This window comes from Streptomyces lacaronensis (genome assembly GCF_047337785.1).
Lineage (GTDB): Bacteria > Actinomycetota > Actinomycetes > Streptomycetales > Streptomycetaceae > Streptomyces > Streptomyces lycopersici.
On record NZ_JBLHDK010000003.1, the window covers coordinates 8,651,513 to 9,108,575 of the forward strand.

Annotated in this window: 402 protein-coding genes, 2 tRNA genes, 3 rRNA genes, 13 pseudogenes and 1 riboswitch (1 of these 421 only partly in view); of the genes and pseudogenes, 245 read left to right on the plus strand and 175 right to left on the minus strand. The window is 71.0% G+C overall.

Going from position 1 to position 457,063, the window contains the following annotated elements; all coding sequences use genetic code 11:
- From ACMTAK_RS37255 to ACMTAK_RS37270, 4 genes are all read right to left on the minus strand, one after another.
- Positions 1–632: the 5' portion of an aldo/keto reductase gene (locus tag ACMTAK_RS37255; RefSeq protein WP_413810231.1), read on the minus strand. The gene continues 349 nt to the left of window position 1, outside the view; the window shows 632 of its 981 coding nt (coding positions 1–632); it begins with the start codon at positions 630–632; its stop codon lies off the left edge, out of view.
- A gap of 70 nt (positions 633–702) precedes the next feature.
- Positions 703–1,389 carry a response regulator transcription factor gene (locus ACMTAK_RS37260; RefSeq protein WP_413810232.1) on the minus strand — a complete coding sequence of 229 codons (687 nt, stop codon included), beginning with the start codon at positions 1,387–1,389 and terminating at the stop codon, positions 703–705.
- Positions 1,386–2,651 (minus strand): sensor histidine kinase, encoded by a 1,266-nt coding sequence (locus ACMTAK_RS37265; protein WP_413810233.1) that lies wholly within the window; start codon positions 2,649–2,651, stop codon positions 1,386–1,388. Before ACMTAK_RS37265 ends, ACMTAK_RS37260 begins: the two co-directional genes overlap by 4 nt.
- Positions 2,652–2,813: 162 nt before the next feature.
- On the minus strand, positions 2,814–3,584 hold the full coding sequence (locus ACMTAK_RS37270; protein WP_413810234.1) for an IclR family transcriptional regulator: 771 nt from the start codon (positions 3,582–3,584) through the stop codon (positions 2,814–2,816).
- 87 nt (positions 3,585–3,671) lie between these two features.
- Between ACMTAK_RS37270 and ACMTAK_RS37275 the strand changes: the two genes are divergently transcribed.
- Entirely contained in the window at positions 3,672–5,255 is a 1,584-nt protein-coding gene (locus ACMTAK_RS37275) for an aldehyde dehydrogenase (NADP(+)) (protein WP_413810235.1), read from the plus strand.
- Positions 5,256–5,456: 201 nt separating this feature from the next.
- Positions 5,457–6,503: an aminotransferase class V-fold PLP-dependent enzyme gene (locus ACMTAK_RS37280; protein ID WP_413810236.1), complete on the plus strand. Its 1,047-nt coding sequence runs from the start codon at positions 5,457–5,459 to the stop codon at positions 6,501–6,503.
- Between the two features lie 102 nt (positions 6,504–6,605).
- On the opposite strand, the gene thpD is transcribed toward ACMTAK_RS37280, so the two are convergent.
- The 6 genes and pseudogenes from thpD to ACMTAK_RS37310 form a co-directional block, all read right to left on the minus strand.
- Complete coding sequence (gene thpD / locus ACMTAK_RS37285; RefSeq protein ID WP_086884875.1) at positions 6,606–7,493, minus strand: ectoine hydroxylase; 888 nt, start codon at positions 7,491–7,493, stop codon at positions 6,606–6,608.
- A 4-nt stretch (positions 7,494–7,497) separates the two neighbouring features.
- Positions 7,498–7,902 (minus strand): ectoine synthase, encoded by a 405-nt coding sequence (locus ACMTAK_RS37290; RefSeq protein ID WP_020872270.1) that lies wholly within the window; start codon positions 7,900–7,902, stop codon positions 7,498–7,500.
- A gap of 40 nt (positions 7,903–7,942) precedes the next feature.
- Entirely contained in the window at positions 7,943–9,205 is a 1,263-nt protein-coding gene (gene ectB / locus ACMTAK_RS37295) for a diaminobutyrate--2-oxoglutarate transaminase (RefSeq protein WP_413810237.1), read from the minus strand.
- Between the two features lie 86 nt (positions 9,206–9,291).
- Positions 9,292–9,852 (minus strand): diaminobutyrate acetyltransferase, encoded by a 561-nt coding sequence (gene ectA / locus ACMTAK_RS37300; RefSeq protein ID WP_413810238.1) that lies wholly within the window; start codon positions 9,850–9,852, stop codon positions 9,292–9,294.
- Positions 9,853–10,172: 320 nt separating this feature from the next.
- A complete protein-coding gene (locus tag ACMTAK_RS37305; protein WP_413810239.1) occupies positions 10,173–11,018 on the minus strand; it encodes a hypothetical protein in 846 nt (281 codons plus the stop codon).
- Positions 11,019–11,199: 181 nt separating this feature from the next.
- Positions 11,200–11,803 (minus strand): annotated as a pseudogene (locus ACMTAK_RS37310) (SigE family RNA polymerase sigma factor); the annotation flags it as partial.
- A gap of 244 nt (positions 11,804–12,047) precedes the next feature.
- On the opposite strand from ACMTAK_RS37310, the gene ACMTAK_RS37315 reads away from it, so the two are divergent.
- Positions 12,048–13,157 (plus strand): amidohydrolase family protein, encoded by a 1,110-nt coding sequence (locus ACMTAK_RS37315; RefSeq protein ID WP_413810240.1) that lies wholly within the window; start codon positions 12,048–12,050, stop codon positions 13,155–13,157.
- Positions 13,158–13,438: 281 nt separating this feature from the next.
- Entirely contained in the window at positions 13,439–14,338 is a 900-nt protein-coding gene (locus ACMTAK_RS37320) for an SCO1860 family LAETG-anchored protein (RefSeq protein ID WP_413810241.1), read from the plus strand.
- A gap of 195 nt (positions 14,339–14,533) precedes the next feature.
- Here ACMTAK_RS37320 and cobC read toward each other — a convergent pair whose 3' ends face one another.
- The 10 genes from cobC to ACMTAK_RS37370 form a co-directional block, all read right to left on the minus strand.
- Positions 14,534–15,652 (minus strand): Rv2231c family pyridoxal phosphate-dependent protein CobC, encoded by a 1,119-nt coding sequence (gene cobC, locus ACMTAK_RS37325; protein ID WP_413813112.1) that lies wholly within the window; start codon positions 15,650–15,652, stop codon positions 14,534–14,536.
- A gap of 31 nt (positions 15,653–15,683) precedes the next feature.
- On the minus strand, positions 15,684–16,520 hold the full coding sequence (locus ACMTAK_RS37330) for a sirohydrochlorin chelatase (protein WP_413810242.1): 837 nt from the start codon (positions 16,518–16,520) through the stop codon (positions 15,684–15,686).
- A 70-nt stretch (positions 16,521–16,590) separates the two neighbouring features.
- Positions 16,591–17,091 (minus strand): cobalamin biosynthesis protein, encoded by a 501-nt coding sequence (locus ACMTAK_RS37335; protein WP_413810243.1) that lies wholly within the window; start codon positions 17,089–17,091, stop codon positions 16,591–16,593.
- Between the two features lie 19 nt (positions 17,092–17,110).
- Positions 17,111–18,562, minus strand: a complete 1,452-nt coding sequence (locus tag ACMTAK_RS37340) for a cobyrinate a,c-diamide synthase (RefSeq protein ID WP_413810244.1) — start codon at positions 18,560–18,562, stop codon at positions 17,111–17,113.
- Complete coding sequence (gene cobO, locus ACMTAK_RS37345) at positions 18,556–19,152, minus strand: cob(I)yrinic acid a,c-diamide adenosyltransferase (protein ID WP_037949564.1); 597 nt, start codon at positions 19,150–19,152, stop codon at positions 18,556–18,558. The genes ACMTAK_RS37340 and cobO overlap by 7 nt, the downstream gene beginning before the upstream one ends.
- Entirely contained in the window at positions 19,152–21,320 is a 2,169-nt protein-coding gene (locus ACMTAK_RS37350) for a putative cobaltochelatase (protein WP_413810245.1), read from the minus strand. Before ACMTAK_RS37350 ends, cobO begins: the two co-directional genes overlap by 1 nt.
- A 58-nt stretch (positions 21,321–21,378) precedes the next feature.
- Positions 21,379–22,983: a cobyric acid synthase gene (locus tag ACMTAK_RS37355; protein ID WP_413810246.1), complete on the minus strand. Its 1,605-nt coding sequence runs from the start codon at positions 22,981–22,983 to the stop codon at positions 21,379–21,381.
- Positions 22,980–23,963 carry a cobalamin biosynthesis protein gene (locus ACMTAK_RS37360; protein WP_413810247.1) on the minus strand — a complete coding sequence of 328 codons (984 nt, stop codon included), beginning with the start codon at positions 23,961–23,963 and terminating at the stop codon, positions 22,980–22,982. Before ACMTAK_RS37360 ends, ACMTAK_RS37355 begins: the two co-directional genes overlap by 4 nt.
- 146 nt (positions 23,964–24,109) lie before the next feature.
- A riboswitch (cobalamin riboswitch) is annotated at positions 24,110–24,327 on the minus strand.
- A gap of 159 nt (positions 24,328–24,486) precedes the next feature.
- Entirely contained in the window at positions 24,487–24,735 is a 249-nt protein-coding gene (locus ACMTAK_RS37365; protein WP_413810248.1) for a hypothetical protein, read from the minus strand.
- Positions 24,736–24,748: 13 nt separating this feature from the next.
- The gene (locus tag ACMTAK_RS37370; RefSeq protein WP_413810249.1) at positions 24,749–26,005 is read right to left on the minus strand and encodes an inorganic phosphate transporter; all 1,257 of its coding nucleotides are present in this window, start codon (positions 26,003–26,005) and stop codon (positions 24,749–24,751) included.
- 351 nt (positions 26,006–26,356) lie between these two features.
- On the opposite strand from ACMTAK_RS37370, the gene ACMTAK_RS37375 reads away from it, so the two are divergent.
- The 6 genes from ACMTAK_RS37375 to ACMTAK_RS37400 all read left to right on the plus strand — a co-directional run bounded on the left by ACMTAK_RS37375 (position 26,357) and on the right by ACMTAK_RS37400 (position 33,285).
- A complete protein-coding gene (locus ACMTAK_RS37375) occupies positions 26,357–27,043 on the plus strand; it encodes a class II aldolase/adducin family protein (protein ID WP_413100517.1) in 687 nt (228 codons plus the stop codon).
- 144 nt (positions 27,044–27,187) lie between these two features.
- On the plus strand, positions 27,188–28,315 hold the full coding sequence (locus ACMTAK_RS37380; RefSeq protein WP_413810250.1) for an alpha/beta hydrolase: 1,128 nt from the start codon (positions 27,188–27,190) through the stop codon (positions 28,313–28,315).
- Between the two features lie 197 nt (positions 28,316–28,512).
- Complete coding sequence (locus ACMTAK_RS37385; RefSeq protein ID WP_413810251.1) at positions 28,513–29,991, plus strand: hypothetical protein; 1,479 nt, start codon at positions 28,513–28,515, stop codon at positions 29,989–29,991.
- A gap of 148 nt (positions 29,992–30,139) precedes the next feature.
- On the plus strand, positions 30,140–31,738 hold the full coding sequence (locus ACMTAK_RS37390) for an ABC-F family ATP-binding cassette domain-containing protein (RefSeq protein WP_413810252.1): 1,599 nt from the start codon (positions 30,140–30,142) through the stop codon (positions 31,736–31,738).
- Between the two features lie 423 nt (positions 31,739–32,161).
- On the plus strand, positions 32,162–32,383 hold the full coding sequence (locus tag ACMTAK_RS37395) for a helix-turn-helix domain-containing protein (protein ID WP_020872291.1): 222 nt from the start codon (positions 32,162–32,164) through the stop codon (positions 32,381–32,383).
- Positions 32,384–32,505: 122 nt separating this feature from the next.
- A complete protein-coding gene (locus ACMTAK_RS37400) occupies positions 32,506–33,285 on the plus strand; it encodes an enoyl-CoA hydratase/isomerase family protein (RefSeq protein ID WP_413810253.1) in 780 nt (259 codons plus the stop codon).
- A 105-nt stretch (positions 33,286–33,390) separates the two neighbouring features.
- Here the strand turns inward: ACMTAK_RS37400 and ACMTAK_RS37405 are convergent, their stop codons facing one another.
- Positions 33,391–35,292: a SpoIIE family protein phosphatase gene (locus ACMTAK_RS37405; RefSeq protein ID WP_413810254.1), complete on the minus strand. Its 1,902-nt coding sequence runs from the start codon at positions 35,290–35,292 to the stop codon at positions 33,391–33,393.
- Between the two features lie 93 nt (positions 35,293–35,385).
- Here ACMTAK_RS37405 and ACMTAK_RS37410 point away from each other — a divergent pair, with 93 nt between their 5' ends.
- Both ACMTAK_RS37410 and ACMTAK_RS37415 read left to right on the plus strand, forming a co-directional pair.
- Positions 35,386–39,789 carry a HAMP domain-containing protein gene (locus tag ACMTAK_RS37410; RefSeq protein WP_413810255.1) on the plus strand — a complete coding sequence of 1,468 codons (4,404 nt, stop codon included), beginning with the start codon at positions 35,386–35,388 and terminating at the stop codon, positions 39,787–39,789.
- Positions 39,789–40,280 (plus strand): response regulator, encoded by a 492-nt coding sequence (locus tag ACMTAK_RS37415; RefSeq protein ID WP_413810256.1) that lies wholly within the window; start codon positions 39,789–39,791, stop codon positions 40,278–40,280. The genes ACMTAK_RS37410 and ACMTAK_RS37415 overlap by 1 nt, the downstream gene beginning before the upstream one ends.
- 32 nt (positions 40,281–40,312) lie before the next feature.
- On the opposite strand, the gene ACMTAK_RS37420 is transcribed toward ACMTAK_RS37415, so the two are convergent.
- Positions 40,313–41,017 (minus strand): hypothetical protein, encoded by a 705-nt coding sequence (locus ACMTAK_RS37420; RefSeq protein ID WP_413810257.1) that lies wholly within the window; start codon positions 41,015–41,017, stop codon positions 40,313–40,315.
- A gap of 172 nt (positions 41,018–41,189) precedes the next feature.
- Between ACMTAK_RS37420 and ACMTAK_RS37425 the strand changes: the two genes are divergently transcribed.
- From ACMTAK_RS37425 to amaP, 5 genes are read left to right on the plus strand one after another with little or no spacing between them, the layout of a single operon-like run.
- Positions 41,190–41,714, plus strand: coding sequence for an Asp23/Gls24 family envelope stress response protein (locus ACMTAK_RS37425; protein WP_413810258.1), 525 nt, complete (start codon positions 41,190–41,192; stop codon positions 41,712–41,714).
- A 41-nt stretch (positions 41,715–41,755) separates the two neighbouring features.
- On the plus strand, positions 41,756–41,947 hold the full coding sequence (locus ACMTAK_RS37430; protein WP_020872298.1) for a hypothetical protein: 192 nt from the start codon (positions 41,756–41,758) through the stop codon (positions 41,945–41,947).
- Positions 41,948–41,977: 30 nt separating this feature from the next.
- Positions 41,978–42,424, plus strand: a complete 447-nt coding sequence (locus tag ACMTAK_RS37435; RefSeq protein ID WP_413813113.1) for an Asp23/Gls24 family envelope stress response protein — start codon at positions 41,978–41,980, stop codon at positions 42,422–42,424.
- Positions 42,421–43,113, plus strand: coding sequence for a DUF6286 domain-containing protein (locus ACMTAK_RS37440; protein ID WP_413810259.1), 693 nt, complete (start codon positions 42,421–42,423; stop codon positions 43,111–43,113). Before ACMTAK_RS37435 ends, ACMTAK_RS37440 begins: the two co-directional genes overlap by 4 nt.
- Before the next feature lie 7 nt (positions 43,114–43,120).
- Positions 43,121–43,675 (plus strand): alkaline shock response membrane anchor protein AmaP, encoded by a 555-nt coding sequence (gene amaP, locus ACMTAK_RS37445; RefSeq protein WP_413810260.1) that lies wholly within the window; start codon positions 43,121–43,123, stop codon positions 43,673–43,675.
- A 626-nt stretch (positions 43,676–44,301) separates the two neighbouring features.
- Here the strand turns inward: amaP and ACMTAK_RS37450 are convergent.
- The 7 genes and pseudogenes from ACMTAK_RS37450 to ACMTAK_RS37480 all read right to left on the minus strand — a co-directional run bounded on the left by ACMTAK_RS37450 (position 44,302) and on the right by ACMTAK_RS37480 (position 48,977).
- Positions 44,302–45,057 (minus strand): SDR family oxidoreductase, encoded by a 756-nt coding sequence (locus ACMTAK_RS37450; protein WP_413810261.1) that lies wholly within the window; start codon positions 45,055–45,057, stop codon positions 44,302–44,304.
- A 44-nt stretch (positions 45,058–45,101) separates the two neighbouring features.
- Positions 45,102–45,386: pseudogene (locus tag ACMTAK_RS37455) on the minus strand (glycoside hydrolase family 15 protein); the annotation flags it as partial.
- Entirely contained in the window at positions 45,350–45,745 is a 396-nt protein-coding gene (locus ACMTAK_RS37460) for a trehalase-like domain-containing protein (protein ID WP_413810262.1), read from the minus strand. The pseudogene ACMTAK_RS37455 and the gene ACMTAK_RS37460, both read right to left, overlap by 37 nt.
- Positions 45,746–45,764: 19 nt before the next feature.
- A complete protein-coding gene (locus ACMTAK_RS37465; protein WP_413810263.1) occupies positions 45,765–46,574 on the minus strand; it encodes an SURF1 family cytochrome oxidase biogenesis protein in 810 nt (269 codons plus the stop codon).
- 77 nt (positions 46,575–46,651) lie between these two features.
- Complete coding sequence (locus ACMTAK_RS37470) at positions 46,652–46,885, minus strand: hypothetical protein (RefSeq protein WP_201853613.1); 234 nt, start codon at positions 46,883–46,885, stop codon at positions 46,652–46,654.
- 63 nt (positions 46,886–46,948) lie between these two features.
- Positions 46,949–47,935, minus strand: coding sequence for a DEDDh family exonuclease (locus tag ACMTAK_RS37475; protein WP_413810264.1), 987 nt, complete (start codon positions 47,933–47,935; stop codon positions 46,949–46,951).
- A gap of 214 nt (positions 47,936–48,149) precedes the next feature.
- Positions 48,150–48,977, minus strand: a complete 828-nt coding sequence (locus ACMTAK_RS37480; protein ID WP_413810265.1) for a hypothetical protein — start codon at positions 48,975–48,977, stop codon at positions 48,150–48,152.
- Positions 48,978–49,112: 135 nt separating this feature from the next.
- Between ACMTAK_RS37480 and ACMTAK_RS37485 the strand changes: the two genes are divergently transcribed.
- Together ACMTAK_RS37485 and ACMTAK_RS37490 are read left to right on the plus strand one after the other, a co-directional pair.
- On the plus strand, positions 49,113–50,021 hold the full coding sequence (locus tag ACMTAK_RS37485; RefSeq protein ID WP_413810266.1) for a sterol desaturase family protein: 909 nt from the start codon (positions 49,113–49,115) through the stop codon (positions 50,019–50,021).
- On the plus strand, positions 50,018–50,686 hold the full coding sequence (locus ACMTAK_RS37490) for a lysoplasmalogenase (RefSeq protein ID WP_413810267.1): 669 nt from the start codon (positions 50,018–50,020) through the stop codon (positions 50,684–50,686). Before ACMTAK_RS37485 ends, ACMTAK_RS37490 begins: the two co-directional genes overlap by 4 nt.
- Before the next feature lie 40 nt (positions 50,687–50,726).
- On the opposite strand, the gene ACMTAK_RS37495 is transcribed toward ACMTAK_RS37490, so the two are convergent.
- Together ACMTAK_RS37495 and ACMTAK_RS37500 are read right to left on the minus strand one after the other, a co-directional pair.
- The gene (locus ACMTAK_RS37495; protein ID WP_413810268.1) at positions 50,727–51,272 is read right to left on the minus strand and encodes a hypothetical protein; all 546 of its coding nucleotides are present in this window, start codon (positions 51,270–51,272) and stop codon (positions 50,727–50,729) included.
- A 65-nt stretch (positions 51,273–51,337) separates the two neighbouring features.
- Positions 51,338–52,870, minus strand: coding sequence for a S8 family peptidase (locus ACMTAK_RS37500; RefSeq protein ID WP_413810269.1), 1,533 nt, complete (start codon positions 52,868–52,870; stop codon positions 51,338–51,340).
- A gap of 647 nt (positions 52,871–53,517) precedes the next feature.
- On the opposite strand from ACMTAK_RS37500, the gene ACMTAK_RS37505 reads away from it, so the two are divergent.
- From ACMTAK_RS37505 to moaA, 3 genes are all read left to right on the plus strand, one after another.
- On the plus strand, positions 53,518–53,874 hold the full coding sequence (locus ACMTAK_RS37505; RefSeq protein ID WP_051572843.1) for a DUF485 domain-containing protein: 357 nt from the start codon (positions 53,518–53,520) through the stop codon (positions 53,872–53,874).
- The gene (locus ACMTAK_RS37510) at positions 53,871–55,490 is read left to right on the plus strand and encodes a solute symporter family protein (protein WP_413810270.1); all 1,620 of its coding nucleotides are present in this window, start codon (positions 53,871–53,873) and stop codon (positions 55,488–55,490) included. Before ACMTAK_RS37505 ends, ACMTAK_RS37510 begins: the two co-directional genes overlap by 4 nt.
- Positions 55,491–55,592: 102 nt before the next feature.
- On the plus strand, positions 55,593–56,582 hold the full coding sequence (moaA, locus tag ACMTAK_RS37515) for a GTP 3',8-cyclase MoaA (RefSeq protein ID WP_413810271.1): 990 nt from the start codon (positions 55,593–55,595) through the stop codon (positions 56,580–56,582).
- Here moaA and ACMTAK_RS37520 read toward each other — a convergent pair whose 3' ends face one another.
- Both ACMTAK_RS37520 and ACMTAK_RS37525 read right to left on the minus strand, forming a co-directional pair.
- Complete coding sequence (locus tag ACMTAK_RS37520; protein WP_201853620.1) at positions 56,583–56,822, minus strand: hypothetical protein; 240 nt, start codon at positions 56,820–56,822, stop codon at positions 56,583–56,585.
- A gap of 193 nt (positions 56,823–57,015) precedes the next feature.
- Complete coding sequence (locus ACMTAK_RS37525; protein WP_413813114.1) at positions 57,016–57,405, minus strand: DUF3099 domain-containing protein; 390 nt, start codon at positions 57,403–57,405, stop codon at positions 57,016–57,018.
- 215 nt (positions 57,406–57,620) lie between these two features.
- On the opposite strand from ACMTAK_RS37525, the gene ACMTAK_RS37530 reads away from it, so the two are divergent.
- The gene (locus ACMTAK_RS37530; protein WP_413810272.1) at positions 57,621–57,905 is read left to right on the plus strand and encodes a GlsB/YeaQ/YmgE family stress response membrane protein; all 285 of its coding nucleotides are present in this window, start codon (positions 57,621–57,623) and stop codon (positions 57,903–57,905) included.
- 174 nt (positions 57,906–58,079) lie between these two features.
- On the opposite strand, the gene tyrS is transcribed toward ACMTAK_RS37530, so the two are convergent.
- The 8 genes and pseudogenes from tyrS to ACMTAK_RS37570 all read right to left on the minus strand — a co-directional run.
- Positions 58,080–59,495: a tyrosine--tRNA ligase gene (tyrS, locus tag ACMTAK_RS37535; RefSeq protein ID WP_413810273.1), complete on the minus strand. Its 1,416-nt coding sequence runs from the start codon at positions 59,493–59,495 to the stop codon at positions 58,080–58,082.
- 84 nt (positions 59,496–59,579) lie between these two features.
- Positions 59,580–60,974 carry a metallopeptidase TldD-related protein gene (locus ACMTAK_RS37540; RefSeq protein ID WP_413810274.1) on the minus strand — a complete coding sequence of 465 codons (1,395 nt, stop codon included), beginning with the start codon at positions 60,972–60,974 and terminating at the stop codon, positions 59,580–59,582.
- A complete protein-coding gene (locus tag ACMTAK_RS37545) occupies positions 60,971–62,515 on the minus strand; it encodes a TldD/PmbA family protein (RefSeq protein ID WP_413810275.1) in 1,545 nt (514 codons plus the stop codon). Before ACMTAK_RS37545 ends, ACMTAK_RS37540 begins: the two co-directional genes overlap by 4 nt.
- A 140-nt stretch (positions 62,516–62,655) precedes the next feature.
- Positions 62,656–62,934, minus strand: coding sequence for a hypothetical protein (locus tag ACMTAK_RS37550; RefSeq protein WP_413810276.1), 279 nt, complete (start codon positions 62,932–62,934; stop codon positions 62,656–62,658).
- An 8-nt stretch (positions 62,935–62,942) separates the two neighbouring features.
- Complete coding sequence (locus ACMTAK_RS37555; protein ID WP_413810277.1) at positions 62,943–67,325, minus strand: putative T7SS-secreted protein; 4,383 nt, start codon at positions 67,323–67,325, stop codon at positions 62,943–62,945.
- Positions 67,325–67,846: a hypothetical protein gene (locus tag ACMTAK_RS37560; protein ID WP_413810278.1), complete on the minus strand. Its 522-nt coding sequence runs from the start codon at positions 67,844–67,846 to the stop codon at positions 67,325–67,327. The genes ACMTAK_RS37555 and ACMTAK_RS37560 overlap by 1 nt, the downstream gene beginning before the upstream one ends.
- On the minus strand, positions 67,833–68,282 hold the full coding sequence (locus ACMTAK_RS37565) for an SseB family protein (RefSeq protein ID WP_413810279.1): 450 nt from the start codon (positions 68,280–68,282) through the stop codon (positions 67,833–67,835). Before ACMTAK_RS37565 ends, ACMTAK_RS37560 begins: the two co-directional genes overlap by 14 nt.
- Before the next feature lie 198 nt (positions 68,283–68,480).
- Positions 68,481–69,326: pseudogene (locus ACMTAK_RS37570) on the minus strand (ThuA domain-containing protein); the annotation flags it as partial.
- A 365-nt stretch (positions 69,327–69,691) separates the two neighbouring features.
- On the opposite strand from ACMTAK_RS37570, the gene ACMTAK_RS37575 reads away from it, so the two are divergent.
- The 4 genes from ACMTAK_RS37575 (at position 69,692) to ACMTAK_RS37590 (ending at position 72,803) form a co-directional block, all read left to right on the plus strand.
- Positions 69,692–70,561 (plus strand): 4Fe-4S domain-containing protein, encoded by an 870-nt coding sequence (locus ACMTAK_RS37575; protein WP_413810280.1) that lies wholly within the window; start codon positions 69,692–69,694, stop codon positions 70,559–70,561.
- Between the two features lie 218 nt (positions 70,562–70,779).
- Positions 70,780–71,484: a 3-oxoacyl-[acyl-carrier-protein] reductase gene (gene fabG, locus ACMTAK_RS37580; RefSeq protein ID WP_262702612.1), complete on the plus strand. Its 705-nt coding sequence runs from the start codon at positions 70,780–70,782 to the stop codon at positions 71,482–71,484.
- A 5-nt stretch (positions 71,485–71,489) separates the two neighbouring features.
- Positions 71,490–72,260, plus strand: a complete 771-nt coding sequence (fabI, locus tag ACMTAK_RS37585) for an enoyl-ACP reductase FabI (protein ID WP_413810281.1) — start codon at positions 71,490–71,492, stop codon at positions 72,258–72,260.
- Between the two features lie 219 nt (positions 72,261–72,479).
- Complete coding sequence (locus ACMTAK_RS37590; protein WP_413810282.1) at positions 72,480–72,803, plus strand: hypothetical protein; 324 nt, start codon at positions 72,480–72,482, stop codon at positions 72,801–72,803.
- Between the two features lie 13 nt (positions 72,804–72,816).
- Here ACMTAK_RS37590 and ACMTAK_RS37595 read toward each other — a convergent pair whose 3' ends face one another.
- Positions 72,817–73,491 (minus strand): FadR/GntR family transcriptional regulator, encoded by a 675-nt coding sequence (locus tag ACMTAK_RS37595; RefSeq protein WP_413810283.1) that lies wholly within the window; start codon positions 73,489–73,491, stop codon positions 72,817–72,819.
- Between the two features lie 184 nt (positions 73,492–73,675).
- Here ACMTAK_RS37595 and ACMTAK_RS37600 point away from each other — a divergent pair, with 184 nt between their 5' ends.
- The 4 genes from ACMTAK_RS37600 to ACMTAK_RS37615 all read left to right on the plus strand — a co-directional run bounded on the left by ACMTAK_RS37600 (position 73,676) and on the right by ACMTAK_RS37615 (position 76,220).
- Complete coding sequence (locus ACMTAK_RS37600; RefSeq protein ID WP_413810284.1) at positions 73,676–74,983, plus strand: CynX/NimT family MFS transporter; 1,308 nt, start codon at positions 73,676–73,678, stop codon at positions 74,981–74,983.
- Positions 74,984–75,099: 116 nt separating this feature from the next.
- Positions 75,100–75,216 (plus strand): SGM_5486 family transporter-associated protein, encoded by a 117-nt coding sequence (locus ACMTAK_RS37605; protein ID WP_276207294.1) that lies wholly within the window; start codon positions 75,100–75,102, stop codon positions 75,214–75,216.
- Between the two features lie 151 nt (positions 75,217–75,367).
- Entirely contained in the window at positions 75,368–75,586 is a 219-nt protein-coding gene (locus ACMTAK_RS37610) for a hypothetical protein (RefSeq protein ID WP_413810285.1), read from the plus strand.
- A gap of 115 nt (positions 75,587–75,701) precedes the next feature.
- Entirely contained in the window at positions 75,702–76,220 is a 519-nt protein-coding gene (locus tag ACMTAK_RS37615; protein WP_413810286.1) for a SixA phosphatase family protein, read from the plus strand.
- A 132-nt stretch (positions 76,221–76,352) separates the two neighbouring features.
- On the opposite strand, the gene serB is transcribed toward ACMTAK_RS37615, so the two are convergent.
- The gene (gene serB, locus ACMTAK_RS37620) at positions 76,353–77,585 is read right to left on the minus strand and encodes a phosphoserine phosphatase SerB (RefSeq protein WP_413810287.1); all 1,233 of its coding nucleotides are present in this window, start codon (positions 77,583–77,585) and stop codon (positions 76,353–76,355) included.
- Between the two features lie 124 nt (positions 77,586–77,709).
- On the minus strand, positions 77,710–79,191 hold the full coding sequence (locus ACMTAK_RS37625; protein ID WP_413810288.1) for a streptophobe family protein: 1,482 nt from the start codon (positions 79,189–79,191) through the stop codon (positions 77,710–77,712).
- A gap of 234 nt (positions 79,192–79,425) precedes the next feature.
- On the opposite strand from ACMTAK_RS37625, the gene ACMTAK_RS37630 reads away from it, so the two are divergent.
- Positions 79,426–82,131 (plus strand): FHA domain-containing protein, encoded by a 2,706-nt coding sequence (locus ACMTAK_RS37630; RefSeq protein WP_461773829.1) that lies wholly within the window; start codon positions 79,426–79,428, stop codon positions 82,129–82,131.
- A 159-nt stretch (positions 82,132–82,290) separates the two neighbouring features.
- Here ACMTAK_RS37630 and ACMTAK_RS37635 read toward each other — a convergent pair whose 3' ends face one another.
- Complete coding sequence (locus ACMTAK_RS37635; RefSeq protein ID WP_413810290.1) at positions 82,291–83,073, minus strand: transglycosylase SLT domain-containing protein; 783 nt, start codon at positions 83,071–83,073, stop codon at positions 82,291–82,293.
- Positions 83,074–83,519: 446 nt separating this feature from the next.
- Between ACMTAK_RS37635 and ACMTAK_RS37640 the strand changes: the two genes are divergently transcribed.
- The 3 genes from ACMTAK_RS37640 to ACMTAK_RS37650 all read left to right on the plus strand — a co-directional run bounded on the left by ACMTAK_RS37640 (position 83,520) and on the right by ACMTAK_RS37650 (position 85,692).
- A complete protein-coding gene (locus tag ACMTAK_RS37640; RefSeq protein ID WP_413810291.1) occupies positions 83,520–84,677 on the plus strand; it encodes a GAF domain-containing sensor histidine kinase in 1,158 nt (385 codons plus the stop codon).
- Positions 84,670–85,314 carry a response regulator gene (locus tag ACMTAK_RS37645; protein WP_413810292.1) on the plus strand — a complete coding sequence of 215 codons (645 nt, stop codon included), beginning with the start codon at positions 84,670–84,672 and terminating at the stop codon, positions 85,312–85,314. Before ACMTAK_RS37640 ends, ACMTAK_RS37645 begins: the two co-directional genes overlap by 8 nt.
- Before the next feature lie 138 nt (positions 85,315–85,452).
- Positions 85,453–85,692, plus strand: coding sequence for a chaplin (locus tag ACMTAK_RS37650; RefSeq protein ID WP_413810293.1), 240 nt, complete (start codon positions 85,453–85,455; stop codon positions 85,690–85,692).
- Positions 85,693–85,913: 221 nt separating this feature from the next.
- Here the strand turns inward: ACMTAK_RS37650 and ACMTAK_RS37655 are convergent, their stop codons facing one another.
- Positions 85,914–86,717 carry a hypothetical protein gene (locus tag ACMTAK_RS37655; RefSeq protein WP_413810294.1) on the minus strand — a complete coding sequence of 268 codons (804 nt, stop codon included), beginning with the start codon at positions 86,715–86,717 and terminating at the stop codon, positions 85,914–85,916.
- A gap of 110 nt (positions 86,718–86,827) precedes the next feature.
- Here ACMTAK_RS37655 and ACMTAK_RS37660 point away from each other — a divergent pair, with 110 nt between their 5' ends.
- From ACMTAK_RS37660 to ACMTAK_RS37670, 3 genes are all read left to right on the plus strand, one after another.
- Positions 86,828–87,619: an ABC transporter ATP-binding protein gene (locus tag ACMTAK_RS37660; RefSeq protein WP_413810295.1), complete on the plus strand. Its 792-nt coding sequence runs from the start codon at positions 86,828–86,830 to the stop codon at positions 87,617–87,619.
- 82 nt (positions 87,620–87,701) lie between these two features.
- Complete coding sequence (locus tag ACMTAK_RS37665) at positions 87,702–88,127, plus strand: NfeD family protein (RefSeq protein WP_413810296.1); 426 nt, start codon at positions 87,702–87,704, stop codon at positions 88,125–88,127.
- A gap of 151 nt (positions 88,128–88,278) precedes the next feature.
- Positions 88,279–89,238, plus strand: a complete 960-nt coding sequence (locus ACMTAK_RS37670) for an SPFH domain-containing protein (protein WP_413810297.1) — start codon at positions 88,279–88,281, stop codon at positions 89,236–89,238.
- A gap of 49 nt (positions 89,239–89,287) precedes the next feature.
- Here ACMTAK_RS37670 and ACMTAK_RS37675 read toward each other — a convergent pair whose 3' ends face one another.
- Positions 89,288–89,791 (minus strand): HNH endonuclease, encoded by a 504-nt coding sequence (locus ACMTAK_RS37675; RefSeq protein WP_413810298.1) that lies wholly within the window; start codon positions 89,789–89,791, stop codon positions 89,288–89,290.
- A gap of 106 nt (positions 89,792–89,897) precedes the next feature.
- Positions 89,898–90,437 carry a YbhB/YbcL family Raf kinase inhibitor-like protein gene (locus ACMTAK_RS37680; RefSeq protein ID WP_413810299.1) on the minus strand — a complete coding sequence of 180 codons (540 nt, stop codon included), beginning with the start codon at positions 90,435–90,437 and terminating at the stop codon, positions 89,898–89,900.
- A gap of 87 nt (positions 90,438–90,524) precedes the next feature.
- Between ACMTAK_RS37680 and ACMTAK_RS37685 the strand changes: the two genes are divergently transcribed.
- On the plus strand, positions 90,525–90,851 hold the full coding sequence (locus tag ACMTAK_RS37685) for a barstar family protein (protein WP_413810300.1): 327 nt from the start codon (positions 90,525–90,527) through the stop codon (positions 90,849–90,851).
- Between the two features lie 98 nt (positions 90,852–90,949).
- Here the strand turns inward: ACMTAK_RS37685 and ACMTAK_RS37690 are convergent, their stop codons facing one another.
- The gene (locus ACMTAK_RS37690; protein WP_413810301.1) at positions 90,950–91,732 is read right to left on the minus strand and encodes a sporulation protein; all 783 of its coding nucleotides are present in this window, start codon (positions 91,730–91,732) and stop codon (positions 90,950–90,952) included.
- Positions 91,733–91,901: 169 nt separating this feature from the next.
- Here ACMTAK_RS37690 and ACMTAK_RS37695 point away from each other — a divergent pair, with 169 nt between their 5' ends.
- From ACMTAK_RS37695 to ACMTAK_RS37720, 6 genes and pseudogenes are all read left to right on the plus strand, one after another.
- A complete protein-coding gene (locus ACMTAK_RS37695) occupies positions 91,902–92,564 on the plus strand; it encodes a DNA-3-methyladenine glycosylase (protein WP_413810302.1) in 663 nt (220 codons plus the stop codon).
- 527 nt (positions 92,565–93,091) lie between these two features.
- A 16S ribosomal RNA gene (locus tag ACMTAK_RS37700) occupies positions 93,092–94,618 on the plus strand.
- Positions 94,619–94,873: 255 nt separating this feature from the next.
- Positions 94,874–97,993: ribosomal RNA gene (locus tag ACMTAK_RS37705) — 23S ribosomal RNA — on the plus strand.
- Between the two features lie 110 nt (positions 97,994–98,103).
- Positions 98,104–98,220 (plus strand): 5S ribosomal RNA (gene rrf / locus ACMTAK_RS37710).
- The 16S, 23S and 5S rRNA genes sit together here, the layout of an rRNA operon.
- Positions 98,221–98,402: 182 nt before the next feature.
- Positions 98,403–99,422, plus strand: a pseudogene (locus ACMTAK_RS37715) (hypothetical protein); the annotation flags it as partial.
- A gap of 105 nt (positions 99,423–99,527) precedes the next feature.
- Positions 99,528–100,397: a tetratricopeptide repeat protein gene (locus ACMTAK_RS37720; RefSeq protein WP_413810304.1), complete on the plus strand. Its 870-nt coding sequence runs from the start codon at positions 99,528–99,530 to the stop codon at positions 100,395–100,397.
- Positions 100,398–100,466: 69 nt separating this feature from the next.
- Here the strand turns inward: ACMTAK_RS37720 and ACMTAK_RS37725 are convergent, their stop codons facing one another.
- Positions 100,467–101,828: a DUF1015 domain-containing protein gene (locus ACMTAK_RS37725; protein WP_413810305.1), complete on the minus strand. Its 1,362-nt coding sequence runs from the start codon at positions 101,826–101,828 to the stop codon at positions 100,467–100,469.
- A 76-nt stretch (positions 101,829–101,904) separates the two neighbouring features.
- Here ACMTAK_RS37725 and ACMTAK_RS37730 point away from each other — a divergent pair, with 76 nt between their 5' ends.
- The 4 genes from ACMTAK_RS37730 (at position 101,905) to ACMTAK_RS37745 (ending at position 106,124) form a co-directional block, all read left to right on the plus strand.
- Complete coding sequence (locus ACMTAK_RS37730) at positions 101,905–102,942, plus strand: HAD hydrolase-like protein (protein WP_413810306.1); 1,038 nt, start codon at positions 101,905–101,907, stop codon at positions 102,940–102,942.
- A 107-nt stretch (positions 102,943–103,049) separates the two neighbouring features.
- Positions 103,050–104,099 carry a FecCD family ABC transporter permease gene (locus ACMTAK_RS37735; RefSeq protein WP_413810307.1) on the plus strand — a complete coding sequence of 350 codons (1,050 nt, stop codon included), beginning with the start codon at positions 103,050–103,052 and terminating at the stop codon, positions 104,097–104,099.
- The gene (locus ACMTAK_RS37740) at positions 104,096–105,160 is read left to right on the plus strand and encodes a FecCD family ABC transporter permease (RefSeq protein ID WP_413810308.1); all 1,065 of its coding nucleotides are present in this window, start codon (positions 104,096–104,098) and stop codon (positions 105,158–105,160) included. The genes ACMTAK_RS37735 and ACMTAK_RS37740 overlap by 4 nt, the downstream gene beginning before the upstream one ends.
- 70 nt (positions 105,161–105,230) lie before the next feature.
- Entirely contained in the window at positions 105,231–106,124 is an 894-nt protein-coding gene (locus tag ACMTAK_RS37745; protein WP_413813115.1) for an ABC transporter ATP-binding protein, read from the plus strand.
- A gap of 117 nt (positions 106,125–106,241) precedes the next feature.
- Here the strand turns inward: ACMTAK_RS37745 and ACMTAK_RS37750 are convergent, their stop codons facing one another.
- Entirely contained in the window at positions 106,242–106,589 is a 348-nt protein-coding gene (locus tag ACMTAK_RS37750) for a sterol-binding protein (RefSeq protein WP_413810309.1), read from the minus strand.
- Positions 106,590–106,792: 203 nt separating this feature from the next.
- On the opposite strand from ACMTAK_RS37750, the gene ACMTAK_RS37755 reads away from it, so the two are divergent.
- The 6 genes from ACMTAK_RS37755 to ACMTAK_RS37780 all read left to right on the plus strand — a co-directional run bounded on the left by ACMTAK_RS37755 (position 106,793) and on the right by ACMTAK_RS37780 (position 114,363).
- The gene (locus ACMTAK_RS37755) at positions 106,793–107,086 is read left to right on the plus strand and encodes a hypothetical protein (RefSeq protein WP_413813116.1); all 294 of its coding nucleotides are present in this window, start codon (positions 106,793–106,795) and stop codon (positions 107,084–107,086) included.
- Between the two features lie 30 nt (positions 107,087–107,116).
- Complete coding sequence (locus ACMTAK_RS37760) at positions 107,117–107,995, plus strand: TlyA family RNA methyltransferase (RefSeq protein WP_413813117.1); 879 nt, start codon at positions 107,117–107,119, stop codon at positions 107,993–107,995.
- A gap of 107 nt (positions 107,996–108,102) precedes the next feature.
- A complete protein-coding gene (locus tag ACMTAK_RS37765) occupies positions 108,103–109,017 on the plus strand; it encodes an NAD kinase (RefSeq protein WP_138913505.1) in 915 nt (304 codons plus the stop codon).
- A 900-nt stretch (positions 109,018–109,917) separates the two neighbouring features.
- Positions 109,918–111,663: a DNA repair protein RecN gene (recN, locus tag ACMTAK_RS37770; protein ID WP_413810310.1), complete on the plus strand. Its 1,746-nt coding sequence runs from the start codon at positions 109,918–109,920 to the stop codon at positions 111,661–111,663.
- Positions 111,664–111,919: 256 nt separating this feature from the next.
- Positions 111,920–113,080 (plus strand): glycosyltransferase family 4 protein, encoded by a 1,161-nt coding sequence (locus tag ACMTAK_RS37775; RefSeq protein WP_413810311.1) that lies wholly within the window; start codon positions 111,920–111,922, stop codon positions 113,078–113,080.
- A gap of 110 nt (positions 113,081–113,190) precedes the next feature.
- The gene (locus ACMTAK_RS37780; protein ID WP_413810312.1) at positions 113,191–114,363 is read left to right on the plus strand and encodes a glycoside hydrolase family 64 protein; all 1,173 of its coding nucleotides are present in this window, start codon (positions 113,191–113,193) and stop codon (positions 114,361–114,363) included.
- A gap of 1,145 nt (positions 114,364–115,508) precedes the next feature.
- Here ACMTAK_RS37780 and ACMTAK_RS37785 read toward each other — a convergent pair.
- Together ACMTAK_RS37785 and ACMTAK_RS37790 are read right to left on the minus strand one after the other, a co-directional pair.
- The gene (locus ACMTAK_RS37785) at positions 115,509–117,161 is read right to left on the minus strand and encodes a PucR family transcriptional regulator (RefSeq protein WP_413810313.1); all 1,653 of its coding nucleotides are present in this window, start codon (positions 117,159–117,161) and stop codon (positions 115,509–115,511) included.
- A gap of 179 nt (positions 117,162–117,340) precedes the next feature.
- Complete coding sequence (locus tag ACMTAK_RS37790; protein ID WP_413810314.1) at positions 117,341–119,149, minus strand: glycoside hydrolase family 15 protein; 1,809 nt, start codon at positions 119,147–119,149, stop codon at positions 117,341–117,343.
- A 420-nt stretch (positions 119,150–119,569) separates the two neighbouring features.
- Between ACMTAK_RS37790 and ACMTAK_RS37795 the strand changes: the two genes are divergently transcribed.
- The 14 genes from ACMTAK_RS37795 to der all read left to right on the plus strand — a co-directional run bounded on the left by ACMTAK_RS37795 (position 119,570) and on the right by der (position 135,831).
- Entirely contained in the window at positions 119,570–121,225 is a 1,656-nt protein-coding gene (locus ACMTAK_RS37795) for a CTP synthase (RefSeq protein WP_413810315.1), read from the plus strand.
- 80 nt (positions 121,226–121,305) lie between these two features.
- Positions 121,306–121,932, plus strand: a complete 627-nt coding sequence (locus ACMTAK_RS37800) for an NUDIX domain-containing protein (protein ID WP_413810316.1) — start codon at positions 121,306–121,308, stop codon at positions 121,930–121,932.
- 164 nt (positions 121,933–122,096) lie between these two features.
- Positions 122,097–124,358 (plus strand): tetratricopeptide repeat protein, encoded by a 2,262-nt coding sequence (locus ACMTAK_RS37805; RefSeq protein WP_413810317.1) that lies wholly within the window; start codon positions 122,097–122,099, stop codon positions 124,356–124,358.
- A 226-nt stretch (positions 124,359–124,584) separates the two neighbouring features.
- The gene (gene ald, locus ACMTAK_RS37810; RefSeq protein WP_413813118.1) at positions 124,585–125,700 is read left to right on the plus strand and encodes an alanine dehydrogenase; all 1,116 of its coding nucleotides are present in this window, start codon (positions 124,585–124,587) and stop codon (positions 125,698–125,700) included.
- A 560-nt stretch (positions 125,701–126,260) separates the two neighbouring features.
- Positions 126,261–127,277 carry a ParA family protein gene (locus ACMTAK_RS37815; protein WP_020872375.1) on the plus strand — a complete coding sequence of 339 codons (1,017 nt, stop codon included), beginning with the start codon at positions 126,261–126,263 and terminating at the stop codon, positions 127,275–127,277.
- Positions 127,262–127,843, plus strand: a complete 582-nt coding sequence (locus ACMTAK_RS37820; protein ID WP_413810318.1) for a hypothetical protein — start codon at positions 127,262–127,264, stop codon at positions 127,841–127,843. Before ACMTAK_RS37815 ends, ACMTAK_RS37820 begins: the two co-directional genes overlap by 16 nt.
- A gap of 68 nt (positions 127,844–127,911) precedes the next feature.
- Positions 127,912–129,330 (plus strand): segregation and condensation protein A, encoded by a 1,419-nt coding sequence (locus ACMTAK_RS37825; protein ID WP_413810319.1) that lies wholly within the window; start codon positions 127,912–127,914, stop codon positions 129,328–129,330.
- A complete protein-coding gene (gene scpB / locus ACMTAK_RS37830) occupies positions 129,327–129,983 on the plus strand; it encodes an SMC-Scp complex subunit ScpB (protein WP_413810320.1) in 657 nt (218 codons plus the stop codon). The genes ACMTAK_RS37825 and scpB overlap by 4 nt, the downstream gene beginning before the upstream one ends.
- A 40-nt stretch (positions 129,984–130,023) precedes the next feature.
- Positions 130,024–131,172 carry a pseudouridine synthase gene (locus ACMTAK_RS37835; RefSeq protein WP_413810321.1) on the plus strand — a complete coding sequence of 383 codons (1,149 nt, stop codon included), beginning with the start codon at positions 130,024–130,026 and terminating at the stop codon, positions 131,170–131,172.
- Between the two features lie 177 nt (positions 131,173–131,349).
- Complete coding sequence (gene aroH / locus ACMTAK_RS37840) at positions 131,350–131,712, plus strand: chorismate mutase (protein WP_413810322.1); 363 nt, start codon at positions 131,350–131,352, stop codon at positions 131,710–131,712.
- Positions 131,709–132,794, plus strand: a complete 1,086-nt coding sequence (locus tag ACMTAK_RS37845; protein ID WP_413810323.1) for a prephenate dehydrogenase — start codon at positions 131,709–131,711, stop codon at positions 132,792–132,794. Before aroH ends, ACMTAK_RS37845 begins: the two co-directional genes overlap by 4 nt.
- A 142-nt stretch (positions 132,795–132,936) precedes the next feature.
- Positions 132,937–133,641, plus strand: a complete 705-nt coding sequence (gene cmk / locus ACMTAK_RS37850; RefSeq protein ID WP_413810324.1) for a (d)CMP kinase — start codon at positions 132,937–132,939, stop codon at positions 133,639–133,641.
- Positions 133,638–134,312, plus strand: a complete 675-nt coding sequence (locus tag ACMTAK_RS37855) for a lysophospholipid acyltransferase family protein (RefSeq protein WP_413810325.1) — start codon at positions 133,638–133,640, stop codon at positions 134,310–134,312. The genes cmk and ACMTAK_RS37855 overlap by 4 nt, the downstream gene beginning before the upstream one ends.
- A 55-nt stretch (positions 134,313–134,367) precedes the next feature.
- Positions 134,368–135,831 (plus strand): ribosome biogenesis GTPase Der, encoded by a 1,464-nt coding sequence (der, locus tag ACMTAK_RS37860; protein WP_413810326.1) that lies wholly within the window; start codon positions 134,368–134,370, stop codon positions 135,829–135,831.
- 97 nt (positions 135,832–135,928) lie between these two features.
- On the opposite strand, the gene ACMTAK_RS37865 is transcribed toward der, so the two are convergent.
- Both ACMTAK_RS37865 and ACMTAK_RS37870 read right to left on the minus strand, forming a co-directional pair.
- Positions 135,929–136,225, minus strand: a complete 297-nt coding sequence (locus tag ACMTAK_RS37865; RefSeq protein WP_413810327.1) for a hypothetical protein — start codon at positions 136,223–136,225, stop codon at positions 135,929–135,931.
- Positions 136,226–136,404: 179 nt separating this feature from the next.
- Positions 136,405–137,334, minus strand: a complete 930-nt coding sequence (locus ACMTAK_RS37870) for a hypothetical protein (RefSeq protein WP_413813119.1) — start codon at positions 137,332–137,334, stop codon at positions 136,405–136,407.
- A 278-nt stretch (positions 137,335–137,612) separates the two neighbouring features.
- Between ACMTAK_RS37870 and ACMTAK_RS37875 the strand changes: the two genes are divergently transcribed.
- The 3 genes and pseudogenes from ACMTAK_RS37875 to ACMTAK_RS37885 all read left to right on the plus strand — a co-directional run.
- Positions 137,613–138,851 carry a glycosyltransferase family 4 protein gene (locus ACMTAK_RS37875; RefSeq protein ID WP_413810328.1) on the plus strand — a complete coding sequence of 413 codons (1,239 nt, stop codon included), beginning with the start codon at positions 137,613–137,615 and terminating at the stop codon, positions 138,849–138,851.
- Between the two features lie 41 nt (positions 138,852–138,892).
- Positions 138,893–139,753: a hypothetical protein gene (locus ACMTAK_RS37880; RefSeq protein ID WP_413813120.1), complete on the plus strand. Its 861-nt coding sequence runs from the start codon at positions 138,893–138,895 to the stop codon at positions 139,751–139,753.
- Between the two features lie 76 nt (positions 139,754–139,829).
- A pseudogene (locus ACMTAK_RS37885) lies at positions 139,830–140,786 on the plus strand (helix-turn-helix transcriptional regulator); the annotation flags it as partial.
- Here ACMTAK_RS37885 and ctaD read toward each other — a convergent pair.
- The 9 genes from ctaD to gvpO all read right to left on the minus strand — a co-directional run bounded on the left by ctaD (position 140,758) and on the right by gvpO (position 146,057).
- Positions 140,758–142,467, minus strand: coding sequence for an aa3-type cytochrome oxidase subunit I (gene ctaD / locus ACMTAK_RS37890; RefSeq protein WP_413810329.1), 1,710 nt, complete (start codon positions 142,465–142,467; stop codon positions 140,758–140,760). The pseudogene ACMTAK_RS37885 and the gene ctaD overlap by 29 nt on opposite strands.
- A gap of 78 nt (positions 142,468–142,545) precedes the next feature.
- The gene (locus ACMTAK_RS37895; RefSeq protein WP_413810330.1) at positions 142,546–142,824 is read right to left on the minus strand and encodes a gas vesicle protein K; all 279 of its coding nucleotides are present in this window, start codon (positions 142,822–142,824) and stop codon (positions 142,546–142,548) included.
- On the minus strand, positions 142,821–143,021 hold the full coding sequence (locus ACMTAK_RS37900; protein ID WP_413810331.1) for a gas vesicle protein: 201 nt from the start codon (positions 143,019–143,021) through the stop codon (positions 142,821–142,823). Before ACMTAK_RS37900 ends, ACMTAK_RS37895 begins: the two co-directional genes overlap by 4 nt.
- Entirely contained in the window at positions 143,018–143,911 is an 894-nt protein-coding gene (locus ACMTAK_RS37905; RefSeq protein ID WP_413810332.1) for a GvpL/GvpF family gas vesicle protein, read from the minus strand. The genes ACMTAK_RS37900 and ACMTAK_RS37905 overlap by 4 nt, the downstream gene beginning before the upstream one ends.
- Positions 143,908–144,255: a gas vesicle protein gene (locus ACMTAK_RS37910; protein WP_413813121.1), complete on the minus strand. Its 348-nt coding sequence runs from the start codon at positions 144,253–144,255 to the stop codon at positions 143,908–143,910. Before ACMTAK_RS37910 ends, ACMTAK_RS37905 begins: the two co-directional genes overlap by 4 nt.
- Before the next feature lie 80 nt (positions 144,256–144,335).
- Positions 144,336–144,524: a gas vesicle protein GvpG gene (locus ACMTAK_RS37915; protein ID WP_413810333.1), complete on the minus strand. Its 189-nt coding sequence runs from the start codon at positions 144,522–144,524 to the stop codon at positions 144,336–144,338.
- A gap of 17 nt (positions 144,525–144,541) precedes the next feature.
- Positions 144,542–145,261 (minus strand): GvpL/GvpF family gas vesicle protein, encoded by a 720-nt coding sequence (locus tag ACMTAK_RS37920; RefSeq protein WP_262705127.1) that lies wholly within the window; start codon positions 145,259–145,261, stop codon positions 144,542–144,544.
- Positions 145,258–145,707: a gas vesicle structural protein GvpA gene (locus ACMTAK_RS37925; protein WP_413810334.1), complete on the minus strand. Its 450-nt coding sequence runs from the start codon at positions 145,705–145,707 to the stop codon at positions 145,258–145,260. The genes ACMTAK_RS37920 and ACMTAK_RS37925 overlap by 4 nt, the downstream gene beginning before the upstream one ends.
- Positions 145,708–145,754: 47 nt before the next feature.
- Positions 145,755–146,057, minus strand: coding sequence for a gas vesicle protein GvpO (gvpO, locus tag ACMTAK_RS37930; protein ID WP_413810335.1), 303 nt, complete (start codon positions 146,055–146,057; stop codon positions 145,755–145,757).
- A 394-nt stretch (positions 146,058–146,451) separates the two neighbouring features.
- Here gvpO and ACMTAK_RS37935 point away from each other — a divergent pair, with 394 nt between their 5' ends.
- Positions 146,452–146,667 (plus strand): I78 family peptidase inhibitor, encoded by a 216-nt coding sequence (locus ACMTAK_RS37935; RefSeq protein WP_413810336.1) that lies wholly within the window; start codon positions 146,452–146,454, stop codon positions 146,665–146,667.
- A 239-nt stretch (positions 146,668–146,906) separates the two neighbouring features.
- Here the strand turns inward: ACMTAK_RS37935 and ACMTAK_RS37940 are convergent, their stop codons facing one another.
- A complete protein-coding gene (locus tag ACMTAK_RS37940; RefSeq protein WP_121824032.1) occupies positions 146,907–147,941 on the minus strand; it encodes a phosphatase PAP2 family protein in 1,035 nt (344 codons plus the stop codon).
- A gap of 352 nt (positions 147,942–148,293) precedes the next feature.
- Positions 148,294–149,529, minus strand: coding sequence for a hypothetical protein (locus ACMTAK_RS37945; RefSeq protein WP_413810337.1), 1,236 nt, complete (start codon positions 149,527–149,529; stop codon positions 148,294–148,296).
- 478 nt (positions 149,530–150,007) lie between these two features.
- Between ACMTAK_RS37945 and ACMTAK_RS37950 the strand changes: the two genes are divergently transcribed.
- Both ACMTAK_RS37950 and ACMTAK_RS37955 read left to right on the plus strand, forming a co-directional pair.
- A complete protein-coding gene (locus ACMTAK_RS37950) occupies positions 150,008–151,750 on the plus strand; it encodes an MFS transporter (RefSeq protein WP_413810338.1) in 1,743 nt (580 codons plus the stop codon).
- A gap of 408 nt (positions 151,751–152,158) precedes the next feature.
- Positions 152,159–153,346: an acyl-CoA dehydrogenase family protein gene (locus ACMTAK_RS37955; RefSeq protein WP_413810339.1), complete on the plus strand. Its 1,188-nt coding sequence runs from the start codon at positions 152,159–152,161 to the stop codon at positions 153,344–153,346.
- A gap of 12 nt (positions 153,347–153,358) precedes the next feature.
- Here the strand turns inward: ACMTAK_RS37955 and ACMTAK_RS37960 are convergent, their stop codons facing one another.
- Complete coding sequence (locus ACMTAK_RS37960) at positions 153,359–153,790, minus strand: cell division protein SepF (protein WP_413810340.1); 432 nt, start codon at positions 153,788–153,790, stop codon at positions 153,359–153,361.
- A 234-nt stretch (positions 153,791–154,024) separates the two neighbouring features.
- Here ACMTAK_RS37960 and ACMTAK_RS37965 point away from each other — a divergent pair, with 234 nt between their 5' ends.
- The 10 genes from ACMTAK_RS37965 to ACMTAK_RS38010 all read left to right on the plus strand — a co-directional run bounded on the left by ACMTAK_RS37965 (position 154,025) and on the right by ACMTAK_RS38010 (position 167,738).
- Positions 154,025–155,260: a DUF5685 family protein gene (locus tag ACMTAK_RS37965; protein WP_413813122.1), complete on the plus strand. Its 1,236-nt coding sequence runs from the start codon at positions 154,025–154,027 to the stop codon at positions 155,258–155,260.
- 1,331 nt (positions 155,261–156,591) lie between these two features.
- Positions 156,592–158,529 carry an FAD/NAD(P)-binding protein gene (locus ACMTAK_RS37970; RefSeq protein WP_413810341.1) on the plus strand — a complete coding sequence of 646 codons (1,938 nt, stop codon included), beginning with the start codon at positions 156,592–156,594 and terminating at the stop codon, positions 158,527–158,529.
- A 227-nt stretch (positions 158,530–158,756) separates the two neighbouring features.
- Positions 158,757–159,647 (plus strand): amino acid ABC transporter permease, encoded by an 891-nt coding sequence (locus ACMTAK_RS37975; protein WP_413810342.1) that lies wholly within the window; start codon positions 158,757–158,759, stop codon positions 159,645–159,647.
- A 5-nt stretch (positions 159,648–159,652) separates the two neighbouring features.
- Positions 159,653–160,405, plus strand: a complete 753-nt coding sequence (locus tag ACMTAK_RS37980; protein WP_413813123.1) for an amino acid ABC transporter ATP-binding protein — start codon at positions 159,653–159,655, stop codon at positions 160,403–160,405.
- A 71-nt stretch (positions 160,406–160,476) separates the two neighbouring features.
- Positions 160,477–161,439 carry an ABC transporter substrate-binding protein gene (locus ACMTAK_RS37985; protein ID WP_413810343.1) on the plus strand — a complete coding sequence of 321 codons (963 nt, stop codon included), beginning with the start codon at positions 160,477–160,479 and terminating at the stop codon, positions 161,437–161,439.
- 37 nt (positions 161,440–161,476) lie between these two features.
- On the plus strand, positions 161,477–162,583 hold the full coding sequence (locus ACMTAK_RS37990; RefSeq protein WP_413810344.1) for an LLM class flavin-dependent oxidoreductase: 1,107 nt from the start codon (positions 161,477–161,479) through the stop codon (positions 162,581–162,583).
- Positions 162,580–163,929: an NtaA/DmoA family FMN-dependent monooxygenase gene (locus ACMTAK_RS37995; RefSeq protein ID WP_413810345.1), complete on the plus strand. Its 1,350-nt coding sequence runs from the start codon at positions 162,580–162,582 to the stop codon at positions 163,927–163,929. Before ACMTAK_RS37990 ends, ACMTAK_RS37995 begins: the two co-directional genes overlap by 4 nt.
- 314 nt (positions 163,930–164,243) lie before the next feature.
- Complete coding sequence (locus ACMTAK_RS38000) at positions 164,244–165,149, plus strand: S1 family peptidase (RefSeq protein WP_413810346.1); 906 nt, start codon at positions 164,244–164,246, stop codon at positions 165,147–165,149.
- 218 nt (positions 165,150–165,367) lie between these two features.
- Complete coding sequence (locus ACMTAK_RS38005; RefSeq protein WP_413810347.1) at positions 165,368–166,309, plus strand: slipin family protein; 942 nt, start codon at positions 165,368–165,370, stop codon at positions 166,307–166,309.
- Positions 166,310–166,661: 352 nt separating this feature from the next.
- Entirely contained in the window at positions 166,662–167,738 is a 1,077-nt protein-coding gene (locus ACMTAK_RS38010) for a S1 family peptidase (protein WP_413810348.1), read from the plus strand.
- A 115-nt stretch (positions 167,739–167,853) separates the two neighbouring features.
- Here ACMTAK_RS38010 and ACMTAK_RS38015 read toward each other — a convergent pair whose 3' ends face one another.
- Both ACMTAK_RS38015 and ACMTAK_RS38020 read right to left on the minus strand, forming a co-directional pair.
- Entirely contained in the window at positions 167,854–168,297 is a 444-nt protein-coding gene (locus ACMTAK_RS38015; RefSeq protein ID WP_413810349.1) for a subtilase-type protease inhibitor, read from the minus strand.
- 551 nt (positions 168,298–168,848) lie between these two features.
- Positions 168,849–169,310, minus strand: coding sequence for a PPOX class F420-dependent oxidoreductase (locus ACMTAK_RS38020; RefSeq protein ID WP_413810350.1), 462 nt, complete (start codon positions 169,308–169,310; stop codon positions 168,849–168,851).
- A 237-nt stretch (positions 169,311–169,547) separates the two neighbouring features.
- Between ACMTAK_RS38020 and ACMTAK_RS38025 the strand changes: the two genes are divergently transcribed.
- The 3 genes from ACMTAK_RS38025 (at position 169,548) to ACMTAK_RS38035 (ending at position 175,349) form a co-directional block, all read left to right on the plus strand.
- Complete coding sequence (locus ACMTAK_RS38025) at positions 169,548–173,105, plus strand: DNA polymerase III subunit alpha (protein ID WP_413810351.1); 3,558 nt, start codon at positions 169,548–169,550, stop codon at positions 173,103–173,105.
- Positions 173,106–173,143: 38 nt separating this feature from the next.
- Complete coding sequence (locus ACMTAK_RS38030) at positions 173,144–174,205, plus strand: DNA polymerase Y family protein (RefSeq protein WP_413813124.1); 1,062 nt, start codon at positions 173,144–173,146, stop codon at positions 174,203–174,205.
- Between the two features lie 250 nt (positions 174,206–174,455).
- Positions 174,456–175,349: an esterase/lipase family protein gene (locus tag ACMTAK_RS38035; protein WP_413813125.1), complete on the plus strand. Its 894-nt coding sequence runs from the start codon at positions 174,456–174,458 to the stop codon at positions 175,347–175,349.
- A 96-nt stretch (positions 175,350–175,445) separates the two neighbouring features.
- On the opposite strand, the gene ACMTAK_RS38040 is transcribed toward ACMTAK_RS38035, so the two are convergent.
- Positions 175,446–175,862, minus strand: coding sequence for an organic hydroperoxide resistance protein (locus tag ACMTAK_RS38040; RefSeq protein WP_078559105.1), 417 nt, complete (start codon positions 175,860–175,862; stop codon positions 175,446–175,448).
- Between the two features lie 121 nt (positions 175,863–175,983).
- Here ACMTAK_RS38040 and ACMTAK_RS38045 point away from each other — a divergent pair, with 121 nt between their 5' ends.
- Positions 175,984–176,511: a MarR family winged helix-turn-helix transcriptional regulator gene (locus tag ACMTAK_RS38045; RefSeq protein ID WP_413810352.1), complete on the plus strand. Its 528-nt coding sequence runs from the start codon at positions 175,984–175,986 to the stop codon at positions 176,509–176,511.
- A gap of 184 nt (positions 176,512–176,695) precedes the next feature.
- Here ACMTAK_RS38045 and ACMTAK_RS38050 read toward each other — a convergent pair whose 3' ends face one another.
- Positions 176,696–177,757 (minus strand): lytic polysaccharide monooxygenase auxiliary activity family 9 protein, encoded by a 1,062-nt coding sequence (locus ACMTAK_RS38050; protein WP_413810353.1) that lies wholly within the window; start codon positions 177,755–177,757, stop codon positions 176,696–176,698.
- A gap of 197 nt (positions 177,758–177,954) precedes the next feature.
- On the opposite strand from ACMTAK_RS38050, the gene ACMTAK_RS38055 reads away from it, so the two are divergent.
- From ACMTAK_RS38055 to ACMTAK_RS38075, 5 genes are all read left to right on the plus strand, one after another.
- On the plus strand, positions 177,955–179,769 hold the full coding sequence (locus ACMTAK_RS38055) for a carboxyl transferase domain-containing protein (RefSeq protein ID WP_413810354.1): 1,815 nt from the start codon (positions 177,955–177,957) through the stop codon (positions 179,767–179,769).
- Between the two features lie 98 nt (positions 179,770–179,867).
- Positions 179,868–181,205, plus strand: a complete 1,338-nt coding sequence (locus ACMTAK_RS38060) for an ATP-grasp domain-containing protein (protein ID WP_413810355.1) — start codon at positions 179,868–179,870, stop codon at positions 181,203–181,205.
- On the plus strand, positions 181,202–183,223 hold the full coding sequence (locus ACMTAK_RS38065) for an IucA/IucC family protein (protein ID WP_413810356.1): 2,022 nt from the start codon (positions 181,202–181,204) through the stop codon (positions 183,221–183,223). Before ACMTAK_RS38060 ends, ACMTAK_RS38065 begins: the two co-directional genes overlap by 4 nt.
- 91 nt (positions 183,224–183,314) lie before the next feature.
- On the plus strand, positions 183,315–185,087 hold the full coding sequence (locus tag ACMTAK_RS38070; protein WP_413810357.1) for an IucA/IucC family protein: 1,773 nt from the start codon (positions 183,315–183,317) through the stop codon (positions 185,085–185,087).
- Positions 185,084–186,316, plus strand: a complete 1,233-nt coding sequence (locus ACMTAK_RS38075; RefSeq protein WP_413810358.1) for a type III PLP-dependent enzyme — start codon at positions 185,084–185,086, stop codon at positions 186,314–186,316. The genes ACMTAK_RS38070 and ACMTAK_RS38075 overlap by 4 nt, the downstream gene beginning before the upstream one ends.
- 7 nt (positions 186,317–186,323) lie before the next feature.
- Here ACMTAK_RS38075 and ACMTAK_RS38080 read toward each other — a convergent pair whose 3' ends face one another.
- Together ACMTAK_RS38080 and ACMTAK_RS38085 are read right to left on the minus strand one after the other, a co-directional pair.
- Positions 186,324–186,926: a VOC family protein gene (locus ACMTAK_RS38080; protein WP_413810359.1), complete on the minus strand. Its 603-nt coding sequence runs from the start codon at positions 186,924–186,926 to the stop codon at positions 186,324–186,326.
- Positions 186,927–186,936: 10 nt separating this feature from the next.
- Positions 186,937–187,095 carry a hypothetical protein gene (locus tag ACMTAK_RS38085; protein WP_413810360.1) on the minus strand — a complete coding sequence of 53 codons (159 nt, stop codon included), beginning with the start codon at positions 187,093–187,095 and terminating at the stop codon, positions 186,937–186,939.
- A 56-nt stretch (positions 187,096–187,151) separates the two neighbouring features.
- On the opposite strand from ACMTAK_RS38085, the gene ACMTAK_RS38090 reads away from it, so the two are divergent.
- Both ACMTAK_RS38090 and ACMTAK_RS38095 read left to right on the plus strand, forming a co-directional pair.
- Complete coding sequence (locus ACMTAK_RS38090) at positions 187,152–187,733, plus strand: Uma2 family endonuclease (protein WP_413810361.1); 582 nt, start codon at positions 187,152–187,154, stop codon at positions 187,731–187,733.
- 48 nt (positions 187,734–187,781) lie between these two features.
- Positions 187,782–188,546, plus strand: coding sequence for a sulfite exporter TauE/SafE family protein (locus ACMTAK_RS38095; protein ID WP_210948690.1), 765 nt, complete (start codon positions 187,782–187,784; stop codon positions 188,544–188,546).
- Here ACMTAK_RS38095 and ACMTAK_RS38100 read toward each other — a convergent pair.
- Together ACMTAK_RS38100 and ACMTAK_RS38105 are read right to left on the minus strand one after the other, a co-directional pair.
- On the minus strand, positions 188,528–188,740 hold the full coding sequence (locus ACMTAK_RS38100) for a DUF397 domain-containing protein (RefSeq protein WP_413810362.1): 213 nt from the start codon (positions 188,738–188,740) through the stop codon (positions 188,528–188,530). The two genes, ACMTAK_RS38095 and ACMTAK_RS38100, sit on opposite strands and share 19 nt — an antisense overlap.
- Complete coding sequence (locus tag ACMTAK_RS38105; RefSeq protein WP_413810363.1) at positions 188,719–189,699, minus strand: helix-turn-helix domain-containing protein; 981 nt, start codon at positions 189,697–189,699, stop codon at positions 188,719–188,721. The genes ACMTAK_RS38100 and ACMTAK_RS38105 overlap by 22 nt, the downstream gene beginning before the upstream one ends.
- Before the next feature lie 21 nt (positions 189,700–189,720).
- On the opposite strand from ACMTAK_RS38105, the gene ACMTAK_RS38110 reads away from it, so the two are divergent.
- Positions 189,721–189,879 carry a hypothetical protein gene (locus ACMTAK_RS38110; protein ID WP_413810364.1) on the plus strand — a complete coding sequence of 53 codons (159 nt, stop codon included), beginning with the start codon at positions 189,721–189,723 and terminating at the stop codon, positions 189,877–189,879.
- 56 nt (positions 189,880–189,935) lie between these two features.
- On the plus strand, positions 189,936–190,088 hold the full coding sequence (locus tag ACMTAK_RS38115; protein WP_413810365.1) for a hypothetical protein: 153 nt from the start codon (positions 189,936–189,938) through the stop codon (positions 190,086–190,088).
- A 171-nt stretch (positions 190,089–190,259) separates the two neighbouring features.
- Here the strand turns inward: ACMTAK_RS38115 and ACMTAK_RS38120 are convergent, their stop codons facing one another.
- Positions 190,260–190,856 (minus strand): DUF308 domain-containing protein, encoded by a 597-nt coding sequence (locus ACMTAK_RS38120; protein ID WP_413810366.1) that lies wholly within the window; start codon positions 190,854–190,856, stop codon positions 190,260–190,262.
- Positions 190,857–191,065: 209 nt separating this feature from the next.
- On the opposite strand from ACMTAK_RS38120, the gene ACMTAK_RS38125 reads away from it, so the two are divergent.
- Positions 191,066–192,250: a sensor histidine kinase gene (locus tag ACMTAK_RS38125; RefSeq protein ID WP_413810367.1), complete on the plus strand. Its 1,185-nt coding sequence runs from the start codon at positions 191,066–191,068 to the stop codon at positions 192,248–192,250.
- Positions 192,247–192,906 (plus strand): response regulator transcription factor, encoded by a 660-nt coding sequence (locus tag ACMTAK_RS38130; RefSeq protein ID WP_413810368.1) that lies wholly within the window; start codon positions 192,247–192,249, stop codon positions 192,904–192,906. Before ACMTAK_RS38125 ends, ACMTAK_RS38130 begins: the two co-directional genes overlap by 4 nt.
- On the opposite strand, the gene ACMTAK_RS38135 is transcribed toward ACMTAK_RS38130, so the two are convergent.
- The 3 genes from ACMTAK_RS38135 to ACMTAK_RS38145 are packed head-to-tail and all read right to left on the minus strand — an operon-like array spanning position 192,897 to position 197,094.
- Positions 192,897–193,988: a LacI family DNA-binding transcriptional regulator gene (locus ACMTAK_RS38135; RefSeq protein ID WP_413810369.1), complete on the minus strand. Its 1,092-nt coding sequence runs from the start codon at positions 193,986–193,988 to the stop codon at positions 192,897–192,899. The two genes, ACMTAK_RS38130 and ACMTAK_RS38135, sit on opposite strands and share 10 nt — an antisense overlap.
- Positions 193,989–194,008: 20 nt before the next feature.
- Positions 194,009–195,775, minus strand: coding sequence for a glycoside hydrolase family 35 protein (locus ACMTAK_RS38140; RefSeq protein ID WP_413810370.1), 1,767 nt, complete (start codon positions 195,773–195,775; stop codon positions 194,009–194,011).
- 5 nt (positions 195,776–195,780) lie between these two features.
- Positions 195,781–197,094, minus strand: a complete 1,314-nt coding sequence (locus ACMTAK_RS38145; RefSeq protein WP_413810371.1) for an MFS transporter — start codon at positions 197,092–197,094, stop codon at positions 195,781–195,783.
- Positions 197,095–197,342: 248 nt separating this feature from the next.
- Between ACMTAK_RS38145 and ACMTAK_RS38150 the strand changes: the two genes are divergently transcribed.
- Positions 197,343–198,089, plus strand: a complete 747-nt coding sequence (locus ACMTAK_RS38150; protein ID WP_413810372.1) for an SAM-dependent methyltransferase — start codon at positions 197,343–197,345, stop codon at positions 198,087–198,089.
- Between the two features lie 21 nt (positions 198,090–198,110).
- Here ACMTAK_RS38150 and ACMTAK_RS38155 read toward each other — a convergent pair whose 3' ends face one another.
- A complete protein-coding gene (locus ACMTAK_RS38155) occupies positions 198,111–198,497 on the minus strand; it encodes a helix-turn-helix domain-containing protein (protein WP_413810373.1) in 387 nt (128 codons plus the stop codon).
- A 43-nt stretch (positions 198,498–198,540) separates the two neighbouring features.
- Here ACMTAK_RS38155 and ACMTAK_RS38160 point away from each other — a divergent pair, with 43 nt between their 5' ends.
- Positions 198,541–199,644, plus strand: coding sequence for a methyltransferase domain-containing protein (locus tag ACMTAK_RS38160; RefSeq protein ID WP_413810374.1), 1,104 nt, complete (start codon positions 198,541–198,543; stop codon positions 199,642–199,644).
- A gap of 61 nt (positions 199,645–199,705) precedes the next feature.
- On the plus strand, positions 199,706–200,296 hold the full coding sequence (locus tag ACMTAK_RS38165; RefSeq protein ID WP_413810375.1) for a TetR/AcrR family transcriptional regulator: 591 nt from the start codon (positions 199,706–199,708) through the stop codon (positions 200,294–200,296).
- A gap of 31 nt (positions 200,297–200,327) precedes the next feature.
- On the opposite strand, the gene ACMTAK_RS38170 is transcribed toward ACMTAK_RS38165, so the two are convergent.
- Positions 200,328–201,257 carry a GNAT family N-acetyltransferase gene (locus ACMTAK_RS38170; protein ID WP_413810376.1) on the minus strand — a complete coding sequence of 310 codons (930 nt, stop codon included), beginning with the start codon at positions 201,255–201,257 and terminating at the stop codon, positions 200,328–200,330.
- Between the two features lie 172 nt (positions 201,258–201,429).
- On the opposite strand from ACMTAK_RS38170, the gene ACMTAK_RS38175 reads away from it, so the two are divergent.
- The gene (locus tag ACMTAK_RS38175; protein WP_413810377.1) at positions 201,430–201,810 is read left to right on the plus strand and encodes a GntR family transcriptional regulator; all 381 of its coding nucleotides are present in this window, start codon (positions 201,430–201,432) and stop codon (positions 201,808–201,810) included.
- A 93-nt stretch (positions 201,811–201,903) separates the two neighbouring features.
- Entirely contained in the window at positions 201,904–202,692 is a 789-nt protein-coding gene (ddaH, locus tag ACMTAK_RS38180) for a dimethylargininase (RefSeq protein ID WP_413813126.1), read from the plus strand.
- A gap of 45 nt (positions 202,693–202,737) precedes the next feature.
- On the opposite strand, the gene ACMTAK_RS38185 is transcribed toward ddaH, so the two are convergent.
- The gene (locus ACMTAK_RS38185) at positions 202,738–203,850 is read right to left on the minus strand and encodes a DUF5925 domain-containing protein (RefSeq protein ID WP_413813127.1); all 1,113 of its coding nucleotides are present in this window, start codon (positions 203,848–203,850) and stop codon (positions 202,738–202,740) included.
- Between the two features lie 256 nt (positions 203,851–204,106).
- Here ACMTAK_RS38185 and ACMTAK_RS38190 point away from each other — a divergent pair, with 256 nt between their 5' ends.
- The gene (locus tag ACMTAK_RS38190) at positions 204,107–204,382 is read left to right on the plus strand and encodes a hypothetical protein (protein ID WP_413810378.1); all 276 of its coding nucleotides are present in this window, start codon (positions 204,107–204,109) and stop codon (positions 204,380–204,382) included.
- Here ACMTAK_RS38190 and ACMTAK_RS38195 read toward each other — a convergent pair.
- On the minus strand, positions 204,373–204,768 hold the full coding sequence (locus ACMTAK_RS38195; RefSeq protein ID WP_413810379.1) for a hypothetical protein: 396 nt from the start codon (positions 204,766–204,768) through the stop codon (positions 204,373–204,375). The two genes, ACMTAK_RS38190 and ACMTAK_RS38195, sit on opposite strands and share 10 nt — an antisense overlap.
- 427 nt (positions 204,769–205,195) lie before the next feature.
- On the opposite strand from ACMTAK_RS38195, the gene ACMTAK_RS38200 reads away from it, so the two are divergent.
- From ACMTAK_RS38200 to ACMTAK_RS38210, 3 genes are all read left to right on the plus strand, one after another.
- Positions 205,196–206,002 carry an SGNH/GDSL hydrolase family protein gene (locus ACMTAK_RS38200; RefSeq protein WP_413810380.1) on the plus strand — a complete coding sequence of 269 codons (807 nt, stop codon included), beginning with the start codon at positions 205,196–205,198 and terminating at the stop codon, positions 206,000–206,002.
- Between the two features lie 313 nt (positions 206,003–206,315).
- Entirely contained in the window at positions 206,316–206,534 is a 219-nt protein-coding gene (locus tag ACMTAK_RS38205) for a hypothetical protein (RefSeq protein WP_413810381.1), read from the plus strand.
- A gap of 51 nt (positions 206,535–206,585) precedes the next feature.
- Entirely contained in the window at positions 206,586–207,827 is a 1,242-nt protein-coding gene (locus ACMTAK_RS38210) for a PP2C family protein-serine/threonine phosphatase (protein ID WP_413813128.1), read from the plus strand.
- Between the two features lie 33 nt (positions 207,828–207,860).
- On the opposite strand, the gene ACMTAK_RS38215 is transcribed toward ACMTAK_RS38210, so the two are convergent.
- The 3 genes from ACMTAK_RS38215 to ACMTAK_RS38225 all read right to left on the minus strand — a co-directional run bounded on the left by ACMTAK_RS38215 (position 207,861) and on the right by ACMTAK_RS38225 (position 212,752).
- Positions 207,861–209,336: a nickel transporter gene (locus tag ACMTAK_RS38215; protein ID WP_413810382.1), complete on the minus strand. Its 1,476-nt coding sequence runs from the start codon at positions 209,334–209,336 to the stop codon at positions 207,861–207,863.
- Between the two features lie 401 nt (positions 209,337–209,737).
- Positions 209,738–211,099 (minus strand): tetratricopeptide repeat protein, encoded by a 1,362-nt coding sequence (locus ACMTAK_RS38220; protein ID WP_413810383.1) that lies wholly within the window; start codon positions 211,097–211,099, stop codon positions 209,738–209,740.
- 138 nt (positions 211,100–211,237) lie between these two features.
- Positions 211,238–212,752, minus strand: a complete 1,515-nt coding sequence (locus ACMTAK_RS38225) for a DUF4331 domain-containing protein (RefSeq protein WP_413810384.1) — start codon at positions 212,750–212,752, stop codon at positions 211,238–211,240.
- A 246-nt stretch (positions 212,753–212,998) separates the two neighbouring features.
- On the opposite strand from ACMTAK_RS38225, the gene ACMTAK_RS38230 reads away from it, so the two are divergent.
- Positions 212,999–213,262, plus strand: coding sequence for a hypothetical protein (locus tag ACMTAK_RS38230; protein WP_413810385.1), 264 nt, complete (start codon positions 212,999–213,001; stop codon positions 213,260–213,262).
- 217 nt (positions 213,263–213,479) lie between these two features.
- Here the strand turns inward: ACMTAK_RS38230 and ACMTAK_RS38235 are convergent, their stop codons facing one another.
- The 3 genes from ACMTAK_RS38235 to hmgA all read right to left on the minus strand — a co-directional run bounded on the left by ACMTAK_RS38235 (position 213,480) and on the right by hmgA (position 217,146).
- The gene (locus ACMTAK_RS38235; RefSeq protein ID WP_413813129.1) at positions 213,480–214,682 is read right to left on the minus strand and encodes a type ISP restriction/modification enzyme; all 1,203 of its coding nucleotides are present in this window, start codon (positions 214,680–214,682) and stop codon (positions 213,480–213,482) included.
- Between the two features lie 295 nt (positions 214,683–214,977).
- Positions 214,978–215,727 carry a GntR family transcriptional regulator gene (locus ACMTAK_RS38240; RefSeq protein ID WP_044577651.1) on the minus strand — a complete coding sequence of 250 codons (750 nt, stop codon included), beginning with the start codon at positions 215,725–215,727 and terminating at the stop codon, positions 214,978–214,980.
- A gap of 33 nt (positions 215,728–215,760) precedes the next feature.
- Positions 215,761–217,146 (minus strand): homogentisate 1,2-dioxygenase, encoded by a 1,386-nt coding sequence (gene hmgA / locus ACMTAK_RS38245; protein ID WP_413810386.1) that lies wholly within the window; start codon positions 217,144–217,146, stop codon positions 215,761–215,763.
- A gap of 86 nt (positions 217,147–217,232) precedes the next feature.
- On the opposite strand from hmgA, the gene ACMTAK_RS38250 reads away from it, so the two are divergent.
- From ACMTAK_RS38250 to ACMTAK_RS38265, 4 genes are all read left to right on the plus strand, one after another.
- A complete protein-coding gene (locus tag ACMTAK_RS38250; RefSeq protein ID WP_413810387.1) occupies positions 217,233–217,904 on the plus strand; it encodes a TetR family transcriptional regulator in 672 nt (223 codons plus the stop codon).
- 196 nt (positions 217,905–218,100) lie between these two features.
- The gene (locus ACMTAK_RS38255; protein ID WP_413810388.1) at positions 218,101–220,329 is read left to right on the plus strand and encodes a molybdopterin oxidoreductase family protein; all 2,229 of its coding nucleotides are present in this window, start codon (positions 218,101–218,103) and stop codon (positions 220,327–220,329) included.
- Positions 220,330–220,450: 121 nt separating this feature from the next.
- Complete coding sequence (locus ACMTAK_RS38260) at positions 220,451–221,920, plus strand: CitMHS family transporter (RefSeq protein WP_413810389.1); 1,470 nt, start codon at positions 220,451–220,453, stop codon at positions 221,918–221,920.
- 3 nt (positions 221,921–221,923) lie between these two features.
- A complete protein-coding gene (locus ACMTAK_RS38265; protein WP_413810390.1) occupies positions 221,924–223,222 on the plus strand; it encodes an MFS transporter in 1,299 nt (432 codons plus the stop codon).
- Between the two features lie 18 nt (positions 223,223–223,240).
- Here ACMTAK_RS38265 and ACMTAK_RS38270 read toward each other — a convergent pair whose 3' ends face one another.
- On the minus strand, positions 223,241–223,759 hold the full coding sequence (locus ACMTAK_RS38270; RefSeq protein ID WP_413810391.1) for a DUF402 domain-containing protein: 519 nt from the start codon (positions 223,757–223,759) through the stop codon (positions 223,241–223,243).
- A 51-nt stretch (positions 223,760–223,810) separates the two neighbouring features.
- On the opposite strand from ACMTAK_RS38270, the gene sigJ reads away from it, so the two are divergent.
- Together sigJ and ACMTAK_RS38280 are read left to right on the plus strand one after the other, a co-directional pair.
- Entirely contained in the window at positions 223,811–224,764 is a 954-nt protein-coding gene (gene sigJ / locus ACMTAK_RS38275; RefSeq protein ID WP_413810392.1) for an RNA polymerase sigma factor SigJ, read from the plus strand.
- On the plus strand, positions 224,761–225,543 hold the full coding sequence (locus ACMTAK_RS38280; RefSeq protein ID WP_413810393.1) for an aminotransferase class IV: 783 nt from the start codon (positions 224,761–224,763) through the stop codon (positions 225,541–225,543). The genes sigJ and ACMTAK_RS38280 overlap by 4 nt, the downstream gene beginning before the upstream one ends.
- 305 nt (positions 225,544–225,848) lie before the next feature.
- On the opposite strand, the gene ACMTAK_RS38285 is transcribed toward ACMTAK_RS38280, so the two are convergent.
- From ACMTAK_RS38285 to ACMTAK_RS38325, 9 genes are all read right to left on the minus strand, one after another.
- Positions 225,849–228,101 carry an MMPL family transporter gene (locus ACMTAK_RS38285; RefSeq protein WP_413810394.1) on the minus strand — a complete coding sequence of 751 codons (2,253 nt, stop codon included), beginning with the start codon at positions 228,099–228,101 and terminating at the stop codon, positions 225,849–225,851.
- A 97-nt stretch (positions 228,102–228,198) separates the two neighbouring features.
- The gene (locus ACMTAK_RS38290) at positions 228,199–228,954 is read right to left on the minus strand and encodes a transmembrane-type terpene cyclase (RefSeq protein WP_413810395.1); all 756 of its coding nucleotides are present in this window, start codon (positions 228,952–228,954) and stop codon (positions 228,199–228,201) included.
- Positions 228,955–229,028: 74 nt separating this feature from the next.
- Complete coding sequence (locus ACMTAK_RS38295; protein ID WP_413810396.1) at positions 229,029–230,648, minus strand: AMP-binding protein; 1,620 nt, start codon at positions 230,646–230,648, stop codon at positions 229,029–229,031.
- A 50-nt stretch (positions 230,649–230,698) separates the two neighbouring features.
- Entirely contained in the window at positions 230,699–231,667 is a 969-nt protein-coding gene (locus ACMTAK_RS38300) for a UbiA family prenyltransferase (RefSeq protein WP_413810397.1), read from the minus strand.
- A complete protein-coding gene (locus tag ACMTAK_RS38305; protein ID WP_413810398.1) occupies positions 231,664–232,872 on the minus strand; it encodes a 4-hydroxybenzoate 3-monooxygenase in 1,209 nt (402 codons plus the stop codon). The genes ACMTAK_RS38300 and ACMTAK_RS38305 overlap by 4 nt, the downstream gene beginning before the upstream one ends.
- Positions 232,873–232,882: 10 nt before the next feature.
- A complete protein-coding gene (gene ispG, locus ACMTAK_RS38310; protein ID WP_413810399.1) occupies positions 232,883–234,034 on the minus strand; it encodes a flavodoxin-dependent (E)-4-hydroxy-3-methylbut-2-enyl-diphosphate synthase in 1,152 nt (383 codons plus the stop codon).
- Positions 234,031–234,657: a transketolase C-terminal domain-containing protein gene (locus ACMTAK_RS38315; protein WP_413810400.1), complete on the minus strand. Its 627-nt coding sequence runs from the start codon at positions 234,655–234,657 to the stop codon at positions 234,031–234,033. Before ACMTAK_RS38315 ends, ispG begins: the two co-directional genes overlap by 4 nt.
- Positions 234,658–234,722: 65 nt before the next feature.
- Positions 234,723–235,781 (minus strand): polyprenyl synthetase family protein, encoded by a 1,059-nt coding sequence (locus ACMTAK_RS38320; RefSeq protein WP_413810401.1) that lies wholly within the window; start codon positions 235,779–235,781, stop codon positions 234,723–234,725.
- Between the two features lie 11 nt (positions 235,782–235,792).
- Complete coding sequence (locus ACMTAK_RS38325; protein ID WP_413810402.1) at positions 235,793–236,344, minus strand: hypothetical protein; 552 nt, start codon at positions 236,342–236,344, stop codon at positions 235,793–235,795.
- Between the two features lie 749 nt (positions 236,345–237,093).
- Here ACMTAK_RS38325 and ACMTAK_RS38330 point away from each other — a divergent pair.
- From ACMTAK_RS38330 to ACMTAK_RS38340, 3 genes are all read left to right on the plus strand, one after another.
- Positions 237,094–238,038 (plus strand): 3-deoxy-7-phosphoheptulonate synthase, encoded by a 945-nt coding sequence (locus ACMTAK_RS38330; protein WP_413810403.1) that lies wholly within the window; start codon positions 237,094–237,096, stop codon positions 238,036–238,038.
- Between the two features lie 102 nt (positions 238,039–238,140).
- On the plus strand, positions 238,141–240,273 hold the full coding sequence (pabB, locus tag ACMTAK_RS38335; RefSeq protein ID WP_413810404.1) for an aminodeoxychorismate synthase component I: 2,133 nt from the start codon (positions 238,141–238,143) through the stop codon (positions 240,271–240,273).
- A 121-nt stretch (positions 240,274–240,394) separates the two neighbouring features.
- A complete protein-coding gene (locus tag ACMTAK_RS38340; RefSeq protein WP_413810405.1) occupies positions 240,395–241,030 on the plus strand; it encodes a TetR/AcrR family transcriptional regulator in 636 nt (211 codons plus the stop codon).
- Here ACMTAK_RS38340 and ACMTAK_RS38345 read toward each other — a convergent pair.
- Together ACMTAK_RS38345 and ACMTAK_RS38350 are read right to left on the minus strand one after the other, a co-directional pair.
- Entirely contained in the window at positions 241,021–241,482 is a 462-nt protein-coding gene (locus ACMTAK_RS38345) for a MaoC family dehydratase (RefSeq protein WP_413810406.1), read from the minus strand. The two genes, ACMTAK_RS38340 and ACMTAK_RS38345, sit on opposite strands and share 10 nt — an antisense overlap.
- Positions 241,483–241,753: 271 nt before the next feature.
- Positions 241,754–242,365, minus strand: a complete 612-nt coding sequence (locus ACMTAK_RS38350; protein WP_413810407.1) for a hypothetical protein — start codon at positions 242,363–242,365, stop codon at positions 241,754–241,756.
- Between the two features lie 200 nt (positions 242,366–242,565).
- Between ACMTAK_RS38350 and ACMTAK_RS38355 the strand changes: the two genes are divergently transcribed.
- The gene (locus ACMTAK_RS38355) at positions 242,566–245,400 is read left to right on the plus strand and encodes a penicillin acylase family protein (RefSeq protein WP_413810408.1); all 2,835 of its coding nucleotides are present in this window, start codon (positions 242,566–242,568) and stop codon (positions 245,398–245,400) included.
- Positions 245,401–245,474: 74 nt separating this feature from the next.
- Here ACMTAK_RS38355 and ACMTAK_RS38360 read toward each other — a convergent pair whose 3' ends face one another.
- Positions 245,475–246,788 (minus strand): serine-threonine protein kinase, encoded by a 1,314-nt coding sequence (locus ACMTAK_RS38360; protein WP_413810409.1) that lies wholly within the window; start codon positions 246,786–246,788, stop codon positions 245,475–245,477.
- 299 nt (positions 246,789–247,087) lie between these two features.
- Between ACMTAK_RS38360 and ACMTAK_RS38365 the strand changes: the two genes are divergently transcribed.
- From ACMTAK_RS38365 to ACMTAK_RS38380, 4 genes are all read left to right on the plus strand, one after another.
- Entirely contained in the window at positions 247,088–248,128 is a 1,041-nt protein-coding gene (locus ACMTAK_RS38365) for a LysR family transcriptional regulator (protein WP_413810410.1), read from the plus strand.
- Between the two features lie 162 nt (positions 248,129–248,290).
- Entirely contained in the window at positions 248,291–249,073 is a 783-nt protein-coding gene (locus tag ACMTAK_RS38370; RefSeq protein WP_413810411.1) for an SDR family oxidoreductase, read from the plus strand.
- Positions 249,074–249,152: 79 nt separating this feature from the next.
- A complete protein-coding gene (locus tag ACMTAK_RS38375) occupies positions 249,153–250,796 on the plus strand; it encodes an AMP-binding protein (protein WP_413810412.1) in 1,644 nt (547 codons plus the stop codon).
- Positions 250,797–250,826: 30 nt separating this feature from the next.
- Positions 250,827–251,420, plus strand: a complete 594-nt coding sequence (locus ACMTAK_RS38380) for a TetR/AcrR family transcriptional regulator (RefSeq protein ID WP_413810413.1) — start codon at positions 250,827–250,829, stop codon at positions 251,418–251,420.
- 112 nt (positions 251,421–251,532) lie between these two features.
- Here the strand turns inward: ACMTAK_RS38380 and ACMTAK_RS38385 are convergent, their stop codons facing one another.
- The 3 genes from ACMTAK_RS38385 to ACMTAK_RS38395 all read right to left on the minus strand — a co-directional run bounded on the left by ACMTAK_RS38385 (position 251,533) and on the right by ACMTAK_RS38395 (position 254,419).
- Positions 251,533–252,747: an acyl-CoA dehydrogenase family protein gene (locus ACMTAK_RS38385; protein WP_413810414.1), complete on the minus strand. Its 1,215-nt coding sequence runs from the start codon at positions 252,745–252,747 to the stop codon at positions 251,533–251,535.
- Positions 252,748–252,754: 7 nt separating this feature from the next.
- Positions 252,755–253,777 (minus strand): phosphotransferase family protein, encoded by a 1,023-nt coding sequence (locus tag ACMTAK_RS38390; protein ID WP_413810415.1) that lies wholly within the window; start codon positions 253,775–253,777, stop codon positions 252,755–252,757.
- Between the two features lie 240 nt (positions 253,778–254,017).
- Entirely contained in the window at positions 254,018–254,419 is a 402-nt protein-coding gene (locus tag ACMTAK_RS38395; protein ID WP_413810416.1) for a winged helix-turn-helix transcriptional regulator, read from the minus strand.
- A 119-nt stretch (positions 254,420–254,538) separates the two neighbouring features.
- Between ACMTAK_RS38395 and ACMTAK_RS38400 the strand changes: the two genes are divergently transcribed.
- Both ACMTAK_RS38400 and ACMTAK_RS38405 read left to right on the plus strand, forming a co-directional pair.
- On the plus strand, positions 254,539–255,192 hold the full coding sequence (locus ACMTAK_RS38400; RefSeq protein WP_413810417.1) for an NADPH-dependent F420 reductase: 654 nt from the start codon (positions 254,539–254,541) through the stop codon (positions 255,190–255,192).
- A gap of 180 nt (positions 255,193–255,372) precedes the next feature.
- Complete coding sequence (locus tag ACMTAK_RS38405; RefSeq protein WP_413810418.1) at positions 255,373–256,299, plus strand: NADP-dependent oxidoreductase; 927 nt, start codon at positions 255,373–255,375, stop codon at positions 256,297–256,299.
- A gap of 316 nt (positions 256,300–256,615) precedes the next feature.
- Here the strand turns inward: ACMTAK_RS38405 and ACMTAK_RS38410 are convergent, their stop codons facing one another.
- From ACMTAK_RS38410 to ACMTAK_RS38425, 4 genes are all read right to left on the minus strand, one after another.
- Positions 256,616–256,954 (minus strand): DUF202 domain-containing protein, encoded by a 339-nt coding sequence (locus ACMTAK_RS38410; RefSeq protein WP_413810419.1) that lies wholly within the window; start codon positions 256,952–256,954, stop codon positions 256,616–256,618.
- Positions 256,955–256,972: 18 nt separating this feature from the next.
- On the minus strand, positions 256,973–257,344 hold the full coding sequence (locus ACMTAK_RS38415; protein WP_262703727.1) for a YidH family protein: 372 nt from the start codon (positions 257,342–257,344) through the stop codon (positions 256,973–256,975).
- 77 nt (positions 257,345–257,421) lie between these two features.
- Entirely contained in the window at positions 257,422–257,958 is a 537-nt protein-coding gene (locus tag ACMTAK_RS38420) for an NUDIX domain-containing protein (RefSeq protein WP_413810420.1), read from the minus strand.
- Positions 257,959–257,987: 29 nt separating this feature from the next.
- On the minus strand, positions 257,988–258,698 hold the full coding sequence (locus tag ACMTAK_RS38425; RefSeq protein WP_413810421.1) for a hypothetical protein: 711 nt from the start codon (positions 258,696–258,698) through the stop codon (positions 257,988–257,990).
- Positions 258,699–259,010: 312 nt separating this feature from the next.
- Here ACMTAK_RS38425 and ACMTAK_RS38430 point away from each other — a divergent pair, with 312 nt between their 5' ends.
- The 4 genes from ACMTAK_RS38430 (at position 259,011) to ACMTAK_RS38445 (ending at position 263,251) form a co-directional block, all read left to right on the plus strand.
- Complete coding sequence (locus tag ACMTAK_RS38430) at positions 259,011–260,666, plus strand: FAD-binding dehydrogenase (protein ID WP_413810422.1); 1,656 nt, start codon at positions 259,011–259,013, stop codon at positions 260,664–260,666.
- Between the two features lie 129 nt (positions 260,667–260,795).
- Positions 260,796–261,530, plus strand: coding sequence for a molybdopterin-dependent oxidoreductase (locus ACMTAK_RS38435; RefSeq protein ID WP_256652562.1), 735 nt, complete (start codon positions 260,796–260,798; stop codon positions 261,528–261,530).
- On the plus strand, positions 261,514–262,197 hold the full coding sequence (locus ACMTAK_RS38440) for a cytochrome b/b6 domain-containing protein (RefSeq protein WP_413810423.1): 684 nt from the start codon (positions 261,514–261,516) through the stop codon (positions 262,195–262,197). The genes ACMTAK_RS38435 and ACMTAK_RS38440 overlap by 17 nt, the downstream gene beginning before the upstream one ends.
- Positions 262,198–262,228: 31 nt before the next feature.
- Entirely contained in the window at positions 262,229–263,251 is a 1,023-nt protein-coding gene (locus tag ACMTAK_RS38445) for a glycoside hydrolase family 6 protein (protein WP_413810424.1), read from the plus strand.
- Between the two features lie 24 nt (positions 263,252–263,275).
- On the opposite strand, the gene ACMTAK_RS38450 is transcribed toward ACMTAK_RS38445, so the two are convergent.
- On the minus strand, positions 263,276–265,246 hold the full coding sequence (locus tag ACMTAK_RS38450; protein WP_413810425.1) for a glycosyltransferase family 2 protein: 1,971 nt from the start codon (positions 265,244–265,246) through the stop codon (positions 263,276–263,278).
- A gap of 278 nt (positions 265,247–265,524) precedes the next feature.
- On the opposite strand from ACMTAK_RS38450, the gene ACMTAK_RS38455 reads away from it, so the two are divergent.
- On the plus strand, positions 265,525–266,715 hold the full coding sequence (locus tag ACMTAK_RS38455; RefSeq protein WP_413810426.1) for a glycosyltransferase: 1,191 nt from the start codon (positions 265,525–265,527) through the stop codon (positions 266,713–266,715).
- A 101-nt stretch (positions 266,716–266,816) separates the two neighbouring features.
- Here ACMTAK_RS38455 and ACMTAK_RS38460 read toward each other — a convergent pair whose 3' ends face one another.
- Positions 266,817–267,782 (minus strand): AraC family transcriptional regulator, encoded by a 966-nt coding sequence (locus ACMTAK_RS38460; RefSeq protein ID WP_413810427.1) that lies wholly within the window; start codon positions 267,780–267,782, stop codon positions 266,817–266,819.
- Positions 267,783–267,944: 162 nt separating this feature from the next.
- Between ACMTAK_RS38460 and ACMTAK_RS38465 the strand changes: the two genes are divergently transcribed.
- Positions 267,945–268,751: a Rossmann-fold NAD(P)-binding domain-containing protein gene (locus ACMTAK_RS38465; RefSeq protein WP_413810428.1), complete on the plus strand. Its 807-nt coding sequence runs from the start codon at positions 267,945–267,947 to the stop codon at positions 268,749–268,751.
- Between the two features lie 33 nt (positions 268,752–268,784).
- Here ACMTAK_RS38465 and ACMTAK_RS38470 read toward each other — a convergent pair whose 3' ends face one another.
- From ACMTAK_RS38470 to ribA, 6 genes are all read right to left on the minus strand, one after another.
- On the minus strand, positions 268,785–271,337 hold the full coding sequence (locus ACMTAK_RS38470; RefSeq protein WP_413810429.1) for a SpoIIE family protein phosphatase: 2,553 nt from the start codon (positions 271,335–271,337) through the stop codon (positions 268,785–268,787).
- 719 nt (positions 271,338–272,056) lie between these two features.
- Entirely contained in the window at positions 272,057–272,998 is a 942-nt protein-coding gene (locus ACMTAK_RS38475) for an NAD(P)H-binding protein (RefSeq protein ID WP_413810430.1), read from the minus strand.
- Positions 272,999–273,000: 2 nt separating this feature from the next.
- Positions 273,001–275,133: a xanthine dehydrogenase family protein molybdopterin-binding subunit gene (locus ACMTAK_RS38480; protein WP_413810431.1), complete on the minus strand. Its 2,133-nt coding sequence runs from the start codon at positions 275,131–275,133 to the stop codon at positions 273,001–273,003.
- Complete coding sequence (locus ACMTAK_RS38485) at positions 275,130–276,119, minus strand: FAD binding domain-containing protein (RefSeq protein ID WP_413810432.1); 990 nt, start codon at positions 276,117–276,119, stop codon at positions 275,130–275,132. The genes ACMTAK_RS38480 and ACMTAK_RS38485 overlap by 4 nt, the downstream gene beginning before the upstream one ends.
- Entirely contained in the window at positions 276,116–276,622 is a 507-nt protein-coding gene (locus tag ACMTAK_RS38490) for a (2Fe-2S)-binding protein (RefSeq protein WP_413810433.1), read from the minus strand. Before ACMTAK_RS38490 ends, ACMTAK_RS38485 begins: the two co-directional genes overlap by 4 nt.
- Before the next feature lie 180 nt (positions 276,623–276,802).
- A complete protein-coding gene (gene ribA / locus ACMTAK_RS38495; RefSeq protein ID WP_413810434.1) occupies positions 276,803–277,459 on the minus strand; it encodes a GTP cyclohydrolase II in 657 nt (218 codons plus the stop codon).
- Between the two features lie 97 nt (positions 277,460–277,556).
- On the opposite strand from ribA, the gene ACMTAK_RS38500 reads away from it, so the two are divergent.
- Together ACMTAK_RS38500 and ACMTAK_RS38505 are read left to right on the plus strand one after the other, a co-directional pair.
- On the plus strand, positions 277,557–278,306 hold the full coding sequence (locus tag ACMTAK_RS38500) for a creatininase family protein (RefSeq protein WP_413810435.1): 750 nt from the start codon (positions 277,557–277,559) through the stop codon (positions 278,304–278,306).
- 161 nt (positions 278,307–278,467) lie between these two features.
- Positions 278,468–278,941: pseudogene (locus ACMTAK_RS38505) on the plus strand (RibD family protein); the annotation flags it as partial.
- Positions 278,942–279,217: 276 nt separating this feature from the next.
- Here the strand turns inward: ACMTAK_RS38505 and ACMTAK_RS38510 are convergent.
- From ACMTAK_RS38510 to ACMTAK_RS38530, 5 genes and pseudogenes are all read right to left on the minus strand, one after another.
- A pseudogene (locus ACMTAK_RS38510) lies at positions 279,218–280,057 on the minus strand (lysylphosphatidylglycerol synthase transmembrane domain-containing protein); the annotation flags it as partial.
- The gene (locus tag ACMTAK_RS38515) at positions 280,054–280,890 is read right to left on the minus strand and encodes a class I SAM-dependent methyltransferase (RefSeq protein ID WP_413810436.1); all 837 of its coding nucleotides are present in this window, start codon (positions 280,888–280,890) and stop codon (positions 280,054–280,056) included. The gene ACMTAK_RS38515 and the pseudogene ACMTAK_RS38510, both read right to left, overlap by 4 nt.
- Entirely contained in the window at positions 280,887–281,993 is a 1,107-nt protein-coding gene (locus tag ACMTAK_RS38520; RefSeq protein WP_413810437.1) for a glycosyltransferase family 4 protein, read from the minus strand. Before ACMTAK_RS38520 ends, ACMTAK_RS38515 begins: the two co-directional genes overlap by 4 nt.
- Positions 281,990–282,388 carry a 6-pyruvoyl trahydropterin synthase family protein gene (locus tag ACMTAK_RS38525; protein WP_413810438.1) on the minus strand — a complete coding sequence of 133 codons (399 nt, stop codon included), beginning with the start codon at positions 282,386–282,388 and terminating at the stop codon, positions 281,990–281,992. The genes ACMTAK_RS38520 and ACMTAK_RS38525 overlap by 4 nt, the downstream gene beginning before the upstream one ends.
- 78 nt (positions 282,389–282,466) lie before the next feature.
- The gene (locus ACMTAK_RS38530) at positions 282,467–283,465 is read right to left on the minus strand and encodes a zinc-dependent alcohol dehydrogenase (RefSeq protein ID WP_413810439.1); all 999 of its coding nucleotides are present in this window, start codon (positions 283,463–283,465) and stop codon (positions 282,467–282,469) included.
- A gap of 118 nt (positions 283,466–283,583) precedes the next feature.
- On the opposite strand from ACMTAK_RS38530, the gene ACMTAK_RS38535 reads away from it, so the two are divergent.
- The gene (locus ACMTAK_RS38535; RefSeq protein ID WP_413810440.1) at positions 283,584–284,309 is read left to right on the plus strand and encodes a CDP-alcohol phosphatidyltransferase family protein; all 726 of its coding nucleotides are present in this window, start codon (positions 283,584–283,586) and stop codon (positions 284,307–284,309) included.
- A 30-nt stretch (positions 284,310–284,339) separates the two neighbouring features.
- Here ACMTAK_RS38535 and ACMTAK_RS38540 read toward each other — a convergent pair whose 3' ends face one another.
- Positions 284,340–285,047 (minus strand): SDR family oxidoreductase, encoded by a 708-nt coding sequence (locus ACMTAK_RS38540; protein WP_413810441.1) that lies wholly within the window; start codon positions 285,045–285,047, stop codon positions 284,340–284,342.
- Positions 285,048–285,149: 102 nt separating this feature from the next.
- On the opposite strand from ACMTAK_RS38540, the gene ACMTAK_RS38545 reads away from it, so the two are divergent.
- From ACMTAK_RS38545 to ACMTAK_RS38560, 4 genes are all read left to right on the plus strand, one after another.
- Positions 285,150–285,989 (plus strand): helix-turn-helix transcriptional regulator, encoded by an 840-nt coding sequence (locus ACMTAK_RS38545; protein ID WP_413810442.1) that lies wholly within the window; start codon positions 285,150–285,152, stop codon positions 285,987–285,989.
- A 934-nt stretch (positions 285,990–286,923) separates the two neighbouring features.
- On the plus strand, positions 286,924–287,082 hold the full coding sequence (locus tag ACMTAK_RS38550) for a hypothetical protein (RefSeq protein ID WP_413810443.1): 159 nt from the start codon (positions 286,924–286,926) through the stop codon (positions 287,080–287,082).
- A complete protein-coding gene (locus tag ACMTAK_RS38555) occupies positions 287,079–287,627 on the plus strand; it encodes a sigma-70 family RNA polymerase sigma factor (protein ID WP_078956986.1) in 549 nt (182 codons plus the stop codon). The genes ACMTAK_RS38550 and ACMTAK_RS38555 overlap by 4 nt, the downstream gene beginning before the upstream one ends.
- A complete protein-coding gene (locus ACMTAK_RS38560) occupies positions 287,624–288,439 on the plus strand; it encodes a hypothetical protein (RefSeq protein ID WP_413810444.1) in 816 nt (271 codons plus the stop codon). The genes ACMTAK_RS38555 and ACMTAK_RS38560 overlap by 4 nt, the downstream gene beginning before the upstream one ends.
- A gap of 130 nt (positions 288,440–288,569) precedes the next feature.
- On the opposite strand, the gene ACMTAK_RS38565 is transcribed toward ACMTAK_RS38560, so the two are convergent.
- The 8 genes from ACMTAK_RS38565 to ACMTAK_RS38600 all read right to left on the minus strand — a co-directional run bounded on the left by ACMTAK_RS38565 (position 288,570) and on the right by ACMTAK_RS38600 (position 297,056).
- The gene (locus tag ACMTAK_RS38565) at positions 288,570–289,238 is read right to left on the minus strand and encodes a potassium-transporting ATPase subunit C (RefSeq protein WP_413810445.1); all 669 of its coding nucleotides are present in this window, start codon (positions 289,236–289,238) and stop codon (positions 288,570–288,572) included.
- Between the two features lie 5 nt (positions 289,239–289,243).
- The gene (kdpB, locus tag ACMTAK_RS38570; protein WP_413810446.1) at positions 289,244–291,385 is read right to left on the minus strand and encodes a potassium-transporting ATPase subunit KdpB; all 2,142 of its coding nucleotides are present in this window, start codon (positions 291,383–291,385) and stop codon (positions 289,244–289,246) included.
- Positions 291,385–293,046: a potassium-transporting ATPase subunit KdpA gene (kdpA, locus tag ACMTAK_RS38575; protein WP_413813130.1), complete on the minus strand. Its 1,662-nt coding sequence runs from the start codon at positions 293,044–293,046 to the stop codon at positions 291,385–291,387. Before kdpA ends, kdpB begins: the two co-directional genes overlap by 1 nt.
- 32 nt (positions 293,047–293,078) lie before the next feature.
- Positions 293,079–293,168 (minus strand): K(+)-transporting ATPase subunit F, encoded by a 90-nt coding sequence (gene kdpF / locus ACMTAK_RS38580; protein WP_018566520.1) that lies wholly within the window; start codon positions 293,166–293,168, stop codon positions 293,079–293,081.
- On the minus strand, positions 293,165–293,362 hold the full coding sequence (locus tag ACMTAK_RS38585; RefSeq protein WP_413810447.1) for a hypothetical protein: 198 nt from the start codon (positions 293,360–293,362) through the stop codon (positions 293,165–293,167). The genes kdpF and ACMTAK_RS38585 overlap by 4 nt, the downstream gene beginning before the upstream one ends.
- Positions 293,363–293,657: 295 nt before the next feature.
- Positions 293,658–294,374 carry a TetR/AcrR family transcriptional regulator gene (locus ACMTAK_RS38590; RefSeq protein ID WP_413810448.1) on the minus strand — a complete coding sequence of 239 codons (717 nt, stop codon included), beginning with the start codon at positions 294,372–294,374 and terminating at the stop codon, positions 293,658–293,660.
- Positions 294,375–294,545: 171 nt separating this feature from the next.
- Positions 294,546–295,487 (minus strand): cupin domain-containing protein, encoded by a 942-nt coding sequence (locus ACMTAK_RS38595; protein ID WP_413810449.1) that lies wholly within the window; start codon positions 295,485–295,487, stop codon positions 294,546–294,548.
- Positions 295,488–295,556: 69 nt separating this feature from the next.
- A complete protein-coding gene (locus ACMTAK_RS38600) occupies positions 295,557–297,056 on the minus strand; it encodes a glycosyltransferase family 39 protein (RefSeq protein ID WP_413810450.1) in 1,500 nt (499 codons plus the stop codon).
- A gap of 128 nt (positions 297,057–297,184) precedes the next feature.
- On the opposite strand from ACMTAK_RS38600, the gene ACMTAK_RS38605 reads away from it, so the two are divergent.
- The 16 genes from ACMTAK_RS38605 (at position 297,185) to ACMTAK_RS38680 (ending at position 315,678) form a co-directional block, all read left to right on the plus strand.
- Positions 297,185–297,865: a response regulator transcription factor gene (locus ACMTAK_RS38605; RefSeq protein WP_413810451.1), complete on the plus strand. Its 681-nt coding sequence runs from the start codon at positions 297,185–297,187 to the stop codon at positions 297,863–297,865.
- Entirely contained in the window at positions 297,852–299,321 is a 1,470-nt protein-coding gene (locus tag ACMTAK_RS38610; protein ID WP_413810452.1) for a sensor histidine kinase, read from the plus strand. The genes ACMTAK_RS38605 and ACMTAK_RS38610 overlap by 14 nt, the downstream gene beginning before the upstream one ends.
- A 257-nt stretch (positions 299,322–299,578) precedes the next feature.
- Positions 299,579–300,679, plus strand: a complete 1,101-nt coding sequence (locus ACMTAK_RS38615; protein WP_413810453.1) for a serine hydrolase domain-containing protein — start codon at positions 299,579–299,581, stop codon at positions 300,677–300,679.
- A 240-nt stretch (positions 300,680–300,919) separates the two neighbouring features.
- Entirely contained in the window at positions 300,920–301,420 is a 501-nt protein-coding gene (locus tag ACMTAK_RS38620) for a hypothetical protein (RefSeq protein ID WP_413810454.1), read from the plus strand.
- A 96-nt stretch (positions 301,421–301,516) separates the two neighbouring features.
- Positions 301,517–303,136: a multicopper oxidase family protein gene (locus ACMTAK_RS38625; RefSeq protein ID WP_413810455.1), complete on the plus strand. Its 1,620-nt coding sequence runs from the start codon at positions 301,517–301,519 to the stop codon at positions 303,134–303,136.
- A gap of 290 nt (positions 303,137–303,426) precedes the next feature.
- Positions 303,427–303,777: an NADH-quinone oxidoreductase subunit A gene (locus tag ACMTAK_RS38630; RefSeq protein ID WP_413810456.1), complete on the plus strand. Its 351-nt coding sequence runs from the start codon at positions 303,427–303,429 to the stop codon at positions 303,775–303,777.
- A gap of 500 nt (positions 303,778–304,277) precedes the next feature.
- Positions 304,278–304,961, plus strand: coding sequence for a hypothetical protein (locus ACMTAK_RS38635; protein WP_413810457.1), 684 nt, complete (start codon positions 304,278–304,280; stop codon positions 304,959–304,961).
- Entirely contained in the window at positions 304,954–305,898 is a 945-nt protein-coding gene (locus ACMTAK_RS38640) for an NADH-quinone oxidoreductase subunit H (protein ID WP_413810458.1), read from the plus strand. Before ACMTAK_RS38635 ends, ACMTAK_RS38640 begins: the two co-directional genes overlap by 8 nt.
- Positions 305,899–305,974: 76 nt before the next feature.
- Positions 305,975–306,481: an NADH-quinone oxidoreductase subunit J gene (locus ACMTAK_RS38645; RefSeq protein ID WP_413813131.1), complete on the plus strand. Its 507-nt coding sequence runs from the start codon at positions 305,975–305,977 to the stop codon at positions 306,479–306,481.
- On the plus strand, positions 306,478–306,783 hold the full coding sequence (nuoK, locus tag ACMTAK_RS38650; RefSeq protein WP_413810459.1) for an NADH-quinone oxidoreductase subunit NuoK: 306 nt from the start codon (positions 306,478–306,480) through the stop codon (positions 306,781–306,783). Before ACMTAK_RS38645 ends, nuoK begins: the two co-directional genes overlap by 4 nt.
- On the plus strand, positions 306,780–308,651 hold the full coding sequence (locus ACMTAK_RS38655) for an NADH-quinone oxidoreductase subunit 5 family protein (RefSeq protein ID WP_413810460.1): 1,872 nt from the start codon (positions 306,780–306,782) through the stop codon (positions 308,649–308,651). Before nuoK ends, ACMTAK_RS38655 begins: the two co-directional genes overlap by 4 nt.
- A gap of 5 nt (positions 308,652–308,656) precedes the next feature.
- Positions 308,657–310,162, plus strand: coding sequence for a complex I subunit 4 family protein (locus tag ACMTAK_RS38660; RefSeq protein WP_413810461.1), 1,506 nt, complete (start codon positions 308,657–308,659; stop codon positions 310,160–310,162).
- Positions 310,159–311,568: an NADH-quinone oxidoreductase subunit N gene (locus tag ACMTAK_RS38665; RefSeq protein ID WP_413810462.1), complete on the plus strand. Its 1,410-nt coding sequence runs from the start codon at positions 310,159–310,161 to the stop codon at positions 311,566–311,568. The genes ACMTAK_RS38660 and ACMTAK_RS38665 overlap by 4 nt, the downstream gene beginning before the upstream one ends.
- 346 nt (positions 311,569–311,914) lie before the next feature.
- Positions 311,915–312,694 carry a DUF5134 domain-containing protein gene (locus tag ACMTAK_RS38670; protein ID WP_413810463.1) on the plus strand — a complete coding sequence of 260 codons (780 nt, stop codon included), beginning with the start codon at positions 311,915–311,917 and terminating at the stop codon, positions 312,692–312,694.
- A 318-nt stretch (positions 312,695–313,012) separates the two neighbouring features.
- On the plus strand, positions 313,013–313,309 hold the full coding sequence (locus tag ACMTAK_RS38675; protein WP_413810464.1) for a heavy-metal-associated domain-containing protein: 297 nt from the start codon (positions 313,013–313,015) through the stop codon (positions 313,307–313,309).
- 104 nt (positions 313,310–313,413) lie between these two features.
- The gene (locus ACMTAK_RS38680) at positions 313,414–315,678 is read left to right on the plus strand and encodes a heavy metal translocating P-type ATPase (RefSeq protein ID WP_413810465.1); all 2,265 of its coding nucleotides are present in this window, start codon (positions 313,414–313,416) and stop codon (positions 315,676–315,678) included.
- Between the two features lie 267 nt (positions 315,679–315,945).
- Here ACMTAK_RS38680 and ACMTAK_RS38685 read toward each other — a convergent pair whose 3' ends face one another.
- The 5 genes and pseudogenes from ACMTAK_RS38685 to ACMTAK_RS38705 form a co-directional block, all read right to left on the minus strand.
- Complete coding sequence (locus ACMTAK_RS38685; protein ID WP_413810466.1) at positions 315,946–316,185, minus strand: hypothetical protein; 240 nt, start codon at positions 316,183–316,185, stop codon at positions 315,946–315,948.
- Between the two features lie 93 nt (positions 316,186–316,278).
- Positions 316,279–316,552, minus strand: a pseudogene (locus ACMTAK_RS38690) (prolipoprotein diacylglyceryl transferase family protein); the annotation flags it as partial.
- 272 nt (positions 316,553–316,824) lie between these two features.
- Positions 316,825–317,733 (minus strand): M56 family metallopeptidase, encoded by a 909-nt coding sequence (locus tag ACMTAK_RS38695; protein ID WP_413810467.1) that lies wholly within the window; start codon positions 317,731–317,733, stop codon positions 316,825–316,827.
- Positions 317,730–318,098 (minus strand): BlaI/MecI/CopY family transcriptional regulator, encoded by a 369-nt coding sequence (locus tag ACMTAK_RS38700; RefSeq protein WP_413810468.1) that lies wholly within the window; start codon positions 318,096–318,098, stop codon positions 317,730–317,732. Before ACMTAK_RS38700 ends, ACMTAK_RS38695 begins: the two co-directional genes overlap by 4 nt.
- The gene (locus tag ACMTAK_RS38705; RefSeq protein ID WP_413810469.1) at positions 318,082–318,639 is read right to left on the minus strand and encodes a hypothetical protein; all 558 of its coding nucleotides are present in this window, start codon (positions 318,637–318,639) and stop codon (positions 318,082–318,084) included. Before ACMTAK_RS38705 ends, ACMTAK_RS38700 begins: the two co-directional genes overlap by 17 nt.
- Before the next feature lie 225 nt (positions 318,640–318,864).
- Here ACMTAK_RS38705 and ACMTAK_RS38710 point away from each other — a divergent pair, with 225 nt between their 5' ends.
- The 8 genes from ACMTAK_RS38710 (at position 318,865) to lnt (ending at position 327,876) form a co-directional block, all read left to right on the plus strand.
- Complete coding sequence (locus ACMTAK_RS38710) at positions 318,865–319,224, plus strand: hypothetical protein (RefSeq protein WP_413813132.1); 360 nt, start codon at positions 318,865–318,867, stop codon at positions 319,222–319,224.
- An 84-nt stretch (positions 319,225–319,308) separates the two neighbouring features.
- Entirely contained in the window at positions 319,309–320,019 is a 711-nt protein-coding gene (locus tag ACMTAK_RS38715) for a DUF305 domain-containing protein (RefSeq protein ID WP_413810470.1), read from the plus strand.
- A 144-nt stretch (positions 320,020–320,163) separates the two neighbouring features.
- On the plus strand, positions 320,164–321,030 hold the full coding sequence (locus ACMTAK_RS38720) for a F510_1955 family glycosylhydrolase (RefSeq protein WP_413810471.1): 867 nt from the start codon (positions 320,164–320,166) through the stop codon (positions 321,028–321,030).
- 847 nt (positions 321,031–321,877) lie between these two features.
- A complete protein-coding gene (locus tag ACMTAK_RS38725; protein ID WP_413810472.1) occupies positions 321,878–322,561 on the plus strand; it encodes a M23 family metallopeptidase in 684 nt (227 codons plus the stop codon).
- A 279-nt stretch (positions 322,562–322,840) separates the two neighbouring features.
- Positions 322,841–323,500: a hypothetical protein gene (locus tag ACMTAK_RS38730; protein WP_413810473.1), complete on the plus strand. Its 660-nt coding sequence runs from the start codon at positions 322,841–322,843 to the stop codon at positions 323,498–323,500.
- A 74-nt stretch (positions 323,501–323,574) separates the two neighbouring features.
- On the plus strand, positions 323,575–324,135 hold the full coding sequence (locus ACMTAK_RS38735) for a copper resistance CopC family protein (RefSeq protein ID WP_413810474.1): 561 nt from the start codon (positions 323,575–323,577) through the stop codon (positions 324,133–324,135).
- Positions 324,125–326,227, plus strand: a complete 2,103-nt coding sequence (locus tag ACMTAK_RS38740) for a cytochrome c oxidase assembly protein (RefSeq protein ID WP_413810475.1) — start codon at positions 324,125–324,127, stop codon at positions 326,225–326,227. Before ACMTAK_RS38735 ends, ACMTAK_RS38740 begins: the two co-directional genes overlap by 11 nt.
- Positions 326,224–327,876, plus strand: coding sequence for an apolipoprotein N-acyltransferase (gene lnt, locus ACMTAK_RS38745; RefSeq protein WP_413810476.1), 1,653 nt, complete (start codon positions 326,224–326,226; stop codon positions 327,874–327,876). Before ACMTAK_RS38740 ends, lnt begins: the two co-directional genes overlap by 4 nt.
- Before the next feature lie 51 nt (positions 327,877–327,927).
- On the opposite strand, the pseudogene ACMTAK_RS38750 reads toward lnt, so the two are convergent.
- From ACMTAK_RS38750 to ACMTAK_RS38775, 6 genes and pseudogenes are all read right to left on the minus strand, one after another.
- Positions 327,928–328,173 (minus strand): annotated as a pseudogene (locus ACMTAK_RS38750) (MFS transporter); the annotation flags it as partial.
- A gap of 21 nt (positions 328,174–328,194) precedes the next feature.
- Complete coding sequence (locus tag ACMTAK_RS38755) at positions 328,195–329,226, minus strand: cation diffusion facilitator family transporter (RefSeq protein WP_413810477.1); 1,032 nt, start codon at positions 329,224–329,226, stop codon at positions 328,195–328,197.
- Positions 329,227–329,336: 110 nt separating this feature from the next.
- Positions 329,337–329,960 carry a methyltransferase family protein gene (locus ACMTAK_RS38760; protein WP_413810478.1) on the minus strand — a complete coding sequence of 208 codons (624 nt, stop codon included), beginning with the start codon at positions 329,958–329,960 and terminating at the stop codon, positions 329,337–329,339.
- On the minus strand, positions 329,957–330,691 hold the full coding sequence (locus ACMTAK_RS38765; protein ID WP_413810479.1) for a cation transporter: 735 nt from the start codon (positions 330,689–330,691) through the stop codon (positions 329,957–329,959). The genes ACMTAK_RS38760 and ACMTAK_RS38765 overlap by 4 nt, the downstream gene beginning before the upstream one ends.
- Positions 330,691–331,026, minus strand: coding sequence for an ArsR/SmtB family transcription factor (locus ACMTAK_RS38770; protein WP_413810480.1), 336 nt, complete (start codon positions 331,024–331,026; stop codon positions 330,691–330,693). Before ACMTAK_RS38770 ends, ACMTAK_RS38765 begins: the two co-directional genes overlap by 1 nt.
- 321 nt (positions 331,027–331,347) lie before the next feature.
- Positions 331,348–331,432, minus strand: a tRNA-Leu gene (locus ACMTAK_RS38775).
- Between the two features lie 244 nt (positions 331,433–331,676).
- On the opposite strand from ACMTAK_RS38775, the gene ACMTAK_RS38780 reads away from it, so the two are divergent.
- Positions 331,677–333,014, plus strand: a complete 1,338-nt coding sequence (locus ACMTAK_RS38780) for a M20/M25/M40 family metallo-hydrolase (RefSeq protein ID WP_413810481.1) — start codon at positions 331,677–331,679, stop codon at positions 333,012–333,014.
- Positions 333,015–333,378: 364 nt separating this feature from the next.
- Positions 333,379–334,305, plus strand: coding sequence for a chaplin family protein (locus tag ACMTAK_RS38785; protein WP_413810482.1), 927 nt, complete (start codon positions 333,379–333,381; stop codon positions 334,303–334,305).
- Positions 334,306–334,485: 180 nt separating this feature from the next.
- On the opposite strand, the gene ACMTAK_RS38790 is transcribed toward ACMTAK_RS38785, so the two are convergent.
- A complete protein-coding gene (locus tag ACMTAK_RS38790; RefSeq protein WP_014059547.1) occupies positions 334,486–334,674 on the minus strand; it encodes a DUF5703 family protein in 189 nt (62 codons plus the stop codon).
- A 47-nt stretch (positions 334,675–334,721) separates the two neighbouring features.
- Here ACMTAK_RS38790 and ACMTAK_RS38795 point away from each other — a divergent pair, with 47 nt between their 5' ends.
- Complete coding sequence (locus tag ACMTAK_RS38795; protein WP_413810483.1) at positions 334,722–335,414, plus strand: hypothetical protein; 693 nt, start codon at positions 334,722–334,724, stop codon at positions 335,412–335,414.
- Positions 335,415–335,646: 232 nt separating this feature from the next.
- Here ACMTAK_RS38795 and ACMTAK_RS38800 read toward each other — a convergent pair whose 3' ends face one another.
- Together ACMTAK_RS38800 and ACMTAK_RS38805 are read right to left on the minus strand one after the other, a co-directional pair.
- Positions 335,647–338,301: a helix-hairpin-helix domain-containing protein gene (locus ACMTAK_RS38800; protein ID WP_413810484.1), complete on the minus strand. Its 2,655-nt coding sequence runs from the start codon at positions 338,299–338,301 to the stop codon at positions 335,647–335,649.
- Positions 338,298–339,278: an aldo/keto reductase gene (locus ACMTAK_RS38805; protein ID WP_413810485.1), complete on the minus strand. Its 981-nt coding sequence runs from the start codon at positions 339,276–339,278 to the stop codon at positions 338,298–338,300. Before ACMTAK_RS38805 ends, ACMTAK_RS38800 begins: the two co-directional genes overlap by 4 nt.
- A 127-nt stretch (positions 339,279–339,405) precedes the next feature.
- Here ACMTAK_RS38805 and ACMTAK_RS38810 point away from each other — a divergent pair, with 127 nt between their 5' ends.
- On the plus strand, positions 339,406–340,455 hold the full coding sequence (locus tag ACMTAK_RS38810; protein ID WP_413810486.1) for an LLM class F420-dependent oxidoreductase: 1,050 nt from the start codon (positions 339,406–339,408) through the stop codon (positions 340,453–340,455).
- 311 nt (positions 340,456–340,766) lie between these two features.
- Positions 340,767–341,573 carry a ferritin-like domain-containing protein gene (locus ACMTAK_RS38815; RefSeq protein WP_413810487.1) on the plus strand — a complete coding sequence of 269 codons (807 nt, stop codon included), beginning with the start codon at positions 340,767–340,769 and terminating at the stop codon, positions 341,571–341,573.
- 20 nt (positions 341,574–341,593) lie between these two features.
- Here the strand turns inward: ACMTAK_RS38815 and corA are convergent, their stop codons facing one another.
- A complete protein-coding gene (corA, locus tag ACMTAK_RS38820; protein WP_413810488.1) occupies positions 341,594–342,586 on the minus strand; it encodes a magnesium/cobalt transporter CorA in 993 nt (330 codons plus the stop codon).
- A 97-nt stretch (positions 342,587–342,683) separates the two neighbouring features.
- On the opposite strand from corA, the gene ACMTAK_RS38825 reads away from it, so the two are divergent.
- The 4 genes from ACMTAK_RS38825 (at position 342,684) to mshC (ending at position 346,354) form a co-directional block, all read left to right on the plus strand.
- On the plus strand, positions 342,684–343,379 hold the full coding sequence (locus ACMTAK_RS38825; RefSeq protein ID WP_413810489.1) for a histidine phosphatase family protein: 696 nt from the start codon (positions 342,684–342,686) through the stop codon (positions 343,377–343,379).
- A 123-nt stretch (positions 343,380–343,502) separates the two neighbouring features.
- Positions 343,503–344,093, plus strand: coding sequence for a DUF3090 domain-containing protein (locus tag ACMTAK_RS38830; RefSeq protein WP_413810490.1), 591 nt, complete (start codon positions 343,503–343,505; stop codon positions 344,091–344,093).
- Entirely contained in the window at positions 344,057–344,971 is a 915-nt protein-coding gene (locus ACMTAK_RS38835; RefSeq protein ID WP_413810491.1) for an SCO1664 family protein, read from the plus strand. Before ACMTAK_RS38830 ends, ACMTAK_RS38835 begins: the two co-directional genes overlap by 37 nt.
- A 153-nt stretch (positions 344,972–345,124) precedes the next feature.
- Entirely contained in the window at positions 345,125–346,354 is a 1,230-nt protein-coding gene (mshC, locus tag ACMTAK_RS38840; RefSeq protein ID WP_413810492.1) for a cysteine--1-D-myo-inosityl 2-amino-2-deoxy-alpha-D-glucopyranoside ligase, read from the plus strand.
- 173 nt (positions 346,355–346,527) lie between these two features.
- Here the strand turns inward: mshC and ACMTAK_RS38845 are convergent, their stop codons facing one another.
- Positions 346,528–347,682, minus strand: a complete 1,155-nt coding sequence (locus ACMTAK_RS38845) for a PAC2 family protein (protein ID WP_413810493.1) — start codon at positions 347,680–347,682, stop codon at positions 346,528–346,530.
- Between the two features lie 337 nt (positions 347,683–348,019).
- Between ACMTAK_RS38845 and ACMTAK_RS38850 the strand changes: the two genes are divergently transcribed.
- The 7 genes from ACMTAK_RS38850 to ACMTAK_RS38880 all read left to right on the plus strand — a co-directional run bounded on the left by ACMTAK_RS38850 (position 348,020) and on the right by ACMTAK_RS38880 (position 355,752).
- Complete coding sequence (locus ACMTAK_RS38850; RefSeq protein WP_413813133.1) at positions 348,020–349,324, plus strand: enolase C-terminal domain-like protein; 1,305 nt, start codon at positions 348,020–348,022, stop codon at positions 349,322–349,324.
- The gene (locus ACMTAK_RS38855) at positions 349,321–350,097 is read left to right on the plus strand and encodes an SDR family NAD(P)-dependent oxidoreductase (RefSeq protein WP_413810494.1); all 777 of its coding nucleotides are present in this window, start codon (positions 349,321–349,323) and stop codon (positions 350,095–350,097) included. The genes ACMTAK_RS38850 and ACMTAK_RS38855 overlap by 4 nt, the downstream gene beginning before the upstream one ends.
- Positions 350,098–350,196: 99 nt before the next feature.
- Positions 350,197–351,231, plus strand: a complete 1,035-nt coding sequence (locus ACMTAK_RS38860; protein ID WP_413810495.1) for a sugar ABC transporter substrate-binding protein — start codon at positions 350,197–350,199, stop codon at positions 351,229–351,231.
- A 2-nt stretch (positions 351,232–351,233) separates the two neighbouring features.
- Positions 351,234–352,820: a sugar ABC transporter ATP-binding protein gene (locus tag ACMTAK_RS38865; RefSeq protein WP_413810496.1), complete on the plus strand. Its 1,587-nt coding sequence runs from the start codon at positions 351,234–351,236 to the stop codon at positions 352,818–352,820.
- A complete protein-coding gene (locus ACMTAK_RS38870) occupies positions 352,817–353,851 on the plus strand; it encodes an ABC transporter permease (protein WP_037956487.1) in 1,035 nt (344 codons plus the stop codon). The genes ACMTAK_RS38865 and ACMTAK_RS38870 overlap by 4 nt, the downstream gene beginning before the upstream one ends.
- A 16-nt stretch (positions 353,852–353,867) precedes the next feature.
- Positions 353,868–354,875, plus strand: a complete 1,008-nt coding sequence (locus ACMTAK_RS38875; RefSeq protein ID WP_413810497.1) for an aldo/keto reductase — start codon at positions 353,868–353,870, stop codon at positions 354,873–354,875.
- Positions 354,876–354,900: 25 nt separating this feature from the next.
- The gene (locus ACMTAK_RS38880; RefSeq protein WP_413813134.1) at positions 354,901–355,752 is read left to right on the plus strand and encodes an amidohydrolase family protein; all 852 of its coding nucleotides are present in this window, start codon (positions 354,901–354,903) and stop codon (positions 355,750–355,752) included.
- Between the two features lie 272 nt (positions 355,753–356,024).
- On the opposite strand, the gene ACMTAK_RS38885 is transcribed toward ACMTAK_RS38880, so the two are convergent.
- The 6 genes from ACMTAK_RS38885 to ACMTAK_RS38910 all read right to left on the minus strand — a co-directional run bounded on the left by ACMTAK_RS38885 (position 356,025) and on the right by ACMTAK_RS38910 (position 362,695).
- Positions 356,025–356,696 carry a FadR/GntR family transcriptional regulator gene (locus ACMTAK_RS38885; RefSeq protein ID WP_413810498.1) on the minus strand — a complete coding sequence of 224 codons (672 nt, stop codon included), beginning with the start codon at positions 356,694–356,696 and terminating at the stop codon, positions 356,025–356,027.
- 148 nt (positions 356,697–356,844) lie between these two features.
- The gene (locus tag ACMTAK_RS38890; RefSeq protein ID WP_413810499.1) at positions 356,845–357,315 is read right to left on the minus strand and encodes a hypothetical protein; all 471 of its coding nucleotides are present in this window, start codon (positions 357,313–357,315) and stop codon (positions 356,845–356,847) included.
- A 344-nt stretch (positions 357,316–357,659) separates the two neighbouring features.
- Positions 357,660–359,273: a glycerol-3-phosphate dehydrogenase/oxidase gene (locus ACMTAK_RS38895; protein ID WP_413810500.1), complete on the minus strand. Its 1,614-nt coding sequence runs from the start codon at positions 359,271–359,273 to the stop codon at positions 357,660–357,662.
- 3 nt (positions 359,274–359,276) lie between these two features.
- Entirely contained in the window at positions 359,277–360,824 is a 1,548-nt protein-coding gene (gene glpK / locus ACMTAK_RS38900; RefSeq protein ID WP_413810501.1) for a glycerol kinase GlpK, read from the minus strand.
- Positions 360,825–360,857: 33 nt separating this feature from the next.
- Positions 360,858–361,655: an MIP/aquaporin family protein gene (locus ACMTAK_RS38905; RefSeq protein WP_413810502.1), complete on the minus strand. Its 798-nt coding sequence runs from the start codon at positions 361,653–361,655 to the stop codon at positions 360,858–360,860.
- A 275-nt stretch (positions 361,656–361,930) separates the two neighbouring features.
- Complete coding sequence (locus ACMTAK_RS38910) at positions 361,931–362,695, minus strand: IclR family transcriptional regulator (protein WP_413810503.1); 765 nt, start codon at positions 362,693–362,695, stop codon at positions 361,931–361,933.
- A 236-nt stretch (positions 362,696–362,931) separates the two neighbouring features.
- On the opposite strand from ACMTAK_RS38910, the gene metH reads away from it, so the two are divergent.
- The 4 genes from metH to ACMTAK_RS38930 all read left to right on the plus strand — a co-directional run bounded on the left by metH (position 362,932) and on the right by ACMTAK_RS38930 (position 370,881).
- Entirely contained in the window at positions 362,932–366,435 is a 3,504-nt protein-coding gene (gene metH / locus ACMTAK_RS38915) for a methionine synthase (protein WP_413810504.1), read from the plus strand.
- 159 nt (positions 366,436–366,594) lie between these two features.
- Positions 366,595–367,296: an HAD family hydrolase gene (locus tag ACMTAK_RS38920; RefSeq protein WP_413810505.1), complete on the plus strand. Its 702-nt coding sequence runs from the start codon at positions 366,595–366,597 to the stop codon at positions 367,294–367,296.
- A gap of 338 nt (positions 367,297–367,634) precedes the next feature.
- Positions 367,635–369,233: an ABC transporter substrate-binding protein gene (locus ACMTAK_RS38925; protein WP_413810506.1), complete on the plus strand. Its 1,599-nt coding sequence runs from the start codon at positions 367,635–367,637 to the stop codon at positions 369,231–369,233.
- A gap of 52 nt (positions 369,234–369,285) precedes the next feature.
- Positions 369,286–370,881, plus strand: a complete 1,596-nt coding sequence (locus tag ACMTAK_RS38930) for an ABC transporter substrate-binding protein (RefSeq protein WP_413810507.1) — start codon at positions 369,286–369,288, stop codon at positions 370,879–370,881.
- A gap of 50 nt (positions 370,882–370,931) precedes the next feature.
- Here ACMTAK_RS38930 and ACMTAK_RS38935 read toward each other — a convergent pair whose 3' ends face one another.
- Complete coding sequence (locus tag ACMTAK_RS38935; protein ID WP_262704383.1) at positions 370,932–371,603, minus strand: response regulator; 672 nt, start codon at positions 371,601–371,603, stop codon at positions 370,932–370,934.
- Positions 371,604–371,764: 161 nt separating this feature from the next.
- Positions 371,765–372,676, minus strand: a complete 912-nt coding sequence (locus ACMTAK_RS38940; RefSeq protein ID WP_413810508.1) for a RecB family exonuclease — start codon at positions 372,674–372,676, stop codon at positions 371,765–371,767.
- Between the two features lie 129 nt (positions 372,677–372,805).
- Between ACMTAK_RS38940 and ACMTAK_RS38945 the strand changes: the two genes are divergently transcribed.
- The 3 genes from ACMTAK_RS38945 to ACMTAK_RS38955 all read left to right on the plus strand — a co-directional run bounded on the left by ACMTAK_RS38945 (position 372,806) and on the right by ACMTAK_RS38955 (position 375,851).
- On the plus strand, positions 372,806–374,056 hold the full coding sequence (locus ACMTAK_RS38945) for a site-2 protease family protein (RefSeq protein WP_413813135.1): 1,251 nt from the start codon (positions 372,806–372,808) through the stop codon (positions 374,054–374,056).
- A gap of 49 nt (positions 374,057–374,105) precedes the next feature.
- Positions 374,106–375,089, plus strand: coding sequence for a tRNA (adenine-N1)-methyltransferase (locus ACMTAK_RS38950; protein WP_413810509.1), 984 nt, complete (start codon positions 374,106–374,108; stop codon positions 375,087–375,089).
- A 174-nt stretch (positions 375,090–375,263) separates the two neighbouring features.
- Positions 375,264–375,851 (plus strand): hypothetical protein, encoded by a 588-nt coding sequence (locus ACMTAK_RS38955; protein ID WP_413810510.1) that lies wholly within the window; start codon positions 375,264–375,266, stop codon positions 375,849–375,851.
- Positions 375,852–375,869: 18 nt separating this feature from the next.
- Here the strand turns inward: ACMTAK_RS38955 and ACMTAK_RS38960 are convergent, their stop codons facing one another.
- Complete coding sequence (locus ACMTAK_RS38960) at positions 375,870–376,160, minus strand: ferredoxin (RefSeq protein WP_413810511.1); 291 nt, start codon at positions 376,158–376,160, stop codon at positions 375,870–375,872.
- Between the two features lie 257 nt (positions 376,161–376,417).
- On the opposite strand from ACMTAK_RS38960, the gene arc reads away from it, so the two are divergent.
- The 5 genes from arc to prcA all read left to right on the plus strand — a co-directional run bounded on the left by arc (position 376,418) and on the right by prcA (position 382,086).
- Positions 376,418–378,184, plus strand: a complete 1,767-nt coding sequence (arc, locus tag ACMTAK_RS38965; RefSeq protein ID WP_044582154.1) for a proteasome ATPase — start codon at positions 376,418–376,420, stop codon at positions 378,182–378,184.
- Between the two features lie 259 nt (positions 378,185–378,443).
- Positions 378,444–379,955 carry a depupylase/deamidase Dop gene (gene dop / locus ACMTAK_RS38970; RefSeq protein ID WP_413810512.1) on the plus strand — a complete coding sequence of 504 codons (1,512 nt, stop codon included), beginning with the start codon at positions 378,444–378,446 and terminating at the stop codon, positions 379,953–379,955.
- A gap of 135 nt (positions 379,956–380,090) precedes the next feature.
- Positions 380,091–380,309: a ubiquitin-like protein Pup gene (locus tag ACMTAK_RS38975; protein WP_020872584.1), complete on the plus strand. Its 219-nt coding sequence runs from the start codon at positions 380,091–380,093 to the stop codon at positions 380,307–380,309.
- A gap of 109 nt (positions 380,310–380,418) precedes the next feature.
- Positions 380,419–381,264, plus strand: a complete 846-nt coding sequence (prcB, locus tag ACMTAK_RS38980; RefSeq protein WP_413810513.1) for a proteasome subunit beta — start codon at positions 380,419–380,421, stop codon at positions 381,262–381,264.
- Positions 381,265–381,318: 54 nt separating this feature from the next.
- Positions 381,319–382,086, plus strand: a complete 768-nt coding sequence (gene prcA / locus ACMTAK_RS38985; RefSeq protein WP_413810514.1) for a proteasome subunit alpha — start codon at positions 381,319–381,321, stop codon at positions 382,084–382,086.
- Between the two features lie 85 nt (positions 382,087–382,171).
- On the opposite strand, the gene ACMTAK_RS38990 is transcribed toward prcA, so the two are convergent.
- On the minus strand, positions 382,172–383,152 hold the full coding sequence (locus ACMTAK_RS38990) for a LacI family DNA-binding transcriptional regulator (protein ID WP_413810515.1): 981 nt from the start codon (positions 383,150–383,152) through the stop codon (positions 382,172–382,174).
- 421 nt (positions 383,153–383,573) lie between these two features.
- Between ACMTAK_RS38990 and ACMTAK_RS38995 the strand changes: the two genes are divergently transcribed.
- The 11 genes from ACMTAK_RS38995 to ACMTAK_RS39045 all read left to right on the plus strand — a co-directional run bounded on the left by ACMTAK_RS38995 (position 383,574) and on the right by ACMTAK_RS39045 (position 394,749).
- Positions 383,574–384,857, plus strand: coding sequence for an MFS transporter (locus tag ACMTAK_RS38995; RefSeq protein WP_413810516.1), 1,284 nt, complete (start codon positions 383,574–383,576; stop codon positions 384,855–384,857).
- A gap of 9 nt (positions 384,858–384,866) precedes the next feature.
- Positions 384,867–386,228 carry a Pup--protein ligase gene (pafA, locus tag ACMTAK_RS39000; protein ID WP_044577878.1) on the plus strand — a complete coding sequence of 454 codons (1,362 nt, stop codon included), beginning with the start codon at positions 384,867–384,869 and terminating at the stop codon, positions 386,226–386,228.
- A 113-nt stretch (positions 386,229–386,341) separates the two neighbouring features.
- Entirely contained in the window at positions 386,342–387,337 is a 996-nt protein-coding gene (locus ACMTAK_RS39005; RefSeq protein WP_413810517.1) for an FKBP-type peptidyl-prolyl cis-trans isomerase, read from the plus strand.
- 39 nt (positions 387,338–387,376) lie between these two features.
- Positions 387,377–387,751 (plus strand): FKBP-type peptidyl-prolyl cis-trans isomerase, encoded by a 375-nt coding sequence (locus ACMTAK_RS39010; protein WP_262704390.1) that lies wholly within the window; start codon positions 387,377–387,379, stop codon positions 387,749–387,751.
- 114 nt (positions 387,752–387,865) lie between these two features.
- Positions 387,866–388,831: a helix-turn-helix transcriptional regulator gene (locus tag ACMTAK_RS39015; RefSeq protein ID WP_413810518.1), complete on the plus strand. Its 966-nt coding sequence runs from the start codon at positions 387,866–387,868 to the stop codon at positions 388,829–388,831.
- Positions 388,832–388,851: 20 nt separating this feature from the next.
- On the plus strand, positions 388,852–389,811 hold the full coding sequence (locus ACMTAK_RS39020) for a helix-turn-helix transcriptional regulator (protein WP_413810519.1): 960 nt from the start codon (positions 388,852–388,854) through the stop codon (positions 389,809–389,811).
- Entirely contained in the window at positions 389,804–390,067 is a 264-nt protein-coding gene (locus ACMTAK_RS39025; protein ID WP_044577890.1) for a hypothetical protein, read from the plus strand. Before ACMTAK_RS39020 ends, ACMTAK_RS39025 begins: the two co-directional genes overlap by 8 nt.
- A gap of 10 nt (positions 390,068–390,077) precedes the next feature.
- A complete protein-coding gene (locus tag ACMTAK_RS39030) occupies positions 390,078–390,281 on the plus strand; it encodes a hypothetical protein (protein WP_413810520.1) in 204 nt (67 codons plus the stop codon).
- Positions 390,282–390,530: 249 nt separating this feature from the next.
- On the plus strand, positions 390,531–390,818 hold the full coding sequence (gene tatA / locus ACMTAK_RS39035) for a Sec-independent protein translocase subunit TatA (RefSeq protein ID WP_037956547.1): 288 nt from the start codon (positions 390,531–390,533) through the stop codon (positions 390,816–390,818).
- 62 nt (positions 390,819–390,880) lie between these two features.
- Complete coding sequence (tatC, locus tag ACMTAK_RS39040) at positions 390,881–391,852, plus strand: twin-arginine translocase subunit TatC (protein ID WP_413810521.1); 972 nt, start codon at positions 390,881–390,883, stop codon at positions 391,850–391,852.
- A gap of 74 nt (positions 391,853–391,926) precedes the next feature.
- On the plus strand, positions 391,927–394,749 hold the full coding sequence (locus tag ACMTAK_RS39045; protein ID WP_413810522.1) for a DEAD/DEAH box helicase: 2,823 nt from the start codon (positions 391,927–391,929) through the stop codon (positions 394,747–394,749).
- Between the two features lie 23 nt (positions 394,750–394,772).
- Here the strand turns inward: ACMTAK_RS39045 and ACMTAK_RS39050 are convergent, their stop codons facing one another.
- The 4 genes from ACMTAK_RS39050 to ACMTAK_RS39065 all read right to left on the minus strand — a co-directional run bounded on the left by ACMTAK_RS39050 (position 394,773) and on the right by ACMTAK_RS39065 (position 399,341).
- Complete coding sequence (locus ACMTAK_RS39050) at positions 394,773–396,035, minus strand: IPT/TIG domain-containing protein (protein ID WP_413810523.1); 1,263 nt, start codon at positions 396,033–396,035, stop codon at positions 394,773–394,775.
- 151 nt (positions 396,036–396,186) lie between these two features.
- Entirely contained in the window at positions 396,187–396,969 is a 783-nt protein-coding gene (locus tag ACMTAK_RS39055; protein ID WP_413810524.1) for an IPT/TIG domain-containing protein, read from the minus strand.
- Between the two features lie 531 nt (positions 396,970–397,500).
- Positions 397,501–398,382, minus strand: coding sequence for a siderophore-interacting protein (locus ACMTAK_RS39060; protein WP_413810525.1), 882 nt, complete (start codon positions 398,380–398,382; stop codon positions 397,501–397,503).
- Between the two features lie 47 nt (positions 398,383–398,429).
- Complete coding sequence (locus ACMTAK_RS39065) at positions 398,430–399,341, minus strand: 5'-3' exonuclease (protein WP_413813136.1); 912 nt, start codon at positions 399,339–399,341, stop codon at positions 398,430–398,432.
- Between the two features lie 267 nt (positions 399,342–399,608).
- Here ACMTAK_RS39065 and ACMTAK_RS39070 point away from each other — a divergent pair, with 267 nt between their 5' ends.
- The 6 genes and pseudogenes from ACMTAK_RS39070 to ACMTAK_RS39095 all read left to right on the plus strand — a co-directional run bounded on the left by ACMTAK_RS39070 (position 399,609) and on the right by ACMTAK_RS39095 (position 407,901).
- Complete coding sequence (locus ACMTAK_RS39070; protein WP_413813137.1) at positions 399,609–400,724, plus strand: quaternary amine ABC transporter ATP-binding protein; 1,116 nt, start codon at positions 399,609–399,611, stop codon at positions 400,722–400,724.
- The gene (locus ACMTAK_RS39075) at positions 400,717–403,338 is read left to right on the plus strand and encodes an ABC transporter permease/substrate binding protein (RefSeq protein ID WP_413810526.1); all 2,622 of its coding nucleotides are present in this window, start codon (positions 400,717–400,719) and stop codon (positions 403,336–403,338) included. Before ACMTAK_RS39070 ends, ACMTAK_RS39075 begins: the two co-directional genes overlap by 8 nt.
- Before the next feature lie 405 nt (positions 403,339–403,743).
- Positions 403,744–405,366 (plus strand): TROVE domain-containing protein, encoded by a 1,623-nt coding sequence (locus tag ACMTAK_RS39080; RefSeq protein ID WP_413810527.1) that lies wholly within the window; start codon positions 403,744–403,746, stop codon positions 405,364–405,366.
- Between the two features lie 89 nt (positions 405,367–405,455).
- On the plus strand, positions 405,456–406,193 hold the full coding sequence (locus ACMTAK_RS39085) for a helical backbone metal receptor (RefSeq protein WP_413810528.1): 738 nt from the start codon (positions 405,456–405,458) through the stop codon (positions 406,191–406,193).
- 64 nt (positions 406,194–406,257) lie between these two features.
- Positions 406,258–406,971, plus strand: a pseudogene (locus tag ACMTAK_RS39090) (alpha/beta hydrolase); the annotation flags it as partial.
- 33 nt (positions 406,972–407,004) lie between these two features.
- On the plus strand, positions 407,005–407,901 hold the full coding sequence (locus ACMTAK_RS39095) for a Vgb family protein (RefSeq protein WP_461773845.1): 897 nt from the start codon (positions 407,005–407,007) through the stop codon (positions 407,899–407,901).
- Positions 407,902–408,065: 164 nt separating this feature from the next.
- Here ACMTAK_RS39095 and ACMTAK_RS39100 read toward each other — a convergent pair whose 3' ends face one another.
- Positions 408,066–411,359: an amidohydrolase family protein gene (locus tag ACMTAK_RS39100; protein WP_413810529.1), complete on the minus strand. Its 3,294-nt coding sequence runs from the start codon at positions 411,357–411,359 to the stop codon at positions 408,066–408,068.
- A 432-nt stretch (positions 411,360–411,791) separates the two neighbouring features.
- Between ACMTAK_RS39100 and ACMTAK_RS39105 the strand changes: the two genes are divergently transcribed.
- A complete protein-coding gene (locus ACMTAK_RS39105; RefSeq protein ID WP_413810530.1) occupies positions 411,792–412,742 on the plus strand; it encodes an alpha/beta fold hydrolase in 951 nt (316 codons plus the stop codon).
- Between the two features lie 21 nt (positions 412,743–412,763).
- Here the strand turns inward: ACMTAK_RS39105 and ACMTAK_RS39110 are convergent, their stop codons facing one another.
- The gene (locus ACMTAK_RS39110) at positions 412,764–413,666 is read right to left on the minus strand and encodes a transketolase family protein (RefSeq protein WP_413810531.1); all 903 of its coding nucleotides are present in this window, start codon (positions 413,664–413,666) and stop codon (positions 412,764–412,766) included.
- A 60-nt stretch (positions 413,667–413,726) separates the two neighbouring features.
- On the minus strand, positions 413,727–414,428 hold the full coding sequence (locus tag ACMTAK_RS39115; RefSeq protein WP_413810532.1) for a transketolase: 702 nt from the start codon (positions 414,426–414,428) through the stop codon (positions 413,727–413,729).
- A 227-nt stretch (positions 414,429–414,655) separates the two neighbouring features.
- On the opposite strand from ACMTAK_RS39115, the gene ACMTAK_RS39120 reads away from it, so the two are divergent.
- From ACMTAK_RS39120 to ACMTAK_RS39130, 3 genes are all read left to right on the plus strand, one after another.
- A tRNA-Pro gene (locus ACMTAK_RS39120) sits at positions 414,656–414,729 on the plus strand.
- A gap of 118 nt (positions 414,730–414,847) precedes the next feature.
- Positions 414,848–415,810: a tyrosine-type recombinase/integrase gene (locus ACMTAK_RS39125; RefSeq protein WP_093460479.1), complete on the plus strand. Its 963-nt coding sequence runs from the start codon at positions 414,848–414,850 to the stop codon at positions 415,808–415,810.
- A 64-nt stretch (positions 415,811–415,874) separates the two neighbouring features.
- Positions 415,875–416,552, plus strand: a complete 678-nt coding sequence (locus ACMTAK_RS39130; RefSeq protein ID WP_413810533.1) for a SpdA protein — start codon at positions 415,875–415,877, stop codon at positions 416,550–416,552.
- A gap of 416 nt (positions 416,553–416,968) precedes the next feature.
- On the opposite strand, the gene ACMTAK_RS39135 is transcribed toward ACMTAK_RS39130, so the two are convergent.
- Both ACMTAK_RS39135 and ACMTAK_RS39140 read right to left on the minus strand, forming a co-directional pair.
- Positions 416,969–417,325 (minus strand): histone-like nucleoid-structuring protein Lsr2, encoded by a 357-nt coding sequence (locus tag ACMTAK_RS39135; RefSeq protein ID WP_093460478.1) that lies wholly within the window; start codon positions 417,323–417,325, stop codon positions 416,969–416,971.
- Positions 417,326–417,597: 272 nt separating this feature from the next.
- A complete protein-coding gene (locus ACMTAK_RS39140; RefSeq protein ID WP_093460476.1) occupies positions 417,598–418,944 on the minus strand; it encodes a transcriptional regulator in 1,347 nt (448 codons plus the stop codon).
- A 486-nt stretch (positions 418,945–419,430) separates the two neighbouring features.
- On the opposite strand from ACMTAK_RS39140, the gene ACMTAK_RS39145 reads away from it, so the two are divergent.
- From ACMTAK_RS39145 to ACMTAK_RS39180, 8 genes are all read left to right on the plus strand, one after another.
- The gene (locus tag ACMTAK_RS39145) at positions 419,431–419,859 is read left to right on the plus strand and encodes an ATP-binding protein (RefSeq protein ID WP_093460475.1); all 429 of its coding nucleotides are present in this window, start codon (positions 419,431–419,433) and stop codon (positions 419,857–419,859) included.
- Between the two features lie 4 nt (positions 419,860–419,863).
- Positions 419,864–420,295, plus strand: coding sequence for a DUF6415 family natural product biosynthesis protein (locus ACMTAK_RS39150; RefSeq protein ID WP_413810534.1), 432 nt, complete (start codon positions 419,864–419,866; stop codon positions 420,293–420,295).
- A 711-nt stretch (positions 420,296–421,006) separates the two neighbouring features.
- Positions 421,007–421,228, plus strand: coding sequence for a hypothetical protein (locus ACMTAK_RS39155; RefSeq protein WP_413810535.1), 222 nt, complete (start codon positions 421,007–421,009; stop codon positions 421,226–421,228).
- 695 nt (positions 421,229–421,923) lie between these two features.
- A complete protein-coding gene (locus tag ACMTAK_RS39160) occupies positions 421,924–422,169 on the plus strand; it encodes a helix-turn-helix domain-containing protein (RefSeq protein ID WP_413810536.1) in 246 nt (81 codons plus the stop codon).
- 81 nt (positions 422,170–422,250) lie between these two features.
- The gene (locus ACMTAK_RS39165) at positions 422,251–423,039 is read left to right on the plus strand and encodes a helix-turn-helix domain-containing protein (protein ID WP_413810537.1); all 789 of its coding nucleotides are present in this window, start codon (positions 422,251–422,253) and stop codon (positions 423,037–423,039) included.
- 134 nt (positions 423,040–423,173) lie between these two features.
- A complete protein-coding gene (locus ACMTAK_RS39170) occupies positions 423,174–423,530 on the plus strand; it encodes a hypothetical protein (RefSeq protein ID WP_143059757.1) in 357 nt (118 codons plus the stop codon).
- A 37-nt stretch (positions 423,531–423,567) separates the two neighbouring features.
- A complete protein-coding gene (locus ACMTAK_RS39175; protein WP_413810538.1) occupies positions 423,568–424,149 on the plus strand; it encodes a JmjC domain-containing protein in 582 nt (193 codons plus the stop codon).
- A gap of 225 nt (positions 424,150–424,374) precedes the next feature.
- A complete protein-coding gene (locus ACMTAK_RS39180; protein ID WP_093460467.1) occupies positions 424,375–424,818 on the plus strand; it encodes a DUF6082 family protein in 444 nt (147 codons plus the stop codon).
- Between the two features lie 1,212 nt (positions 424,819–426,030).
- On the opposite strand, the gene ACMTAK_RS39185 is transcribed toward ACMTAK_RS39180, so the two are convergent.
- Positions 426,031–427,470, minus strand: a complete 1,440-nt coding sequence (locus tag ACMTAK_RS39185; protein WP_413810539.1) for a Twin-arginine translocation pathway signal — start codon at positions 427,468–427,470, stop codon at positions 426,031–426,033.
- A gap of 319 nt (positions 427,471–427,789) precedes the next feature.
- Here ACMTAK_RS39185 and ACMTAK_RS39190 point away from each other — a divergent pair, with 319 nt between their 5' ends.
- The 9 genes from ACMTAK_RS39190 to ACMTAK_RS39230 are packed head-to-tail and all read left to right on the plus strand — an operon-like array spanning position 427,790 to position 434,601.
- Positions 427,790–428,203: a 6-pyruvoyl trahydropterin synthase family protein gene (locus ACMTAK_RS39190; protein ID WP_244320654.1), complete on the plus strand. Its 414-nt coding sequence runs from the start codon at positions 427,790–427,792 to the stop codon at positions 428,201–428,203.
- Positions 428,203–428,943: a 7-carboxy-7-deazaguanine synthase QueE gene (locus ACMTAK_RS39195; RefSeq protein ID WP_093460464.1), complete on the plus strand. Its 741-nt coding sequence runs from the start codon at positions 428,203–428,205 to the stop codon at positions 428,941–428,943. Before ACMTAK_RS39190 ends, ACMTAK_RS39195 begins: the two co-directional genes overlap by 1 nt.
- Before the next feature lie 51 nt (positions 428,944–428,994).
- Positions 428,995–429,639, plus strand: coding sequence for a GTP cyclohydrolase I (folE, locus tag ACMTAK_RS39200; protein WP_413810540.1), 645 nt, complete (start codon positions 428,995–428,997; stop codon positions 429,637–429,639).
- Positions 429,636–430,454, plus strand: a complete 819-nt coding sequence (locus ACMTAK_RS39205; RefSeq protein ID WP_413810541.1) for a hypothetical protein — start codon at positions 429,636–429,638, stop codon at positions 430,452–430,454. Before folE ends, ACMTAK_RS39205 begins: the two co-directional genes overlap by 4 nt.
- A complete protein-coding gene (locus ACMTAK_RS39210) occupies positions 430,451–431,539 on the plus strand; it encodes a nucleoside phosphorylase-I family protein (protein WP_413810542.1) in 1,089 nt (362 codons plus the stop codon). The genes ACMTAK_RS39205 and ACMTAK_RS39210 overlap by 4 nt, the downstream gene beginning before the upstream one ends.
- A complete protein-coding gene (locus tag ACMTAK_RS39215; RefSeq protein ID WP_093460458.1) occupies positions 431,536–432,228 on the plus strand; it encodes a dTMP kinase in 693 nt (230 codons plus the stop codon). Before ACMTAK_RS39210 ends, ACMTAK_RS39215 begins: the two co-directional genes overlap by 4 nt.
- 29 nt (positions 432,229–432,257) lie before the next feature.
- Complete coding sequence (locus ACMTAK_RS39220) at positions 432,258–433,181, plus strand: DUF2797 domain-containing protein (protein ID WP_413810543.1); 924 nt, start codon at positions 432,258–432,260, stop codon at positions 433,179–433,181.
- Between the two features lie 38 nt (positions 433,182–433,219).
- Complete coding sequence (locus ACMTAK_RS39225; protein ID WP_413810544.1) at positions 433,220–434,062, plus strand: class I SAM-dependent methyltransferase; 843 nt, start codon at positions 433,220–433,222, stop codon at positions 434,060–434,062.
- Positions 434,059–434,601 carry an NUDIX hydrolase gene (locus ACMTAK_RS39230; protein WP_093460453.1) on the plus strand — a complete coding sequence of 181 codons (543 nt, stop codon included), beginning with the start codon at positions 434,059–434,061 and terminating at the stop codon, positions 434,599–434,601. Before ACMTAK_RS39225 ends, ACMTAK_RS39230 begins: the two co-directional genes overlap by 4 nt.
- A gap of 20 nt (positions 434,602–434,621) precedes the next feature.
- Here ACMTAK_RS39230 and ACMTAK_RS39235 read toward each other — a convergent pair whose 3' ends face one another.
- Complete coding sequence (locus tag ACMTAK_RS39235) at positions 434,622–435,122, minus strand: NUDIX hydrolase (RefSeq protein ID WP_413813139.1); 501 nt, start codon at positions 435,120–435,122, stop codon at positions 434,622–434,624.
- A 193-nt stretch (positions 435,123–435,315) separates the two neighbouring features.
- Here ACMTAK_RS39235 and ACMTAK_RS39240 point away from each other — a divergent pair, with 193 nt between their 5' ends.
- The 15 genes and pseudogenes from ACMTAK_RS39240 (at position 435,316) to ACMTAK_RS39310 (ending at position 449,937) form a co-directional block, all read left to right on the plus strand.
- A complete protein-coding gene (locus tag ACMTAK_RS39240; protein WP_413810545.1) occupies positions 435,316–436,554 on the plus strand; it encodes a hypothetical protein in 1,239 nt (412 codons plus the stop codon).
- Between the two features lie 88 nt (positions 436,555–436,642).
- Complete coding sequence (locus tag ACMTAK_RS39245) at positions 436,643–437,611, plus strand: hypothetical protein (protein ID WP_413810546.1); 969 nt, start codon at positions 436,643–436,645, stop codon at positions 437,609–437,611.
- 28 nt (positions 437,612–437,639) lie between these two features.
- A pseudogene (locus tag ACMTAK_RS39250) lies at positions 437,640–438,013 on the plus strand (tyrosine-type recombinase/integrase); the annotation flags it as partial.
- A 1,130-nt stretch (positions 438,014–439,143) separates the two neighbouring features.
- Positions 439,144–439,416 carry a hypothetical protein gene (locus tag ACMTAK_RS39255; RefSeq protein ID WP_413810547.1) on the plus strand — a complete coding sequence of 91 codons (273 nt, stop codon included), beginning with the start codon at positions 439,144–439,146 and terminating at the stop codon, positions 439,414–439,416.
- A 494-nt stretch (positions 439,417–439,910) separates the two neighbouring features.
- Positions 439,911–440,453 (plus strand): hypothetical protein, encoded by a 543-nt coding sequence (locus ACMTAK_RS39260; RefSeq protein ID WP_413810548.1) that lies wholly within the window; start codon positions 439,911–439,913, stop codon positions 440,451–440,453.
- A gap of 232 nt (positions 440,454–440,685) precedes the next feature.
- Complete coding sequence (locus ACMTAK_RS39265; RefSeq protein WP_413810549.1) at positions 440,686–441,276, plus strand: hypothetical protein; 591 nt, start codon at positions 440,686–440,688, stop codon at positions 441,274–441,276.
- A 38-nt stretch (positions 441,277–441,314) separates the two neighbouring features.
- Positions 441,315–442,127: a hypothetical protein gene (locus ACMTAK_RS39270; protein ID WP_413810550.1), complete on the plus strand. Its 813-nt coding sequence runs from the start codon at positions 441,315–441,317 to the stop codon at positions 442,125–442,127.
- Between the two features lie 118 nt (positions 442,128–442,245).
- Positions 442,246–443,562 carry a CpaF family protein gene (locus ACMTAK_RS39275; protein WP_413810551.1) on the plus strand — a complete coding sequence of 439 codons (1,317 nt, stop codon included), beginning with the start codon at positions 442,246–442,248 and terminating at the stop codon, positions 443,560–443,562.
- Positions 443,559–444,440, plus strand: a complete 882-nt coding sequence (locus ACMTAK_RS39280) for a type II secretion system F family protein (protein WP_413810552.1) — start codon at positions 443,559–443,561, stop codon at positions 444,438–444,440. The genes ACMTAK_RS39275 and ACMTAK_RS39280 overlap by 4 nt, the downstream gene beginning before the upstream one ends.
- Positions 444,437–445,333 (plus strand): type II secretion system F family protein, encoded by an 897-nt coding sequence (locus ACMTAK_RS39285; protein ID WP_413810553.1) that lies wholly within the window; start codon positions 444,437–444,439, stop codon positions 445,331–445,333. Before ACMTAK_RS39280 ends, ACMTAK_RS39285 begins: the two co-directional genes overlap by 4 nt.
- A gap of 26 nt (positions 445,334–445,359) precedes the next feature.
- Positions 445,360–445,554: a hypothetical protein gene (locus tag ACMTAK_RS39290; protein WP_275560543.1), complete on the plus strand. Its 195-nt coding sequence runs from the start codon at positions 445,360–445,362 to the stop codon at positions 445,552–445,554.
- Positions 445,555–445,563: 9 nt separating this feature from the next.
- On the plus strand, positions 445,564–446,046 hold the full coding sequence (locus ACMTAK_RS39295; RefSeq protein WP_413810554.1) for a TadE/TadG family type IV pilus assembly protein: 483 nt from the start codon (positions 445,564–445,566) through the stop codon (positions 446,044–446,046).
- 47 nt (positions 446,047–446,093) lie between these two features.
- Positions 446,094–446,555: a TadE/TadG family type IV pilus assembly protein gene (locus tag ACMTAK_RS39300; RefSeq protein WP_413810555.1), complete on the plus strand. Its 462-nt coding sequence runs from the start codon at positions 446,094–446,096 to the stop codon at positions 446,553–446,555.
- On the plus strand, positions 446,552–447,001 hold the full coding sequence (locus ACMTAK_RS39305; protein ID WP_413810556.1) for a TadE/TadG family type IV pilus assembly protein: 450 nt from the start codon (positions 446,552–446,554) through the stop codon (positions 446,999–447,001). The genes ACMTAK_RS39300 and ACMTAK_RS39305 overlap by 4 nt, the downstream gene beginning before the upstream one ends.
- 95 nt (positions 447,002–447,096) lie before the next feature.
- The gene (locus tag ACMTAK_RS39310) at positions 447,097–449,937 is read left to right on the plus strand and encodes a hypothetical protein (protein ID WP_413810557.1); all 2,841 of its coding nucleotides are present in this window, start codon (positions 447,097–447,099) and stop codon (positions 449,935–449,937) included.
- 379 nt (positions 449,938–450,316) lie between these two features.
- Here the strand turns inward: ACMTAK_RS39310 and ACMTAK_RS39315 are convergent.
- From ACMTAK_RS39315 to ACMTAK_RS39340, 6 genes and pseudogenes are all read right to left on the minus strand, one after another.
- Positions 450,317–450,856 (minus strand): annotated as a pseudogene (locus ACMTAK_RS39315) (hypothetical protein).
- Positions 450,857–450,943: 87 nt separating this feature from the next.
- Positions 450,944–452,923 (minus strand): hypothetical protein, encoded by a 1,980-nt coding sequence (locus ACMTAK_RS39320; protein WP_413810558.1) that lies wholly within the window; start codon positions 452,921–452,923, stop codon positions 450,944–450,946.
- A pseudogene (locus ACMTAK_RS39325) lies at positions 452,920–454,089 on the minus strand (5'-methylthioadenosine/S-adenosylhomocysteine nucleosidase family protein). The gene ACMTAK_RS39320 and the pseudogene ACMTAK_RS39325 overlap by 4 nt, the downstream one beginning before the upstream one ends.
- Positions 454,090–454,833, minus strand: coding sequence for an NUDIX hydrolase (locus ACMTAK_RS39330; RefSeq protein ID WP_413810559.1), 744 nt, complete (start codon positions 454,831–454,833; stop codon positions 454,090–454,092). It abuts the pseudogene before it with no gap.
- A 468-nt stretch (positions 454,834–455,301) separates the two neighbouring features.
- Positions 455,302–455,517: a hypothetical protein gene (locus ACMTAK_RS39335; protein ID WP_413810560.1), complete on the minus strand. Its 216-nt coding sequence runs from the start codon at positions 455,515–455,517 to the stop codon at positions 455,302–455,304.
- A gap of 131 nt (positions 455,518–455,648) precedes the next feature.
- Positions 455,649–455,786 carry a hypothetical protein gene (locus ACMTAK_RS39340; RefSeq protein ID WP_413810561.1) on the minus strand — a complete coding sequence of 46 codons (138 nt, stop codon included), beginning with the start codon at positions 455,784–455,786 and terminating at the stop codon, positions 455,649–455,651.
- 50 nt (positions 455,787–455,836) lie between these two features.
- Between ACMTAK_RS39340 and ACMTAK_RS39345 the strand changes: the two genes are divergently transcribed.
- Positions 455,837–456,130 (plus strand): transposase, encoded by a 294-nt coding sequence (locus tag ACMTAK_RS39345; protein ID WP_413810562.1) that lies wholly within the window; start codon positions 455,837–455,839, stop codon positions 456,128–456,130.
- 227 nt (positions 456,131–456,357) lie between these two features.
- On the opposite strand, the gene ACMTAK_RS39350 is transcribed toward ACMTAK_RS39345, so the two are convergent.
- Positions 456,358–456,705 carry a winged helix-turn-helix transcriptional regulator gene (locus tag ACMTAK_RS39350; protein ID WP_413810563.1) on the minus strand — a complete coding sequence of 116 codons (348 nt, stop codon included), beginning with the start codon at positions 456,703–456,705 and terminating at the stop codon, positions 456,358–456,360.
- Positions 456,706–457,063 lie beyond the last annotated feature (358 nt).

Sequence of the window (457,063 nt, forward strand, 5' to 3'; positions counted from 1 at the left end):
GGGATGACGCCCACGCCCTGGTCCTGGCAGAGCGGGTTCATCTCCCGCTCCTCCTCGCGGTAGAGCAGGTTGTAGTGGTTCTGCATCGAGACGAACCGGGTCCAGCCGTGCGCCTCGGCGATGTGCTGGGCCTTGGCGAACTGCCAGGCGTACATGGAGGACGCGCCGATGTACCGGGCCTTTCCGGCCTTCACCACATCGTGCAGCGCCTCCATCGTCTCCTCGAGCGGTGTCTCCTGGTCGAAGCGGTGGATCTGGTAGAGATCCACATGGTCGGTGCCCAGCCGCCGCAGCGAGGCGTCGATGCCCGCCATGATGTGCTTGCGGGAAAGCCCGCGGTCGTTGGGGCCCTCGCCCATCGGGTTGTAGACCTTCGTGGCCAGGACGTAGTCGTCGCGGCTGGGGAAGAGCTCCCGCAGCAGCTCACCGGTGATCTCCTCGCTGCGGCCCACCGAGTACATGTCGGCGGTGTCGAAGAAGGTCACCCCCTCCTCGGCCGCGCGTCGCACGATCGGCCGCGCGTCGTCGATGTCCAGCTGCCAGGGCCGGTGCTCGGGGTTGCCGTAGCTCATCATGCCCAGGCAGATCCGCGACACCTTGACGCCCGACGCGCCCAGCCGTACGTACTCCATGCGTCTGCTCCTCCTGCTCGTCCGCCCGTTCGGCCGACCCGTCACAGCAGACCACCCCGGCCGCCGGATGTCAGCCCGGTGTGACGAAGCCGCTTTCGTACGCGGCGATCACCGCCTGGGTGCGGTCCCGCACCCCCAGTTTGGTGAGCACCGCCCCCACATGCGTCTTGACGGTGGCCGGGCCCACCGCCATCCGGGCCGCGATCTCGGAGTTGGACAGCCCGTCGGTCATCAGCCGCAGCACCACGGCCTCCCGCTCGGAGAGCCGCTCGCGCAGCGCCCGCGCCGTCGCCTCGCGGTCCGGGCCGCGGGCGGCGACGTGCTCGGCGGCCAGTGCCCGCACCGCGGCCGGGAACAGCAGCGAATCGCTGCGCGCCACCACCCGCACCGCCTGCACCAGCTCCGCCGCGCGGGCCCGCTTGAGCAGGAAGCCGCTGGCCCCGGCACGCAACGCGTCGTACACATAGCTGTCGTTCTCGAACGTCGTGACCACGATGACGCGCGGCGGGTCCGGCACGGTGCCCAGGATCCGCTCGGTGGCGCGGATGCCGTCCACATCGGGCATCCGGACGTCCATCAGCACCACGTCCGGGCGCAGTTCACGGACCACCGGCACGGCCTCGGCGCCGCTTCCGGCCTCGCCCACGACCTCCAGGTCCGGCTCGCTGGAGAGGATCGCGCGCAGCGCGGTGCGCACCATTCGCTCGTCGTCGACGAGCACGATGCGCAAGGGGGACGGCGGGGTCGGGGTGCTCACCGGGACGCCTCCACCGGGAGCCGGACCGTGAGCCGCCAGACGCCGTCCACGGTGTCCCAGGCGCAGGTGCCGCGGAGCAGGGTGACCCGCTCGGTGATGCCGCGCAGCCCGCGGCCACCGCCGGCGGTCCGTGCCCGGGGGGTTCCGTCCACCGGGTTCTCCATCGTGATCTCCACTTTCTTCCGGTCCTCGGCGATCCGGAGCCGCACGGGCACCCGGCCGGCGTGGCGCAGCGCGTTGCTGAGCCCTTCCTGGACGATGCGGTACGCCTCACGGGAGACCACGGGCGGCAGCCGGTCCAGCGTGCCGGGGGCCGTCAGCTCGACGGCGACGCCCGCGGCCCGGGTGCGGGCGAGCAGCCCGTCCAGGGCCATCAGGGTGGGGGAGGGGGCGGTGGCCGGGGCGGCCTCCCCTTCCCGTAACAGGCCCAGCACGCTGTCGAGTTCACCGACCGCGTCCCGGGTGGTCTCCTCGATGGCCGCCAGCGCCTCCCGGGCGAAGTCCGGATCGGAGTCGAGGACCTTACGGGCCGCGCTCGCCTGGAGGGTCACCGCGCTCAGCGCATGGCCGACCGAGTCGTGCAGCTCACGGGCGAGCTGGTTGCGGGAGGCGAGCCGGGCGGCCCGCCGCTCGGCGGCGGCGAGCCGCTCGGCGGGAGCCGGTCCGAGCAGCGCGGGCGCACAGCGGGCCAGCAGCGCCCCGGCGGCCGCGGCGATCCCCATGAGCATGGCCAGCAGCGCCACCCCGGCCAGGGGCGCCAGCGCGGTGGGGGTCGAGCCGAACGCGTCCGGCCAGCCCAGCCCATCGGCGTACGAATCGTCGGTGAACGGCAGCGCGACCAGCAGCGCCGAGGCGGGCAGCAGGGACAGGAAGAGCCCGCTGACCAGCCCGCCGATGGCCAGGTGCAGCCCGTACCAGAGCGCGGTGCGGGCGCGCGCGTCCCACGAACCCGCGGGCCCGACCGCGAGCTCCGCGGACTCCGGCAGCCCGCACAGCGAACGCGCGGCGGTGGCCTCCAAGGGGCGTACCAGCGGCAGCAGCGCGGTCGGCGCGGCCAGCGGCAGGGCCGAGGCGAAGGTGCCCAGCTGCGAGCCCAGGGAGGTGAAGGGATCGACACCATGGGACAGCATCGCGAAGACCACGGTGGTCAGCAGGTAGTACGGCATCAGCAGGGCGCCGCCGAGCACCAGATGGACCCAGCGCAGCTGGACCCGGCGGCCGACCACCGCTCGGACCGCCCGCCGCCACCACGCCCCGGTCACCGGGGCAATCCGACGGTCATCCGCACAGCGTAGGTCAGATTCGCGCGTGCCGGGCTGGGTCTGGGCCATGGCCACCAGCCTCCCGGCGCGGCGGACGCGGCGCGTCACCCCGTCCGACGATCCCCCTCCGCCGTGCGGCGGAGTGGACCCTCCTCCCGTGGGTCAGAGGCGGCGCGTCGCGAGGGTGAGCCGGTCCCGGGCGTCGAACAGGGCGTCCTTGATCATCTGCTCATGGGTGGGGGTGAGCCGGGCCACCGGTACCGAGCAGCTGATGGCGTCCCGCGAGGGGGTCCGGTACGGGATGGCGATGCCGAAGCAGCGCAGGCCCAGGGTGTTCTCCTCGCGGTCCACCGCGTACCCCTGCTCCCGGATGAGGTGCAGCTCCTCGATCAGCTTCTCGCGGTCGGTGAGGGTGTGCTCGGTGAGCTGGCTCAGCGTCTCCGGCAGCAGCTTGCGCACCTGCTCGTCGGAGTACGTGGCCAGCAGCGCCTTGCCCAGCGAGGTGGAGTGGGCGGGCAGCCGGCGGCCGACGCGGGTGAAGGGGCGCAGATAGTGCTGCGACTGCCGGGTGGCGAGATAGACGACATTGGTGCCGTCGAGCCGGGCGAGGTGGATGGTCTCGGTGGTGTCGTCCGAGAGCCGGTCCAGGGTGGGGCGGGCGGCGGCCACGACCTCGTCGCCGTCGATGTAGGAGGTGCCGACGAGGAGGGCGCGCACCCCGATCCCGTAGCGGGTGCCGGTGGCGTCCGTCTCCACCCAGCCGAGCTCCACCAGGGTGCGCAGCAGCATGTAGAGACTCGACTTGGGGTAGCCCACGGCCTCCTGGACCGCGGCGAGGCTGTGCATCCCGGGCCGCCCGGCGAAGAACTCCAGCAGTTCGACCGTGCGGACTGCCGATTTGACCTGCGCCCCGCCTGTCTCGGCAGCTGACATCGCCTTGACCCCTCTGTTCGACCAGCCATAGAGTCCCGAGGGGAAATTCATCACCCGGGACAGCGTTCAGCATATCGAACACCGTCGATGTGTGTGACGCAAGCAGCGGTAACACCACAGCAGGAGGAATCCGCGGTGTCAGCACCAGTGTGGAGCGTCGACCCCCGAACCGGAAAGCAGCGCGAGCAGGTAGCGGTCGAAGCCACGGCGGAGGAGGTCGACCGCGTGGTGCGGGCGGCCCACGCCGCCCGCGGCTACCTGGCCGACCGTGCGGTGCGCGCCGCCCTGCTGCGCACCGCCGCCGATCTGCTCGACGAGGCCCGTGACCAGCTGGTCGAGGCCGCCGACGCGGAGACCGCCCTCGGCCCCGCCCGGCTCACCGGCGAACTCGCCCGCACCACCTACCAGCTGCGGTCGTTCGCGACCATCGTGGACGAGGGCGCCTTCCTCGACGTCCGCATCGACCACGCCGACGCCACCCAGACCCCGCCCTGGCCCGATCTGCGCCGCTACAAGCTGCCGCTCGGCGTCGTCGCCGTCTACGCCGCGAGCAACTTCCCGCTCGCCTTCTCCGTGCCCGGCGGGGACACCGCGAGCGCCCTCGCCGCGGGCTGCCCGGTGATCGTCAAGGCCCACCCCGACCACCCCGCCACCTCCGAGGTGGCCGCCTCCGCGCTGCGCCGCGCCGCCGAGCGGGTCGGGGTGCCCGCCGATGTGATCGCGGTGGTGCACGGCTTCGACGCGGGGCTGGAGCTGGTCAAGCATCCGCTGATCGCCGCCGCCGGGTTCACCGGCTCGGTCCGCGGCGGCCGCGCCCTGCACGACGCGGCGGCCTCCCGGCCGGTGCCGATCCCCTTCCACGGCGAACTGGGCAGCCTCAACCCGGTCGTGGTCACCGAGGCAGCGGCGAGCGAGCGCGGCGACCAGATCGGCGCGGGGCTCGCGGGCTCCATGACGCTGGGCGTCGGCCAGTTCTGCACCAAGCCCGGCTTTGTGCTGGCCCCCGCCGGCCCGGCGGGCGACGGCCTGCTGAAGTCCCTCACCGACGCGGTCAGCAATACCGACGCAGGAGTCCTGCTCGACCACCGGATGCGGGACAACTTCGTCGCCGGGATCAAGGAGCGCGTCGAACTGGCGGACGTGGAGGCCCCGGTCACTCCGGGATCCGGCGGTGAGCACACGGTCAGCGCGGGCTTCCTGACCGTCCCGGCGCGGCGGCTCGCCGAGGGCGGCCCGCACGATGTGCTGCTGGAGGAGTGCTTCGGCCCGGTGACCGTCGTGGCGCGCTACGAGAGCGACGACGAGATCAGCGCGGTGCTCGGGCGGCTCCCGGGCAACCTCACCGCCACCGTCCACCTCTCCGCCGCCGAGGGCGAGGGCACCGAGGGCCGGGCCGGTGAGCTGATCGCCGAGCTCACCCCGCTGGCCGGCCGGGTCCTGGTCAACGGCTGGCCGACCGGTGTCGCGGTCGCCCCGGCCCAGCACCACGGCGGCCCCTACCCGGCCACCACCTCCACCTCCACCTCGGTCGGCGGCACCGCCGTCGAGCGCTGGCTGCGGCCGGTCGCGTACCAGGACACCCCGGCCGCCCTGCTGCCGCCGGAGCTGCGCGACGAGAACCCGATGGAGCTGCCGCGGCGGATCAACGGCGTCCGGGAGCAGCGCGGCTGACCCCCGGAACGATGGCTCGGCCGCCGGACCCGCGGATCTGACCCGCGCGTCCGGCGGCCGATTCACGTCGGCTTTCACCCGGGCGCTGCCCAAGCCATTGGAATCGCCGCTGGTCAGCGGGTATGTATAAGGATCGCTTGAAGGCATCCGACACGGAAACGCGATGGACGCCGGGGTGCGCCCGTCCCATAGTGGATGGACATGGAGAGCCTGGCGGGCGCCGAATTCGCGCCACACACGACGTATCTCACCACCGCGTCCAGCGGTCTGATCCCCGCACGCTCCGTAGCCGCCGTGAAGGCGGTCCTCGACGGCTCGGCCGCCGGACAGCCCATCGTCGACGTGTCCTTCGAGGCGGTCGAGGCGAGCCGCGCCGCCTACGCCCGGCTCGTCGGCGTACCGGCCCGGCGCGTCGCGGCCGGCAGCTCGGTCGCCGTGTACGCGGGGATGATCGCGACCTCGCTGCCGCCCGGGGCCGAAGTCCTGGTGGCCGACGGCGACTTCAGCTCCCTCGTCAACCCCTTCGCCGTGCGCGGCGACCTCAAGCTGCGCATCGTGCCGCTGGAGGAGATCGCGGAGGCGGTGCGGCCCGGTACGGCGCTGGTGGCGGTGAGCGCGGTCCAGTCGGCGGACGGGCGGATCGCCGACCTCGCCGCCATCCGGGAGGCCGCCCGGGTCCACGGGGCCCGCACGCTGGTGGACATCAGCCAGGCGGCGGGCTGGTTCCCGGTGAACGCCGCCGAGGCCGACTACACGGTCTGTGTGGCCTACAAGTGGCTGATGTGCCCGCGCGGGGCGGCCTTCCTGACCGTGCCCGAGGACCTCGGCGAACTCACCCCCGTCTTCGCCGGCTGGGTCGCGGGCGAGAAGCCCTGGGACAGCTGCTACGGCCCGGTGCGGGAACTCGCCCACTCCGCACGGCGCTTCGACGAGAGCCCGAGCGTGTACGCGTACGTCGCGGCCCGGCACTCGCTCGCGCTGATCGAGGAGTTGGGCACCGAGGCCATCGCCGCGCATGACCGCGCGCTCGCCGACCGCTTCCGGGACGGGGTCGCCGCGCTCGGGCACCGGCCCGTGGCCGCCCCCGGCTCGGCCATCGTCTCCGTGCCGGGCCTGGGCGACGCCGCGTCCCGGCTGGCGGAGGCGGAGGTGCATGTCTCGGCGCGGGCCGGCAACCTCCGCGCCTCCTTCCACCTGTACAACACCGTGGCCGACGTGGACCGGCTGCTGGAGAAGCTGTCCGGCTGAGCAGGTCCCGGAACCGGGGATGCGCGGCACAAAAATCTGAGGGAAGCCGGGGTACTCCGGCTTCCCTCAGATCACGGACGTCACCTCATCGCACGGCGGTCGTCACCGTACGGGCGTGAAGTCCCTCGCGCCGATGAACTCCGGCCGGCGGACCGGTGCGGCGAACGGCTCGACCGCTGTGTTCTCCACGCTGTTGAACACGATGAACACATTGCTGCGGGAGTACGGCGTGATGTTGTCGCCGGACCCGTGCATGCAGTTGCAGTCGAACCACGTCGCCGACCCGGCCAGGCCGGTGAACAGCTTGATGCCGTGCTTGTCGGCGAAGCCGGTGAGGGCCTCGTTCGACGGGATGCCGGCGTCCTGCATCTGCAGCGACCGCTTGTAGTTGTCCTTCGGCGTGGCTCCTTCACAGCCGAGGAAGGTGCGGTGCGAGCCCGGCATGATCATCAGGCCGCCGTTGGTGTCGAAGTTCTCGGTCAGGGCGATCGAGACCGACACGGTCCGCATGTTCGGCAGCCCGTCCTCGGCATGCCAGGTCTCGAAGTCCGAGTGCCAGTAGAAGCCCGAGGCCCCGAAGCCCGGCTTGACGTTGATCCGGCTCTGGTGGACGTAGACGTCCGAGCCCAGGATCTGCCGCGCGCGACCCACCACTCGCGGGTCGCGCACCAGGTTCGCGAAGACCTCGCTGATCCGATGCACCTCGAACACCGACCGTACATCCCTGGACTTCGGCTCGATGATCGAGCGTTCGTCGGCGCGCACGTCCGGGTCGGTGACCAGCCGGTCCAGTTCGGCGCGGTACACCGCGACCTCATCCGGAGTGATCAGCTGGTCGATCGCCAGGAAGCCGTCGCGATCGAAATCGCTCAGCTCGGACGGTTGCAGCGGCCCCGGGGCCCCGGGCTCGGACCACACCACCGGGTCCACGCGTGGTGTGGCCACCTCCACGGCACCACGGGTCGGGTACAAGTCAGTGACCGTGGTCATCGGTTCATGCCTCCTCGGTCTCGGTGATCAGCGGGTATACGCCGTTCTCATCATGGTCCTCCCGTCCGGTGATCGGCGGGTTGAAGACACAGACGCACCGGAAGTCCGTCTTGGGGCGCATTGTGTGCTTCTCATGCCCGTTCAGCAAGTACATGGTGCCGGGCGTGATCCAGTGCTTCTCACCGGTCTCGTCGTTGGTGAGCTCGGCCTCACCCTCGACGCACAGCACCGCCTCGATGTGGTTGGCGTACCACATCGACGTCTCGGTGCCCGCGTAGAGGATGGTCTCGTGGAGCGAGAAGCCGACGCCCTCCCGGGCGAGCACGATGCGCTTGCTCTCCCAGGTGCCGGACTTGGACTTGATGTGCCTCTCGGTGTCCTCGATGTCCTTGAAGGATCGGACGATCACGGTGAGATCTTGCCTTTCTCTTCTCTGCGGTGCGGGAGGGTTATGCGGTCTCGCGAACCGCGCGGGCGAGGGTCCGCAGCCCCTCGTCCAGGTCTTCGGGGGAGATCGTCAGTGCGGGCAGCAGCTTGACGACCTCGCTCTCGGGGCCGGAGGTCTCGACCAGCAGGCCGAGTTCGAAGGCGCGCTTGCAGACCGCCGAGGCGCGCGGCTTGTCCTCGAACTCGATGCCCCACACCAGGCCACGGCCGCGGAAGTGGGCGCCGGACTGCTCCTCGCAGATGGCGCGCAGGGCCCGCTCGACCTGCTCGCCGCGGGCGAGGGTCTGCTTCTCCATCTGGCCGTCCGCCCAGTAGGTGTCCAGGGTGGCGGCGGCGGTGACGAACGCGGGGTTGTTGCCGCGGAACGTGCCGTTGTGCTCGCCGGGCTCCCAGATGTCCAGCTCGGGCTTGAAGAGGGTGAGCGACATCGGCATGCCGTAGCCGCTGATGGACTTGGAGACGGTCACGATGTCCGGGGTGATGCCCGCCTCCTCGAAGGAGAAGAAGGCGCCGGTACGGCCGCAGCCCATCTGGATGTCGTCGACGATCAGCAGCATGTCCTGGCGCTCGCACAGCTCGGCCAGGGCGCGCAGCCACTCGGGCCGGGCCACGTTGATGCCGCCCTCGCCCTGCACGGTCTCGACGATCACGGCGGCGGGCTTGTTGAGCCCGGAGCCCTGGTCCTCCAGCAGTCGCTCGAACCACAGGAAGTCCTCGACCGTGCCGTCGAAGTAGTTGTCGAACGGCATCGGGGTGCCGTGGACCAGCGGGATGCCCGCACCGGCGCGCTTGAAGGCGTTGCCGGTCACGGCCAGCGAGCCCAGCGACATGCCGTGGAAGGCGTTGGTGAAGGAGACGATCGACTCGCGGCCCTTGACCTTACGGGCCAGTTTGAGCGCGGCCTCGACGGCGTTGGTGCCGGTCGGGCCCGGGAACATGACCTTGTAGGGCAGGTCGCGCGGCCGCAGGATGTTGTTCTGGAACGACTCGAGGAACGCGCGCTTGGCCGTGGTGGACATGTCCAGGCCGTGGGTGACGCCGTCACGCTCGATGTAGTCGATCAGAGCGCGTTTCAGCACCGGGTTGTTGTGGCCGTAGTTGAGCGATCCGGCCCCGGCGAAGAAGTCGAGGTAGGTGTGGCCGTCCTCGTCGTACATGTGGCTGCCCTGCGCGCGGTCGAAGACAGCAGGCCAACCGCGGCAGTAGCTGCGCACCTCCGACTCCAGGGCCTCGAAGACGCTCAGGGCGGGCGGGGTGATGGTCACAGCGGTCTCCTGGGAGAAGGGTGTGAGGGGGGTGAGGAGGGGGTGAGGGATCGGGGGATCGATCGGTGGATCGATCGAGGTCTGGGTCAGGTCCGGTCAGCGCGGGGCCCGAGCGGGCCGAGCGGACCGATGCGGTAGAGCACCTCGGGCTCGTGCGCACCGTCGGGGAACAGACCGCCGTGGAAGAGCACCTCACGCTCGAGCGGGGCTTCGTGCCGTTCCGCGAACGAGGTGAACAGCCGCTTCGAGGCGGTGTTGTCCGGGGTGATCGTCGTCTCGATGCCGCGGACGCCCGTCGCGGCGACCCGCTCGACCAGCCCGTCCAGCAGGGTGGCGGCCAGTCCGCGGCCACGCCAGGCGTGGTCGACGGCGACCTGCCAGACGACCAGGGTCTCGGGGCGCTCGGGGCGGACGTAGCCGGTGATGAAGCCGACCGGTCCACCGTCGGCGTCGCGCGCCACTACGGATGTGGCGGCGAAGTCGCGGCACCACAGGAGGTAGCTGTAGGAGGAGTTGAGGTCCAGGGTTTTGGAGTCGCGGGCGATTCGCCAGATCGCGGCTCCGTCCTCGACGTGTGGGGTGTCGAGAGACAGGCCCTCCGGCAAATCCAATTCGCTACGGACTAGGTCTGCTTGTGCGGCGGTCATGCAAATTCAATTTACCCAGCAGAATCAGAAAATGCATCGTGGTGGGGGGTTACGCGGAAGGGGGCCGATGTGTTATCACGCGGCCGCGCGCGCACGCGCGGCCGCTCGCCGAAAGGCGGTGGTTTGTGGGGGAGTTACTGGGGCATAGCGGACCGTATGTGGGGTCTGTCACATGTGCGTAACTGGCCGGTGACCCGCTTGAATTTCGATGGCAGGATCTCGTGAAAAAATTTTGTGTTTAGGAATCACAAAAGCGGGAAGACGCATGTTGAAGCAGTAGCGGAAAAACGCGGGGAATTTCTGGCCAAGTTGCCATGAATTCAATCTCCCACGGTGAACTGAGGGAAGTCGCCCCGCACCGCGAAGGCCCCGGAGGCGCCGTTGCCCGAGGCCACGTACGCATCCCGGCCGGTGCCCCGGTCGCCCTCGGCGTGGTTGTACTGCCCCGCGAAGACATACCGGCCCGCGGGCACGGTCGCCCCCTTCCGGAGCGTCCAGCGGTAGACCAGCACACCGTCCTCGACATGGGTGGCGGTGGTCACATCGCCGGTCGGCAGCGAGCTCCAGGACCCGGTGGACCGCACACCCCCGGTGTCCGCCACCCGCAGCTCCACCGTCAGCGAGGTCAGCGGCCTGCCGATGGTGAGCGTGATGTCGCTCTGCGCCCAGTACGGATTGGAATGGGTGTTGATGGCGCCCTTGGACCGCACGGTCGGCTCGGCGAGGTGGTTTGGACCGGCCGCGGTGGGATAGGCGCTCGGCGTGTGCCGCTCAGCATCGCTCTGCGACCCGGCGTCCGGCTCGTCCCCGGGCCGCCGGTCCGTGTCCGCACTCGCGCTGCCCGCGCCCGCGCCCGCCGGAGGCGCGGCCGGCTCGCTCGAGGTGCGCACCGTCTGCGGCCGCTCGGCACCGTCCGTGGCCACCACCGCGATCCCCGTCACGGCGACCGCCGCGGCCAGCCCGGCGACCGGGCTCACCACCCGGGTCCAGCGCGGGCTCGTCCGCGGGACGCGGCGCCGCCCGTCGGCCGCCATGCCCGCCGTGACCCGGGCCAGCATCCGGATCCGGTCCGGCTCATGGGAGGCGGCGGCCGTACGCAGCTCGGCGACGACATCGCGGCCCTCGGGGTGGTCGCGGCTCTCGGGGCGCTCGCGATGCTCGATCATCAGCTGCCCCCTCCTGCGTGCCCGGCGTGGCCCATATGGCCCGAGTGGCGCGCTGGACCTGTGTGGCCGGTGTGGCTCGTGTGGCCTGTGTGGCCCGTGTTTCCCGCGCGGAGCGTTCGAACCGTCCGTCCTGTCCGTTCGGCCTCGGTCGCGGACAGTTCCTCCTCGTCCCCGCCGTCCGGAGGGCCGAGCAGCCGCTCCAGCTCGGCGATGCCCCGTGAGGTCTGGCTCTTGACCGTGCCCACCGAAATGCCCAGCGTACGGGCCGTCTCCCGCTCGGAGAGGTCGAAGGCGTGGCGCAGCACCACACACGCGCGCTTGCGGAACGGAAGCCGGACCAGCGCGGCCTGCACATCCACCACGGCGGACACATCCGGGTCGTCCACGCGGTCGGGGCGCTGCGAGGAGAAGAGCGCCACGCGGCGCCGCTCGCGCACCAGACTGCGGATCCGGGACCGGGCCAGATTGGCGACCACACCACGGGCGTACGCGGCCGGGTGGTCGGCGGCCCGTACCCGGTCCCACTGGTGCCAGACCGCCACCAGCGCGTCGGCCGCCAGGTCGTCCGCCCCGTCGGAGCTGCCGAGCAGCAGGTGGGCGAGGCGGGCCAGTTCGGCGTGGTGCCGCTCGAAGAAGTCCCGGAACTCGGCTTGTGGATCGGCCGGTAAGGCGTCGGCGGGCAGCACGCCGGCCGGTGAGGCGTCAGTGGATAAGGCGTCGGCCTGCGGGGCTTCGGCCGGTAAGCGGTCGGGGCCCTCCGGTGCGTCGGGCGGCTGCGGGGCCATGTGCCCCGGGGACCCCGGGTCCCGTGGCGTGTCCGTCATGCGCGCCGCGTCCATCGGTACGGCTCGCGCGGTGCCCGAGGCGGCCGCGTCATCGGCGGGAGCGCTCACGAGGACCTCCTCACTGCCGCTCGTCCGGTGGGTTGCGTGAGCGTAGCAGCGCTCTGCGTGTTGTTCGAGTGGCGCCGTTCCCGCTGATGGGAATTGGCCGGTCAGCGCCCTGCCCCGGTCTCGTACAGTGCGTTGCATGAGGGATAGCGCGGTGCTCCACATCAAGGGCCGGGTCCTGGTCGGACCGGACACCGGCGACGCTGCCGGGGACGTACGGGACGAGCTGTGGGTGGTCGACGGCAGGATCACCTTCGAGCGGCCGTCCGGTGCCAGGGACATCCGGCTGGTCGAGGGCTGGGCGCTGCCCGGCCTCGTCGACGCCCACTGCCATGTCGGACTCGACGCCCATGGGGCGGTGGACGACTCGACGAGCGAGAAACAGGCGTTGACCGACCGGGACGCCGGGGCGCTGCTGCTGCGGGACGCCGGATCGCCGACCGACACCCGCTGGATCGACGACCGTGAGGACCTGCCCCGCATCATCCGGGCCGGCCGCCATATCGCCCGTACCAAGCGCTACATCCGCAACTACGCGCATGAGATCGAGCCCGAGGACCTGGTCGCCTATGTGGCCGCGGAGGCGCGGCGCGGCGACGGCTGGGTCAAGCTGGTCGGCGACTGGATCGACCGGGAGACCGGCGACCTGGGGTCCTGCTGGCCGCGCGGCGCGGTCGAGGAGGCCATCGCGGAGGCGCACCGGCTGGGCGCGCGGGTCACGGCGCACTGTTTCGCCGAGGAGAGCCTGGCCCCGCTGGTCGAGGCGGGGATCGACTGTATCGAGCACGCCACCGGGCTCACCGAGGAGACCATCCCGCTGTTCGCCGAGCGGGGCGTGGCGATCGTGCCGACCCTGGTCAACATCGCCACCTTTCCCCGGCTGGCGCTGGGCGGCGAGGCGAGGTTCCCGCGCTGGGCCGACCATATGCGGCGGCTGCACGCACGCCGCTACGAGACGGTGCGGGCGGCCTACGACGCGGGCATCCCGATCTACACCGGCACGGACGCGGGCGGTGGCCTGGCCCATGGACTGGTCGGGCAGGAGGTCGCCGAGCTGGTGAAGGCGGGCATCCCGGTCCGCGACGCGCTCTCGGCGGCGACCTGGGGAGCGCGGGAATGGCTCGGGCGGCCGGGACTCACCGAGGGCGCCTCCGCCGATCTCGTCGTCTACGACGCGGACCCGCGCGCCGATGTGCGGGTGCTGACGACGCCGCGGCGGGTGGTGCTGCGGGGGCGGGTCGTCGGCTGACGCGGCGCCGGGGGCTGATACGGGCGGGGCGACGGGTGGGGGACGAGTGGGGGACAGGTGGGGCGAGGGGTGCCGGAAGGGAACGTGGTTCGAACTGGGCGGCGAACCACACCCTTTGGGATGAACGGACATCATGTGTCTGCCTGTTTACCCTCGGTGCGCAAATATGGCGTGGTCGAGGCCGTCGGCGCCCGTGGAGTCCCCCGCGGCAGGCGCCGGCGGCTCCATGTCTCCTGTGGGGGTCAACTCACGTGTCCTGTTCAAGTAACACCTACTTCGGCATGCCCACCCGCCGTCTGGCGGCCGCCACTGCCGCTGCCGCGGTCTCCGTCCTGGGCCTGCTGCCCGCGACGACCGCGCAGGCCGACACCGGTGCGACCACCGGTAAGGCGGGTGCGGTCGTGCTCCGCACCGATCTCGATGTCTCCCTGCTCAACAAGACCGTCAGCGCTCCGCTCTCGGTCGTGCTGAACGATGTGCACGCGCCCGCGACCGCCAGTAAGACGGCGCTCAGCGCGACCCTGGACGGCGTGGACGGGGGCCGGCCGTTCAATGTCCTGCGGGCCGATGTGGCCACCGCCCGGGCCACCGCGGACAAGCAGCGCGCCGAGGGGTACTCCAACCTCGTCAACGCCCAGGTGCGTGTCCCGGGCCTGGCCGCGGTGCCGCTGATCACGGTCGAGCAGGTGACCTCGAAGGCGGTGTGCGCCGTCGGGAAGCGGCCGACCGCCCACTCCAACCTGCTCGGCAGCGTCAGCGTGCTGGGTCAGAAGGTCACCCTGCGCACGAGCGGCACCACCACGGTCGATGTGCCGTCGCTCGGCCAGGTCCGGCTCGACCTGTCGCGGACGGCCACCACCTCACGCACGGCGGCGGCCACGGCCCTCAACCTGAAGGTCTCCGTGAACCCGCTCAAGCTGAACGTCTCGGAGGTCGAGGGGCAGGTCACCCTCGCACGGGCGACCTGTGAGTCGCCCGTGGCCGCGGCGGTCGAGCCCAGCCCGAGCGTGGGCTCCCAGACCAAGCCGGAGCCCAAGCCGGAGCACTTGGCCGAGACCGGCGGCAGCTCGGCCACGCCGTACCTGGTGGCCGGTGGCGCCCTCCTGCTCGCCGTGGGCGGTGGCGCCGTCGTTCTGGCCCGCCGCCGCCGAGCCGCCGCCACTCGCGGCGACGCCGCCTGACGCCGGTTCGTCGGGCCCGCCACCCGCGCCACCCGGCGCGGGTGCCGGTGCCGGGGCGGGTGCCGGTGGCGGGGCGGTTGCGCGCATGGGTGTGCGCGGGCGCGGGGCCCGTTCACGGAGGCCCGGGCGAGCCGTAGTTGACCGCGCTCCGCGCCCCGCGCCCCGCGTCGCGCGGGGCGCGGTCGGGCGGCGCGGTCAGGCGGCCGTGTCCGCTATCGCCTTCGTCAAGGCGATGACGAAGCGATCCGTCGTGGCGCGGTCGCGGACGGCGAGCCGGAGCCAGTCCGGGCCGAGGCCCGGGAACGTGTCACCGCGGCGGACGGCGAAGCCCAGCTCCCGCAACCGGGTGCGGATCGCCGCCGCGCCCGGCACATGGATCAGCAGAAACGGCCCGGCCGCCGGGCCGCACACCCGCACTTCGGCCGACTCCGCCAACTCGGCCAGCCGATCGGCCAGATGGGCCCGGTCGGCGGCCGTACGGTCGGCGGCCCGGGCCGCCTCGGTGAGGGCGGACGGGGTGCAGCACGCCTCGGCCGCCGCCAGGGCCGGGCTGGACACCGGCCACAGCGGCTGGACCCGCTCCAGCGCCGTGACGGTGTCCGGCTCCGCCAGTACATAGCCGATCCGCAGCCCCGCCAGGCCCCAGGTCTTGGTGAGGCTGCGCAGCACCACCAGCCCCGGCACATCGGTGCGGGCAGCCAGGGACTCCGACTCACCCGGGACGGCGTCCATGAACGCCTCGTCCACCACCAGCGTCCGCCCCGGCCGGGCGAGCCCGGCCAGGGCAACGGCCGGGTGCAGCACGGACGTGGGGTTGGTGGGGTTGCCGATCACCACCAGATCGGCGTCCTCCGGTACAGCCGTCGGGCCCAGCCGGAAGCCGTCCCGCTCATCGAGGAGCACGCGCTCCACCGTGTGCCCCGCGTCCCGCAGCGCCGCCTCCGGCTCGGTGAACTGCGGATGCACCACCACCGGCCGTCGGGCCGGTATGGCGCGGGCGAGCAGGACGAACGCCTCCGCGGCGCCCGCCGTCAGCAGCACCCTGCCGACCGGAAGCCCATGGCGCGCGGCGACCGCCTCCCGCCCCACCCGTCCGTCCGGATAGGCGGCCAGCCCGTCGAGGGACGCGGCGATATGGGCCTTGAGCCAGTCCGGAGGCGTACCGGCCCGGACGTTGACCGCGAGGTCCGTCAGGGCGGCATCGGCACCCCGCACCTCCGCGTCCCCGTGATGCCGCAGATCGAACCCGGCGGTCACGCCATCGGCGGCGGACCCTTCGGCGGGCAGGTCCGCCAATGCGTCAGTCGCGGCCATCGCCGACGGCTCGGCGGCCATCGCCGACGGCTCAGGGGACATCGGCGTGGGCATCCGGATGCGCGAAGGCATGGGCCTCATCGCTGAACCCGGCGCGCTCGCTGGTGTCGGCCACCTCCTCATAGCGATCCATCACCAGGTCGGCCAACTCCCGCGCCGGGCCGATGACATCGGCCGAGACCACCTCGACCTCGGGGTAGGCGAGCCCCCAGCCCTCCGCCTGCTGCCGCACCCGCTCCAGGGCGTCACCCTCGAACAGGAAGTACGGCAGCACCACGACCCGCCGCGCCCCCAGCTTGGCGCAGCGGTCCAGGCCGGAGGCCACGTCCGGGGCGGCGAGCGAGGCGAAGGCCACCTCGACGCCCGCGAAGCCACGGCCCTCCCACAGCAGCCGGGCCGCGCGGTGCACCTCGGCGTTGGCCTCGGGGAGCGGCGAACCGTCGCCCACCAGCAGCACGGTCGTCTCCGCGCGGTCCGAGGGCAGCCGGGGCCGATTGCCCAGCGCCTCGTCGAGCCGCCGCTCCAGCAGGCTCAGCAGAGTGCGGTGCGGGCCGAGCGGCCGGGCGGAGGCGAACGAGGCGTCGGCGTGCCGCTCCGCCTCCTGGGCCAGCGCGGCGGCGATGCCGTCTCTCGGGGGAGCCGCCGGGATCAGCGTCATCGGGACGACCGCGAAGCGGGTCACCCCTTCCCCGACGAGCCGGGTGACCGCGTCGGACAGCGGGTGGCTGCCCGGTCCGGTGAGGCCACCCGCCACGGGCAGGTCCGGGTGGCGTGCGGCCAACTCCCTGACGAATGCCTGGAAGGCGGCGGCATGCCTTTCGTCTCGCGTGCCGATGCCTGCGATGAGCAGGGCGGGCGGGGTCGTCACGAGGTCTCCTTGGTGCAGGTGGTGCGGGTGTCACGGTCGGCGGGGGGGCGGGCTGCTCCGCCCCGAGACGTTACTGACCTGCGTCGGGGCGGTCGACGGCAGGTCTTCGCTGCCCGCCCTGCCCGGATTTGACCGCCGCCGGGCGGCGAGCGACGGCGCAGGTGGCCTTCCCGGGGCGGTCGTGTGGCGTGGACTTCCGCTTGGCGACGAGCAGTTGGCCCCCCGGGCCGGCGGCCAGCAGCGCGGCCGCCTCGGCGACCCCGGTCGTGCCCACTGCGGCGAGCGGTGCCGTGGACGGGTTCGGCACCTCCACCGCGGCCAGCGCCTCCGCGGGGTACCCGCACAGCGGCACCCCCAGCCGTTCGGCCGCCGTCAGCAGCCCGGCCTCCTCGGCCTTGGCCTCGACCGTGGCCAACTCGGTGACGCCACGCGGGGAAAGGCCCGCCTCCGCCAGGGTGACCTCGACCAGCCCGAGCACCTCGTCGGCGGATACGCCCCGGCCGGCGCCGACCCCGACGACAAGCGGTGCCGCGGGCGGGGGAGACGCCGTGCCCCGGCCGATCACCTCCACGTCAGCTCACCGCCTCGGCTCAACCGGCAGGGGGCGCACATCTGTCGACGAACCGGGCCGCCGCCCCTGGGACCGAGGCCCAGTGCACATGCAGATAGGAGGCATGCACATCTCCCTGTGCGAACCCTTCGGTACGACGCTCCGGGTGGACGAGGCCCCAGGCGGGCTCCGGCCCCGCTCCGGGCACGATGGTGGTGCGGTGGAACTCATGGCCGCGCACCCGTGTCCCCGCGGCGGCGAGTGAGGTGTCGGAGACGGCCACGGCCTCACGGTAGCCCAGCGTCAGACGTTCCGACATCCGTGCCTTCGCGGCCAGCACCCCGCACATCGGCTCCCCGTCCAGCGAATGCGCCAGATACAGCAGTCCGGCACATTCGGCGGCGATGGGCGCGCCGGAAGCGGCGAGCCCGGCGACGGCGGTGCGCAGCGGCTCGTTCGCGGACAGCTCGGGGGCGTAGACCTCCGGGAAGCCGCCGCCGATCACCAGACCGCCGGTGCCCTCGGGGAGGCGCTCGTCCCGCAGCGGGTCGAAGGGGACGACCCGCGCCCCGGCGGCCGTGAGCAGCTCGGCGTGCTCCGCGTACGAGAAAGTGAACGCGGCCCCGCCCGCCACGGCGACCACCGGCCGCGCCGCCCGGCCGCCCCGGACCCCGGCACCGGGGACCGCGTCCATCGCCCGGTGTATCTCCTCCTCCGGATCCCAGGCCCGGCCGGACAGCGGCGGGGCGCTGCGCGCCAGCGCCAGCAGCCCGTCGAGATCGCAGCCCTCCCGCACCCGGGCGGCCAGCGCGGCCGCCGAATCGACCGCCTCCGCATGGCGCTCGGCCACCGGCACCAGACCCAGATGGCGGCTCGGGGCCCGCACCGCCCGCGTCCGGCGCAGCGCGCCGAACACCGGCACCCCGCACCCTTCCAGCGCCTCGCGCAGCATCGCCTCGTGACGGTCCGAAGCGACCTTGTTGAGGATCACCCCCGCGACCCGCACCCCGGGGTCCCAGGAGGCGAAGCCATGCACCAGCGCTGCCACCGAACGCGACTGCGACGACGCGTCCACCACCAGCACCACCGGCGCCCGCAGCAGCTTGGCCACATGCGCCGTCGAGGCCAGCTCGCCCTGCCCGGCCGCCCCGTCGAACAGGCCCATCACCCCCTCGACCAGGGCCAGATCGCAGCCCGCCGCCCCGTGCAGGAACAGCGGCGCGATCCGGTCCGGACCGCACAGATAGGCGTCCAGATTCCGGCCCGGGCGCGCGTCCCCCATCCGCGACCGGCCCGCCCCCGAGGCGCCCGAAGAGGCGGCCGAGGAGATCGCGAGCGCGTGATAGCCAGGGTCGATGTAGTCCGGGCCGACCTTGTGCGGGGACACATCCAGACCGCGCTCCGCGAAGGCGGCCATCAGCCCCGCCGTGACCGTCGTCTTCCCGCTGCCGGAGGCAGGCGCCGCGATCACCAGGCGCGGGACACTCACCACTCGATGCCTCGCTGGCCCTTCTGACCGGCGTCCATCGGATGCTTGACCTTGGACATGTCGGTGACCAGGTCGGCGAAGTCCAGAAGCTGCGCCGGCGCGTTACGCCCCGTGATGACGACGTGCTGCGTCCCGGGCCGGTCCCGCAGCACCGCCACCACCTCGTCGGGGTCCACCCAGCCCCAGTGCATCGGATACGCGAACTCGTCCAGCACATAGAGCCGGTATGTCTCCGCCGCGAGATCGCGCTTGACCTGCTCCCAGCCCTCGCGTGCGGCCTCCTCGCTGGAAGCCATGTCGCGCTGGACCCATGACCAGCCCTCGCCCATCTTGTGCCATGCGACGGTCCCCCCTTCACCCGAGTCGCCGAGGACGCGCAGCGCACGCTCCTCACCGACCCGCCATTTCGCGGACTTTACAAATTGGAATACACCGACCGGCCAGTTTTGGTTCCACGCCCGCAGCGCCAGCCCGAACGCCGCGGTCGACTTGCCCTTGCCCTGACCGGTGTGGACGAGCACCAGCGGACGGTTGCGGCGCTGGCGGGTGGTCAGCCCGTCGTCCGGCACGACGGTCGGTTGTCCTTGCGGCATCAGGCGGCCCTCCGGGGGTTCGAAACGGTTCGTACATCGCGCACCAGCGCGGTCACGCTGTCCGCGCGCAGCTCGTCGAGTGTGACCGGTGTGCCCCGCAGTTCGCGGGCGAGCGCGCCCGCGAGCCCCAGCCGCACCGGCCCCGACTCGCAGTCCACGACCACCGAGGCGACCCCGTCGCCCGCGAGCATCCGCGCCGCGCGCCCGGCCCGTTCGACCGGCGTGGGCCTGCCGGAACGCCGCGCCTCCGTGGCCCGCCCGTCGGTCACCACGACCAGCAGCGGACGGCGTGCGGGATCCCGCAGCCGCTCCACCCGCAGTACCTCCCGGGCCTTCAACAGCCCGGCCGCCAGCGGCGTACGGCCGCCCGTCGGCAGCCGCTCCAGCCGGGTGGCGGCCGTGTCCACCGACGAGGTGGGCGGCAGCGCCAGCTCGGCGTCCGCGCCCCGGAAGGTGATCAGCCCGACCTTGTCCCGCCGCTGGTAGGCGTCGAGCAGCAGCGACAGCACCGCGCCCTTGATCGCGCTCATCCGCTTCCGCGCGGCCATCGAGCCCGACGCGTCCACCACGAACAGGACGAGGTTGCCCTCCCGGCCCTCGCGCACCGCCTCGCGCAGATCGTCCCGGCGCACCAGCAGCCCGGGCCCGCGCCGGCCGCGCGCCAGCTGATGCGGGGCGGCCGCCCGGACGGTCGCCGACAGATGCAGCGCGGCGAGCGTGCCCCGCGGACGGCGCGCTCCGGTGGTGCGGCCGTGCGCGCTGCGGGCGCGCGAGCGACGCCCTGCCGCACCCTCGCCCAGGCCGGGGACGTCGAGCCGCCGGGTCCGGAACGGTTCGGCGGCGCCCACGGCCGCCCGCTCCCCTCCGGCCCCGCCCGCACCGCCGTCCGCTTCGCCCGCCCCACCGTCGCGGTCGGCCGGGGCGGAGTCGGACTCGCGGTCGGCCGTCTCGTGCTCGCCCGTGCGCTGGTCGGGGACGGACGGCTCGGGTTCGGCGGGCGGCGCCTGCTCGCACGCCCCATCACCCGCGCCCTCCCGCGGTCCGCCTTCCCGGCCGCCCGCGTCATCTGTCCCGGAGCCGCCCGGCCCGTCCCCGGGACCCGGGTCCGAGTCCGAGTCCGAGTCCGGATCCGGATCCGGATCCGGATCCGGGTCGTCCTCCTCGAACCGCCGCAGGATTTCGTCCAGTTTCTCCTCATCCAGCCCCGGCGCGTCGAACGGCGCCCGCCGTCGGCGGTGGGGGAGCGACAGCAGTGCGGCCCCCCGCACGTCCTCGGTCCGGACATCGGTGCGCCCCGCCCAGGCGGCCAGCGCGGTCGCCGTACGGGCCGTCACGATGTCCGCGCGCATCCCGTCCACCTCGAACCCGGCGCACACCGCCGCGATCTGCCGCAGCGCGCGGTCGCCGAGAGCCACCCGTGGCAGCAGGGCGCGTGCCGCCGCGATGCGCTCCCGCAGGGCCTCCTCGTCCGCCGCCCAGCGCGCCGCGAACCCCTCGGGGTCCTCGTCGTACGCCAGCCGCCGCCGCACCACCTCGACCCGCTCCCCGGTGTCGCGGGACGCCGCGACCTCCACCGTGAGACCGAAGCGGTCCAGCAACTGCGGCCGCAGCTCGCCCTCTTCGGGGTTCATGGTGCCCACCAGCAGGAAGCGCGCCGCGTGCCGTACGGACACCCCCTCGCGCTCCACGTAGGAGGCGCCCATGGCGGCCGCGTCGAGCAGCAGGTCGATCAGGTGGTCGTGCAGCAGATTGACCTCGTCGACGTAGAGCACCCCGCGGTGGGCGTCCGCGAGCAGCCCGGGCTCGAAGGCCTTCACGCCGTCCGACAGCGCCCGCTCGATGTCGAGCGCGCCCACCAGCCGGTCCTCGGAGGCGCCCACGGGCAGTTCGACCATCCGCGCGGGACGTGCCTCGCCCGTGCCCGGCTCATGGGGCCCGTCCGGGCAGGACGGGTCGGGCGCGGCCGGATCGCAGGAGAACCGGCAGCCGGCCACCACGTCCACCTCGGGCAGCAGCGAGGCGATCGCTCTTACGGCGGTGCTCTTGGCCGTGCCCTTCTCGCCGCGCACCAGGACGCCGCCCACGGCTGGGGAGACGGCGTTGAGAAGCAGGGCGAGCCGCAGGCCGTCCATGCCGACGATCGCGCTGAAGGGATAGGTGGTGGTCACTCGGTGATACCTCCTGGGGTGCGTGGACACAGCGGTCGGGAGTGGGGGCGGGGGTTCGTCATGTCGTCCCCCCTGGCACCCCCGGAGGGACGAACGGCAGGCCCTCCGGGACGCCCTCCTCGATGAGCCGCAGCAGCGCGTCCGTGTCGGCGTGCTCCTCGATCAGGTCGCCGAGGCGGTCGAGCTGCTCCTCGCGCAGCTCGCCGAAGCGGGTGTCCGGCGCGGGGACGAACGCCCGGCCCGCCGCGGCGGCCACCCGCCGCAGAAACGCCCGCCGGAAGCCGTCGCTCTCCAGCGAGCCGTGCCAGTGCGTGCCCCACACCGAGCCCACCCGGCAGCCGTCCAGGAAGGGCTCCTCGGCCCCGTCCAGCAGCTCGGCGACCCCGTGGTGGATCTCGTAGCCCTCCACCCGCTCGCCGAGCGCCTCGCCCACCGGCCGGGCCAGGGTCTTCTCGGTCGCGAACCGCACCCGCACCGGCAGCAGCCCGAGCCCGGCGACCGTTCCGGCCTTCGACTCGACCTCGTCCTCGATGCGCTCCCCGAGCGCCTGGAAGCCGCCGCAGACGCCCAGCACCGGACGGCCCTCGGCGGCCCGCCGGGCGATCGCGTCGGCCAGCCCGCGCTCACGCAGCCACTCCAGCGCCCTTACGGTGCCCCGGGTGCCCGGCAGCACCACCAGATCGGCGTCGGCCAGCTCCTCGGGCCGGTCCACGAACCGCACGATCACGCCCGGCTCCGCCGCCAGCGCGTCCACGTCCGTGAAGTTGGACATCAGCGGCACGGCGGCCACCGCTATCCGCAGGACATCCGCGCCGTAAGGGGGCGCCACGACGCTCTCCCGCACCGCGCCGCGCAGCGACACCCGCAGCCCGTCCTCCTCGTCGATGCCCAGCCCGTGGGCGAACGGGAGTACCCCGACGGTCGGGCGCCCGGTGAGGTCGCGCAGCATCTCGAGACCGGGCTCCAGGAGGCTCACATCGCCGCGGAACTTGTTCACCAAGTAGGCGGCCACATGCCGTTGGTCCGCCGCCGACAGCAGCGCGGTCGTGCCGAAGAAGGACGCGAAGACGCCACCGCGGTCGATGTCCCCGACCACCACGACCGGAAGCCCGGCGGCGCGCGCCAGCCCCATGTTGACGATGTCGGTGCGGCGCAGATTGATCTCGGCCGGGCTGCCCGCGCCCTCGCAGATCACCGCGTCATGGGCGCTCCGCAGCTCCTCCAGGCACTCCGTGACGGTCCCCAGCAGCGCCTCACGCCCCGCGGAGAGCCTTTCGCCCGGCGAGGGGGCTCCGGGCCCGCCGAAGTACCCGCGCGCGCTCAGCTCGCCCACCGGCCTGCCCAGCAGCACCACTTGGCTGCTGCGGTCGCTGCCAGGCTTCAGCAGGACCGGGTTCATCAGCGCGCTCGGCTCGACGCGCGCGGCGGCGGCCTGCATGGCCTGGGCCCGCCCGATCTCCGCCCCCTCCCGCGTGACGAAGGAGTTGAGCGACATGTTCTGCGCCTTGAAGGGCGCCACGCTGACGCCCTTACGGGCGAGCCACCGGCAGATCCCGGCCGTCACCACGCTTTTGCCCGCGTCGGAGGTCGTGCCCGCGACGAGCAGCCCCCCGCCGCGCGCCCCGGAACCGTCCGTGCCGCCCTTACCGCGTATCCCGCTCATCCGCCGCCCCTTCCCAAGGCCCGGAGCCGCCTCGTCAACGCCCGCAGGACCGGCCGGGCCGCCATGGACACCCCGAGCGCCAGGACGCCGACGCGCCGCGACAGCCGTATCGCCCGCTCGATGTCGGCCGACTCCACCGGCCGCCCGCCGGAGTTGAGCACCGGCCGGTGTTCGACCCGGCCGCCGTACGCGAGGGTGCCGCCCAGCCGGACGCCGAGCGCACCCGCGAAGGACGCCTCCACGGGGCCCGCGTTGGGGCTCGGATGGCGTCGGCCGTCGCGCCGCCAGGCGCGCCACGCACCGCGCGGATCGGGGCCCGCGAGGGTCGCCAGGGCCGCCGTAAGGCGTGCACCGGGCCAGCCGGCCACATCGTCCAGCCGGGCCGCCGACCAGCCGAACCGCCGGTAGCGCGGCGACTTGTGGCCCACCATGGCGTCCAGGGTGTTGACGGCGCGGAAACCTATGAGCCCCGGCACGCCGCCCACGGCGCCCCACATCAGCGCGCCCACGACCGCGTCGGAGGTGTTCTCGGCGACCGATTCGACGACCGCGCGGGCGATCTGCGGCCCGTCCAGCGCCTGCGGATCGCGGCCGCACAGATGCGGCAGCCGCTCCCGGGCGACATCGAGGTCCCCGGCGGCCAGCGCTCCGCCGACGGCCCGTGCCTCACGGCCCAGGCTCGTGCCGCCCAGCACGGCCCAGGTGGCGGCGGCGGTCAGCGCGACCTCCGCGCCACGGCGGCCGTCAAGGCCCCGTACAGCGCGGGTCAGCAGCGCCGCACCGGCGGCCGCGCCGCCCGCGCACAACGCGGTGTGCAGGGCCCCGTAACCCCGGTGGTCGCGCCACAGCAGGCGCTCGGCGGCCGCGGCGGCGCGCCCGAACGCGGCCACCGGATGGCCGCGGCGCGGATCGCCCGTGGCGAGGTCGCCGAGGAAGCCGAGGGCCGCGCCGCACGCGAACGAGGCGTGGTCGGCACGCATCCGTCAGGCCGCCGTCACGCCTCGGCGCGGCGATGCGGAACCAGACGGGCCAGAGGGGCCGGAAGAGCCGAATCGGACAGGGAGGGCTGGCGGCGTGGCGATGCCGGGCATGGCGGTATGTCCTCACTCAGGGTCCGCGCCCTGGTTCGACGTGACCGGCGGTGAGAGTCTCCTGGCTCCCGGATCCGCGGCCCTCCCGGTCTTCCAGCCCCGCGTACGCGACGAACCGTACGGACGAGCCGTGACCCCATACAGGCGATGGGAGGGTGCTCCCCGGTGACAGTGGCGGGACCGCGCCGGATTCTCACCGGCTTCCTCTCCTGCCGCCGTTTGGCTCGGGAAGTCCACCATGGGCCGCGAATGGCCGTCAACTCGCATATGACCCATGACGCCCGAGTGTGCCGAGCCCCACAGACAACCGCACCTCACAGGACGGCCGCCGGACGGTCGGCGCTGGTCAGCGCCACCATCCGGCGGCCGGTGGGTCGTTCGGGGAAGCGGGTCCTCAGGCGACGATCAGATATCAGGCGACGATCAGGTAGATGCCGTACACCACGACCGCGGCGCACACCGCGAAGCAGGCGTACGCGCCGGTGCGGGCGAGCGGGGAGGCGCCCACCGTGCCACCGGGCACGGCGGCCGTGCGGCCCTGCTCCGGCGCCGCCTTACGGGAGGTGCCGACGATGCCCAGGGTGAAGACGCCCACCATGGCGACCGTCACCGCGAGACTGATGCCGAAGACCTGACCGAGTGCCGCCCAGTCGATGCTCATGTTTCCTGGCTCCTTAGCGGGTGGTGCTGCTCGCGACGGCGGGGGTGGGGGACTGCTCGGGCGTGCTCTCCGAGGTGCCGTCCTCGGGGGCGGCGCTCGGCGCACCGGCGGGCGGCGGGGCCACGGACCGCAGGGCGGCCGTGACGGCGCCCACCGGCTCCTGGGTGCCGACCTCGTTGACGTTGGTGTGGTCCACGGGCTTGCGGCGCGACAGCATCCAGATCGCCCCGCAGGCCAGGACGGCGAGCACGGCCACCGCCGTGATTCCCGCGTTCCCCTGGTCGGCCAGGAGCGCGGCGGCGCCCGCCACCAGACCGGCGGCCGGCAGGGTCAGCACCCAGGCGACCACCATCCGGCCCGCGGTCGACCAGCGCACCACGGCGCCCTTACGGCCGACACCCGCGCCCATCACGGCGCCCGAGCAGACCTGGGTGGTGGAGAGCGCGAAGCCGATGTGGGAGGAGGCGAGGATGACGGTGGCGGCGCCGGTCTGGGCGGCGAAGCCCTGCGGCGGCTGGATGTCGGTGATGCCCTTGCCCATGGTGCGGATGATGCGCCAGCCGCCCAGGTAGGTGCCGAGCGCGATGGCCAGGCCCGCCGAGACGATGACCCACAGCGGCGGGTCGGAGTCGGGCGCCACCACGTTCCCGGTGACCAGCGCCAGGGTGATCACGCCCATCGTCTTCTGGGCGTCGTTGGTGCCGTGGGCCAGGGAGACCAGGGCGGCCGAGGCGATCTGCCCCGCGCGGTAGCCCTTCGCGGTGTCCTCCGGGGAGCGGTCGCGGCCGAGCCGGTAGGTCAGCCGGGTGGCGGCCAGCGTGGCGATGCCGGCCACGATCGGCGCGGCGACGGCGGGGATCAGGACCTTCATGACGATCGCGTCGCCGTTGACCCCGTCCAGGCCCACGGAGACCACGGTGGCGCCGATCAGACCGCCGAACAGGGCGTGCGAGGAGCTGGAGGGGAGTCCGGCGAGCCACGTCACCAGGTTCCACAGGATCGCGCCGACGAGTCCCGCGAAGATCACTTCTGGCTGGATACCGGATCCCTCGTCGATGATCCCACCGGAGATGGTCTTGGCCACCTCCACGGACAGGAACGCGCCGACGAGATTGAGGACGGCCGACATCGCCACCGCCACCCTGGGCCCGAGTGCTCCCGTGGAGATGGTGGTGGCCATGGCGTTAGCCGTGTCGTGAAAGCCGTTCGTGAAGTCGAACACCAAGGCCGTGACGATCACGATCCCGATGAGAAGCGTGATGTGTTCCATACACCCGGTCAATCAGTTCGAAGGTCGTTAGTGGCACGGTGAAACGTAAGGAAACAGGGTGAACGGGAGATGAACTGAGCAGGGCGTCAGGGTGACATGGTTGCGGGGTCGCTAAAGCCCGGTGAATTCCAGCCTACGTTCCCATGTCGTATGGGAGTTGAGCCGGGATCGAGGGCCGCCGGAGCAGGCCCCGGGACCGGCCTCGCGGGCGTCCGCCGTCCCCTCTGCGTTCACCGCCCGGAGTCGGGTGCCCACGAGGCACGGTCGTAGTCGCCCGCCGTGCCCGTTCCGGTCCCGCCGCCGCGCGGCCGGTGGCCGCCTGGAAGGATCGGGCCCCGGAGGTGAGGGCAGGTGACCCAGTCGCGATCCACGCGGCAGCCGCAGCCGCGGCTGACGCATCCCCTGCGGCAGGCATGGACGCAGGTGGTGAGTACGGCCCGCAGGACCACCGCCGACGGCCTGGTCGTCGGCACCTCGGGCAATGTCTCGGCCCGGGTCGGCGACACCGTCCTGGTGACCCCGAGCGGCGTCCCTTACGACCGGCTCGGCCCCAGGGACGCCGTCGCCGTCGATCTGGACGGGCGGCAGGTCCTCGGCACGCTGAAGCCCACCAGCGAGCTGCCCATGCACCTGGCGGTCTACCGGGAGACCGACGCCGAGGCCGTGGTCCACACCCACGCCGTCCACGCCACGGCCGTCTCCACGCTCGTCGACGAGCTCCCCGCGATCCACTACATGACCGCGGCCCTCGGCGGCCCGGTCCGCGTCGCGCCCTACGCGCTCTACGGCACGGACGAACTGGCCGACGCCATGCTCGAGGCGCTGCGCGACCGCAGCGGCTGTCTGCTGCGCAACCACGGCACCGTCGTCCACGGCGCCACCCTGGACCAGGCGTACGACCGCACCGCCCAGCTCGAATGGATGTGCCGGGTCTGGCTCACCGCGGTCTCCGTCCCCGGCCGCACCCCCTCCCTGATCCCGCCGGACGAGATGCGGCGCGCCGCCGAGAAGCTGAGCGGCTACGGCCAGAAGGGCTGAGCCCGCCCCGGCACGTCCCCGGCCCCCGCCCGGCCCGTCCCGGCCCCGGCCCGTCCTCGGCCCCGCCCCGGGCCCCGGCCGGACGGTCACCCGGCCGGGCACGCCCGCTGGCCTGGCGCCGCCTCCCCGACCACACTGGGAGGGATGCGTCTGCGAACAACGGCGGTCGCGGCCGCCACCACCCTGCTGAGTGTCGGCGTGGCCGCGGTGGCGGCCGGACGGTACGCCACCAGCGCTGCGCTGAAACCGGCCCCCGACCGTCCGCTGCCGAACGAGGCGCCGCTGACCGTCCACGCGACCGCGGCCGGCCAGATCACCCTGACCCGCACGCTCGGCTCGCTGCGCCCCGGCACCTACGGCCTCACCGGCCGCTCCTGCCACGCCGTCGTCGGCCCCGTCATCGAGGACGCCCCGCACCCCGCCGACTGCGTCGTGCGCCGCCTGGAGCGGGTCACCCACGGCGAGCTCACCCCCGGCACCCGGGTCCGGCTGACGCCCCAGGTGCACATCGGCAACCCACGGGACGCGCTCGGCATCGACCACGCCGACGTGGACGTGCCCGCCGAACTCGGTCCGCTGCCCGCCTGGTTCATCCCCGGTGAACGCTCCACATGGGTGATCACCACCCATGGCCTCGGCACCACCCGTGAGCACCCCATGGTCGTCATGCCCTTCCTGCGGCAGCTGCGGGTGCCGGTGCTCGACCTCGCCTACCGCGGCGACCCCGGCGCCCCGCGCTCCGAGGACGGCATATCCCACCTCGGCGACACCGAGTGGCGCGACCTGGACGCGGCCATCCACTACGCGGTGGCCTACGGGGCGACCGGGGTGGTGCTGCACGGCTGGTCCATCGGCGCCTCGATGGCCCTCCACGCCGCCGCGAACTCCGCGCTGCGGCACCGCGTCATCGGCCTCGTCCTGGACTCCCCGGTGCTCGACTGGCAGGCCACCCTGCGCGCCCTCGCCGCGGCCCGCGGCATCCCCGCGCCGCTGCTCCCGCTCGCCCTGCGCGCCGCAGAGGGGCGCACCGGACTCCACGACAGCAGGCTCCCGGAGGTGGCCGACCCGGAGCGGCTGTCCGTGCCCACGCTCGTCGCCCACGGCCCCGACGACACCCTCGCGCCCTGGTACGTCTCGCGCGAACTCGTCTACCGCAGACGTGATCTGGTGACCCTTCACACGGTGCGGCAGGCCCCGCACGCGGCCATGTGGAACGCGGACCCCAAGGCGTACGAGGAGGCGCTGCGGCGCTTTCTGATACCGCTCCTGTAGCGCCCGTAAGGCGGTCTCCCGCGCCGTCCGGCCTCCTGTAGCGCCCGTAAGGCGATCGCGGAAGCGCGTGCGGGGCGGCGCGGGAAGCGTTCGCGGGGCGGCGGCGGAAGCGTCCGTAAGATGGCGTGAACCCTTCGCGGCGACCGCCGGACGGGTGCCGATTGGGCTTTCGGGCCGTCAAAGGCGAGACTGCTTCCGTGACGTCCCGTACTCCGCGCGACTCCCGGCTCCGACTTGTCCGTAACCGGCCGATGGCCACGGCCCGCCGGCCCGCGGTGAACCGTGGCTCAAGACCGGCGCCCCGTCCGCCGGAGGGCACTCCGCCGCCGTCGGAGCTGGCCCGGCAGGCCCGGGCGGGGCTCACCGGGGCCGTGGCGATCGCCCACTGGGCCGCGGCCGAGCACGGCGCGCCCGGGGCGCTGTCCGACGAGGCCGCCGCCCGCGCCACCGAAGCGCTCGGGGTGAGCGAGCGGGAGGTGCGGACCGACTGGGACCGCGCCCGCCTCATCGGCCTCATCGAGCACCACGCGGGCACCACCCGCCCCGGCTGGCGGCTCCAGGCGTGGGACCGGGACGACAGCGCCGTGCTGCGGGGCTGGGTCGCGCTCCTGGACGCGTGGTCCCTGGCCTGCCCCGCCCCCGAGACGGCCGAGCCGACGGCGGTCGCCGAGGTCGTCGAGGCCGTACCGCAGCTGCTCTCCCTGCTGCAGCTCTCGGCCGGTCCCGTGCCGATCTCCACCCTGCTGGACATGCTCCGGCAGCGGGTCGCCGAGCTGCGCACCGAGCGGTGCGAGGTCCCCCAGGAGGTCACGGAGGACCGGGAGCCCGCGGAGGGCGCCGGGGGTACCGCGAGCGCCGACGACGCCAAGGACGCCGAGGACGCCGCCACGCTGGAGGGGCTGCTCGACTGGGCCCTGGACGCCCTCTCGTCCGTCGGGGCGCTCACGGTGCGGGAGGAACCCGAGGACGGGCCGGAGGCGCCGGAGGGCGCCGGGAGCGCGGCCGACGACGACAAGGGCGACCGCCGGGAGGCCGAGCTGACCGCGCTCGGCAACTGGGCGGTGTGGGTCAAGCTCGAGCAGATCTGCGTCGCCGCCCAGAGCCCGGCCGGGAACATCGAGCAGCACGCCGCCGACATGCTGCGCGGCTGTGCGGGCCTGACCCCGGGCCCCGCCCGTGCCGAGTACCGCGCCTGGCTGGCCGCCCGCCCCGTCGGCAGCGCCGTCGTCGAGCTCATCGACGCGGCGCGTGGCGACGACGCGCTGCTGCGCGGGCTCGCCTTCGAGGCGCTGCGCGTCGTCGGGGCGCCCGCCGAGCCCAACGTGCGGGCGGTCGTCGACGAATCGTGTCTGCGGCCGTACGCGCTCCTGTGGCTCGCCGAGCACGAGGGCGCCGACCCGGACGAGGCGCTGGACGCGCTCACCCGCGAGGAGGCCACCTGGCTGTGGGTGGACACCGCCGCGGCCATCTCCGACCACGGGGAGAGCCCGCTGCTCGTCCGCCACCTGGAGTCCGCCGTCCAGGGCACCGTGCCCGCGCTGCTGGCGGAGGTACGGGCGGTGGGGCACCCCCGCACCGTGCAGGTCCTGGTGGCGCTGGCCGCGGCCCACCCCGATCCGGCCCTGGCCAAGGCGGTGCGCCGGGCGGCCTTCCAGGTGCACACGGGCGGGGCCTGAGGCAACGGCGGCCGGGGGGAAAGCCGGGGGAAAATCGACTTGCCCGCCCCGCTAAACTAGCCGCATGGCAATTCTCCTCGTGCATTAGACGGCGTCGGCCGCCCTCGTCCGTCCCGTCCGCCGTCCACCCTGCCCAGGAGTAATTCCCGTGATCACCGCCTCCGGCGTCGAGCTGCGTGCCGGCGCCCGCGTCCTCATCGAGTCCGCTTCCTTCCGCATCGCCAGGGGCGACCGCATCGGTCTGGTCGGCCGCAACGGCGCGGGCAAGACCACGCTCACCAAGTGCCTGGCCGGTGAGGGCATCCCGGCCGGCGGCACCATCACTCGCTCCGGTCAGGTCGGCTACCTCCCGCAGGACCCGCGCACCGGCGACCTCGACGTCCTCGCCCGTGACCGCATCCTCTCGGCCCGCGAGCTCGACTCCGTGCTCCGCAAGATGCGCGAGAACGAGGACCGGATGGCCAACGGCAAGGGCGCCACCCGCGAGCGCGCGATGAAGAAGTACGAGCGCCTGGAGACCGAGTTCCTCACCAAGGGCGGATACGCCGCCGAGGCGGAGGCCGCGACCATCGCCGCCAGCCTCGGCCTGCCCGACCGGGTGCTCGGCCAGCCGCTCCATACGCTCTCCGGCGGTCAGCGGCGCCGGGTCGAGCTGGCCAGGATCCTCTTCTCGGACTCCGACATCCTGCTGCTGGACGAGCCCACCAACCACCTCGACGCCGACTCGATCACCTGGCTGCGGGACTACCTGAAGACCTACAACGGCGGCTTCCTCGTCATCTCCCACGATGCCGACCTCGTCGAGACGGTGGTCAACAAGGTCTTCTACCTCGACGCCAACCGCTCGGTGATAGACATCTACAACATGGGCTGGAAGCTCTACCAGGCCCAGCGCGAGGCCGACGAGAAACGCCGCAAGCGCGAGCGCGCCAACGCCGAGAAGAAGGCCGCGGCGCTCAACGCGCAGGCCGACAAGATGCGCGCCAAGGCGACCAAGACCGTGGCCGCGCAGAACATGGCGCGCCGCGCCGAGAAGCTGCTGGCCGGTCTGGAGGAGGCCCGGCAGTCCGACAAGGTCGCCAAGCTGCGCTTCCCCGATCCGGCCCCGTGCGGCAAGACCCCGCTGACCGCGGAGGGGCTGTCGAAGTCGTACGGCTCCCTGGAGATCTTCACCGATGTCAACCTGGCCGTCGACAAGGGATCCCGGGTCGTCATCCTGGGGCTGAACGGCGCCGGTAAGACGACCCTGCTGCGGCTGCTGGCCGGGGTCGAGAAGCCGGACACCGGCCAGGTGACCCCCGGACACGGGCTGAAGCTGGGCTACTACGCGCAGGAGCACGAGACGCTCGACCCGGAGCGCACGGTCCTGGAGAACATGCGCTCGGCCGCCCCGGATCTCGACCTGGTCGACATCCGTAAGACGCTCGGGTCCTTCCTGTTCTCCGGTGACGACGTGGACAAGCCGGCCCGGGTGCTCTCCGGCGGTGAGAAGACCCGGCTGGCGCTGGCCACCCTGGTGGTCTCCTCGGCCAATGTGCTGCTGCTGGACGAGCCCACCAACAACCTCGACCCGGCCAGCCGTGAGGAGATCCTCGGTGCGCTGCGCACCTTCGCCGGTGCGGTGGTCCTGGTGACCCACGACGAGGGCGCCGTGGACGCGCTGCAGCCGGAGCGGATCATTCTGCTTCCGGACGGTGTCGAGGATCTGTGGGGCCAGGAGTACGCGGACCTCGTCGCGCTCGCCTGACGAGGCCCGACGGCGGGCGGTGCGGGCCCGGCGGAGGGCCGGGGGTGGCGTTCCGGACGCCGCCCCAAGAGTCCGGTTCCTCCGGTCCGATTCCCTTCTTGTAGATCATTCGGCCTAGGCGTGATCCATCATCTGAGTGAGAACGGCTGGTATCGCGGCGCGTCGTAGGCCACCGGCGCACACCACGTGCCGTGCGCCGGTCCGGATGTCTGCGACGTAGCTCACGTATGCCCTGACCTGGCTCTTCGTCGATGAACACGAAAGAGTGTCAGGTTGAACAGCGCCGGAATCCTTGCTTCCGAAGGCCGCCGTGCCGCGATTTACCGCAATCCTTCATCCACAGACCTTGCCGAATGGGTGGCCAGGAAGGCCTGTAGGGGTGATCATGAGAGTCCAGAGCGCACTTCCCATGAGGAGGCACGGGTGGCCGAGACTCTGAAGAAGGGCAGCCGGGTGACCGGCGCCGCGCGCGAAAAGCTCGCGGCAGACCTGAAGAAGAAGTACGACTCCGGGGCGAGCATCCGGGCGCTGGCCGAGGAGACCGGCCGTTCCTACGGATTCGTTCACCGGATGCTCAGCGAATCCGGAGTTTCCCTACGGGGACGCGGCGGTGCGACGCGAGGCAAGAAGACCGCCTCGGCCTGATCGCCCGCATGCTCCATCACCATCAGCAGGTAGGGACAGGGGTGCCACCCGGCTGATCGTCGGTTCGGCCGGGTGGTTACTGTGCAGTCACTTGTACTGACCGCACCCGACCGGAGGCCCCTGTGACCCTGCTCGACAAGGACGGCGTTCAGCTCACCGTCGATGACACGGTCGCCACGGTGACCCTGAACAACCCGGCGAAGCGCAACGCTCAGTCGCCCGCCTTGTGGCGGGCGCTGGCCGAGGCCGGAAAGCTGGTGCCGGGCACCGTGCGCGTCGTGGTGCTGCGCGCCGAGGGCAAGTCCTTCTCGGCGGGCCTGGACCGTCAGGCGTTCACGCCCGAGGGGTTCGACGGCGAGCCGTCGTTCCGCGACATGGCGCGCGGTTCCGACAGCGAGCTGGACGCGACCATCGCCGGGTACCAGGACGCGTTCACCTGGTGGCGGCGGAACGACATCGTGTCGATCGCCGCCGTCCAGGGCCATGCCGTCGGGGCCGGTTTCCAGCTCGCGCTCGCCTGCGACCTGCGGGTCTGCGCGGACGACGCGCAGTTCGCCATGCGCGAGACCAGCCTCGGGCTGATCCCGGACCTCACCGGCACCCATCCGCTGGTCGGCCTGGTCGGCTACGCCCGTGCGCTGGAGATGTGCGCGACCGGGCGCTTCGTCCACGCAGAGGAGGCCGAGCGGACCGGACTGGCCAATCTCGTGGTGCCCGCCGCCGAGCTCGACGGCGCGGTCCAGGACCTGGCCGGGGCTCTGCTCGCCGCGCCCCGTGACGCCGTGGTCGAGACCAAGGCGCTGCTGCGGGGCGCCGTGGACCGCGGCTACGAGGAGCAGCGCGCCGCCGAGCGCGCCGCCCAGGCCCGCCGGCTGCGCGACCTGGCGGGGCTGACGGACTAGAAGACAGTCCCTAAGCGCGGGGCGCGAGCGCGTTACGGACCAACGAGCGTCGTCGGGCACCGACGCGAACCGTTCACGCCGCCCCCGGTGGGGCTGCCCGCCCCGTCACCCCATCCGCCGCGGCGCCACCGGCGGCACCGCCTCCAGCACCAGCACCGCCAGATCGTCGTCGATCGGCTCGGGGCTGAAGTCATGCGCGGCGCGCCGCACCCGCTCCGCGACCGCCTTGGCGCCCAGCCCCACACAGTCCCGCAGGATGTCCGACAGACCGTCGTCGTCATCCAGCTGACGGAGGCCGTTGCGCCGCTCGGTCACCCCGTCGGTGACGCACAGCAGCGTCTCGCCGGGCTCCAGGGCCAGTGTGTCGGCGTGGAAGTCCGGGTTCTCGTCGATGCCGAGCAGCATCTGCGGGGAGGCGGCGGGCGCCACCGCGCCCTGGGTGGTCAGCCGCAGCGGCAGCGGATGGCCGGCGCTCGCCAGGGTGCAGCGGGCGCCGCCCCCGGCCGGGTCCGGCTCCAGCTCCCCGTAGAGCAGGCTCAGGAAGCGCGGCCGGGACTGCTCGCCGTCGATCTCCGCCGCCTCCGTCTCCTCCTCCACCAGCGCCTGGTTCAGCCGGTTGAGCACCGACTCCACCCCATGGCCCTCGCGGGCCAGCAGCCGCACCAGATGGCGGGCCAGCCCGGTGACCGACATCGCCTCCGGGTCGCTGCCCTGGACATCGCCCAGCAGGAAGCACCAGCGGCGGTCGCTCATGGGGAACAGGTCGTAGAAGTCGCCGCCGACGGTCTGCCCCTCGCCGTGCGGCTCGTAGACGATCGCCGTGTCCACCCCCGGGATATGGGCCAGCGACGTGGGCAGCTGGCGGCGCTGGAGCGCCCGGCTGATCGTCGCCTGACGGGTGTACTGCCGGGCCGTGGCCACCGCCTGGGCCACCCGCCGCGCCACGTCCTCCGAGAGCCGCACCACGCCCTCCGCCATGCGGGGCACGCCCGCCCGGCCGAGCAGCAGGACCCCATGGCTGCGGCCGTGTGCGATCAGCGGGAAGCACACCGCCGATCCGCCGGCCCCCTGGCTGTCCGCCACCCCGGGCCAGGGCCAGGAGGTGCCCGCCGAGCCGAGCCCGGTCGGCGGCGGATGCCGCTCCAGCGACATGCGGAGCGCGCCGATACGGTGCTCATTGCTGTGCCAGACGCGGGCGAGCTGGAGCCCGCCGCTCTCGGTGGTCAGCCAGACCGCGCACCAGTCGGCCAGCCGGGGCACCAGGAGCTGCCCGGCGAGGGCGGCCACCATGTTCTCGTCAAGCTGGCCGGTGAGGAGTTCGCTGGCCTCGGCGAGGAAGGACGGTCCGCCGCGGTCCACCCAGTCGGCGGTCGGATCGCGCTGTTCACGGGGTGCGATGGGGGCCAGGGTCTCGGCGAACCGCAGCTCGCGCCCGAGCGCGCTGGTGGGGACGGCGTCGAGCTCGGTGCCCGCCCGCTCGGCGTCCAGCCGGAACCAGACCGCCTTACGGGTGCGGTGATAGGTCACGCCCCAGGATTCGGCGAGCGCCCCGATCAGCTGGAGCCCGCGGCCGCGGCCCCGGCGCTGGGTCTCAGGTCCTCCGTAGACGGTGCTGGCGGGGTGGAGGTCCGCCACCTCGATGACGATCCCCGGCCGCCTCGGCACGTCCCCGGGCACATCGTCCGGACCGCTCGTCTCCTCGGGCCCGCAGGGGCCGCCCTCCCGCCCGTAGCCCTCCCCGGCGGCGCCGTCGCCCGGCTGGAGCCGGCAGACCACCTCGACCCGGGTGCCCGCGTGCAGCACGGCATTGGTGACCAGCTCGCTCACCAGCAGCAACGCGTCGTGGATCGCCCGCTCCTCGAGGGGGACCGGGGCGAACGCCTCCGCCGCGCTCCGTCCGGTGAGCGCCGTACGGATGAAGGCGCGTGCCGCGCCGGGCGCGCGCACGCTTCCGGGCAGCGTCGTCCGCGAGACGGACTCACGTGCGAGAGGAAACAAAGCTCCCACATGCGGCTCCAGGGCAATACGGGCGGTTTAGGCCATCTAGGTGCCATATTATGACAGACAGGGGGATATGAATGATCTTTAAGAGGCGACGCCATGGCCCTCGACCCGGTCACCACCGAGACTTCCCCGGCCCCGCCCGTGGAATGTCCGGAAAACGCTCGGCCCTCCGGCCCGGCGCGCGATGCGCAGACCGCGTCCGCGGCCGAGCTGCGGTCCCTGCTGGCGGCGATGAACGCCCTGTGTGACGGTGACTTCACCGCCCGCGCGGACACCTCGGCCGAGGGGCTGGTCGGCGAGATGGCCGGGGTCTTCAACCAGCTCGCGGTGCGCAACGCGCATCTGTCCGGGGAGCTGCACCGGGTGCGCCGCGAGGTGGTGCGCCAGGGCAGGCTGGACGAGCGGATCACCGCGAGTCCCGGCCCGGGGGCCTGGGCCACCAATGTGGACGCGGCCAATCAGCTGGTGGACGCCCTGGTCGGCCCGGTGTCCAACGCCACGCGGGTGCTCGACGCGATCGCGTCCGGCGATCTGACCCAGCGGGTGGATCTGCACGACGGCAACCGCCAGCTCCGCGGCGATCTGCGGCGGCTGGGACGCGGGGTGAACCGCACGGTGGACCAGCTGTCGCTGTTCACCGGCGAGCTGACCCGTATCGCCCGCGAGGTCGGCACCGAGGGACGGCTGGGCGGTCGCGCCAAGGTGCAGGGGCTCTCCGGCGACTGGCGCATGGTCACGGAGGCCGTCAACACCATGGCCTCCCGGCTCACCGCGCAGGTCCGTGACATCGCCGAGGTGACCACGGCGGTCGCCCGCGGTGACCTCACCCGCCAGGTGACGGTCGAGGCCACCGGTGAGCTGCTGGAGCTCAAGCTGACCGTGAACACCATGGTCGACCAGCTGGGCGCGTTCGCCGACGAGGTGACGCGGGTGGCGCGCGAGGTGGGCACCGAGGGTGAGCTGGGCGGCCGGGCCCAGGTCCGCGGCGTCTCCGGGGTGTGGAAGGACCTCACGGACAGCGTCAACTTCATGGCGTCCAACCTGACCTCCCAGGTCCGCAATATCGCCCAGGTGACCACGGCCGTCGCCACCGGTGATCTCTCGCAGAAGATCACCGTGGATGCGAAGGGCGAGATCCTCCAGCTCAAGTCGACGATCAACACCATGGTCGACCAGCTCTCCGCCTTCGCCGACGAGGTGACCCGGGTGGCGCGCGAAGTGGGCACCGAGGGCCGGCTGGGCGGCCGGGCCCAGGTCCGCGGCGTCTCCGGGGTGTGGAAGGACCTTACGCAGAACGTCAACTCCATGGCGGACAACCTCACCTCCCAGGTCCGCAACATCGCCCAGGTCGCCACCGCCGTGGCGGAGGGCGATCTGAGCAAGACGATCACGGTGGAGGCCAAGGGCGAGATCCTGGAGGTGAAGTCGACGATCAACACCATGGTGGACCGGCTGTCGTCCTTCGCCGACGAGGTGACGCGGGTGGCCCGCGAGGTCGGCACCGAGGGCAACCTCGGCGGTCAGGCCCAGGTGCGCGGCGTCTCCGGGGTCTGGCGGGACCTCACCGAGAACGTCAACTTCATGGCCCTGAATCTGACCTCCCAGGTCCGCAACATCGCCCAGGTCACCACGGCGGTCGCCAACGGCGATCTGTCGAAGAAGATCACGGTCGATGCCCGGGGCGAGATCCTGGAGCTCAAGGACACCGTGAACACCATGGTCCAGCAGCTGCGCTCGTTCGCCGACGAGGTCACCCGGGTGGCGCGCGAGGTCGGCACCGAGGGCCAGCTGGGCGGCCGGGCCGGAGTGCCGGGCGTCTCCGGGGTCTGGAAGGACCTTACGGACAACGTGAACTTCATGGCGTCCAACCTGACGTCCCAGGTCCGCAATATCGCGCAGGTCGCCACCGCGGTGGCGGAGGGCGATCTGAGAAAGAAGATCGACGTCGACGCGCGCGGCGAGATCCTCGAGCTGAAGACCACCATCAACACCATGGTCGACACGCTCTCCTCGTTCTCCGACGAGGTGACGCGGGTGGCCCGCGAGGTCGGCAGCGAGGGCCGGCTGGGCGGCCAGGCCCGGGTCGAGGGCGTCTACGGGACCTGGAAGCGGCTGACCACCGGCGTGAACGAGCTGGCCCTCAATCTGACCACCCAGGTGCGCGCGATCGCCGAGGTCGCGTCCGCCGTCGCCCAGGGTGATATGTCCGGGTCCATCTCGGTCGAGGCGCAGGGCGAGGTCGCCGCGCTGAAGAACAACGTCAATCTGATGGTCGCCAACCTCCGCGAGACCACCCGCGCGAAGGACTGGCTGGAGTCCAACCTGGCCCGTATCGCCTCCCTGATGCAGGGCCACCGCGATCTGGTCGAGGTCGCCGATCTGATCCTGAGCGAGCTGACCCCGCTGGTCAACGCGCAGTTCGGGGCGTTCTTCCTCAGCGCGGCCGGCGCCAGGCCCGGGGAGGGGCTGGAGCTCATCGCCGGATACGGAACCGATCAGGACGCGGTCCGGGGCGACGGCCAGACGCGGCGGTCCGGCCCCCGGGGCCGCGGGCTGGTCGCCCAGGCGGCGATGGAGAAGAGGCGGATCCTCATCAACGACGTCCCGCCCGACTACATCACCATCGACTCCGGGCTGGGCTCCGCGCTCCCGGCCAGCGTGGTGATCCTGCCGATCCTCTACGAGGACCAGGTGCTCGGAGTGATCGAGCTGGCCTCGTTCAGCCGGTTCAGCGAGGTCCACCTGGCCTTCGTCGACCAGTTCGTCAACACCATCGGCGTCTCGATCAACACCATCATCGCCAACGCCCGCACCGAGTCGCTCCTCTCCGAGTCCCAGCGGCTCACCACCGAGCTGCGCCAGCGCTCGAACGAGCTCCAGCGCTCCAACGCGGAGCTGGAGGAGAAGGCCGCGCTGCTGGCGACCGCATCCCAGTACAAGTCCGAGTTCCTGGCCAATATGTCGCATGAGCTGCGCACCCCGCTGAACTCGCTGCTCATCCTGGCCCGGCTGCTCGCCGACAACCCCGAGGACCGGCTGTCCCCCCAGGAGGTGCAGTTCGCCGCCACCATCCACCGCTCCGGCTCCGATCTGCTCCAGCTGATCAACGACGTCCTGGATCTGTCGAAGATCGAGGCGGGCCGGATGGACGTCCGTCCGAAGAAGCTGCCGCTGGTCAAGATCCTCGACTATGTGAACGCCACCTTCCGGCCGCTCGCCGTCGACCGGGGCCTGTCGTTCGAGATCACGGTCGGCGAGGACGTACCGCGCGAGATGTTCTCCGACGAGCAGCGGCTCCAGCAGATCCTGCGCAATCTGCTCTCCAACGCCGTGAAGTTCACCTCCTCGGGCGGGGTGTCGCTGCGCGTCGAGCGCACCCCGGGAGCGGAGTTCGAGGAGGAGGCGCTGCGGGCCGCGGACGCCGTCATCGCGTTCTCCGTCACCGACACCGGTATCGGCATCCCGCCGGAGAAACTGCCGGTGATCTTCGAGGCGTTCCAGCAGTCCGACGGCACCACCAGCCGGAAGTACGGCGGGACGGGCCTCGGCCTGTCCATCAGCCGGGAGATCGCCGGAATGCTCGGCGGCCGGATCGTGGCCGAGAGCGAACTGGGCGTCGGCTCCCGCTTCACCCTCTACGTCCCCGCGCGCTACAGCGGCGTCGCCCCGGCGCCCGACCCCTCGGACCCCAGGGCCACCGGCTCCACCGTCCCGGCGGCCGCCCCCGCCTCGGACGAGACGCTGCCGGACACCGCCGACCACGCCCCGAGCGGGGTCTTCGGCGGGGCGGACAACCTGGTCGCCAGCCGGCTCGCCATCCGGGCCCCGGGCGGCGGGGCGGAGGCCGAGGCCGGGAGTGAGCGGGAGGCCGAGGGCGAGGACCACGACGACGGCTGGCCGGGGACCACCCAGCTCAAGGAGTGGCAGCACGGACGTCCGGGCCAGATCCTGAACGGCCGCCGCATCCTGATCGTCGACGACGACATCCGGAACGTCTTCGCACTCACGCATGTGCTGGGCCGGGTCGGCATGACGGTGAAGTACGCGGAGAACGGCCGCGAGGGGCTGGAGGTGCTGCACCGCAACCCGGACGTCTCACTGGTCCTGATGGACGTGATGATGCCGGAGATGGACGGGTACGAGACGATCCGGGCCATCCGGAGCACACCACGCCTCGCCGATGTGCCGATCCTCGCCCTGACCGCGAAGGTCATGCCCGGCGACCGGGAGAAGGCCATCGACAGCGGCGCCAATGGCTATGTCCCCAAGCCCGTGGACGTCGACCGCCTGATGTCGGCGATCCTCGATCTGCTCGATCCGGACGTCGAGGTGGGGGAGTCGGGCGAGTCGGGAGAGTCGGGGCAGGCGGGTGAGCCCGGGAGCGATGACGCCACGTCTGACGGGTCTGACGGTGACACCGCCGTGTCCGGAAAGGGCGTATCCGGAGAGGACGCCGCGCCTGCTGAGACCGGTCCACCGAGGCCGAGGCAGGGGGAGTGATGACTACGAGCGTGTCCGAGAAGGCCGGAATCCTCATCGTCGACGACATGGAGGAGAACCTGATCGCGCTGGAGGCGGTCCTCGGCCCGCTCGATCAGCAACTCGTCCGCGCCCGTTCCGGCGAGGAGGCGCTGAAGGCGATGCTGCGGCAGGACTTCGCCGTCGTTCTGCTCGACGTGCTGATGCCGGGCATGGACGGCTTCGAGACAGCCGCCAACATCAAGCGGCTCGACCAGACCAAGGACGTCCCGATCATCTTGCTGACCGGGACCGACGCCGACTCCGACTACGCCTACCGGGGCTATGCGATCGGCGCGGCCGACTTCCTCACCAAGCCCTTCGATCCCTGGCTGCTGCGGACGAAGGTCAATGTGTTCCTGGAGATGCACCGCAAGAACCGCCGGCTCGAGGCGCGGACGGAGCAGCTGGCCGACCGGGTCGAGGAGCTGGAGCGCACGGTCGAGGGGCTGCGGAAGTACGCCGAGGAGTGACCGGCCGGGGCCGGGCTCTGGCCAGGGTCTGGTCAGGACTCCACGGCCGTGACGAGGACGGCCACCGTGGGCGGCTGGTCTCCCGGGGCCGGGGCGGCCCGCGCCACCGCCGTTCGTACCGCCCTCGCCACGTCCACGGCGCGGTGATCCGCCGCCACGGCCAGTTCGATCCGGATGTGCGCACCCTCGATCCGCACGGCCCGGGGCGAGCCCAGCACCGGCGCGAGCTGGGCGACGCCGGGTACGGAGGCGGCGGCGCGGGCGACGGCCGCGGTGGCGGGATCCGGGGCGGGGCTTTCGGCCCGACGGGGTCGCGGGGCCGCCGGGGGCGGGGCCGGGAACTCGTCCAGCACCTCCGTCACCCGTATGTCCACCGCCTCCACCAGCAGGCCCAGCCGGTCCGTCGCCGCGTCGAGCAGTACGTCGCGCAGCCGGTCCGCCGTCACCGGAAGTGGTTCCTCCAGAGTCGCCCCGCACTCCGCCGCGATGCGCAGGGGCCCCGGCGGCAGCGCGCTCGGCGGGGGCGGAACCGCGGGCGTCCGGGCGGTGTCGGGGTCGGCGGGCCCGATCCGCAGCGCTCCCAGACGCGCACCGGGGACCTCGGCGGCGGCCCGCCCGAGCACATCGCTCGCCGCGCGTTCGGTGATCCAGGAGCCGTCCTCCCGCTCGCCCAGGGGCAGCAGCCGACCGATCCGCAATTGCTCCCTTACGGTCTGCGCGAGCCGGTCCGTGACCACCGTGTCACCCCTAACCGCCGTACGGACGTGAGCCCTACCGCTCTCAGCCTGCCGTATCGATCGCGCGAGTGCCGCATCTCCGAAGCGGTTCGGGGAAAGCCCCTTTAAGGTGGCAAATAGAGCGAGCGGAAATCGCTTCCACCGCTCTTCGCCTCGGAAGGGACGATCGGTGATGTCCGAGACCGCGCCACGGAACCGACCCGAGAACCCCGCCACGGAACCCGCCGCCGGTACGCCCAGGACACTGGGCGCCGGGCCCGGCATCGCCGCGGCGGCCGCCGCCACCGATCGGAACCGGCGGGGCGGAGGCGACCCGGCCGTACGGGGGCGCACCACCATCGCCGACGGCGTCGTCGAGAAGATCGCGGGCATGGCGGCCCGCGATGTGGTCGGCGTCCACGCCATGGGCGGAGGTCTCGCGCGTACCTTCGGGGTCGTACGGGACCGGGTGCCCGGTGGCCGGTCGGTCGCCCGCGGGGTGAAGGCGGAGGTGGGGGAGGTACAGACGGCCCTCGACCTGGAGATCGTGGTGGACTACGGCGTCTCCATCGCCGATGTCGCACGGGCCGTACGGGAGAACGTGATCGCGGCGGTCGAGCGGATGACCGGCCTCGAGGTCGTCGAGGTCAATATCGCGGTCAGCGACGTGAAGTTGCCGGACGAGGAAGAGGAATCGCCGGAGCCGCGGCTCCAGTAGGCCGGCAGCGGTTCCGGTCGGCTCCAGCGAAGGAGCACACAATGAGCATGGCCGTGGTCGGGATGATCGCGGGAATGGCGCTGGCTTTCGCAGGTTACTTCGGTGGTTTCGGGGCCTTTCTGCTGGTGGCGGCGTTGGGAGCCGTCGGGTTCATCGTCGGCCGGTTCCTGGACGGTGATCTGGAACCGGGCGACTTCTTCCGTTCCCGTGGCCGTGACGGACGGCCACGGTGAGCGCCATGACGACCGTAGGGACGTGCCGTGGTGGAGCCGGGTGAGCGGGGTGCGACGCGGATCGCGGACCGGGTCGTAGCGAAGATCGCCTCGCAGGCGGCGCGGGAGGCGTTGCGGGGCGGCGGCGCGGCGGATGCCGGTGCGGCCGGCGGTGCGGATGCGGGTGCGGATGCCGGTGTGGACCCCGGAGTGGACCCCGGTGAGGTCGTCCTCGCCGATGTCGTCGGTGCGGCGCGGCCGTACGCGGTCGCCGCGGTGCGCGGGGGCGTCGCGCGCGTCCGGGTCTCCGTCGAGCTCGGCTATCCCTCGGACATCGGCGCGCACTGCGGTGCGGTGCGTCGTCAGGTGATCGAACGGGTAGGCGAGATGACGGGCATGGAGGTGCCCGAGGTCGCGGTGACGGTCGAGAGGCTGCATGTGCCGCAGTGGGAGCGCCCGGAGCGCAGGGCGCGTCGGGGGAGGGACAGGGTGCGATGAACGCGGACCAGAAGATGAGTCAGTCCGCCTCGGCGTCGGCGTACGGCGCGAGGGCGGGAACGGGGACGGGTGCCGGTTCCGGTACCGGGGACGGGGATCCGCCCGGGCGCGTCCGGCGCTTCTGGTCAGAGCGGCGGGTACCGGCCGGGATCGTCGCCCTGGTCATCGCCGCCGTCAGCGGGCTGCTGCTGTACGACGTGGCGGCCGTGCGGTCGGGGCGGCGCGCCATGCGGTGGCGGGACTGGCTCGCCGATGAACTCGCCTCGCGGCCGCTGGACAACGCGTGGACCGTGGGCGGGGCGGCGCTGCTGGCCGTGCTGGGGGTGTGGATGGTGATCCTCGCGATGGCGCCGGGGCTGCGGGGGCTACTGCCGATGCGGGTGCCGGTGCCGGAGCCGGAGTCGGGGCCGGAGGCAGAAGCCGAGGCCGCCGTTCGAGCGGGAATCGACCGAACGTCGGCGGGGCTGGTGCTGCGGGACCGGGCGATGGAGGTGCCGGGTGTCCGGTCGGCCCGCGTGGACGTGGGCCGTCGGCGGATCAGGGCCCGCGCGCTGGCCCACTTCCGCGACCTCGACGAGGTACGCGCGGATCTGGACACCGCCCTCCACGAGGGCATCCGCCAACTCGGCCTGGCCCGGCCGCCCGCCCTCTCCGTCCACGTACGGCGCTCCGCGAAGTCGAAGGGGTGAGCGCCACATGCTGAGTGTCGTCAACCGGGTGCTGCTGGGGCTCGTGGGGCTGGTGCTGGCCGCCGCGGGCGCGGTGGTCCTGGCCGGGTGGCCGCCGTTCGACGGCCGCGACGATGTGCTGCTCAGCCGGGCGGACCGCACGCGGTGGCGGGACACCGGATGGTGGTGGCCGGCCGTCATCGCGGCGCTGGCGGTGCTGTTCGTGCTTTCGGTGTGCTGGTTCCTGGTCCAGCTGCGACGGCGTCGCCTCCAGGAAGTGCTCGTGGAGACGGGCGACGGCGAGGGCGCCCTGCTACGCGGCCGCGCCCTGGAGGCCGCCCTCTTGTCGGACGCGGAGTCGCTGGACGGAGTGGAACGTGCCCACGTCCTGCTACGGGGCCGCCGGACGACACCGGAGGCCCGGATGGGCTTGGCGCTGGACGCGCGGGCGGATCCGCTGTCGACTCTGGACGCGGTGCGGGCGGAGGCCCTGGAGCGCGCCCGCACGTCGGCGGGCCTGGAGCGGCTTCCGGCGGAGGTGCGGCTGCGGGTGGCGCGGCACGGGGCGGAGCGGGCGCGGTAACGGCCCGTGTGCGCCTCCGGCGGGATTCCCCCACCCCGCCCCTCCCCGAAACGCAGGGGCCGCGCCCCTACGACCCCCGGGGGCTGTGCCCCACGACCCCCCGGGGGCTGCGCCCCGCCCCCGTTGGGGCTCTGCCCTCGCGCCCTCCGGGGCTGCGTCCTCACGACTTCCGGGGGCTGCGCCTCCACGGTCCCTCGGGCAGGCTGTGCCTCCACGATCCCTCGGGGGGCTGTGCCTCCACGATCCCTCGGGGGACTGCGCCCCCACGACCCTCGGGGGGCCCGCCCCCACGCCCTCGGGGGGCTGTGCCCCGCCCCCGTTGGGGCTCTGCCCTCGCGCCCTCCGGGGCTGCGCCCTCACGACTTCCGGGGGCTGCGCCCTCACGACCCCCCGGGGGGCTGCGCCCCCACGGCCCCTGCTGGGGCTGCGCCGTCCCGGCCCAGCTCCTCAAACGCCGGAGGGGCCGGAGAGAATCCGGAGGGGCTGGGGGCGGGCTTGCCCGGAAGTCAGCCTTTCCGGCGGTTGAGGAGCGGGGTCCGGGGCGGAGCCCAGGTGGGGTCCAGGGGGCGGAGCCCCATAGTTTCGGGGAGGGGCGGGGTGGGGGAATGCCCGCCGGAGGCGACCCCTCAGATGTTGTGGAGGGCCCCGCCGTCCACCGGAAGCATCAGCCCGGTCAGATACGACGCCGCAGGCGAGAGCAGGAACGCCGCGGCCTTGCCGAATTCCTCGGGCGCCCCGTACCGCCGCAGCGGAATCGCCGCCGCGTTCCGCTCCCGCGAGGCCTCCGCGTCGCCGGAGAGGGCATCGAGCTCGCGCACGCGGTCGGTGTCGATGCGGGCCGGGAGGAGGCCCACGACGCGGATGCCGCGGGGGCCGACCTCGAGGGAGAGGGACTTGGCGAAGCCCGCGAGGCCGGGGCGCAGGCCGTTGGAGACGGTGAGGCCGGGGATCGGCTCGCGGACGGAGCCGGAGAGGACGAAGCCGATCACGCCCCCGGAGGGGAGCCGCTCCGCGGCGGCGCGGGCGAGGCGGACGGCGCCGAGGAAGACGGAGTCGAAGGCGGCCTGCCACTGGGCGTCGGTGATGTCGGCGGTCAGCCCGGCCGGCGGGCCGCCGACGCTGATGAGGACGCCGTCGAAGCCGCCGAAGCGCTCCTGGGCGGTGGCGATGAGGCGGGCCGCCGCCTCGGCGTCGGCGTTGTCGGCGGCGACCCCGACCGCGTTCGGACCGAGGTCGGCGGCGACGGCGGCCGCCGTGTCGGCGTCGCGGCCGGTGATGACGGTCTTCGCACCGTCGGCGATCAGCTCACGGGCGGCCGCGAGCCCCAGCCCGCGGGTGGCCCCGGTGACGATGTACACCCGGTCTTTGAGTCCAAGATCCATGGGGTCAGTCTGCCCTGGGCCGTTCCGCGAGGGTGAGGGCGGTCCCCAACCAGTCCGATGCGGCTGAACGCCTGCGGGAAGTTGCCGAGCTGCCGGCCGGTCGCCGGGTCGTACTCCTCGGCGAGCGGCCCGACGTCGTTGCGGAGCGCGAGGAGGCGTTCGAAGAGGACCAGGGCGTCCTTGCGGCGGCCGGCCAGCTGGAGGGCGTCGGCGAGCCAGAAGGAGCAGGCGAGGAAGGTGCCCTCGGCGCCGGGGAGGCCGTCCACGCCGCCGTCGGTGGTGCAGCGGCGGATCAGACCGTCCTCGCTGAGTTCGCTGCGGACGGCGTCTCCCGGACCGACTCCAGGACGAGGGAGCCGTCGAGGTAGCCGCGGCGGGTGCAGGCGCCGGCGCCCTTGGGGGCGAGCCGCCAGTGGCCGTTGTCACGGTCGCCGAGGAGCGCGGCGAAGCAGGCCGGGGAGTCGAAGCGGGGCCGGCACAGCCAGTCGATCGAGCCATGGCGGCTGATCAGTGCCACCGTCTGGTGATCACCGATGAGGGCGTAGCCGCGGAGCCCCGGTGGGGGTCCAGGGGCGGAGCCCCATAGTCGTCGATGCGCTGGGCCATGTCGGCGCCTTCCCGGGGAAGCACCTCCCAGGCCCTGCCCGTCCAAGATCCGCTGGGCGGGGGCCTGGGGTCCTTCTTCCACCGAGATCCGTCAGAAGGACCTAGTCCGTGGCGGCGGTGGCGGGGACCTTCTCCGGTGTGGCCGCCGCCTTCGCGGCCTCGGCGGCGCGGTCCCGGCGCTCGCGGCGGGCCAGCACGAACCAGCCGATGGGCACACCGGCGGAGAACAGCCACCACTGGACGGCGTACGCCATGTGCGGGCCGATGTCGCTGTGGTTGGGCGCGGCGACCGGCTGGGGCTGCTTGCCGCCCTTGGGGGAGGACGAGGTGAGCTCGATGTAGCCGCCGAGGACGGGCCGGGACAGCGCCTTCGCCTGCTGCTCGCTGTTGATCAGCGAGACCTGGCGGGGCGGCAGCCCCTGCTTGTCCTTGATGCCGCTGTTGCCGGTGGTCTCGTCGGCCTTCAGCCGACCGGTGACGGTGACCTTGCCGGAGGGGGCGGCGGGGACCTTGGGGAACTTGGTGAGGTCCGTGCCCGCCGGGATCCAGCCCCGGTTGACCAGCACCGCGCGGTCGTCCGGGAGCAGCATGGGGGTGAGCACGAAGTAGCCGATGGACTGCTCGTCGGAGCCGGTGCGCTGGCGGACGACGACCTCATGGGCGGTGTCATAGGTGCCGGTGGCGGTCACCGTGCGCCAGGTGTCGTCGCGGGGGACCGTACGGCCGGGGGCGGTGACCTTCTCGACGGCCACGGGCGGGGCGTCGAGGTTGTCCCCGATCAGCTGGTTCTGCGCGACCCGGTGCTCATGGCGGTGCAGCTGCCAGAAACCCAGCCTGATCATCGTCGGGATCAGGGCCAGGGCCACGAGTGTGAGGATCACCCACTGCCGGGTCAACAGGAAGCGGTACACATCCTTGACCCTACTCGGCGTGGATTGTCCCTCGACCGCTGGGGGCGGCCCAGGACAATCCACGCAGGTGGCCGGGTTCACACATGGTCGACGATGCCCACCTTCCCTTCCGCCCGCGCGCAGTGCGCACAGCAGTAGAAGTGGCCGTCGGCCTCCACGCCCTGCCCGATGATCTGGGCCCGGCAGTGCTCACAAATGGGCGCCATGCGGTGGATGGCGCACTGGAAACAGTCGAAGACGTGCACATTGCCCTGTGCGTGTACTTCGAATGTCATCCGGTAGTCGTTTCCGCAGACCTCACAACGTGCCATACGCCTCAGCGTGCGGGGCCGCGCGGTGGTGGGCGAGCGGCGGGCGGGCGCGTCGCGCCGACTTCACCTGTTTGTCGGCGGCGCGGGAGTGACGTCCTGGAGGAGCTGCATGAAGGCGGCCTCGTCGATGACGGGCGTGCCGAAGGAGCGGGCCTTGGTGGTCTTGGACGTGGGCGACTCGGGGTCGTTGGTGACCAGCACGCTGGTGAGCCGGGAGACGCTGGTGGCCACGTGCAGCCCGGCCTCGATGGCCCGGTCCTCCAGCAGCTCGCGGTCCACGGAGGTGTCCCCGGAGAACGCCACCCGCATGCCCTGGACCAGCTGCCCACCCGGCTCGTAGCGCCCGGGGTTGGGGTAGGGGCAGGCGGGGCGCTTGCGGCTGGGGCGCCAGCTCTGCTGGTACGACCGCTGGCGGCCGATGGCCGGGCCGTCGGACCACTCGGTGAGCGGCTGGCAGGCCAGCAGCGGCAGCCGCAGCCCGGTCTCGGCGGCGCGGTGGAGGCTGGGCCGGAAGGTCTCGGCGAGCACCCGCGCGTCGTCCAGGGCGTGGTGGGCGCGCCGCTGGACCACTCCGTAGTGCGCGGCGAGGGTCTCCAGCTTGTGGTTGGGCAGCGGCAGGCCCAGCTCCTTGGAGAGGGCGATGGTGCACAGCCGCTGCCGCACCGGCGCGGCGCTGCGGGTGCGGGCGTACTCGCGGGCGAGCATCGACCAGTCGAAGGCGGCGTTGTGCGCCACCAGGACGCGGTCGGCCAGGCGCTCGGAGAGCTCCGCGGCGATCTCGGGGAAGCGCGGGGCCCCCGCGAGCATCTCCTCGGTGAGGCCGTGGATCCACACCGGGCCCGGATCGCGCTGCGGATTGACCAGCGTGTACCAGTGGTCCTGCACCGCGCCCCGGGCGTCGAGCTGATAGACCGCCGCGGAGACGATCCGGTCGTCGCGGGCGAGGCCGGTGGTCTCCACGTCGACGACCGCGTACCCCTGCGGATAGGTGGCCGGCCAGGAGGACGGCGGGGCGAGGTGCGGGGCGGCTGCCGTGGGGTCTTCGAGCATGGTCAATGAGGATACGGGCCGTCACCGACAACCCTGACCGGCGGGCCGGTCGGGACGTTCGCCGTACCGGGGTTGACGGGGCGTCGGACCCGGGCGGCGGGTCGGAGCCCGTATGCGGCGGGTCAGAGCCTGGACAGGGCCAGCTGCAGATCGACGTCGCTGATGAGGAGGCGGCCGGCACGCTTGTCGGCCGGGCGGTCGGGCACCGTCACCTTCACCCCGGGCGAATCCCCGGTGAGACCGTCACCTTGGCGCCATCGAAGCGCGGGGCCCGCTGGCGGATGACGGACTTCAGGCGGTCGGCGGCCCGTTCGGCGGTCCGTTTGCCGTCGGTGAGGGCGCAGATGACCCCGGATGTCTGGTTCGCGGACTTCGCCAGCTGTCCGGTGGCCGAGAGGCGCACCGGGTCCTTGGGGTTCTTCCCGCCGAAGTCGACCCGGTAGACATCGCCCAGACAGTCGCCCAGCGCCCGGTAGTCCGGGTCGTCCGCCACGGACCTGCCCTTGGCCGGGCGCACCGCCGACAGGTCCTTACCGGCGTAGCCGAAGGAGATCTCGTCCTTGGCGACCTGGAGGGTGATCCCGTCCTTCGTCCAGACCGTCTCGCCGTGCCAGGCGCGCCGGGCGAATCCGCCCGCCTTGAGCTTGGCGGTGACGCGGTCCGCGTCGAAGGAGCCCTGCCAGTGCCCGGCGTATCCATTGGTCACATCGGTGTCGATCATGGCCGGATCGAGGCCATAGGCATGGGCGTTGAAGCGGTAGCCCGTCATCAGCGGACTGCCCGCCTGGCCGACGGCGCGGAACCGCTGGGAGTCACCCTTCTCGCCCTTCTCGCCATTCTCCAGGGATCGCACCCGGGCGGCGTCGAGATAGGAGACCTGGGCCCCCTTCGTGCCCGCGGTCGAGATGTGCCCCACCGCGTCCATCAGGGCTGAGGAGGAGTCATCGCCGCCCGACCCGGAGGAGCACCCCGTGGTGAGCGCCGACAGCAGGCAGGCGAAGGCCGTGCCGCCGATCCGGAACCGTTCTCTGGCTCTGCGCACAGGCGGGGAGCTTAATCGGCCATGCCGCCATCGGCCATGCCGTCCGAGGCGGGGCCTGTTGTTGACGCCGCATCTACCATACTTGTTGGTAACTACCCCTAGCGGCGCCCTTATGGGCGGTTCTATGTTGCGGACATGCCGCACCTGCCCAATGCCGTGATGTGGTCGATACCGGCCTTTGTCCTGCTCGCCGTCGTGGAGATGGTGAGCTACCGCTTCCACCCCGACGACGACGCCGAGGGCTACGCGGCGAAGGACGCCGCGACCAGCGTCACCATGGGGCTCGGCAGCCTGGTCTTCGATCTGCTGTGGAAGATCCCGATTGTGGCGATCTACGCCGCCATCCACGAACTCACCCCGCTGCGCGTCCCGGTGACGTGGTGGACGCTGCCGCTGATGCTGCTCGCCCAGGACTTCTTCTACTACTGGTCGCACCGCGGGCACCATGTCATCCGCATCCTGTGGGCGTGCCATGTGGTGCACCACTCCAGCCGCAAGTTCAACTTCACCACCGCCCTGCGGCAGCCGTGGACCACCTGGACCGTCTGGCCGTTCTACGTGCCGATGATCGCGCTCGGGGTGCATCCGGCGGCGGTGGCGTTCTGCTCGTCGGTGAACCTCGTCTACCAGTTCTGGATCCACACCGAGCGGATCGGCGCCCTGCCGCGCCCCGTCGAGTTCGTCTTCAACACCCCCTCGCACCACCGCGTCCACCACGCCTCCCAAGGCGGCTACCTGGACCGCAACTTCGGGGGCATCCTCATCGTCTGGGACCGGCTCTTCGGGTCCTTCGTCCCCGAGACCGAACGGCCCGTCTACGGCCTGACGAAGAACATCGACACCTACAACCCGCTGCGCGTGGCCACGCACGAGTACGCGGCCATCGCCCGCGACATCGCGGCGGCGCGGGACTGGCGCGAGCGGGCGGGCCGGGTCTTCCGGGGACCGGGCTGGCAGCCCGCGACGGTCCCGGAGGCGGGTCTCCCGGAGGCCGGTTCCCCGGAGGCCGGGCGGCCGGAGCCGGTCGGCGAGAGCGTGCGGTGACGGCCGCGGCCGGGCGCGCGACGACGGTCCTGCGGGCTCTCTTCGCGCTGCTGACCGCCGTTCACCTGGGCGCGCTGCTCGTGGACGGCACCGCCGCCGTCCACCTCACCAAGCCCGCCCTGATGCCCGTGCTCGCCGTATGGGCCCTGACGCGCGGCGGGCCGTGGCCGCTTCCGGCCGCGCTGCTGTGCGGCTGCGGGGGCGATGTGCTGCTGCAGGTCGGCGGCGAGACCGCGTTCCTGGCCGGAATGGGGTGCTTCGCGGCCGGGCACCTCTGCTATCTGGCGCTGTTCGCCCGCGCCGGGCGGCGCCGTACGCGGCCCTGGGTGGCCGCCGGGTACGGGGCCGCGTGGCTGGGCACGGTGGCGCTGCTGTGGCCCGGCCTCGCGGCACATCTGCGGCTTCCCGTCGCGGGCTACAGCCTGTTGCTGACGGTCATGGCGCTGGCCGCGCTCGGGGCGGGTGTGCGGACCGGGCTCGGCGGGGCGCTGTTCATGCTCTCCGACACCCTGATCGCCGCCGGGCTCGCCGACTGGCCACGGCCGCCGGTGCCCCAGTTCTGGATCATGGCCACCTACACAGCCGCCCAGTGGCTGCTGGCGGCGGGGACTGCGCGCGGCGCGGTCCCGCGCCCCGCGCCGGAACGGGCGCTCGTCAGCCGGTGACGCCCGTAAGGCGGTGACGCCCGTACGTCCGCGGCGCTCGTCAGCCCGTGACCGGCAGCCGCCTGAGCCGGACCACCCGCAGCGGGTCCGAGTGGCGGTCATGGCTCAGCTCCCAGTCCCGGGCCCGCGCCGCCTCGACCACATAGCCCGCGCCCACTCCGCGGTACTCGCGCACGGGGATGTCGTGCGGGCCCGGCGGCGGGGCCTTCTTCGCCTTCTGGGCGGCCAGTTCCTTGGCGGTCCAGGAGGCGATGCGCCTGTCGACCCGGGCCCGGTAGAAGGCCGCGTCGCCCTCGTGCCGCAGCTCCGGGAGCGTCACGCACCAGGCGGGCCACATCTTCACGCTGTCCCCGAACTTGTCGATCAGACCGAGGAACCCCTTCTCGAACCCGGGGATCACCGTAAGGATCTCGGCCACGATCCCGAAGGCGATGAAGCCGAGGAAGATCACCACGATCAGCGCCCACCACAGCGGCAGCAGCAGCACGGTCAGCACGAACCGGATCAGCAGCGAGTAGGCCGGCCGCGGCGGCAGCGGTCCCCAGGAGTCGTGGTGCACCAGAACGGGGTCCTCTCGCGGCTTCATGGGGAACACGCACGGGCCGCCGGGCGACTGCTCCGCCCCGGCGGCCCGTGCATTGTGTCAGCCGGTCACTTCTCGACGGCGTCCAGGGCGTCCGCGAGCCCGGCGCCGTAGAAGCCGTTGTACCGCTTGCCGCCCTCGCACACCGCGTCGACCGTGCCGTCGCCGTCGATGTCGTACGGCGTCGGGCAGGCCAGGTCATCGGCCTCGGCCTTGAGCAGCGCCTTCACCTGCCAGGGGGAGGCGTGCGGATGGGTGCTCTTGATGAGCGCCGCGACACCGGCCACATGCGGCGAGGCCATCGACGTGCCCGCCATGTAGCCGTACTGCCCGCCCGGCAGCGTGTTGTAGATCAGGCCGCTGGTGGCCGGGGGCTCGGGCTTCTGGTAGACGGTGCTGTCGCCGCCGGGGGCCGCGATGTCGATGATCCCCAGGCCGTAGTTGGAGAACGAGGACTTGAGCCCCTTGGCGCCGGTCGAGGCGACCGTGACGACGCCCGGCAGCTGGGTCGGGATGTCCAGGCAGACGCTCGGGTCCACCTCCCGGTCGCCGGGGGTGGTGTCGTTGGGGCTGGAGGGGTCGGTGATGGTGTCCGAGGTCAGGTCGTAGTTCTCGTTGCCCGCCGCGGCCACATTGACCACGCCCCGGCGCTCGGCGTACGACGAGGCCCGGCGCACCGCCTCGACCAGGGCCTTCTGGTCCGGGTCCGTGGTGCAGTTGAAGTACCACGGGTCGGTGTAATAGCTGTTGTTGGTGACGTCCACGCCGTGCTCGGCGGCCCAGACGAAGCCGCAGACGACCGCCTCGGTGTAGAAGAACCCGGCCGTGGTGGACACCTTGATCCCGGAGACCTTGACGCCCGGGGCCACACCGGTGACGCCGACGCCGTTCTTCGCGGCGGCGATCTCGCCCGCCACATGAGTGCCGTGCGGGGACTCCTCGGCGCTCGGCCGCCAGGCGCCGTCGGCGGTGTCCGGCTTGCCCGTGACACAGTTGACGGACGCCTTACGGTCGAAGTTCGGCGCCAGATCGGGGTGGGTGTCGTCCACACCGGTGTCGATGACCCCGACGGTGACCTTACGGCTGCCCAGGCTCTTCTCATGCGCCTTGTCCGCCTTGATCGCCGGCAGATCCCACTGGAGCGGCTCCAGCGGGTCCTGCCCGGCCTTCGCCTTCGCCGCCACCGCCTGCCGCTGCTTCTCGCTCAGCAGCTTCGGCGTGTCGATGTCGTCGGTGGACTGGGCGGGCAGCGGGGCGGTGCGGGTGTTCCCGGCGGAGGTGACGCCGCGCACCTCACGGACGGTCTTGGCGAAGTCCGGGTTGGCGGAGTGGACGACGATGACGCCGATCCGGTCGTAGGACACCACGACCGTGCCGCCGGCCTGGGCGATGGCCCTGCGGATCCGGGACGGGTCCTGCCCAGGGCGGGTGTTGACGACATAGCTCAGGGACGGGCCGTCGGCCGTGGCGGCCGCGGCGGCGTGGCCGTCCCGTCCGAGCGCGGTGGCGGTGGTGGGCAGGAAGGCCAGCGCGGTGGTGAGCGCCATGGCGGCGGGTATCGCGGCGGTGCGCAGCGGCAGGGAGGTGCGGCGCGGCGTCATGGGTACTCCGGTTCTCTCGACGGTTCTCTCGAGGTGGATGAGAAGGCTCTGGGCGGGCGGACCGGGTTGGATCGTCAGCGTTCCGGACCGGGGGCGCGGACGCGCGCTCAGCGCGCCACTCGGGGGACGCGGAGCCCCCGGGCGCGGGCGGCGGTCCGGCGGGCCGCGTCAACGGCGGCGGTCCGGCCGGGGTCATCCGCACAAGCGAATGTGCGCGCCCTCTCGGCGCGGCTCCCGCGCGCCGCCTCGATGCCCCGGGACGCCGCGGAACCGGGGCAGAGGCGGGCGGGGAGTGGTGAGGGGGTGGTGCGAAGCCGACGGGCCGTCAAACGCCCGCCGTCCGGGTCTTGGAGGAGCCGATCTCAGATGAGCCATGGGGTCTCCACTTCATCCTTACGGGCCGCCCGGACGCCGTCGGCGGCTGGGCGGGTACATGACGAAGGAAGCTATCGCTGATCAAGGTCGGACATCAATGCATTCCGGAAGAAAACCCGCCACAGTACCCGGAGCCGATCCCTCCCCCGAATTCTTATCCGTCTTTCAATCAACCGGCCCCTGTCGTACGGGTCCGCGCCGCCCTACCATGCGTGATCTGGATCACTCGCCGCCGTATTCATTCCCGTCGGACCCACTCACCAGGAGAGACCGTGGATACCGCACCGGCCAACGATCGCCCCGACGATCAGCGGCAACTTGACCGTTCTGCCTACGCCGAGGTCCAAGCGAGCGCGGAGTTCGGCGAACTGCGCGGTGCCCACCGCTCGTTCGCGTTCCCGCTCACCATCGCGTTCGTCAGCTGGTACCTGCTCTACGTCCTGCTGTCCAACTACGCGGACGGCTTCATGGGCACCAAGGTCGTGGGCCACATCAACGTGGCCCTGGTGTTCGGGCTCGCCCAGTTCCTGACCACCTTCCTCATCGCCTGGTGGTACTCCCGGCACGCCGCCGCCAAGCTGGACCCCCGCGCCCAGGCCATCAAGTCCCGTCTGGAGGAGCGCTCATGAGCCCCCACCTGCTCGCCGCCGAGAGCGCCTCGGACAACCGGCCGCTGATCGTCACGCTCTTCGCCGTCTTCGTCCTGGCGACCCTGGCCATCACCGTCTGGGCGGGCCGCCAGACCAAGGACGCCACCGACTTCTACGCCGGCGGCCGCCAGTTCACCGGCTTCCAGAACGGCCTGGCCATCTCCGGCGACTACATGTCCGCCGCGTCCTTCCTCGGCATCGCCGGCGCCATCGCGCTCTCCGGCTACGACGGCTTCCTGTACTCGATCGGCTTCCTCGTCGCCTGGCTGGTGGCCCTGCTGCTGGTCGCCGAGCCGCTGCGCAACTCCGGCCGCTTCACGATGGGCGACGTGCTCGCCTACCGGATGCGCCAGCGCCCGGTGCGCACCGCCGCGGGCGTCTCCACCATCGTCGTCTCGATCTTCTACCTGCTGGCGCAGATGGCGGGCGCGGGGGTGCTGGTCTCCCTGCTGCTGGGCATCACCAGCGAGGCCGGGAAGATCCTCATCGTCGTCCTCGTCGGCGTCGTGATGATGCTCTACGTCACCATCGGCGGCATGAAGGGCACCACCTGGGTGCAGATGGTCAAGGCCGTGCTGCTGATCGCGGGCACGCTGCTGATCACCTTCCTGGTGCTGCTGAAGTTCAACTTCAACATCTCCGACCTGCTGGGCGAGGCGGCCAAGAACAGCGGCATCGGAGAGTCGTTCCTGGAGCCGGGGCTGAAGTACGGGCTCAACGCCACCACCAAGCTGGACTTCATCTCGCTCGGTATCGCCCTGGTCCTGGGCACCGCGGGCCTGCCGCACATCCTCATCCGGTTCTACACCGTGCCCACCGCGCGGGCCGCCCGTAACTCGGTCAACTGGGCCATCGGCATCATCGGCCTCTTCTACCTGATGACCATCGCGCTGGGCTTCGGCGCCGCCGCGTTGCTCAAGCACGACGACATCATCGCCTCCAACAAGTCGGGCAACACCGCCGCCCCACTGCTCGCCGAGGAGATCGGCGGCGGACCGGACTCCACCGGCGGCGCCATCCTGCTCGCGGTGATCTCCGCGGTGGCGTTCGCGACGATCCTCGCCGTGGTCGCCGGGCTCACCCTCGCCTCCTCGTCGTCCTTCGCCCACGACCTGTACGCCAACGTCATCCGCAAGGGCAAGGCGACCCAGGAGGAGGAGATCTCGGCCGCGCGCTGGGCCACCGTCGGCATCGGCACCGTCGCCGTCGTCCTCGGCGTCTTCGCGCGAGATCTCAACGTCGCCGGACTCGTGGCACTCGCCTTCGCGGTCGCCGCCTCCGCCAACCTGCCGACCATCCTCTACAGCCTGTTCTGGAAACGCTTCACCACCCAGGGCGCGCTGTGGTCCATCTATGGCGGACTGATCTCCTCGGTCTTCCTGGTGCTCTTCTCGCCCGTCGTCTCGGGCAAGGAGACCTCGATGTTCCCGGACGTGGACTTCCACTGGTTCCCGCTGGAGAACCCCGGGCTGATCTCCATCCCGCTGGGCTTCCTGCTCGGCTGGCTGGGCACCGTCGTCTCCAAGGAACAGCCCGACAAGGAGAAGTACGCCGAGCTGGAGGTGCGCTCGCTCACCGGGCACGGAGCCCACTGACCGGTCGCTCCCACCCGCGCGGCCCCTCCATGTCACACCCGTCGCGTACGCTGCGAGAGAATTGAGCAGTGCACGCACGCCAACCGTGGAGGGGCCGCCACCATGCTGATCGACACCTATGGTCGCGTAGCCACCGACCTGCGTGTCTCTCTGACCGACCGCTGCAATCTGCGCTGTACCTACTGCATGCCGGAAGAGGGCCTGCAGTGGCTCGCCAAACCGGACCTGCTCACCGACGACGAGATAGTCCGGCTGATCCGGATCGCCGTCACCGAGCTCGGGGTCACCGAGGTCCGCTTCACCGGCGGTGAGCCACTGCTGCGCCCCGGTCTGGTCGGCATCGTGGAGCGCTGCGCGGACCTCGACCCGCGCCCGCGGATGTCGCTCACCACCAACGGCATCGGTTTGGAGCGCACCGCCCCGGCCCTGCGCGACGCGGGCCTGGACCGGGTCAATGTCTCGCTCGACACCCTGCGTCCGGAGGTGTTCCAGGCCATCACCCGGCGCAAGCGCCATGACGATGTGCTGCGTGGCCTCGACGCGGCGCACACCGCCGGGCTGACCCCGGTGAAGGTCAACGCCGTGCTGATGCCCGGGCTCAACGACGACGAGGCGCCCGAGCTGCTCGCCTGGGCCCTGGAAAACGGCTATGAGCTGCGCTTCATCGAGCAGATGCCGCTCGATGCCCAGCACGGCTGGAAGCGCGACGGCATGATCACCGCCGGGGACATCCTGGCCAGTCTGCGCACCCGCTTCGCCCTCACCCCCGAGGGCGAGGACGAGCGTGGCTCCGCGCCCGCCGAGCGCTGGCTGGTCGACGGCGGCCCGGCGCGGGTCGGCGTCATCGCCTCGGTCACCCGCCCGTTCTGCCGCGCCTGCGACCGCACCCGGCTGACCGCCGACGGGCAGGTGCGCACCTGCCTCTTCGCGCGCGAGGAGTCCGATCTGCGCGGAGCGCTGCGCTCCGGCGCCCCGGACGAGGAGATCGCGCGGCTGTGGCGGCTGGCGATGTGGGGCAAGAAGGCCGGATCCGGGCTCGATGACCCCTCGTTCCTCCAGCCGGACCGGCCGATGTCGGCGATCGGGGGCTGATCACTGGTCCTCGGTTGCCGACCATTCCTCCAGCGTCACCACGTCCTTGAGGAAGCCCCGCACTCCGAGGAACTCCGAGAGATATTCGCGGTGTTCCTCGCAGGCGAGCCAGGTCTTGCGCCGCTCCGGGGTGTGGATCTTGGGGTTGTTCCAGGCCAGCACCCATACGGCGGGGGCGTGGCAGCCCTTGGCGGAGCAGATCACGGTGTCGGTCTCGGCGGCGGTCTCGCGGGTGTTCACACCGCAGACTCTACGAAAGGCCCGCCGGACATGACGACGCCGGGCAGCCACGGGGGGAGCCGCCCGGCGTCGGTCCGTCGCTCCGACGGGGGATGCGGAGCGCGTACGCAGTATGTCACGAGGGATGGGGCCCGGTGCACCGGTACTGCACTATTGATCTGAGGTTTTCTTGAGCTTATGGAAACGTGGCAGGTCAGCCCCGCTCACCGGGTCCAGGCTCGCTGATATGTCCGACGTCCTCCGGGACGGATTCCGCCCCGTGGGGCTCGCTCGGCTCCTCTCCGCGCCCGGCGATCAGCATCGGACGGGGCGGGGTCGGGATGAAGGTGGTGGGCAGCGAAGTGGCGTTCTCCCGGCCCGCGTTGGCTATCACGACCGCGATGTAGGGCAGCACCGCGCCGAGCACCAGCGCCACGATGGCCACGTGGCGCTCCACGTTCCACAACACCGCCGCCAGCACGACCGCGACGGTCCGGACCGACATCGAGATCACATAGCGGCGCTGCCGGCCACGTACATCGTCGGCCAGCCCCTGCCGCGCTCCGGTGATTCGGAAGACCTCCGCATCGCCGTGCTTCCGCATCACGCTCCACCACCTGATCGCCGAGCGGGCTTCCCCCCACTCTGGGACGTACTCAACGTTACGCCGCGCCTGCTGTCGGTACGAGACCGGGGCACCCTGATGGGTGCCGTCTCCGGTTGCGCCAGGGTGTATCGGCCCTCCGGCGTGCGCCCTGCGCGACGTGGCCGAACACTGGAAGGGATGTGCATCCCCTCGCCGCGTGTCAGGGAGGCGACATGAACTGGCTATGGGCGATCGTCGTGGGACTGATCCTGGGTGTGATCGCCAGGGCGCTCCTGCCCGGCAAACAGGCCATTCCGCTCTGGCTGACCTGCGTCTACGGCATTCTCGGCGGCCTTCTGGGCAATGCGGTGGCCGGCTGGATCGGGGTCAGGCACACCGGGGGATTCGACTGGATCCGGCATCTGCTGCAGCTGGCGGGGGCCGTGGTGATCGTCGCGCTGGGCACTCCGCTGTGGCATTCGATCCGCGGTGGCGGACGCAGACGTAGCGTGACCTGAGGCGGGCGACCGTGGTGTGACCCGAGGCGCGCGACGGCGGCGGCTGATACGAGGGCCGATACGACGGCTGGTACGACGGCGGCGGCCGGTGCGCGTGGTGGACGCGCACCGGCCGCCGCTTCCGTGCCGTTGTGGGGCTCCCGTGGTGGGGCTCCCGTCGTGGGGTTGCGCGGGCTATACCCCGCGCACCTGGGCGATCTTCCGACCGGCCTTGAGGTAGACACCGCCGGAAGCCCCCGTGAGCCCGGCGGACGCCAGCGTCTCCGCGACCACCTCGGCCAGCGGGCGCACCGCCTGGGCCTCGGGCAGCACCACCGACTCCTGACCGCCCTCGGTCTCGATCACCAGCCGCAGACCGTTCTGCTTGGCGACCCGGCGGGCGGCCGAGGCGCTGGGCTGGAACTCCAGCACCTTGCTCAGCACGGTCGCGATGGACTCGGTGCCGTGCTCCCCGGCGTCGACCACCGGCGTCTCGACATCGGTGAAGCTCTTCTTGGAGAACTGCGCGACGAAGCCCGCACGGGCCGCCATCGCCTTCTCCAGGCCGTACAGCGCCGCCACCACCTCGCCCGCCAGGACCTTCTTCAGATCCATCGGGTGCAGCGACCGCTCCTCGACCCGGGCGATCGCGGCGGCGATCTCCGCGTCCGTCCACTCGGTCCATGCCTCCAGGTACGGCTTCATCAGCCGGTCCGGAATCGACATGATCTTGCCGAAGACATCGTCGGCGGTCGCGGAGAGCGCCACATAGTTGCCCTTGGACTTGGACATCTTGGCGCCGGTGCCGTCCGTGCCCTCGATCAGCGGCATCGTGACCACCAGCTGCGGCCGCTGCCCGCGCAGCTCCATCAGCTTGCGGCCCATCTGCAGATTGAGCAGCTGATCCGCGCCGCCCAGCTCCACATCGCACTCCAGGGCCACCGAGTCCAGGGCCTGCGCGATCGGGTAGAGCAGCTCGGACATGGTCAGCCCGGAGCCGGCGGCCAGCCGGTTGCGGAAGTCCTCGCGCTGCAGCAGCTGGGAGACCGGCACCTGGGAGAGCAGCCCCAGCAGCTCCGGGAAGGTGTACGGCGCCAGCCACTCGCTGTTCTGCCGGAAGTTGACCTTCTCGAAGTCGAAGAACGGCCGGACCTGGTCCTGGTAGCCCGCGAGGTTCCGGGCGATGTCCTCGTCGGTCAGCGGCGGGCGCTCGGCCGTACGGCCCGACGGGTCTCCGATCTTGGCCGTGAAGTCGCCGATCAGCAGCGTGACGTCATGCCCCATGCGCTGGAAGCGGTTGAGGATGATCATCGGCACCACATGGCCGAGGTGCACATCGGCGGCCGTCGGGTCGATGCCCAGCTTGATGGCCAGGCCCTGGCCGGCGCCGCGGCGCTCCTCGATCCGCTTCGCCAGGTCCGCCACGCCGGGCAGGATCTCGACCGTACGAGACGCGATCAGCTCGGCCTGCTCCGTCGGCGAGAGGTCCGTCAGGTCGATATAGCGCCGCGAGCCCGTCTCCTCGAGCAGCCGCTCGACGGTCTTGTCGGAGGAGAGATCCTGGCTGAGGAGCTCGCTGGCGCGGGCGACGGATTCGCCGAGGCGTGTCATGGCGTTCCTGGGGATAGACGAAACGGAAATGGATGGATCCGAAACGGTCGCTTCGGATGGGCGTGGACCAGTCTATTCGGCTCCTCACACCCCCTTGCTGACCGAGCTCATATTGAAGTCCGGAATGCGCAGCGGCGGCACCGCGGCGCGGTTGAAGTAGTCGCTCCACTCCCGCGCCAGCGTCCGCTCGGTGCGGCCCGCCTCGGTGGCGCGGGCGAGCAGGTCCACCGGCGACTCGTTGAACCGGAAGTTGTTCACCTCGCCGACCACCTCGCCGTTCTCCACGAGATACACGCCGTCCCTGGTCAGCCCGGTGAGCAGCAGTGTCGCCGGGTCGACCTCGCGGATATACCACAGGCAGGTCAGCAGCAGCCCCCGCTCGGTCGAGGCGACCATCTCCTCCAGCGAGCGGGTGCCGCCCGCGTCCACGATGAGGTTGTCGATCGCGGGGGCGAGCGGCAGCCCGGTGAGGGCGGATGTGTGCCGGGTGGTGACCAGCTGCTGGAGCACCCCGTCACGGACCCAGTCGGTGGCGGACAGCGGCAGACCGTTGTCGAAGACCGACGCGTCGTCCCCGGACGAGTGCGCGATCACGAACGGCGCCGCCTCCAGCCCGGGCTCGGCCGGGTCGCTGCGCAGCGTGAAGGGCAGCTCGGACAGCTTCTCGCCGACCCGGGTGCCACCGCCCGGCTTGCTGAAGACCGTACGGCCCTCCACCGCGTCCCGGGCCGAGGACGACCACAGCTGGTCGATCAGCAGATCGGCCACGGCGCTCGGGGGCAGCAGCGTCTCGTAGCGGCCGGCCGGCAGCTCGACCCTGCGCTCGGCCCAGGCGAGCCGCTGGGCGAGCTCGGCGTCGATCGCGGCCGGGTCCACATCGGTGAAGTCCCGGGTGGCCCGCCCGGCCCAGGCCGAACGCGTCCGGTCCGGTGACTTGGCGTTGACCTCGAGCGTGCCGGTGGGCTGGTCATGGCGCAGCCGCAGCCCGGTGGAGCTGCCGAGATAGCTGGAGACCAACTCATGGTGGGCGAATCCGTACAGCTCCCGGCCGCCCGCGCGGGCCCGGGCGAAGGACTCGCCGAGGGCGGGCGCGAAGCCCGCGAACACCTCGGAAGAGGTCACGGCCGGGCCGTCGGCGAAACCGGGGGAGACCGCCGCGCCCGGATCCCGCTCCACCAGCGGCTGGGCGTCCTCGGCCGGCTCCGCCTCCCGCGCCGCCGCCTCGGCGGCGCGTACCAGCGGCTCCAGCTCCTCGGCGGTGACCGCGGACCGGGACACCACGCCCGAGGCGGTGCCCTGCCCGCCGTTCACGGTGGCCACGACGGTCAGCGTGCGGCCGCGGGTGACGCCGTTGGTCGTCAGGGCGTTGCCCGCCCAGCGCAGATTGGCCGTCGAGGTCTCGTTGGCGATCACCACACAGCCGTCCGCGCGGGACAGCTCCAGGGCGCGCTCGACGATCTCATGGGGCTTCACGCTCATCGTCCGGCCTCCTGGGTGGTGTTGAGGATGTTGACGCCGCGGAAGAGCGCCGACGGGCAGCCGTGCGAGACCGCCGCGATCTGCCCGGGTTGGGCCTTGCCGCAGTTGAAGGCGCCGCCCAGGACATACGTCCCCGGGCCGCCCACGGCCGTCATCGAACCCCAGAAGTCGGTGGTGGTGGCCTGGTAGGCGAAGTCGCGCACCTGCCCGGCGAGAGCGCCGTTCCTGATGCGATACGCCCTCTGCGCCGTGAACTGGAAGTTGTACCGCTGCATATCGATCGACCAGGAGCGGTCGCCGACCAGATACAGACCGTTCTCGACGTCCCCGATCAGCTCCTCCGTCGAGGGGCCGCCGGGGGCGGGCCGGAGCGATACGTTCGCCATCCGCTGTACCGGCACATGGCCCGGCGAATCGGCGAAGGCGCAGCCGTTCGACCGCTCGAAACCGGTCAGCCGGGCGATCCGGCGGTCCAGCTGATAGCCGACGAGCGTGCCGCCCTTCACCAGATCCCAGGACTGGGCGGCCACGCCTTCGTCGTCGTAGCCGATCGTGGCCAGCCCGTGCTCGGCGGTCCGGTCCCCGGTCACGTTCATGACCTCGGAGCCGTACTTCAACTTTCCGAGCTGGTCGAACGTGGCGAAGGAGGTGCCCGCGTACGCCGCCTCGTAACCGAGCGCGCGGTCCAGCTCGGTGGCGTGGCCGATCGACTCATGGATGGTCAGCCACAGATTGGACGGGTCCACCACCAGGTCGTAGGACCCCGCCTCGACGGATGGCGCGCGCATCTTCTCGGCCAGCAGCTCCGGGATCTCCGCCAGCTCCGCGTCCCAGTCCCAGCCGCCCGCGCCGGGCCCGCCGGCCCCGCCGGTCAGATACTCCCAGCCGCGCCCGACCGGCGGGGCGAGGGTGCGCATCGAGTCGAACTCCCCGCTCGCCGGGTCCACGGCCACGGCCGTGAGCTGCGGATGGAGTCGCACCCGCTGCTGGGTGGTCACGGTGCCCGCCGTGTCCGCGTAGAACTTGTTCTCCTGCACGGTCAGCAGCGACGCGTCCGCGTGCGCGACCCCATCGGCCGCGAGCAGCCGGCGGCTCCACTCGGCGAGCAGCCCGGTCTTGTCGGAGTCGGCCACATCGAACGGGTTGACCTCATACGACGAGACCCAGGTCTTGTCGCCATGCACCGGCTCGTCCGCCAACTCCACGCGCTCATCGGACCCCGCCGCCTCGATCACCTTGGCGGACAGCTTCGCCATCGCCACCGCCTGCGAGGCCACCCGCGCGGCGGCGTCCATGCTCAGATCCACCCCCGCCGCGAACCCCCACGCCCCGCCGTGCACCACCCGCACCGCATACCCCAGATCGGTGGTATCAGCCGCCCCGGCGGCCCTGCCATCCCGCAACCGCCACGCGGCACTCCGCACCCGCTCCAACCGAAAGTCGGCATGCTCGGCCCCAAGCGCACGGGCCCGCGCCAGCGCCGCATCGGCGAGCGCCCTGAGCGGCAGCGCGAGGAAGGACGGATCAATCTCGTGCGTCACGGGCGGCTCCTCTTCGTCGGGTACGTCGCGTGGTGTCCGTCGGCAGTGAACCATGTGGCTGGGGCCTGGGGCGCGGTAATTGCCCGTGGAGGTTGGAGCTTGGGGACACTGCCGCGAGCGCCCGGGAACCGTCCGGGAGCTCAATCGAGATCTCGCGACGCCGTCTCGAGCCCTTGGAGCGCTTCGGCTACCTGTTGAGCGGCATCTGGGGGAAGGGTGTCCAACCCGCGATCGATGACGTCCACAGCGAGCACTTGCTCCAGTGTCCACCAGTCTCCGCGAATGCTGTCCTTTGCCTCAGAAGGCTCCAACGATTCCCAAATGGAGTCAACGTCGCTGACGAGTCGTGCCAACGAAATACTACCTTCTTGAAACTCCAGCAGCGATTTTCGAAGCAATGAGCCATAATTGGTTTCCACGTCCAGCCTTACTGTCGAATTTTTCCGTAGTCCACGGTTACGACCCTTCCGTCTGTAGAATTCCTGACGACCGTCAGGTCGTTTAGTTCGTCGTAATATACCGTGGTGCCCTCTCTCTTCCCGGACATCTCGTGGCCATGTTCGATCGCATGCTGAACGGTCGAAGGCATGATGCCTTGTTTCTGCATTCGGTCAAACGCATGACCACTGTAATGAATCCCGTTGACCTCCCCTGGGGAGTTACTCGCTGTCCTATCAACGGGATGTTTTATTTCCCACTTCTGCCCCCTATGGCCAACAGGGGTCCGTGGCGATGTGTCGTCTTTCGGGCAGCCATCGGGTGCCAGACCGAGGCTGTCGGACAGTACGAAGGGGTTGAGCACATATGCGATCGGGTTCGGACTCGGGTTCAGCCCAAGAAGGTCAGGGGAAGCGTAGCGGGCCGTTTCCGGGTCGTAGTGGCGGAAGTAGTTGTAGTGGAGGCCGGTTTCCGGGTCGGCGTATTGGCCGGGGAAGCGGAGGGGGCAGTCGGCCGAGTCGGGTGGGGCGGGGAGAGGGGTGCCCCAGAGGGTGGTGCGGTGTTGCCAGGCGACGGCGCCGTCGGGGGTGACAAGTTCCGTCGGGGTGCCGACCAGGTCCGTGATGATGGCGTGGAAGCGGGTCCCGGATGCGTGGTGCTCGGTTTGGGCCAGGGGGCGGTGGGTGCCTGGGGCGTAGTCCCAGGTCAGCGTTGTGCCTTCGGCCGTTGTCTGTTCGGCCAGGCGTGTGCCGTCCCAGGTGAAGTTCACCGATTCGGTGGCCGTGCCGTCTTCGGCCAGGTGTTGTTTGGATATGCGGCGGCCCAGTGGGTCATACGTGTAGTGCCAGCGGGCGCCGTCCGGGGTGATGGCTTGGGTGAGGCGGTCTTCGGCGTTCCAGGTGTAGGTCCAGGTGCGGGTCCGGCCGTTCAGGAGGCGGCGGGTGCGGCGGGTCAGGCGGCCCTGGGCGTCGTGTGCGTACGTGGTGCGGCCCGCTCGGCGGATCACCGTGCCGGTGAATTCCCGGTCGCCGGGCGCCTCGTGGCCCGGGGCCGTGGCGTGCGTCAGGTTGCCCGTCGCGTCGTAGGCGTAGGTCTCGGTCCAGCCGTGGGCGTGGACCGCCGTTACGCGGCCGACCGGGTCGAGGTCGAAGCGGCGGGTCCCGGACGTCAGCTCGCGGATCTCGGTGAGGTGGTCGTCCGGGCGGTAGCTGTACGCCCGGTGCTGGATGAGGGCGTTGGCCGGGCCGGTGACGGTCTGGCCCGTCATCCGGTCCAGGGCGTCCCACGCCTGGGTCAGGGTCACATCGTCGCCGAAGGTGCGGGACGTTTCCCGGCCCCCCGCGTCGTACGCGAAGTGCAGGGAGTTGTCCGCCGCGGTGAGGGACAGTGGGCGGCCTGCCGCGTCGTACGCCCACGCCGACCGCAGGCCGCTCGGGGTGATCCGTTCGGTGCGGTTGCCCGCCGCGTCGTACGCGTACGACGTCGTACGACCGCCCACCGTCTCCGCCAGCACCCGGCCCCGCGCGTCATACGTGCGGTGCAGCTCCGTGTCCGGGTTCGCCGCCCGCGTCAGGCGGCTCGCCGCGTCGTACGCGAACGTCGTCTCCGTGCCGTCCGCCGTGCGCGTGGCGACCGTGCGGCCCAGTGCGTCGCGCGTGTAGGCCAGGGTTTCGCCCGCGCCGTTCTCCCGGGATATCAGGCGGCCCGCCGCATCGTGCTCGTACCTGAGCGTGCGGCCGTTGAAGTCCGTTTCCGAGACGACCTGCCCCGCCCCGTCGTACGCGTACGTCCACGTCCGGCCCTGCGGGTTCGTGACCCCCGTCAGGCGCAGCTCGGTGTCGTATGTGAAGGCGTACGTCGCCCCATCCGGCTCGGTCCGCGTCGCCGGGAGGTCGAAGTGGGTGTGGGTGTGGCGGGTGGTGTTGCCCGCCGGGTCGGTGTGTTCGAGGAGGTTGCCCTCGGCGTCCCAGGCCCAGGTCTCGCGGCTGCCGTCCGGCCGGGTGCGCCAGGCGGGCTTGCCCTCGATGGTCCAGCCTTGGCGGGTGACATGGCCCAGGGGGTCGGTGACGCGCGTGATGCGGCCATGGGTGCCCCGGCGGACCCGTGTCGTGTTGCCCAACCCGTCGGTGATTTCCACCGGCAGGCCCGCCTCGTCGCATACGACATGCGTGGTGTGGCCCAGCGCGTCCGTGACCGAGGTCAGATTCCCCGACTCGTCATACGTGTAGTGCGTCTCCGCGCCCATCGGGTCCGTCGTCCGGACGCGGTTGCCCCGCTCGTCATAGGCGTGGCGCCACACGGCGCCGTCCGGTTCCCGGACCTCCCGCGGCCGGCCGTACGCGTCGTACGTGGCCGTGGCCGCCGTGCCGTCCGGGCGGTCGACACGTATCAGGTTGCCGGAGTCGTCGTACGCATAGCGGGTGGTGTGGCCCAGCGGGTCCGTCACCGACAGGGGCAGGCGGCGCGTTTCCGGGTCCCACTCGGTGCGGGTGGTGTGGCCCAGGGCATCGGTGCGGGCCACTGTCCGGTACGCCTCGTCGAAGACATAAGTGATGCGGTGGCCGAGCGAATCCGTGTAGACGGTGGTGCGGGACACCTCGTCGTAGTGGAAGCGGCCGGTCATCATGTCGTCCGAGCCGATGGTGCGCAGCACCCGGCCCCGGTGGTCGTAGACGTACCCGAAGCTGGTGCCATTGCGGTCGGTCCACGACGTGACGCGGTGCTGGTCGTCGTAGGTGAACCGCATCGGCTCGTCGGCCGAGTTGAAGACCTGGGTCAGATCGCCCGCGTCGTTGTAGCCGAAGGCGACCAGCGGGGTGCCCTCCTGGGCGTCACCCACGCCCAGGAGCCGCAGCCCGGTGACGCGCATCAGCTCCGGGTCGGTGTCGATCGCGATGCGGTACCCGCCGGAGTGCACCACCTCGCGCGGGGTGCCGTCCTCCCCATAAGTGAAGGTGATCGACCGGCCGTTGCGGTCCTCGATCACCGTCAGGGGGAGTTCGTTGCCCACCAACGGGTCGAAGCGCAGTGTGCGGCCCTGCTCCGGTATCTCGATCCGCATCGTGCCGCCCGCCGCGCCGTCCCAGCGCAGCGGCCAGCGCGGGCCCCGCGCCGGATAGGTGTCCTCCCCGGGCGTCGGCACCCCGTAACGCAGCACCATCCCATCGGCTGTGACGAACACGATCCCGTCCGCGTCCAGCTCCAGCCGCTGGTCGAGCGTGGCCGCCCAGGTGCGGCCGAACCAGCCGCCGCAGGTGTGCCCGGAGACGAAGGTGCGCTCCAGCACCAGGGGGAGCGCCCCGGGCAGGGACACGTCCGTGGCCGGCAGGACCATCTCGCCGGTCGCGACATCGACGGGGTCGTCCTCGCAGTCCCTGTCGTGGGTGTGGCGGTCGTGCGTGCCCTCGCTGTCCGCGCGGCCGGACGCCTCGCCGTCCCGGCCCAGGACCTTCTTGCGGGCCGCCAGCCGCTGGGCGGCGGTCCGGCCCGTCTGGAGCCCCTTGCGCAGCGCGCTCGCGCCGCCCGTGGCCAGGGCGAGCAGCAGCGACGGGGTGATCTCGCCCGCCGCGCGCAGCGGGTCCTTGGACCACATGTCCCAGTTGGTGACCGCCTTCGCGAACTCCTTGGGGTGCTGGGCCGCGTACGCCGCGCCGTCCGCCATCCCGGCCAGCTGCATCGCGAAGCCCTGGGCGTCGCCCTTGAGGAGCGAGGCGGGGAGCTCGGCCACGCCCAGGATGCCGTGGTGGACCTTCCACAGCCCGTCCTTGAGGCTGTCCCCGACCTTCTGCCAGTTGCTCGGCTTGTTCGGGGCCTTCTCCGCCGCCTTGTCGATCTTCTTCTTCGACGCGTCGACGACCAGCTGCAACTCCTCGATCAGCTTGTCCAGCCGACCGACACATCCCTCCATCGCGGCGATGCCCGGATCGGTCTCCGAAGGCTTCTCCGGCAGTTGCTCGTCGCCGCGCGTCACCGCGTCGTTGTACGACTCGACCTTCCTGCCGTACGCCTTGGACGCCGCCCGCGCCGCGTCCGCGTCCTCGATGATCGGCTCACACCGCTTCTGCACCGACCGCAGCTTGGTGGCGTACGCCGCCAGCGCACTCGCCGCATGGGTGAACTGGTCATGTCCCGAGGTCAGTTCCTTCGGCAGCCGGTCGACCGACTTCCGGAACTCGCTCGCGCCCTTGCCCGACCAGTCCGCCAGCTCCAGCGGCCGCAGCTTGTCCTTGCCGTCCTGGAAGGCGCCCGCGTACGCGCGCAGCTCCAGCACCAGGTCGTCGATGTCGTCCGGATTGCCGGGGATCAGATCCTTGGGCTTGGCATCGGCCGGTATCCGTATCTGCGGGGGCCGCCCCGCGTCCGGATCGCCCATTACGACTCGTCCCCGTACTCACTCAACAGCTTGCGCGAGAACTTCGATAATCCCGTGTCCTCCGGGCGCTTCTCCATCTCCGGCGCGCCCACGTGCTCCCAGGACCATTTGCCCGCCGAGCCCGAGGGGAGCTTCGCCATGTTCTCGTCCGAGGGCCAGAAGTCCTTGATCCGCATCAGATCCGCCAGCATGTACCCGGCTATCGCCTCGTACAGCCGCTCCACCACCGCGTCCGCGTGGTCGGCCAGCTCGCCCATGCCGAAGCCCCACTCCTTGAGGAACCCCTTGCCCGATTCCAGGAGTTCGGGGGCGCCGCAGTGCTGGAGATAGGCCGTCAGCTTCTCCTGGCCGTTCTTCACGGCCCGGGCCCCGATGACCGACTCCTCCAGCGGGGCGATCAGGCCCTTCACCGAAGCGATCTCGATCTTGTAGCCGTCGGCACCCTCATTGCCGCCGTACTTGCCGTGTTCGCCGCCCTCGCTGGGGGCGCGGTTCACATTCCGGGCATCAGGATCCGCCACGCTCAGCCCCCTCCTCGCGGCCTTCCGTCCCCTGGCCTTCCGCCCCGTGGCCTTCCGCTTCCTGGCCGTCCGCGTCGCGCAGCGTCCGCGCGTCCAGCAGGAAGGGGCGCTCGCCCAGCGGATCCACCAGCGCCCGTACGCCCTCGGGCAGCAGTCCCACCAGATCCTCGACGGTCGTGGACGCCCATCCGCACGCCCCCGCGAAGCGGGCGAGCCCTTCGATCGAGGTGAAGACCGGCACGAGCGGGCCGTCTTCGGCGGTCTCCGAGACCAGGAAGCCCGGCTCCTCCGGGCGCTGGAAGTACAGCCGCGCCTTCCGCAGCGCCGCCCACTTCTCCCGCTCCGGCATCCGCGCGGCGGTCTCCTGGCGGATGAGGTCCGCCAGCGTCGTTTTGCCAGCCTGACCAGGCGGTCTGCTGTCCCCTCCGCCAAACATGCGGGCTATCTTCGCACAGGCGACTGACACCACTGGTGATCGCCACGCGACTCGGCGTGATGAAGGAGCGGCCGCCCCGGTTGCCCGGGGTGGCACGCACATCGGGGCGTTCCGTACGGAGTGCGGGTGCGGAGTGCGGGTGCGGGGTGCGGGTGCGGGGTGCGGAGTCAGGACCGCGCGTTCAGCCCGGGGTCAGCCCGCGCCGCCGAGCCACTTCAGCCCGTCGAGCAGGAACCGGTTCTGCGTCTGGCTCGCGAAGGTGGACGACAGAGGGGTGTTGTGCTCGTAGTCCATCGCGTTGTGTCCGAAGTTCGCGTACAGCATCTTGTACTTGCTGTTCGTCCACAGGATCGGGTAATAGCCGTCGTACCAGGTCTGGTTGGGGTCGGTGCCGAGCGGGAAGCTGCTCGGGTCGACGGAGGCCAGGATCTTGATGTCCGGGTTCTGCCGCAGATCCTTCGACCAGCTGTACCACTCGCTGACCGACGAGGTGAAGGTGGCCGGCAGCGCCTTGGTGGACGGGTGGGTCCGGTCCTCGACCCGCAGGGTGGCCGTGGTCGGCCCCCAGGTGTTGGACGTGAAGTTGCCGCTGCCGAGGAACTCGTCGTGGTACCAGGGCCAGCTCTGCGCCTCGGTGGTGAAGGCCGCCACGTGGAACCCCATCCAGGCGCCGCCCGCGCGCATATAGCGCTCGAATCCCGCCCGTTGGGCGGCGGTCTGCGGCAGGTCGTCGAGGAACAGCACCACCTGGTAGTCGTCGGTCCCGATGTCGTCGAGCTGGTTCCAGTCGTTGCTCGCCGTATAGGTGAAACCGTTCTGCTCGGCCTGCTTCGGGAACCAGTCGTTCGCCTCGTGGACGAAGTTGATGTGGGCGGCGTCCCACGTTCCGTTGTAGAGGGCCAACACCTTGAACGGCGCGGCCGCGTCGCGGGCCGTCGCATGGACGGGAGTGACCGCCAGTCCCAGCAGCGTTGCCAGCAATACCAGCAGCCGTATGGCCACGGACGGGGTCCTGGACGATCTGATGTCTCCGCTCTTCCGCATGTGCGCTCCTCGCTGTACGGATGATGCCGCTGTCACGGGTGGGGGATCAGGACATTGACGGCGAACGCCGACACGGCTGCGGAGCGGGTCGTTCACTGCCGCAGAGGCACGGACCTTCGCAGATGAGCGAGGTGAACTTAAAGGTCTGAACCAAGCTCGTCAAGAGATCGCGAAGCATGCGTCTCGATGCGTATTGATGCATATTTGACAGGCTTTTTCTGATCATTCGCCCTTGACCTACGGGCCCGTGAGAGAGGTCCGGGCCCGGAAGTACAAGATCGGCAGGGCCTACCGGTTTTGTCCGCGGCTGGCTATCCCTGGAAGGGCGGGCCCGGCCAGGGCCGCATTCCCGGAAGGAGCCGGTCATGGACGACTGGTACGTGGACGACCGCTGTACCAACTGCGATGTCGCCCGGCAGTTCGCACCCGAGCTGATCAGCGAGGTCGGCGGGCGGTCGGAGGTCGTGCGCCAGCCGCGCGACGAGGCGGAGGCGCGGCGCCTGCACGCCGCCGTGTTCGCCTGCCCCACCCGCTCGATCCGCCCGGCGTCCGGGCAGCCGGACCGGGCGCTCGACCCGTTCCCCATGGCCCTGGACGACGGGGTACTGATCTGCGGTCACAACTCCCGGCACACCGCTGGGGCCAACTCCTATCTGCTGCCGCGGCCGTCCGGCACGGCGATGATGATCGACACACCGCGCTGGAGCCGGGAGCTGGCCGGGCGTTACGCGGCGTCGGGCCCCGTCACCGATGTGCTGCTGACCCACCGCGACCACGCCGCACACGGCCGTCGCTACGCCGATCACTTCGGCGCCCGGCTGTGGATCCACGAGGGCGACCTGGACGCGGCGCCCGACGCGGACCAGGTGATCCGGGGCCTGGAGCCCGTGGAGATCGGCCCGGGGGTCATCGCCCATCCGCTGCCGGGCCACACCCTGGGCAGCGTGCTCTACCTCGCGGACGACCGGTACTGCTTCAGCGGTGACAGCGTCTACTGGTCGCGCGCGCTCGGAGATCTGGCCGTGGCGGAGAGCGTGACCTGGCACTCCATCGAGGAGCTGGCCGCCTCACTGGCGAGGGTGGCGGGACGGCTGCGTTTCGAGTGGATCCTGCCGGGCCACGGGGACCGGTGCCATCTGGACGCCGACGAGATGTCCCGGCGGTTGCGGGCGCTGGCGGAGCGCACGGGGCTGCTGCGGCCCCGGCCGATCGACTTCACGGCCGTCCGGTGGTGAGGGAGCGGCCGGGTGGGGGAGAGGCCGGGACGGAGTCCGGCGGAGGTGGGTGACCACTGGGTTTCTGTAGGAAGTCGACAGGGCGGGGCATCCGCCCCTGTGGGTGCCCGATTCCTCCTCGAGGGCCTGGGACCGATAGTTTGCGGGGGTAGGGGTCGGCACGCGCTGTGACGGCCCGCAGGAACAATCGACAGAGATCGACAAGAGAAGGTGGTCCCTTGAGCCGCTCGGTTCTCGTCACCGGAGGCAACCGCGGCATCGGCCTCGCCATCGCCCGTGCCTTCGCCGACGCTGGCGACAAGGTCGCCATCACCTACCGGTCCGGTGAGCCGCCGGCCGGCTTCCTCGCGGTCAAGTGCGACATCACCGAGCCGGAGCAGGTCGAGCAGGCGTACAAGGAGATCGAGGAGAAGCACGGCACGGTCGAGGTCCTGGTGGCCAACGCCGGGGTCACCCGCGACCAGCTGCTGATGCGGATGACCGAGGAGGATTTCTCCGCCGTCCTCGAGACCAACCTCACCGGCACGTTCCGCGTGGTCAAGCGGGCCAACCGGGGGATGCTGCGGGCCCGTAAGGGCCGCGTGGTGCTGATCTCGTCGGTCGTCGGGCTGATGGGTTCCGCCGGTCAGGCGAACTACGCCGCGTCCAAGGCGGGCCTGGTGGGCTTCGCCCGTTCCCTCGCCCGTGAGCTGGGCTCGCGCAACATCACCGTCAATGTGGTCGCGCCCGGTTTCGTCGACACGGACATGACGCGCGCGCTCAACGACGACCAGCGCGAGAACATCGTGAAGCAGGTACCGCTCGCGCGTTACGCGCAGCCCGAGGAGATCGCCGCCTCGGTCCGCTTCCTGGCCTCCGACGAGGCCGCGTACATCACTGGAGCCGTCATCCCTGTCGACGGCGGATTGGGCATGGGTCACTGAACGTCATGAGTGGAATTCTCGCCGGTAAGCGCATCCTGGTCACGGGCGTCCTCACCGAGGCGTCCATCGCCTTCCACGCAGCCAAGCTGGCCCAGGAGGAGGGCGCCGAGGTCATCCTCACCGGCTTCGGCCGGGTCTCCCTCGTCGAGCGGATCGCCAAGCGGCTGCCCAAGCCCGCTCCGGTCATCGAGCTGGACGTGCAGAACCAGGAGCAGCTGGACGGCCTGGCCGACAAGGTGCGCGAGCACCTGGGCGAGGGTGTCGACCTCGACGGCGTGGTGCACTCCATCGCCTTCGGCCCGCAGGGCGCGTTCAACTTCCTCGAGGGCACCTGGGAGGACGTCGGCACGGCCGTGCATGTCTCGGCCTACTCGCTCAAGGCGCTCACCATGGCGTGCCTGCCGGTCATGCCGCGCGGCGGCTCGATCGTCGGCCTGACCTTCGACGCCCAGTTCGCCTGGCCGAAGTACGACTGGATGGGCGTGGCCAAGGCGGCGCTGGAGTCCACCAACCGCTACCTCGCCCGCGACCTCGGCGAGAAGAACGTGCGCTGCAACCTGGTCTCCGCCGGGCCCATCAAGTCCATGGCCGCGAAGTCCATCCCCGGGTTCGAGGAGCTCGCGGACGTGTGGAACCACCGGGCCCCGATCGGCTGGGACCTGACCGACCCGGAGCCGGCCGGCCGCGGCGTCGTCGCCCTGCTGTCCGACTGGTTCCCGCGCACCACGGGCGAGATCGTGCATGTCGACGGCGGTGTGCACATGATGGGTGCCTGAGCCCACGGCCGCGCCCACGGCGTTTCCGCGCGACGGCCGCCGTCCCGCTCCCGCGCACCGCGGGTCCGGGCGGCGGCCGTTCCGCTTCCGCCTTCACCCGTTCGGGGGAGCAGGACGCGCGTACGGGTGGCGGGCACGCGCACTGTGGAGCCATACACCCCGTAACACCTGATACGCCCTATACCCCCGGCACTCCCGACACGGCCGAGGAGGTTCCGCATGCGTACGACCCGCCGTGTCGCGGCCGCGGTGCTGCTCGTCGCCACGGTGGGTCTGGTCATCGCCGCCTCCAGCTCCGCCGCGCAGGACCGGCCCCGGCCGCGCGAGGCCGCCTGCACCACCACGGTGCGCGGCTCGCACGCCATCGCCAGCTGCTTCAACCCCAATCCCCGCGCCGACCGGGTGCAACTGCATGTCGAATGCGCCCACTGGTGGGACCCGGACATGGACGCCCTTCCGGTGGAGGTCGGCCCGGCGCAGTATGTGCGGCTCGCCGAGCGCTGCTGGAAGGAGATACGGAAGGCGTGGGTGACCCACCGCTGAGCGCGGGGGCTACTCAGCGGCTCCGGAAACGGCAGCCGAACGGGTGGGTGCTGGCCTCGGCCGCCGCCCGCTCCCCGTCCCCGTCCCGGATCGCCTCCACCAGCCGACCGTGGTCCACATACGTGTCCGGGCCCATCCCGCTGTCGACGTCCGCGCGCAGGAAGTCCCGTACGACCGCGCCCAGATCCGCGTACAGCTCGGCCAGCACATCGTTGTGCGCGGCGGCCACGACCGCCATGTGCAAGGTGGCGTCCGCCTCGACGAAGGCGTCCGGGTCGCCCGCCTCCCAGGCCCGCTCGCGCCGGTCCAGCTGGGCGTCCAGCTGCTTGAGGTCCTGCTCGGTGCGGCGCTCCGCGGCCAGGTGGGCCGCCTTGGTCTCCAGCGCGCTGCGGAGCTCGGCCACATGACGGGGGTCGGCGGCGGCGAAGCGGCGGTGCATCACCCCGGCCAGTTCGCTGGTCGCCAGTACGTATGTGCCCGAGCCCTGGCGGATGTCCAGCAGTCCGTTGTGCGCGAGGGCGCGCACGGCCTCCCGTACGGTGTTGCGCGCGACCCCGAGCTGTTCGACCAGCTCGGGTTCGGTGGGGATCCGCGAGCCCACCGGCCATTCGCCCGAGGTGATCTGGGCGCGCAGCTGGGCGATCACCTGGTCGGCGAGGGCGGAGCGCCGGGGCGAGGTCAGCGGCATGACTCTCCTGTGCGTGCGGCTGTGCGTTCGGCGGATGCGATGCCGATGCGATGCGGATGCGGTGCGATGCGGATGGGGCCCGAGGCGGGCGAACGGACGACCCTTCCATGATGCCGTCCGGCCGACACCGGATGGTCGTTATCCACTGGACGAGCATTCATCCCATGATTCTATGATGGTCGGCATGCATACGCGCCCGTCCGACGACCTCGCGACTCCCGATACCGCCGCCCCCGCGCCCCGTCCGGCGGAACGCGGAGGACCGCGCCGCGCGGCCTCGCCCTGGCGCGGCCGCGTCATGGCGGCAGGGCTCATGCTCGCCGCGCTCAATCTCCGCCCTGCCGTCACCAGTCTCGGCCCCCTGCTCGAGGAGGTCCGCGATGACCTCGGGATGAGCGGCACCGTCGCCGGAGTGCTCACCTCCGTGCCCGCGGCCTGCTTCGCGCTCTTCGGGCTCACCGCGCCCCGGCTGGCCCGGCGCTGGGGGCCGGGGGCCATCGTCTGCGCCGGGCTCGCCGCCATCGCCACCGGGCTGCTGCTGCGCCCCTTCGCCGGGGGGACCGTGGTCTTCCTGGCCGCCAGCGCGCTCGCCCTGGCCGGGATCGCGGTGAGCAACATCCTGATGCCGGTGATCGTCAAGCGCTGGTTCCCGGACCGGGTCGGCGCGATGACCGGGCTGTACTCGATGGGCCTGTCGCTGGGCACGGCCGCCGCCGCGGCGGCCACCGTGCCGATGACCGACGCACTGGGCGGCTCCTGGCGGAGCGGGCTCGGGGTGTGGGCGCTGCTCGCCGCGGTGGCGCTGGTGCCCTGGCTGTTCCTCGCCCGTACCGCCCGTGGGAATGCGGGCGGTACGGATACGGACGCACCTGCCGGGGCCGAGACCGCCGCGGCCCCCGCGGGCGCCCCCGCGATGCGCATCACCCGCTCCCCCCTCGCCTGGGCGATGGCCGTCTTCTTCGGCTTCCAGGCCACCGCCGCGTACATCTCCATGGGCTGGATGCCGCAGATCTTCCGGGACGCGGGGGTCTCCGCCTCCACCTCGGGTCTGCTGCTGGCCGTGATGATGGCGATGGGCGTGCCGCTCGCCTTCGTCCTGCCGCGGATCGCCGCCCGGCTGCGGCACCAGGGCGTCCTGGTCGTCATCCTCGGCGTCTTCGGGCTCACCGGTTACGCCGGGCTGTGGCTGGCCCCGGCCGGCGGAGCCTGGGCGTGGGCCGTGCTGCTCGGCATCGCCAACTGCGCCTTCCCGCTCGCCCTCACCATGATCGGGATGCGGACGAGGACCCACGCGGGCGTCGTCCGGCTGTCGGCCTTCGCGCAGAGCGTCGGCTATCTGCTGTCCATCCCGGGCCCGCTGCTGGTCGGTGTGCTCTACCAGCACAGCGGCGGCTGGGGGCAGCCGCTCGCGCTGATGGCCGGGTTCATGGTGCCGCAGATCGTCGCGGGCGTACTGGCCGGACGCGACCGCCACCTCGAGGACGAATCCTGACGAGCACGGAGCCTCATGAGCACCGGCCCTCGCCCAGGACAAGGCCTGACAAGCACGAAGCCTGGGCAGGGTGAGGGCTGAGCGGTCCCGCGTACCGGGGATGGGACACTGGTGCCATGCCAGTGCTCGATGAGAACCCCCAGAACGGCCAGAAGAAGCTCCTCGTCATCTTCGGCGTGATGCTGGGCATCACCGTGATCATCGGGGTGATCGCCACGATCGCCTCGCCCTGACCTGGTGCGGATGCCGGATGGTGGGGCTGGCCCCACCATCCCCTAGGGGGCAGGGCTCAGGGGTAACTGGGTGGCTCACCGGATGGGAGACGCCGCGCCCGCTCCGTACCGTCGAACCATCGACACGTTCGGCGACCCCGGAGGCGATCCCATGCCCGCCCGCACCCAGACCCGGCCCGCGCATCCGGTGGACAGCGGCATGGACACCCGGCTGCCGTGGTGGGCCGTCGCCCTCCCGGCCGTGGCGTTCGCGGCGCTGCTGCTTCTGCTGACCGGACCCACCGACGCCCACGCCGACAGCGGTGGCTCCGGGCCGGTCTCGCAGGTCGTGGAGTTGGTGCAGCGGACCTTCGGAGAGGCTGCACCGTGACCACGGTAGGCGGTGGAGATCAGTTGTGTCCGCCATATCGCGGGTGTGCTCACGTTTGACGAGGTCGTTCCAACACCCTGCGCCTCGTGCACCGATTCATGCGAAGCTGGGACGCATGAGCGTCGATGTGCCCCGCAGGATTGTCCTCCTTCGACACGCCAAGGCCGACTGGCCCCAGGTGGCCGACCATGAGCGCCCGCTCGCGGAGCGCGGCCGCAATGACGCCCCGCTCGCCGGGCGCCGGATCGCGGACGCCGGTCTCACCCCCGAACTCACCCTCTGCTCCACCGCACTGCGCACCCGTGAGACCTGGAAGCTGGTGGTCCACGAGTTGCCGCAGCGCCCCAAGACCGTCTACGAGGAGCGGCTGTACGACGCCCCGGTCGGTCAGCTCATCGAGGTGATCAACGAGACTTCGGACGACATCACCGACCTGCTGGTCGTCGGTCACAACCCCGGGATGCACGGCCTCGCCGACGCGCTGGCGGGCGAGGCCGACGAGGACGCCAAGGAGCGCATGGACCGCGGTGCCTTCCCCACCTCCGCGTTCGCGGTCGTGACGTTCAGCGGTTCGTGGAAGTCGGTCGAGATCGGCTGTGGGCGGCTGACCAGCTTCTGGGCGCCCCACGAATGAGCCGCTCGCCGGACGTGCCGCCCCGGGCGTGATGCCACGTCCCAACGCACCGGCCCCCGCTCCACCGTCGTCGTAGCCGGACGGGGGAGCGGGGGCCGTTCCGCGTTCCGGACCGGGCTCGTCAGCCGCTCGTCAGTCCACGTGTGCGTCCGCCGCCTCGACCTCTTCGCGGGTCACGCCCAGCAGATACAGCACGGTGTCGAGGAACGGCACGTTCAGGGCGGTGTGCGCGGCCTCCCGGACCACCGGCTTGGCGTTGAAGGCGACCCCCAGCCCCGCCGCGTTCAGCATGTCCAGGTCGTTCGCCCCGTCGCCGATCGCGACCGTCTGCACCAGCGGCACCCCCGCCTCAGCCGCGAAGCGCCGCAGCAGCCGGGCCTTGCCCGCCCGGTCCACCACCTCGCCGATCACCCGGCCGGTCAGCTTGCCGTCCACGACCTCCAGGGTGTTGGCGGACGCGAAGTCCAGGCCGAGACGTTCCTTGAGGTCGTCGGTGACCTGCGTAAAGCCACCGGAGACCACACCCACCTGATAGCCGAGCCGCTTCAGGGTGCGGATCAGCGTACGGGCGCCGGGCGTGAGCCGGACCTCCGCGCGCACCTTCTCCACCACGGACTCGTCGATCCCCGCCAGCAGCGCGACCCGCGCGTGCAGCGACTGCTCGAAGTCCAGTTCACCGCGCATCGCCCGGGCCGTGACCTCGGCGACCTCGGCCTGACAGCCGGCGTGGGCGGCGAAGAGCTCGATCACCTCGTCCTGGATCAGGGTGGAGTCCACATCCATGACCACCAGCCGCTGCGCCCGGCGCTGCAACCCCGACGCCACCACGGCCACATCGACGCCGATATCGGCGGCCTCGGTGGCGAGCGCGGTGCGCAGCGGCGCCGTCTCGGCGCCGGACACCTCGAACTCCACGGCCGTCACCGGATACTTCGCCAGCCGGAAGATCCGGTCGATATTGCCGCCGGTGCCGGTGATCCGGGAGGCGATGGCGGCCGTCGACTCGGCGGTCAGCGGATTCCCGAGCACGGTGACATGGGACCGGCCCGTGCCACGCGGCCGGTTGTCGCCCCGGCCGGAGATGATCTCGGCCTGGAGCCGCATCGACTCCGCCCAGCTGTGCACGGTGGCCCGCAGATCGCCCTCCGCCCCGTCGGCCTTCGGCGCCGTGACCAGGACGCACAGCACGATGCGGCCCCGGGTGACGACCTGCTCTATGTCGACTATGTGCACGCCGTAGGCGGCGAGGGTGTCGCAGAGCCCGGCGGTGATACCGGGGCGGTCCTTGCCGAAGATCTTGACAAGGAGGGTGGGGACATCATCGTCCGGAACGGTGGTGACAGGGGGGATCCGCGATGCGCTCATGGTCTTCCCACCGTATCCGGCTGTTCGCGCGCCGCGCGCGGCAGCCCGCACCGTGGACGGCGGGCCGGGGGAATACGTTCATGTCCCGGTCGCCGTGATGTCACCCCTCGCATGATCGGCGACGTCATGCGCCGTGCCCGCCGCCCGGCCCCCGGGGCCCGCCGTCGCCCTCGTCCAGCCGCGCGAGCGCCACCGCCCGGCGGCCCGCCGCGCCCGTCGCCCATGCCGCCAGCGCCCCGGCGGCCCCCGCCGCCGCGCCCCACCCCGCGCCCAGCGCCAGCGCCGGCACGGCGTTCCCGTACAGCTCGATCCCCGCCCCGAAGGCGTCGAAGCCGAGCACGGACAGGCTCGCCCCCGCCGAGACCTGGGTCAGCCCCACCAGCAGCGGCAGCGCGAGCGCGGTCACCACGCCCAGCCGCAGCGCACACCACCCCGCGAAGGCGAACGGCCGGGAGCGCCCCATGGGTGATGGCCGGGAGCCCTCCACGGGCGACGGCCGGGAGCCCTCCACGGGCGTACGGGCCGCGGTGAGCACCCCGGCGGCGAGCATGAGCAGCACACTCGCGACCACCAGCAGCCAGACCCGGCCGTCGAGCTCGGCCAGCCGCCCCACCGTGAGCCGCTCCCCGCCCGGCCCGGCGAGCAGATCGTCCACCGGGTCGGGCAGCACATGCCGCAGCGCACCGCTCGCCCGGCCGTACCAGGGGACGAACAGCCCGAGCGGTACGCCGATCCACACCCCGTTGGGCGCGCCGAGCAGCGCCGACCCGAGCACCAGCCGCGGATGGTCGTCCCCGATCGCCGCGCAGACCCCGGCCACCAGGCCCGCGACGACCGCCAGCACCAGCACCCCGCACAGCGCGGACGCCGCGGGCCGGACCGTGCGGTGCAGCGCCCGCCCGCCGGGCGGCAGCGGGGTACGGCGCGAGGCGAGCAGCGCGAGCAGCAGGACGGCGACGACCCACACCAGGCCGCCCAGCAGCGAGCGGCCGGGGGTCACGGTGAAGCCGACGGACGCCTTCGCGCCGACGAGGTCGGACAGCCGGTCCGGCAGCAGCCCGCCGCCGATGTCCGCGATGTCGCCCAGCTGCTCGGGGAGCCGGCTCAGCAGATCGTGCTCGGCCTGCTCGGTGCCGAGACCGCGGCGGACGAGCGTGGCGCCGTCGATCGTGACCGTATCGTTGCCCACCCAGGTCAGTCCGGCGAGCAGCAGCAGGAAGAGCAGGGCCACCAGGCCGGCCCGCGCGGCGAGTTCGACCCGGCCGATCACCGCTCCAGCGCCCCGCAACGACCGTACGAACAGCCATCCCAGCAGCAGCGCGCCGACCAGGCTCACCCCCAGTGGCGCGATATCGATGGCGGCGTGGGCCTGCGCGCCCTCCAGTCCGAAGACGCCCACATCGCCGGACGGGGTGACGGAACCGCCGACCGCCAGCACCGTCGCCGCGGCGGCCATCGGCCCCAGTGCGCCCGCACCGTCCGCGCCGATCAGATGCAGACCGAGCGCGGCGATACCGACCATGGCCAGGAACGCCCAGCTCACCGAGGCGATCGCGGCGAGCAGCGCGGGTCCCCAGGGCACTCGTCCGCCGCCGCTCGCGCTCATACCCCGCCCCCCGATCGTCGCGAGTTGCCCGGATAAACCATGATCCGCACTATCCGTCAGCGCTTACCACTTTCCGAGGGCCTTTCGGATGAGTCAATGACGCCCGAGATGCGGTCTTGTCAAAACCCGACTTCCGATGAAGGGACTGAGCCTGAAATAGTTCCTCACGATGTTCGCCATCCCTAGACTCCCTGTGTCAGGGGGTAACTCGGGGGACAACTAGTGGGGCGCGGAGTGCCGGAACTCGTACTGGAATTGAACGGACAGACCTGGACACTTGATCCATCCAGGTCGTACAGCCTGGGGCGTGACCCGCAGGGCGACATGGTGCTGGACGACGCCAGGGTCTCCTGGCGACATGCCACGGTGCGCTGGGGTGGGCGCAGTTGGATCATTGAGGATCACGGTTCCACCAACGGCACCTATGTGCAGGGCCAGAGAATCCAACAGGTGGAAATCGGCCCTGGTTCGGCCGTCCATCTCGGCAATGCCACCGATGGCCCCCGGCTCAGCGTCTCCGGCGGAGGTGCCCCCTCGGGCGGTGCCCCCTCGATGGGTGTCGCGGGCGCGTACGGCCGGCAGGCGGCGATGGGCATGCCCCAGCAGGCTCACCAGGGTCAGCAGCCCCCCGCCCAGCAGCCACCGCCGCAGCCCGGCCCCGGCGGCTGGCCGCAGCAGGGCGGGCAGCCGCCCCAAGGGCAGCCCCAAGGGCAGCCCCAGGCGCAGCCGCAAGGGCAGCCCCAAGGCTGGCAGCAGCAGCCCCAGGCCCCGCACCAGCAGCAGCCGTTCATCCCGCAGCAGCAGGCGCCCCATCAGCCGCCGCAGCAGCAGGCCCCCCAGCCGCACCAGCAGCCGCAGCCTCAGGCCCCGCAGAGCAACCTCGCGCAGAGCGGTCCCGGCGCCGGCCCCTCCGGCACCGCGACCGCCCAGGGTGACCGAAGCCCGACCACCTTCCACCAGCTGGCCGCCGGCCGGGTGATGCGCATCGGCCGTGCGCTGGAGAACGACCTGGTCGTCTCCGATCTCCAGGTCTCGCGCCACCACGCCGAGTTCCAGGCGCTGCCCGACGGCCGCTTCGAGATACGTGACCTCGGCAGCCACAACGGCACCTATGTCAACGGTCAGCCGGTCCGGCAGCAGATCATCGGCCCCACCGACACCGTCGGCGTCGGTCACTCCACCTTCCGGCTGGTCGGCGACCGCCTCGAGGAGTTCGTCGACACCGGTGCGGTCTCCTTCTCGGCCCGCCATCTGACGGTGACGGTCGACGGCGGCAAGCAGATCCTCAAGGACGTCTCCTTCGGTGTCCCGGAGAAGTCCCTCGTCGCGGTCATCGGCCCGTCCGGCTCCGGTAAGTCCACGCTGCTCAAGGCGCTCACCGGCTACCGCCCGGCCAACCAGGGCGATGTCCTCTACGACAACCGGAACCTCTACAAGCAGTTCGCCGAGCTGCGTCAGCGCATCGGTCTGGTGCCCCAGGACGACATCCTCCACAAGGAGCTGACCGTCCAGAAGGCGCTGCGCTACGCCGCCAAGCTCCGCTTCCCCGGTGACACCGCCGAGGCCGAGCGCGAGGCCCGGATCGACGAGGTGCTGCGCGAGCTCAAGCTGGACATCCACCGGGAGAAGAAGGTCACCGCACTCTCCGGCGGTCAGCGCAAGCGGGTCTCGGTCGCGCTGGAGCTGCTCACCAAGCCGTCGCTGATCTTCCTGGACGAGCCGACCTCCGGTCTCGACCCGGGCATGGACCGCGATGTCATGCAGCTGCTGCGCGGTCTGGCCGACGACGGCCGTACGGTGCTGGTGGTCACCCACTCGGTGGCCGAGCTGGCGCTGTGCGACAAGCTCCTGGTGATGGCGCCGGGCGGTTCGGTCGCCTACTTCGGCCCGCCGGACGAGGCGCTCAACTTCTTCGGCTATGACACCTGGGCGGATGTCTTCTCGGCGTTCGAGAACTACCGCGACTACGACTGGGCGGGCCGCTGGCGCGGTTCGCAGCACTACCAGATGTACGCGGCGGACCTCGACTCCGTGGCCCCGCAGTCGGTGAACGTCCAGGCGCCACCGGCCCGGATGCAGAAGTCGCAGAGCTGGGGTTCGCAGCTGTGGACGCTGATCCGCCGCTATCTGTCGGTGATCGGCTCCGACAAGGGCTTCATGGGGCTGATGGTGATCCTGCCCGCCGTGCTGGGGGCCGTGAGCGTCGTCATCCCGGCGAAGTTCGGCCTCCAGATGGCCCCGAAGGGCAGTTTCAACCAGGCCGCCGGGACGGTGTTGCTGATCCTTGTGGTCGGCATGTGCTTCACCGGCGCGGCCAATTCCGTACGAGAACTGATCAAGGAACGGGTCATCTACGAACGGGAACGGGCGGTCGGCCTGTCCCGCTCCGCGTATCTGATGTCCAAGGTGATCGTGCTCGGTGTGATCACCGCGTGCCAGGGCGTCATCATCTCCGCCATCGGTCTCTCGACGCGCAAGATGCCCGAAGAGGGCCTGCTGATGCCGCCGGCCGCCGAGCTCTGCGTGGCGGTCATCGCGATCGGCTTCACCTCGATGATGGTGGGCCTGGTCATCTCGTCCCTGGTGAAGACCGCCGAGAAGACCATGCCGCTGCTGGTCATGTTCGCGATCGTCCAGGTGGTCTTCACCGGTGTGCTGTTCAAGATCTTCGGATCGCCGGGTGTGGAGCAGTTCGCCTGGCTGATGCCGTCCCGGTGGGCGATCGGCGCGGCCGGTGCCACGCTGGATCTGGGCCCGGGCGCCGGTCACATGATGGCGCCGTGGGACAGCAAGAAGCCCCTGGACACCGACCCGCTGTGGGAGCACACCACCACCCAGTGGGGCATCGACATGGTCGCGCTGATCGTCCTGGGCATCGTGTGCGGCATCGCGGTCGCACGGCTGCTGCGCCGCCATGAGCCGGAGGTCATGCGCAAGTAGCCGCCACGGCGGTCACGAGAACACGGCCACGAAAAACGGGGCTGGAAGACACAGCCACGAAAAGCATGGCTACGGAAAGGGCGATGGCACCCCTCGCACACAGGGGGTGCCGTCGCCCTTCGGCGTCGGAACGCCGGGTTCTGGACGGGCCCTTCGGGCTCAGTAGGGGCCGTTCACGTTGTCCATCGAGCCGTACCGGTCGGCGGCGTAGTTGCAGGCCGCGGTGATGTTCGCGACCGGGTCGTACGGGTCCCAGGAGGTGCCGTCGACGTGGTAGGCCTGGAAGGTCGGAGCTATTACCTGGAGCAGACCCTTGGAGGGCACGCCGTTCTGGGCGTTGATGTCCCAGTTGTTGATGGCGCGCGGGTTGCCGCCGGACTCCCGGATGATGTTGCGGTGGATGCCCTCGTAGGAGCCGGGGATGCCCTTCTCCTTCATGATGTCGAGGGACTCCCGGATCCAGCCGTCGAGGTTGTCCGGGTAGGTCTTCTTCTCGGCGGCGACCGTCTCGATACGCGTGGCGGAGCGGCTCGCGGCCTGCTTGGCGGCGCGCTCCTTGGCGGCCTTGGCCTCGGCGGCCTTCTTGGCGGCGGCCTCCTCAGCCGCCTTCTTGGCGGCGGCCTCTTCCGCGGCCTTCTTCGCGGCGGCCTCTTCCGCGGCCTTCTTGGCGGCGGCCTTCTTCGCGGCCTCGTCCTTGGCCTGCTTCGCGGCGAGGGCGGACTGCTTCGCCAGGGCCTCGTGGTGGGCCTGGGCGTCGGCCTTCTGAGAGGTGAGGGCGATCGGTTTGTTCGGCAGGTCCTGGGCCGTGGTCTTGGCGCCGGCGTCACCACCGGGGACGACGGCGAAGGCTATGGCGGCCGCGCCGGCGGCTGCGATTCCGGCGGCGGAGTACTTGTGCGTCTTGGTGAGACGGTTGTAACCGGGGATGTTGGGCAGGGGCATGGCGGAGTAGACCTCTTCCAATCGCTTGAGTCGCAGGCCAAATCGGCGCGCAGAGCGCCGTTCCTGGATCTACGGCGCCGTGCGACTGGGTGAAATTCTTAGCTGCCGCAAAAAGTTGTCGCAAAGGCGTGACATACGATGCTGCTTAGTGGATAAGTAGGCCGTTCATGCCCACGCGGACGGCCGTCATCCCCGCTCAGTCGCCTATGAAACGTCCACTAAGCACGTTCGTACGTGATTTAGGTCGTGTGTCCGGGCTCACATCGCGGAGCTTCTCATATTGCGCGCTGTGCCCACGCAAATGCTCAGGGTGTTTGTTTTTTCCACCCCTGTAACAGCCCCTTTGGGGGCCTCGTGTGCGCCGTTCGACCTAGGGCTCAGGTCTTATCAGGTGGCCGCCGACCGGCCGATATGCCCACCGGATGGCGGTGGGTACGGTAATGCCCATGACGAAAGGACGGGGCGGCGGAGCCGAGGCAGGGCTGAGCCGGGTGAGCGCGGCGCTGCTCGCCATGAGCCGACATCTGGAAGTCCGTGATGTCCTAAAGACCATCGTTGTGTCCGCCCGTGAGCTGCTCGATGCGGAGTATGCCGCTCTGGGGGTTCCGGATGATCACGGGGGTTTCGCCCAGTTCGTAGTAGATGGGGTCAGTGAGGAGCAGTGGAAGGCCATCGGGCCACTGCCGCGACAGCACGGCATTCTCGCCGCGATGCTCAAGGACGCCACTCCACAGCGACTCGCCGATGTGCGGCTGGATGCCCGTTTTGAGGGATGGCCATCGGCTCATCCCGTTATGTCGGATTTCTTGGGACTTCCCATTGCCGACGGCGATGAAGTCCTCGGCGCGGTATTCCTCGCCAACAAGCGATGCCCCAAGCCCGAGGGCGGCTGCGGTTTCACCGCCGAGGACGAGGAGCTGCTGTCCATCCTGGCCCAGCACGCCGCCATCGCCCTGACCAACGCCCGGCTCCACGAGCGCAGCCGCGAACTCACCATCGCGGGGGAGCGCGCCAGGCTCGCCCATGAGCTGCACGACGCGGTCTCCCAGAAGCTCTTCTCGCTGCGGCTGACCGCCCAGGCGGCCACGGCCCTGGTGGACCGCGACCCCGGCCGCGCCAAGGACGAGCTCCAGCAGATCGCGCTGCTCGCCGCCGAGGCCGCCGACGAGCTGCGCTCCGCCGTAGTGGAGCTGCGCCCCGCCGCCCTCGACGAGGACGGCCTCGTGGCGACCCTCAGGACCCAGGTGCAGGTGCTCGACCGGGCCCACTCCGCCCGTGTCACCTTCGCCTGCCACGGCGTACGGGCGCTGCCCGCCGCCCAGGAGGAGGCCGTGCTGCGGGTGGCCCAGGAGGCCCTGCACAACGCGCTGCGCCACGCCGACGCGCGGCAGGTGGACGTCACCCTCGCCCGGCACGGCCAGGGCGCCCGGCTCCGCGTCGCCGACGACGGCAGGGGATTCGACCCCTCGGCCGTACGGCGCGCCGGGCGCCACCTCGGGCTGGTGTCGATGCGGTACCGGGCCGGTGGTGTCGGCGGCGGTCTGACGGTGGAGTCGGCGCCCGGCAAGGGCACCGTGATCGAGATGGAGGTGCCCGGTGGCTGACCCGGGACGGATTCGGGTGCTGCTCGTCGACGACCACCAGGTGGTGCGGCGCGGCCTGCGGACCTTCCTCCAGGTCCAGGACGACATCGAGGTGGTCGGCGAGGCGTCGGACGGCGAGGAGGGCATCGCCCGCGCCGAGGAGCTGCGCCCCGACGTCGTCCTCATGGACGTGAAGATGCCCGGCCTGGACGGGATCGAGGCGCTGCGCACCCTGCGCGACCTCGACAACCCCGCCCGGGTGCTGGTGGTGACGAGCTTCACCGAGAAGCGCACCGTGGTCCCCGCCCTGCGCGCGGGCGCCGCGGGCTACGTCTACAAGGACGTGGACCCCGATGCGCTGGCCCGCGCCATCCGCTCCGTCCACTCCGGCCATGTGCTGCTCCAGCCCGAGGTGGCCCTCGCGCTGCTCTCCCAGGAGGACGGCGGCGGCCAGGGGCGCGGCGGGTCCCTCACCGAGCGTGAACGCGAGGTGCTGGCGCTGATCGCGGACGGCCGGTCCAATCGGGAGATCGCCCGTGCGCTGGTGCTGTCCGAAAAGACGGTGAAGACCCATGTGTCCAACATTCTTATGAAATTGGACCTCGCCGATCGCACCCAGGCCGCTCTATGGGCGGTACGGCACGGGATCGGAGCATGAACAGCGTTTCTCCGTGAAATCACACCAACGTGTGGCGATCACTCGAACAGCGCAACTCGCCATCGGCCGTGCCGTTCTTCACGGCGTACCGCGGCGGACCGCCGCGGTGATGCGTTGATGAATGAAGGGTCTTGAGAAGTGAAGAACATCAAGAGGTTCGCTGCACTCACGATCGTGGCCGGCGGACTCGCCGTCGCCGGTGCCGGTGTCGCCTCCGCCCAGGGCCCCCAGGCCGACGGTGGGGCGATGACTTCCCCGGGTGCCGTTTCCGGCAACAACATTCAGGCGCCCATCCACGTGCCCGTGAACGTCTGCAGCAACACCATCTCGGTCATCGGGGCCATGAACCCGGCGTTCGGCGTCCCCTGCGTGCGCTGACGACCCCCTGGCGGACATTCCGACGCACCACCGGCCGGTCCCGGAGGCACCCGCCTCCGGGACCGGCCCCATGACAGCCTCCGAGCCCCGATGACGGCCAGACATCAGACCGACCCGGGAAGTCCGGCGCCCGCAGTGGTCGGAGACCCGCGAAGACCAGCCCTCGCGAAGACCAGCCCCCGCGAAGACCAGAGACCGCGAACGTCAAAGACCCGCGAAGGTCAGAGGCCGCCCCGCTCCCGCTCCTCCACATACGCGTTGTACGCCGCCACCTGGGCCCTCCGGGACGTGCGCTCCACCGGCCGAAGCGCCTCGGCCCGCGCCGTGATCTCCGACGCGCTCACCGCCCCGCCGTGCTCCCGGCCGTCCCCGCCCGCCATATACGCGATGTCCACCAGCGCACCCACCCGCTGCGCCAGCTCCAGCACCCGTATGGCCCGCGGCGGATAGCCCGGGGCCAGCACCTCGCGCCCCCGCTCGGCCCGCGCCCGATACGCCTCCAGGGCCGCCTCGGCCACCGGGCCCGACCCGGCCACGTTCAGCCGGGAGAGCACCTCCGTGGCCTCCCGCAGCGCCTCCGCCAGCTCCCGCTCGGCCTCGCCCAGCGACGGCACATCAGCCGGCGGCGCCTCCCGCACCGTCTGACACCGCCACACCACCTCGATGTGCTGATCGCCCTCGGGCCCGGCCGCCGACACCTCGGGCACCAAACCGAGCGCCGCCCCGGTGGCGATCACCGCCTCGCCCGCGTCGAGCGCGTGGGCGTTGAACTCCGGCGGGCCGCTCAGCCCCAGGGGATGCCCCGCTATGGGCAGCGCCACCCGCAGCCCCTTGGTCCCGAGCGCCCGCAGCCGCCCCAGCGCCAAAGTGAGCCCCACCTGCCCGGACTCCCCCGGAAGCCCGGCTACCCGGTGCGACGCGTCCTCACCCGCGATGCGATGCGCCGCCTCATCGGGGGAGACAAGTCCGGCGAGAAGGGCATTTCCCCAAGCCGCGAGGCGCCCTGAACGTGGTTCATCGAGCATGGCACCAGCCTAAGGACTGCCACCGACAACGCGTGGCGTAGGTTTTCCTCAGGGGGCTGCGCCCACAGGCGCACGCACGACTCGAGACTGCAATGGGAGACAACGCGCTCATGAGCGAGGTTCTGGAGCTGCTGGACGTATCGGTGGTCCGCGATGGGCGGGCTCTGGTGGACGAGGTCTCCTGGTCGATCAAAGAAGGCGAGCGTTGGATCATCCTCGGGCCCAACGGCGCCGGCAAGACCACCCTCCTCAACCTCGCCTCCAGCTATCTCTTCCCGAGCACCGGAACCGCCCGGATCCTCGGCGAGCAACTCGGCCGCGTCGACGTCTTCGAGCTGCGCCCCCGCGTCGGCATGGCGGGCATCGCCATGGCCGAGAAACTGCCGCGCCGCCAGACCGTCCTCGAGACCGTCCTCACCGCCGCGTACGGCATGACGGCCCACTGGCAGGAGGACTACGACGCGGTCGACGAGACCCGCGCCCGCGCCTTCCTCGACCGCCTCGGCATGACCAAGTACCTCGACCGGAGGTTCGGCACCCTCTCCGAGGGCGAGCGCAAGCGCACCCTCATCGCCCGCGCCATGATGACCGACCCCGAGCTGCTGCTCCTCGACGAGCCCGCGGCCGGACTCGACCTCGGTGGCCGCGAGGACCTCGTCCGCCGCCTCGGACGGCTCGCCCGCGACCCGCTCGCCCCGTCGATGATCATGGTGACACATCATGTCGAGGAAATCCCCCCCGGCTTCACCCATGTTCTGATGATCCGCCAGGGAAAGGTGCTCACCGCGGGCCCGGTCGAGACCGAACTGACCTCCCGCAACCTCTCCCGCTGCTTCGGACTCCCGCTGGTCGTCGAGCGCAACGGCGACCGCTGGACCGCCCAGGGCCTGCCGCTGACCTGATGTCCGCCCCGTGCGCCCACCGTGCCACCGGCAGGTGATCCGCGCACTGTCCCCGGCGACTTGGGACAACTACCATGAGCATGTGGATCCGTGGGTGTGGTGGCTGATCGCCGCCGTAGGACTGGGCATCCCGCTCGTGCTGACCGCGATGCCCGAATTCGGGATGGTCGCGGTCGGCGCCGTGGCCGGTGCCATCACCGACGCGCTCGGCGGCGGCATCGTGCTTCAAGTCGTCGTCTTCTGCGCGGTCTCCGTGGCATTGGTCGCCGTCGTACGCCCGATGGCGGTCCGCAGCCGCCGTCAGCAGCCCGAGCTGCGCAGCGGCGTCGAGGCGCTGAAAGGCCGCCAGGCCGTCGTCCTCGAGCGCGTCGACGACGGCGGTGGCGGCCGGATCAAGCTCGCGGGCGAGGTGTGGTCCGCGCGCTCGCTCGACCCCGACCAGGCTTACGAACCAGGGCAGCAGGTCGACGTGGTGGACATCGACGGTGCGACGGCCGTCGTCATGTAGACGCCGTACCGGAGTGTCCTACCAAGAGTTGAGGGCGCCCCGGTTGAGCTGCGGAGTCGACCATCGATCTGACAGACTCCACCCTCGGGAACCGCCAGACTTGATCATCCCGACCATCCGAATCGCCGCATGAAGGGCACGGGGAGCCGCTGTGGAACCGATCATCATCGTCCTGATCATCCTGGTGGTGCTGGTCTTCATCGCACTGATCAAGACGATCCAGGTCATTCCACAGGCCAGTGCCGCCATCGTGGAGCGCTTCGGACGCTACACACGCACCCTCAACGCGGGCCTGAACATCGTCGTCCCGTTCATCGACTCGATCCGCAACCGCGTCGACCTCCGTGAACAGGTCGTGCCCTTCCCCCCGCAGCCGGTGATCACCCAGGACAACCTGGTGGTGAACATCGACACCGTCATCTACTACCAGGTGACCGACGCCCGCGCCGCCACCTACGAAGTGGCCAGCTACATCCAGGCGATCGAGCAGCTGACCGTCACCACCCTGCGGAACATCATCGGTGGCATGGACCTCGAGCGCACCCTGACCTCCCGCGAGGAGATCAACGCGGCGCTGCGCGGCGTCCTCGACGAGGCCACCGGCAAATGGGGCATCCGGGTCAACCGCGTCGAGCTCAAGGCCATCGAGCCGCCCACCTCCATCCAGGACTCGATGGAGAAGCAGATGCGAGCCGACCGTGACAAGCGCGCCGCGATCCTCCAGGCCGAAGGTGTCCGGCAGTCCGAGATCCTGCGCGCCGAGGGTGAGAAGCAGTCCGCGATCCTGCGGGCCGAGGGTGAGTCCAAGGCCGCCGCGCTGCGCGCCGAGGGCGAGGCCCAGGCGATCCGCACGGTCTTCGAGTCCATCCACGCCGGAGACCCGGACCAGAAGCTGCTCTCGTACCAGTACCTCCAGATGCTGCCGAAGATCGCCGAGGGCGACGCCAACAAGCTCTGGATCGTGCCCAGCGAGATCGGCGACGCCCTCAAGGGCCTCGGTGGGGCCATGGGCAACTTCGGCCCGTTGACCGGCGGCGGAAACGGCGGCGGCACCCCCAGCGGCACCGGTAAGGAGCCGACCCCGCGCCGCGAACAGCCCACGATCGACTGAACGGACGGCGGCGGGGCGGCCCCTCAGCGCCTTCGCCAGCGGATGGTACTCAGGCAGGCAGCGCCAGCCACTCCGGCAGACCGTCCCGCTCCGCCGCCCCCAGCGCCAGCAGCAACGCATCCGAAGGCGTCGGCTCGAACGGCGCCTTGAGCAGCCGCATCCCGGCCTGCTCCGGAGTCCGGTCCGCCTTACGGTGGTTGTCCTCGGCACATGAGGCGACCGTATTCAGCCAGGTGTCCCCGCCCCCGCGCGACCGCGGCACCACATGGTCCACGGTCGTCGCCCGGCGGCCGCAGTACGCGCACCGGTGCTGGTCCCGGACCAGCACCCCGCGCCGCGACCACGGCGCACGTCTTCGGAACGGCACCCGTACGTAACGGCACAGCCGGATCACCCGCGGCAGCGGCAGATCGACCTCCGCGGCCCGCACCCGCAGCCCCGGGTGGGCGTGTTCGACGACGGCCTTGTCCTGGAGGACCAGCACCACGGCGCGCCGCAGCGTGACCGTCGCCAGCGGCTCGAAGCTCGCGTTCAGAACCAGCGTCTCGCGCATCCCGACCACCCCCGCATCCCGGTGTCCCGGTCCCGTGCCGGAGATCGGCGGGACCGGGATCAACTCTGGCCGGGAGCCTGGCCGAGAACAACGCAATTTCGCCGCGTCAGCGCGCGGCCGGCACCTCGTACTCCCCGATCAACTGGGCCCGCCCCAGCGTGTGGAACCGCAGATTGAAGCCGACCACCGCGGGCGAGGCGTCCGCGTCCGGGCCCAGCTTCTCGGCGTCCACCGCGTAGACGGTGAACACATAGCGGTGCGGACCGTCCCCGGGCGGCGGCGCGGCCCCGCCGAAGTCACGGGTCCCATAGTCGTTGCGCGCCTGTACGGCACCCTCGGGCAGGCCGGTGAAGCCACCGCTGCCCGCACCCGCCGGAAGCTCGGTGACCGTGGCCGGGATGTCGAACACCACCCAGTGCCAGAACCCGCTGCCCGTCGGCGCGTCCGGGTCGAAGCAGGTGACGGCGAAACTCTTGGTCTCCTCCGGGAAACCCTCCCAGCGCAGCTGCGGAGAGGTGTTCCCCTCCGCCTGCACCTGGGCGGATTTGAGCGTGCCGCCCGGTGCCACATCGTCGCTCACCACCGTGAACGACGGCACCGGCGGATGGAAGTCGTGGGGGAGCGGGGCCCGGTTCTGCTCGGACACGTCGAGAACCTCCTCGAAGTCGCAGTGGATCATCTCCGCGGCCAGCCTAACGAGACCGGTACCCGGCGGGCTGGCACCATGGCGCCCATGACCGGCCCCACCCTCGCCCTCCACCTACGCCTCGACGGCGTGACGGACAAGGACGGCTTCCTCGCCCGCTGCGCCCGGGACCTGCGCTTTCCCGACTGGTACGGGCGTAACTGGGATGCCCTCGCCGACTGCGTCACCGATCTGTCCTGGTGGGCCGAGGGCGGCGAGCCCAGCGGTTGTCTGCTGGACATCCAGGGCTGGCCGGCCTTCCGCGACGCGGACCCCGACGCCGCCGCGATCGCGGCCGACATCCTGGCCGACGCGGAGGAGTACTGGGCGGCGCGGGGACGGCCCCTGGTGGTCCGCTACGACGACGGCCCCTGACCGCATGGGAACGGTCCCTGACACACGCACGCGGGGCGTGCGCCGAGCTGCCCTCGGTGCACGCCCCGCGCGGAAGCCCGGTCCGGGGAGGGGGAACCTCAGAACCAGTTGCGCTTGCCGCCGACCTGGGCGAGCCACTGGTTCAGATACGCTGCCCAGTCGGTGTCCTGGAAGGTGGCCAGGTTCATCGTGAACGACCGGTAAGTGTCACTGCCCTCGGAGAACAGCCCCGGCTTCTTGTCCATCTCCAGCACCACGTCCATCTCGCGGTCGTCCGCGACGAAGGACAACTCCACCTGGTTCAGGCCCCGGTACTGCTCCGGCGCGTAGAACTCGATCTCCTGGTAGAAGGGCAGCCGCTGGCGGGTGCCACGGATGTGCCCGCGCTCCAGGTCGGCGCTCTTGAACCGGAAGCCGAGGGCGCCGAAGGCGTCCAGGATCGCCTGCTGGGCGGGGAGCGGATGCACATTGACCGGGTCCAGGTCGCCCGAGTCCACCGCGCGCGCGATCGCCAGCTCGGTGGTCACCCCCACGTTCATGCCGGACAGATGGCGGCCCATGAACATGGTGATCGGGGTCTCCCACGGAATCTCCAGGCCGAACTGCACCGCGTGCACCGCGCCCGGCTGCACCTCGAACGCACCGCCCAGCCGCTGCCGGGTGAACTCCACGTCCTGCTTGTACTCCTGGTCGTTGCCCTCCACCTCGACCCGCGCCTGCAGGCCGACCGAGAGCCCCTCGATCTGCTGCGCGACCGAGCCGCCCTGGATCCGGACCTCGCCCTGCACAATGCCGCCCGGGACGACGTTCTCCTCGGTCAACACCGTCTCCACCGAAGCGCCACCGGCACCCATACTCGCGAGCAGCTTCTTGAAGCCCATGTTCTCCCTTTCAAGGACGCGACTGCGTCTTGACTCGATCGCATTCGATCACTGTTGACACCTAGAAACGCGAAACAGCCGTGGACGGTTCCGCGGGCTCATACCCTTCCAGCGGACCGGTGCCGCCTCCAACCACCGGTTCATATCTGTTCCACTACGCTCGGGGCGCGTGACAGCAGGACCTGACCGCACCCCCCTCGCCCGTGCCTTCTTCGACCGGCCCGTCCTCGAGGTCGCCCCCGACCTCCTGGGGCGCGTCCTGGTCCGGCGGACCCCGGACGGACCGATCGAATTGCGCCTGACCGAGGTCGAGGCGTACGCGGGCCCGGCGGACCCCGGCTCGCACGCCTACCGTGGCCGCACCGAGCGCAACGCCGTGATGTTCGGCCCCCCGGGTCATGCGTATGTCTACTTCACCTATGGCATGTGGCACTGCCTCAACCTGGTCTGCGGACCGGAGGGCCACCCCAGCGGGGTGCTGCTGCGCGCGGGCGAGGTGCTGCACGGCCATGAGTGGGCCCATCAGCGCAGGCCGAAGGCGCGCAACGACCATGAGCTGGCCAGGGGCCCGGCCCGGCTGGCCACGGCCCTGGGCGTGGACCGCAGACAGGACGGCAGCGATGTGTGCGGGGGCCCCGACGCCCCGCTCGCCATACTCACCGGCCACCCGGCCCGGCCCGAGCAGGTGCTCAGCGGTCCGCGCACCGGTGTGGGCGGCGAGGGCGCAACCCACCCCTGGCGCTTCTGGATCGACGGCGACCCCTCGGTGAGCCCCTACCGGGCCCACTCCCCGCGTCGCCGGAATTCGACGCGCCGTCAGGTCGGAACTTGACTCTGCTGGCCGGGACGCCTAACGTAGCCCGAGCCGCTTGAGATGGGCAGCGCTGTCGTCACGATCCCAGGATCGAGTCACCGCGGCCTCGGAGCGGCCAACCACTACGACGATTCCCGAACAGGGTTCTGTTTCGCTGCGCGAAATCACGGCCCGGGGCTCCGATTAGGAGCCGGGCGGGAAATTCGCTAAAGTAGTGGACACGCCGGAAGGCGCGAAAGACCCCGCTCCAGCAGGGGGCCGGAAACGGAATTCGGATCGGAAACGACCGGAAATCGGATCTGGTAAGGTTGGAAACACCGAAGGGAAGCGCCCGGAGAAGCCGGTGAAATGGTTTCGAAGGAAGCGTCCGTTCCTTGAGAACTCAACAGCGTGCTAAAAGTCAACGCCAGATATGTTGATACCCCGTCCATTTTGGGCGAGGTTCCTTTGAAGAAAAAACACAGCGAGGACGCTGTGGACGGGCCGGGTTATTCCTCCGGTTCCGTTCCGCTCTCGTGATGTGTTGCCGGGATAGCCCGGAAGCATTCACGGAGAGTTTGATCCTGGCTCAGGACGAACGCTGGCGGCGTGCTTAACACATGCAAGTCGAACGATGAACCGGTTTCGGCCGGGGATTAGTGGCGAACGGGTGAGTAACACGTGGGCAATCTGCCCTGCACTCTGGGACAAGCCCTGGAAACGGGGTCTAATACCGGATATGACTGCCGGCCGCATGGTCTGGTGGTGGAAAGCTCCGGCGGTGCAGGATGAGCCCGCGGCCTATCAGCTTGTTGGTGGGGTGATGGCCTACCAAGGCGACGACGGGTAGCCGGCCTGAGAGGGCGACCGGCCACACTGGGACTGAGACACGGCCCAGACTCCTACGGGAGGCAGCAGTGGGGAATATTGCACAATGGGCGCAAGCCTGATGCAGCGACGCCGCGTGAGGGATGACGGCCTTCGGGTTGTAAACCTCTTTCAGCAGGGAAGAAGCGCAAGTGACGGTACCTGCAGAAGAAGCGCCGGCTAACTACGTGCCAGCAGCCGCGGTAATACGTAGGGCGCAAGCGTTGTCCGGAATTATTGGGCGTAAAGAGCTCGTAGGCGGCTTGTCGCGTCGGATGTGAAAGCCCGGGGCTTAACCCCGGGTCTGCATTCGATACGGGCAGGCTAGAGTTCGGTAGGGGAGATCGGAATTCCTGGTGTAGCGGTGAAATGCGCAGATATCAGGAGGAACACCGGTGGCGAAGGCGGATCTCTGGGCCGATACTGACGCTGAGGAGCGAAAGCGTGGGGAGCGAACAGGATTAGATACCCTGGTAGTCCACGCCGTAAACGTTGGGAACTAGGTGTGGGCGACATTCCACGTTGTCCGTGCCGCAGCTAACGCATTAAGTTCCCCGCCTGGGGAGTACGGCCGCAAGGCTAAAACTCAAAGGAATTGACGGGGGCCCGCACAAGCGGCGGAGCATGTGGCTTAATTCGACGCAACGCGAAGAACCTTACCAAGGCTTGACATACGCCGGAAAACCCTGGAGACAGGGTCCCCCTTGTGGTCGGTGTACAGGTGGTGCATGGCTGTCGTCAGCTCGTGTCGTGAGATGTTGGGTTAAGTCCCGCAACGAGCGCAACCCTTGTTCTGTGTTGCCAGCATGCCTTTCGGGGTGATGGGGACTCACAGGAGACTGCCGGGGTCAACTCGGAGGAAGGTGGGGACGACGTCAAGTCATCATGCCCCTTATGTCTTGGGCTGCACACGTGCTACAATGGCCGGTACAATGAGCTGCGAAGCCGTGAGGTGGAGCGAATCTCAAAAAGCCGGTCTCAGTTCGGATTGGGGTCTGCAACTCGACCCCATGAAGTCGGAGTCGCTAGTAATCGCAGATCAGCATTGCTGCGGTGAATACGTTCCCGGGCCTTGTACACACCGCCCGTCACGTCACGAAAGTCGGTAACACCCGAAGCCGGTGGCCCAATCCTTGTGGAGGGAGCCGTCGAAGGTGGGACTGGCGATTGGGACGAAGTCGTAACAAGGTAGCCGTACCGGAAGGTGCGGCTGGATCACCTCCTTTCTAAGGAGCGCATAGCCGACTGCAGGCAAGTGTCCTGCACGGTTGCTCATGGGTGGAACGTTGACTATTCGGCATTGTTTTGGATGTTTCTTCTGTTAGTACTGCTTCGGCGTGGAACACAGGGTAAGCGGACAGGCGATGTCGGGCACGCTGTTGGGTGTCTGAGGGAATGAATCCCTCGACAGGCCGGAGTCCATGTAGGTGGTGGACGACTGGTCGTTGCTTGAGAACTGCACAGTGGACGCGAGCATCTGTGGCCAAGTTTTTAAGGGCGCACGGTGGATGCCTTGGCACCAGGAACCGATGAAGGACGTGGGAGGCCGCGATAGGCCCCGGGGAGCTGTCAACCGAGCTTTGATCCGGGGGTGTCCGAATGGGGAAACCCGGCAGTCGTCATGGGCTGTCACCCATACCTGAACACATAGGGTATGTGGAGGGAACGCGGGGAAGTGAAACATCTCAGTACCCGCAGGAAGAGAAAACAACCGTGATTCCGGGAGTAGTGGCGAGCGAAACTGGATGAGGCTAAACCGTATGTGTGTGATACCCGGCAGGGGTTGCGCGTACGGGGTTGTGGGTTCGTACTTCAGTCGTCTGCCGGCGGCTGGGTGAGTCAGAAATTGTTGATGTAGGCGAAGGGCATGCGAAAGGCCCGGCGTAGAGGGTAAGACCCCCGTAGCTGAAATGTCAGCAACTTGCTTGTGCGATACCCAAGTAGCACGGGGCCCGAGAAATCCCGTGTGAATCTGGCGGGACCACCCGCTAAGCCTAAATATTCCCTGGTGACCGATAGCGGATAGTACCGTGAGGGAATGGTGAAAAGTACCGCGGGAGCGGAGTGAAATAGTACCTGAAACCGTGTGCCTACAAGCCGTGGGAGCGTCGCCGTGTTCTTTGGAGCACGGTCGTGACTGCGTGCCTTTTGAAGAATGAGCCTGCGAGTTTGCGGTGTGTTGCGAGGTTAACCCGTGTGGGGAAGCCGTAGCGAAAGCGAGTCCGAATAGGGCGGTTTAGTAGCGCGCTCAAGACCCGAAGCGGAGTGATCTAGCCATGGGCAGGTTGAAGCGGAGGTAAGACTTCGTGGAGGACCGAACCCACCAGGGTTGAAAACCTGGGGGATGACCTGTGGTTAGGGGTGAAAGGCCAATCAAACTCCGTGATAGCTGGTTCTCCCCGAAATGCATTTAGGTGCAGCGTCGTGTGTTTCTTGCCGGAGGTAGAGCACTGGATAGGCGATGGGCCCTACCGGGTTACTGACCTTAGCCAAACTCCGAATGCCGGTAAGTGAGAGCGCGGCAGTGAGACTGTGGGGGATAAGCTCCATGGTCGAGAGGGAAACAGCCCAGAGCATCGACTAAGGCCCCTAAGCGTACGCTAAGTGGGAAAGGATGTGGAGTCGCAGAGACAACCAGGAGGTTGGCTTAGAAGCAGCCATCCTTGAAAGAGTGCGTAATAGCTCACTGGTCAAGTGATTCCGCGCCGACAATGTAGCGGGGCTCAAGCGTACCGCCGAAGTCGTGTCATTGCAGCATGTGGTCCAACGGCCGCTGTGATGGGTAGGGGAGCGTCGTGTGCCGGGTGAAGCAGCCGTGTAAGCGAGTTGTGGATGGTTCACGAGTGAGAATGCAGGCATGAGTAGCGATACACACGTGGGAAACGTGTGCGCCGATTGACTAAGGGTTCCTGGGTCAAGCTGATCTGCCCAGGGTAAGTCGGGACCTAAGGCGAGGCCGACAGGCGTAGTCGATGGACAACCGGTTGATATTCCGGTACCCGCTTTGAAGCGTCAACGCTGAATCAGGCGATGCTAAGTCCGTGAAGCCGTCCTGGATCCTTCGGGTGAAGGGGAGTGGTGGAGCCGACGAACCAGACTTGTAGTAGGTGAGTGATGGGGTGACGCAGGAAGGTAGTCCAGCCCGGGCGGTGGTTGTCCCGGGGTAAGGGTGTAGGACGCAAGGTAGGTAAATCCGCCTTGCATGTGTCTGAGACCTGATGCCGAGCCGATTGTGGTGAAGTGGATGATCCTATGCTGTCGAGAAAAGCCTCTAGCGAGTTTCATGGCGGCCCGTACCCTAAACCGACTCAGGTGGTCAGGTAGAGAATACCGAGGCGTTCGGGTGAACTATGGTTAAGGAACTCGGCAAAATGCCCCCGTAACTTCGGGAGAAGGGGGGCCATTGCTGGTGATGGGACTTTGCTCCTTGAGCTGGTGGTGGCCGCAGAGACCAGCGAGAAGCGACTGTTTACTAAAAACACAGGTCCGTGCGAAGCCGTAAGGCGATGTATACGGACTGACGCCTGCCCGGTGCTGGAACGTTAAGGGGACCGGTTAGTGGGGTTTTGGCTCCGCGAAGCTGAGAACTTAAGCGCCAGTAAACGGCGGTGGTAACTATAACCATCCTAAGGTAGCGAAATTCCTTGTCGGGTAAGTTCCGACCTGCACGAATGGCGTAACGACTTCTCGACTGTCTCAACCATAGGCCCGGTGAAATTGCATTACGAGTAAAGATGCTCGTTTCGCGCAGCAGGACGGAAAGACCCCGGGACCTTTACTATAGCTTGATATTGGTGTTCGGTTCGGCTTGTGTAGGATAGGTGGGAGACTGTGAAGCATTGACGCCAGTTAGTGTGGAGTCGTTGTTGAAATACCACTCTGGTCGTGCTGGATGTCTAACCTGGGTCCGTGATCCGGATCAGGGACAGTGTCTGGTGGGTAGTTTAACTGGGGCGGTTGCCTCCTAAAGGGTAACGGAGGCGCCCAAAGGTTCCCTCAGCCTGGTTGGCAATCAGGTGTTGAGTGTAAGTGCACAAGGGAGCTTGACTGTGAGACCGACGGGTCGAGCAGGGACGAAAGTCGGGACTAGTGATCCGGCGGTGGCTTGTGGAAGCGCCGTCGCTCAACGGATAAAAGGTACCCCGGGGATAACAGGCTGATCTTCCCCAAGAGTCCATATCGACGGGATGGTTTGGCACCTCGATGTCGGCTCGTCGCATCCTGGGGCTGGAGTCGGTCCCAAGGGTTGGGCTGTTCGCCCATTAAAGCGGTACGCGAGCTGGGTTTAGAACGTCGTGAGACAGTTCGGTCCCTATCCGCTGTGCGCGTAGGAGTCTTGAGAAGGGCTGTCCCTAGTACGAGAGGACCGGGACGGACGAACCTCTGGTGTGCCAGTTGTTCTGCCAAGGGCATGGCTGGTTGGCTACGTTCGGGAGGGATAACCGCTGAAAGCATCTAAGCGGGAAGCCTGCTTCGAGATGAGGGCTCCCACCCACTTGATGGGTTAAGGCTCCCAGTAGACGACTGGGTTGATAGGCCAGATATGGAAGCCGGGTGACCGGTGGAGTTGACTGGTACTAATAGGCCGAGGGCTTGTCCTCAGATGCTCGCGTCCACTGTGTGGTTCCCGGGTTGCGAACAGTCGCACCGGTGAATCAGTTCCACTTTACTTAATTGAAGAGTGTGCTTGTTCGCTAGAACCCGATAGGGTTTCGGTGGTCATTGCGTTAGGGAAACGCCCGGTTACATTCCGAACCCGGAAGCTAAGCCTTTCAGCGCCGATGGTACTGCAGGGGGGACCCTGTGGGAGAGTAGGACGCCGCCGAACAATCTTTGAAGGACCCTTGGTCCCAGCGTGCATGCTGGGACCAAGGGTCCTTTTGTTTTTGCTGGGCCCCCATCGGCATGACCGGTGCGGGAGAATGGCTGAAGTACACGAAGACAGGAGTCACGCCGATGTCCACCAACTCTCCCGACGACCGGTCGGGCCGCGAGCCGCGGGGCCGGGAAGCCGGCGACCGGCGGGAGGCCCGCGGCTCCGGGCCGCGCCGCGACGGCGGTCGTGGTGGTTTCCGGCGTGACGACCGCCGCGATGAGCGGCCGCGCGGGCCGCGTCGCGATGATGACCGTGGCGGGTTCCGCCGCGATGACGACCGTGGTGGCTTCCGCCGCGATGACCGGCGGGACGAGCGACGGGATGATCGCCGGGACGACCGGTCGCGTGGTCCGCGTCGGGACGATGAGCGCGGAGGTCGCCCCGGCGGCTATGGTCGCCGCGATGACCGGGGTGGCCGCCCCGCCGGGCGTTTTGAGCGCCGGGACGACCGTCGTGATGACCGCAGGGACGATCGTCGTGACGAGCGGCCGCGTGGGCCTCGCCGTGATGACCGCGATAGTGGCTCCCGCCAGGGCGGCTTCCGCCGGGACCGTGACGATCGGCCGGGCTTCCGCCGGGACGATGACCGCGGTGGCTACCGGCGCGACGACCGCCGGGATGAGCGCCGCGACGGGCGCCGTGACGACCGTGGTGGGTTCCGCCGCGATGACCGCGATCGTGACCGTGGCGGCCGGGGCGGCGGCTATGAGCGTCGGGATGAGCGGCCCTCGTACCGTCGCGATGACGACCGTGGCGGGTTCCGCCGGGACGAGCGGCCTTCATACCGCCGTGATGACGACCGTGGCGGCCGGGGCGGCGGCTATGAGCGTCGGGATGAGCGACCGGCGCACCGTCGTGACGATGACCGTGGTGGCTACCGGCGCGACGACCGCCGGGATGAGCGGCCCTCGTACCGTCGTGACGATGACCGGGGTGGCCGCCCCGCCGGGCGTTTTGAGCGCCGGGACGACCGTCGTGATGACCGCAGGGACGATCGTCGTGACGAGCGGCCGCGTGGGCCTCGCCGTGATGACCGGGACGGTGGCTTCCGTGGCGGTCGGGACGACCGCGGGCCGCGTCGTCCGTACGGTCAGGGCCGGGGTGGCGACGACCGGCGCTCCGGCGGCGGTGGGTTCAATCGCCGTGACGACCGCGGCGGCTACGGGCGTCGCGAGGAGCGCGGCAGGGACCGCGACCGCGAGCCGATCAAGCGGCTGCCGATCCCTGAGGACGTCACCGGCGAGGAGATCGACAAGGGCGTGCGGCAGGAGCTGATGAGCCTGCCGAAGACCCTTGCCGAGGACGTCGCGAGGAACCTCGTCATGGTGGCCAAGCTGCTGGACGACGAGCCCGAGCGGGCGTACCAGTACTCGCGCGTCGCCCTGCGGCTCGCCTCCCGGGTGGCCGCTGTGCGCGAGGCCGCGGGCTTCGCCTCGTACGCCGTCGGGAAGTACGCCGAGGCGCTCGCGGAGTTCCGCGCCGCGCGCCGGATGACCGGCAACTCCGAGCTGTGGCCGGTGATGGCCGACTGCGAGCGCGGTATGGGCCGTCCCGAGCGGGCGCTGGCCATGGCCGGTGAGCCGGAGGTGCAGAAGCTGGACCGGGCTGGTCAGGTCGAGATGCGGATGGTGGCCGCCGGCGCCCGGCGTGACATGGGCCAGGCCGACGCCGCCGTGGTCACCTTGCAGAGCCCGGAGCTGGCCTCGAACGCCACCCAGCCCTGGACCGCCCGGCTGCGTTACGCGTACGCCGACGCGCTGCTGGCGGTCGGCCGTGAGGAAGAGGCCCGCGAGTGGTTCGCCAAGGCGCTCGAGGCGGATCAGAGCGGGAGCACGGACGCTTCGGACCGGCTCGCCGAGCTGGACGGGGTCGAGTTCGTGGACGCCCTCGACCCCGAGGAGGCGGCGGATGGCGATGCTCGCCAGCCCGTCGAGGAGTCGAGGGTCGAGGAGTCGGAGGCCGAGGAGTCGAGGGTCGAGGAATCGGAGGTCGAGGAGTCGGAGGCCGACGAGGTCCCGTCCGATGAGGACATGGTCGAGGCCGACGACGCCGACGACATCGAGCCGGTGGCAGAGGGCGCGTCCGAGGGCCGGGCCGCCGGGTCCGACGAGGACGGCGACGACCGCTGATGCCATGACATGAGGGGGCGGGATCCCGCCCCCTTCGCATGTCCGCTCGCGTGCCCGTCACCGAAGGGCTCACCCCAGCGTCAGGCTCCGCAGCACCAGCCCCGTCGCGGGCTTCGGCCCGAAGGACGTCGACTTGTGGGGCATCGCGATGCCCTGCCGCGCCAGTTCGTGCACGACGTCCTCGCGCACCGGATGCATCAGCACCGCCGTCCCGCCCAGCCGCTCCGCCTGCTCGACGGCCGCCGTCGGATCGTGGAGGTAGCCGATGTACTCGGGTGTGTCAGAGACGTTCCACAGATGGTCCAGCAGGGTGTGGTGGAGCACCGTCGCGTCCAGGGTCCGCCATGCCTCCGGGCGTCCGTCGGGGACCGTACGGGCCAGCAGCTCCGGATCCGGCCGGTCCAGGAGGTGGAAGCGGCCGTCGCCGGCCAGCAGGAAGGCGTTCGGGGCGCCGGGCTCGGCGCGCGCCGCTTCGGCGGCCTCGGCGAGCGTCTCCAAGGCGCGTGGCAGCGGGCCGTCGATCGTCCGCACCCGGAAGGCGCTCCGTACCGCCGGAAGCGCCTCGTCCGGGGACAGCCGGCGGAGCAGCCGGTGGATGGCCCGGACCCGGAGCGGATAGCGGGTGGTGTCGACGAGCAGGACGAGCCCGAAGTCCCAGGGGCCGGGCTCCCGTCGCTCCTCGCGCAGCCGCAGATAGGTGGCCCAGCGGTGGTGGCCATCGGCGATGAGGGCCTGGTGGTGGCGGAGGTCGGTGGAGACCTCCACGAGGTCGGCGGGGTTGGTGACCCGCCACAGATGGTGGTCGACGCCGTCCTCGGTGGTCGTGGAGAGCAGCGGCTCGCGCAGGATGGTGCGTTCGATGACCTGTGCCGCCCCGCCGGTGCCGGGCCCGGCGGCTCCGTTCCCTGAGGTTCCGTTTCCCGATGTCCCGTTTGCCGAAGTCCCGTTCCCGTTGCCGCGGTAGGCGAGCAGCAGCGGCTCCAGATGGGCGGCGGTGGCGCGCATCAGATCGGCTCGGTCCTCGACGATATGCGGCATGACCTCCTCATGGGGGAGGACGATGCCCTCCTCGCGGGGGCTCAGCCGCAGCGCGCCGATCAGCCCGCGCTGGAGGGTCGGGCCGTCGCGCTGCTCGTAGACGTAGAGCGCGGGTTCGGGGTCCGGGGCGAGCACTCCGTCCGCCTGCCAGCGGCGCAGCGTCTCGGCGGCCTGGCGGTGGCGGGCCTCCGGGGTTCCGGCCTGCGGCAGGATCAGCCGGACGATGTTGTACGGGTCCGCCGTCTCAAGCTCGCGCAGACCCTCGGGCCTGACCACCACGTCGTAGGGCGGTGAGGTGACGGCGGCGAGACTGCCGACCCGCTCCGCGACATAGCGCAGCCCCCGGAAGGGGGTGAGCTGCAGACCTTGTCCGCCAGGCCCTGGAATGCTCATCAGTGCATGTTATGCCCCGCGCGGCGATACGCGATGATCGGGGGAGAAGCGCACAGATCTGCGAGGAGTGGCCCCCATGAACCAGCCCGTCCGCACCCGGCCCGAGTCGAGCCGGCAGTCGCTGAACGAGGCGTACGACACGGCTCTGCTGGACCTCGACGGGGTGGTGTACGCGGGCGGCGAGGCCATTGACCATGCCGTGGAGTCGCTGGTCACCGCGCGGGACGGGGGGATGCGGCTGGCGTATGTGACCAACAACGCGCTGCGGACGCCGGAGGCGGTGGCCGAGCATCTGACCCGGCTCGGGATGCCCGCCACCCCCGACGACGTGATCACCTCCGCGCAGGCGGTCGCCCGGCTGATCTCCGAGCAGCTGCCGAAGGGGGCGCGGGTGCTGGTGATCGGTGGGGAGGGGCTGCGGGTGGCGCTGCGCGAGCGCGGGCTGACGCCGGTGGACTCGGCGGATGACGACCCGGCGGCGGTGGCGCAGGGGTACGGCGGGCCGGACATGCCCTGGGCGAGGCTGATGGAGGCGGGGTACGCGGTGGCGCGCGGGGTGCCGTGGTTCGCCTCCAACCTGGACCTGACGATTCCCAGCGGACGGGGCATCGCCCCGGGCAACGGCGCGGCGGTGGAGGTCGTACGCATCGTGGCGGGCACGTCCCCGCAGGCCGCCGGGAAGCCGCTGCCGCCGATGCACCGGGAGACGATCCTGCGGACCGGCGCCCGGCGGCCGCTGGTGGTCGGGGACCGGCTGGACACCGATATCGAGGGCGCGTACGCGGGCGGGGTGGATTCGCTGCTGGTGCTGACCGGCGTGACCACCCCCGCACAGCTGCTGGCCGCCGAGCCCGGACACCGGCCGTCGTATGTGGACCGCGACCTGCGGGGGCTGCTCACCCCGCAGCCGGAGGTGGCGCACGATGGGGAGTCGGGCGGCTTCCGGTGCGGGGGCTGGGCCGCGCGGGTCGAGAACGGCGCGCTGGTGCTGGAGGGCGGGGGCGAGGAGCCGCTGGACGGGCTGCGGGCGCTGTGCGCGGCGGCGTGGTCCGAGGCGGGGGACGGTGTGAGCGGCGCGGACGGGGGGAAGGCTCTGGCCCGGCTGGGGCTGTGAGGGCGAACTCGCGCTCCGGGAAGCCCGCATGGATGCGGCCAGCGGGACTTAGGGTAACCTAACTTAACCTGAGTCCTGATCGGCCGTGCTGTGAGGTGGAGTTCCGCGTGACCCTGGTCAGTCCGGCGAAAGCCGGGACCGAGACAGCGAGCGCGCCGCCCCGGCGGCGCACCGCGCGCCGCGCGACCGGACTGGTCGTCTCCCTGGGCGTGCTGCTGACGATCGCCGCGGCGTCCATCGCGATCGGCGCCAAACCGATTCCGCTGGACCAGGTGTGGCACGGGCTGTTCCACTACACCGGCAATGACACCGATGTGGTGGTCCGGGACGTACGGCTGCCGCGCACCATCCTCGGGCTGCTCGTCGGCGTCGGCCTCGGCCTCGCGGGCGCGGTCATCCAGGCCCTCACCCGCAACCCGCTCGCCGACCCCGGGCTGCTGGGGCTGAACGCGGGCGCGTCCGCCGCCGTCGTCTCGGCCATCAGCTTCCTCGGCGTCACCTCCCTCACCGGCTATGTGTGGTTCGCGTTCCTCGGCACCGCCGTCGTGTCCGTGCTGGTCTACGCGCTCGGCGGTAGCCGGAGCGCCACTCCGGTGCGGCTCGCGCTCGCCGGGATGGCGGTGTACGCGGCGCTCTACGGATACGTCAACGCCGTGGAGCTGCTGGACACCGCGGCGCTCGACAAGATGCGCTTCTGGACGGTGGGTTCACTGGCCTCCGCCAATATGACGGTGGTCCGGCAGGTGAGCCCGTTCCTCCTGGTCGGCGTCGTGCTGGCGGTTCTGCTGGGCCGTTCGCTGAACGCGGTGGCGCTCGGCGACGACACCGCCCGCGCGCTCGGCAGCAACCTCAACCGCACCCGGGCGCTCTCGATGATCGCGGTCACCCTGCTGTGCGGGGCCGCGACCGCCGCCTGCGGGCCGATCGCGTTCGTCGGGCTGATCGTGCCGCATCTGGTCCGCGCGCTCACCGGTCCCGATATGCGCTGGATCCTGCCGTACGCCGCGGTGCTCTCGCCCGTTCTGCTGCTGGGCGCCGATGTGATCGGGCGGTTGGTCACCCGGCCCGCGGAGCTTCAGGTCGGCGTCGTCACCACCTTTCTCGGCGGGCCCCTCTTCATCTACCTCGTACGTCGCCGAAGGATGGCCCAACTGTGAACGCGAACAAGCGCACCGCTAAGTCCGGGACGCGCGGGGTCACGCTGCGCACCGCCGGTCTCTCGCTGCGCCTGGACGTCCGCGGCGCGGTCGTGGGGCTGCTGCTGATCGCCGTGGCACTGGTGATGGGCGTCGTGCTGATCGGCACCGGCGACTTCCCCATCGCCCCCGCCGATGTGGTGCGCACGCTGCTCGGCAACGGCACCGTGGCGCAGGACTTCATCGTCAACGAACTGCGGCTGCCGCGGGTGCTGGTGGGGCTGCTGGTCGGCGCGGCCTTGGGGCTGGGCGGGGCGATCTTCCAGTCCATCTCCCGCAATCCGCTGGGCAGTCCGGATGTGATCGGCCTCGGCCAGGGGGCGGCGGCCGGGGCGCTCACGGCCATCGTGCTGATCAAGGGCGATTCGAACGTGGTCGCCACCGGGGCCGTCCTCGGCGGAGTGCTGACCGGACTGGCCGTCTACGCGCTGGCCTGGCGACAGGGCGTCCACGGCTATCGGCTGGTCCTCGTGGGCATCGGCACCTCCGCGACGTTCACCGCCGTCAACGGCTATCTGCTCACCCAGGCCCACCAGGAGGACGCGGCCCGTGCGGTGATGTGGCTGACCGGCTCGCTGAACGGCCGCGACTGGGACCAGGTCTGGCCGCTGCTGGCCGTCTGCGCGGTACTCGTGCCCGTGGTCCTCGGGCAGGCGCGGAACCTGCGGATGCTGGAGATGGGCGACGACAGCGCCTACGCCCTCGGGGTGCCGGTGGAGCGGACCCGGATGGTGCTGATGGGCGCGGCCGTGCTGCTGGTCGCGTCCGCCACTGCCGCCGCCGGGCCCGTCGCCTTCGTATCGCTCGTCGCCCCGCAGCTGGCCCGCAGGCTCACCCGCTCGCCCGGTCCGAACCTGCTCCCCGCGGCCTGGATGGGCGCCGCGTTGCTGGTCACCGCCGACTGGGCCTCCCAGCGCGCCTTCGGGGCCGATCAGCTGCCGGTGGGGGTGCTCACCGGGATGCTGGGCGGCGCCTATCTGCTGTGGCTGCTGGTGACCGAGCGCAGGGCGGGGCGGATATGACGACTGTGGGGCGGATATGGCGGCTGGGGCGGAGATGACGACTGTGGACACGACCCGGACGGAAGACGACATGGACAAGGACACCCGGCAGACCGTGGCTTCCCGCACCAGTGGCACCCAAGACCAGCGGCAGCGGCTCATGGCGGAGGGGCTGACCCTCGCCTACGACCGGCGTACGGTCGCCGAGGAGCTGTCCGTGACCATCCCCGACCACTCCTTCACGGTCATCGTCGGCCCCAACGCCTGCGGGAAGTCGACCCTGTTGCGCGCCCTGTCCCGGATGCTCAAGCCGGCGGCCGGATCGGTGCTGCTGGACGGGCAGTCGATCGGTTCGCTGCCCGCCAAGAAGGTCGCCCGCACCCTCGGGCTGCTGCCCCAGTCCTCGATCGCCCCGGACGGGATCACCGTCGCCGACCTGGTTGCCCGCGGCCGCTATCCGCACCAGGGGCTGCTGCGGCAGTGGTCGGAGACGGACGAGCGGATCGTCGACGAATCGATGGCGGCGACCGGGGTGGCCGAGCTCGCGGATCGCTATGTCGATGAATTGTCCGGCGGTCAGCGCCAGCGGGTGTGGATCGCGATGGCCATCGCCCAGCAGACCCCGCTGCTGCTCCTCGACGAGCCCACGACCTATCTGGACATCCAGCACCAGATCGATGTGCTGGACCTGTGCGCCCAGCTCCACGAGGAGCAGGGCCGCACCCTCGTCGCCGTGCTCCACGACCTGAACCACGCCGCCCGCTACGCCACCCATCTGATCGCGATGCGGGGCGGGGAGGTCGTCGCGGAGGGGGCGCCGGGGGACGTGGTCACCGCGGAGCTGGTGGAGCGGGTCTTCGGGCTGCGCTGCCAGGTGATCGACGACCCGGAGACGGGGACGCCGCTGGTCATCCCGGCCGCCCGCGGGTCCCGTACGGCACGGGTGGAGGCGCCTCTGGCGACCGCCGCGGTGAACGAGTCCTGACGGCCGGCGCGGGGCGGGGGTGCGGGCCGGAGCAGGGGCTCGGGGTGGGGCAGGGCTGATGGATGGCGCTTGCCGGGTACGGGGTGGGCGCTTGCCGGATACGGGGTGGGCGCTTGCCTAGATCAGCTTCCGCAGCCGCAGCAGGTCGCGCAGCCCGGCCTCGAGCTTGATCCGTCCGGCGCCCCACGCCCGTGCGAAGTGCAGCTCGCCGTCGACCAGGGCCACCAGGTCGTCGCCGGTCATCGCCAGCCGGATCTGCGCACGCTCGGCCGGGGGGCCTGGCGCGGTCGTCACATCCTCGATCCGGCTGTCCACGAGACGGCCGATGAAAGTGGTGTCCAGATCGGTGATCCAGCAGCTGACCGAGCGATCGAGCGCGGCAGCGCTGCGGAGGTCCCCGTTCGCGGTCGCGAGGTTCTCCGCCAGTTTGTCGAGTGCGCTGCGGCACTGTTCCAAGGTCGCCATCGCGGTCGACGTTACCCCAGGTCTCGTACGTCGGAGAACGAGGGATTCGCGGTAGCGTCGGGGCCATGAGTGAGCCGATGCCGGCCGGGTGGCCCGGTCCGCGGCCCGGTCCGGCGGCCGAGGAGGCCCGGGAGGCCGCGCCGGAGCCGGTGCCCGAGGGAGCCGAGGTGGCCGAGGGCGCCGAGGACGTCGTGGTGGAGCGAGTGCCCGAAGTGGCCGAGGGCGCCGAGGACGTCGTGCCGGTGCCGGTGCCCGAGGCCGTGCCGGAGCCGCCCGGCCCCGCCGATCCGGCCCCGCTCGGCGTGGACCGTACGCCCACCGGCGTCGCCGAGGTGGACGCCCGGCTGGCCCGGCTGGCCGACGCCGACCACCTCGGGATGAGCGGACATCTGGAGGTGTACGAGGATGTCCACCAGGGCCTGCGCGACACGCTGACCGCACTCGACCGGCGGCCCGGCCCCCCGGCGCCCGGCCCGCGGCCCCCGTCCGCTACGTAAACGACCTCAGGAGCTGAACCACCCGTGGCAGTGACCCGTCCACGACGCGCACGACTCGACGCGGAGCTGGTGCGCCGCAAGCTGGCGCGTTCGCGTGAGCATGCCAGCCAGTTGATCGCGGCGGGCCGGGTCACCGTCGGCGGGGCGGTGGCGACCAAACCGGCCACCCAGGTCGAGACCAGCGCGGCCGTCGTCGTGATCGAGGACGACAGCGATCCGGACTATGTCTCGCGCGGTGGCCACAAGCTGGCGGGCGCGCTGTACGCCTTCAGCGAGGAGTACCGGAAGGGCGCGGGCGCGGGGCAGGACCCCGGGGTCCGCCCGGCCATGGGAGCCGGTGCGGGGCTGACGGTTGCCGGGCGGCGGGCGCTGGACGCGGGCGCCTCAACCGGAGGCTTCACGGACGTCCTGCTGCGCGCGGGCGCCGCTCAGGTGCTCGCCGTGGATGTCGGCTACGGGCAGCTCGCCTGGTCGCTGCGGAGCGATGAACGCGTCAGTGTTTATGACCGTACAAACGTACGCGAGCTGACACTTGAGCGGATTGGTGGGAAACCGGTGGACCTGGTGGTCGGTGATCTCTCCTTCATTCCGCTCGGGCTCGTCCTGCCCGCCCTCGTGCGGTGCGCGGCGCCCGACACCGATCTGGTGCTGATGGTCAAACCACAGTTCGAGGTCGGCAAGGAGCGGCTGGGCAGCGGGGGAGTGGTCCGCAGCGCCGAACTGCGCGCCGAGGCGGTGCGCGCGGTGGCCGGGCGGGCGGCGGACCTGGGGCTGGGTGTGCTGGGCGTGACCGCCAGCCCGCTCCCGGGGCCGTCGGGTAACGTCGAGTACTTTTTGTGGATGCGCGCCGGGGCGCCGGCACTGGACCCGGCGGATGTTGACCGTGCAGTGGCGGAGGGGCCCAGTTGACCACTTCAGAAGCAGCGCAGCAGAAGGAAGCAGTGCCCGTGCCCGAGCCCGTGCCCGTGCCCGAGCCCGGAGCCGGGGACGCGGTGGCGGGACCGGCGGTCGAGCCGATGACGCCGGCGGCCGAGGCGACGGCGGACCGCACCGTTTTCCTCCTCGCGCACACCGGCCGCCCAGCGGCCATCCGCAGCGCCGAACTGGTCGTTCAGGGGCTGCTGCGCAGCGGAATCGGGGTGCGGGTACTCGCTGCCGAGGCGGCGGACCTGCCGCTGCCCCCCGCTGTCGAGCGCGTCGACGCGGAGCGTGACGTGCTGAACGGCTGTGAGCTGCTGGTCGTCCTCGGCGGGGACGGGACGCTGCTGCGCGGCGCGGAGTTCGCCCGCGTCTCGGGCGTGCCGATGCTCGGCGTGAACCTCGGCCGGGTGGGCTTCCTGGCCGAGGCCGAACGCGACGACCTCGACAAGGTCGTGGACCGGGTGGTGACCCGGCAGTACGAGGTCGAGGAGCGGATGACGATCGATGTGCTGGTCCGCAATGACGGGCACATCGTGCACACGGACTGGGCGCTGAACGAGGCGTCGGTCGAGAAGGCCGCGCGTGAGCGGCTGCTCGAGGTGGTCACGGAGGTCGACAACCGCCCGGTCTCCCGGTTCGGCGGTGACGGCGTGGTCTGCGCGACCCCGACCGGCTCCACGGCCTACGCCTTCTCGGCGGGCGGGCCGGTGGTGTGGCCCGAGGTGGAGGCGCTGCTGATGGTGCCGATCAGCGCCCACGCGCTGTTCGCCAAGCCGCTGGTGACCTCGCCGAAGTCGGTACTCGCGGTCGAGGTGCAGCCGCAGACCCCGCACGGGGTGCTGTGGTGCGACGGCCGCCGCACGGTGGAGCTCCCGGCGGGCGCGCGGGTCGAGGTGCGCCGGGGCGCGGTCCCGGTCCGGCTGGCCCGCCTCCACCACGCGTCGTTCACGGACCGCTTGGTCGCCAAGTTCGCCCTGCCGGTCGCGGGATGGCGAGGGGCCCCGCACTAGGAGACGTCCAGCGGTTCGTGCCGCCTGCGGCGGGCTGTTCCCCTACCCGCCCCTTCCCGAAACTGGGGCCGCGCCCCAGACCCCGGCCCGGGGCTGCGCCCCAGACCCCGGCCCGGGGCTGCGCCCCAGACCCCGGCCCGGGGCTGCGCCCCAGACCCCGGCCCGGGGCTGCGCCCCAGACCCCGGCCCGGGGCTGCGCCCCAGACCCCGGCCCGGGGCTGCGCCCCGGGCCCGGATCGGGGTTGTGCCCCGGGCCCCGGAACCGGGGTGGTGTCCCGGTCCCGGATCGGTGTGTCCCGGGCCTGGATCGGGGTTGTGTCCCGGGCCCTGGAACCGGGGTGGTGTCCCGGTCCCGGATCGGTGTGTCCCGGGCCCCGGAGCGGGGTTGCGCCCCAAGCCCTGGAACCGGGGTTGTGCCCCAGACCCCGGATCGGGGTTGTGCCCCGGGCCCTGGATTGGGGTTGCGCCCCGAGCCCCGGACCGGGGCTGTGTCCCGGGCCCGGACCGAGGTTGTGCCCCAGGCCCTGGAACCGGGGCTGTGTCCCGGGCCCTGGAACCGGGGTTGCGTCCCAGGTCCCGGAGCGGGGCTGCGCCCCGGGCCCAGGGGCCACGGGCGCAGCCCCTGGCATGCGGCGGAGCCGCATGGAGGGCCGGGGTCCGGGGCGGCGATCCGCTTCCCAGCCCCTCCGGCGTTTGAGGAGCGGGGCCCGGGGGCGGCGATCCGCTTTCCAGCCCCTCCGGCGTTTGAGGAGCGGGGTCCGGGGCGGGGCCCCGGTTCGGGAAGGGGCGGGGTGGGGCTCTCCGCCGGAGGCGCCCGCACCCCCACCCCACCCCGGGCAGATGTGCGGGTGGCCCCCATAAGTGGCGCCCCTTCGTCGCATCGCACCGACCAAACCTCGTATGGTCGTGCACGTGCTGGAGGAGATGCGGATACGTGCGCTGGGCGTCATCGACGACGCGGTCGTCGAGCTGTCGCCCGGCTTCACCGCGGTGACCGGTGAGACCGGCGCGGGCAAGACCATGGTCGTCACCAGCCTCGGGCTGCTGCTGGGCGGCCGCGCCGACGCCGCCCTGGTGCGGATCGGGGCCAAGGCGGCGGTCGTCGAGGGCCGCCTTACGGTCGACGCCCGCTCGGCGGCGGCCGTAAGGGCCGAGGAAGCGGGGGCCGAGCTCGATGACGGTGTGCTGCTGATCAGCCGTACGCTCTCCGCCGAAGGGCGGTCGCGCGCCCATGTGGGCGGCCGCTCGGTCCCCGTGGGCCTGCTGGGCGAGCTGGCCGACGATCTCGTGGCCGTGCACGGCCAGACCGATCAGCAAGGCCTGCTGCGGCCCGCCCGGCAGCGGCAGGCGCTGGACCGGTACGCGGGCGCCGCGGTGGCCGGGCCGCTGGAGAAGTACGCGGGGGCCTACCGCCGGCTGCGCGCCGTCTCGGCCGAGCTGGAGGAGCTGACCACGCGGGCCCGCGAGCGGGCGCAGGAGGCGGATCTGCTGCGCTTCGGCCTCGAGGAGGTCGCGGCGGCCGAGCCGCGCCCCGGGGAGGACGAGGAGCTGGCGGCCGAGGCCGAACGGCTGGGGCACGCCGAGGCCTTGGCGTCCGCCGCCGCCGTCGCGCACGCCGCCCTCGCCGGGAACCCGGAGGATCCGGAGGGCGTGGACGCGGCCACCCTGGTCGCGGGGGCCCACCGCGCCGTGGAGGCCGTACGCTCCCATGACCAGGCCCTCGGCGGGCTCGCCGACCGGATCGGCGAGGTCGGCATCCTGCTGTCCGATGTGGCCGGGGATCTCGCGGGGTACGCCGACAACCTGGACGCCGACCCGATCCGCCTGGCCGCCGTCGAGGAGCGCCGCGCCGCGCTGACCCAGCTGACCCGCAAGTACGGCGAGACCATCGCGGACGTGCTGACGTGGGCCGAGCAGGGGGCCGCGCGGCTGGCCGAACTCGACGGCGACGACGACCGCATCGGCGAGCTGACCGCCGAGCACGACGCGCTCCGCGCCGAGCTGGGCGAGTTGGCGCAGGCGCTCACCGACGCCCGTACGGAGGCGGCGGGGCGGTTCGCGGAGGCGGTCACCGCCGAGCTGGCCTCCCTGGCGATGCCGCACGCCCGGGTCACGTTCGCGATCCGCCAGACCGAGACGGAGGGGGACGGCATCGAAGTGGGCGGCCGCCCGGTGGTCTTCGGGCCGCACGGCGCCGATGAGGTCGAGCTGCTGCTCGCGCCCCATCCGGGCGCCCCGCCCCGGCCGATCGCCAAGGGCGCCTCCGGCGGAGAGCTGTCCCGGGTGATGCTCGCGGTCGAGGTCGTCTTCGCGGGCTCCGACCCCGTACCGACGTATCTCTTCGACGAGGTGGACGCGGGCGTCGGCGGTAAGGCGGCGGTCGAGGTGGGCCGCCGGCTGGCCAAGCTCGCCCGCTCCGCGCAGGTCGTGGTGGTCACCCATCTGCCGCAGGTCGCGGCCTTCGCCGACCGGCATCTGGTGGTCGAGAAGACCAACGACGGGTCGGTGACCCGAAGCGGCGTGAAGGCCATGGAGGGCGAGGACCGCGTACGGGAGCTGTCACGGATGCTCGCGGGCCAGGAGGACTCCGAACTCGCGCGGGCGCATGCGGAAGAGCTCCTGGAGGCGGCCCGCACGGGACGCTGACCCTTCATACGGCGCTTGACGCGATCCCTTGCATGACCTTTGAGTGAACCTCGCGTGACGCTTCCCCCGAACCGTCACGCGACGCTCTTCCGATCCTTCACCCGAACGGGTGGTACCGCGGACACGCGGGCGAGTTCGGGGCAGGCGTCATCTGGGAGCGTTGCGACGAGGGCTCGGCGAGTGCTGGCATTCTTGGGCGGAGCGCGTCCGCACCGTCCCCCCATCGCCCCGACACCGTCTCAGGAGCTCCGCCCGCGTGAGCAGTACCGTGAGCAACACCCCGGTCCCGCCGCACGGGCGGTCGTCGCTGCACGCGGTCCAGGTGCTGGGCGCCGGGAGTTCGGGCAGCGGGGTGCATGTGCGGTCGCTTTCGGCCGGGCTGGTGGCGCGCGGACTGCGGGTGACCGTGTGCGGTCCCTGGAGCGCCGAGCAGGGCTACGGCTTCACCCAGACCGGAGCGTGGTTCACCGGGCTCGACGCCCTGACGGACGCCGGAAGCATGGCGTCGCTGCGCAGGGCCACCCAGGGTGCGGCCCTGGTGCACGCCCACGGGCTGCGCTCGGGGCTGCTGGCGGCGATGGCGCTGCGTGGCCGGAACGTACCCCTGATCGTCACCTGGCACACCCGCGTGGACGCCGAGGGCGCGCGGGCCCGACTGGTCCGGCTGATGGAGCGTCGGGTGGCGCGGGCCGCCGCGATCGTGCTGGGGGCCTCCTCGGATCTGGTGGCCCGGGCCCGGGCCCGCGGCGCGCGCGACGCCCGGCTGGCCCCGGTCGCGGTGCCCGCCCCGCGCCGGCCGCCGGAGACCGCCGACGGCCGCCGTCAGAAGGCGCGGGCCGAACTGGGCGTGATGGAGCGGCCGTTGCTGGTCACGGCCGGGCGGCTGGAGGCGATGGCCGGGCACGGCCCGCTGCTGGACGCGGCGCGGCGCTGGCGGGTGCTGGATCCGCGGCCGCTGCTGGTGGTGGCGGGGGAGGGGCCGGACCGTGCGGTGCTCCAGCGCCGGATCGACACCGAGGGGCTGCCGGTGCGGCTGCTCGGCTGCCGCGAGGACGTGCCGCAGCTGCTCTCCGCGGCCGATGTCGCGGTGCTCTCCAGCCGCTGGGAGGCGCGGTCGCTGCTGGCCCAGGAGGCGCTGCACGCGGGGGTGCCCCTGGTGGCCACGGCGGTCGGCGGGGTGCCGGAGCTGGTGGGGGAGGCGGCCGAACTCGTCCCGTACGGCGACCCCGAGGCCCTGGCCGACGCCGTGACCGGGCTGCTCGCCGATCCGGTGCGCCGGGTGGAGCTCGCCGCGGCGGGGCGGGCGCGGACGGCGGGCTGGCCGACGGAGGACGACACCGTCGCCCATGTCCTCAGCGTCTACGATGAGTTGGTGCAGACCTTTCTGCGTGAAGGGGTTGACGGGCCCGGTCGTTGATCGGCAGGGTGCTGGGCAGAGGAACGAGAGAGCGCTCTCAATTTGCGCCTCCCGTCACCCCCCACGCCATTTTCCCGGCAACCCCCACTACGCCGAGGAGCACCATCATCATGATCAGTCGCAGGAAGCTGCTGGGTGGAATCGCCGCCTCCGCCGCCGCCGCGGGAACCGGCCTCGCGTTCGCCGGCGGCCGCGCCAGCGGAGCACCGGACGCGAAGGCCGCCGCCTCCCTGCCCCTGACCGTCGTGAACAAGACGGGGCAGTACGACAACGGGTCGGTATGGCTCTACATCGTCGGCAACGAGGGCGACCGGCAGGTGCACGTCACCCCGGACGGCAACATCGCCCCCGTCGCGCTCTCCGACAACGGCTCGGATGGCTTCACCGACTACGCGATCCCGCTGGCCGGAAGCGGTGAGACCAAGCTGAACCTGCCTCAGATGTCCGGCCGGATCTATGTGGCGCTGGGCTCCAAGCTCAAGCTCAAGGTGGTCGAGGACGGGGCGGGCAAGGCCGCGCTGCAGTACCCGGCGGGCTGGGTGTCCGGCGACCCGAACTACGACATCATGCACGACTGCGCGGAGTTCACGTACAACTCCTCGGGGATGTTCTGCAACACCACCATGGTGGACATGTTCAGCGTCCCGCTGTCGATCCACCTCACCGGCGCCCAGGACCAGACGACCGGCACCCTCAAGGACGGCGCCCGCGCCAAGGTCTTCTCCGACCTCGCCGGTGTCGACGCCTTCAAGAAGCTGATCGTCGGCGACAATCTGCGGGTGATCGCTCCCGGTCACGGCATGGGCGCGGGGGTGTTCGCGGAGGACTACTTCGCGTCGTACATCGACCAGGTCTGGGACGCCTACGGATCGAAGGACCTCAAGGTCACCACCAACGCGGGCACCTTCACCGGCCGGGTGAGCGGCGGGAAGTTCTCCTTCACCGGCCCGGCCTCGGTCTCCTTCGACAAGCCCTCCACCAAGGACGTGCTGTTCTGCGACGGCGCCCTGGCGGCCCCCAACGACGGGACCACGGGTCCGGTCGCGGCGATCCTCGGCGCGGGGTTCAACCGCTCCACGCTGCACAACGCCGACGCCCAGCCGACTACGGACCCGGCCGCCTTCTATGGCGAGGACGTCACCAACCACTACGCCAAGGCCATGCACGCGGCGACCGTGGACGGCAAGGCGTATGGCTTCGCCTTCGATGACGTGGCCGAGTTCGCGTCGTACATCCAGGACACCGCCCCGAAGGGGATCACGCTCACGCTGACCCCGTTCTAGGGGGTGTCCGACGGGTCTGGGTCTTGGCGCCTGCGGCGGGCTGTCCCCTCCCCGCCCCTTCCCGAAACTGGGGCTGAAGCCCCAGACCCCGGCCGCGTCGCGGGTGGCGCGGTCGGCGCCCTGGCCGGTGGGCTGATCGCGGAACAGCTGGCTCGTCGCCCCCCGGGGTCCAGGGGCGAAGCCCCTGCCACGCGGCGGAGCCGCATATCGATGCCGGGGGAAGGGGCGGGGAGGGCAAAGTGTCGATATGCGGTTCCGCCGCCTGGTCCGCCGGACGCCCCGGAGGCCCGTCCGGTGGATCGGTCTTCGCGCCCGCGACATCAGCGGCCGCCGCCGCGAGGCCCGCGGCGTCTGGCGCGGGGGGTGCCTCCCGGCAGTGGCCGGGGGCGCCGTGCCAGGGGGCGCGGGGCCGCGAAGATCGGCCGGGCCGGGGAGGGCCCCGCCGAGGTTCGGCACGGGGCGGCCGGGCGGGGAGGTGTTCGCGGCGCACGGCGAGGGCGGCGCGGCGGACGGCGAGGGAGCCACTCCCCGCCCGGCAACATGGGGGGACACCGAGCGGTCCCGGGCAGACACGGCGGACCGCGCCCGCGTCGGGGTGGGCCGTGCTTGTATCGGGTGGGCCGTGCCCGCGTCGGGGTGGGGCGCCTCCGTGTCGGATGGGCCGTGCCCGTGTCGGGTGGGCCGCCTGCGCGTCGGGCGGGCCGTGCCCGTGTCGGATGGGCCGTGCCCGTGTCGGGTGGGCCGCCTGCGCGTCGGGCGGGCCGTGCCCGTGTCGGATGGGCCGTGCCCGTGTCGGGTGGGCCGCCTGCGCGTCGGGCGGGCCGTGCCCGTGTCGGATGGGCCGTGCCCGTGCCGGGGTGGGCCGCCTGCGCGTCGGGCGGGCCGTGCCCGTGTCGGGTGGGCCGTGCCCGTGCCGGGGTGGGCCGCGTCCGTGTCGGGTGGGCCGTGCCCGTGCCGGGGTGGGCCGCGTCCGTGTCGAGGTGGGCCGTGCCCGTGTCGGGGTGGGCCGCGCCCGCGTCGGGGTGGGCCGTGGCCGTGTCGAGGTGGGCCGTGCCCGTGTCGGGTGGGTCGCATCCGCGCTGGGTGGGCCGTGTCCGCGTCGGGTGGCCCGCGTCCCGCGTCAAGCGGGGCGGGCCGCCGTCGTGTCACCGCACATGGCGGCGGGCCTGGAGGGCCACCCCCAGGGCGAGCACCGTCTGAGGGTCCTCCAGATCGCTGCCCAGCAGCGACGCGATCCGGGCCAGCCGGTCGTACAGCGTCTGGCGGTTGAGGTGCAGTGCCCGGGCCGTCTCCGCCTTGCGCCCCGCATGCCGCAGATACGTCTCCAGCGTCGGCACCAGCGGCGGACGGGCGGTGCGATCATGGGCCAGCAGCGGACCGATCACCCGGTCCACGAAGGCGGCCAGATCGCCGTGCTCGCGCAGTCGCCACAGCAACAGGTCGACATCCAGGCTCCGTACGTCGTACCAGCCCCGGTCGGGCGGCGCTCCGCAGGCCGCGTTCGACGCCTCCGCCGCATGCCGCAGCTCGGCTCCAGCCACGTCCCAGCCGACCGCGAGCCCGGCGACCACCACCGGCGGCCGGGCGCCGGCCCGGTCCGGCCAGGCCCGCTCCACCCCGGCCCGCAGCGCCGCCGCGATCCGTTCGGCCACCGCGCTCCGCTCGGTCGCGCCGCGCAGCCCCGCCAGCAGCGGAACCCGCGCCTCCGGAAGCCGTACGCCGAGCAGCACCGGCACCCCGACCGCGGCCAGTTCCTCCTGCACGGCGTGGGCCAGCGCCGCCCAGCTCTCCCCGCCTCCGGCCAGCGGCCGCGGATCCTCCACCAGCCGCATCACCACCGGCAGCAGCGGTCCGCCCGGGTCCGGCCGGAAGCCCAGCACCCGGGCCTGGGCCGGGGCGTCCGACGCCTCGATCCGGCCCTCGGCGAGATCGGTGAGGAAGTCCCCGCGCCCGCGCGCCGCCAGCTCCTCCTCCTGACGCGCCCGCAGCAGCACCACCGCCAGCAGGTCCGCCGTCCGCTCGGCGGCGATCCGGTGCACCGGGCCCAGCGGCCCGGCCACCGGAAGGACGGTCAGCCGCGCCCGTACCGCACCGGGGCCGGGCCCGCCGCCCGGGATGTCCGCGATCACGCTGCCCGCCGGCGGCTCGGGCCGCTCGGCCGCGCGCGGCGCCCGCAGCCCCTCCCACACCTGGAGCGGGTCGGCCGCGCCCGCCGGGGACGTGCCGCCCGGCCCGGCCGCGTACAGCAGCTGTCCGTCGGGGGTCTCCAGGAAGACTGGATTGGCCGCGAAGGCGGCGAAGTGGTGGACGATCTCCGGCACCCCGCCGCCGCGCAGCAGCACCTCGGTGGCCTGCCGGTGCACCACATCGGCCTGGCGCAGCAGGGCGTAGTGCTCATTGACGATCTCGGTGTGGATCTCCTCGGTGACCGTCACGAACGGCACCTCGCGATGGAGCTGCACCAGTGGCAGCCCGCACGAGCGGGCGGTATCCACGACCGGCCCCGGCAGGGTGCGGAACCGGGCTCCCAGCTCCACCACCAGGGCCGCGATGCCCCGCTCGGCGAGCCGGCGGACGAAGGCGCGCTGCTCGGCGGGGCGCGGCCCGACCCCGAGACCGGTGGTCAGCAGCAGCTCACCGCCCTTGAGCAGCGCGGCGATGTTCGGCGCCTCGCCCGCGTGCACCCAGCGCACCGGGCGGTCCAGCAGCTCCTGCCCGGACACCACCTCGGGGAGCCCGCGGCGCAGGGCGGGAAGGCCGAGGGCCCGCGCCACGGTGATCGTTCCCTCTGGTTCCATGCCGCCACGCTACGGGGTGTCCGAGGGGCCTTTCCCGTCCCCGCCGTCCCCTCGGGCATCGCTATGCGGCTCCGCCGCGTGGCAGGGGCGAAGCCCCGCGCCCGCCCGCCGCCCGGGGAACTGGGCCCGGGCCGAGCCCGGACGTGGGGTGCCCGGGCCCCCAGGGCCCGGGCCGGGGGCTAGCCTCCGTACGCGCCGGACGCCGTCAGGCGCAGCGCGGTGTCGATCAGCGGCACATGGCTGAACGCCTGCGGGAAGTTGCCCACCAGACGCTGGTTGTGCGAGTCCCATTCCTCGGCCAGCAGCCCGAGGTCGTTGCGGAGCGCGAGCAGCTTCTCGAAGAGCCTGCGGGCCTCGTCCACCCGGCCGATCATCGCCAGGTCGTCGGCGAGCCAGAACGAGCAGGCCAGGAAGGCCCCTTCGTCGCCCTCGAGACCGTCCACCCCGGCGTCCTCGCCCGCGGTGGGGTAGCGCATCACGAAGCCGTCCTCGGTCGACAGCTCCCGCTGGATCGCCTCGATGGTGCCGATGACGCGCTTGTCGTCCGGCGGCAGGAAGCCCATCTGCGGGATGAGCAGCAGCGAGGCGTCCAGCTCTCGGGAGCCGTAGGACTGGGTGAAGGTGTTCCGCTCGGCGTCGTAGCCCCTCTCACAGACGTCCCGGTGGATCTCGTCGCGCAGCTCCCGCCAGCGCTCCAACGGCCCGTCCACATCGCCGGATTCGATCAGCTTGACGGTGCGGTCGACCGCGACCCAGGCCATCACCTTGGAGTGCACGAAGTGGCGGCGCGGCCCACGCACCTCCCAGATGCCCTCATCCGGCTCGTCCCAGTGCTCCTCGAGGTAGCGGATCAGCTTCAGCTGGAGCACGCTCGCGTAGTCGTTGCGCGCCAGACCGGTCATATGCGCCAGGTGCAGCGCCTCGGTGACCTCGCCGTAGACGTCCAGCTGGACCTGGCCCGCCGCGCCGTTGCCGACCCGGACCGGCTGGGAGTTCTCATAGCCGGGCAGCCAGGTCAGCTCGGCCTCGGCCAACTCCCGCTCGCCCGCGATGCCGTACATGATCTGGAGGTTCTCCGGGTCGCCCGCGACCGCGCGGAGCAGCCATTCGCGCCAGGCGCGGGCCTCCTCGCGGTAGCCGGTGCGCAACAGCGAGGAGAGGGTGATCGCCGCGTCCCGCAGCCAGGTGAAGCGGTAGTCCCAGTTCCGGACGCCGCCGATCTCCTCGGGCAGGGAGGTGGTGGGCGCCGCGACGATGCCGCCGGTGGGGGCGTAGGTCAGCGCCTTCAGCGTGATCAGCGAGCGGACCACCGCGTCCCGGTAGGGGCCGTGGTACGTGCAGTGCTCGACCCACTCCCGCCAGAACGCCTCGGTGGCCTCCAGCGCGCCCTCCGGTTCGGGCAGGGCGGGCGGCTCGCGGTGCGAGGGCTGCCAGCTGATGGTGAAGGCGATCCGGTCGCCGGGGCCCACCGTGAAGTCGGAGTAGGTGGTGAGGTCCTTGCCGTAGGTGTCGGCCTCGGTGTCCAGCCATACCGAGTCCGGACCGGCGACGGCGACGGTACGGGTGTCCACCCGGTGCACCCAGGGCACGACCCAGCCGTAGGAGAACCGCATCCGCAGCGCGGAGCGCATCGGCACCCGGCCGCTGACGCCCTCGACGATCCGCACCAGTTGCGGGGCGCCGTCACGGGGCGGCATGAAGTCGATCACACGGACCGTGCCGCGCGGAGTGTCCCACTCCGACTCGAGGACCAGGGAGTCGCCGCGGTAGCGGCGGCGGTCGGCGGTGGGCGGCCGGCTCCCCGCGGGGGCGGCGGGCCCCAGCCGCCAGAAACCGTGTTCCTCAGTGCCCAGCAGACCGGCGAAGACGGCATGGGAGTCGAACCGCGGCAGGCAGAGCCAGTCGACGGTCCCGTCTCTGCAGACGAGGGCGGCCGTCTGCATATCACCAATCAGTGCGTAATCCTCGATACGCCCGGCCACGTGCATTCCCCATTCGAACGGCCGTATCACCCCGGAGGGCGTTGCTTACGGTCTCGGAAAATTCTGACGAGCTCTTGTTCCGGGGGCGTGCTGGTGGTGCCGTGCCGGGGTGGCTCGCATGCGTGCGTCCGATGAGGATACGACGGACAACGGTGATCCGCTTGAGCCCGTCCACATCGTGGCTCGCATCTCACGGCCGATCGGGTGGCCAGGTCACGCATGGTGTTCGGGCGGTTGCGCAGACCGAACGCGGGAACCCGGTCAGCAGCGACCGCTCCGGGGCGCTGATACCCTGGTAGCCCGTGGAGCGGCGGGCACAAAACCCCCGAACCTCAGCGGCGGCGCCCCCGGACCCCGGAGCGGCTGCCGTACGCACCCTCACGACGCGACCACGGGAGCCCCCTCTTGGCCATTGCCGCTAAGCCCATGACGACCAAGCACCTCTTCGTCACCGGGGGTGTCGCCTCCTCACTCGGCAAGGGTCTTACCGCCTCCAGTCTGGGGGCGCTGCTGAAGGCGCGCGGTCTGCGCGTCACCATGCAGAAGCTCGATCCGTATCTGAATGTCGACCCGGGCACGATGAACCCCTTCCAGCATGGCGAGGTGTTCGTCACCAACGACGGCGCCGAGACCGATCTGGACATCGGCCACTACGAGCGCTTCCTCGACGTCGACCTCGACGGCTCGGCCAATGTGACCACCGGACAGGTCTACTCCACCGTAATCGCCAAGGAGCGGCGCGGTGAGTACCTCGGGGACACGGTGCAGGTCATCCCGCACATCACCAACGAGATCAAGCACCGCATCCGGCGCATGGCCACCGATGACGTGGATGTCGTCATCACCGAGGTCGGCGGCACCGTCGGCGACATCGAGTCGCTGCCCTTCCTGGAGGCCGTCCGCCAGGTCCGGCATGAGGTCGGCCGGGACAACGTGTTCGTGGTGCACATCTCCCTGCTGCCCTACATCGGCCCGTCCGGCGAGCTGAAGACCAAGCCCACCCAGCACTCCGTGGCCGCGCTGCGCAACATCGGTATCCAGCCGGACGCGATCGTGCTGCGAGCCGACCGCGAGGTCCCCACCTCCATCAAGCGCAAGGTCTCGCTGATGTGTGACGTGGACGACGCCGCCGTGGTCGCCGCCATCGACGCCAAGTCGATCTACGACATCCCCAAGGTGCTGCACTCCGAGGGCCTGGACGCCTATGTCGTCCGCAAGCTGGACCTGCCCTTCCGCGACGTGGACTGGACCCAGTGGGACGACCTGCTGAAGCGGGTCCACGAGCCCGACCACGAGATCACCGTGGCGCTCGTCGGCAAGTACATCGACCTGCCCGACGCCTATCTCTCCGTCACCGAGGCGCTCCGCGCCGGCGGCTTCGCCAACAACGCCCGCGTGAAGATCAAGTGGGTCACCTCCGACGACTGCAAGACGGCGGCCGGCGCCCGGGAGCAGCTCGACGGCGTGGACGCGGTCTGCATCCCCGGCGGCTTCGGCGACCGCGGTGTCATCGGTAAGGTCGGCGCGATCACCTACGCCCGGGAGAACAAGATCCCGGTGCTGGGCCTCTGCCTGGGACTCCAGTGCATCGTCATCGAGGCCGCGCGCAACCTCGCGGGCATCGAGGGCGCCAACTCGACCGAGTTCGAGCCCGCCACCACCGACCCGGTGATCTCCACCATGGCCGAGCAGCTCGACATCGTCGCGGGTGAGGGCGACATGGGCGGCACCATGCGGCTGGGCATGTACCCGGCCAAGCTGGCCGAGGGCTCGATCGTCCGCGAGGTCTACGACAACCAGCCGTACGTCGAGGAGCGTCACCGCCACCGCTACGAGGTCAACAACTCCTACCGCGGTGAGCTGGAGAAGAAGGCCGGGATCGTCTTCTCCGGCACCTCCCCGGACAACAAGCTGGTGGAGTACGTGGAGTACCCGCGCGAGGTCCACCCCTATCTGGTCGGCACCCAGGCCCACCCCGAACTGCGCTCCCGCCCGACCCGTCCGCACCCGCTCTTCGCGGGCCTGGTGAAGGCGGCGGTCGAGCGACAGGTCGCAGCTCAGACGCTGGGTGCTCGCGCCTGACCGCTACGGTTGGCAGGGGCGGGCGGCCGGCCCGGCCCACCGCCCCGTCAACCGCACGCGGAAAGGACGCTGAGGCAAGCATGCGCATCCAGGACACCCCCGAGGAATGGCCGGTCACCGCCACCGCCACGCCGTTCACCGGCAACAAGACCGGCGTGCGCACGGACGAGGTGGAGATGCCCGACGGCAGCCGGGCCAAGCGTGACTACCAGGTCCACCCGGGCTCCGTCGCCGTCCTCGCCCTGGACCAGGACGACCGCGTGATCGTGCTGCGGCAGTACCGGCACCCGGTCCGCCGGCGGCTGTGGGAGATCCCGGCCGGTCTCCTGGACGTCCCCGGTGAGAACCCGCTGCACGCCGCCCAGCGGGAGCTGTACGAGGAGGCGCACGTCAAGGCCGAGGACTGGCGGGTCCTCATCGACCTCTACACCTCGCCCGGCGGCAGTGACGAGGCCGTGCGGATCTTCCTGGCCCGGGAGATCTCCGTGGCCGAGGGCGAGCGGTTCGAGGTCTCCGAGGAGGAGGCCGACATGGAACTCGCCCGGGTGTCCCTGGAGGAGCTGGTGCGCGGCACCCTCGCGGGCGAGCTGCACAACAACTGCCTCGCGACGGGCGCGCTGGCGCTGCGGGCGGCGCTCTCCGGCGACGGCCTCGACGCCCTCCGGCCCGCCGACGCCTCCTGGCCCGCCCGGCCCTTCGACGCCTGAGCCACTGAGGGGGCGCATGGGCCCCGCTCGGCCTCGGTGAAGATCCGATGGAGTGATTTTCGGTCCGTGCTGTGGGCCGCGAGTACCGGGTACCTGACGCGGAGTGAACTACGCTCATAGTGAGCCGAAGGGGCTCGTACGCGCAGGTGGACGGGAGTGGGCCGGTGGCGGAGCAGGCGGTCGACACCGAGGGGGAGCCGGCGGCCCCAGGGAAGCGGCAGCCGCCGCCCACCGCGTCCGCTTCAGCCGCCTCGTCCGCCCCCGGTCGTTCGCCGGAATCCACCGGCCGCCCGCCGGAATCCGCCCCCGGCCGTCCGCCCAAAGATGAGACATCATCCTCCGACATCCCGCCGCGGCAACGGCGCTCCACCGCGGACGCCCAGGACGGCGGGGTGTGGAGCGGCGCCACCCGGGCCGTGCTGTTCGCGGCGGCCGCCTCCGTGGGGCGGGGGTTCGCCGGGCGGCGGCGGGAGCTGCTCTCGCTGCGGGCCGACATCGAGCGCGCGGGCTTGGACACCATCGCCGGTCGTAAGGCCGCCCGCAGCCGGGTCCTGCTGATCGCGGGCCGCCCCGGCTGGGGCCGTACGGCGCTGGCCGAGGAGCTCGTCCGGCGGCTCGTCGACGACTACCCCGACGGGGTGCTGAGCGCCCGGCTGACGACCTCAGCCGGCGATCACGTGCCCACCGAGCGCACCGCCCGTGAGCTGCTGGGACGGCTCGGCGTGACCGCCCCGCCGGGGGCGGACGAGGACGATCTGAGCGAGGCGCTGCGCGAGGCGCTCGACGGCAAGCGGGTGCTGCTGCTGCTCGACGACGTGGCCGGGGCCGAGCAGGTGGAGGCGCTGCTGCCCGACGAGCCAGACTGCCTGGTGGTCGCCGTCTCGCGCGGGCCGCTGACCGGGGTGCCGGATGTGCGTCCGTGCACGGTGGGCGGGCTGGATGTGAGCGCGGCGGTCGGGCTGCTGGCGCAGTACACCGGCCCCACCCGGATCACCTGCGACCCGGTGGCCGCGCAGTCCCTGGTCGAGGAGTGCGCGGGCCAGCCCGCGGCGCTCGTCCTGGTCGGCGGCTGGCTCGCCGCCCGCCCCCAGGCGTCGGTGGCCGACGCCCTGGCCCGGCTGCGCGAGCTTCCGCCGGACGAGGGCGACCACGACCACGGCGCCCGCCCGCTGACCCGCGCCTTCCGGCTGGCCTACGCCGCGCTGCCGTCCGCCGCCGCCCGGATGCTGCGGCTGCTGGTGCTGGCGCCCGGCGGATCGGCCGACGCCCAGATCGCCTCCGCGCTGGCCGGCTGCTCGGTGGCGGACGGCGAGGCGGCGCTGGAGGGCTTCGCCGCGTACGGGATGCTGCGCCCGCGCGGCACCGGCCGCTACCTGGTGCCCGGCTGTCTCGATCCGCTGCTGCGGGAGCGGCTGGCGGCCGAGGAGCGCCCGGCGGAGGTGGAGCTGGCGCGGGCGCGGATGCTGGAGCGCGCCGTACGGCAGCTGCACGCCTGCCGGCTGGCCGCCGAGCCCGCCGGGTCCCCGGGCCGGAAGAAGCTGGCCGGGATGCCGAAGCCGCTGCGGTTTTCGTCGTCGGGGGAGGCGGCCGGCTGGCTGGAGGAGCGGCTGCCCACGCTGATCGAGGCCGCCCGTCTTGCCGTCGAGACCGGTCAGCTCGACACCCTGGCATGGCGGTTGGTGGCCGCGCTGACCCACGCCCTGACCGCCCACCGGGGCTTCGAGGGCGCGGCGGTGGAGCTGTACGGGCTGCATCAGCTGATGCTCGACGTGGCCCGGCGCCGCGATCTGCCGGTGGAGCGGGCGGCCGCGCTGCTGAACCTCGGCGATCTGGACGGCGGGGCGGGCCGGGTGGACAAGGCCCTCGCCCGCTACAAGAGCGCGCTGGAGGCCGCCCGCGCCTCGGGTGATCCGTATACGACCGGCCGTGCGCTGGAGTCGATCGGCGCCACGTACCAGGCGCTGGAGGATTGGCACCGGGCGGCCGACTGGTTCGGACGCGCCCTGGAGCTGCGGCTGAGCCGCCGCGACACGCCCGCGGCGGCCCGGCTGTACGCACGGCTCGGCACCGTCCACGGCTACGTCGGGCGGTGGGGCGAGGCGCTGCGCGACTGGCGTGCCGCCGCGGCCGCCTGCCGCCGGGCGGACGACCGGCCTGGGTACGCCCGGGCGCTCAGCGGTGCCGCGGACGCCCAGGAGCGCTCGGGGCGGCCGAGGGAGGCGCTGCGCACCTGGGCGGAGACCGCCTCGGCCGCCCGGACCTGCGGTGACACCGGGCTGCATGCCGAGCTGGCGCGCCATGCGGCGGACGCGATGGACCGGCTCGGCGGGGACCCCTCGGTGGCGCGGTCGCTGCGGCGCACCGCCCGGAGGATCGAGGCGGGCGAAGCGGAAGACACCGGTCCGTCACCTCAAGGTGGAGTCTGAAACCCTGTCGACCTACGAAATCAGTAGTGGTCTTCCAAAAGATTGATGCATTGCAAGGCTAGACAGCATGAGGTCCTTCATTAGACTGGCTGTACCGCGATTGTTGCGGTCGTCTCCGGCATGCGGACGCGCGTGACGGTTTGCCTGTCTATGGTCGATGGTGTATCGGCCCATGGCCGGCTATGGCGATATGTCCCTTTTCCCCCATTCAAGGACCGTGATCGACGTGAAGGTCGGCATCCCCCGCGAGGTCAAGAACAACGAGTTCCGTGTGGCCATCACCCCCGCCGGTGTGCACGAGCTGGTCCGAGGCGGCCATGAGGTCGTCATCGAGCGGAGTGCGGGCCTCGGCTCGTCCATCACGGACGAGGAGTACACCGCCGCCGGTGCGCATATCCTCGGCACCGCCGACGAGGTCTGGGCCACGGCCGACCTGCTGCTGAAGGTCAAGGAGCCCATCGCGGAGGAGTACCACCGGCTGCGCAAGGGCCAGACGCTCTTCACCTATCTGCACCTGGCCGCCTCCCGGGCCTGCACCGACGCGCTGCTGGAGTCGGGCACCACCGCCATCGCCTACGAGACGGTCGAGACCGCGAACCGCGCCCTGCCGCTGCTCGCGCCGATGTCCGAGGTCGCGGGCCGGATCGCGCCGCAGGTCGGCGCGTACCACCTGATGCGCTCGGCCGGCGGCCGCGGTGTGCTGCCCGGCGGGGTGCCGGGTGTGGCCGCCGGGCGGGCCGTCGTCATCGGCGGTGGCGTCTCCGGGTGGAACGCCGCCCAGATCGCCATCGGCATGGGCTTCCACGTCACCCTGCTCGACAAGGACATCAACAAGCTGCGCGAGGCCGACCGGATCTTCGGCAACCGGGTGCAGACCATCGCCTCCAACGCCTATGAGCTGGAGAAGGCCGTCCTCGAGGCCGACCTGGTCATCGGCGCGGTGCTCATCCCGGGCGCCAAGGCGCCCAAGCTGGTCACCAACGAGCTGGTGTCCCGGATGAAGCCGGGAAGTGTCCTTGTCGACATCGCGATCGACCAGGGCGGCTGCTTCGAGGACTCCCGCCCCACCACCCACGCCGAGCCGACCTTCGAGGTCCACAACTCGGTCTTCTACTGTGTGGCCAACATGCCCGGCGCGGTGCCGAACACCTCCACCCACGCGCTCACCAACGCCACGCTCCCGTACATCGTGGAGCTGGCCAACCGCGGCTGGCGGGACGCGCTGCGCCGGGACGCCGCGCTGGCCAAGGGGCTCAACACCCATGAGGGTCAGGTCGTCTACGGTCCGGTCGCCGAGGCCCATGAGCTGCCCGTCGTCGAACTGGGCTCGCTGATCGGCTGAATGGCGCCCGGAGTTCACCGGCCCCGGCCGCCGGGGCCCGTCAATCCCGGTTGCCGGACGGTCAACCCCGGCCGTCAACCACATGTCAACACCGGGCATCCGGCCGGGTCTTGTCGAAGGACGAGGCCCGGCCGAAGGTGTGTCCGCTGTGCCCCGTATCGCCTGCGGACCACCGCTCGGCCAACTCGCCCTAAATGCAACTATTCAGACGCTTTATGTGGTGGTGAAATCTCCGCGGCACCGTTCACACGCCCTTGACATCGGGGTGTTCGATTGCCGACACATCGTGCCGTGTCCGGTGGATTGTGTTGCTGCGGACCGGTGACACGCCATAGAGTCGCCAACCGTCGGCATGGTGTCACGCTGACCTATAGAGAAATTTCCTGGTCACCAAGGAGGTAGGACGACTTGTGAATGAGTCGACATTTTCTCCCGGGGGTGGTCAACCAGGACCGGCTGCGCGGGGCCAGGGCCCCTCGGGGCTCGAGGCTGTCGGCTCCGTCGCTGTCCGTACCTTCGCAACCCGCCAGAGCCCGACGACAGCCCACCAGAGCCACAGCATGGACGGCCATCACGTGAACGCCATGGCCGGCGACCAGGGGGGCACGGATCCCGCCCGCTTCGCCGACTACGACGACCTCCCCGACGGGCACTTCTACGACCCGGACGCGGAGTACGAGCCAGACCCCGAATACGCGGCCACGCTCGCGCCCGACGCTGCCCGCCAGCGCCGCGAGCGGATCGGCCCCACCGGGCGCCCGCTGCCGTACTTCCCGATCCCCGGGCCGCTGACCGACCACGGTCCCGCGAAGATCATCGCGATGTGCAACCAGAAGGGCGGGGTCGGAAAGACCACCTCCACCATCAACCTGGGCGCGGCCCTGGCCGAGTACGGCCGCAGGGTCCTGCTCGTCGACTTCGACCCGCAGGGCGCCCTGTCGGTCGGCCTCGGGGTCAACCCGATGGAGCTCGACCTCACGGTCTACAACCTGCTCATGGAGCGGGGCATGTCGGCCGACGAGGTGCTGCTGAAGACGGCCGTGCCCAACATGGACCTGTTGCCCAGCAATATCGACTTGTCGGCCGCCGAGGTGCAGCTGGTGAGCGAGGTCGCCCGGGAGTCGACCCTCCAGCGCGCGCTCAAGCCGCTGATGGCCGACTACGACTACATCGTCATCGACTGTCAGCCCTCGCTCGGTCTGCTCACCGTCAACGCGCTGACCGCCGCGCACAAGGTGATCGTGCCGCTGGAGTGCGAGTTCTTCGCGCTGCGCGGTGTGGCGTTGCTCACGGAGACGATCGAGAAGGTCCAGGAGCGGCTCAACCCCGACCTGGAGCTGGACGGCATCCTCGCCACGATGTACGACTCGCGCACCGTGCACAGCCGTGAAGTCCTCGCCCGCGTGGTCGAGGCGTTCGACGATCACGTCTACCACACGGTCATCGGCCGTACGGTCCGCTTCCCCGAGACCACGGTCGCGGGCGAGCCGATCACCACGTACGCGTCCAACTCCGTCGGTGCCGCCGCCTATCGCCAGCTCGCCAGGGAGGTGCTCGCCCGGTGTCACGCCGAGTGAGTCTGCCGGGAGCCGACGAACTGTTCCGCACCACGGGAGGGATGGGCCTCCAGTCCTCCGCTCCCGCCGCCGGGCGCCGCCAGGCGAACGGCGAGGGCCCCCGGGTACCCCCGCCCGCCGCCGAACCCGACGCGGGCGCCGAGCCGCGCGAAGGGCAGGAGCGGCGCGCGGACGGTGAGCAGTCCGGCTCGGGCGAACACACGGGACGGGACACGGCCTCCCAGGACGCGGTCGGCGAGCGGCGCCCCGCCGCGGGGGACCGGCCCAAGGCCCGCCAGGCCCAGGGCGGTTCGGCCGCGGCCGAGCAGAACGGCCCGGCCCGCCGCCGCGCCCGTACGCCGAACCGAAGGCCCAGTGGGCGCGAGCGCCACGACGAGAAGATCACGGTCTATGTCTCCGCCGAGGAGCTGATGGACCTCGAGCACGCGCGTCTGGTGCTCCGCGGCGAGCACGGGCTCGCCGTCGACCGCGGCCGGATCGTCCGCGAGGCGGTCGCGGTCGTCCTCGCCGACCTCGAGTCGCGCGGCGACGCGAGCATCCTGGTGCGCCGCCTCCGCGGCCGTTGACCGGGCCGGGCGATAGCCTGCCCGGTCGTACGGGCTGCCCCGCCCGGCCCTGAGCACCCTGGACCGCGATGCCGACGAACGACACCCCCGCCCCGCCGCCCCGCCCCTCTCGCCGCTCCCTCGGCCGGGGGCCCGGTACGGCGCCGGCAGGGACGGGCCCGGACCGGTCCACCGCGCCCACGCAGCACCGCGACGCGCCGTCCCCCGCCCTGGACGCCCCGGCCCCGCAGGCGGAAACCGCCGCAGAGGAGCGCTCCGCCCCGCCCACGGCGCCGCGCGAGCCCACCGCGCCCTCGGCGGCCGGAGAGACGCGGGACGGCGCCCACGCGGCGCCTGAGGCCCCTTCTGAGCCGTCCGCCGTGCCGGAGGCGCGCGACGAGGCGTCTGCCGTGGCAGAGGCGGAGGGCGAGCCGGAGCCGGTCCACGCACGGGCCGGCCTCGACGTGGTGGCCCCTGCGGGCGGGCACGGCGGTGAGGCGGCCGGGGCCGGGAACGGCGGGGCCGGCGCGAGCGGTGGGACCGAGGCCGGTAGCGGGGCCGACGCGGGCGACGGGGCCCAGGCGAGCAGCGGGGCTGACGCCAGTGGCGGGACCGAGGCGAGCGGTGGGGGCGGTCAGGGCGAGGCGCGAGCCGAGGACGGCGGTCATCGGTTCACCGTGCGGCTGGACAACTTCGAGGGGCCCTTCGACCTCCTCCTCCAGCTGATCTCCAAGCACAAGCTGGACGTCACCGAGGTCGCCCTCTCCAAGGTCACCGACGAGTTCATGGCCCATATCCGCGCCATGGGGCCGGACTGGGACCTCGACCAGACCACCGAGTTCCTCGTCGTCGCGGCGACCCTGCTGGATCTCAAGGCGGCCCGGCTGCTGCCCGCCGCCGAAGTCGAGGACGAGGCGGACCTGGCACTGCTGGAGGCGCGCGATCTGCTCTTCGCCCGGCTGCTCCAGTACCGCGCGTACAAACAGATCGCGGACATCTTCAACGACCGGCTGACCGCCGAGGCCGCCCGTCACCCCCGTACCGTCGGCCTGGAGCCGCACCACGCCGAGCTGCTCCCCGACGTCGTCATCAGCATCGGCCCCGAGGGCTTCGCCAAGCTGGCCGTCAAGGCGATGCAGCCCAAGCCCAAGCCGCAGGTCTACGTCGACCACATCCACGCCCCGCTGGTCAGCGTCCGTGAGCAGGCCGAGGTGGTGGTCGCGCGGCTGCGGGAGCTGGGGGAGGCGACCTTCGCCGCGCTCACCGAGGACGCTCCCGACGTCCTTACGGTCGTCGCGCGCTTCCTGGCCCTCCTGGAGCTCTACCGCGAGCGCGCGATCCTCCTGGACCAGCCGGAGGCGCTGGGGTCGCTCATGGTCCGCTGGACGGGCGAGGCGGGTGAGCGGCCACTGGTCACCGACGAGTTCGACCAGGAGGCCGAGCCCCGTAAGGAGCCCGAGCAGGAGACGGCCACGCCCGATAAGGAGAAGGAGGAGGTAGCGAGTTGAGCGAGCAGCGGACACCCGCCGGGCTCTCCGAGGTCGCCGAGCTGGACCTCAAGCCCGCCCTGGAGGCGGTCCTCATGGTCGTCGACGAGCCCGCCACCGAGGAGAACCTCGCCAAGGTCCTCCAGCGGCCGCGCCGCGCCGTCGCGGACGCGCTGCGCGAGCTGGCCGACGAGTACGCGACCCAGGGCCGGGGCTTCGAGCTGCGGCTGGTCGCGGGCGGCTGGCGCTACTACACGCGCCCGGCCTACGCCGCCGCCGTCGAGGGGTTCGTCCTGGACGGCCAGCAGGCGCGGCTCACCCAGGCCGCTTTGGAAACCCTCGCGGTGGTCGCGTACCGTCAGCCGGTCAGCCGTTCCCGCGTCTCGGCCGTCCGCGGCGTCAACTGCGATGGCGTGATGCGGACCCTCCTCCAGCGGGGCCTGGTCGAGGAGGCGGGCACGGAACCCGAAACAGGTGCGATCCTGTACAGGACGACGAACTACTTCCTGGAGCGGATGGGCCTGCGGGGGCTGGACGAGCTCCCGGAGCTCGCGCCGTTCCTCCCCGAGGCGGACGCGGTCGAGGGCGAGTCCCAGGAGGGCGTGCCGTCGTTCGACCCGGACGCCATGGACGGCGATGACGCGCAGGACGACGCAGAACGCACGACGACGTAGAACACCGAGCCGACAGCGGCCACTCTCAGACGGAAACTTGATGCGAAGCAGCGGCAGGAACAGCAGGGGCAGCGGTAGCGGCGGCAAGAACTACCGAGGCGCGGGGAACAGGCGCGACGAGCAGCAGCAGCGCGCCGGCCGCCCCCGCCCCGAGGAGCGCCGCTACGACGTGGGCGGCGGGCCCAAGGCGGGCCCCAAGGGCTCCCAGGGCGGCCCCAAGGGCTCTCAAGGGTCTCAGGGCGGCTCCAGGACGGGCTCGCAGGGTTCTCAGGGCTCTCAGGGTGGCGGCCCCAGTGGCGGCCCCAAGGATGGCGGCCCCAGGGGCGGTGGCCCCAAGGGCGGTGGCGGCGGTCGTGGCCGCAAGCCCGGCCCGGCCCGTCCGCGCGAGTACGAGGCGCAGATAGAGGAGCGCAACCGCGCCCGCCACGACAAGCCGCGGGTCAAGATGCCCAAGACCTTCGGCGAGCAGGAGGGCGAGCGGCTCCAGAAGGTGCTCGCCCGCGCCGGTATGGGCTCGCGCCGCGCCTGTGAGGAGCTGATCGACCAGGCCCGGGTCGAGGTCAACGGCAAGATCGTGACCGAGCAGGGGCTGCGCGTCGACCCCGAGAAGGACGAGATCAAGGTCGACGGGCTGACCGTGGCCACCCAGTCGTACCTCTTCTTCGCGCTGAACAAGCCCGCCGGTGTCGTCTCCACCATGGAGGACCCCGACGGCCGCCAGTGCCTGGGCGACTATGTGACCAACCGCGAGACCCGGCTCTTCCACGTCGGCCGCCTCGACACCGAGACCGAGGGCATCATCCTGCTCACCAACCACGGTGAGCTGGCCCACCGCCTCACCCACCCCCGCTACGGCGTGCGGAAGACCTATCTCGCCGCCATCCAGGGCCCGCTCCCGCGCGACCTGGGCAAACGGCTCAAGAGCGGCATCGAACTCGAGGACGGCTACGCCCGTGCCGACCACTTCCGGGTGGTGCAGAACACCGGCAAGAACTATCTGGTCGAGGTGAGCCTGCACGAGGGCCGCAAGCACATCGTGCGGCGGATGCTCGCCGAGGCCGGCTTCCCGGTCGACAAGCTGGTGCGGACGGCCTTCGGCCCGATCGCGCTCGGCGACCAGAAGTCCGGCTGGCTGCGCCGGCTGACCAACACCGAGGTCGGCATGCTCATGCGCGAGGTCGAGCTCTGATACGGACCCGGCGCCGCTGACGGCCCCGGCCGTCGGCGGGCCGCCGCGTCTCGCCCAGCGGTCGCCCCGGGAGCCTGTCCGACCCGCTCGTTACGCTGATCGGGAGCGCGGCCGGACACCGCGGCCGCGCCCGACGCACGACGCACGACAGGCACAGCACGCACAGGGGAGCGAGACGTGGCGGTACGAGCGGTCCGCGGGGCCGTCCAGCTGGACCGGGACGAGCCGGAGCACATGCATGAGCGGGTCTCCGCGCTGCTGACCGCCATCCTGGAGCGGAACACCCTCGACCCCGACGACCTGATCAGCGTGTGGTTCACCGCCACCCCCGATCTGCACAGCGACTTCCCGGCGGTCGCCGCCCGCAAGCTGGGCATCACCGACGTACCGCTGATCTGCGCCCAGGAGCTGGACATACAAGGGGCCATGCCCCGCGTCGTCCGCATCCTGGCGCATGTCGAGACCCCCCTGTCCAAGTCCGACGTCTCCCATGTCTACCTGGGCGCCGCCGGCTCCCTCCGCAAGGACATCGCCCAATGAGAACCGCCCTCGTCATCGGCACCGGCCTGATCGGCACCTCCGCCGCGCTGGCCCTGGCCGGCCGTGGCGTCCAGGTGTACCTCGCCGACCACGACGAGGCCCAGGCCCGGACCGCCGAGGCGCGCGGCGCCGGGACTCAAGGCCAGCCCGAGGGGCCCGTGGACCTGGCGATCGTCGCCGTGCCCCCGGCGTACGTGGCGGCGACGGTGGCCGATGTGCTGCGCCGCGGGCTGGCCCGCGGCGTCCTGGACGTCGCGAGCGTCAAGGGCGGCCCGCGCCGTGAGCTGGAGGCCCTGCGCTGCGACCTGACCCGCTACATCGGCACGCATCCGATGGCGGGCCGGGAGCGCTCCGGGCCGCTGGCCGCCACCGCCGACCTCTTCGAGGGACGGCCCTGGGTGCTCACGCCCACCGGCGGTACCGACACCGAGGTGCTCAACCTCGCGCTCGAGCTGGTCGCGCTGTGCCGGGCGGTGCCCGTGGTGATGGAGGACGAGGCCCACGACCGGGCGGTGGCGCTCGTCTCGCACACCCCCCACCTGCTGTCCAGCATGGTCGCCGCGCGGCTCCAGGACGCCGATGAGACGGCGGTGCGGCTGTGCGGGCAGGGCATCCGCGACGTCACCAGGATCGCGGCCTCCGACCCCGCCATGTGGATCGACATCCTGTCCGCCAACCCCGGCCCGGTGGCCGATGTGCTCGCCGCCGTCGCCGCCGACCTGGACGAGACGGTGCGGGCGCTGCGCGCGCTCCAGTCCGCCGACGAGGCCAAGCGCGGTGACGGCGCGGCCGGGATCGAGGACGTGCTGCGCCGGGGCAACGCCGGGCGCGAGCGGGTGCCGGGCAAGCACGGCGCCGCCTCGGCCGTCTATGAGACCGTGACGGTGCTCATCGGCGACCAGCCGGGCGAGCTGGCCCGGATCTTCGCCGACGCGGGCCGGGCGGGTGTCAACATCGAGGACGTCCGGATCGAGCACGCCACCGGGCAGCAGGCCGGTCTGATCCAGCTGGTGGTCGAGCCCTCGGCGGCCCCGGGGCTCACCCAGGCCCTGCGGGAGCGGGGATGGTCCATCCGGCAGTAGCGGCGGATCGGACCGCCCACGGCCCCGGCCCCGGGGCCGTCCCCCAGCGGTGCGAAGCCGCCCGGGGGAAGCCAGTAACCTTGTCCGAGGCTCACATGGCCCGTTCAACTCAGCCCCGTGCACACGAAAGGTGTCTGTCACCGTGGAAACCGCCGCCCGGACCGCCCCGGCCGCAGTGATTGTCGCGATCGACGGCCCCGCAGGCACGGGCAAGTCCAGTACCTCGAAGGCCGTCGCCGCCAAGCTGGGCCTGGGCTACCTGGACACCGGCGCCCAGTACCGGGCGATCACCTGGTGGATGGTGGCCAACGGCATCGACGTCGAGGACGCCGTGGCCGTGGCCGACGCCGCGGGCAAGCCCGCCATCGTCTCCGGTACCGACCCGGCCAACCCGACGATCACCGTCGACGGCACCGATGTCTCCGGGCCGATCCGCACCCAGGAGGTCACCTCGCGGGTCAGCGCGGTCAGCGCGGTGCCCGAGGTGCGGACCGTGATCACCGAGCTCCAGCGGACCATCGCCGCCGAGGCGCCGCGCGGCATCGTGGTCGAGGGCCGGGACATCGGCACCACGGTCCTCCCGGACGCCGACCTCAAGATCTTCCTGACCGCCTCCCCGGAGGTCCGGGCGGCCCGCCGCAGCGGTGAGCTGAAGGGCAAGGAGGCCAGTGACCTGGCCGCCACCCAGGCCGCGCTGGCCAAGCGGGACGCCCTGGACTCCGGCCGCAAGACCTCGCCGCTGGCCAAGGCGGACGACGCGGTCGAGGTGGACACCTCCGAGCTCACCCTCGACCAGGTCATCGAGTGCGTGGTCACCCTCGTCGAGGAGAAGCGGACGGTCGCGTGAGCACCACCGACGGGACACTTCCCAGCGCGGCCGGGGCCGCCGTGGGGCGGCGGATCGGCATCGGTCTGATGTACGGGCTGTGGCGGCCGCGGGTGCTGGGCGCGTGGCGGATCCCGTCCGCCGGGCCCGTGATCCTCGCGGGGAACCACTCCCACAACATCGACGGCCCGATGCTGATCGGCACCTCGCCGCGGCCGGTGCACTTCCTGGTCAAGAAGGAGGCGTTCATCGGCCCGCTGGACCCGTTCCTGCGCGGTATCGGGCAGCTGAAGGTGGACCGTACGAGCGCCGACCGTACCGCGATCGGCCAGGCCCTGGGGGTGCTGGAGCGCGGCGGGGTGCTGGGGATCTTCCCCGAGGGCACCCGGGGCGACGGCGACTTCGCCTCGCTGCGCTCGGGGCTCGCGTACTTCGCGGTGCGTTCCGGCGCGCCGATCGTGCCGGTGGCGGTGTTCGGCACCGCCACCCCGCGCGACGACGGCCGGTCCAGGCCGCTGCCCCGGCTGCGCAGCAGGATCGACGTGGTGTTCGGCGACCCGTTCGAGGCGGGGGACGGCAGCGGCAGGCGGACGCGGGCGGCCCTGGACCAGGCCACCGAGCGCATCCAGAAGCGGCTGGGCACGCATCTGGGCACTGCCAGGCGGCTCACCGGCCGCCCGGAACAGACATAGACCCGCGAGCCCCCAGGGGCGGTGCGCGGTACTGAGGGACGACGAGGAAATCTTCATGAACGACCAGATCCACAGCGGCGGCGACGAGCACGGGGAGCTTGGCGACGCCGAGTACGCGGAGTTCATGGAGCTCGCCGCGCAAGAGGGCTTCGACCCGGCGGAGGTCGAGGACGACCTCGCCGCGGCGGGGCATGGCCCGCTGCCGGTGCTGGCCGTCGTCGGCCGCCCCAACGTCGGCAAGTCCACCCTGGTGAACCGGATCCTCGGCCGCCGGGAGGCGGTCGTGGAGGACCGCCCCGGCGTCACCCGCGACCGGGTGACCTACGAGGCCGAGTGGTCCGGCCGCCGCTTCAAGGTGGTCGACACCGGCGGCTGGGAGCAGGACGTGCTGGGCATCGACGCGTCCGTGGCCGCCCAGGCCGAGTTCGCGATCGAGGCCGCCGACGCGGTGGTCTTCGTCGTGGACGCCACGGTGGGCGCCACTGACACCGACGAGGCCGTGGTCAAGCTGTTGCGCCGGGCCGGAAAGCCCGTGGTGCTGTGCGCCAACAAGGTCGACGGGCCCAGCGGCGAGGCCGATGCCGCGATGCTGTGGTCGCTGGGCCTCGGCGAGCCGTACGCGGTCTCCGCGCTGCACGGCCGCGGCACCGGCGACATGCTCGACGCGGTCCTGGAGGCGCTGCCCGAGGCCCCGGCCCAGACCTTCGGGACGACGATCGGCGGACCGCGCCGGATCGCCCTGATCGGCCGTCCGAACGTGGGCAAGTCCTCGCTGCTCAACAAGGTCGCGGGCGAGGAGCGGGTGGTCGTCAACGAGGTGGCGGGCACCACCCGCGACCCGGTCGACGAGATGATCGAACTCGGCGGCGTCACCTGGAAGTTCGTCGACACCGCCGGTATCCGCCGCCGGGTCCACCTCCAGGAGGGCGCCGACTACTACGCCTCGCTGCGCACCGCGGCCGCCGTGGAGAAGGCGGAGGTCGCGGTCGTACTGATCGATGCCAGCGAGTCCATCAGCGTCCAGGACCAGCGGATCATCTCGATGGCCGTCGAGGCCGGGCGCGCGCTCGTCATCGCCTACAACAAGTGGGACACCCTGGACGAGGAGCGCCGCTACTACCTCGAGCGCGAGATCGAGACGGAGCTGGTGCAGATCCAGTGGGCGCCGCGGGTCAATGTCTCGGCCCGCACCGGCCGCCATATGGAGAAGCTGGTCCCGGCGATCGAGACGGCGCTGGCCGGCTGGGAGACCCGCGTCCCGACCGGGCGGCTCAACTCCTTCCTCGGCGAGATCGTCGCCTCCCATCCGCATCCGATCCGGGGCGGCAAGCAGCCGCGGATCCTCTTCGGGACGCAGGCCGGGACCCGGCCGCCACGGTTCGTGCTCTTCGCCTCGGGCTTCCTGGAGGCGGGCTACCGCCGCTTCATCGAGCGGCGGCTGCGCGAGGAGTTCGGCTTCGAGGGGACGCCGTTGCAGATCTCGGTGCGGGTGCGCGAGAAGCGCGGCCGTAAGAAGTAGCGGGGACGCGGCCGAAGGGCAGAGCGGGGACGCGGTCGCGGGACGGAGCGGCGGCCGCGCCGGGGGGGCTCATGCCGCCCCGGCCCCCGGCGCCGCGTCAGTACGCGTGCCCCGGCTCCTCGCCCCGGCCGGGCGGGAGCGCGGGGAGATAGCCGCGGTAGTACAGCTCGTCGGTGTGCCAGGCCCCGCCGTGGTCGTCCGGGCGGCCGTAGCCGCTGACGAGGCCCCGGGGCTGGCCGATGGCGGCGAACGCCACGAACTCCATGTTCTCCTCGTCCGAGCGGTCACCGGGCAGCGCCCGGAACAGCCTGCGGTACTCCGCGTACAACGCGTCGTAGATCGGCGTGGTGGAGTGGCGCCAGGGATCGTACGCCGCCTCCAGCGCGGGGCGCATGGCCGGAATGCAGCCGTATGAGGGGGAACGGTGGGAGAGGTCGTATGCGTGCACGTATGTGCCAACGACCCGGCCGCCCGTCGGATGCGGCATCGGTGGCGAATGGGCTGCCCACCAAGGATCGGTGAGGTCCGGGGGCAAGTCCGGGGGCGAGCCCGGGACGGCGGCGGCCATGGCGGTCATGTGCCCGCGAGCGGCATCGAAGCGCCGACCAGAGCGCCGCGCGCGGCGGCCCGGTCCAGCGCCGCGCGCAGTTGGTCCTCGCGCGGCTGGGTGCCGATCGTGCCCGCGGCCGCGGCGTAGACCAGCACCTTCTGGGAGCGGCCGAGGGCGCTCCGCCAGCCCTCGCTCAGCGGCATCGGGCTGTGCGCCTGCCACCAGGCCACCGGGCGGCCGCCGCCCGGTGCCGGCATCAGCACCGCGTGCAGCCGTCCCATGGCCAGCAGCACCGACCAGCCGGGGTTGGGCGCGGGCGGCCGGCCCAGGTCGACCACCGGGGCGAACCCCTGCTCGCTGAGGAGCTGGAGGAATTCATCGCCGTGGCCGGTCGAACCGGGGCGGATGATCGGCGCGGTCGGCTCCACCACCAGCGCCGCGCACGCCTCCTGACCGACCAGCACCACCCCGCTGGTCACACCGAGCACCGCCTGCTGCGGCACCGGCACCTGCCCGGACGGCTCCGGGGTGGGGGACACGGCGACGGGCGACACCGGTGACGGGACCGGGGCGGGCGACGGGGCCGGTGCCGGGGCCGCCGGGCCGGGGAAGTACGACGTGGCAGCGTGTGCCGCGGCCGGTACGGGCGGCGCGTGCGAGGCCTCGGCGGTCGGCGGCGCGCTGTCCTCACCCGTGATGGACCGCACCGCACCGCGCAACTGGTCCTCCGAGACCGGGACGACCTGGGAGGGCACGCAGGTGGCGTGCGCGAAGGCCAGCACCGCCGTCTCCTGCCCGACGAAGAGCACGGTGCTGGTCCGCTCCTGCTCGGTGTTGCCGGGGGTGCGGCAGGACGTGCAGTCGTAAGCGCCCGGGGCGTTGTCCCCGGCGAGCAGCCGGTCGGCTTCTTCGTCGCCGATCTCGGCGCGTACGTCATCGCTGACGTCGAGCATGCGCGGCACGGGTGGCTCCTCGGTCTCGGTGGGTGGGCCGAGTGGTTCCCGGCTCATACGTAGACAACGGGCCATACGGGGCGGGGGTCACGCGCCCGGCCACCCCGCGGTCTGATGCACCATCGGGCGGAAAAGTTCCCCCGACTCCCTACCGATTTCACATCTGTTGGAGCACAAGAAGGTGATGAAACCCAACCCTGTGCCACTTTTCACGGTCTTACACCGTGGTAGGCGGACGACACACCCGTCCGCGGGGAAGCAGTGGGATACGGGGTCGGATGCACATCTCTTTCCTTATTCACAACGCGTACGGGATCGGCGGGACGATCCGGACCACGTACAACCTCGCCCGCACCCTGGGGGAGCAGCACGATGTGGAGATCGTGTCGGTCTTCCGCCACCGCGACCAGCCGATCTTCGACCCCGGTCCGCGGGTGCGGCTCAGCCATCTCGTGGACCTCCGGAAGAGCAGCCCGTCCTACGACGGCGGCGACCCTGACCACGGTCGCCCGGCGCAGGTCTTCCCCGTGACCGAGGGCCGCTACAAGCAGTACAGCGGGCTCACCGACCGCCGTATCGCGGATCATCTGCGCACGCTCGAGGCCGATATCGTCGTCGGAACCCGGCCCGGGCTCAATGTCCACATCGCCCGGGAGGCCCGCCGCGGTCCGGTACGGGTCGGCCAGGAGCATTTAACGCTCAGCACCCACTCCAAGGGACTGAAGCGGGCCCTGCGCGCCGTCTACCCCCGACTGGACGCGGTGACCACCGTGACCGAGGCCGACGCCCGGACCTACCGCGGCCAGATGCGGCTGCCCGGCGTACGGATCGAGGCGGTCCCCAACAGCGTGCCCGCGCCCGGTCTGGAGCCCGCCGACGGCACCGGCAAGTGGGTGGTCGCGGCCGGCCGGCTGGCCCCGGTGAAACGCTACGACCTGCTCATACACGCCTTCGCGAAGGTCAGCGAGGCCCGCCCCGACTGGCGGCTGCGGATCTACGGCGGCGGCGCCCAGCACGCCAAGCTGCGCGCCCTCATCGACAGGCTCGGCCTCTACAACAACGTCTTCCTGATGGGCCCGGCCAATCCGCTCGACCCCGAGTGGGCCAAGGGCTCCATAGCCGCCGTCACCTCCAGCCTGGAGTCGTTCGGCATGACCATCGTGGAGGCCATGCGCTGCGGCCTTCCCGTGGTGTCCACCGACTGCCCGCACGGGCCCGCGGAGATCATCGACAACGGTGTGGACGGCCGTCTCGTGCCCACCGGCGACACCGACGCCATCGCCGCCGCGCTGCTCGACCTCATCAACGACGACGAGCTGCGTCAGCAGATGGGGCAGGCCGCGTTGAAGGACTCGGCCCGCTTCGACCCCTCGCGGGTGGCCGGGCGCTACGAGACGCTGTTCTCCGAGCTGATCGGCCGCAGCGGCCTGCGGGGTTCCCTGCACCGCGCCCGTGGCTCCCTGATCGGCGGCGCGTTCGCCGCCAAGGACTCCCTGCGGAAGGTGCGTGTCGCATGAGTGCACCAGCACAGGCAACGCAGCACGTCGAGGAGGACAGAATGAGTGAGGCCGCCGAGGCCGCCCCGGCCCGCGCCGACTGCGTGGCGGACTCCGCCGGTGGGCTCACCTTCCACATCGCCGACTGGGCCCGCCCGACCCCGGGCGGCCACGACGACTGGAGTGGTGCGCTCGTGCTGATCCGCCGGGGCCGGAGGGACGCCCCCGACGGGGAGGTACGGCTGCCGCTGGGCCCCACCGCGGACGGCGGGCTCCAGGCCGCCCTGCCCAGCACCGTCGCCCTGCCAGAGGGCCGCTGGGACGTCCATGTGGCCTACCGGGACGCCGAGCCGCGGCGGCTCGCCCCGGGCCTGAACGATCTGCGCTCGCTCGTGGACCGCCGCCCCGGCCCGAGCACCTCCCCGCTGTCCGTCCGCATCCCGTACGCCACCAAGCACGGCAACCTCTCCCTGCGCAGCTGGCGGCGGGCGCCCCACGCCGAGGCCGGGGAGATCCGGCTGGAGGACGACACGATGGCGGTGCGGGGGCGGCTCTACCGAGTCGCGTACCCGTCCGAGTGGCTCGCCGACGCGGTGGTCGAGGCCCGCTGCCGCGGGGGCGAGGCCCCGGTGCGCACCGCGCCGCTGGAGGTGGACGGTCCGGACTTCTCCTTCACGCTCTCCTATGCCGAGCTCGCGCGCACCTGGGGCGGCGACGCGGACGTCTGGGACCTGTGGCTGCGCCCGGCGGACCGGACCATGGCCCCGGCGCGGCTCGCCCGGATCCTGGACGATGTCGCGGACAAGAAGGAGATCTTCACCTATCCGCCGCGCACGGTGGCCGGCCGACGCGGTGAGGCACTGGCCCGGCCGTACTACACCGGGGACAACGATCTCGCGGTGCGGATCGAGGCGCTCGTCTGAGCCCGGGAGCCTGAGAGCGAACCGAGGACAGCCTTGCGGACGAAGACTGTCCTCGATCGGTGGCAGACTCGGCCGCATGCTGGAGACCTCGGCCCGACTGCTCCGCCTGCTCTCCCTGTTGCAGGCCCACCGCGAATGGTCCGGCGCGGACCTCGCCGACCGGCTCGGGGTCACCCCGCGCACCGTGCGCCGCGATGTCGACCGGCTGCGCGAGCTCGGCTATCCCGTGCACTCGGCGCCGGGCACCGGCGGTGGCTATCAGCTCGGCGCCGGCGCCCAGCTGCCGCCGCTGCTGCTGGACGACGAGGAGGCGGTGGCGGTCGCGGTGCGGCTGCGCCAGGCGACCGGCGGCGGGGTCGAGGGCATCGAGGAGACCTCGGTGCGGGCCCTGGCCAAGCTGGAGCAGGTGCTGCCGGAGCGGCTGCGCCGCCGGGTGGGCGCGCTGACCGCCTTCACCGTGCCGCTGTCCGGCTGGAGCAGCGGTCCCGGGGTGGACCCCGGGGTGCTGACCGAGCTGGCCGCCGCCTGCCGGGACTGCCATCAGCTGCGCTTCGAGTACCGCGACCACGGCGGTGCGGTCACCCGCCGCACGGTCGAACCGCACCGGCTGGTCGCCGCGCAGCGCCGCTGGTATCTGGTGGCCTGGGATGTGGAACGGGCCGACTGGCGTACGTACCGGGTCGACCGGATCACCCCGACCCCGCCGCACGGCCCCCGCTTCACCCCGCGCCGCCCGCCCGCCGACGACATCGCAGCCTATGTGGCCCGGGGCATCACCACCTCCGTCTACGCGCAGCGGGCCACCGTGCTGCTGCGGGTGCCCGCCGAGCGGGCGGCCGAGCGTTTCACGCCCACGGTGGGGGTGCTGGAGGCCGTGGACGAGCACAGCTGTCTGCTGCACACCGGTGCCCACAGCCTCGATGCGCTGGTGATTCATATCGGCTTGAGCGGCTTCGACTTCGAGGTGCGCGAGCCGGTGGAGCTGAACGATCGCATCCGGGAGCTCAGGAATCGGTTGGATCGGGCCCTGGGCTGACCGAGCCCCGCGGCTTCGGCCGCTGGTCCCTCTCCTGCGTCGGGCTCGCCACCTCGGGATGGTTCAGATCGAAGGCCGGCGACTCGGAGCGGATCCGGGGGAGCGTGGTGAAGTTGTGCCGGGGCGGGGGACAGGAGGTCGCCCACTCCAGGGAGCGGCCGTACCCCCAGGGGTCGTCGACCTCCACCTTCTTGCCGTATTTGGCCGTCCTCCAGACGTTGTAGAGGAACGGCAGGGTCGACATGCCGAGCAGGAAGGAGCCGATCGTGGAGAGGGTGTTGAGCGCGGTGAAGCCGTCCGCCGCCAGATAGTCGGCGTAGCGGCGCGGCATCCCCTCCACGCCCAGCCAGTGCTGCACCAGGAAGGTGGTGTGGAAGCCGGTGAACAGCGTCCAGAAGTGGATCTTGGCCAGCCGCTCGTCCAGCAGCTTCCCGGTGAACTTGGGCCACCAGAAGTAGAACCCGGCGAACATCGCGAAGACGACCGTCCCGAAGACCACGTAGTGGAAGTGGCCCACGACGAAGTAGGTGTCCGTGACATGGAAGTCCAGCGGTGGTGAGGCCAGGATGACGCCGGTGAGCCCCCCGAAGAGGAAGCTCACCAGGAACCCGACCGCCCACAGCATCGGCGCCTCCAGGGACACCGAGCCGCCCAGCATGGTGCCGATCCAGTTGAAGAACTTCACCCCGGTCGGCACCGCGATCAGAAACGACATCAGGGAGAAGAAGGGCAGCAGAACCGATCCGGTGGCGAACATGTGATGGGCCCAGACCACCATCGACAGCCCGGTGATGGCCATGGTCGCGCCGATCAGCGTCACATAGCCGAAGATCGGCTTGCGCGAGAAGACCGGGATGATCTCGGAGATGATGCCGAAGAACGGCAGCGCGATGATGTAGACCTCGGGATGGCCGAAGAACCAGAAGAGATGCTGCCACAGCAGCGGCCCGCCGTACCGGGGATCGAAGACCACCGCTCCGAACCGCCGGTCCGCCTCCAGCGCCAGCAGCGCCGCCGCCAGCACCGGGAACGCCATCAGGATCATGATCGAGGTGAAGAGGGTGTTCCAGGTGAAGATCGGCATCCGGAACATCGTCATGCCCGGCGCGCGCATCGCCATGATGGTGGTCAGGAAGTTCACCGCGCCCAGGATCGTCCCGAACCCCGACAGTGCCAGCCCCATGATCCACATATCGGCGCCGATCCCGGGGGAGCGGATCGGGCTGTTGAGCGGGGCATAGGCGGTCCAGCCGAAGTCCGCGGCGCCCCCCGGCACCAGCAGACCGGTCACCACGATCAGGCCGCCGAACAGATACAGCCAGTACGACAGCATGTTGAGGCGCGGGAAGGCCACATCGGGCGCGCCGATCTGCAGCGGCATGATCTCGTTGGCGAACCCCGCGAACGCCGGGGTCGCGAACAGCAGCAGCATGATCGTGCCATGCAGGGTGAACGCCTGGTTGAACTCCTCCTGCGAGACGATCTGGAGGCCCGGACGGGCCAGCTCGGCGCGCATCACCAGCGCCAGCACGCCGCCGATCAGGAAGAAGCCGAACGACGAGATCAGATACAGATGCCCGATCTTCTTGTGGTCGGTGGTGGTGAGCCAGTCCACCAGCACGCTGCCCTGCCGCGTCTCCCGTACCGGACCGGCGGTCCGCGCGGTCTCTGTCGCCATCGGGATTCCTCCGTGTCCTGCGCGGGTTACGCCATGATCGCCCGATGGGCGGCGTGATCCGGGGAGCTGCCCCGAGCGTCACTCCCTCGGGGGCAGGAGCGGACCGAGTGGCCCAAGGTCCAGATTGAGATCGGAGGGCGCGATGCCGTAGCGGTCGCAGAGCGTGCCCATCCGGTCCTCCAGGAGCATCAGCGTCAGCCCGATCCGCTCCTCCTGGTCCTCCGTCAGATCGCCCTGGTCCACCCGGCGCAGCGCCTGCCGCTCCATGAGCTGCCGCAGCAGCTCCACGACGGTGAGCACCAGCTTCATCAGATCGCGTTCGACGGTGTCCTGGTCCAGCTCCACCTTGCGGCTCACGGTCCCTCCCAGGGGGACGGCACATTGGCGTTGACCGAGCTGATGAGCGCGCGCAGATCGATGCGGACCAGATCGACGTCGGCGATCCGCAGGGTCAGATCACCGGTGATCACCACGCCGCCCGCCAGCAGCCGGTCCAACACGTCCACCAGAGCGATCTGCTGATGGGCCAGGGGGCCCTCGGGGACCATCGTCATCCGTCCGCCCCCGCGCTCCCGGTCTTCCCCTCCGCGCCGGAGGTCTCGTCCATGGCGGTGAAGGAGTACGGCGCCCAGGGGCCGGTCAGCTCCAACCGCAGCGCGGGCGTCCGCCCGGCCAGCTCACCGACCCGCTCGGCGAAGTCGGCGCTGTCCTCGCGCCGCACCAGATACGCGGCGTTCAGCACATTGCGGTCGGAGATCCCCGACAGCCGGGGGTCCTGCGGCGGATGCAGCCGGGACCGCTCGGCCAGCGCGCCGAGGGTGTCGTGCACCAGCCGCGTGCCCTCCTCCGTATCGCCCCAGCGCCGCTCGGCGGCCTGCCGCTGGGCCTTGCGGCGGCGCAGATAGTCGCGGCCGGACATGGCGCCCGGGGAGTTCGGGGCGCTCGGGGCGCTCGGGGAGTTCGGGGCGCTCGGGGCGTTCGCGGCGTTCGCGGTCCCGGCGGGCGGCTTCTCGGCGGCGGGCTGGGTGGCATACGCCTTGACGCCCCATTCGACCCGGCCCTCCAGCCGGTCCAGCGCCGAGGCGAACCGCTCCCGCCCGGTGGCGAGCATCCGCCGCAGCCCCTCATCGCCGTGGCATACGGTGGCCAGCCGGACCGGTATGACACAGGACTCGGCACCGGCGGTGTCGACCACCCGCTGATGGGCCCGGGCCATCGTCTCCAGCCAGGTCATGTCCTCCAGCCGCTCCCGCAGCGAGCCCTCGTCGTAGTCCTCGGCCGGTACGGCGCCCGCCAGCACGGCGAGTCCCAGATGGCGTACGGCGTACACCGATTCGTCCGCGACGCCGGTCACCCCCTCCAGGGCGGTGAGGGCGTCCAGGGCGGCCTCCGGCGCACCGGTGTCGCGCACGACCGCGTAGGCGTACCGCAGTCCTTCGGTCATTCGGTGGTCTCCCGGTTCTGCCCGCTGGTCACCTCGGTGTTCTCGCGGCTGCCCCGGCCGGTGACCTCGGCGTCCTCGCGGCTGTCCCGGCGGGTGACCTCGGCCTTCTCGCCGCCGTCCACCCCGGTCCGGGCGCGCGACGAGAGCGACGGGTCGTGCTCCCACCAGTCGATGCCCATCTCCTTCGCCTTGTCGACCGAGGCCACGATCAGCCGCAGCTTGATCGTGAGAAGTTCGATGTCGAGCAGATTGATGCGGATATCGCCCGCGATCACCACGCCCTTGTCGAGCACCCGCTCCAGGATGTCGGCGAGGTTCGCTCCGCCCTCACCCCGTCCGGCCAGGCCGTACGACCCCGAGGAGCCGAGCGACGACGCCGGTGAGCCGTAGGCGTCGGCCGTCGGGGCCACACCGCCGCGGGTGGTCACAGAGTCCCGTTCGCCCACTGGCGCGCCTCCTCCAACCGGTCGAGCAGCACATCCTCCTGCCGCTCGAACTCTCGTTCGTCGATCACGCCCTTGCCGAGCTGGGTCTCCAGCTCGGCAAGGGCGCGCTGGACGGTGGCCGGGTCGTAGTACTCCCGCTCCGCCGCGGCGACGACCTGCCTCAGCACCCAGCCGATCATCAGCATCAGGACTCGACGAAGCTGTACGGCGGCAGCGGACCGTTGATCCGCAGCTTCAGCCAGGGGTGGGCCCGCTCCAGTTCGGCGGCCGCCGACAGCAGCGGATCGGCGGCGTCCTTGCCGAGCAGCAGCGACAGGCTCACGAACCAGCCGCCGCTCTCCGGGCCGGGCCGCACCTCCTCGGCGGTCGGTGCCAGCGCCTCCTCCACGAGCTTGGCGTCCCGCACCTCACGGGCCCGTACCGCGCCCGCCATCAGCTCGCCGAAGCGCACCCGGTCCTCGTAGGTGCCGCCGCCCGCCGCCCGGTTGGCCTCCGCCATCATCCGCAGCTCCGGCTCCTCGGCGAGCACCTGGTGGAGCACCGAGTCCTCGTCGTGCACGGCCTTGACGTTGTACTCCACCCGGCCGGTCAGCCGGTTCAGCTGGTCCTGGTAGCGGTCGGCGTGCTCGGCCAGCACGCTGCGGACATCGTCGTCGCTGGAGGAGACGCTGCCGAAGCGCATCGGCAGCACCGCGCGGGAGTCGCTGACCTCGGCCAGCACATGCTGGTGAGCCAGCAGATCGCGGCGCCGGGGCTTGAGCTCGGGCGGGCAGTCGCTGACGATCGCGGCCAGCTCGCCCTCGTTGAGCGCCCGGACCGGCAGCGGGGGGTCGCCGATACCCAGCAGCCGATCGCCCAGGTCCGGGACCTCGCCCCGCGCGATGCCGTAGACATACGTGGTCATGAGGACTCCTCGGACTTCCGTGGCGCCGCCTTACGGGCCGGACGGCGCCGACGCGGCTCCTCCTCTTCCTCCTCCGACGGCCGGATCGCGTCGGCCACGGACTGGGCGGCCTTGGAGACGGAGTCGCCGGCGCCGGAGAGGGCGCCCTTGGTCTTGGACCGCGCGCCGTTCTCGGTGATGCCCTCGACCACCTCGGGCAGCCCGGGGGACTTGTTCGGGCCCGACTCCAGGTCGAGGCGGTTGCACGCCTCGGCGAACCGCAGATAGGTGTCGACACTCGCGACCACGATCCGAATGTCGATCTTGAGTATTTCGATGCCGACCAGGGAGACTCGGATGAACGCGTCGATCACCAGCCCTCGGTCGAGTATGAGTTCCAGGACGTCGTACAGGCCGCTGGTGCCGCCCCCGCCCCTGGATTGCTGTGCCGGGACAACCGTGGTCATGTCGGGTGTGTTCCTCTCGTCCGGTGGCGTCCGGTCCCCCGCCGACGTCAGCGGCGGTCGCTCCGGCCACGCTCATAGCGGCGCAGGCGTCGGTAGCCGGTGAGCAGGCCGTCCGGGTCGAGGGTCACCTCGTACAGGGCCATCAGGCTCATCGTCTCCGGCACCCGGACCAGCTCTGTCACCTCGGCCTCCAGCAGCCATCCGTCGTCGGTCCGCTCCAGACGGGGGAGGGACTCGGGGCACAGGCCCGTCAGCTCGACGAGCTGCTCGCGGGCGGCACGGAGGAGTGCCGGCGGGCTCGGGCCGTCGGCTGCCGTCTTCTCGGGGGTCTCATCGGATCTGTCAGTCATGTTGGCTCCGGGGCGGCGGGTACCGCGTCCGGGTGGGGGTAAACCTCGGGCCCCGGCCCCCGGTGATTTGTGGCGGAATTGTGCGCTCCGCAGGAGTCCGGGCCGTGCTTTTCCGGTCGCCGCGTGAATTGTTCGACAGATCTCGCCCGCGCACCGCCGCTCATACCGGAGCCGGCCGTTTGGCGCGGGATATCGACGGAAACTCGCAATCATCTTCGAGGCGTCAACACAAGCCCCGGAAGAGTGATGAAGTCGTTCACAAACCCGGGCGTGTTTTCTGTGACACAAGTGTGACGAATGGCGGCCGTGAGAGGCATGGGACGGTGGTAGTCCCGTGGCGGTCCAAGACAACTCTGGGTTTGCCCCCCGTAGACAGCCACCTACGGTGGCTCTCATGGGACCTGTACCGAACCTTCCGGCCGAACCCGACGACGACCTCGACAGCTATGTGGGCCTCGATGCCGACACCGCCGAGGAGAGGGCGCGCGCACGCGGCTGGAGCACCGTACGGACGCTTCCGCCGGGCGCGATCATCACCATGGAGTATCTGCGGGGGCGGATCGACTTCGAGGTGGACGACGGCACGGTGAAGCGCTGCTGGCGCGGCTGACCGGGTGTGGCAGCGGCTGACCGGGCGTGGCCGCTGACCGGGCGCGGCTGACGGGCCGCCCGCCGACCGGCCCGGGTCCGCGCCGGTGCGCGCCGATGGGCCGATGGGCCGGTGCGCCCGGCGCGGATACGACGACGGCCCCGGAACGCTCTCGGGGGAGCGTTCCGGGGCCGTGGCGCGGGTGTGACCGGTCGGCGCGGGGGAGGAGGTGCGTACCGCCCCGCGGCCCGGTGGGCGGCTCAGCCTCCGGTGGCCGTCCGGCCCCGGGAGGCGCCGGACGGGCCGAAAGGCGCCGTGGCGCGCGGCACCCGGTCGGCGTGCGGCGGCCGGCGGCTGCCGACCGGGGTGACCGGGGTGCGCTCGGAGCGCATCGTGTGCTGGCGGACCGGGTGGAGGGGCCGCCCGTCGGGGCTCCGGCCGGTGGCGGTGCCGGGCCGGACCACGGCCACGGTCTCGCGGGTGGGCAGCTCGTCGTCGCGGGCGGTGCGCGGGGTGGCCAGCGGGGTCCCGGCGACCGGCCGCCCGGACGGCACCGGCACGGGCGCCCGGCGCTCGCGCAACCGGCGCCACAGGGTCAGCAGCAGCACCTCGGCGCGGGCCATGGCGGGCTCCAGCCAGGGCAGCGCCAGCAGCACCAGCACCCCGGCGGCCCAGCCCAGCACCACATCGCTCAGCCAGTGGGTGCCGAGGTAGACGGTGGTCATGCCGACCCCGAAGGCGAAGCCCGCGGCGATCAGCGAGGCGACCCTGCGGGCCACGGGAGTGGTCGCCAGATAGGCCAGAATGCCCCAGGTGACCACGGCGTTCGCGGTGTGACCCGAAGGAAATATATCGCCTGTGCCCCACATCTCGTTGGACCCGACGGTGGTCGCGTAGTGCGGACCGAGCCGACCGAAGCCGATCTTCACCGCGCCCACGGTGGCGTTCAGCAGCAGCAGGGAGGTGCCCAGTGCCAGCAGTGGGCGCAGGGTGCGCTGCCGGTAGCAGCACCACCCCAGCCAGGCGGCGACGGCCACGGCGGTGGGCCCGCGCTGGCCCATGACCACGAAGTAGTCCAGGAAGGTGTGGAACTCGGGCCACTGCTTGTAGGGCCGGAAGAGCATGACCTGCCAGTCGAGCTTCACCAGCCATGAGGTGGTGAGCACGCCGATCACGGTCGCCGCGTAGACCGCCAGCGTGGTCCCGAGCAGCCAGAAGCGTGTTCGGGTCATGCGCGGTCGCGCGAGATCGGGCCTTCGCTCCTCGGTCGCGGGGAGCTTGTCTTCGGTACGCACCTAATCGACGTTACATTGCGTGACAGGCGGGTTCAGTCGATCAGGTCGCTTTGTGATGACGATGTGATGTGGAGTGCGTCTCGCCCACGGCTTTTGGCCGCGCCCTTTCCAAGGAATGCGCGAGGCCCCGGAACTTTTCTGCTCCCCACCTTCCAATGGGCGTGTCTCAGGGACTTTATGGAATTCTTACAGGGCGTGTTTATCGCCCATTAGCCATAGCGTTCCCCGAAGTTTCCCTTGGCGTCGCCGGGTGGCCGGGAGTGATCGTCCGCGGGGCTCCGCCCGGCCGGTCGGGGTGGCCGGATCGCGGCGCCGGCCGGATCAGGGCGGCCCGATCGCGGCGCCGGCCGGATCAGGGCGGCCCGGAGCCATGCAGCCAGAAGGCCCCGTACACCGACGAGGCGAGCCCCACCGACCCCAGGACCAGCGCGGTGCGCACCGGGCGCAGCCGGGCCAGGGCGACCGCGATCGGCAGCAGCAGCGGGAAGGCCGGTATCAGCAGCCGGGGCTTGGAGCCGAAGTACCCCTTCGCGGCCAGCGCCAGGACGAGCACCGCCCCGCCGTAGGCCAGCAGCGGCAGCGGCTGGCGCTGCCGCACACAGCGGACCGCGAGCCAGATCAGCGCCCCGACGCCGAGCAGCAGCCCGAGCCCGCCCGCGAAGGGCGGCTCGATCAGCAGCCCTCCGATGAAGCCCGCGAAGGCCAGACCGCCGTCGAAGCCGTTGCCCCAGCCGTTCTGCACGTCGAAGTAGCCGGTGACGCTCCCGGTGCGGAGGGCGACCCACACCACATAGCCCAGCCAGCCCAGCGGCGCGAGCACGACGCCCGCGAGAAGCTGGAGAAAGGGCGCGAAGCGCCTCCGTCGAGAGTGGTGGTGGGCGACAGGTGGGCCGGTGCGCCACGCCTGGCGCCGGCGCCCCTCCGGCAGCAGCTCCACCGCGGCCGCCACCCAGACCGCGGCGACCACCGCAGCCCCCACCGGCCGGGTGAGCCCCGCCAGCGCCGCGCACAGCCCCGCCCACAGCCACCGGCGGGTGAGCGCCGCGTAGACCCCCCAGGCGGCCAGCGCGGTGAAGAGGGACTCCGAGTACGCCATCGACTGCACGATGCCGACCGGCAGCACACCCCACAGCACGGCCAGCGTGACGCCCACCCGCCGCCCGTACAGCAGGTCACCGATCGCGAAGATCCCCCAGGCGGCGAACAGGGACGTGACCGAGCTCACCAGCAGACCGGCGTCGGCCACGTCCAGCGGGGTCATGGCCGATATCACTCGCTCCAGCGCCGGGAGCAGGGGGAAGAACGCCAGGTTGGAGTGGACCGCGCCGTCGGGCAGATGGAGCGTGTAGCCATACCCCTCCGCGGCGATGCGGGTGTACCACAGCGAGTCCCAGCGCGCGGAGAGCAGCTGATGCGGGCTCTTGTCCGCGAAGGCTCCCCAGATCGCGAGAACCACCAGCCCGAGCAGGCGCGTCCCCGCATATGCGAGCAGTGCTGGAGCGGCCCGGCGCAGCGCGCGACCAGCGGCGCGGCCCGGTCGGCCGTCGTCGCTGAGCGGCGCGGTGCCGGCCTGGGCGAGATCAGTCACGGCGACGATTATCGAGGATGATCCGGGCTGCTCGCGGAGCCTGTGGACAACGCTCCGCGGAGGGGCCGCGGGGCCTGTGGACAACTGTGTCGCGGGAACAGCGGACGACAACGGCCGACGGCGGACGGCAATGACGGCCGACGGCGGACGGCAACGGAGGACGAACGGAAGACGGCCACCGGTGGGCCACAGGTGGGACGCGGGTGGGCCACAGGTGGGACGCGAGTGGGACGCCGGGAGGACACAGGAGGGACGGCAGAGGGACGGGGGACAAAAGGGGAAGTCTGGAACGTACGCCTCCGTAACCATCCGCGGGCAGGTCCCAACATGACCTGCGGCACACGGCTCGCGCGGGGACTCGCGTACCCTGACCTCTCACTCGCGCCTTCGCCACCGGGGTCACCCGGACGTCCCTACGACGTGACGTACAGCTGTCACGACGGCGGACCGCGAGCGCAAGACCCAGGGAGGTGCGTACATGTCCGGGACGACCACGGCCGGCAATCGGCGGACGGCGGGCGTTCCCCGGCAATGGCGCGGCACCGAGGCGAGCGGCGGGTCGAACCGCTGGGTCGTGCTCCTCGTGCTCTGCGTCAGTCTGCTGCTCGTCGCCGTGGACGCGACCGTGCTCCATGTCGCGGTCCCGGCGGTGACCGAGGATCTGCGCCCCGGCGGGATCGAACTGCTGTGGATCGTGGACGTCTACCCACTGGTCTGCGCCTCGCTGCTGATCCTCTTCGGCACCCTCGGCGACCGCGTCGGCAGACGACGCGTCCTGCTGCTCGGCTACGGGCTCTTCGGAGCCGCCTCCGCGATCGCCGCCTTCGCCCCCAACCCCCAGATCCTCATCGTGGCCCGCGCCCTGCTGGGCGTCGGCGGCGCGATGATCATGCCTGCCACCCTGTCGATACTGCGCCAGGTCTTCCCGGACCGCCGGGAGCGGGCGCTGGCGATAGGCGTCTGGAGCGCGGTCGCCGCCGTCGGCGCGGCCGTCGGCCCGCTGCTCGGCGGCTTCCTGGTGGAGAACTTCTGGTGGGGCTCGGTCTTCCTGGTCAACCTGCCCCTGATGATCGTGGCGCTGCCCGTCGGCCGCTGGCTGCTGCCGGAGTCCACCGGCGACAAGAACGGCCCCTGGGACGTGCTGGGCGCGCTCATGGCCGCCTGCGGGCTGTTCTGCGTCGTCCTCGGAGTCAAGCGGGTGGGCAGCGGCGCGGGGCCGCTGGACGCCGTGACCGCCGCCCCGGTGTTGGTGGGGGTGGTGCTGCTGGTGCTCTTCGTACGCCGTCAGCGCCGCCGTACGCATCCGCTGGTGGACCTCAAGCTGTTCGCCCGGCCCGCCTTCTCGATCTCCGTCGGCTGTATCGTGCTCGCCCTGCTGGCGCTCGTCGGCCTGGAGCTCATAGCCGCCCAGTACCTCCAGCTCGTGCTCGGGCTCACCCCGCTCGAGACGGGTCTGCGGCTGCTGCCGCTCACCTTCGCCGCCATGGCCGCCGGGCTCGTGGGGTCCCGGATGCTCCAGTGGCTCGGCCCGCGGGTCATGGTCGCGGTCGGCTTCGCGCTCACCGCCCTGGCCGTGCTCTCGCTCACCGCCATGGGCCAGTCCGACCGGCCCGCCGTACTCGTCGGCGGCTTCATCGTCCTGGGCTTCGGCCTGGAGACCACGCTCTTCAGCGCGTACGAGTCCATGCTCAACGAGGCGTCGTCCGGTTCCGCGGGCGGCGCGGCCGCCATCGGCGAGACCTCCTACCAGCTCGGCGCCGGGATCGGCATCGCCCTCCTCGGCAGCGTCATGAACGCTGCCTACAAGCCCGGCGTCTCCTCGGTGCCCGGCGTCCCCGCCTCCGCCAGCTCCGACGCGAGCCAGTCGCTGGGCGCCGCGTACAAGGTCTCCGACCGGCTGGGCGGCCACGCCGGGGAGGCCCTGCGCGCGGCCTCCCGCGCCGCCTTCGTACACGGTCTGCACGTCACGCTCGCGGTCAGCGCCGGGCTGCTGACGCTCGGCGCGCTGGCCGCGCTGCGGCTGCCCAAGGTGATGGAGTGCGCCGCCGACGACGAGGAGTCCACCCAGGGCCCGGCGGATCAGCAGGGGCCGACGGATCAGCAGGGGGCGACGGACCGGCAGGGTCTGGCGGATCAGCAGGCGGCGACGGACCGGCAGGGGCCGGACGGCACGAACGCCTCGGCCCGCCTCGACCGCGCCACCGTCGCCGCCGAGTCCTGACCGACCCGGGCCGGGTCCTGCGGGGTGTCCGGCGGTTCTCGGTTCTTTCCCCTCCCCGCCCCTTCCCACAACTGGGGCTCCGCCCCAGACCCGGGGCCCAGAGGTGGAGCCGTTGCGGTGGGGTGGAGCCGCCGCCGTGCGGTGGAGTGCCTGGCTGCGGGAAGGGGCGGGGAGGGGAGCAGCCCGCCGCAGGTTCGGGACAGCCCGCCCGAGTCCCGGCCTCGCCCCGTCCGATCGCTGCGCGGCCCCTGATGACCCGGCGTGAGCAGGTCTGGACGCCGGGGGTTACCCGGTCGTAGCGTCGGAGCGGCCGGGCTGATCACCCCGGCCGCCGGGCGGGAGGACGCGCCCCGGTGGCCGGTAGCTGCCCGGCGTACCCGGAACCGCATCCACCGGAGGCCGCCACCCATGTCCGCTGGCACCCTGCCGTCGTTCGATCCGCACGACCCGCTGGGGCTCGACGATCTCCTCGACCCCGAGGATCTCGCGGTCCGCGACACCATGCGGCAGTGGGCCGCCGACCGCGTACTGCCGCACATCGCCGACTGGTACGAGCGCGGTGAGGTCCCCGGTATCCGTGAGCTGGCCCGGGAGCTCGGCTCCCTCGGGGCGCTCGGGATGTCCCTCACCGGCTACGGCTGCGCGGGCGCCAGCCCGATCCAGTACGGCCTGGCCTGTCTGGAGCTGGAGGCCGCCGACTCCGGGATCCGCTCCCTGATGTCGGTGCAGGGCTCCCTGTCCATGTACGCGATCCACCGCTTCGGCTCCGAGGAGCAGAAGGAGCGGTGGCTGCCCCGGATGGCCGCCGGCGAGGTCATCGGCTGCTTCGGGCTGACCGAGCCCGACCACGGCTCCGACCCGGCCGGTATGCGCACCTACGCCAAGCGGGACGGTTCGGACTGGGTGCTCAGCGGGCGCAAGATGTGGATCACCAATGGCTCGGTGGCCGGGGTCGCCGTGGTGTGGGCCCGCACCGACGAGGGCATCCGCGGCTTCGTCGTCCCCACCGACGCGCCCGGCTTCTCGGCCCCCGACATCAAGCACAAGTGGTCGCTGCGCGCCTCGGTCACCAGCGAGCTGGTCCTGGACGAGGTGCGGCTGCCCGCCGACGCGGTGCTGCCCGAGGTCACCGGCCTGCGCGGACCGCTGAGCTGTCTGAGCCACGCCCGCTACGGCATCATCTGGGGATCGATGGGCGCGGCCCGCTCCGCGTTCGAGGCGGCGCTGGAGTACGCGCGGGAGCGGGAGCAGTTCGGCCGGCCGATCGGCGGCTTCCAGCTCACCCAGGCCAAGCTGGCCGATATGGCGCTGGAGCTCCACAAGGGGGTGCTGCTCGCCCACCATCTGGGGCGGCGCTTGGAGGCGGGGCGGCTCCGCCCCGAGCAGGTCAGCTTCGGCAAGCTGAACAATGTGCGGGAGGCGATCGAGATCTGCCGTACGGCCCGGACGATTCTGGGAGCCAACGGGATCTCGCTGGAGTATCCGGTGATGCGGCACGCCACGAATCTGGAGTCCGTGCTCACCTATGAGGGCACCGTCGAAATGCACCAACTGGTGCTGGGCAAGGCGCTCACCGGAATCGACGCCTTCCGGTGAGCGGCCCCGGGCCTAGCTCTGGTTGAAAAAGCCCGTGGCGTGGCCGGCCTGTCCGTTGACGATCTGGAAGTCGGCCGGGGTGAGGAGGAAGACGCGGTTGGCCACCCGGTCGATCGAGCCCCGCAGCCCGAAGATCAGCCCGGCCATGAAATCCACCACGCGCTTGGCGTCGGCGGACTCCATCGTCGTGAGGTTCACGATGACCGGTACGCCCTCCCGGAACAGCTCGCCGATGCCGCGCGCGTCCCGGAAACCGTCCGGGGTGACCGTGGCGATCCGGGTGCCCTGGTCCCGCGCGGTCTCGTCGGCCACCCGCGCGCGCGGGTCGGTCATCCAGGAGCCGCCGGGCTCGGACCCCTCGGCGTAGTCGTCGTCGTAGTAGCGCTCGTCATCGCTGTCGTCGACGAGGCCAAGCCAGGCACTTGCCTTGCGTACCGATCCCATGGACGCCTCCTCTCCCTGATGGTGTGTACTGTCCGCCCCTCTATGGTCGTCCATGATGCGGATGGTCTGCCACGTGGATTGCGGCCGCACAGGGGATTCGTGACGTTACTGGTGCACAACGGCTGGCGCCATATCAGAGTTCCACCTGCTTACGAAGGCTGACGGAGCGGTGGGTAGACTCCGCCGCTGCCGGACGGGTGACGTCGGGGACGTACGGGTGAACGGGGGATCGTGGTGTTTGGCATTATCCGGCCTTGTCGGCATCGGCTGTCGGAAAACCTGCGCACCGAGTGGATGGCGCATTTGTGCGGGCTGTGCCTCGCTTTGAGGGGGGACCACGGGCAGTTCGCCCGCATCGCCACCAATTACGACGGCCTGGTGATATCGGTGCTGGTGGAGGCCCAGGCCGGGCGGTCGGAGGGCTGGCGGCGGACCGCCGGGCCCTGTCCGCTGCGCGGGATGCGGACGGCGTCGGTCGCCCAGGGCGAGGGGGCGCGTCTCGCGGCCACCGTCTCGCTGGTGCTGGCCTCGGCGAAGGTACGCGACCATGTGGCGGACGGCGACGGGGCGTTGGCCCGGCGGCCGGTCGCCGCGGCCGCCCGCCGGGTGGCCGGGCGGTGGGACCGGGCCGGGGAGCGCAGCGGCGCCGCGCTCGGCTTCGACACCGCGCTGCTGCTCGACGCGGTCGGCCGGCAGGAAGAGCTGGAGTCCCTCGCGGGCCCCGGCACCCCTCTGCTGACCGTCACCGAGCCCACCGAGACCGCGACCGCGGCGGCCTTCGGGCACACCGCGGTCCTGGCCGGGCGGCCCGGCAACCGGGCCCCGCTGGAGGAGGCGGGTCGGCTCTTCGGGCGGCTGGCGCATCTGCTGGACGCGGTGGAGGACCTGGCCCAGGACGCCGAGACCGGCGCCTGGAACCCGATCGCGGCCACCGGGACCGACCTCGCCGAGGTCCGCAGGCTGTGCGACGACGCGGTGCGCGGGGTGCGGCTGGCGCTCAAGGACACCGAATTCGCGGGCAAGGGCTCCGGGCGGCTCGCCCACGTACTGCTGGTCCATGAGCTGGGGCGCGCGGTCGACCGCGCCTTCGGCACCACCGGCTGTGCGCACACCGGAAGCCAGGCCGCGGGCGCTCCGGGCACCCTGGACGCTCCGGGCGCCCCGGAGTCCTCCTTCGGGCCGCCGCAGTCGCCGTGGATCAACCCGGGCGGCCCCGGCGGCGCGCCCCCGGAGCCGCCGCACGGCCGCCGGCGGGGGCTGATCGCGGGCTGCCTGGTGTGGACCGGGCTCTGCTGCACCTGCCAGGTGTGCTGCCGTGACCCGTACCACGACCCGTGGTCCGGGCAGCCGCGCGAGGGCCTGTGCCATAAGTGCAGTGACTGCTGCGACTGTTGTGACTGCTGCAGCAATTGCGGTGACTGCTGTAGCTGCGACTGCTGTGATGGGTGTGACTGCGGCTGCGACTGCTAGCTGCCAGGGGTGCCCGTCGGCTTGTGCCGCCTGCGGCTGGCTGCTCCCCTGGTCTTGCCGCCTGCGGCGGGCTGTTCCCCTCCCCGCCCCTTCCCGAAACTGAGGCTCCGCCCCAGACCCCGACCGGGGCTCCGCCCCAGACCCCGACCGGGGCTCCGCCCCAGACCCCGACCGGGGCTCCGCCCCAGACCCCGGGTCGGGGCTGCGCCCCAGTCCCCGGGTGGGGGTTTCGCTTTGGGCTCGGGGTGGGGTTGCGCCAGGCTCCGGGCGAGGGGGCCAGGTTCGGGGCGGGCTCCAGGTCTTGGGCTGCGGTTTCGCTCCGGGCTCCGGGCGGGGGTTTCGCTGCGGGCCTTGGGCGGGGGCTCCGCCCCAGTCCCCGGGTCGTGGCTGCGCCCCAGTCCCCGGGCCGGGGCTCCGCCCCAGGCCCCGACCGGGGCTGCGCCTCAGTCCCCGGGTGGGGGTTTCGCTTTGGGCTGGGGGTGGGGGTTGCGCCTCAGGCTCCGGGCGAGGGGGCCAGGTTCGGGGCGGGCTCCAGGTCTTGGGCCGCGGTTTCGCTGCGGGCCTTGGGCGGGGCTTCGCTCCAGTCCCTGGGTGGGGGTTTCGCTTTGGGCTGGGGGTGGGGGTTGCGCCAGGCTCCGGGTGAGGGGGCCAGGTTCGGGGCGGGGCTTCAGGTCTTGGGCTGCGGTTTCGCTCCGGGCTCCGGGCGGGGGTTTCGCTGCGGGCCTTGGGCAAGGCGGGGCTTCGCCCCTCGAGGCATCGATATGCGGCTTCGCCGCGTGGCAGGGCTCCGCCCGCGGGCCGGGGGTCCAGGGGCGGAGCCCATGGTTACGGGAAGGGGCGGGGAGGGGAAAGAACCGCCGGACACCCCCGTAGCCGGAAGACGGGTTGAGGGGAGGGGCGGAGCACTGGCGTGTGTGGGAAGGCCGAAGGCGCGTGACGACGCGGATGTGCTGCGGCCACACCGGGGGAGGGAGTCCGGCGGGCGCGGGCGAAGCCTCAAAGCGCTGGGGAAGGGAGTCCCCCTACGGCAGCGGAGGCGGGCGGTCAGCCCGAACAGGACGACGACCACACCCGACCGAAGTCGATGTGGTCGCGCGTGACCAGTCGCTGCCTTGAGTCCATGGGGCAAGTGGAGCAGCCTTCCGCTTCCTCGTCAACCACGGTGAGACGCACTGCTCACAGTTCGGACAGTCTTGACAGCGCACCATGGGGTCGTCCTACTCTCGGGCCCATGCCGGGCTGAGGGGCCCGGCCGTTGTCGAGCTGAGGGGCTCGGCGTGTGTGAAGGCCGTGCGTGCGTGTGTTCACTTCAGAACTCACGGAGCCTCCGCATGTCCGCGAACCCGGACCATCCCGCGCATCCGGACCACCCCTTCCGATCACCCGCCACGGTCGTCTCACCCGCCACGGTCGTCATCGTCGGCGCGGGCCCGCGTGCCACCGGTCTGATCGAGCGCATCGCCGCCAACGCCCCCGAACTGTACGGCGACGGCGCCCCGTTCGAGCTGCACCTGGTCGATCCGCACCCGCCCGGCGGCGGCCGCATCTGGCGCCCCGACCAGTCCCCGCTGCTGTGGATGAACTCCATGGCCGAGGACGTCACCATGTTCACCGACGAGTCGGTGGAGCGCGAAGGCCCGATACGCCCCGGCCCCTCCCTCGCCGAATGGGCCCGCGAGGCCAGCGAGGCCAGCGAGGTCCGCGGAGCGGAGCCGCCGCACCCCCTGCCGCCCGAACTCGCCGCCGAGGCCGCCGCCCTGACCGGGCGGAGCTTCGCCACCAGACGGCTCCAGAGCGCCTATCTGCGCTGGGTGTACGAGCACTCGGTGGCCGATCTGCCGCCCGGCACCATCGTCCATGAGCACCGGGACCGGGCCGTACGCGTCACCGGGCCGCGCGACGGGCGGCAGCAGGTGTGGCTGGAGGGGCGGACCGCGCCGCTCACCGCCGACGCCGTGGTCCTCGCCCTCGGTCACCTCGACGCCGAACCCGACGCCGAGCAGCGGGCGCTCACCGCGTTCGCCGCCGAGCACCAACTGGTCCACCTCCCACCGGAGTTCACCGCCGACAGCGATGTCAGCGCGCTGCGCCCCGGCGAGCCGGTGATCGTACGCGGCCTCGGCCTCGCCTTCGTGGATCTGATGGTGCTGCTCACCGAGGGGCGCGGCGGACGCTATGAGCGCGGTCCGGACGGCGAGTTGGTCTACCGGCCCTCCGGCCGCGAGCCCGTGCTGTACGCCGGTTCGCGGCGCGGTGTGCCGTATCACGCCAAGATCGGCTACTCGCTGAGCGGTGAGCGGCCCCCGGTGCCGCGCTTCTTCGGCCCCGCCGAGGTCGATGCGTTGCTCTCCCGCCCCGGGCGGCCGGACTTCCGGCGCGACGTCTGGCCGCTGATCGCCAAGGAGCTGGGGTTCGCCCACTACCACCGGCTGTTCACCGCCCATCCGGAGCGCGTGGCCGGGGAGTGGTCCGCGTTCGAGGAGAAGTACGCCGCCTGCCCGCCCGGCGGCCCCGATCTGGACGTCCTGGTCGCCGCGGCCGTCCCCGACCCGGCCGACCGGCTCGACCTCGACACCCTCGACCGCCCCCTGGCCGGGCTGCGGTTCGGCGACCACGAGGCCCTGCAACAGGCGCTGCGCGGCCATCTCGAGGCCGACCTCGCCCGTCGCCACGACCCCGCGCACAGCCCCGACCTGGCCGTCTTCCTCGCCCTGCTCTCCGTCTACGGCCAGCTGATCCGGCTCGGCGACATCGGCGGCTGGTGGCACGGTTTCTTCAGCTTCCTCGCCTCCGGCCCGCCGGGGCCGCGGCTTGAGCAACTGCTCGCGCTCTCCCGCGCCGGAGTGGTCCGCTTCCTCGGCGCCGAGACGACCGTGACCACCGATCCGGTGCGCGGGGTGTTCCGGGCGAGCTCCGCCAGTGTGCCCGGCCATGCCGTCGAGGCCCGTGCGCTTGTCGAGGCCCGGCTGCCGGAGCCGACCGTGGACCGCTCCCGCGACACCCTGCTGCGCTCCCTGCACCGCGACGGCGCCGCCGCCACCCCGGCCGGACTGCTCGCCGTCAGCTCCGCCGACGCCCGGATCCTGGACCGGGCGGGCCGCCCGCATCCGCGCCGCTTCGCGCTCGGCCCGCACACCGACGCCCGCGCCTCGGGCGCCTTCGCCCGGCCCCGCACCAACGCGCCCGCGTTCCGGCAGAACGACGCCACCGCGCGCGCCCTGCTGCGCTGTCTGCGCGAGCTGTCCTGTCGCGCCACGGTCACCGCCTGAGCCTCACCGCTTGAGCGCCACCGCCTGAGTCGCACCGCTTGAGCGCCACCGCCTGAGTCGCACCGCTTGAGCGCCACCGCTCGAGCGCCACCGCCTCAGCCTCACCGCCTCAGCCTCACCGCTCGAGCGCCACCGCCTGCGCCTCACCGCCTGGGGCCCGGCCGACTGAGTGCCCCCCGGAAACCATCCCCCGCACAACCCCCAGCTCTCCCTCCGAAGGACCCTCCATGTCCCTGACCTCCGATCCACCCGTCGACAAGGCCGCCGCAAACGGCGCCGAACGCGAGGACTACTCCGCCCTCAAGGTCGTCCCGGTACGCCACCCCTGGCGCTGGGCCGCCGTCGTCGTCACCGCCGTCCTCGTGGCCCAGTTCGCCCACGGCCTGATCACCAACTCCGGCTGGGAGTGGGACGTCTTCGCCGACTTCTTCACCACCCGGACCATCCTCGAGGCGGTCTGGATCACCATCCAGCTCACCTTCTACGGCACCGCGCTCGGCTTCGCCCTCGGCATCGTCCTCGCCTTCATGCGGCTGTCCCAGAGTCCCTTCCTGAAGTCGGTCGCCTTCACCTACATCTGGGCGTTCCGCTCCATCCCGCTCATCGTCCAGCTGCTGTTCTGGTTCAACCTCACCTATCTCTACAAGCGGCTCGACTTCGGCGTCCCCTTCGGCCCCGGCTTCTTCTCCTTCGACACCGCGGGTCTGGTCGGGGCGATGAGCGCCGCGGTGCTCGGGCTCGCGCTCCACCAGGCCGCCTACGCGGCGGAGATCGTGCGCGGCGGCGTCCTCGCCGTGGACGGCGGACAGTTGGAGGCGGCGGCCGCGCTCGGCATCCCCCGGCTGCGGCAGCTGCGCCGGATCGTGCTCCCGCAGGCGATGCGGTCGATCCTGCCGAACGCCGCCAACGAGGTGATCTCGCTCTTCAAGGGCACCTCGATCGTCTCCGTCATGGCGATCGGCGAGCTCTTCTACCAGGTGCAGGTCATCTATGGACGCAACGGCCGGGTCGTGCCGCTGCTGATGGTCGCGACCGTCTGGTACATCATCCTGACCACCGTGCTCTCGATCGCGCAGTACTACGTCGAGCGCCACTTCTCGCGGGGAGCCACCCGATGACCGCCATGGTCGACATCCGCTCCGTCCACAAGAGCTTCGGGTCGCTCCAGGTGCTGCGCGGCATCGACCTGGAGGTGCGCTCCGGGGAGGTGGCCGTCGTCCTCGGCCCCTCCGGCTCCGGTAAGTCCACCCTGCTGCGCGCCATCAACCACCTGGAGAAGGTGGACAGCGGCTGGATCAGCGTCGGCGGCTCGCTGGTCGGCTACCGCCGCCAGGGCGACCGCCTCTACGAACTGCGCGAACGCGAGATCCTCAGGCAGCGTACCCGGATCGGCTTCGTCTTCCAGAACTTCAACCTCTTCCCGCATCTGACGGTGCTGGAGAACATCGTCGAGGCGCCGATATCGGCGTTGCGCCACCCCAGGAAGGAAGCGGTGCGCGCCGCCGAGGCGCTGCTCGACCGGGTCGGTCTGGCCGACAAGGCGGCCGCGTACCCCCGGCAGCTCTCCGGCGGACAGCAGCAGCGGGTGGCGATCGCCCGTGCCCTCGCCCTGGAGCCCGAGCTGCTGCTCTTCGACGAGCCGACCTCCGCCCTCGACCCCGAACTGGTCGGCGAGGTCCTCGACGTCATCAAGGATCTGGCCCACCAGGGCACCACGATGATCGTCGTCACCCATGAGATCGGCTTCGCGCGGGAGGTGGCCGACACCGTCGTCTTCATGGACGGCGGCCGGATCGTCGAGCGGGGCACGCCCGCCGAGGTGCTCGACGCCCCGCGCCATGAGCGCACCAAGGCGTTCCTCTCCAAGGTCCTCTGATGCCACCGATGTTCACCAGATCACCGATGTCCACCAGATCACCGATATCCACCTACGCAAGGAGCACCCCCGTGAAGACCCGCCGCACCCTCGTCACCGCCGTCGCCGCGCTCACCGCCTCCGCCCTGCTCGGCGGCTGCGGCGACGGCGACTCTCAGGAGACGGTGGGCTCCAAGGGCTCGAAGAACGCCATCAACATCAGCCCGGACCAGCACCGCGTCAGAGGGAAGAAGGTCGACTCGATCGCGGCGAAGGTCCCGGCCGCGATCCGGGAGCGCGGCACCCTGCGCATCGGCGGCAGCGCCGACGCCTCCGCCCCGCTCGGCTTCTACGCGACCGACGACAAGACCCGGATCGGCTCCGAGCTCGACATCGCCACGCTGGTGGCCGACACCCTCGGGCTCAAGGTCGACTTCCAGCCGGTCTCCTGGGAGAACCTCTTCGTCGGCCTCGACAGCTCCAAGTTCGACGGCGTGTTCTCCAATGTGACGGTCACCGAGGAGCGCAAGGAGAAGTACGACTTCGCCACCTACCGGCTGGACGACCTCGCCTTCGAGGCCAAGAAGGGCACCTCCTGGCGGGTCAAGGGCCCGAAGGACGTGGCGGGCAAGACCGTATCGGTCGCCTCCGGCACCAACCAGGAGAAGATCCTGGTCGACTGGAGCAAGCAGAACGAGACGGCGGGCCGCAAGCCCGTGGACATCAAGTACTTCCAGAAGGACACCGACTACTACCTCGCCCTCCAGTCCGGCCGTATCGACGCCTACTTCGGCCCGAACCCCACCTCCGCCTACCACGTCGCCTCGGCCGGCCAGACCCAGATCATCGGCCGGTTCTCGGGCGGTGGCGACCAGGTGCAGGGCAAGATCGCGGCGACCACCAAGAAGGGCAGCGGGCTGGTCGACGCCTATGCCGCGGCCCTGGACCACGTGATCCAGGACGGTTCGTACGCCAAGGTCCTGAAGCGGTGGGGGCTCTCCAGCGAGGCGGTGAAGAAATCCGAGATCAACCCGCCCGGGCTGCCCAAGCCGTGACCCGCTGACTCCCCGAAGAACGAGGAAGGCCCCGACCATGGCCGTACCGACCGGCACCCTGCACCTGGCCGCCGCCATCGACGGCAACGGGCAGTACCAGGCGCCGTACTACGTGGAACTCGCCCGACTCGCCGAGGACGGCGTGCTCGACTTCATCACCCTGGACGACAGCCTCGGCCCTCCGGGGCCGGGCCGGGGCAGGCTTGACGCGCTCGCCGTCCTCGCGCGTGTCGCGCCCGCCACCGGGCGGATCGGCCTGGTGCCGACGGTCACCACCACCCACACCGAGCCGTTCCATGTCTCCTCGTCCGTGGCCACCTTGGACTGGGTGAGCCGCGGCCGGGCGGGCTGGCGGATCGAGGTGTCGGCGACGGACGCGGAGGCGCGGCTGGTGGGCCGCCGCCCCGCGGCCCCCGCCGGGGAGCTGTGGGCCGAGGCAGCGGAGGTGGCCGATGTGGTGGCCCGGCTGTGGGACAGCTGGGAGGACGACGCCGAGATCCGCGACACCGCAACCGGCCGCTTCGTCGACCGCGACAAGCTGCACTACGTGGACTTCGAGGGCGCCCACTTCACGGTGCGCGGCCCGGCCATCGTGCCCCGGCCCCCGCAGGGCCACCCGGTGGTGGCCGTCGCCGCCACCGACCCGGTGAGCTGGCAGACCGCGGCCCGACACGCCGATGTGGCGTACATCCGCGCCACCTCCCCGGAGGAGGCGGGCCGCATCCGCGACGAGCTGCGGCGGCGCGTGGTGGCGCACGGCCGGGAGCCCGGCGCGCTCACCGTGCTCGCCGCCGTGGCCGTGGACCTGGCCGACGGGGAGGGCGCGCCCGGTAACCCCCCGGCCACGGGCGGCGCGCCGGTGCCGCTGACCGACACGCCCGGCGGTCCCCCGCTGTACCGCGGGGGGCCGGTGGAACTCGCCGAGCTGATCACCGGCTGGCACACCGCCGACGCCGTGGACGGCTTCCACATCACCCCCGTCGCCCCACGCCATGACCTGGAACGTTTCGTCAACGGCACCGTGGCGCTGCTCCAGCACCGGGGGCTGTTCCGCACCTTCTACCCCGGAGCGACACTCCGCGCCCACCTGGGGCTCTCCCGCCCGGCCAACCGCTACGCCCCGGAGAGGGAGGCCGCCCGATGACCTCGCGGCCCCAGCAGATCCATCTCGCGGCCCACTTCCCCGGGGTCAACAACACCACCGTGTGGACAGTCCCGCCCGCCGGGGCGACCACCACCCCTGGCCGATGCGCTTCGCACAACCCCGCTCTCGGGAGCCAGATCGACTTCTCCTCCTTCGAACATCTCGCGCGCACCGCCGAGCGCGGGCTGTTCGACTTCTTCTTCCTCGCCGAGGGGTTGCGGCTGCGCGAGCACAACGGCCGGATCCACGACCTCGACGTGGTCGGCAGGCCCGAGTCGATCACCGTGCTCAACGCGCTGGCCGCCGTCACCGAACGGCTGGGGCTGGCCGCCACCGTCAACGCCACGTTCAACGAACCGTACGAACTGGCCCGCCGGTTCGCCTCCCTGGACCACCTCAGCGGGGGCCGCGCCGCCTGGAACGTGGTGACCTCCTCCGACGCCTTCACCGGCGAGAACTTCCGGCGCGGCGGCTTCCTGGACCGGGCCGACCGTTACACCCGGGCCGCCGAGTTCGTCGCCGCCGCCCGTGAGCTGTGGGACTCCTGGACGCCGGACGGCACACCGCGCCCGTTCGCCCACACCGGCCGGCACTTCACCATCGACGGCGAGTTCGGCGTGCCGCGCTCGCCGCAGGGCCATCCGGTGGTGATCCAGGCCGGGGACTCCGACGAGGGCCGGGAGTTCGCCGCCTCCACCGCCGACATCATCTTCACCCGGCACGGCTCACTGGAGGCCGGGCGCGCCTTCTACGCCGATGTCAAGCGGCGGCTCGCACGGTACGGACGCGCCCCCGGCGAGCTGAAGATCATGCCCGGGGTGACCCTGGTGCTCGGCGACACCCCGGCCGACGCCGGGGAGAAGGCCGCCGAGATCCGGCGGCAGCAGGTCTCGCCGCAGACCGCGATCCTCACCCTGGAGCAGATCTGGGGTGTGGACCTGTCCGGCTACGACCCGGACGGGCCACTTCCGGACATCGATCCCGACCCCGAATCCCAACTGGTCCAGGGCCGGGTGCGGCACGGCGATCCGCTGGCCGTGGCCGCCAAGTGGCGGGCGTTGTCGGAGGAGAAAGGGCTGTCCATCCGGCAGACCGTCATCGAGGCGACCGGGCGTCAGTCGTTCATCGGCACCCCGGAGGCGGTCGCGGCGGAGATGGCGGAATTCGTCGCCGCCGACGCCGCCGACGGCTTCATCCTCGTACCCCATCTGACCCCCGGCGGGCTCGATGACTTCGTGGACCGGGTGGTGCCGCTGCTTCAGGAGCGCGGGGTGTTCCGCACCGCGTACACCGGTCCGACACTCCGCGACCACCTGGGACTTACCGTTCCGGGGGAGCGGGGCTGAGCGGCCGCGCGGCGGTCCGGCCGTCGGGACGCGATACGTCCGCGCCATAACGGAACCCGATCGCCCGTGCGTCCGTCTCACCGGATACCCAAGGGGATGGGAGCACAAGCCCCGGCGGCCTGAACCCGCCGGGGCTATGTGGCGTGTGCCCGACGGCTGTTCCGAATTGTCCTCTTGCGCGCTGCGCCCGGAGCCACGAATACTTCCGGAAGCGCTTGTCAGGGGCACGCCGAATCGGTCATATCGGCGTGCTCATTGACTGCGCCTCACGGGCCTGCCCACCCAAGCGGACCCCCGATTCCCCGGAGGAAGAGTTGAGGATCAAGCGCAACGCCCCCCACAGCAAGCAGGCGAGACGTATCGCCCTGATCGCCGCGACCTCCGCCCTGGTGGCCGGAACGGTGCTCGCCGCCCCCGCCGCCTACGCCGGTAGCGACGGCGCCCGCACCTTCAGCGCGGCCGAGGCCAAGTCGGCGAGCAGCGCCGTCCTCGAGGCCGATGTCGCGGGCACCGCCTGGTATGTCGAGAAGGGGACCAACAAGCTCGTGGTCACCGCCGACAGCACGGTGTCCCAGAGTGAGATAGCCAAGATCAAGAACACCGCCGGCTCGAACGCCGACGCGATCGAGGTCAAGCGGACCTCCGGCAAGATTCAGAAGCTGATCTCGGGCGGCGACGCGATCTACGCGAGTAGCTGGCGCTGCTCCCTCGGCTTCAACGTGCGCAACAGCAGTGGGGCCAACTACTTCGTCACCGCCGGCCACTGCACCGACGGCGCCGGCACCTGGTGGTCGAACTCCGGCCACACCACCACCATCGGCCCGACGTCCGGCTCCAGCTTCCCGACCAACGACTACGGTCTGGTCCGGTACAGCGGCTCGGTCACCCCCCAGGGCACCGTCGGCAGCCAGGACATCACCTCGGCCGCCAACCCGACCGTGGGCCAGACGGTCACCCGACGCGGCTCCACCACCGGCATCCACAGCGGCCGGGTCACCGCGCTGAACGCCACGGTCAACTACGGCAACGGCGACATCGTCTACGGCATGATCCAGACCACGGTCTGCGCCGAGCCCGGCGACAGCGGCGGCCCGCTCTACGCCGGCTCCACCGCCCTCGGCCTCACCTCCGGCGGCAGCGGCAACTGCACCTCCGGTGGCACCACGTTCTTCCAGCCGGTCGTCGAGGCGCTGAACGCGTACGGCGTGAGCGTCTACTGATCGGCGCCGTTCCTCCGCTGATCAACTCCGCACCAGGCTGAGCGAGAGCCCCCGTCCGTGCTGCCGGACGGGGGCTCTCCGCGTCGGTGGGGTAGGCCGTTCCATGCGGCCCGGCGGGGGTTTTCCACAGCCCTCCCCACTGCTCGGCGGGCGGACTATCGTGGACATCAGTACCCCACGAGGGGCATTGTTCGCGATACGGACGGCAGGTGGCCGTGATGGTCGATGCGCTCGTGACATTGGTAGTGGTACTGGCTTGCCTCGGCGCCCTGGGCGTGCTGGCCGCGGCCCGAGTGGTCAAGCAGTACGAGCGGGGGGTGGTCTTCCGGCTCGGGAGGCTCCGCTCGGATATCCGGGGGCCGGGGTTCACCATGATCGCTCCGTTTGTCGACCGGCTCCAGAAGGTCAATATGCAGATCGTGACGATGCCCGTCCCCGCCCAGGAGGGCATCACCCGGGACAATGTGACCGTGCGGGTCGACGCCGTCGTCTACTTCAAGGTCGTGGACGCGGCCGAGGCGCTGATCGCGGTGGAGGACTACCGCTTCGCCGTCTCCCAGATGGCCCAGACCTCGCTGCGGTCGATCATCGGGAAGAGCGATCTGGACGATCTGCTCTCCAACCGGGAGAAGCTCAACCAGGGCCTGGAGCTCATGATCGACAGCCCGGCCGTCGGATGGGGCGTCCATATCGACCGGGTGGAGATCAAGGATGTGTCGCTGCCGGAGACCATGAAGCGGTCGATGGCCCGCCAGGCGGAGGCCGACCGGGAGCGCCGCGCCCGGGTGATCAACGCGGACGCGGAGCTGCAGGCATCGACGAAGCTGGCCGAGGCCGCCGCCCAGATGGCCGACACCCCTTCGGCGCTCCAGCTGCGGCTGCTCCAGACGGTGATGGCGGTCGCCGCCGAGAAGAACTCCACACTGGTGCTGCCCATCCCGGTCGAGCTGCTGCGCTTCCTGGAGAGGGGCCAGCAGGAGATCCCGGCGGCGGCCCGGACAGAGGGTGGCGCGGAGGGTGGCGCCCCGGCCGCCGGTCCGGCCGCCACACCGGAGCGGGAGGCCGCGCCCGCGCGGCCCGGCCAGCCTGCCCAGCCCGCTCGGCAGGCGATGCCGACGCTCACCGAGCGCGAGCCGGAGCCGCATACGGTCGAGCGATGAGCCATGGGAGGTGATCCGGCAGGGAGTTCCGCGAGGATTCCGCGAGGGGATTCCGCGAGGGGTTCCATGGGGTGATCCGCCCGGTTTGACGGCTCGTCCGTATACCTGATTCGGTGCCCGTACACCTCGAAGGTGTGCGGGCACCGCCATGTCCGGACATGAGTCCGCAGTGTAAATTTCACGCCCATGACGTGAACGCGCCCTTGTGCGCGCCCGGTGGTGATGGGAATACTCGGCGGCGCAAATTGGCATGGACGCGCCCCCAAGGGGGGAGAAGCGCTATGCCATTACGCCCTCCGGGCCCTGGCACCCCACTGCCGACGGGCCCAACCCCCCACTGGAAGGCAGAGAGTTGAAGCACCGCCGCATACCCAAGCGTCGTGTCGCCATCGCCGGAGCCGGCATAGCGGCCCTGGTCGCCACGGGCATCACCCTGCAGAGCGCCAACGCCACCCCCGGTGAGCCCCAGCCCGACACCCTCTCGGTCGGCGCCGCCGGAAAGCTCGCCAGCACGCTCACCTCCTCGCTCAAGAGCGACACGGCGGGTTCGTACTACGACGCCAAGGCCAAGAAGCTCGTCGTCAACGTGGTCAACAAGGGCGTCGTGGACAAGGTCCGGGAGGCCGGAGCCGAGGCCAAGGTGGTCACGAACACCCTGGCCGAGCTGAGCAAGGCGCGTCAGACGCTGAAGCAGAAGGCCACCATCCCCGGCACCTCGTGGTCGGTTGACCCCAGAAGCAACAAGGTCATCGTCACCGCGGACAGCTCCGTCAAGGGCACCCGGATGGCCACCCTCAACAAGGTCGCCGACGCGCTCGGCGACAAGGTCGAGGTGAAGCGCTCGGCCGGGAAGTTCTCCACTTTCATCGCGGGTGGCGACGCCATCTGGGGCGACGGTGGGCGCTGCTCGCTCGGGTTCAACGTCGTCAAGGGCGGCCAGCCGTACTTCCTGACCGCCGGTCACTGCACCGAGGCCATCAGCAGCTGGTCGGACTCGCAGGGCGGCGAGGAGATCGGGACCAACGAGGGCAGCGAGTTCCCCGGTAACGACTACGGACTGGTCAAGTACACCAAGGACACCGACCACCCGAGCGCGGTCGACCTCTACAACGGCAGCAGCCAGGAGATCGCCAAGGCCGGTGACGCCACCGTCGGTCAGAAGGTGACGCGCAGCGGCTCCACCACCCAGGTGCACGACGGCGAGGTCACCGGCCTCAACGCGACCGTCAACTACCAGGAAGGGTCGGTCGAAGGGCTGATCCAGACCAACGTCTGCGCCGAGCCCGGCGACAGCGGCGGCGCGCTCTTCGCGGGCGACACGGCGCTGGGTCTGACCTCCGGCGGCAGCGGTGACTGCTCCTCGGGCGGCGAGACCTTCTTCCAGCCGGTGCCGGAGGCGCTGCAGGCGTTCGGCGCCGAGATCGGCTGACCTGGCTGACCTGGTGAGCGTTTCGCTCCCGCGGTCCGCTCCCGTGTGAACCAAAGCAGGCCCCCGGACACCCGTGGACGGTGTCCGGGGGCCTTCCCCTTTTCCGGTCAGTCCATCAGAACTCGAAGACCATCGTCGGGGCCGCGCTCTTGAAGCAGTTGTTCGCGAAGGTGTGCTCGTACGACACCCGGCGGCCGTCCCAGATTCCCTCGGCGGTGACGGTGATGGGGTGCCATTCCTTGGTGCACACCCGGCCGGACTCCGCCCCGGTCCGCAGCTGACCGAACACGCCGCCCACGGAGCGGAGTTCGGCGCATGCCTTGGCGGGGGCCGGGTGGGTACCGGTGGGGGTGGGGCGACAGCTCAGAGTCACCGCCCGCTGGACCTCGGTCGTGGCCGCGTCGGTCCCCCAGCCGACGGTCAGGACCAGCGCGGACGGCGGATACAGGCTCTGCGGCTTGGCGGGCGCGGCGTGTGCCGCGCCGCTCGTGCCGATCCCCAGCACGGCGCTCACGGCCAGTGCGGCCCCCAGTCCGATCGCCCCAGTAGTTTTCCGCATTTCGAACACTCCCTTGCTCGTCGTTGCAGATACCGGACGGAGTTCTACGCGGTGTGCGTCAGGAACGCACGTCGATCGAGCACTTCCGGTCGCTACAAGTAGTCGTTCGGTGGCTTATTGTCGCGTGCGGTGGATGTCCGGGCGCGGAACGCCGCGTGGCGACCGGGTGTGCGGCGCCGTGCGCGTCGCGCCCCTCGAGGGACCCCGTCCGCCGTCTCGCGCTCCTGTGGATGGCGTGCTCAGCGAGGTGGCCGAGATGCTCAAATCGATTCAAGGGCGCTCAGGTGAGCGAGATCGAGTGATATTCATGATGCCTCTGGGGAGAGGGCTGTCGCGTACCACGCCAGGGCGAGAACCCGCCAGGGCAAGCCGACCGGCGGAGTGGGGTCGGAGCCCGGAATCCGCGGCTCCCTCGGGGCCGTCCCAGGGGGTGTCCGCCGCGTGGCAGGGGCTTCGCTCCTGGGCCCGGGGGATGGGGCGGCGCCCCGGTTGTGGGAAGGGGCGGGTAGGGGAGCAGCCCGCCGCGGGCGTCAAGGCCCGTCAGAAGGGCCCTAGTCGCCCGGGACCAGCTCTCCGCTCAGGGGTCCGGTCCGGCTTCCCCAGCCGTAGCCGCGCTCCGCGCGCAACCGCACCACCAGCCGCCGCTCGGCCACCATCGCCGCGCGGAACTCCTCCCAGTCCGGATGCTCGCCCTGGATCGCGCGGTAGACCTCCACCAGCTCATCGGCGGTGGCGTCATGGGGATCGGCGGCGACCGGTGTCAGCTCGGCATCGCCCTCGGCCACCAGATAGGAGTAGTGGTCCCTGCTGGTGACATAGAAGCTCGCGCGCGGATCACGGCGCAGATTGCGGGTCTTGACGCGGTCGTCGGTGACGGAGATCCGGATGAGGCGCGTCGCGGGGTCGTAGGTGAAGGCGACATTGGACAGTTGCGGCCGTCCGTCCCGCTTGAGGGTGACGAGCGCGCCGGTGCGCTGCTCCCGTAGCAGATCGAGCAGGGATCCCTCCGTCATGGTGATCAGCATACGCACGGGCCGGTGGCTCGCCTACTGATTCGACCCACCGGCTTCCGCGTGCCGCGTCCACAAGGCGACACGCGGGATTAAAGGCGTTTTGGGTGCTTATGGTGGAGTAGGAGGGAGGGGGAAAGTGCCATCGAAGCCAACTCGCACGCGTGTTCGAGAATGGGGTTATGGTGGGGCGTGGGACATGCAGGGTCGGTCAGGGGGTGTGAGCGGCGGGAGGTGCGGATGCCAGGCTTCACGCATCTGCACACCGCGTCCGGGTTCTCCATGCGGTACGGGGCCGCGCACCCGGAGCGGCTGGCGCAGCGTGCCGCCGAGCGCGGCATGGACGCGATCGCGCTGACCGACCGCGACAGCCTCGCCGGAGCGGTGCGGTTCGCCCGGGCGTGTGAGCGCGCGGGGGTGCGGCCGTTGTTCGGGGTGGACCTCGCCGTGCGGATGGAGGCCCCGGAGCGGGGGCGCACCGCCCGGCGCCGTACGCCGGTGCGCGGCGGGGCGTTCATCGACGAGTCCGCGCCCCGGGTGGTCTTTCTCGCCCGGGACGGCGCGCCCGGCTGGGCCGTGCTGTGCGGGCTGGTCTCCGCCGCCCATGCCGGGCTCGCCCACCCCGGAACCGCCCGGACGAACGGCGCAGGACCGCCCCTGCTGCACTGGCGCGATCTGGTGAGCGACCCCGGCGCGCTCGCCCCGCTGACCGCGCTGCTCGGCCCGGACTCCGACGTCGGCCGGGCCCTGGCCGCCGGACGCCCCGACCGGGCCGCCCGGCTGATCGCCCCCTGGCGCGAACTCTTCGGCGACGCGCTGCGGCTGGAGGCCGTATGGCACGGCCGCACCGGCACCGGACCGGGCTCGCTGCGGCTCGCCGCCCGTACCGTCGGCTTCGCCGCCGAGCAGGGCGTCCCGGCCGTGCTGAGCAACGCCGTGCGCTACGCCGATCCGGGGGAGGGGCCGGTCGCCGACGTCCTGGACGCGGCCCGCCGGCTCGTCCCCATCGACCCGCGCACCCCCGGGGCGCTCGACAGCGGTGAGCGCTGGCTCAAGGGCCCCCGGGACATGGCGAAGGCGGCCGAGCGGATCGTGGAGGCGGCGGGGATGCGGCGGGACGCCGCGCACCGGCTGCTGGAGGAGACCCGGCGCACCGCCGCCGGGTGTCTGGTCGACCCCGAGGACCACATCGGCCTGGGCAGCGTCCACTTCCCCGAGCCCCGGCTGGTCGGGGCCGGGCGGCGGAGCGCCGAGCGGGTGCTGCGGTCGCGCTGCGCCGCCGCCATGGTGCTGCGGGGGTACGACCGCGACCGGGCGCGCTGGGAGCGGCTGGAGGACGAGCTGCGCACCATCGAACGGCTCGGTTTCGCCTCGTACTTCCTCACCGTCGCGCAGGTCGTCGACGACACCCGGGAGCTGGGCATCCGGGTGGCCGCCCGGGGCTCCGGCGCCGGATCGTTCGTCAACCATCTGCTGGGCATCGCCCACGCCGACCCCGTGGCCAACGGTCTGCTGATGGAGCGCTTCCTGTCGGTGCGGCGGGCCGCGCTGCCCGATATCGACATCGATGTGGAGTCGGCGCGCCGGCTCGACGTCTATCGCGCGATCTTCGAACGGTTCGGGGCCGAGCGGGTCGCGACCGTCTCGATGCCCGAGACCTACCGGGTGCGCCACGCCGTACGGGACGTGGGCGCGGCGCTCGGCATGGACCCGGCCGAGGTGGACCGGCTCGCCAAGTCCTTCCCGCACATCCGCGCCCGGGATGCCCGCGCGGCGCTCGCGGAACTGCCCGAGCTGCGGGAGCTACGAGAGGCGACCGCCGAGCAGGAACGTTTCGGCAGGTTCTGGGAACTGGTCGAGGCGCTCGACGGGCTGCCCCGTGGCATCGCCATGCACCCCTGCGGGGTGCTGCTCTCGGACGCCGGACTGCTGGCCCGTACGCCCATCGTGCCGACCAGCGGCGAGGGCTTCCCGATGTCGCAGTTCGACAAGGACGACGTGGAGGAGCTCGGACTGCTCAAGCTGGATGTCCTCGGGGTGCGGATGCAGTCCGCGATGGCGCACGCGGTCGCCGAGATCCGGCGGGCCACCGGGCGTGTCGTGGACATCGACGACCCCGAACAGGTGCGGCCCGGCGATTCGGCCACCTACGACCTGATCCGCTCCACCGAGACCCTCGGCTGCTTCCAGATCGAATCGCCCGGTCAGCGCGATCTCCTCGGCCGGCTCCAGCCCACCTCCTTCCACGATCTCGTGGTCGACATATCGCTTTTCCGGCCCGGTCCGGTAGCCGCCGACATGGTCCGGCCCTTCATCGACGCCCGGCACGGCCGCAAGTCCCCGCGCTATCCGCATCCGGATCTGGAGGACGCGCTGCGCGAGACATACGGGGTCGTGGTCTTCCATGAACAGATCATCAAGATCGTGTCGATCATGACCGGATGTGAGCGGGACCTCGCCGACGAGGCGCGGCGCGCGCTGTCCGACCCCGAGCGGCAGGGGCGGGTGCGGGCCTGGTTCCACGCGGAGGCGGAGAAGCGGGGCTACGCGCCGGAGGTGCGACTGCGCACCTGGGAGATCGTCGAGGCGTTCGGCTCGTACGGCTTCTGCAAGGCGCATGCCGTCGCCTTCGCGGTCCCGACGTATCAGTCCGCCTGGCTCAAGGCCCACCATCCGGCCGCCTTCTACGCCGGGCTGCTCACCCATGACCCCGGGATGTACCCGAAGCGGCTGCTGCTGGCGGACGCGCGGCGGCGCGGGGTGCCGATCCTGCCGCTGGATGTGAACCGGTCGGGGGCCGCCTATCGAATCGAACTGACGTCTGGTGATTCTCATGACAGCAGTGGTAAACGCGACGGCAGTAGTAAACGCGACAGCCGTCATAAAGCGGACGCCGGTATCCGGCTGGCGCTGAGCGACGTCCACGGCATCAGCGAGGCCGAGACCGAGCGGATCGCGGCCGGACAGCCGTACTCCTCGCTCCAGGACCTGTGGCTGCGCGCCCACCCCGGGCGGCCGGTCGCCGAACGGCTGGCCCAGGTCGGCGCGTTGGACGCGTTCGGCGCGAGCCGCCGCGATCTGCTGCTGCAGATCGCCGAACTGCACCGGCAGCAGCGGGGCGCCGCCGCCCGGCGCAACGCGGAGGGCCAGCTTCCGCTGGCCGAAACCGGCCCCGCCGCCCCCGCCGGACTCCCCGACCTCGACGCGAACGAACGCCTCGGCGCCGAACTCGGCATCCTCGGCATGGACGTCTCCCGCCATCTGATGGGCGACCACCGGGACTTCCTGGAGGAGCTGGGCGCGATCCCCGCGAAGCGGCTGCGCGACGCGCCGCACGGGGAGGTCGTACTCGTCGCCGGCGCCAAGGCCGCCACCCAGACCCCGCCGATCCGCTCCGGGCGCCGGGTCATCTTCACCACGCTCGACGACGGTACGGGGCTGGTCGACTGCGCCTTCTTCGACGACAGCCACGCGGCGTGCGCGCACACCGTCTTCCACTCCTGGCTGCTGCTCGTCCGCGGCGTGGTCCAGCGGCGCGGCCCGCGCAGCCTCAGCATCGTCGGCTCGGCCGTGTGGAACCTCGCCGAACTGGCCCAGCTCAGGAAGGAGGGCGGCCTCGGGGCGGTCGCCGCCGAACTGGCGGGGGCGGGCCCGGAGACGGGCGAGGCGGACTCCGGCCGCCGCATCGAGATGCCCACCGGCTACGCCATGCACCCCTGGGCCGACCTCCGGCCCGCGGGCGACCAGGCCGCCACCGGCCGCAAACTGTGGCACTCCAGCCCGGGGAGCGCGGGATGACCAGCGGCCGGCACCCCTTCCCGACCCGCCTGATGGACATGGTCCTGCCGGGCGGCGGCCGGGCCGTGGGCCCCGAGCGGGCGGGCGAGGTGCCGCATGTGCTGTACGTGCGGTTCCACCCCGCGCCCGGGGAGGACGTCTACCAGGGGCTGCTCACCCTGCTCGGCGAGGTGACGCCCGTCGTCGAGGCGCTGCCGCCCGATGCCGCGCTCGCGGATGTGCGGGGCGCGCTGCGGTACTTCGGGCGGGACGCGGCGGGGCTGGCCGAGATCGTACGCGTCCGGACGCTGGCCCGGTACGGCGTGGACTGCACCGTCGGCGTCGCCGCCAACCCCCTGCTCGCGCGCATGGCCGCCCACGAGGCCCAGGAGGCCCGGGGCGCTCAGGGCGCTCAGGAGTCCGGGGCCGTCCGTACCGTTCCCGGCGATCCGGACGCCGTCGCCGCGTTCCTGGCCCGTAAGCCGCCCATCGCCCTGCCCGGGGTGGGGCCCGCGACCGCGCGCACCCTGAGCGCGTACGGGCTGGACAGCGCCGCGCGGATCGCCGCCGCGCCGCTGTCCACCCTCCAGCGCATCCTCGGCGCGGCGACCGCGCGCCGCGTCCACGCCTGGGCGCGCGGTATCGACCCGGCGCCGGTCACCCCGAACGCCCCCGCCCGTGCGATGGGCGCCGAACACCGCTTCCGCCGCGATGAGTTGGACCCCGCCCGCCGTCGCCGCGCGCTGCTCACCCTCGCCGACGGGCTCGGTGTCCGGCTGCGGACGAGCGGGCAGGTGGCGGCCGCGATCAGCCTCACCGTCCGCTACGCCGACCGCTCCACGACCACCCGCACCCGCACCCTGACCGAGCCGACCGCCCACACCCCGGCGCTGACCGCCGCCGCGTACGCGCTGCATGACGCGCTCGGGTTGCAGCGGGCCCGGGTGCGGTCCGTGGCGCTGCGCGTCGAGGGGCTGACGGACGCCGGGCTCGCCTCCCATCAGCTGACGTTCGACCCCGCGGACGAGAAGTCACGCCGGCTGGAGGCCGCCGCCGACCGGGCCCGCGCCCGCTTCGGCGTCTCCGCGGTCCGGCCCGCCGGGTTCCTCGACGTCGCCTGAGTTCCTCGACGTCGCGTAAGCCGCAGGTCCCACCAGTCCCACTGGTTTTCCCCACTTCGCGTAACCCGGCGCATTCCTGGACGTCACGTGAAAATCGCGTAAGCGTTCCTTCACTGACGGATGGCTGGATGGCTTTGCTACTCGCGCGTAATTTCGAGTGAGCGCACCACTCTTGTGATCCGGATCGCAGGGCGCAGCGCAAGCGCACCGTCAGCGCGACTCTCTCCCCCACCAGCGAGGAGTTCATATGATGCTGCCCTGGAGGCGTATCCGGCGATACCGGAAGACCAAGACCCGCACCTTACTACCCGCCCTGGCCCTCGCGGTCGCGGCGACCGCGGCGACCCCCACCGCCGCGCTCGCCACGGACACCGCGCCGGAGGCGGTGAGCAGCGGCTGGAACAACTACTCCTGCAAGCCATCGGCCCAACACCCCCGCCCCGTCGTCCTGGTGCACGGCACCTTCGGCAACTCCGTCGACAACTGGCTGGGCTTCGCCCCCTACCTGGTCCAGCGCGGTTACTGCGTCTTCTCCCTCGACTACGGGCAACTGCCCCTCGTCCCGCTGTTCCACGGTCTGGGGCCGATCGACCAGTCGGCCAAGCAGCTGTCCGCCTATGTGGACCGGGTGCTCGCCGCCACCGGCGCCGCCAAGGTCGACATGGTCGGGCACTCGCAGGGCGGGATGATGCCCCGCTACTACCTCAAGTTCCTCGGCGGCGCGCCGAAGGTGAACGCCCTGGTCGGCATCGCCCCCACCAACCACGGAACCACCCTGTCCGGGCTGACGAGGCTGCTGGACTACTTCCCCGGGGCCGGCGACATCATCGCCAAGGGCGCCCCGGGGCTGATGGACCAGGTGGTCGGCTCGGACTTCCTGCGGCGCCTCAACGAGGGCGGCGACACCGTCCCCGGAGTGCGCTACACCGTCATCTCGACCAAGTACGACGAGGTCGCCACGCCCTACCGGGCGCAGTTCCTCTCCGGTCCGAACGTCAAGAACGTGGTGATCCAGGACCTGTGCTCGACCGACATCTCCGAGCACGTGACCATCGGGCTGACCGACGGTCTGGCCTTCCACGAGGCCGTCAACGCCCTCGATCCGGAACACGCCACGCCGACGACGTGTGCGTCGGACGACTGACGCTTGACGGCAAGTGGATGAAGCGCACGTCATGGCGCGACCTGCCTCGGTCCGTACGAGCAGGGCGCGTCGCCCGTCGGGCTGGTCGACCTCCGATTACTCGGCGATGAGCTCGACCTCGATGTTGCCCCGCGTCGCCTTGGAGTACGGGCACACCTGGTGCGCCTGCTCGACCAGCTTGCGGCCGGTCTCGTTCTCCAGCTCGCCCGGCAGCTCGACGCGCAGCGTCACCTTGAGCCCGAAGCCGTCGTCCGCCGCGTCCTTGCCGATGCCGACCTCGGCGGTGACGGAGATGTCCTTGGTGTCGACCTTGGCCTGGCGGCCGACGAGGCCGAGCGCGGAGGCGAAGCAGGCGGCGTAGCCCGCGGCGAACAGCTGCTCGGGGTTGGTGCCCTTGCCGTTGCCGCCGAGGGCGGGCGGCATGGCCAGCGGCAGGTCGAGCTGTCCGTCGGAGCTCACGGCCCGGCCGTCGCGTCCGTTGGCCGTGGCCACCGCGGTGTAGAGCGCGTCCATGAGGACCATCCCTTTCGTGTTCCGGCAGTCGGAGGGAGGTGGGGGCTCGGGGTGCCCCGCCTCCTGGGCAGAAGTAGAGCACACAATTAAGTTGCGTACAACTAAAGGGTACGCTGGAGGCATGTCACACCAGTCCGACCGCACCGCCGACAGCACTGCCGATCGCGGCACCGACCGCACCGCCACCCCCGAGTCGCGGCCCTCCGACGAACTGCTCCGGCTCGATCGGCAGCTCTGCTTCAGCCTGCACGCCGCCTCCCGAGCCTTCGACAGCCTCTACCGCCGGGTGCTGCGCGACACGGGGCTGACCTATCCGCAGTACCTGGCCATGCTGGTGCTCTGGGAGTACGGGGAGATGCCGGTCAAGCGGCTGGGGGAGTATCTGCGGCTGGACTCCGGCACCCTCTCGCCGCTGCTCAAGCGGATGCAGTCGGCCGGGCTCGTCCAGCGCGAGCGCAGCGCGCAGGACGAGCGCTCGGTGACGGTCCGGCTCACGGCGGAGGGGGCGGCGCTGAAGGAGCGCGCCCAGGGCGTGCCCATGGCGGCGATCGAGGCCAGCGGCCTCGGCCTGGAGGAGGCGGTGGATCTCCAGGCGCGGGTCCGGCGGCTGACGGCGGCCCTGGACGCGGCGCTGGCCGAGGAGACGTGATCAGACTGGGCTCCGTCCCAGTCTCCGGGGTCCGGGGGTTCAACTGGGGCTCCGTCCCAGTCTCCGGGGTCCGGGGGTTCAACTGGGGTTTCGCCCGAGACTCCGGGGTCCGGGGCCCAACTGGGGCTCCGCCCAGACCCCGGGGTCTGGGCGGAGCCCTGGCACGCGGCGGAGCCGCAGGGGCTCAGCCGCGGTCTCGCCGTACGGTCTTGCGGCGGTTGGCGACGGCGAACAGCACGGCCGCGCCGGTGGCGAGGACCGCGGCGCCGCCGATGGCCATGGGGCCGGTGGATCCGTCGCCTCCGGTCTCGGCGAGGCGCTGCCCGTCGGCGGCGCTTCCGTTCTGCGAGCCCTGCGAGCCCTCCGGTCCGGTGCTCGCGGCCATGACCTCGGCGCCCTTGGCCTCGGGGTGGTTCCCCTCCGTGGCCTTCTCGTCCGCCGCCTCCGCCGCCTCCGCCGCCTCGGCGCCGCTGTCACCGCCGTGGCCGTGGTGGTCGACCGTGGACTTCTCGGCGCCCTTCGCTATCTGGGCGTCGTTGGGCGCGGCGGCGGTGGGTGCGGAATCCGCCTTCGTCCCGGCTCCCTTGGCCGCGGCGGCCCCTCCGCCGAAGGTCACGTCCGAGCAGGTGTAGAACGCCTCCGGGCTGTCCGAGCGCTGCCAGACGCTGTAGATCAGATGGCGGCCCGACTTGCCCGGCACCTTCGCCGAGAAGACGTAACTCCCGTCCCGCAGCGTGGGGTCGGTGACCTTGGCGAACGGCTTCGCCTCCAGGTCAGCCCAGGTCAGGGGCTTCGTCGGGTCGTAGCCGTCCTTGGTGATGTACAGCTCGAAGCTGCCCCGGTGGGGCGCGGTGGCCCGGTAGGTGAAGGTGTGCTCACCGGCCGTCATGGCGGTGGCGGGCCAGTCGGCGCGCGGCAGGTCCAAGCCCTTGTACTTGTCGCGGCCCGCGCTGCACAGCTTTCCGTCCGGGATGATCTCCTTGTGGCGCCCGGCGGCGTCCGGGATGTTGACCTCGTTCCAGTCGTAGAGCGCCTGGGTGCCGCCCGCCTGGACGGCCGCCTTGCAGGCCGCCGAGTCCGGGCTCTCCGGCCCCTCCGCGAAACACGCCGACACCCGGCTGACCGGGTCCGTCATCGACCCGTGCGCGGAGGCCGGGTCGGCGCTCAGCGCGGTGAGGGCGAGCGGCACCATGCCGAGTACGGCGATGCGGGCGGTTCTGCGGCGAACGGTCGCACGAGCGGTCATCGTGGGGACTCCTTCGGTGGGGGGTGACGCGCAGCACGCTAGCCACGCCCAGGGGCCTCCTCGCCGGTCTTATGGCGCCGTTAAGGAGCAGCTCAGGCCCAGCTGAGACTGGGCGGGTCGCGGGGATACCCGAGGTGATCCACCTGAGGTGATCGCCGATGGTTGCGAGGGGGCGATGGCGTGGAAGGGTGACACATATGACCGGTACGAACTCGCCCCGCGCCACGGGCGCCTCCCGCGCCTCCCGCCCGTCGGCCCGTGAGCTGATCGAGGCCGTCGTCGACCCCGGCAGCTGGCACGGCTGGGACGAACCGGTGGAGATCACGACGGACGACCCCGAGTACCGGGCCGACCTGGAGCGGGCACGGGAGCGCACCGGGCTGGACGAGTCGGTCATCACCGGTGAGGGCCGTATCGAGGGGCGCAGGGTGGCGCTGATCGCCTGCGAGTTCCGCTTCCTGGCCGGTTCGATAGGGGTAGCAGCGGGGGAGCGGCTGGTACGGGCCGTGGAGCGGGCCACGGCGGAGCGGTTGCCGCTGCTGGCGGCACCGGCGTCGGGCGGCACCCGGATGCAGGAGGGCACGGTCGCGTTCCTCCAGATGGTGAAGGTGGCCGCGGCGATCACGGACCACAAGGCGGCGGGCCTGCCGTACCTCGTCCACCTCCGCCACCCCACCACCGGCGGCGTACTCGCCTCCTGGGGCTCCCTGGGCCACGTCACCGCCGCCGAGCCGGGCGCCCTCATCGGCTTCATGGGCCCACGGGTGCACGAGGCGCTGTACGGCGAGGAGTTCCCGCCCGGCGTCCAGAACGCCGAGAACCTGATGAACCACGGCCTGATCGACGCGGTCCTCCCGCACAGTCGCCTGTCGGGCGTGGCGGCCCGAGTGCTGAGAGTGCTTTGCGCGGGCGATGCGGTGTCCGGCCCCGCCGCCGACGCCGGGCCGGCGGCGGGGGAGCCCTTGCGGCGTGGGGATGCCGCGCCCGGGTCCGCGTCGGCGGCCGCCCCTGGCCCATCAGTGAGCGGCGCCTCCACCGAGCCCGCCCCCGGCTCTGGCGTCTCCACCGAGCCCGCCCCCGGCTCTGGCGCGCCCGGCGGGGCACCGGAGGCGCCGGGCGGCTCCATGGCATCCGCGCCCGGGGCACCCGACGACACGGACGCGGGGGCGGTCGTGCCGACCGCGGAAGCGTCGATACGGGCTTCGCGGCGGGTGGAGCGGCCCGGGGTGCGGGATTTGTTGCGGGTGGCCGCCGAGGATGTGAGTCCGCTCAGTGGTACGGGGGCCGGGGAGCACGATCCCGGGTTGTTGCTCGCCCTCGCCCGGGTCGGCGGGACGCCCTGCGTCGTTCTCGGGCACAACCGGCGCAGCGCCCGTAAGGGCGACACCGCCGAGGGGCCGGGGGAGGGGCAGGCGCTGGGGCCGGCCGGGTTGCGGACCGCGCGGCGCGGGATGCGGATCGCCGCCGAGCTGGGGCTGCCGCTGCTCACCGTCATCGACACCGCGGGCGCCGCGCTCACCCGCGAGGCGGAGGAGGGCGGGCTCGCGGCGGAGATAGCGCGGTGTCTCGCCGACATGGTGACCCTGCCCGCGCCCACTCTCTGTCTGCTGCTCGGCCAGGGCGCCGGTGGCGCCGCGCTCGCGCTGCTGCCCGCCGACCGGGTCGTGGCGGCGCGTCACGCCTGGCTGTCGCCGCTGCCGCCCGAGGGCGCGTCCGCGATCCTCCACCGCACCACGGAGCGGGCCTACGAGGTCGCCGCCCGTCAGGGCGTACGTTCCGCCGACCTCCTCGCCCAGGGCATCGTCGATCGCATCGTGGAGGAGGACGCCTCCGAGGACGCGGAGGGCCCCGGGGCGCCCGATGTCTTCCTCGGCCGCCTCGGACCCGATGTCTTCCTCGGCCGCCTCGGACAGCTCCTCGGTGCCGAGCTCGCCGCCCTCCGCGCCCAGGACCCGGGCGAGCGGCTCGCCGCGCGCCGGGTCCGCCATCGCCGTATCGGACTGCCCCGCTGACGCCGAGCATTGACGAGCTTGACGGCTAATCGGGGCCAAACGGGCGGACCGGAACGTCGAATTAGCGGTCTTAGGCATGCCTAACCTAATCTCGGGCCGTGAACGAGAATGATCTCGATGCGGCGTCACGGCCGTTCCTCTCCCCTGCCCTCCGTGGCTCCTCGGCTGCCCCGGCCGCCCCCGCCCCGCGGCCGCCTCGGCTCCACCTCCTCGCCCTCAACCCCACCGACTCCGTCACCGAGGGCTTCCTCCCCGCGGCGGCCCGGCTCGGTCTGGCGGTCACCCTCCTCACCGACCAGCCCGAGGCCCATCAGCGCGCCTACGGTCGGCAGGAAGAGAAAACGGGATCCGCGCACCCCTTCCCCGCCCTCGACGTCGTCCCCTGTGACGTACGGGACTTCGCCGAGGTCATCAGCCGTATCGCCGCCGACGGCGCCCGACCCCGCGCCGTCTTCACCAACAGCGACCACCTCCAGGCCCAGGCCGCCCTCGCCGCCCAGTACTTCGGCCTCCCGGGCAAGGACTGGCGCGCCGCGCTGCGCACCAAGAACAAGGCCGAGCTGCGCCGGGCCCTCGCCGCCGCGGGTCCGGACGTCGCCGACCCCGTCTGGTCCGCCGAACTCGCCACCGGACAGGACCCCGCCACCCTCGCCGGGCTCGACGCGCCCTACCCCTGTGTGGTCAAACCGCGCGAGGGCGTGGCCAGCGAGGACGTCGTCCTCGTCGCCGACGCGGACCAACTCGTCCGGCGCTGCGCCGAGATACGGGAACGGCGGCCGGGCGCGGCCCTGGTCGTGGAGGAGTTCCTCGACGGCGAGCTGCGCACCCTCGAAACCCTCGGCGACGGCCGCACCCTCCACGTCCTCGGCGCCTTCCGCACCGAGCTCTCGCCGCCCCCGTACTTCATCGAGGAGCGGCTGCACTTGCTGCCCGCACCGCCGCCGCAACCGCACACCGATCAGGTGCTGGCGCAGCTGCGCGCGCTGGGCGTCGGCTTCGGCGTGTGCCACACCGAGTACGTCGTCCAGGGGGACCGGGCTCGCCTCATCGAGGTCAACTACCGTGCCATAGGCGACCAGTGCGACCTCGTCCTCGCCGAACTCCTCGGCATCCCCCTTTTCGAGTACATCCTCCGTACGCACATGGGCGAGCCGCTGCCGGACGACCTCGGCGCGCGCACCGACGGCAGGGTGCGCATGGAGTACGTCACGGCCGACCGCGCCGGGCGGCTCGCCTCCGCCCCTCCGGCCAGTGTGACCGAGCGCGACGGCGTACGGCTGGACTACCGGCCGCTGCGCGGGATCGGCGAGGAGCACCCGCTCCACCGCACCAACCGCGACTTCCTCGGCGTGCTCCGGGCCACCGGCACCGACCAGGGGCGGATCGACGCGGCGGTGGCGCGGTTCCTCGCGGCCCACCGATGGGAGATCGTGTGACAGAGGAAGAGGAGCTTCTCGGACGGGTGCTCGACACGCTCCTCCGGGAGGACGCCTACAAGCTGCGCAGCCACGCCGTCCCGGTGCGGCGCGCCGACGGCGACTGGTTGCGCATCGCGCTCGCGGGGTTCGCGGGGTTCGAGGGGCCCGAGGGGGGCGAAAGCGTGCTGCTGCCGGTGGAACCCGAAGGCTTCCAATGCGACATCCGCACCCGCCGCCCGGCCCGGCTGCTGTGCGCACCCCCGAAGGGCGCGCGGGAACCAGCCTCTGCCGCGACTGCCGCTGCCACTGGACCGGCTGCCGCCACCGACGGCCCTTCCCACGGCTACGGCCTGGGGGAGGGCCGGGCGGAGGACGTGGCGGGCCCCGCCGCGGGCGCCGGGCCGCCATCCGCGCCTGGCCCGGCCGACGCTTCCCGGACGCCGAGTGTCGCGGGGGAAGCCAGGGCGCCGGGCTGCCCACCCGGCCGTTCACCCCGCACCGTGCTGACCGGGCTCGATGCCGTCCTCGGGCGGCTGCGGGGGGCCGTGCCCGATGAGGACCGGGCGCTCTACGACGTCTTCGTGGACGAATGCCGCCAGGCGCTCGACGCCATGCGGCTGCACAGCCGCGTGCGTCCTCGCGTCGTCGCCGAGCTGGGCGCGCGGTACGGGGAGCGGTGGGGCGGGATGGCCGGAGCCCTCGCGTATGACACGCTCGCCGCCTTCCGCGACCATCCGGTCTATCCGACCAGCCGGGGGCGGTCCATCTTCAGCGAGGAGCAATTACGCGCCCACGCACCCGAGTTCCACCCCACCTTTCCGCTGCGCTGGCTCGTTCTCCCGCGCGAGGCGGTGTGCGGGGATCCGGCGCGGCTGCCCGGCTGGTGGCCCGCGCCCGGGGACCTCGGGCCAGGGCCGGGCGACGGCCACCTCGCCCTCCCCGTGCATCCGCTCACCCTCGGACCCCCGCTGGAGAACGCCCTCCGCGCGGCCGGGCTCCACGACGCCGCCCGGCTCGCCGAGCGCCCCCTGCTGGACGTACGGCCCACCCTCTCCATGCGGACCGTGGCCGTCGCCGACGACCTCGCCGACGATCCCCTCGTCCACCTCAAGCTGCCCCTCACCACCTCCACCCTGGGGCAGCGCAACCGGCGGTCCGTCAAACCCGGCACGCTGATCGACGGCGAAGTGGGGCAGCGGCTCGTGGAGGCCGTGATCGAGCGCGAGCCGAGGTTCGGCGCCACCGTGCTGCTCGCCGACGAGACCACCCACCTCCACGCCGGACACGAGCTGCTGGCCACGCTCGTCCGCCGCTACCCGCCCGGCCTGGAGAACGCCACCATCGTGCCGCTCGCCGGGCTGCTCGCCCCCGCCCCGGACGGCACGCTCGTCATCGACGGGCTCGCCCAACGCCACTACGGCGGGGACGTCCTCGCCCTGCTGGACGACTACCTCACGCTGCTGTTCGACTTCCACACCACCCTCTTCGCCTACGGCATCGCGCTGGAGTCCCATCAGCAGAACACGTCGCTGGTCTTCGAGGACGGCAGCGGGAACGGCGGTGCGGTGCCCCGGCTCCGGCTGCTCATCAAGGACCACGACGGCCCCCGCGTCCACGCGATACGCCTCGCCGCCATGATCGGCGGAGGACCGGCCGCCGATCTGTGCGGATTCGACGACCGCAGGATCCTGACGTCCGGCGACGGGCCGGTGGCCGATGTGTTCACCACCATCACCGTCCACCTCTGCGCCGCCGCCCCCCTCTTCGAGCTCGCCCGCCTCGGCCGGGCCCCGCTCGACACCCTGCTGCGGCGGCTGCGCGACCGGCTCACCGACGCCGTCGACCGGCTCGCCGTCACCCGGCCCGGCGCGGCCGCCGCGCTGCTGCGCAGACGGGTGCTGGACGCGGACCGGCTGCCGGTCAAGGCGATGGTCACCGCCGGCACCTTGTTCACCAAGGAGCGCTCGGGCGCCGCCGACATCAACAAGCACTACGTCACCGGGCCCAACTATCTGCTGCGGGGAAGCGGCAGATGACCGCCGCGCCCGATCGGCCCGCCTTCCCAGACCCCCCGAACCCCGCACTTCCCTCCGTACCTCTCTCCTCCGCACCCGTTGGAGCCGCCCCATGCCCATGACCTCCTCGCCCGCCGCGACCCTGGCCTCCGCCGACCACGCCACCGCCCACACCCTCCTCAACTGCCTGCTCCGTGAGGTGTCGGGACCGGAGCACCAGACCGTCGTGGCCGATGGATGGCTGCGGCTGAGGCTGCCGCGCTGCGGGGTGCTGCTGCGCGTCGGGCTGCGGCGCATCTCCCTCATCGGGGCGCACCGCTTCACCGGGCCGGTCAGCGAGGAGCGCGACGGCACCTGGGCCGAGGTGTCCTGGCGCGGGCTGGCCGAGCGGATCCACCAGGAGCTCCAGCTGCGCACGGGGGTGCACAACGACGAGTTCCTGGGCCAAGTGGCCTCCAGCCACGCCGGGATGACGGCCGCCCTGGAGGCCCTGGAGGACCGGAGCACCGCAGCGGACCGGAGCACCATGAGCGACGGCGCCCAGGATCTCTACGGCGACGGCGCCCAGGATCTCTACCTCGCCTCCGAGCAGTCCCTCCTCTTCGGCCACCGCTTCCACCCCACCCCCAAGGCCCGCACCGGCAGCGCCGACTCCTGGTCGCGGTTCGCCCCCGAGGCCGGGGCGCGCTTCCCCCTGCACCACCTCGCCGTACGACAGGAGCACGTGCGCGAGGAGTCCGCGCGGCCCGGGGCGCTCGCCGCCCTGGACCGGCAGGGCGCCGTCCCCGAGGGCTACCGGCTGCTGCCCGCGCACCCCTGGCAGTACGCGATGCTGCGCGAGCACCGGCTGCTGCGGGCGGCCATCGCCCGGGGCGAGGTGCTGGACCTCGGGCCGGGCGGCGCTGAGTTCGCGCCCACCGCGTCGGTCCGTACGCTCTACGACGGCCGGGACTTCCTCAAGTTCAGCCTGAACGTGCGGATCACCAACTGTCTGCGCAAGAACGCCGACTACGAGCTGTCCGGCGCCGTCGCCCTGACCCGGCTGCTGGAGCCGGTCGCCGCCGATCTCGCCGCCCGCTTCCCCGGCTGTGAGCTGCTGCGCGAACCCGCGTACCGGACGCTGGACCTCGGCGGCGACAGCGGAGCCGATCGTCAGCTGATCGAGGGCTTCGGGGTGATCGTCCGCGAAGGGCTGGCCGCCCGGCTGCGGCCCGGCCTGACCGCGCTGCTCGCGGCGGCCGTCGCCGATGAGTACCCGACCAGCGGCGCCCAGATCTCCCGGCTCCTCCCCGACGCCGACCCCGACCGGCTCTCCGCCTGGTGGCAGGCGTATCTGGAACTGCTCGTACCGCCCGTACTGGCCGCCTACTTCGACCACGGCGTGGTCCTCGAACCCCACCTCCAGAACGTCGTCATCGGCGTCGACCCCGGCGACGGCACGCCGCGACAGGTGCTCTTCCGCGATCTGGAGGGCACCAAGCTGGTGCCCGAGCACCACACCGCCGGGCTCGCCGCGCTGCCCGAGGCGGTGGCCCGCCCGCTGACGTACGAGCGGGAGCGCGGCTGGGACCGGGTGGTGTACTGCCTGCTGGTCAACCACATCGCCGAGATGGTGGCCGCCCTCGCCGACCGCAGTCCGGGTCTGGAGCCCGCGCTGTGGTCGGCGGTCCGCCGCGTGCTGTGCGAGCGTTCGGCGGCCCATGACCACCCGCCCGCGCTGCGCGCTCTGGTGGCGGGCGTGCCGCTGCCCGCGAAGGCCAACCTCCTCACCCGCTGGGGCCGTCGGGCCGACCGCCACGCGGGCTATGTCCGTATCGCCAGTCCGCTCGCCTCCGCCCTGCTGTCCGAGGCGGCCCACGTCATGCGTCCCGGGAGCAGCCGTTGATCACCTCCGCCGTCCGTACCCTCGCCACAGCGCTCACCGGCGACGACCTTCCCGCCTACGTCTACGACCTGGCCGCGCTCCGCGCGCACGCGGGGACCGTACGGGACGCGCTGCCCCCGGGCCTGGAGCTGTACTACGCGGCGAAGGCCAACCCGGCGCCCGCCGTCCTCCGGGCCCTCGCGCCCCACGTCACCGGCTACGAGGTCGCCTCCGGCGGTGAGGTGGAGCATGTCCGCGCGGCCGTGCCCGGGGCGCCGCTGGCCTTCGGCGGGCCGGGCAAGACTGAGGGGGAGCTGCGGCGGGCGCTGACGCTGGGCGTGGAACGGTTCCATGTGGAGAGCGAGCAGGAGCTGCGGCTGCTGGCCGGGGCGGCGGAGGACGCGGGGATCGACACCGTGGACATCCTCCTGCGGGTCAATCTCCCATTGGCCGGTGAGTGGGCGGACGGCGAAGGGGGCCTCGGCGCGGCCCTGGGCGGCGCGGCGCTCGCCATGGGCGGCCGCCCCGGCCCCTTCGGGCTCGACCCCGAGGCGGTCGAGCGCTGCCTCCCGCAGCTCTCCCCGGGCGGCGCGGGCGGCCCCCTCCGGCTGCGCGGCATCCACGCCCACCTCGCCAGCGGCCTCGACGCCCCCGCCCAGGTGGCCGTGGCCGCCGCGATCGCCGACTGGGCGCGGAAGCTGTCCGAACGCCACGGTCTGGGGATCACCGAGGTGAACGTCGGCGGCGGGATGGGCGTGGATTACGCCCACCCCGACCGCCGCTTCGACTGGGCCGCCTACGGCCAGGGCATGGCGGACCTCGCCCTGCGCCACCCCGATCTCACCCTGCGGATCGAGCCCGGCCGGGCGCTGACCGTCTACTGCGGCTGGTACGTCACCGAGGTGCTGGACATCAAGCACAGCGGGGGCGAGGCGTTCGCGGTGGTGCGCGGCGGCACCCACCACATCCGCACCCCCGCCACCAAACAGCACGACCAGCCCTTCCAGGTGCTGCCCACGGACACCGTGTGGACCCGGCCCTGGGCGCGCCCGGCCGTACGGGAGGAGCCGGTCACGCTGGTCGGCCAGCTGTGCACCCCCAAGGACGTGCTGGCCAGCCGGATCCCGGTCGCGGAGCTACGGGTGGGGGACCGGGTGGCCTTCGCGATGGCGGGTGCGTACGCGTGGAACATCTCGCACCACGACTTCCTGATGCACCCCCGGCCGGGCTTCCACTACCTGGAGGAATAGCCGTGCGTCAGCCGTCGGCGGGCCGGGGCTCACCGCGATAGGTACCGAAGGACCACTTGTTGCCCTCCGGGTCGGCGATGGCGAATTCCCGGCTGCCGTACGGCTGGTCCTCGATCGGCCGGAGCACCCGCACACCGGCCGCCGTGAGGCGCCAGCGTGGCGAACCGGCCCTCCACGACTGGTGCTCGCACAGCCGCTCGCGAATGTCGACGGCCCGCTTGCCCAGCACGTCGGCCCCGGAGGTGACCAGGTCGTCGTCGGAGGCGAGCGCACCGGCCGGAAGCCCCAGCAGCGTGCGCGCCGCCAGCGGATGTACGGCCAGCTGCACTCCGGCCTCGCGGCCGGGCTGGACGATGTAGGCCGGTCGCTGGTGCAGCCCGCCCACGACGATCTCCTCCCGTGCCGCGCCGGGCCCCCGCGCCTGCTCGGGCGTGACGCCGCCGACGACGGGCCCGTCGAGGGAAAAGATCAGGGTCAGACAGGGCGAGGGCAGCACCCGGTGCAGCGTGGGCGGTATCCCCTGGGAGCGATACCCGACGGCGGTCACCACCATCCCACCGAGCCCGCACCCTAGCCCGGCCCGGGCCCGCACGAACTCCTGGCTGCTCATGCGCCCAGTATCACCCTGCGGGCGAGCTCGCTCGAAGGTCATGTTCCGCGTCGATCTCGCGCAGCTCCGCTTGAGCGGCAGCGCGCTCCTCCTCGGTGACCGGCCCGTGCTTCCCTTCGAGCCAGTCCATCAGTTCCAGCAGCCCGTCCCGCGTTCGCCTTGTCACCATGCGTGCACCTTAGCCGCACAGGTAGTGGTCACTGAGAGCGGCTACGCTGCGAGCCCATGGCCGTGACCCACGATCGTCCGCAGATGCTGCCGGAGGAGTTCGAAGCGTGCGCGCGGCTGGCGACCCGGGTGGCGGAAGGGACGCGGTGGGAGTTCCTCAACGGGAAGATCGGAGTTACGCCGAGACCTGATGGCGGCCATGGGCGGATCATCCAGTGGTTGGCGCGGATCTGCATCCAGGCCCATCCCGAGCTGTGGCTGCACGACCAGGGCCTCAAGGTCGAGACGTACCGCAATGGCCATGCTCGCCCCGACGGGACCCTCGCCCACAGTGACGCGTTCGTCGGCCAGGGGGAGTGGGCCGACGCCGATCCCGTCCTGATGGTCGTGGAGGTCACCTCGTACGACTCCGATACCGACCGCAGGGACCGGGTGGAGAAGCCACGGGCCTACGCCGAGACGGGCATCCCGGTGTATCTGCTGGTCGACCGGGAGGCCGGTGAGGTCACGGTCTTCAGCGAGCCCGACGGGGTCCGGTACGAGACCACCAAGACCGTGCCGTTCGGCAAGCCGCTCACGCTGCCCGCGCCGGTCGGCGTCACGCTCGACACCGAGCCGCTCCAGGGTTGGGTGCGCTGACGTCCCTGGCTCCCGTGCGGGCACGGTGGCCTGGAATGATCCCGTGGCATGTACACCGTTACCCTCTGGGAGTTCGCCGCGCTCGCGGCGGCATCCATACTCGTCGGCTTCTCGAAGACCGCCGTCAGCGGCGCCAATACCGTCAGCCTCGCGATCTTCGCGGCCGTGCTTCCGGCCCGGGAGTCGACCGGTGTGCTGCTGCCCCTGCTGATCGTCGGCGATGTGCTCGCCGTGGGCACCTACCGGCGGCACGCACACTGGGGGACCCTGCTCCGGCTGTTCCCGGCGGTCGCGGTCGGGGTCGTGGTGGGGACAGTGTTCATGCTGTGGGCCGGGGACGCGGAGGTGCGGACCTCCATCGGCGCGATCCTGCTGCTGATGGCGGGCGTCACGGTATGGCGGCGCCGTGCGGCCGCCCGGGCGGCGGCCCCGGAGGTCCCGGCCGCCGACGGGGCGGGCGCACGGCTCAAGGCCGGTTCGTACGGGGTGCTCGGCGGCTTCACCACGATGGTGGCCAACGCGGGCGGCCCCGTAATGTCGCTCTACCTGCTCTCCGCCGGTTTCCGGAAGCTGGGCTTCCTGGGCACCTCGGCCTGGTTCTTCCTGATCGTCAACGTCGCCAAGGTGCCCTTCAGCGTCAGCCTCGGCCTGATCGACGGCCGCTCCCTGCTCCTGGACGCGCTGCTGGCGCTCTTCGTCCTGCCCGGTGCGTACATCGGTAAGGCGTGCGTGGACCGGATCAATCAGCGGCTCTTCGAGCGGCTGGTCATCGCGGCGACGGTGCTGGGCGGACTTCAGCTGCTGCTGCGCTGACCCTTAAGGCTCGCTATGAAGGCGCTCCACGAGTCGTTGGGGAATCTGAGGGCGGGGCCGTCGGGGTTCTTGGAGTCGCGTACGGGGACGATGCCGGGGAGGTTGTCGGCGACCTCGACGCATACCCCGCCGTCGTTGTTGCTGTAGCTGCTCTTGCGCCACGAAGCGGTTCTCAGATCTGGGGCGGTTCCCATGAGGTCAAGTCCTTCATCACGGCTTGGATCATCGCCTCGGAGTCCCGTGGCGAGAGGGCCATGGCCCTGAGCAGATCGTAGTTCTTACGGAGCTTGGCGACCGCGCCCGAGTCCTCAATGAATCCGCCGCGATGGGGGCCTTCCTCGTAGGCGAGCGTCGGTTCATTGGGCAGTGTGTAGAGAACCAGAGTCCTGCCCGCATCCGGGTGCTGACCTGCGCCGAAGGGCAGGACCTGGATGGTCACGTGCGGTTGTGTTCCGCGCTCGATCAGGGACATCAACTGGTCGCGCATCACCTCAGGCTCTCCGGCGGCGCGGCGCAACGCGGCCTCGTCCACGATGAACCAGCAGTCAGGCGGCTGGACTTGGCTCAGTCGAGCTTGTCGGGCAAGCCTGGCCTTCGTCATCGCGTCGATCTCTGCCTCAGGGGCGTATCGGTTCCCAATGCGCAGAGATGCCCTCGCGTGTTCGGGAGTCTGGAGCAGACCTGGAATCGTGGCGCAGGCGTACTCCTCAATGGCCACCGCGTGCTTCTCAACCTCCATGACGCCCCGGTACTTGCTCTTGAACGGCTCATTCTTCGCCAGCGCATACAGTCGCGCGAACATCCCGTCCGTCCCAAAGCACGCGTCCAACTTCGCCGGAAGGTCGTCGTACGGCAGCGACTCCGCCGCCTCGATCCGGGCCAGGTGCGATTTGCTGTAGTTCAGCACCTCGGACAGCCGCCGCAGCGACATGTCCGCCTTCTCCCGGTGGCGGCGGATCTCCGCGCCGAAGAGGTCGCGGGCCGAGCGGTCGGGAAACAGTTCGCGTGGCTGGAACGGCATCGTGCATCCCCTCTTGTCCCGCGATCTTGGCTGGGACTTGTCGCCTCTTTCCAGCCTACGCGCCGGAACGCGACGGTATGTGCACTCAACGTAATTGGCCGACCGGAAAGACAGGTCAACGTGTTCGCACACACCGAATCCACCGCTCCACGGATGACCATGCGCGTCTACCGCGTCTCGCCGGACGGCGCGGTCGTGACGCAGGAGCTCGGCAGGGTGGTCGTCGTGGTCAAGGACAAGCTCGAACCCCTGCGGTCCAGCCAGTTCCCGCCCTGCCGCTGCCCGCGCCACCGCAAGGGGGCGGACCTCTGATGCAGCTGCATTGTGCATGCAATGCTGGTAAAGGCTCGTGCCGCGCAGGCCGGCAAGTGCTTCAGGCCTATGCGCCGGACGTGCTCGTCGGTGAGGCATCCAGGCTCACGCTCGCCGAGGTCGCGGCCCGTGCCGAAGCCGGGGCCAGTGCCAGCCTGAGCGCATCGGACGTGCTGGCCGCGATCGACGACGCGCGGGCAGGCCGTTGATCGTCATCGATTGCTCCGCGCTCGTCTTCTTCCTATGACGCCGAGTACGTCGCGCTTGCCGAAAGCCTGGCCGTGCCGTTCATCACCAGCGATACCAGGATCGCCAGGAGCGGGGTGGCGCGCTGTGAGATCGAGGCGCCTGGGGCCGCCCCCCCCTGTGACGCGGCTGCGTCACGCCTCCAGCCCCACGCGTCGGCCGCGGATGCTCAGGGCGATGACGGAGACGAGGAACCAGAAGGCGCCGAAGGCCGCGTATCCGGCGACGGTGGACAGGCTGCTCGTCGCCGAGGCGGACGTGGCGGCGACGGTGGCACCGGCGAGGACGGACTGTCCGCCGCTGATGACCATGGGCCACTGGGCGCCGACGGTGCGCCTGCGGCGGATCGCCACGGCGAGCTGGATCGCTCCGGAAAGGAGGGCCCAGACGCCGAACACGAGAAGGGCCGTCGTGATGGTGGAGAAGACGGCAATGATCATTCCGGTGGTGGTGGCGAGGCCGAGAGCCATGTTGATGGTGCTGACGCGGTTCCTGGAGCCGGTGCCCGCCATACGGCGCTCGAGCAGCGTGGCGATGACGTCCCACAGGGGGTAGATGATCAGCAGCACGGCCGCGATCACTGTGGGCCTGTCCGTCGACACGAGTGAGGCGGAGGTCGTGAAGACGAGTGCGGCCCAGACCAGGGAGAAGGCGACCCGGATCAGGTAGAGCGATCGGAGCCCGGAGGGCGTCGCCGTGGTCGTGGCCGGAGTTACGGTGGTCTGAGTCATCGGGCGTCCCGTTGTGATCGAGATGGTGTGAGGCGGTCGCCTCGATGACGAGTCTCAGCGGCCTCGGGAGGGGCCGTGTACTTCGATCGAAGTAGTTCTGCCATCCATTTCGATCGAATGAGATCTGCCGTCTCCATCGGCCGAAGCCGGTTCGCCGTGTACTTCGTTCGAAGTACACGGCCGCAGCACACGGGAACGAGAATCAGGCCATGGTCAAGGCGCAGAACAATCAGGACGGGCCCGCGGCGCCCCTGTGGGTCCGCCGCCCCGAGGTGCTGCACCGGGTCGCCTATTCCGTGGCCGCGCTCGTGTTCACCGGGCAGATCGTGGCAGCGGTGCTGAGAGGGTCGGATGGGCCGACGGCCCTCTCCGTGGTCCTCGCCGGTGGCGGTGTCGCCCTCTCATGGTGGAAGCCGTGGGCAGGACTGGTCGTGACGAGCGCGGCGTCCTTCGCCGTCACAGCGGTGGGCCACGACCCCCTGTCGGTGTGGATGATGGCGGTGCTCGTGCTGTTCTCGGTCACCCTCAGGGGAAAGCAGCCGCTGGCCGGAACCGGCATCGTGGCGGCGTTCTTCCTGGGGGCGTTCATGACGCTGGGAGGGTTCCGTGGCGGCGCGATCGTGGGAGCCGCCGCCCTCTTCTCAGCGATAGCGGGCGGTGCGACAGGGGCCGCGCTCCGCATCCATCGAGACCACTGGTGGATCCTGGAGGAACGGGCCGAGAGCGCCATCGCCACCCGCGAGATCGAAGCCATCCGACGAGTGACCGAAGAACGGCTCCGCATCGCCCGGGACCTCCACGACGTCATCGGCCACCAAGTCGCGATGCTGAGCCTGCATCTCGGTGCCGCGGAGATCGGGCTGCCCGAAGGCGCCGAGTCTTCCCGGCAGGCCCTCGTCTCGGCCCGGTCCAGCGCCCGCACCGTCGTCGTCGAAACGCAACGGATCCTCGCGCTCCTCCGCCTCGGGGACGACACTTCCGGCGACGAGGCGCTCCGGCCGACCCCGGCGCTCAGTGGCCTGGAAGGGCTTATCGCCTCGTTCGAGAGCATCGGCCTCGACGTCCGGCCCTCCATCGACATTCCCGCCGGTTTCGTGGAGCCCAGTGTCGGCGTGACGGTCTACCGGGTCGTTCAAGAAGCGCTCACCAATGCCTACCGGCATGGAGAGGGGACGGCGACGGTGGATGTGCGCGAGCGCGACGGCAGGATCTGCGTCACCGTGGAGAACCGCGTCGGTCATTCACTCCGCGGCTCCGACGCGGGCAGCGGACTCGGACTCGTGGGAATGCGCGAACGCGTCGAGTCCTCCAGCGGGCGGCTGACGATCGACAGTGACGACGGACGGTTCCGGGTGCATGCGGAGTTCAGCCCGCTGGGAGCGGTCGTCCGATGACGCGGATTCTGATCGTCGACGACCAGGACGACATGAGGGCCGGCATCAGAACGATGCTTCTGCCCGACCCGGGTCTCGTTGTCGCGGGTGATCTCTCCGATGGACTCCAGGTCGTCCCCTTCCTCCGGGACCACCCCGTCGACCTGGTCCTGATGGACATCCGGATGCCCGGCATCGACGGTGTCGAAGCCACCCGCCGGATCCGCGAAGAGCACCCGCCCGAAAAGCTGCGGGTGATCGTGCTGACCACTTTTGACCAGGACGACATCGTTCTCGCCGCCCTTCGCGCGGGCGCCAACGGTTTCCTGAGCAAGACCGTGAGCCCTGCTGAACTCGTCGCCGGAATCAACGAGGTCGTCGGCGGTGGCGGTGCGCTGTCGGCCGCCGCGACGGCCGCGCTCATCGGTCATATGACCCACAGCCCGCCCCCGGTGATCGACCAGGAGCTGCTGAGGCGCTTCGACGCCCTGACCCCCAGGGAACGGGACGTGGTCGTTCTCGTCGCGAGCGGTCTCGGCAACGACGAGATCGCGGCCCAGATGTCCGTGTCGCCGTTCACCGTGAAGACGCATGCGGTGCGGGCCATGACGAAGGTCGGCGCACGTGATCGGGCGCAACTCGTCTCGTTCACCTTCCGGGCCGGCCTCTACCCCTGAGCCTGCCGAGCGGAACCCCGTAACAGGTGGCCACAGCTCTCGCGTACGACCAGCTCCGTGGGGATCGTCACCCGCACCCCCGGCTCGGGGGTGCGTTCCAGTTGGTCGAGCATCAGGCTCAGACAGCGGCGGCCGATCTCCGCGAAGTCCGTACGGATCGTGGTGAGCGGGGGGAGCAGATGCGCGGCCTCGGGGATGTCGTCGTAGCCGATCACGCTCACGTCCTCGGGGACCCGGCGGCCCGCCTCGTGGAGGGCGCGGAGGACGCCCACCGCCATCTGGTCGTTGGAGACGAACACCGCCGTGGCGTCCGGGTCGTGGGCGATGCGGCGGCCCAGGTCGTGGCCCGAGTCCGCGCTCCAGTCGCCGAAAAGCGGCTCGTGGGCCTCCGCGCCCGCTTCCCTGAGGGCGGCCCGCCAGCCGTCCACCCGGGCCTCGGCGGCGATCCAGCCGACCGGGCCCGCGATATGGCGGACCGTGCGGTGGCCGAGGCGCAGCAGATGTTCCGTGGCCTGGCGGGCGCCGGACGCGGAGTCGCCCGCGACGACGGGGAAGCGGGTGCCGAAGCTCTTGTCCAGGGTGACCATGGGCCTGCCGTGGTCGGCCTCGACCAGGGCCTCGCCCACCGAGCGCTGCGGGGCGATCGCGATGATGCCGTCCGCGCCCTGGCCGAGCAGCCGGTCGACGGCGCCGCGTACCGCCTCCTGGTCGGCGGCGGTGAGCGCGATCGTGCTGACCAGATAACCGGCTTCCTGCGCGGCCTCGTTGATGCCCGCCAGCGTGGCGGCCGGGCCGAAGCGGGCCGCGTCGAAGGAGATCACGCCGAGCGTCCGGCTGCGGCCGCTGGCCAGGGTGCGGGCGCTGGCGGTCGGGCGGTAGCCCAGTTCCCGCATGGCGGCGCGGACGCGTTCGCGGGTCTCGGGGCGGACCCGGGGGTGGTCGTTGAGGACGCGGGAGACGGTCTGGCCGGAGACCCCGGCGCGGCGGGCGACGTCGGCCATCACGGCCCCGCCGCCCGCCGTCGCCCGGCGCCGCCGGACGCGCTGGGGGCCGCCCGACTCGTCCTCCGGCTCGCTCCCCATGTGGTTTCCCCTCGTGTGTCTCAGTTCTCGTCCGTCCAGCCCAGGTCGGGCTCGTCCGTCAGCCGTACCGTGCGCGTCGTCGCCGCGTGCAGCTCCAGCAGGACCAGCTCGTTCGTTCCCGGCCGCAGCACCGGCGCGGGCACGTAGAGACGGCGCTGCGGACCGCGCGACCAGTAGCGGCCGAGGTTGAAGCCGTTGATCCAGGCCACGCCCTTGGTCCAGCCGGGCAGGGCGAGGAACGCGTCGGCGGGGGTGTCCACCGTAAAGGTGCCACGGTGGAAGGAGGGACCGGCGACGGGGGTGTCCGTGCCACGGAAGGGCAGTTCGGGGAGGTGATCCAGGGGGAGCGGGTGGCAGGTCCAGTTCTCCAGGGGCTCGCCGTCGAGGGTGACCGGGCCGGTGATGCCCTTGGGGTCGCCGATGCGTGGCCCGTAGTTCGCCCGGCCCATGTTCTCGACCAGGACGTCCAGCCGGGCCCCGTACTCCGGGCTCCGGACATGCAGCGTGTCCTCGTGGCGCTCACGCTCCAGGACGCCCGCCGGGGCGCCATTGATGAAGACCTGCGCCCGGTCGCCCACCCCGCCCGTGAAGTGCAGGACGCGGTCGCCGAGCGCGGGCAGCTCCGTGCCGTAGAGGACGAAGCCGTACGCCTGGCCCAGCCGCTCCATGGTGGGCGGGTCGGTGAACTGCTCGCCGGGCGACAGGAATTCGGCGCAGACCAGGGCGTTGGCCGAGTCCGTGAGCCGTACGTCGGTCGGCGGCAGCTTGGGCGAGGGCTCCGGGACGGGCTCGTCGGGGACGGCGGCGTGGCGGGCGATGACATCGCGGAACGCGGCGTACTTGGGGCCCGGGTCGCCGCATTCGGTGAGCACCGCGTCGTAGTCGTAGGAGGTGACGGCCGGGGTGTAGGCGTGGTCGTGGTTGGCCCCGGCCGTGAAGCCGAAGTTGGTGCCGCCGTGGAACATGTAGATGTTCACCGACGCGCCCGCCGACAGCAGCTTGTCCAGGTCCGCCGCCGCGTCGTCCGCCGCCCGTACGTGGTGTGGCTCGCCCCAGTGGTCGAACCAGCCGATCCAGAACTCCGCGCACATCAGCGGCCCGCTCTCCTGGTGGGTGCGCAGCACCTCCAGCGAGTCGCCGATCCGGCCGCCGAAGGTGCCGGTGGTGAGCACTCCGGGCAGGCTCCCGGCCGCCAGCTTCGACTTGTCCGCCTGGTCACAGGTGAACAGCAGCTCCTCGACGCCACGGGTGCGCAACGCGTCGGCCAGCTGCGCGAGATAGGCGGTGTCGTCGCCGTACGCCCCGTACTCGTTCTCCACCTGGACGGCGATCACCGGACCGCCGCGTGCCGCCATATGGGGAGCGAGGGGCGGCAGGAGCAGATCGAGGTACGCGTCCACGGCGGCGGTGAAGCGGGGGTCGCGGCTGCGCGGGCGCAAGCCCGGCTGGGCGGTCAGCCAGGAGGGCAGCCCGCCGCCCTCCCACTCGGCGCAGATGTAAGGACCGGGGCGCAGCAGTACGCGCAGCCCCTCGGCGTGGGCCAGCTCGAGGAAGCGGGGGAGGTCGAGCAGCCCGTCGAGGTCCAGGGTGCCGGGGGCGGGCTGGTGGAGGTTCCACGGGACGTAGGTCTCCACGGTGTTGAGCCCCAGCAGCCGCGCCTTGCGCAGCCGGTCGGCCCACTGGCCGGGGTGGGTGCGGAAGTAGTGGAGGGCGCCGGAGAGGATCCGGAAGGGCTCACCGTGCAGGAGGAAACCGTCGTCGGAGAGCGTCAGGGCGGCGGCGGGCATGGGCGTCAGGAGGTCCTTTCGGCGGCGGGGGCGGGCTCGTCGGGTGGGGGTGGCGTGGGGCGTGGGGGTGGCGTAGGGAGTACGGACGGGGACGCGGCGCGGATCAGCCATCCGGTGGTGACCAGGCACACCGCGGAGATGGCGCAGAGGATCAGCGGTACGGCCCGGACGCCCGCGAGTTCGATCGCCTTGCCGAGCGCGGGCGGTGCGGCGACCCCGCCGACCATCGAGGCCGCCATGACCAGCGCACCGGCCCGCTGGGCGCGCGGCGCCGCCCGGAGCAGCCAGGGCAGCCCGGTGGGGAAGATCGGCGCGATGAACAGCCCGGCGCCCGCGTAGGCGTACGGGGCCGCGGCGGGGATCGCGGCCAGCAGCAGGCACCCCGTCATCCCCGCGCAGCTCACCGCGATGATCGCCTGGGCGGACCAGCGGAGGGCGAGCGGGGCGACGAGGAAGCGGCCGACCGTCATCATCAGCCAGAAGGCGGAGGTCGCGGAGGCGGCGGCGGTCGCCCCGTAACCGATCGTCTCCAGGTGGGTCGGCTCCCAGCCGCCGACGCCGGACTCGATGGCGACGTGGAGGACGTAGAGGACGACGAAGGCGGCCAGGACGGTGGCGAGGCTGCGGGCACGGACGTGGCGGCGCGCGCCCGCGCCCGCGTCGCTGTCCCCGTCCGCTCCCGTGTCGCCGCCGCGCGGCGGGGCCTCGTCGCGCACCCCGGCCAGACACAGCAGCAGCGGTAGCGTGAGCGCGGCGAAGCCGAGGAAGACGGCGGGGTAGTGCGCGGCCCCGACCAGGCCGATGAGGGCCGGGCCGAGGACGGCGCCGATGCCGAAGTGGGCGTTGAGGATGTTGAGCATGGCGGCGCTACGGTGCCCGAAGCCGACGGCGAACAGCTGGTTCAGCCCGTAGTCGATCCCGCCGAAGCCCAGCCCCGCGAGGAGCGCAAGACCCAGGGCGAGCGGCCAGGTGGGCGCGAGCGCGAACCCGGCCGCGCCACCCGCCATGAGCAGGTAGGACCAGCCCAGCAGCCGGCGGTTGCCGATCCGGCCGAAGAGCCGGTCGAAGCCGAGGACACCCGCCACCGCGCCGATGAAATGCGCGCTCAGCCCCATCCCGGCCGCGGATGGCGACAGCCCGTAGGTGTCGCGCAGGGCGGGGATCGACGGCCCGTAGAGCGCCTGGAGCGCGCCGATGAGAACGAAGCCGACGCAGGAGGCGGCCACGGCGGCGCGGCTGAAGAGTTGGGGAGGTGGTGGTGAGGGGGTTCTCGTTGGTTGCTCCAAGGAGTCCACGAGGGGGAGTGTTACCGCTAACATGCGGGCCGTCAAGGGTGTGTGGCGGCTGTTGGCGGGCGCCGCTACGGGGTGTCCGGCGGATTTCTCCCCTCCCCGCCCCTTCCCGTTACCAGTGGCTTCGCCCCTGGACCCCGGGGGTCTGGGGGTAGACCCCCACCACGCGGCGGAGCCGCGTATCGATGCCGTGGGAAGTCCTGGGCGGCCCCCGAGACGGAACCAAGCCCGGAAAACAACCTGCGGACCGGGACGGGTCTTGCCACGCTGTGCGGATGGACCGTCAACGGAGATCCCATCTCGCGCACGCCGACCATCCGATCGCCGCCCCGATCGCCGACGAGTCGGTGGCCCGGCTGCTCGACCGGGCGGTGGCGGACGAGGCCGACCGCGCCCTCGACCTCGGCTGCGGAGGCGGCGCATGGCTGCGGCGGCTGCTGGTCCGCTATCCGTGGATGCGCGCCGAGGGGGTGGACATCCACACCGCGGCCCTGGAGCAGGCACGCGAGGGCGCGGAGGAATCCGAGGTCGCGGACCGGCTGATCCTCCATGAGATGGACGCCGCGGTCTTCGCCTCGGCGCACCGCTTCGACGTGGTCCTGAGCGTCGGCGCCGCGCACGCCTTCGGTGGCCTGCTGCCCACTCTCGCGGCGGCGCGCGAACTCCTCGCCCCGGACGGGCATGTCCTCGTGGGCGACGGCTTCTGGGAGCGCGAACCCGACGCCGCCGCCCTCTCCGCGCTGGGCGCCACGTGGGACGACTACGCGGATCTCGCGACGACCGTGGACCGCGTCGTCGCGGACGGCTGGACGCCGGTCTACGGCCATGTCAGCACGCCCGGGGAGTGGGACGACTACGAGTGGTCCTGGACCGGCTCCCTCTCCCGCTGGGCCCTGGACCACCGCGAGGAACCCGACGCCCTGGACGCGTACAAGGCCGCCGCCGAGCACCGCTCCCAGTGGCTGTCCGGCTACCGCGGCACGCTGGGCTTCGTCACGCTCGTGCTGCGGCGGAGTCCCTGACCGCCAGAGCGATGGCGGTGCCTACGCGGCCTCGTGGGCGGTGAGCGTCACCTGTGCGTCGGCCTCGTCGATGGCGATGTTCAGCGACGCGTTCAGCCCCTTGGCCAGCTTCGCGAGGAGGGGCAGTGTGGGCACCGTGTCGGAACCCTCGATCCGGGAGACCTCGGCCTGGGTCAACCCGGTGCGGGCGGCCAGCTCGGTCTGGGACAGCCCCAGCTCCATCCGGCGGTCGTAGACGACTTTGGCCAGCGCCATGGACAGGCGGTGCTCCTGACGCTCCTGCTCGACCTCGGCGGACTCCTGGTACCCCTCGGCAAGCTTCCGCTCGCTCGCCCGCTTCCAGCGGCTGTGCAACGCGTCGTTCATGTCGTGCACGATATTCGCGACATGGGCGACGAGGGTGCTCATCCATACGAAGGGCGTTGTCAGTGGTCGATGCGAGCATCGCGGTATGTGTGCAGAGAGCTCGACCAGCGCCTACTGGGACGCCGCCGCCGTGGGCTTCGACGATGAGCCGGATCACGGGCTGCGGGACCCGGCCGTGCGGGAGGCGTGGGCCGGGCGGCTTCGCGGGTGGTTGCCCCAGCGGGGCGCGGATGTGCTTGACCTCGGGTGCGGTACGGGGAGCCTCGCGTTGCTCGCGGCCGAGTGGGGGCATCGGGTGACGGGGATCGACCGGTCGCCGCGCATGGTCGAGCTGGCGCGGGCGAAGCTGGCGGGGACGGGGGCCAGTGTGCTCGTCGGGGACGCGGCGGAGCCGCCCGTGGGGGAGGGGCGGTTCGATGTCGTGCTGGTGCGGCATCTGCTGTGGATGCTGCCGGATCAGCGGGCGGTGCTGCGGCGTTGGGCGCGGCTGCTGCGGCCGGGTGGGCGGCTGGTGCTGATCGAGGGGCGGTGGGGCGAGGCCGAGCCCGTCGGGCTGACCGCCGCCGAGCTGTCGGCGATGGTCGCGCCGTTGACGGAGCGGCTGTCGGTCGAGGAGCTCGCGCCGGACGCGGCGCTGTGGGGGCGGGCCGTTCGCGACGAGCGGTATGCCCTGGCGGCGGATCTCGCGCCGGTTCGGCGGCATCGGGAGATCGTCGATGTGCATCTGATTCTGCGCCGGGGCGGTGATGTGCTGCTCGCGCGGCGGGCGAACACGGGCTATGCGGATGGGCTGCTGCATGCCCCGTCCGGGCATGTCGAGGACGGTGAGGACGTGCGTGCCGCGATGCTCCGGGAGGCGGCCGAGGAGATCGGGATCGGCCTCGGCCCGGACGAGGTGCGGGCCGTTCTCGTGTTGCAGCACAAGGCGCCGGCCGGGGACGCCCGTACGGGGTGGTTCTTCGAGGCGGAGCTGGGGGAAGGGGGGCGCGAGCCCGTCAATCGGGAGCCCGGGAAGTGCTCCGAGCTGGGCTGGTTCCCGCTGGACGCGTTGCCGGACGACATGGTGGCGTACTGCCGCGCGGGCCTCGAGGCGTATCGCGCCGGGCACCGCTTCGCCCTCCACTGGCATGAGCCGGACGACCCCATCGCGTACGCCCCCGAGGGGCCCGATCGGCTGACCCCGCTCTGACGGTCGGAGGTTATGGGACGTTGTCCCGTTTCGTTAGACTCGGCCGCGGAGGGAGCGTGCGGTGAACGACGACGATCGAGACGCGGAGCGTGCGGCCCGGCCCAAGCGGGCGGACGCGCGGCGCAATGAGAAGGCGCTGCTCGAGGCCGCCGCCGCGGTGTTCGTCAGCTCGGGCGTGGAAGCGCCGATACGCGACATCGCGGCCAAGGCCGGTGTCGGGACGGCCACGATCTACCGCCACTTCCCGACCCGGGCCGACCTCATCGTCGCCGTCTACCGGCACCAGGTCGAGGCCCTCGCCGAGGCCGCCCCCGCGCTGCTGGCGGGCGGCGAGACCCCGCACACCGCACTGGGGCGGTGGATCGACCTCTTTGTCGACTTCCTGGTCACCAAGCACGGCCTCGCCGCCGTGCTCCAGTCCGACGACCCCTGCTTCGACCCCCTGCACTCCTACTTCATCGACCGGCTCCTGCCCGTCTGCGATCAGCTGCTCGACGCCGCGGTCGCCTCCGGTGAGATCCGCTCCGGCCAGGACGCCTATGAGCTGATGCGCGGCGTCGGCAGCCTCTGCGCGGGCGCCGGCAACAACCCCCGCTACGACGCACGCCACCTCGTCGGGCTGCTCATCTCGGGGCTGCGCCAATCGCGCTGACGCGGTTACGCGCTGACGCGGGTTGACGCGGTTACGCCGAGAGCTCCCGTATGCAGCGCCACTCCGTGGCCGCCGGTTCGTAGCCGAACCACTTGTTGACCGCCAGCATCGGACCGTTGTCGCCGTCGTTGCCGGTGAACGCCTCCCGGCAGCCCGCCGAGCGGGCGCGGTGGAGCGAGTCGTTCTTGGCCAGCTTGGCCAGACCCCGGCCGCGGAAGGCGCGGCGGGTGCCGGTCATACCGGACCAGTAGCGGCCCCGGCCGTCCGTGTGGGCCACGCTGTAGGCGGCCACCGTGCCGTCCACCACCGCCACCGACGTCAGCTCGCGGTCCAGCGCGGGATGTTCCCAGGTCAGGGCCAGCCACTCGGCGTATGGCGGCGCGGCCGTGTCCACGTCGCCCGGCTCGTCCACCGTGCACTCCACATCCGCCTCGTACAGCGGATGCGGATCGTCCGCGAAGTCCGCCGCCGTGCGCAGCTCCAGCCCGTCCGGGAGGCCGCCCAAGCTCAGCGGCGGCAGCGCCGCCGCCGTCAGGTCCAGCCGCTGGACACGGGAGCAGCGGCCGCGCCGATAGCCGCGCCGCTCGGCGAAGGTCACCGAAGACGCGTCGTCCAGCGTCCAGGCGAAGATCTTCGCCGTGCCCAGCCCGGACAGATACTCCTCCGCCGCGTTCACCAGCGCCGACCCCGCGCCCCGTCCGCGCGCCCCGGCGATCACGGTCGTATTGGCGAAGGCGAGCCCCGGCTCGTCGCTGCCGTGGAAGACGCCCATCTCGCTCGAGCCCACCACCTGCCCGTCCGCCTCGGCGACCAGCAGCCGGTAGTGCTGTTCGACGGGCGCGCTCTCCGACTCCCAGACCACCGTCCGGGGCGTGGTCACCAGATAGGGGAAGGCGGAGCGCCGCGCCGCCACCACGGCCTCCGCGTCGGTGGCCCGGAAATCGCGCACAGTCATGGTCATGGTTGCGCAGATTACGGCCTGTCAGCCCCGCCCGCCCGCTAATTTCCGCAGCTCGTGGGCTAGATCACCGAGGCCGTGCGGTTCCCCTCGGCCTGGCAGACGGTTCCCCTCGGCTTGACACACAATGGGTGCCACAAACACCGTCCCGCACCCACGCCCCAGGAGCCCCAACGTGGCCTTGCAGATCACCGTCGACCAGGACGCGGCGACCGCCCCCTTCGAGCAGATCCGCGCGAGGATCGCCGAGCTGGCCCACTCCGGCGCGCTTCCCGTGGGCTACAAGCTGCCCACCGTACGCGGCCTCGCCGAGGAGCTGGGGCTGGCCGCGAACACCGTCGCCAAGGCGTACCGGGCCCTGGAGTCGGATGGTGTGATCGAGACCCGCGGCCGCCACGGCACCTTCATCGCGGCGGCGGGCGACGCGACCCTGCGCCGGGCCGCCGAGGCCGCCCAGACCTACGCCCAGCGGGCGCGGCGGCTGGGCCTGGACCGCGCGGCCGCCCTCGCCACCGTCGAGGACGCCCTGCGCGCGGTCTACGGCGACTCCGAGTGACTCGGCCGGGGTGGCTCCGGCCGTGGCCGGGGTAGCTCCGGCAGCGACCCCGCCTGACATGCTGTCCCCATGACCAGCGCGCTGCCCAATCCCATGACCGGCCGTACGACCAGCCGTAAAGCCCTCGTCCGGCGCCCCAGCCCCCGCCTCGCCGACGGGCTCGTCACCCATATCGACCGCACCCCGGTCGACCCCGCGCTGGCCCTGCGGCAGTGGGAGGTCTACGTCGTGGCGCTGCGCGCGCACGGCTGGGAGACGGTCGAGCTGCCCGCGCTGGACGACTGCCCGGACGGGGTGTTCGTCGAGGACACCATGGTCGTCCACCGGAACGTCGCGGTGATCGGCCGCCCCGGAGCCGAGTCCCGCAGGCCCGAGACCGCGACCGCCGAGGAGGCCGTGACCGCCCTCGGCTGCTCGCTGAACCGGATCCGCGAGCCGGGGACGCTGGACGGCGGGGACGTCCTGAAGATCGGCGACACCATTTATGCGGGACGCGGCGGACGCACCAACGGCGACGGCATCCGCCAGCTGCGCGCCGCGCTGGAGCCGCTGGGCGCGCGGGTGGTGGCCGTACCGGTCAGCAAGGTGCTCCACCTGAAGTCGGCGGTCACCGCGCTGCCGGACGGCACCGTCATCGGCTACCCGCCCCTCGTCGACGACCCGGCCGCGTTCCCCCGGTTCCTCCCCGTCCCCGAGGAGTCCGGCGCCCATGTGGTGCTGCTCGGCGGCGGCAAGCTGCTGATGGCGGCGAGCGCGCCGCGCAGCGCCGAGCTGTTCGCCGACCTCGGCTATGAGCCGGTGCCGGTGGACATCAGCGAGTTCGAGAAGATGGAGGGCTGTGTGACCTGCCTGTCCGTACGGCTGCGGGAGCTGTACGGCTGAGCCGGCCCCCGGTGGGCGTCTCGTGGACGCCCCCCGGTGGGCCGCTCAGAGGTACAGCCCCGAGTTGGACTCCGCCGACTGCGACGGCACGGCGGGCGGCCGGGTGCCGCGCCGCAGCGCGTACAGCTCCGCGAGCGTCGCCCCGTCCCGCCCGATGACACCTTCCCGGTCGTCGACCTCCCCGCCGAGCCAGGTGACCGCCTCCGGCCGCGTCAGCTTGCCGACCTCGATCCGGGCCAGACACCGGCCGGGTCGGACCACCGCCGGGTGCAGCCGCTCCAGATCCTCGTTGGTGGTCACCCCGACCAGCACGTTGCGCCCCTGGCCGAGCAGACCGTCCGTCAGGTTCAGCAGCCGGGACAGCGCCTGCCCCGCGGTGTGCTTGGCCTCGCCGCGGATCAGCTCGTCGCAGTCCTCCAGGAGCAGCAGCCGCCAGCGTCCCTTGGCCGTGCCGTCGTCCTCGCCGATCGCGATGTCCATCAGATAGCCCACGTCGGTGAAGAGCCGCTCCGGGTCCAGGACGCAGTCCACCTGGCACCAGTCCCGCCAGGAGCGGGCCAGGGTGCGCAGCGCCGAGGTCTTGCCGGTGCCGGGCGGGCCGTGCAGCAGCAGGAGGCGACCGGCGATGTCGTCCGGGGTGACCTTCATCAGCCCGTCCATGGCCTCGGCCACCGGCGCCGTGTAGTTGCCGCGGATCTCCTCCCAGGTCCCGGCCGAGATCTGCCGCGTGGTGCGGTGCGGGCCGCGCCGCGGCGAGACGTACCAGAATCCCATCGCCACGTTCTCCGGCTGCGGATCCGGCTCGTCCTCCGCCCCGTCCACGGCCTGGTGCAGCACCTTCTCGGCCAGGGCGTCGTCCACGGCGGTCACGGTCACGTCCGCCCCCCGGTTCCACCGGGAGATCAGCAGGGTCCAGCCGTCGCCCTCCGCGAGCGTCGCGCTGCGGTCGTCGTCACGGGCCGCGCGCAGTACGGTCGCGGACGGCGGCAGCAGCGTGGCGCCCGACCTCACCCGGTCGACGGAGTGACTGCGGGCGTACGGCTGCTCGCCGGTCGCGAAGCGTCCCAGAAAGAGCGCGTCGACGACATCCGACGGCGAGTCGCTGTCATCGACGTTCAGACGGATGGGAAGGGACTTTTCGGCGGGTGTCGTAGGCAGGGTCTGCCTCCTGAGAACGGGGGGCTGGTGCGTCGGGCAGCGCACCCGCCCCCATGATCCAGGACAGAGGGCGAGGGCGCACCAAGGTTTGTGGCCGTTTACCGAGCTGTTCCACGGAAGCCCACCGGAATGGGGGCGTTCACGGATACTCTCACCCGTTGGGGGCGCTAAGGGCTCCAGGGAGGGAACGGGGCGGGTTTCGCCCAGGTCATGGCAGAAGAGGCGTCGGCGGACCGGCGCGTTGCTCGGCGTCGGCATGACCACGCTGGCGCCGCTGGTGACCACCTGCTCCAGTCGGCCCGGTGGGGGCGACGGGCGGCACGGGTCGGAGCCGGCGCGCGGCACGGCCGACATCAGGGGCCGGGCCGGGGATTCACCCATACCCAGTACAGCGCCGACCAGGGCGCCTACCCAGTACAGCGCCGACCAGGGCACCGACGGCGGCCGTGAGGTCGCGGCGGACCTGCTGTCCCGCCCCCCGATGCCGCAGAACCAGCACATCACGGGCTGGGGCGCGGGTGTTCAGCCCTGACTTCGTGTCATGCGTCGCCGCCGTGCGAGGCGGGTGAACAGCGCCGGCACCAGGATCAGCAGGCTCACGGCCCCCACGGCCGCCACCCCGCCGCGCGCCGACCACATCCGCAGCGCCAGCATCGCCTCCGCCACCAGCGAATCCAGCGCGAGCGCGCCCGCCACCGCCAGCACCGGGCCGGTCAGCGCGTCCAGCCCGCGCAGCGCGCTGCCTATGGCCAGCGCGGGCGCCGCCAGCAGGAAGAACAGCGTGAACGGCGCCCGCAGCGGTGAGCGGACGTCGGCCAGCGCGAGTACCGCGCCGAGGCCCGCGATGCCCACCGCGGCGCCCACGATCACCGGCAGCGAATCCCCACCCGCCGGTCTGTCGTCAGTGATGGTATGCATTGGCCACTTTCCCCCCGAAGTGCCGGATGCCGGGCTTCAATGTCGCGCAGTCGACGGATGCCGTCAAGACGGTGAAAGGGTGCGAAAGCGCCATGGACGGACGGCTGGTTGAGCCCGCGTCAGGGCTGGTCCCGCCGTGTGCGCCAGTCGTGCGCCGGGGGCCTGCGGGTGGGGTGTTCGGGCGAGGTACTGAGGCTTCGTGTGGTGACTCATCCGGATTCCGTCCGACCTATGGACGTATCAGCCGCGTATCGAAAGATTTTTGCCAACTACCCGCATAGATCAGCCGGTTGCGCGGGATGACATATCCATGTCACACCACCGCAATCGATCCCCGCGGTGTGACTGACGGTTTCGAACGCGATTGCCATTTTTCGGTCTATCGCGCCTCACATCGGCACAGCAGTGATCCTGCTAGGGAGATCGAATGAAACTGTCCAGACTCACGGCGACGATGGGTGCTTTCGTCGTCGGTGCCGTCCTCGCCCTCACCGGGGCCGGCTCGGCCCAGGCCACCGAGAACAGCGCGGGCCCCGCCTATGTGGCGCTGGGCGACTCCTACTCATCCGGCGTCGGCGCGGGCGGCTACGACGGCGCCAGCGGCAACTGCAAGCGCAGCACCAAGGCGTACCCCGCGCTCTGGGCCGCCTCGCACGCCCCTTCGAGCTTCAACTTCACCGCCTGCTCGGGCGCCAAGACCGGCGATGTGCTGAACAACCAGCTCGGCCCGCTGAACTCCGGCACCGGCCTGGTCTCCATCTCCATCGGCGGCAATGACGCGGGCTTCGCCGACATCATGATGACCTGCGTGCTCCAGTCCGAGTCCACCTGCGTCAACGCGGTCAACAGCGCCAAGAACTTCGTCCAGAACACCCTGCCCGGCAAGCTGGACCAGGTCTACAACGCCATCAGCGCCAAGGCTCCCTCCGCGCATGTCGTCGTCCTCGGCTACCCGCGGTTCTACAAGCTCAGCGGCTCCTGCGTGGTGGGCCTCAGCGAGGCCGAGCGCGCCGCGATCAACGGTGGCGCGGATGTCCTGAACTCCGTCACCGCCAAGCGCGCCGCCGACCACGGCTTCAGCTTCGGCGATGTCACCGCGACGTTCACCGGGCATGAGATCTGCTCCGGCAGCGCCTGGCTGAACAGCGTCACCATCCCCATCGACGAGTCCTACCACCCGACCGCCGCCGGCCAGTCCGGTGGCTACCTCCCGGTCTTCAGCTCAGCCGCCTGACCCGCGCCCGCCACCACGCGCAGGGGAGGAGGCCCTGTCCGCCGGGGCCTCCTCGCGGGTCCGTCCACCGTGCGTGGGCACGCGGTTCATGGTGAGGGTCGCGATACTTCCCCCCTCCCGCACAAGATCCGCGAGTTCTCGGCGACGTAGGGAGACCACCCGGGCGGTGAGATCGGGGACCGCGGTCCGGGCAACGAGAGGGACCGCCGACCTGATCGTGTGTGACATGCCGCCTTCGGCGTAATGGAGGTCTTGGGCCGTTCGGCCGGTCACGCTGTGCGCGTTGATCAAGGTCGTGTCAGGAGACCTATTCATGGACAGATCGCGTGAGTGGATCTTTGAGCGGATCCGGCGGGACCGCCGGCCGAATCCGGCGGTGTCGCAGCGGAAGCCGGCCCGACGGTACCGGGTTTCGCGCAAGAAGGTCGTCAAGGCCGCTGACCGGTTCACCTTCCGCTGCACCCTCCTGCGGACCGGCACCGGGGCCCACCGGCTCCAGGCCACCGAAGCCGAACACCACACCGCCCGGTGAATCTCTCCTCTGTCATGCGAAATGAGGCCAGCGGGGTGGAAGGGCGTGGCTATGGCGGAAGGTGAGCGGGATCCGGACAAGGACGTGGTGGACCGGTCGGAAGGCTTCGGTGAGCGGCTCCTGGGGGTGCTGCTGGACCGCGCGCACGAAATGCCGCCGCAGCTGATCGCCCCTCTGGTCGCGGAGGAGGTGAGCAGGGTCGGTGGCCAGGACGTCTCGATCCTCTTGCAGGACTACGGACAACTGCATCTGGTGCCGCTGCCCGGCAGGCAGCTGGTCGTCGGCGAGCCCGAGCCGATCAGTGACTCCCACGCCGGCACGGCCTTCCTGCGCGCGACCCCCGTCGAGGTGCCGCAGGCCGACGGCATCCGCATGTTCCTGCCGTTGCTGGACGGAAGCGACCAGGTGGGAGTGCTCGCCGTCACCCTGGCCGCCGTCGATGACGACGACCGGCGGCTGCTGCGCAGGCTGGCCGGCCTGGTCGCCGACATGCTGGTCACCAAACACCACTACACCGACCAGTTCTTCCTGGCCCGGCGCCGCGAGCCGATGAGCGTGGCCGCGGAGATCCAGTGGTCCCTGCTGCCGCCGCTGGCGATGTCCGTCCCGCAGGCCGCGGTCGCCGGCATCCTCGAACCCGCCTACAACGTCGCCGGCGACAGCTTCGACTACGCCCTCAACGACGACATCCTGCACCTGGCCATCGTCGACGCGATGGGCCACGGCCTGGACGCCGCCACGATGGCCACCGTCGCCATCGGCGCCTACCGGCACGCCCGACGCGCCGGCACCGGCCTGGCCGAGATCTACGCGTTCATGGACCGGGCCATCGCCGAGCAGTTCGGGCCCGACCACTTCGTCACCGCGCAGATGATGCGCCTGAACATCACAACGGGCCAGCTGCACTGGGTCAACGCGGGTCACCCGGCGCCGCTGCTGATCCGCGACCACGCGGTCGTCCAGCAACTGCACAGCTCGACCACCTTGCCGGTCGGCGTCGGCGGCGACGAGCCCCAGCTCAGCGAGCAGACACTCCAACGCGGCGACCGGGTGCTGTGCTTCACCGACGGGCTCATCGAAGAGCGCGGAGCCGGTGGCGAGCAGTTCGGTGAGGAACAACTCATCGACTGCGTCAACCGCATCGAGCCCACCGAGGAAGGAGTACGCGCGGTAGTGCGCTCCCTGTCCCACGCCCTGAAGCAGGAGCGGGGCGGGATCACCAGCGACGACGCGACGCTCTTCCTGATCGAGTGGCGCGGCGGCGCCGCCGACCACCTCGCCGCCATGGAGTGAACCGACTCGCCCCGCGGGTTCGAAGACACGTCCTCAACCGAGCGTGGTCGCCGCCCCCCTCAGCACCAAGCCGCACCCCAACGCGAGGACGACGGCGGCGGTTCCGACGGGCGAGGCGCGGCGCACCGCCCCCAGCAGCCGGTCGATCCGGCCCCCGGACCCCTTGCGCGCAGCCAGCCGCTCCGTGGCCCGCACGCCCAGGCGCACCGCGGTGAACCCGGCCAGCGTGAGCGTCAGTGCCAGCCCGAGCCCGTACGCCACCACCAGGACGAAGCCGAACCACGCCTGGCCCAGCGCGGCCGCGCCGACGAGCACGATGACGGCGGAGGGGCTGGGCACCATGCCCCCGGCGAAGCCGAGCAGCAGCGTGCCGCGCAGGGTGGGGCGCACCTCGTGGGTGTGGGTGTGACCGTCGCCGTGGTCGTGGGTGTGCGTATGACCGTGGTCGTGGTCGTGGTCGTGTGTATGCGTATGGCTGTGGTGGTGGGCGTGCGTGTGCCGACGGCGGCGCAGCGCCTTGCGGAGCAGTCCCGCCCCGGCCACCGCCACCAGCACCCCGCTCGCGATGCCCAGCCATGAGATCACCGAGGGGGCGGCCGCCGAACCCGCCGTGACCAGCAGCCCCAGCGCGAACACCCCCAAGGTGTGGGTGACCGTCACCGACGCGCCCAGCGCCAGTACGTCGCGCAGCGCGCTGCGCCCGCCCGCCGCGGCCGCCGCGGCCATCATCGTCTTGCCGTGGCCGGGCGCCAGGGCGTGCATCGCGCCCAGCAGGACGGCCGTGGCGAAGGCCGTAAGGGCGAAGCCGAAGGTGATGTCATGGCGCGCCACCATCGAGGTGAGCGCTTGAGTCCACCGGTCCACCCCGCGCGGCAGCACCGACGAGCCCACCGCCTCGTCCCGGTCGGACTCCGCCGCGCTGGCCAGCGCCGGGCCGCCCGCCTCGACCTTGAGCGTGGCCGACCGCTGGTCGGACGGCGAGGAGAGCTGCCCCGCCGGGTAGCGGACCAGCCGGTGGGAGGCGGAGGTCTTGGGGACGTCGGCATCGGTGAGCGTCATACGGTCGCCCTGCGCCGTCACCTCCCGCCAGCCGGGGCCCGTACCGATGTCGCGCGGGCGGTAGGCGACCGTCGCCCGTTCGCCGTCGCCCAGCGCGGCCGTGAGGCGGCACTCCACCCGCAGCGTCGGCAACCCGGCCTGTCCGGGGCGCTGACGGGCCTGCGCGCGCCCGGCGCGTACGGGCGTCTCGCGCCCGTCGACCGTCAGCCGCGCCCCCTCCGCCGCGCCGGCGCACCGCCGCGCCGCCCACGCGCCCAGCTCCCGCCCGGACAGCGCGTCGTCGCCGTCGCGGTCGATCTCCGGCTTCGCCTGGGCGGCGGGGATCTCGGCGAGGTCCTCGACATGGTCGACCCGCAGCGTTCCGGGGGTGACCACGAGCCCGTCGTAACGGTTGACGGTGAAGTTCCCGAGCGGATGCGCCTCGGCACTCCCCGCGGGCAACACCACCATCGCAACGGCCCCCAGCAGCACCCCAACGGCCGCCAGCCGCCGACGGGCGCGCCGCCAGGAGCGGGGGGTGGGGGATTGGTCCCCGGTTGGGGATGGGCGCGCGAGCCGCCATCGGGCGCGCCGCCCGGGGTGCTGGGCTGGTGGCTGGGGCTCGGTTCGGGATGGGTGCGCGAGCCGCCATCGGGTCCGCCGCCCGGGGTGCTGGGTTTCGGCGCGGCTTTGGGGGTGGACCCCTGGCCGGGGGGTCCGGGACTCGCCTTCGGTGTGGGAGGGGGCTGTCAGCCGCCAACGCGTGCGTCGACCGGAACTCTCGATTTCGTCGACGGGGGTTCGGGGGCGGAGCCCCGGGTGGGGGGCCGGGGGCTGGTCCCCGGTTCGGGGAGGGGCGGGGTGGGGGAGTGTCATCGGGTGGCCCCCAGCTCCTTCAGCGCCGCCTTCGCCGCCCTCGCGCCCGTGGGGGAGAAGCCCGGGTTGAGGTCGAGCGCGGCCTTCAGGTGGCGGCGTGCCGACGCGTCCTCGCCGAGGGACTTCTCGATGGCGCCCCGGTGGTAGAGGAACGCCGCGTTGCGGTAGCCCGGTTCGGCGGCGTCCTTGGCGTACTCCAGGGCCTCCTCGTCCTCGCCGTTGCGGTGCAGCGCCCAGGCCAGCGCGTCGGCGGTGTGTACGGTCCGCCGTCGGTCCCACTCGGCGCGGGCCGCCTTCAGCGCCTCCTTCACATCGCCGTGGTCGGCCGCGACCAGCGCGCTGTCCAGGTCGGTCGCCACCCCGTTGGCCCGTGCGAGCGCGATCCAGGTGTCGACCACCGAATACTGCCCGCGCGCCTTGGAGCGGTCGCCCCGCGCCTCGTACGCCTCGCCCAGCGCCGCGAGCTCGGCGGGCAACGGATAGCGCCGTACGACCGCCTCCAGATCGCGGATCCCCGCCTTCTGGCGGCCGTCCGCGAGCGATGTGCGGCCCTGGCCCTCCAGCGCCGGGAGATAGTCGGGAACGGCGCGCAGCGCGGTGCCGTACGCGCGCCGCGCCGTCTCGTACTCGCCTTGGTTCCAGGCCAGTTGGCCGAGCGCCGTCGACACATAGGCGATATCGCTGGGCGAGGTGGCGGAGTCCTGGGCGCGCAGCAGCACCCGGCGCGCCCCGGCCGGGTCGCCGCGCAGTTCGTGGACGTAGGCGAGGCGGGTGAAGACGGGGATGCCGGGGCGCAGGGAGTCGGCCTTCTTGGCGGCCGTGTACGCGTCCTCGTAGCGGCCCAGTTCGACGAGGGCGTCCACCCGGACGGCCAGCGCCCCCTGACTGTAGGAGTTCACCTTCAGGGCCTTGTCGGCGTCGCGCAGCGCGCCCCGGAAGTCATGGCGGGCGGCGGCGAGCGAGGCGCGCCCGGCGAGCGCCACGTCGTTGTCGCGCGGCTCGAGGGACAGGGACCGGGCGAACGCCTTGTCCGCCTGCGGATAGCGGGTGGGATCGCCGCTGGTCCTGGCCTGCTCGACATAGGCCGAGCCGAGACCGGCCCAGCTCTCCGCGTCCTTCGGCTCGCCGCGCAGATGGGTCTGCATCGCGTCGATCTGCCGGGCGAGGCCGTCGCCGCTGAGCTGCTCGTACCGTGCGGCGGCCGGGTGCACCGCGCGGGCGGCGTCCTGGCCGCCGCCGGACCCGCCCGGCCCGTCCGAGGCGTCGAACACGATCGAGGCGGCGGTCAGCCCGGCCGCGAGCGCGAACACCACGGCCGCGGTCCGGGCCGTAGGGGGGAGGGATGGCCGTAGAGCCATGGTGACAGCTGCCTTTCGGGATGAGCACGAACCCAGCGGAACGGAGGGGACAACGGGTGAGGAGGAGCCTGGGCGCGGCCGCCGCGCGGGTTTCGGCGGGGCCGCGCCCGGTGGTACGGGCCCGGTGGCACCCGTGGTTCAGTGCCGGCGCAGGCGCGGAGCCCGCCGGCGCGACCGCATCCAGAGGAATCCGAGGCCCAGCAGCAACACGGCCCCGCCACCGGCCGCCGCGGACCCGGCCAGCAGCATGTTGTCGTCGGAGGAGGAGCCGACGCCCGAGCCGCCGTTCAGCAGCGACTGCCCGGCGCTCTTCGAGACGGCCTTGGCGTCCGAGCCGGAGCTGGGCAGCGCCAGATACGGGAACGAGCCGCCGAACTTCTGGTCGTTCTCGTCCACCGCGTCGCCCAGGTCGTTCTTCTTGCCGAGCAGTTCGCCCTCCATGGCCTGGAGCGCGATGTCCAGGACGTCGTCGGAGAGCCTGCGGCCGTTGGGGAAGCCCGCGTTGTCACCGTCCAGGACGCCCAGCCGCTTGGGGCTGCCGTTGGGTTCTATGGAGGTGTTGAGCCGTAGCTCCTCGGCGGGGCGCACGTTCGGTGGCTGGTTGAGTTTGGGCACACCGGTGAGGAACGCCTGCACCAGGTCGTCGCGCGGGGTGTCCGGCGCCTTGATCTTGTAGATCTGCTCGATCAGCTTGGGGAGTTCGGGGTCCTGGACGAACTTCAGGAACTGCCCGTCGTCCCATGGCGAGGAGGCGTTGAACTTGTCCTTGTCCTTGCGCGGGATGACCACCTCGTTGACCAGTGGGCTGCCGAGCCGGGAGACCTGGGTCCAGTCGCCGTCGGCGGTCTGGCGGTGGGTGGTGGCCCAGACGCCGATCACCGGCTGGTCCTTGGACTCGGTCAGCGCCGACGTCGGCACCTGGAGGGCCATCGACTGGACGTTGTAGCCCTTGAGGGTGTCATTGCCGACCTCGGACATGTCGCCGCCGTACAGCAGGTCGAAGACGCGCAGATCGAGGAAGAACGGGTCGTCGGCCTGACCGGCGAAGGCGGTCGAGCCCCCGCTGTAGCCGATCTTCTGCACCGACTGGTCGCGGAGCTTGGAGTAGTCGGGCATGGACGCCTTGCCGACGTTCGACGGCGCGACCGGCAGATCGCTGCCCAGCTTGGCGCGGGCGACGGCCTTCTGATGCTTCAGCTTGATGACTTCGAGGTCGTATGTCTGGGTGAAGTTGAGGGTGGCGTCCTCGATCGAGTTCACCGGCCCGGTGTTGTAGAGGAACGTGTCGCCGTTCTTGAGGTGGTCCTTGAAGGTCCACCGGAAGAGCAGATCGCCCTGGCCGTCGCCGTCGTTGTCGACGTGCAGGTCGTAGCGGGCGTCATGGGCGAACTTGTAGAAGTTGGGGCCGCCCGCGGGGTCCTGGAACGGCAGCACATTGACGACCATGGTGGTCGTGTCCGGCTTGTCCGGGCTGACGAACGCGTAGACGTCCGTGGCGTCGTACTGCGGCTGACCGGAGATCAGCGGCGCCTCGCGGTGGCTCGAAGCCTGCGCCGTCCCGGGCTGAGTTACGGCCACTCCGGCGGCCGTGAGCCCGCCGGCGGCCAGTGCGCAGCTGACCAGCGTGGCCAAGCTCTTGGTGATTGGGGTCATCCTGTAGGTCCTTCGCACGCTTGTTGGAGCAGTCCTTCATGCGGCTGTTGGAGCAGTCCTTCATGCGGCTATTCGGACCCGGCGAACGAATGGATTGGTCGGCCCGGGAATTTGTTTGCGCGTGATAGGTATCGTCAACACCCTTGACGCGGTGGTGAATCCGGAACCTGGGATGCGTGGGTGACGGCTCGGGGAGGTAGGGTTACTCTGCCCGGGGCGGGTGCCCTCGTACGGGTGGGGAGTGTCATGGAGCAGATAACGGTACGGAGCAGGCCACGAGTGCCTGCGATCAACTGCGGAAGCGGTGCGTCCAGTGCGCGCCTCGACCGCCATCTCGCGGTGATGGGCGGCCCTGCCGTCCCGCAGCGGGAGGCGGAGAGCGCGGCGGTGCTGATGCAGGAGCTGACCGCGCGCGATCACGCGCGCGCGAAGAACAGCCGGGGTGCGCGGGTGTCGCTGTTCGCGCCGCTGCGCCGGTTGCGCCGTTCACTGTTCGGCAACCGCGGCTGACCCGGCCGGCCCGTAGGCGTCTTCGTCGTCATCCCGGGCAGGCACGGGGTCAACCGGTTCGCTCCAGCCGGTGAGTTCCGTGCTGTGATCCACCCCACGCCGTCGTCGCCGTGGGATGCCGACGAGAGGCCACGACGGGCCGCCATGGCCGCTGTGCGGCCATGGCCGAGGGGGCACGCCCGACCAGGCCGGGCAGGCCCCGAGCGGGTAGTCGGGCTCAGAGCAGGGCGAACTGCCCCTCCGGGCCCTCCTCATGGTGATCCAGTACGGACGCCGGGCGCCGGGCCGCACCGGGCACCGGCAGCACCCCCGCCCCCCGCAGCTCCGCCACGTCGATGAGCGCGCCGGCCGCCACCCGGTCGGCGAGCGCCCGCAGCTCCGGTCGCAGCTCGGCGAGCAGCGCCAGCACGGTGATCAGCTCCAGCAGCTCCGAGGTCCACGCGGACGGCCAGCCCGCCGGGCCGATCGCCTCCAGCGTGCCCGGCTCGTGCGGGGCGGTGCGCTGCTCGAACCAGGTCTCCAGCACCCGTACCCCGCCCGCCTGGAAGTCCCATGCGGCCTGCGGGACCGGCGAGATACGGCCCTCGCCCAGCAGCAGGGCCTCCTCGTCCGGGTCGTAGTCCAGGGAGCCGGGCAGTCCGCTCGACGGAAGCGCGGCGCGGACATAGGGGCGCCGGCCACCCGGCATGCGCGGGCGTTCACCACTGTGCGCCCCGCGCGTATGCAGCCACAGCGCACGGCGGCCCAGCTCCACGCCCGATCCCCACAGCTCCGGGTCGGCGGTCAGGGGTACGGCGCATGGCGCGGCGCGCGCCGTGGCGGCGGTCCAGGCCAGGAAGTCCTCGGCGGTCACCGGGCGGCCGAGCCGCGTGGTGAGGTGGTCCAGCAGGCCGGGCGCGAGATTGGGCTCCTGCCCGCCGGGGCGGCGGTAGAGCGGACGGATCCGGCCGGGGCGGCCCGCGGGGGAGTGGCCGTCCGGCAGCAGGGCGGAGAAGGTGAGCACCGGGTCCGGTCCCGCGGCCTCGACGGCATGGATCTGCCGGTCGTCCGCCACCCGCCACAGCTCGGGGCGGGCGGCGTCGATCAGCCGGTGATCCGGTATCAGCCACTGCTGGTCGAAGGGCCCGTGCGCGATCCGCACCGGCTCGGGGCACGGCCCGTCCTCGCGCGCCAGCCGGGCCGTGGAGGTGGCCTGGCCGGGCAGCTGCGGTACGGAGCTGTGCGGCGTACGGGCGCGGGTCGGCCGGAACAGCGCGGCCCGCGCCGCCTCGTCCTCGGCCCGGGTCAGCCGCTCCCAGCGCGCCCTGAGCGAGGCCGCGTCCGGTCCCATGACCCAGGCCCGCCCGAGCCGCAGCGGTCCCACGGCCCACGGCATCAGGTCCCCCAGCGGCGGCGCCTCACGTTCTCCCACGCCCGGCATGGTATCGATGCCGCCCTGTCCTTCCAGGGGGCTGCCCGACGTCAGCCGCCGCCGCTCCGGTGGCTCCGGCCGCCGTGGCCACGGCACCTGCGACTGTGCGGCCCGGCTGGTCTCTCCCCTCCCCGCCCCTTCCCGCAGCATCGATATGCGGCTCCGCCGCGTGGCGGGGGCTACGCCCCAGCTTCCAGCCCCTCCGGCGATTGAGGAGCGGGGTCTGGGGCAGCGCCCCAGTTTCGGGAAGGGGCGGGGAGGGGACAGCCCGCCGCAGGCGGCAAAGCCCGCCGGACGACACCCTCTAGTCCGCCTCGACCGTCACCGAGAACGAGAACCGGTCGCCCCGGTAGTGGATGCGGGCCACGTCCACCACGCGGCCGCTCTCGTCGTAGGTCACCCCCGTGTAGTGCAGGATCGGGCTGAGCAGCGGGACCTGGAGCAGCCGGGAGGTCTCGGGGTCGGCGAGGCGGGCCTCCACCGTGTCCGTGATCCGGCTGATCCGCACCCCCACCGCGTCCCGCAGCACCTTCGTCATCGGCCAGCGGGCGAGGTCCGCGAGGTCGATGCGGTCGGCCAGCTCGGGGCGGACCAGGTTCTCCGCCCAGTTGGTGGGCTCACCGCTGTGGCCGTCCCGGCGCAGTCGGCGGTAGGCGGTCGCCTCGTCCAGGCCGGGGAAGTACTCCGCGAGCGCCGCCGGCACCGGCGCCGGGCCGTGCTCCAGCACCGTCGTCCGCTCGCCCGACTGTTGCGCCACGATGGCGTCCACCGACCCCAGCAGCCGCACCGGCGCGGCCCGCCGGGCGTTCGGCTCGATGAACGTGCCGCGCCGCCGGTGGCGGCTGATGAGCCCCTCGGTCTCCAGCTCCTTCAGCGCCTGCCGCATGGTGAGCACGCTGACCCCGTAGTGCTCGGCCAGCCGGTCCTCGGTCGGCAGCCGCAGCGGATCGTGCGGGGCCCGCCCGAGTATCGAGGCCCGCAGCGACTGCGAGACCTGGTACCACAGCGGCAACTTGCGGTTGAGGGCGAGGGAGTCGGGGGCGAAGGTGGTCACACGGTCTCCGGTCGACGGGGGCAACGGCGGCGTTCAGGGGCGGAAATGGCGTTCCAGACCCTGCCATACGTCGTCATAGCGCCCCTGGAGGTGGTCCGCCTCCAGCGCCTGCCGGGTAACCGTGACCGGCCAGCGCGTCTCGAACATGAAGGCCAGCCCGTCGTCCAGTTTGTGCGGCGCCAGCTCGGCCGCGCTCGCCCGCTCGAACGTCTCGTGGTCCGGGCCGTGCGCGGACATCATGTTGTGCAGCGAGCCACCGCCCGGTACGAAGCCCCCGGCGCCGCCGGTCTTCGCGTCGTACGCGCCCTCGATCAGCCCCATGTACTCGCTCATCACATTGCGGTGGAAGTACGGCGGCCGGAAGGTGTCCTCCCCGACCAGCCAGCGCGGGGCGAAGACCACGAAGTCCACGCCCGCGAGCCCGGGGGTGTCGGAGGGCGAGGTGAGCACCGTGAAGATGGACGGGTCCGGGTGGTCGTAGCTGATGGTGCCGAGCACATTGAAGCGGCGCAGGTCGTACACGTACGGCACATGGGTGCCGTGCCAGGCGACCACGTCGAGCGGCGAGTGGTCGTAGGTGGCGGCCCACAGATTGCCGCAGAACTTGTTGACCACCTCCACCGGGCGCTCCACGTCCTCGTACGCGGCGACCGGGGCGAGGAAGTCCCGGGGATTCGCCAGCCCGTTGGCGCCGATCGGGCCGAGGTCGGGGAGGGTGAACGGGCGGCCGTAGTTCTCGCACACATAGCCGCGCACCGACGGCTCCAGCGGCTCCACCCGGAACCGCACCCCGCGTGGGATCAGCGCCACATGCCCCGGCTCGGCGCGCAGCAGACCGAACTCGGTGTGCAGCAGCAGCCCGCCCCGCTCGGGGACGATCAGCAGCTCGCCGTCCGCGTCGCTGAACACCCGGTCGGTCATGGGCGCGTTGGCGGCGTAGAGGTGGATGGCCATCCCCGCGCGCCGGGTGGCGTCGCCGTTGCCACCCAGCGTCCACAGCCCGGCCAGGAAGTCGGTGCCCTCCGGCGGCTCCGGCAGCGGGTCCCAGCGCAGCCGGTTGGGGTCGGGCGCGGCCTCGGTGAAGGGCGCCCCGCGCAGCGCGCCGCCCGCGATGCGGGTGAACGGCGGATGCGCGGCCGAGGGCCGGATGCGGTACAGCCAGGAGCGCCGGTTGGTGGCGCGCGGCTCGGTGAAGGCGCTGCCGCTCAGCTGCTCCGCGTAGAGCCCGAGCGGGGCGCGCTGGGGGGAGTTGCGGCCGATGGGCAGTGCGCCGGGCACGGCCTCGCTGCTGTGTTCATTGCCGAAACCGGAGGCGTAGACCAGCTCTTCGGCCGTTTTGCGCGCCCGCTCGATCCCCTGCTCGTGTCCTCGCTGACCGACGTGCTGATCGCCGTGCCGGATCCCCGTGCCGTCGCCCATCGCGCGCTCCCACCGCTCCGCCGCACACCACTAGATTGCGCTTGATTCCTATGTCAGACGATAGGAATCGAAACCCGGGCTCGTCAATGATCGGGCAGGATGGTGGCGTGCCCATACCGCCCCTCCGCCGCCATCCGGTCCAGCGCCGCAGCGCCGAGCGCCTCGGCCGGATCCTCGACGCGTGTGCCGAACTCCTCGACGAGATCAGCTACGAAGAGCTGAGCACCCGGGCCGTCGCCGAGCGCGCCAACGTGCCCATCGGCTCCGTCTACCGCTTCTTCTCCAACAAGCGGGCGATGGCCGAGGCCCTGGCCCACCGCAATCTGGACGAGTACGCCGAGCGGATCACCCGGCGGCTGGCCGCCTCGGACGCGGCCGCCGCCTCCGGCTCCGGGCCGGACGGGGGCGGCGGCTGGCGGGAGGCCATGGACGTCGTCGTGGACGAGTACCTGGCGATGAAGCGCGGGGCGCCGGGCTTCGCGCTCATCGAGTTCGGCCATCCGGTCCCGGCCACCGCGCCGCCGGAGCAGCCCAACCATCTGGTCGCCGACCGGCTGCGGACGCTGCTCGCCGACCGGCTCCGTACGGGCGCGGACGAGGCGACCGAGGAGCGGCTGCGGGTGGCCTTCCTGCTCGCGGTCGAGGCGGCGGACGCGCTGCTCCGGCTGGCGTTCCGGATGGACCCGGAGGGCGATCCGGCGATCGTGGCGGAGACGAAGGAGCTGCTGCGCGCCTATCTGGCCCGGGTCCTGGACTGATCCGGGGTCCACTGGGAGGTCCGGTCGACCGGGAGTTCCCGTCGGTCCCGGGGCCGGTCGACCGTGGGTTCCCGTCGGTCCCGGGTCCGGTCGATCGGGAGTTCCCGCCGATCCCTCCCCGACATGCCTACCAGTCGGTATGGTGAGCGGGTCCGGCGCGTCATCGCGGCCTCGCCGCCGTCCCTGGGAGAGACCGATGAGCACTGCCCTGCGTATCTGCCCGCTCTGCGAGGCCACCTGCGGGCTGACCCTCACCATCGACGAGGGGAGGGTGACCGGGGCGCGCGGCGATCGCGAGGACGTCTTCAGCCGTGGTTTCATCTGCCCCAAGGGCGCCGCGTTCGGGCAGCTCGACGCCGATCCCGACCGGCTGCGGCGCCCCCTCGTCCGCCGTGCCGGGCGCCTGGTGGAGACCGGCTGGGACGAGGCGTTCGCGGCCGTGGCGGAGGGGCTGGCCCCGCTGCTGCGCGAGCACGGGCCGCAGTCCGTGGGGGTCGTGCTGGGCAACCCCAATGTGCACACCGTGGCCGGAGGGCTCTATCCGCCGCTGCTGCTCGGCGCGCTGCGCACCCGTAACGTCTTCAGCGCCAGCACCCTCGACCAGATGCCCAAACACGTCTCCAGCGGGCTGCTGTACGGGGACGCCAACGCGCTTCCGGTGCCCGACCTGGACCGTACGGACCATCTGCTGATGCTCGGCGCCAACCCGCTGGACTCCAACGGCAGTCTGTGCACCGCTCCCGACTTCCCCGGGCGGCTGCGGGCGCTGCGGCGGCGCGGCGGCCGGCTGGTGGTGGTCGACCCCCGGCGCACCCGTACGGCCGCGCTGGCCGACCGCCATGTGGCGATCCGGCCCGGCACCGACGCCCTGCTGCTCTTCGCCATGGTGCAGGTGCTGTTCGCCGAGGACCTGGTGGCGCCCGGCCCGCTCGCCGAGCACGTCAGCGGCGTGGCGGAGGTGCGGCGGCTGGCCGCGGACTTCCCGCCGGAGGCGGTGGCCGAGGCGTGCGATGTGCCCGCCGAGGAGATCCGCGGCCTCACCCGCGACCTGGCCGCCGCGTCCCAGGGCGTGGTGTACGGGCGGGTGGGCTCCACCACCGTCGAGTTCGGCACCCTCACCAGCTGGCTGGTCGATGTGGTCAACGTGCTCATCGGGCAGCTGGACCGGCCCGGCGGCATGATGTTCCCGCTCGCCGCTACCGGCCGCCGGGAGCGCCCGGCGCGGCCCGGGAAGGGGTTCGCGCTCGGCCGCTGGCACAGCCGGGTCAGCGGATACCCCGAGGCCAAGGGCGAACTGCCCACCGTCGCACTCGCCGAGGAGATCGAGACCCCGGGCGAGGGGCGGATACGGGCGGTGCTGGCGCTCGCGGCCAACCCCGTGCTCTCCGCACCGGACGGCGACCGCCTGGACCGGGCGCTGGCCGGGCTCGACTTCATGGTCAGCGTCGACCCGTACCTCAACGAGACCTCGCGCCACGCCCATGTGGTGCTGCCCCCGCCGCCGCCCAGCCGCAGCCCCCACTTCGACTACGCCTTCAACAGCCTGGCCGTGCGCAACCAGGTCCGCTACACCCGCCCGGCGATCCCGCTGGAGGCGGACCGGCTGAGCGAGAGCGCCATCCTGGCGCGGCTGGTGCTGTGCGTGAGCGGGAACGGCGGCGCCGACCCGGAGGCGGTGGACGCCATGGCGATCCAGGGGACCCTCGCCAAGGAGGTCGCCGACGAGTCCTCCCCGGTGCACGGACGTGAGCCCGGCGAGCTGGCCGCGCTGCTGACCGGGGTGGACGGTCCCGAGCGCCGGCTGGACATGATGCTGCGGCTGGGCCCGTACGGCGACGGCTTCGGCGCCGACCCCGACGGGCTGAGCCTGGAGAAGCTGCTCGCCCATCCGCACGGCATCGATCTGGGTCCGCTGCGGCCGCGCGTTCCGGGGCTGTTGAAGACCCGCAGCGGCACGGTGGAGCTGTGCCCGGAGCCGCTGGCCGCCGATGTGGAGCGGCTGCGCCGGTCGTCGGCCGACCGGCCCTCGGGGCTGCTGCTGGTCGGCCGCCGCCATCTGCGCTCCAACAACAGCTGGATGCACAACGTCCCGGCCCTGATGGGCGGCAGCAACCGCTGCACCCTCCAGGTGCACCCCGAGGACGCCACCCGGCTGGGGCTGACGGACGGCGGTCTGGCCCGGGTCAAGGGCGAGGGCGGGGAGCTGGAGGTGCCGGTCGAGGTGACGGACGCGGTACGGGCCGGAGTGGTGAGCCTGCCGCACGGCTGGGGCCATGCCCGCCCCGGCGTCCGGCTGTCCGTGGCCGGGGCCCGGCCCGGGGTCAATGTCAACCAGCTCTTCGACGGCTCACGGCTGGATCCGCTCTCGGGGACGGCGGTGCTCAATGGCCACCCGGTGCGCGTATCGCCCTCGGTACGGCACTGACCTGGGGTTTTGCGCTTATTGCTCACGCGTCAAGACCTTGTTAACGGAAAGTTGCCGCACCTAACGTCGCCTCGACCGCCAAATCTGGGGGAGTTCAAAGGCGAACGTGAGGTAGCCAACTATGCTGACCATCCTCGGCTTCGTCATGATCGCGACATTCCTTGTCCTGATCATGATGAAGAAGATGTCCCCGATGGGCGCCCTGGTGCTCATCCCCGCGCTGTTCTGTGTGCTTGTCGGGAAGGGGGCGCACCTCGGGGACTATGTCCTCAAGGGCGTCGGCGATCTGGCACCCACGGCCGCCATGCTGATGTTCGCGATCATCTACTTCGGGGTGATGATCGACGTCGGTCTCTTCGACCCGATCGTCCGGCTCATCCTGCGGTTCTGCAAGGCGGACCCGATGCGGGTGGTGGTCGGCACCGCGATCCTCGCGGCGATCGTCTCGCTCGACGGCGACGGCTCCACCACCTTCATGATCACCGTGTCGGCCATGGTGCCGCTCTACCGGCGGCTGAAGATGAGCCTGGTGGTGATGACCGGTGTCGCGGCCATGGCCAACGGCGTGATGAACACGCTGCCCTGGGGCGGCCCGACCGCCCGCGCCGCCGCCGCACTCAAGGTCGACGCCAGCGACATCTTCGTGCCGATGATCCCGGCCCTCGCGGTCGGTCTGCTCTTCGTCATCGCCCTCGCCTACGGCCTGGGCCTGCGCGAGCGCAAGCGGCTCGGCGTGCTGACGCTGGACGAGGTCACCGCGGGCGACCCCGAGCAGGTGCTGGTCGGGGCGGGCTCCGGAGGCAAGGGGGCCAAGGGCCGTAAGGGCGTCAAGGCCGCGCTGACGGGCGGCGGCGCGGGCTCCGGCACCGACGCGGAGGCCCAGTCCTCGAAGGGCTTCGGCTCCCCGAACGGCTCCGGCTCCTCGGACGCCTCCGACGAGGCCGACGAGCTCAAGGGGCTCGACCCCCACCGCGCCACCCTGCGCCCCAAGCTCTACTGGTTCAACGCGGCCCTGACCGTCGCCCTGCTCGCCCTGATGGTGACCGAGACCATGCCGATCCCGGTCCTCTTCCTGCTCGCCGCCGCCGTCGCGCTGACCGTCAACTTCCCGAACATGAACGACCAGAAGGCGCGGGTGGCCGCGCACGCCGAGAACGTCGTCAACGTCTCCGGAATGGTCTTCGCCGCGGCCGTCTTCACCGGCGTCCTCACCGGCACCGGCATGGTCGAGCACATGGCCCGCTGGCTGGTCGACGGCGTCCCCGAGGGCATGGGCCCGCACATGGCCATCGTCACCGGTGTGCTGTCCCTCCCGCTCACCTACTTCATGTCCAATGACGGCTTCTACTTCGGCATCGTGCCGATCCTCGCCGAGGCCGGGGCCGCCCACGGGGTGTCCGCGCTGGAGATCGCCCGCGCCTCGCTCGTCGGACAGGCCCTGCACATGTCGAGCCCGCTGGTCCCCGCCGTCTACGTGCTCGTCGGCATGGCGAAGGTCGAATTCGGCGACCACACCCGGTTCACCGTGAAATGGGCGGCGCTCACCTCCCTGGTGGTGCTCGCCGCCGGTCTCGCCTTCGGCATCATCTGACCCGTGAAGATCTCGAAGCCCGGTAGGGGCTGGCTGCTGCGCCTGGTCATCGCCTTCTCGTTCACCCAGGGGGCGGTGAGCATGGCGCGGCCGGCCGTCTCGTACCGGGCGCTGGCGCTCGGTGCCGACGCCCGTGCCATCGGTGTGATCGCCGGTATCTACGCCCTGCTGCCGCTGTTCGCCGCCGTACCCCTCGGGCGGCGCACCGACCACGGGCGGTGCGCCCCGCTGCTGCCCATCGGGGTCGCCCTCATCGCCACCGGCTGCGCATTCAGCGGCACGGCCGGATCGCTGCCCGCGATGGCCGCGTGGAGCGGGGTGATGGGCCTCGGCCATCTGTCGTTCGTCATCGGCGCCCAGTCCATCGTGGCCCGCCAGAGCGCGCCCGAGGACCAGGACCGCAACTTCGGCCACTTCACCATCGGTGCCTCGCTCGGCCAGCTCATCGGGCCCATCGCGGCCGGTCTGGTGGTCTCCGAACACGACGGGGCGATGGGCCGCACCAGCGCCGCCGCGCTGTTCGTCTCCGCCGCCCTCGCGGCCTTCTCCGTCACCTCGCTGTGGCGCATCGAGCGCCGCCCGGACGGCACGGCGGCCGGGCCCGCCAAGGAGGCCCCGGCCCGCAAGGTCTCCGTACGGTCCATCCTCACCACCCGCGGGGTCGCCTCCGGCATGTTCATCAGCCTCGCCGTGCTCTCCGCCACCGACATCCTCACCGCCTATCTGCCGGTCGTCGGCGAACAGCGCGGCATCTCGCCCGCCGTCGTCGGTGTGCTGCTCAGCCTGCGCGCCGCCGCCACCGTGGCCTGCCGGCTCGCCATGACCCCGATGATCCGGCTGATGGGCCGCACCGTGCTGATGGCCGTCAGCTGTCTGGGCGCCGCGCTGCTGTGCGCGGGCATCGCCCTGCCGGTGCCCGCCTGGGCGCTCGGGGTGCTGCTGGCCGGGCTCGGCTTCTGCCTCGGCGTCGGCCAGCCGCTGTCGATGACGACCGTCGTCCAGGCGGCCCCCGAGGGCGCGCGCAGCACGGCCCTCGCGCTGCGGCTCACCGGCAACCGGCTCGGCCAGGTGGCCGCGCCCGCCTCCGCCGGTGTGCTCGCGGGGCTCGCGGGCACCGCCGCCCCCTTCGTCATGCTGGGCGGACTGCTCCTGATATCGGCGGCGACAGCCGTCCGGCCGCTGCGCGGTCGCCCGGCCGCGGACCCCGCCGGGGACCGGCCGGTGCCGGAGACGCGGCCTGCCAAGGGGCGTACGGAGGAGTCGTCCTCGGCCTCGCGGGGCACGGGACGGCCACCCCGGTGAGCCGACAGCGAGGTGGCCTCAGGGCCGCTCGCCGTCGACCATGGCCAGCCACCCCCTGGAGGCGTCCCCGAACGGCTCGGCGCGCCCGTCGACCGCGTCCATCAGCCACCGCCCCGCCGCCTCGGCCTCCGCTATGACATCCGCCGGATAGCCGTACCGCACCTGGTGCTCGGCGAACTCGTCCTCGTCGTCCATCAGGGTCGAGCCGTCCGTCCGCTTGCGGATCACATCGAGATCCAGGTCCACCATCGACACCTCGTGGGAGGAGAGCCACTCGGCAGGCGTGGCGATGTCGCAGTAGATCTCGGTCTCCCGGGGCGGGGCGTTGAACGCCGCGGTCCACCAGGCGTCGCGCGGGAGGAGGATCACATGCGCGCAGGCGATCGGCACCATCGGGCCGTACCCCTTGCGCATGACACCGCCGCCGGGCAGCCCCAGCCAGACGCCGTGTTCGTCCTCGCCCAGCCTGCGCATCCGCAGGTTCCAGTGCAGAGAGCCGTCGTACTTGCGGTAGTTGACGGATACGAGATCTGGCATGAGCCGATCCTATGCGGTGGCCGCGGCGGCGTGCCGCCTACCATCGGTCGAATGGACACCCCCGTATCACCGTGGAAGGACCGCGCGGGACCGCAGGCCGGGCCGGTGCCGGATGCGGGGAGCGAGGACTTCCTCCACCACCGTGAGCTGCTCTTCTCCATCGTCTACAACATGCTCGGCACGGTCGCCGACACCGAGGACGTGGTGCAGGAGACCTGGCTGTCCTGGGCGTCGGTCCAGGGCAGGGAGATCGCCAACCCCCGGGCCTATCTGGTGCGGATCGCCGTCAACCACGCGCTCAGCCAGATGCGCCGCGCCCGCCGCAGCCGGGAGAGCTATATCGGCCCCTGGCTGCCCGAGCCCGTACTGACCGAACCGGACACCCCCGACACCGCGATCCGCACCGAATCGGTGTCCCTGGCGATGCTGGTGGTCCTGGAGACCCTGACCCCCTTGCAGCGCGCGGTGTTCGTGCTGCGCGAGGCGTTCGCCTACGACCACGCCGAGATCGCCGCGATCCTGGGCCGCAGCCCGGCCGCCATCCGCCAACTCGCCCACCGTGCCAAGGAACGCGTCGAGGCCCGGCGGCCGCGCTACGACCTCGACCGAGGCACCCAGCGCATCGTCACCGAGCGGTTCCTCGACGCGGCCGTCGGCGGTGACCTCGACGCCCTGATGGACGTCCTGGCCCCGGAAGTGGTCATGTGGAGCGACGGCGGGGGCAAGCGCCGCGCCGCCCTCCGCGTGATCGAGGGCCGGGACAAGGTGGCCCGCCTGGTGGCCGCCGTCAGCGCCCAGTTGCCCACCTTCCACGCGCGCCCGGTGCAGATCAACGGGGGCCCGGGGGTGGTTCTGTTCATCGGCGGGACGCTGTACGCGGCCGCGGTGTTCGACCCCGCGCCCGACGGCGAGCGGGTGCGCGGCATCTACGGCCTGATCAACCCCGACAAGCTCGGCCGACTCGCCCAGTCCGTCCACCCCCCGGCTGGAAGACTGGCCCCATGACAGAGCTGAACGGGGAACCGGCGGGCATCCGCGAGCTGACGGCGCTGGCCATGACCAACTACGGCCACTTCACCACCATGCGGGTGGAGGACCGGCGGGTACGCGGGCTGTCCCTCCACCTGGACCGGCTGGTACGGGACTGCGGGGTGCTGTTCGGCACCGATCCCGACCGGGACCGCATCCGCGAACTGGCCCGGCGCGCCGTCGCGGACACCGAGGGCGCGCTCACGGTCCGGGTGACCGTGTACGACCCCGACCTCGGGCTGGAGCGGCCCGGAGCCGAGGCCACGCCGCGGATCCTGGTCACCACCCGGCCCGCCGCCGCGCCCTCACCGCCCCCGCTGAGCGTGCGCACCGCGGCGCACCACCGCGACCTGCCCGAGGTCAAACACGTCGGGCTGTTCGGGCTGTTGCGGCTGCGCCGCCTGGCCCAGCTCGACGGCTACGACGATGTGCTGCTGACGGACGAGCGCGGCGCGGTGTCCGAGGGCGCGACCTGGAACGTGGGGTTCTTCGACGGCGATCGCCTGCTGTGGCCGGACGCCACGTGCCTGCCCGGCGTCACCCAGGAGCTCGTTCGCCGTGTCCACGGCGGCCCGCAGCACACCGAGCGGATCGACCGCGAGCGGCTCGGCGGACTGCGCGCGGCGTTCGCCCTCAACGCGGGGGTGGGCGTGCGGCCGATCCGGTCGATCGACGGGGTGGAGTTCGACCCGGAGCATCCCGTCCTGGACACCCTGCGCAAGGAGTACGCCGCGACGGCCGCGGAGCGGCTGTAGGACGGCCCGCATGAGGGGCGGGCGCCGGGCGATTCGCGCCGCCTGCGGCGGGCCCCTCCCCTCCCCGCCCCTTCCCAAAACCGGGGCTCCGCCCCAGCCCCCGGACCGGGGACATCGGTATGCGGCCCCGCCGCGTGCGGGGCCGGGGCCCTGCCCCAGCCCCCCCCGGGGTCCAGGGGCGGAGCCCCTGGTATCGGGAAGGGGCGGGGAGGGGAACAGCCCGCCGCAGGCCGTCCGCATGCGGCGGGTCCGCCGCCCGGGATGCCGGGCGGCGGACCCGTGAGCCGCCATACGCGCTGGGCCGGTCAGCCGGTGAGCGCCCGGTCGCCGTCGCGCCGGGGGGCCGGGGACGAGGGCTCCTCGCGCAGGCCGTACCGGCTGTGCAGCCGCCGCAGCGGCGCCGGGGCCCACCAGGTGGCGCGCCCGCCCAGCCGCATCGCGGCGGGCAGCACGGCTCCCCGGATGAGCGTCGCGTCCATCAGCACGGCCAGCGGCAGCCCGACCCCGTACGCCTTCACCAGCGAGATGCCGGAGACGGTGAAGGCCAGGAAGACCACCGAGATCGCCACCGCCGCCGCGGTCACGATGCGGCCGGTGCGTTCCAGCCCCTGGGCGACGGCGGCCGTCGGCGAGCCGGTCAGCTCGTACTCCTCACGCATCCGGGACAGCAGGAAGACCTGGTAGTCCATCGCGAGCCCGAAGGCCAGGCCGAAGAGCATCACCGGGATCGTCGCGGCGATGTTGCCGGTCGGGGTGAAGTCGCCGAACAGCCCCGCGAGATGGCCGTCCTGGAAGACCCACACCAGCGCGCCGAAGGTGGCGGTCAGGCTCAGCGCGCTGAGCACCAGCGCGAGGAACGGCAGCATCACGCTTCCGGTCACCAGGAACAGCAGCACCAGCATGGTCAGCAGCACCGTGCCCAGGGCGTACGGAAGCCACTTCTCCAGCGCCGCCGCGGCGTCGTGGTTGGTGGCCGCGGCCCCGCCCACCAGCGCCTCGAACGGCGCCTTCTGCGAGCGGATCTCACCGACCAGCCGGTCCGCGTCGTCCGCGCCGGCCGTCTCCGGCACCACGGAGAAGTAGACGGCGTCGCCCGAGGCGAAGCGCGCGTACCGCTGGTCGGGCGGGGCGGCCTGGCGGCCCTCGGCGTAGGCGCCGGTGGCGGTGCGCACCGCGGCCACGTGCGGCAGCTGAGACAGCCGTTTCGCGTACGCGCCGACGGCCGCCCGGTCGGAGCCGCCCTCGGGCGCCACGACCTGGAGCGCGCTCTGCTCACTGCTGTCGAACTCGGCGCGTACGGTGTCGGCCACCTGACGTGCCGACGAGGAGGCGGGCATCACCCGCTCGTCCGGCATGCCGAGGTTGATGCCGAGGAACGGCGCGCCGAGCAGCAGCAGGAACGCGGTCACGATGGTCACGATCGGCACCGGGCGCCGCATCACGGTGGTGGCCAGCCGGTGCCAGAAGCCGCTCTCCACGCTCCTGGCGGCCGCCTCGGAACTCGCCCCACCGGCCGTCGCGGTCCGCCGCCCGCGGAACACCCGGCCCTTCTCGATCCGGTCACCGAGCAGCGCGAGCAGCGCCGGCAGCACGATGAGCGAGGACGCGCCGGACAGCAGCGCCGTGAGCGCCCCCGCATAGCCCATGGACCGCACCGCCTGGAGCGGGAACCAGGCCATGGCCAGGGACGATACGGCCACGGTCAGCGCCGAGAAGGTCACGGTGCGCCCGGCGGAGGTCAGCGTCGCCCGGATGGCGTCCGGCGGGGCGAGCCCGGACCGCAGCTCCTCGCGGTAGCGGCTGACCATCAGCAGGCTGTAGTCGATGGCCAGGCCCAGGCCCAGCAGGGTCACCACGCTCGCCGCGAGCGAGCCGACCGTCGTGACGCTCGCCAGGATCCACGTCAGCCCCATCGTCAGCATCATCGCCACCAGGGCGACGGCCAGCGGCAGCGCCGCGGCCACCGCGCTGCCGAAGATGAACACCAGCGCGACCAGGGTGATCGGGATGGCGACCGTCTCACCGGCCGTGGCGTCCTTCTGGCCCTGTTCCAGCAGTTCCCGCTGGAACTTCGTATAGCCGCCCAGCTTCACCTCCAGCCCGCCCCGCGAGCCCTCGTAACGGTCCGCCAGCTCGGCGACGCGCTTCTGCGAGGAGGTGTCGTCCCCGGTGACCGTGCCCATGATCAGGGCCTTGTGACCGTTCTTGCCGCGCAGCTGCGGGGCCTTCCCGGTGGTCCAGTAGGAGCTGACGTTCGCCACTCCGGGTTCCTTGCCCAGCTTCCGGGTGAGCTCGGTGCCCGCCGCCGTCACCGACGGGTCGTCCACCCGCCCCTTCGACGTCACCAGCAGCGTGAGATTGGGCAGCCCCTGCCCGAACCCCTTGTCCAGCGCGGTGATCGCCCGCGATGACTCCGATTTCGGATCGTCGAAACCGCCCGCCGTCAGCTTGTCGAACAACGTCGTACTCGCCACCCCGCCGACCACGGCGAGCAGCAGGCCGACGACCAACACCGCCAGGCGCTTCCGCACGACGAAACCGGCCAGTCTGTCCAGCATTCCCTCTTCCTTCCTCAAGCGCACCGCGTCCGGAATCCCGTCACGGCATCCCAGACGCCGAGCCCCTCCCGGATGTGACATCCCCGGCCCGCGTCGCTCACCGAACGGCGGTCAGAACGCCGGGGTCGTCCGGCACCTCGGCCGGGCCCCGGTTCCAGGCCCACGGCGAGCGGCCCTCCTCGCGGACCTTGCGGTACAGCAGCACGCAGTAGGTCGCGTCGATGGTCCAGACGGTCAGGAAGAGGAAGATGAACAGATGGTGGCCCGGGTACATCACCAGCACCGTCCAGCCCGCGAAGAACGATCCGATGCCCTTGGCGAGCGCCACGTACATCGACTGCCCGAGCGAGGAGCCACGGCGGTTCAGCATGAAGATGAAGGACAGGCTCAGGAACACGTTCAGCCCGGTGCCGGTGTAGATGCCGGTGGCGTCCTTGAGCTCATAGGTCGTCATGATGTGGAAGACCGCGGACCAGGCGATCACGCCGAAGACCATCCACCGGAAGGCCCGTCGGCTCATACCGGGATAGTCCTTCCATCCGTAGGCCAGCGTCTGCCGGAGGATGAAGCAGTCGACCAGGAACCAGCTGAGGTTGATCGGGCGTTGCACATCGGCCTGGTCCAGGATGAGGGAGAGGGTGAACTCCCAGGCGAGGTTGACCTCGACCACGAAGACGGGAATCCCCACCCGCTTGTCCAGTTTGGCGCGGTAGATGGCGAGTCCGTACGCCACCAGCCAGCCCGATGCGCACGGGCCCATCAGGATCCAGAACAGCCAACTCGGCCGGTCCGCCTCCGGCAGCGTCACCGGGGCGACGTTCGGGAGGTCGATGAGAGCGGGCGGGAACCACACGGCTAATTACCCCTCGTTCATGGTGGATGCGGTCGTCTCGATGCGTTGCGTCGTGATGCGATGCGCGGCGCGGGTCAGGTCCACTGGCCGGTGCCGTAGGTGTCGCTGTTGCCCAGCAGCTGTTCGCGCAGCTCCCCCCGGCGCACCTTCCAGGTGGCGGTGCGCGGCATCTCGTCCCACGGCACGAGCCGGGGCTTGTCCATCTCGGGCAGGCCACGGCGGGCGCGGTCCCACTCCTGGGGGTCCAGGGCGTCGTCGCGCATGCACAGCACCGGGACCGGCAGCTGCCCGGGGACCCCGAGCACGATCACCTCGGAGGCCCGGTCCAGCCGGTCGAGCAGGGTGGACTCCAGCTCGATGCCGCTCATCCCGGGGATCATGTCGACCTCGCGGTCGATCAGCCGGATGCGGCCGTAGCCCGCGTACTCGCCCAGGTCGCCGGTGTTCCACCAGCGGCCCTGGTCCTTGGCGCGGTGCCGGTCGTCCTCGCCCAGATAGGTCAGACAGCGCGACTTGGTCCGCACCATCAGCAGCCCCGGCTTCCCCCGGGGCCGTTTGCGGCCGGTCTCCGGGTCCACGACCTTGACCCGGACCAGCGGCGGGAAGCCGACGTTGGTCGCGTCGTGCGCCCGGGGTTTGCCCGGTCGGACCATGGAGCGGGTGGCCACCCCGGCGGCGATGCCCGCGATCTCCGACTGCCCCACGCCCCAGGCCCACAGCGGCAGCCGGACCCGGGAGGCGCCGAGGAACTTGCGGACCGTCCTGGGGTGCACCGCGTCGAAGGTGCTGATGAACCGCCGTACGCCCGCGAAGAGTTCGGGCCGGGTGTCGGCCAGCTCCTCCCAGTACTGGAAGACGTTCGGACAGGCCTCCAGCGAGGTGGGCGGGTGCGCGGCCAGCATGCGCGCCACGTTCTCCAGGCCAGGCTCTGAGAGGATCACCATCTTCCTCGGCCCGCGGAACAGCGTCCCGTTGGTCCAGGACAGATTGCGGTTGTGGGCGAAGGAGATCCCGCTGGCCACCACGTCCTCCGGCCGGGAGGTCATCAGCGGCAGCCGGTAGGACTCGATGCGGAACGGCACGGCCGCGAGCGTGGTCGCGGGCGAGTGCACCACCAGCTTCGGCACGCCGGTGGTGCCCGAGGTGTGGGTGACCAGCATGGGCTCATGGCGGCCGCGGAACCGCACCGGCGGCCGGGCGCCGCCGCGCACGTCGTCGATGCGCAGCGTCTCCCCGGGCAGCCCCGGGCGGTCCTCGCCGACGGCCACGACCGTCATCCCCGGGTCGTCGAGGGCGATTCCGGCGGCGGCCATCCGCGCCAGTACCGTGGTGCCCATCACCAGCACCCTCGGGGAGATCCTGGTGAGCAGGGTGCGGATATGCGCCTCCGACCGGATGGGCGCGATCATCACCGGCAGCGCCCCGAGCCGGGCGGCGGCCGCGGCGAGCAGGATGAAGTCGTAGTGGTTCTCCTTGACGATGGCGAGCCGGTCGCCGTGGCGCAGCCCCGCCCCGTGCAGCCAGCCCGCGGCGTCCTCCACCGTCACCGCCAGGGCGGGCACGTCGAAGCGGGTGCCGGAGTCCGGGGCGATGTCGAAGGGCCGGTCCAGATGCATGACCGTCGGCCTGCCCTGTTCGGCGGCCCAGTGGAACAACCGGCCTACGTTGACGGGCCGTTGGGAACGCGCCGCCATGCTCATCTCCTCGTGTACGGGGGGTGCGAACGCTGGGACTGGACGAACGGTCAGGACAGGACGTACAGCGCGGGTGCCAGCAGACCCAGGAAGCCCAGGTCGTAGGCGTACAGCCCGAGCTTGCGGGCGCTCAGCCAGCGCCCCCGCAGCGGGCCCTCGCGCAGCTGGGCCGCGTGGAGAGCGGTGGCGGGCAGCAGGGTCAGCAGGGTCCACCACGGCCACCGGGTGGTCAGGCCCAGGACGCAGATCAGCGTGGCCGAGGCCAGGAAGAAGACGGCCATGGCGGTCTTGTAGACCCGCGGCCCGGTCGACGCGGCCAGCGTCCGGCGGCCCACCGAGCGGTCCCCGTCGGCGTCGTTGACGTTGGAGTAGCTGCTGACCATGACCAGCCAGAGCCCCAGCAACAGGCCCACCAGCACCGCGGGGGACGACCAGTGCCGCTCCACCGCCAGATACGGGGCCAGCAGCCCGGCCGTGGTGGCCAGGCACAGCAGCGTCTCCGCACCGCCCCGGTGGTAGCTCAGCCGCAGCCCGGCCGAGTACTGCACGCTGAAGAAGAACCCGACCCCGTAGAGGAGGTACGCCACGGCCGGGGCCCGCCAGTCCAGCGCCCAGAACGCGCCGATTCCCGCGAGCACCGCGACCGAGGCCGCGCAGGCGATGAACCGCACCGCCTCGCGCTCGGTGACCGCCCCGCTGAGCAGCGGCTTGCCGCGGATGTCGCGCCCCGTGTCGCCGGCCTTGTAGTTGCGGGCGTCGCTGCCGTTGCGGAAGCCCACCAGGTCGTCGGTGGCGCAGGTGCAGGTGACGATGCCCATGGAGCCGAGCAGGAACAGCAGCATCGCGGCGGTGGTCCCCGGACGGTCGCGCGCCTGCGGGCTCAGGGCGAGCCACGCCATGCCCCAGCCGAAGTAGTTCTGGTACACGAAGATCTTCGACAGCCGGAACAGCCCGCGTGCCACGTCCCCGCCGCGGCGGGTGGGCGCCGTCGTCCGGCTCTCGCTCGTCAGTGAGGTCACGGCCGTCCTCCCCGGGCCGGGGTCCGCTCCCGCGCCAGGCCCACATAGTTCTCGGCGAAGTTCCGCGCGGCGGCGGGGGAGTGCACCACGGCCTCGAGCCGGGCGTGCTGGAGCCGCTCGTCGAACCCCCGGCCCTCCGTCGGCCGGTGCAGCAGCCGCGACATCCAGTCGGAGAACTCCTGCGCCTGCCAGACCCCGGGCAGACAGGCGGCCGAATAGCCGTCCAACGGGCCGCGGTCGCCGGTTTCGTAGAACTCCCGGAAGGCCGCGGCGAGCACCTTGATGTCCGCCACGGCGAGGTTGAGCCCCTTGGCCGCGGTCGGCGGCACGATATGCGCGGCGTCCCCGGCCAGGAACAGCCGCCCGTAGCTCATCGGCTCGGTGACGAAACCACGCAGCGCCACACAGCTCTTCTCCAGGACCGGCCCCTCGGTCAGCTCCGGGGCGCCGTCGATGTCCAGCCTGGTGTGCAGCTCCTTCCAGATCCGCTCATCGGGCCAGTTCTCCACCGACTCACCGGCCTCCACCTGGAGATAGAGCCGGCTCACCGCCGGGGAGCGCATGCTGTGCAGCGCGAAGCCGCGGCCGTGCACCGCGTAGATCAGCTCCTCGGCGGCGGGCGGCGCCTGGGCCAGTACCCCGAGCCAGGCGTACGGATAGGCGCGCTCATAGGTCGTCAGCGCGCCGGGCGGCACGGAGCGGCGGGAGACCCCGTGGAATCCGTCGCAGCCCGCCACGAAGTCACAGGCGATCTCCACCGGTTCGCCCGCCACCGTGCAGCGCACGGCCGGTGTGTCCGTCTCCAGGCCCCGCAGTTCGACGTCGGGGACGTCGAACCACAGCCCTGCCCCGGCCTCGGTCCGGGCCCGGACCAGGTCCTTCACCAGCTCCTGCTGGCCGTACATATGGACGGTCCGGCCGGTCAGCTCGGTGAAGGGCATCCGGTGGGCGCGCGAGCCGAACCGGAAGACGAAGCCCTCGTGGACCAGCCCCTCGCGGTCCAGCCGGTCCGCCAGACCGGCCTCGCGCAGGAAGTCCACGGTGCCGCCCTCCAGCAGCCCGGCCCGCACCCGCTTCTCCACATGACTCCGGCTCCGCCGCTCCAGCACGATCGAGTCCACCCCGCGGAGCTGGAGCAGATGGGAGAGCAGCAGGCCGCCGGGGCCCGCCCCGACGATCGCGACCCGCGTAGTCAGGCGCTTCACGGATGCCCCCTCATCCCACGCTGACGGTGGGGGACCCGGGGGCGTCCCGCGGGCCCGCCTCCTCGGCCAGGCGCATGGCCTCCTCGATCAGGGTCTCCACGATCTTGCTCTCGGGTACGGTCTTGATGACCTTCCCCTTGACGAAGATCTGGCCCTTGCCATTGCCGGACGCGACACCGAGATCGGCCTCCCGCGCCTCACCCGGGCCGTTGACCACACACCCCATCACCGCGACCCGCAGCGGCACTTCCATGCCCTCGAGACCGGCGGTGACCTGGTCGGCCAGCTTGTACACATCCACCTGGGCCCGGCCGCAGGAGGGGCAGGAGACGATCTCCAGCTTGCGCGGCCGCAGATTGAGCGACTGCAGGATCTGGGTGCCGACCTTCACCTCCTCCGTCGGAGGCGCCGACAGTGACACCCGGATGGTGTCGCCGATGCCCTGTCGCAGCAGCGCGCCGAAGGCCACCGCCGACTTGACGGTGCCCTGGAACGCGGGGCCCGCCTCGGTCACCCCCAGGTGCAGCGGATAGTCGCAGGACTCGGCGAGCAGCTCATAGGCGCGCACCATGACCACCGGGTCGTTGTGCTTCACCGAGATCTTCAGATCGTGGAAGTCGTGCTCGGCGAAGAGCTCCGCCTCCCACAGCGCCGACTCCACCAGCGCCTCGGGGGTTGCCTTGCCATGCTTGGCCATCAGCCGCGCGTCCAGAGAGCCGGCGTTCACCCCGATGCGGATCGGGGTGCCGTGGTCCTTCGCGGCGCGGGCGATCTCCTTGACCTTGTCGTCGAACTTCTTGATGTTCCCCGGGTTCACCCGCACCGCCGCGCACCCCGCCTCGATGGCGGCGAACACGTACTTGGGCTGGAAGTGGATGTCGGCGATCACCGGGATCTTGGACTTGCGGGCGATCTGCGGCAGCGCGTCGGCGTCGTCCTGGCTGGGGCAGGCCACCCGGACGATGTCACAGCCGGTCGCGGTCAGCTCGGCGATCTGCTGGAGGGTGGCGTTGACATCGGCGGTGACGGTGGTCGTCATGGACTGCACGGAGACGGGGAAGTCGCTGCCGACCCCCACCGCGCCGACGCTTAGCTGACGGGTGACACGGCGCTTGCCGAGCACCGGTGGCGGCGCGGCGGGCAGGCCGAGATCGACGGTCATCGGAAATCCTCCTCGAGGCGCCGGACGCCCGGCGCACGGTCGGCCGCGATCCGCATCCGGATCGAGCGGGCCAGGTCTTCGGGGCTCAGGCCGCATTCGGCGAGGATGTCGGCGCGTTCGCCGTGGTCCAGGAAGCGCTGCGGAATCCCGAAACCGGACACCGGGGCCGGGACACCGGCGTCGCGCAACTCCTGGGCGAGCAGCGAGCCGTAGCCGCCCACGCGCAGGTTGTCCTCGACGGTCACCACGAGCCGGTACTGCTCCGCCAGCTTGATCAGCGACGGGTCGACCGGTTTGAGCCAGGCCGGGTCCACCACCGTGACGCCCAGGCCCTCCTCGGTGAGCCGGCGCGCCGCCTCGCACGCCGTCGCGGCCATGGCGCCCACGGACACCAGCAGGACGTCGTCGCCGGGGGAGCGGTGCAGCACATCGATGCCGTCGTGCTGGTCGACGGCGGGGATATCGGGCCCCACCGGGCCCTTGGGGTTCGGCCCCAGGTGGCCGCCGGTCCGCAGCACCTTGTCGATGAGGAAGTGCCTGATCTCATCCGCGAGCTCGGTGAGTTGGCCGGCGTCCAGGTGCTTGATGTCGGCGGGACCGTGGATGGTCTCCAGCAGGGTCATCCGGGTTTGCTCCCTGAAGCGTCGGTGCCGCCGGGTGCGGTCGCTGTCGGTGCCCATCGGTGGCCTCAGGCGCTCCGGTAGGCGACCTCGTGGGCCATGGCGGCCAGTTCCTCCCGCCACTCCGGCTCCAGCGGGGCCTCGGCGATGGCGCGGCAGGCCCGCTCCACGAGCCCGTCGATGTGCTTCTCGACGTCGTCGCGCACACCCGTCTCGATCAGCAGCCGCCGCAGGTGGTCGGCGCCCCGCAGCTGAGCGGGCACCAGCTCGCGGATGTGCGCGTTGCGCTGGATGGCCAGGGCCATCAGCAGCGTCATCTTGTGCTGCTCGAAGTCCAGACCGCTCGGCTTGCCCGTCACCTCGGAGTCCCCGAAGGCGTCCAGCAGGTCGTCCCGCAGCTGGAACGCCTCGCCGAGCGCCGCCCCGTACCTCTCGAAGGCCGGCGCCGCGTCGGCGCGGCCGGCCACGGCCGCGCCCAGGACCAGCGGGCGGTGGATGGTGTAGCGGCCGGACTTGGCGATGGCGATCCACCGCGAGGTCTCCGGGTCCGGCTCGAACTCCACGGACGCCGCGACGTCCATGTACTGGCCGATGATCAGCTCCGAGCGCAGCAGATGCCACTCGGCGGCCGCCGCGGGCTCCACCTCGGCCATGATCTCGTCGGAGTAGACCAGGGCCAGATCGCCCGCGAGGATCGCCACGTTCTCCCCGAAGCGCTCCGCCGTGCCCTGCCATCCGCGCTCGCGGTGCAGCGCGGCCTGGCTGGTGTGCACGGTCGGCGCGCCGCGGCGCACCGCGGACTCGTCCATTACATCGTCGTGGATCAGCGCACAGGCGTGGAGCAGCTCCAGCGCGGCGGCGACGGGGATGGCCCGGCCGTCCTCCGGATCGCCGCCGGCGGCCAGAAAGCCACTCAGGCAGAACGCCGGGCGCATCCGCTTGCCGCCCGCGTCGACCAGGTCGGCGATCGCGTCGATGGGGACGGTCGAGCGGGGGTCGAGACCGTGCCAGCGCTCGTACTCCGCGGACAGGAAGGTGCGCAGCCGCTCCTCGACCCGGGGCAGCAGGCTCATCAGCGTCCGGCGGGCGGTGGTGGCCGGGGCCGGGGCGGGGCGGGGGGTCGCCATCGTATGGACCGTCACTTCGTCCTCCTGAGGGTTCCGGCCGGTGCGTCCGATGGCACCTTCGACCAGGCGTCGTCGAGTCGTTCCCGGCCTCGGCTGTCCAGCCCGGAGACGTCCGGGACCAGCTGGGCGGGGGTTCCGGTGTCGCGGGCGACATCGACCATCCGCCGGGAGTCGCTGGAGTCCTCCGAGCCCACCGCCGGCACCGGATCCGCCTGCTGGGCGAGGGGGCAGGTGGCGTCGATGACCTGCGGATCTCTTATGGACGCGGCGGTGCGGACGGCGGGCGGGACACCGTGTGCGGAAAAGAGGCACACGGCCCCTTCGGGAACGTCGTATTCCGATTCCACGAAGCGTGCGCCCTTGCGCTCCAGGAGGCCGACGACGTAGTGGTTGTGGACGATTTGTTTTCGAACATAAATAGGCGGGCCGTATACCTCAAGCGCCCGCTCGGCCATGGCAATGGCGCGGCGGACGCCCGCGCGGAATCCACGGGGCTCGGCGAGGATGACGCGTTTGCGGGGCGCTCTCGTATCGGGCTGGGAGGTCTTCGTGCTTAAGTGCATGACGTATTGCTCCAACGCCGGCTTGCGGCTCGGATGAGAATGGGCGCGTCGCTGTGCGGCCATGCCGCCTAAGGCGGTCATGGCTTTGTCCCGGCGTTTGCGGATGGCTGTCGAAGGATCGGCGGCCCAGCGGTCAGCAATTGCTCGCACGGGCCATAAAGGCCGTCTGAGCTGGGAAAATGCCGAGATAGCCACTACCGGGAGGCAGGGCGTTAAGGGCGGTCTCCGGAAGCCGGTGCTCGGAGACGACGCGATGGAAGAGACATTCACTTACCCCCGTAAGTCTCATGTGATTTCTACGCCATCCGTTGCAGTGCCCCCACTGGATAAGCGCAGGTCGAAAACACTATAGAAGGCGAGTCTGAGTGCAAGCCTTACGCATGTGACCTTCGTCACATTCCGAAATACCGGCGGAACTGTCGCTTACGGTTACCCCCCATTGCTAAGCTCCCTGCCGCGTTGAATCGACCGTGTCGTCGGCTGCGCAACGGGGGCTCTGAGCCGGAAATTCCGGTGGTAACCGCTGGTAATCCCTTCCGAGTGATGGAGAAATTCACTCGAAGGAGTGACGGACGTATATTCACCATTTCTATCTCCGCTGGTCGCGGATTTGCGACCGGGAGCGGATGCGTCCGTTTCCTCGGTTCCGTCGACCCGTCCCGCCAGCCGGTTCGCGGGCCTCACGGGTGTCCCGCGCCGCCTCGGCGCTTCAGCAGGATGTGTCCGGCTCGACCAGTGGAGGCTCCTTCATGACCGCTCCCGGCCCGACCGCGGAGAAGGTGACCGCTCAGCAGCCGCCGTGGCCCGACCCGGACCGGCTCGAGGAGATCCGGCACGCCCTGAGCGGCCGCCCCGCGCTGATCTCCCCGGAGGAGACCGAGCAGCTCACCCGGCGGATGGCCGCGGTGCAGCGCGGCGAGGCCGCCGTCCTCCAAGGCGGGGACTGCGCCGAGCTGTTCGCCGACGCCGCGCCGCGGCCGGTGCGGCGCAAACTGGGGCAGCTGCGCGAGCTGGCCATGGTGATCCGCACCGGTCTCGGCCTTCCGGTGGTGACGATGGGCCGGATCGCGGGCCAGTACGCCAAGCCCAGATCGGCGCCGTACGACGTGCTCCCCGACGGGAGCCGGTTACCCGTCTACCGGGGAGACGCGGTCAACGGCGCCGCCGCCGACCCGCGCGCCCGGATCCCCGACCCGGACCGACTGCTCACCGCCTACGACCGCGCGGCCGCCGTGCTGTCCACGATGCGAAACGAACAGACGGCCCACGACGACGCCGAGCGGATCCACGCCTCCCATGAACTGCTGCTGCTTCCCTATGAGTTGTCCCTGATCCGGGCGGCCGCCGACGGCGCCGGCTTCGCCTCCTCCCTCCACTTCGGCTGGATCGGCGAGCGGACCAGGGACCCCGAGGGGCCGCACATCCGGCTGGCCGCCTCGATCCGCAACCCCGTCGGCGTCAAGGTGGGGCCGTCCGCGACCCCGGCGGACCTGGTGGAACTGGCCCGGCTGCTCAACCCCGAGCGCCGGCCCGGCCGGCTGGCCTTCATCGTGCGCATGGGCGCGGACCGGATCGGCTGGCTGCTGCCGCCGCTGGTCGAGGCGGTCGCGGAGACCGGGATCCCGGTGGTCTGGCTGAGCGATCCCATGCACGGCAACACGATCCGCTCCGGAAGCGGTGTGACCCCCGGCTGAACCCCGCGCAGGCCGCCGAAACGGTCCACGCGTTCACCTCGCTGCTCCGCGCGGGGTGAACCGTGCCGGTCATCCTTAAGTTCCGATAGGTTCGAGGTTTCGATGCGCACGCTGCTGGTAGACAACTACGACTCGTTCACCTACAACCTGTTCCACTACCTGGCCGAGGTGGGCGACCGGGAGCCCGAGGTGATCCGGCACGACGACCCCGGCTGGAAGCCCGAGATGCTGCGGGACTTCGACAACGTCGTCATCTCCCCCGGACCCGGCAGCCCCGAGCGCGCGGCCGACTTCGGCGTCTGCCGCGACATCGTCCTCGAAGGCGCACTGCCGCTGCTCGGCGTCTGCCTGGGCCACCAGGGGGTGGGCCTGCTGAGCGGCGCCCGGGTGGTCCGGGCCCCCGAGCCCCGGCACGGGCGGCTGTCCCGGGTGACCCACGACGGCACCGGCCTCTTCGCCGGGCTGCCCAGCCCCTTCGACGTCGTCCGCTACCACTCGCTCACCGTCACCGACCTGCCCGAGGAGCTGCGGGCCACCGCCTGGACCGAGGACGGTGTGCTGATGGGGATCGCCCACCGCGGACGACCCCTGTGGGGCGTGCAGTTCCACCCCGAGTCCATCTGCACCGAGCACGGCCGGCTGCTGCTGGGCAACTTCGCCGGCCTCACCCGGTCCTGGCAGACCCGGCGGGGAGTGGAACCGGCGGCGCGGCGGCGCGGCAGACGCTCCTCCCCCCGGGGCGGCGCGGAGCCCACCGCCGCCCCGCGCGCCACCCCGCGGTCCCTGCGGGTGCTGGTGGAGACCCTGCCCACCCGCTGGTCCGACGAGGTCGTCTTCGACCGGCTGTTCCGCGCCGACGGACACGCCTTCTGGCTGGACAGCAGTGCCACCGGGGGCGAGCGCGGACGGTTCTCGATGATGGGGGACGCCTCCGGGCCGCTCGCCCGGGTCGCCACCGCCGACACCTGGGCGGGCACGGTCACCGTCACCGCGGGCGGCTCCCGCGAGGTGCTGCACGAGGAGTTCCTGACCTGGATCGAGCGCGACCTGCGCGCCGCCCGGGTCCAACTGCCCGCGCTGCCCTTCGACTTCGCCCTCGGCTGGACCGGATACCTCGGGTACGAGCTCAAGGCCGAATGCGGCGGTGAGCGCACCCACCGCTCCCCGGAGCCCGACGCCGCGATGGTCTTCGCGGATCGCGCCGTGGTGTTCGACCACCAGACCTCGACCACCTACCTCCTCGCCCTGGCGGAGGAGGGCGAGCGGCGGGGCGGCGAGGAGCAGGCCCGGACATGGCTGCGCGGGACCGCCGACCGGCTCGCGGAGCTGGCCGGGCGGGAGCCCGGCCCCACCCCGCTCACCACCGGCCCGGACGAAGTACGGCTGCGCCATGACCGCGAGCGCTACCTGGAGATGATCGCCACCTGCCAGGAGCTGATCACCGCGGGGGAGACCTATGAGGTGTGCCTGACGAACATGGCCGAGGCCGACGGCCCGGTGGACCCGTGGGCCGCGTACCAGTATCTGCGCCGGCTCAGCCCCGCGCCGTTCGCCGCCCTGCTCCGCTTCGGCCCGCTGTCCGTGCTGAGCACCTCGCCCGAGCGCTTTCTGCGGGTCTTCCGGGACGGCACCGTGGAGTCCCAGCCGATCAAGGGCACCCGGCCGCGCGGCGGCTCCCCGGCCGAGGACGAACTGCTGCGGGTGGACCTCGCGACCAGCGAGAAGGACCGCTCCGAGAACCTGATGATCGTCGATCTGGTGCGCAACGACCTCGGCCGCACCGCGGAGATCGGCTCGGTGCGGGTGCCCAAGATATTCGACGTCGAGACCTATGCGACGGTCCATCAGCTGGTCAGCACGGTACGCGCCACGCTGCGGCCGTCCACCTCCGCGGTCGAGAGCGTGCGCGCCGCCTTCCCCGGCGGGTCGATGACCGGCGCGCCCAAGATCCGCACCATGCAGATCATCGACGATCTGGAGGCGGGGCCGCGCGGGGTGTACTCCGGCGCCATCGGCTACTTCTCGCTGTCCGGGGCGTGCGATCTGAGCATCGTGATCCGCACCCTGGTGGTGACCCCGGACCGGGTCAGGTACGGGGTGGGCGGGGCGATCGTGGCGCTGTCCGACCCGGATGAGGAGTTCGAGGAGACGGCCGTGAAGGCGACCCCGCTGCTGCGGCTGCTGGGCGCGGAGTTCCCCGGCCGGGTGGGCACCGAGACGGCGGCGGCCCGCTGAGGGTCCACCGCGGTCCCGGACACCGCGCGGGCCCCGCGGCGTCAGCCGCTGATGTCACAGGCGCGAGGATCCACCGGACAGGGCCTAAGCGCTTGCTCACTCTCCGTGTAGGGTGTGCGCCATGGACGCGGAGCCCAAGAACACCGGAGGCAAGGTCGAGCCCTGGGGCGACATCACCCCCGACGCCGCCCGGCGGCTGGTGAGCGCCGCCGTGCACGCCTTCGCGGAGCGTGGCTACCACGCCACCACCACCCGGGACATCGCCAGCCGCGCCGGAATGAGCCCGGCCGCGCTCTACATCCACTACAAGACCAAGGAAGAGCTGCTCTACCAGATCAGCAAGGTCGGCCATGAGCGGGCCCTGTCGATCCTGGAGCGGGCGCGGGACAGCGAAGGCACCCCCGCCGAGCGGCTGGCCGCCGCCGTCCGCTCCTTCGTCCGCTGGCACGCCGAGCACCACACGACCGCGCGCGTGGTGCAGTACGAGCTCGGCGCGCTCGCGGAGGAGCACCACGCCGAGGTCATCGCGGTCCGCAAGGCCACGGACGGGGCGGTGCGCTCGATCATCGAGGACGGGGTGAAGGCGGGCGTCTTCGACGTCCCCGACGTCCGCGGCACCACGGTCGCGGTGCTGTCCCTGTGCATCGACGTCGCCCGCTGGTTCAACGCCGCCGGGCGCAGCACCCCCGACGAGGTCGGCGACCTCTACGCGGGTCTGGTGCTGCGCATGGTGGGCGCCGGCGGCGGTCAGCGGTAGTAGCGGACGACGGATTCCGCCACGCACACCGGCTTGTCGCCGCCCTCCCGCTCCAGGGTCACCGTCAGCGTCATCTGGAGACCGTCCTTGACCTCGGCCACGTCCACGATCCGGCCGGTGGCGCGCAGCCGGGAGCCGACCGGGACGGGGGAGGGGAAACGGACCTTGTTGACCCCGTAGTTGATGCCCATGCTCACGCCCTCGACCCGCAGCAGCTGCGGGGTGAACGACGGCAGCAGGGACAGCGTCAGATAGCCGTGCGCGATCGTGGTGCCGAACGGACCGGCGGCCGCCTTCTCCGGGTCCACATGGATCCACTGGTGGTCGCCGGTCGCGTCGGCGAACAGATCGATGCGCTTCTGGTCGATCTCCAGCCAGTCGCTGGGGCCGAGTTCCTCGCCGACCGCGGACCGCAGTTCATCGGGCGAGGTGAAGATCCTGGGCTCTGTCATGCGTGCCTCCCGGGCGACCACTCACTAAGCGACTGCTCAGCATGGTGGGCTGACCTGGGCCCTGTCAACGCGGTCCGCGCCGACGCGGCCATCGGCGTGCGTCAGCGGTCGACGGCCAGTGTCAGCGGTCGACGGCGAGTGCCGGTTGTCGAGGGCGAGTGCCGGCCGTCGACCGTGATCGACGGCAGTCTCAGGGGATTCCGGCGCGCTCGCCGGTCGTCCGGTGCTCAAAGGTTCCGACGAGCGCGCTCCCGGCCGGGGCGGCCGGGTGTCATACGGTGGCGTACCGGCTCATCCGGACCACGCGCCGCGCCGCCGCCAGGGCCTCGGTGGTCAGCAGCGGCAGCGGCACCACGATGCCGCAGTCCGCGCAGACCGGCCCGGCCGAGGGATAGCGGTCCAGGTCCTCGCGCCAGACCAGGCCCGGTCGGACGCAGACCGGGCAGGCCGCCCCCGGGCCCGACTCCATCGCCGCGATCAGCCGTCGCAGTACATCCGCGAGGCGGTCGTCGGGATGGGTCGAGGGGCTCTCGCAGGGAATGATGTCGCATCCGCCCCAGGTGCGCAGATGCCAGTCGTCGACAGCGCTGGGCTGCCGGATGCCGAGAAGTTTCTCCTGCCTGCGCCGGGCGGCGAAGTCCGCCTCGTACGCGAGCCACAGTGTGCGGGCCTCCTCGAGCTCCTCAAGGGCGGTGAGCAGTCGTAGGGGGTCCGGCCTGCGATCGTCCGGGGTGATCCCGGAGCGGGTGCACAGATGGTGCCAGGTTGCCCGGTGCCCGTACGGCGCGAACCGTTCCAGGCATTTGCGCAGCGATGTGCGCCGAGCGGTGATGTGTCTGCGTGGATTGCGGACCTCTCGTGCGAGTGCTCTGAAACCGGCCACTTCCTACCACCTCCGCGATTGCGGACCCGACTCGTTGTCGAATGGACGTAACGCAGCGCGATCCGGATCCATCGAATTCCCTGGATCTTCGCGGGCAGTCCTCATTTGTCCCCAAGCGGAAGGAAGTTGACGCCCGCTCATCTTCCGGGCCGCTAATACCGCCGGTAACCTCCGTCCGACGGCAATCGGGAGGAGCGCACATGCGACGACGAACCCCCAGGCCCACCAGAACCCGCAAGCTCACCAGTACCGTGCTCGCCGCGGCCGCCGCGCTCGGCCTCGGCATCGCCCTCGCGGCCCCGGTGCCCCAGCCGGCCCGGGCGGAGCCCGCCGCGGCGGCCGCCACCGACTACTGCCGGGGCCAGTGCTCCGACATCCTCCCGCCGGGCGCCACCGGCAACGCCACCCTCGCCGACATCCTGGCCAACCGGGTGCTGGGGACCCACCCCGAGCACAGCGCCGACCAGCTCGGTCCGTACGGCGATCTGGCGAGCGGCTACCCCACCCTCACCGACGACAAGCTGAACAGCTTCTTCAACGACTCCTCCTTCGGAGTCCCCGCCGACCAGGTCGCCTCCGTGACCAAGCCGCGCGACGACGTCACGATCACCCGCGACAAGAAGACCGGCGTCCCGCACATCCAGGGCACCACCCGCGAGGGCACCGAGTACGGCGCCGGATACGCCGCCGCCCAGGACCGGCTGTGGCTGATGGACCTCTTCCGCCATGTGGGCCGCGGCGAGCTGACCCCCTTCGCCGGCGGCGCCCCCGCCAACCAGGGCCTGGAACAGGACTTCTTCCGCCAGGCGCCGTACACGGAGGAGGACTACCAGGCGCAGATCGACTACATCCTCGCCCACGGCGGAGAGCGCGGCCGCCAGGCGCTGGCCGACGCCCAGGCGTATGTCGACGGCATCAACGCCTACGCCAAGAAGTCCAAGGACGGCCGGTACTTCCCCGGTGAGTACGTGCTCACCGGCCATATCGACGCGATCACCAACGCCGGTGATATCCAGCCGTTCAAGCTCACCGACCTGATCGCCCTCGCCTCCGTCGTCGGCGCGCTGTTCGGCAACGGCGGGGGCGGCGAGGTGGAGGGCGCGCTCTCGATGCTCGCCGCCCAGCAGAAGTACGGCCTCGCCGAGGGCACCAAGGTGTGGGAGTCCTTCCGGGAGCGCAACGACCCGGAGGCGGTGCTGACCGTACGGGACGGCAGCTTCCCGTATGCCGGGAAGCCCGCGGCGCCCAAGGGCACCGCCCTGCCCGACAGCGGCTCGGTCACCCCCGAACAGCTCGTCCACGACCGCGAGGGCGGCGCCGCCACCAAGGCCCGCACCCAGGTCAAGGCCCCCAAGCCGGCCCTGGAGCCGCTGCGCGGCATCTACGACGACGGGGTGCTGCCCCGCGATCTGTTCAGCCGCAAGAAGGGCATGTCCAACGCGCTCGTGGTCTCCGGCAAGTACACCGAGAGCGGCCACCCGGTGGCCGTCTTCGGCCCCCAGGCCGGCTACTTCGCCCCGCAGCTGCTGATGCTCCAGGAGATCCAGGGCCCGGGGATCAGCGCCCGCGGCGCCTCCTTCGCGGGGGTCGGGATGTACGTCCAGCTCGGCCGGGGCCAGGACTACGCCTGGAGCGCCACCACCTCCGCCCAGGACATCACCGACACCTACGCGGTCGAGCTGTGCTCCCCGGACGGCTCCGCGCCGTCCAAGGACTCCACGTACTACCGCTTTCGCGGCGACTGCGTGCCGATGGACAAGCTCGAGCGGCGCAACGCCTGGAAGCCCACCCTCGCCGACTCCACCGCCGCCGGCTCGTACCGGATGCAGGTCTACCGCACCAAGTACGGGCTGGTGACCCATCGCGCGACCGTCGGCGGCAAACCGGTGGCCTACACCATGCTGCGCTCCACCTACCGCCACGAGGCCGACTCCATCATCGGCTTCCAGATGCTCAACGACCCCGGCTATGTGACCGACGCCAAGTCCTTCCAGAGCGCGGCGCAGCACATCAACTACACCTTCAACTGGTTCTACGCCGACTCCCGGCAGACCGGGTACTACAACAGCGGGCTCAACCCGGTGCGCGCCGCGGACGTCGACTCCTCGCTGCCGGTGAAGGCCGAAACCGCCTATGAATGGCGGGACTTCGACCCGAAGGACAACACCGCGGCCGCCACCCCGCCCGCCGAACACCCGCAGTCCATCGACCAGGACTACTACATCAGCTGGAACAACAAACTGGCCAAGGACTACGGCGCGGCCGGTTTCGGCAACGGCTCGGTGCACCGCGGCAACCTCCTCGACGACCGGGTGCGCGCCCTGGTCCGCAAGGGCGGTGTCACCCGCTCCGCGCTCACCCGGGCCATGGCCGAGGCGGCCGTCACCGATCTGCGCGGCGAGGACGTGCTGCCGGAGCTGCTGAAGGTCGTGCGCTCCAAGCCCATCGACGACCCCCAGCTGGCGACGGTCGTAACTCAGCTGGACTCATGGCAGTCGGCGGGCTCACAGCGCCATGAGACCAGCGCCGGATCGCACACCTACGGGCACGCCGACGCGGTACGCGTCATGGACGCCTGGTGGCCGCTGCTGGTCGAGGCCGAGTTCAAGTCCGGCCTGGGTGACGGGCTCTACGACGCGCTGCGCACCAATCTGTCCGTCGACGAATCGCCCTCGGCCGGGCACGGCCCCACCGGCTCGCACGCCGGGTCCTCCTTCCAGTACGGCTGGTGGTCCTATGTCGACAAGGACCTGCGCACGGTCCTCGGCGAGGACGTCAAGGGCCCGCTGGCCCGCCCGTACTGCGGCGGCGGGCAGCTGACCGCCTGTCGTGACGCCCTGCTGACCAGCCTGAAGACGGCCGTGGGCAAGACCGCCGCCCAGGTCTACCCGGGGGACGACAACTGCTCCGCGGGCGACCAGTGGTGCGCCGACGCCATCATCCAACGGCCCGTCGGCGGGCTCACCCACGACAAGATCAGCTGGCAGAACCGGCCCACCTTCCAGCAGGTGGTGGAGTTTCCGGCCCACCGCTGAGCCATGAGGACGGCCCACCGCCGAGGCCACGAGGGGCGGGGCCCCGCATCCGGCGAGGCCCCGCCCCCGGTCCGCTACCCCGCTCCGATCCGGCCCGCGCGCAGCACCACCCGGGCCAGCTCCTCATGGCAGATGTCGCTGTGTGCCCCGGCCGGCGGCACACCGTGCCGGACCACCTCCGAGACATCGACGCTCACACAGCCCCCGGCCGGGAACGGGCCGTCCAGCGCCTCGGCCAGCTCCAGCCGCGGGCAGCCCTCCACCGCCTGGACGCCGTCGTACCCGATCGCCCCCCAGCGGATGTCGCCCGGCAGCAGCGAGGCATCGTCCCAGGACACCCGCGACGCCACCGGATACAGCAGCCCGAGCGCCGTGTCATGGCGCGAATGGCAGGACACCACCGGCCCGCCGACCCGGCGCGGGGCGTCGAGCAGCACCCCGCCGCGGTCGGCCGCGTGCGGCAGCCGCTCCGTGAAGGCGTAGTGCGAGAACGCCCCCTGGAGCAGGGTCACCGACGCCACCGTGGCGTCCTCCTCCAGACCGGTCAGCGCGAACGACACCAGCCGACCGCCGAAGCTGTGGCCGACCAGATGGAGCCGCGGCGCGGCCCGGAGGGACGCGAGGGCGCCGAGCACCGGCCCGAGGCCCTCGCGCCCGACCGTGCCGGCCCGCCGCTTCATCACGTAGTACGTCCCCTGGCGCAGCAGCTCGTGCGCCCCGTTCCAGAGCCCGCCGAGCCCGCTGTCGAAGACGGCGCGGTCCTCCGCGTCGGTCTTCCCGCGCGCCTCGGTGAGCGCGGCGGCGAACCGCTCGCAGACCTCCGTCACGTCCTCCCCGAACATCGCCGGTACGCCGTCCTCGTCCGGCTCCGCGCCCGTGTCCGCCACGTCCCCCGCGCCGCCGGACATCCCGCGCACCCGCACAAGACCGCGCACCAGCACCGCGAACTCGTCCAGCGCCGCCAGCCGTTCCGGCCGCTCGGCCAGCAGCTCCGCGAGGCGCGCCACGATCTGCTGCCGCCCCGGGAAGACCACGTCCAGCGCCCGGTGGGTGTCCGCGTCCAGCCCCGGGGGCGCGCCGGGCGCCTGTTCCCGCGGCAACCCCCCGAGCGACTCGTCGGCGAACCGCATCGACGGCCACACCACTCCCACATAGCCCAGCCGCGCCGGGCCCGCCTCGCCGAGCAGCCCCGGGAAGGGCGCGAAGAAGCGGTCGTACAGTCGTGTGGCCATCGTCCGGGTGTTGTTCCAGCCGTGCGCGAACACCACCAGATCGGTGAGCTCCTGCTGAGCGGCCTGTTCCAGCAGCCGGTCCCGCTGCCTGGTGTCGACGTCCCCGTCCGCGTCGAATCTCAGCTCCCAGTACGGCCTTACGCTCATCCCCGTCATCGTTCTTTCCCCTCGGATGGTCCGATGTGCGTGCATCGTCCCAACTGCCCCGACCGCTGGCCATACGACACGCGTACGGTCGCCGTCGGACAATCGGCCAGACGTTCGACTTACCCGGAATGGGACGGGCGGAACGTGGAATGCCGGGCTCCGTCACCATCCGGCGATTGGGAATTCCCGAATATCCATCGGAAGAATATCGCCGCTGTTCTCGGGATCAGTACATGACAACACGCTGCACTATGCTGCGAACGGAAACGTCATTGGGGTGCCGAATACTCTTCGAGCGGAAGGCCGGAATGCCCTTAAAGGATCGATGGCAGTACCCGACGGCGCTGCTGGACACCACGATGGACCAGCTCAGGACGTTGCTCGCGGTGCATGAGGCGGGCACCGCGCTGGGCGCCGCCCGGCTGCTGGGGCGGGAGCAGTCCAGTGTGCAGAAACAACTGGACACCCTGAACCGGAACTTCGGCGCGCTGTGCGGAGAGCCGCTGGTGGTCAAACGGGGACGCAGTCAGAATGTGCTCTTCACCGCGACCGGGGAGTCACTCGCCGGACTCGCGCGCGGCACCCTGGAGGACTGGCGGGAGGGGCTGCACGACTGCCGCCGCCGGCTCGGCGGCCGGCTCGTGGTCGGCTCAACCCGTTACACCCTCGGCTTTCTGCTGAATGCCGTGGAACTGGTCACCGAGGAATTCGACGGCCGGGGCGTCGAGCTCAAGGTCGAGCATGTGCGCACCCGGGATCTGCTCCAGCGGCTCGACGCCAAGGAGCTCGACCTGGTCTGTGGCAGTGTCCTCACCACGGCGGGCCACGACGACCGGCTCGACGGCTTCGAGGTGATGGAGTGGCGGCGCAGCGGGCTGTCCCTGGTCACCAACCTCGACGCCGAGGAACAGCCCGGGCCCTCGGTCCCGGTGAGCGAGCTGCCCCGGCTGCCGCTCGCGGTCTCCGCCGACGGCCTCATACCCGGCTTCCTGCGCGGCTGGTTCGGTGCCCGCTACCGCCAGGAACTGCACATCGCCGCCGAGATCGACACCGTGCAGTACGGTCTTGAGCTGCTCTCCTCGGGGGTGCTGCGCGGCTGTGTGCTGGTCACCGAGGGCATCGGCGACGCGGTGGCCGACGGGCGGATCCGGGCCGGGGCCGGGCTGCGCACCCTGGAGCTGACCGACGGCATGGGGCCGGAGCTGGAAGTGCTGGTCGGGGTGTTCGTACGGGCCGGGGAGCGCACCGCGCAGGACGCCGGCCATCCGCTCAATGTGCTGTGGAGCGCGCTCGCCGGGGAGAACGCGCGGTGGCGCAGCGTCATGCGCAAGGAGCGCCCCGGCCGGTAACCCGCCCGCCGCCCGTGGGCAACCCCTCGGCCGTCCGGGGTGGCGGATGTGCCTCTTCCGTTCACACATACCGACTGGTTAGTCTGCTGGGCGGACGCCGGGCGGGGCAGAGGCCGAGCCGGGCGGAAAGCCGATCCGAGCCGAGCCGAGGAGCTGCGAATCGTGGGTACCGTGCGTGGGGCGCGTGTAGTGGTCACCGGAGCGGGCGGCGGCATCGGCGCCGCCCTCGCCCGGCGCTTCGCCGCCGAGGGCGCCCGGGTCGTGGTCAACGACCTCGACGCCGCCAAGGCCGCCTCCGTCGCCGGGGAGATCGGCCAGATCCCCGTCCCCGGTGACGCCTCCGGTGTCGTACCCGCGGCGCGCGAGGCGCTGGGCGGCGCCATCGACATCTTCTGCGCCAACGCGGGCGTCGGCCACGACGGTGGCCCCGAGGCCGACGAGGCGCTGTGGCAGCAGTCCTGGGACGTCAATGTGATGGCCCATGTGCGGGCCGCCCGGGAGCTGCTGCCCGAGTGGCTGGAGCGCGGCAGCGGCCGCTTCGTGGCCACCGTCTCCGCCGCCGGGATCCTCACCATGATCGGCTCGGCGCCGTACGCCGTCTCCAAGCACGCCGCGCTGGCCTTCGCCGAATGGCTCTCGGCCACCTACCGCCACCGCGGCATCGGCGTCCACGCCGTCTGCCCGCAGGGGGTGCGCACCGACATGCTCACCGCCTCCGGGACCGCCGGGGAGCTGGTGCTGGCGCCCACCGCGATCGAGCCCGAGCAGGTGGCCGACGCGGTCCTCGCGGGCATCGAGGAGGAGCGCTTCCTGATCCTTCCGCACCCCGAGGTGGCCCGCCACTACGCCTCCCGCGCCGGTGACACCGACCGCTGGCTGGGCGGCATCAACAAGCTCCAGCGCAAGCTCGAAGAGCTCGAGACGGCGTCCGGGACCTCGGGCTGACCCCGCGGCCGGTCGCTCCCGTCTCTTTCGTACCTTCCCGCCCCACCACCCTCGCCCCCGTCCAGACAGGGCCGCTCCCATGACCACGTACCAGGACCAGCCATGGCTCGCTCAGCTCAATGAGAAACAGCGCCGGCCGATCGTCCCGCGGCCGAGTCCACTGCACGCGTTCCGGGACGCCGTGCGCACCGCCCCCGATCATCCGGCGCTCGCCTACTTCGACGGACGGCTGACTTACCGGGAGGCCGACGAGCTCTCCGACGGCATGGCCGGCCATCTCGCCGAGCGCGGCTTCCGGCCCGGCGACCGCCTCGCGATCATGCTCCAGAACACCCCGCACTTCGTGCTCGCGCTGCTGGGGGCGTGGAAGGCGGGCGGTACGGTCGTCCCGGTCAACCCCATGTACAAGGGCGCCGAGCTCGCGCACATCCTCGGCGACGCCGAGGCGAGCGCCCTGGTCTGCTCCCGCCACGGCTGGGAGGACTACATACGCGACACGGCCGCCGCGTCCCCGGTGCGCATCGCCCTCACCGCCGACGCCCGCGACCTCCAGACCCGCGACGACGAGCGGGTGCTGCGCGACCAGCCCATCCCGGTCCCCGAGGACACCCGGGACCTCCTCGCCGTCGCCCGCGCCGGGGCCCGCCCGCCGTCCGTCCCCGCCCCGAGCCCCGATGACATCGCGCTGATCAGCTACACCTCCGGGACCAGCGGCACCCCCAAGGGCGCCACCAACACCCACGGCAACATCTCCTACAACGCCGACCGGCAGCACCTCCTCCATGAGCTGCCCACCGGTTCGACGCTCTTCGCGCTCGCCCCGCTGTTCCACATCACCGGCATGGTCTGCCAGCTGTGCGCGTGCGTCTCCGGAGCCGGCACCCTCGCCCTGGCCTACCGCTTCGAGACCGGCGTCGTCCTCGACGCCTTCGCCGAGCACCGCCCCCTCTACACCGTGGGCCCCTCCACCGCCTTCATGGCGCTGATGGCCCACCCCCGGGCGACCCGCGACCACTTCTCGTCCTTCCGCATCATCTCCTCCGGCGGCGCCCCGCTGCCGCCCGCGCTGGTCGAGCGGTTCCAGTCCGGCTTCGGTCCGTATCTGCACAACGGCTACGGCCTCACCGAGTGCACCGCGCCCTGCGCCAGCGTCCCGCCCGGGGTCCGTGCCCCCGTCGACCCGGTCTCCGGCACCCTCGCCGTCGGCGTCCCCGGCGCCGACACCGTCGTGCGCATCGCGGACGACGAGGGGCGGGACGTGCCGTTCGGCGAGCAGGGCGAGATCGTCGTCCGCGGCCCGATGGTGGTGCCCGGCTACTGGCGGCGCCCGGAGGCGACCGCGGCCGCCCTCCCCGACGGGGAACTGCGCACCGGCGACATCGGTTTCATGGACGAGGGCGGCTGGCTGTACGTGGTCGACCGCAAGAAGGACATGATCAACGCCTCGGGGTTCAAGGTGTGGCCGCGTGAGGTCGAGGACGTGCTCTACACTCACCCCGCCGTGCGGGAGGCGGCCGTCGTCGGCAAACCCGACGCGTACCGCGGCGAGACGGTCAAGGCGTATGTGAGCCTCCGATCAGGGGCCGAGGTCACACCGGACGAGCTGTCCGCGTACTGTGCGGAGCGGCTTGCCGCGTACAAGTACCCCCGCGAGGTGGAGATCCTGCCCGAGCTGCCGAAGACGACCAGTGGCAAGATCCTCCGGCGGGAACTGCGAGGATGAGAGAGAAGAGGAAGAGAACGGGTGGCGACCATGGCCAGAGCGACGGACGGTGACGGACAGCCGGTGCCACAGCGGCTGCTGGCCGCTGCCACCCGCCTCTTCGCGGAGCGGGGCTACGACCGGACGTCCGTACAGGAGATCGTCGAGGCGGCGGGCGTCACCAAGGGCGCGCTCTACCACTACTTCGGCTCCAAGGACGATCTGCTCCACGAGATCTACGGCCGGGTGCTCCGGCTCCAGCAGGAGCGGCTGGACGCCTTCGCGGACGCCGACGCGCCGGTGGAGACGCGGCTGCGGGAGGCGGCGGCCGATGTCGTGGTCACCACCATCGAGAACCTCGACGACGCGACCATCTTCTTCCGGTCGATGCACCAACTCAGCCCGGAGAAGCACAAGCAGGTGCGCGTCGAGCGGCGCCGCTACCACGAGCGGTTCCGCGCGCTGATCGAGGAGGGGCAGCGGGCCGGGGTGTTCAGCTCCCGGACCCCGGCGGACCTGGTGGTGGACTACCACTTCGGCTCCGTCCACCACCTGGGCACCTGGTACCGGCCCGGCGGCCGCTGGGCCCCCCAGGAGGTCGCCGACCACCTGGCCGACCTCCTGATGCGCGCGCTACGGCCGTAAAACCAGCCCGTCCGGCGTTTGAGGACCGGGGGTCCGGGGGCGGAGCCCCCGGTTGCGGGAAGGGGCGGGGCGGGGAACAAACCCCACCCCGCCCCCACACCCACCGCCCCAGCTACACGTACCGCTTCAACTCCCGCCGCGCCAGCGACCGCTGATGCACCTCATCCGGACCGTCCGCCAGCCGCAACGTACGCGCGGCGGCCCACAGCTCGGCCAGCGGAAAGTCCTGGCTCACCCCACCCGCGCCATGCAACTGCACCGCCCGGTCCAGGATCTCCACCACCGTCCGCGGAGTCGCGATCTTGATGGCCTGGATCTCGGTGTGCGCCTCGCGGTTGCCCACCGTGTCCATCAGCCAGGCCGTCTTCAGCACCAGCAGCCGCAGCTGCTCGACCGCGACCCGCGCGTCCGCGATCCACTCGTGCACCTGCCCCTGCTGGGCGAGCGCCTTGCCGAACGCCTGCCGGGCCGCCGCCCGTCGGCACATCAGCTCGATACCGCGCTCGGCCATGCCGATCAGCCGCATGCAGTGGTGGATCCGGCCGGGGCCGAGGCGGGCCTGGGCGATGGCGAAGCCGCCGCCCTCCTCGCCGATGAGGTTGCCGACCGGCACCCGCGCCCGGTCGAAGACCACCTCGGCGTGGCCGCCGTGGTAGTGGTCCTCGTAGCCGTACACCCGCATCGCCCGACGCACCTCGACACCCGGAGTGTCGCGCGGCACCAGCACCATCGACTGCTGGCGGCGCACATCGGCGCCCTCCGGGTCGGTCTTGCCCATCACGATGAAGATCTTGCAGTCGGGGTTCATGGCCCCGGAGATGTACCACTTGCGCCCGGTGATGACGTAGTCGTCGCCGTCGCGCTCGATCCGGGTCTCGATGTTGGTCGCGTCGGACGAGGCGACCTCGGGCTCGGTCATCGCGAAGGCCGACCGGATCTCGCCGGCGAGCAGCGGCTCCAGCCACTGCTTGCGCTGCCGCTCGTCGCCGAACTGGGCGAGCACCTCCATGTTGCCGGTGTCGGGGGCGGCGCAGTTCAGGGCGGTGGGGGCCAGCTGGGGGCTGCGGCCGGTGATCTCCGCGAGCGGGGCGTACTGGAGATTGGTCAGCCCCGCGCCGTACTCGGCGTCGGGCAGGAAGAGGTTCCACAGGCCCTGGCGGCGGGCCTCGGCCTTGAGCTCCTCGACGATCGGCGGGGTCAGCCAGGGGGAGTCGAGGGCGGCCCGCTGCTCCTCGGCGACCGCCTCCGCGGGATGGACGTGCTCGTCCATGAAGGCGAGCAGCTTGGCGCGGAGCTCTTCGGTCCGGGCGTCGAATGCGAAGTCCATGACGGGATCAGCTCTCCTGGAGGGTGGTGAGGCCGTGGTCGATGAAGGCCGGGACGATGTCGCCGATGCGGTCGAAGCCCGCGCCGAGGGTCTGACCGAGGGTGTAGCGGTAGTGGATGCCCTCGAGGATCACCGCCAGCTTGAAGTAGGCGAAGGCGGTGTACCAGGAGACGCCGCCGACATCGCGCCCCGAACCCTCGGCGTAGCGCTGGATCAGCTCGTCCGTGGAGGGGTGGCCGGGGGCGCCCTGGGTGGAGGAGATGGGGGAGTCGGCGAGATTCGGATGACCGCTGTACATCACGATCAGTCCGAGGTCGGTCAGCGGATCGCCGAGCGTGGACATCTCCCAGTCGAGGATCGCGGTGATCCGGTCGTCGGCGTTCACCAGGACGTTGTCGAGGCGGTAGTCGCCGTGTACGACCGTGGGCGCGGGGGAGGCCGGGAGCGCCTTGGCGAGCCGGGTGTGCAGCTCGTCGATCCCGGCCAGCTCGCGGCTGCGCGAGGCGGTCAGCTGCTTGCCCCAGCGGCGCAACTGCCGCTCCAGGAACCCCTCCGGGCGCCCGAAGTCACCGAGCCCGACCTCGGCCGGGTCGACGGAGTGCAGCGCCACGAGCGTGTCGACGAGGGAGAGCACGACCTCCCGGGTGCGCTCCGGGCCGATGGCGGCGAGCTGCTCGGCGGTGCGGTACGGGGTGCCCTCGACGAACTCCATGACGTAGAAGGGCGATCCGATGACCGACTCGTCCCCGCACAGCAGCACCGGCTCCGGCACCGGCACGGCCGTCGGGTGCAGGGCGCTGATCACCCGGTGCTCCCGCGCCATGTCATGGGCGGTGGCGAGCACATGGCCCAGCGGCGGACGGCGGACCACCCAGCGCGACGTGCCGTCGGTGACGGTGTAGGTGAGATTCGAGCGGCCGCCTTCGATCAGCTCGGCCCTCAGCGGCCCGCGCACCAGCCCCGCGCGTTCGCGGTCGAGGTGGGCGCGGAGCCGTTCGAGGTCGAGCCCTGGGGGATTGCCTGCGTTCATCGAACCTCTCTCGTGCTCGTATGCGGGGAACGGGCGGGCCGTTCGTCCCGCTCATGATGCCGACCAGTCGGTATGTAGTCCAGTGGGTCTCGGGCGCGAGGCGTGTGACATGGCGGTTCGGGGGGTGACGAGGCGGGGCCCGGGGCGGGCACCGGGGCGGGCACCGGGCAGGGGGGCGGTAGGCCCTCGGCCGGTGCCCCGCCCTTACGGCCCCTGCCGTCCCTAGGGGTCCTGCCGCTCTTACGGGTCCTGCCGCCCTCGCCGCCGCTCGGCCCGCTCCTGGGCCTCGACCACCGCCTCCCCGTACTCCACCGACCAGGCACCGAGCGCCTCGACCGGCCCCAGCAGGGTCTCCCCGAGCGGGGTAAGCCCGTACTCGACCCGGGGCGGCGCCTCCGCGTACCGGTGCCGCTCCACCAGCCCGTCGTCCTCCAGGCGGCGCAGGGTGTCGTTGAGCACCTTCGCGCTGATGCCGCCGATGGCCTCGCGCAGCTCACCGGGGCGGCGCGGCCCCTCCCGCAGCCCGAAGATCACGACGGCGGTCCAGGTGCGGGCCAGCAGGTCGAAACCCAGCCGCGCCCGGCAGTCGGCGATGAATCCGTCCGGGGCGGTGGGCCGTGCCGTCGTCGCCGGTTCGCTCACTGATGACCTCCTGGCCGCTGTCCTGGCGCATCCGTCGCACACCGCACGGTGTGCGACGGACTTCCTAGTGTCGTCGCTCTCGGCAAGTGAGAACGACGGGCGAGAACGAGGAGACCGCGATGCGGATCGGAGTGCTGGGCACGGGCAATATGGCCGACGCGCTGGGAACCCAGTGGGCGCGGGCGGGCCACGAGCTGCTGATCGGCGGCCGCTCAAGGCCGAAGGCGGAGGCGCTGGCCGCGCGGATCGGCCACGGCGCGCGGGCGGGGAGCCCGCGCGAGGCCGCCGGATTCGGCGAGGTGACGCTGCTGGCGGTGGCGTACGAGGGCGTCGAGGCGGCCCTGGAGGCGGCGGGCGCGGCCGAGGGGACGCTGAGCGGCCGTGCGCTGATCGACTGCACCAACGCGATCGTCCCCGGCCGCTTCACCCTCGCCACGGACGGCGGACCGGGCATGGCCGAGCGGATCGCCGCACGGGCCGTCGGGGCGCGGGTCGTGAAGGGGTTCTGCCACTGCGCGGACGCGGTGTGGCGGATGACCCCGCCGGTCTTCGCCGACGGCCCGCTGGGGGTTCCGCTGTGCGGGGACGACGAGGGCGCCCTGGAGACCGTACGGGCCCTGGTCCGCGACATGGGCTGCGTACCGCTGGACGGCGGTGGTCTGGAGCGGGCCCGCCTGCTGGAATCCACCGTGGCGTTTCTGCTGGGCTTCTGGTTCGGCGGGGTGGAGCCGCGCGCCGCGCTGCCGCCGCTGGCGGTGCAGGGGCGGGCGTAGCGGGCGGGGGGTGGGCGCGCGGATGGGGTACGGATGGCTGTGGATTTGCGGTGGCGGTGGGCGAGCAGGAGCGTCGAAGGGGAGGAGCGGGCAAGAAGACGCCGGGACGGGGAACCCGCGAAGCCGCGAACGAAACCGTGAACCCGCGAACGGACCGCGAAGACCGCGAGGAGCACCACCATGAAGGCCATCAGCTACCGCCGCTACGGCGGCCCCGAGATCCTGGAGTACGGGGAGCGGCCGGAGCCCAAGGTCGGCCCCGACTCCGTGCTGATCAGGGTCAAGGCCGCCGCAGTGAACCCCGTCGACTGGAAGGCGCAGGCGGGATACCTCGAACCGGTCCTGGACGCGGTCTTCCCGGTCATCCCCGGCTGGGACGTCGCGGGGGTGGTGGAGCAGCCGGGCCCGGCGGTGACGGAGTTCCAGCCGGGTGACGAGGTGATCGGATACGTACGGGAGGACTTCCTCTCCCGGGGTACCTGCGCCGAGTACGTGGCCGCGCCCGTCCGCACCCTCGCCCGCAAACCGCGGAACCTCTCCTTCACGCAGGCCGCGGGCATCCCGCTGGCGGGTCTGACGGCGTACCAGTGCCTGGTGCGGGCGCTGAGGGTCGGCGAGGGCGACTCGGTGCTGGTGCACGCGGGGGCGGGCGGGGTCGGCTCGATGGCGGTGCAGCTGGCCCGGCACATGGGGGCGCGGGTGATCGGTACGGCGGGGGAGCGCAACCACGAGTATCTGCGGGCGCTCGGGGCCGAGCCGACCGCGTACGGGGACGGGCTCGCCGACCGGGTCCGCACCCTCGCCCCGAACGGGGTGGACGCCGTGCTCGACCTCGTCGGCGGCGACGCGCTCGCCGTCTCCTCCGAACTCCTCGCCCCCGAGGGCCGCCTGGCCTCGATCGCCGACCCCGCCGTCCTGGGCCTGGGCGGCCACTACGTCTTCGTCCGCCCCGACCCCAACGACCTCCAGGACCTCACCGACCTCGCCGAACGCGGCGCCCTCGGCGTCGAGGTCTCCGCGGTCTTCCCCCTCCAGAAGACGGCGGACGCGCAGCGTCTGAGCATGGAGGGCCATGTCAGGGGCAAGATCGCCATCACGGTGGACTGACCGGCGGACGCCCACGGCGGGCCGAGTCCCCGCCCCGCCCCTTTCCGAACCAGGGGGCTTCGCCCCTTGGGCCCCGTCTGGTGCGTGGGCCCGCCTCGGGCCCTGGGGTGTGCGGGGCCTTGTCCTCGGTCCTGCTGCGGGGCACCGGCGGGGTTGGGGTCCGGGGCGGAGCCCCGGTGGGGTCTAGGGGCGGAGCCCCTTGTATCGGGAAGGGGCGGGGTGGGGAATCGCCCGCCGCAGGCGTCCCCGCGCCGCACTCGTGCCCCCGGCCCCAGCCAGCTGGACCCCGCCCTGCCCAGCCCGCCCCCGCCCAGCCCTATCGCAACGTCGCCGCCCCCAGCGCCGCCAGCGCGACCGTGCAGGCGACCGCGGCCGCGGCCGCCCACGGGGACAGGGCGGGCGGCCGGGGCGCGTGCATGGCCCGGATGCGGTGGTGGGCCAGGGCCAGGAAGGCCAGCCAGGCCAGCACGACCAGGGCCAGGATCACGAGCGAGACCGGGTCGATACCGCTGTGCAGCGTCTGCCGACCCGCGAGCGAGGCGGCCACCGCGCACGCCAGCGTCGTACGGCGCCACGCCAGCCGCGTCCGCTCCGGCTGGAGGCCGGGGTCCCGGTCCCGCGTTCGGGCCCCGTCGAAGCCTTTCCCTTCCGGCATCGCCTCACACCTCCCGGCTCACCCGCCCCACCCGAAGGCGGCCACGATCACCATCAGCAGCGCGACCACCCCGACCGCGAGCCCCAGCACGATCGGGAAGCGGGACGCCGGCAGGTCCTCGCCGCGTCGCATGGCCCGCTCGCAGCGCACCCAGTGGCTGATGGCCCGCAGGGCGCACAGCGCACCGGCCGCCAGCAGCATGAGCGCCAACGCGAGCCGCAGTGGGCGGCCGGTCTCCGGGAGGAACTGGTCGACCGCGAATCCGCCGCCCACCAGCGCCATCGCGGTGCGCAGCCATGCCAGGAAGGTCCGTTCGTTGGCGAGCGAGAAGCGGTAGTCGGGGGTGCTGCCCTCCTCCCGCAGCCGCTCGGGCGCGAACCACAGCCGGATGTCCGAGACCGCTGAGAGGCGGCCACCGCCACGCGGCTCGGTGTGGCGGGAAGGCTCCGAGGGCCCGGACGTATCCGTCACCTTTCGACCTTCTCACGGCGCCACTGGGCCAGCCGCTGGTACGCCTCCCACCCGTCCGGCACCCACTCCCACTCCGGCAGCCGCCGCGTCAGCTCCTCCTCGGTGAGAAACGCGTGCCAGGCGACCTCCTCGGCTTGCGGATCGACCGGCAGCTCGCAGCGCACCTCGTAGACCCGGCTCCACCATGTGTGCTCGGGCGTCTCGTAGAGGAACGAGAACAGCGGTACGGGCTCGGGCAGCCCCCGCACCCCCAGCTCCTCCTCCGCCTCGCGCAGCGCCGCCTCGTCGTAGCCCTCGCCCGCGCCGACGACCCCGCCGACGAACATGTCGTACAGCGACGGGAAGACCAGCTTCTCGGCGGTGCGGCGATGGACGAAGATCCGGCCCTGGGCGTCCCGCGCCTGGACGAAGACGCAGCGGTGGCGGAGCCGGTGGGCCATGGCGTCACCGCGTCGTGCCTGGCCCACCACGCGATCCCGCTCGTCCACGATGTCCAGCAGTTCGTCGGCGGAAAGCGGTTCCTGATCAGGCATACCGCCATACAAGCAGATCGGGGGCGCGGTCAGCGCCGGTGTCCACCGCCGTAGCCGCCCCCGTACTCGCCGCCATAGCCCCCGCCATGGCCGTTCCCGCCGCCGTAGCCGTTTCCGCCGCCATATCCGCCGCCCTGGCCCTGCCCCTGGCCCTGCCCGTACGGCCCGGAGCCGCCGTCCTGGCCGCGCTGCCTGGCCTGCTGCTCGGCCCAGCTGTCGAACGCCTCCACCGCGTCCTGCCAGTCGTCGTACTGCCCCGGTCCCCGCGACGACCAGCCCGGCCAGGACGGGGTGGAGCGGCCCTTGCCGGACGACGACGCCGCGGGCTTGTCCGCCGCGGAGTCGCCCGCCGGGGCCTGGGCCGTCGGCTGGGCGGCGGCCGGTGGCTGCGGCTCGGGCTTCTCGGCGCGGGCGCCGCGCAGCGGGGTCTCGCCCGCCGCCGCCTCGGCGTATGGGACGGCATGGCTCTCGGGCTCGTCCGGCGCGGCCGTCGAGCTGTCGTGGCCGGAGGCGGCCGTCGCCTGGCGGGCGTCCTTGCCCATGAGCATGAAGAGCGCGGTGGCGGCGCCGGTGGCCGACAGCAGAATCGCCCCGGCGGCCGCCTTGCGGCGGTTGTCCACCGGGCGGCGGCGGGCGTGCCGGGGCCCGATCACCTCGCCGCGGAGCACCTGGGGTGCCTCGTCCGCGTCCGGCGCCGCTAAGAGGGGCTGTGGGCCGGGCGTGATGAGCGTCGGGTTCACCACACGACGTTCGACATCGGGCCTCGGCCCTGAGTGCTCAACGGAGCGGTCAGCCATGGTCGATGATGATGCCCGGTTGGCCGAACCGTGTCCAATGTCGGTGAACGATTGTGACCTTTTGTTCCACGCCCAGGTTGCGCGGAGCGAGTTGGCCGTCCGGCACGGGGACGGCAGCGGCCGGAAACCGCTCCCACACCCCGGGTTGACGCCGTACTGGCCGGTAGGCAGGATCGGCGGTCATGGCTCCGGCGGTACACCGTCGGCACACCGCCGGTGGCCGTCGGAGGGCTCACGAGAACGGGACACCACACCATGGCGTATGACGCGGATGTCATCGTGGTCGGCGCGGGGCTCGCGGGCCTCGCGGCCACCGCCGAACTGGCCGACGCCGGCCGTAAGGTGATCCTGCTCGACCAGGAGCCCGAGCAGTCGCTCGGCGGCCAGGCCCACTGGTCCTTCGGCGGTCTCTTCCTCGTCGACTCACCCGAGCAGCGCCGCCTGCGGATCCGTGACAGCCACGAACTCGCCTGGCAGGACTGGCTGGGCACGGCCGGGTTCGACCGCGAGGAGGACCACTGGCCGCGCCGCTGGGCCGAGGCGTACGTGAACTTCGCGGCGGGCGAGAAGCGGTCCTGGCTGCACGCCCAGGGGCTGCGGCTGTTCCCGCTGGTCGGCTGGGCCGAGCGCGGCGGTTACGACGCCACCGGGCACGGCAACTCCGTGCCCCGCTTCCACATCACCTGGGGCACCGGACCCGGCATCGTGGCCCCCTTCGAACGGCGGGTGCGGGCGGCCGCCGCCCGCGGCCTGGTCGAGCTGCGCTTCCGGCACCGGGTGACGGGGCTGGCCCGCAGCGCGGGCACGGTCGACACCGTCACCGGCGACATCCTGGAGCCCAGCCAGGCCGAGCGCGGCTCGCCCAGCAGCCGCGAGGTCACCGGCGCCTTCGAACTGCGCGCCCAGGCCGTGATCGTCACCTCCGGCGGCATCGGCGGCAACCACGACCTCGTCCGCGCCAACTGGCCCGAGCGGCTCGGCTCCCCGCCCGAGCGGATGATCTCCGGGGTCCCGGCCCATGTGGACGGCCATATGCTCGGCATCGCCGAGGGGGCCGGCGGACGGATCATCAACCGCGACCGGATGTGGCACTACACCGAGGGCATCCAGAACTGGAACCCCATCTGGCCCCGGCACGGCATCCGCATCCTGCCCGGCCCGTCCTCCCTGTGGTTCGACGCGCGTGGCAAGCGGTTGCCGGTGCCGCTGTTCCCCGGCTTCGACACTCTCGGCACGCTCGAGCACATCATGCGGACCGGCCACGACCACACCTGGTTCGTGCTCACCCGGAAGATCATCGAGAAGGAGTTCGCGCTCTCCGGCTCCGAGCAGAACCCGGATCTCACCGGCAAGAGCGTCCGCGGTGTGATCGGCCGCGGGCGGGCCGGGGCGCCGGGCCCGGTCCAGGCGTTCATGGACCACGGCGCGGACTTCATCGTCGAGCGGTCGCTGCCGGCGCTGGTCCGGCGGATGAACGAGCTCACCGAGGAGCCGCTCATCGACGAGGCCGAACTGCGCCGGGAGATCGTCGCCCGGGACCGCGAGATCGCCAACCCCTACACCAAGGACCTCCAGGTCACCGCCCTGCGCGGCACCCGCAAGTACATCGCCGACCGGCTCATCCGCACCGCCGCCCCGCACCGCGTCCTCGACCCCAAGGCGGGCCCGCTGATCGCCGTGCGGCTGCACATCCTGACCCGTAAGACGCTCGGCGGCCTGGAGACGGACCTCTCCTCCCGCGTGCTGACCGAGGGCGGCGAACCGCTGCCCGGCGTCTACGCGGCCGGTGAGGCGGCGGGCTTCGGCGGCGGCGGAGTGCACGGCTACCGCTCCCTGGAGGGCACCTTCCTGGGCGGCTGCCTCTTCTCGGGCCGTACGGCGGGCCGCGCGGCGGCCGAGGCGGTGGGGTAGGTGGGTAGGTCGGGGAGACGGTAGTGGCGTAACCCCCTCGTGCGCCGCTCGCTCCCGGAGTCTTACCGAAGTCTGACGAATCCCGGCAGGAGATGGCGCACCACCCCCGCCCGGTGCTCTCATCAATCCATGGACCCCAACACCGGTGCCGGATCGGACGGCGACGGCACGCCCGTCGGCCGGCGCCTCGTCCTCGGCATGCTGGGCCTCGGCGCGGGCGCGATGGCCGCGGCCCCCTGGCTCCAGGGCCGGCTGGAGACCGCCCTGGGCGCGGTGGCCGACAAGGACCCGACGGGGGTGACCGGACTCCTCCCCAACGGCGGCGGCTTCCGCTACTACTCCGTCACCTCCTCCGTGCCCCACAAGGACGCCGACAGCTACCGCCTCACCGTCGACGGACTCGTCGACAAGCCCGGCGCGTACCGCCTCGCCGATCTGCGCGCGCTGCCGCAGACCCGCCTGGTGCGCGACGTCCAGTGCGTCACCGGCTGGCGGGTGCCCGAGACCCCGTTCGAGGGGGTGCGGCTGTCGGCGCTGCTGGACGCCGCCGGAGTGCGCCGAGGGGCCAAGGCGGTCCGCTTCACCTGCTTCGACGGCGCGTACAGCGAGAGCCTGACCCTCGATCAGGCGCGGCGGCCGGATGTGCTGGTCACGCTGAAGCTGCGGGACAAGCCGCTCGGCCACTCCCACGGCGGGCCGGTGCGGCTGTATGTGGCGCCGATGTACTTCTACAAGTCGGCGAAATGGCTCTCCGGTATCACCGTCACCGATGAGGTGCGGCCCGGCTATTGGGAGGAGCGGGGCTATGACGTCGACGCCTGGGTCGGCAGGTCGAACGGACGCGACGATGACCCCACCGCCTGAGCGGACGACGACCCCTCCGCCCCGGGCCGGGGAGCGGGACGGCGGCTCCCGGGTGCTCCGGTTCAGCCCCGCCGAGCGCTGGATCCACCGCACCACGGCCCTCCTGCTGGGCGCGTGCGTGGTCAGCGCGGCCTGTCTCTATCTGCCCGCGCTCGCCGAACTCGTCGGCCGGCGCGAGCTCGTCGTCACCGTCCATGAGTGGACCGGCGTCCTGACGCCCCTCCCGGCCCTGCTCGGCCTCGTCTCCCGCGCCTTCCGCGCCGATCTCACCCGTCTCAACCGCTTCGGCCCGCACGACCGCCGCTGGCTGCGCGCGGCGCTGCGGCGCGACCACCGGCCCCAGGAGCGTCCGGCGGGGAAGTTCAACGCCGGGCAGAAGCTGTACGCGGGGTACATCGCGGGCGCGGTGCTGGTGATGGCGGGCACCGGGCTGCTGATGTGGTTCACCGGTCTGGCCCCGCTGGTGTGGCGCACCAGCGCCACCTTCGTCCACGACTGGCTGGCGCTGGCCATCGGCATCGTCCTGCTCGGCCATATCGGCAAGGCGCTCGCCGATCCGGAGGCGCGGCGCGGGATGCGCACGGGCCGGGTCGAGCGGGCGTGGGCGGCCCGGGAGCACCCCCTGTGGCGTACGGACGAGGACGCGCGGGAGCGCCGAGACCGCTGAACCCGTGACACCCGGTGCCATGATTCGTCGCATGCGAGAGAAAGGTGCAAGAACAAGCGTTATGCGGCTTTGGCTGCATGCCGCCGTATGCCTCGCGGTGATGCTTCCGCTGAGTGGATGCCGCATGTTCGAGTCCCCGCTGCGGCGCGGCGGGCTCTGGGTGAACCCGGACAGCCCCGCCGCCCGGCAGGCTCATGAGAGGGAACACGAGGGAAAGAACGGCGACGCCGCGCTCATCCGGCAGATCGCCCAGCAGCCGGTCGCCGAATGGTTCGGCCCCGCGCCGCCCCGGGAACGGGCCCGCTCCATCACCGAATCGGCGGCGCGGACCGGGTCCACCCCGGTTCTGGTGGCCTATCACATCCCGTACCGCGACTGTGGGCGGTACTCGGCGGGCGGCGCGCGGAACCGCGCGGCCTACCGGTGGTGGATCGAGCAGTTCACGCTCGGCATCGGCGATCGCAGGGCGATCGTCGTCCTGGAGCCCGACGCGGTGGCCCAGCTGGTCGACGGCTGTGTGCCGCGCAGGCTGCGCAAGGCCCGGCTGGAGATGCTCCGCGACGCGGTCGCCCTGTTCGCCGCGCTGCCCCACGTCCAGGTGTACCTGGACGCGGGGAACCCGAGCTGGATCAAGAACCCCGCCCGGCTGGCGCGGCCGCTGCGCGACGCCGGTATCGAGCAGGCGGACGGCTTCGCGCTGAACGTCTCCAACTTCCAGCCGACCCGCCGCACCAAGGCGTACGGACACCGGCTCTCCACCGCCCTCGACAAGGCCCACTTCATCATCGACACCAGCCGCAACGGCAACGGCCCGCTGCGGGCCCGCGGCGCGGCCCGGCACGGCATCCGGGCGCGGGACCGCTGGTGCAACCCGCCGGGGCGGGCGCTGGGCGAGCCGCCCAGTACCCACACCGGGGACCCCCTCGTGGACGCCTATCTGTGGATCAAACGGCCCGGGGAGTCCGACGGCACCTGCAACGGCGGCCCTCCGGCGGGCCACTGGTGGACCAAGTACGCCCTCGACCTGGCCCGTAACGCCCCCCACCGCCACTGAGCGCTCCGCCGGAAGTGCCCTGACCTACGGTCGATCGGCCGCGGCGCCGTCGTGGCCGGTCGCCCACGCGGCGGAGCCGCACATCGACACAGCCGCGGCGGAGCCCGCATCGACACAGCCCCGGGCCCCTTCGGGGCGCCTGTCCTTCGGTGTCGCGCGGGGGCTGGTCGCGTCGCGCGCCGTCGGCACCGTGCCACGCGCCGGACGCTTCCGGCCGCGGCGCAGCAGCCCCACCGACCAGATCGCCACCGGAGCCAGACACAGGGCCAGGGCGAGCACCGCCCACACCCGCATCACCGCATGGGTGTGACCCAGGAAGAACGAGCCGACCAGCGAGGAGCCGAACACCCCCGCCCACAGCAGATGGATACGGAACGTGGAGAGCCGGTCGGGGCTGGACGAGTCGCCCTTGGGCGTGACCACGAACCGGCTGGTGCGCCGCAGCACCGCGTCGCACAGTGACTTGGCGTAGATCGGCGCGGACAGCGCCGAGAGCAGCATCCCGGCCAGCCCGCCGGAGCCCTCCGGCTCGTGCGGGGAGACGTTGTGCCGCCGGTTCCAGACGTACAGCCCGATCTGGAGCATCGCCGCGTCGCTGTAGAGCATCATCCACATCTCGGCCGGGATGTGGATCCCGGCGGCGCCCAGCACCAGGAACAGCGCGCACGACAGCGCGGAGAGGAGCCAGTTGACCGCGGTCATCGGGTAGTACGCGATCATCAGCGAGTAGTTCAGCAGCTTGCCCGGCGACAGGGTGAACGGGCCCTTCCAGAACTGCTTGAGCACGGTCTCGTAGGTGCCGCGGCTCCACCGCATCTGCTGGGTGAAGAAGTCCGTCCAGGTGCTCGGCCCCTCGCCGACCGCGAGCACATCGGGGGTGTAGACCGAGCGCCACTTCTTCCGGGTCGCCGGGTTGCGGTGGCGGTGCAGCTCGAAACCGGTGGCCATGTCCTCGGTGATCGAGTCGTACAGCCCGCCGATCGAGCGCAGCGCGCTGATCCGTACCGCGTTGTTGGTGCCCACGAACATCGGACCGCCATAGGCGTTTCCGGCCCGCTGGATCAGCGCGTGGAAAAGGAACTGCTGGCTTTCGGCGGCCTTGGTGACCGGGGTGTCGTAATTCCCGTAGACCTGCGGGCCGACCACGAAGGCGATATCCGGATCCCGGAAGTAACCCAGCATGCGCTCCAGGAAGTTGGGCAGCGGCACATGGTCGGTGTCCACACACGCCATGAATTCATAACCGTCGCCGTGCGCGTCCAGCCAAGCGTTGTAATTCCCGTGCTTGGTCCGCGCCCGGAAAGCGCCCTTCGGCTGATTCCACTTCTCGATGCCCTTGCGCGAGAAGTGCCGTACGCCCAGCCGCTCGCACAGCGCCTTGACCTCGTCGTCGTCCCCCTCGTCGAGCAGCCAGACGTCCAGCGGCCCGGTGTGCCGGATCCGTACCGCCCCCTCCAGCGTGGCCCGGACCATGGCGATCGGCTCCTTGCCGGGCACGAAGCTGGTCAGGAACGCCACCCGGGTCCCAGGCGTGGCCACCACCGGCACCGGATCCCGCGCCACCAGCGTGGCATGGGCGTTGGAGACGACCGTGAACAGGCGAAACCCCTCGATCAGCGCGATCGAGACCAGCATCGACAGATCCGCCGCCCGCTGCCACCCCGGCGCGTAGGCGCGCTCCACCCAGTGGTCCGGGTGCAGCAGCCACAGCAGCAGCACCGCCGAGCACACCGGCGCCGCGCACAGCAGCAGCGCGGCACGGACCCGGTGCGGCTCCTGCGCCAGCAGGCTCCGGCAGCGCACCCGGTAGGGGCGGTCCGCCGGGGGCTCGGTCAGCGGGCCCGCCAGTTCGCTGTACCGCTTGTACTCGTACACCGGAGCGGGACGGTGGTGCGGGACGCGGGAATCCGACGCGGTACGCGCGGGCGGCGGCCCGGCTACGGCGCGTGCGGTGGTTTTCCGGGGGGAATCTCTGACGGGGGTCGGTGCAGACATCTGGGCACTCCCGCGGGGCTGGCTCGAACCGAATATCGCGCCACGATGACCCATACGGGCCATATTCATCAGGTCATCGCGCGAGATGAGAAGGTAACAATCCCACGGGGGCATGAGCGTGCACATCGGATATTCGGCGCGCCATTGTTGGCGGCCCGTGAGGCATCCACTCCAACGGCCCAGCGGCGCGCGTCTTACGTGATTTACATCCCGCCGTCTGGCAGGGTCGGCACCGATCGAAGGCCATCGGAATACGGAGGATGGGGCGCAGTCGCCCGATGAGAGTCCTGCACATCATCTCCCGCCTCGGGGCCGGAGGAGCCGAACAGCAACTGCGGCTGCTGCTGCGCCATATGCCGGTCCGCTGTGACGTCATCGCCCTCTCGGGTCCCGGCGCCAGCGCGCACGGCATCCGCGCGGACGGCATCCCGGTCACCCATCTGCCCCTGGGCGGCGGGCACGAACGGCAGCTCACCACCGTGCCCAGGCTGGTGCGGATCATCCGGTCCGGCGGCTACGACCTGGTGCACACCCATCTGTACCGGGCGTGTGTGCTCGGCCGGATCGCCGCCCGGCTGGCCGGGGTGCGGGCGGTCATCGCCACCGAACACAGCCTGGGTGAGCGGCGGATCGACGGCCGTCCGCTCAACTCCGCGCTCCGCGCCCGCTATCTCGCCGCCGAGCGGCTGGGCTCGGCGACCGTCGCCGTCTCGGCCGCCGTGGCCGACCGGCTGCGCGACTGGGGCGTGCCCAACCGCCGGATCCATCTGGTGCCCAACGGGATCGACGCCCGCCACTTCCGCTTCGAGCCGACCGCCCGGGCGGCCGCTCGCGCCCGGCTCGGCATCCCCGACCGGGCCTTCGTGGTCGGCGGGGTGGGACGCCTGGTGGCGGACAAGCGGTTCGACACGGCGGTGCGGGCCGTCGCCGAGGTGCCGGACGCCCGGCTGCTGCTGGTCGGCGAGGGCCCGGAGCGCCCCGCCCTGGAGGACCTGGCCGCCCGGCTCGGCGCGGCCGACCGGGTCCGGCTGCTGGGGGAGCGCGACGGCGCGGTGGCCCCGGCCGACGACCGGCCCGCGGGGCTGCCCGCGCTGCTGGCCGCCATGGACGTCCTGGTCTCACCGTCCGCCGAGGAGGCGTTCGGCCTCGCGGCACTGGAGGGGCTCGCTGCCGGGCTGCCGGTGCTGCACGCCGTCTGCCCCGCCCTCGAGGAACTGCCCGACGGCGCCGCGCCCGGCGCCCGCCGTATCGCCCCCGGCCCGGCCGCCCTCGCCGCCGCCTTGCGCGCGCAGGCCGCCCAGGGCCCGCTGCGCTTCCCGGTCCCGGACGCCGTCGACCGCTACGACATCGCCCGCGCCGCCCGCCGCCTGATGGACCTCTACGACCGCACCACCACCTGCGGCCCGGACGGCTGCCTGCGGGTGCCGCCGGTCAGCCGCATGCCGCGGCGCGGCGCGCCCGCGGGCTGAGACGGCCCATCCGACGGGGGATCAGCCGTGTGGCGCGGACCCGCGGTCGCCGTCGGGGGCCGGGACCAGGCCGCGCGGCGGCTCCGGCACATGCCGAGGAGTCAGCTTTTGCCGCCCGGAGCGTCGGCCACGCTCAATGCCGATGCGCGGTGTGCCCGCGGGCTCAGGCCGCGCTCGCGCTTGAAGGCGGCGCTGAGGGCGAACGCGCTGCCGTAGCCGACCCGCCGGGCCACCGCCGCCAGGGTGTGCTCCGGATCCCGGAGCAGATCCGCCGCGAGCGCCAGCCGCCAGCCGGTCAGATACGCCATGGGAGGCTCGCCCACCAGCGCGGTGAAGCGGCGGGCCAGCGCCGCCCGCGAGACACCGGCCTCGGCGGCGAGCCCGGCAACCGTCCACGGATGGGCCGGGTTGTTCTGGAGCAGCCGCAGGGCGCGGCCCACCACCGGGTCGCCCAGCGCCCGGTACCAGCCAGGCGCCCCGGCCTCCGGCCGGGAGAACCAGGCCCGCAGCACCGAGATCAGCAGCAGATCCAGCAGCCGGTCCAGGACCGCCTCCTGCCCGGGCTCGTCCTTGACGATCTCCTCGCCGAGCCAGGGCATCAGGGGGCAGTCCCACACCCCGCCGTCCAGGCACAGCAGCGGGGGCAGCGCGTCCAGCAGCCGCCCGCTGATCTCCCCGTCCAGCAGATAGCTGCCGATGAGCATCACGGCCGAGCCGTCCGGGCTGTTGCCCCAGGTGCGCACCCCCAGCGCCATCGCCTCGGCCAGATCGACGCCGTCCGCCGTGCGGCACACCTCACCGGGGAGGATCCACGCCCGCGGCGCGGTGGCGGGGTCGCCGGCCACCGTGTAGGGATCCGGGCCGCGCGCGATCGCCACGTCGCCCGGGCGCAGCCGCACCGCCTCGCCCGCGTCCGGCACCACCCACGCCTCGCCGCGCGCCATGGTCATCACGCACAGCGGGGCCCGGTCCTCGATCCGCACCGCCCAGGGCGGTTCCATCACGACCCGCAGCAGAAAGGCCCCCCGGGCCCGCGGGCCGTCCAGCAGACTCGCCAGCGCGTCCATGGGGCACAGCGTAGACGCTCGCGCATGCGGTGGAGCCTCTCGGCCATGGCCCGTCTCACCTGCCGCGAGTTGACTGGCCGTATGACGACACAGCCCACGCGATCACAGCCCACGCGATCACAGCCCACGCGATCACGGTCCACAGAGCGCACGACCGCCCTGGTGCTCGGCGGCACCGGCAAGACCGGCCGCCGGGTCGCGGACCGGCTGAGCCGGGCCGGGCACCCGGTGCGGATCGGTTCCCGGTCCGGCGAGACGCCGTTCGACTGGGAGGACCCGGGCACCTGGGAGCCCGCGCTGGACGGGACCGCCGCCGCGTACATCGCCTACTACCCCGATGTCTGCGACCCGGGGGCCGCCGCCACCCTCCGCGCCTTCGCCGAACTGGCGGCCGAGCGGGGCACCCGGCGGCTGGTGCTGCTCTCCGCCCGGGGTGTGGAGGCGGCGCTGCCCGCCGAGGAGGCGGTGCGGGTGCCGGGTGTGGCGGCGACCGTGCTGCGGGCGAGTTGGTTCTTCCAGAACTTCGGCGAGGGCATTCTGCGCGACGGGGTGCTCGACGGTGAGATCGTCTTCCCGGCCGGGTACGTCAAGGAGCCCTTCGTGGACGCCGACGACATCGCCGAGGTCGCGGTCGCGGCGCTGACCGGGGACGTGCCCGGAGACCGGACGTACGAGATCACCGGGCCGAGGCTGCTGACCTTCGCCGAGGCGGCCGCGGAGATCGCCGGGGCGACGGGCCGCGCGGTGCGCTATGTGCCGGTCTCCGCCGGGAGTTACGGGGCCGCGCTGGTGCGCGACCACGGGCTGCCGGACGAGCTGGGGGCGTTTCTGACCGAGCTCTTCGCCACCTTGCTGGACGGGCGCAACGCGCATCTGACGGACGACGTCCGTCGCGTCCTGGGCCGTGCGCCCCGAGACTTCGCGGACTACGCGCGACAGGCAGCGCGGGGCGGGGTCTGGACCGGCTGAAGCGCGACGGACACCGATGCCCGCCGCGGGGCGTCAGGGGAGTGGCTGTTCGGTCCAGATGCACTTGCCGGTGGGCGTGTAGCGGGTGCCCCAGCGCTGGGAGAGGGCCGAGACCAGCTGGAGTCCGCGCCCGCCCTCGTCGGTCTCCGAGGCATGGCGGATCCGGGGGGTGGTCAAGGAGCCGTCGGTCACCTCGCAGATCAGCCCCTCGCCCCGCAGCATCCGCAGCTCGACGGGGCCCCTGCCGTGCCGGATCGCGTTCGCGACCAACTCGCTGACCAGCAGCTCCGCGGTGGGGGTGAGTGGGTCCAGCTCCCAGCGGGTCAGCTGGTCCCGGACGTGATCGCGCGCCTCGCCCGCGGCGATCGGCCCCTCGGACAGCGGCCAGGCGGCGATGTGGTCGGGGGCGAGCGCATGGGTGCGGGCGATGAGCAGTGCCGCGTCATCGGCGGTGAGCTGCTTCTCCGGCAGCAACTCGGCCAGCACCTCGTCGCACAGCCGCTCCAGCGACGCGTTCTCGCCCCGGTCTCCGTCGGGCCAGGCCTCCCCCGGGCCGGGTACGCGGGCCGCGCTGGACAGCGCGCTCGCCAGGTGCCGCATCCCGCGGTCGATGTCCCGGGCGGCGGATTCCACCAGACCGTCGGTGTACAGCACCAGCAGACTGCCCTCCTCCAGACTCACCTCGGTGGTCTCGAACGGCGGCTGGGCGGCGCCCAGCGGCGGATCGGGGGCGCCGCCGGCGAAGCGGACCGGGTGGCCGGGGCGTACGACGGCCGGCGGTGGATGTCCGGCGCTGGAGAAGACGCAGGTGGCACCGACCGGGTCGTACACGGCGTACAGGCAGGTCGCGTAGAGGTCGTCGCCCAGCTCGCTCACCACGTCGTTGAGCCGGGTGAGCAACTCGGCGGGCGGGAACTCCAATTCGGCCAGGGTGCTCACGGCGGTGCGCAGCCGGCCCATGGTGGCCGCCTCGGACAGCCCGTGACCCATCACATCGCCGATGACCAGGGCCACCCGGGCGCCGGACAGCGGGATCACGTCGTACCAGTCACCGCCCACGTCGATGCCCTCGCTGGCGGGCAGATAGCGTGCGGCGGTGGTGACCGAGGACAGCCACGGCAGAGCACGGGGCAGCAGCCCCCGCTGGAGCTCCTTGGCCCGGTTGTGCTCCATGTCGTACAGCCGGGCGCGCTCGATGGCCTGCCCCATCAGTCCGCTGAGCGCGGTGAGCAGGGCCCGCTCCTCCGCGTCGAGCCGGCGCGGCTCGGCGAAGGCGACCACCGAGCAGCCGATGTTCCGGCCGGAGACGATCAACGGCAGAAAGGCCCATGCCTGCTTCTCGGCCGCGGCGGGGCGCCCGGCCATGCCGGGATAGCGTGCGGTGTACTCCTCGGCCGACTCGACGAAGGCCGGCGCCCCGGTCCGATACACCTCCGAGACCGGCGATACTTCATGGATCGAGGCCCCGTCGATCGACTCCAGGAAGGGCCGCGGATAGCCGACGGCCCCGGCGATCCGGATCACGTCGCCCTCGATGAGCTGTACCACCATCCCCGAGGCGCCGAACGGCGGCAGCACCCGGTCGGCGATGGCGTTCACCACGTCGCGCATCGTCAGCGCCTGCGCGAGGGCGTTGGTCAGCTCGCCGATCCGCGCGGTGCGCTCGGCCGCCGCGTGCTCGGCCGCGGCCCGCTCCGCCTCCCGCGCCCGGCTCGCGGTGATGTCGGCGGCGTAGACCGTGAGCCCGTTCGGCACCGGGACCAGCCGCATGGAGTACCAGCGCTGATTGGTGGGCCAGCGCACCTCGAACCCGACCGGGGTGCCGCTCTCGGCGGCCCGCCGGTAGCGGCTTTGCAGGCCCGGCTCGGCCTCGTCGACGCTCAGCCGCGCGAAGGCGTCCCACAGCGTCCGGCCGAGAGTCGTCCGGGCGGCGCCGAGCAGCCGCTCCGCCTCGCCGTTGACGAAGGTGATGCGCCAGTCGCCGTCGACCGCGAAGAACGCGTCGCTCATATGCCAGAGCGCCTGGCTCACCTGGTCGTCCGCCAGCAAGGTGCCGGTGCCGCCCCGGTCCGGGTCCGGGTCCCGGTCCGGGTCCCGGTCGGGAGGGTCCTCCCGCAGCCGCAGGGCGGCCCACGCGGCCAGCGCCTCGACGGCCGCCCACCGCTCCGGTGCGGGCCGCTCGGCCGGGACCAGCAGCACCGACATCGCGCCGGTGACCCCCTCCGGAGTGATCAGCGGAACCGCCAGCAGCCCGCTTCCGGCGGGTAGCGGCGGGCCCGTGCCGTCCCCACCACCGAGGGCCGGCGCCCACACCGATGTGCCCTGGGCCATCGCGCGGGCCGGGGCGCTGGCGCCGGCCGACTCGACCTCCGCCCAGTCCCGGGCGACCGGACGGATCAGCCCGTGCACCGCCGTGAGCAGCGGCGACCGGGCGCCGGGGCCGCGCAGATGCACCATGCCGCCGAGACCGCCGGTCTCCGTCACGGCGTGGTCGAGTGCGAATCCGAGCAGATCGGGGCCGCTCAGCCCGTCACCCGCTTCGGTGATCATGCGTATCCGAGCGGCGATGGCGTCGTCCATGCCCATGGGGAAAATTTACTCCCTTAGGGGTATATGCATGGGAGTGTGCCAGGAGGTGTCCGGCGGATCTTGAGGCCTGCGGCGAGCTGCTCCCCTCCCCGCCCCTACCCGAATTCCGGAACTCCGCCCCAAACCCGCAACCGGGGCTCCGCCCCAGACCCCGTAACCGGGGCTTTGCCCCCGAGCCCGTTGCCGGGGCTCCGCCCCCGAACCCGTTGTCGGGCTCCGCTCCAGACTCCCGTGACCGGGGCTCCGCCCCAGACCCTGTAACCGGGGCTTTGCCCCCGAGCCCGTTGCCGGGGCTCCGCCCCCGAACCCGTTGTCGGGCTCCGCTCCTGACTCCCGTGACCGGGGCTCCGCCCCAGACCCTGTAACCGGGGCTTTGCCCCCGAGCCCGTTGCCGGGGCTCCGCCCCCGAACCCGTTGTCGGGCTCCGCTCCTGACTCCCGTGACCGGGGCTCCGCCCCAGACCCCGTAACCGGGGCTCCGCCCCTGACACCCGTTACCGGGGCTCCGCTCCCGAACCCCCGCAACTGGGGCTCCGCCCCAGACCACACGGGGTCCGGGGCGCAGCCCCGGTAACGGGAAGGGGCGGGGAGGGGAAAGCTTCGATACGCGGCTCCGCCGCGTGGTCCGTCGGAGACCCCGTAGCGGGCCGGGCGGCGGGCGACCGGGGTCAGCGAGGACCGGACGGGCAGTGTGCCGCGGTGCGGGTCCGACCAGGGTCACCACGGCGCACCGCTGCTCCCGGCCGCGTTCGTGAACAGCCCAAGGTGCTCGCGGGCGTACTCCCGCACCCCGGTCGCGGGCCTTCCCGTGATCGTCTCGATGTCGTCGGTCCAGCGGTCGTAGCGGTTCTCCGCGTGCAGCCGCGCCATCGTGGCGAGGTGGTCGAAGAGGTGGTCGGGCAGGCCCAGAGCCTTCAGGTGGTGGTTGACCCATGCCTCGTAGGAGACGTCCACATAAGCGACCGGCCGGCCGAGCGCGTCGGCGAACTCCGCGGCCATGGTGGTCATGTCGACGGAGGCCGGGCCGGTCAGATGGTAGGTCCTGCCGATGTGCGAGGAGGGGTCCACCAGGATCGCCGCCACCACCGCGGCGACGTCCCGCGCCGCGACCGGGGAGGTGCGCCCGGTGCCGAACGGCAGCTGGATCGTGCCCTCCTCGGCGATGGAGCGGTAGACGAAGACCGAGAAGAGCGGATTCTCCAGGAAGACGGTGGGCCGGAGATGGGTGACGGGCAGCCCGGACCAGTTGAGCGCCTGCTCCGCCAGCCAGTGCTCCCGCTGCTGCGTGGACTCCGAGGTGCTGGTGAGGTCCATCTGGGAGACGGTCATCTGCGACATGTTGACCAGCGCGTCCAGCCGCGCGTAGTCGCGGGCGACCGCCGCCGTGGTCATCGTCGCCTCCAGATACTTCGGCGACACGCTCATGCCGAAGTACATCCGCCCGCAGCCGTCCAGCGCGCGGGCCACGTCCGGGGCGCGGGTCAGATCGCCCGCCACCACCTCCGCGCCCGTGGCGCGCAGGGCCTCGGCCCGCTCGTCCTCCCGGTGGACCATGGCGCGCACGGGCAGCTCGCGGCGGCGCAGTTCCTCGACCACGGTACGGCCGACGGACCCGGTACCGCCCGCGGCGCCGGTCACCAGGATCGGTGGATCGGGCATGGCTAGGACACGAGCTTGTCGAGGGTGATGGGCAGTTCGCGGATCCGGACACCGGTGGCGTGGTGCACGGCGTTGGCGATGGCCGCCGCGGTACCCGTGATGCCCACCTCGCCGAGGCCCTTGGCCCCCATCGGGTTGGTGTACGGATCGGACTCGTCCAGCCAGTGGGCCTCGACCGAGTGGACATCGGCGGCGGAGGCGATGTGGTACTGGGCGAAGTCCTGGTTGACCACATGGCCGAACCGCGGGTCCAGCACGCTGTGTTCGTACAGCGCCATCGAGATGCCCTGGGTCATTCCGCCGATCAGCTGGGAGCGGGCCGTCTTGGGGTTGATGACCCGGCCCACGTCGAACATCCCCAGCAGCCGCGCCACCCGCACCTCGCCGGTGTCCTCGTCCACCCATACCTCGGCGAACTGGGCGCCGAAGCTGTGCATCGCGAAGCGCTCGGCCTCCGGATTGCCGCCGGGCAGCTCCGCGGTGACCTCCAGCCCCTCCGACGGCGCGATACCGCCGTGCTCGGCCTGGAGCCGGGCCCGCAGCCGGTCCGCCGCCTCCCAGATCGCGGTGCCCCAGCTGTTGATGCCCGCCGAGAACCCGGCGACCGACGCGGTCGGCAGCGCCGTGTCCCCGATCCGCATCTCCACCTGCCCGACCGGGACGCTCAGCGCGTCCGCAGCGATCTGGGTGAGCGCCGTCCAGGTGCCGGTGCCCAGGTCGGCGGCGGCGATCCGGACCGTGTAGTGGCCGTCCGGGGCGAGCCGGATCGTGGCCGCGTTGCCGGGGAAGCGGGGGGAGGGGTACGTCGAGGCGGCCACGCCGGTGCCCACCAGCCAGCGGCCCTCGCGCCGCGACCGGGGAACCGGGTCGCGGTGGTCCCAGCCGGCCCGGCGGGCGCCCTCGCGCAGACAGCCCGTCAGATGGCGGCTGGAGAACGGCAGCCCGGATTCCGGATGCACCTCCGGCTCATTGCGGATCCGGAACTCCACCGGGTCGAGACCGCAGGCGATCGCCATCTCGTCCAGCGCCGACTCCAGCGCGAACATCCCCTGTGCCTCACCCGGCGCCCGCATGATCGTCGGCACCGGGACATCCAGCGGGGCCAGCCGGTGGGTGGTGCGCCGGTGCGGCGCCGCGTACATCATCCGGGAGCAGACGCCCACCTGCTCCGCGTACCCCTTGGCCCGGGCGGTCTGCTCGATCACCTCGTGGGAGAGCGCGGTCAGCCTGCCGTCCCGGCCGGCGCCCAGCCGGATCCGCTGGATCGACGCCGGGCGGTAGCCGACCAGGGCGAACATCTGCTGCCGGGTCAGGGAGAACTTGACCGGCCGCCGGACCATCCGGGCCGCCATCGCGGCGAGCACGGCGTACGAGTGGGGGTAGACCTTCGAGCCGAACGCGCCCCCGACATGAGGGGAGATCACCCGCACCCGCCCCGGCTCCACCCCCAGCACCCCGGAGATCAGGGCCTGGCTCATGGAGGCGCCCTGGGTGGAGCAGCGCACGATCAGCTCACCGTCCTGCCAGGTGACCACGGCGGTATGCGGCTCCATCGGGTTGTTGTGGTACATCGGCGTGGAGTACGTGACGTCCACCATGGTCGGCGAGGCCGCCAGCGCCGTATCGACGTCCCCGAGCACACTGTCGGCGGGCGAGCCGTCCTGGAGCTCTCCGTCGCCCGAGCCGAAGGTCGCGGCGTGCACCGGGGAGTAGAGGTCGCCACGGTCGGCGCGCAGCTCCACATCGGGGGGCCGGCTCTCGTAGTCCACGCGGACGAGCCCCGCCGCGCGGCGCGCGGTCTCCAGGCTCTCGGCCACCACCGCCCCGATGAACTGGCCGCGCCAGGCGACCTCGTCGGACTGGAGCACCGCGAGCTCCGGATCCTCGGGCCGGGTCAGTGTGGGGGCGTTGAGGTGGCTGAGCACCGCCAGCACCCCCGGCTCCGCCTCCGCGAGCGCGCTGTCCACCCCGGTGACCCGCCCGGCGGCGATCGTGGACTGCAGCGGATACAGATAGACGGGCTGGTCGAGGGGCCATTCATAGGCGTAGGTGGCGGTGCCGGTGACCTTCTGCACACCGTCGATACGGTCCATCGGGACGCCGATGGCGCGGGGGCGTGCCGTGACGTCGCTCATCGCGCCTCCTCCAGCAGCTCCAGCAGGGTGCTGACCATCGTGTTGCGGGCGAGCGGAACCTTGAAGGCGTTGCCCGGCAGCGGCCGTGCCGCGGCCAGCTCGGCGGCGGCCGCGTCCACGAAGCTCTCCCGCGTGGCGGGCGCGCCGCGCAGCACCGCCTCGGCGGTGGTGGCCCGCCAGGGCTTGTGCGCCACCCCGCCCAGCGCGACGCGGGCGTCCCGTACCGCCCCGTCGGTGACCTCCAGCGCGGCGGCGACCGAGACCAGCGCGAAGGCGTACGAGGCGCGGTCGCGCACCTTGCGGTAGCGGGAGCGGGTCGCGGCGTGCGGGGGCGGCAGCTCCACCCCGGTGATCAGCTCACCGCGCTCCAGGACGGTGTCGCGGTCGGGGGTGTCCTCCGGCAGCCGGTGCAGCCGGGTCAGCGGGATCCGCCGCTCGGCGGCCGGGCCGGTCACCGTCACCACCGCGTCCAGCGCGGCCAGCGCGACGGCCATGTCGGAGGGGTGGGTGGCCACGCAGACGGGGGAGGCGCCCAGGATCGCCATATCGCGCTGATGGCCCTCCATCGCCGAGCAGCCCGAGCCCGGTATGCGCTTGTTGCAGGGGGTGGTGACGTTCTGGAAGTACGGGCAGCGGGTGCGCTGGAGCAGATTGCCGCCGGTGGTGGCGAGGTTGCGCAGCTGGCCCGAGGCGCCCGAGAGCAGCGCCTGGGAGAGCACCGGATAGCGCCGCCGGACCCGCGGGTCGGCGGCCAGATCGCTGTTGGGCACCGCCGCCCCGATCCGCAGACCTCCGTCGGGCAGCTCCTCGATCCGGTCCGAGGTGAGCCGCCGGACGTCGATCAGCACCTCCGGGGTCGTCACCTCGAGGCGCATCAGATCGACCAGATTGGTGCCCCCGGCCAGATAGGCCGCCTCGGCCTCCCTCACCAGGGTGGCGACGGCCGTCGGCACCTCGTCGGCGCGTTCGTAGCGAAAGGGCTTCATCGGTGAGCCACCTCCGCGATCGCCGGGACGATGTTCGCGTACGCGGCGCAGCGGCACAGATTGCCGCTCATCCGCTCGGCGATCTCCTCGTCGTCGAGCACCACATCGGTGGCGCCCGGGTCCTTGCTCACGGCGCTGGGCCAGCCCTCCCCGGCCTCCTGGAGCATCCCGGCCGCGGAGACGATCTGACCGGGTGTGCAGTAGCCGCACTGGAAGGCGTCATGGGCGATGAACGACCGTTGGAGCGGATGCAGCTCACCGTCGGTGAGCCCGGCCGCCGTGACGATGTCCGAGCCCTGGTGGGCGACGGCCAGTGCGAGGCAGCCGAGGATCCGGCGGCCGTCGAGCAGCAGAGTGCAGGCGCCGCACTGTCCGTGGTCGCAGCCCTTCTTGGGGCTGGTGTTCCCCAGCTGTTCGCGCAGGGCGTCCAGCAGCGTCGTACGGGTGTCGACGGTGAGGCGGTGCTCGGTCCCGTCCACTCGGAGCTCGATCTCGAGGTCCATGTTCCCTACCCTTGATCGTCGTCCTTCGGAACGTCACGGGGCACCCCCATTCTGGGACATATGGGTACTGATCGCCCGTTCGGCGGTATGGTCACGCCGAAACTCCGCACCGATACGGGCCGCGGCCCACGTCCGACCTGCACCGGTGGACCAGGCCGCGGCCCGGGGCCAGGGCCTCCTTCAGGTGTGCTGGATCACGGCTTCCAGATGGGGCAGATAGTGGTCCATGCGGTCCCGCTTGGTGAGCAGATACGGGAGGTTCTCCTTGTGCGGAGTCATCAGCAGCGGCACCTGCTCGCTGACCCGGACGCCGTGCCGCAGCAGCGCGTCCCGCTTCTGGGGGTTGTTGGACAGCAGCCGCACGGAGCGCACCTCGAGGTCGTGCAGCACATCCGCCGCCACCTTGTAGTCACGGGCGTCCGCCGGCAGGCCGAGGGCGAGGTTGGCCTCGACGGTGTCCAGCCCCTCGGACTGGAGCTTCATCGCCTGGAGCTTGGCGAGCAGTCCGATCCCGCGCCCCTCATGGCCCCTCAGATACACCAGAACGCCCCGGCCTTCGGCCGCGATCGCCTTCAGCGCGGCGGAGAGCTGGTCGCCGCACTCGCAGTGACGGGAGCCGAACGCGTCTCCGGTGAGGCACTCGGAATGCAGCCGGGTAAGCGCTTCCTCCCCGCCGACATCGCCATATACCAGCGCTATTTGTTCATCACCGCGCACGAGGTCCCGATAGCCGATCGCGAGAAAGTCGCCATGCTTCGTGGCCAGTCGGACATTCACCACTCGTTCGACACCCGAGGTGCGGGTGTCGACATCGAACACGCCATCACTTTCTGTCATGTCCCGATCTTATCTGGAAAACCACCGCCCTTGTACAGGAGAATGAGAAAGCCGCAGCAACAAGCTGTCCGGCCGACACATGAAAGGTCCACGAGATATGAGCGGTTCGAGAACGCGCCCGCAGGCCGGCATGGTGTTGCCGACACGGACGACGGAGGAAGTGCGGGCCGACCGGGCCGATGTCGCCGTTCTTCCCGTAGGCAGCTTCGAACAACACGGCGCATTTCTCCCACTGGTGACCGACACGGTCATCGCCTGCACGGTCGCAGCCGAGATCGCGGCCGCGTATCCGGTGCTCCAACTGCCCCCGGTGACGGTCTCCTGCTCCCATGAACACGCCGCCTGGCCAGGGACGGTGTCGATATCCGCGGCCACCCTCTACGCCGTGGTCCGCGATATCGCGGACTCACTCAGGCGCTCGGGTATACGCGGTCTGATTCTGGTGAACGGGCACGGCGGAAATTACGTACTGCGCAACATCGTCCAGGAATCCGCGGGCACTGACTTCCGCATGGCGCTATTCCCCGGATCGGCCGACTGGGAGGCCGCCAGGACACGCGCCGGAGTACGCACCCCGGCCAACAGCGATATGCATGCGGGCGAACTGGAGACATCGATCCTCCTGCATGCCCATCCGGAACTCGTAAGGCCCGGTCATGAAACCTCCGACTGGATATCCGACGATCGGAAACATCTGCTCACCCTCGGTATGTCGGCCTATACCGAGTCCGGGGTCGTCGGCCGTCCGTCCAGGGCATCCGCGGAGAAGGGAAAGGAACTCCTGGCCGGGCTCGTCGACTGCTTCGCCGAGTATCTTTCCCTGGTCGGTGCCGAGAAGGAGGCGTGATGACCTTCCTGGAGACGGAAGAGGCATGGGAGCGGCTGCGCTCCGTCCGGACCGAGGCGGACACCGGGGCCGCCGGTCTGGTCCGGGGTCCGGACGGCCGGTGGCGGTGGAACGAGGCCGCCTCGCCGGAGGCCCGGCTCCTGGTCGACCGCTATCTCCCGATGTGCCTGGCCGGGCCGCGGCTGACCATCGCTCAGCTCGGCCAGAGCCTGGACGGCTTCATCGCCACCCGCACCGGCGACGCCGACTACGTCACCGGCGAGGAGGACCGCCGCCATCTCCACCGGCTGCGCGCCCTCGCCGACGCGGTGGTCGTCGGGGCCGGCACCGCCGTCGCGGACGACCCCCAGCTGACCGTGCGCGCCTGCGCGGGCGCCCACCCGGTGCGGGTCGTTCTCGATCCGCGCGGACGGGTGCCGCTCGACCGACGGGTGTTCACCGATGGCTCAGCTCCGACCCTGTGGGTGGTGGGCACCACCGGTGAGCGCCGGTCGGCGCCGCCGGACGGCGTGGACGTGCTGACGCTTGACGACCCGGACGCCTTTGCCCCCCACCACCTGGTGCGGGCGCTTCGGCGGCGCGGGCTCGGCCGGATACTCGTCGAGGGCGGCGGGGTCACCGTGTCGCGCTTCCTGCACGCGGGGGCGCTGCACCGGCTCTACGTCACGGTGGCCCCGGTCCTGCTCGGCGACGGCATCCCCGGGCTGCGCTTCGACGGTACGACGGTCATGCGCAACGCGCTCCGCCCGCCGGTCCGCCGCGACACCCTCGGCGAGGACACCCTCTTCGAACTCGACCTGTCGGCCCCGCAGCCGGCCGCACCACTGGACGGCCAGCACCACGACACCGGGGAGGCTCGCGGCGAAGGTGAGCGCCCCGTAGACCACGGCCACCGTCAGCCCCTGGCTCGCGCCGAGGCCCGCGGCGCCGAAGGCCCAGGCGGTCACGCCCTCGCGGGGGCCCCAGCCGCCGACGTTCAGCGGCAGGGCCATGGCGATCAGGGCGAGCACCATCAGGGGCACCAGCTCGGTCAGCGGGGCGTCTGACCCCGCCACCCGCGCGGCCAGGACGAACGTCGTCAGATGCCCGGCCAGCACCACCACCGAGGAGATCACCACCCCCGGCCAGCTGCCCCGGGCCAGCAGCCCGCGGCGCGCCTCGAGGAGCGCGCCGCGGACCGCGCCGCGCCGCCGCCCGGCCACCGGCGCCGCACGGCGGCGGCGCCGGACGGCCACCACCGCGAGGAGCGACAGGACACCCCCCGCGGCCAGTACCCATGCCGTGGTCGGCCCGCCGAACAGCCGGCCGGTGTGTTCCAGGGCCGGCGAGGGGTGGGCCAGCAGGATCGCCACCCCCACCGCGATCAGCACCACCTGGCCCGCGACCCGCTCCAGCACCACCGCGCGCACGCCCCGGCCGACATCCCCCGCGTCCCGCCCGTGCCGCACCGCGCGGTGCACATCGCCGAGCACCCCGCCGGGCAGCGCGGCGTTGAGGAACAGCGCGCGGTAGTAGTCGGCGACGGCGGGGCCCAGCGGCAGCCTGATCCGCAGCCCCCGCGCCACCAGACACCAGCGCCAGGCGCTGAAGACCGTGGTGAGCAGGCCGAGGCCGACCGCCGCCAGCAGGGTGAGCCCGTCGATGGTGCGCAGGCCCTCGACGAAGGCCCCGGTGCCCAGCCGCCACAGCACCACCCCGAGGATGGCGACGCCCGCGGCTGCCCCGAGCCGGGCCCGCAGCGCGCCGGTCACGCGGCCGCCCCCAGCGTGCGGGGCGCGGGCAGCGCCAGCAGATCGTGGTGGTGCACCACCACCCGCAGCGCGCCCGCCGCGGCCATCGCCAGCCGGCGGCGCAGATACGCCTCGGCGTGCGCGCCGAGCTCCGGCCGGTGCTCCACGGCCGCGCCCACCCAGCCCCGCAGCCACTCGGCCGTCAGCGCGGAGTGCTCGGCGCCCAGCACCCAGGGGCTGGCGTGGGTCCGTACCGTCGCGCCGTGCCGGGCGAACGCCTCGGAGGCCACCGCCATCGCGTCGGGGCCCACCAGACCGCCGCGCCGCTGATGGGCGTTGAACGCCTCGGTGATCTCCGCGTCCATCGGGTCGGCCGGGGTGAGCTCGACCCGCCCCACCACGGACAGCGCCAGCAGCGCCGGGCACTCCGCCTCGGCGCAGGCCGCGGCGATCCCGTCCACCTCCTCCGGGGTGAGCACGTCCAGCAGCGCGGACGCCGTCACCAGCGAGGCGCCGTCCAGCGTGCTCGCGGTCAGCCGGGAGAGGTCGCCGCGCGCCGTCGCGACGGTGATGCGGCTGCCGTCGGTGGCCGCCCGGGGCATCCGCACCGCCGCCCGGTCCAGCAGATCGGGGTCGCGGTCGTGCAGGATCCACAGCTGCGGACCGCTCAGCCGGGGCGCCAGCCAGCGTCCCATGGAGCCGGTGCCGCAGCCCAGGTCGTGGATCACCAGCGGCGGGCCGGACAGCCGGGGGCCGAGCGCCTCGAGGAGTTCGGCGGAGCGGGCCGCCGCGTCGGCGCCCTCCCGCAGCTCCAGCCAGTCGGGGGTGTAACGCGGTACGTCGGTCGTCTTCACGCGGCCCTCCGCGGTTCGTCTCGGAGCTGTTCCAGCGCACCGGCCAGATTGCGGGTGGTGTTCTCCCACCCGGCCAGCGCGGTGCGCCGCTCGTGCGCGGCGGCGGTGAGCCGGCGGCGCGCACCGGGGTCGCCCAGCCAGCGGCGCAGCGCCGCCGTGAGCGCGTCGGGGTCGTCCGGGTCGACGAGGATGCCCGGCACCCTGCCGTCGGGCGCCTGCCCGACCGCCTCCGGAACCCCGCCGACGGCCGTGGCCAGCACCGGGATCCCCCGGGCCAGCGCCTCGGTCACCGCCATGCCGTAGGTCTCGGCGTACGAGGCGAGCACCATCGCGTCGGCGGAGGCATAACCGGCGTCCAGCTCGGCGCCGGTCCTCGGGCCGAGCAGACGCACCCGGTCGGCCACGCCCAGCTTCTCGACCAGCTCCCGGAGCCGGGCGGCGTACTCCCGGTCCTGTTCGAGGGAGCCCACACAGTCGCAGGCCCAGGGCAGATCATCGATCCGCGCGAGCGCCTCGACCAGCCGCAGGTGTCCCTTGCGCGGGGTCACCGAGGCCACGCACAGCAGCCGTGAGCCGTCTCCGCCGGAGGAGGCGAGGGGCGCGATGTCGGCGCCGGGCGCCGCCACATGGACCCGGTCCGGGACCAGCCCGTGCAGATCCACCAGCCGCCCGGCCGCCCAGGCACTGGTGGCCACCACCGTCCGCACCGCGCGCAGCGTCCGGCCCTCCAGCGCCTTCAGATCCTCGGCCCGGCCGGGGGCCAGCCCCGTCTCGTCGCTCAGCGGCAGATGCACCAGCACCGACAGCCGCAGCCGCTGGGCCTGCGGGACGACGATGTAGGGGAGCGCACAGGCCACCAGCCCGTCGAGCAGGACGAGCGTGCCGTCCGCCAGCGCGGTCAGGAGCCGGGCCAGCTCGGCGTGGGCGGCCGGGCCCGGCTGGGGCCAGTCGCCCGCGATGGCGTGCTCCTCGACCCGCCAGCCGGAGCCGGGCAGATCCCGGCAGATCCGCCGGTCGTAGACGTTGCCGCCGCTCGGCGCGGCCGGGTCGGCCACGCCGCCGGGCATCACGAAGTGCACCGTGCGCGGTGCGGCCGGGCTCATAGGCCACGCTCGTAACTCGCCCAGGCGACATGCGACTCATGCAGCGTGATGGTGATCCCGGACAGGCCCCGGGCGCCCTCGCCCAGCGCCCCCGAGCGCACCCGCTCGGCGAGGCGGTCGGCGATCACCTTGGCGAGGAACTCGGTGGAGGTGTTGATCCCCTTGAAATCGGGTTCGTCGTCGAGGTTGCGATAGCTGAGCGCGCCGCACACCTCCCCGAGCTCACGGGTGGCCAGGCCGATGTCGACGACGATGTTGTCGTCGTCCAACTCGGCACGGCGGAAGGTGGCGTCCACGAGGAACGTCGCCCCGTGCAACCGCTGCGCGGGTCCGAAGACCTCGCCGCGAAAACTGTGAGCGATCATGATGTGATCGCGAACGGTGATGCTGAACAACGGATGACCCTCCAGATACGGCGCGTCGGGCCCTCGGCCGGGGCACGCCCTCTAGTACGGCCGTCGCGTTCCCCGTGTTCAGCCGGGCGACACGGCAGATTCCGCGTCGTAGCGAACCCGATGGCACAGCCCCGGAATCTCGCCCGACGCGAGCCTCGGAAGCACCCCGGGAAGCTCCTCGAAACCGCATTCGCCGGTGACGAGGGCGTCGAAGGCGGGGTCGGCGAGCAGTTCGAGCGCCAGCGCCATCCGGTCGCCGTAGGAGCGGCGGGCGCCCCGGGCCGGGGACACCGTCCCCACCTGGCTGCTGCGCACCGTCAGCCGCCGGGAGTGGAACGCCTCGCCCAGCGGCAGGCCGATCCGCCGGTCCCCGTACCAGCTCAGCTCCAGTACGGTGCCCTCCGGGGCGAGGAGCTCCAGCGAGCGCGCGAGCCCCTGTTCGGTGGCGCTGGCGTGCACCACCAGATCGAGGTCGCCCGCCGCCTCGCCGGGGAGCGCGAAGTCCACCCCGAGCGCCCGCGCGACCTCCGCGCGCGCCGGCTCGGCGTCCACCAGCTGCACCCGTACGGCCGGGAACCGGGACAGCACCGCCGCGACGGAGGCACCCACCATCCCCGCCCCCACCACCGCGATCCGGTCGCCCAGCAGCGGCGCGGCGTCCCATGCGGCGTTCACCGCGGTCTCCACCGTCCCCGCCAGCACCGCGCGCGGCGCGGGCACGCCCTCCGGCACCGGGGTCACCGCGCTCGCCGGGACCACATAGCGGGTCTGATGCGGATACAGACTGAAGACGGTGCGCCCCCGCAGGGACGCCGGTCCCTCCTCGACCAGACCCACATTGAGATAGCCGTACTTCACCGGCCCCGGGAACTCGCCTTCCTGGAACGGCGCGCGCATCGCGGAGTACTGGCTCTCCGGTACGCCACCGCGGAAGACCAGGGTCTCCGTACCGCGGCTCACCCCGGAGCACAGCGTGCGCACCACCACGTCCCCGGGGCCGGGTTCGGCCAGGTCCACCTCCCGTATCTCGCCATGGCCGGGGGAGCGGAGCCAGAAGGCACGGGCGGTGCGCGTCATACGACGTTCTCCTGAGGGGCTGAACAATCGGACGGTGGCCCACGTACGGATGACCATGAAGCCGCGAACACGGTACGCGGCACCCATTCACTCCGCCACACAGCCCGGAGGGTGCACGGTGGCCCTGAACAATCCCTACAACACGACGCTGTTGCGCAATGAGACAGCCGCGGGCGCGGCCGCGCAGCTGCTGTTGCTCGTCCTGCTCGGCACGGCGATCGACCTGGGACCCGCGGGCTGGCTGACCGGCCTGGCCTTCGCGGTCGCCACCTGGGCGGTGCTCACCCGCGCCCTGCAACGGTCCTGGCTCGCCTCCTTCGGCGCGGCCAACCGCGTCACGCTGGCGCGGGCCACACTCGTCGGCGGGGTGACCGCGCTGGTCGCCGACTCCTTCGAGAGCCCGACGCCGGTCACCGCCCTGGTATCCCTCACCGCGGTCGCGCTGATCCTCGACGCGGTCGACGGACAGGTGGCGCGCCGCACCGGCACCTCGTCCTCCCTGGGCGCGCGGTTCGACATGGAGGTCGACGCCGTCCTCATCCTGGTGCTCAGCATCTACGTGGCCACCTTCCTCGGCCCCTGGGTGCTGCTGATCGGCGCCATGCGCTACGCCTTCGTCGCCGCGGCATGGGTGCTGCCCTGGCTGAACGGCCGGCTGCCCCCGAGCACGGCCCGCAAGACGGTGGCCGCGCTCCAGGGCGTCCTGCTGCTGGTCGTCGGCGCCGATGTGCTCCCGTATCCGGCGGCCTTCGGCGCCGCCCTGCTGGCCCTGACCCTGCTCAGCTGGTCCTTCGCCCGCGACATCAGGTGGCTGTGGCGCACCAGGGAGAGCCGGGCGCAGTGAGCGCGGCGGCGCCGACGAGCCCGCCGCCCGCTACCAGGGGAGGGTGCCTTCGATGTCGAAGTAGCCTCCCGTCGGCCCGTCCGGGCCCACCGTCGCCATACGGACGATGATCTCGGCGCCCTCCTCGACGGTCTGGTGACCGTTGTGCGCGTTGAGGTCCGTCGCGGTGTAGCCGGGCTCCACGGCGTTGATCCGCATCTCCGGGAACGCCTTCGCGTACTGCACGGTGACCATGTTGACCGTGGCCTTCGACGCCGGATAGGCGACGCCCGGATAGGCGTGCACGAGGGTGCCCGGGGTGGAGACCCGCTCCAGCGAGGCCAGCCCGCTGCTGACATTGACCACGACCGGCGCGGCGGACCGCCGCAGCAGCGGCAGGAAGGCGTGGGTGACCCGCACCACGCCGAAGACGTTCGTCTCGAAGACCTCCTTCATCATGTCGGCGGTGACCTCGGTGGCGCCGATCACCCCGCCGTCCGGCGTCCGCGCCTCGATACCGGCGTTGTTGATCAGTACATCCAGTCCGCCGTCGGCCTCGATGGTCTTCGCGGCGGCGGCCACGGACGCGTCATCGGTGACATCGAGGACGACCAGCCGCGCCCCCAGCCGCTCGGCGGCCCGGCGTCCGCGCTCGGCGTCCCGGCTGCCCAGATAGACGGTGTGGCCCGCGGCGATCAGACGGCGGGCGGTCTCGAAGCCGAGACCTTTGTTCGCTCCGGTGATGAGTGTTGTCGTCATGACTCCAGGCTGCGTCCGGGCCGGGCGGGCAGCCAGGTGCTCCGTCTTCCTGGGACCGCGGGTACCAGGCTCGTCCCCGGTCCGGGGTGCAGACTGGTGACCATGGCGACCACGGAGTTCGGGCAGGCGGTACGGCGCTGGCGGGACCGGGTCCCGCCGGAGGCCGCCGGGCTGCCGGCCGGCGGACAGCGGCGCGCGGCCGGGCTGCGCCGTGAGGAGCTAGGCCTGCTCGCCGGGATCTCCGTCGACTACGTCACCCGCCTCGAACAGGGCCGGGCCTCCCATCCCTCGACCCAGGTCGTCGAGGCCCTGGCCAGGGCGCTACGGCTGTCGGCGGCCGAGCGCGCCCACCTCTTCCGGCTGGCCGGGCTGGCCCCACCGGGCCCCGAGACGGTCCCCGCGTACATCACCCCGAGCGTCCAGCGGCTGCTGGACCGGCTGACCGGAACGCCCGTGGCCGTGAGCGACGCGTCCTGGACGCTGCTCATGGCCAATCCGCCGTATGTGGCCCTGAGGGGCGATCCGTCCCGGTGGCGCGGCAACGAGCGCAACGCGGTCTGGCGCCATTTCGTCAGCGAGGACACCAGCTCCCGGCAGACGCATGAGGATCGGACCGAGTTCCAGTCCGCGCTGGTCGCCGACCTCCGTACGGCCGCCGCCCGCTACCCGGCCGACCAGCGGCTGCGGCGGCTGGTCGCGGAGCTGCGCGCGCACAGCGAGCGGTTCGCCGAGCTGTGGGACTCCGGCGCGGTGGGCCACCACGAGGCATCGCGCAAGACCATCGACCATCCACGGGTGGGCCCGCTGACGCTGGACTGCGATGTGCTCACCGTGGCGGGCAGCGATCTGCGCGTCGTGGTCTACACCGCCGAGCCCGACACCGAGGACGCCGAACGCCTCGCCCTGCTCACGGTGCTGGGCACCCAGACGCTCACCGGCTAGCGGAACCCGGCGGCCCACGACGCCTGCGGCGGGCTGTTCCCCTCCCCGCCCCTCCCCGCGGCCTCACCACGCGGCTCCGCCGCCTGGTGAGGCTGTGCCCCCGGATCCCGGCTGGACGATGTGCGCGGGCGTCCGCCCGGTTGTCCGCTGCGCCAGTGTGTGCCGACCGCGATCAGCCCGCCGGTGCAGGTTCGCGCCCTCGCCGCCCGCCGCGAACAGCGCCCGCCCCGCGGACACCCTCGCCCCTGGTCACCGGTTAGCCGCGCGACCACCGCGTCGCGGGTGGCGCGGTCGGTGCCCTGGCCGGTGAGTTGATCGCGGCGGCTCGTCGCAGCCCCCGGGGGCCAGGGGAGAAGCGAAACCGGGGCTCCGCCCCGGACTCCGGGCGGACGGCCCGGATGTGCGCGGGTGTCCGCCCGGTCATCCGGTGCGTCGGCGTTCGATGGCGTTCAGCTCGCTGGTGCAGGTTCGCGCCCTCGTCGCCCGGCGCGAGCAGCCCCTGTCCTGGGGGCGCCCCGGCCGTCTGCTCGCCGGTCCGCTACTCGGTCACCGCGTCGCGGGTGGCGCGGTCGGTGCCCTGGGCGGTGAGCTGATCGCGGCGGCTCGTCGCGCCCCGGGGGCCAGGGGCGGAGCCCCTGGTAGCGGGAAGGGGCGGGGAGGGGAAAGACCCGCCGGGCACCCCGTAGCCCGCCGCTCGCCTACGACGGTCCGCGGCAGCGCGGGTGGTACGGGAGGCCGACCCCGTACCACCCGAATCTGGCGATGAGATTTTCATATTTGCGTAATTGGATCGCTGCGTTCCGTAAGATTTTAGGCTCATCCGATGCACGAACCGGCGTTGGTACGCGCTATCTGAACAGAGGGCGCACACGGCGCACTCGCGGGGCGTGTGGGGGCCACCCTCGTACGACGAACAGAAGGACAGCGAAGTCCGGTGAATCTTCAAACCGTGGTGAACGTCGTCACCGCCGTACTCGTCACCCGGGTATTCGGCAGTGACGCCATCGCCCTCCTGCGCCGCGCGGCCGCGATGGGAGTCCGCGTCGGCGTATCGGAACTGCATCGCAACAATCAGGAGGGAGGGGACCTGTGACCAACGACTTCCCGCGCTCGCGCGAGATCACCTCGATGACCGCCGGACTCCCCGCCGACTTCCGTGCCTTTCACCAACTCCACCGGAAGGCGTACATCGACCGGGCCATGGTCTACCTCGGCAACCACGCGGACGCCGAAGAGGCCGTCGACGCCGCCTTCGAACAACTCCTGCGCTGTTGGCCCAAGGTGCTGACCATGGAGAACCCGGCCGCCTACGCCTGGAAGGTCATGAAGAACCGGGTCATCGACCTCGCCAGGGCCCGCAACCGGGGCCCCGCCCTCCTGGACAACGCGACCTTCGAGACCGCGATCCTCAAGGACGCGGTCGACCCCATCGCCGCCCTGGAGGAGAGCCTGAACCTCTATCAGGCGATCAAGAAACTCCCCGAGCGCCAGCAGGACGTGGTCATCCTGCTCCACTGCCGCGGCTACAGCGTCGCCGAGACCGCCACCCACCTCGGGATCACCGAGGCCGGTGTCCGCTCCACCGCCCGCTACGCCCGCCGCCGTCTGCAACAACTCCTGGCCAAGGACAACCGATGACCTCACCCATTGACCGCATCCTCGCGCGGGCCCTGCTCAACCCCACCCCTCCCATCGACTTCGAGGCCGCCGAGGCCCGGCTCGCCGCCCGCCACGCCAACCCCGGCGGCACCCCGCCCCAGGAGCGCCCCCCGCAACAGGACCGGCGGACCGCCGCGGCCGCCGGAGCCGCGGCGCCGGGGGCGGACGAGCGGATGGCGCAGGATCTGCACACCCTGTGCGAGGCGATCATCGCCCGGCCCAACGCCCTGACCCAGCTGCGGGACTTCCTCACCCGCCGCATCCTCGAACCGCCCGGCTCCCGGGTCCTGGGCTGCGTGCTCCAGCTGGCCGGGCATGAGGATCACGCCCAGCTCTGGTGGCAGTTCGCCGCCGGGGCGGGCGACCCCGCCGCCGCGTACTGCCTCTACCTCCACCACATGGCGCTGGGCGAGGACGGACAGGCGCACGCATGGCTCGAGTGGTGGCATGAGCAGGCGGGCAACGACATCCCGCCGGTCACCGACACCGTGGAGGACTGGACCGCCACCGACCATGAGATGGCCGCCGCCCTCCGCATCCTGCACGGCCTGAAGAGGGGACAGGAGGTCCCGCCCGCCACCAGGGCGGTCATCCACTACGTCGCCGAGGCCGTCGACTTCACCGACGACCCCGATATCGACCTCCCGCTGCCGGAGCCGGGGTTCGCCGACCGCATCGAGGACCTCACCACCACCAAGCCCACCAAGCCCGCCAAGCCCACCGCGGACGCCGCGTCCCCGCCCGACCGGGCCGTGCTGCCGGAGCGGCCGCGCAGCGGTTCACCCGCGTAGCGATACCCCAGCGCAGCGGTTCCCCCGCCCAGCGGCACGAAGAGCCGGCGGCCGGAGAATGTCTCCGGCCGCCGGCTCCCGTTGCCGAAGGCCGCGGAACTCCTCGGCACGCGAACCCCGGTGCTGAACCTCAGCGCCGGGCCACCAGATCCTTGAGCGCGACGTTCAGTTCGAGGACGTTCACCCGCGGCTCGCCGATGAAACCGGCCGTACGGCCCTCGGTCTTGTCCCTGACCAGCTGCTCCACCTGGCCGACGGACAGCCCGTTCCGCTCCGCGACCCGATGGACCTGGATCTTCGCGTACCGCGGGGAGATGTGCGGGTCCAGACCGGAGCCGGAGGACGTCACCGCCTCCGCGGGAACCTGGGACGGCTTGACGGTGTAGCCGGGCACCGAGTTGTTCCTGACCACCGCGGCCTTGGCGTCCCGGACCTGCTGGAGGAGATCCTCGCTGTCGGCGGAGAGGTTGGTGGCTCCGGACAGCAGCAGCTTGTACCGGGTGTTGACACTGTTGCTGCCGAGGCCGTTCGCCGGACGTCCCTGGAACCACTTCAGATCGGGATCCGGGGTCTCCTGGCCCTTCTTCAGCGGCAGGTCGTACGACTGCCCGATCAGCGAGGAGCCGACGACCTTGCCGTGTGCCGTGATCTCGGAGCCGTTCGCCTTGTCGTGGAACAGCCCCTGGGCGACGCCGGTGACCAGCAGCGGGTAGATGACGCCCGTCACCAGGGTCAGCATCAGCAGGGCGCGCAGCCCGGCGCCGAACAGCCGGACGGTGTTCGTGACGGAATGGTTCATGGCGATCAGCCGATCCCGGGGATGAGGGAGATGAGGATGTCGATGATCTTGATGCCGACGAAGGGCGCGATCAGGCCGCCGAGACCGTAGATCCCGAGGTTGCGCCGCAGCATCCGGTCCGCGCTCATCGGCCGGTAGCGCACGCCTTTCAGGGCGAGCGGCACCAGCGCGATGATGATCAGCGCGTTGAAGACGACCGCGGAGAGGATCGCCGAGTCCGGCGAGGACAGCCGCATGATGTTCAGCTTGTCCAGGCCCGGGTAGACCGCCGCGAACAGCGCCGGGATGATCGCGAAGTACTTCGCGACATCGTTGGCGATGGAGAAGGTGGTCAGCGCGCCCCGGGTGATCAGCAACTGCTTGCCGATCTCCACGATCTCGATCAGCTTGGTCGGGTTGGAGTCGAGGTCGACCATGTTGCCGGCCTCCTTGGCGGCCGACGTCCCCGTGTTCATCGCCACCCCGACGTCCGCCTGCGCCAGCGCGGGGGCGTCGTTGGTGCCGTCGCCGGTCATCGCGACCAGCTTGCCGCCCGCCTGCTCCCGCTTGATCAGGGCCATCTTGTCCTCGGGCGTGGCCTCGGCGAGGAAGTCGTCGATGCCCGCCTCCTCGGCGATCGCCTTGGCCGTCAGCGGGTTGTCACCCGTGATCATGACGGTCTTGATGCCCATGCGGCGGAGCTCGTCGAACCGCTCCCGCATGCCCTCCTTGACCACGTCCTTGAGGTGGATCACGCCCAGTACGCGAGCGCCCTTGCCGTCCTGGACGGCCACCAGCAGCGGGGTGCCCCCGGCCGCGGAGATCCGGTGGGCGATCCGGTCCGCGTCCGCGTCCTCGGCGACCGTACCGCCCCGCTCCCGGACCCAGGCGACGACCGAACCGGCCGCCCCCTTGCGGATCTTCCGCTCGCCGATGTCCACACCCGACATCCGGGTCTGCGCGGTGAACTCGATCCACTCGGCGCCCACCAGCTCGCCCTGGTGGCGCTCGCGCAGCCCGTACGCCTCCTTCGCCAGGACGACGACGGACCGGCCCTCGGGGGTCTCGTCGGCCAGCGAGGACAGCTGGGCGGCATCCGCCACCTCGGCCTCGGTGGTGCCGCGCACCGGCACGAACTCCGCCGCCTGCCGGTTGCCCAGGGTGATGGTGCCGGTCTTGTCCAGCAGCAGCGTGGAGACGTCGCCGGCGGCCTCCACCGCCCGGCCCGACATCGCCAGCACATTGCGCTGCACCAGCCGGTCCATGCCCGCGATGCCGATCGCCGACAGCAGCGCGCCGATCGTCGTCGGGATCAGACAGACCAGCAGCGCCACCAGCACCACCATCGTCAGATGCGTGCCCGCGTAATCCGCGAACGGCGGCAGTGTGGCGCAGGCGAGCAGGAAGACGATGGTCAGCGAGGCGAGCAGGATGTTCAGCGCGATCTCGTTGGGCGTCTTCTGCCGTGCGGCGCCCTCCACCAGGTTGATCATCCGGTCGATGAAGGTCTCGCCCGGCTTGGTGGTGATCCTGATGACGACGCGGTCGGACAGCACCTTCGTCCCGCCGGTCACGGCCGAACGGTCGCCACCGGACTCCCGGATGACCGGCGCCGACTCGCCGGTGATCGCCGACTCGTCGACCGAGGCCACGCCTTCCACGACATCGCCGTCGCCGGGGATGACATCGCCGGCCTCGCAGACCACCAGGTCCCCGATCTTCAACTCGGTGCCGGGGATCCGCTCCTCCGAGCCGTCCCCCGGCAGCCGTCGCGCGATGGTGTCGGTCTTGGCCTTGCGCAGGGTGTCGGCCTGCGCCTTGCCACGGCCCTCGGCGACCGCCTCCGCCAGATTGGCGAAGACCACGGTCAGCCACAGCCAGGCACTGATCGCCCAGCCGAACCAGTCGCCCGGGTCGGTGAAGGAGAACGCGGTGGTCAGTACGGACCCGACCAGCACGACGAACATCACGGGCGACTTCACCATCACCCGCGGATCCAGCTTGCGGAAGGCGTCCGGCAGCGACCGCAGCAGCTGCTTGGGGTCGAAGAGCCCCCCGCCGACACGGTCCTCGGCCGGGGTGTGCCCGGTGCGAACGCCGCTGTGCGGCGCCCTGGTCGGAGTGGCAGTGGACATGGCGTCCTCGTGGTTTTCTATGCGGGTGGTCATCACGCCAGCCCCTCGGCCAGCGGCCCCAGCGCCAGCGCCGGGAAGTACGTCAGACCGGTGATGATCAGGATCGCGCCCACCAACAACCCGGTGAACAGCGGCTTCTCGGTGCGCAGAGTGCCCGCGGTGGCCGGGACCGGCCGCTGCCCGGCGAGCGAGCCCGCGAGCGCCAGCACGAAGACCATGGGCACGAAGCGGCCGAGCAGCATCGCGAGCCCGGTCGTGGTGTTGTACCAGTCGGTGTTCGCGTTCAGGCCCGCGAAGGCCGAGCCGTTGTTGTTCGAGGCGGAGGTGAAGGCGTACAGCACCTCGGAGAAGCCGTGCGCACCGGAGTTGAGCATCGAGTTCGGCGGCGTCGGCAGGGCCATGGAGGCGGCGGTGAAGATCAGCACCAGCGCCGGGGTGACCAGGATGTAGCAGGCCGCCAGCTTGATCTCGCGGGAACCGATCTTCTTGCCCAGGTACTCGGGCGTACGGCCGACCATCAGCCCGGCGATGAACACCGCGATGATCGCCATGATCAGCATCCCGTAGAGCCCGGAGCCCACACCGCCGGGCGCGATCTCCCCCAGCATCATGCCGAGCATGGTGATGCCGCCGCCCAGGCCGGTGAAGGAGGAGTGGAAGGAGTCCACCGCCCCGGTCGAGGTGAGCGTGGTCGACACCCCGAAGAGCGCCGAGGCGCCCACCCCGAAGCGGGTCTCCTTGCCCTCCATCGCACCACCGGCGGCCTGAAGCGCCGGGCCGTGGTGGGCGAACTCGGTCCACATCAGCAGGGCGACGAAGCCGACCCAGATGGTGACCATGGTCGCCAGGATCGCGTAGCCCTGCTTGACCGAGCCGACCATGACGCCGAAGGTACGGGTCAGCGCCAGCGGGATGACCAGGATCAGGAAGATCTCGAAGAGGTTGGTGAACGGGGTCGGGTTCTCGAAGGGGTGGGCGCTGTTGGCGTTGAAGTACCCGCCGCCGTTGGTGCCCAGCTCCTTGATGGCCTCCTGCGAGGCCACGGCGCCGCCGTTCCACTGCTGCGAGCCGCCCATGAACTGGCCGACCTCGTGGATGCCGGAGAAGTTCTGGATCGCCCCGCAGGCGACCAGCACCACGGCGGCGACCGCCGCCACCGGCACCAGGACGCGGACCGTGCCGCGCACCAGATCGGCCCAGAAGTTCCCGAGCTCACCGGTGCGCGAGCGCGCGAAACCACGCACCAGCGCCACCGCGACGGCGATGCCCACCGCCGCCGACACGAAGTTCTGCACGGCCAGACCGGCGGTCTGCACGACGTGGCCCATGGTCTGCTCGCCGGCGTACGACTGCCAGTTGGTGTTCGTCACGAAGGACGCGGCCGTGTCGAACGCCTGCGCGGGCTCGATCGAGGAGAACCCCAGCGAACCGGGCAGGCCGCCCTGGAGCCGCTGCAGCAGATAGAGGAGGAGCACCCCGGCCGCCGAGAAGGCCAGCACCCCGCGCAGATACGCGGTCCAGCGCATCTCGGCGTCGGGGTTGGCACCGATACCCTTGTAGATCCACTTCTCCACCCGCACGTGCTTGTCGGAGGAGTAGACCCTGGCCATGTAGTCGCCGAGGGGGACGTAGGCGAGCGCCAGCGCCCCCATGAGGGCGAGCAGCTGTAGCACGCCGGCGAGTACGGGACTCATGTCGCCCGCTGCGGTAGCAGCAAGTGTCACGGTCAGAACCTCTCCGGGAAGATCAGGGCGAGGACGAGATAGCCCAGCAGGGCGACGGCCACGATCAGGCCGACGACGTTTTCGGCGGTCACAGCTTCGTCACCCCTTTGGCGACAAAGGCCACCAGCGCGAACACCGCGATCGTGGCGATAACGAAGGCCACATCGGCCATCGCGAGCTCCTGGAAAGAGGTCGGGGGAGATCCGCCGAACAGCGGATCGAACGGACAACGCAAGAAGGAAACCCCGCCCCATGGCCGGATCCGACCGTCGTTGACGGGTCCCATACGGCGATCAGCACGCCTTTGACGCGCCTCTTACGGGCACCGCGGCGAGCGCTGACCGGAACGGATCGTTCTGCCGCCGAGGAGTGGCGCGAGGCGCCACAGAGCGGCGCGGAAGAGGGGAAGGAGCCGAAACGACGAGCACCCGCGCCCGGTGGAAAGCCGGAGGCGGGTGTCGATGTGTGTGTGGTGTCCGAGGGGGATTCGACCGCGTATACGGATGCGTGGAGCGGCCGCCGGCCCCCTCCTCCATCCGTTGACTGAGCCCCATCGGAGTGTGCCGCTCAAGCGGCGCCGCTCACTTCTGTCGATGCACGGCGCCCTCGTCCGGCTCGGCGGGCGCCGCGTCGATGTGGACTGGGTCGCCCACGGCGCCCCCGGTGGCCGTGCGGACAGCGTCCGCGATGAAGGCGAAATTCTCGTCACCGAGCTTCCGCGGATCAGTGCCGTCCAAAAGGCCGGCTCCGACGTACTCGTTGATCACTCGCAGGGCGGCCGCAGCGGCCGCGGCGTGCAGACGCACCTCAAGGCCGTCGGGCTCGAGTCCGAGGCGAGCCGCGATGACCCCGGCCAGTTCGTGTTCCACCTGGTCGCAGGCCATCAGCCAGGCCGTGCGCAGGGCCGGTTCGGTCTCGGCCAACCGAATCATCTTGATGCCCAGCCCGGCATCGGCCTGCTCCAACGGACTGATCTCGCTGACCAACCGCTTCGCCTCCGTGGCGAAGTGCTCCTCCAGAGAGCGGTCCAGCGGCCAACTGCGCAGCGTGGCCAGCTCCCACTCCACGCTCTGCGCCACGATCGGCTCCGCGCAGCTCTCCTTGCTGCGAAAATGCCGCCAGATGGTACGGGTCGACAGACCCACCGCCTCTGCGATCTGGTCACCGCTCGTGCGGTCGACGCCCTGCGCCCAGAACAGGCGGGCCGCCTCACGCGAGATCTCCAGACGTACGCGACGGCGCCGCTGCTCACTCATCCCGCCACGGCTGCGTTCGGTCGACGTCACGTCGTCGGCCATCTCTTCGCCACCCTTCCACCATCGCGTTCACTCAGTGCCATATTGACATTAAGTGACGCATCATGCCAGCTGGCGTGCAAGGAGGCCGGCCGCCGGCGCCACCCGCGAAGAACTCCAACGGGTTGCGGACGCCGCCCTCCGCAACTGGCCACCTGTTGGAGCCCCTGCCCGTCAGGCTTCGGCCATGCGGCGGAACTCGCTCGGGTTGGTGCCCCGGAGTCTTTTGAACGCCACGCTGAACGCGAACGGATCGGTGTAGCCGACGGCGCGGGCGACGTGAGCGACCGTCGAGGACTCCTGCTCGACCAGGAGATCCGCCGCCAGCGTCATGCGCCAGCGGGTCAGATAGGCCAGCGGCGGCTCGCCGAGCAGATCGGCGAACCGTTTCGCAAGTGTCGAGCGGGACACCCCCGTACGCCGGGCCAGCTCGCCCACCGTCCATGGCGCCGCCGGTTCGGTGTGCAAGAGGCGCAGCGCCTGGCCGACCACCGAGTCCTTCTGGGCGGTCCACCAAGCCGGGGGGTGGCCGCCGGGCCGGTCCAGCCAGGTGCGCAGCGTGCACACCAGCATCCAGTCAAGGAGTCGGTCGAGCACGACCTGCTGGCCCGGTTCGTCGCGGGCGACCTCGGAGGCGAGGTGGTCCAGCACCGGGTCACCGGTGTCTCCGGCGTCCACGCGCAGCACGACGGGCAGCGCGTCCATCAGCTGTCGGCTGATCTCGCCGCGGACCGGATAGGCGCCGACCACCAAAGTCGTCGCACCACTGTCCTCGCTGCCCCCTTCGCCGGGATCGTGCCAGCCCAGACGGTGCCGTGCGCCACCCTGCTCGGGCGTCGCGCAGTGCTCCCCGCAGGCGATCGGTTCTGCCGTACTGCCGGGCTCGTCGACGAAGGTGAAGGTCGTTGGACCACGCACCACGATCGTGTCGTGGGCGCCGAGGCGCTCGGGCGGATGCCCCTCCGGCACGATCCAGCCCGCCCCGGTGAGGACGGTGCACAGGGTCAGCGGCGCACCGTCCACGAAGTGCAGTGACCAGGGCGGGGACAGCGTCGAACTGCCGAACAGGGAGCCGCGGGCCCGCACCCCGCGGAAGAGGTCACTGGTGACGTCCACACCTGCAAGATAGACGATCGCAAAGGTATTGCGGCTCGCTACCCATGTGAACGTGTGGCTGGTACGCGTTCAGTGGTTGTCATGACGCGAAAGACTCCCCGGGTCGTGGTCTCGGACATAGACGGTGACTCGCGCCCCATTGACGTGGGTTGTTCCGTACGCGCGGAAGTGGCGCCGCAGGGTGCTCGTTTTCGCTTCCTCCTGTGGGTTGGCCGACGAGTGCGCATCCGCCGCGCGGACCGCGACGATCCGGTCGAATTCCAGCATGCGTGCCGCAATGTCCTGGGCGGGAAGCTCGACGCCTGCGAGTGTGTTCGACGAAACGGGGTCCTGTGCCAGGGCCAGATCCGTCAGGAAACGGGTGTCCTCGGGGTTGGCCGCGGTCAAGATCCGGTGTCGGCCGGAGAGATAGAGCAGCCCGTCGCCGGGACGGCCTTCCTCGCGTACGGCGGCGCCGATGGCGGTGACGTCATTGCTCCGGCTCTGGGGCGTCCTCAGCGAAAGGCTCGGCGGGACGAGCGCGGCCAGTACGGCAACCACCGCGATCCACGCGTTGCGGGAAGACCGCTGCCGCCGGTGGAAGTAATCCATCCAGGCGCCCAGCAGCAAGGCGATTCCGATATTGCTGAAGAGCACATAGCGGTCGACGAAAAGGGGCTTGACCAGTGAGGCGATCAGCAGCAGAAGGCCCGGAAGCACAAGAATCGGCACAGCCAGCACGGAAAGCCGAACGGGCCCCCTCACCCCCAGGGGCGCTCGGGCACACACCACGCCCACGACCGCCACCACCAGGAAATAACGAAGCCGCACCGGTCCGCCGATCCAGGACACCTGCTCCGACTGCCCCGCACTGTAGATCGCCAGCGGCAACAGCCCGGCCACGACGCCCGCGGCAGCCGCACTCCACGCCCTCAGCACCGGTCGTGGAACACGGGAGACGACCAGTGTGACGCCGTGTGCGACCAGCGCGAGGACCGCGAACTCATGGAGCAGACAGGCCAGCAGCATGGTGGAGCCATAGACCGTCCACCGCCACCGGGCGCGATGCGGGACGCTGACCACGAGCGCATAGGTGGCCCAGGCGACCAGGGCACAGACCATGGCATACGAGCGGCCTTCCTGCGCGTACTTCTGTACCTGGGGAAGGAGCGGAAACACCAGCCCGGCCAGCAGCCCGGCACGGGGTCCCGCCAGGCGTAGCGCCAGAAGCCCGACTCCGCTCGCCGCCACGGACATCGCCAGCACAGACGGCAGCCGTAACGTCAGCAGCCCTCCGCCGAAGAGACCGAAGATCTCATGCATCACGGCGTAGTAGAGGGCATGGACCAGATCAATATGCTGGGCGGTGAGCCATATCTGCGAAAGATCGCGTTGCGCGAGCTGATAGGTGACGGACTCGTCCCCCCACATGGTGTTCTGCCTGCGGATACCCCAGAGCCCCAGCGCGATGGTCAGCGACAAGGGCGCGATGACGACAACGGCTTTGACCGGGCCCGGTGATTGCCGGCGGGCGGGTACGGGAGGGGAAATCGTCCTGGCCACGGCGGGGGCACGTTCATCAACGGACATCGGCGACAGGACCTTTCAGCAGTGGCGAAGAAGCTCCGCCAGCGTGCCGGGACCTCGTTGATCGGATGCTGACCCAACCTGACCGGACGATCAGGAAGGCGGGCCGGCGCTGTGCGAGGCTGCACCACATGCGCATCCTGGTGGTCGAAGACGAGGTGGACCTTGCCCACACCCTGCACACCGGTCTGACCGCTGAGGGCTACAGCGTCGACCTCGCCCATGACGGCCGGCAGGGACTGTGGATGGCCCGGACCGGCGAATACGCCCTTGTCGTACTGGACTTGATGCTGCCCGGACTCAACGGCTACAAGGTCTGCGCCCAGTTGCGCCGGGAGGGCGACGCGACTCCCATCCTGGTACTCACAGCCAAGGACGGGGAGTGGGATCAGGCAGAGGCCCTGGACACGGGGGCCGACGACTACCTGGCCAAACCCTTCTCCTACACGGTGCTCGTCGCACGGTTGCGGGCCCTGGTCAGACGAGCCGCCGCGGCCCTTCCGCCCGTCCTTGCCGTGGGTGACCTCTCGTTGGACGTCGCCGGCCGGGTCTGCCGCCGGGCCGGGGTCCGGGTGGAACTCACACCCCGGGAGTTCGCCGTGCTGGAGCTGCTGGCCCGCCGGGCGGGCCAGGCGGTCTCCAAAACGGATCTGCTCTATCACGCGTGGCCCGACGAAGCCCAGGATCCCAACCTGGTGGAGGCGCGCGTCAGCGCCCTCCGCAAGAAGGTGGACGCCGCGTTCCACCGACAGTCCCTGCAGACCGTACGGGGCACCGGCTACCGATTGGTGGACGACCGTGAACGCGACTGAGCCGCGACGCCGCTGGTGGCCTCGTTCGGTACGAGCCCGCACGGCCCTGGCCGCCGCCCTGGCCGCCGCCGTTGTCCTGGTCGGCATCGGCTGGTGGGTACACCGCGACGTCTACCGCCAGAGCACGCAGATCGCCGAAGACCAAGCCAAGGCACAGCTCTGGTCTCTTTGCGATCAGTTGAGACAGGGCGTCATTCCCGACTCCACAAGCACCGTGCCGTACGAGGTTGTCGCGACCGGCCGACGCACCGCTGTCGCCTACGGCGGAGGCATGGTCGACTTCGATCCCGGCACCCACCACGTGATGCCCGCCCCGCCGAAGGCCCAGCGGGTCGAGCTCATTACTACCGTCCGCCTACCTGCGAACCCCGACTACGACCCCAGTGACAAACTCTCCGTAGCCGGCGGGACCAACCAGGTCATAACAGCCGACATCTGGGCCGATGAACTGAGCGGCACCAAAGCCGCCGCTCTGGGCGTCGCCGCCGACGCCAAGCTGCGGGTCTATGTGGTGGTGCTCCCGCACACAGCCGAGGCAATCACCAAGACCACCGACCTCCTGCTGCTGCGGGCCGGGCTCGTCGGCCTCGTACTGATCGCCGCCGTCACCTACTTCGCCGTCCGCATCGGGCTGCGGCCGGTCGAAGCCATCCGCGTCCTCACCGCCTCGGTCAACGCGAGCGACCCCCGCGAACGCGTCACCGTCCCCGCCACGGGACACGAGATCACCGCCCTGGCCACCACCATCAACACCACCCTCCAACGCCTCGACAACGCCGCCGCCCAGCAACGCCGCTTCGTCGCGGACGCCGCCCACGAACTGCGCAGCCCTCTCACCACATTGCTGGCCAGCCTGGAAGTCGCGCTCGCCTACCCGGAACGCACCGACTGGCCCGCCGCGGCCACCACCGCCGCACGACAGACCCGCCGCCTCCAGGCTCTCGCCGAAGACCTGCTGCTCCTCGCCCGCCTCGACACCCGCACCCCCACAGCCGGCCCTGAAACCGTCGACCTGACAGCCCTCGCCTCCCGGCTGACCGAGCAATGCCCCCTCACCGAACGGCCGTTGACCCTCACCTGCGACAGCACCGCCCCCGCATACGTACACGGAAACCCCGACGACTTCGAACGGCTGCTGCGCAACCTCATCGACAACGCCGCCCGCCACGCCGCACACCGCATCCAGCTCACCATCCGGAACCAGGACGCCTGGGTCGTCCTCACGGTGCATGACGACGGACCGGGCGTGCCCACCGAGGACGCCGAGCGCATCTTCGAACGCTTCGTCCGGCTCGACGACGCCCGCTCCCGCGACCACGGCGGCACCGGCCTGGGCCTCGCCATCGCCCGCGACCTGGCCCATCGCCACCGAGGCACCCTCACCCTCACCCCCCGGACCCTCGGAGCATGCTTCCGGCTACGCCTTCCCCAAGCCCCCACCCCGGCCGAGAAATGACGCGCTTCACCGCGGCAGCCCCGCGGTCGAGGACTCGTTCGGCGCTCAGCGCGCGGACCGCCGCGAGTCGCCGCGGGCAAGGTATCCGGCCGCGACGGCGTCACGCACCATGCGGCCGGCGCCGGAGTGGTCGAGACCGAGCCGCATACCCCGCCGGGGTATGCTTCCGCTGTTTGGGAAGCGCATCCCTCAGAGAACGGCAAGTTCTCTGAATTGCTCGGCTGACAGCTACCTGATCGGACGTAGAGGCGGGTGCAATGAACGTTGAGGGTTTCGCTGAGGACGGGTATGACGCGGTGCGTCAGGTCTTCCAGCGGCTGGTGGACGGCGGCCTGGAAACAGGGGCGGGCGTATCGGTCTGGCGCGAGGGCCGCGAGGTTGTCCAGCTGAACGCGGGGTGGGCCGATACCGGACGGAGCCGTCCCTGGCGTGGCGACACGCTGGTCCAGCCATACTCGCTGTCGAAGTCGTTCGTCACGCTCGCCGCCCTGGTGGCGGTTCGCGACGGTGCGCTGGCACTGGACGAGCCGATCGCCAGGTACTGGAGCGAGTACGGGGTCCGGGGCAAGGAGCGGACCACCCTCCGCCACGTGCTCACGCACCGGGCGGGTCAGCCGCGCTTCGGACCCGAGGCCGCAGGTCTTGACCTGCTGGATGACAGCGGGCTGCGGGCGAGCCTGGCACAGGCGGCGCCGGAGTACGTTCCCGGGACATCACTCGGGGAACACGCGCTGACCTACGGGCACCTGGTCGACGGCATCCTGCGCGCGGGCGCCGGGGCAACGCTGGGAGAGATATTCAACGATACGGTGCGGCCCGCGCTGAACCTCGATGCCTGGTTCGGCGTGCCGGATCACGCACTGAGCCGCGTCGCCGACCTGGAGTACGCGGACCCGAACTGGCCGCGGCTACTCCCTGCGGCACCGTGGCTTCAGATCCCCGCCGGAGCCCTGGACACGGAGCGGGTCAACTCCCGGGCCTGGCGGCAATCGGTCTTCGGAGCAGTCAACCTGCATACGACCGCGACGGCGATGGCTGCGTTCTTCTCCCATCTCACCAACGAGGACGGACCGGTACGGGAACTGCTCGGGGAGAGGCTGCACACCGATCTCCTCGCCTCCCAGGTCACCGACTACGACGAGGTCTTCGGCACCGAGATCACCTGGACACTGGGCTTCGTACGCGACAAGGGCAAGATCGCCAAAGGTGGGATCGGCGGCTCCGTGGCCTGGTGGTCACTCCGGCATCACCACGCCTGCGCCTACCTGACGCGCCGATTGGACGATCACTCCCGGGCCGCCGAAATCGCCGCAGCCCTGGGCGACGACCTGACCGTGGTGGGCGAGGATTCGGCATAGGAGCCGCGCCCGTAGGGTCACTGCGTGGGGACGTGATGCGACGCGCGAGGTCCCCGACCACTGGACCTGCGCTCCCGCGGGTGGCGTCCTCGGGGCGCTGCCACATCGAGCTACTGCGGGGGATGCTCCTACGGGGCGGGCCACGCTCCCACCTCGGGGCGCGGGGACGGGTGCACGGTGAGTAACCTACCCCCTCAGGGTATATTGGCGATCCGCTGGCAGGGAGCGTAGGTGGAAGCGATGACCGTGCGGAAAGTCCGGCTGACGAGCGCCCATGGTGGTGCCGTCCGCTGGGCCCTGGCTGTCGCCATCGCCCTGTTCATGGTGATCGCCGTCCTGGTGCACCACCAGGCGATCACGGTGATGACCTCGACTTCGCCCGCTGCTTCGCGCGCGATGGCCGCCATGGCCATGCCCATGGACACCGCCGGGCAGCCCGATGCCCACAAGGGTGCCGCACCAGCCACCACCGACGATCCCGTGGGCTCGGCGGCCTCCCCGCCGGTACTCCACGCCGATCCGGTCGTGTACGGGGACGGGAAGACGGCCTGCGGCGGTGTGGGCGTGGAGCACTGTTCCGCCTTCAGCGTCGACACGCTGAAGCTCACGGCGCCGCCCGCGACGTCGTACGCCGAACGCGACGCCTCCCCGCACGCAGCGGTCTCCAGGCGCGGTTCCTCCGGCACGGCGGAGCGCGCACCGCCCGACCTGCTCTCCGTCCTTTCTCGTTTGCGCATTTAGGCCGCGTCCCATGGCATCCCTGCCCCCGGCGACGGGGCGAGGAGCCATGTCCGCATGTGACCTGAGTGGCATATTCGAGACAAGGACACCACCTCTGTGAACAGCATCAATCGCCGATCCGTCCTGCTGGCCGGACTGGGGGTGGCCGGCGCAGGTGCGCTCGCCGCCTGCGACAGCGCATCCGGCTCCAGTGGCACCCCCGGTCTGGTCAGTCCCTCCGGGGCCGCGGTCACTCGCGTGGAGAAGAAGCGCTCGTCCACCGGCAGGGTGATGAAGCGAAGCCTGACCGCCACACCTGTCAGGCTCGACCTGGGCGGCGGCGTCACGGCGAGGACCTGGGCCTTCGACGGGCAGGCCCCCGGTAAGGAGATCCGCCTCACGGCCGGGGACACCTTGGCCGCCGAGCTGACCAACCAGCTGCCGGACAGGACCACCACATCCATCCACTGGCACGGCCTCGCCCTGCGCAACGACATGGACGGCGTGCCCCCGGCCACCCAACAGGCCGTCCGCGCCGGATCGGCCTTCACCTACCGCTTCATCGCCGACGCACCCGGCACATACTTCTTCCACCCCCATGTCGGCGTCCAGCTCGACCGCGGCCTGCACGCTCCGCTGATCGTCGAGGACCCGAAGGAACCGTTGTCCTACGACGATGAGTGGGTCGTCGTCCTCGACGACTGGCTCGATGGCGTCACCGGCACCCCGGATGAGGCATTCGCGGAGCTCAAGCAGGGCATGGGCGGGATGGACCACAGCGGTATGAGCGGTATGGGCGGCAGCAGCCCCAGCCCCGAAAGCGCGGGCGGCCACGATATGGGCGGCATGGACAAGAACCCGTCGCCATCCCCCTCGGACTCCGCCGACGGCATGTCGATGAAGTTCATGCTCATGGGTGCTGACAGCGAGCTCCTCGGTGGCGACGCGGGGGATGTGAAGTACCCGTACCACCTGGTCAACGGCAAGGTTCCGCAGGACCCGGACGTCTACACCGGCAAGCCGGGCACGCGAGTGCGGCTGCGGATCATCAACGCGGGCTCGGACACCGCGTACCGCGTGGCGCTGGGCGGCCACAAGCTGACCATCACCCACACCGACGGCTACCCCGTCGAGCACCGCCGGACCGACGCGCTGCTGATCGGCATGGGGGAGCGCTACGACGTCCTGGTCACCCTCGATGACGGTGTCTTCCCCCTGGTCGCACTGGCCGAGGGCAAGAAGGCCAGCGGCATGGCGCTGATCCGTACCGGCTCGGGCAGCAAGCCGTCCCCCACCGTCCGCCCCGAGGAGCTGGACGGCCTGATCACGAGCGCGTCCCAGCTGCGCGCCGCCGATGAGGTGCGGCTGTCGTCGAAGAAGGCGGACCGGGTCCACCGCATCGAGCTGACCGGCGGTATGGACAAGTACAACTGGGCCATCAACGGTAAGCGGTTCGACATGAACAACCCGGATGCGAGTCCGCTGCGTGTCGAGGAGGGCCAGCGGGTGCGGCTGGACTTCGTCAACACCACCGACATGTGGCATCCCATGCACCTCCACGGCCACACGTACCAGCTCGGCAGCACGGGGCCGCGCAAGGACACCACCATCGTGCTGCCTGAGAAGAAGGTGTCGGTCGTCTTCGACGCGGACAACCCCGGCCAATGGCTGCTGCACTGCCACAACGCCTACCACGGCGAGGCGGGGATGATGGCCCTGGTGGCCTACCAAGCCTGATCGCACGCGTCCGCCGCCAGGGACGGGTCCGCCAGAGGGGCGGGCCCGTCCCTGAGGCCACGCAGCGGGCAGGCGGGCGCTGCGCGTGCCGACGCCGAGTGCGAAGCTGCGCTGGTGGCCCGGGGCGGCTCGCACCTGAGGCCGGAGCGCGACGACTTATCGGGACGGCTCTGGAATATCCCCGGCGGAATGGGTAGTCGTTTCACCGTGTGCGATTCCACGACGCGCCTACCGACGAGATAGGGCGCGCCTACGGGGTCTGACCGACGTCAGGAAGGACCATGGTCGGGATGAGCGCGTGGGAGCCGGTAGCGGTCCTCCTGGGCATCGTCGCCGGAGGAGTCTCGGCCCTGTACGGATGGAGCGCCTGGCTGACCTCGGCGCGTGAGCCGCTGGATGCCGAGCCGTTCAGCGGAGGGCTGCCACCGCGCGAGCACGCCTTCTCCCGGTTTCATGTGCGCTGGTATCCGGTCACTATGATCTTCCTCGCCTTCGACATGGAAATGCTGTTCATGTACCCGTGGGTGAAGGTGGTGTCCGATGTCGGGTCGAGCGCGGTCATCGAGATGTTCCTCTTCCTCGGTCTTCTGTTCGCGGGCGTGAGTTACGCATGGCGTGAGGGCGCGTTCCGATGGGTTTGAGGGACGTGCTACGGAACGCGGCGGTATCCCGTCCGAGCGTGCTGCTCGTCGGATGGCCCGGCTCCACGGAGATCAGACTGGAGGCCGAAGCCGAGTTACGGCGGCGTGGGTGGCCGGTGGTGGCCGGGCCGGCAGCCGCGGACTTGGTGGTGGTGGCCGGATCAGCCGAATCTTCCGAGGCCGAGTGGTTGGCCAATGTCCGGCGGCAGGTGCCGAGTCCCAGGGCGCTGGTCACTCTCGACCGACCAGGGCATGTGCGTCAGCGGTTGGAAGAGGGCGCCTCAGTACTCGCCGACGGTGGGGAGCGTTGGCGGACGGCTGCGCACGACGAGTCTGCCGCGGAGGCCGGGCTCTCTCCCGGCCCGGGGAACGCTCATGGCCATGAGGGCGGGAGGGTTGCCGGGCTCCCGATGGCCGGACGCGGGGATGATCGGGATGGGCTGCGTCTCGACGTCCTCCATGTCCCGCTGGGTCCAGCCCTCAACGACTGGCCTTGCGGTTTGATCCTGCACCTGTCCCTCCAGGGTGATCTGGTGCAGCGCGCCGATGTGGAGTACGTGCGGGTGGCCTCGAGGCGGGACCCGTTCTGGAACGAGCCGTGGCTGCGGACCGCCGGCGATGGCCCTGTGACGCGCGACTGCGCGGCCCGTCGCCGGTGTGGGGCTCATCTGGACAGTCTCGGGCGTTTCCTGGCGGTGATTGGCTGGGGCGACGCCGCCGCCTGCTCGCGCCGTCTGCGGGACGATGTCCTGGCTGGTGCCCCAACCGACCGGTTGCGTGCCGAGGTGCTGAAGATGGTCCGCCGGGTGGGGCGTTCCCGCACAGTGCGGTGGCTTGTCGCGGGTCTTGGCCCGCTGCCTGCGGTTCGGGCTCATGAGCTGGGCGTGTCGGGGCCGGCGCTCGCCGCGGACGGCGACGCCTATGACCGCGTACGCGTCTGGTTGGCGGAGGTTCGCCGCGCGGTCGACGAGTTCGGGGACACGCTGCCGCTGGAATCCGACGATCGGAAGGGACCGCGGGGTGCGGTGGATGCTGTTCGGCCCCCGTCTCGTGCCCTGCTCGACACGCTGCCCGAGCTGCTGCGTGGCGCCGAGTTCGGTTCGGCCAGGGTGATTGTGGCGAGCCTCGATCCGGACATCGACGAACTGGTTGCCGTGACTGCCCGGGGACCGGCCCATGGCTGACCCGGCGCCCCTGTGGGCGACTCTCGTCCTCCCGACGGCCTTGGCGGGCGCCGCCGTCATCAGCGCCGGGTTCGACGCCGCTCTGTCCGCCTCGACCGAGCGGGGGCGCGCGGCGTCGCCGCGCGGTTTCCTCGAGCGCGCGGCAGGTCCGCTGCGCGAGGGGCTGCGGCTGCTGGTCCAGCAGCGTCGTCGTACCAGGGCCGCTGACGCGCTGCTCGGTCGGCTCGGTGTCGTTCTGGTTCCCGTCGCGGCTGTGCTTGCCGGGGCAGTCCTTCCGATGGGCTTCACATCGGTGAGCGATCTGGACGTCGGCATCGTCTGGTTCAACGCGATGGAGGCTCTGGCCTGGGCAGCGGTGTGGCTGACCGGTTGGGGGCCGAACTCGGCGTTGTCGTTGATCGGTGGGTACCGATTTCTTGCTCAGGGACTGGCGTACGAGCTGCCGCACATGCTGGCCATCACTACGGCTGCCCTCGGGGCCGAATCCCTGCGCGTGGGCGACGTGGTCGGCGCTCAGCGGGAACTGTGGTTCGTGGTGTGGATGCCCGTCGCGTTCGGGGTCTACCTGCTCAGCGCCATGGCGATGTCGTTCTGGGGGCCGTTCGACCAGTCCATTGGGCGGGACCTCGGCGGCGGTGCTGCCGTCGAACTGTCCGGCGTCGACCGGCTGGTGTTCCTCGGTGGCCGCCGGGTCCTGCTGGTGGTGACCGCGGCGTTCAGCGTGCCGCTCTTTCTCGGGGGCGGCCACGGGCCGCTGCTGCCCGGCTGGTCGTGGACGTTGATCAAGACAGCCGGGGTTCTGGGCGTGCTGATGGTGTGTCGACGGCTGATGCCCACCGTGCGGATGGACCGCTATATGGAGCCGGCGTGGATGGTGCTGGTGCCGCTGGTGCTCGTGCAATCACTCATCGTCGCTCTCGTCGTGCTGAACCGATGAGAATCGGAGGTTGCCACTGGTGTTGACGGACGTGACGTTCTGGGTCCTGGCCGTGCCGGCCATCGCCGCCGGAGTCATGGTGTTCCGCTTCGACTCCATGGCCAGAGCGACGTACGCGCTGCTCACCTCGGTGCTCTGCGTGGGGGGCGAGGTCCTGCTGCTGGGCCTGGATTACCTGGGTGTCGTGATCGTGCTGATGATGATCATCGAGATGGCCATCATGGCGGTCTTCATGGTGATGTACATGATGAACCCGGCCGGACTCATGCCGATGACCATGGTCCATAACGCCAAGGGCGCGGCAGCGATCTGCTTGGTGGTCTTCGCCGCTCTCGCCGCCGGAATCCTGCTCGCACCCTGGCCCGAACCCCGAGGCAAGCCGCCGGCCGACCCCACCAAGGCGCTCGGCATGTCGCTGATGGGGCCACAGATGCTCACCATGACGACCCTGGGCATGGCCCTGTTCGCCACCATCGTCGGCACCGTCGTCCTGGCGACCCACCGTGGACGCTACGACCGGTTCGGCGACGACCTCGGAGGGGACCGTGTCGCGGACCCGGGCCGGGGAGGAGCGGGCCGGTGAGTCTGGAGCTGTTCCTGCTTCTCGCGGCGGCACTGTTCTGCATCGGACTCTTCGGGGCGCTGACGCAGCAGTCCATCGTGATGCTGATGATGGGGCTGGAGCTCATGCTGGGCGGGCTGATCGTCGGCGCCGCGGCCGTCTGGCATTTCATCGCACCCGCCTCGGCGGACGGCCAGGTACTGATCGTCATCGCGGTCACCGTCATGGCGGTCGAGATGGCGGTCGGCTTCGCCGTCGTCACGGCTCTTTTCCGCGCCCGTGAGGTCGACGTGACCGATATGGCGGCGGAGTTGAAGGAATGAGCGGGGTCCTGTGGGCGCTTGTCATCCTGCCGCTGGGCTCCGGCGCGCTGCTCACGATCGCCGGGCGGCTCGTCGATCGCGTGGCTCCGCTCGTGGCTGTCGCCGTCGCCGTGGTTGACCTCTTCCTCGCCTGTCTGGTCGCCGTCGCCCACCCCGATGCCAAGGCACCACTGCTGGCCGGGCTGCCCCTCCAGCTCCGGGTGGACGGGCTGTCCGGGCTGATGGTGGTGGCCGTCACCGCCACCGCGACGGCCGTTGTGGTGTTCAGCGTCTGGGACATCGGCCCCGGCGAGGCTCGGGCCCGCTTCTTCGGCCTGATATCGCTGTTCAGCGGCTCCATGCTGGTGACCGTGACCGCCGCCGACCTCCTGACGCTTCTCATGGCGTGGGAGATCATGGGAGCCACTTCCTGGGCACTGATCGGATACTGGTGGCGCGACCCAGAACGCGTCGGGGCGGCGACGACCGCGTTCGTGACCACCCGGACCGCAGACCTCGGCCTGTACCTTGCCGCCGGTGCCGCTCTTGCGGGCGGTCAGTCCCGATCACCAGCCCTGGAAGAACTGGACAGCGCAGCCGATCCCTGGCTGTCCGTGATCACTGCTGGAGTGGTCGTGGCGGCGTTGGGCAAGTCGGCCCAGCTCCCCTTCAGCTTCTGGCTCTCCCGTGCCATGCAGGGTCCGAGCCCCGTCTCCGCCCTGCTGCACTCCGCGACCATGGTGGTGGCCGGAGCGTATCTGCTGCTGCGCCTCCAGACCTTGCTCGACGCTTCCGGCTGGGGCGGCCCCGTCGTCGCATGGACCGGCGCCGCGACAGCCATCGCGCTGGGCCTGGTCGCCGTGGCGCAAAGCGACCTCAAGCAGCTGCTCGCCGCGTCCAGTTGTGCCCAGATCGGCTTCATGGTGCTGGCTGCCGGAGCCACCGGCGTCACCGGCGGGGCACTGCAGCTCATCGCACACGCCGCGGCCAAGAGCTTGGCGTTCCTGGCCGCCGGCGTCTGGCTGACCCTGTTCGGGGCCAAGGCCCTGCCCGCCCTCCAGGGGGCCGCCCGACGCCATCGTATGGCGGGAGTCACCTTCACCGTGGCCGCGTTGACGCTCGCGGGCGTGCCGCCCTTGTCGTTGTGGGCGGCCAAGGACGTTCTGCTCGCCGCGGCGCTGGAGGAGAGCCCCTGGCTCTACGGGGCGGGGCTGGCCGCCGCCGTTGTGTCCGCCGTGTACAGCGTGAAGGCCATGTGGTTCGTCTGGCGGCCGGCCCCGCGCGACGACACACTCCGCGGTGACGAGCCCGCCACGATCCGCCACGTCTCTGTGCCGGGCCGTCTTCCGCTGGGGTTGCTCGCCGTGGCCTGCGTCGCCTTGACCGTCCTCGCCTTCCCTCCTGCGCGGGACACGGTGACGCGCGTACTGGCAACCGGAGGGCGGCCCGTCCCCCAGCTGTGGGAGTTCGCCCTCTCCGGCGGCCTCGCCCTGGCCGGGTCCGCCGCCGTATGGGCATGGGGATCACGCCCGGTGCCCCTGCCCGCCCCCCTGCGTCGCTGGTTCGGTGACTGGCTCGGGATGGAGGCCGCCGTACTGGCTCTTCTCGTCCGCCCCGTCTTCCGTATCGCCCGCGCGCTGGCCGCGTTCGACGACCGAGTCCTCGACCGTGGCGTCGACGGCGCGGCCCGGGGCGCCCTCCGGCTGGCCCGATGGACCGACCGCCGTACGGAGCGGCGTGTCGACGGGGCCGTCGAAGGGGTCGCGTCCACCGCCCGCACGCTCGGCCGGTGGGCTCGCCGTCCGCAGACGGGGCAGCTTCACCAGTACCTCGCCCAGGCCGTCGCGGCTTTCAGCGTCCTCGCCGTCGTCCTCGTCCTTGTGAGGTGACCGCGGTGCTCACCGCCCTCGTCCTGCTGCCGACCGCCGTGGCGGCACTGCTGCTGTGCGCGCCGCGCAGCGCGCCACCGAGGCTGTTCATCCTCACCTGGGCGGCGACCTGCGCGGTCGAGTTGGCGCTCACCGTCATGGTGTGGGCGGGTTACCGATCCGGGGGCGGCACGCAGTACGAGGCAGTGGCCCGGTGGATTCCGGACGCGGGGGTGAGTTACCACGTCGGTGTCGACGGACTGTCGCTGCCGCTCGTCGCCCTGACGTGCGTACTGTTCCTGGCCTGCGCGGTCTACGCGCTCCGCGAGACCCGGCGCGTCAGGGAGTTCGCCGCGCTGTTCCTGTTTCTCCAGACCACCTGCATCGGGCTGTTCGTGGCGCTCGATCTGATCCTGTTCTTCGTCTTCTTCGACCTGTCCATCGTGGCGATGTACTTCGTCATCGCGGGATGGGGTCACCCGGGCGCGGGGCGCGCGGCTCTGAAGTTCTTCCTCTACACCTTCATCGGGTCGCTCGCTCTCCTCGTGGGGTTCATCGGCCTGTATCTCGCCGCCGAGCCGCACACCTTCGACATCGTCGAACTCACCCGGCAGAACCCCCTCGCGGGCCGCTCGCTCTACGGTGCCCTGACCCTGCTCGCGGTAGGAGTGGGCCTTGCGGTGAAGACGCCCACTGTCCCCTTCCACACCTGGCTTCCGCCCGCCCATACCGAAGCCCCCGCCGTCGGTTCGGCCATCCTGGCAGGAGTCCTGCTGAAGATGGGCACGTACGGGTTCCTGCGCATCGCCATGCCGATCCTCCCGGATGCCTGGCGTCGCTACGCACTCCTGTTCGTCGTGGTCGGTGTGGTGTCCGTGCTCTATGGAGCGTTGGTCGCCCTCGCCCAGACCGGTTTCAAGCGCATGGTCGCGTACACCTCCGTCAACCACATGGGGTACATCGTCCTGGCCATCGGCGCCGCCGCTGCCGTCGGCCGTGGAAAGGGCGAAGCCGAACATCTCGCCGTGACCGGCGCCGTGGTGCAGATGGTCAGCCATGGCCTCCTGACCGGCGCGCTGTTCCTGCTCGCGGGCGTGTTGTACGAGCGCGGCGGGACCTACGACATGTCCGCGTATTCAGGGGTGGCGGAACGCGCGCCGGTGTTCGCCGGAGTGACCGGGGTCGCGGCCTTCGCTTCCCTCGGCCTGCCCGGGTTCTCCGGCTTCATCGCCGAATTCCAGATCTTCACCGGGAGCCTGGGGCCACGACCGGTGGCAACCGCCCTGGCGCTGCTGGGTGTTCTCCTCACCGCCGGGCTGTTTCTGCGGGCGCTGCAGCGGATTTTCCTCGGCCCGCTCCGGCTCCCGGCGGTACCGGGTGCGGACCGGCGGTTCCCCGACATCCGGGGGCACGAGGGCGTAGCCATCGCCCCCCTGCTCGTTCTCGCCGTCGCCCTCGGCCTCGCCCCGCGCTTCCTGCTGGACGTCGTTGAACCGGCTTCCCGGAGCGTACTGGAGCTTCTCGCCCGATGACCGAGATGAACGAGAACCCCCTCGACCTCCTCCCCGAGGTACTCCTCGCCGGCTCCGCCGTACTCGGACTGCTGGTCGGCTCGTGGCTGCCACGCGGCCGACAATGGCTGGTGGGCGCGCTGGCAGGCGGCGCGTGTACGGCGGGGATCGTCGCCGCGGCGCCGGCATCGACCGGCACGGCCTTCGGCGGAGCCTTCGCCGTCGACCCGGTCACCGCCACCAGCCGGATCGTCATCCTCGGCGGCACCCTTGTGATCCTGGCACTGAGCATCATCCCGCTGCACGCGAACCCGCGCGAGGGCGAGTTCTACACCCTGCTCCAACTCGCGGCTCTCGGTGCGATGATGCTCGCCGGAGCCCAGGATCTTCTGCTGCTCGCCGCCGCCTATCTGCTCGCCGGCGTCCCTTCGTACGTTCTCGCGGGCTTCCGCAAGGACACATTGGGGACCGAAGCCGCCTTGAAGTACTACGTGGTCGGTGCGCTCCTCGGCGTGTTCATGCTGACCGGGATCACCGTCCTGTACGCCGCCGGGCGCGCCACCGCCTACCCGATGCTGCGGGCCGAACTCCCGGGCGCCTCGGTGCGGCTGACAGCCGCGGGAGTCGTCGCGGTGCTCGCCGGGCTGCTGTTCAAAGCCGGAGGGGTGCCGGGACACTTCTGGGTGCCTGACGCGGTCCAGGGCAGCGCCGCCCCGGTGGCGGCATTCCTGACCAGCCTTCCCAAGATCGGCGCCGTTGCCGCCCTGTACCGGCTGGGAGCCGAGGTATTGGCCGACACCGATGTGCCCTGGGCCGGCCTGGTAGCCGTGCTCTCCGCCTCGTCCATGACGCTGGGCAATCTCGCGGCCTTCTTCCAGCAGGACGTAAAACGCCTCCTCGCGTATTCGACGATCAGCCAGGTCGGATACCTGCTCATGCCGGTGGCCGTGGCCGGGCGCGCCGATCTCGCCCAGCAGGCGCTGCTGTTCTATCTCGCCGGATACGCGCTGACCAATATCGGTGCGTTCTCGGTGGTCTGTGCCCTTCCTGGTTCACGGACACTCGACAGCTACCGGGGACTCGCGCGTCAGCGACCCGCTCTGGCCGGAGCCCTGGTCGTATGCCTGCTCGGCCTCGTCGGCACCCCGCCGACCGCCGTCTTCCTCGGGAAGCTGGAAGCGTTCAGCGCCGCCTTCGACGGCGGATACGCCTGGCTGACCGTCCTGGCCGCGATCAACACCGTGGCGTCCCTCTTCTACTACCTGCGCTGGATCGCACCGGCCCTCTCCGCGGGGCGGGACGAGCGGCCGCGTGAAGTCATCCGGACGGCGTCCGTCACCGCTTACGGGACGGCGGCCTGCACCATCGTGCTGGGCCTGGCAGGAGGCCCGGTGCTCACGCTGCTCGACGGGAGTCTGGCCAGATGAACGCGTGCGGGCTCATCACCGACTTGTCCACGAAGACGCATAGCAGACGAGCGCCACGTCCTGAGTAGCGGCTCGAGGAACCGAGCTGACGCACCCTGAGTCGGCCGGAGGGGCCGCGGCGCGAATGCGTTCCTTCCCCGTGAACGCCGATGCCCACCGAAACGTACTAAGTGCCATAGCAGTTGACGGCCCAGCGGGCGAACGAGCGCGCTGCGCGGAGAGTCGGCGTACGACCGCACCCGGCCGTAGGGCTCGGGCGATCAGGAAGGTGAACATGGAACCCATGGCTCTCAGTTGGTCCGTGGCGGTGGTATCCGCCCTCGTAGCCGCCGTCAGCGCGGTACGGGTGGCGACCACCAACGGTGAAGCCCGATTCGCGGCGGTGGGTGACGCGCTGATGGGCCTATGCATGGCCGCCATGGCCCTGCCCGCCACTGTCGCCTGGTACGCCAGTTACGGCATGTGGTGGGCGGCGGTGTTCGCCCTGCTCGGGCTCGGCGGCGTCGCAATGGCGGTCAAGCACACGCGCGAGTGTGGTTGGAAGCACGGCCGCCACTGGGTGCACCTCATCGTCGGCAGCGCAGGCATGGTGATCATGACGCTCGCCATGACGAGTACGTCGTCCGGTCCGGTTCTCGCGCTGGGCGGCTCCTCGATGGCACACATGCCGGGGATGGAAAACATGGGTAACGCGGCCGACATGAGCCACATGGGCGGCATGGAATCCATGCCCGGAATGGACATGCCCGGTATGGGCACTGCCGCAACCGATGACGGGGGAGCTGGGGGGTCGGCCCCCGTGTGGCGCTTCGCGGTCGCGGCGCTGGCTGTCTACTTCCTGCTGTCGATCGGCGCATCCGTGTGGGCGCGGGTTCGGGGCACCGGCAAGGGTGGCACGGCGGCGAGCCGGGGGCGCAACTGGGGGCGCTGGCTGCTCTCCATGCCGGACACGGTGCTTGTCTTTCTGGTTTCCTTGACGGTCTCCGTGTGGGACAGGACCCGGACCGGGGAGCGGGCGGGCCAGGGCCGCCGCCGCAAGCTCGGCGCCGCACCGGACGCGGCGCTGGCAGCACACATCGGCATGGGTGGAACCATGTCCACGATGCTCTTGATGATGGTCGTCTGACGGGGTCGGTTTGAGATGAGGGCCTGAGCCACTGGTCTGTCCTCGGGTTTGGCAGTGCTGAGGAGGACGGTCTCTCCGTCCGTCGCAGTGCGGTCGCGATGTTGGCGAACGCCGTGCTGGGCTGATGACGAACACGATTAAGCCGCTGGGATGGGTGCGGGGTGCGGCGCAGCCGCACTTCCTCCGAGCTCGAGTGTGTTCGGCAGCACAGGCAGGTGCGGGGAATACCCCTAGGGGGTATATTGGCTGTCATGGGAGGGCAGGAGAACGCGCCCTCTGGCAGACGACCGCGTGCAACGACACCCCGAGGAAGAAGCCATGACCTCACAGACCACCTCCGGCTCCTGCTGCAGTTCCGATGGTTCCTGCGGCTCCGGCACCACAGCCGACGTCCAGAGCGCCGGCGTCACCACCGTGTACCAGGTGTCCGGCATGACCTGCGGCCACTGCGAGGGCGCGATCTCGCATGAGATATCCGCGCTGGACGGCGTCACCGCGGTCAAGGCCGTCGCCGCCTCCGGTGAGGTGACCGTCACGTCGAGTGCTCCGCTCGACGAGGAGGCGGTCCGAGCCGCTGTCGACGAGGCCGGCTACGAGCTCGTCGGCACCGCCTGACTCACTCCGCCCCTTCCCTCAGGAACGCGAATTCCTTCCCGCCGGGACGTACCGCTCCGCTGATACGGACGCCGTGCGTCCCGGCCCTCCCCAGGAGAACCTTCATGACCAGTACGGTTCCCGAGAAGACGTTGACGCCCGCGAGCGAGGTCGAGCTCTCCATCGGCGGCATGACCTGTGCCTCATGCGCGGCCCGCATCGAGAAGAAGCTCAACCGCATGGAAGGTGTGACGGCGACCGTCAACTTCGCCACGGAGAAGGCGAAGGTCTCATACGCCGACGGGGTTGGGGTCGCCGACCTCATCGTCACCGTCGAGAAGACCGGCTACACCGCCGAGGAGCCGCTGCCCCTCACGCCTTCGACCGGTGGAGAAGCCGAATCCGGGCCGGTCGCGCCCGACGGTGAGACGGTCTCTCTGCGGCAGCGACTGCTCGTGTCGCTGGCACTCTCCGTGCCCGTCGTCCTGATGGCGATGATCCCGGCCCTGCAGTTCGACAACTGGCAGTGGCTGTCGTTGACGTTGGCGGCTCCGGTTGTTGTCTGGGGTGCGTTCCCCTTCCACAAGGCCGCCTGGACAAACGCCCGCCACGGCGCTGCCACCATGGACACGCTGGTGTCGATCGGGACGCTCGCCGCACTGGGCTGGTCGGTATGGGCGTTGTTCTTCGGGCATGCCGGGATGCCGGGCATGCGCCACGGATTCGCATTCACGATCTCCCGCTCGGACGGCTCCTCCTCCATCTACCTGGAGGCCGCGGCGGGTGTGACCACGTTCATCCTCGCCGGGCGCTATCTGGAGGCGAAGTCCAAGCGCAAGGCGGGCGCGGCGCTGAAGGCCCTGCTGGAGCTGGGCGCCAAGGACGTCTCGGTGTTGCGGGGCGGCAAGGAAGTGCGCATTCCCGTGGGGCAGTTGGCGGTCGGCGACCGCTTTGTCGTACGACCCGGCGAGAAGGTCGCGACCGACGGCACCGTCGTCGAGGGAAACTCGGCCGTGGACGCCTCCATGCTGACCGGTGAGTCCGTGCCGGTGGACGTGACGCTCGGCGACACCGTCACAGGTGCCACGGTGAATGCCGGTGGACGGCTGGTCGTCGAGGCCACCCGGATCGGGTCCGACACTCAGCTCGCCCGGATGGCAAAGCTCGTCGAGGACGCCCAGAACGGCAAGGCCGAGGTGCAGCGCCTCGCCGACCGGATCTCCGGCGTGTTCGTCCCCGTGGTCCTCGTCATAGCCCTGGGCACCCTGCTGACCTGGCTGTTCGTCACCGGCGATGCCGCGGCCGCCTTCACCGCGGCCGTCGCGGTGCTCATCATCGCCTGCCCCTGCGCGCTCGGGCTCGCGACACCGACCGCTCTCATGGTCGGCACCGGACGTGGCGCCCAGCTCGGCATCCTGATCAAGGGACCGGAAGTTCTGGAGTCCACCCGCCGCGTCGACACCGTCGTCCTCGACAAGACCGGGACTGTGACCACGGGCCGGATGCGGCTTCAGGACGTCTTCATCGCGCCGGAGGTGGACGAGGAGGAACTGCTGCGGCTGGCAGGTTCGCTGGAGCATGCCTCCGAGCACCCGATCGCCCAGGCGGTCGCGGCCGGAGCCATCGCGCGAGCCGGAAGCCTCCCCGTGCCGGAGAACTTCGAGAACGTCGCCGGTCTCGGAGTCCAGGGCGTTGTCGACGGGCACGCGGTGCTCGTCGGGCGCGAGAAGCTCCTGCGGGAGTGGGCGATCGAACTGCCCCGGGGGCTGGCCGAGGCCAAGGCCGCCGCGGAGGCCGAGGGGCGTACGGCGGTCGCCGTCGCCTGGGACGGTGAGGCGCGGGGGGTGCTCACCGTCGCCGACGCGGTCAAGGAGACCAGCGCCGAGGCGGTGGCCGAGCTGCGGGGACTGGGCCTGAGGCCGGTGCTGCTGACCGGTGACAACCAGGCCGTCGCCGCATCGGTCGCCGGGGCCGTCGGCATCGACGAGGTGATCGCGGAGGTCTTGCCGCAGGACAAGGTGGATGTGATCAAGCGCCTGCAGGGCGAAGGCCGTACGGTCGCGATGGTGGGCGACGGCGTCAACGACGCGGCCGCCCTCGCCACCGCGGACCTGGGCCTGGCCATGGGAACGGGTACGGACGCGGCGATCGAAGCGGGCGACCTCACCCTCGTACGCGGTGACCTCCGGGTGGCCGCGGACGCGATCCGGCTCTCCCGGAAAACCCTGGGCACCATCAAGGGCAATCTCTTCTGGGCCTTCGGCTACAACGTCGCCGCCCTGCCGCTGGCCGCCGCCGGCATGCTCAACCCGATGATCGCGGGTGCGGCGATGGCGTTCTCATCGGTCTTCGTGGTGACCAACAGCCTGCGGCTGCGGTCCTTTAAGTGAGCTGTGGCCACCACACATGACAAGGGGCGTAAACAGCGCCGCCCATGAGGGGTGCCCGGTCGGTGGACCGGGCACCTCGCCGTCGAGGCGACAGTGCTCCGGGGCTGCCCGGTCGAGGAACTGCTCCTTGGCGGGCGACCGGCCCATCGCACGCCGCGACGCACGGCTTCTCGCCCGCGCTCCCCGCCGCTGCCTGTCCGCGGTACTGTCCGCGGCACTGTCCGCCGGGCTGTGTTCCCCGAGCCGCCCATGCGACGCAGCCGCGAGCTATCTGGCGTCGAAGAGACCGGCCCGCCATGCCCCGACGACGATGACGCAGATGCTTCCCGCCAGATAGAAGGGTGAATGGCCGCCCGGGAGGATCGTCACGGCATCGGTGAACTCCTCGACCCAGTTGACCACCAATGTGATCAGGCTGAGCCCGATAAGGGACCATCCGACAATCCGAGAGGGCCGGGAGCGGGTCTGCAGTCGGCCCACTTTGATCTTTTGTGCTTCCTTGGTCATGGCACGGTTCTCTCTTCCGGATCTGGGCGTGTGGATGCGGTGTCGGAGTCCATCGGGGTCCCGCGTTCATCGCGCCTCGCCGAACGGATGAGGAGGACCACAGCCACGGCGAAGACAGCGATCGAGGTCCAGTCGTTGAGGCTGGTTGGACCAGTTGCCCCAGCGGCCGACGGCCTGGGCCAGGGCGAGGCCCGGTGCCACGGCGTCCGCGAAGCCGAGCAGGGAGACACCTCGGCGTCGGCAGCCGATCCAGGCACCGAGGACACCGAGCGCGACCGCGCCCCAGATGAAGGCGTAACCCCCTCAGAGGCAGTGGCCCCAGGTGTACGACTCCTTGCGCCGGACTGGGCACATAAGCGATGTGCATCCAGCCAGCATACGCTTATCCGCTAAGTTGCTTAGCGGAAAGTTCGGGCCGCGGCGTTGATCGGCATCGCACTCCAGGTAGGGGAGGCTATCCCCGTGCCCTGGCCGTCCCCCGCCACGCCCTCACGCCCCGCCGCTACTCCGCTAAGCGGCCTAGCGGTATTCTGTCGGCAGCACCTCGCGAACCGGGAGCCTCTGCCCGAGCGGCGCTCCTGGCGCAGGCAGGAAGGCGGGCCGGGGCTCCCGGGAGGTGTGGGGCAAGGGCTGGTGTGATCAGGGCCCGCAGGCCACCAGCAGCGGCAGCAGCGGAGCCGCGGTGCTGGCCACCACGACACCCAGCCACGTCACACGGTGCGGCCGGGGTTGCGGTGCGAGGACGCGGCGCAGCCGGATGAGGGCTCCCGGCCCGCCGACGCCCAGAGCGCCCTGCGGCGCCTGCCCTGCGGCTACCTCACACATGGCGGTCGCCAGCGCCTCCCTGGAGTGGCTTCGCAGCGCTCTGTCATCCGCCGCCATCTCTACCAGCAGCGCGATCTGCTCCTTGGCGTGCCGGGCGAGCGGCAGGCCGGGGAAGGCGCGGGAGAACGCGTCCACGAGCAGCTGGAGAAGGTGGTGCCTGCCCTCGATGTGAGCACGCTCATGTTCCAGCACCGCACGCATCTGCGCATCGGACAGGACCTCGAGGGCTCCCCGGGTGATGACCACACGACGTCGGCGCCCGGGAAGGCAGTACACGGCGGGAGTGCCATGGTCCACGACCGTGGCGTCGTATCCGGGGGCCGGCTCGCCGACCAGGGCGAGCATGTCGAGGTGACGCTGCCGCGCTCGGCGCGCCCGCCAGGTACAGAGCACGAACCAGCCGAGGGGCAGCAGCACGATGACGGCAGGAGCGCTGAGCGCCAGGGCGTCCCCGAGGGAGGGCGCGGACTCGCTTACCGGGGCGTCGGCGGCCAGACCGCAGACGCTGAGCAGCCCGACGAGACTTTCATGTACATGCTGCTCGGTGAGGGCCAAGTGGTACACCGCGAGCGCGGTGGCGACGACGAACGTCGCCATGAGTCCCTGCCACGCGAGGACCGCTGTGACCGGCGCACGGTGGGGCCATCGTGCCTGTGACAGCAGAGGTGGCATCGCGGCACCCACCAGCGCCGCGTATCCGGCCAGCGCCACAGCTGTGATCACACATCGCTCCGCTTCTTGGCCGCTCGGAGAGCCGAGCGTAGGGCGTCTGCCTCTTCCGGTGTGATCTGTTCGATGAAACTGACCAGCGTTCCGACCGGATCCGGGTTACCGCCGAGCGCCTCCTGCATCTGCGACGCCGTGTACTGCTGCCGGGTACACGTGGGCTCGTACACCCAGGCCCGCCCCTCCTTGTGCCGTTTCAGCATGCCCTTGCTGTGCAGAATGTCGGCCACGGTCTTCACTGTGCTGTAGGCGATGGGCCGCTTCTTGCTGAGGTCCACCAGTACGTCGCGTGCGGTCGCCGGCCGCCCCCAGGCCCATAGGCGGTGCATGATCTCCGCCTCGAGCTCACCCAGCTGACGCACGGTCTCTCCCCTCGCCCCCGGAACGCGAAGCCTCCGGCACCAGTGACCGCTCATCGTAGTGGGCGGAGTCCCGGAGCCCCGCGGAGCCTCGGCGTGAGGGCATGGCCGGGGCGGGGCACGCAGCGGCCGTACGCAGACGCCGAACCAGGGCGTGTGCGAGCAGCGCCAGTGAGGCCATGGCCAGCAATGGCTGTGCGGGGGCCCAGTACGACAGGGCTCCGCTCACCCCGAGGGCCAGCACCACCAGCTTGTTGCAGATCGGGCAGCCGACGGCGAACGCCGACAGCACACCCCCGAGCAGCGCCCGGCGCCCTCGCGGCCCATCGCCCCGCGCGGCCGGAGGCCCGTTCACATACGTCGCCACCAGCAGTCCCATGAGCAGCGATGACACCACCCAGACCGGGTAGTTCCACCACAGCACCGGGGTCATCCTGGTGTAGAAGGGCGTGGGTACGACTCCGGTCGGCACGCCGATCGCGGCTCCGGCGACAAGTGCCACGGCCACCGCCGCCGCCCACTGACGTGGTGTCCACGCACGCATGCGCCCGCCTCTCTACGGCTACCATTACTGCCAAACAGCTTAGTAGGTCACCCTCATGCCTGACCCGGGCAGCATGATGCGGTCCGCTTCGGTACTGTCGGAGGGCGGTGCGACCACAGAAGGAGTCACGACGTGCAGGCGAGCCGAAACGTACGAGCAGCAGGTGCCCTCGGGCATCTACTGCTCGTTGTCGTGCTCGCGATGGGCATTTTCGTGATGCACTCGATGGGCCATCCCGACAGCGCCTCCCACACGAGCACGGGAGCGGCTCACACATCGGCCACAGCCGCCCACACCGGCGGCGGCATGTCCTCACCGCAGGACGCTGTCATCTCCTCGCACTCTTCGGATTCCCATCAGGACAGCAAGGCCTCCTCCCACTCCCCGGCCATGGGGATGGACATGGCCTCGCTGTGCGTGGCCGTGCTCGGCACGTGGATTCTCGCCGGTCTTCTCCGCGCGGTTATGAGCCGCGGGACGGACTGGCTGGCACGGCTTCGCGATGGCGCCGTGGCGACCCTGCGCCCCAACCCCCCTCCGCGCAGACCGCCTGACCTCGCTCAACTGTCAGTCCTGCGGATCTAGGCCGAACGCCACCGTGGGCGGCTTGCGCTGCCCGCTCACCCCGTTCGACCCACTTTCCGCAGAACAGACACAGAGGTTTCCGACATGACCGCCATCAAGCGCAGCGCGCTCCGTCCGCGCGTCCGCCGTATCGCTCTCGTCAGCACCGTCGCCGCCGCAGGCTTGGTCCTCGCCGCCTGTGGCAACGACGACGACATGAGCGGCATGGACCACGGGAGCAAGAGCAAGACCTCCGCCTCGGCGAGCGCGACCACCGGGGAGAACCCCGCACCGGGCACGTTCAACGACGCGGACGTGAAATTCGCGCAGATGATGATCCCCCACCACGAGCAGGCCGTCGAGATGTCCAAGCTCGCCGACGAGCGTGCCGAGGACGCCAAGATCAGCACCCTCGCCGGAGACATCGAGAAGGCCCAGGATCCCGAGATCAAGAAGATGAGGTCCTGGCTCAAGGCATGGGGCAAGCCCGAGTCGGGCGGCAGCATGCCCGGCATGGACCACGGCTCCGACAGCAGCATGCCCGGTATGGATCACGGCTCCGGCAGCTCCGACAACTCGGGCATGCCCGGGATCATGTCCGACAAGGACATGAAGAAGCTGAAGGCCGCCAAGGGCCCGGACTTCGACAAGATGTTCGCGCAGATGATGATCGACCACCACAACGGGGCGATCGACATGGCCAAGGACGAGCAGAAGAACGGCAAGAACGCCACCGCGAAGAAGCTTGCCGACGATGTCGTCAAGAACCAGACCACCGAGGTCAAGCAGCTCCAGGGCATCCTCGACAAGCTCTGATCCGATCACACGCCGACCGTTCCGGGCTCAGCCGGTCACTCCGGTGAGCCCGGGGCGGTCGCCCGCCCACACACTCCTTACTGGGCCGCTTACTGGGCCGCGCCCGGCCATGCCCCGGCCCGCCCCCACGATCCCCGAGGACTCATGAAGACGCACCGCGCCGTCCAGGCGGCCACGGCCGCCGCAGTCGGCCTCACGCTGGCCGCCTGCTCCGGCGGTGACGGCGACACGGACTCTTCCGCTGCCGTCACGACTGTCAGCCACATCCACGGACTCGGGCTGGACCCGTCCGACCGGCGCCTGTACGTCGCGACCCACGAAGGCGTCTACACCCCCGACTCCAAGGGCAATCCCAAGCTGGTGGGCGACAGCAAGGACGACTTCATGGGCTTCACGGTGGCCCAGGACAAGACCTTTTACGCCAGCGGCCACCCCGCCTCCGGAACGGACGGCCCCGGCAACAAGGGACTGATCAAGAGCACCGACGCGGGCAGGACCTGGAGGTCGCTCTCCCTCTCAGGGAAGTCCGACTTCCACGCCCTGGAGTACGCACACGGCACCATCTACGGCTACGACTCCACAGGCGGCCTGCTCCGCACCAGCAAGAACGGCACCACCTGGAAGGACGGAGCGACCCTCCAAGCGCTCGACATCGCGGTCAACCCGGACGACGCCGGCCTCGTCCTCGCCACCACCGCGGAAGGGACCGCCCGCAGCACCGACGGGGGCAGGACCTTCGCCAAGGGGAAGCAGCCGGTGATGGCCTTCCTCTCCTGGAAGGCCAAGAACGCCCTCTACGGCATCGACACCTCCGGCGGGCTGAGCCGCAGCACCGACGGCGGCGCCGCATGGAAGAAGCTCGCCACCGTCCCCGGCGGACAGCCGCAGGCGCTCACCGCCGTCGACGCCCAGCACGTCCTGGCCGCGACACAGAACGGCGTGTACGAGTCGAAGGACGGTGGCAAGACGTTCACCAAGCGCCTCGCCGTCGAGTCGAGCGGCGGCCACTGACCCTCCCACGCGCGCCCGCTCACTGCCCGCAGCGATGCAGGGCGTGGTGGCGGTTTCACCATTCCCTATAGTGTTAAGTAGATTAGCCGTACGGATGGCTGCGCTGGAGTACTCAGACCCGTTGACGATGACCGATGCCGGTGCCGCTCGAACACCGTCGCGGTCGGTGCTCCTACCGCCGAGACAGAAGAGAAGCCAGTTGGTTGACGAGCGACAGCCGTCGGGGGACTGGGCCCCGGCCGAGACCGGTCACGCCCCCGACGCCGCGTATGGGGTCCACCGTGCCTACCACGGTGGTGCCCAGCACGGCGGTGTGAGATCTGGCGGTTACGGCGACGAGGACCCGCTGTTCGGCGCGATGCCCAGCATGTACGACACCACGGCCGCCGCCCTTTACGACGAGTCCGCCCATCGACTGTCGTGCAACACCTATGGCCATGACCCCACCACGATGTGGGGCGCCCCCGGCCATGCGGGGATGAACTCGTCCGCGGCAGACCTCGGCCCGGCAGGCCCGAGCGGGCACACAGCCCAGTGGGAGGACTCCACCGGCCAATGGCGCGATGGGGTCTACCCCACAGCATGCCTCGAAGAGTACGAGTCGCAGACGCAGCCGTGGAGTACGGGCGCCTCAGCGGATGGGGACGCTTCCCGCGGCTCTCCTGCCTCACCGAACTTCCTTTCCTCCCAGGCCGATGAGTCGCCCTGCCCGGCAGCGCATGTCCAGGACGCCACCGGGGATGCGGAGGTTGCCTCTCCCGGACCTTGCCGTGCCGACGTCCGCAATCGTCGTGCGTCCGCCCGGCGATCCGCGCTCCTGACCGTCGCCGCTCCGTCCGCTGTCGTTATGGCCATCACAGGGGCGGCGGCCGTCTCGGTCAGCGTCGACGACCAGGATGAGAAGGCCACACAAGCCGCCCCGGACACGGCACCGGCCATCGAGCCATCGGCCGCCAACGGCAGGCTCGACGCGCAGCTCGCCGGTGTGACACGTGGCGCGGATGACTTCGCCGATCGCGCCAGCCGTACGCAGCGACGCATCGATCTCAAGCGACGTCAACAGCAGGAGCAGAGGCGGAAGGCGGCCGAAGCCGCACACAGAAAGGCGGAAGCGGCACGTAAGGAGGCGCTCCGCCCGAAGTTCGCTCTTCCCGTCGCACAGCGAGGAGTCGGCGAGCTGTTCGGAGCGGCTGGCTCCATGTGGTCGAGCCGGCATACCGGACTCGACTTCCCCGTGCCCATGAACACACCGGTGATGGCCGTCACCGACGGCACGGTCGAAGCCAAATGGAATCCGTTCTACGGAAATATGGTCATCGTCACCGCCCCCGATGGCACCGAGACCTGGTACTGCCACCTCGCCAGTGCCAAAATCCGGGCCGGCCACGTCAAGGCGGGAGAGGTCATCGCCTACGCCGGAAGCTCGGGCAACTCGTCGGGGCCACACTTGCATCTCGAAGTGCATCCCGGCGGCGGCGACGCGATAGACCCTTTGTCCTGGCTTCGCAGCCACGGCCTCGACCCCACATAACAGCGATGGGCGCGGCACCGGCGGACCGCGTCCCGTCGCAGGCGATGCCAGAACCCTCGGTCAGCCTGCACCGTCGAGACCGGCGAAGCGCTCGTCAGCCCGCCCGACGCCACCGCGGTCTCCGACCTCGCGACGGCCGGAGCCATCGGCACGGTCCGGCTCATCCCCGCCGAATGAGGTGATGCCCCCGCGGGATACGCTGCGTTCTCGCGGGAGCCCGAGCCCGGCCGTGGCAGCGTGGTCCGGGGAACAGGCTGGAGCCTCGAAGACGGTGAAGAGATGAGAACGGTCCGCCACCGTCCGGCCCTGAGCGCCGGGCAGCCCATGGACACTGGCCGTACAGCCGTCCTCGCCGCGCTCACCGTGCTGCTTCCGCTGCTGTGCCGGACCGCCTTCGGGGCACGCGTTCCCGTGGGTGCTGCCGTGATCGGCTGCGGCTCGGCGGCGCTCCTCGGCTCCCTGCTGGCTACCCGCCGTCGGCTTGCTCCTGAGCAGGTACTCGCCGCCCTGGGCGGTGCCCAGGCTGCCTTCCACCTCGGCTACACGCTGCCGGGCGCGTGCGCCGCGGCGGCCTCCCGCGCGGGGACGGGCTGGCTGGAGTACGCACCCGCTCCCGGCCACCACTCCTGGGAGGCGCCAGTCGGGCACGTGGTGACCATGGTGCTCGCCGCCCGGCTGCTCGGGGTGACGGACGCGGTGCTGCGTCCGCTGCGCACGCTCGTGGCCGCCGCGCGGCAGCGGCTTCTCCTCCGGCTGCCGGGGGCCGTGGTCGCCGTGCGGCGGCTGCCGCTGGTTCCGGCGAGCGATCCCGCGCGTACCGCTGTCGCGTTCCGGGCGCCGCCGTGCCGGGGTGAGCGCGCCCCACCGCATCGCCGTGTGATCCCACGCGTTCCGCTTCCGCTCCGGCCGGTGCCGGGCGGCGGTGCCTGCTCGGGCTGAACCCGGCGTGGCGGCCGCCGCACCTCCGGCCGCCCGATCCCGGCCGCGTCCGCGGCCGGACGTAAAGGCACTCCATGTTCACCGCACACCTCCCGCGCGCCACCACCGCCGTCGGCATGCTGATGGGCGCCACCCCGGCCGTGGCCATCGCCGCCGCGTCACCCGCCGCCGCGCACACCGGGCTGACCGGCAGCACACCGGACGACGGCGCCACGCTCGCCACGCCGCCCAGCCGCGTCTCCCTGTCCTTCAACGATCCGATGGACGCCCGCTACAGCCGCGTCGCGGTCACCGGTACCTCCGGCCGTTCCGTCGCCACCGGCGCGCTGAAGGTCGACGGCCGCACCGTGAGCCAAGCTCTGGCCACCGACGTGCCACCCGGCCGGTACACCGTCGGCTACCGGGTGGTCTCCGCCGACGGCCACCCGGTGTCGGGCCGCTACACCTTCACCGTGTCCGCGGCTCGTACGACGAGCCCGGCCCCCGATTCCTCCCGTTCCGGCACGGACTCGGCACGCGAAGGGTCCTCGGGGTCCGGTGTGCTTCCGGTGGCCGCCGGGGCGGCCGTGGTGCTGGCGGGCGTGGGCGGCACCGCGCACGCGCTGCGCAAGAGGAGGTCCCGCCATGTCGGTTGAGCCGATATCGCGTTCGCGTGTGCTCCGCCCGCCGCTGCTGGCCCTGGCGGCACTTGTAGTCGCCACGGGTGCGCTGCTGGTGGCCGTACGGTTCGGCGGTGGCATCCCCGAGGCGGTACCGGGGCTGCCGGATGCCGGGCCGGTCACGGCGTGGGGCCTGCCGCCGGCCCGTGCCGCCACGGACCTCGCGGCGGTGTGCACCGTCGGCGCACTGCTGCTGGTCGCCTTCCTGGCACCCGGTGACCAGCGGCGGCTGGGCGCGCGGCGGCTGCGGGTCCTGGCCGTGGCGGCCGTGTCCTCGGGTGTCTGGCTGCTGGCGACCCTGACGGCACTGGTGTTGACCGCCTCGGACCTTCTGGCCCGGCCGCCCGCCGACGTTCTCGAACCGGCGCTGCTCGCCGACGTCGCCATCAACGCGCCACAGGGCCGCGCCCTGGCCCTGACCGCGCTTGTCGCGCTGCTGCTCGCCACCTTCCTGCCCGGCGTGACCACCCGCGGTGCCACCGCTGTGAGTCTCTGCGTGGCGCTTGCCGGACTGGTACCACCCGCGTTCGCCGGCCACTCCGCCGCCTCCGGCAACCATGACGCCGCCGTGATCGGCCTCGCGGCGCATGTGCTCGCCGCCACGGTGTGGATCGGCGGGCTCGCGGCGGTCACCGCCACCGCCGTACGGGCCCCGTCCCACACGGCGGCGGCCGTACGGCGCTTCAGCCCGCTGGCCGCATGGTGTCTGCTGACCGTCGCCGCGACCGGCATGGTGAGCGGACTCATCCGCCTCGACTCACCGGGTCAGATGTTCACCACCCGCTACGGGGTGCTGCTCCTCGCCAAGGCCGCGGCCCTCATCACCCTCGCCGCCTGCGGCGTCTGGCACCGCAGGCGGACCCTCCCGGGCCTCGAGGCCGGGCGGCGCACCGCCTTCACCCGGCTCGCCGCGGCCGAACTGCTGCTGATGGCGGCCACCGTCGGCCTCGCCGTCGGACTGTCCCGCAGCCCCGCCCCGGCGCGGGAGCCGGGGTCCTACGACCCGGTCCGGGAACTGCTGGGGTTCCCGATGCCCGCCCCGCTGGGCGGCTTTCCGTGGACGCCGCTGTTCACCGAGTGGCGGTTCGAGGGGACATTCGGCTTCGGCACCGCCGCCGCGGCCCTGATGTACCTGGCGGGCGTGCGGAGGCTGCGGGCCCGTGGCGACACGTGGCCGGTGGGCCGTACGGTCTCGTGGCTGGCGGGTCTGGTGGTCATCGTGATCGCGACGATGAGCGGCTTGGGGACGTACGGCAAGGTGCTGTTCAGCGTGCACATGGGCCAGCACATGACGCTGGCGATGACGGCACCGATCCTGCTCGTACTGGGCGCTCCGGTCACCCTCGCGCTGCGCGCCCTGCCCGCCGCCCCCAAGGGCGGCCGGCGCGGTCCACGCGAACTGCTGACGGCCGTGCTGGGCAGCGTCTGCATCAAGGTGATCTCACACCCCGTGGTAGCCGGAGCGCTGTTCATCGGCAGCGCCTTCGCGGTCTACTACACCCCGCTGTTCGAGACCCTGATGCGCAGTCATTACGGTCATCTGGCGATGCTGCTGCACTTCCTGGTCGTCGGGCTGCTCTTCTTCTGGGTGATCATCGGCGTCGACCCGGGACCGCACCGCATCCCGCACCTCGCCAAGCTCTTCGTGATGATCCTCACGATGCCGTTCCACTCCTGGTTCAGCATCTCGCTGATGAGCTCGACCGACCTCATCGGAGAAGGCTGGTGGACGGTGCTCGACCGGCCCTGGGGCAGCTCGCTCGCCGACGACCAGTACAACGCGGGCGCCATCGCCTGGGCCACCGGCGACATCCCCGTCCTGATCACCACGCTCATCCTCGCCGTCCAGTGGGTCCGCTCCGACGCCCGCGAAGCGCGCCGTATCGACCGCCGTATCGACCGCGGCGACGCCAACGACCCGCTGGCCGCCTACAACGCCTACCTGGCGAGCCTGCGTGCCCGGGACGAACGGATGGCACGGGCCGGACGTACGGGCGCGGCGAGCCCGCCTACGGCGCCCACAGCGCAGACCGACGGTGACGACCAATCGGTGGAGGACACAACGTGATCAGGTATCGGGCGATGCTGAGCCGGGCCGCCCTCGTACGGCCTCGGGCGTGGTGGCGCGGCCCGGTGGCGGCGCTCGCGGGCGGTCTGCTGCTCGTCGCGGCCTTCCCGCCGATCGGGCTGTGGCCTGCCGCCGCCGTGGGACCGGCGCTGCTGCTCGCCGCGCTCCGGTACCGGAGACCGCGCGCCGCCTTCACTCTCGGCGCCCTCTTCGGGCTGGCGTTCTTCGGTCCGCTGTTGTGGTGGCTGACCAACCTCGGCGTGCTGCCATGGGCCGCGCTGAGCATCGCCCAGGCCCTGCTCCTGGGCCTGCTCAGCTGCGCCGTCCCGGCCTTCGCCCGGCTGCCGGGGTGGCCGTTGTGGGCGGCCTGCTGGTGGGTGGCCACGGAGGCGGTACGGTCCCGGGTGCCGCTGGGTGGTTTCCCGTGGGGGCGCCTCGCCTTCAGCCAGGCCGAGTCCCCGGCGCTGGGGTGGGCCTCGATCGGCGGCGCCCCGGCCGTCAGCGCGGTGGTCGCCTTGGTGGCGGGCTGCCTCGCCGCGCTGCCGACCGCCCGATCAGGGCGGCGTCGCACGGTCGTGGGCCTGGCGGCGGCTGTCGCCGCCTGCGCTTGCGGAGCGTTGCTGATTCCCGCCACGGCCTCGACCGCCGGGACCGAGCGGGCGCGGGTGGCCGTGGTGCAGGGCAATGTGCCCCGCGCCCGCAGTCTGGAGGAGCAGGCTCGCGTCGAACAGGTGGCCACCAACCACATCGCCGCCACCCGGCGACTCGCCCATGACGTAGCGGCCGGGCGCACACCCCGGCCGGATCTCGTGCTCTGGCCGGAGAACGCCACTGACACCGACCCGCGCACCGACCCCCTGCTGCGCGGCCAGATCACCGACGTCGTGACGGACCTCGGCGCGCCCGTCGTGGTCGGAGCGATCCTCGACGCACCGGGCGAACGGATCCGCAACGCCGGTCTGCTGTGGCGGCCCGGCACGGGTCCCGGCCGCTACTACACCAAGCAGCACCTGGTGCCGTTCGGCGAATACATCCCGCTGCGCGACGTCTTCGGCGGGCTGGGAGAACTCCAGCTCATCCCGCGCGACTTCGTACCCGGAAGCGGTCCGGTACGGCTGGACGCCGGACGGGTGCGGCTGGCGGAGTCCATCTGCTACGAGGTGGCGTACGACAGCCAGGTCCGCGACGCCGTCCGTACCGGCGCCAACCTGATCGCCGTACCCACCAACAACGCCACGTACATGCGCGACGGCAATGTGGCCGAACCCGAGCAGCAGCTCGCCATGGCGCGGCTGCGGGCCGTCGAACACGACCGCGCGGTGCTCGTCGCCTCCACCACCGGCGTCAGCGCGGTCGTCGCCCCGGACGGCACGGTCACCAAGTCCACCGGGCCCTGGACCCGTCGGGTACTGACTGCCACCGTCCCCCTCCGTTCGACCACCACGCTCGCCACCCGCCTGGGCCCCGCCCCGGAGGCGGCGTTCGCGGTGGCCGCAAGCGCGGCCGTGGCCCTCGGTATCCGCCGCCGCGGCGCTCTTTCCGGGCCGGCGGGAACGCATGAACCTCCACCGACACTCGGCGGCACCATGGCGTTGCGCGGTCGCTCCGGCCGGAGTTCTCGTGCTGTCCGAGCGGCGGGGCGCCGGTAGGGCGCCCCGCCGGTCCATCCCTGGTTGGTCGCCTCCGGAGTCCGGAGCGGATCAGACGGTGGCGGGCTGCGGCGCCGGCGACGACAGTTGCCCGTCCCGGGCGAGCGCCGCGACGGCGCCCGCGCAGGCCAGGCCGGTGGCGGTCAGGACGAGCCAGGTCAGCCACAGGGCGTGGTGGCGCCGGGCGAAGCCCCACAGGGCACCGGTGGCCAGGTTGCCGAGGGTGATGCCGAGTCCGGAGACGGTGTTGTAGAGCCCGTAGTGGGTGGCGACCAGCCGGTTGCCGGAGAGGGGCACCGGCCCCGGCCAGGGTCCGCATCAGTGGGGATGCGGTTCGTCCCGGTGCACGGGGCCGTGCGGGTCTTCACAATGCGTGGCCCCGGCGGCCCCTCCATCGGTACCCGACACGTGGAGGGTCTCGTCCGGAGCGTGGTCGACCTGCAGTGTGGTGTGCGTGATGCCGTAGTCGTCATTCAGTATCCGCTCCAGATCACGCCGTACGGCGTGACAGTCGCCGTCGGGAACGACCAGGACGTGGGCGGAGAGCGCCGCCTGTCCAGAGGTGATCTCCCACACGTGCAGATCGTGCACCTCGGCCGTGGCGGCGTGGGCGACGAGCTGGTCGCCGATCCGGTCCGGGCTCAGGCCGGTTGGCGCCGCCTCGAGGAAGATGCGCCCGCTCTCGCGCAGCAGGCCGTATCCCGCCTTGAACATGAGGGCGACGACCACCAGGGTGGCGATGGCGTCGGCGCGGGCGAATCCGGTGGTCACCACGATGAGGCCGGCGACAGCGGTGCCGATGAAGGCGAACAGGTCGTTCAGGATGTGCTGGTAGGCGCCTTCGACATTGAGCGAGGTGCGGTTGGCCTTCGAGATGCACCAGGCGGCGATCACATTGACGGCGATGCCGACGAGCGCCGTGACCAGCACCAGTGCTCCCTCGACCTCCGGCGGGTTGATCAACCGCTCGACGCCCTCGTAGGCCAGCCAGGCTCCGAGCAGCAGCAGCGTGAGCCCGTTGGCCTGGGCGGAGAGGATTTCCACACGCTTGAGACCGTAGGTGTAGACACCGCGAGCCGGACGAGCGGAAAGCCGCATGGCGATGAGCGCGAGCACGATGGACGCGGCGTCGGTGAGCATGTGCGCGGCGTCCGAGATCAGGGCCAGTGAACGAGCCACGATGCCGACGACGACCTCGGCGGCCATGAAGGCGGTGATCAGCGTGAGAGCGATGGCCAGCCAGCGCCGGTCGGCGTCCGCCGCCACTCCGTGCGAATGCCCGGCATGTCCGCCCGCTCCATGCCGGTGATCGTGCTGGTGGCGGTCGTTGCCCATGTCGGTGCGCCTCATCCCTGGTGTGGGTGCTCAGCCGAGTGAAACCCATGTCCGCGCTGATCGCCAAAGGCGGCACCGGTGACCGTTGTCGACTTGCCCAAGCTTTGAGGGCCGTCACTGAAGGGTCAGACGCCGCGGATACGCCGTCTGCCGATGCCGGGCAGGAATCGCCCGGCGCGTGAGGAATAGGTGGCGTAGGCGGCGCCGTGCACACTCCTGAGACAGGGCTCCTCGACCGCACGGACCTGCGATTGCACCGCCAGAATCACCCCCGCGAGGGCCGTCACGGCGATCAGGTTGGGCGTCATCAGCCCCAGACCTGCCGCCGTGACGGTCATCGCGGTGAAGACCGGGTTGCGCACGTGGGCGAAAAGGCCGGCGGTGACCAACTCGGTGCGTTCGCCCGCGTCCACGCCGACCCGCCAGGAGGCGCCCATGGCGGTCTGGGCGGCGAATGTCGCCGCGATACCGGCCAGGGCGATGCCGAGCCCGGTCCACTGAACCGGTGCCGCGCGAGTGCCGGGGAGCTCCGGCAGGCCGGCGAGCGTGCCGAGCGGGGCCGCGGCTCCGCCGAGCAAAGCCAGGACGAACAGCACTCCGGCCCACCATGCGGCGGTCCCGGGGCGACCGGGGACGCCGCGGAATCCGGCGTCCCCGGTACGTCGGTGCTGGAGGACGGCACGGACGCCGAACGCGGCCCCGGCCCACCCGACGTAAAGGGCGAATGCCGCCACGGCCCAACCGGTCATCTGTCCGCCTCCCGCCGCAGGGAGCAGCAGGCGCATCCGGGTCGGCATGCGCGGTCGGCCTCCGCCCGGAGCGAGACGTCACCCACGGCGGTGGACGGGGCGGCGCAGCAGCCTTCTCCGCGCCAGGCGTCCCGGCCTTCTTTGAGCGCCACTGCCGCTATGACGAGGGCGGCGATGGGATCGGCCCAGGACCAGCCGAGCGTGGCATTGACGGCGAGGCCCACCAGCAGGACGGCGGAGAGGTAGGTGCACAACAGGGTCTGTTTGGAGTCGGCGACCGCGGACGCGGAACCGAGCTCGCGCCCCGCGCGGCGCTGGGCGGCTGACAGGAAGGGCATGATCATCAGCGAGAGGGCAGCGAGGACGATGCCGGTGATCGAGCGGTCGGCCTCGCCGGACCCGGCCAGCGCGCGGGCGGCGTCGACGCTGACGTAAGCGGCGAGGGCGAAGAAGGAGACGGCGATGATCCGCAGTGTGGTCTTCTCCCGTGCCTCGCGCACCGCGTGCTCGCCTGCGGAGAATTGCCAGGCGACCGCCGCCGCGGAGGAGACCTCGATGACCGAGTCCAGGCCGAAGCCGACCAGCGCGGTGGAGGAGGCGACCGTCCCTGCTGTGATGGCGACGATGGCCTCGATGACGTTGTAGGTGATCGTCGCGGCGACCAGCAGGCGGATGCGGCGGGTGAGCGCGTTACGACGGACCGCGGACGGCCCGAGGGATATCGCGGTCATCAGCAGCAGCCTTCCGTCTCCGCGTCCGGGCAGGTCCGATCGGCCGCGACCGCCACCACGGCCGCACGCAGGTCGTCCAGCGCGTGTCCAAGCCGTTCGTCGGCCAACTCGTAGCGGACACGGCGCCCCACCGGCACGGTGACGACCAACCCGCAGTCCCGCAGGCAGGCCAGATGGTTCGACAGGCGGGTGCGAGAGATGCCGAGCACGGCGGCGAGATCGGAGGGATGGGCCGGCGCCTCGCGCAGCGCGAGCAGCAACTGGCAGCGGATCGGATCGGCGAGCGCACGGCCGAAGCGGGCCAGCACTTCGACGTCCGGGGCGATGGTCAGCATGGCCCGATGATACAGGCGATCCTGAATCCAGAAATCCCTGAACTGACGGCCCTTCTCGAGTCACCGCTTGTTTGAAGTTGACATGTCATCGACGGGTGATCGCCGAATGCGACACCAGGCTCGCCCTCTACCGCGAAGCCCTGGAAGCAGGTACAGACCCGAAACTCGTCGCTCAGTGGACCGCCGAGGTCCAGGCCCGCTCAGCCGGTCACAAGGCCGAGGTCCACCGGAATCTCGGGCCCAAGCTGACCTACGAGCCCGGAAAACAGCTCATGCGGGCCGAGGCAGCACTCGACCCGCACAAGTTGGGGATATGGTCCGTGTCCGAGGGGGGACTTGAACCCCCACGCCCGATAAAGGGCACTAGCACCTCAAGCTAGCGCGTCTGCCATTCCGCCACCCGGACCAGGTGTCTGTCGGTCGGCCCGTGGCCGTTCCGACATGGAAAACCATAGCAAACATCGGGACGTGCTCGATCACGGCCGGTCGTGCCCCCGGGGGTGCTGGGTGGGCGGGCTGTGTGACGGGGGCATGACGGCGGCATTGCCGCCTTGGGCTGGGCGGGCGAGCGGAGGAGGATGGGCGGGTGACCCCTGCCGCGGGGCGCCGTGGCAGGGCGTTCCGCGGCAGCGCAACGACGAGGAGGCATCGTGAGTGAGTCGCTTTCGGGCGCGACGACGACCGGGACGGTCAAGGGCGAGGACGAGGTGGTCGACCTCTGCCGTGACCTGATCCGGATCGACACCAGTAACTATGGCGACCACTCCGGCCCCGGTGAGCGCGCGGCCGCCGAGTACGTCGCCGAGAAGCTGGCCGAGGTGGGGCTCGAGCCCAAGATCTTCGAGTCGCACAAGGGGAGGGCGTCGACCGTGGCACGGATCGAGGGGGAGGATCCGTCCCGCCCCGCGCTGCTGATCCACGGCCACACCGACGTCGTACCGGCCAACGCCGAGGACTGGACCCACCACCCCTTCTCCGGCGAGATCGCGGACGACTGCGTCTGGGGCCGGGGCGCGGTGGACATGAAGGACATGGACGCGATGACGCTCGCGGTCGTCCGGGAGCGGCTGCGCAGCGGCCGCAAGCCCCCGCGCGACATCGTGCTGGCCTTCCTCGCCGATGAGGAGGCGGGCGGGGTCTACGGGGCCAAGCACCTGGTCAACAACCACCCCGAGCTCTTCGAGGGCGTGACGGAGGCGATCGGCGAGGTCGGCGGCTTCTCCTTCACCGTCAACGAGCAGCTGCGGCTCTATCTGATCGAGACCGCGCAGAAGGGCATGCACTGGATGCGGCTCACGGTGGACGGCACCGCGGGTCACGGCTCGATGACCAACAACGACAACGCCATCACCGAGCTGACCGAGGCGGTCGGGCGGCTCGGGCGGCACAAGTTCCCGGTGCGGGTCACCAAGACCGTACGGTCCTTCCTGGACGAGCTGTCCGACGCGCTCGGCACCCCGCTCGACCCGGAGAACATGGACGAGACGCTCGCCAAGCTGGGCGGCATCGCGAAGATCATCGGGGCCACGCTCCAGAACACCGCCGCCCCGACCATGCTCAGCGCCGGCTACAAGGTCAACGTCATTCCGGGACAGGCCACGGCGCATGTGGACGGGCGCTTCCTGCCGGGGTTCGAGGAGGAGTTCCTGGCCGACCTCGACCGTATCCTCGGCCCGCGGGTCAAGCGGGAGGACGTGCACGCGGACAAGGCGCTGGAGACCACCTTCGACGGGGCGCTGGTGGACGCCATGCAGTCGGCACTGAAGGCCGAGGACCCGATCGCCCGCGCCGTGCCGTACTGCCTCTCGGGCGGTACGGACGCGAAGTCCTTCGACGACCTCGGCATCCGCTGCTTCGGCTTCGCGCCACTGCGGCTGCCCCCGGAGCTGGACTTCGCCGGGATGTTCCACGGGGTCGACGAGCGGGTGCCGGTGGACGGGCTGAAGTTCGGTGTGCGGGTGCTGGACCGGTTCCTGGACGCCTGCTGAGGGCGCGGGCCGAGGGGGCTGCCGGGCCCGCTGAGAGGCTGACACGATCGGCTTAATCGATCACACATACCGAAGGGACCAAAAAGGGTGAATGGTGTCGTAGCTTGATAGCTTGATTGCTCCCTCCTCGTTACATGGTGTGTGCGGCCCGTAACCGGGCCGCGATGCCGACAAGGGGGTGGTGCTGTGCCCCGCCTTCGGCAACTACCGCATCGATCACGTGACATCGGGTCACGGTCCACCGGGGTGTGATCCCGGGCGGTTTCGGAGTGTGCGCGCTCCGGGGCCGCTCGGGGATGGGGGTGCGGGCGAGATCGCCCGCGCGCGCTCCGTCCGGGACGGAAGGCTAGGGGAGCAGACAGTTATGCGACAGGTTGCGAAAAAGGGCCTGATCACCGTAGCCGCGGCCAGCGGCGTTCTCGCCGTGACCGGCGGCTATGCCCATGCGGCGGGGTCGGGCGCCGACGGTGGCGCCGCGTACTCGCCGGGCGTCGTCTCGGGCAACAACATCCAGGTCCCGGTGCGTGTGCCGGTGAACCTGTGCGGAAACACGGTCAGCGTCGTCGGTGTCTTCAACGGCGCCGGCGGGGGAGGGTGCGGCGACCGGTCCGGCGGTGGCTCGGGTGGCTCGTCCGGCGGTGGCGGCTCGCAGTCCGGCGGCTCGCAGGCGCAGGGCGGCAGCAGCGGCTCGTCGGGCATCGGTTCCGGCAACAACATCCAGGCCCCGATCGGCGTTCCGGTCAATGTGTGCGGGAACAACGTCAGCGCGGTCGGGTTCGGGAACAGCAGTGACGGCGGCGACTGCGGGGAGACGGTGCCGGCGGTGCCGGAGAACCCGGGGGAGCCCGGCAACCCGGGGAATCCTGGGAACCCCGGCAATCCTGGCAACCCCGGAAACCCTGGCACCCCCGGGAACCCGGGTAACCCTGGCAACCCCGGAAACCCGGGGAACCCCGGAAATCCGGGTCAGCCTGGGAACCCGGGCAACCCTGGGAACCCGGGCAACCCTGGGAACCCGGGCAACCCCGGGAACCCGGGCAACCCCGGTAACCCGAGCAACCCGGGGGGTTCGAACCCCGGTGGTGGCTCGGAGCAGCCCGGACACTCCTCACAGGGCCACCAGGCCGAGCACACGGGAGCCCATGGCCTCGACCCGTCCGCGAACCTTGGCAGCAAGGAGCAGCTCGCGCAGACCGGCGCGGGCCCCGTCGAGCTGGCCATTCCGGCCGCCGCGGGCATGCTGCTGGCGGGTACGGTGCTCTACCGCCGGGCCCGCGCCGCGCAGCGCTGATCACACCTCGCGCTGATGGGCGCTGACAGGTGCCGGGCGGTGGCCGCACCGCACCACACACCGTGCACCGCACCTCACACGCCACGCGTCACACACCGGTTCCCATACGCCGGGTGACGGTGGCGTCACTCCGGGCGGGCCCCGCGGTCGGCGGGGCCCGCCCGGTCATGTCCCGGTCCGCTACCAGGTCGCCCGGAGCTGGCGGATGATCCGGCGCCGCAATCGCACTCTGCGGCTGCCGTCGGGGTTGAGTCTCAAGCGATCCAACTCCCAGTGTCCGTACTCGGCATGGTCGGTGAGCAGGCGGGTAGTGGCCTTGCGGGAAACGCCGCGCGGCACATACACATCACAGAATTCGTATTCCGGCATCGCATCTATTGTGCGGGAACTGCCCTGCTACGGATAGCGTCTGCACTATGTCTGATGCTGCGCAGCCATCCGCTGCCGAGGTACGTGCCGCCGCCGAAGCGGTGAAAGCCGCACTGGATCGTCACCTCGATGCTGTCGAACGCCGGTCGGGGGAAGGCGATCCGGCCGTCTACGCCGCGTTCAACGAACTGGCCGCGGCAGCCGAGGTCTACGACGAGCTGCTCTATGACGCCTACGACGAGGTGACGCCCTTCGAGATCCCTGGTGACGACCGTCTCCCCGCCTACACCGGGCCGGAGGAGCCGAGCGCGCTGAGCGTGCTGATCCGCAGGGACTACGTCGTCGCCGAGCCGCAGCGACTGCTCTCGCAGGCGCAGCGGATCGCCGACCTGGATCCGGACATCGACACGGGGAACGACAAGCAGGGCGGCGGGGCGGCCGCCGGGGAGAGCGTGCACACCGCCCTGGGGGTGGTCTTCGGCGAGTTCGAGCCGGACGAGATCGCCTCTCGGCACAAGGAGTTCGGCCTGGAGGAGGGCGACTCGACGCTCTGGGTGGTCGCGGCCGAGGAGGCCCCGGAGCCGGGGGAGTGGCTCTCCGCCCCCTTCGACCAGGCGGATCCGCATATGGTCGTGTGCCGCTTCGACATGAGCTCGGTCTTCGACGAGGAGCTCGAGGACGACGAGGAGCTCGAGGACGAGGACGAGGACGATCTGGAGGTCCTGGAGCCGGGCAGCTGAGGTCTGGGGTTCCGGGCCGCTTGGCCCGGGGCCGCTTGCCCTCGGATTGCTCGGTTCCGGGCGGCTCGGGCCCGGCGGTGGCTTCGGGCCGCCCGGAACCGGGTCACTCGGCTCCGTACCCCGGCCCCGGAACGCTTGGTCGTGAGACCGGGCGATCCCGGGCCGGGGGCGTGCTGGAGGCCCGTCACGGGGCGGGGTCCGTCGCGCGGCAGCGCCCGTCGCGGGCCGTCGGTCAGCCGGTGGGCGCGGGTGGGACCTGGGCTTGGAGGAGGGCGCGCAGGCGGGTGGTGCGGTCCTTGAAGGGGATTTCCGCCACCGCTCGCGGCAGCGCCGCATCCGCGCCGTGCACCACCGAGAGATGGCGCTCACCGCGGCCGAAGGCCGTGTAGACCCAGGCCCGGGTCAGCCCCGCTGTGGCGTCGCCCGGCAGCACCACCACGGCCGCGGGCCAGCGCGCTCCCGCCGCCTGGTGCGCGGTGAGGGCCCAGCCGTGCCGCACCAGCTCGCCGACCTCCTCGCGTGGCACCACGACCGGGGTGCCCGCGCAGTCCAGACGCAGCCCCTCGGCGTCCGCCGAGACCACGGTGCCCGGCACCGTACGGCCCGGGGCCGGGGTGTACGCCACACGGTCGCCCGGGTCGAAGCCGCCGAAGCGGCCGGGGCCGGGGTTGAGGCGGTCCTTCAGGGCCGCGTTGAGCGCGCGGGTGCCGGCCGCGCCGCCGTGGCCCGGGGTGATCACCTGGGTCTGCTCCGGCGGGACGCCGATCGCACGGGGCACCGAGTCGGCGACGAGTTGCACGGTGCGGTGCACCGCCTCGCCCGCGTCCCGCACGGGCACGATCACGACCTCCTTGCCGGGCGCCTCCACCTGGCTGAGCTCGCCGATCCCGATGCCCGAGACCAGCTCGCCGATGGGGCCCGGGTCGGGGGTGCGGGAGACGACCTGCGGGCAGCGGCGGGCCGCCACCAGGTCCGCGAAGACCCGGCCGGGACCGGCCGACCACAGCACCCCGGGGTCCCCGCTCAGCACCAGACGGGCGCCGTCCGGCAGCGACTCGACCAGCATCGCGGCCGTTTCCACGTCGAGCTGCGGGGCGTCCAGCACGGCGAGCAGATCGAGCGCCAGCGCGCCCTCCTCGTCGCGTCCGGGACCGTCGGCGTCGGCCAGCAGCCCGGCGACCGTGACGGCCGCCGAGGCGGCCTCCGGGCCCGCGTCCGGGCCTGCCTCCGGACCCGCGTCCGGGCCTGCCTCCGGGCCCGCGTCCGGGCCTGCCTCCGGGCCTGCCTCCGGACCCGCGTCGGGGCCGGTGCCCGGGGCCTCGCTGAGTGTGGCGGCCAGCCGCCGCCTGCCGTCCTCGGTGTGCGCGGCCGCGTAGGCCCGCAGGCCCATCGCACGGGCGGCGGCGACCAGCGCCGCCGGTTCGGCGCGCGCCGCCTCGCCACCGCTGTGGGTGACCAGGCCGTGGGCCGCGACGGTACGGATGAGCTCCGCGGCGGAGGCGGACGGCGCGGCGGCGGCCGCGCCCTCCCACTCGGCATCCCCCACGGGCGCCTCGCCGTCCTGTGCGGGGGCGAAGGTGCTCGCCAGCCGGGCGAGACCGTCGGCCAGGCTCTCCTCCGCCAGGGCATAGCGGTCCAGCCCCAGCAGCACCCGCACCGGCTGCTCGGCGTCCTCGTCCTCGGCCGCCCGGGGACGGGCCCCGGCCGGGGTGTCGAGCGCGTCCTGGAAGACCAGCACCACGCCCTCCGCGATCGCGGTGCGCAGCGCCTCGTCCGGGTCCGGCACGGACGCCTTGGCGAGCGCGTCGCACAGCGCGGACGACTCCAGCGCGGTGTGCCCCTCGAGGGCGGCGCGCTCCAGCAGCCAGCCGGTGAGCGCCAGCGCACGGCGCTCGTCGCCGGGCTCGCAGGCCGGGCCGAGCAGGGAGCGGGCGAAGCCGTCCGCCTGGTCCGGGCGTACGCCGGGCACGGCGAGCAGCTGCCAGGGGTCCTCGCGCAGGGCCTCGGCGGCGTGCTCCCCGAGCGTTTCGGCGACCTTCCCGGCCAGGGTCTCGGGGGCCCCGCCCGCCGCGAGCACCTCCCGGACGTCGCCACTGCCGGGGATCTCGGCCCCCGGCCCACGCGCCGGACGGGCCGACGACGGCCGTACGGGAGCGGGCGCGGAGGTGGGGGCCGCCGCACGGGCCCGCTCACGGGGGGCCGCGGGGGCGGCGGGCGCCGCCGGACGCGCTGCCGGGGCGTCGTTGAAGAACGACGCCGCCGACCGCTCACCGCTCTCCACGGCCCGCACGGCAGCAGCCAACGCCTCAGCCGCCGCCGACCGCCGCCCCTTGTCCCCACCGCCGGAGCCTTCCGCGGCGCCGCCGGACGCGTCCTGCCCGGCGGACGTGGGAGCACCTGCTCCCACGCCATCGCTCGCCTCGCCTGGACCCGGCGCTTCCGCGTTCCCAGAGCCCTGGCCCGACCCCGCGCCGGATGTGCCCTGCCCGGCGGACGGGGCCTGCTCACCCGTTCCGGGCCCGTCGGCCTCGCCTGCCGGGGGCTGTTCGCCGTCGGTGCCTCGGGCGCCGTGGGAGTTCGCTCCGGCGCCGGGAGCCCCCGACTCGTCGGCCCCGCCCTGTCCGGCGGCCGCGGCCGCCCCCGCGTCGTTCCGGTCCGCCCCCGCGGCGTCGCCCTCGCTGCGGTCACCCGGGGCCTGGTCCGGGTCCGCCCCCGCGGGGGCGGCCTCGCTGCGGTCGCCCGGGGCCTGGTCCGGATCCGTCCCGGCGGTGGCGGGGGCGCCCAGGTCACCCGGCGCGCCGGCCCCGGTGCCGGCCGGCTCCGGCGAACTCGGGTCGGCCTCCTCGGGCGCGGGTGCGGCGTCGCCGGCGAGGCGGTCGGTACTCACAGCGTGCTCCAGTCCTGATCGGGATAGCGGTGCACGGGCGCCGACACATCGTCGAGCGCCTGGCAGATCTCGTCCGGAAGACTAAGGGGCTCCGCCGACAACGCCGCCCTCAGCTGCTGGGCGTTGCGCGCGCCGACGATCGGGGCGGTGACGCCCGGGCGGTCGCGGACCCAGGCCAGGGCCACATTGAGCGCGGTGGTCGCCAGGCCGTCGGCGGCTATGGCGACCGCCTCGACGATCCGGCTCGCCTCCTCGTCCAGATACGGCTCGACGAACGCCGCGAGCTCGGAGGCGCCGCGCGAGTCGGCGGGCGTCGTATGGCGGTACTTGCCGGTGAGCACACCGCGGCCGAGCGGCGAGGACGGCAGCAGCCCGACGCCCAGGTCGAGCGCGGCGGGCAGCACCTCGCGCTCCACACCGCGCTGGAGCAGCGAATACTCCATCTGCGTGCTGGCCAGCCGGGTGTGCGCTCCCGAGGAGACCAGCTGCCAGGTGGCGGCCTTCGCGAGCTGCCAGCCGCTGAAGTTGGACACCCCCACATAGCGGGCCCGCCCGCTGCTCACGGCGATGTCGAGCGCCTGAAGGGTCTCCTCGAGCGGGGTGAACGGGTCGAAGGCGTGCACCTGCCACAGGTCGACATAGTCCGTGCCCAGCCGCTCCAGCGAGGCGTCCAGCGCGGCCAGCAGATGGCCGCGCGAGGCGTCGAAGCGGCGGTCGGGGTCGGGCACGCTGCCCGCCTTGGTCGCGATCTGGAGGTCGCGCCGGGGCAGTAACCCCTCCAGCAGCTGCCCCAGGAGGTATTCGGCGCCGCCGTCCGCGTACACATCCGCGGTGTCGACAAGCGTCCCGCCCGCCTCCCAGAACGCCTTGAGCTGATCCGCGGCGTCGTGTTCGTCGGTGTCCCGCCCCCAAGTGAGCGTGCCGAGCCCGAGGCGGGAGACGCGCAGGCCCGTGCGGCCGAGGTGCCTTAGCTCCATGAACGTCGAGATTACTGGCCGCAAAGCGCCACGTGGCAGCCTGTGGATAACCCACCCCTGACGTATCGGGGCCATGCGCGCTAGAGTCCCCGGAACAGCGACGTTACTGATCAGTAAGGGGTGCGGTATGAGGCTCGGCATCAACCTCGGCTACTGGGGCGCCGGAATGGACGCGGACAACCTCGCGGTCGCCCGCGAGGCCGACAAGCTCGGCTATTCCGTCTGCTGGGCCGCCGAAGCCTACGGCTCGGACGCCGCCACGGTGCTCGCGTGGGTCGCCGCGCAGACCGAGCGCATCGACGTCGGCTCCGCCATCTTCCAGATCCCGGCCCGCACCCCCGCCATGACGGCGATGACCGCCGCCACCCTGGACACCCTCTCCGGCGGCCGCTTCCGCCTCGGGCTCGGCGTCTCGGGCCCCCAGGTGTCCGAGGGCTGGTACGGGGTGCGGTTCGACAAGCCGCTCGCCCGCACCCGCGAGTACGTGGAGATCATCCGCAAGGCGATGTCGCGCGAGCGGCTGACCCACGAGGGCCAGAACTGGACCCTGCCGCTGCCCGACGGCCCCGGCAAGCCCCTCAAGCTCACCGTGCACCCGGTGCGGGAGTACATCCCGCTGTACATCGCGGCCATCGGCCCGAAGAACCTGGAGCAGACCGGCGAGATCGCCGACGGCGCCCTGGTCCTGTTCTACGATCCCGAGCACGCCGAGGAGACCACCCTCAGCTCGCTGCGAGCGGGCCGCGAGAAGGCGGGCAAGGACCTCGAGGGCTTCGATGTGGTGCCCACCGTCCCGATGGCCCTCGGCGACGACGTCCGCGGCCTCGCCGACCAGTTCCGCCCGTACACCGCGCTCTACGTGGGCGGTATGGGCAGCGCCAAGCAGAACTTCTACAACAAGCTGGCGCAGCGCATGGGGTACGAGAAGGAGGCCGCCGAGATCCAGGAGAAGTACCTCTCCGGGGACAAGGAGGGCGCCGCCGCGGCCGTCCCCCACGAGCTGATCGACTCCACCGCGCTGCTCGGCCCCGTCGAGCGCATCGCCGACCGCATGCAGGCGTACGCGGGGGCCGGGGTCACCACCCTGTCGCTCACGCCCGCGGGCTTCACGCTGGAGGAGCGGCTCGCCGGGCTGCGGGCGGGCGTCGAGGCCCTGGAGCGGGCCGGGCTCGCGTAAGAGCCGAGCCAAGCGCGGCGCTGGGAACGTGGCGCCGGGAAAGTGGCGCCGGGAACGTGGCGCCGGGAACGTGGCGCCGGGAACGTGGCGCCGGGAAAGTTCTGCGGCCGTGGTGGGGGCTCGGGGGTCTTCCCCGCCACGGCCGTCATCCAGCACAACGCCTCCGCCGCCCGGGGGTTACGCGGACCCGGCGTACGGAGGGATCCCCCGTTCGGCCGAGCCGGGTGTCCCAGCTGTTGCCACCGCCCCCACCGGGCCGTTGACTTTTTCTGCGCACCACTGCGCACGACCAGCGCACGGAGGTGGCGGCGATGCTCTCGGCGAGAAGCGTGTTCCAGGAGATCCTCGACAACGACGAGTCGTTCCGGCTCTTCTGCTCCGTCGCGGCCAGCGGGGAGGCCCAGGGAGGCTGGGAGAACGGCCGGATCGCCGCTCTGGTGCCCGAGAGCCGCCGCGGCCTCGCGCCCAAGATCGCCCGCCATGGCGCCGACGAGGACAAACACGGCCGGATCTTCAACGCCCTGCTTCGCAAGCGCGGTCTGGAGCCCATGGAGGTGCCGCGCGAGACCGACTACACGATGCTCCTGGAGGCGCGCGGCATCGGCCTCGCCCATGACAAGCTGCGCCGCGACGAGCCGCTGACCGAGCACGACATCGTGATCTACCTCGCCCACAGCCGGGTCACCGAACAGCGCGCCTCCGCCCAGATGATGATGTTGCGCAGGTACTTCGGCGACCACCCCGACCTCGGCCGCGCGGTGCGCATGATCGCCGATGACGAGGACAACCACCTCGCCTACTGCCACGAGGAGCTGCTGCGTCTGGCCGCCGACGGGTACGGCCGGACCATCCAGCGGACCCTGCGGGAGAGCGCGCTCGTCGAGACGGAGGTCTACCGGGACGTCAGCCTGGCCGTGATGGCCCACATGGGACGCCTCCTCGGCTGGCCCGGGCCGAAGTCCGCGCTGCTCGCGGCCGGGATCCACGCCCTGCACACATACGAGCGGCTGGGCGGCTGGCGGCGCATGGTATCACTGCGGATGCCCGAGCGGCGGAACGCGCTGGGCGGACCGGCGAAGAGCGCTTCCGGCGCGCCCGAGGCGCCCGAGTTCGTCTGACGGAGCCCTGAGACCCCCGCTCAGAGCCACCCACGCCGCTTGAACCAGCGGTACAGCACCGCGATCACACCGGCCATGAGCACGACCACCCCCGGGTATCCCCAGGGCTGCTTCAGCTCCGGCATGTGTGTGAAGTTCATGCCGTAGATCCCGGCGATCATCGTCGGGACCGCGGCCATGGCCGCCCACGCCGAGATCTTCCGCATGTCGTCGTTCTGCCGCACGCCCATCTGCGCGAGATGGGCGGAGAGGATGTCCGACAGCAGCCGGTCCAGCCCCTCAACATGCTCGTTCACCCGGGTCAGATGGTCGCTGACATCGCGGAAGAACGGCCGGGAGCCCTCGTGCACGAACGGCACCCCGGCGCCGGTGAGCCGCTCCATCGGCTCCCCCAACGGCCCGGCCGAGCGGCGGAATTCCATCACCTCGCGCTTGAAGGCGTAGATCCGCCCGGCGGTGTTCTGCCCGGCGCCCGCGTTCGGGGCGAAGACCTCCGTCTCCAGCTCCTCCAGGTCCCCGTGCAGATCGTCGGCCACGTCCAGGTAGTGGTCCACGACCGCGTCGGAGACCGCGTACATCACCGCCGTAGGGCCGTGCTGGAGCACCTCGGGCATCTTCTCCAGCCGGTCGCGCACCGAGCCGAGCGGATTGGCCTCGCCGTGTCTTACGGTCACCACGAAGGAGTCACCGACGAAGACCATCAGCTCACCCGCGGTGACCGTCCCGGCCTTGTCGTCGTACTGCACCGGCTTGAGCACCAGGAACAGCGAATCGTCATAGACCTCCAGCTTCGGCCTCTGGTGGGCGCACAGGGCGTCCTCAACGGCCAGCGGATGCAGTCCGAACTCGCTGGTGACCAGCTCGAACTCCTTCTCGGTCGGCTCATGCAGGCCGATCCACAAGAAGGCGTCCCCACTCGCGCGCGCCTCGTCCAGGGCGTCGGAGAAGTCGGCGGGCCCCTCGGTGCGGGCCCCGTCCCGGTAGATGGCACAATCCACGATCACGCTGCGCATTGTGCCTCGCGTGATGCCGATCGGCACAGGGGACCCCTGCACGGGATCGGTGCGCATCCCCGCTGAGCGGCGCCGGAGGGGTCGTAGGGTGGCAGCCATGCCCATGCTGATCCTCGTACGGCACGGCCGGTCCACCGCCAATATCGCGGGCGTCCTCGCGGGCTGGACACCCGGTGTCGCCCTCGACGAGCGCGGTACGGCCCAGGCCGCGGCGCTGCCCGGCAGACTGGCCGGACTGCCACTCGCCGCCGCCGTCACCAGCCCACTGCAGCGCTGCCGGGAGACCCTGGCCCCGCTGCTCGCCGCCCGCCCCGAACTGCCGCTGCACCCCGACGACCGGATCGGGGAGTGCCACTACGGCGACTGGTCCGGCCGGAAGCTGGCCGAGCTCGCCGATGAACCATTGATGAACATCGTCCAGCAGCATCCGTCCGCGGCCGCCTTCCCCGGTGGCGAGTCCATGCGCGCCATGCACGCGCGCGCGGTCGAGGCGGTGCGCGACTGGAACGCCCGGATCGAGCGGGAGCACGGCGCCGACGCGGTCTATCTGATGTGCTCCCACGGGGACATCATCAAGGCGCTGGTCGCGGACGCCATCGGACTCCATCTCGATCTGTTCCAGCGGATCTCGGTCGAGCCCTGCTCGGTCACCGCGATCCGGTACACCCCGACCCGCCCCTTCCTCGTCCGGCTCGGCGACACCGGGGACTTCGCCGGACTGGTGCCGCGCGAGGAGAACTCCGGCAACCGCGGCGGGGACGCGGCGGTGGGCGGCGACGCGGGAGCACCGTGATCGCCGTGCGCAGTAGGGTGGTGCCGCGGTGCGAGGGCGCCGTGACAGCCGTGACCGGGCGGTCGTGACACCCAGCGGTCAGCAGTCAGTCAGCCGAGCAGTCGAATCAAATGGAGCAGGACGTTGTCCCGTCAGGTGTTCCTCTATGACCCGCCGGACCGTTTCGTCGCCGGTACGGTCGGGCTGCCTGGTCGCCGTACCTTTTTCCTGCAGGCGTCCGCCGGTAGCCGGACCACCAGTGTCGCGTTGGAGAAGACACAGGTCGCCGCGTTGGCCGAGCGGATAGACGAGCTGCTGGACGAGGTGGTGCGGCGCACCGGCGGAAACGCCCCGGTCCCCGCCGTCGCACCGACCGAGGTCAGCGACACCGCACCGCTGGAAGTCCCCGTGGAGGAGGAGTTCCGGGTCGGTACCATGGCACTCGCCTGGGACGGCGAGGAGCAGCGGATGATCGTCGAGGCGCAGGCGCTGGTCGAGTTGGAGGCCGAGTCCGAGGAGGACCTGGCCGAGGCCGAGGAGCGGCTGCTCCAGGACGATGTGAACGGCCCGCCTATGCTGCGGGTGCGGCTCACCGGGACGCAGGCGCGCGCGTTCGCCAAGCGCGCCCTGGAGGTCGTCAACGCCGGCCGGCCGCCCTGCCCGCTGTGCAGTCTGCCGCTCGACCCGGAGGGACACGTATGTCCGCGCCAGAACGGATACCGCCGCGGAGCCTGACGCCGCCCACCCGTCTCCCATCACCATCCTCAACGGAGCCTTCGCGCATCTTGTCCCCGGCCGAGCTGCTGGCTCTCGGTGAGCTGACGGTGCGCGGCCGGGTCCGGGAGGCGTCCAACGCGGTGCTGTACTGCACGGTCGAGTACGAGGGCCACAGCGCCCCTTGCGTCTACAAGCCGGTGGCCGGGGAGCGGCCGCTGTGGGACTTCCCGGACGGCACGCTCGCCCAGCGCGAGGTCGCGGCGTACGAGATCTCCGAGGCCACCGGCTGGGGCCTGGTGCCGCCCACGGTGCTGCGCGACGGGCCGTACGGGCAGGGGATGTGCCAGCTCTGGGTGGAGGTCGAGACGGCCACCGACGGGCCGGACGGCGACGGCTCGGAGGAGACCGGGGGAGCGGAGCTGCTCGCGCTCGTCGAGGGCGATGAACCGGGACCCGGCTGGAAGGCGGTGGGCTACGCCGAGGTGGGCGAGGGCCGTACGGCGCTGCTGGTCCACGCCGACGACGTACGGCTGCGCCGGCTGGCCGTCCTCGACGCGGTGATCAACAACGGCGACCGCAAGGGCGGCCATCTGCTGCCCGCGGCCGGTGGCCGGCTCTATGCGATTGATCACGGAGTGACCTTCAACGCCGACGACAAGCTGCGCACGCTGCTGTGGGGCTGGGCCGGGGAGCCGCTGCCGGACGATGTGCTGGAGGTGCTGCGCCGGCTGGCGGGCGAGCTGGCCGACGGCGGCCCGCTGAGCGCCCGGCTGGCGGAGCTGATCACCGGGGCCGAGATCGAGGCCCTGCGGGCCCGTGTCGCCGCGCTGTTGCGCACGGGGAAGCACCCCGAGCCCAGCGGCCAGTGGCCCGCCATCCCCTGGCCGCCGGTCTGACCGTACGGGGGCCGCGGTGCCCCCGTCCGGGAGTCCCTGGAACGAGGATCGGGCAGCTCAAGCAGCTCGTGGGCGTCCGCGCAAGACTGCCCATCCGGCCAACACCACTGGTCCGGTTCGTATACGGACGCTGCATCCGGTTACGCTCATTGCATGTATGCCTGGCCCGCTTCTGAGGTTCCCGCCCTGCCCGGCAGTGGCCGCGACCTGAGCATTCACGACACCGCGACCGGGGGAAGGATCACCCTGACCCCCGGTCCCGTCGCGCGCATCTACGTCTGCGGGATCACCCCGTACGACGCGACCCACATGGGTCATGCCGCGACCTACAACGCGTTCGACCTCGTTCAGCGCGTATGGCTCGACACCAAGCGCCAGGTGCACTACGTCCAGAACGTCACCGATGTCGACGATCCCCTGTTGGAGCGGGCGCAGGAGAACGGCGACGACTGGGTGGCCCTGGCCGAGCGCGAGACCGCCCTCTTCCGCGAGGACATGACGGCCCTGCGGATGCTCCCCCCGCGGCACTACATCGGCGCCGTCGAGGCGATTCCGGGGATCGTGCCGCTCGTGGAGCGGCTGCGCGACCTGGGCGCCGCCTATGAACTCGAAGGCGACATCTACTTCTCCGTGGAGTCCGACCCCGCCTTCGGCTCGGTCAGCCGGCTCGACGCCGAGGCCATGCGGCTGCTGTCCGCCGAGCGCGGCGGCGACCCGGAGCGCCCGGGCAAGAAGAGCCCCCTCGACCCGATGCTGTGGATGGCCGCCCGTGACGGCGAGCCGAGTTGGGACGGCGGATCGCTCGGCCGTGGCCGCCCCGGCTGGCACATCGAGTGCGTGGCCATCGCCCTTGACCACCTCGGCATGGGCTTCGACGTGCAGGGCGGCGGATCCGATCTCGCCTTCCCGCACCACGAGATGGGCGCCTCGCACGCCCAGGTCCTCACCGGTGAGCGGCCGTTCGCCAAGACGTACGTACACGCCGGGATGGTGGCCCTGGACGGCGAGAAGATGTCCAAGTCCAAGGGCAACCTGGTCTTCGTCTCGGCGCTGCGCCGCGACGGCGTCGACCCGGCGGCCATACGGCTCGCGCTGCTGGCCCGCCACTACCGCTCGGACTGGGAATGGACGGACGGGCTGCTGCGGGAGGCCGAGGAGCGCCTCGCCCGCTGGCGTGCCGCCGTCTCGCGGCCCGACGGGCCCTCGGCCGACGCGCTGGTGGAGGAGATCCGCGAGGCGCTCGCGGACGACCTGGACTCCCCGGCCGCCCTGGCCGCCGTCGACCGCTGGGCCGCCGCGCAGTCGGCCACCGGCGGTACGGACGAGGGGGCGCCAGGACTTGTCTCGCGCGCCGTGGACGCGCTGCTGGGCGTGGCACTCTGACGCGTCGTCGGGGCGCCGCGCCGCGACGTTGAACGCATGAGCCCGCGCCGGGGTCATCCCGGCGCGGGCTTCGTGCTGTCTCCTACGCGTCGTGCGTGCCGTACGCGTCGTGCGCGGTGTACGCGGTGTGGTGCGCGTGGTGTGGGGTCGTGCGCCGTGCGTGGCGGCCGGGGTTACCGGTCGGAGCCGGACCCCTCGTCCCCGTCGTCGCCCCGGTCCTCGGTGCCCTGGCCGTCGTCCGCCCCCTTGGCGTCGTCCGCCCCCTTGGCGCTGTCGGCCTGCTTGGCCTCGTCCACGTCCTTGGCCTCGTCCTCGGCGCCGCCGGTGTCCTCGGCGTCGTCCTTGGCCATCTCGTCCTTGGGGGACGGCTTGCGCGGCCGCCCGTGGCCGGTGGAGGGATCGCGCAGATAGGGGGCGCTCGGGCCTCCCGAGCCGCCCTCCAGACCGCCGCTCTCGGTCGCGTGGCCGCCCGCGGGGCCGGGCTGGCCGTCGCGCCGCCGCAGATAGCGCTCGAACTCGCGGGCGATGGCCTCGCCGGACGCCTCGGGCAGCTCGGCGGTGTCCCGCGCCTCCTCCAGCGATTGGACGTACTCGGCGACCTCGCTGTCCTCTGCGGCCAGCTGGTCCACGCCCAGCTGCCAGGCCCGGGAGTCCTCCGTCAGCTCGCCCAGGGGGATGCGCACCGTGATGAGGTCCTCGAGGCGGTTCAGCAGCGCCAGGGTGGCCTTCGGGTTCGGCGGCTGCGAGACGTAGTGCGGCACGGCCGCCCACAGGCTCACCGCCGGGACGCCGGCGTGGGCGCACGCCTCCTGGAGGACCCCGACGATCCCGGTCGGGCCCTCGTAGCGGGTCTCCTCCAGATCGAGGCTGCGGGCCAGGTCCGGGTCGGAGGTCACCCCGCTGACCGGCACCGGCCGGGTGTGCGGGGTGTCGCCGAGCAGCGCGCCGAGGATGACGACCATCTCCACGCCCAACTCATGGGCGTAGCCGAGGATCTCGTTGCAGAACGACCGCCAGCGCATGCTCGGTTCGATACCGCGCACCAGCACCAGGTCCCGGGACTTCTCCCCGGTGTCCGCCCGGACCACCGAGAGCCGGGTCGTCGGCCAAGTGATCTTGCGCACCCCGCCCTCCAGGGCGACGGTGGGCCGGTTCACCTGGAAGTCGTAGTAGTCCTCCGCGTCGAGCGAGGCGAAGACCTCGCCCTTCCACTCCCGATCCAGGTGCCCGACCGCGGTCGAGGCGGCGTCTCCGGCGTCGTTCCAGCCCTCGAAGGCACAGATCATGACCGGGTCGATCAGCTCGGGAACCCCCTCAAGCTCGATCACCCAGCGCCTCCTTCCACCGGGGCGGACGGATGATGCCGCCTCCAGCTGCAGTTTCCCATTGCGTGCCACCCAAGCCTACGGCTTTCCGGGGCCCCGGCCGCAGCCCCTGTCCAGGAGCACTAAGAGATTCATCCGATCTGTCCTTCGAAAGTTCGGCCACACCTCTGGACGAAACCCTTAGGGCAGCGCTATACATCGGATCATCGCGAAAGGTCCGATGTTCTCTCTCGCGCATCGTTTCAGGGAGCCCCCATTGAGTCAGCGTCCATCCGTCACCGAGCTCGAGGTCCATGACATCCGGTTTCCCACCTCGGAGCAGCTCGACGGCTCGGACGCCATGAACCCGGACCCCGACTACTCCGCCGCCTATGTCGTGTTGCGCACGGACGCGGGGGAGGGCGCGGCGGCCTCCGAGGGACACGGCTTCGTCTTCACCATCGGCCGCGGCAACGATGTCACCGCGGCCGCCATCCGCTCCCTGCGCCCCCATGTGGTGGGCCGCCCCGCGCCTCTGACGGCCGCCGATCTCGCCGCCCTGCACCGTGAGCTGACCCATGACTCCCAGCTGCGCTGGCTGGGGCCCGAGAAGGGCGTCATGCACATGGCCGCGGGCGCGGTGGTCAACGCCGCCTGGGACCTCGCCGCCCGGCAGGCCGGAAAGCCCCTGTGGCAGTTCCTCGCCGAGATGTCGCCCGAGGAGCTGGTCGAGCTGGTCGACTTCCGCTACCTCAGCGACGCGCTCACCCCGGAGGAGGCGCTCGCCATCCTGCGCGCCGCCGAGCCCGGCCGCGCCGAGCGCGCCGCTCGGCTGCGCGAGCGGGGCTACCCGGCCTACACCACCTCGCCCGGCTGGCTCGGCTACTCCGACGAGAAAATGATCAAGCTGGCGCAGGAGGCCGTCGCCGACGGCTTCGTCCAGATCAAGCTCAAGGTCGGGTCCGATCTGGACGAGGACCTCAGACGGATGCGGCTCGCACGCGAGGCGGTCGGCCCCGATGTGCGCATCGCCGTGGACGCCAACCAGCGCTGGGACGTGGCGGAGGCGGTGCGCTGGATGAGCGCCCTCGCGCCGTACGACCCGCACTGGATCGAGGAGCCCACCAGCCCGGACGACGTCCTCGCCCACGCCGCCATCCGCGCCGGACAGCCGGTCAAGGTGGCCACCGGTGAGCATGTCGCCAACCGCGTGGTCTTCAAGCAGCTGCTCCAGGCCGAGGCGGTGGATTTCGTCCAGATCGATGCGGCACGGGTCGCGGGGGTCAACGAGAACCTCACGATCCTGCTGCTCGCCGCCAAGTACGGAGTTCCGGTGTGCCCGCACGCGGGCGGCGTCGGGCTGTGCGAACTCGTCCAGCACCTGGCCATGTTCGACTTCGTGGCCGTCTCGGGCAGCTGGGAGGACCGGGTCATCGAGTATGTCGACCACCTCCACGAGCACTTCGCCGATCCCGCGGTCGTCGAGTCGGGCCGCTACCGGGCTCCGACCGCGCCGGGCTTCTCCGCCCGTATGTACCCAGAGTCGATCGCCGCCTACCGCTATCCGGACGGGCCCGAATGGCGGGCCCGCCTCGCACGGCCCGTACCGGCTCCGTCCGCACCGGCACCGTCCGCACCCGTAGAGCCTCAGGAGGACCACCAGTGACCACCGGCGACTTCGAAGGGCTGGCCGCGCTCGTCACCGGCGGCGCCTCCGGCATCGGCGCCGCCATCGCCGCCGCGCTGCGCGACCGGGGCGCGCGGGTCGCCGTGCTCGACCGCGATCCGTCGGGCGCCCCGGACGGCACACTGCCGCTCAAGGCCGATGTCACCTCCGACGAGGGGGTCAGGACGGCGGTGGACGCGGCCGTGGCCGAGTTCGGCGCCCTGCACACCGTCGTCGGCAACGCGGGCATCGGCGCGATCGGCAGCGTCGAGGACAACTCCGACGAGGAGTGGCACCGGCTGCTGGACATCAATGTGCTGGGCCTGGTCCGCACCGCGCGGGCCGCGCTGCCCCACTTGCGCGCCGCCGCGGCCGACCGGCCCGGCGCCGTCTCCATCACCCACACCTGCTCGATCGCCGCCACCGCGGGGCTGCCGCAGCGCGCCGCGTACAGCGCCAGCAAGGGCGCGGTGCTGTCGTTGACCCTCGCCATGGCGGCGGACCACATCCGCGAAGGGGTGCGCGTCAACTGCGTCAACCCCGGCACCGTGGACACCCCGTGGGTCGGCCGGCTGCTCGGCCAGGCCCCCGACCCGGCGGCCGAGCGCGCCGCCCTGGAGGCCCGGCAGCCCACCGGACGGCTGGTCTCCGCCGACGAGGTGGCCGCCGCCGTCGCGTACCTCGCCAGCCCCGCCGCCGCGGCCGTCACCGGCACCGCGCTGGCCGTCGACGGAGGGATGCAGGGGCTGCGACTGCGCCCCGCCTCCTCCTAGACAACCGCCCGATCCCTTGAGACAACCGCACAATCGCCTCCGCCCGAGGCCGGCACAACCCGCACGACTCGACCCAGGAACGACCAAGGACGGGACTCGATGACGAGACTCCGCACCACCGGCACCGCCGCCTGCGCCGTGCTGCTGGCCGTCGCAGCGCTCACCGGCTGCAACCGAGAGAGCAATGGCGCCGGCGGCGGCAAGGTCGGCATCGACATGCCGCGGACGGACACCGACTTCTGGAACTCCTACCAGCAGTACCTGGAGAAGGGCATCGACAAGGGCACGGTCTCCGCGCTCCCGCTGTCCAACTCGCAGAACGACATCGGCAAGCTGGTCGCCAACGTCCAGGCGTTCACCGACCAGGGCGCCAAGGCGGTCATCATGGCCCCCCAGGACACCGGGGCCATCTCCTCCACCCTGGAGCAGCTGGAGGAGAAGAAGATCCCCGTCATCAGCGTGGACACCCGGCCCGACTCCGGCAAGGTCTACATGGTGGTGCGCGCCGACAACCGGGCGTACGGCACCAAGGCGTGCGAGTACCTCGGCGAGAAGCTGGGCGGCAAGGGCCGGATCGCGGAGCTCCAGGGCGACCTCAGCTCCATCAACGGCCGGGACCGCTCGCAGGCGTTCGCCTCCTGCATGAAGAAGAAGTACCCCGGCATCAAGGTGCATGAGCTGCCCACCGACTGGAAGGGCGATGTGGCCTCCGCCAAGCTCCAGAGCCTCCTGGCCCAGCACAAGGACGTGAACGGCATCTACATGCAGGCGGGCGGCGCCTTCCTGCAGCCCACGCTCGCGCTGCTGGAGCAGAAGCGGCTGCTGAAGCCCGCCGGTTCGGCCAAGCACATCACGATCATCTCCAACGACGGGATACCCGAGGAGCTGGACGCGATCCGCTCCGGCAAGATCGACGCCACGCTCTCCCAGCCCGCCGACCTCTACGCCCAGTGGGCCCTGAACTACGCGAAGGCCGCTCTGGACGGCAAGACGTTCAAACCCGGCCCGACCGACCACGACTCCAAGATCGTCAAGATCGGGAACGGCCTGGAGGACCAGCTCCCGGCGCCGCTGGTGACCAAGGAGAACGTCGACGACAAGAAGTTGTGGGCCAACCAGCTCGAGAAGAAGTGACCATGGCCGAGGCCGAGCAGCCCGCCGTCGTACGGGCCCAGGGCATCGTCAAACGGTTCGGGCCCACCGTCGCCCTGGACCACGCCCGGCTGGCGGTGCGGCCCGGGGAGGCCCATGCGCTCGTCGGGCGCAACGGGGCGGGCAAGTCCACGCTGGTGTCCGTCCTGACCGGGATGGAGCGCCCGGACGAGGGCGAGGTGACCTTCGCGGGCGAGTCCGCCCCCGGCTACGGCGACACCGCCGCCTGGCAGCGCAAGGTGGCCTGCGTCTACCAGAAGTCGATGGTGGTCCCGGACCTGACGGTCGCCGAGAACCTCTACCTCAACCGCTTCCCGGGCGCGGGGCGCATCCGCTGGCGCGCCCTGCGCGAGGACGCCCGCGCGCTGCTGGCGGAGTACGGCGTGGAGGTGGATCCGCAGGCGCGGGCGAAGGATCTCAGCGTCGAGCAGCGGCAGTTCGTGGAGATCGCCCGCGCGCTCTCCTTCGGCGCCCGGCTGATCATCCTCGACGAGCCCACCGCCCAGCTCGACGCGGGCGGGATCGACCGGCTCTTCGCCAAGCTGCTCGAACTGCGCCGGCAGGGGGTCGCCTTCCTGTTCATCTCGCACCATCTGCAAGAGGTCTACGAACTCTGCGACACCGTCACCGTCTTCCGCGACGCCCGCCATGTGCTGACCGCCCCGGTCGCCGGCCTCCCCAAGGAGGAGCTGGTGGCGGCGATGACCGGGGACGACGGCGGGGCGCCCGAGGGCGACTCCCGGGCCGTCGTCCGCGCCCCCGTCGCCCGTAAGGAGGCCGACCCGGACGGGGAGCCGGTGCTGCGCACCGAAGGGCTCGCCCTGGAGGGCGAGTTCGACCCGCTGGACCTGGTGGTGCGCCCGGGCGAGGTGCTCGGCCTGGCCGGGGCCACGGCCAGCGGTAACACGGCGGTCGGCGAGACCCTGGTGGGCTTGCGCAAACCGGCCGGCGGGCGGCTGTCGGTGCGCGGCCGGCCGGTGCGCCCCGGCAGCGTGCCGCACGCCATCGACGCGGGCATCGGCTACGTCCCGGAGGACCGGCACGACCAGGGCCTGGTCCTGGGCCGCAGCGTCGCCGAGAACGCCACGCTGACCGTCACCGACCAGCTCGGGCCCTACGGCACGGTGCTGCCCTCCCGGACCCGTGCCTTCGCCCAGCGGATGATCACCTCCCTGGACATCAAGACCTCGGGACCTTCGCAGCCCGTTTCGGGTTTGTCCGGCGGAAATCAGCAGAAGGTCGTCATCGCGCGGGCGCTGGCCCGTGAACCCAGCGTCCTGGTCGCGATCCGCCCGACCGCCGGGGTGGACGTGAAGTCCAAGGACGCGCTGCTCGGCGTCGTACGGGACGTGGCCGCGTCCGGGAGCGGCGCGGTCATCGTCTCCGACGAACTGGACGATCTGCGGGTCTGCGACCGGATCCTGGCGTTCTTCCACGGGCGGGTGGTCGCGGAGTTCGGCAGCGGCTGGAGCGACCGTCAGCTCGTGGCCGCCATGGAGGGCATCACGGAGCCGGGCACCAACGGCACGGCGGGGGACACCGAAGACCGCACAGAAGGAAGGCAGACATGACCGATACCGCACGGCAGCGGACCGCCGAGGCGGTGGCTGACGACCCGGCGGGGGGCCGGCCGCGGATCGACATCGCGCGCTGGCGCGATCTGTCGCTGGTCCCCGTGATCTTCGTCCTCGGGGTGATCGGCTTCATCGTCTCGCCCGCCTTCCTCACCGAGGACAACCTGATCGGCGTCGTCCAGCAGTCCACCGAACTGGGGCTGCTGGTGCTGGGCGAGGCGCTGATCCTGATCAGCGGGCGGATGGACCTCTCCCTGGAGTCGACCATCGCCGTGGCGCCGGTGATCGCCCTGTGGCTGGTGCTGCCCGAGCACGGGGCGCGGTTCGAGGGCCTGGGGCTGCTGCCGGTGTGGACCGCGATACCGCTGTGCCTGGCGGTCGGGGCGCTGATCGGCGCCGCCAACGGCTTCCTGATGCTCAAACTGCGCGTCAACGGCTTCATCGCGACCCTGGGCATGCTCACCATGCTGCGCGGACTCCAGGTCGGCATCGCCGAGGGCCAGTCGATCGTCAACGTCCCCGAGTCCTTCCGCTACCTCGGCAAGGCCGAGTGGCTGGGCGTGCCCGCCGCCGTGTGGATCTGCCTGGGGCTGTACGCCCTCGGCGGCCTGGCGCTGGGCTATCTGCGGCACGGACGCTCGCTGTACGCGATCGGCGGCAACCCCGAGGCCGCGCGCGCGGCGGGCATCCGGGTGGACCGGATCACCTGGATCGTGCTGAGCGTCGGCGGACTCCTGGCCGCCTTCGCGGGCATCCTGTACACGGGCCACTACGGCTCGGTCGCCGCGACCCAGGGCAACGGCTGGATCTTCCAGGTGTTCGCCGCGGCGGTCATCGGCGGGATCAGCCTCAAGGGCGGCCGCGGCACCCTCTTCGGCGCGCTCACCGGTGTGCTGACCCTGCAACTGGTCGTCAATGTGATGACCCTCGGCGGGGTACCGCCCCTGTGGAACCAGTTCATCAACGGCTCGATCATCATCGTCGCGCTGATCATCTCCCGCTACGCCAGCGGCGAGAAGCAGGACTGAGAGCCGGGAGGAAGCCATGGCGGTCGACGGCGGACGGGTACCGAGCGGCCCGCGCGAACTGGGGCGCTCGGGGGTGCGCGTACCACCCCTGGGCCTGGGCTGCGCACCGCTGGCCAATCTCTACGAGGCGGTGCCGGAGGAGCGTGCGCTGGACACCGTAAGGGCGGCGTTCGACACCGGCCTCAGCTATATGGACACCGCGCCGCACTACGGGGTCGGGCTGTCCGAGGAGCGGCTGGGGCGGGTGCTGGCCGGGCGCGAACGCGCCGGGTACACACTCTCCACCAAGGTGGGGCGGCGGCTGCGGCCGCGCGCCCCCGGAGAGCCCGTCCAGGCGGACGGCTTCGCCGACACCCCCGACCGGGTCCGGGAGTGGGACTTCACCCGGGACGGCATCCGCGCGAGCCTCGAGTCCTCCCTGGAACGGCTCGGGGTCGACGCCGTGGACATCGTCTACCTCCACGACCCGGAGAACCACGTCCGTGAGGTCTATGAGACGGCCTTCGCGGCGCTGGCCGAGCTGAAGGGGGAGAAGCTCGTCCGGGCCATCGGCTTCGGCATGAACCACAGCGACCTCCTCGCCCGGTTCGTCGCCGACTTCGACGTGGACGTCGTAATGTGCGCCGGGCGCTGGACGCTGCTGGAGCGCACCGCCTTCGACGATCTGCTGCCGGTGTGCGAGCGGCGCGGCACCTCCGTGGTGGCCGCCGGGGTCTACAACTCCGGGCTGCTCGCCGACCCCGCCCCCGGGGCCCGCTACGACTACCAGCAGGCGCCGCCCGAACTCCTCGCGCGGGCCCGGCGGCTGGCCGAGGTGTGCGCCGAGTTCGAGGTGCCGCTGCGGGCCGCCGCGCTGCGCTTCCCCTTCGGCCACCCCGCGGTGGCCGCGGCGGTGGTCGGCTGCGCCTCCCCGGCCGAAGTCCGGGACAATGCCGAGCTGTTCGCCCACGACATCCCCGATGAGCTGTGGCAGGCCCTGGTCCGGCGCGGTCTGCTCGACGACGACATCCCGCTGCCGTACTGAGCCCCCGAGGAGTGCCCGAGTGCCCTTGCCGCGCCGTATCGACGCCCACCACCACCTGTGGGACCTGACCCGCCGTGAGCAGCCGTGGATGGACGGCGCGTGGGCCGAGCCCATCCGCCGCACCTTCACCCCGGACGACCTCGCCCCGCACCTGGACGCCCATGGGATCGACGCCACCGTCGTCGTCCAGTCCAGCTCCTCCGTGGCGGAGACCCGGGAGCTCCTCGCCCTGGCCGGTGGATCGGACCGGATCGCGGGCGTCGTCGGCTGGGCCGACCTCACCGACCCCGGGGTGGGCGAGGTGCTCGCGGAGCTGGCCGCCGGGCCCGGCGGCGACCGGCTGGTGGGCCTGCGCCACCAGGTGCAGGACGAGCCGGATCCGCGGTGGCTGGACCGGGAGGACGCCCGCCGGGGGCTGGCCGCCGTGGCCGAGGCGGGGCTGGCCTACGACCTGCTGGTCACCCCGCGCGAGCTGCCCGCGGCCCTGGACGCCGTCCGCGAGCTGCCGCAGCTGCGCTTCGTCCTGGACCACGCGGCCAAGCCGCCCGTGGCGAGCGGTGAGCGCGATCCCTGGGCCTGGCAGCTGGCCGCGCTCGCGGCCCTGCCGAACGTCGACTGCAAGCTGTCCGGTCTGGTCACCGAGGCCGACTGGGAGGGCTGGAAGCCCGAGCAGGTGCTCCCGTACGCCTGGCATGTGCTGGACGCCTTCGGGCCCGGCCGGGTGCTGTTCGGCTCCGACTGGCCGGTGTGCCTCCTGGCCGCGACCTACGACGAGGTGGTGGCCGTCGCGGACCGGGCCACCCTCCGGCTCGGCGAGGACGAGCGCGCCGCCGTCTTCGGCGGCAACGCGGCCCGCGCGTACGGTCTGGGAACCTAGGGTCCTTCTGACGGATCTCCGCGGCGTCGCGACGCCCGGCACGCCCTCTCGCCCCACCGCGCGAAAACCCAAGTAGCTCCGCTACGAGGGCTTCCGCGCGGCACGCCGAGAGCACGCTCCCCCAGCTACCGCCGGGAGGTGCCCCCTGACGCCGCTCCTTCCTCCACGGAGATCCGTCAGAAGGACCCTGGCGGAAGGCCCCACCCCACCCCCGCGGGCGGGGGGCCGGGGGCGGAGCCTCCAGCGGGGGCCGGGGCGGAGCCCCGGTGGGCTCACAGCGTGGAGCGCAGCCACTGCTCCACGCTCGCGATGTGCACCGTCGCCCAGGACCGTGCCGCCTCCGCGTCACGGTCCCGCAGGGCGGCCAGGATCGCCCGGTGCTCATGGAGGGTGCGGCTGACCGCGTCCTCCTGCGTCAGACCGCGCCACACCCGGGCCCGGGTGGTGGGCCCGGAGAGCCCGTCGAGCAGCGAGCAGAGCACCGAATTGCCGGAGGACTGGACGATGCCGCGGTGGAACTCCAGATCGCAGGCGACCAGCTCCTCCACCGAGGGCTCCTGTCCGAGCGCGTCCAGCTGCTCCTGGAGCCGGCCCAGCTCGGCGTCGCTGATCCGGGTGGAGGCCAGCGCCGTGGCCGCGGGCTCCAGGATCCGCCGCACCGCCAGGAACTCCAATACCGTGTCATCGCGGTGGAAGTCCACCACGAAGCTCAGCGCCTCCAGCAGCAGCTGGGGATCGAGGCTGGTCACATAGGTGCCGTCGCCCTGCCGTACGTCGAGGATCCGGATCAGCGACAGCGCCCGGACGGCCTCCCGCAGCGAGTTGCGCGACAGCCCCAGATCGGCGGCCAGCTCACTCTCCTTGGGGAGCCGGTCACCGGGGCGCAGCGCGCCCGAGACGATCATGCCCTTGATTTTTTCGATCGCCTCGTCGGTGACCGCCATGGTGGACCTCCCCGGGCCAAACATCCGATGTATCAGGTCCATTATGACGTGCTTGGACCGGCGGCGTCTGCCGGGGACGCCGCCGGTCCGCTGTGACCTTCTGCCGGGAGGGCCCGAGGGCGGGCTCAGAGCCGGTTCATCGGATGGCTCAGAAAGTGAACGGCCCCGGGGACTGGGCCGAGGTGGCGGTGCAGTTCACCGTGATCAGACCGAAGATGACCAGCTTGAGCGACTTGGCCTCCAGGACGTCGCCCGCGGCCACCGTGCCCTTGAGCGGGCCGGTGGTCACGTCGGAGCCGGTCGGGATCGCCGGGTTGGAGTTCCCGGTGAAGGTCTTGGTTCCGCCGCCGCTCTTCGACAGCGTCAGCGTCGAGCTCACCGAGCCCGCCGGAACGTCGATCGGGGCCTTGATCGCCCCCGAGGACAGGGTGATGGTCGCGGAGGTCCCGCTCTGCGTGGCGGTCAGGGTGGCCAGGCCCGACCCGTACGTCCCGCAGTCCGCCGTGAGGGTGGCGGACGTGGGGTCGACCGCGGACGCGGTCGGTGCCAGCGCCAGCGCGCCGGCGGCCAGTGCTGCTGTTCCCATTGCCGTGCTGATCCCGAGCTTGAACCGTCTCATGGGATTGCCTTCCGGAGTGGGGGAAAGTGCGGCTGATGTGTGGGGGGTTCCCGCCCGTCATCCACGGGCGATGTCATTGATGCGCGCACCGCCGAAGAAGGCAAGAGCGATTCAGCTGATTTTTAACGCGCGAGTAAGTTCGGCGGCTCCCGCCGAGGCGGCCACCAACTGCCCTTCGCGCACGACGAGTTAGCGAGATCTCAGCTCCAGAGCCTGCTGGGCGCCTCCCTGCGCACCACCTCCTCGAATTGATTGCCGCCTCAAACCAGCAGTCCGGGCGGCCGGGTGAGAAGACGTTTCCTCGCACCCGGCCGCCCGGACCTGGGAAGGCGGCCCCGCGGGGGTCAGGGTCGCTTGGCCAGCAGATCCTCGACCCGGCTCCGGATGTCCTCGGAGTCCAGGCCGCGGATGGTCAGGGTGGTGCGGCGGCGCAGGACGTCATCCGCCGTGCGTGCCCACTCGTAGTCCCGGGCGTAGACGACCTGCGCCCAGATCTCCGGGGCGTCCGGGTGGATCCGCTCCGCGAGCGCCGGGTCGCCGCCGGCCAGCCGGGCGATGTCGAAGGAGAGCGAGCCGTAGTGGGTCGCCAGATGGCGGGCGGTGTCGGCGGCCATGCGCGGGCCGGGGGTACCGCCGTCCACCAGCAGCCGGTGCTCGACGGCGTGCGGATTGGCCAGGCCCGGCAGCGGCATGTGCCGGGGCAGCAGCTTGACCGGCTCCATGTCGTCGGCGAGCGGACGGCCCGGCAACTCGGCCAGCTTCTGCATCACGGTGCGGCCGATGTGGCGGAAGGTGGTCCACTTGCCGCCGGCTATGGAGAGCATCCCGCCCTTGCCCTCGGTGACCACGGTCTCCCGCTTGGCCTTGGCGGTGTCGCCCGGGCCGCCGGGCAGCACCCGCAGACCCGCGAAGGAGTAGGTGATCAGATCGCGGGAGAGCTGCTGGTCGCGGATGGAGAAGGCGGCCTCGTCCAGGATCTGGGAGATGTCCGCCTCGTTGACCGCGACATCGGCCGGGTCGCCCTCGAACTCCTCGTCCGTGGTGCCGAGCAGCAGCATGTCCTCCCAGGGGAGGGCGAAGGTGATGCGGTACTTGTCGATCGGGGTGGCCAGCGCCGCCCGCCAGGGGGAGGTGCGCTTGAGGACCAGGTGCGCGCCCTTGGACAGCCGGATCGACGGCGCCGCGCCCGGGTCCTCCATCCGGCGCAGATGGTCCACCCAGGGGCCGGTGGCGTTGAGCACCAGACGGGCGCCGACACCGAACTCGGTGCCGTCGGTGCGGTCCCTGAGCTCTGCTCCGGCGACCCGGCCGTCGTTCTTGCGCAGGCCTATGACCTCGGCGTGGTTGAGGACGGTGGCACCCGCCTCCACGGCCGCCCGGACCGTCATCAGGGCCATGCGGCTGTCGTTCATCTGGCCGTCGCCATAGACCGCGACCGCCTTGAGGCCCTCGGTGCGCAGTTCGGGGACGTCGCGCGCGGCCCGCTCGGCGCCGATCACATGGCCCACGCCGTCACGGAACGCGGAGAGCGCCGAGTAGGCGAAGACGCCCGCGCCCAGCTTGGCCGCGCCGTGCGGGCCGCCCTTGTAGACCGGCAGGTAGAAGGTGAGGGGGTTGGACAGGTGCGGGGCGACGGTACGGGAGACCGCGCGCCGCTCGAAGTGGTTCTCGGCGACCAGCTTGACCGCGCCCGTCTGGAGGTAGCGCAGGCCGCCGTGGAGCAGCTTGGAGGAGGCCGAGGAGGTGGCACCGGCGAAGTCACCGGCGTCCACCATCGCCACCCGCAGCCCGGACTGCGCGGCGTGCCAGGCAGTGGTGATGCCCAGGATTCCGCCGCCGATCACCAGGAGGTCGTACGTCGCCTTGGAGAGCTGTTCCCGGGTTTCGGCTCGGCTCGGGTTCGAACCGGCAGCCGGGTGCGTTCCGAGGGAGGACGGAACGCTCTGCAGGGTGGTCATTGATTACTCCTCGTCTTCGATCCAGCCCATGGTCCGCTGCACGGCCTTGAGCCAGCTCTTGTACTCGCGGTCGCGGACGTCCGCGTCCATTCGGGGGGTCCATTCGGCCGCCCGGCGCCAGTTCGCGCGCAGGGCGTCGGTGTCCGGCCAGAAGCCGACGGCGAGACCGGCGGCGTAGGCGGCGCCGAGGCAGGTGGTCTCGGCGACCATCGGGCGCACCACGGGTGCGTCCAGGGCGTCCGAGAGGGTCTGCATCAGGAGGTTGTTGGAGGTCATACCGCCGTCGACCTTGAGCGAGGTGAGCTCGACCTCGGAGTCCTTGGTCATCGCGTCGACGATCTCGCGGGTCTGCCAGGCGGTGGCCTCGAGCACGGCGCGGGCGATGTGCGCCTTGGTGACGTAGCGGGTCAGGCCCGCGATCACACCGCGCGCGTCGGACCGCCAGTACGGGGCGAACAGACCCGAGAAGGCGGGCACGAAGTACGCGCCGCCGTTGTCCTCGACCGAGCTCGCGAGGGTCTCGATCTCGGCGGCGCTGTTGATCAGGCCCATCTGGTCCCGCATCCACTGCACCAGCGAACCGGTGACCGCGATCGAGCCCTCCAGGGCGTAGACCGGCTTCTCGTCGCCGATCCGGTAGCCGACGGTGGTCAGCAGCCCGTTGTAGGAGTTGACCGGCTTCTCGCCGGTGTTCATCAGCAGGAAGGTGCCGGTGCCGTAGGTGGACTTGGCCTCGCCCTCGGAGTAGCAGGTCTGGCCGAACAGGGCCGCCTGCTGGTCGCCGAGCGCGGAGGCCACCGGCACGCCCGCCAGGACGCCCTGGGCGGTGTGCCCGTAGACCTCGGCGGAGGAGCGTATCCGCGGCAGCACGGCGGCCGGGATGTCCATCGAGGACAGGATCTTCTCGTCCCAGTCCAGGGTGTGCAGGTTCATCAGGAGGGTGCGGGAGGCGTTGGTGACGTCGGTGACGTGCACGCCGCCGTTGACACCGCCGGTCAGGTTCCAGATGACCCAGGAGTCCATGGTGCCGAAGAGGATGTCGCCCGCCTCGGCCCGCTCGCGCAGCCCCTCGACGTTGTCGAGCAGCCAGCGGATCTTGGGACCGGCGAAGTAGGAGGCCAGCGGGAGGCCGGTCTCGCGGCGGAAGCGGTCCTGGCCGACGTTGCGGCCGAGCTCGCGGCAGAGGGCGTCGGTGCGGGTGTCCTGCCAGACGATGGCGTTGTGCACCGGCTCACCGGTGTTCTTGTCCCACAGCAGGGTGGTCTCGCGCTGGTTGGTGATGCCGATCGCCTTGACGTCGGCGGCGGTGATCTCGGCCTTGGTGATGGCGCCGGTGACCACCTCCTTGACGTTCTCCCAGATCTCGGTGGCGTTGTGCTCCACCCAGCCGGGCTTGGGGAAGATCTGCTCGTGCTCCTTCTGGTCGACGGCGACGATGCGGCCGTCGCGGTCGAAGACGATGCAGCGGCTGGAGGTGGTGCCCTGGTCGATGGCCGCGATGAACGGTCCCTGGCCGTGGGACGAGGCGCTGGTGGTGTGGGTGTCGGTCATGATCTGCTGCTCTCCTGCGAGTGGTGGGGTGGACTAGGCGAAGGCGATCTCGTAGATCCCGCCGGCGATGGCGCCGCCGATGAGCGGGCCGACGACCGGGATCCAGGCATAGCCCCAGTCCGAGCCGCCCTTGTTGGGCAGCGGCAGGAGGGCGTGGGCGATCCGGGGGCCGAGGTCACGCGCCGGGTTGATGGCGTAACCGGTCGGGCCGCCGAGCGAGAGGCCGATGCCGACCACCACGAACGCGGTGATCATGACGCCGATGACACCGAGGCCCTTGCCGTCGCCGTTGAGCCCCTGGGTGAGGATGGCGAGCACCAGCACGGCCGTGGCGATGATCTCGGTGGCGAGGTTCTGACCGACGTTCCGGATCTCCGGGCCGGTGGAGAAGATGCCCAGCACCGGGCCGGCGCCGGTGGCCTGCTGCTGCCGGTCCGCCGCCGCCGTGTCCTGGGCGCCCGGTCCGCCGACGATCTCGCGGTCGGTGAGATGGGCGTGGAAGTGGCCGAGGTAGGCGAGCCACACCAGCGAGGCGCCGATCACCGCGCCGAGCATCTGCCCGAGGAAGTAGATGGGCACCTTGCTCCACTCGACGCCGCCCTCGATGGCGAGGCCGACCGTCACCGCCGGGTTGAGATGCGCGCCCGAGAGCGGTGCGGAGATATAGGCGCCGGTGAGCACGGCGAAGCCCCACCCGAGGGTGATGGCGACCCACCCGGCCTCGAACGCCTTGGATTGCTTCAAGACAACGCCGGCGACGACACCGCAGCCGAGCAGAATGAGAACGGCGGTACCGATGGTCTCGCCGATGAAGATGTCGGAGCTGGACACCCGCGACTCCTTTGTCCTTCGTCCAGGGGAAGGCGAACCCCCGGGGCTGTCCGGTGGTCCGCGCCCTCGTGGGAGGGCGTTGGTCGGCCCGCGGCGAGTCCACCATAGCGAATATTGTCGTCAGGTGTTCGACAATGCCGACCGATGAACGGCAGTTTTCTTCACGCTGAAGACCCCGTCAAGGGTCGTGTGAAGGAAAAATCGCGCGTATGTGAAACCGTGATGAAGCAGGTCATGCGGGGACATGGGGGCAGATCCACCCGCGTTGGCGCGATTCAGAAACGCAGGGCGCCCAGATCCCGGGAGACGGCGCGCGCACAGTCCCGTACGGCGGCCACGAGCTCCGAGCGCAGCTCCCCGTCCTCGCACACCCGCTCGACCGCGCCCGTTATCCCCACCGCGCCCACGGGCAGCCGGCGCCGGTCGTGGATGGGCGCCGCGACGGACGCCACGCCCTCCCAGGTCTCCTCCACGTCGCAGCCCCAGCCGCGCGCCCGGGTCAGGTCCAGCACGCCCTCGAACTCGCGCTCCCCGGTCACCGTGCGGGGCGTGAACGCCTTACGGTCGCCCTCGGCCACCTCGCTGTGCGCGACCGGGTCGTAGGCGGAGAGCACCTTGCCCAGGGCCGTGGAGTGCAGCGGGTGCATGGCGCCGACCTCCAGCACCTGGCGGCTGTCGTCCGGCCGGAAGACATGGTGGACGATCAGCACGCCCTGCTGGTGCAGCACGCCCAGGTACACGCTCTCGCCGCTGGAGCGGGCCAGGTCGTCGGTCCACACCAGGGCGCGGGCGCGCAGCTCGTGCACGTCCAGATAGCTGTTGCCCAGGCGCAGCAGCTCCGCGCCGAGCTGATAGCGGCCGGACGCCTCGTCCTGCTCCACGAAGCCCTCCTGCTGGAGGGTGCGCAATATGCCGTGTGCGGTGCCCTTGGCCAGCCCCAGGGTGGAGGCGATGTCGGACAGTCCCAGACGTCGCTCACCACCGGCGAGCAGGCGTAGCATCGCGGCGGCGCGCTCCAACGACTGGATGTTCCGGGCCATCGCCAACCTCCTGACTGCGGTTCGACAATGCTGAACACTATCGGTCCATGTCGACTGCGTGGTACCAGGCGCCGCGTGTCGGCGATCGACGGACCGCGGGGTGCCCGATCGGCCGTGCTCATCCCGGCTGATGGAACGACCATCGTGAAATGACCACTGGCAGCTACCCTGGCGTGGTGCGCCGTCCCCGGGGAGGGCGCAAAGCCGACAGCCGTCGCACTCCAGGGAGCACATCCATGGCCTCTCATACGCCATCGCCCACATCCGCCGCCCGAGCCGAGGCGCTCCGCGAAGCGCTGGCCACCCGCGTGGTGGTCGCCGACGGCGCGATGGGGACGATGCTCCAGGCGCAGGAGCCCAGTCTCGACGACTTCCAGCAGCTCGAGGGCTGCAACGAGATCCTCAACATCACCCGCCCGGACATCGTCCGCTCGGTCCACGAGGCGTACTACGCCGTCGGTGTGGACTGCGTCGAGACCAACACCTTCGGCGCCAACCACGCGGCGCTCGGCGAGTACGACATCTCCCACCGCGTCCACGAGCTCTCCGAGGCCGGCGCCCGGATCGCCCGTGAGGTCGCCGACGAGTTCGAGGCCGACGGACGCCGGCGCTGGGTGCTCGGCTCCATGGGCCCGGGCACCAAGCTGCCCACCCTCGGCCACGCCCCGTACACCACCCTCCGCGACGCCTACCAGGCCAATGCCGAAGGCATGATCGCCGGTGGCGCGGACGCCCTCCTGGTGGAGACCACCCAGGACCTGCTGCAGACCAAGGCCTCGATCATCGGCGCCCGCCGCGCCCTCGACGCCACCGGCGCCAACCTTCCGGTGATCTGCTCGGTCACCGTCGAGACCACCGGCACCATGCTGCTCGGTTCCGAGATCGGCGCGGCGCTCACCGCCCTCGAACCGCTCGGCATCGACATGATCGGCCTCAACTGCGCCACCGGCCCCGCCGAGATGAGCGAGCACCTGCGCCACCTCGCCCGCCACTCCCGGATCCCGCTGTCCTGCATGCCCAACGCCGGCCTCCCGGTGCTGGGCAAGGACGGCGCCCACTACCCCCTCACCCCCGGCGAGCTGGCCGACGCCCAGGAAACCTTCGTCCGCGAATACGGGCTCTCCCTGGTCGGCGGCTGCTGCGGCACCACGCCCGAGCATCTGCGCCAGGTCGTCGAGCGGGTCCGCGAGCTGACCCCCACCGAGCGCACCCCGCGCCCCGAGCCCGGCGCCGCCTCGCTCTACCAGACCGTGCCGTTCCGCCAGGACACCTCGTACCTGGCCATCGGCGAGCGCACCAACGCCAACGGCTCCAAGAAGTTCCGCGAGGCCATGCTGGAGGCCCGCTGGGACGACTGCGTGGAGATGGCCCGCGAGCAGATCCGCGAGGGCGCCCATCTGCTCGACCTGTGCGTGGACTACGTGGGCCGGGACGGCGTCGCGGACATGGAGGAGCTGGCCGGGCGGTTCGCCACCGCCTCCACCCTCCCCATCGTCCTGGACTCCACCGAGGTCGACGTCATCCAGGCCGGGCTGGAGAAGCTCGGCGGACGCGCGGTCATCAACTCCGTCAACTACGAGGACGGGGACGGCCCCGAGTCGCGGTTCGCCAAGGTCACCCGGCTGGCCCAGGAACACGGCGCCGCCCTCATCGCGCTGACCATCGACGAGGAGGGCCAGGCCCGCACGCCGGAGAAGAAGGTCGAGATCGCCGAGCGGCTGATCGCCGACCTGACCGGCAACTGGGGCATCCATGAGTCGGACATCCTCATCGACACCCTGACCTTCACCATCTGCACCGGTCAGGAGGAGTCCCGTAAAGACGGCATCGCCACCATCGAGGCGATCCGCGAGCTCAAACGGCGCCACCCGGACGTCCAGACCACGCTGGGCCTGTCCAACATCTCCTTCGGCCTCAACCCGGCCGCCCGGATCGTGCTCAACTCCGTCTTCCTCGACGAGTGCGTCAAGGCGGGCCTGGACTCGGCGATCGTGCACGCCTCCAAGATCCTGCCGATCGCGCGGTTCGAGGAGGAGCAGGTCCGGACCGCCCTGGACCTGATCTACGACCGCCGTGCCGAGGGCTATGACCCGCTCCAGAAGCTGATGGGGCTCTTCGAGGGCGCCACCGCCAAGTCCCTCAAGGCGGGCAAGGCCGAGGAACTGGCCGCGCTGCCCCTGGAGGAGCGCCTCAAGCACCGCATCATCGACGGCGAGCGCAACGGCCTGGAGGCCGACCTCGACGAGGCCCTCCAGGAGCGCCCCGCCCTCGACATCGTCAACGAGACGCTGCTGGACGGCATGAAGGTGGTCGGCGAGCTGTTCGGCTCCGGCCAGATGCAGCTGCCGTTCGTCCTCCAGTCCGCCGAGGTCATGAAGACCGCGGTCGCCCATCTGGAGCCGCACATGGAGAAGTCGGACGACGAGGGCAAGGGCACCATCGTGCTCGCCACCGTCCGCGGCGACGTCCATGACATCGGTAAGAACCTCGTGGACATCATCCTGTCCAACAACGGCTACAACGTCGTCAACCTGGGCATCAAGCAGCCGGTCTCCGCGATCCTGGAGGCCGCCGAGGAGCACGGCGCCGATGTGATCGGCATGTCCGGGCTGCTGGTGAAGTCCACGGTGATCATGAAGGAGAACCTGGAGGAGCTCAACCAGCGCAAGCTGGCCGCCCGGTTCCCCGTGATCCTCGGCGGCGCCGCGCTCACCCGGGCCTATGTCGAGCAGGATCTGCACGAGATCTACGAGGGCGAGGTGCGCTACGCCCGCGACGCCTTCGAGGGGCTGCGCCTCATGGACGCCCTGATCGCCGTCAAGCGCGGCGTGCCCGGCGCCACGCTCCCCGAGCTCAAGCAGCGCCGGGTGCCCAAGCGGGACGTGTCCGTGACCGAGCCGGAGCCGGAGGGCCCGTCCCGGTCCGACGTGGCCACCGACAACCCGGTGCCCACCCCGCCCTTCTGGGGCACCCGCGTGGTCAAGGGCATCCAGCAGATCGACTACGCGTCCTGGCTGGACGAGGGCGCGCTGTTCAAGGGCCAGTGGGGGCTCAAGGAGGCCCGTACCGGCGACGGGCCGAGCTACCAGGAGCTGGTGGAGTCCGAGGGCCGTCCGCGGCTGCGCGGCTGGCTCGACAAGCTGCACACCGAGAACCTGCTGGAGGCGGCCGTCGTCTACGGCTACTTCCCGTGCGTCTCCAAGGGCGACGACCTGGTCCTGCTGAACGAGGACGGCAGCGAGCGCACCCGCTTCACCTTCCCGCGCCAGCGCCGCGGCCGCAGGCTGTGCCTCGCCGACTTCTTCCGCCCGGAGGAGTCCGGCGAGACCGACGTGGTCGGCCTTCAGGTGGTCACCGTCGGCTCGAAGATCGGCGAGGCCACCGCCGAGCTGTTCGCCGCCGACTCCTACCGCGACTACCTGGAGCTGCACGGCCTGTCCGTCCAGCTGGCGGAGGCGCTGGCCGAGTACTGGCACGCCCGGGTCCGCGCCGAGCTGGGCTTCGCCGGGGAGGACCCCGGTGGCATCGAGGACATGTTCGCGCTGAAGTACCGCGGCGCGCGCTTCTCGCTGGGCTACGGCGCCTGCCCCGACCTGGAGGACCGCGCGAAGATCGCCGAACTGCTGGAGCCGGAACGGATCGGGGTGAAGCTCTCGGAGGAGTTCCAGCTCCACCCCGAGCAGTCCACGGACGCCATCGTGATCCACCACCCGGAGGCGAAGTACTTCAACGCGCGGTAGACGCGCGGCAGCCCTCCGGCGGCCTTCTGTGACCGCCTTGGGCGCTCACCGGGCGCGTCGGCGCGGCGCGACGTAGACTGGTCGATCCGGTAGAGGCCGGTCGCCTTCCCGTCAGCGGAAGGGGGCCGGCCTTCGTGCCCCTTATCCGGAGGTGTTTGGATGACCAGCAGCATCCCCGCCGTCGACACCCGTACGGCCGAAGGCTCGGCCCTGCAAGCCGTTCTGCTCGACATGGACGGCACCCTGGTCGACACCGAGGGCATCTGGTGGGACGCGGAGGTCTCCATCTTCGCCGAGCTGGGGCACGCCCTCGCCGAGGAGTACCGCCAGGTCGTGGTGGGCGGTCCGATGTCGCGCAGCGCCCAGTTCCTGATCGAGGCCACCGGCGCCCAGATCGCCCTCGCCGAGCTCACCGGCCTGCTCAACAGCCGTTTCACCGAGCTGATCGACGGCAGTGTGCCGATGCTGCCCGGCGCCCACCGGCTGCTCACCGAGCTGGCCGCGCACGGTATCCCCACCGCCCTGGTCTCCGCCTCCCACCGGCGGGTGATGGACCGCGTCCTGCGCTCGCTCGGCCCGGAGCACTTCGCCCTGACGGTCGCGGGCGACGAGGTCGAGCGGACCAAGCCGCATCCTGACCCCTATCTGCTCGCCGCGGCCGGGCTGGCCGCGGAGCCGGGGCGGTGCGTGGTCATCGAGGACACCGAGACGGGCGTACGGGCCGCGGAGGCGGCCGGGTGCCGGGTGGTCGCGGTGCCGTCCGTGGTGCCGATCGAGCCCGTGGCGGGGCGTACGGTCATCGGCTCGCTCGAAGAAGTCGATCTCGATTTCCTGCGCACCCTGGTCACGGCGGTGCACTGATCGGGCACCGAGCGTATTCCTGTAAATTGCAAACTGAATAGCGCGGGCGGAATTTTCACGTTCCGTTGGCGACAACGGAACGTGATGTTTATCACTGCATATGCCGTGGACGGATGCGATGGCTGTCTGTCGCGCGTCCCGTCTGGTGCGATTTGGGTGAGCCCTTGTGTCCGGATTGGTGGCATGGCGTACGAATCGCGGCCACGTCCGGATATCGGTCGATGATCGCTCGTTATCGGGGCGTGATATCGCCTCAACTTCGTTGTGTCCGAGTATCACTGGCGCCGCGGACTAATCTCGTCGCGAGTAGTTGATCGATGGCAGGGAGACTCCCGACAATGACGCGCAAGTCGCTGGTGCTGCCGGCTGTGGCCGGCCTCCTGATCTCCACGCTCGCCGCGTGCGGTGGTACCGACGGCTCGGGCTCGGACGGCAAGACGCTCGTCCTGGGCAGCACGGACCGCATAGAGGCGTCGAAGGCGGCGCCCGCGCCGCTGGATCCCGCCCTGGCCTACGACTTCGCGTCCTGGAGCGTGCTGCACAACGCCTTCCAGACGCTGATGCGGCTGCCCCGCTCGGGAACCGAGCCGATACCCGACGCGGCCGAGAAATGCGGCTTCCAGGACAGACAGAGCGAGCAATACCGCTGCACGCTGCGCGAGGGGCTGAAGTTCTCCAACGGCCACGACCTCACCTCGAAGGACGTCAAGTTCTCCCTCGAGCGGGTGCTGCGCATCGACGACCCCAACGGCACCAAGTCCCTGCTGTCCAACGTGGACAAGATCGAAACTCCCAGCGACCGTGAGATCGTCATCCATCTCTCGCAGCCGGACGCGACCTTCCCGTCGAAGCTCACCACCCCGGCCGCCGCGATCCTGGACAGCGAGGTCTACAAGCCCGACGCGCTGCGCAACGGCTTCGAGATGACGGGCTCGGGCCCGTACAGCGCCAAGACCGAGGTGCGCGACAACCGGCTGACGAAGGTCGTCTTCACCAAGAACTCCCACTACAAGGGCGATGTCGAGCCGAAGGCCGGCAAGGTGGAGATGCGGTTCTACGACTCCGCCTCGACCATGGAAAAGGCGCTGGTCAAGGGCGACATCGACCTGGTCCACCGCGGCTTCTCGCCCGAGCAGATCGACAAGCTCAACAAGGGCGAGATCAAGGGCGTCCGCCTCTTCGAGTCCTCCGGCCAGGGCATCCGCTACCTGGTGTTCAACACCTCCGACCCGGTGGTGAAGAACAAGGCGGTCCGGCAGGCGATCGCCCATCTCGTGGACCGCCAGGCGCTGGTGCGCGATGTGTACAAGCGGACCGCCGAGCCCCTCTACTCGATGATCCCCACCAGCATCTCCTCGCACATCAACTCGTTCCACAACGAGTACGGCGACCCGGATCCCAAGGAGGCCCGGCGCGTGCTGAGCGAGGCCGGTATCAGCACCCCGGTGAAGCTGACGCTGACCTACACCACCGACCACTACGGTCCGGAGACGGCCGGGGAGTTCAAGGAGCTGCGCAAGCAGCTCAACGGCAGCGGACTGTTCTCCGTCAAGATCAAGGGCTACCCCTGGCGGGACTTCCGGCCCGCGCTCATCAAGCGCCAGTTCTCCGCCTCCGGGATGGGCTGGCTCCCCGACTTCCCGGACCCCGACAGCTACACCGCGCCGTTCCTCACCAAGGACAACTTCCTCAACTCGCCCTACAGCAACACGACCATCCAGGACGAGCTGATCCCCAAGACCCGGCAGGAGGCCCAGCGCAGCCTCGCCGACAAGGACTACCAGTCCATCCAGAACGCCGTCGCCAGCGATGTGCCCTACCTTCCGCTGTGGCAGGGCAACACGTACGTGGCCGCCCGCGGGAACGTGACGGGCGCCGAGTACGCCTTCGACTCCTCGACCATGCTCCAGCTGTGGGAGCTCGGCAAGGGCGACTGAGAACGACTTACGGGGGTCGGATACGAAGACGTCGAGCGTGTGAGGAATACCGTTGAGGAAACGTGATCAGTGGCTGGCAGCTCCCCTCGGGGCAGGACTGGCCGCCGCCCTGCTCACCGGCTGCGGCAGTGAGGACGGGGACGCGGCGGGCACCGGCGAGCACGTGGTGATGGGGATGTCGGACGAGGTGCTCGCCACCGACCCGGCGTCCGGCTACGACCCAGGCTCCTGGCTGCTGTTCAACAACGTCTTCCAGTCGCTGCTGAGCTTCCCGAAGGGCAGCACCACACCGCAGCCGGAGGCGGCGGAGAAGTGCTCCTTCAAGGACAACACCAGCCGGGTCTACTCCTGCACGCTGAAGAACGGCCTGAAGTTCACCGACGGCCATCCGCTCACCTCCGAGGACGTCAAGTACTCCTTCGAGCGCACCAAGCGGATCAATGACCCCAACGGCCCGGCGCTGATGCTCACCTCCATCGGGAGCATCGACGCCCCGGACAAACGGACCGTCGTCTTCCATCTGAAGGACTCCGACGCGACCTTCCCGCAGAAGATCGCCTCCGGCGCCGGGTCCATCGTGGACCACGAGGAGTACCCGGCCGACAAGCTGCGCACGGACCACAAGGCGGTCGGCTCCGGCGTCTACAAGCTGGACTCCTTCACCAAGGACGAGGCGGACTTCTCCGTCAACGGCGGCTACCAGGGACCCGCCGAGCCGAAGAACTCCGGGCTGACCCTGAAGTTCTTCCACGGCGGGCAGGCGCGGCTGAAGTCCGCCGTGCAGAAGGGCGATGTGGACCTCGCCTACCGCGGGCTGGCCATGCGCGACCTCGCCGACCTCCAGGCGCAGAGCCTCGGCGGCGGCAAGAGCCTGAACGTGGTCGAGGGCACCGGCGCCGAGGTCCAGCACCTGGTCTTCAACATGAAGGACCCGGTGGCGGGCAAGCTCGGGGTGCGCAAGGCCATGGCGTACCTCATCGACCGCTCCACCCTGGTACGGGACGTCTACAAGCGCACCGCCGAACCGCTGTACTCAGTGGTCCCGGCCGGTATCACCGGCCACAACACCGCCTTCTACGACAAGTACGGCGACCGCCCGCAGCCCGAGAAGGCCAAGCAGGCGCTGCGGGACGAGGGGATCACCGGCAAGGTCAAGCTGACCCTGTGGGGCACCCCGATCCGCTACGGCCCCGGCACCGTCCCGGGCCTGCGCCGGATCGCCGAGCAGCTCAACGCCAGCGGGCTGTTCGACGTCGATGTGAAGAGCGCGGACGTCGCCGCGTACGAGAAGGGCGTCGCCGGAGGGAAGTACGGCGTCTATGTGAAGGGCTGGGTGCCCGACTACCCGGACCCGGACAACTTCGTCGCCCCGTTCTTCGGCGCCGGCAATGTCCTGGCCAACCACTACACCTCGCCGCGGCTGACCGCGCAGCTCATCCCCGCCACCGCCGAGCAGCCCAGCCGTGAGGCCACGGTCGGCGACTTCCAGCGGATCCAGGACATCATCGCCGACGAGGTGCCGATGCTCCCGCTGTGGCAGGGCAAGCAGTACGCGGTGGCCCGGGACGACATCACCGGGCTGCAGTGGACCCTCGACTCCTCGACGGTCTTCCGCTTCTGGGAGATCGGCAAGTCGTCCGACGGCTGACGGTGCTACCGGCCGATCGGCCGGAAGCACCCCGAGCCGCCCCGGTACGCCTACTGCGTGCCGGGGCGGACCAGCCCGCTCTCATAGGCGTAGACGGCGGCCTGCACCCGGTCGCGCAGCCCCAGCTTGGTCAGCACATGGCCCACATGCGTCTTGACCGTGGTCTCGCTGACGAACAGATCGGCGGCGATCTCCGCGTTGGACAGCCCCCGGGCCACCAGCTTCAACACCTCGACCTCGCGCTCGGTCAGCGTGTGCAGGGTGTCCGGCACCGGCTCCTCGCCCGACGGCAGATGCCCGGCGTACTTGTCCAGCAGCCTGCGGGTGATGCTGGGCGCCAGCATCGCCTCGCCCGCCGCCACCACGCGGATGGCCTGCACCAGTTCGGTGGCGGGCGCGTCCTTCAGCAGGAAGCCGCTGGCCCCGGCGCGCAGCGCCTCCACCACGTACTCGTCCAGGTCGAAGGTGGTCAGCACCAGCACCTTGGCCGGGCCGTCCCGCCCCGGGCCGGTGATCTGACGGGTCGCCTCCACGCCGTCCATCCGCGGCATCCGGATGTCCATCAGGACCACATCGGGCTGGAGCGCCCGCACCTGATCGAGGGCCTGCAGACCGTCCCCGGCCTCACCGACGACCGCCAGGTCCTGCTCCGCCTCCAGAATCATCCGGAAGCCGGTGCGCAGCAGCGGTTGATCATCGACCAGTAGGACGCGGATCGCCACGGGAACTCCTTCTCCTAGACCGCGTCCATTCTGCCCGCCCGTCACCCACCACCACCCTCAGGGGGCGCTACGCGGCACCTCTTGTCCCGCCCGTCACCCACCACCACCCTCAGGGGGCGCTTCGCGGCACCTCTTGTCCCGCCCGTCACCCACCACCACCCTCAGGGGGCGCTTCGCGGCACCTCTTGTCTTGCTCGCGGCACCACCGCCAGCGGATACGGCGGCGGCGTACCCCCGAATTCCGGACAGTGTGCCTGGTGGTCGCACCAGCCGCAGAGCCTGGTCTGCCGGGGCACGAAGGCGCCGGTCTCCGTGGCCAGCCGGATCGCCTCCCACAGGGCCAGCACCTTGCGCTCCACGGCCCGCAGATCCCGCTCCTCCGGGTCGTACGTCAGCACATCCCCGCTGCCCAGATAGACCAGCTGGAGCCGCCGCGGGATCACTCCGCGCAGCCGCCACAGCACCAGGGCGTAGAACTTCATCTGGAACAGGGCCTCGCCCGCGTACTGCGGCGCGGGAGCCTTGCCCGTCTTGTAGTCCACGATCCGCACATCACCGCTGGGAGCGATGTCGATCCGGTCGATGATTCCACGGAGCGTCAGCCCGGAGTCGAGCTCCGTCTCCACGAACAGCTCGCGCTCAGCGGGCTCCAGACGGGTCGGATCCTCCAGCGAGAACCACTGCTCCACCAGCGTCTGGGCCCCCGTCAGCCACTCGGCCAGCCGGTCCGGCGCCGGAGCGCCGTCCTCCTCCTGGAACAGCTCCGCCAGCTCCGGCTTGGCCGCCAGCAGCCGCTCCCACTCGCCCGGCACCATCGAACGGGCCCGCGGGGCGGTGCGGTCGTCGGCCGGGGCGTCGAAGAGCCGCTCCAGCACCGCGTGGACCACCGTGCCGCGGGTGGCCGCCGCGCTGGGCTTCTCCGGCAGTTTGTCGATCACTCGGAAGCGGTACAGCAACGGGCACCGCATGAAATCGGCCGCCCGTGAGGGTGACAACGAGGCGGCGGGGCCGGACTTCGGTGGCCCGTCGGAGGGTTCGGCCTTCCCGGTGGTGGTTCCCGTGGTGGTTCCCATGGCGAAGACCCTACGACCCGCCACCGACAGCCGGACGCATACCATCGACGTTCGAGCCCCCGGCACTGCATGATCGTGGGGACCGTATCAAAAAGAAGGGTGCGACCGAGCATCCGACGAGGGGACACCGTGGACAACAGCGGGCAGCGGCAGTCCGACAACGGGGAATCGGACCGCGCGACCGAGCCCGAGGGCGGCAAGCAGCCGCGCCCGCGCGACGTGGGCGGCGGCATTCTCATGGGCCGGCCCTTCGGCGTGCCGGTGTACGTCTCGCCCAGCTGGTTCCTGGTCGCCGCCCTCATCACCTGGGTCTTCGGCGGCCAGCTCGACCGGGTGCTGCCCGAGCTCGGCGCGGCCCGCTATCTGGTCTCGCTCTTCTTCGCGGTGGCCTTCTACGCCTCGGTGCTGGTGCATGAGCTCGCCCACACCGTGGCCGCGCTCCGCTTCAAGCTGCCGGTGCGCCGCATCCAGCTGCAGTTCTTCGGCGGGGTCTCGGAGATCGAGAAGGAGACCGAGACCCCCGGCCGGGAGTTCGTGCTCGCCTTCGTCGGCCCGCTGCTCTCCCTGGTCCTGTCGGGCGTGTTCTACCTGGGCATGATGGTCGTGGAACCCGGCACGGTGCCCGGGGTGCTGCTCGCCGGGCTGATGATCTCCAACCTGATCGTGGCCGCGTTCAACCTGCTGCCCGGGCTGCCGCTGGACGGCGGGCGGATGCTGCGGGCGGTCGTCTGGAAGATCAGCGGCAGGCCCATGACCGGCACCGTCGCCGCCGCCTGGAGCGGCCGCGCGCTCGCCGTCGCGGTGCTCGTCGGGCTCCCGCTGCTCACCCAGGCGGGCGGGCTCGGCGAGGAACCCAAGAGCTTCGGCAGCGTGGACTCGCTCACCGACGCGCTGCTGGCCGCCATACTCGCCGCGATCATCTGGACCGGCGCGGGCAACAGCCTGCGGATGGCCCGGCTGCGGGAGCGGCTGCCGGACCTGCGCGCCCGTACGCTCACCCGGCGCGCCGTCCCCGTGGCGGCCGACACCCCGCTCTCCGAGGCCCTGCGCCGGGCGAACGAGGCGGGGGCCCGCGCCCTGGTCGTGGTGGACGGTCACGGCGCCCCGACCGCCGTGGTGCGCGAGGCGGCCATCGTGGGGATCCCCGAGCACCGCCGCCCCTGGGTCGCGGTCAGCGGTCTCGCCCAGGACCTCAAGGACGGTATGCGGGTCTCCGCCGAGCTCACCGGCGAGGAACTACTGGACACCCTGCGCGCCACCCCCGCCACCGAGTACCTGGTCGTCGAGGAGACCGGAGAGATCTACGGGGTGCTCTCCACGGCCGATGTCGAGCGTGCCTTCGTGGCGGCCATGGCCAGGACCCCCTCGGGCCGCTCCTGAGGCCCCGGGCGTGGTCCGGGCACGGCGAAGTGCCCGGTAGGCTGTTCACATGTCCGAACCGACCGGTGCCGCCCGCCGTCGCGGGCCCTTCCAGGTCGGGGACCAGGTCCAGCTCACCGACCCCAAGGGACGCCACTACACCTTCACGCTCGAGTCCGGGAAGAACTTCCACACCCACAAGGGATCCTTCCCCCATGACGAGCTGATCGGCGCCCCCGAGGGAACCGTCGTGCGCACCACGGGAAACGTCGCGTATCTCGCGCTGCGCCCCCTGCTCCCCGACTATGTCCTGTCCATGCCACGCGGTGCCGCCGTGGTCTACCCCAAGGACGCGGGGCAGATCCTGGCGATGGCCGACATCTTCCCCGGCGCACGCGTCGTCGAGGCGGGCGTCGGCTCCGGCTCGCTCTCCACCTTCCTGCTGCGGGCCATCGGCGACCAGGGCATGCTGCACTCCTACGAGCGCCGGGCCGACTTCGCCGAGATCGCCGCCCAGAACGTCGAGCGCTACTTCGGCGCCCCGCACCCCGCCTGGCGGCTCACCGTCGGCGACCTCCAGGACAACCTCAGCGACACCGACGTGGACCGCGTGATCCTGGACATGCTCGCCCCCTGGGAGTGCCTGGAGCCGGTGTCCAAGGCGCTCGTCCCCGGCGGCATCCTGTGCGCGTACGTCGCCACCACCACTCAGCTCGCCCGCACCGTGGAGGCCATCCGCGAGCACGGCACCTTCAACGAGCCGTCGGCCTGGGAGACCATGGTGCGCACCTGGCACGTGGAGGGCCTGGCGGTACGGCCCGACCACCGCATGATCGGCCACACCGGCTTCCTGCTCACCGCCCGCCGGCTCGCGGACGGTGTGGAGCCCCCGATGCGCCGCCGCAGGCCCGCCAAGGGCGCCTACGGCGAGGACTACGTGGGCTGGGGCACCGCCAAGGAGACCGGCACCGCCAAGGACACCGGTGCCACGGACGCCTCAGGAGGCGACAGGCGCCCCTCCGGCGGCCAGGACACCCCCTCCGGCGACGTCTGACGCCATCAGGGGCCCGTCCGGCAGCCGGCTGAGGCCCGCCTGGCGGAGACCGGCGCCACAACGACTCGGCGCGGCCACCGAATTCCTCGTGTGAGGGCGGTGGCCGCGCCCCTGTGAGATGTGGCACCATGCGGGTCATCTCCCGCCTCAGCCCCTCACATGGAGTCATCCCGCGTGCAGCCTCTGGGCCCGGATCTCGCGCACACCCAACCCCGTCCGGTGCACTGGGTGGCGACCGCGGCCGCCGTGGCCGCCGTCATCGCCGGAGGGTCGTTCTTCCAGCCCTCCGACGCCAAGGCCACCACGTCCACCACCGCCTCCGCGCCGGGCACCGGAGGGCTTCCGGCTGCCAAGGCCCCCGACCCCCGCGCCGCGGACTATCCGATGAACTGCGGACGGGCCCGGCCCGACGTCATCGACCGGGGCTCGGCGGACCTGGACGGTGACGGGCGGCCGGAGACCGTCGCCGTGGTGCGCTGCCCGACCGCTTTCGGTACCCCGCCCAGCGGCGTCTATGTGCTCTCCCAGCCGACCGGCCGCGCGGGCGCCGCGCCCCGCGTGGTGGCCACCTTCGTGGATCCGAGGGAAGGGATGAGCATCAGCGATTTCGCGGTACGCGGAAAGAGGGTTTCGGCCACGTTGCTGGGATACTCGTCGGCCAAGGTTCCGCGGTGCTGTCCGGATCTGCAGCGCAAGGTCAACTGGCAGTGGCGGGACGGAAAGTTCGTACTGAAGGCGCTGCCGGTCCCAGGGAGTGTGTGAGCGGTTACTCGCGGTGGGTCACTCCGCTTCGGGTCCGTAGACCTCGACCCGGTCCGTGACGCGGCGTACATGGATGCAGTCGCCGGGGCACTCCTTGGCGGAATCCCTGACCTCGGTCAGCAGGGCCAGGGGGACCGGGGTGGTCGCGCCCTTGTCCTGTAGCAGCTCATCGTCGGCGCTCTTGACGTAAGCTAGACCGTCAATGTCGAGTTCGAAGACCTCGGGAGCGTACTGGGCGCAGATGCCGTCCCCGGTGCACAGATCCTGGTCGATCCAGACCTCAAGACCGCCGAGCTCCTCGTTCCGCACGGTGTGCCCCCTCCTGTTCCTTCGATACGCGATTCAACATTGTCTAAATATCGCCAGCCCTGACGGGTGTTGACCGTGTCGACGATACAACCGCTCGCTTTCCGATGTTGTTGGGTGGGTATTCACCTGGCGTGAGGGAGTGCGCAAGGGTGAAGATCGGACACACGCCGACCGGGTTTGTGATCTAGGGGTTTCAACCCGCACCGGCCCAGGTAGGGTCAGGAAGCGTCCAGCTCCCCTTGGAGGAGGTGAGGACCGTGGCAGCCCACGACGACGACATCAACCGCGGCATCCGGCCGGGGCGGGGGTCTGATGACCCTGCCGGCCAGGTTGCCTATCTCGAGCAGGAAATCGCCGTCCTGCGCCGCAAGCTCGCCGACTCTCCGCGTCATACGAGGATTCTCGAAGAGCGGATCGTCGAGCTGCAGACCAATCTGGCGGGAGTCTCCGCACAGAACGAGCGGCTCGCGAACACACTCCGTGAGGCCCGCGACCAGATCGTGGCCCTCAAGGAGGAGGTCGACCGGCTTGCACAGCCGCCGGCCGGTTTCGGAGCCTTTCTGCAGGCGAACGAGGACGGTACGGCGGACATCTTTACCGGGGGACGTAAACTCCGGGTGAATGTCAGCCCAAGCGTCGAGCTCGACGACCTCAAGCGCGGCCAGGAGGTCATGCTCAACGAGGCGCTCAACGTGGTCGAGGCCATGGAGTTCGAGCGCGCCGGGGACATCGTCACCCTCAAGGAAGTCCTTGAGGACGGCGAGCGCGCCCTGGTGATCGGGCACACCGACGAGGAGCGGGTGGTGCGGCTGGCGGAGCCGCTGCTGAGCACCACCATCCGGCCCGGTGATGCCCTGCTGCTCGAGCCCCGGTCCGGCTATGTCTACGAGGTGGTACCGAAGAGCGAGGTCGAGGAGCTCGTCCTCGAAGAGGTGCCGGACATCGACTACAACAAGATCGGCGGTCTGGGAAACCAGATCGAGCTGATCCGCGATGCGGTCGAGCTCCCGTATCTCTACCCCGACCTCTTCAAGGAGCACGAACTGCGGCCGCCCAAGGGTGTGCTGCTGTACGGCCCGCCCGGCTGCGGTAAGACGCTGATCGCCAAGGCCGTGGCCAACTCCCTTGCCAAGAAGGTCGCCGAGGTGACCGGCAAGCCCGCGGGGAAGAGCTTCTTCCTCAACATCAAGGGCCCCGAGCTGCTCAACAAGTACGTCGGCGAGACGGAGCGGCACATCCGGCTGGTCTTCCAGCGGGCCCGGGAGAAGGCCAGTGAGGGCACGCCCGTCATCGTCTTCTTCGACGAGATGGACTCCCTCTTCCGCACCCGTGGCTCCGGGGTCAGCTCGGACGTGGAGAACACCATCGTCCCCCAGCTGCTCTCCGAGATCGACGGTGTGGAGGGCCTGGAGAACGTGATCGTCATCGGTGCCTCCAACCGCGAGGACATGATCGACCCCGCGATCCTGCGCCCCGGCCGCCTCGATGTGAAGATCAAGATCGAGCGTCCGGACGCCGAGGCCGCCAAGGACATCTTCTCGAAGTACCTGACGGAGTCCCTGCCCATCCACACGGACGACCTCACCGAGCACGGCCAGTCGCCCAAGGCCGCGATCGGCGGGATGATCCAGTCGGTGGTCGAGCAGATGTACACCGAGTCCGAGGAGAACCGCTTCCTGGAGGTCACCTACGCCAATGGCGACAAGGAAGTCCTCTACTTCAAGGACTTCAACTCCGGCGCCATGATCCAGAACATTGTGGACCGCGCCAAGAAGATGGCCATCAAGGACTTCCTGGACCACAACCAGAAGGGCCTTCGCGTCTCCCATCTGCTCGCCGCCTGCGTGGACGAGTTCAAGGAGAACGAGGACCTGCCCAACACCACGAACCCGGACGACTGGGCCCGGATCTCCGGTAAGAAGGGCGAGCGGATCGTGTACATCCGCACCCTGGTCACCGGAAAGCAGGGCGCGGACACCGGACGCTCCATCGACACGGTGGCGAACACCGGTCAGTACCTGTAACAGCGCGGTCCGGCTGCGGATGTCCTGGACGGGGCATCCGCAGCCGGATGCGCTTTTCGGACCGCATTCTTCGTATGAGTCCTACGAGCCCGACCGGAGCAATGACTGTAATGATCTCCGCAGCACCGCTTGGCCGTTCTAGGCTCTTCGGTACCGCAGTATCGCGGCACGGGGGATCGGGGGCCGCAGATGGACCGGGAGCGCAGCGGTACTTGAGCGCCGATCCCAGCCGGGGGCGGCGCCGGGCAAGGAGGGCCGCATGACCGTACGGCGCGTAATGGGAATCGAGACGGAGTACGGGATCTCCGTCCCGGGGCACCCGAACGCCAATGCCATGCTCACCTCATCCCAGGTCGTCAACGCCTACGCGGCGGCGATGCACCGGGCGCGCCGCGCCCGCTGGGACTTCGAGGAGGAGAACCCGCTGCGGGACGCCCGCGGATTCGACCTCGCACGCGAGTCCGCCGACTCCAGCCAGCTCACGGACGAGGACATCGGTCTGGCCAATGTGATCCTCACCAATGGCGCGCGGCTCTACGTGGACCACGCCCACCCCGAGTACTCCGCCCCCGAGGTCACCAATCCCCGGGACGCGGTGCTCTGGGACAAGGCCGGCGAGCGCGTCATGGCCGAGGCCGCACTGCGCGCCGCCGAGCTGCCCGGCGGCCAGCTCATTCACCTCTACAAGAACAACACCGACAACAAGGGCGCCTCCTACGGCACGCATGAGAACTACCTGATGAAGCGGGAGACCGCCTTCTCGGACATCGTGCGCCACCTGACGCCCTTCTTCGTCTCCCGCCAGGTCGTCACGGGCGCGGGCCGCGTCGGCGTCGGCCAGGACGGCCATGAGCACGGCTTCCAGATCAGCCAGCGGGCGGACTACTTCGAGGTCGAGGTCGGCCTGGAGACCACGCTCAAGCGCCCGATCATCAACACCCGCGACGAGCCACACGCCGACGCCGAGAAGTACCGCCGGCTCCATGTGATCATCGGCGACGCCAACCTCTCCGAGCTGTCGACGTACCTCAAGCTGGGCACCACCGCCCTGGTGCTGTCGATGATCGAGGACGGCTTTATCGCCGTGGACCTCGCGGTGGACCAGCCGGTGCGCACCCTGCACCAGGTCTCGCACGACCCGACGCTGCGCCGTCTCGTCACGCTGCGCAGCGGCCGTACGCTTACCGCGGTGCAGCTCCAGATGGAGTACTTCGAGCTGGCCCGCAAATACGTCGAGGACCGCTACGGGGCGGACGCCGACGAGCAGACCCGGGACGTCCTGGTCCGCTGGGAGGACGTGCTGAACCGGCTGGAGCGCGACCCCATGAGCCTGTCCGGCGAGCTGGACTGGATCGCCAAGCGCGAGCTGCTCGAGGGCTACCGCCGCCGCGACGCCCTGGAGTGGGACGCGGCCCGGCTCCATCTGGTGGACCTCCAGTACGCCGACGTGCGCCCGGACAAGGGCCTGTACAACCGGCTGGTGGCCCGCGGCAAGATGAAGCGGCTGCTGGACGACCAGGACATCGCACGCGCCCAGAACAAGCCCCCGGAGGACACCCGCGCCTACTTCCGCGGCCGCTGCCTGGAGCAGTACGCGGACGACGTGGCCGCGGCCTCCTGGGACTCGGTGATCTTCGACCTGCCGGGCCGTGACTCTCTGCAACGGGTTCCCACCCTGGAGCCGCTGCGCGGCACCCGCAACCACGTCAAGGAGTTGCTGGACCGCTGCCGCACGGCCGAGGACCTGGTCCGGGTGCTGTCCGGAGGCTGAAATGCCCTTGAGCCGGGAATCATCGAGGTGGCCTCCGTACGTTGTAGCGAGTGGGAGGCCGATGTCGGACCCTGCTTGTAGGGTCTGATCTTGAGACCGATCGAATCAGCGGGCGAACCGAGCGGGGTGAGGGAAATGGCGACCAAGGACACCGGCGGCGGTCAGCAGAAGGCGTCGCGCTCGACCGAAGAGGTCGAGGAGCAGACGCAGGACGCACAGGCTGCGGACGACCTCAAGGAGCGGCAGGAGAAGCTCTCGGACGACGTCGACTCCGTGCTGGACGAGATCGACGACGTGCTCGAGGAGAACGCGGAGGACTTCGTGAGGTCTTTCGTCCAGAAGGGCGGGCAGTAAGGCGCGTCTTCTCCGTCCTGCGTCCCCGCGGAGGGGACGCAGGACGGATGACTTCCATGGCCAGGGGTATGGTCCGTGCATCATTTCAAGATCTGGTGGAAGGAAACGTGTGGAAGCCAACACTCGTAGCACAGGGCGTCTGCCGGCTGCCTTCCTGACGCCCGGCTCCTCGTCGTTCATGGACTTCCTGGGTGACCACTCGCCCGAGTTGCTTCCGGGGAACCGTCCACTGCCCCCGGTGCAGGGCGCCATCGAGGCCCCCCACGGCACCACCATCGTGGCGGTGACCTTCTCCGGCGGCGTGGTGCTCGCCGGTGACCGCCGCGCCACCATGGGCAATGTCATCGCGCAGCGTGACATCGAGAAGGTCTTCCCGGCCGATGAGTTCTCGGCGGTCGGGATCGCGGGGACCGCCGGTATCGCGGTGGAGATGGTCAAGCTCTTCCAGCTGGAGCTGGAGCACTTCGAGAAGGTCGAGGGCACCGTGCTCTCGCTCGAGGGCAAGGCGAACAGGCTGTCGACCATGATCCGCGGCAACCTCGGCATGGCGATGCAGGGCCTTGCCGTGGTCCCGCTCTTCGCGGGGTGGGACGTCGACCGGGAGAAGGGCCGCATCTTCTCCTACGACGTGACCGGGGGGCGTTCGGAGGAGCGCGGCTTCGCCGCCACCGGCTCGGGCTCGATGTTCGCCCGGGGCGCGCTCAAGAAGCTCTATCGCGAGGATTCGACCGAGGAGCAGGCCGCCACGGCCGTGCTCCAGGCGCTCTATGACGCCGCCGACGACGATTCGGCCACCGGAGGGCCGGATCTCGCCCGCCGTATTTATCCGATCATCACATCCCTCACCGAGGATGGTTTCAAGAGGTTCAGCGAGGACGAGGTGTCCGAACTCGCCCACGCCATCCATGAGCGGCGCCTCGAGGAGCCGGACGGCCCCCGCGCCCCCCTGCTCTGATCAGGACGGTCCTACCGGAATGCATTCGCCAATGACAGAAGGGACGGACAGCCGGTGACGACGCCGTTCTATGTTTCTCCTCAGCAGGCCATGGCCGACCGCGCGGAATACGCCCGTAAGGGCATCGCGCGCGGCCGCAGCGTGGTCGTGCTGCAGTACGCCGACGGCATCGTCTTCGTTGCGGAGAACCCGTCCCGCGCGCTGCACAAGGTCAGCGAGATCTATGACCGGATCGCCTTCGCGGCCGTCGGTAAGTACAACGAATTCGAGAATCTGCGCATCGGCGGTGTCCGTTACGCCGATCTGCGTGGCTATACCTATGACCGCGAGGACGTCACGGCCCGCGGACTGGCGAATGTCTACGCCCAGACCCTGGGCACGATCTTCTCCAGCGCCGCCGAGAAGCCGTACGAGGTCGAGCTGATCGTCGCCGAGGTCGGGGAGGGCCCCGAGGACGACCAGATCTACCGGCTTCCGCACGACGGCTCCATCGTGGACGAGCACGGCTCGGTCGCCGTCGGTGGCAACGCCGACCAGATCAGCAGCTACCTCGACCAGCGCCACCGGGACGGCATCACCCTGGCCGAGGCCCTCAAGCTGGCCGTCGACTCGCTCTCCCGTGACAACAACGGCGGGGAGCGCAGCCTCACCGCCGAGCAGCTCGAGGTCGCGGTCCTGGACCGCACCCGCCCCCAGAAGCGCAAGTTCAAGCGCGTCCTGGGCGGCCAGCTCTCCCGGCTCCTGGAGTCCGGCGAGGGCGGGGCCGACGCGGAGGCGTCGGCCGAGTCCTCGGAGGAGTCCTCCCCGGAGTCCGAGGACTGACCCACCCCACCCCCGATTCGTCTCACCGCCACCGCCGCCCCGGCCCACCGGGGCGGCGGTGGGCGTCATGGGGTCCGGGCCCGGGTCAGGGCCGTGGGGGAGGGGCCGTGGAGCCCCGGGGAAGCAGATCGACGGGGAGCACGGTGTCCTGGGGTGTCTCGCCGTCCAGGAGCGTGATCAGGGCCCGCATACCCGCCGCGCCCACCGCCTCCGCAGGGAGCCGGACCGTGGTCAGCTCCGGCTCCACCGCCGTGGCCAGGGCCAGATCGTCGAAGCCGGTCACCGAGATGTCGTCCGGGATCCGCAGCCCCAGCCGCCGGGCCGCCTTGCAGGCACCCGCGGCCAGGATGTCGTCGTCGCAGACGAGCGCGGTCGGCCGTGGCCCGGGGCGGGCCAGGACGCGCTCGGCGGCCCGGCGGCCCTCCTCGACGCTCAGCCCCGCCGGTTCGGCGCTCAGCGCGGCGCCCGGCACCCCGTCCACCGCCTCCGCCAGCGCCCGGGCGCGGACCCGGAAGGTCCAGGAGTCCACCGCCGCCGCGAGATGGGCCACCCGGCGGTGCCCGAGCCCCAGCAGATGCCCGGCCACCTGCCGCGCCCCGTCCGCGATGTCCAGGTTGACCGTGGCCGCCGCGGACGCGTCGTCCGGATCGCTGTCGAGCATCACCAGCGGCAGTCCGCCGCCGCGCACCGCGACCAGGGCGTCGGCCGCCATGGAGGAGGCGATCACTCCGTCCAGCGAGGCGCGCGCCGAGTCGAACGGGTCCCGGGCCGGTCCCACGCCCTCGGGGGACGGATAGAGCACCACGCCGAAGCCGTGGTCGGCGGCGACCCGCTCGGCGCCGGTGTAGACGCGGGCGAAGAACTCGGTCGTGAGGGCGGGCACCACCAGCAGCACGGTCCTGGTGCGGCCCAGGCGGAGGCTGCGGGCCGCGAGGTTGGGGCGGTAGCCGAGATCCCGCGCGGCGGCACGCACGGTCTCCACGGTGCGCTCGGAGACCCTTCCGGGCCACTTCTCCCCGAGCACCAGGGACACGGTCGCCTGGGACACGCCCGCCGCGCGCGCCACGTCCCGGCTCGTCGCCCGTCCCGCCGCCGGCCGTCCCGCCGCCGTCCCGCCGCCGCCCGGAGCCGCCCCGCCACCGCCCGCTGTCGCCCCGCCGCCTGGAGCCGTCCCACCGCCCGGAGCCGTTCCACCGCCCGGGCCGCCGCGCCGCGCGGACTCACCCGTCCGGCCGGTTCCCCGGGAACCTTTCCCGGGGGCCCCGCCCGCCGCGTGGGCGCGGTCCGCGCTCGCCACCATCGTCTCCGCTCCCCTCGGTCGCCGTACGGCTGACCGCAGGCTGCTCATTCCGGCCCGCGAGTGGACCCGCGGTGGCGGCCATGGTACGTATGACGCTGGACGTTATACGTACAACGTCACTCACGACCCGCGACGCGCTCGCGACAACCCGGCGGAACCCACCGGAACCCGCAGGAAGGGGCAGGAAATGGCGGCTGGCTACGGGGAACTGCTGCGCACCCCGCACGCGGCACGGCTGCTCACCGGCACGCTGCTGGGGCGGCTCCCGAACGCCACCGCCGCCCTCGCCGTGCTGCTCTTCGCCCGCGCCGAGGGCGGCAGCTACGCACTCGCCGGTGCGCTCTCGGCCGTCTACGGGGCGGCCAACGCCGTGGGCCAGCCCCTGCTGGGCCGGGCCGTGGACCACCTCGGCCAGCCCCGGGTGATGCTCCCCGCCGCCGTGGCCTCCGCGCTCGGGATGGTCCTCTTCGCCGTTGTCGGGCTCGAGCCGCTGCCCGTGGCGTACGCGGCGATGCTGATCGCCGGGCTGTTCACCCCGCCGCTGGAGGGCGGGCTGCGGGCGCTGTGGCCCACGGTGCTGCGGCGCGAGGACCAGGTGCACGCCGCGTACGCGCTGGACGCCGTGGCCCAGGAGGTGATGTTCGCGGTCGGCCCGCTGCTGGTCACCCTGTCCGTGGCCGTGTGGTCCGAGGCGGCCGCGCTGCTGGTCATCAACGCCGTCGGGGTCGCGGGCGCGCTCTCCGTCGTGATCTCGCGGCCTTCGCGGCAGTGGCGCTCCGCGCCGCGCGAGGCGCACTGGCTGGGCGCGCTGCGCTCGCCCGGGCTGCTGGTGCTGCTCGGCTCGTTCTTCTTCATCGGGCTCGCCCTCGGCGCCATCGCGGTGGCCGCCGTGGCGTACGCCGACGAGCACGGCGGCGGCGCGGTCTCCAGCGCGCTGCTCTCCGCCCTCGGCGTGGGCGCGCTGGTCGGCGGCATCGTCTACGGCGGCCGCACCTGGCCCGGCGCGCCCGAACGGCGGCTGCGGCTGCTGGTGGCCGCGCTGGCGCTGGGCTATCTGCCGCTGGTGCTGGTGCCGGGCGTCGTCACGATGACCGTCCTCGCCGGAGTGGCGGGCGTGTTCCTCGCCCCGGCGCTGGCCTGCGCCTTCGTCGTCGTGGACCGCCACGCGCCGTCCGGCACGGTCACCGAGGCGTTCTCCTGGCTGGTGACCACTTTCGTGGTGGGCAACGCGGTCGGCACCGCCGTGGCCGGGCCCGCCGTCCAGTTCGGCGGGGTGGTCCCCGGATTCACGGTGCCCGCGGCCGGTGGCGCGGCCGCGCTGGCGGTGCTGCTGGCGGCCCAGCGGTTCCTCCTGGACGGGCCGCGGCCCGTCGTCCGGCCCACCATGTACCGAACACCGGATGAACCTCGTGCGGAAAATGATCGCAACCATGCCGCCGAACCCGGTTTCAGAGCACGCCATCAGGCGTAATGTTCAGGCATGGACCGCCGCATTTTCGGCCTGGAGAACGAGTACGGCGTCACGTGCACATTCAGGGGACAGCGCCGGTTGTCTCCTGACGAAGTGGCGCGGTACCTCTTCCGCCGTGTCGTCTCCTGGGGCCGCAGCAGCAATGTCTTCCTGCGCAACGGCGCCCGCCTCTATCTCGACGTGGGCTCGCACCCGGAATACGCGACACCCGAGTGTGACAACGTGACCGAGCTGGTCACCCATGACAAAGCGGGCGAGCGCATTCTCGAAGGTCTCCTCGTGGACGCGGAGCGTCGCCTGCACGAGGAGGGAATCGCGGGCGACGTCTATCTCTTCAAGAACAACACCGACTCCGCGGGCAACTCCTACGGCTGCCACGAGAACTATCTGGTGGCACGGCACGGGGAGTTCTCCCGGCTCGCCGACATTCTCATCCCGTTCCTGGTGACGCGACAGCTCCTGTGCGGCGCGGGCAAGGTCCTCCAGACCCCCCGCGGCGCGGTCTACTGCGTCAGCCAGCGCGCCGAGCACATCTGGGAGGGCGTCAGCTCCGCCACGACCCGCTCCCGGCCGATCATCAACACCCGCGACGAACCCCACGCCGACGCCGAGCGCTACCGCCGGCTGCATGTCATCGTGGGTGACTCCAACATGTCCGAGACCACCATGCTGCTCAAGGTCGGCGCCACCGACCTGGTGCTCCGCATGATCGAGGCGGGCACGGTGATGCGCGACCTGACCCTGGAGAACCCCATCCGGGCGATCCGCGAGGTCAGCCACGACATCACCGGGCAGCGCAAGGTGCGGCTCGCCAGCGGGCGCGAGGCGTCCGCCCTGGAGGTGCAGCAGGAGTACTACGAGAAGGCCGTCGACTTCTGCGAGCGCCGGGGCATCCGCACCGGCATGGTCGAGCGCGTCCTCGAGCTGTGGGGCCGCACCCTCGACGCGATCCGCACCGAGGAGCTCGACCGGATCGGCACCGAAATCGACTGGGTGATGAAGTACCAGCTCATCGAGCAGTACCGGGCGAAGAACAACATCACCATGTCGCATCCCCGCATCGCCCAGATAGACCTCGCCTACCACGACATCCACCGCCGCCGCGGCCTCTACTACCTGCTGGAGAAGCGCGGCCAGGCGGCCCGGGTCTGCAACGACTTGAAGATCTTCGAGGGCAAGTCGGTGCCACCGCAGACCACCCGCGCCCGGCTGCGCGGCGACTTCATCCGCCGGGCCCAGGAGCAGCGCCGCGATTTCACCGTCGACTGGGTGCATCTGAAGCTCAATGACCAGGCGCAGCGCACCGTGCTGTGCAAGGACCCGTTCCGCTCGGTCGACGACCGGGTGGAGAAGCTGATCGCCGGTATGTGACCGGCGTACGGCTTACCTTCCCCTCGGGCCCCGTGCGTTCTCCGGACGGGGCCCGAGCCACGTCGTAGAGTGGCGCGCACTGGCCATCTCAAGATCTACCTAACGAGGACTCCGTGCGTCGACGCTCCGTACTCCTTGCCCTGCCCGCGGGCCTGCTGACACTCGCGGGCTGCGGTGACGATGAATCAGGGTCCGACAAGACCAAGCCGTCCCAGGAGCCGACGAGCCAGAGTCCCTCACCGGCCCCCAGCGGCAAGATCGTCTCCGGCCCGGTGCCGGCCATTACCGCGGGTAAGAAGTTCGGCGAGAAACCGAAGGTCGCCAAGGGCACGGGGAAGCCCTCGCAGAGCCTCGCGGTCAAGACGATCAGCCAGGGCGACGGCAAGAAGACGGTCAAGGGCGACTGGCTCCAGATCAACTACCTGGCGCAGATCTGGGACACCGGCAAGGTCATCGACAACACCTTCGACAAGAAGAAGACCGCCGCTTTTCCGATCGGCAAGGGCCAGGTGCTCCCGGGCTGGGACCAGGGACTGCTGGGCCGGAACCTCGGCAGCCGGCTGGAGCTGGCCGTCCCGCCCGCGTACGCCTACGGCAAGCAGGGGCAGCCGCAGGCCGGTATCAAGGGCACCGACACGCTGGTCTTCGTCATCGACCTCGTCGGCGCCTACAACGCCAAGAGCTCGGCCAAGGGCAGCAAAGTGGACCAGACCGACGCCGACCTGCCCAAGGTGTCCACCAACACCGACGGCAAGGCGCCCAGCATCACCGTCCCCAAGAAGTCCGCGCCGAAGAAGCTGGTCTCCGAGTACGTCATCGAGGGTGACGGCAAGGAGGTCAAGAAGACCGACGCGCTGCTCGTCAACTACAAGGGCGTGCTGTGGGACGGTGGCAAGGAGTTCGACTCCAGCTACAAGCGCGGCGAGCTCGCCCAGTTCTCGCTCCAGCAGGTCGTCAAGGGCTGGTCGCAGGGGCTGACGGGGAAGAAGGTGGGCAGCCGGGTGCTGGTCGTCGTGCCCCCGGACCTGGGCTACGGCAAGGCGGCCCAGAAGGGCATCCCCGCCAACTCCACGCTGGTGTTCTCCGTGGACATCCTGGCGGTTCTGTAGCCTGTGCGGGTTGCCCACCACGTCACAAGGAGCAATTTCGTGAGCATCGAGAAGCCCGAGGTCGACTTCCCGGGCGGCGAGCCGCCGGCCGAGCTGGAGATCAAGGACATCTGGGAGGGCGACGGGCCCGCGGCCAAGGCCGGCGACAACATCGCCGTGCACTATGTGGGCGTCGCCTTCAGCACGGGTGAGGAGTTCGACGCGAGCTACAACCGCGGCACCCCGCTGCGGATCCAGCTCGGCGTGGGCCAGCTCATCTCCGGCTGGGACCAGGGCCTCCAGGGGATGAAGGTCGGCGGCCGCCGCCAGCTCATCGTCCCGCCGCACCTCGGCTACGGCGACCGGGGCGCCGGTGGTGGCCGGATCAAGCCGGGCGAGACGCTGATCTTCGTCTGCGACCTGGTCTCCGTCTGAGACGGCCGTCCGTCGCGCCGAGGGCTCCTGCCGGTGAGCGGGAGCCCTCGGCTTTTGCCGCGCGTCCCGGTAGCGGTACGGTCACGTCGTCAAGGTCACGAAGAAAGGGCGTCGATGGCGATTGCCAAGGCCGAGCGGTTGATGAACCTGGCCCTGTGCCTGCTGGGAACGCGGCGTCCGCTGACCAAACGGGAGTTGCGGGGCTCCATAGAGGCGTACCTCCAGACCGACACGGCCAACGACGAAGCGTTCAACCGCATGTTCGAACGCGACAAGGACGATCTGCGTGAACTCGGCCTGATCATCGAGACGGTGGAGGGCCTCGACGGCGAGATCGGCTATCTCGCCCGCCGGGACAGCAACCGCCTCCCGCCGATCACCCTCGACGCCGAGGAGGCCGCCGCCCTCGGCCTCGCCGCCAAGGTCTGGCAGCAGGCCCGGCTCGCGGGCGCCGCCAGCGGTGCCCTGCAGAAGCTGCGCGCCGCCGGGATGCCGGTCGCCGAGGATCCGTACGACACGCCCGGGCACAGCGCGCTGGAGCCGCGCATCCCGGTCCATGAGAGCGCCTTCGAACCGCTGATGCTCGCCTGCCGCGACCGCCGCCCCGTCGTCTTCGACTACCGCAAGGCGAACGCCGCACGCCCCGAGCCGCGGCAGGTCGAGCCCTGGACCCTGGAGTGCTGGCGCGGCCACTGGTATCTCGCCGGATGGGACCGCGACCGCGCCGCCGAGCGGGTCTTCCGGCTCTCCCGGATCACCGGCCGGGTCCGGCTGCGGTCCGGCGCGTTCACCGCCGAGGTGCCCGACCACGTCACCGTCCGGGAGACCGTGGAGAGCTGGGCGGGCGAGACCGCCAACGGCACCGCCCGGATCCGGCTGCGCTCGGGCCACGGCTATCCGCTGCGGGCCAAGGCACTGTCCACCCGGGAGTCCGGCGACGGCTGGGACGAGCTGGAGATTCCCTACGGGCACGGCCTGGACGCCTGGCTCGTGGAGTTCGGCCCGGACGTGGTCGTACTGGCGCCCGAGGAGCTGCGGGCGGATGTCGTGGACCGGCTGCGCGCGGTCGCCAAAGGCTGAGGGGACGGATCTACTTCATCATGGCCGGAAACGCCATTGACCAGACCCGGCGGATGCTCTCCCTGGTGACGTATCTGCGCGAGCGCCCCGGCGCCCGCGTCGCCGACGTCGCCCGGGCCTTCGGCATCAGCGAGGACGAGCTGATCGCCGACCTGGATGTGCTGCCGCTGTGCGGCACCAGCTTCCGCGGCGGCGACCTGATGGACATCGACACCGACGGAGAGCGGATCTGGTGGCACAACCCCGATGACGTGGCCGAGCCGCTGCGGCTGGCCGCCGACGAGGCCACCGCGCTGCTGGTCGCCGCCCGCGCCGTCGCCACCCTCCCCGGGCTGCGCGAGGGCGACCGGGACGCGCTGCTGCGGGCCACCGCCAAGCTGGAGGCCGCGGCGGGCGAGGCGGCGGGCGCCAGCTCCCGGCTCTCGGTGATCTTCGAATCGGAGGGCGGGGTCTTCGCCGACGTCGACCGCGCCATCTCCGAGCGCCGCAGGCTGTGGCTGCGCTACTACTCACCCGCGCGTGACGAGATCACCGAGCGCGAGGTCGACCCGATCCGGCTCTTCGCCGTCGGCCGCACCTATATGGAGGCGTGGTGCCGCCTCTCCGAGGCGCGGCGGACCTTCCGGCTGGACCGGGTCGTCGAGATCAAGCTGCTGGACGACGCGTCCGACCCGCCGCCGATCGAGCTGCGCGACCTGTCGGAGCTGTCCTCCGCCCTGGTGCAGACCGGCGCCGAGGACCCCGAGGTGGTCGTCGAGGTCGGCCCCGGCGGGCGCTGGGTCGCCGAGTACTACCCGCACGACAGCGCCGATGAGCTGCCCGACGGCGGCCTCCGGATCACGCTGCGCGCGCCCGACCCCGGCTCGCTGCGGCGCCTGGCGCTGCGGCTGGGCAGGGACGGCAGGATCGTCTCGCCGCGGGAGCTGGCGGCCAGTGCTCGGGACGCGGCGCGGCAGGCGCTCGCGGCGTACGGTGAGTGAAGGGACGCACACAGTGACCGCACGGGGGAGTGCCACGTCGGTGATCTTCAAGGCAGCCTGTCCGCAGTGCCGCGGCCGGTTCGAGCTGGCCGCGGGCGCCCTGCGGCTGGCCATCGGGGCCAGCCACCGCACCACCTTCTACTCCTTCACCTGCCCCGACTGCGGAACCGCGGTGCGCAAACCGGCGGGGGAGCGGATCGTGGAGCTGCTCACCGGTGGCGGGGTGCGTACACTCCGGCTGCACTCCACCGTCTAGGCTCTGCCGCATGCTCTGGCCGATGCTCGCCCTCGCCCTCGCCTTCTGCGGAATCGCCGTTCTCGCCGTGCTCTCGGTGCGGGTCTACGCCGAGGTCCGCAGGCTGGCCCGGCAGGTGTCGGACAGCTCGAAGCGGATCACCCGGGCCGCGGAGGACCTGGAGCGGGCCTCGGCTCCGCTGGGGTCAACCGTCGACGCCCTGCGTCGGCAGTGACGGTCGCGCCGCGCGGGCGGTGAGGTTCGCCGCTGATGGGCACTCTGCTGCCCCACGGCCAAGCGGGGTACGCTGAGATTTCGTGGCCCCGGAATCGAGGCGGAGGGCCGCAACCCGGAGTCCGCACGGGGATTGCTTCCGGTTTACCCCCGCGCGCTACGATCGCTGACAGCACGGCTGCCGGACACCTGTCCGACCGGTCGGGCAGCCCCACCCCCAGCCGCCTCGGTGAGAAGGTAGACGCTTATGCTGTTCGGAAAGATCGGCGTTCCCGAGATTCTCCTCATCCTTGTCGTCGTGCTGCTGCTCTTCGGTGCCAAGAAGCTTCCGGACATGGCGCGCTCGCTGGGCAAGTCGGCCCGGATCCTCAAGAGCGAGGCGAAGGCCATGAAGTCGGACGGCCAGCAGCAGAGCGCGCCGGCCGACCCGCCCCACCCCGGTCAGGACGACGCCACTCACCGCACCATCCAGGCCGCGCCCGGAGACGTGACCAGCTCGCGCCCGGTGTCGGAGCCGAGCGACACCACCAAGCGCTGACGCAGGGCCACTTGAAGGCGGCGCGAAGGGCCGCCACCGGACGCACGAGATGAGGACGTGGGTTGCTCAAGTCTGCCCGCAAAAAGGAGAAGGACCCCGAGGGGCGGATGCCCCTCTCGGAGCACCTGCGTGAGCTGCGCAACCGGCTGCTCAAATCGGTCCTGGCGATCTGTGTGGTCACGATCATCGCGATGTTCTTCTACATGGACATCGCGAAGTTCCTGATGCGGCCGGTGCTGGACGCCGTCGGCTGTGGCGGGGTCTCGTTCTCCGACCTCACGGGCAAGGGGAGCGAGGGGGGCAAGGGCCACGACTGCGCCTACTTCACCGTGAACGGTCTGCTGTCGCCGTTCACGATCATGCTGAAGGTCTCCTTCACGACCGGTCTGGTGGTGGCCACTCCGGTCTGGCTCTACCAGCTGTGGGCCTTCCTCGCGCCCGGGCTGCACCGCAACGAGAAGAAGTACGGTCTGTTCTTCGTCGGGCTCGGCGTCCCGCTGTTCGTCGCCGGCGCGTACTTCGCGTACCTGATCCTGCCGACCAGCGCCAAGGTCCTCATCGGCTTCACCCCGGAGGGGGCCAACAACCTCCTCCCACTGGACGACTTCCTCGATCTGCTCGCCCGGATGGTCGTCGTCTTCGGGCTCGCCTTCGAGCTTCCGCTGCTGCTGATCCTGCTGAACTTCACCGGCATCCTCAGCGGACGCCGGATGCTCGGCTGGTGGCGCGCCATGATCATGGGGATCACGGTCTTCGGCGCGATCGCCACTCCCAGCACCGACCCGATCGGCATGTTCGCCCTGGCCGGACCGGTCGTCGTGCTCTACTTCGGCGCCGTCGGCGTCGCCCTGCTCAACGACCGGCGCAAGGCCCGCCGCCGGGCCGCCGACCCGGACTTCGGGCTGAGCGACGACGAGGCGTCCCAGCTGGATCTGACCCCCGAGGCCGTGGCCGCGCCCGGCGCCATGCCGGAGCTCACCGACGGGGACGACTCCGGCCCCACCCGGCGCAACGGCTACGACGACGTCACATAGCAGTACCCGACCGCACAAAGCCCCGATAAAGATCGCGTGCGCTGTCGGAGGTGGCCGGTAGGCTCGTAGATACGATGACCGACGAGCTATCTCCCGCCGAGCGCTATGCGGCGTCCCGCGCCCGGGCCGCCGAGCAGGCCACCGCGCTGGCCCCCTTCCGCCAGATGTACGACTTCGAGCTGGACCCGTTCCAGATCGAGGCGTGCAAGGCCCTGGAGAGCGGCAAGGGTGTGCTGGTCGCCGCTCCCACCGGCTCGGGCAAGACCATCGTGGGCGAGTTCGCCGTCCACCTGGCGCTGACCCAGGGCCGCAAGTGCTTCTACACCACGCCCATCAAGGCGCTGTCGAACCAGAAGTACACCGACCTGGTCAAGCGCTACGGCGCCGACCAGGTCGGCCTGCTCACCGGGGACAACAGCGTCAATTCCGATGCACCGGTGGTCGTGATGACCACCGAGGTGCTGCGGAACATGCTCTATGCCGGCTCCCAGTCGCTGCTCGGCCTCGGCTATGTGGTGATGGACGAGGTCCACTACCTCTCCGACCGGTTCCGGGGTGCCGTCTGGGAGGAGGTCATCATCCACCTCCCCGAGTCGGTGACGCTGGTGTCACTCTCCGCGACCGTCTCCAACGCCGAGGAGTTCGGTGACTGGCTGGACACCGTCCGCGGCGACACCGAGGTCATCGTCTCCGAGCACCGTCCGGTGCCGCTGTGGCAGCACGTGCTGGCCGGGCGCCGGATGTACGACCTGTTCGAGGAGAAGAACGGCCAGGACGGCGACCAGGGCGGACGCCGCGAGGTCAACCCCGATCTGGTCCGGCTGGCCCGGATGGAGAACAGCCGCCCCTCCTTCGGCCGCGACAAGCGCCGCGGCCGCAATATGCGCGAGGCCGACCGGGAGCGCGAGCGCCGTCAGCGCAGCCGGATCTGGACCCCCGGCCGCCCCGAGGTGATCGACCGGCTCGATGCCGAGGCGCTGCTTCCGGCCATCACCTTCATCTTCAGCCGGGCGGGCTGCGAGGCCGCCGTCCAGCAGTGCCTCCACGCGGGGCTGCGGCTCAACGACGAGTCGGCGCGCTCCCAGGTGCGGGCCATCGTCGAGGAGCGCACCGCCGGGATCCCCGACGAAGACCTCCATGTGCTGGGGTACTTCGAATGGCTGGAGGGCCTGGAGCGGGGCATCGCGGCCCACCACGCCGGAATGCTCCCCACCTTCAAGGAAGTTGTCGAGGAGCTCTTCGTCCGCGGCCTGGTCAAGGCCGTCTTCGCCACCGAGACCCTCGCCCTCGGCATCAACATGCCCGCCCGCTCGGTGGTGTTGGAGAAGCTCGTCAAGTGGAACGGCGAGCAGCACGTCGACATCACTCCCGGTGAGTACACCCAGTTGACCGGCCGCGCCGGGCGGCGCGGTATCGACGTCGAGGGCCATGCGGTGGTGCTGTGGCAGCGCACCATGGACCCGGCGGCGCTCGCCGGGCTGGCCGGCACCCGCACGTATCCGCTGCGCTCCTCCTTCAAGCCGTCGTACAACATGGCGGTCAACCTGGTCTCCCAGTTCGGGCGGCACCGCTCGCGCGAGCTGCTGGAGACCTCCTTCGCGCAGTTCCAGGCCGACAAGGCGGTCGTCGGGATCTCCCGCCAGGTGCAGCGCAACGAGGAGGGCCTCGAGGGCTACCGCGCCTCCATGACCTGCCACCTCGGCGACTTCGACGAGTACGCGCGGCTGCGCCGCGAGCTCAAGGACCGCGAGACCGAGCTGGCCCGGCAGGGCGCCGCCCAGCGGCGCGCGGCCGCCGCCGTCGCCCTGGAGAAGCTCCGCCCCGGCGATGTCATCCACGTGCCCACCGGCAAGTTCGCCGGGCTCGCGCTGGTGCTGGACCCCGGGCTGCCCGCCGGGCGGGTGGGCGGCCACCGCGGCATGGAGTACCACGACGGGCCGCGGCCCCTGGTGCTCACCGCCGAGCGGCAGGTCAAGCGGCTGGCATCGATCGACTTCCCGGTCCCGGTCGAGCCGCTGGACCGGATGCGGATCCCCAAGTCGTTCAATCCGCGCAGCCCCCAGTCGCGCCGCGATCTGGCCTCCGCGCTGCGCACCAAGGCCGGCCACCACGATATGCGGCGCCATCGCAAGGAGCGCTCGCCCGCCGCCGACGACACCGAGATCAGCCGGCTGCGCGCGGCCATCCGCGCCCACCCCTGCCACGGCTGCAGCGACCGCGAGGACCACGCCCGCTGGGGCGAGCGGTACCACCGGCTGCTGCGCGACACCCGGCAGCTGGAGCGGCGCATCGAGGGCCGTACGAACACCATCGCCCGCACCTTCGACCGGATCTGCTCCCTGCTGAGCGAGCTCGGCTATCTGCGCGGCGACGAGGTCACGGACGAGGGCAGACGGCTGGCGCGGCTGTACGGCGAGCTGGACCTGCTGGCCAGCGAATGCCTGCGGGAGGGCGTCTGGGAGGGGCTGCCCCCCGCCGAGCTCGCGGCCTGCGCCTCCGCGCTGGTCTACGAGGCGCGGACGGCCGATGACGCGCTGCCGCCCAAGCTGCCCCCGGGCCGGGCCAAGGACGCGCTCGGCGAGATGGTGCGCATATGGGGGCGGCTGGACGCCCTGGAGGAGCAGCACAAGATCAACCAGGCGGAGGGCGTCGGCCAGCGCGAGCCGGACCTGGGCTTCGCCTGGGCCGCCTACCGGTGGGCCTCCGGCCATGGGCTCGACGAGGTGCTGCGCGAAATCGACATGCCCGCCGGTGACTTCGTGCGCTGGACCAAGCAACTGATCGATGTGCTCGGCCAGATCGCCGCGGCGGCCCCCGAGGGCACCGTGGCGCGCAGCGCCCGCCGCGCGGTCGACGGACTGCTGCGCGGAGTCGTGGCGTACTCCTCGGTCGGCTGAGCCCGCCGCCCACCGCGGTGGGCTCAGGCCGGATCGTAGGTGAAGAGGAGGGTGTTGCTGTTGCCCGCGGGGGTGTGGAGCTGAACATTGACGGTTCCGGCCGCATGGGCCGGAGCCGTCGCCACGACCAGGTTGTCCGAGAGGACGCTGAAGGAGGCCGGGACTCCACCGAACGTCACGGAGTCGGTGTAGGTGAGGTTGGAGCCATTGATCGTGACGGAGTCGCCGCCCAATGACGAACCCTCGTCCGGGATCAGCGAATTGATCACCGGGGCGCCGAGATAGGTGTAGTACGGGTTCCCCGGGCCCAGGGTGCTGGTGCCGCCCGGCGTGGTCACGGTGACCACGACCGTACCGGTTCCGGGAGGAGCGGTCGCCGTCAGCTGATTGTCGGAGATCACGGTGAAGCCGGGGGCGAGGTTGGGGCCGAAGTGGACGGCGCTGGCCAGGGCCAGGCCGCTGCCGGTGATGGTGACGGAGTTACCGCCGGTGTCCGGACCGAACTGCGGGCTCACACCGGTGACGACCGGGGCGGCGACATAGATGTACGACAGTGGATTGCTGATGCCCCCCGGCGTGGTGACGGTCACATTCACCACCGACGCCGGTCCCGCCGGCGCGCTGACGGTGATTTGGGTGGGGGTGTTGGTGAGGATGGTGGCGGGGGTGGTGCCGAAGAGGACTTGGGCGGCGCTGGTGAGGTTGGTGCCGGTGATGGTGACGGTGTTGCCGCCGCTGGTGGGGCCGGAGGTGGGGTTGAGGCTGGTGAGGGTGGGGGCGGGGATGGTGGTGTAGGTGTAGGGGAGTGGGTTGCTGGTGCCGCTTGGGGCGGTGGCGGTGACGTTGACGGTGCCGGTGCCCGCCGGCGCGCTGACGGTGATTTGGGTGGGGGTGTTGGCGAGGATGGTGGCGGGGGTGGCGCCGAAGAGGACTTGGGTGGTGCCGGTGAGGTTGGTGCCGGTGATGGTGACCGTATTGCCGCCGCCGGTGGGCCCCGAGGTCGGGCTGAGCGTGGTGAGCACCGGAGCCGCGACCGTCGTATAGGTGAAGAACACGTTCTGGGTGCTGGTCCCCGTCGGCCCCGTGACCGTGACCTTGGCCGTGCCGCTCCCCGGCGGAGTCCTTGCCGTGATCTGTGTGTTGCTCACGACGACCACATTGGTGGCGAGATTCGGGCCGAACCTGACCACGGTGGCGCCGAGGAAGCCGGAACCGTTGATGGTGACAGGGGTGCCCCCGGCCGGATTGCCTTGCGTGGGGCTGACGCTGGTCACTACGGGGGCCATGATGCCCTTCTCCTTCTTGAGCCGTGCGGACGGCCGTGCCCTGACCGGCGGGACGTCGGCCAGGGCACGGGGGATCGGAAATCACCGTGTGCCATGCGAGGTGCTGACCCGGGGGTGACCGTGCGGGGCTTGCCCGCCCACGGCCCGTGGATCAGGTGACGGTGAAGGCGGCGGGGCCGGATGTGCCACCACAGGTGGTGACCGTGAAGGCCCCGGCGCCCGCGGCCGCCGCGGCGGGCACGGCGGTGACGAGGGAGGTGTCATTGACGGGGGTGAAGGGCAGGCCCGCGAAGACGGTGGCCGCCGAGTCGGTGAACGTCACGTCGGTGATGCCGATCAGGCAGGTGGCGCCGGAGATGGTGGTCTCGGTCCCCGCCGGGCCCGTGGCAGGGGTCAGTGTGGCGGCGGTCAGGTCCGGCGGGTTGTAGTAGTCGATCAGGGTCGCGCCCGCGGTGCCCGTGCCGCCGGCCGTGGTGACCGTGACCTGCTGGGTGTCGAAGCAGCCGGCCGGGGTGTGGGCCGGAGCGGTGACGGTGACCGTGGTGTTGCTGCCACCGGCGGCGAAGGCGACCGGGGTGAGGGCACCCACGTTGACGGTACCCCCGGACGCGAAGCCGGAGCCGAAGACCGTGAGCGCGCCACCGGTGGCGGGCAGGCAGGTCTCGCCCAGCCCCGTGGTCGTCGGCCGCACGATGACGAAGAACGGCACCGCATTGGTCCTGGTTCCGTTCGACAGGTTGGCGCTGACCGAGACCTGTCCCGAGCACGGTGCGGTGGAGGGAACCACGAAGGTGACCAGGGTGCTGGAGACCGATGTCGGGCTGACGACGGCGCCGCCGAAGTTCACCGAGACGGTGGTGCCCAGCGACGTGCCGTTGATGCTGACGGCGGTGCCGATCGTGCCCTGGCTGGGGGTGAGGGAGGTGATGGGCATGAGTTTTCTCCTGTTCGATCGTCTTGCTCTGGGCGGGTGTGCCGAGAGAAGGGGGATGGGCAGGTGGCCGTTGCCCGCACCGGCTTCCGTCGCGCAGAGGGGTGGAAGGGGAGACGGACCCTCGGGGGCCTGGGACGCCATGGCCTTCAGCGGGGACCGCATGACCGGTGATGGCGACTTGAGAGGGACTCGACTCGTGCCCGGGTGCCGGCCGTAATAGGGCGAGTCCTGCATGGAACGGGTCGGCGCCGAGGTCACCGTGGTGCCGAAACTCGCGCTCGATGTGAGTGAACCAAAAGAGGGATAGATGCGGAAGGTGTGAAAAGGGCGCGTACAGAGCTCATATGACGATATGTCAAGTCTCCCCGGCGGGCTCCCGCGAACCGGAGTGCGCCCCCGCTGCCGGATCGACGCCGGCACTCTGCCGTGCCCGCAGGGGCCGGTGCACACAACGGCCCCGGCCGGATGCTCCCGGCCGGGGCCTGATGGTCGTACGTGCCGCGCCCTCCCGCGCGGCGCCGGTGCGGTGCCCTACGCGGCGGCCTCCTCGGGTCCCGCGCCCTCCTGCTCCGCCTCGACCTGCTGGTTCCACTCCCGCTTCGACGCCTGCCAGCCGTCCTCGTCATGGCCGCGCCGCCAGTACCCGGAGATGGACAGCCACTCGCGCGGGATCTGGCGCTCCAGGCGCAGATGGCGGCGGATCTCCCTCACGAAGCCCGCCTCGCCGTGGACGAAGGCGTGCAGCTGTCCCGGCGGGAACTCCAGCCCCCGTACGGCCGCCACCAGCGCCTCGCCGACCGGCGCGGCGCCCCGGTGCAGCCAGCTCACCCGGACCCCCTCGGGCACGGTGACCTTGAGCTCCTCCGTCTCGTCCGCCACCTCGACGAACACGTGCACCGGCACCTCGGCCGCGCCCCCCGCCCGGCTGTCGGTCAGTCGCTCCAGCGCCGTGGCGATCGCGGGCAGCGCGCTCTCGTCACCCGCGAGCAGATGCCAGTCGGCCTCGGCGCTGGGGGCGTAGGCGCCGCCCGGCCCCATGAAGTGGATCTCCTCGCCGGGCCGGACCCGGGCGGCCCACGGCCCGGCCAGCCCTTCGTCGCCATGGGTCACGAAGTCCACCGTCAGCTCGCGGGCGGCCGGGTCCCACGCCCGCACCGTGTACGTCCGCGTGACCGGCCACTGCTCGCGCGGGAACTCGGCACGGATCCGCTCCAGGTCGAACGGTTCGGGGTAGACCGCACCCCCGGTCGGGAAGAGCAGCTTGATGTAGTGATCGGTCCACTCGCCCGCATGGAAGTCCGCGAGGCCGTCGCCGCCCAGGACGACCCGCACCATGTGCGGGGTCAGCCGGTCGGTGCGCACCACCTGTGCGCGATGCGGCGTGCGCGACTTACGGGCCGGACGGTCCGCCATGGAGACCTCCCTGATCAACAAGAGTTAGGTTTACCTAACCTAACAGCTCATTCCTCAAGAGTGGACAGCAATCTGCGCAAAGATCCGCCCAATCCCCAGCGCTCCGCCAGCGCCGCCACGGCTCCAGGGTCGCGCGGCGCCCTCGGCAGCGCCGGGTCGAAGGGGGGAAGCGCCACGTCCGAGGCGACCCGGACCACCTTCGGGGCGACCTCGACATACGCCCGCGCCTCGGCCAGCCGCTTGCGCTGGGCGGGGGTCAGCTTGGCGGCGGGGTCGTCGACGGCGGCCATGATCCCGGCCAGGTCGCCATGGGCGGCCAGCAGCTTGGCGGCGGTCTTCTCGCCGACGCCGGGCACCCCTGGCAGCCCGTCGCTGGGGTCGCCGCGCAGCAGCGCCAGCTCCGCGTACCCCCGGCCGGTCACTCCGTACTTCTCGCGCACATAGGACTCGTCCACGAGCTGCAGGGTGCCCACGCCCTTGACGGGGTAGAGCACCCGCACCGCGCGCTCGTCGTCCACCAGCTGGAACAGATCGCGGTCGCCGGTGACGATGTCGACCGGGCCGGCCGCCCGGCCGGTGAGCGTGCCGATCACATCGTCGGCCTCGTAGCCCGCGGCGCCGACCCGGGCGATGCCGATCGCGTCCAGCACCTCGTCGATCACCGGGACCTGCGGGGAGAGGGTGTCCGGCACCTCCTCCTGGTCCACCCCGGCCCCCTCCGGGGCCTCCTCGGCCACCCGGTGGGCCTTGTACGTGGGGATCAGGGCGACCCGCCAGGCAGGGCGCCAGTCGAAGTCCATACAGGCCACCAGATCGTCCGGGCGGTGGTCCTGGACGAGCCGGGCGATGAAGTCCAGGAGCCCGCGCACGGCGTTCACCGGCGTGCCGTCGGGGGCCCGGACCGAGTCCGGGACCCCGAAATAGGCTCGGAAGTACAGAGAGGCGGTGTCGAGGAGCATCAGGCGTCGCGTCACGAACCCGACTATGCACTACCCCACTGACACCGATCCCGAGGATAATGTGAACTGGATCACCGTTTGGTTTACGCCAAACCGATCGGGGCAGGCGCGCCCCCGGAGCGAACCCGTTCAGTGATTCAACTTTTGCGGCGGTCAGCGGTCCGATGCCGTACCGCTCCACGACCCGCCGGCGGGGGTGGCGGGTCGCTTTTTGGTGCGATCTGAGAGGTACATGTGGCCAAATTGCGAGCCGAGCACCTGTACAAGGTGTTCGGCAGACGACCCGATGAGGCGGTGGCGCGGCTGGAAGGCGGCGCGGACCGTGAGGAGCTCCGAGCGAACGGTACGACCGCAGCGGTCATCGATGCCTCCTTCGCCGTCGAGGCGGGCCAGATCTTCGTCGTCATGGGTCTGTCCGGGTCCGGCAAGTCCACCCTGCTGCGGATGCTGAACGGGCTGCTGGAGCCGACCGCGGGGCGCGTGCTCTTCGACGACGACGACCTGACCGCGCTCACCCCCAGGGGGCTGCGCGAGGTCCGGTCCCGCAAGATCAGCATGGTCTTCCAGCACTTCGCCCTCTTCCCGCACCGCAGTGTCCTGGAGAACGCCGCCTACGGCCTCGAGGTGCAGGCCGTACCGCGCGAGGAGCGCGTCCGGCGCGCCACCGAGGCGCTGGAGCTGGTGGGCCTGGCCGGCTGGGAGAAGTCCTGGCCCGATGAGCTCTCCGGCGGTATGCAGCAGCGCGTCGGCCTCGCCCGGGCCCTGGCCACCGACGCCGACATGCTGCTGATGGACGAGTCCTTCAGCGCGCTGGACCCGCTGATCCGCCGCGATATGCAGGATCAGCTGCTCCAGCTCCAGAAGCGGCTCAAGAAGACCATCGTCTTCATCACCCACGACCTGAACGAGGCCATGCGGCTCGGCGACCACATCGCCGTGATGCGCGACGGCCAGATCGTCCAGATCGGCACCGCCGAGGACATCCTGGTCACCCCCGCCAACGACTACGTCGCCTCCTTCACCCAGGACGTGGACCGCAGCCGGGTGCTCACGGCCGGCGCGATCATGTCCGAGCCGGACGAGGTGCTGGGCAGCAAGACCGACGACGGCACCACGCTCCGCACCGCGCAGGACGTGCTGGCCGCCGCGCCCGCCACCGTCAGCGAGGGAACCCCGATCATCGAGCTGTTCCAGCCCTGCTCGCGCAGCGGAGTCGCGGTCGCCGTGACCGACGACGACGGCGCGCTCACCGGCGTCGTCACCCGCGCCCGGCTGCTCGCCGCCCTCGGCGAGCCGGACGGCGGGCCCGCCGGGGCCCAGTCGCCGTCCGATGGCTCTCCGGACGCGCCCGAGACCACCAAGAAGGTGATCACCGGTGCCTAGGCTTCAGCTCGGCGACTGGATCAACTCCGGCGTCAACTGGCTCCGAGACAATCTGAGCTGGCTCTTCGACTTCATCTCCAGCGTCGTCCAGGGCATGTACGACGGGTTGAACACGGTGCTCAGCGGCCCCGAGCCGCTGCTGCTCGCGGGCATCCTGGCGCTGCTCGCCTGGTGGCTGCGCGGGCTGCTGCCCGCCGTGCTCGCCTTCCTGGGATTCGCCCTCATCGACTCGATCGAGTTGTGGGGCGAGGCGATGAACACCCTCGCACTGGTGCTGGTCGCCGGTGTGATCACCATCGTGTTCGCGGTGCCGCTCGGCATCTGGGCCTCGCGCAACCGCGCGGTGAGTGCCGTGATCCGTCCGGTGCTGGACTTCATGCAGACGATGCCCGCCTTCGTCTACCTGATCCCCGGCATCTTCTTCTTCGGCCTCGGGGTGGTCCCCGGTGTCGTCGCCACCGTCATCTTCTCGATGCCCCCGGGCGTCCGCATGACGGAACTGGGCATCCGGCAGGTGGATGCGGAGCTGGTCGAGGCGGCCGACGCCTTCGGCACCCATCCGCGCCGTACCCTGCTGCGTGTCCAGCTTCCGCTGGCCCTGCCCACCATCATGGCGGGCGTCAACCAGGTGATCATGCTGGCGCTGTCCATGGTCGTCATCGCCGGTATGGTCGGCGCCGAGGGCCTGGGCTCCACCGTCTTCCAGGCGATCAGCTCCGTCGACGTCGCCATGGGCTTCGAGGGCGGCATCGCGGTCGTCATCCTGGCCATGTACCTGGACCGGATGACCAGCGCGCTCAATCAGCGCGTCTCCCCGCTGGCCCGCCGCGCGCTGGCCAAGGAGAAGGCCAAGGCGCTCAGCGGTCTGAAGGTGCTGCACTGGCGCCCCGCGACCTCCGTCGCCATGGTCGGCGTGGTCGTCCTGGCGCTGGTCGCCGGCGGCATGAGCATGTTCGGCAGCGACGACGAGGGCCCCAAGGTCTCCGCCAACGTCGGCAAGGGCCAGTCGGTCAACATCGGCTACATCAACTGGGACGAGGGCGTCGCCTCCACCTTCCTGTGGAAGGAACTCCTGGAGCAGCGCGGCTTCAAGCCCAAGGTGCAGTCGTACGACGTCGGCGCGCTCTACACCGGTATGGCCGCGGGCAACATCGACTTCGAGACGGACTCCTGGCTGCCCACCACCCACGCCTCGTACTGGTCGAAGTACAAGAGCAAGCTGGAGAACCTCGGCTCCTGGTACGGCCCCACCTCCCTGGAGATCGCGGTCCCCTCGTACGTCAAGGGCGTGAAGACCCTTGAGGACCTCGAGAAGAAGTCCAGCACCTTCAAGAAGAAGATCGTCGGCATCGAGCCCGGTGCCGGTGAGATGAAGCTGATGCAGGACAAGGTCATGCCGGACTATGGGCTGAACAAGAACTTCAGCCTGGTCAAGGGCTCCACCGCGGCCATGCTCTCCCAACTGGACCGCTCCTACGCCAAGAAGGAGCCGATCGCGGTCACCCTGTGGTCCCCGCACTGGGCGTACGACAAGTACAAGCTCACCAAGCTGAAGGACCCCAAGGGCGCCTTCGGCAAGGGCGACCGCATCGACTCCCTCGCACGCAAGGGCTTCTCCAAGGAGAACCCGCAGGTCGCCAAGTGGATCAAGAACTTCAAGCTGGACGAGAAGCAGCTCACCAGCCTGGAGTCGGCCATCCAGGACGCCGGTAAGGGCAAGGAGCAGCAGGGCGTGCGCGCCTGGCTGAAGCAGAACCCGGGCATGGCCAACAAGCTCGCCCCGGTGCCCGGCGGCGCCGACCAGAAGGGCAAGGACGCGGGCGCCGCGCCGATGATCGGCTACTTCCCGTGGGACGAGGACATCGCCACCACCTACCTGTGGAAGAACGTCCTCGAACGGCGTGGCTACAAGCCGGAGATCAAGCAGTACGACGTCGGCTCGATGTTCACCGGGATGAGCACCGGACAGGTCGACGTCGAGTTCGACGGCTGGCTACCGGTCGCCCAGAAGCAGTACTGGGACAGATACAAGAAGAACCTGGTCGACGTCGGGTCGTGGTACGACAAGACCTCCCTGGAGATCGCGGTGCCGTCCTACGTCAAGGACGTGAAGTCGCTCGCCGACCTCAAGGGGAAGTCCGGCACCTTCGACGGCAAGATCGTCGGTATCGAACCCGGGACCGGCGAGATGAAGCTCCTGAAGGGCAAGGTGCTCAAGGAGTACGGCCTGGACAAGGAGTACAAGGTCAGTGACGGCTCCTCGCCGGCGATGCTGGCCGAGCTGGAGCGGTCGTACGCCAAGAAGGAGCCGGTGGCCGTGGTCCTGTGGACCCCGCACTGGGCCTACAGCAAGTACAAGCTGACCAAGCTCGCCGACCCGAAGAAGGCGTTCGGGGCCAGCAACCAGCTCCACACCCTCGCCAACAAGTCCTTCCCGAAGAAGTTCCCCGAGTTCAACGGGTGGCTGAAGAAGTGGCACATGACCGAGAAGGAGCTGGCGACCCTGGAGCAGGCCATCCAGGACGCCGGTAAGGGCAACGAGGAGAAGGGCGTCCAGAAGTGGATGGACGCCCACCCCGGCATCGTCGACAAGATGGCGCCGGTGGCTTCCTGACCCACCGTCCGCACCACGCACACCGCGGCCCGGAGCGCACGCTCCGGGCCGCGGTGTCGTGCTGTGCGGGCCGCGCCGCGCAGGGGAGAGAAAAACCGGATGACGGCCGAGGAGGCGGCCCCCTACTGTCGTATCCGTGAACGCACCTCCCGGTGCGAAGACGACGGTTACTTCGGTCGATTTGGGTTCGATTCCCAGAACGCTCCGCCCGGTGCGGAGTGGGAAACACACCGTCGTCGACTGTGATCTCGGGAGGCGCGCGCACGGCAGTCGGAGCGCCTGGTGCGCGGGCCGCGGTTACTTCCTTTCCAGAACAGCCCGCCGCCCACTCCTGACCTCAGGCGCCGCCGACGCACCGGCGCGCCGCCTCCTCCCAATGCCCACTCGGGGGAGAGGCATGACCGCATGACCAAGTTCAACCGCGTCTTCCGGCGCGCCAGGGCCACCACGACCACCTACGAGGGCGGCGCCGCCGTCACCCGCGACAGCAAGTCCGAACTGGTGCTGCTGGCCGTGGTGAACATGGTCGGCGAGCAGACCTTCTACGAGCCCTCCGACGACCGCGACGACCGCTTCCGCACCCTCGTCCGCACCGTCGCCGTCGAGGACGCCGACTGGACCGCCCGCTTCATCGGCTGGCTGCGCGCCGAGGCCCACATGCGCACCGCGTCGCTCGTCGCCGCGGCCGAGGCCGTCGCGGCACGTCTCGCGGCCGGGCTGCACGGCGGCAACCGCCCCATCGTCGCCGCCGCGTGTCTGCGCGCCGACGAGCCCGGTGAGTTCCTCGCCTACTGGACCGCCCACCACGGCCGCGCGCTGCCCAAGCCGGTCAAGCGCGGCCTCGCCGACGCCGTCCGCCGCCTCTACTCCGAGCGGTCGCTGCTCAAGTACGACACCGGGAGCCACGGCTTCCGCTTCGCCGACGTCCTGGAACTGGTGCACGCCGCCCCGGACCCCGACAAGCCGTGGCAGGGCGAGCTGTTCCGGCACGCCATCGACCGCCGCCACCAGCGGGACGCCGCGCCCCCGGTCTCGCTGCGCACCCTGCGCGCCCGCGCCCGGCTGACGGCCCTGCCGCAGTGGGAGCGCCGTGCCGTGCTGGAGCGGCCGGACGCCGCCGACGCGCTCCGTACGGCGGGCATGACGTGGGAGGCGCTCGCGGGCTGGATTCGGGGGCCGATGGACGCGTCGGCCTGGCAGGCCGTGCTGCCCTCCATGGGCTATATGGCGCTGCTGCGCAATCTGCGCAACTTCGACCAGGCCGGGCTGCCGGACGTGGTCGCCGAACGGGTCGCGGCACGGCTGGCCGACCCGGCGGAGGTGGCCCGCTCCCGCCAGTTCCCGTACCGCTTCCTGTCCGCGTACCGGGCCGCGCCGTCGCTGCGCTGGGGCCACGCCCTGGACCGGGCGCTGACCGCGTCCACGGCGGCCGTCCCGGCGCTGCCGGGCCGCACCCTCGTGCTCGTCGACACCTCCGGCTCGATGCAGAGGCAGGTCTCGGGCCGCTCCCAGGTGCGCCATGTGGACGTCGGCGCGCTCTTCGGGGTCGCGCTCGCGCACCGCGGCTGCCAGGTGGACCTGGTCGGCTTCGCCTCCGGGCACTTCGGCCACCGGCTGACCCCGGGCGGCTCGGTGCTCCGCGACATCGAGGCGTTCTGCGCGCGGATCGGCGAGGTCGGGCACGGCACGGAGACGGGCGTGGCGCTGCGGGCGGCCTACCGCGGCCACGACCGGGTAGTGATCGTCTCGGATATGCAGGCGTTCGCGGAGGCGCGCCGCGGCCGGTCCGTTCCGGTCTCGGAGGCCGTCCCGGCGCGGGTGCCGGTGTTCGGTGTCAACACCACCGGCTACGCGGCCACATCCATCGACACCGGCCGGCCGAACCGGTACGAGATCGGTGGCTTCAGCGACAAGCTGTTCACGATGGTCGGACTGCTGTCGGAGGGCTGCGGCGGCGACGGTGGCGGCCGCGGCGGCCATGGCGGCCGGGCAGTCTGGCCGTGGGAGACGCTGCCGGAGGCGGCGTAGAGGTGGTCGGTTGGGGCGCTGGTGGTTGGCGCGATGGCGTCGGGGCGGCCGGGCGCAGGGCCGGATACGTCGCGCCGTACGGTGGAGCGATGAGCCCTCGTATCCCCGTACGGCGCGTGGTGTCCCTCGTGCCCTCGCTCACCGAGGCCGTCGCCGCCACCGCGCCGGAGCTGCTGGCCGGGGCGACCGACTGGTGCACCCATCCGCCCGGCCTCACCGCGGAGCGGATCGGCGGCACCAAGAACCCCGACACCGCCCGGATCGCCGCCCTCGCCCCCGACCTCGTGATCGCCAACGAGGAGGAGAACCGCCCCTCCGACCTCGCCGCGCTGCGCGCCGCCGGTCTCGAGGTCCTGGTGACCGAAGTGCGCACCCTGGAGCAGGCGTTCACCGAGCTGGAACGGGTCCTGGTGCGCGGCTGCGGACTGGCCCGGCCCGGCTGGCTGGACGCGGCCGAGGCCGCCTGGGCGGACGTACGGGCCGGAGGCCCGGTGCGGCACGCCGTCGTCCCGGTGTGGCGGCGTCCGTGGATGGTGCTCGGCCGGGACACCTTCGCCGGTGACGTCCTGGCCCGGCTGGGCGTACGGCACCTCTACAGCGGGCACCCCGAGCGCTATCCCCGGATCCCGATCCAGGAGCTGACGGCGGGGGAGGCGGATCTGGTGGTGCTGCCCGACGAGCCGTACCGCTTCACGGCCGACGACGGCCCCGAGGCGTTCCCCGGCCTCCCGGCGGCCCTGGTCAGCGGCCGTCACCTCACCTGGTACGGCCCCTCGCTGGCAGAGGCGCCCGCCGTCCTCACGGCCGCGTTGTCGGCGGCGCGCTGACTGTATGCGCGAGTCCCGACCACCCACGACGGAGGACCCTTTGCCGAACGTCATCGCCGTACCCATGGAGCCCAAGGCGGCACGGGCGGTCCGCGACCGCCCCGACGCGCTGATCGGCGCCCCGCTCCCGGACGACGCCGAGGTACGGGGCGACTGGGTCCGCGCGCCCGGCGCACGCGGTGGCGCGGTGATCTATGTGCACGGCGGCGGGTTCGCCCACTCGATGCCCGAGGCCGAGCGGGTGATGGCCTATCGGCTGTCGAAGGCGACCGGACGCCCCGCCCTGCGGGTCGACTACCGGCTGGCCCCCGAACACCCGTATCCCGCGGCGCTCGAAGACCTGCTGGCCGCCTGGCGCGGCGTGCTGGACGACGGCGTCCCGGCCGCCGAGGTCGTTCTCGCCGGGGAGTCGGCCGGGGCCACGCTGGTGCTCTCCGCCCTGCTGGAGATCCAGCGGACCGGAGGCCCGCGGCCCGGTGCCGCGATCGCGGTCTCACCCATCACCGACTTCGCCCTTACGGGTGCGTCGATCGCCGCCAACGACAGTAAGGACGTACTGAGCCGGGCCGCGCTCGGCTCCATCAGCGCCCAGTACCTGGCCGGGACGCCCGCCGACCGGGCCCCGCAGTCGCCGCTGTACGGCGATCCGCGCGGGCTGCCGCCGCTGCTGATCGCCGTGGGCACGGACGAGGTGCTCCTGGACGACGCCCGCCGCTTCGCCGGGGCGGCCGACGCCGCCGGGGTGAGCGTGCGCCTGGAGGAGTACGAGGGCATGCCGCACGCCTTCCACCTGTCCGAGCCGGGCGAGGTGCTGCTGGACCGGATCGGCCGGTGGCTCGCCGACCCGGTCCGCGTCTTCACCGTCAGCGACCCGGACGCGGGCCCCTACGCCCTCACCGGCGGCCCCGACGGCGCCCTGTGGTTCACGCTGGTCCACCAGGGCGCGATCGGCCGCAGGGACGCCGACGGCCGGATCGCCGCCCACTCCGTCGGAGCCAAGCCGACGATGATCGCCCAAGGGCCCGATGGCGCCCTGTGGTTCAGCGAGTACGGCACCCACCGGATCGGCCGGATCGCGGTGGACGGCACGACCTCCTCCTTTGCCCCGCCGACCGCCGACGGCGGGCCGTACGGGATCGCCGCGGGCCCGGACGGGGCCATATGGTTCACACTGTCGGCCGCCGACCGCATCGGGCGGATCACCATGGACGGCGACATCACCGAGTACCCCGCGCCCGGCGCCTTCCCGTCCGCCATGGCGGCGGGGCCCGACGGCGCCATGTGGTTCACCCTCAACCAGGGCAACGCCATCGGCCGGATCACCATGGACGGCCATACGACCGCCCACCCCCTGCCGACCGAGGCCGCCGCGCCGGTGGGCCTCGCCCAAGGACCGGACGGCGCCCTGTGGTTCACCGAGATCGGCGCGGGCCAGATCGGCCGCATCACGGTGGACGGGACCGTCACCGAATACCCGCTGCCCGACCGGCAGGCCCGGCCGCACGCCATCACCAGCGGCCCGGACGGGGCGCTGTGGTTCACCGAATGGGGCCGCGGTGGGGTCGGCCGCATCACCACGGACGGCCGGATCACGGCGTACGACCTGCCCCGAGCCGACTGCGAACCGCACGGCATCGCCACGCACGACGGCGCCCTGTGGTGCGCCCTGGAGACGGGAGCCCTGGCCAGGATCGACGTCCCCCGGTGACCGGCGGGCCGCGGGACGGGCGGGGCGTGGACAGGACGCGGGACGGGCAGAGGCGGGGCCGGGGACGCGGGCCGGGCAGGAGGGGGCAGGGCCGGGGACGCGGGCCGGGCGGGGGCGGGAGCGGGCCGGGCAGGATCCGAAGCCCCGCCCGCCCCCCATCACCCTCAGCCGTCCACCGAGCAGCAGGAGTCGCGCCGCAGCAGCCGGCCCACCTCCAGCCACTCATCCGCCGACTTCCCGTGCGGTGCCGCCGCGGCACCCGCCCCCGGGAAGGACTCGACCAGCCCGCGCTGCTCGTACGGCATCCCGCCCCGCAGCACCGACACCGTCCGTACCAGCGTGTCGAAGTCCGTGAAGGGATCGCCGTCCACGACGGTCAGGTCCGCCAGCTTGCCGACCTCCAGGGTGCCCAGGTCGCGGTCGGCGCCGAAGGCCCGCGCCGGGAGGACGGTCGCCGTGCGCAGCGCCTCCTCCGGCGACAGACCGAACCGGTGCAGGGCGCGCAGCGCCATGTGCAGATGGAGGCCCACCGGCACCAGCGGCTGGTCCGTCCCCAGGGCCACCACCCCGCCCCCGGCGAGGATCCGCTGGTAGACCCCGATCTCTGTGCGCAGCGTGGCCAGTTGGTCCGAGGTCGGGGGCGTCCCGGCGAGCTGCCGTACGAGCGCGGTGTCCCACGGCGGCATCAGCCGGGTGACCCGCTCGTCCTCCGCCAGCGACGGGTCCGCCCCGACCAGGGGCGAGGCCGTGAACGGCGTGGCGATGAGCCGGAAGTCGGAGGTCGCGGTGTAGATCTCCGTCAGGTCCTGCTGGGAGTGCCCGGTCGCCGTCGTGGCGTGGCCGTACTCCAGCCGCTGGGTGGCCTGCAGATGCGTCGTCAGGTCCTGCCCGAGCTGTATGCCGGGTGAGCACAGATGGCTGCCGGTGCGCACGCCGAGCCGCTCATGCGCGAACCGGGCCGCCTCCTCCATGATCCAACCCGGCGCGCGGACATAGGTCTTGACGAAGTCCCAGTCGAGCGCGGCACCGCGCGCCAGGGAGCGCCGCAGACCGTCGCGGGTGCGATGCGCCCGGCCCATGCTGTACGCGACGCGCGGCCCGTCCAGCAGCTCACCGGTGGCCAGCAGCCGCGGCCCGGCCAGGGCGCCCGCCGCGACGGCCTCCCTGAGGCGCGCCTGCTCATAGGCGAACCCACCGAGGGAGACCGCGGTGGTGATGCCGTACGCGAGCTGCAGGGCGGTCTGACGGCCGCCATAGGTGTACTGCCAGGGGTGGGTATGGGCGTCCCACAGTCCGGGGATCACGGTGCGGCCGGAGGCGTCGACGCGCCGCTTCGCGGGCCGCCCGGCCCGGTGCGCCTCCACGGCCGCGATGCGCCCGCCGCGCACCACGATGTCCACGTCCTCGCGGACCGTGCCGCCCTTACGGCCGTCACGGCCGGCGCCGCCGCCCTCGCCGCCGGTGCCGTCCCAGAGCCGCCCGGCGTGGACGACGGTGTCCGCGGGGCGCGGCCGTCGGTGGTCCAGCGGGACACGGACCGTCCGGGCGCTGCCGCTCTTGACGTCCAGCAGCCGCAGCCGGCCCGCCGACAGATACAGGACGCTGCGGGAGTCACCGGACCAGGAGGGGTGGTCGGCGGCCTCGCCGGTCAGCCGGCGCGGCGCGCCGTCGGGGGTGCCATCCGCCCTGACCGGCAGCAGCCACAGGGCGGACTCGACGATGAGCGCCATATGGCGGCCATCGGGGGACCAGACCGGCCCGGAGTCATAGCGGTCGGAGAGGGAGGTATGCGGTGCGACGGCGTGCTGGCGGGCCGCACCCGTACTGATGTCGATCACCCGGATGAGGTTGTAGCCCTCGCGGAACCGCTGGTTCAGGCGATTGCGATCGCATAGGGCGACATAGCGCCCGTCGGGCGACCAACTCGGCCGGCCCGGCAGCCCGCCGGCGCCCATCGGCGCGGCGAGCACCCGTTCCGTACCGGCGTCGAGATCGCGCAGGACCAGGTTTCCCGACATGTCGACACTGACGAGCCGCTTGCCGTCGGGGGAGAGCGCCGGATGCACCCGGCCGCCGGAGGCCAGCATGGTCTCCTCGCCCGAGGCCAGGTCCCGGCGGCGCACGGCCAGCAGCCCGTCGCGGTCGTCGGCGTACACCAGGGCGCGCCCGTCGGGCGTCCAGGTGGGAGCCAGCAGATACCGGGTGGGGGCCGCCCGTACGACCCGGCGCGGGCTACGGCCGCCGGAGACATCGGCGACCCAGAGGGAGTTGAGGGCGGCGAAGGCCACCTTACGGCCGTCGGGAGAGAGCGCGGGCAGATGCAGCCCACGCACCGGCCGCACCCCGCCACCGTCGAAGTCGTACCGCTTGACGCGATACCGGGGCCGGTCGACGGGGAGTGTGGCGGAGAAGGGGATCTCCTCGTAGGCAAGCGCCTTACGGTCGGCATCCTCGCCGGTGCGCCCGGCTCGGGCGGTGCTCTCACCGGCGGCGTCTCCGCCTCCGTCGGCGCCGGACCGCGTTGCCGAGGGCACCCGGAACACCCGGAACCGCCCGTCCACGGTGAGCAGCAACTCATCCCGCGACACCCAACGGGGCGGCACGGGCTGCACATCGCCCGTGATCGCCACCGGCTCCCCGTTCACGACCAGCGTGCAGGAGGCGGCGGGAGCGGCCGTGGTGCGCAGATAGGCGAGATGGCCGCCCGCCGACACGGACGGCGTCATCAGCTGGGCATCGGCGGTGGGATCCGTGCGCTCGGTTGTGACGGGTCCGGTGCCGTCGGCCCGTACGGAGGCCACCGTACGGGCGTTCAGCGCCGTCCCGGCGAGCGCTCCGCGTACGAACAGCACCCGCTCGCCATCCGCGGACCAGGTGGGGTCGAAGTCCTCCCAGGCGCCGTCCTGGAGCGGCCCGTCCTGGCCGTCCACCCCGGTGAGCCGGGTGAGCTCACCGCCGGCCACGTCCAGCACCCAGATCCGGTACGGGCTGCCCGCCACGGGGTCGCCGCCGCGCTCGGAGGCGAAGGCGATCCGGGTGCCGTCGGGCGACCACGCGGGACCGCGGTCGTCCCACGGACCGTCCGTTCGCTGCCGCAAACCGGAGCCGTCGGGGCGCAGCGTCCAGATATGGAATCCGCCGCCCCGGTAGGCGCAGACGGCCAGTAGCTTTCCATCGGGGGAGTACACCGGCCGGGTGGGCTCCAGATCGGCCGGTGTGAGCGCTACGGCCTCGCCGCCCTTACGGGCGACCGACCACAGGACGTTCTGAACCTCGGCGATCAGGCGGTCGCCGGACGGGGAGAGCGTCGCCGCGCCGTTGGTGGCGGCGGTGAAGGAGAGCGAGCCCGCCCGGGCCGGTGCGGCGGCGGCCGCCTCGAAGGGCAGGGTGGCCGCGGTGGCGGCGGCGGTCCCCACGGCGGCGGCCTGCAGAAAGCGCCGCCGCGACAGGGCGAGCACACCTGCCGAGGCGGGGGAGCGGGAAGCGCCGCTCGAATCAGGGGAGTTGGGCGAACCGGAAGGGCCTTCCGAACCGGGGGAGCTGGGTGAACCCGAAGTGTCGGTCGAGCCAGTGGAGTTGGGAGAGCTGGTGGAAAGCGAAGCGTCGTGCGAGTCCAACGGTCCTCCTGGGGCACGGGAGTTACATGGATCGGCAGTCGATACGCGGTACCAAGCGCTTGATCGTTACACACCCCGCGCCCCGGAGGACAGGACCGCGTCGATGCCCTTGGCTTGTGGGCCAGGCAAAGGGAGAGTGGGCTTCCGTTCGCACCAGCCCCAGTCGCACCAGACTCAGTCGCACCAGACTCACCCGCACAAGACCCCTTCACACCAGATCCATTCACACCAGATCCTTCGCACCAGATCGATTCGAGCAGGAGATGAGACGGCATGCCCGACGGCGGTATCACCCACCGCACCGACCATCTGCCCATGCCCGACGGCGCGCGGGTCGTGACCTACAGCTGGCTGCCGGAGAGCCGCGCCGTGCGCGCGATCGTCCAGATCGCCCACGGCGCCGCAGAGCACGCCCGGCGCTACGACCGGTTCGCCCGCTTCCTCGCCGCCCACGGCTATGCGGTGGTCGCCTCGGACCACCGCGGCCACGGAGCCACCGCTGATTCGACGGGCGGCTTCGGTGTCGTGGGCGGGGAGGGCGACGGCTGGCGGGCGATCGTCTCGGACCTGCGCACCATTGGCGACCGCGCGCGGGCCGCGCACCCCCGTGCGCCCCTGGTCCTGCTCGGCCACAGCATGGGCTCGATGCTGGCCCGCGACTGCGCCCAGGAGTATGGCGAGGAGCTGGCCGGGCTGATCCTCTCCGGGACCTTCCGCTCACTGCCGGGGACCGAGACCGAGGAGGCGCTGGCGGGCATCGCCCAGGAGATCGCGGACCGGGGCCGGAACGCGCGGTCCACCTTCACCCCGACCCTCTTCGCCTCGTTCAACGACCCGTACGAGCACATCCAGGACCGGACCGGCTTCGAGTGGCTGTCGCGCGACGCGGCGGAGGTGGCCACGTATGCGGGGGACGAGCGGTGCGGCTTCGCGTTCAGCGCCGGGCTGTCCCAGGACTGGGTCCGTGGCGTCCGTAAGATCAACGACCCGCGCCACCAGGCCCGTATCCCGGACGCCCTGCCGGTGCATGTGGCGGTGGGCACCGAGGACCCGTGCAACCAGGGGATGACGCTCGTCTACGAACTCCTGGAGGACTTCCGCTACGGCGGCACGCGCGAGCTGACCTGGAAGGGGTACCAGGGGGCCCGGCACGAGATCCTGAACGAGACCAACCGGGACGAGGTCCAGCAGGACCTGCTGACCTGGCTGGGAAAGCACATCTGAACCACCAGCTGGCACGGGCCCTCACCGCAGGAAGGCGGAGATCCGCTCGCGCAACGCCACCGGATCCAGCCCCTGCCCCGCGAGATGCTCGTCGATCGTGCCGTAGCGGCGCAGCTCGCGCCGGGGAATGCCCAGGCCGAGCACGCGATGCGGGCGATCGGCGAGCGCGTCGTTCACGGCGGCGGTCGAGGTGCCCGCGAGATACGGCTCGACCAGGACAACATCGACGCCGCCCGCCGCCGCCCCAGCGGTGGCACGCACCGCCCGCTCATCGAAGGGCCGCACAGTCGTGGCGTAGAGCACGGTGACGTCCAGCCCGTCGACAGCCGTAAGGACGCCATCGAGCATCGGCCCGACCGCGATCACCACACCGCGGCGCCCCTCCCGTACGGTCAGGAAGCGGCCGGGGACGATGTCCCGCGGGGCGGAGTTCGAGTGCGCCGACAGCCGTACGTACACCGAGTCGTCACCGGCCGCGGCCGCGTCCCGCAGCAGGGTCTCGGCCTCGTCCGGATGGCCGGGCACATGGACGGTCCAGCCGTCGAGCGTGTCCAGCAGGGCCACATCGCCGGGCGCCATATGGGTGTGGCCGCCCGCCGGCCAGTCGTACGAACCGGCCGCGCTCACCAGCACCCCGCCGACGCCCTGATGCCCGAAGTCCAGCTTGACCTGCTCAAAGGGCCGCTCGACCAGAAAGCTGGCGAAGGTGTGCAGAATCGGCCGCATCCCGGTCAGAGCCAGTCCACCGCCGACGCCGATCAGCAGCTGCTCGCGGATGCCGACGTTGATCACCCGGTCGGGATGCGCCCGGGCCGCGTCCGTGAAGCCGTCCTTACCGATCTCGGCCAGCACGACGGCCAGCCGGGGATCGTCGTCCAGAAGCCGGGAGGCGACGGCGGCGAAACGCTCACGCATGGTTTCCATGAGAACGGTCCCTCTCACACTGGAATTCACGGGAATCGACTGGAATCCACTGGAATCGCGTCAAACCTTGGCCTCGACCCGGGCCACCACGACATGCGGCCGCCCCGGGTGCGGCGCGGTGTACGCCTCGTACAGCGCCTCGTGATCACGCCCGTCCACGGTCGCCGTGGACCACCCCGCGGCCTCGAAGCGCGCGGCGATACCCCCGGGCCGCCCATGGCTGGCGGAGGCATTGTCGACAACGACCGCGTGCAGCCGCTCCAGCCCCACGGCCCCGGCATACGCGATCGCCTCGTGATTACTGCCCTCGTCCAGCTCGGCATCGCCGATGAGCACCCACACCGCCGCCCCGGAGAGCCCCTGCGCCCGCAACCCGAGCGCACTCCCCACGGCCAACGGCAGCCCATGCCCGAGCGACCCGCTGCTGATCTCGACCCCTGGCACCAGCACCCGATCCGGATGGTGCCCCAGCGGCGAGTCATACGCCCCGAACCCCGCCAGCAGCGACTCGGGGAAGAACCCCTTGGCGGCAAGCACGGCGTAGTACGCCATCGGCCCGTGCCCCTTGGACAGCAAAAACCGATCCCGCTCCGGCGCCTCCATCCCCTCCGCCGAAACCCGCAGCACACGGTCGTAAAGCACCCAGACCACGTCCAGCGTCGAAGTGGCAGCCGGCCCGTGCTTCTCGTCCCCGGTCATCAGACTCATCAGCCGAGGAAGATCGTCGTACCCATATCCGGTGTGAACGTCGGTGAAGGTCATGCCGCGAGCGTGCAACTTAAACCAAGCTTCAAGTCAAGCCCCCACCAACATCACTCCCGCTCGCCACCCCCGTAACAATGCGCAATGCCTCGACCTCGCCAGGTGAACGCCCCAGCTGGTCCCGCCGGACTTCCGATCTTCCCCCGGGGTGGCAGCGACCACCCCCTGAAGTGCGGTATTGTTCTTCATGCGCGGTCGGCGAGGGAAAGCCCAAGCCGAACGAGCACCGGGACGTGGCGCAGCTTGGTAGCGCACTTGACTGGGGGTCAAGGGGTCGCAGGTTCAAATCCTGTCGTCCCGACGGTGCAGAGGGTCTTCGCAGGTCAACACCTGTGAGGGCCCTCTTTTCGCGCTCCCGATTCCGGCGTCGAGGTCGAGCACGCCGCTCACCGACACCTTGACTCGGAGGGTTTCTCTCCATGCCGCTTCTGGACCTGGACAAGATCACCGCAGGGCTCCCCAAGACCTGGCAGGGCTTCCTGCGCGACTGGGACCGCTCGCTGCGGGCGGGCAACTACCCGGAGACCACCCGCTACAACTACCTCCTCGCCGCCGCACAGCTCGCCCGCTACCTGAACGAGAACGCGACGTCCGACCTCGAGGCGGAGGACGCGGCCGAGGATCCGGCTGAGGTCACCCGCGCGCACATCGAGGCGTTCCAGGGCTGGATGATCGAGACGCGGTCGGCGTCGACCGCGCTGAACAAGCACAAGGGACTTCAGCAGTTCTTCAAGTGGCTGATGCTGGACGAGGAGGAGATCGACCGCTCGCCGATGGAACGCGTCCGCCAGCCCAAGACCGTGAAGAAGCTGATCCCGGTCATCCGGGACGACGACACCAAGAAGGTGCTGGCCACCTGTAAGGGCAAGGCGTTCCTCCAGTTGCGGGATGAGGCCATCATCCGCCTTTACTACAACACCGGCGCCCGCCTGTCCGAGGTCGGCAACCTCACCCTGGAGGACATCGACCTGGTCACCGACTCGGTGCACTACCACGGCAAGGGCAGCCGCGACCGCCGCGTGCGGTTCGGCCCGAAGACGGCCCGGGCGGTGAGCCGGTATCTGCGGGCCCGCGCCAAGCACAAGGGCGCCGAGCTGCCGGACCTGTGGCTGGCCGAGCGCGGCGGGAAGCGGCTGGCACCGAACGGCATCAAGATCATGATCAAGCGGCGTGGCCTGTCCGCCGGGGTGAAGGGCGTACATGCCCACCGGTGGCGGCACAACTTCGCCCACGAGTGGAAACGGGCAGGCGGGGACTCGGGCGACCTGATGCTGCTGATGGGCTGGATCTCCGAGGACATGCCCCGCCACTACGGCGCCAGCGCGGCCGCCGAGCGCGCCCAGGAGACCCACCAGCGGATGGGAATCGGCGAGAATGTCTGACCAGGACACGCTGCCTGCGACGCAGCGAGGCGCCCCACCGGACCGCCGCTCAACTTTTCGCCTGGTGACGGCCATCATGGCGGCCGTCGTCGGTCTGACATTCCTGTTCGGCTTCGGCAATGTATGGAGCCTGGCCTTGCGCCTGGGCGTCCCGCCGTGGGTGGCACCGTTGGTCGCACCGGCGGTCGACCTCTCCGTCCTCGGCCTGCTCCTGGGCATCCGGCACCTTGCCCTCCACGGCGCGGGCGCGGAGGAACTGCGTCCGGCGCGTCGGCTGTTGCTGTTCTCGAGTCTGATGACCCTGGCGCTGAATGTGGCCGATCCGCTGATCGCCGGCCATCTGGGCAAGGCCGCGTTCGACGCGGTCGGCCCATTGCTGCTGATCGGCTGGGCCGACGTCGGCCCCGGCCTTCTCCAAGCCATCGGTGCCTTCAGGCAAACCACTGTGGACAGCCACACGACCACCGAAGAGTCAGGCCCGACTCACAACGCGTCGTTGCCCCACCAGCCGGGCGTTTCGGAGGATCAGCCCGATGACCTCCTGGAACGTGCGCGGCGGGAAGACGCCCGCCACTGGAAGGAACATCAGCGGCCGATCTCCGCGGAGACTCTCCGTAAGCGACTTCATGTTGGCGCCGCCCGGTCCCGGATGCTCGTGGCCATGGTGCGCTCGGGAGATTCTCACCAGCCGGGCCGGGAATCGCATGGCGATGATACGGCTGTCAGTGGCCTCGACGGGTGAGTCCCGGCATCGGTCGGGCTCATCGTTGCAGGAAGGCGGACAGGAGGAGTTCGGACTCTGGGGAGAGCGAACGCCGCGGCCAGCGCATCGGAATCGGCAGGCTGATTCTCGTCGATGACCAGCAGCACCTCCTGCCCAGGAGGATGAGTGATGTCTGAGCAGAGGGAAGGTAGGCCGGTGTGGGAAGGGCGAGCGACTATCGGTGTTGCTGACTGGCTTGCTGCGCAGTTGGAGCGGGTCCTGAGCCGAGCGAGCAGCAACGCGGCGTACTGGCGGGCCTCTTCAACAGGGAGCGACCGTCGCGCCCTCTGGCAGAGGGAGCCCGCCCACAGAGAACGAGGACCCTTCCCCGGGATACTCGGGAAGGGTCCTCGCTAGGTGTCTGGGGCCGTAGTCCCGCGGAAGGAGAGCGCCTCTCAGTTGGCCTTTACATACGCCTCACGGACGGTCGCCGAAACACGGCCACGGTCGCTGACCTCGTAGCCGTTCTCCTTGGCCCAGGCCCGGATTTCGGCGGTGTCCTGACCTCCCGCCGGGGTTGTAGACCGGCGTTTCCGCCTGGCGGCAGAGCCCTGTGTGACGCTCCCACGTACGCGACGAGCGCCCTTGGCGTTCAGGTAGGGACTCAACGCCTCCAAGAGCTGGTCGTAGTTCTGGGGTGACAGGTCAAGTTCGACCCCAGCCCCATCGATCAGGACGGTGTGGGTGCTGATCTCTTCTGATTCCTCACCAGTGAGATCATCTACGTACGTGGTGACAACTTTCTGGGCCATGCTCAGGATGATAAACCAACGAGACCATGGTGTGAATGAAATGCTGATGGACCAGAACCAGGGACTCCACCCGTACATGCTGCTAAGTGGCCCAGATGCCCCATTCGCCGACAACACCGCTGACGAACGCCTCGTCAGGGCGGGCGACTTAGGTGGGCTTATCCAAATACAGTCACCCGTGTATCCGTCAGAGTAGACGGTAGGCGGCTCTCTCTTCTTCCCAGCCTTGGTGGTGGAGAAGTGAAGGAGGGTGAGTCACTGCTAGGCAATTCCTAGGTACGGACCAGCAGTGAGGTAGGGATGATCATTCGGGCTCGCTCGTGCAATTCACGAGCTTTGTGATTCTTGAGATGCGGTCGAATTCGCTCGTACATGCTCTTCATTTTTTGGTCGGCTCGTCCTGACTGAACCAAAGGGTAATCATCTAGCGATAGATGCCACGTAGCGCAGGCAGCCTCCAGGTGGCCCATTTCGAGCTGTCTTTCTGCGAGAAGCGCGCGGTGCCGTACGCGGGCGCGTCGATATACATCGTATCGCAACTGATCCGACTGCATCATCGCAGAGACTGAGCCCGAGACATCGCCAAGTTCATAGCGAACTTGACTGACGTGGTAATTGAGGGAAGAGGGATCGTAGGACCCGAACGGTTTTGACCGGGACTCCGCTTTGTCCATGGAGATTTCGGCATCTCGAAGGTACATGAGTGCGCTGCTACGGTCTCCAACTTGCGCGCTCGCGTGCGCCTGCTGTCCCGCCAGGAAGGCCCTCATCCTGGGGCCGGCCTGTGGTGACGCGGCAGCAGCGGCGTCGGCAAGACGTACAGCTTCCGGGCCGTGGCCCAGATCAACGGCCTGAACGCTCATTCCGCGCAGGGTTGTGCAATACGTCAGGTGATCCTCTGATGCTCCTGCCAGTTCCAGAGCTTTCAAATAGTACTGCTGCGCCAATCCGTGAAGACCTTCGTCTACAGCCATGTACCCCGTCAGGTAGCAGAGGTCAGAGGCGGCAGACATCATGGCTTTACGCACTGGTTCCGGGGCATCGGCGTGCAAATACGGGGCTACTGTGTTCACCAGAAAGGCTGCCGCCATGGGTCTTGCATGACGCCCGCCAAACTGGTCGTCAAGCTCCGATATCCGTTCAGTCATAGCAATGACCGTGTGGACATCCTGCATTCCTATGCGTCGCACCTGCCCTGTCTGTGCGGACTCCATGCGACCGACCACGTCTGGCCAGTTGGGTACCGTCAGCGCGACAGAGAAGAGGCTCGCGCCAAGGATGCTGCGGCGCGAGGGGTCCATGTCTTGTCTCCCCAAGTCGATCAACGCCTCCACGGTACCCGGGCGTGCGTTCGTCTCGTCCGCGGGCGGGGGGAAACCTGCCTCAGCATGCGTGATCGGTCGGCCCAGCTTTCGGGCGAATACCTCCAAGATCAGCGGCCGGACAGGCTCCTTCGGCATGTGTCCCCGAAGCCACTGATGGACGGAGGGTTCCCGGTACCTCTGGGGCGTTCCGCGTTCGGTGCCCACGCGGTTGATCTCCTGGGCGAGCTGCCGCAGCGTCCACCCGGTCTCTATGTACAGCCGCTGCAGGCCCGCATTGGGCTCCCGCTGGCTCACTCTGCGCTCAACTCCTCAGCAAATGCGGGCGCTTAAAGCTCTTAAAAGTTGCCACTCACGCCACGGTACCGCGATGCGTAGTGGAGCGGTTGCCTAGAGCGAGAAGGACCCCCGCCACCTGTGACTGGCCCGGGGGCATGGCCCACGCTGTAGAGGAGCGCCACCTGTGAACAAGGCCATCGCTCGTATGGCGACAACAGGAAGGCTGCGACAAGCGGCGGCAGTGAAGTTCGGTGGGGCGATTGCTGTGCCTGAGGGATCACCGATGGGCGAGTCACCGGACAGGTCTGAGGGAGGCGTGTCCCGATCTGCGGACACCTGCCGCACTCCGTTGACCTCTCGCTTCGCAGGGTTGCCGTACAGCCTCGTCGGCAACGCCGCCCAAATGAGTCGATGGTCTCCCACGGGCGGTGAGCTGAGGTGACGGCAGCCACAACAGCGCCCGCACGCCCGGGATCACTTGCCGGTCTTCGCACGCATGACGTCATGAAGGTGTGCTTCGAAATCAGCCCGCGCGACCTCGGAGAGAACATCCCCGATCAGGACGCGCAACGCGTCAGCCAAATGCGTCATCTGGCCAAGGCGTGCCTCGTGTACTGGAAGCTGTCTGCGTTGACCGGTGACGTGATGCTGCTCGTGTCCGAACTGGTCACCAACGGCGTTAAACACAGCTGTGGCACCGAGATCACCATGACGCTCTGCACTGCCGATGGCGGATTGCGACTTGAGGTTAGCGACGAGACCAGCCAGCGGCCTCAGATCCAACATCCGGACAACGACGCCGAGAGCGGTCGTGGACTCCAGCTCGTACAGTGGATCACCCAGCAGCACGGCGGTTCTTGGGGGGTCAGCCCCGACGGCACCAGTACCTGGTGCTCGATCCCCCTCCCCTCGCCTGGAGGCGATGGTGGCTAAAGGAATGATCGCTGCACACGCCATCGGGAAAGGCGGACCGCGAGAGGCCACCCAGTGGGTACCTCCGCTGGACGCGGAAACGCTGGAGCACATCCTGGTCAAGATGCGGGACTGGGATCCGCTCGACTGCGACGCGATCTTCGAGGACCTGGCCCATGCCTTCGACGGCCAGCCGCCTGAGGACAGCGAGGCCGATCAACTCGCCCATCGCCTGAGCGACAGCCTCGGACAGCTCGTCAACATCGCTCTGGCCGGGCGTGCGGACCAGCGGGATTACGAGACGGCAGTGCTCGTCGAGAGGGCCCACACCGTGCGCTCCAAAGAGAAGCCAATCGGCTCCTGGACGGCCATCGGCTACTTGCGGCGGCTGGCGTGGGTCACCAACGAACTGCTCGAGCGCCTTTGCCGGACCGGGCATATCGATGGCATTCCATGACCGCGTCAACTGGACCACCCCGCGTCTGGTGGGGAGGGCCGGCCGCCGCCCCTGCTCCAACTGCCAGGAAGGGAGGGGCGGCGGCCAATCCAGGCGTGACACGGACCCACTACTCCCTCTTCGGCACCTTCTTCCCGTTCCCTCGCGGAGTCACAAGGCCGCCGAAGAGGGGCTCTACTCGCAAAGCACATTCCGAAAGGATTGAACATGAGTTGGGGCCAGCACCTTTCCGCCGTCGGCGGGATGCTGCACGACTACTCCAGTGCTGTCCTTCGGCGTCCACGACCGCGTCAGCACTTCGCGGGCACGATGCGCGTGCCGTACATCGCTTCCTGGACGGGAGAAAATGCGCCCCCGGCCGCGATCACGACGCGACATGGCCGCGATGGTATGGGGATCGGTTACGCGGACGAATACGGAATCGCGGACCGTCGGCGGGGCGCGCTGTGGATCCGGGTGCCGGCCAAGCCTGGGGCTGGCGCACCACTGCTCGACCGTGTGCACGCCCTGCGCCAGCGGCAGGCGATGAATTTCATGCTGTGTCAGTACTGCGGCCGGCCCACCGATGACCGACCCGATGGGCGGCATCTGTTCTTGCTGCCCGCGGGGGCTGGCAGACCGGTCACAGATGGGGAGAGGACCACCACGCCGCCTGTGTGCGATGGCTGTGCCGTCGAGACATGGGGCTGTCCCTCGGCGCGGAGGGAGTGCGTGGCGGTGTGGGTGGAGGAGGTCACGGCCTGGGGTGTGGCTGGCGATGTGTACGCACCCGCGACCCTCCCGCCGGTGCCCGGCGAGCACGGCGAGCGGTTCACGCTCGTGGCGTACGGCGACCCGCGGCTTCGTTGGACACTCGCCTGCCGCGAAGTCGTCGCGCTCCACGGCTGCACGGCCGTGGACCTTGAAGACCTGAGGGAACGCACCGCCGCCTGAGCCATCCATCCCCATGCCATCGCCACCCATACGTATCGAGACGGGAAGGGTCATTGTGAGCCAACCGCGCCCATCGCCGGGCCGTTTGAGGCTGTCTGCCCGCGAGCGCGAAGCCCTCCAGCTCACAGCGAGCGGTATGACGCCGGCAGAAGCGGCCGTGGAGATGGGGGTGTGTACCTCCAGGGTGAACGACTGCCTGCGGTACGCCTCGGCGAAGCTCCACTCGCCCGAGCGGCCGGGTGCCGTGCATCGGGCCTACCTGCTGGGGGTAATCTCCCCACCCGAGCACACAAACGATGGTGTGAACCTCGTGCTCAGTACGGGGCAGCACGAAGTGCTCCGCGGCTTGGCGGGCGGCCAGGATCTGGGATGGATCGCTGCGAACAGCGGGGCGCACGCGGACGTCGTGCGTAGGGACATGCGTGCACTGATGGCGCTGGTAGACGCCAGAACCACGATGCATCTTATTCGCCGTGGCTGGGAGCTCGGCCTGCTCGGACCGACACGGAATGAAGTATCCAATCCCTCGACTGTCAGTGTGAACTCCGGACGGGACTAGTCCGGTCGGCTACTCATAGGTAGTTCACCCTCGGCTCTCAGAGACTCTCTTCAGCCTTTCATCCATCACGATCGCAGCCGGAGCTTCTTCGGCGACCGACATTAAGTACGAGCCTCCGTATTTTAGGGATTCAGACATGACTGCCAAGTTGGAAGACCTCCCTCGTGTGCCACGAAGGAAGATACTTACGGGGAAGGATCGCGAAAGCTTCCGTGTGAGCGTCAGTGTCGTCTATGTAAACAACCCCAACGTGAGCATTCGGGATATGAGTGAGACCACAGGACGCTCATTCGGGTTTATTCGCAAGATGCTCATTGAGTCGGATGTAAAGCTGCGCTCACGCGGCGGATCACACGCGTTGCGAAAAGACGCTGAAGATTGAGAACGTCGGCAAGCCGAGAGTGATGCGGTCTTGAGGTCGAGGGTACTCCGCGTACTCGAATTGCTGGCATGTTGAGGGGAGATGGTGACGATTACTGCTCCGAGTGTGGTGCAGAGCCGAGTCGGTGTGCTCAACAAGGCTTGTGCGATTCTCGCTGTGCTGGAAGAGAAGCCGGCGTGTCTGGACACGGTGATCTCAGAAACCGGCCTGAAGCGTCTCACGGTGCATCGACTCGTTTTCGCAATGCAGGAGCTGGGCCTGGTCGAAGCCGACCCGCGGGGGCAGTTCATTGCCGGTCCGAGGCTGATCCGCTTGGCAAGGGCGGCGCACCAGGCGATCGCTGACCTTGAACTGCGGCAGGAACTCAGCGCACTGCGGGCCACAACCGGCGTACGGTCCGTCCGTCTTGAACAGCGTCGCGGCGATCAGCGGATCTGCATCGCCGAGGACCAGCGACTCAAGTCGGCGGCCAGTGACGGCAATCGGCCCAGGGCGGTGGCGATGGGGGAAGACCCCGTCTCACGGGTCTTCCTCGCGTGGCGGGGGCTCAGCCAGGGCCACGCAGCGTGGACCGACTCTGTTGCGTGCTCTGGGACACGGTGTCGCGGCTGGGTGCAGGGTGTTGCCGACGGGTGCCTGGTTCTGGCGGTGGCAGTGGGAGACGGCGATGGGGACCTGTCCGCTGTCCTGTCGCTGTCCAGCCCCTTGCAGCGGACACGCCGCCAAGCCTCATACGGCCGTGAGGTGGTCACGGCCGCGATGGAGGCTGCCGCCCGCATCTCCGGGCGCCTCCGCACCAAGGAGGCGACCGGTCTGGTCAAGGGGCTGGAGGACCGCGTTCGGGGAGTCGGACCACAGTCCGTCGAATAGACCCCGCTCGGGGCACCGGTCGACACCGGTCCCGGCGCCCCGAGCGGTATCGCACTCCCGGCGCGGAATAGGTGGAGCACGACGTATCGCGCTGGGTTCATGGAAGAGATCAGGCACTCACAGAAGGAGAAGAAGTGACAGCTCTCGCCGCCGAACCGCTGGTGGTGCAGCAGACGAATCTGATGCGGCACCTGGCCCAGGTGCTCAAACAGCATGAGATCGGTGGGTCCTTCCGGCTCATGTTCGTACCGTCGGGGCTGGAGATCTCCGATGACGAGGTCCTGGTCCAGGACGTGAATGCGCAGGAGCGCGTGGTCGAGATCCGCCCTCGCAAGCTGACCGATCTCAGTCTCGGAGAGGTTCTCCACGCAACGCAGGTCATCGATCCGTCGGATGAATCGCTTATCGCCCATGCGGACAACTCGTCTGGCTGGGACTGCAAGTCGTACACGAGGCCAGATGGCAGCACAGGACATCTGTACGCGACCTAGGAGTATTGGCGCGATGGGTGGTCTTACACACCAGGAAGTGGCCTTCAGCTTTCTCGGGCGCCTTGGTCCGGCAGTTTGGCCGAGGCTCACGGCAAGCCAGCCGGTACACGTCCAGCAGGTATTTGATGCTACATGGATCGAGAGCGTCTTCCTGCCATTAGCGGAACAGAAGGCAGCAGGTCAGACGGTTGCGCTCGTTGACGGGCTGGACTTCCACCGAAGGTCCCATAAGGATGCGGTTGCGCGTGCTTATCAAGAGCGGCAACGCACACGCGTCTACGAGAGCTTGGACCTTCGCAGCGACGGATGGTTCATCGCAGTCACTCTGCAACTGACTGCGATGATTCGCAGTCCAGTCGTCTGCAGCGCCTACGAGTCACACGCGGGCGACCGCAACCTCGGCCCGCACGATGACGAATGGCTCGGCTTGATCACCCAAGTGCGCGGTGCGAAACGCTGGCTCGTCTGGCCGGATACAACCGGTGCACCCGAGGAGATAGTCACCAGGGCTGGAGATGTGCTGATCCTGCCGCAGGGGATGAAGCATGAGGTGAACACCCCAGGATCCCCCGGATATTCGGTGCATCTGGTCTTCGCCATTACGGACGAACCGATGTGACACCCCCAAGGCAAGGTGACCGTTAACACTCTGCGGGCACCGGCAGGTTGGCCGCCCTGGCCGAGCCCTGGCTGGCCGGGGCGGCCAACAGAGGCCCTTCCTAGTAAATGATCTGAGCGTCAGCAGCCTGCTCACCTTGCCAAATTTCTATCTCGCTCCCGTAGGGAAACCAAGGAATGGACTGCGGGGCGGTTTTCCACAGCAAGTCACTATGAAAGGTGTGGGATGAAGATCCCATATGTCGTTCTCGCGGCCGCCGCAGTCGGCGTTGCGCGGCTTGTGCAGTCCGAGAGGCAGAACCGGCAGCGGCTCGCCCTGCACGCCGAGGAACTGCACCAGGTGTGGATCTCCGAGGTGGCTTCCGATCCCGAGCTGCGGGCGATGTGGACAGCGCCCGGCGAGCCGCCTGCCGAGGAGTACGCGAGGCTTCTGCACTGCAACCGGCTGATCAGCTTCTTGTCGGTCAAGTACCGGGCTGGCCTGCTCGACGCCGCGTCCTTGAGGATCCAGTCGCGGTGGGTGATGGAACGCGAGGTCGGCCGGACGTACTGGACGACGTTCGGGGCCTTCCGGGAGGAGGAGGCGCTGGATCGGACCGATCGCACCTTCAACGCGATCACGGCCGACGAGCACGCCGCCCTCGTGGACGCGGACGCAGCCGCCACCTGACGGGACTCCCGGCGCTGCCGCGCTGAGAGCAGTGCGCAGCGCTCCCAGGACTGGGGCTTCCTCCCGGTCGTGAGGGCCATCCCCGTGTATGGGAAGGTCCCGGCCGTGCCTCTCGGAGGAGGCGGCGCGTGAGCGCCCCGGCCGCGGCTCGTGGGGAAGCCGCGGCCGGCCCTCCATCCCCGTACCCGGTTCCACCAACCGCCTGAAAGGGACTCCATGCACGCCAGCAGCACCATCGACGTAGCTGTCTGGAACATCGAGGCAGACGGCGGCCGCCAGGGTGAACGCCGTGACCTCGCCCTGGACATCCTGGCCGAGCACGAGCCGGACGTCTGGCTCCAGCAGGAGGCGAAGCACAGCCGGGAAGGCGGCCAACGACTCAAGAACAGCGCGGCGAAGCGGCTCGGGCTCCGCGGCTTCCTGGCAGAGCCCAACCCATACGTTGATGCCGACATCGCCACCGCCGTGTACCTGCGCCCCGAGCTCTTCCACGTCCGCGAGGAGCCGCCGCGGGCAAAGCCATGGTGGCTGCACCCCTGCCACGTACAGGCGCAACTGGGCGACTGCCCCGTGCCACTGAACATCGTCTCCGCCCACCTGTGCTTTTTCGACGCCAACCAGTGGCTCACCGAAGCCGGGTGGCTGACCACTCTCGCCGAACCCGGCATGGTCACCCTCATCGGCATGGACAGCAACAGCTACCCGAGGGTTCCTAAACCGACCGCCCTGCCGAACTGGGACACGGTCACCGACCGCGCGCACATGGTCCACCGCACCTACGTAGACGCCGACGGCCACCGCCGCAGCGACACCCGACCTGACGCCGCCCTCATAGACGCCGGATACGTCGACCTTGCCCGGCACGCGGCCGACCATCTCGGGGTAGACAGCAAGATAGCGCTCGCCCCTACGGCGGGGTTCGACAAACCGCACCAGGGCAGTCCGCAGCGCATTGACCGCGGTTACGCGGCTGGCGGTGCGGCTGATGCTCTCGACCACGTCGAGGTCATCGACACCGACGACACCCGCTTCCGCCTCCGACCATGCCCTGGTCCTGTACCGCTTCAACCGCGCTCGCCTGGAACGCGTACTCACCCAAGCTGCACCATGCACACGGTGATGAGACGGCCCGTCGGCATCACCAAAGCGGGCCAATACCCCATGCGGCAGCCGTTACGACGGCGATACGTGGCGCTGGTTGTGAGAGCAGCTTCACGCGGGGGCAGCGGTGCCGTGGGCGTCGATGATCGCAGGGAGGGCGCGCACACGGTCATGCAGCTCGTCGGCACCCGTTACGCGCGTCGGGCTGAGGGCGGCGTCGAGCTGCGTGAGGCGGCTCCTGGAAGTGGAGCGAAGCCGTGCTGCGGGTACGCGAGCCAGGACGTCCAGAGCGCGTTGCGCGGCATCGGTCGGTTGGGTGGGGGCTTCGGCTTGGGCCAGGAGCAGGGCGGCGGCGGCCCAGCCGGGGGTGGCCGTGATGCAGGCGTTCATGGAGGTCTCGGCGGTGGCGACCGCCTTTTCGGTCCGTCCCAGGGCGCGATCGGCGTCGGCTTCGTGCAGTTGGTGCTCTGCGATGTCGTAGCCGAACCTTCCTGGCGCCCAGCCCGCCGCGTCGGCCTCCAGCTCACGCATGGCGGCCGCCAGCGCCGCGTCCGCTTCTCGTTGACGGTTCAGAGCTGCAAGGGACGGGAGTTGTGCCCAGGCATGGAGCTGGGCGCGCGGGAGCCCGGCAGGGGCGGAGGCCAAGCCGCGGTCGGCATGGGCCAGAGCCTGGATGTGCTGGCCTGCCGCACGGGCAACCATCGCTTGCGCGCCCCAGGCCCAGCCCGCGAGACGCGCGTCTCCGCTGCGGTCGCCGTAGGTCGTGGCCGTAGCCAGATGAACTCGTGCTCCGGCGTGGTCGCCGAGGTGGTGGGCGAGGTTGCCCAGGAGGGCGGACAGCCAGCCGACGCACCGCCGCAGCTCATTCTCGATTCGATCCGGCGTCGGCGTGGTGCTGGTGAGGGCTTGCATCAGCAGGCCCCGGGCGGCGTGCACTTCGGTGAAGAGCAGGTGGGGCGGATGCTTGCTGTAGCCGAGTGCGTAGTGCTCAATAGCCGCCTCGGACAGGTCCACGACTGCGGTACTGCCTGCCGGCTCGGCGAGCAGCGCGAGGTGCAGAGATTCCCGGACGGCCGGCAGACCGGCGGAGGTCGTCATGGTCACCATGCTTTCCCGTGCGGGAAGGACGCACGCTTGGGGCCCGGGAGCACTGTATCGAGCACCCTGAGCCCACTGGGGTTGTTCGTAGTCAGGGGCACGGCCGAGTCCGAGCTGCTCCGGACGGGCCTGGTAGACCGTGCACAGGACCTCGACGTACTCCAAGCTGGGCCGCTCAAAGGATCGGTGTTCCCACCGGCAGAGCATCGACTCCGACATGCCCGGTGGCATCAGGCCGCGGGCCCGGTACAGGGCGCCGACCCGCTCGATGGTGCGGGACCGAGGCCAGCCGAGGGCAAGGCGCCACGCCTCCAGCGAGTGGACTTCGGGCAGCTCGGCGCGGATCACGTCGGCCGTCCGCTCGACCCCGCTGCCACTGTGCAGGCACCGTTCCCTGATCTCGGCGGCGGCCTTCTGGATAGCGGCGCGACGCGATCGACTGACCGTAGTCATTTACGCACCCCCCGCGATGGAGCCGGCTGCGCGTCACGGTATCCGAGCTCCCCCGCCGAGGGGAGTGTGGCCTGTCGCGACGGGCCGACATTGCGAGTTGTCCGCAATGCGCGCAAGCAGATCTGGCAATGACGTGCTGTCCATCCGCCAGGACGATGAGTGAATACCGTGACCAGTCGGTACGGCGTCCCCGATCTCAAGATCCGCGTACCCGGCCACAGCGGCACTCGACTCGACGGCGCCCCCGAGGCAGCCATCCGTGCTCGACCGGGCAATGCCTCGGGTTCCCTGTATCGCCGATCCCCAAAGGGGGAGTTCCGTGAACAGCCCTAGCGATTCGTCGTTTCCCCTCGGCACGTTGACCATCGGCAAGACCTTCGACTTTGAGGCTGGGCATCGGCTTCCCAGCCTCCCGCCCGAGCACAAGTGCTCACACCAGCACGGACACAGCTACCAGGTCGAGGTCATACTCACCGCCCCCACGCTGGAGGCGCCGGGCTTCGTCACCGACTTCGGGGCGCTCGCCCCGTTCAAGAAGTTCCTGGACACCGAGCTGGACCACCAGAACCTCCATGAAGTGCTGCCCTTCGAGCCGACCTCGGAGCACGTGGCCCAGTTCCTTGCAGGCTGGATCATCCAGAACCTTGAGCCGGACATCCCCGGCCGACTGGTCGCGGTCCGTGTCTGCGAGACGGAGCGCAGTTGGGCCCGCTTCGACGTGGAGCAGCGGTGATGTCGAAGGGCACGGCTCCAGCGTTCACCGGGAGCGCTGACGAGCTCTGGCTGATCATCGCGGAGTGCTTCGGCGTCGAACAGCCGACGTTCCAGGGGGAGGGCCCCAGCTGCGGATGTCCCGCCCTGTTTATCCGTCTGTCCCGGTGCAACTTGACGTGCCGCCGGTGCGACACGAAGTACACCTGGGACTGGTCCCAATTCGATCCCCACGAAGAGTCGACGAAGCAGCCCGTGGCCCATCTCCTCGAATGGGCTCTCTCGTCGCCTGTCGAGTTGGTCGTCATCACTGGCGGCGAGCCGCTGATCCAGCAGCGGGCGCTGATCTCCCTGGTGCAGGGCCTGCTAGCTGCCGGTAAGCGGGTGGAGTTCGAAACGAACGGCACCCTGGTGCCGGACCCGGCGCTGCTGATGGACGGGGTGCAGTTCAACGTCTCGCCCAAGATCGCCAGCTTCGGCGTCTCCAAGGAGCAGCGGCTTGTGCCTGCTGCGCTGGAAGCCTTCGCCGCGTGCGGGCGAGCCGCATTCAAGTTCGTCGCCCGCACGGTGCCGGACCTGGACGAGGTCGCCGAGCTCGTGGACGCGTATGGCTTGGCGCCGGTGTGGGTGATGCCGGAGGGCACCACCGCGGACGCGCTCATCGCGACCACACGGGTGCTCGCGGACGCCGTCGTGGCTCGCCACTGGCACTTCTCGACACGCCTGCACGTCCTGGCGTTCGCCGACGCCCGCGGACGCTGACAGCTCCTTGCTCATGTTCTGTTGCCCCATCCCCTGGAAGAGGCGAAGCCCATGACGAATGCCATATATGGTGCGTCCGGCCTGAGTCCGGCCGCACCACCGCAGCCCGCCGCGGAACTCTCACGCCCGGAGGTCGATGCCGAGCGAGTCGCTGTGCTGGTCGGCCAGCTCCTGACCGCGCTCGGCGAGAACCCCGACCGCGAGGGTTTGGCCGAGACGCCGACTCGGGTCGCAGCCTGGTGGACCTCGTTTTTGTCACCGGACGCCGCGACGCCCACGTGCTTCACCGAAGTCCACCTGAGCGGTCAGTTGGTCGTGGTTGGCGGCGTGAGCGTGTGGTCGCTCTGTGAGCACCACATGCTGCCAATGAACCTGCGGGTCGTGGCTGGCTATGTGCCTGATGGCGAGGTGATCGGGCTGTCGAAGTTCGGGCGGATTGCGCAACGGTATGCCGGGCGGCTCCAGGTACAGGAGCGCTTCACGCGGCAGGTTTCCGAGGAAATCACTGCCGCGATCGGTGGCAAGGACCTGGCGGTAGCTGTCCGCGGCACCCACCTGTGCATGAGCATGCGCGGGGTGCGGATGGAAGAAGCCCGCACCACCACCTTGCAGGTCGGCGGCCGGTTCCAAACCGACCCGGTGCTCTCCGCGCAGTTCCTCACCCTCGCCACCGGGCAATGGGGAGCCGTGGGGTGACCAAGCACATCGACTTCTCTGTCATCGCGCCGCCCGCCTACCTGGACGATTTCGTCTCCCAGGAGCCGGCCCGCGTACATCACGTGGCTGCCCAGCGAGTCCTTTCCGATGACGGCTACCGGGCGTTCTTCGTCGCCGAAGCCGAACGGGGCGCTGAGATCATCATCGACAACGGGGTCTTCGATCTCGGCCATGCCCTGCCGGCCGCGGACCTCGTCGCAGCCGGACTCGCGGTCAGCGCCCGCGAAATCATCCTCCCTGATGTCATGCACGAGGGCGCCGCGACGATCAAGGCAAGCGAGCAGGCCGCCCGCGACATCCTCGACCTCACCGACAGCTTCCGCTTGTGCGTCGTCCTGCACGCCGCGGACGACGAGGAATGGCTGCGCACCTACGACCACTTCGCTTCCAGCGACTATGTCGGCGCCATTGCCCTGCCCGCTTCCCGGCGTCCTGACCCCGAGAGGCAGCTATGTCGCACCAGGTGGATGGCCACCCACTACCTTGAGGACCGCGGCATGGTCGAGGAGCGGATGGTCTACCGGCTTCTCGGACTGGGCCGCACCGGGCACCTGGAGCTGGTCGAGCAGCGTGAGCACGAGTGGATCGCCTCCGTAGACGGCGCGGCGCCGGTCATCCTCGGTGCGATGGGCATCGCCATGCTGCCCGGCGGCCCGTACGAGAAACCCAGCACGCCCCGCATCGAGAACCTCGGCCCGATCCCCGAGGACCGCTTCGATCTGATCCGGCAGAACATCGCCGTCGTCCGCGAGGCGGCCGGCAGCCACGTGAAGATCGCTGAGGCCCTCCGATGAGGCTGACGCCGAACTCCCTGCTCGAGCCCGTGCACGGGCTGCTGCGTGCGGCCACGGTTCCCGTCGATGGGCACACTATGTGCCCCGACCGCCTGTTGCGCTACTTGGAGATCAAGGCTCACCACCTCATCCAGGACCAGGACTGGGACAGCATCCGCGTCGTCGGCGGCTACGACCGTACGGCAGTGGTCTCCCGGCACGAGAAGACCGGCAAGCTGTTCAACATCGAGCGGCCCACCGCCACGGTTCACGGCCGCGACCTGGTCATCAAGGCGTTCCCCGGCGCCGACTACGTCCAGCACTACGCGCTGATCATCGCCACCTACCTGGCCATGACCGGTCGCCCGGCCGACGCCGTCACCTACCAGCCGCCCGGGGAGGAGGAGTGCCGTGCGGCCGTCGAAGCACTCGACCTCGATCTGGACGGCGATCTTGTGATCGTCGGCTGGGGCCTTCAGCACCTCGCGCCCACGGACGGCGTGTGGACGCGCGGGCCCGGCTACGCCTGGCAGCGTGCCGATGTCGCCAGCCGCCGGGTGGTCTTCCTCGGGTTCCTTCACAGCATCTGGGGGGACGTCGCCGGCCGGGTCGTCGCCCGCTTGGCCGAACTCGGCGCCCGCGATGTCGTCTACGTCGGCAAGGTCGGGGCGCTGGCCCCCGCCATCGAGCCGAACAGGTGGCTGGCTACCGGCAACGAGAGCCTCGTCGGCGGCGCGCTGGTCACCTGGGACGACTTCTTCGGTGATTTCGCCGCCGCCCAGGCCGACGTGCAGACCGGGCTGCACGTCACCTCCGCGTCGATCCTCCTGGAGAACCGCGACTGGCTGGCCAAGCACGCCGAGTACGCCTTCGTCGACCCGGAGATCGGCCCCATGGGGGCGGCGGCGTGCCGGGCGGGGATCAGATTCGGTTACCTCCACGTCATTTCCAACAATCTGGCCCGGCACTACCCCGCCGACCTGTCGAATGAGCGCCACGGCGATGTCCTGCGGCGGCGCGCCCAGCTGATCGACCGGATTCGCGGCATCATCGCGGATCGCCTTGCCAACACCTCGGTCCCATCCCCCGGAGGAACCCGGCCATGAAGGTTGCAGCACACCCTGCTCCCACGCCGGGGCGGGAGATCACGGTCACCGGCATCGACGGCGCAGGCAAGTCCACCCTCGCCGCGCGTCTGCATCAGGCCATGAACAACGCCGGTCACCGGACGATCCTCGTAGGCAAGCACAGCACCGAAGTCCCCATGGACGCAGCACTGTCCGCCTACGTCGATCGCCTCAACGCACTGGTCTACCGGCGCGACGCCCGCGTTGCCCAGGCATGCGGCGACCACTACTGGCTGCTGGCTCTGGCCGCCTGGTACACCCTCCAGGAGCAGCTCGTGATTCGGCCCGCGCTTGCCGCAGGCACTCACGTGATCCTCGATAACGCGCACCACAAGATCCTCGCCCGGTACGCGATCAACCCTGAAGTCTCCACCCATCTGGCCGAAGAGGTTTTCGCTCACCTCACCGAGCCCGACCTGGTGATCTTCCTGCGGATCGGCGCCCGCGAAGCCCTTGCCCGCAAGGGCTCGTTCACCTCCCTGGAGACCGGCCACTCCGGCAGCGGCGACGAGCACTTCATCCGCTACCAGGACACCGTCCTGGACCAGCTGCGCGAGCAGGAGCAGCGCGGTGGCTGGCTTTCGATGGACGTCGCCGACATGGACCGCGACCAGGTCTTCAAGACCGCCACCGGAGCGCTGGCCAACCGCCTGCAGCTCACCGTCTGACCCGCCCCCACACCTACAAGGAACGCTTCATGTCACAGGCCCGCCCCACGAGCGACATGTACGTATGTCACGGCGTCACCTGGGCCACCGGAGACCCCCGTCTTCTGCTCGCCCCGCTGCCCGGTGGGCCGTTGGCCTACGTCGAGATCATGAACCAGCGCCTCGGCTACCAGGTGAGCGGTACCGGGCGGTGGTGCACTGGCCGGTACCGGTTCGTCGACACCCACCGCGTCGAAGCCGTCGCCTGCCCCGACCGGGCGGCGGCCGAGCAGAGCGGGCAGTGCGCCCGCTGCGCCGGCCAGGACGACTTCCGCTTCGCCCACCAGTTCCATCAGGGAGGCCACGCCCCCGTAGCCCTCTCCGCGTACATGGCGCAACCGCACTGGCTGTACCTGGCGACGTTCGCCGACGGCACCACCAAGGTCGGCACCGCGGCCGAGTCGCGCAAGCGGTCCCGCCTTGACGAGCAGGGCGCCCTGGTGGCCACCTACCTCACCAAGAGCCCCGACGGCCGCGCCGTTCGCTTCCTGGAGGACGCGCTCACCCGACGCCTCGGCCTGCCCCAGACCGTCCGAGCTGCGGCCAAGCTCCGGGCCCTGGCCGAGCTGCGCGACCTCGCCCCGGTCCTCTCCTCGCATGAGAAAGAGCTCGCCCGCGCGGCCGAGGCCCTGGCCGACATGAACATCCCCGCGGTCTGGGAGGCATGGACGCCGCCCAGTGAGGGCGACCTGCTGCGCACAGCCGGGACCGAACGAGCGCTCTACCCACACGACCCGCGCGAGGGAGAACACGGCCTCGTCCCCCTGGCCTGCGCCGGTTCCCAGGTTCTGGCCGTCCTCGACAGCAACGACGATCTGCCCTACCTGCTCGACCTCGGCACCCTCAAAGGCCGCCGCATCACCCTCGGCCCGTTTAGCTCTCCGAGCGCCGCCGTGCAGTCCGCGCTCTTCTGACCCTTCCTCCAACGTTCCGTGAAGCGAGGCACTCCACGATGGCACCCCAGGACGCCGTCCTCGGCTGGGACGAACACACCACCGCCGAGGCATATGCCGCCTTCACCCGCGAGTTCCCCATGTACGGCGCCACCAGCCGTGACCTGGCCCACCGTGCGAGCCTGGCCGACGCCCACCTCGTGGTCGACCTGTGCGGCGGCACCGGCGTGACCGCCCGCGCGATCCTCGAACTGATCCCTGACCGGGCCCGGGTCGTCTCCCTGGACAGCGCCGCCGCGATGCAACGTGTCGGCCGCCGCACCCTTCACGACCCCCGCCTGTCCTGGATCACCGCCCCAGCAGAACGGCTGGCCGATCACGTCCCGACCGGCGGCGTCGACACCGTTGTGTGCAACTCGGCGATATGGAAGACCAACACCGCCGCAGTATTCACCACGGTCGCCCAGGTCCTGCGCCCAGGCGGGCGGTTCATCTTCAACATCGGCGGCGGCTTCGCCGGCGTCCGCCACACCGACGAGCAGACCGCACGCACCGGGCCGTCACTGAATACCCTCATCCGTCAGATCGCCGCCCGCGATCACGGATACACCCCGTCCCCCGCCGCCGACGCGCCCCCCAAGCTGCCGCTGAGGAAGGTCACCGAGCAACTGGCCGCCACCGGGCTGAACGTCCTCGGCACCGAGGTCACCGCCCAGCACAGCACCATGGCGGAGAAGAAGGCATGGCTGTCCATCCCCGTGTTCGCCCGGCCCGACGGGGGCTTCACCCATGCCCAGCGCATGAAGATCCTGGACGCGGCCTACGCCCTGACCACCCCCGATACCCCGACCGTGACGAGCTGGCTCGTCGTCGTCGCCCAGCGGCCGGGCGACACGCCGTGACCACCCCGGCCACGTCCTCTTCCACAGAGGACTTCTGCGACCACGCTAGCGTCGGGGTGCTCATCCCCTCCCTGGACGGTCTCCTGGTGTTCGAGCGGAGGAGGCCGCCAGTCGGGATCGCGCCGGTCGCCGGCCACCTCGACCAGCACGGCGGCCCCGAGGCGGCGGCTCACACGGAGGTCACCGAGGAAGTCGGCCTTACCGTCACCCGCCTGCACCTGCTGCTGGAGCAGTGGCGGCCGAACCAGTGCGGTCGCACACCCACCGGGCCCGTCGGCCACCACTGGTGGATCTTCGAAGCCCAGGTATACGGATCCCTCTGCCCCTCCGCCAGAGAGGTACGCACCCCCCGATGGATACACCCCGACCAGCTCCAGCAGTACGCGCTGCGCACCGCCGCTTACGCCGAACGGCGCCTGAGCAGGGAGGAGTTCGAGCAGGAGCCCGGCTTGGAGCCGGTGTGGGTCCGCTTCCTGCACGACCTCCAGCTACTCAACGTGCCCGCACGCACTCTCGACCGGATCGACACCGTCCTTTGAAGGGCAGCCGGAAGCGCCTCTCAGCAGGTGTCGGCTGCGTGGTTCGCCGCCAGGCGCCGTACGTATCCGCGGATACGGTCGCGGTCCTCAGGGAAGACGCTCTCCCACTCCTCGTCGAGGCCGATCCACGCCGCCGGCTGGCCCTTCTCCCCGCCGAGCGACGCCTCGTGATCGACGATCGCGGCGTAGGACAGCCCCAGCGTCGGGGACCAGTCAGCCCGATAGGAACGGACCGCCACGGCTGCGGGCTCGGGCAGCAGGTCCGCATGCAGGCCGGTCTCCTCCAGCAGTTCACGCGCTGCCGCTTCCCTCGGTGTCTCGCCCGGCTCGACCTTGCCCCCGGGCGGAACCCATCCGCGGACACGGTGCTTGACCAGCAGGACGTATCCAAAGCCGGGGTCGGTGGCCCAGACCTCGGCCGCAAGGGGCTTCATCGGATGCCGCCGGGCCTCATCCAGCCAGGCTCGGGCGCCATCGAACTCCAGCGCAGCGAGGCGGGCGTCGGAGACCGCCTCCTCCAAGATCATTTGCCCAAGTTCACCATGACTCACTCGCCACACCCTAGGCGGTCGCCGCGCACACGCGGCGCAGACGGCCCGCGGGCCATGCGGTCCTGTTCCACCAGTGCCCCGGGCCACACGGTGGCCGACCGAGTCGAAGCGGTCAGCGGCGAGAGCCCCTCCTTAGCGGCTGCTTCAGAAAGGAACTCCGGCCATGAGCGGTGACAACAGAACGGAGCGAGGCGCTTGGGTGGTCCTTGGCGGAATCCACCTCCTCAACCAGACCGCACCGCGGCGGCCGGACGAGCCGATCGTGCTCATCCGGGTGGCCCCTCAAGAGGTCTGCCTGCCTAGCATCACGGTGGCCATCCGGTGGAAGGCGCTCGGGGTCTGCCCGGTCGACGCCCTGAGCTCGGACGGTATGCGGCTCGGCGCGGCGCTGATCGACGGCAGCATCCTCTTCCCCGACGCCATCGCCGGCGCCGCACTGCGCCGACTCGTCGGAGCAGACTCGGCACCGGGGCTCGTGCCCTTGTGCTACCTGGCCGCACATCCTGATGGCGGCTATCACGCATACGCGCAGATCCGCTTCTATCCCGAGGACGCCTGCTTTGTGCGCACCACCCGTAAGCCGGTCGGCCACGGCCCGGTTACGGCCCTGCACTGGCTGGGCCCGGTGCTGTCCGCGCACGCCGAGTCGAGCATTGCGCTCAACAACCACCTGCGGTACTTCCGTACCCACTTCGCCGGAACGGAGCTGGAGTACAAATACACCCTCGATCCGGCGCCGGACATCTGGGCCGCGTCCCTGGAACTGCTGAAAGTCCTGCGTGACGGCGAGCTGGACGGTTGCCGACCCGAGTACCGGGAGGAGTTCCAGATCCACCACACCGAGAACCACCTGTTCGACGTCGTCGGCCCTGAGCAGGAAGTCGGCTACGCCTCGTTCATCCCGACAGTCTCCGCCGGGTACGTGCTCAAGCGGAAATGGTTCACAAAGGACACCTTCGCCCGTCGCGAGGAGCTGACCTCCGGAATCGACGTCGCACCCGACGGCTTCGAGGAATACCTGCGCACGGAGCTGGGTCTCCGGGTTCGTGCCATGCCGCCCTTTCAGCGTGTCCGCTACGACGTCCAGTGCGAGTCGATGCGCACCGGCCACGTCTACGGCATCTTCTTCGACCGCTGTTCCCTGCTGGCGACACCCGAGGTCGTGCTGTCCCAGTGCGAGCTGGAATACCGGCGCTCACGCAGCGTCCTGGACCACGACAAGGACGAGGTGCTGCGCGAGATGGAGCGCATCGACAGCTGGCTTCGGAGCTACCTCGCCGCCCACGGCTGGGCGAAGCAGCACACCTTCTACTCCAAACGCAGCTTCCTGCGCGACGCCGTCACCGCCAGGCCGGAACTAGCCCAGCCGCGCCCCGCTGCCCGCGGCGGTCAGCCGCAGTGATCAACTCGAATCGCGTCGGTGGCTACGAGCGCTCCATCACCGAAAGCCGCACTCGTCACTGAGGTGGCGGCTGGCAGGATGTGCCACCGTGACGACGACGAGTGAGCGCATCAACCGGCTCGATACAGACCTGCACCGACTGGGAATCACCCGACGGGTGCACCCCCGAGTGCGGATCGCCGTCCGACGCCGCATCCACCTGCGGCTATGGCTGATGTACACGCTCGGATGGGGCGCCATCACCATCGCGGTAGCGGTCACGTACTACTACAAGCGCAAACGCACATACTTTTTTGGCCTGTTGCCCCCCGCAGCCCGCCCCATCGACGACTGGGCTACGCCCATCGCTGCCGGACTGCTCGCCCCGCTCGCGTATTTCGCTGGCGCAGCACTCGGCGCACTGGTGGACGGGCGGCCCGCCCGGGACTCGTTCTACGACCTGCCGTGGGGGCGCACGGTCGGTGTGTCATGGATGCGCGCCGCTCGCCGCTACGCCCTGGTGATGGAGATCGTCGACGCGATAGCGGCCTGCGGCCGCGCGCATGCGGCGGGCGGCGAGCGGCAAGCTCCTGCCCTGCGGCACGTATCGAAGAAGCTCGGCGCTGTCACCCGCGGCCTGCGCACTGCGTACCGGCTACGGAGCAGCGTGCCCCGCTTCTCGCACCGCCGCAAGGCTCTCGACAAGCACGCCCGGCAGGTCGTCGCCGCGCTCCGCTCACAGGAAGCCCGCCTGGACGTCGATCCACGCGCTGCTCTCCCGCAGCTTGCCGACATGCTTCTGACGATCGCGGAACGCTATTGCCAGGCCCGTGTCGGCGCCCTCCTCGACGAAACCGACCTCGAAGGCGTACAGCCCGGTCCAGACCGCGAGTGGCTGCGCATAACCGCCGCCGCTGTCCTGTGCGCAGGAGCGGTCGTTGGGATCGCAGAACTCGGCCTTGCCGACGGTGCGGAACCCATCGTCATGCTGTGCGCGTGCCTAGTGATCATCTCCGTCGTGTGGAACCGGCGTGTGCGGCGCGCATTCGACCTCCTGGGCATCGTCCTCGGTCCATGACGACAAGGCCCGGGTCGGTTCTACGGCTAACGCTGACGGCTATCGCGTGGCGGCCTACCACTACCTCATCCCTGGTCTGGGCGCCCACCGCCTGCAGAAACTGGAGCCCGAGAAGCGCTTCTACCCGGAATGCAGGCGAACGGCAGCGCCGACGGCACCGCCCAGCAGGCGTACGGCACCGTCCGCATGACGCTGAATGAGGCCGTGCGCCGTCGTCATCTCACCACCAACCCGGCCTCTACCGCTAAGGCTCCCAAGCTCGAAGAGGAGGAGGTCAAGCCGTACTCGGTCGAGGAGGTTCATCGGCTGCTCCTCGAAGCGGGGAAACCCCACGAATACGCACGCTGGATCATCGCGCTGGCGCTCAGCCTGCGCCAGGGCGAGGTTCTCGGCCTCACCTACGGAGCGACCCTCTGAGTTCGGAGAAGGTGCTGACGCCACAGCTTTGGGAGGACGTGTTGGTGGACTACGGATTCCACGTGGGAGGCGGTCGACTTGCTCCGGGCTCCTGAGGCCGACAATCCGGTGGTGGTGCAGCTCGTCCGACCCGCCGGGCGTCCAGCACTCAGCCAGGTCGGGGCCCGCCGCCGAGGCTGTAACAGATCTGCCGTCGCCGACGTTCCGCGCTGTAGAGAAGGGGGTGGCTCATACGCCAACCCCCATCACCTCAGCGATGCGGAGGAATGGGTGACGACTGCTACTGCTCCCCTCTCACCGGCGGCGGGCCGGGCCTTCTGGCAGGAACCTCTGCTTCCGTCGAGGCCGACGCCTGGACCGAAGCCGACGCAGGTGAGGGCTTTGTCGGCGTTGACTGCGCGCTCGCGACAGAGGCTTCAATGCGTTCATGTTCCACCGACGTCATCACACGTTCCAGCGGCGTCCGGACACGGCACAGATGGGTCGGCAGCCACGGGCCATCCGGCGGCGCTTGGAGTTCGGGGTTCACCCTCTGGCGAGGGACCGGTTCCCGGTCCCTCGAACCCCCGTGCAGTCAAAGAGAATCGGACGATCCGGACCTTCCCCGGCGTCCGCTGTCTTTGGTCAGCAGTCTCGTCAATTTGGTTAAATCGCCTGAATGGCCGGTCGGACTTCGAAGTTAGGTCGCAAGGCGGCTCGTGTGCACCTTGCAGTTGGAACGAGAACGCGCGATAGACGTGGATCTGTTCGTCTGCCGTGGCGAGATGTGTTCCTGAGGTGGTGTGGCTATGCGGATGGAAGGACCCTGGAGGTCGCGCGGGCATTGGGCCATCTGGGCGGTTCTCGGGGCTTCGGCAGTGGCGAGCGTGGCGGCATGCAGTTCAGATGGACCAGCTGACCGTGGGGGCTCCGCTACTCATGCGAGTGGTTCGAGCTCAAGGGCGGCAGCTTCGCCGTCCTCCCTGTCCGCGACAGGTGCGGCGCGTCGGCGAGCGATAGCCGCGTATGTTGGCATGTGGCGCGATATGGCTGAGGCGGGGAAGACATCGGATTGGCGGTCTCCGAGGCTGTCGCGGTACGCCACTGGTGATGCGCTGTCGACGATCTCGCGAGGCATGTATGCGGATCACCTCAACGGATTTGTTTACAAGGGAAAGCCGGAGAACTACCCGAAGGCGACTTCGATGGATCCGCCTGCGGATCCGAATACGGTGCTGATCTCCGACTGCGGGGACTCTACGCACTGGCTGAAGTATCGGGCCGATAACGGCAAGCTCGCAGACGATAAGCCCGGCGGGCGTCGGTCGATTACTGCTGAGGTCAAGCAGCAATCCGACCGCAAGTGGAAGGTCACGCGCTTCGCCGTCAAGGAGATCGGCTCATGTTAAGGCGAGGATCGGCCGTGGTGGGCCTGTCGCTTGCGATAGTGATGACGGGCGCGATTCCCGCGTGGTCGGATGATTCGTGGGGTTCTGTCGACTGCTCGCAGAACCCGCATCCAGGATGTGACTTAGGCGCGGGAAGGGGCCCGCAGAAGGAGAGTCCGGGCCAGGGAGGAGGCGGGGCGTCACCTGGACGGGGAGGCGGTGATGGTGGCGGTGGCCGTGACCGGGAGGAGCCGGAGAGCTCCAATCCTGACTTCAACTGGTCTGACTGTTCTTATCGACGCAGTGACTATAAGCCGCCCTCGGACGCCCAATCGGTCTCCCACCACGGCCCCCTTGATAGCAGCATCCCTACGGCTCAACCAGCGCTGTTCCACGTCCAGTCCCAGCCCCCGATAGCCAGGCCGATTGCCGAACCGAAGCCTGGCGAAGACGGGGCCTGGTACGTGTACAAGTGCGATGCGGGCGGTACACGGGATGCGCTCTACCGGCCCCCGGTGTGGATTCCCGACGGGCCACAGGATGATGGCGGCCTCCCGATTTCTCCGGCCGCGTTGGCAGAGCAGGCCCGCAGCCAGCTCCGGCTGCCCTCGCCGAAGATCAAAGCGAGCCCGGCGGACGAGCAGTTGGTGACCCTGCCGACGTGGCTGTGGTTGGAGCCCGGCGCATGGCGGAGGATGTCGGCGACGGCGTCGGTGCCAGGGGTGTCGGTGGCTGCGGTGGCGCGGCCGACATCGGTGGACTGGACGATGGGCGATGGCGGTTCGAAGGTCTGCCATGGCCCTGGTACGCCCTACCGTCCGAGCCAGGCGTCCCGACGGAGTTCTTATCCGAGGAAGTCGTCGCCGGATTGCGGTTACACCTACCACTCGTCGTCGGCCGGGCAGCCAGGTGATGCCTATCCGGTGTCGGCGACAGTGCACTGGTCGGTGACCTGGTCCGGAGCCGGCCAGTCGGGCAGCTTCCCCGGTTTGACGACGACTTCGACCGCCTCGTTCCGCGTCGTGGAAAGCCAGGCAGTCAACACCGACAACGAATGAGCCCGCCCCCTCCCCATGCGACGGGCGAGGCGATAACACCCACATCCATTTGTCATCACCGGGCTGCGCGGCCCGGTGCCGGATAGCTCATGCCAGGAGGCGGTTGTTGATGAGTACGCGAACGTATCTTCCTCCCCAAGCCCCGTTCCCAGAAGGCCGCGACTCTGGACGGCGGCGCCCCGGAGTGAACGAGGAGCCGTCTCGGCTGGTCGGTGGTCGGTGGCGGCGTCGTGTGTCGTATCTGCCGCTGGGAGCGCTCTTGGTGCTGGGCTGTTCGGCGGGCGGCGTCGTGGTGGCCTTGAACCTGGGGCACCGGCAGGCGGTGCTGGCGTTGGCGCACCCGGTCACGGTGGGGCAGACGCTGATGGAGCGGGACCTGCGGGAAGTGAGCTTGGCCCGCGGCAGTGGGCTGGCAGCGATCTCCGCCGGGTCGACCGACCGGATCGTCGGGCGTCCGGCGGCCTACACCATGCCCAAGGGGACGTTGCTGACGGAGTCGGTGCTGGGCGAGCCGCAGACCCCACCGCGGGGGAAGGCTGTGGTTGCCGTGGGGTTGAAGGAGGGGCGATTTCCTGCGGGGTTGGAGCGCGGGAGCCGGGTTGCCGTGGTGAAGGTGCCCGAGCCCGAGGGAAGCACTGCGGAGCCTCAGCTTCCGGACCCCTCGTCCCCCGTGTGGTACGCCACGGTCGTCGCGGTATGGGGCAAGGAGCGTGGGGAAACGGCGGTGGTGTCCTTGCAACTGGGTGAGGACGAGGCGCGCGAGGTGGCGGCTTCTCCCTCGGACGGCATCAGCGTCCTGCTGGTGCGCGAGGAAGTGCTGTGACCCTGGTGGCCCTCTGCAGTGTGAAGGGTTCCCCGGGGGTGACGACTACGTGCGTGGCGATGGGGGCCCGGTGGCCGACCGGGGAGCGGCCGGTGGTGGTGGAGTGCGATCCGGCCGGAGGCGATCTGCTGGCCCGATTCCGGCTCAAGTTGTCGCCGGGGCTTGTGAGTCTGGCCGTCGCGTCCCGCCGCTGTTCGCAGCCGGGCCTGGTGTGGCAGCACACCCAATGGCTCCCCGGTGGGCTCTCCGTGGTGGCCGGGCCCGCGGGCGCCGCACAAGCGCGAGCTGCGCTAGGGGAGATCAGCGATGCTCAGGCGTCCGTGCTGCGCCGGTCGGCCGACAGGTCTGATACGGCGGTGATCGCCGACTGCGGACGGCTTGATCCCGGCTCCCCGGCCATGGCCGTGGTGCGGGCGGCGGACGTGATGCTGCTGCTGGCTCGTGCGAATGACGACGCTCTCTCTCATGTCGCGGTGCGACTTGAGGAGGCGGCGCGCTGGTCACGGCGTCCGTGTCTGGTACTGGTCGGGGACGGCTGCTCGACGGGGGAGGTCTCCAGGGCGCTGGGGATCGAGGTCCTGGCGCGTATCCCGGAGGATCCGAAGGGCGCTGCGGCCTGTGGGGGGCTGCCTGGTCGGCGGGCGACGCCCACCCGTTCTGCTCTGGGGCGGGCGATCGTCGACATCGCCGCGTTGGTGTCCTCGCACGCCCGTTCCGAGCCCACCGCCTGGGGCGGACGCCGTCTGCCCCGGTTTGCCGCGGTAGCACGGTTCAGCCCGCCCACGCGGCAGGTGAGAGAACCACTACCCGCCCCGGAGGAGGTGCGCCCCGATGACGCGGCCGGGCGATGAGCAGCCTGCCTGGCCCATCCCCACAGGGGCAGGCCAGCAGGATCAGAGGGGGAAATGGCGGCGGGAGCCGGGGCTGAGACTTCCAGGGCCGGCCGATCTGGTCGGTGCCGGAGTGCCGGTGGACTCTCCTGCGGAGCAGCTGCGGCGCAAGCTGCGCCGGGAGCTGGCTGCGCGCCTGTCCGAGCGCATCCGAGCCGACGAGGAAGCGGGCCGTCGGGAGGTTCCGGCGAGCGAGCGTCGCAGGCAGGCGGAGGCGATCCTGGCCGCGGCCGCCGAGGAGCACACGCGCATCCAGTTGAGCCGCGGTGGCAGCGTCGTAAGGCCGGAGACCGAACAGCAGATCCTGACGCAAGTACTGGATGAGGTCTTCGGCCTGGCCGGGCTGGAGCCGCTGCTGCGTAACCCGGAGATCGAGAACATCAACGTCACCGGGGACCGGGTCTTCGTCCGTTACGCCGACGGCCGACGCGAGCAGCTGCCTGCCGTGACGGGGTCGGACACCGAGCTGATTGAGCTCATTCGCGATCTGGCCGCACGCTCCGGAGTGGAGGAACGGCGCTTCGACCGGGGGACGCCGGGGGTCAGTTTCCATCTTCCCGGCGGGGAGCGTGCCTTCGCCGTGATGGCGGTCACCGCTCGCCCGTCCCTGTCGATCCGACGACACCGCTTTGAGAAGGTCACGCTCGCCGAGCTGCGTGAGCTGGGGACGGTCGACCATGCCTTGGCGTTGTTCCTCAGCGCGATGGTCCGCGCGCGGAAGAACGTGCTGATCACCGGCGGGACGGTGATGGGCAAGACCACCATGCTGCGCGCCCTGGCCGGCGAAATCCCTCCGTGGGAGAGGCTGATCACGATCGAAGACACCTTTGAACTCGGCCTGGACGCCGACAGCGAGCGGCATCCGGATGTGGTGGCGATGCAGGCGCGCGAGGCGAACGTCGAGGGCCAAGGAGCCGTCACCCAGGCAGAACTGGTGCGATGGGCGCTGCGGATGTCCCCGGACCGCGTCATCGTCGGCGAGGTCCGCGGACCTGAGGTCATCCCGATGTGCAACGCCATGAGCCAGGGCAACGACGGCTCCATGGGCACCCTCCACGCTTCCACCAGCCGCGGAGCCTTCACCAAACTGGCCGCCTACGCCGTCCAGGGCCCGGAGAAGCTCCCGCTGGAAGCCACGAACCTCCTCCTCGCCTCCGCCCTGCACTTCGTGGTCCACCTGGATATCGGGCGAGGCGGAGGCCGGGTGGTGGCCTCGGTGAGGGAAGTGGTCGACGCCGACGACAAGCAGGTGGTGTCCAACGAAGTCTTCCGGCCCGGCCCGGACGGTCGAGCCGTGCCCGGAGCGCCGCTGCGCGCCGAGACGGAAGAAGACCTTGCCGCCGCCGGATTCGACGCAGGGCTGCTCAAACGCCCGGAATGGGTGTGGCGGTCATGAACGGCTATGTAGCCTTGCTCGGCCTGTGCGGACTCGGGGTGGCCACCGGCCTGATCGTGCTGGTCAGTGCCTGGCATGGCAATCTTCCCGCTGGTGCTCGAACGTGGCGCCGACGCCCGCGGCGCGCGGTGACGCGGTGGTGGATGGCCGCGGCCTGCGTGGCCGGGGTGCTGGTCGGGGGCGTCACCGGCTGGGTGGTCGGGGCGTTGCTGGCGGCGATGGCTACCTGGAGCGTGCCGCGCATCTTGGAGGCGACCAGGGCCGATCAGCAGCAGACCGCGCGGATCGAGGGCATAGCCGGGTGGACCGAGATGCTCCGCGACACCCTCGCCGCCGCGGCCGGGCTGGAGCAGACCATCATGGCCACCGCACACACCGCGCCCAGGGCTATCCGGCCCCACGTGCTGGGTCTGTCGGCTCGGCTGGCCGGCGGCGAACGCCTGACCGTGGGGCTGCGGCGGTTGCAGGCCGACCTGGACGATCCGACCGCCGATCTGGTGATCGCCGCCCTCATGTTGGCCTCAGAGCACCAGGCGCGTCAGCTCACGCCCCTGCTGGGCGAGCTGGCCGCCACCGCCCGTGCGCAGGTCCAGATGCGCCAGCGGGTCGACGCCGGTCGCACCCGGATGCGCACCACCGTCCGCGTGGTAGTGGCCACCACTTTGGTGTTCGCCGGGGGACTGATGCTGCTCAACCCGGAATTCCTGAGCCCGTACGACTCCGCCACCGGACAGCTGATCCTGCTGCTGATCGGGGCGATCTTCACTGTCGGGTTCGCCTGGCTGCGCCGGATGGCCCGGATCGAAGAGCCTGAACGATTCCTCACCGAACCAGGACCACAGGGCGACCCCGCCGAATACCAGGAGGTGAGCAGGTGATTGTGCTCATCGTGCTGTCCGCCGGTGTGGGCGCGGGGCTATGGGCGCTTTGGATGTGGCTCATCCCGTCCCGCCCGCCCCTGGACGCACTCCTCACCCGCCTGCGCGCCGAACCCGCCCCGCCGCCAATTGTCGTCCGTACGGGTACCGGAGGGTGGGCACAGCACCTGGGACGGCCCTTCGTCGTAGCCATGCGGCACCTGGGATTGCCCGATAGCTCCCTCAACAAGGACTTGGCGATCACCGAGCGCTCGGTCGAGGTCCACCTGGCCGAAAAGGCCGCGCTGGCCCTGACCGGCCTGCTGCTCCCCGCGGCGGTCGAACTCCTACTGACCCTCGGCGGCCGTCCCCTCCCATGGGCCATGCCCCTGGCCGGGTCACTGGCGTTGGCGGTGGGTGGCTTTCTCCTGCCGGACGCCATGGTACGCTCCGAAGCCGCCAAGCGCAGGACGGCCTTCCGCCACGCACTCAGCGCCTTCCTCAACCTCGTCCACCTCCTGCTCGCCGGAGGCGCCGGAGTCGAGGGGGCGCTCGCGGACGCCGCCAAGGTCGGGCATGGCTGGGCCTTCCAACAACTGGGCCGTGCGCTGGATATCGCCCGGCTCACCCGCACCACCCCCTGGCAGCCCCTGGGACAGCTCGGCGACGAACTGGAGATCAACGAGCTCTCCGAGCTCGCCGCCGCACTCTCCCTTGCCGGCACCGAAGGCGCCAAAGTCCGCGCCTCCCTCGCCGCCAAGGCCACCGCGCTGCGCCACCAAGGAGGCAGCGAGGCCGAGGCCGAGGCAAACGCGGCAACCGAACGGATGACCCTGCCAGCGGCGCTCATGGCAGTCGGCTTCATCGTCTTCGTCTTCTACCCCGCCCTGACCCACGTCACCACCTCGCTGTAAACCCCACGCTGAGAAGGAGTCCCGCTGTGCCCTCGCTGCCGAACTCGATCACGACACGCGCCGCCGCCCTGCTGCGCAGGCTGGCCCACGATGATCGCGGATACACCTCGGAGGCCGTGATCTGGATCGCGATCCTCTCCACGCTCGCCGTGTCCGTCGGCGCGCTGATCGGCCCGGACATCATCGACGCGGCCCGCAACATACACATAGGGCGGAAGTAGGCCACCCGCATGGCAACCATCACGGACCTCCACCGGCCCCATTCCGATGACCTCGCACCAAGCCGCCGTCTCCCAGGCAGACGGCGACTGTGGGAGCGGGTCCGGGATGACCGCGGGGCGGTCACTACCGAGATCATGCTCGTCCTGCCGCTGCTATTCACCCTGGTCCTGGTGATCGCGCAAATCACCGTGTGGGCACACGCCACCCACATGGCACAGGCCACCGCCTCACACGCCCTGTCCGCCACCCGCGTGGAACACGGCACCGCCCAGTCCGGCAGATCCGACGCCCAGCAGATTCTGGATCAGCTCGGCCACGGGCCATTGCACGGCGCGCACATCAGTGTGACCCGCGGCGTGGAGAGTGCCTCGGTGCGAGTGGAGGGAACCGCCACCAGCGTCGTGCCGTTCCTGCATCTGCCGGTCCACGCAGAAGCTGCCGGCCCGGTGGAGAAGTTCCAACCAGTGACAGCCGACCAGGCCGCGCCATGAGCCACCCCACTGCACGTGCCTCCTCGTCACACCACGGGAGCGGGCTGATGCGTGCTCTCCGTGGTGACCAAGGATCAGCGACAGCCGAGCTCGTCCTGCTCATCCCTGTCCTGCTCCTGGCGGTGTGGTTCCTCGTCTACTGCTCGCGACTGCCCGACGCACGATTACGCCTTGAGGACGCCGCGCATCAAGCCACCCGCGCCGCAAGCCAGGCGCGCAGTCCGTCCACCGCCGCCCGCCAGGCCCACTCCACAGCCACCGCAGCACTGGACCACGCGGGGATCGCCTGCCAGTCCCTCACCGTGGACACCCACGGCAGCCTGCAACCCGGCTCGACGGTGACCGTCACCGTCGCCTGCACGGTCGGCCTGCACGATCTCGCGCTGCTCCAACTCCCCGGCACCACGGTGCTCCAGGCCCGTTTCGCCGCGCCGGTTGATGTCTACCGCGGCAGAGCTCCCGGCGCCGCCACGGCGACCTCCATCGACTCCCCGCAGGAGGGCCCGTGAGTGAAAAGGGCGGTTCCATCTCTCTTGGACGTGGCCTGACCGATGACCATGGGCAGATCACTGTGTTCGTCGTCGTCATCACGGCGCTGGTCGTGCTGTTCGCCGGCCTGGCCGTCGACGGCGGCCTGGCCCTCGCCACGAAGATCCGCGCCCTCGGCGAGGCACAGGAAGCCGCCCGCGCCGGCGCCCAGGCAATCGACCTGGATGCCTACCGGGCTGACGGCACGCTACGCCTCCAACCTGATCAGGCCCGTGCTTTGGCCTACCGCTACCTCGCCACCACCGGCGACACGGGCACAGTGACGGCCACGGAGCGGACAGTGACAGTTGCCGTCACCGTGCAACAGCCCACCCAGCTGCTCCAAGTGGCACGCCTCGACACGCTGACCGTGACCGGGTCCGGCACCGCCCGCCCCCGCCACGGTGTCAGCGCACCCGAACGGTAAGAGACGCGGATATGGCCCAACGGGTTCACCACCGGCAACTGCGCCAGTTCTATCCAGCGGCCCGTGCACTGCTGGCCGCTCTCCTTCTCCTGACCTTGGCGGTCGGCATCCCTTGGGGACTGGTGCGCTTCGTCGGCTGGCCGCTGCCAGACCACCTGACGACCTGGACCGAGATCCAGGATCTCCTACTCGCCCCGTTGAGCAACTCCTTCCTGCTCAACACCCTGGCCTGCCTGCTGTGGCCGACATGGGCGGTCTTCGTCCTCGACGTCGTGCGCACCACCCTCGACATGGTGCGCACAACCGCGTGGCCCGAGATCCGCCCGGCAGGTCTGGTGCATGCCCTGGCCACCGCCCTCGTAGGAACCGTCGTCCTGGCCCTCGCCACGAGCCGATCCGCCCCTCAGAGCGTTCCTACCCAGTCCACCACCGTGGTCGACCGCACCGCGACCCCCACCAGCTCACCAGTCCTCGCACAACCGGTGTCGAGTCAGGCAGAGAAGACGTCGCAGGCAGCGCTGGGGAGGGTCGTGGTACGCCCGCCGCACGATGGTGTCTACGACAGCCTGTGGCGCATCGCGGAACGGGAACTGGGCGATGGGCACCTGTGGCCCAAGATCTATGCCCGCAACGAAGGCCGCCCCCAGCCAGACGGCCGAGCCCTGACCACCCCAGGGCTCATCCGACCCGGCTGGATCCTCCATCTCCCCAACACACCCCGCCCCACTCTCCCCGATCACGGCCACCACCCCACCCCCGGCGCCTCAAAACCTCCCCCATCCTCCCCTCCCCTCCCCACCCCCCAGCCGCCAAGCACCCAGCCTGCCCCGTCCCATCCGCAGCCTCCCGCACACACCCCCGAAAACCCCACGCACCATAACGATCCTGGTCTGGGCGTCTCCCTGCCCAGCGGAGCGTTCGTCGGCCTCGGGCTGGCCACCTCGATCACTGCTGCCTGGCTGTTAGTACGGCGGCGGCGCCGCGTGCGCTACCGCCTCGGTAGCGGCCGACGCGAGGACCTCACCATCGCCCCCGTAGTCCGCGCCCTCCGCATCGCCAACGACCAGACCCACTTTCCCAACGCCCCCGACCCGTCCGACCCGCGCTCTAACCCGGCTCACGGCACAGCACCAATACAACGGCCGGCCCGGGCCGCGCTGCCGAAAGAGGGGCGGATCATCGGCACCAAGGATGGCCAGGCCCTCGCCCTGGATCTGGCGCGCACCCGCGGCCTGGGGCTGGTTGGCCCCGGAGCGCTCGACGCCGTCCGGGCCCTGGTCGTCACCCTCCTCGCCGAGCAACACGGCCCTCAACCAGCTCCGGACATCCTCATCCCCGTCCACGATCTCCACCTGTTGGTCGGCGAAGACCACACCCCAGCGCCGCAACTCGGGCGACTGCATATCGTCGACCACCTAGACATGGCCCTGGACAGGATGGAAACCGAACTCCTCACCCGCGCCCACACTGACGCCGACACTGCGACACCGCGCACGGAAGAACTCGTGCTGGTCGCCACGCCCGCCCCACAGCTGCACAGACGTCTGCAGGCTGTCTTGGACAACGGCTCGACCCTTGGCCTAGCCGGGGTGCTCATCGGCCAGTGGCGCCCCGGAGCAACTGTCCGCATACGCGCAGGCGGCACCGTTGCCGCCACCAGCGCCTATCAGGCCAACTCCCTCGAAGGCGCTCGGCTGTTCACCCTCCCGCCTCCGGACAGCCAAGCCATTCTGAACCTGCTCGGCGAAGCCGACTCGCCACGCCACGAACTTCCTGCCGTAACCGAACTGTCCACCCGCGACTCATGTCGAGAGCAGGCAAGTAGCACCTCGCGGGCGAAACACACCCCCTCAAGCCCGGAGCACACGGACCGCACCACGGCGCTGTCGCCAAGCAACTCGCCCAGCACCGACAGCGCCAAAACCCTCGATACCGAGCCACCGCCAACGTCAGCTCCTGAGCCCAACAGCCATCCGCCCTCGCCCTCCAACACGCATACCCGACGGCTACCGGCCGCCCCGCACGCAGAACCCGAGGGCACTACCAGCACTGGAGATCCTCAACGCGGTGAGCGGCTACCACAGGACTCGCGAAACATTGCTGAGGCGACACCACACCGTCCTCACCAGGCTCGCAGCAGCACACCAGCTGACAGCCCACTGAGGCTCAACCTCCTCGGCAATCTCCAAGTGGTCCATCACCACGACGACCACCACCAAGACATCACCAGCGCCCTCGCACCCCGCCAGCGCGAAGTCCTGGCCTTCCTCGCTCTGCACCCCAACGGAGCGCGCCGCGAGACACTCACCGCGGCCCTGTGGCCGGAGGCTCCCACTGACCGCCCATACAACGCTCTCCACGCCACGCTGAGCCAACTACGCCGGGCGCTGCGCACCGCGACCCGCAAAGAGGCACTGGCCGAGGCGATCGCCCGCCAGGACGGCCCCTACACACTCGATCCTGAGCGCGTTTGCGTCGACCTCTGGGAGGCGTACGAATCCCTCGATGCCGCTCGTCCTGGTCACAGCGCCGTCCACCGCCTCGCCGCCGTGCAGCGCCTCGGTGAGCTCTACCGAGGCGACCTGGCCGAAGACGTCACCGCTGAATGGATCGAGGCGCCTCGTGAAGCCCTGCGCCGCGACGTACTCGACGCCTTCAGCGCCTTCGCCCACACACTCGACGACACCGATCCGCAGCAGGCCCTCATCCTGCTCGAGCGTGCTCGCACGCTCGACCGCTACAACGAGGCCCTCTACGAAGGCATCGCCCGCCTCCAGGCCCGTCTCGGCCAGCGTGACTCTGTCGCACGGACGCTTGCTCTGCTCACCAAGACCCTCGGTGAACTGGGCGAAGATCCCAGTCAAGAGACAGTGTCGCTGTGCGAGTTCCTCCAGCGCTCTGATTCTGCCGACTGCTCCCGCGACAGGACCGCCTGAGGTCTGTCGTTCCGCAGACCAGCAGGGGAGCGGTCGGGGAGGGGCGTCGCGGGCAATTGTGACGCCGCAGGTCAGCGCTTTGTCGCAGTGAGGCTCTGAAACGCCTCTCCCTCGAATCAGGAACGGATGAGGTATCTCCGCAGGGCAGTTGGGTTGCATCCCATGACTGACGGAGCGGCGTTTCCTGATGACTGCCAGATCAGCCAGCGGCACTGTGAGCGTGTTGTTGCTCATTGAGGACCCGCCATCCTGATTCTGCTGGTCGGCGTGTCGTCTCGGTGGGTGCTCGTGCTGGTCAGGGCAGAGATTGGCAGCACGTGATCGCCGGTCAGGGCGTGTTGACAGCGAATTGAACGTGAAGCGGGGCGGCAGAGCACTACTACCGCTCCGCATAGCGCAGGAACTGCAGCCCAGTACGGCCAGGGAAAGTGTCTGTGTGAGGGAGGCGATCACGAGTAATGGCTGGACGGCGGGAGAGCACCGGAATGCAGTCACACAGATCATCGGCAAGGCCAAGTACGTGAGCAGATCCACAGTGGTCTGTAGTCGCTTGCGAGTGGTGCGGCTCGCATCTGGCGCGGTGGTAGATCTCCCAGCCGAACGTTGCGCAGTGGGCGCCGCTGAACTCGGCCAGCCGCGGTCCCAGCTGGTCGCGGATGTAGCTGCCGACCGCCGAGATCTTCTCGTAGTTGACCAGGTAGGTCCAGCCCAGGAGCAGGCAGATCACGAGGATGGCGAGCAGCAGTTGAACCCGCCTGCTCTGGATGGTAATCGCTAGGACTGCGGTGGACGCGGCGAGCGTGAAGTAGAGCAGGTTGTCACGGAATCCTATCCGGGCTTTGTGCTCCTCCTTGACGCGGTCGTACTCGGCCAGCAGCAGTCTGCTCTCGGTGACGTCTTCTGTGGCGGCCACGGCCATTCCTAAGCTCGGGTCCCAGCTGGGCTGATGAAGTGGGCGGGCAGGGCTCCGGCGTTCCGTCCCTGCCCGCCCTGAAGGCCGGGAAGGCTAGTCGGTGGCTCGGAAGGACGGCAGGTTGTAGGGGTTGTGTCGTTCGATCCAACCCTTTCCTTCCGCCGCGATTCCTTCCAGGAGGCGGAAGGTGTGGATGAAACCGCCCGAATTGAGGTCGATCTCGGCGGTTTCCTGGGCGTTCTCGTCCGGCGCGATTTGATGAGTGTCGGCGTCTTTTACGCGAATGTTCCTGGCCGGCCCGTTGTTGAGGATGAGCTCCAGGTCGTAGCCGACCTCGCTGCGTTCCGTGACCTGTACGGAGGACAACGCGTCGAACCGGTAGTTGCTTCGCTGCTCCTTCCCACGTTTTGCGTCGGTGAAATCGAATTCCTTGCTGATCTCACGAACGCCATCCTGTGTGACCAGGAAAATACGGAAGCTGTAGCGCGAGTATCGCCAAGGACCGCCCTTCGCACGCGCTCGATTATAGGGGCGTGCCGGGGTCATCAGGATGGTGTGGGTGATCAGGTCGCGCCAGGCGAGCCGGTAGTGGCGAAGTGCTTCGTCGACGAGCAGCGTCTTGTCGCAGGTGAGCCAGGTCTCCATTTCCAGCTCACTGGGTCGCATGGTGTCCAGGAACGACTTCCAGTTCCGGTACGCGACTTGCCGCGCGGCCAGCCGCTCTTGATATTCCTGGGTTTCCTCGGCCAGTCGGTGCTCTTCACCCCGGGCTTCCAGCCAGGAGGACGCCGCCGCGCGTCCGGACCAGACCGAACCGACTACGGCCAGAATGGCCAGCAGTACCTGCGACGAGCCACCACCTGAGGCCACTGTTCCGAGCAGGGCCAGAGTGGTGATGCCGAGAGTGATGAGGGCGACCACGCACAGCGCCTGCGCCCCCGCCGGCGTCTTGTTCTGGTGGCGTTGATCGAACAGAGTACCTTTGTTGTAACGGTCTCGGGCATCCTCAGCGAGATAGCGGATCAGCCAGTTGACCCGGTCCACGCTGATTCGGCTCTCACGGTAGAGAAGCGCGATCTCGGCGACGAGGCTGTTGCGGATGTGGACCGTATAGTCGAGCCATACGTACGGGGCGAATCCGTGGGGCACGCGGGTGCTGAAGTAGTGGTCGAACGAATGACGGACGCGGTTGGTGAACCCGTCCCCGGTAGCGGTGGGATCACCCGTCTGCGGAATGTGGAACAAGCGGTTCTTGGCCTTCAGCTGATGTGCCTGGTACCACCACCGGTGGCCGAAGTGAGCCGCAGTCAGGCCCGCACCGAGCGCCACCAGTAACTCGATGATTGCCTCAACCGGATCCGCGACCAACGCCAGGATCCAGAGGAATGCGGTGACGACGACGAACAGACCGGCGCGGACCGGGAGGGCTGCCTTTGCGGCAGCGGCGGTGCTCGGGCGGGGCGGCAGGGCCCGTGCCGCGATCGGGTCGGGTTCGAAATAGGCCCAGACCCGTTGGGCCCGGTCGTTGCCGAAGCGAGCTTTCTCGGCCCGCTCGCAGTTCTCGGCCCACAGGCTGTCCTTCAGCCCTCCGGTGAGTACGAGGTCGAAGTGGTGGAGGATCGCGTCACGCCTGCGGGGTGACAGGGCTCGCAACCGCTCCAGTACGCGTCCTGTTTCGTCGTTCGCGGTGCTGAGCATCGCCAGCAGTTCGAAAGCGACGCGCAGAGCGTCTTTCCACTCTCCCTCGGCGTAGGTCCGTACGAGCCTGGAGGCACGGCGCAGCCGCTGGATTTCTTCGGTGCTGAGGTCGTGGTAGGCGCGTGCGCTGAGCATGGCGAGCACCCAGTGGAAACGGACCTCCGCGTTGTCGTGTCCGTTAACGATCGCGTCACTGATCATGTCGCGAGCACGGCTGGGGACGCCGTCCTCCAGGCACCGCACACCGGCCTTGTACTTGTCCTGAGGGGAGGCATCGGAATGGATGGAAATCGTGGGGTTGTGTACGACCCCGCCCTGGATTCCGACGACGGAGTCGAATGCGGAATTGTGCGTGACGCCGCTGCCGTCGTTCATGACAGGTCACCCGCCGCAACAACCAGCGGTGCCAGCCTGGCCATCAGCTCGGGAGACTCTACGATCAGGCCGCGTAACCTCTTGAGTGCCATGGTCGCCCTCTTGGACGATTCGGGAGTGTTTTCCCCTGCCGCCCGGCGGGCAAAGCCCAGCTCGGCCAGTGCCTCTCGGTAAGTGTCGTCGTCGAGGGCGCTCCCGGCGTGGTGACGCTTCAGGTGCTCACGGAAACCGTCCAGTTCCGCGACCAAGTCCGCCGGACTAGTCACCTTCGGGCCCGCGTTCAAGTAGACGCTGCTCTCCTTGACCGAGCCGGCCATGATGCCAACAGTGCTGTTGTGGGCGGTGTTGCTGACGTGCTCATTGGGTTTGTCGGCCGTATGGGCCTTGTCTGCCTCTGCCTGGGACATTGCTATCTGCGCCTGCTCTCCCACCAGTTCCACGGCCAGCCGGGTGGCGAATGCCGCCGCGTTCGCCGCGGCTCATGGTTGCCAGTTACGGTCCTTCGCGCTGCTCTTCGTACCGTCCGCTCGGTCGCTGATTCCCCGGATGATGGCCACCGGTGCCCCGCTGAGATGACCGGCCTGGGCCACACCGGCGGCCTCCATCTCGATCGCGAGCGCGTCGTTGTAGTGCTGCCGGATCCACCGCGCCTCGGCCGAGATCTTCGAGTTCTGTACGACCTCGCCGGCGGCGATCGCGCCGAAGCGCACCTGCGGCACGCGCCCATGACCGGGCGTGTCGTCGGCCCAGTCGTTCACGCGAGCCAGATGTGAGCCGAGCTGGCTGATAGCGTGCGCCGCCTCCCATACCCGGGGACGGGCCTTGAGCCCGTCGTCCTCGCTGGTCCCGCCGTGGTAGGCGTACACGTGTGTCGCCATCACCACGTCGCCCAGCCTGGCGCTGTCCCATAGGGCACCGGCAACGCCGACGAACAACACGGCCACCGGCGAGAACTCCTGTATCGCGCGCTCAGCGATCACCGCGGCGGAATGATTCCCTTTGTTCGTCAGACCGAGTGCGACACGACATGAAGTGCCCGGCACCGTTCCCACCTCGAACCGCGTCCCACGCTCATGACGGTGCACTTGTGGACCGGCTAGCTTTCGACGCACGGCCTGGTACTCGAGATTGAGGGCGGTGAGAATCACCACCAGGTCTTTCGACATCTATTTCCCTTCCTCTCTCGTGTCCTCTTCCGTCGTGGACGGCGCAGGTCGGATCAGCGGTGGAAACAACACCGTCTTCGGACCGGCTCGGTACAGCCGCGCGGGCCGTCCCCCCGTGGTCCTACGTCCCGGGCCGGCGGGGATGATGAATCCCTTTACGGCCTGGACTTTTCGGTAGAAATTTCGCGTGTCGAGTTCGGTTCCCCAAACCGCCTCGTACACCTGCTGCAACTCGACGATGGTGAAGACTTCTCCGCAGAATGCCGTGGCCAGCGCCGAGAATTCGAGCTTGGTACGCGCGCGCTCGATTCCGTCCGTCACAATCCGGCGGTGATCGAAGGCCAGTTCCACCTCACCGGACAGGACGGCTTCCGCAGGAACCCACGCGGCGTCCATGGCATCCGTTCCCGCGACCGGTTCGGGGAGTCCCGGCGCGATCGCCAAGTGGGCCACGGAAACCACTCGCCCCCGTGGATCACGGCCCGCGTCCCCATAGGTGCCCAACTGTTCAAGGTGCACCAACCCGGCAACCAGAGCGGTTTCCTCACGCAACTCACGGTGGGCGGCGTCCAGGATCTCCTCATCGGCGTGATTGAGGAATCCGCCAGGCAGAGCCAGCATTCCCTGAAAAGGATCTTCGCCCCGCTCCACGAGCAGGACACACAGTCGCCCCTCGCGCAGCGTCAGGATCACAAGATCGACCGTCAGTAGCACAGGTGTGGGTGACCACACATCAGCTTGCATGCCACTTACGCTACTTCGGTTCCTGTCACTTTAACAAGAAGGGCGACATGGAGGCCGCTGGTGCTGTGTAAAGGCGGCGCTCCGAGCGGTCAACTCGTCGTCTATTCCGCAGCCAGGCGTGGGCCGATCGTGGCCTGCTGGTTCGGTGTTGCCTCGAAGCGGCTCGGGAACGGGTACTTGCGTTCCCAGAAGGTGTGGAGAACTGCCTGGGCTGACGGTCGGGCGGGACAGGGGTGTGTCCACGTCGGCGAGGCAGGTGAAGTGGATGTCCTCGCCACCGCCAGGCGGGACAGGCGACGGTGCAGGTCCGGGGTGCCCAGTTGGACGTAGCGGGAGCGGTAGTCGGCGGGGGCTGGCTCGGGCGGTTGCGATGGCCCAGCCTGATTGTGCATGTCACGGAGCTGGTGTGGGCCCGCGGCGGCGTACTCGCGCCGGTCAGGGGCGTGGTCTTCCGCGGGAGATCGTCCGTCACCGGTGGATTTCGGTGTTGGCGAGGACGAGCAGGGCCCGCAGGAGGGTGGTCGCGTGCCGGGCGTTCATGCGGATCTTGGTGAGGCAGCGCCCGGACATCTGGTTCGCGAAGCCGTGCTCGACGGCGGCGCGTTCGCGGATGAGCGGGCGGTTCGCTTCCTTCTCGGAGTCGGTGAGGCGGCGGTCGCGGGTGGCCTTGCGGCCGGTGATCACCACCGGGGCGTCGGGTCGTCGTCCAAGCAGACGAAGACGCGGTCGGCCAGGGCTGCGAGTCCGGCCTCGCGCAGATGACCGGTGATTTTGTTGTGGTGGGGAATCGGCCGGTGAGTCGCCGTCCTGGCCGATCAGCACGGGAGATAACGGCCCGCGCTGGTGCGGGAGATCCAGCCCCGGTCGGCAAGCTTGCGCAGCTGTCCGCGGACCGGCTCCACCTTCGCCAGCGTCGTGTCCCGGCCCGGCACGATCTCGACGTCCCTGGCCATCACCGTTTCTCGCGCTGACCCCTGTCCGGCGTCGGCACCCAGCCAGCACGGTGCTGATCGTGGACGGCACGCTGGTCCCCACCCGCGACCGGAGCGTGGCCGCCGCCAGCAAGGACTACCGTTACTCCACCAATCACCAGATCGTCATCGACGTCAACACCCGACTGGTCGTGGCGGTTGCCGGAAGGTCCCTGTCCGGCAACCGCCACGACGCGGGCGCGCCTACCGAAGATCCTGCGTGCCACCGTGCCGTGAAGAATACGTCGCTTCTCGGTGACGGCGGCTATCGCGGCACCCCTGCCCTCATCCCGCACTGGCCGCGCAAAGACGACACTCGCCTCTGAGTAGCGGGCCGACAACACCGTCCACCGCCGGGCCAGGGCCCGCATCGAGCACGCCTTCTCCCAGATGAAGACCTACAAGGCCGCCCGCAAGTGCTGACTTACCCGCCGATGGCGTCCGTCACATCGTCCTTGGCGTGGCCAGGCTGCACAACCTGGTCTTCACCGGGTAAGCCCGGCGCTGGGCCCAGCTCCGACCCTGACCCAACCACCCGCTTACGAGATAGCGTTTACTGTCCCTTATGCCCTGCCTGCCGGGCACGGTTCACAAGGTCCGCGTGCTGTTTGGGCCACTCTGCCAGTGGTGTGAGAGCTGTCAGCAGCTCGTCGGCAGCTGACGTCAATTGGTAGCGGGCACGGTAGGGGAATGTGGGCTCGCGGTGGCGCTCGATGAGTTCCTCCCGCTCCAGGCGCCTTAGGGTCCGGTTCAACACACTTTCTTGAAGGTAGAGGTGCCGAGTTTCCGACCAGCCATCTTCATGGGTCTTTTCTCGGATTGTGCCCAGTAATCGGGTGTATTGTTTGGGGCCTTCTGCCAGTGCGACCAGAACGTCGGGTATCCATTCTCCGTTGATCATGTGGAGAGCGTGACGCAGGTTCAAGGTGAAGACGTGGTCTCTGGGTGCCTCGTCGGCGCCTGAGGTGTCCTCTGCGCTATTCGTTGCTGGGAGTCGGTGATGCTCGCTGCGGGGCATTTGTGCCTTCCACGCTAACGGTTGCTGTCGAGGTGTCCTGGACGACTGCCTCTCCATGCCCACCAGGTGGAAGGCGAGGCAGAGGGACCTGGGACTGGTCAGAAGCGGTTCATCGGGACAGGGCGGGACAGCCCAGTACGGACCCGGAGGGGCGGTGTGGGAAGGGCTGGGGACAACGACGAACCAGCCCTTGCCGAGTGCGCGACTGCCCGGTGCGCTCCAATGGTCGGCTGTGGAACGC

Excerpts from the sequence above, each read along its gene's own strand:
- ACMTAK_RS37270 (WP_413810234.1), bottom strand. The coding sequence starts at position 3,584 with ATGTCAGCTGCCGAGACAGGCGGGGCGCAGGTCAAATCGGCAGTCCGC.
- ACMTAK_RS37275 (WP_413810235.1), top strand. The coding sequence starts at position 3,672 with ATGTGTGTGACGCAAGCAGCGGTAACACCACAGCAGGAGGAATCCGCG.
- ACMTAK_RS37280 (WP_413810236.1), top strand. The coding sequence starts at position 5,457 with ATGGAGAGCCTGGCGGGCGCCGAATTCGCGCCACACACGACGTATCTC.
- thpD (WP_086884875.1), bottom strand. The coding sequence starts at position 7,493 with ATGACCACGGTCACTGACTTGTACCCGACCCGTGGTGCCGTGGAGGTG.
- ectA (WP_413810238.1), bottom strand. The coding sequence starts at position 9,852 with ATGACCGCCGCACAAGCAGACCTAGTCCGTAGCGAATTGGATTTGCCG.
- ACMTAK_RS37305 (WP_413810239.1), bottom strand. The coding sequence starts at position 11,018 with ATGATCGAGCATCGCGAGCGCCCCGAGAGCCGCGACCACCCCGAGGGC.
- ACMTAK_RS37315 (WP_413810240.1), top strand. The coding sequence starts at position 12,048 with ATGAGGGATAGCGCGGTGCTCCACATCAAGGGCCGGGTCCTGGTCGGA.
- ACMTAK_RS37320 (WP_413810241.1), top strand. The coding sequence starts at position 13,439 with ATGCCCACCCGCCGTCTGGCGGCCGCCACTGCCGCTGCCGCGGTCTCC.
- cobC (WP_413813112.1), bottom strand. The coding sequence starts at position 15,652 with ATGGCCGCGACTGACGCATTGGCGGACCTGCCCGCCGAAGGGTCCGCC.
- cobO (WP_037949564.1), bottom strand. The coding sequence starts at position 19,152 with ATGCCGCAAGGACAACCGACCGTCGTGCCGGACGACGGGCTGACCACC.
- ACMTAK_RS37355 (WP_413810246.1), bottom strand. The coding sequence starts at position 22,983 with ATGAGCGGGATACGCGGTAAGGGCGGCACGGACGGTTCCGGGGCGCGC.
- ACMTAK_RS37360 (WP_413810247.1), bottom strand. The coding sequence starts at position 23,963 with ATGCGTGCCGACCACGCCTCGTTCGCGTGCGGCGCGGCCCTCGGCTTC.
- ACMTAK_RS37365 (WP_413810248.1), bottom strand. The coding sequence starts at position 24,735 with ATGAGCATCGACTGGGCGGCACTCGGTCAGGTCTTCGGCATCAGTCTC.
- ACMTAK_RS37370 (WP_413810249.1), bottom strand. The coding sequence starts at position 26,005 with ATGGAACACATCACGCTTCTCATCGGGATCGTGATCGTCACGGCCTTG.
- ACMTAK_RS37380 (WP_413810250.1), top strand. The coding sequence starts at position 27,188 with ATGCGTCTGCGAACAACGGCGGTCGCGGCCGCCACCACCCTGCTGAGT.
- ACMTAK_RS37410 (WP_413810255.1), top strand. The coding sequence starts at position 35,386 with ATGGCCCTCGACCCGGTCACCACCGAGACTTCCCCGGCCCCGCCCGTG.
- ACMTAK_RS37415 (WP_413810256.1), top strand. The coding sequence starts at position 39,789 with ATGACTACGAGCGTGTCCGAGAAGGCCGGAATCCTCATCGTCGACGAC.
- ACMTAK_RS37425 (WP_413810258.1), top strand. The coding sequence starts at position 41,190 with ATGTCCGAGACCGCGCCACGGAACCGACCCGAGAACCCCGCCACGGAA.
- ACMTAK_RS37430 (WP_020872298.1), top strand. The coding sequence starts at position 41,756 with ATGAGCATGGCCGTGGTCGGGATGATCGCGGGAATGGCGCTGGCTTTC.
- ACMTAK_RS37440 (WP_413810259.1), top strand. The coding sequence starts at position 42,421 with ATGAACGCGGACCAGAAGATGAGTCAGTCCGCCTCGGCGTCGGCGTAC.
- amaP (WP_413810260.1), top strand. The coding sequence starts at position 43,121 with ATGCTGAGTGTCGTCAACCGGGTGCTGCTGGGGCTCGTGGGGCTGGTG.
- ACMTAK_RS37450 (WP_413810261.1), bottom strand. The coding sequence starts at position 45,057 with ATGGATCTTGGACTCAAAGACCGGGTGTACATCGTCACCGGGGCCACC.
- ACMTAK_RS37470 (WP_201853613.1), bottom strand. The coding sequence starts at position 46,885 with ATGGCACGTTGTGAGGTCTGCGGAAACGACTACCGGATGACATTCGAA.
- ACMTAK_RS37475 (WP_413810264.1), bottom strand. The coding sequence starts at position 47,935 with ATGCTCGAAGACCCCACGGCAGCCGCCCCGCACCTCGCCCCGCCGTCC.
- ACMTAK_RS37485 (WP_413810266.1), top strand. The coding sequence starts at position 49,113 with ATGCCGCACCTGCCCAATGCCGTGATGTGGTCGATACCGGCCTTTGTC.
- ACMTAK_RS37495 (WP_413810268.1), bottom strand. The coding sequence starts at position 51,272 with ATGAAGCCGCGAGAGGACCCCGTTCTGGTGCACCACGACTCCTGGGGA.
- ACMTAK_RS37500 (WP_413810269.1), bottom strand. The coding sequence starts at position 52,870 with ATGACGCCGCGCCGCACCTCCCTGCCGCTGCGCACCGCCGCGATACCC.
- ACMTAK_RS37510 (WP_413810270.1), top strand. The coding sequence starts at position 53,871 with ATGAGCCCCCACCTGCTCGCCGCCGAGAGCGCCTCGGACAACCGGCCG.
- moaA (WP_413810271.1), top strand. The coding sequence starts at position 55,593 with ATGCTGATCGACACCTATGGTCGCGTAGCCACCGACCTGCGTGTCTCT.
- ACMTAK_RS37525 (WP_413813114.1), bottom strand. The coding sequence starts at position 57,405 with ATGCGGAAGCACGGCGATGCGGAGGTCTTCCGAATCACCGGAGCGCGG.
- ACMTAK_RS37530 (WP_413810272.1), top strand. The coding sequence starts at position 57,621 with ATGAACTGGCTATGGGCGATCGTCGTGGGACTGATCCTGGGTGTGATC.
- tyrS (WP_413810273.1), bottom strand. The coding sequence starts at position 59,495 with ATGACACGCCTCGGCGAATCCGTCGCCCGCGCCAGCGAGCTCCTCAGC.
- ACMTAK_RS37540 (WP_413810274.1), bottom strand. The coding sequence starts at position 60,974 with ATGAGCGTGAAGCCCCATGAGATCGTCGAGCGCGCCCTGGAGCTGTCC.
- ACMTAK_RS37555 (WP_413810277.1), bottom strand. The coding sequence starts at position 67,325 with ATGGGCGATCCGGACGCGGGGCGGCCCCCGCAGATACGGATACCGGCC.
- ACMTAK_RS37565 (WP_413810279.1), bottom strand. The coding sequence starts at position 68,282 with ATGTTTGGCGGAGGGGACAGCAGACCGCCTGGTCAGGCTGGCAAAACG.
- ACMTAK_RS37575 (WP_413810280.1), top strand. The coding sequence starts at position 69,692 with ATGGACGACTGGTACGTGGACGACCGCTGTACCAACTGCGATGTCGCC.
- fabI (WP_413810281.1), top strand. The coding sequence starts at position 71,490 with ATGAGTGGAATTCTCGCCGGTAAGCGCATCCTGGTCACGGGCGTCCTC.
- ACMTAK_RS37590 (WP_413810282.1), top strand. The coding sequence starts at position 72,480 with ATGCGTACGACCCGCCGTGTCGCGGCCGCGGTGCTGCTCGTCGCCACG.
- ACMTAK_RS37595 (WP_413810283.1), bottom strand. The coding sequence starts at position 73,491 with ATGCCGCTGACCTCGCCCCGGCGCTCCGCCCTCGCCGACCAGGTGATC.
- ACMTAK_RS37600 (WP_413810284.1), top strand. The coding sequence starts at position 73,676 with ATGCATACGCGCCCGTCCGACGACCTCGCGACTCCCGATACCGCCGCC.
- ACMTAK_RS37605 (WP_276207294.1), top strand. The coding sequence starts at position 75,100 with ATGCCAGTGCTCGATGAGAACCCCCAGAACGGCCAGAAGAAGCTCCTC.
- ACMTAK_RS37610 (WP_413810285.1), top strand. The coding sequence starts at position 75,368 with ATGCCCGCCCGCACCCAGACCCGGCCCGCGCATCCGGTGGACAGCGGC.
- ACMTAK_RS37615 (WP_413810286.1), top strand. The coding sequence starts at position 75,702 with ATGAGCGTCGATGTGCCCCGCAGGATTGTCCTCCTTCGACACGCCAAG.
- serB (WP_413810287.1), bottom strand. The coding sequence starts at position 77,585 with ATGAGCGCATCGCGGATCCCCCCTGTCACCACCGTTCCGGACGATGAT.
- ACMTAK_RS37625 (WP_413810288.1), bottom strand. The coding sequence starts at position 79,191 with ATGAGCGCGAGCGGCGGCGGACGAGTGCCCTGGGGACCCGCGCTGCTC.
- ACMTAK_RS37635 (WP_413810290.1), bottom strand. The coding sequence starts at position 83,073 with ATGCCCCTGCCCAACATCCCCGGTTACAACCGTCTCACCAAGACGCAC.
- ACMTAK_RS37640 (WP_413810291.1), top strand. The coding sequence starts at position 83,520 with ATGACGAAAGGACGGGGCGGCGGAGCCGAGGCAGGGCTGAGCCGGGTG.
- ACMTAK_RS37655 (WP_413810294.1), bottom strand. The coding sequence starts at position 86,717 with ATGCTCGATGAACCACGTTCAGGGCGCCTCGCGGCTTGGGGAAATGCC.
- ACMTAK_RS37660 (WP_413810295.1), top strand. The coding sequence starts at position 86,828 with ATGAGCGAGGTTCTGGAGCTGCTGGACGTATCGGTGGTCCGCGATGGG.
- ACMTAK_RS37675 (WP_413810298.1), bottom strand. The coding sequence starts at position 89,791 with ATGCGCGAGACGCTGGTTCTGAACGCGAGCTTCGAGCCGCTGGCGACG.
- ACMTAK_RS37685 (WP_413810300.1), top strand. The coding sequence starts at position 90,525 with ATGACCGGCCCCACCCTCGCCCTCCACCTACGCCTCGACGGCGTGACG.
- ACMTAK_RS37690 (WP_413810301.1), bottom strand. The coding sequence starts at position 91,732 with ATGGGCTTCAAGAAGCTGCTCGCGAGTATGGGTGCCGGTGGCGCTTCG.
- ACMTAK_RS37725 (WP_413810305.1), bottom strand. The coding sequence starts at position 101,828 with ATGAGCATTCCAGGGCCTGGCGGACAAGGTCTGCAGCTCACCCCCTTC.
- ACMTAK_RS37730 (WP_413810306.1), top strand. The coding sequence starts at position 101,905 with ATGAACCAGCCCGTCCGCACCCGGCCCGAGTCGAGCCGGCAGTCGCTG.
- ACMTAK_RS37745 (WP_413813115.1), top strand. The coding sequence starts at position 105,231 with ATGGACAAGGACACCCGGCAGACCGTGGCTTCCCGCACCAGTGGCACC.
- ACMTAK_RS37750 (WP_413810309.1), bottom strand. The coding sequence starts at position 106,589 with ATGGCGACCTTGGAACAGTGCCGCAGCGCACTCGACAAACTGGCGGAG.
- ACMTAK_RS37765 (WP_138913505.1), top strand. The coding sequence starts at position 108,103 with ATGACGCCGGCGGCCGAGGCGACGGCGGACCGCACCGTTTTCCTCCTC.
- recN (WP_413810310.1), top strand. The coding sequence starts at position 109,918 with ATGGTCGTGCACGTGCTGGAGGAGATGCGGATACGTGCGCTGGGCGTC.
- ACMTAK_RS37780 (WP_413810312.1), top strand. The coding sequence starts at position 113,191 with ATGATCAGTCGCAGGAAGCTGCTGGGTGGAATCGCCGCCTCCGCCGCC.
- ACMTAK_RS37785 (WP_413810313.1), bottom strand. The coding sequence starts at position 117,161 with ATGGAACCAGAGGGAACGATCACCGTGGCGCGGGCCCTCGGCCTTCCC.
- ACMTAK_RS37790 (WP_413810314.1), bottom strand. The coding sequence starts at position 119,149 with ATGCACGTGGCCGGGCGTATCGAGGATTACGCACTGATTGGTGATATG.
- ACMTAK_RS37795 (WP_413810315.1), top strand. The coding sequence starts at position 119,570 with ATGACGACCAAGCACCTCTTCGTCACCGGGGGTGTCGCCTCCTCACTC.
- ACMTAK_RS37800 (WP_413810316.1), top strand. The coding sequence starts at position 121,306 with ATGCGCATCCAGGACACCCCCGAGGAATGGCCGGTCACCGCCACCGCC.
- ACMTAK_RS37815 (WP_020872375.1), top strand. The coding sequence starts at position 126,261 with ATGGACGGCCATCACGTGAACGCCATGGCCGGCGACCAGGGGGGCACG.
- ACMTAK_RS37825 (WP_413810319.1), top strand. The coding sequence starts at position 127,912 with ATGCCGACGAACGACACCCCCGCCCCGCCGCCCCGCCCCTCTCGCCGC.
- ACMTAK_RS37835 (WP_413810321.1), top strand. The coding sequence starts at position 130,024 with ATGCGAAGCAGCGGCAGGAACAGCAGGGGCAGCGGTAGCGGCGGCAAG.
- ACMTAK_RS37845 (WP_413810323.1), top strand. The coding sequence starts at position 131,709 with ATGAGAACCGCCCTCGTCATCGGCACCGGCCTGATCGGCACCTCCGCC.
- der (WP_413810326.1), top strand. The coding sequence starts at position 134,368 with ATGAACGACCAGATCCACAGCGGCGGCGACGAGCACGGGGAGCTTGGC.
- ACMTAK_RS37865 (WP_413810327.1), bottom strand. The coding sequence starts at position 136,225 with ATGCGCCCCGCGCTGGAGGCGGCGTACGATCCCTGGCGCCACTCCACC.
- ACMTAK_RS37870 (WP_413813119.1), bottom strand. The coding sequence starts at position 137,334 with ATGCTCGACGTCAGCGATGACGTACGCGCCGAGATCGGCGACGAAGAA.
- ACMTAK_RS37875 (WP_413810328.1), top strand. The coding sequence starts at position 137,613 with ATGCACATCTCTTTCCTTATTCACAACGCGTACGGGATCGGCGGGACG.
- ACMTAK_RS37880 (WP_413813120.1), top strand. The coding sequence starts at position 138,893 with ATGAGTGAGGCCGCCGAGGCCGCCCCGGCCCGCGCCGACTGCGTGGCG.
- ctaD (WP_413810329.1), bottom strand. The coding sequence starts at position 142,467 with ATGGCGACAGAGACCGCGCGGACCGCCGGTCCGGTACGGGAGACGCGG.
- ACMTAK_RS37900 (WP_413810331.1), bottom strand. The coding sequence starts at position 143,021 with ATGACGATGGTCCCCGAGGGCCCCCTGGCCCATCAGCAGATCGCTCTG.
- ACMTAK_RS37905 (WP_413810332.1), bottom strand. The coding sequence starts at position 143,911 with ATGACCGAAGGACTGCGGTACGCCTACGCGGTCGTGCGCGACACCGGT.
- ACMTAK_RS37920 (WP_262705127.1), bottom strand. The coding sequence starts at position 145,261 with ATGACCACGTATGTCTACGGCATCGCGCGGGGCGAGGTCCCGGACCTG.
- ACMTAK_RS37925 (WP_413810334.1), bottom strand. The coding sequence starts at position 145,707 with ATGACCACGGTTGTCCCGGCACAGCAATCCAGGGGCGGGGGCGGCACC.
- gvpO (WP_413810335.1), bottom strand. The coding sequence starts at position 146,057 with ATGACTGACAGATCCGATGAGACCCCCGAGAAGACGGCAGCCGACGGC.
- ACMTAK_RS37935 (WP_413810336.1), top strand. The coding sequence starts at position 146,452 with ATGGGACCTGTACCGAACCTTCCGGCCGAACCCGACGACGACCTCGAC.
- ACMTAK_RS37950 (WP_413810338.1), top strand. The coding sequence starts at position 150,008 with ATGTCCGGGACGACCACGGCCGGCAATCGGCGGACGGCGGGCGTTCCC.
- ACMTAK_RS37955 (WP_413810339.1), top strand. The coding sequence starts at position 152,159 with ATGTCCGCTGGCACCCTGCCGTCGTTCGATCCGCACGACCCGCTGGGG.
- ACMTAK_RS37960 (WP_413810340.1), bottom strand. The coding sequence starts at position 153,790 with ATGGGATCGGTACGCAAGGCAAGTGCCTGGCTTGGCCTCGTCGACGAC.
- ACMTAK_RS37970 (WP_413810341.1), top strand. The coding sequence starts at position 156,592 with ATGTCCGCGAACCCGGACCATCCCGCGCATCCGGACCACCCCTTCCGA.
- ACMTAK_RS37975 (WP_413810342.1), top strand. The coding sequence starts at position 158,757 with ATGTCCCTGACCTCCGATCCACCCGTCGACAAGGCCGCCGCAAACGGC.
- ACMTAK_RS37980 (WP_413813123.1), top strand. The coding sequence starts at position 159,653 with ATGGTCGACATCCGCTCCGTCCACAAGAGCTTCGGGTCGCTCCAGGTG.
- ACMTAK_RS37990 (WP_413810344.1), top strand. The coding sequence starts at position 161,477 with ATGGCCGTACCGACCGGCACCCTGCACCTGGCCGCCGCCATCGACGGC.
- ACMTAK_RS37995 (WP_413810345.1), top strand. The coding sequence starts at position 162,580 with ATGACCTCGCGGCCCCAGCAGATCCATCTCGCGGCCCACTTCCCCGGG.
- ACMTAK_RS38005 (WP_413810347.1), top strand. The coding sequence starts at position 165,368 with ATGGTCGATGCGCTCGTGACATTGGTAGTGGTACTGGCTTGCCTCGGC.
- ACMTAK_RS38015 (WP_413810349.1), bottom strand. The coding sequence starts at position 168,297 with ATGCGGAAAACTACTGGGGCGATCGGACTGGGGGCCGCACTGGCCGTG.
- ACMTAK_RS38020 (WP_413810350.1), bottom strand. The coding sequence starts at position 169,310 with ATGACGGAGGGATCCCTGCTCGATCTGCTACGGGAGCAGCGCACCGGC.
- ACMTAK_RS38025 (WP_413810351.1), top strand. The coding sequence starts at position 169,548 with ATGCCAGGCTTCACGCATCTGCACACCGCGTCCGGGTTCTCCATGCGG.
- ACMTAK_RS38030 (WP_413813124.1), top strand. The coding sequence starts at position 173,144 with ATGGTCCTGCCGGGCGGCGGCCGGGCCGTGGGCCCCGAGCGGGCGGGC.
- ACMTAK_RS38035 (WP_413813125.1), top strand. The coding sequence starts at position 174,456 with ATGCTGCCCTGGAGGCGTATCCGGCGATACCGGAAGACCAAGACCCGC.
- ACMTAK_RS38040 (WP_078559105.1), bottom strand. The coding sequence starts at position 175,862 with ATGGACGCGCTCTACACCGCGGTGGCCACGGCCAACGGACGCGACGGC.
- ACMTAK_RS38045 (WP_413810352.1), top strand. The coding sequence starts at position 175,984 with ATGTCACACCAGTCCGACCGCACCGCCGACAGCACTGCCGATCGCGGC.
- ACMTAK_RS38050 (WP_413810353.1), bottom strand. The coding sequence starts at position 177,757 with ATGACCGCTCGTGCGACCGTTCGCCGCAGAACCGCCCGCATCGCCGTA.
- ACMTAK_RS38055 (WP_413810354.1), top strand. The coding sequence starts at position 177,955 with ATGACCGGTACGAACTCGCCCCGCGCCACGGGCGCCTCCCGCGCCTCC.
- ACMTAK_RS38070 (WP_413810357.1), top strand. The coding sequence starts at position 183,315 with ATGCCCATGACCTCCTCGCCCGCCGCGACCCTGGCCTCCGCCGACCAC.
- ACMTAK_RS38080 (WP_413810359.1), bottom strand. The coding sequence starts at position 186,926 with ATGAGCAGCCAGGAGTTCGTGCGGGCCCGGGCCGGGCTAGGGTGCGGG.
- ACMTAK_RS38085 (WP_413810360.1), bottom strand. The coding sequence starts at position 187,095 with ATGGTGACAAGGCGAACGCGGGACGGGCTGCTGGAACTGATGGACTGG.
- ACMTAK_RS38090 (WP_413810361.1), top strand. The coding sequence starts at position 187,152 with ATGGCCGTGACCCACGATCGTCCGCAGATGCTGCCGGAGGAGTTCGAA.
- ACMTAK_RS38095 (WP_210948690.1), top strand. The coding sequence starts at position 187,782 with ATGTACACCGTTACCCTCTGGGAGTTCGCCGCGCTCGCGGCGGCATCC.
- ACMTAK_RS38100 (WP_413810362.1), bottom strand. The coding sequence starts at position 188,740 with ATGGGAACCGCCCCAGATCTGAGAACCGCTTCGTGGCGCAAGAGCAGC.
- ACMTAK_RS38110 (WP_413810364.1), top strand. The coding sequence starts at position 189,721 with ATGACCATGCGCGTCTACCGCGTCTCGCCGGACGGCGCGGTCGTGACG.
- ACMTAK_RS38120 (WP_413810366.1), bottom strand. The coding sequence starts at position 190,856 with ATGACTCAGACCACCGTAACTCCGGCCACGACCACGGCGACGCCCTCC.
- ACMTAK_RS38125 (WP_413810367.1), top strand. The coding sequence starts at position 191,066 with ATGGTCAAGGCGCAGAACAATCAGGACGGGCCCGCGGCGCCCCTGTGG.
- ACMTAK_RS38130 (WP_413810368.1), top strand. The coding sequence starts at position 192,247 with ATGACGCGGATTCTGATCGTCGACGACCAGGACGACATGAGGGCCGGC.
- ACMTAK_RS38135 (WP_413810369.1), bottom strand. The coding sequence starts at position 193,988 with ATGGGGAGCGAGCCGGAGGACGAGTCGGGCGGCCCCCAGCGCGTCCGG.
- ACMTAK_RS38140 (WP_413810370.1), bottom strand. The coding sequence starts at position 195,775 with ATGCCCGCCGCCGCCCTGACGCTCTCCGACGACGGTTTCCTCCTGCAC.
- ACMTAK_RS38145 (WP_413810371.1), bottom strand. The coding sequence starts at position 197,094 with ATGTTAGCGGTAACACTCCCCCTCGTGGACTCCTTGGAGCAACCAACG.
- ACMTAK_RS38150 (WP_413810372.1), top strand. The coding sequence starts at position 197,343 with ATGGACCGTCAACGGAGATCCCATCTCGCGCACGCCGACCATCCGATC.
- ACMTAK_RS38155 (WP_413810373.1), bottom strand. The coding sequence starts at position 198,497 with ATGAGCACCCTCGTCGCCCATGTCGCGAATATCGTGCACGACATGAAC.
- ACMTAK_RS38160 (WP_413810374.1), top strand. The coding sequence starts at position 198,541 with ATGTGTGCAGAGAGCTCGACCAGCGCCTACTGGGACGCCGCCGCCGTG.
- ACMTAK_RS38170 (WP_413810376.1), bottom strand. The coding sequence starts at position 201,257 with ATGACCATGACTGTGCGCGATTTCCGGGCCACCGACGCGGAGGCCGTG.
- ddaH (WP_413813126.1), top strand. The coding sequence starts at position 201,904 with ATGACCGGCCGTACGACCAGCCGTAAAGCCCTCGTCCGGCGCCCCAGC.
- ACMTAK_RS38190 (WP_413810378.1), top strand. The coding sequence starts at position 204,107 with ATGACCACGCTGGCGCCGCTGGTGACCACCTGCTCCAGTCGGCCCGGT.
- ACMTAK_RS38195 (WP_413810379.1), bottom strand. The coding sequence starts at position 204,768 with ATGCATACCATCACTGACGACAGACCGGCGGGTGGGGATTCGCTGCCG.
- ACMTAK_RS38200 (WP_413810380.1), top strand. The coding sequence starts at position 205,196 with ATGAAACTGTCCAGACTCACGGCGACGATGGGTGCTTTCGTCGTCGGT.
- ACMTAK_RS38205 (WP_413810381.1), top strand. The coding sequence starts at position 206,316 with ATGGACAGATCGCGTGAGTGGATCTTTGAGCGGATCCGGCGGGACCGC.
- ACMTAK_RS38210 (WP_413813128.1), top strand. The coding sequence starts at position 206,586 with ATGGCGGAAGGTGAGCGGGATCCGGACAAGGACGTGGTGGACCGGTCG.
- ACMTAK_RS38215 (WP_413810382.1), bottom strand. The coding sequence starts at position 209,336 with ATGGTGGTGTTGCCCGCGGGGAGTGCCGAGGCGCATCCGCTCGGGAAC.
- ACMTAK_RS38220 (WP_413810383.1), bottom strand. The coding sequence starts at position 211,099 with ATGGCTCTACGGCCATCCCTCCCCCCTACGGCCCGGACCGCGGCCGTG.
- ACMTAK_RS38225 (WP_413810384.1), bottom strand. The coding sequence starts at position 212,752 with ATGACCCCAATCACCAAGAGCTTGGCCACGCTGGTCAGCTGCGCACTG.
- ACMTAK_RS38230 (WP_413810385.1), top strand. The coding sequence starts at position 212,999 with ATGGAGCAGATAACGGTACGGAGCAGGCCACGAGTGCCTGCGATCAAC.
- ACMTAK_RS38235 (WP_413813129.1), bottom strand. The coding sequence starts at position 214,682 with ATGCCGGGCGTGGGAGAACGTGAGGCGCCGCCGCTGGGGGACCTGATG.
- hmgA (WP_413810386.1), bottom strand. The coding sequence starts at position 217,146 with ATGGGCGACGGCACGGGGATCCGGCACGGCGATCAGCACGTCGGTCAG.
- ACMTAK_RS38250 (WP_413810387.1), top strand. The coding sequence starts at position 217,233 with ATGATCGGGCAGGATGGTGGCGTGCCCATACCGCCCCTCCGCCGCCAT.
- ACMTAK_RS38255 (WP_413810388.1), top strand. The coding sequence starts at position 218,101 with ATGAGCACTGCCCTGCGTATCTGCCCGCTCTGCGAGGCCACCTGCGGG.
- ACMTAK_RS38260 (WP_413810389.1), top strand. The coding sequence starts at position 220,451 with ATGCTGACCATCCTCGGCTTCGTCATGATCGCGACATTCCTTGTCCTG.
- ACMTAK_RS38270 (WP_413810391.1), bottom strand. The coding sequence starts at position 223,759 with ATGCCAGATCTCGTATCCGTCAACTACCGCAAGTACGACGGCTCTCTG.
- sigJ (WP_413810392.1), top strand. The coding sequence starts at position 223,811 with ATGGACACCCCCGTATCACCGTGGAAGGACCGCGCGGGACCGCAGGCC.
- ACMTAK_RS38280 (WP_413810393.1), top strand. The coding sequence starts at position 224,761 with ATGACAGAGCTGAACGGGGAACCGGCGGGCATCCGCGAGCTGACGGCG.
- ACMTAK_RS38285 (WP_413810394.1), bottom strand. The coding sequence starts at position 228,101 with ATGCTGGACAGACTGGCCGGTTTCGTCGTGCGGAAGCGCCTGGCGGTG.
- ACMTAK_RS38295 (WP_413810396.1), bottom strand. The coding sequence starts at position 230,648 with ATGGCGGCGCGTTCCCAACGGCCCGTCAACGTAGGCCGGTTGTTCCAC.
- ispG (WP_413810399.1), bottom strand. The coding sequence starts at position 234,034 with ATGACCGTCGATCTCGGCCTGCCCGCCGCGCCGCCACCGGTGCTCGGC.
- ACMTAK_RS38315 (WP_413810400.1), bottom strand. The coding sequence starts at position 234,657 with ATGACCCTGCTGGAGACCATCCACGGTCCCGCCGACATCAAGCACCTG.
- ACMTAK_RS38320 (WP_413810401.1), bottom strand. The coding sequence starts at position 235,781 with ATGGCGACCCCCCGCCCCGCCCCGGCCCCGGCCACCACCGCCCGCCGG.
- ACMTAK_RS38325 (WP_413810402.1), bottom strand. The coding sequence starts at position 236,344 with ATGCACTTAAGCACGAAGACCTCCCAGCCCGATACGAGAGCGCCCCGC.
- ACMTAK_RS38330 (WP_413810403.1), top strand. The coding sequence starts at position 237,094 with ATGACCGCTCCCGGCCCGACCGCGGAGAAGGTGACCGCTCAGCAGCCG.
- pabB (WP_413810404.1), top strand. The coding sequence starts at position 238,141 with ATGCGCACGCTGCTGGTAGACAACTACGACTCGTTCACCTACAACCTG.
- ACMTAK_RS38340 (WP_413810405.1), top strand. The coding sequence starts at position 240,395 with ATGGACGCGGAGCCCAAGAACACCGGAGGCAAGGTCGAGCCCTGGGGC.
- ACMTAK_RS38345 (WP_413810406.1), bottom strand. The coding sequence starts at position 241,482 with ATGACAGAGCCCAGGATCTTCACCTCGCCCGATGAACTGCGGTCCGCG.
- ACMTAK_RS38355 (WP_413810408.1), top strand. The coding sequence starts at position 242,566 with ATGCGACGACGAACCCCCAGGCCCACCAGAACCCGCAAGCTCACCAGT.
- ACMTAK_RS38360 (WP_413810409.1), bottom strand. The coding sequence starts at position 246,788 with ATGACGGGGATGAGCGTAAGGCCGTACTGGGAGCTGAGATTCGACGCG.
- ACMTAK_RS38365 (WP_413810410.1), top strand. The coding sequence starts at position 247,088 with ATGCCCTTAAAGGATCGATGGCAGTACCCGACGGCGCTGCTGGACACC.
- ACMTAK_RS38375 (WP_413810412.1), top strand. The coding sequence starts at position 249,153 with ATGACCACGTACCAGGACCAGCCATGGCTCGCTCAGCTCAATGAGAAA.
- ACMTAK_RS38380 (WP_413810413.1), top strand. The coding sequence starts at position 250,827 with ATGGCCAGAGCGACGGACGGTGACGGACAGCCGGTGCCACAGCGGCTG.
- ACMTAK_RS38385 (WP_413810414.1), bottom strand. The coding sequence starts at position 252,747 with ATGGACTTCGCATTCGACGCCCGGACCGAAGAGCTCCGCGCCAAGCTG.
- ACMTAK_RS38390 (WP_413810415.1), bottom strand. The coding sequence starts at position 253,777 with ATGAACGCAGGCAATCCCCCAGGGCTCGACCTCGAACGGCTCCGCGCC.
- ACMTAK_RS38400 (WP_413810417.1), top strand. The coding sequence starts at position 254,539 with ATGCGGATCGGAGTGCTGGGCACGGGCAATATGGCCGACGCGCTGGGA.
- ACMTAK_RS38405 (WP_413810418.1), top strand. The coding sequence starts at position 255,373 with ATGAAGGCCATCAGCTACCGCCGCTACGGCGGCCCCGAGATCCTGGAG.
- ACMTAK_RS38410 (WP_413810419.1), bottom strand. The coding sequence starts at position 256,954 with ATGCCGGAAGGGAAAGGCTTCGACGGGGCCCGAACGCGGGACCGGGAC.
- ACMTAK_RS38420 (WP_413810420.1), bottom strand. The coding sequence starts at position 257,958 with ATGCCTGATCAGGAACCGCTTTCCGCCGACGAACTGCTGGACATCGTG.
- ACMTAK_RS38430 (WP_413810422.1), top strand. The coding sequence starts at position 259,011 with ATGGCGTATGACGCGGATGTCATCGTGGTCGGCGCGGGGCTCGCGGGC.
- ACMTAK_RS38435 (WP_256652562.1), top strand. The coding sequence starts at position 260,796 with ATGGACCCCAACACCGGTGCCGGATCGGACGGCGACGGCACGCCCGTC.
- ACMTAK_RS38440 (WP_413810423.1), top strand. The coding sequence starts at position 261,514 with ATGACCCCACCGCCTGAGCGGACGACGACCCCTCCGCCCCGGGCCGGG.
- ACMTAK_RS38445 (WP_413810424.1), top strand. The coding sequence starts at position 262,229 with ATGCGAGAGAAAGGTGCAAGAACAAGCGTTATGCGGCTTTGGCTGCAT.
- ACMTAK_RS38450 (WP_413810425.1), bottom strand. The coding sequence starts at position 265,246 with ATGTCTGCACCGACCCCCGTCAGAGATTCCCCCCGGAAAACCACCGCA.
- ACMTAK_RS38455 (WP_413810426.1), top strand. The coding sequence starts at position 265,525 with ATGAGAGTCCTGCACATCATCTCCCGCCTCGGGGCCGGAGGAGCCGAA.
- ACMTAK_RS38460 (WP_413810427.1), bottom strand. The coding sequence starts at position 267,782 with ATGGACGCGCTGGCGAGTCTGCTGGACGGCCCGCGGGCCCGGGGGGCC.
- ACMTAK_RS38470 (WP_413810429.1), bottom strand. The coding sequence starts at position 271,337 with ATGGGCATGGACGACGCCATCGCCGCTCGGATACGCATGATCACCGAA.
- ACMTAK_RS38475 (WP_413810430.1), bottom strand. The coding sequence starts at position 272,998 with ATGCCCGATCCACCGATCCTGGTGACCGGCGCCGCGGGCGGTACCGGG.
- ACMTAK_RS38480 (WP_413810431.1), bottom strand. The coding sequence starts at position 275,133 with ATGAGCGACGTCACGGCACGCCCCCGCGCCATCGGCGTCCCGATGGAC.
- ACMTAK_RS38485 (WP_413810432.1), bottom strand. The coding sequence starts at position 276,119 with ATGAAGCCCTTTCGCTACGAACGCGCCGACGAGGTGCCGACGGCCGTC.
- ACMTAK_RS38490 (WP_413810433.1), bottom strand. The coding sequence starts at position 276,622 with ATGGACCTCGAGATCGAGCTCCGAGTGGACGGGACCGAGCACCGCCTC.
- ribA (WP_413810434.1), bottom strand. The coding sequence starts at position 277,459 with ATGACAGAAAGTGATGGCGTGTTCGATGTCGACACCCGCACCTCGGGT.
- ACMTAK_RS38500 (WP_413810435.1), top strand. The coding sequence starts at position 277,557 with ATGAGCGGTTCGAGAACGCGCCCGCAGGCCGGCATGGTGTTGCCGACA.
- ACMTAK_RS38520 (WP_413810437.1), bottom strand. The coding sequence starts at position 281,993 with ATGAGCCCGGCCGCACCGCGCACGGTGCACTTCGTGATGCCCGGCGGC.
- ACMTAK_RS38530 (WP_413810439.1), bottom strand. The coding sequence starts at position 283,465 with ATGACGCGCACCGCCCGTGCCTTCTGGCTCCGCTCCCCCGGCCATGGC.
- ACMTAK_RS38540 (WP_413810441.1), bottom strand. The coding sequence starts at position 285,047 with ATGACGACAACACTCATCACCGGAGCGAACAAAGGTCTCGGCTTCGAG.
- ACMTAK_RS38545 (WP_413810442.1), top strand. The coding sequence starts at position 285,150 with ATGGCGACCACGGAGTTCGGGCAGGCGGTACGGCGCTGGCGGGACCGG.
- ACMTAK_RS38560 (WP_413810444.1), top strand. The coding sequence starts at position 287,624 with ATGACCTCACCCATTGACCGCATCCTCGCGCGGGCCCTGCTCAACCCC.
- ACMTAK_RS38565 (WP_413810445.1), bottom strand. The coding sequence starts at position 289,238 with ATGAACCATTCCGTCACGAACACCGTCCGGCTGTTCGGCGCCGGGCTG.
- kdpB (WP_413810446.1), bottom strand. The coding sequence starts at position 291,385 with ATGACCACCCGCATAGAAAACCACGAGGACGCCATGTCCACTGCCACT.
- kdpA (WP_413813130.1), bottom strand. The coding sequence starts at position 293,046 with ATGAGTCCCGTACTCGCCGGCGTGCTACAGCTGCTCGCCCTCATGGGG.
- ACMTAK_RS38585 (WP_413810447.1), bottom strand. The coding sequence starts at position 293,362 with ATGGGACCCGTCAACGACGGTCGGATCCGGCCATGGGGCGGGGTTTCC.
- ACMTAK_RS38590 (WP_413810448.1), bottom strand. The coding sequence starts at position 294,374 with ATGGCCGACGACGTGACGTCGACCGAACGCAGCCGTGGCGGGATGAGT.
- ACMTAK_RS38600 (WP_413810450.1), bottom strand. The coding sequence starts at position 297,056 with ATGTCCGTTGATGAACGTGCCCCCGCCGTGGCCAGGACGATTTCCCCT.
- ACMTAK_RS38605 (WP_413810451.1), top strand. The coding sequence starts at position 297,185 with ATGCGCATCCTGGTGGTCGAAGACGAGGTGGACCTTGCCCACACCCTG.
- ACMTAK_RS38615 (WP_413810453.1), top strand. The coding sequence starts at position 299,579 with ATGAACGTTGAGGGTTTCGCTGAGGACGGGTATGACGCGGTGCGTCAG.
- ACMTAK_RS38620 (WP_413810454.1), top strand. The coding sequence starts at position 300,920 with ATGACCGTGCGGAAAGTCCGGCTGACGAGCGCCCATGGTGGTGCCGTC.
- ACMTAK_RS38630 (WP_413810456.1), top strand. The coding sequence starts at position 303,427 with ATGAGCGCGTGGGAGCCGGTAGCGGTCCTCCTGGGCATCGTCGCCGGA.
- ACMTAK_RS38640 (WP_413810458.1), top strand. The coding sequence starts at position 304,954 with ATGGCTGACCCGGCGCCCCTGTGGGCGACTCTCGTCCTCCCGACGGCC.
- ACMTAK_RS38645 (WP_413813131.1), top strand. The coding sequence starts at position 305,975 with ATGGTGTTCCGCTTCGACTCCATGGCCAGAGCGACGTACGCGCTGCTC.
- ACMTAK_RS38655 (WP_413810460.1), top strand. The coding sequence starts at position 306,780 with ATGAGCGGGGTCCTGTGGGCGCTTGTCATCCTGCCGCTGGGCTCCGGC.
- ACMTAK_RS38665 (WP_413810462.1), top strand. The coding sequence starts at position 310,159 with ATGACCGAGATGAACGAGAACCCCCTCGACCTCCTCCCCGAGGTACTC.
- ACMTAK_RS38675 (WP_413810464.1), top strand. The coding sequence starts at position 313,013 with ATGACCTCACAGACCACCTCCGGCTCCTGCTGCAGTTCCGATGGTTCC.
- ACMTAK_RS38680 (WP_413810465.1), top strand. The coding sequence starts at position 313,414 with ATGACCAGTACGGTTCCCGAGAAGACGTTGACGCCCGCGAGCGAGGTC.
- ACMTAK_RS38685 (WP_413810466.1), bottom strand. The coding sequence starts at position 316,185 with ATGACCAAGGAAGCACAAAAGATCAAAGTGGGCCGACTGCAGACCCGC.
- ACMTAK_RS38705 (WP_413810469.1), bottom strand. The coding sequence starts at position 318,639 with ATGCGTGCGTGGACACCACGTCAGTGGGCGGCGGCGGTGGCCGTGGCA.
- ACMTAK_RS38710 (WP_413813132.1), top strand. The coding sequence starts at position 318,865 with ATGGGCCATCCCGACAGCGCCTCCCACACGAGCACGGGAGCGGCTCAC.
- ACMTAK_RS38715 (WP_413810470.1), top strand. The coding sequence starts at position 319,309 with ATGACCGCCATCAAGCGCAGCGCGCTCCGTCCGCGCGTCCGCCGTATC.
- ACMTAK_RS38720 (WP_413810471.1), top strand. The coding sequence starts at position 320,164 with ATGAAGACGCACCGCGCCGTCCAGGCGGCCACGGCCGCCGCAGTCGGC.
- ACMTAK_RS38725 (WP_413810472.1), top strand. The coding sequence starts at position 321,878 with ATGGCCATCACAGGGGCGGCGGCCGTCTCGGTCAGCGTCGACGACCAG.
- ACMTAK_RS38730 (WP_413810473.1), top strand. The coding sequence starts at position 322,841 with ATGAGAACGGTCCGCCACCGTCCGGCCCTGAGCGCCGGGCAGCCCATG.
- ACMTAK_RS38735 (WP_413810474.1), top strand. The coding sequence starts at position 323,575 with ATGTTCACCGCACACCTCCCGCGCGCCACCACCGCCGTCGGCATGCTG.
- ACMTAK_RS38740 (WP_413810475.1), top strand. The coding sequence starts at position 324,125 with ATGTCGGTTGAGCCGATATCGCGTTCGCGTGTGCTCCGCCCGCCGCTG.
- ACMTAK_RS38755 (WP_413810477.1), bottom strand. The coding sequence starts at position 329,226 with ATGAGGCGCACCGACATGGGCAACGACCGCCACCAGCACGATCACCGG.
- ACMTAK_RS38760 (WP_413810478.1), bottom strand. The coding sequence starts at position 329,960 with ATGACCGGTTGGGCCGTGGCGGCATTCGCCCTTTACGTCGGGTGGGCC.
- ACMTAK_RS38765 (WP_413810479.1), bottom strand. The coding sequence starts at position 330,691 with ATGACCGCGATATCCCTCGGGCCGTCCGCGGTCCGTCGTAACGCGCTC.
- ACMTAK_RS38770 (WP_413810480.1), bottom strand. The coding sequence starts at position 331,026 with ATGCTGACCATCGCCCCGGACGTCGAAGTGCTGGCCCGCTTCGGCCGT.
- ACMTAK_RS38785 (WP_413810482.1), top strand. The coding sequence starts at position 333,379 with ATGCGACAGGTTGCGAAAAAGGGCCTGATCACCGTAGCCGCGGCCAGC.
- ACMTAK_RS38790 (WP_014059547.1), bottom strand. The coding sequence starts at position 334,674 with ATGCCGGAATACGAATTCTGTGATGTGTATGTGCCGCGCGGCGTTTCC.
- ACMTAK_RS38795 (WP_413810483.1), top strand. The coding sequence starts at position 334,722 with ATGTCTGATGCTGCGCAGCCATCCGCTGCCGAGGTACGTGCCGCCGCC.
- ACMTAK_RS38805 (WP_413810485.1), bottom strand. The coding sequence starts at position 339,278 with ATGGAGCTAAGGCACCTCGGCCGCACGGGCCTGCGCGTCTCCCGCCTC.
- ACMTAK_RS38810 (WP_413810486.1), top strand. The coding sequence starts at position 339,406 with ATGAGGCTCGGCATCAACCTCGGCTACTGGGGCGCCGGAATGGACGCG.
- ACMTAK_RS38815 (WP_413810487.1), top strand. The coding sequence starts at position 340,767 with ATGCTCTCGGCGAGAAGCGTGTTCCAGGAGATCCTCGACAACGACGAG.
- corA (WP_413810488.1), bottom strand. The coding sequence starts at position 342,586 with ATGCGCAGCGTGATCGTGGATTGTGCCATCTACCGGGACGGGGCCCGC.
- ACMTAK_RS38825 (WP_413810489.1), top strand. The coding sequence starts at position 342,684 with ATGCCCATGCTGATCCTCGTACGGCACGGCCGGTCCACCGCCAATATC.
- ACMTAK_RS38835 (WP_413810491.1), top strand. The coding sequence starts at position 344,057 with ATGTCCGCGCCAGAACGGATACCGCCGCGGAGCCTGACGCCGCCCACC.
- mshC (WP_413810492.1), top strand. The coding sequence starts at position 345,125 with ATGTATGCCTGGCCCGCTTCTGAGGTTCCCGCCCTGCCCGGCAGTGGC.
- ACMTAK_RS38850 (WP_413813133.1), top strand. The coding sequence starts at position 348,020 with ATGAACCCGGACCCCGACTACTCCGCCGCCTATGTCGTGTTGCGCACG.
- ACMTAK_RS38860 (WP_413810495.1), top strand. The coding sequence starts at position 350,197 with ATGACGAGACTCCGCACCACCGGCACCGCCGCCTGCGCCGTGCTGCTG.
- ACMTAK_RS38865 (WP_413810496.1), top strand. The coding sequence starts at position 351,234 with ATGGCCGAGGCCGAGCAGCCCGCCGTCGTACGGGCCCAGGGCATCGTC.
- ACMTAK_RS38870 (WP_037956487.1), top strand. The coding sequence starts at position 352,817 with ATGACCGATACCGCACGGCAGCGGACCGCCGAGGCGGTGGCTGACGAC.
- ACMTAK_RS38875 (WP_413810497.1), top strand. The coding sequence starts at position 353,868 with ATGGCGGTCGACGGCGGACGGGTACCGAGCGGCCCGCGCGAACTGGGG.
- ACMTAK_RS38885 (WP_413810498.1), bottom strand. The coding sequence starts at position 356,696 with ATGGCGGTCACCGACGAGGCGATCGAAAAAATCAAGGGCATGATCGTC.
- ACMTAK_RS38890 (WP_413810499.1), bottom strand. The coding sequence starts at position 357,315 with ATGAGACGGTTCAAGCTCGGGATCAGCACGGCAATGGGAACAGCAGCA.
- ACMTAK_RS38895 (WP_413810500.1), bottom strand. The coding sequence starts at position 359,273 with ATGACCACCCTGCAGAGCGTTCCGTCCTCCCTCGGAACGCACCCGGCT.
- glpK (WP_413810501.1), bottom strand. The coding sequence starts at position 360,824 with ATGACCGACACCCACACCACCAGCGCCTCGTCCCACGGCCAGGGACCG.
- ACMTAK_RS38910 (WP_413810503.1), bottom strand. The coding sequence starts at position 362,695 with ATGGCCCGGAACATCCAGTCGTTGGAGCGCGCCGCCGCGATGCTACGC.
- metH (WP_413810504.1), top strand. The coding sequence starts at position 362,932 with ATGGCCTCTCATACGCCATCGCCCACATCCGCCGCCCGAGCCGAGGCG.
- ACMTAK_RS38920 (WP_413810505.1), top strand. The coding sequence starts at position 366,595 with ATGACCAGCAGCATCCCCGCCGTCGACACCCGTACGGCCGAAGGCTCG.
- ACMTAK_RS38925 (WP_413810506.1), top strand. The coding sequence starts at position 367,635 with ATGACGCGCAAGTCGCTGGTGCTGCCGGCTGTGGCCGGCCTCCTGATC.
- ACMTAK_RS38940 (WP_413810508.1), bottom strand. The coding sequence starts at position 372,676 with ATGGGAACCACCACGGGAACCACCACCGGGAAGGCCGAACCCTCCGAC.
- ACMTAK_RS38950 (WP_413810509.1), top strand. The coding sequence starts at position 374,106 with ATGTCCGAACCGACCGGTGCCGCCCGCCGTCGCGGGCCCTTCCAGGTC.
- dop (WP_413810512.1), top strand. The coding sequence starts at position 378,444 with ATGACCGTACGGCGCGTAATGGGAATCGAGACGGAGTACGGGATCTCC.
- ACMTAK_RS38975 (WP_020872584.1), top strand. The coding sequence starts at position 380,091 with ATGGCGACCAAGGACACCGGCGGCGGTCAGCAGAAGGCGTCGCGCTCG.
- ACMTAK_RS38995 (WP_413810516.1), top strand. The coding sequence starts at position 383,574 with ATGGCGGCTGGCTACGGGGAACTGCTGCGCACCCCGCACGCGGCACGG.
- pafA (WP_044577878.1), top strand. The coding sequence starts at position 384,867 with ATGGACCGCCGCATTTTCGGCCTGGAGAACGAGTACGGCGTCACGTGC.
- ACMTAK_RS39015 (WP_413810518.1), top strand. The coding sequence starts at position 387,866 with ATGGCGATTGCCAAGGCCGAGCGGTTGATGAACCTGGCCCTGTGCCTG.
- ACMTAK_RS39020 (WP_413810519.1), top strand. The coding sequence starts at position 388,852 with ATGGCCGGAAACGCCATTGACCAGACCCGGCGGATGCTCTCCCTGGTG.
- ACMTAK_RS39030 (WP_413810520.1), top strand. The coding sequence starts at position 390,078 with ATGCTCTGGCCGATGCTCGCCCTCGCCCTCGCCTTCTGCGGAATCGCC.
- ACMTAK_RS39045 (WP_413810522.1), top strand. The coding sequence starts at position 391,927 with ATGACCGACGAGCTATCTCCCGCCGAGCGCTATGCGGCGTCCCGCGCC.
- ACMTAK_RS39050 (WP_413810523.1), bottom strand. The coding sequence starts at position 396,035 with ATGGCCCCCGTAGTGACCAGCGTCAGCCCCACGCAAGGCAATCCGGCC.
- ACMTAK_RS39055 (WP_413810524.1), bottom strand. The coding sequence starts at position 396,969 with ATGCCCATCACCTCCCTCACCCCCAGCCAGGGCACGATCGGCACCGCC.
- ACMTAK_RS39060 (WP_413810525.1), bottom strand. The coding sequence starts at position 398,382 with ATGGCGGACCGTCCGGCCCGTAAGTCGCGCACGCCGCATCGCGCACAG.
- ACMTAK_RS39065 (WP_413813136.1), bottom strand. The coding sequence starts at position 399,341 with ATGCTCCTCGACACCGCCTCTCTGTACTTCCGAGCCTATTTCGGGGTC.
- ACMTAK_RS39080 (WP_413810527.1), top strand. The coding sequence starts at position 403,744 with ATGACCAAGTTCAACCGCGTCTTCCGGCGCGCCAGGGCCACCACGACC.
- ACMTAK_RS39085 (WP_413810528.1), top strand. The coding sequence starts at position 405,456 with ATGAGCCCTCGTATCCCCGTACGGCGCGTGGTGTCCCTCGTGCCCTCG.
- ACMTAK_RS39105 (WP_413810530.1), top strand. The coding sequence starts at position 411,792 with ATGCCCGACGGCGGTATCACCCACCGCACCGACCATCTGCCCATGCCC.
- ACMTAK_RS39110 (WP_413810531.1), bottom strand. The coding sequence starts at position 413,666 with ATGGAAACCATGCGTGAGCGTTTCGCCGCCGTCGCCTCCCGGCTTCTG.
- ACMTAK_RS39115 (WP_413810532.1), bottom strand. The coding sequence starts at position 414,428 with ATGACCTTCACCGACGTTCACACCGGATATGGGTACGACGATCTTCCT.
- ACMTAK_RS39125 (WP_093460479.1), top strand. The coding sequence starts at position 414,848 with ATGCCGCTTCTGGACCTGGACAAGATCACCGCAGGGCTCCCCAAGACC.
- ACMTAK_RS39135 (WP_093460478.1), bottom strand. The coding sequence starts at position 417,325 with ATGGCCCAGAAAGTTGTCACCACGTACGTAGATGATCTCACTGGTGAG.
- ACMTAK_RS39145 (WP_093460475.1), top strand. The coding sequence starts at position 419,431 with ATGAAGGTGTGCTTCGAAATCAGCCCGCGCGACCTCGGAGAGAACATC.
- ACMTAK_RS39150 (WP_413810534.1), top strand. The coding sequence starts at position 419,864 with ATGATCGCTGCACACGCCATCGGGAAAGGCGGACCGCGAGAGGCCACC.
- ACMTAK_RS39160 (WP_413810536.1), top strand. The coding sequence starts at position 421,924 with ATGACTGCCAAGTTGGAAGACCTCCCTCGTGTGCCACGAAGGAAGATA.
- ACMTAK_RS39165 (WP_413810537.1), top strand. The coding sequence starts at position 422,251 with ATGGTGACGATTACTGCTCCGAGTGTGGTGCAGAGCCGAGTCGGTGTG.
- ACMTAK_RS39180 (WP_093460467.1), top strand. The coding sequence starts at position 424,375 with ATGAAGATCCCATATGTCGTTCTCGCGGCCGCCGCAGTCGGCGTTGCG.
- ACMTAK_RS39185 (WP_413810539.1), bottom strand. The coding sequence starts at position 427,470 with ATGACTACGGTCAGTCGATCGCGTCGCGCCGCTATCCAGAAGGCCGCC.
- ACMTAK_RS39195 (WP_093460464.1), top strand. The coding sequence starts at position 428,203 with ATGTCGAAGGGCACGGCTCCAGCGTTCACCGGGAGCGCTGACGAGCTC.
- folE (WP_413810540.1), top strand. The coding sequence starts at position 428,995 with ATGACGAATGCCATATATGGTGCGTCCGGCCTGAGTCCGGCCGCACCA.
- ACMTAK_RS39210 (WP_413810542.1), top strand. The coding sequence starts at position 430,451 with ATGAGGCTGACGCCGAACTCCCTGCTCGAGCCCGTGCACGGGCTGCTG.
- ACMTAK_RS39215 (WP_093460458.1), top strand. The coding sequence starts at position 431,536 with ATGAAGGTTGCAGCACACCCTGCTCCCACGCCGGGGCGGGAGATCACG.
- ACMTAK_RS39220 (WP_413810543.1), top strand. The coding sequence starts at position 432,258 with ATGTCACAGGCCCGCCCCACGAGCGACATGTACGTATGTCACGGCGTC.
- ACMTAK_RS39225 (WP_413810544.1), top strand. The coding sequence starts at position 433,220 with ATGGCACCCCAGGACGCCGTCCTCGGCTGGGACGAACACACCACCGCC.
- ACMTAK_RS39240 (WP_413810545.1), top strand. The coding sequence starts at position 435,316 with ATGAGCGGTGACAACAGAACGGAGCGAGGCGCTTGGGTGGTCCTTGGC.
- ACMTAK_RS39255 (WP_413810547.1), top strand. The coding sequence starts at position 439,144 with ATGTATGCGGATCACCTCAACGGATTTGTTTACAAGGGAAAGCCGGAG.
- ACMTAK_RS39280 (WP_413810552.1), top strand. The coding sequence starts at position 443,559 with ATGAACGGCTATGTAGCCTTGCTCGGCCTGTGCGGACTCGGGGTGGCC.
- ACMTAK_RS39295 (WP_413810554.1), top strand. The coding sequence starts at position 445,564 with ATGGCAACCATCACGGACCTCCACCGGCCCCATTCCGATGACCTCGCA.
- ACMTAK_RS39300 (WP_413810555.1), top strand. The coding sequence starts at position 446,094 with ATGCGTGCTCTCCGTGGTGACCAAGGATCAGCGACAGCCGAGCTCGTC.
- ACMTAK_RS39320 (WP_413810558.1), bottom strand. The coding sequence starts at position 452,923 with ATGAACGACGGCAGCGGCGTCACGCACAATTCCGCATTCGACTCCGTC.
- ACMTAK_RS39330 (WP_413810559.1), bottom strand. The coding sequence starts at position 454,833 with ATGCAAGCTGATGTGTGGTCACCCACACCTGTGCTACTGACGGTCGAT.
- ACMTAK_RS39340 (WP_413810561.1), bottom strand. The coding sequence starts at position 455,786 with ATGGCCAGGGACGTCGAGATCGTGCCGGGCCGGGACACGACGCTGGCG.
- ACMTAK_RS39350 (WP_413810563.1), bottom strand. The coding sequence starts at position 456,705 with ATGATCAACGGAGAATGGATACCCGACGTTCTGGTCGCACTGGCAGAA.